The organism is Paenibacillus sp. KS-LC4, assembly GCF_036894955.1.
Taxonomy (GTDB): Bacteria; Bacillota; Bacilli; order Paenibacillales; family Paenibacillaceae; genus Pristimantibacillus.
Genome location: NZ_CP145905.1, coordinates 4021000 through 4482372 on the forward strand (window position 1 = coordinate 4021000; position 461373 = coordinate 4482372).

The following is a 461373-nucleotide window of genomic DNA, read 5'->3' on the forward strand; positions in this document are numbered from 1 at the left end:
TTGTCAACAACCGGCAGCAGCTCTGTAACGAGCTTCATCGACGCATAACGCGCCAGCTCTTCCCTTTCCTTAATGGAACGACGACGGAAGTTGTCAAAGTCCGCTTGTGTGCGAAGGTAGCGCTGCTGGCTCTCTTCAAGCTGCTTCTCAAGCTCTGCATAACGCGCATCCACTGCTTCAGCTTCTTCTTGTCCAGCTTCAGCCGTTTCTTGCGATTCGACAGTCTCGTCTGCCACTAGCTCCTCAACCACATCATTTTGTTGCTCTTTACTCACCCTATTCACCTCCTTCAAATGCCGCTAAAGCATAGCTTCATCATTTATACCAGCGGGCCAAAAATGCAGCCATATCCTTAGAAATCATATCCACCAAGCTCATTACCTTGCCATACTCCATCCGCGTGGGACCAAGAATGCCGATTGTACCGAGCGGCTGTCCGTCAACCGAATAAGAAGCGGTAATCAAGCTGCAGCTGGCAATCGCCAGATTATCATTTTCCGTCCCAATGCGCACTTGTATGCCTGAAGGCAAGGAGGAAAACATTTTCATCACAGCTGGCGTTTCTTCCAGCAAATCCAAAATCGTTTTTACCTTGTCAACATCTTTGAATTCCGGCTGCGTCAGCATGTTCGTCGTTCCACTTAGAAACAGGCGATGATCGTTATCCGGCTGCAACGCCTGATCCAGTACGCTCAGCACTTCCTCGCAATGATCAACGTAACGCTCAAGCTCCTGACCGACCTCAAGATAAAGCTTTGATTTCAAGCGAACTAACGGAATGCCGACAAGCTTCGTATTCAAAATATGGACGACCTTCTCCAGCTCCTCCATCTTCACCTCAGACGGCAGCGTAATCGTGCGATTCTCGACGCGCCCTGTATTGGTGACAATGATGGCAACCGCAGAACGCTCATCCAGCGGCACAAGGCTGAAATGCTTCAGCGATGTATTGAACAGCTCCGGTCCCAGCAAAATCGACGTGTAATTCGTCAGGCTGGATAATATAGATGCTGCATGCTGAATAACCTGCTCCATCTGGCTCATCTGCTCAGTGAAAAAAGAACGAACCTTCGTCATATCCGCATCATCGAGCTCTTCCATCCTCATGAGATGATCGACATAATAGCGGTAGCCTTTAGTAGAAGGAATCCGTCCTGCCGACGTATGCGGCTGCTCCAGAAAACCAAGCTCCTCCAAATCCGCCATTTCATTACGAATGGTAGCCGGGCTGAAGCCAACATCACCGCGCTTAGAAATACTGCGTGAACCGACCGGCTCGGCCGAGCGGATATAATCATCTACGATAGCTGTTAAAATCATTCGTTGTCTATCCGTCAACATGCGCATTCCCTCCAAGTCATCGGCTTTGTCATTAGCACTCGTCTTGATTGAGTGCTAATCGTTAATACAAAAATACCAAACCCGCTTGAGCATTGTCAAGTGAGTTTGGCATTTTTAGTTAGCCTATTTTATTTTTAGCCACTTATTTAGGTCAAGTATCCAGCTATGGGTGGGTTTAGACAAGGGATCGCTTCCTTTTTTATGGACTGAGCTTCCGCTATTTTGAATTTCGATCCCATTTCTGGCTTTAAGCGGACAGGAGATCCACTATTGCCTGCATTATTTACTCAAAATGACGATAGGTAACACATTAGCGGCGCATGAGTCCGCAACCTAAGCCAAAGCAGCAATTATAATAAATTAGCGGCTGGTGTGTCCTATAGGACTGCCTTCGTGTCACCTTGCATCTTTGTATCTTTATATCTTTGTGAATGAAACATGTCCCTGAAGCGAGCAGCAAGAAGCTGTCACTTGGCAAGAACGAATTTTAGTAATGGAAGTACAAGCCGCTATTCCAGCTCTCTCAGCACAGCGATTTCATCGCAAGCATTTTGCTTCGGACAATTGACGCAATCGGTCCATACCTTTTCCGGGAAAATTTCTTTATCGACGACCGTAAACCCATTCCGCAGAAAAAAAGCGACCTCATACGTCAGCGCCATTACCTTCGTAATGCCCTGTTCCTTCGCCGCAGCGAGCAAGCCGTCAACGAGCTTGCTGCCTATGCCCAGACCCTTGTAGCCATCCGACATCCCCAGTGACCGGATCTCCACCAAATTATCGCCGAGCTTCGTCAGTGAGCCGCAGCCGACTACCTGGTCGCCTACTTCCGCTACAATAAAAGAATTTATCGAATACTCAAGCATATACCGGGTACGGGGCAGCATGATCCCTTTCTCTGCATAGCCTTGAATTAAATCAAACAATACGTCAACATCATCTTTGGTTGCTTTTCTGCACACTGCCTGCAAGCTGTCCATTAGTTTCATGCTGCTCCCCCCATCCGGTGCTTGTTTCATCACCCTAATCACATCATTGAATAAATATACAACATCACGCATGTTTTCTCAATAGGTAATTTAAAAAACGGTTCATATTAATTTTCATAACTGTCCAGCTACATTTTCATAACTGTCCAGCTCTAGCTAAACTTCCAAACCAATAAACGAACCAAACACCTCGTTGCCAAGCAATACGCCTTTATCCGTCAGCCGATAACCCGTACCACGCTCATCCTCTAAGCGCTCCAGCAGGCCATCATGCAAATGCTTGTCAATGATCGGGCCAAAGTAGCTTTCCAGCAGCTTCCCAGCAAACTGCCGGGTGAAATCAGCTGTCCGAATGCCATCGAGCAAGCGCAGGCCGACCATCATAAAGTCCTCCATCGCCTCTAGCTCGGAAATCGTCTCCGTATCAAGCCGCGGCAGACGCGACAGCGTAGCGTCGATATAGGGCTGTACCCCCTTGATATTAACATGGCGCTCGCGATTTGCGTACCCATGCGCACCGGCTCCAAGTCCATAATAAGGCTCGTTGCGCCAGTAGGTTGAGTTATGCTTGCTCTCATAGCCTGGGCGTGCAAAATTGCTTATTTCATAATGCTGATAGCCGCCAGCCTTAAGCTGCTCAATCAGCAGCAAGTACATATTTAAATCCTCATCCTCTGTCGGCAGCGGCAGCTCATTGCGCTCATACAGCTTGTGGAACAGCGTGTTTTCCTCCACTTTAAGGCTGTACAGCGAATAATGCGGCAGCTCAAGCGCTAGCGCCTTCTGCACGCTGTCCGCAAGCAGCTCAACCGTCTGCCCCGGCAAGCCAAACATGAGGTCGATCGACAAATTCGTGAAGCCTGCGGCTCTCGCGTTCTCCAAGCTGCGATATACATCCTCTACATTGTGAATGCGGCCGATACGCTCCAGCAGCGTATTATTAAACGATTGCACGCCAAAGCTGATCCGGTTCACCCCGCCAGCATACATCGCCGCAAGCTTATCAGCATCGGTCGTGCCGGGATTGGCCTCCATCGAAAACTCAACTTCTGGAGACAGCGGAAAATGCTTGCGGACAGCAGCGAGAAACCGCTCCATCTGCGGCGGTGTAAGCACCGTCGGCGTTCCCCCACCTACGAATACGGTGTCGATTTGCTCAGGCGGCAGCACACTGATCGTCCGCTCCATTTCGCGCTCCAGCGCATCCAAATAATCGTCTACCGGCTGACCTTTCAGCACATAAGACGTAAAATCGCAGTAATGGCACTTATTCGTACAAAAAGGGATATGAATATAAAGCGCTCGCGGCGCGTGATGAATCGTCATGCTGTACACCTGCTTTCCTGTGGCAAGGCTCTCTTCAAGCGCCATTCCGTCATGGGAAGTCTGGCTTCTTGCCTATCTCATGATAAAAAGGAGAGCCCGCGGCTCTCCTTCTCCCTCTAGCTTTCGTCGATCTTGAGCACCGCCATGAACGCTTCCTGCGGCACCTCAACGCTGCCGACCTGCTTCATGCGCTTCTTGCCCTCTTTTTGCTTCTCAAGCAGCTTGCGCTTCCGGCTAATGTCGCCGCCGTAACATTTGGCAAGTACGTTTTTGCGCATCGCCTTAACGGTTTCACGGGCAATAACCTTAGTACCTAACGATGCTTGAATCGGCACCTCGAACATTTGACGCGGGATGAGCTCCTTCATCTTCTGGCAGATGATCCGTCCGCGGAAGAACGCCCGGTCGCGGTGAACGATAACCGACAATGCATCGACCTGTTCGCCATTCAGCATAATATCCATCTTCACAAGGTTGGACTTGCGGTAGCCGGATACTTCATAGTCAAAGGAGGCATAGCCCTTCGTGCTGGATTTCAACTGGTCGAAGAAATCATATACAATTTCCGAAAGTGGAATTTCATACGTAATCGTGACGCGGTTCGTATCCAAATATTCCATGTTCACGAACTCGCCGCGCTTGTTCTGGCACAAATCCATAATGGCGCCGACATAATCATTCGGTACGATAATGGCTGCTTTGACGTAAGGCTCCTCAATAAAATCAAGCTTGCCCTGCTCTGGTAGATTGGACGGATTGTCGATGCTCATGACCGTTCCATCCGTCAGCGTCACCTGATAAATAACGCTTGGCGCCGTCGTAATAAGCGGAATGTTGAATTCACGCTCAATACGCTCTTGGATAATTTCCATATGGAGCAAACCCAAGAAACCGCAGCGGAAGCCGAAGCCTAGTGCCGTCGACGTTTCCGGCTCGTAGCGCAGCGAAGCATCATTCAGCTCAAGCTTCTCAAGCGCTTCGCGCAAATCGTTATAATCCTGTGTTTCAATCGGATATAATCCGCAGAATACCATTGGATTAATGCGGCGGTAGCCTGGTAATGCTTCCGGTGCCGGTCGCTTCGCCTCAGTTACGGTATCACCGACACGCGTGTCTTTTACATTTTTAATACCGGCAACGACGAAGCCTACATCACCGACAGCGAGCTCGTCCACGATACCCATACGCGGCATAAACGCTCCGACCTCAATAACCTCAAACTCAGCACCAGTCGCCATAAAACGAATTTTCTTGCCCGCTTTAATGCTGCCGTCAATAACTCGAACGTAAACGATAACGCCTTTGTATGCATCGTAGTGAGAGTCAAAAATCAGCGCCTTCAGCGGCTGATCAGGATCACCTGTAGGAGCTGGAACCTTTGAAACGACCTGCTCCAAAATCTCCTTAATGCCAATGCCTGCCTTCGCCGAAGCATGAACCGCCTCGCTTGCATCCAGCCCGATAACATCCTCAATCTCCTGCTTGACGCGATCTGGCTCTGCGCTTGGCAAGTCGATTTTGTTGATGACGGGAAGAATTTCGAGATTGTTGTCGAGTGCCAAATATACATTGGCAAGCGTCTGCGCCTCAATTCCTTGCGCAGCGTCTACAACGAGCAGCGCGCCCTCGCAAGCAGCAAGACTGCGGGAAACTTCATATGTAAAATCGACGTGTCCAGGCGTATCAATCAAATTGAGCAAGTATTCCACACCGTCATCCGCCTTATAGGACAGACGAACGGCCTGCAGCTTAATTGTAATTCCGCGCTCCCGCTCCAAATCCATTTGGTCCAGCACCTGAGCTTGCATTTCTCGCGAAGTGAGCGCCCCTGTGTATTCCAAAATGCGATCCGCAAGCGTAGACTTCCCGTGGTCAATATGCGCGATAATCGAGAAGTTTCTAATTTTCTTTTGTCGGTCACGTACGTCAGCCATGCCTAACCCCCACACCATCCAATATTGCTAATCATTCTTTCCATTATATCAGCAATGGAGAGCGCCAGCAATGCGATTGCCGAAATTCCGGCAGAGCGCCTTCGTTAATTCGTCACCTTTTCAAATAAATCCACAATAAACGCCATGCTTCCGGTCGAAAAAGATTGCAGTAAGCCTGCCGTGCCATCAGCCAGCTTATTGACCGAGGGCTCCTGATTTTCATACGGCATGCCCGGCAGTCGATCGCCATAGAGCGCATTTTGCTCAGCGAGCTTCCGCACCTCAGCCAGCTCCCTCTCAAGCTCAGATATTTTGCGCGAAGCGGCATCCGACATGCCGTCAATCGGCTGTGCTTCACGCCTATCTGTTCCGCTGACTCCCATTTCCGCGCCTTGTCTAACAATTGCATCTACAGGGATGACAGAGGAAGCACCGGTCTCCTCAATCGGCCCGTAAACCCGTTCAATGCCTGAGGAGGACATTTCAATGCCGTACAAGATAACAAAAACGAGCACCCCGCCGATGATCGCCCATTTAAATGCATCACGCCGCTTTCTCATACCGCGTCCATCCTTTCTACTCCTGATTTGCAAATTAACTTTGCGGAGCTGAAACCTTCTCATCCTGCCAATAAATATCAGCGATTACTTTAGCCAGCACATCTGCGGTGCGATATGACTCTACCAGCGTATTGTCTACTCCACCTACCTCAATTAGCACGCTGTCCGAGGCAAGCGATTGATTATATTCACCATTGCCTGTGGCAGCTGTTTTGCCCCATATCCCCCTGGAAATGCCCGGATACTGCTTTTCCAGCGCCTCATGAATTTTAGTGGCAAATGCCTCATTTTCCTTCCAGTTGGGATTTTTATGACCGATGATAAAATAAACCTGCGCGTAGCTTTTTCCCTTAATCTCGGTCGTCGTATATTTGCGCTTCTGCGAATCGCGATGCAGATCGAATAAAAACTTCAAATTTTTGCTGCTTGCCAGCGCCTCTTTTACCGTCTTCATGGAATATTTATAGGACAGCTCCCATTTGTAATTTTTCATAGCAGTCGGATAATCCGTTTCGGAATGCAAGGCGCCTACCCCGCGCTTCTCAAGCTGCTCTGCAAGCCGCTTGCCGACCAATGTAATGTTCGTTGTGCTGGAATTTGGGTCCTTTGCGCTACCCTTTAGCTCCGGGTACCACGATTCCCGATTATGGGAATGATAGATGAATGCGACCTTCGCTTCTCCCGTAGATGGCTTCGTATTTCCGCTGCCGCTTTGATCCGGCTTGTCCGCCGGATCAACAGCGCTTGGCGGCAGCGATGGCTGCGGCTCCACAATCGGCTGTTCGCCTGCCGCTCCTTCTTCGGCATGCGAAGGTATCGGCTCATTATCCTCTGGCCCAATGGCGGTATCGGTTCCGCTGCCCTTGCGGATGAGGAAGGAATCTCCGGCATTCATGCCGGGAATACCTGCCGCTAACAGGCTTTTGGGCTGGGTAGGATTAATATCCGTCATCAGCCTGACTAGAAAAGCACTTACCTGCGGCACAGACAGATCGCCAGACTGATTGCTGCCCTGATAGGCAGGCAGCTCCATTTCCAGCATATCCCCGAACAAACCGCTAGATACCGCCGCTGCAAAACCCTTCATCGAAGACACCGGCGCAGCAGCCGCTTGACGATGGGCAACTGCCGCAATGCCTATAATGACGAAAAAAATCATCGAACATAAAGAAAGAACAGCGAATGTTCTTCCTGTGACCAGCAATTGCCGAATTTTCCGGCTTCCATACGCCAAATCGAGCAGCATGATTTTCCGTCTCATCGTTTTGCTTACCTCCCGTTTCTGTGCTAGAGCTAACCTGCTGCTATTAATCTATGAACGAGCGGGAGTTAATAGAACCATTTACAGCCTTATTTTAATATGAGAGGATGCTAGATTTAGAAGAACAGGGGCAAAAGAAGAGGGCAACGCTATCGTTTCGGGGATAAAGCTGCGCTGGTCATAAAGGTGAAGCGTACGCTCCTTACTATAAGAAAACGCCATAGAATACCTCTATGTTGAAAGGCGTCCTACGGCGTCTTGCTGTTAATGGGTATAGGCTGCTACATTGTCGGTGTCAACCGCATCGTGCAGCGAAGCATTGAGCCCGCTCGCAATAATGTTCGCGATATCCTCGATAAATTGGTCAATTTCCTTCGGCGTTACGAGCAAATCATGGCCGAGCGGGTGAAGCACCTCTTTGACGAGCTGCAGCCGCTCCTGCTCCTCCAGCTGGTTCATGATGCCGAATACCTGATTGCTGTCGCCCTTGTTCGTTTCAATGTGCTGACGCATCAGCTCCAGCGTATTATTCACAATGGTAGAAGCATATACGACAGTCGGGACCCCGATAGCTATTACCGGAATTCCTAAAATCTCCTTCGTGAGCCCTTTGCGCTTATTGCCGATGCCAGAGCCGGGATGAATGCCGGTATCAGCAATTTGAATCGTCGTGTTCACCCTTTCCACCGCTTTGGATGCAAGTGCATCAACGGCAATAATGACATCGGGCTTCGTCCGCTCGGCAATGCCTTGAATAATGTCGCTGGACTCAATGCCTGTAATGCCTAATACACCAGGTGCAATTGCGCTGACCGCACGATAGCCAGGTGCAACCTGATCGGGCATCAGCTCAAAAAAATGGCGGGTCACCATTACGTTTTCGACAACAATTGGCCCCAGTGCATCCGGCGTCACGTTCCAGTTGCCCAGTCCAACAATAAGCACCCGTGCTGTCTTGCCAACACCGATGCGTTCTAGAAAGGTCTCAAAATGCTTGGCGAACATCGTCGCCACCCGGTTTTGCAGCTCTGTATCCTGCGTACGCAGTCCCGGAACCTCCAGCGTGACGTAGTGGCCCTGCATTTTGCCAATTGCAGCGGCCCCTTGCTCATTTTGGACATGAAGGCTAGTAATGACGATGCCATCCTCATCCTGGCGCTCGGAATAAATGCCCGGAATGACTCCGCCCGACTGCTCGGCCATTTCTTTTGCTTCCAGCGCCAAATCTGTTCGAACGTTATAAGCTTGCAAATCAAGTTGTCCCACCGCATACCCTTCTTCCTTGAAAAATAAATGCTTTCTGCCATTAGTGTTCGCAAGCATTTGGTTTTCATGCGTGCTATTGCTTTTTGGGTATACGCATGATAATATATTTTAAGTTGTGTTATCCAGAATTATAGCGTATGCTAAAGATTGCCTGTGCATATTTCGTAGGAGGTGAAACTCGATGCCAAACATTAAATCCGCAATTAAACGCGTCAAAACGAGCGAAAAACGCCGCGCTTTGAACGCTTCCCAAAAATCCGCGCTTCGTACGGCTGTTAAATCTGCTGACCAAGCTATCGCCGGCACTGATGTAGCTGTTGCTAAAACAGCTCTAATCGCTGCGACGAAAAAATTGGACAAGGCGGTTACTAAAGGCCTGATTCATAAAAATGCGGCTGCCCGCAAAAAATCTCGTCTTGCTAAAAAGCTTAACGCTCTTTCGGCGCAAGCTTAAACCATCCTTGAACAAACAAAAAGGCTGTCTTCCGGTTTCCGGTTGACAGCTTTTTTGTTTGTATATGAGCAGGTTACTTGCCTTTATGCCATCCGTTTTTCCACGCCAAGCGATAATAAATATAGCTCAAGACCAAAGTTTTTATCCAATTGCCCCGTCTTCATCTTATAATCCAAATCGGCAATAGCGGAAAGCAATGCCCCTAGCCGTGACGTCGAAAACTTCCGGCACTTCTCCGCAGCCAGCTTGACCGCATAAGGATGCAGTCCTAGCTGTCCAGCCATTTGCTGCGGTGAATAGCGATGCTGCTCCAGCTCTTTAATTTGCAGCATAATTCGCAGCTGACGGGCAATGAGCGCCGCGATTTTTATCGGCTCCTCGCGTCTGATGAGCAATTGTCTATACAATCGCAGCGACCTGTCCACCTGCAATTCCGCAATGGCATCCACCAATGCGAATACATCCTCTTCCACAGTCGACACCGTCAGCAGCTCCACTTCCTTGCGTCCAATCTGACCGCCAGCACCTGCGTGCAGGCAGAGCTTGTCCACTTCCAGTGCCAGCTGCTGCATATGAGCTCCGACACGTAACAGAAGCAGCTCAGCCGCCTCCGTATCCAGCGTCCGTTTCTGTTCAGCCGCCCGGCGGATAGCCCAGCCCTTCAATTCCGATGCATCCAGCTCTTGAAAAGCAATGAGCGCATTGCGATCCTTCAGCTGCTTGACGAGCTTGCGCCGTTCATCAAGCTTCTCCGCGTGAACTAGAAACAGCATGACCGTTGTTTCAGAAGGATTCTCAATATATTGCTGCAAGCGGTCGGTGCGATGCTCAAGCTTGCCGCCCTCTTTTCCGCCAGCCGCAAATACGACAGCATCTCTAACGATGACCAGCTTGCGTTCAACGAAGAAGGGCAGCGTCTCCGCTTCAAGCACGGCCTCATCCAGCAAACTCTCCGCTGTATCGAATTTGACGATGCCCAGCTCCCGCTCATCGGCGGTGAACATCGCGTCAGCAAGCGTGTCGGCAAACTGCTGAATCCGGTAACGGTCCTTGCCGAAAACGACGTATACAGGGCGAAATCGCTTGCCCTTAATTTCCTTTAATGCCTCTTTCCCATCCAAAGGGTATTCCTCCCTACCTTCTCCTGTGAACGGCAACAAAGGGATGAGCCTGATCGGCTTCATCCCTTTGTCCCTGAACATCTATATAAACATCAGCAGAAAGATCCATGGCTTCTCCTTCTGCTGATGGTCATACGACGATCAAGGCTAACACGTCGCATCTTCTCCCCACTCTTTACCATACGCAGTTAAAGCGGAAAGTGTGCATACACCTGTAGACCCTCAACTAAAATTAATGTGCCGCTTTATCATCCTTGAGCGTATTCAGATCAACTGCATATTTTTCAATGCCGCCTGACTCCAGATGAATTTCATAATTCAATATCTTATTGTCCTCTGACCAGCTCAAATTGGCAATCTGGCCGTTTTTGCGCGCCGTTTCCAGCAGCAGCTTATGATCGCTTGCCTCATAAATCTTAATGGCATAGCCAACAATCTCAGCTGAATAAACGCCATCGGCAGAAACCACTGCGACAGCTGCGAGTGGGGCTTTCTCCGGTTCGTCTGCACGGCCTTCCAATAGTTTGCCATCCTCCTCAGCAGGCGCTTGAGAAATTCTAGTATCTGTACCCGTGTCAGAATTTGCATGGCTGGAATCCGGAGCAGTAAGGCCAGAAGCCGAGCCAACATCAGAAGCTCCAGCTTCGCTGCTGCTATTGCCTACAGCGCTTCCGCCATCTTGATTTGAGTCATCGCCGTCTTGTCCGGCTATGCTCTTCTTAAAACTCATGCCCGTATCAAGCGATTCTGATTTCACTTCACCCGAAGCCTGCGGATCAATAGCCACAAATTGTCGAACCTCCGACGTGTCGTAATTGGCAATCGGGCTATCAGCAGCCGTAGCACTTGCTTCCGTCTGCCTCATATCATCGCTTGATTGCGACCCATCAAACCAGCCCGCGTTATAGGAGATGATAAATGTGCCCGCTACGAGACACGCTGCTACGACACCTGTGAGCTGCCGAAGCTTGAATGAAGCGACGCGATTCGGCGTTTTCCTTCGCTTAGGCGTTGCCGTCTCTTGCGGCTCTGGGGCAGAGCCAGCCGCTTCGAATGCAAGCTGCTCCAATTGAGGCATAATCGCATCCACAAGACTGTAGCTTGGCGTTACATGAGGCAGATTTTCCAATTCCGCGGACAAATTTTTCAGCCGCTCAAACATTGCTGCGCAGTCCGGACATTGCTTAAAATGGCTTGTCATAGTTGCTCTCTCGTATTCATCAAGGTCGCCGTCAAGCTCCCTTTGCATATATTCCATCACCTCTTGACAGTTCATCCCCGGACACCACCTTTCTGATAATCATGTAGTAACGTTTGAAGCTGCTGTCTGGCTCTGAATAAATAGGATTTTACTGTGTTTAGGGGCAAATCCAGAGACTCAGCTATTTCATTGTAGGAAAAATCCTGCAAGTATCGAAGCACGACAACAGCACGGTGATGATCGGGTAGCTTATCAATAGCGTTACGGATGTCTTGAGCTGCGTAAGCGGACAATACCTCGTCCTCTACATTCTGCTTCTCGTGAAACACCATATCATGCTCATCAATGGACACTGTTGGTTTGTTTCTTCTAAACTTGTCAATGCAGATATTCGTTACAATGCGTTGAATCCATGTTTTAAATTGGGCTTTTTCTTCGTATGAGCCGATTTTGGTATAAATGCGTATGAGTGCCTCCTGTGCCGCATCCATTGCATCCTGCTCATTGTTTACTATATAGTAGGCTGTCCGATAAACATGTGTTTCAATCTCTCGCAATAGAGTAATCAATGCATCGCGATCTCCCGACTGAGCGGCTCTAATAAGGCCAGGCTCCACCACGAAGGATCCCCCTCTCTTGCAACCTCTCTGACGAGCAGGTTACGTAAAATGTTGCAAACCTTCGTACAAATTCATTTTTTATTTTAGCCATATGGCCCATATTCCGATTAAATCAGGCGTACTCCACACTCAAGAATATCAAAAAAAGCAAGCACCGTATATAGAAAGTTCATGACGGCAGATCATGACAGCATGGCGTTAGCCGATTTCTCTCTTCTATATGGAGGGCTTCTCCAGAAAAGCATATAAATTGAGATTTCTTTTGCCAAAGCGCACTTCGCAGCATTCAGCCGGAGAGAAATCCTTTCCGTCCACGCATACCTTGAGCTTGTCCATAATGTTGTCGATGCTGTCCCTATCGAGCTTTAGAATTAGACCCGCTTGCGCGTAATGCACACTTTCCTCTTCACTCACCTGTACCTGTACTAGACGAAGCTCTTTTACTTTTTTGCTGTTAATTTGCGCAGCTTCCTTCAAATCAACTGCCGCTTCCTCTCCTGAAAGCGCTAGGCTGAAGGCTTCGCAAAGCTCAATCGCACCATTTATATCGAATCGGATATCAATGGCATGTTTTCCGGCTCTGTTTATTTTTATCATCGCATTCACACTTCCTTGCCTTAATCTCCTGCCGCTGCTTTTGCTCATTTTACAGGATCATTTCAAAGAAGCCTACTTCTTCGTTCGTTCTACTCCGCTTTTATTTGTTAAAGCATATAATATTATAGAAGCATATAGCTTGATGCATGCGCTAAAAATGAGCTAAAAGCTGCTGAGACACCCCTTTTTTAGGTTGCACATGCCAGCCGGAGCTGTACGCTGCTCCTTGCTTAGCCGTTACACTAGAGGCAAATGTCAGCTGGCGAGCAGCGGCCGGGAACCTCACGCTGCGATTGTAAGCTGAGATGAATGGGGTTAGATCTCTTGGGGTTAGATCTCTTTGGCTTAAAACACTCGGGCTAAGAACATTTTTGCTGAGAACACTGTGCTTTGATTACAGTGGTTTTGATTACTGTAGCTTTGATTTCTGTGGTATTAACTTCTGTGGTTTTAATTTCTGTAGTTTTAATTTCTGTGGTTGAGTCTACTGTGATTTTGATTACTACGGTTTTGATTACTGTGGTTTTGATTACTACAGTTTTGATTACTACAGTTTTGATTACTGCGGTCGACATTCCGTAGTTAGGTGTGCGTGATCCTATTTTGGCGGACTGAGATTCCGCTATTTCAGGTTTTAATCCAATTTTACACTTTAGTCGGACAGGAAATCCGTTAATGCCCTCTTTATCGCGGCAAAATGGCCATTTGCAGCACATTAGCGGCTCCTGAGTCCGCCGCTTGTGCTGTACCCTTTATTTCTGTTGAATTAGCTGCTTCTGTGTCCGCTTCTTCCAGCTATGTAAAGGGAGGAAGCCACTTTAATGCAGAGTACCCATCTGCCTTACGGAACGTTGGTTCACATTTATAAGTAATGACATTTCCATCAATTGTGGGAATACTTGTGACTGTGAACTACCAATCATCTAAGAGGTGTCGGATTGTTAGTCAATGAAGCTACTGCTCGAAGTTTACAGGCTATATCCCTAACCCTATTGTATCCGACTGAAAACTACAATTTTATTATTTTAATTTGTAAGGTTCCTTGTAAATCAGACAGCTGACGCTCCTCCCCACATCAATAGAAAGGAACTTGTTATAAAGATTTTCCTATTTATGATCGTGTTAATTGTCATTCCATATCAACTCGCCTTATCCATCGTTCTGACCAATAGCCTGTCCGCTTCCGCTCGATATTCAATTTCACCGTCCTGATCCGTTCGGCGCACCTCGACCCCGGCTGCCTTCAAGCGTCCCAATACGTCGCTATGAGGATGACCATAGCTATTTGTCGCACCTGCGGAAATCGCTGCACTCAGTGGCTGCCAGCGTTCCAGCCAATCGGCAGCAGACGAATAACGGCTTCCATGATGCGCTACTTTAAGCACATCAACCTTGGCGCAGCAGGCCGAATAAATGGCTGGGTTTTCATCCATATCGGCCAGCAAACGCTCCTCCGTATCAAAACCGATGTCTCCCGTAAGTAGAAAAGTATAATTTTTCATCGCCAAATAAAGGACAACACTCGCTTCGTTCTGCTCCTCGACCTCCTTGATTTGCATGCTGGGAATGCTGCTTTGTTCCGCGAGTACAACAGCAGGCGGCCATAGAACGGTCAGCTTTGTTTGTTTGCCCATTTCCCACTCCTGCCCTGCCTCAGCCCGGTACATTGGAATCTCATGCTGAACCGCATAGGCAAGCAGCTCCTCTGCATCAGTAGAATGCTTCATACTGCCGTTCCATAACAGCCCTTTGACTGGAATCGCATCCATTACCGCCTTAAGCCCCTTAATATGATCGCTATCCAAATGACTGACGACGAGCATATCAAGCTGGTGCACTCCGCGCTTCATTAGCAACGGGGCAATAACCTTTTTGCCCACCTCAAAAGGGTCCTTGCGCGCTCGCCATTCCTCTTCCGCCTTACGGAAAGAAACCGTTCCCCCACCGTCGATCAATACATGCTTCCCTTCAGGAGTTCTTACATAAATAGAGTCCCCCTGTCCGATATCCAGCACATGAACGCGGCCGTCGCGATTAAATAGGTCAGGATAATAGGCGAAAAATAATAGCGCCAGCAGCAGGAGAACGGATGAAAACAGGCTGCCAGGAAAAAGAAGCGCCCTTGCGAAGGTTGTACTTGGAAAGCCTGTAAACCCTCGAGATAATTGCAAACCAGCAATGATGCCTGTTCTATGTAAGGATGGAAGCTCGTGGAGCGGCTGCGTTTCCAGCTCGTTAATGTCGCGACCAGCAGCAGGACCTTCATGCTCAATTGCTAGTTCTTCCTCAGGAGAGGCAGAGGATTGGCGCACTGGAAGGGCACAGAATAGCAGCGCTAAAGCACCGTACCAAGCCGCGATCCACCATAGCGGTGGAGTCGCCCAAATCGTACGAAATAAATCTGCCTTGGCGAGCCAGTCTACAAGCCAGAATGTCCCGTCATTCGCGTAGACGCTCGCCCATGCGAGCAGCTTGCCTCCCGTTGGCCAAGCCATGTGAATGAACAACGCAGCGCCGCCTAGCGGCATAATAATAAAGCTGATAAATGGCACAAGCATTACATTAGCCGGAAGCGATAGCAAATGGAATTGGTTGAAATAATAAATGGAAACTGGAAACGATACAGCTTGCGCTACGACGCTGACGGCGGTCAAATCGAGCAGCGCTTTCCCCCGCTTCCATTCAGGCATAGCACGCCTTACAGGAGGGACACCCAGAATAAGACCGAGCGTGACGATAAACGAAAGCTGGAAGCTGACATTTTCCAAATAAAAAGGATTGATCGCCAGCATAATAACGGCTGCGGCCGCCAAAATATGCAGACCGTCCTTCAGCTTGTGCATGCGTGCAGCCAGCAGGCCGAGCATGCCCATTACGCCAGCCCTTACAACCGAAGGCGAAGCGCCGCTGAGCAGCACATAGAAGGGCACGGCAAACACGAGCGTCAGCAGCAAGCGCTCCCGCGTCATGCGGCAAAGCCGTAAAATCAAGCCCAGCGCGTAAAGGAACACCGCGACGTGCAGGCCAGATATGGCGAGTATATGCGTTAAGCCGAGACGAGCGAATTGCTGCATGAGGGAGGGATCAAGGTTATCTGTGATCCCGAGGACAAGACCTTGCATGTAGCCGGCTTGCATCCCCGGGTACATGCTGGTTAGTCGTGCGCCAAGCCAAGCGCGCACGGTGTCGACGCGGCCGAGCAGCGCGGCCGCGGTCCAGGGCGGGCCAGGCGCGCGGTCGATCGCGCCCGTGCCCGCAGCTTGAAGCAGCCAGTGGATATTCTGGCTGCTCAAGTAGCGGCGGTAGTCGAAGCCGCCGCGATTAGCCGGGCCAGCGGGCTGCGCCAGCTGGCCCTTTACGTCAACGACGTCGCCGCGCCGCCAAGCAGCGGCGACCTCCAGCTGCGGCTGCTCCTCTAGCCGCAGCTGCACAAGCATCCGCTCGCCGCCGAGCTGGCGCGGCGAGCCAAACCCCGCTACGCTGGCGGCATCGACCGCCAGCTCAAAGCTTGCCCGGTCGCCGTCGATTTCGACGACCGACACAATCGTCCCGGACGCTTGAGCCGCTATCGCAGCGTCCGACCCTTGCGCCTGTGCGGCGCGCAGCACGTCCAGCAGACCAGTCACATTGCGGGCATCCGCCCACATCCGTTCCCCAGCTGCAAGGACGAAGCCAACTGCACATACGGCTGCCAGCTTTCGCGTCAGCCTCCCCGACAAAACCAGTGCCAGAGCGGCTACTGCCACGCCGCCCGCCGCAAGTGCAGCTCCTGCGCCGCTCAACTTCGCGCCGCTCGCGCAGCCTGCCACAAAACATACCGCGAACCAAATTAGCGGTCTTCTATTCATTTACAATCACCTCTTTATTTTGGCTTGAAATCGAATTCATTTTCATGTAATGAAACGGAGACGCCCCCGCGTACACGGCTGCTGCCATCCTCTGGCAGGTAGAGCTCGATGCGGAGTGGAGTACAAATCATTAACAAGCTCAAGCTTTTAAACACCTATATTTGCAAAAAAAGCACCTCTTATCACATGCAGCTGCGCGTGCGATAAGAGGTGCTTCCTCTCAAAACAAACCATTATTTTACCTACTTTGCTCTTGCTCTAGCAATATCCTATCTCTATTACTGTTTAACTATTAAGCGTTGTTCATTTTCCATCCTTATTTTTATTCTGTTTCTATTATTGTCTTTGTCTTCGTCTTTGTCTTCGTCTTTGTCTTTGTCTTCGTCTCTGTCTTTGTCTCTGTCTTTGTCTCTTTGTCTCTCTTTGTCTCTCTCTGTCCCTGTCTTCGTCTTCGGCTCTCTGTCTCTATTCAGGTTCTAACACCATTTATTTTTATTCATGCTGCTTCAATGGCTGACGCACTCTCTTCTAAGCCCGGTTCCTACCCACTATTATCCATAGCTCTAACCGTCTCTACCCGCGTACAAAATCAAGAAATAACCGACATACCCGCCTGCGGCGGCGGTTCATAGCCTTCCAGCAACCGAAAAGCAATGCCTAAGTGCCCCATTAGCGTCACAACCTTCTCGCTGTCCTTCGGGTAACCGCGGTGGTAAACAATCTCCTTAATCCCGCTGTTCGCGAGCATATTCGCGCAAGTCCAGCAAGGCTGGTCTGTTACATATACCGTCGAGCCTTCACGGTCAGCGCGATCGGTAAACAGCAGCAAATTTTGCTCCGCATGGATCGTGCGAATGCAGCGCTGCTTTTTAACCATTTGCTCCGCGCCGTTCTCCTGCTTGATTTCCCATTCCTCCGTAATCATACAGCCCGCCTCCGAGCAGTCCTGAACGCCCATTGGCGCTCCATTATATGCGGTGCCAAGCAGCTTCTTGCCCTGCACCAGTACAGCTCCCACATGCCGCCTCGGGCAGCGTGAGCGCGTCGATACCATATAAGCAATGTCCATAAAATACGTGTCCCAGTCTTTACGTTCGGCGTCTTGCCCTGCTATTGCCATTGTTTCAACTTCCTCCTTGATGCTCGTTCAAAATAATAGTCAGCCACTATTGCGTCTAAAATGTCCAATTAGCACGATATATTCGCTTTTTCATTACTTTCGGCTTCTGCCTGCTATTTTCTCATACTTAAGGATTGGCGACAATGCTGTCTTTCATGCCCTGAAGCAGCTTAGGCCCGATTCCCTTCACTCGCCGCAAGTCATCGACCGATGTAAAGCGCCCATTTTTCTCCCGGTTTTCAACAATCGCTTTAGCTTTTGCTGGTCCGATCCCTTTCAGACCATCAAGCTCCTCAGCCGTCGCTCGGTTAATATCCAGCTTGCCTGAATTCATCGACGACGTCGCCGCGACTTCAGCCGTCTCGCTTTGCCCATTCCCAACATCGCTGCTTCCGTTGCCTGCTGCATTTCCATTCTCATTGCTATTGTGACGCCCTATTCCATTGCTAGTACCCGCCCCAGCTTCGCCAGCTACTCCAGGCTCGACACTTCCCCCATCTGGCATCATCTTCTCTGCACTTTCTACCCTAGATGAGCTCGTTCCCCCTGCTATTTCTCCAGCAGCAGACTTCCCACCTCCGTCTCCTCCATCTTCGACGCCGTTTGAGGTCTGTTTTCCACTACTGCCATTTGTCGCTGCATTCATCTGCTGTCCTTCTCCATCCGCCTGCTTCCCTATGCTGCTGCCTTCTCCAGCCCCGCGCGTCCCCTCAGAAGCTCCGGGCTTACTTCCTACGTCTTGCGGCAATACCGCTTCCACAGCCTCATTTAGCGTCGTCCAGCCGCTTGGAGCCTGCTCCTTCGGCATAAATATAGCAGCTCCAAGCAGTCCACAGGCGAGCAGCAAACAAACCGTCATCATCGTCCGCTTAGCGTCTGAGCCTTTCCCATCTTGCTTCTCCTTCGCTCGTTGCCTCATCCTTACCCACACCTTTCGCTATGAATAACCGCTCCAAAAAACATAAAAATCGTTGACATAACTGCCAAGTTGTCAGGAATACGGTAGAAGAACAGGTAAACTGCGAATAGGCTTACTTCGCCTTAAAGCCTGTTCCACTTCGGAAAATCATCACAGCCTACAAAGCCATTCAAGCAAGGCCCCACAAGGCCGCTTCCATTTCACAACCTCACAATGAAGGAGGTCACCGCATGAAAGTTGGATTTATTGGAACGGGAACGATGGGCAGTCTGCTCATTGAAGCATTAATCGCTTCGGGAGCGCTGGAATCCGATCAAATTTCCGTCAGCAACCGCACCTTCGCCAAAGCGCAGGCACTTGCTGACCGCTATGCCGGACTTCAAGCAGAGGCGAGCAATGCACATGCCGCATTTGGCAAGGATATTGTGTTTCTTTGCATTAAGCCGCATGAATTTAAAAAGGTCATCGACGACATATCGTCTGTGTTAAGGCCTGAGCAGCTGCTAGTTTCGATTACAAGCCCGGTTCTGCTCTCGCACCTTGAGGAAGTAGTGCCCTGCAAAGTAGCCAAAGTCATTCCGAGCATTACCAATCAGGTATGGAGCGGCGCCTCCCTATGTATTTACGGTTCCCGCATCCACAGCGAGGACAAGGAACGGCTCGAATCGCTGCTCGCCTTTATCAGCGAGCCGCTGCAAATTCATGAATCCTATACGCGAGTCGTATCGGACCTGTCCAGCTGCGGACCAGCATTTATTTCCTGTCTGCTGGAGCAGTTCGTAGACGCAGCGGTTGAAGAGACGGGCATTGACCGTAAGGAAGCGCTTAAGGTGGCCAGCGCCATGCTGCTCGGAACAGGATTGCTGCTGACTGAAGGGGGCCTTACGCCTGCTGATGTGCAGGCGCGGGTAGCCGTCCCAGGAGGTATTACTGCACAAGCTCTGAAATTGCTTCGCTGTGAGACCGATGAGGTATTCAACCGGCTTATCCGCACGACTCATGCCAAGTTCCATGACGATGTTGCCAAAGTTTCGATATCTTTTTACGGCGAAGAGGTGAACGGTCAATAGCTGTTCTTCAGCTAACTGACCGTTCACCTCTTCATGTGGCTAACGTTTAATTGGCAACGATATTGACGATTTTACCTTTTACAGCTACGACCTTGCGGATCGTTTTGCCTGCGATAAGCTCCTGCACCTTACCTAGCTCCTTCGCAAGTCGTTCCATTTCGGCTTCATCCGTGTCTGCCGCAATCGACAGGCGCTCAATGATTTTGCCATTAACTTGAACGACGATTTCAACCTCTTGGTCAACCGTCCAAGCCTCTTCCCATACCGGCCATGACTCGTAAGTAATCGTCCCTGTTCCGCCCAGCTTCTCCCACAGCTCTTCCGCAATATGCGGCGCAAGCGGGGACAGCATTTTCACAAAATCAGCCATTGCTTCGCGCGGCAGCACATCGGTTTTATAAGCTTCATTGACAAAAATCATCAGCTGGCTGATCGCCGTGTTAAAACGCAGATGCTCGAAGTCATCGGTTACTTTCTTGATCGTACGGTGCCATGTGCGCTTGAATGCTTCAGTCGTTTCAGCGTCCGAAACCTTCGAGCTCAAGCTGCCATCGTCACCGATGAACAGGCGCCATACGCGGCTTAGGAAACGGAAGGCTCCTTCTACGCCGTTCGTGTTCCAAGGCTTCGTTGCCTCCAGCGGCCCCATGAACATTTCATACAAGCGCAGCGTGTCTCCACCGAATTCCGATACGATTTCATCGGGGTTAATGACGTTGCCGCGGGATTTGGACATTTTTTCATTGTTCGTGCCCAAAATCATCCCTTGGTTAACGAGCTTATGGAAAGGCTCCTTCGTCTCAACTACGCCGAGATCATACAACACTTTATGCCAGAAGCGCGCATACAGCAGGTGAAGCACAGCATGCTCTGCTCCGCCGATATACAGGTCAACCGGCAGCCATTCGCGCTGCTTCTCCGGCGAACAAATTTCCTTGTCGTTTTTCGGATCAATAAAGCGCAGGTAGTACCAGCAGCTGCCCGCCCATTGCGGCATCGTGTTCGTCTCGCGGCGTGCTTTCATGCCCGTTTCCGGATCAATCGTATTGACCCATTCTGTCACATTCGCAAGCGGCGATTCCCCTGTGCCCGAAGGCTTAATCGCATCCACATCAGGCAGCAGCAGCGGAAGCTGATCCTCTGGAACAGGCTTCATTGTGCCATCCTCCAGATGCAAAATCGGAATCGGCTCTCCCCAATAACGCTGACGGCTGAACAACCAATCGCGCAGACGGTAGGTCACTTTGCCATGACCGCTGCCTTTTTCTTCGAGGAAGCTGATCATTTTTGCAATCGCCTCTTCATTGTTCAGCCCATTCAGGAAATCGGAATTAACATGCGCACCATCACCTGTATAAGCCTCTTTGGAAATATCTCCGCCTTGTACAACCTCCACAATTGGCAGTCCGAACTGCGTTGCAAACTCCCAGTCGCGCGTATCATGGCCTGGAACAGCCATAATCGCACCTGTGCCGTAGCCAGCCAAAACATAATCGGCAATCCAGATTGGCGTTTTCTCGCCATTGACCGGATTAATCGCATAAGCACCCGTGAACACGCCGGATTTTTCCTTTGCCAAATCTGTACGCTCCAAATCACTCTTGCGGGAAGCTGTCAGCTGATAAGCCTCAATAGCTGCCTTTTGATCCGCAGTCGTAATTTGGGCAACCAGCTCATGCTCAGGCGCCAGCACGCAATAAGTAGCACCGAACAAAGTATCCGGACGCGTCGTGAACACGACAAGGTTCGCATCATGGCCCTCAATAGCAAACGTCACTTCGGCGCCTGTAGACTTGCCGATCCAGTTGCGCTGCATATCCTTGATGCTTTCCGTCCAATCAAGCTCTTCCAGATCCTCCAGCAAACGCTCTGCATATTCGGTAATTTTAAGCACCCATTGGCGCATTGGCTTGCGTACGACCGGATGGTTGCCGCGTTCGCTTAACCCGTCGATTACTTCCTCATTGGCAAGCACCGTTCCCAGCGCTTCGCACCAGTTGACCGGGACTTCAGCTACATAAGCAAGACCTTTTTTATACAGCTGGATGAAAATCCACTGTGTCCATTTATAATAATCCGGGTCAGTCGTGCTAAACTCGCGATCCCAATCGTAGGAAAAACCGAGCGATTTAATTTGACGACGGAAGTTGTCAATGTTTTTGAAAGTAATTTCACGAGGATGCTGCCCTGTATCCAGTGCATGCTGCTCCGCAGGAAGGCCAAATGCATCCCAGCCCATCGGGTGCAGGACGTTAAAGCCGCGCAGACGCTTGTAACGCGACACGATATCTGTTGCTGTATAGCCTTCCGGGTGACCGACGTGCAGGCCTGAACCGGATGGATAAGGGAACATATCGAGCGCATAAAATTTCGGTTTGCCCGCTTCCTCCCTCGTAGCGAACGTTTTGTTCTCATCCCAATATTTTTGCCATTTCGGCTCTACAATCAGTGGATTATAGCCTTGCGCTTGCTGATCTTGACTCATGATTGTTTCCTCCTTAAGCTTGGTAAAGCATAATATCAACGGGCTTCCAAGGTGAAACGGCTGTCGCCGTCCTTTGGCGGCGCTGCGCGTTTCATTCCGAAAAATATAAGCCTATTTATAAGCGAAAACTTATAAATGCTTATATTTCATGCAAAAAAGCTCCCGCCCCTAGCGTATGATCGCTAGGGACGAGAGCTGTCTCCCGTGGTACCACCCTAGTTAGCCCCCAGACATGCTTTGCCGAGTGCTCACTTGTTGCCTTTAACGCAGGCCAGACGGTACGCTTGCGCGCACAGCTCCAAGGTGAGATTCATATCGCTGCAGGTCCGGCTTGCACCATCCGCCGGCTCTCTAAGCCATGCCCCGCGATACTACTGCTCCTCATCAACGCCAAATATTACATTTTAAGAATTAGTTCCGATTATAATGAAGCTTTCGCGCGATGTCAAGCGATAGCCCCTCCGCTCTCAATTATCCATGGCATTTGCCCCAAGGAGGGGTATAATAGGAGCAGCAAGCTTTTGCAACCTATACTATTTTCGGAGGAATCGTTTATGATGCGTTTTGTAAGCAACAAACATATAACAGACCCGGCGCTTAATTTGGCGCTGGAAGAATACATTTTACGATCACTGCCGCCAGAGGACGATTATTTGCTGTTTTATATTAATGAGCCTTCCATTATTATTGGCAAAAACCAAAATACAATGGAAGAAATCAACCCGCGCTATGTAGAGGAAAATAATATCCATGTCGTACGCCGGCTGTCTGGAGGCGGAGCCGTTTATCATGACGAAGGGAATTTAAATTTCAGCTTCATCATGAGCGACGATGGCCAATCGTTCCATAATTTCAAGAAATTCACCGAGCCTGTCGTGAAGGCGCTAGCCGCGCTTGGCGTTCAGGCCGAGCTTACGGGTCGCAACGATATTCAAGTAGGAGAACGAAAAATTTCCGGCAACGCGCAGTTTTCGGCACGTGGCAGAATGTTCAGCCATGGCACCTTGCTGTTTGATTCCGAAATTGAAAATGTCGTATCGGCTTTGAAAGCGAATCCCGAAAAATATGTATCGAAAGCGACAAAATCGATACGCAGCCGCGTAGCCAACATTTCCGAGTTTCTGGCAGCACCCATCACGATTGAAAACTTCCGCCAAAGCGTGCTTGCTTCCATTTTTGAAGGCAGCGAGGAAATTCCCTATTACGAGCTGACTGAGGAGCAATGGGCAGATGTCCGCGAGCTGGCCCAGACGCGATATCGCAACTGGGATTGGAATTATGGCCGATCACCGGCATTTAATATGCGCCAGACGAGACGGATAGAAGGAGCTGGCACATTTGATGTGCGCCTCCAAGTTGAAGAGGGCCTAATCGTGGATGCCGCTGTATATGGCGATTTCTTCGGCCGTGGCGAGAGCAGCGAATTTGCAACGCAGCTTATCGGTCAGCGTTACGAAGCAGCAGCGCTCGGCAGGCTGCTTGGCGAAATTGATTTAGGCTATTATTTCGGCAAAGTGACGAAGGACGATTTAATGGGCCTGATTTTCGAATAATAGCAAAAGGCGCCCCGGTTTTCTCTAAGTAAGAGAGACCGGGGCGCCTGTTATTTCACACGATAGATTGAAAGGATCAAGTCCGCTACATGCTTTTTTTGCCAATTGCAAGCCGCCTAATCCAGACAACAATCCCGTAACCAAGCACAGCAGCGACGCTGTTCATGATTATATCATCAATGTCGAAGCTGCCGCGCCTCGTGAGCATTTGCAGCATTTCCAGCAGCGTAATAAATAGCAGAAACGACAGCAGCGTCTTGCCCAGCCGCCAGCGAAAAACAATGGGAAGCGCGATGCCATAAGGTACGAACACGACAAGGTTGCCGCCCATATTAATGACCCAATCGCTAAGATTTATATGATTAAAGTTCGTTATATACAGCTTAATCGTCGAAAACGGAATGAAATTATATCGAAGCTCCGCACGGTTGCCCGCCTGCCGGCCAAACCCAAAAAACATTGCATAAATGAGCCACATCGTATAAACAACGATAAGAGCGGCTGTCACTTTTTGAACAAAGGAAACGGAATTACCGCCTGCCTGCTTCAACGTAATCGCCCCTCCACTTCTCCCGGGTTAATAGGACACCGCTAATTTTTTCACTCGATACCAATAGCTGTATTGCAGCGTAAAGCCCAGCTTGTCATACAAGCGATTAGCCGCCTCATTAGCATGCGTAACGAGCAGATAGCTGTGCTCCGCCCCAATCTCCTTGCCCCACTGCAAAATATGGAGCAGAAGCTGCTCGCCAAATCCACGCCTGCGAAAATCCGGTGAGGTCACGATGGCATACAGACCAATATATCCTCGCTCCATCACGCCAATTCCGCAAGCCGCGGGCGCTCCCTCTACATAAAGCACTGCAAAGGCCGTCTGGAACGGCGGTGATGCAAACATATTTTTCAGCGTCTCGCGCTCAACTGCCGTGTGCTTCGCCATCGACGTGTAGGCTGCCAGCCAAGCTTCACTTATAAAAGGATCTATGCGCACGTCCAGCCCGCCAGCCGGCTTACGCATTTGAGCAAGGGGCGCCGTTTTGACATAGACGGGGTCTATTTTGTCGTAGCCTTGCAGCGCGAGCGTCTCATCCAGCTCCGGGGGCTGGGAGAATGGCGTTATTTTATAGGCCGTATCCAGTCCATGCGCCGTATAAAAAGCTTCGCCATAGGCGATTTTTCGCGATAGCTCTTCCCCGCTGCAGGCTGCTGGCACAATGGAGTTTGACCGTTTGGTATAGCCGTTCGCCAGACGAAGCTGCCACCCCTCATACATAAGCACTTGCAGCGCAGGCCAAGCATTCATTGATAGCTCCTCCAGCTTGAGCTGAAGCCGCTCCTCCAAGGAGGAATTTAATGCTGCGCTGTCCAGAAGCTGCTTAATCTGTGCCACATGATGCCGGTCATGCGCAATAAAATCGTTCAAATACGCCTGCAGCCGGAAGGGATGCCCCTCGCTATCTATGTATTCAGCCTCATATTGCTGCTCCGGCAAAGCTTGAATGAGCCCCACAATCGCTTCACGATCCTGAATCGTCTGCCTGATCAGCTTGGCAATTGAAGTATAGCGACCATATAAACGGGCATTTTCATTAAAAGCATCATAATCCAAATGCCTCAGCGTCAGCGCCTGCTGTCGACTCAATCTTTCAATGGCTGTCGTGAGAAAATAACGATCCCAAAGCGCTATATGAGCGACGACCTCGCGAACAGACCATTTTCCCGGAGCCAAGCTTAGCTCCCATACCGCTTCCTCCTGCTGCTCCAACGTCCCCACAAATGTAATCCATTCCTGAAAATTTTTGAGCAACTGCTGTTTTCCCTGCTCCTGCTCCATAAACCGCTCTCCCTCGTTTCGCTTTCCCTATATGTGAGCTTACTTTTATTCGGAATGATCTATAGTAGGTTGTGCCTCATATCGAAGCCAAACAGCCGCCCTGACGGCGGCATATGCCAATCCATTAACCACTAACAACATAACTATTAAGCAATTAAAGCAATTTAAAGCGGGTAATTTGGTCAAGCTGCTGCTCTGCCATTAAAATCGGACGCTGTCTCGGCCCAAACAGATCAAAATGCGGATAGCTGTCCCGGTAATGAATATATCGGGGATCAAGCCCGTAAGACATACACCACTGCGTCAGCTTATCTATATTGGAGCAGCCTACTTTCGTTACCGTCTTCATAGTCGGAAAGCGCGGGTCCAGCCAGTAATGCGTCAAAAAAGCGATTTCTCCGCTCTGCACCCGTTCCTTCCAATCATTCATTTCGGTTCTGGATATGCCGAATGCCACTCGTCCATCTCCTTATTCCCCTGGTAAAATATGCTTAACACGACCTACTTGCCCATCTGTCAGCCGAACTTTAATGCCGTGCGGATGCGTGCTGGAATTCGTCAGCAAATCCTTGACGATGCCTCGCGTCAGCTTGCCCGTACGCTGATCCTGCTTAAGTACAATGTCAACCTGCTGACCCGGCTTAACCGCCGCGCGATTCGTTCCATTCATGCGTTACCCTTCCTTTTCAAAAAAACGTCTTGAGCGAGCGTGTGTACTTGATTATGACTTTTTTCAAAATACAAGCAGTTATAAGCTTAACTCTTATAATGAGCTTAACTTTCTCGAATTGAAACACGCTGCGCCTTCATAGAATTTATATTTTTCTTTCAAAATAGCATAGCATATGTGCAGGAAAGATGCACATGATGGGTACAACCTGTTATACTTAACACCAAACGATGTTTTATGAAATGAGGAAATTGTCTAATGTCAACTGATTTTACTGCAATGGGCGTTATGCCGGAGCTGGCCTCGCGTCTCCATGAGAACGGAATTACCGAGCCAACACCGGTTCAAAAAAAATCGATTCCCGTACTGCTAGCGGGACAAGACGTCATTGCCCAAGCTCAAACCGGAACAGGCAAAACGCTTGCCTTTGCCTTGCCTATATTGCAGCGCATTCAAGTGCACAAGGAACAGGTGCAGGCGCTTATTCTGACTCCAACCCGCGAGCTTGCCATTCAAATTACGAGTGAGCTTACGAAGCTTGCTCCGACTGTTGGCGCTACAGTGCTAGCCGCTTACGGCGGACAAGATGTTGTCGCACAAATTCGCAAGCTGAACAACGCTCCCCATATCGTTGTAGCAACACCTGGTCGTTTACTTGACCATATTCGCCGGGAGACGATTAATCTGGGCAAGCTAAAAATGCTCGTGCTGGATGAGGCTGACCAAATGCTGCATATGGGCTTCCTGCCGGAAGTCGAGAACATTATTGCACATATGCCTAGAGCCCGCCAGACGATGCTGTTTTCGGCTACGATGCCGGAGGCGATCAAGCGCCTTGCTGCAAACTATATGAATACGCCAGTCGATATTCGTATTCAAAGCACGCATGTGACGCTGGACAACATTAAGCAATTCGTCATCGAAACAACGGACCGCGGACGTGAACGTGCCGTTATGCAGCTCATTGAGCAGCATAACCCTTATTTAGCTGTTATTTTCTGCCGGACGAAGGTGCGGGCCAAAAAACTGAATGCTGCTTTGCAGGATAAAGGCATTCCTTCGGATGAGCTGCATGGCGATTTGACGCAAGCGAAGCGTGAGCAGGTCATGAAGCGTTTCCGCGATGCCAAGCTGCAAATTCTTGTCGCAACGGATGTCGCTGCGCGCGGACTTGATGTAGAAGGCGTTACCCACGTCTACAACTACGATGTACCGCAGGATTCGGAAATTTATATTCACCGTATCGGCCGTACAGGTCGCGCAGGTCAGCGCGGTACAGCAGTAACTCTCTCTTCACCGCATGATCGCGGCGCAGTTGCTCACATCGAGCGCAGCATTGATGCTTCCCTGCAACGCTTTACGATTGACGAAGATGGTCAATTAACAGCTGACAACACGAAGCGCTCAGCAGCCCCAGCCAAGGCATATGGCAGAGATTCCTCCTCATCAGAGCGTGGCGGAAGAACACGCGGTGGACGCGATTCGGGACGTTCCGGCCAGCAAGGACGCAGAGGCGGCGAAGCCTCTGGTGGTCGCGGACGTCAGCAAGCTGGCGGCAGAGGCCGTGGGCAACAGGCTGAACGGTCAGCCGCTCCAAGCAAATCGGGCGGCGGCAGCCCTTGGGAAGCAGCAAGCGGCGGTAATTCAGGAGGCAAGCGCAGCGAACGGCCTTCCAGTCCTCGCGGCTTCGGCGGCGGCGAGCGCAGCGAACGACCTTCCGGTCCTCGCGGCTTCGGCGGCGGCGAGCGCAGCGAACGACCTTCCGGTCCTCGCAGCTTTGGCGGTGGCGAGCGCAGCGAACGTTCCTCCTCAGGTGCACCGCGCAGCTCTGGAGGACGCAGTTCCGGTGGACGCAGCTCCGGTTCTGGCAGCAGCGGTCGCAATTCCGGCGGTTCCAGCCGTGGTTCCAGCCCATCCCGTGGCGGCGGAGCAGGAAACGGTCGCGGTCGCAAAAGATAAATGAACATTTCAAGCAGCTTTCCGTCGATATCTATCGACGAGAGCTGCTTTTTTCATCCCTCCCGGGCATTCGATATAGTAACATGTATCATAAGCTGCTGAATTTAGCGGCCTTACAAGAGCCCAATTATAAATGACCCATGACAGGAGTCCATTCCAAACAGGGCGAAATACATACAATACTGTATACCGAGCGGCAGGGAAACGAACATTACAATAAAGCAGCACCCTAAGCCGGAAATTAACTGTACAGGAGGAATTAGCATGTCTGGTGTACATGGAGGCTTCACATCGACGGGTGCCATCCTGGTCCTGTTTATTCTTCTGGTCATCATAACTAAAGGATTTTTGTACTAATCCTAACCACACACTGCATGCAAAAAAAACCGTCGGGATTCGCGCTCCCGGCGGTTTTTTCTTCATTCTATCTCTCCTGTATGACAAGGGAGACTCGTTTTTTATTTCGACCCTTATGCCTGATCAGCCGCAAGCTCGTTTTAATGCTCTCAGTTCCAGCAAAGCTCAGCGTACCTGCCAAAATAGCGTTGTGGAGCAGCTTAAGCCCCACATTGTATGTCAGCATGCCGATTACGATTTCAATTATGATGAAACGCCTGATATCTGCTGATGTAATGACGTATACTTTAAAGGTTTGGGCACGCAAGCAGCAATCACCTCATGAATGGTATTTATTAACCTACCCTATGATGCTGACAGATTGTCTCATTCATTATGCTTCGAATGCTGCTGCTGCAAATTCCGTCATTATTGCAAATCCGTCCGTCGATAAGTACGAAGCAGCTCCAGCTCGCCTTCAGTCAGCTCACGATAGCTTCCCTCTTCAAGCTCAGGGTCCAGCGCCAGAGGGCCCATGGCCACCCGCTTTAAATGGACAACCTGTTTGCCTACTGCCTCAAACATCCGCTTGACCTGGTGGAACTTCCCTTCCATAATCGTTAACGTAATCATCGACATAACGCCTTCAACCGTCTGTTCCTGGCTCCGTACATTCAGACGGGCAGGCATCGTCACATACCCATCATCCAGCTCAACGCCCGCAGTGAACCGTTCTTGGTCTGTACGTCCCACATTTCCTCGAACGACCGCCTCGTATGTCTTTGGCACATGCTTGCGCGGCGACAGCAGCTCGTGGGCCAGTTGCCCATCATTGGTCAGCAGCAGCAGACCAACCGTATCCTTGTCCAGACGCCCTACCGGAAACGGCTGAATTGCCTGATCCTCGTACTCAAGCAAATCAACGACCGTCTCGTCTTTACGATCCTCAGTCGCCGATACGACACCTGCTGGCTTGTTCATCATAAAATAAGCGAACTCCCGGTAATTGACCTGCCGTCCTTCGAACTTGACCTCATGCAGCTCGGGATTAATAATCATGCCGCTATCTTTCACAACAGCTCCGTTAACGGTCACGAGTCCCTGCTTGACGAATTTTTTAATTTCACTTCTCGTGCCGTTGCCCGTATGGGACAACAGTTTGTCCAGCCTTATTTTTGCTGCCAAAACAATCTCTCCTCCAAATATCTGCTTCCCTCTTTATACAACAAACCCCCAAAGGCGCTCGCTTGTGCGCCACTGGAGGTTTGTTATTAGCTTTGCGTACCCTTCTTCGCCCGCAAAACCGCCGCTTCAACGTCAAGAGCAAGCTGCTGGAGCCCGAACAAATCCTCCTGCTCCCACATTTCATTAAACTTCATCTGAAACTGAGCAGCTTCCCGAACGCGGTGGTAAAAATAAAGATCCTGTATCGTGCTGAGCACCTTGCTGACAACATTCGAGCTTTCCTCGAAGCCGCGCTGCGCATCCAAAATTTCATGGCGAATGCTGGACATCTCCTCATCAAGAGAGGAGGCCGCCTCCGCCGCCTTTTTGAGACGCAGACGCACATCCTCAGGCAGGCTTTCCTTATATTTATAGTTCAGCGAGTGCTCGATCGTCGCCCAGAAATTCATCGCAAGCGTGCGAATCTGAATTTCTGCTAATACCTTTTTTTGACCGAGCGCCGTTTGGACAGGATATTCCACAATCATATGATAACTGCGATAACCGCTATCCTTATAATTCGTAATATAATCCTTCTCATTCACAAGCTTTAAATCTTTGCGCGAACGAATTAATCCGGCAACCCGGTGAATATCATCAACGAACTGGCACATAATGCGAATGCCCGCAATATCCTCAATTCCTTGCTCCAACTGGTCCGCTGGCACATGCAGCCGCCTTGCCTTCTCCAAAACGCTAGAAACCTTCTTCACTCGGCCTGTGACAAATTCAATAGGCGAATAGGATTCACGCCTTTTCAGCTCTACGCGCAGCGTTTTAAATTTAACTTTGAGTTCTTCAACCGTTTGCTCGTATGGCTGTAAAAATAGATTCCAGTCTCGTCCATCCATCAGGGCCGCCTCCTCATCTTATCTATGGTCTGCGCCGATAGCCTCCGTTATGCTGCGGTACCCATCTTTGCGCAGGCGCTCTTTCAAGCCGCTGGTCAATTCACGCAGCAAGCCTGGGCCCTTGTAGATTAGAGCCGTATATACTTCAACCAATGAGGCCCCAGCGCGAATTTTATCGTATGCATCAGCTGCGGTGAAAATGCCACCCGAGCCAATAATCGGCAGCTTGCCCTCCGTCTGACGGTAAACCGTACGGATAACCTCTGTTGAACGCTCGCGCACCGGAACACCGCTAAGGCCGCCCATTTCCCCAGCGTTCGAATGGGTAAGACCCGTGCGTGAAACGGTCGTATTCGTTGCAATAATGCCGGAAACGCCGCTGTCCTTAATGGTCGCTACCGTCAGCTTGAGCTGCTCATCCGTCATGTCCGGGGCAATTTTGACTAGCACCGGCTTCGGGCTTTTACCTGATTTCGACGCCTGCTGCCCTATTTCCTCCACAACGGTATCAAGGAGCAGCCTCAGCTCATCCCCATGCTGCAACGCACGCAAATCCGGCGTATTTGGCGAGCTAATGTTGACGACAAAAAAATCGCCCTGTCCATACAGCGCCTGAATACATAAGCGATAATCCTCATGCGCAAGCTCATTAGGCGTTACTTTGTTTTTACCAATATTGACAGCGAGCGGAATGCGATGTATTTTGCGCTTGTTCAGTCGCTCTGCCATCGCATCAACGCCATCATTATTGAAGCCCATTCGGTTAATCAGCGCTTCGTCAGGCGGAAGCCTGAACAGTCTCGGCTGCTCATTGCCTGGCTGGCTCTTCGGAGTTACCGTTCCTACTTCCATAAAGCCAAAGCCTATGCTGGAAAAGCCATCGGCCGCCTTTGCGTTCTTATCCAGCCCTGCCGCAAGCCCTATCGGATGCGGAAAATGAATGCCGAATAAATCCACGGCAAGCTCTGGAGTCTCTTTTACCCCATACATCGCATGCATGATGCCCATCATGCCCGGTACGCGCCCAGCAGCATGCAAGCCATCTATAACCAAGTGGTGAGCTTTCTCCGGATCCATGCGAAAAAATATTGGCTTACCTAATGAAGAATAAAGCAATCATACTCACTCCGATCTACAATAAATGTCCTACCCAATAGTGTAGCGTTTTTAACCACAAAAGAAAAGGGCAATACTGCTCCTTTGTTATTGCGGCTCCTTCCGAAAACGATTACAATATGACTATATTCCTTATTTATTTAGAAAGAGGTTGATGGCCATGAGTTCACCCAAACGCAAACCACCCACAGTTAAAGCAAAAGCGCCCGAGGAAGTCAATAAGAAAGCACTTGTCTGGATAGGCGCCGCTATTGGAGTTGTCATTGTCGCCGTCACCGTTTTGTTGTTGGTTAGCGGTTAATTAGCCCAGCCAATGATATACTTTACCGGGATTCGTTTCGTCCTGACTCGGATTCAGCTTGAAGCGCTCCTTGGATTCCGAAATTTTGGACGGCAGAGTCCCGTTTTTAATTTTGACAACCGTACCCATTGGCACCAGATCAAACAACTCCTCCACATCCTGCTTCCCCATACGAATGCAGCCGAGCGATTCATCCTGTTCGAGGCTATCCGGCTCATCTGTGCCATGGATGGCATAAAGCGTATTGGAAAGCGTCATCCCCCTGCTGCCGAACTGGCCATTATCGCGCCCATTCGGATTTTTCACCTTCTCGCTAATATAAAAGCTGCCTTCAGGCGTTTTGTCGCCGCCTAGCCCAACCTTGAAGCTGCGAACGATAATATCGCCACTTACAACTGCTAGTCTATAAGTGGATTTATCGACGACGATTTCAAGCGGCTTGCGCCAGGTTTGGTCCACTCCGCCTACTAATTCATCCGAATTACTCTGCATAAACTGCGATTGCCGTTGCCCTGAATCTGGCTTTGGCTTGTCGCCTCCTGCTTCATTTTGCTGCTGCGCAGGCTGTTTCGTTCCTGACTGTTCCTTTTTCATTACGGCAACAAGCGGTTTAAACATCTCCTTCATGCCAGATGCTTCACCAGCCAAAACATTGTTAGGGTATGGCTTAATGAGATCATCCAGCTTTTCCGGCCACTTCTCTTGCATCCGCTTATACTGATAGATCGCGCTGGCAAGCGTCCAACGCACCTCCTGCTGCTCGCTCCACGCCTTGAACTTCGTTGTCACCGTAGATGCATCGGCGGGCTTGCAGCTGCATACTCCGCCATCGAGCATTTTCACTTCCATCGGTACATAATCAGACTGCTGCTCCACCGACATCAGCAGCTTGCGATTGCCCGTCCATTTGCGCCAGCCCTCCTGCTCCTCAAGTTTAACTACAGCCGCTACAGACGGCCGTTTACTCCATGAAAGCAGATCTTCCCAAGCGCTTCCGATCGGATTGCGCTCGCCCTTGTCAGTCAGCACGACGCCGAAGGTCGGATCTATAGGCGTGTCAATAACAGCAGCCATTCCTGCGACAGCAGGGTCAGCTGGCTTGCTTGCGTTCGAAGGCATGACCATGAGCAGCAGCACAATCGAAATCGCTCCCATAATCGCGCGGCGAATTGTCCGTTTTTTACGCTGCTGGCGATTCCAATCCTCCAGCATTTCCTGCGGGCTTTCCGCTAGCGGATGAGGCTTGCGCTCAAAAGCCTCATAAATTTCCCCTGCCTGAATGAAGCAATAATTTGCTTTCGCCGTCTTATCCAACTGCAAATATTGCTTGCCGAGCAAATACCAGGCCATTTTATTGTCAGGATGATTTCTAACATATTGCTTCAGATAGAGGTTATCCTCTAATTTCTCCATCATTAACCCCCCTCAAAGTCCAATAACACTATATCGGCAGCATTTACCTTTTTTTTGACTCTAGCGTAAACGGCTTTGCCATCCTTTGGTGGCAAAAGCTCGTTTCGCGTAGAAATAGAAGCGTAATGGTAAGCCCTAGCCTTATTCATTCTTCTATTTAAAGCGTAAACGGCTTTGCCATCCTTTGGTGGCAAAAGCTCGTTTCGCGTAGAAATAGAAGCGTAATGATAAGCCCTAGCCTTATTCATTCTTCTATTTAAAGCTCGTTTCGCACAGAAAAAAGCTCCTCATCTACGCAGTGCAACTTCTGCATAGTTGAGGAGCTTAGGGTTTAGCTACGTTTAGTTAAAAGGCGCGTCCGCAATTTTAATCGAATCTGTCGGGCAACCGTCTACTGCATCTTGCATATCGTCATAAAGATCTTCCGAGATTGCAACACAGCCTCTATTGCCGTCGTTGCCGAAAATCACCTCTGCCAGACCTTCATCATCGTAATCATAAATGTCAGGAGCCGTTGCGCCGCATGCGCCGCATGCAATACAAGTATCCTTTTCTACCCAAGTGTACTTAGCCATTCAAAATACCTCCCATAAAGTGACGGAATAATGCCGCTATATAGCTCGTCTTCCGTTAATTATATCATAATAATAAAGCTTCATTCATCAATATATACCATCATTCGGCCTTTGGCAACCTGACACCGCGTTTAAAAATCTTCCTTTTGCAGCGAAGTGCCCCGCAGCCGCTTATTGCGAATCAGTGCAGAAGGATCGTCGCTCAGCATCCCCGCCGTTAACACCGCCTCCTCGCCAAACTTGTCCCGCAGCAAGTCCATCGTCTTTGTCAACGCTTCCTTACGCGGCTGCTCCTCATAATTGAACAGATCCAGCTGAACCGCTGTATTCACCTCAGGCGACAAATTTTGCAGCGTAACGCCCAACAGCCTCACCGGCTCTCCCTCCGACCAATGCTTATCGAACAAGCGGCAGGCTTCCTGAAAAATATCTTCCATCCCATGCGTGGGAGTACGAAACGTATGCGAACGTGTAATGGTCGACATGTCCGGTCTGCGAATCGTAATTTGCACCGTAAGTGCCATCAGCTTCTGCCTTCTAAGCCGCCGTGCGGTCTGGTCCGATAAGTTCAGCAGAACGCGGTGAATATCTTCCCTGACGATAAAGTCCTTCGGCAGCGTCGTCGTATGACCGATCGACTTATTCACTTCCCGTTCTCCATTCACAGGAGCGTGATCAATGCCGCTCGCTGCCCCTTTCATCCACGACCCAACGACGCCAAACTGCTTAATGAGCAGCCGTTCATCCGTCTGTGCAAGCTGTCCAATTGTGCGAATATTGAGCCGAGCCAGCTTGTCTGCCGTCTTTTTCCCAATGCCGAATAGCACGCCGCATGGCTTGTCCCATAGCAGCTCTGGCACATCACGCAGCCGCAGCACTGTCATCCCATTCGGTTTTTTCATATCCGAGGCCATCTTCGCCAGCAGCTTATTCGGAGCAATGCCAATAGAGCAGGGCAGCTGCCACTCTGTACGGATACGCTCCTGCAAAGCGCTGGCAATCTCCAGCGGTGTTCCGAATATTTTCGAACCGGTTATATCCATATAGCATTCATCTATTGAAACAGCCTCTACCATATCTGTATAGCTTCTGGCAATTGTCATAAAACCTCGTGAATATTTGCGATATAAATGAAAGTCCGGCTGAATAAGGATGAGATCAGGACAACGTCTAAGCCCCTCACGCACCGTCATGCCCGTCTTGACCCCTAGCCTTCTGGCTGTATATGAGCAGGTGACGATGATCCCTTTGCGCAGCTCCACGCTGCCGGCAACGGCTGTTGGTTTATCTTTATATTTATCCGGCTCCTCCGCCTCATGGACAGAGCAATAGAAGGCATTCATATCCAAATGCAAAATGACGCGGCCCTTAGCTGGATAATGCTCATTCGTATTCGTCATTATAGGGTTTCACCACCTGCGAGGAGATCCGCTTGAACGCCCAATCTCCACCGTTGTTTATTTGTACTTATCAGCATACCGCTGCCCATGCAGCAAGTCAATTGAACGACAGCGAGGCGCACAAGCCACAAGCGTAAACGGCTGTCTCCGTCCGCTGGGCAGCCATACAGCCCTTATATTTAAAAAAAGTAATGGCTCCTCTCTACATTCCAGTCAACAAGTGTTATAATAATTCATTATAATTGTAAAGGCTATTCGTGAAGAAGGAGGCCTTCTGGCCATGACAATGAATTTATCTATTTTTGACACAACGCTGCGTGATGGTACGCAAGGAGAAGGCATCAGCCTATCAGCGGAGGACAAGCTGAAGATCGCTTTAAAGCTTGATGCACTAGGCGTTCATTATATTGAGGGCGGCAATCCGGGAAGCAATAGCAAGGATATTGAGTTTTTCGAGCGGATTAAGGCGTATAACTTAAACGCGAAGATTACGGCATTTGGCAGTACTAGACGCAAATTCAGTCTAGCTCACCAAGATGCTAATTTGCTTAGAATTAAAGAATCCGGCGTTCCTGCAGCGACTCTAGTTGGAAAGTCTTGGGATTTCCATGTGCACACCGCTCTGCAAACGACGCTTGAAGAAAATATAGCTATGGTCTACGACTCGCTTGCTTTCCTCAAGCATAACGGTATTGAAGCGATGTTTGACGCGGAGCATTTCTTCGACGGCTACAAGCATAACCCGGAATACGCGCTGGCTGTGCTGCGCAAGGCACAGGAAGCCGGAACGGATTGGCTCGTGCTGTGCGATACGAATGGCGGCACGCTGCCTGGCGAAATTCATGAAATTGTGTCACGTGTTCGCGCCGAGCTGAACGCTCCTATTGGCATTCATACGCACAACGATTGTGAGCTCGCCGTTGCCAACTCGCTTGCTGCCGTGCAAGCCGGAGCTCGTCAAATTCAAGGCACGATCAATGGATATGGCGAACGCTGCGGCAATGCCAATCTCTGTTCGATTATTCCAAATTTGCAGCTTAAAATGGGCTATAACTGTTTGCAGGATGACAAGCTGAGCTTGCTGACAGGAACCGCTCGTTTTGTCAGTGAAATTGCCAACGTTCATATGCCTGTAGGACAGCCTTATGTCGGCAATGCAGCTTTCGCCCACAAAGGCGGTATTCACGTGTCGGCAATTATGAAGGATTCCAAAACCTATGAGCATATCGCGCCGGAACTCGTTGGCAACAAGCAGCGCATACTCGTCTCCGAGCTGGCGGGTCAAAGCAACATCATATCCAAGGCTCAGGAGCTCGGCCTCGATGTGAATGCCAACAATGAAAAAACAAAGCAAATTATGGAGCGGATTAAAGACTTGGAGCATCAAGGCTATCAATTTGAAGGTGCTGATGCATCGCTTGAGCTGCTGCTTAGAGAAGCTTTTGGTGAGGTCGAAGAAATTTTCACGGTCGAGTCCTTTAAAATGCTTGTGGAAAACTCGCAGGGCGCACTCCGCACCGAGGCGATCGTTAAGCTAAACGTTGGCGGCGAGCAGGTTTATACTGCTGCGGAAGGCAACGGTCCTGTCAATGCGCTTGATAACGCCTTAAGAAAGGCTCTCGTGCAGTTTTATCCAAAAATCAAGCAGATCCATTTGTCCGACTACAAAGTCCGTGTAATCGACGAGAAGGATGCTACAGCCGCTAAAGTGCGCGTCCTTGTAGAGTCGACCAGCATCGACAACACCTGGAGCACTGTAGGTGTTTCTAACAATGTAATCGAAGCAAGCTGGGAAGCATTGGTTGACGGCATTCGCTACGCCCTGCTCAACATGGGCAAACCCGACGCTATTGATGTCCCTGTAACCGAGCAGCATGGACTAGTAAACCATTAATTTAGCGCCTAATAGGCAACTGTAATAATAATAAAGGGCATTCCTCAAGCCATAATCAATAACTGGCTTGCAGGGATGCCCTTTTTTTAAAAAATATAGAAAAGCACATAAGCACATGATTTTCTAGCCCTTCTCTAGCCCCTCTCTATCTCCACCTCAGAACGGATAGCTTCGCCTCCAAGTGACGGCTTTGGGCCGTTTACGCTTGTGCCTTGTTAAAATGGTCGAACGCTACTTTTGCAGGCAGCTTTAATAAAGCTCGCTTCTTATGCGGGTGTCTCCGCAGCAACTGCTATGTACCGTGCCCGTAGTCGGAAAAACATGCCCATGCTGGCAATCGTCAAGAAGCTTCCAATTAGCTGCGCAGTATTTAAATATTCATTAAGCAGAAAATAAGCCAAAATCATGGCCAGCACCGGCTCACCGATAATCGCCATCGAAACGTTCGTCGCCCCAATATGCTTCAACAGCATATTAAACACCAAATGTCCGAAGATCGTCGGAATAATCGCAAGCAGGGCAAAATACATCCATTCCTCCGCAGCATACCCCGTTAATGCAATTTGATTGACAAGATTGTAAATAAACATAACTGTTCCTGCAATTAAAAAGACAATTAAGCTATACAGATTCGAGGGCAGGCTGTTGCTGACCCTTTGCCCAGCTATCATATATACGGCAACCGCCATCGTTCCGAGCAAGGACAATAAATCGCCAAATAATGCCTCACGCGAAATTCCGATATCGCCCCAAGCGATAACGAAGGAGCCCAATACCGCAAGCGCCATACAAAGACTGCCCGCTATCGTCTGGCGCTCTTTAAATAGAAAGAACGAGCCCAGCATAACAAAAAAAGGCTGCAGCGTTATAAATACCATAGAGCTTGCAACGGACGTATATTTCAGCGATTCCATCCACAACAAAAAATGCAGGCCAAGAAAAAAGCCTGCACAACTTAAAACCATCCACTCTTTGCCGGTTAGCCGAATTGTTCGCAGCACCTTCCACGGCACAAGCGGCAGCATAATAACGACGGTCATAAGCAACCGGTACATACCTGCCACCGATGACGGAGCATGTGAAAACTTAATAATGATCGACGATACGGCTATAGCCAAAACAGCAATAAGCAGCCAAGCATAAGGATGGAGCCGTAATTTCTTCTGTTCAGAATTCATGAATGTAATTGCTCCCTTTAGTGATTATGAATATTTTTCAATGAGACGATCCCATTCCGAAAGTGGAATGACGCCGTTGATTCTTTCGCGAATGACACCGTTGGAGTCAATTAGAAACGTCGTCGGAAAAGTATTTACCTTATATTCCTTCGTGACCTCTCCCTCGCGATCCATCAGAATGGTAAACGTGAATTCATGATCCGCCACAAATTGCCTAGCCGCGCGCTCTTTGTCAAACTTAGTTGAATTAACGCCATACATTGCGATTTTATCCCCATACTTCTCATGAAGCTCCTGTAAATCAGGCGCCTCCAGCTCACAAGGGCCACACCAAGACGCCCAAAAATTTACGAAGCTAAGCTTGCCCTGCTTGCCGCCGATTTTGTACATCTGCTCATCAAGCGCCTGAAGCTCAAACTGCTGGGCAGAATATCCTGCTTTTGGCTTAAAATCCCCTGAAGCAGTTATAATTGCGCTGTCCTTCTCCATATATTGCGAAATAGCCAAGCCAGCCAGTACAAAAGCTACTATAAACCATGCGGACGCTCTCTTCATTTTCCCAAATCCTCCTGCCAAATTCATGCTTTTCACAGCTTCTATCGTAACATGGCCGGCAAGACAAGCTCAAGAGAAACAGCTTTCCTTCATTAAACCGTCATATCCGTCACGTTTTTCCCTTTTATTTTAGGTTAAAATAAATCAAATCATACCTATTCGAGTTACGGTAGAGCATATACGAATGCGGGGGGTGTATTTGCATGCAATTGCAGCTGCTATATATAACTACACAAGCTCATGATCGGCTTATTGCCTCATGCCGAGAAGCATGGCCGAGGGAAGCCTGCGGAATTTTGACAGGCGAAAGCGATATCGGCAAAATATCGGACGTGACCGCCATCGCCAACGTCCATTCATCCCCTGCAACCGCCTTCGCATTCGCTCCAGACGATTGGGTAAAGGCTTATTACCGCATGCAAAAAAGCCGGCAATCTCTGCTCGGCTTCTTTCACTCTCATCCAACGTCGCATACCCAGCCTTCAACTGCTGATGGGCTCGGCATCCATACAGATGATCAATCATTGTCATATTGGATTATTTCTTTGCAGCAGCCTTTACAGCCTGAAATACAGGCTTATTGCCGCATGAAGGGAGGCTTTCAGCCGTTGCAATGGGCTATCGCTGACTGAGATAAGCGTACAGGTCGCCCAGCGTATTGATATTCCGTTCAAAAATACGACGCAAATACGTCTGCCACAATTCCGCCGTCATTAAAGAATCCTCCAGCGCGTGATGCCGCTGTGTAATCGTAATGCCGCTGTCTTCCAGCAAATCATCAAGCGCGTAGCTATCACGCTTCGGCTCCAGCCACTTGGCAACCATCATCGTATCTAATACACGGTGGTTTAAGTTAACCTTCGACGTTCGCCATAGCGCGGCGTTGAGAAATTGCTTATCATGTCCGGAGGCATGGGCAACGAGCGGGCGCTTGCCGACAAACTCCATGAAGTCATGCAGCACCTGCATTAAATCGGGGGCGTCCTCGACCATTTCATTCGTAATGCCCGTTAGCTCCACAATAGCCCGCGGAATGCGGCGCTTTGGATTAACGAGGCTGTAAAACGTTTCCGAGGAATAAATTTCACTCCCCCTCATTAATACCGCGCCAAAGGAAATAATTTCATCTCCATTCGACGGGTAAAACCCCGTTGTCTCCAAGTCGAACACGATAAATTCCATTTCTCTAAGCAGCATGTCAAGCGGGGATTGCTTGCGCTGCTCTTTGTTGACAGAGCGAATAAAAGCCATTTGCTGGGCGTTTTGCGATCCCAGCATTGAGGCTATGGCCGGCGTAAAGCCGCCCATTTTATATAAGCTCCACATCCGTCCCACGCCTTTAGGTTCCTTCATAATCTCCATCCACCGCCTTACACAAGCCTTCCCATCGTGATTTTATACACTTTGCGCTGCAGCTTCTTGCCCAGCCGCAAGCTTTTCTTCAATTGATCTTTCATCTCTTTCGTCAGCTTGCGAGAAGCTACTTTGCCATTGTTGCCATACCAGCCGTTTTCCGAGCTTTCGATTGATAACAGCCGAAGCTTAAGAATAAAGAGAAAAGCCTGCTCACATTGCTTTGCCTCCTGCTCCGAAAGCTCCTTTTCTTCCAAAAGCCTCCGCATGCGGTCCAGTGTAGAAGACTCACGAATACCTCGCTGTATTGATAACAGACGAATCGCATTGACCATAGGAATGTAGGCCCCATACTTAATATCCAGACTGCCTGCATCCTCTCCATATTGCTCCTTAAGCAAATGGCCGAATACGCCGAGCAGCATTTTATGCCTCATCGTATTTTCCAGCATGCGTCTAATAATAATCGGCGTTGCCAGCATGTCGGTGAAAAAAATATCCTTAAATTTCCGCATGAGCAGCTCACTTCCAAAAATACAGCGTGCATCCGCTAAAATTAGCAAATATCGAACTGCCTCCCAGCTCGGCTCCTTGAACCACAGGTTAATTTGCTCCTCCCATGCTGACAGTGATTTGCACCACTCGGGGTTGCTGCTGATGACCTCTCCCTCACATGGGGGATATCCCGCTATTTGGAGGTAGCTAACAATTAACGCTGATAATTCATTAAAATAGCGCTGCACATACGGCTTATCACCAACTCTATTATCATAAACAATGCCGCTGTCCTGATCGCTGGACAAGGTTTGCTCCTCCCTGCCTCCGCTGCCGAATAATAAATATGCGTAAGGCACGGGAGGAGAACCCTTCCCCATCCGTGCCATTTCCGCTTCTGCGAGTGCAATTGCCCGGCTGATCACCGAATCATGCATCTCATTCAATTGTTCATTAAACTGTTCGACAGGGCTTGCAAGGAGAGCTTCCTTCATCCGATCATGTACCTGATCCCGCAAGCTGCGCAGCGCGCTCGCCTCTCCGGCCGAGCCAATCTGCTCCAGCAGCTTCACCTGCACAGGGTCCGTCATCTGAGTCTCTCCCCTTTAAATCGCCCTTATAATTTTAAGAGACTGCGACGAAATAAGTACCGCTAATTTCCTCTCAGCTTCTAACCTTGCAGGTTTTGTCCTGCTTTTTTCATTTGCTCAGGATAACCATAAGCGCCATGCTCACTAAGGTCAAGACCTACAATTTCTTGCTCCTCGGTTACACGGAAGCCCATAACCAGCTTCATAATGCCAAGCACCAGGAACGATGCTGCAAGCACGAATGCACCGCATACCACTACGCTCTCGAATTGCACCCACAATTGCTTCCAGCTGCCAGTGTCGATAAGTCCACCTTGGCCTACGCCGACTTTATCTGCCAGTAATTGTGTAGCAAAAATACCGTTAGCCAGCGTACCCCAAATACCAGCTGCACCGTGAACCGACATTGCATAGATCGGATCGTCGATTTTCATTTTCTCGAAAAATTTCGCGCTGTAGAATACAAGCACACCAGCTACTAGACCGATAACGACTGCTGCCCAAGGATCAACGAAGGCACAGGAAGCTGTGATTGCAACCAGACCCGCAAGTGTACCATTAAGTGTAGTTGTAATATCTGCCTTGCCTGTAACAGCCCATGAAATCAGCAGCGAGGAAACCGCACCTGCACCTGCTCCGAGCATTGTTGTGAATGCTACATATCCAAAAAATCCGTCACCGATGCTCACCGTGCTGCCTGCGTTAAAGCCGAACCAGCCAACCCACAGAAGCAATACCGATAGTGCTGTATAGACTTGGTTATGTCCTGCAATTTCATTTGCAGAGCCATCCTTGTTGAACTTGCCAATACGAGGCTTAAGTAGAATAGTTGCTGCCAAAGCTGCCAAGGCGCCAGATAAATGGACAACCGTTGAACCAGCAAAGTCTTGTGCACCATCTGCTGCAAGCCAGCCGCCGCCCCAGATCCAGTGTGCAACTACCGGATAGATTGCAGCAATGTAGATAACGGTAAAAATAAGGTAGGAGGACAATTTAGCACGTTCCGCAAAGCCGCCCCATGCGATGGAAAGCGATACAGCTGCGAAAGCTAGTTGGAATAAGAAGAAAATCGTTGTCGGAAGCCCATTGTCTTCACTTGCAATCGCTGGATTAAAGAAGAAATCCCCCCAGCCAATAACACTGCTAATTCCGCTATCAGCATTAGCCGTTCCGAAAGCAATACCATAACCGATAGCCCAATAAATCAAACCTGCAAGACCAGCTGTGAAAATGGTTTTGCCTGCAACGTGGCCGGCATTTTTCATTCTGGTCGATCCTGTCTCCAAAAGTATAAACCCGCCTTGCATGAGCAAAACTAACACGAATGCGACCATGACCCACAAGGAGTCGATACCCATATTCAATGTTGCATTGGATGGGTCATTCGCAAAAGCCATTGCCGGAAATACTAAGCACATTGCCCCTAGTGTGAATAACATCTTTCTAATCATTACGACCACTCCCCATACGTTATGTTTCCTAACATTTTAGGAAAGACTTAATGTCATTATAGTCAGTATAGTCGCATTTGACAATACGTTTTATTCTAATTTCAAAAAAAATCTAACATTAAACCTCCTGAAAGCGTTTAATGTTAAGTTTTTTAACAGTACATGCCTGATCTTGACGGCTTTTGTCGTGCTGAAGTTTAAGCTTTATGCTTTTCATCTTCTATTAAAGGAAGCAACTTCCTAGGCATAATTGTCCTGCACTCACATATCCATGTCATACGTTTGACTGTATGGTTACTTTCCGATTATCATTAAACATAGACATATATAGATGGAGGAAAGAAGGTGAACGGATTGGAATCTGTTGAACGTTATAAAATTGGAGAGCTCGCCAAGCTGGCCAACATCAGTCCGCGAACAATTGACTATTATACTTCTATGGGACTTATTGAACCGGCGGAACGCTCTTCTACGAACTACCGCTTGTATAATTCTGAAACGTTGATCCGTTTGAAACGTATTGAACAAATGAAGCAAAACAAGCACACGCTTGAAGAAATTAAACAATCATTAGCACAGTGGGATAGCGTAACTGCTGAAGAGCAGGTATCACGCAAGCTAACCGACCTACAGCTTCGTCTAAGCGAGCTGGAACGCGAGGTTAAAGATTTGGAGCCTGTAATCAAGCAAATGAAGCCACGTCAGGCTAATAGGCTCTACACTCGTCTTATGCCACAGACGGCAGCTTGTGTGGAAGCGCTAATGCTGCTGCTAAACAAGGGGAATTTTATGTAAAGCTGTTCAACGATAGCTTCGCCCCTTAATTGGCAAATCAAATTTATTATTTGGAGGAATGACGTTATGTTTTTTCACAAAATGGACATTCTTATCCTAATCGCTTTTGCTTTATCCATTTGGGCGCAATTTAGGGTTAAGGGAACGTTCAAAACCTGGTCTACCGTTCGCTCCATGAGCGGACTAACCGGCTATCAGGCCGCACGCAAAATGCTCGATGCTAATGGACTCCAGCATGTACAGATCGAACCTGTACCAGGCACCCTAAGCGATCATTATGATCCAATATCACGCAAAGTACGACTTTCCGAGCATGTTTATTATGAAAACTCCATATCCGCCTTGTCCGTTGCGTGTCACGAGGTAGGTCATGCGATTCAGCATAAATCGAACTACCCGATGCTGGTGCTTCGCCATCGTATTTTTCCGATTGTGAATATCGCATCCGGCATCGCCCCATTTATGCTGATTATTGGATTTTTAATGCAGCAGGCTAATCTGATTGGCCTTGGCATCATCTTCTTCTCCGTAGCAGTAGCCTTTCAGGTTATTACGCTGCCTGTTGAATTTAATGCAAGCAACCGCGCACGCCACCTCATGATTGCCGAAGGCTTTATAACGAATGAGGAAGAGCGCGGCGTTGCCAAAGTACTGAACGCTGCCGCCCTCACCTACGTAGCAGCCGCGCTCATCTCCCTGCTGGAGCTTGTCAAATATATTATGATTTTCACATCATCAAACCGGGAATAACTAGCTTACAGATTAATGTGTTCAACTCAGAAGAGTGGGCCCGCCTAACCATTAGGCAGGTCCACTCTTCTTTTTCAGCAAAAAAAGCACCGCTGTGCAGCAGCCTATAAAATCGGCGTTTGCAGCGGTGCTTTCTCCTACTAGCTCTAACTGTTCTTACTATTCTTACTGTAATCCTCATGCTTCTTCTCATTGAAATAATGCAACAGAAAGCCATGGAACACCTTCGCAACGAGCGACAGCTTCTCATTAGAACGATGAATGATGCCGATATTGCGAGTCACATGAGGCTGATCCACGCGCACCTTCGCTGGCTGTAAAATGCCCGTATGATGAAGCGCCATTTCCGGAAGTAAGCTGACACCCATCCCAGCGGCGACCAACCCGCGGATCGTCTCCGTTTCCTCGCCCTCGAATCCGATTTTCGGCGTAAACCCTGCCTCCTGACACGCTTCCCATACGATAGGCCTTAACGAATAACCTTCGCTGAACAAAACAAACGTCTCGTCCTTAAGCTGATTTAATTGAATCGAGCTTTCTCCAGCAAGTGGATGTGATGGCGGCAATATTGCATAAAGCTCCTCTGTGAGCAGCACCTGCCCACATACATGCTCATGCTCATCCGGAAAAGGAGAAATGAAAGCCAGATCAATCTCACCCTTCACCATATCTCGTATAAGCGATGGATACATCCCCTGCCTAAAACGAAACTTCACATTTGGATGATGCTTGCGAAAAGCGGCCACAACCTGCGGGATTAAGGAGACGCCGAGACTATGCGGAAAGCCTAGCCGAATTTCTCCTTTTTCCGGGTCAAGAAATTCATGTATTTCCACAACAGCCCGGTCCAGATCAGCCAATATGACCTCAGCCCGCTTCAAAAACAAATGACCTACAGGCGTCAATTGCAGATTTCTGCCCTTTTGTAAAAAAAGCTTTACGCCAAGCTCTTCCTCCAATTGATGAATTTGACGGCTCACAGCTGACTGAGCAACATGCAATTCTTCCGCCGCCTGTGTCACATGCTCTTTTCTCGCTACTTTGACGAAATAATAAAGCTGACGAAGTTCCATGATCTCTCCTTATCTTATCCAAACATTATCTTCGGACGACCCGCTGCCTGCGTACCATTGCCCGATCGAATAACCCGTACATGAGGAAGCCGGCAAGGCCACCCCCTACATGCGCCCATAAATCTATTGTCGGCAAAATTACGGAATAAATGATGCCCGCTCCCAAAATCATATATACGGTTTTGCGTGATCCATCATCCAGCCAAGCCTTGCGGAACAGCGACAAATAAAGATACGCTCCGTAAATGCCATAAATCGCACCAGATGCTCCTACCGACAAATGGACAAATTCCCCATTGCCACCCTCTGTCATGACCTTAATAACTGCACTGAACAAATTGCCGAGCAGCCCGCAAAGCAAATAAAAAACAGCATACTTCACAGGGCGCAGCAAACGCTCCAAGGGCGGTGCAAACACGAGCAGAGCAAACATATTAAAAAGCAAGTGCTGAAAGCCTCCATGCATAAAGATGGACGTTAAATAGCGCCATGGCTCTTCTAGTCCGTACGGATCTCCATGAAACGTTAAAAAGGCACCCCAACGATATAAGTTTTCTCCGCTAGTCGTCCCACCATTTAAAGCAACAAATATAAAAAAGAGCATATTTAACGCGATTATCGCAGAAGTTATCGGATACGATCTTAAATAAACGCGAAAGCTTTCATATCTCAAAAAAATCATTAGTCATTCCCCCGCCCTAGAATTGGACAATATTGCCGTGCTCCGATTATAATTAATGGGTATTGACCATTTAACTTTGAGGAGGACGTTACACATGTCTCAAGAACGTGCTGGAGCTGCCGCATTTAAGGGCAATCCACTTACATTAATCGGCCCAGAATTGAAAGTCGGCGATAAAGCTCCTGATTTTCAAGTGAACAAAACACTCGTTGATAGCGTATCCTTGAAAGATTATGCTGGTAAAATCAAATTAATCAGCGTTGTTCCTTCTATTGATACAGGCGTATGTGACGCTCAAACTCGCCGTTTCAATGAAGCTGCCGCAACGCTTGGCGACAACGTCGCTGTACTTACAATCAGCGCAGATCTGCCCTTCGCTCAGGCTCGCTGGTGCGGTGCCGCAGGCATTGATAAGGTCGAGCTGCTGTCGGACTACAAACTGAAAAGCTTCGGTGAAGCGTATGGCGTTTACATTAAAGAATTTGGTCTGGATATGCGCTCGATCTTTATCATTGATGCCAATGATACCATTCAATATGTCGAGTATTTGGCTGAAATGACTGAGCACCCGAACTATGAAGCGGCGATTAACGCGACTAAAGCGCTCGTGTAATCCAGTATACAACCTTTTAAGTGCACAAACAAAGCGAGTGAAGGGAAACCTTCCTCGCTTTTTGTACGTTTTATGAGTTTCCGGTCGTTTTATAAGCAGAGAGCTTCTTGTCCAGCGTTCGATAAAGCTCAAGAATAACCCGGTAGTTCGAACCAAGGTCGCCAAAAGAGCCTCTGGAAGCCGAATAAATATCAACGGCTGCATTTACTGGATTCACACTGATGACCGACACGGTTATGTCCATCGTTCGGCCGAAAGCCGTGCGTTTCTCGAGCACAATCTCCCCAACCGATTGAACTTCATGCAGCACCTTGTAGCCCTGCATTTTCTTCAGCGTAGAAAGTACTTCTTCCCAAGCCTTTTCCTTGGACAACTTGTAAAAATGGGATTTGAGCATCGGGTCTTTGGCTTTATCGCCTGTTTGTTCATGACTGCGCAGCAGCCCGATTACGGTCCGCTTCAACAAAAACGATCTCCCCCTCCAGTATCTTTGTATGTAATATCTATATTAACATGTTTTGTTACACAAAAAAAGAACCCTGAGCGTGTTAGCGCAGCAGAGTCTCTTGAGTGTAGATAAAAACCCGCCTATGCCGTCCGACTTACATGTTTCTGAACCTCGCTTTCGCAAGGTGGGTGTCCGCAGAAACGAATTTGAGGTCCCCTTTAGAGGGCATGTCAGCAACGTAACAATTTAGGTCTCCCGAGAAACAGCCATTGGTTCAAAACAACGTAAAGCCGAAACGAACATCGCAGGATGTATTGCTATTATAAACGTTACCTTTACAATTGTAAATGTCTAAACGTTTATTTATTAGACGAGCTCGAATCGCCATCCGTAAGCTCTGAAAATTCGACCTCTTCTGCCTCCTGGGCAAGCCTTGCTTTCTCCGCTTGCTCCTGTAGCTTCTGGTAAATCATATAGAAATTCCAGAACGACAAATAAGCAATAATACTGCCCATAAAAAACGGAATCAAAAAGGTGAAGCGCGTACTGATATAAATGACCGCGCCACTCATCACCGCAGAAGAAAATGAACGAATTGGACGCCCAATCGTAATCAGAATGGCATTTTTCAACAATTGAAACGTTTTCATGTGATAATGGACAAGCATTGAGAAAAAGTTGAACAAGGAAATGACCAGCAAAAGCAACAGCGCAATAAAGATATAGGAAATCAGGCTGTACTGATCGCGATACACAATAAAATCGACAATCATTATGGCAAACAAAATAGCGTAGAAAAACCCGCCAATCATACTTTGAAGATAATTTTCCTTATATCCTCTAATGTAAGTTTTGAATAGCGGGACATCCGTTTCACCCATCACCCATTTGCGGGCTACCGCAAACATCGCAGCTGTAGCTGGAAATAAAGTGAACGGAGCAACAATCGCCATGAAAATCAATGTTGATTTAAGATGGTCAAGATAAGCCGCCTCATCTAATGCTGAAGCATTTCCTGGAAATACGCCAATAAACGCCAAAAATACAAAAGGAATTGAACATATTAGCCATAATACATTGATCACCGATAAACGCATAATCCATTCGGAGATGCGGTAAAAACCTCCCATTAGACCCCTTGGCTCCATGTGATCTGCCCCCACTATTCCGTCTTGTTCCTTACTATTTTGGTTGTGACATGCACCCAAGCATATTATTCAATCAAGCAGGCTGGCTTAATCAAATGAACAATAAAACCGGGGAAGTCGGGACGCCCGTAAGGCATCACGGACTTCCCCGGTTTCTTAAGCTTTGTTATACAGGCTTTATCTAGATGATATGGCCCTAGTTGTTGTTATTGTTGAAGCTTTCGGACGATGGCTTTGGACGGCGGTTCTCGCTAGTGCGAGGTCTGCTGCTGCCACCATCACGGTTACGGTCGTAGCTGCCGCGCGAGCTGGAGCTCGAACTGCTGCCGCCACGTCTGTCATCACGACCACGATAGCCGCCGCCACTGGAGCCACGGCTGCTGCCGCCGCTAAAGGACGAGGAACCAGAGTAACGACGGCCATTCGAACGAATGTCCGGCTTGCGTTTTTTCGCGCGAAGCGGCTCTTCCGGTGTCAATTCAATGTTGACTTCCTTCTTCTCGCCTGTCAGCAATTTAACGGCTGCCGCAAGCAAGTGAACGGAATCATATTGCTCAAGCAATTGAATCGCAATGGCTTTGTATTCCGTAAAGGCTTCTTCCTGAACAACTTCGAGCAAACGCTCAGCTGTCAGGCGCTGTTTGCCCTCAATCGCTTCCGCGATGCTTGGCAAAGGTTTTTTGTTGATTTTCTGGCGTGTAACCTTCTCAATGAAATGCAGGTGATCCACTTCACGAGGCGTTACGAACGACCATGCTGTACCTTCTTTTCCTGCGCGACCTGTACGGCCAATACGGTGAACATAGCTCTCCGGATCTTGCGGAAGGTCAAAGTTGATAACATGCGTTACGCCCGATACATCAAGACCGCGAGCAGCTACATCTGTTGCTACCAGCACATCAATGCTGCCATCGCGGAATTTGCGCATTACGCTATCGCGTTGGTTTTGGGACAAGTCGCCGTGGAGGCCGTCTGCCGTATAACCACGTTTTTGCAAAGCTTCGCTCAGCTCATCAACACGGCGCTTCGTGCGGCCGAAGATGATAGCAAGCTCTGGGGATTCCATATCAAGCAAGCGGCTCAGCGCTTCAAACTTCTGACGCTCATGGACCTCAATGTAAGCTTGATCGATAAGCGGTGCCGTTACTTGCTTAGGAATAACCGACACATGCTCTGGATTTTTCAGAAATTGATGAGCAAGCTTCTGGATGTTCGGTGGCATAGTAGCTGAGAACAGCATCGTATGACGCTCTTCTGGCACTTGCTTCAGAATCGACTGAATGTCGTCCATGAAGCCCATGTCCAGCATTTCATCCGCTTCATCAAGAATGACCGTTTGTACATCTTCAAGACGAATCGTCTTACGGTTGATGTGGTCAAGCAAACGTCCTGGTGTACCGATAATAATTTGCGGCTTCTTCTTCAGAGCGCGAATTTGACGTCCAATTTCTTGTCCGCCGTAAATTGGCAATGAGCGTAAACCTTTGTATCGAGTCAACTTCCCGATTTCATCAGCTACCTGAATAGCGAGTTCACGGGTAGGCGTCATAATTAAGGCGACAATGCGCTCCTCGCTTGTCGGAATTTTATTAATGAGCGGAATTCCGAATGCCGCTGTTTTTCCTGTTCCTGTTTGTGCCTGACCAATTAAATCATGACCAGCCATTGCAATTGGAATAGCTTTGGACTGGATCGGAGTTGACTCCTCAAATCCCAGCTCCGTGATTGCTTGCAACACTTTAGGTTCCAAGCCAAATTCAGCAAATGTTTTCAAACTTTCTCATACTCCTTTTATCTGCAGCCTACTTGAAAAATATCCAAGCTATTATAGCATACAATCGTACATGTTTACCAGCGAAGCTTAAAAACAAATCAAAAGGCGAACGAGAAAGCGTTTGCTTTATTATTTACCTCCTGCCAGCAGCGCACATGGCAGCTAACCCTGTTTTTTTAAAGTTGATCCTGCTATAATGTGGTTATCCCGCTGTTTTAACGTTTTCATGCCATATGTTTTGCCCTGAACCTATGATGAAAGGGTGATGCCAGGTGGATATCGAAACCGTAACACTGTCACAAATTGTAGAGAAGCTAGCACCCGAGCTAAGTCCTTTTCTTACGGATCGGGAACTCTCGATCAATATCGTATTGAGGGATGGACTGGCTGTACTCGAACCGGCGGATGCAATGGAGATTGTTCAGCACAGCATTTGCGAGCACCAAAGAGAAGCCTTACTGCAATGACAAGGGGATATACCGTTTGATAGTGAACCTGCTGACGCATGTGTCAGCAGGTTTTTTTGCGTGCTTTTTGTCCGGAAGCCTCCGCCCAAAAATGGTGCATTAAGCAACATTTCTCTGTGTAAAATTGCGCTATTTGAAAAAAATAAGTGTCACGCAGCCTAATTCTGCTTTATAATTTGGAAAGAAGAGCTAGCGGGGAGAGAAGGAAATGGACATCATCTTTTCAACTGTCATGCTGTTATACAGCTTGTTGACGGGAAGCGGAGAGGATCATGCAGCCGCCCGGGAGCTCGCGGCCTCGGTACTAAACGCTTCATTAGGAACGAATATCGTGCAGGCAAGCCCATCAGGTGGAGAAGGTTCGGGGACGTCTGAGACGGGCGCTAAGCGCGATCCGCAGAAGGATGCTCCTATTGTGAAGGGCATCTACGTAACAGCTCACAGCGCAGGTGGAGCGCGTATGGATAGCTTGCTTAAGCTAGTCGATGATACGAAGCTTAACAGCATGGTCATTGATGTCAAGGACGACAATGGCTATATTACTTATCCGACAGAGACGCCTGAGTTACTCGAACTGGGAACTACCCAGAAGTACATTCGCGACATTGGCGATTTGATGAAGAAATTAAAGCAGCATGAGGTTTATCCGATTGCTCGAATTGTCGTCTTTAAGGACACTGTTCTGGCACGCCAGCATCCGGAGCTCTCTTTCCTCCATTCCGACGGAACGATTTGGAAAAATGGCCGCGGTGAAAGCTTTGTTAATCCTTATATGAAAGAAGTTTGGAACTACAATGTAGCCGTTGCCAAGGAAGCAGCTAAGCTGGGGTTTAAAGAAATTCAGTTTGATTATGTTCGGTTTCCCGAAGGCTTCGATAAGAAAGCCGATTCGCTAAAGTATGAGAAAACCGAGCTGAGCCGAGTCGATGCCGTGGCGGGATTCGTAAAATATGCCCGTGAGCAGCTTGAGCCGCTTGGGGTGCGTGTATCGGTCGATATTTTCGGTTATGCCGCATCGGTGCCTGCCGCTGAAGGCATTGGCCAGGACTTTGTGAAAATTTCCAACGATGTGCACGTCATATCTCCCATGGTTTATCCAAGCCATTACAGCACTGGGTGGTTTAAGCAGAAGGTGCCGGACAAAAGTCCCTATGAAACCATCGTAGGCGCTATGGAGGATACACATGCCAAGCTGGAACCGATTGGTGCTGCTAAGCCAATTATACGCCCTTGGATACAGGATTTCACAGCCAGCTGGCTTGGACAGGGCAATTATATGAAATATGGCAAGAAAGAAGTCGAGGCCCAAATTAAGGCACTCTCCGACACCAACATTCATGAATTTCTCTTATGGAATGCAGGCAATAAATATTCAGAAGGCGTTAATTACGAATAACGTTCGGCTATCTTTTTCTATATTGCAACAAATAACCTCCGGCACGCTGCATTTAAGCGTTGCCGGAGGTTATTTGTTTGCTCTTTCATACGAGCCCTTGTTATTGCCCAGACGAGCCTGTAAGCATTATTGCGAAAGACGCAGCGCAAGCTCATACAAATCCAGGTTGAATGGCTTCTTCGTATTGACAACCGTGTCGATATCTGTGGAAAGAAACTCCCCGCGCACGATACCGCAAGCTTTGCCCGAATCGCCCGCCATCAGCTGATGCACAGCGTAATCGCCCAGACGGCTTGCAAGAATACGGTCAACAGCTGTTGGTGTTCCGCCGCGTTGAATATGTCCAAGAACGGTTACTCGCGGCTCAAGTCCACAGCCACGCGTAATTTCATTCGACACGTCATGCCCGCTGCCTGCTCCTTCTGCAACGACAACGATACTGTGACGTTTGCCTTTGGCAAAGTTCGCTTCCATCCGCTGTGAAACCTCCGTTAAATTGAACGGAACTTCCGGTACGAGAATCGTCTCAGCGCCGCTTGCAAGTCCAGCATAAAGTGCAATATCTCCACAATGACGACCCATTACCTCAACGACGGACGAGCGCTCATGGGAAGACATCGTGTCGCGGATTTTATTGATCGCATCGACAACGATGCCAACAGCTGTATCGAAGCCGATTGTGTAATCTGTGAAAGGAATATCGTTATCTATCGTTCCTGGCAGCGCCATCGTCTTGATACCAAGCTTGCTCAGCTTGTTAGCCCCTTGATAGGAGCCGTCGCCACCGATAACGACCAAGCCGTCGATGCCGCGTTGACGCAAAATTTCCGCACCTTTCTCTTGGCCTTCAGCTGTCATAAACTCCTTGCAGCGTGCTGTCTGCAAAATGGTACCCCCGCGCTGAATAATATCGCCTACGCTGCGAAGATCCATTTGACGCAAATCGTCATTCAGAAGACCCTGATAACCGCGTTGTACACCGTATACTTCCAGCCCATTGTACAAAGCGCTCCGTACGACAGCTCGAACGGCTGCGTTCATCCCCTGGGAGTCACCGCCACTGGTTAATACTGCGATTGATTTTACTGAAGACATAGTCATTCCTCCAAAATGATGTAATATATTGCTAAGCCTGCTGCTTCCTGATCCATACGCTGTTAATCAGGAAAAACAGGCGGGTAAGCGGACTGTTCTTCATCAGCTTGCGCGTTACACTGCGAACTTCCTTCTGCGCGCGCACCTTCGGATCGGATAAATATAGGGCAAGCAGCCCTTCAATGATAAGGCGATGAAACCGGGATGCAGGCAAATGTCGCACATCCTCCCTTGCCCACTCCACGATCGTACCGATCCGCTCGGCCATCAAATGGATGCTGCCATAATAATTGCAGAAATTTAAATCTCCGCCTGCCTGATCCTCCTCTTGATCAATCAAATAATCAAGCATAATATGCAGGCCGCATACATGGGGGAAATAAATTTCTTTAATCGCAGTCGCATCCGGCGAAGACAGACCATCCCCGCTGGCTGCTAAAAACAACATAAACATGCCGAGCGTCGATCCGCTGGCCGCTGCGAATTCATTCCATTGCAAGTGCGGGTAGCGCTGCGCATGCTTCTCCCACCAAGCGAGCAGCTTCGGCTCACGCAGGTCATTGCGGATGTGCTTGTACACCTGCAAATCGCCATATAGGCTGACCAGCTCATTTACGTCACGCTGAACGCTTGCGTAGGAAGGAAGCAGCGCTATTTGTTGCTGGCACACGGCAACGAGGTGATGCAAATATCCACCGTCGTCCCGCTCCTTCCGGTGGGCATAATAATCCCGGAGCGGCGCTGCCGGATTAACTGCATCAAGCATAGACTGGTGCAATAGGCGGAAATCATCCGCATCAAGAGAAGTGCTGCGATCGCACAAATTGTCCAGGTAGTCGCTAATCGTTTGCAGCGCAACAATAAGCGGTATGAGAATATGCCGCTGTTCCAAGTTAGCCGCTGCGTATACGGCACCGCCCTGACAATGGAATTTCTTGTTCGCTATGCTGCTCAGCGCTTGCGTCCGCAGCTCCCTGTCAGGAATTTGCTCTGCCATCTCTCGCAGCTTCGCTAGCTGCGCTTCAACTTCCGGCAACACATATTTATATACGCGATGCATAAGTTTTAAAGGCCCTCGGGGCGCACGGCTGCCTGAAAATGTCGTCAATCTCACGATGCACCTCCTCCTCTTAAAAAATGCTGAATAACCGCCGGCTACCAGCCCATTAATACACGATGAATGAAACCTCCACTCATAAATGTACCATTTCAATAAACAATAATCCAGCAGTTCATGTTATAATGGTTTACAATCTATTAATAATTAGCTATAACACCTGAATAACCAAGGTTTTGTACAGTAATGGAGTGAGTACAGCAATGACACAACTTAGCCTTGACAAGGCGAAGCTTAACGCATCCCAAGAAACGCTGCGCCTCCGCGCCTTCAGCTTTTCTGCCTACTCAACACAGGCACTGCTCGTCTCCTACCTGCCATTATACTTTCTGGCGCGAGGCTACTCCGAGCATCAAATCGGCATTATATATGCAACCGGGCCCTTCATATCTGTCTTTGCTAATTTACTGCTAGGCTGGGCAAGCGACCGGTTTCAGACGATAAAAAAATGGTTTATATTTTTATTATTCGGGCAGCTAGTCATGATATCGCTGCTGCTGCCTATTCAAGATTTTACAATGATCTGTCTAGTGATGACGATCTTTTATTTTTTTCAGACGCCTATTAACCCTTTGAATGACAGCTTGATTTTATTATCCAGTCAACATACAGGTGTTCCTTATGCGCTCATTCGCATTTTCGGCTCGCTCGGGTTTGCCATATCGGCCTACTTGTTCGGCATTTTATTGAAGGAGATGGGCTCCAATTGGACGCTGCCGCTCGCTGTCTGTACCATAACGATAACGCTAGCGCTCTCCTTTCTGCTGCGTGATTATCGCGGGAGCTCCCGCAAAGTGGATTTCAGCGGCTTCTTCAAGCTGCTTGGCAAAAGAGAGGTCGTTTCCTTCTTCGTCCTCATTTTAATCGTATCAATCGCGCATCGCATGTATGAAGGCTTTCTTGCAGTAACGCTGCATCAAATGGGCGCTAGCGATTCACTTATTGGCCTCGCCTGGACATTTTCCGCTTGTAGCGAAATTCCTGTGCTGTTCCTGCTTGGAAAGTACGGCCACAGGTTCAAAGAGCTTCCGCTGCTGTTTATTGCATGCGTATTGTATGCCCTGCGAATGTGGCTCATTGGACATTTGAGCAGCCCTTATCTCGTCGTGGCGACACAGCTCATGCACAGCATTACTTTCGGCATCTATTTCTCGACGGCTTTGCGTTATATTTCGCAGATCATTCCCGATGAATTTCGTGCATCTGGCCAAGCGGTATATGCCGTTATATGGACAGGCCTTGCCGGTCTGCTCAGCGGAACCGTTGGCGGCTATGTATACGAAAGCTTCGGACGCACCGCCTTCTTTAACTTAGCTACTACGCTCGCATTAGTTGCAGCAGCAGGCTTTATTTATAAGCATTATACGAGACGCAGCGCATGAACATACACGAACGGAGTTTTCCGCTATCGCTCATGCCATAAATGAATAAAACAGCTTCGGCTCCACAAGATCATGTGGCTCCTGAAGCTGTTTTTTGGTTATAGCCTGACTATGTATACATTAATCCCCAAGTTAGTCCTCAAGCTCGAAGTTTGTATACACGTCCTGCACATCGTCATTATCATCGAAGGAGTCCATCATTTTGGACAGCTTGTCCGCATTTTCTCCTTCTACGGCAACCATGTTTTGCGGCAGCCAGCGTACACCTGCGCTCACGAACGTATAGCCCTCCGCTTCAAGTGCGCCTTTCACCTGCTCGAACTCATGCGGATGCGTCAAAATCTCGAAGCTGTCGTCGTTTACGACAAGATCCTCTGCACCAGCCTCCAGCGTCACCATCATCATGGAATCCTCATCAATTTCTAAACCCTCACGATCTACTACTAGCAGGCCTTTATGATCGAACATATAGGAAACACAGCCGCTTTCCCCCATATTGCCGCCACGCTTATTAAAAGCCGAGCGTACATCAGCCGCCGTACGATTGCGATTGTCCGTCAAACAACGAACCATAATCGCTACGCCTCCTGGGCCGTAGCCTTCATACATAATTTCTTCATAATCGACCGCGTCGCCGCCCGTCGCCTTCTTGATTGCCCGCTCAACGTTATCATTGGGCATTTGCTCCGCACGTGCATTGGCAATGGCCGTCTTCAGGCCAAAATTCGCTTCGGGATTCGCTCCGCCCTTACGTGCCTGCACATAAATCTCACGCGACAGCTTTACAAACTTATTATTTTTAGCCTGATCGGCCTTTCCTTTGCGATCCTTAAATAATTTAAACTTCATGCCACTCGCTCCTCCGACAAAGATTCCACCTAACAGTGTATCATTTCCCGCCTAATCCGGTCAAAGTCTAAAAATGCAAAAAGCGCATGGCAATACGATGAACTCCTGTCACCTATCCTTAAGAAATATAGCCTTTACCCCTCCAGTATTCCATTGCAAAATCTTCACCAAAAAAAGGTTTCGTTCCATCCAGCATATCTTGGTTGCAGCGTGTAAGCAGCCTTCGGCCTTTTTCAAAAAATTTAACCGCATCCAGCAGCTTAGCCCCGCCCTCGTAATTGACCATTACATAATCGTCATCCTCTTCATCTTCTGAATACTGAACGGAAACACATTCAGAGCCATCCATATGCTTCTGGATACGGTAAGAGAAATATTCAACCTTAGCATCGCCCTGTTCATCGGTATAGTCTCTGGCCATACGCACCAATGCCAATCGCGAAGCATCATTGTCAAGGTCTTCCTCTTGCCGAAATGAAAAATAGACATCGCCGATCCATAGTCCGTTTCGCTCTTCATCATCATAATCGTTATAAGGCTCGACAAGCGGGAGAGCCAACAGCTCGCGCACCTGCTGCGGATCAATAAGGTGACGAGCGTGTTCATAGGTCGATACAGCTTGCAGCAAATGAACCCAGTTTTGCTGGCAAAGCTGCTGGATAGCGACTGGCGAATCATCATCTATCTCCGACCAATCCGTATGCTCGCCCGTAACACTGCGATATTTGCCTGATAACTGCCATTGCATCGTATGTGCCTGATCTACAGAGCCCGATTGTGCAGCGAAAGGTTCTATTTTGAGCAAAGCTCCATAGTTCTCCCCATCCTGAAAATAGACGCTTCGAAAATGTCCAGAAACCGCTTCATTGCCATATGCCGTTGCACGAAAAAACTGATCTCCCAGCCAAAATTCATAGCTCGAGCTTATCGCCTCGGTGTCACCGAGGAAACAGAGTGAATCAGCAGTCACCTGCTGCATATACAGCGGCCGGAGCTGAGTATCCTCGAATAAGAAAGGAATTTGCGGCTGCTCATGTATCGGCTTAATTAGAGCTTCATCTAAAATTGGCTTGTCTTCCTTCAGAAGACGAAGCATTTCCTCTCGCCAGACGGCTGGCTCCTCATCCTCATCCTCATCTAAAATAATGTCCGGAACAAAAAGCTCGGTCATATCAAAGCCCTGCCATACACCGAAGTCGTCCCAATCCTCTATGCGGCGTTCAAAGGCTGATGTCCCATGAATACGCACTCTATATTGATCGCTTGTCATCATCAGCTTTGCCTGCATATTGCCCTCAACGATGAGATCACCGTGATTATAATCTCCCCAGAACATTTCATCCACCTGCAAATTGCCTGCAACATGGATCTCCTGTCCGCCAACAACCATGTGGCTGGCACGCATATTGCCAAGAACGATCAGGCCGGTAGCACCGTCTGTATCTGTATTGCCAACGTAACGATCCACAATTAAATTTCCTTCAACGAGAATGAGCATCGCATTCAGGTCGAGCGAAAGCTCGCTAAGCCGCAAATCCCCTTTATAATACCAAACTTCCTCTTCTTCAAATTCGCCATCATTTTGTTCATCGCGCAGGTAATACCAGCTCTCGCGAGGCAATTTCAGCTTGACTTCACTATAGCAAAACCGCTGAAACTCGGCACCGACTTCCATCATTATGCTCCCCCTTTAAAATCGTTAAATAAAAGGCTTATCACGCTCTATTATACAGCACCATCCACTTACCACTATCCTAATAGCCTGTTAAAATGCGAAAAGGAGCCCCGATTTAATCGGAAGCTCCTGTACATGCTGCAATCAAGTATTATAAGAAACTTCGAATCTTATAATTTAACGACGTTAGCCGCTTGTGCACCGCGATTGCCTTCAGTGATGTCGAACTCTACCTCTTGGCCTTCGTCAAGCGATTTAAAGCCTTCGCTTTGGATAGCGGAGAAATGAACAAATACATCCTCGCCGCCTTCTACCGAGATAAAGCCATAGCCTTTCTCTGCGTTAAACCATTTAACTGTTCCTTTCAAATGAACAACCTCCTAGAAAAAATAAACCGCTGTTAAATCAGCGTATACCCTATATTATACAGTCTTAAACTGGAAAATGCAATTAAACCCTAATTTTCAAAAAATGATCTGATCCAGGAATAAAAGGAAGCTTCGCCGGCATAAGCTCAGCTTGACCGCCCCGCTCTGCAACAGCCTTTAGCAGCTCATCCATATGCGGATAAGCGTTCCAGCTCAGCGACAGCAGCGGGTAAATCCGCACCTGTCCGCCCGGCTTGCATAGTCTCATCATTTCCAAAACAGCCTGCTTATGGAAATTGAAATCAAACTGCTCCGCATACAAAAACAAAAAATGGCTGCATAACACAAGCGAGAAGGCTCCTGATTCAAAAGGAAGCTGCGGCAGCTGTCCAAAACGATAACGGGCTTTCCCTGCATCAGATCGCAAATGACTTGCAAACAGCTCAAGCGAACGCTCTCTTCCCGCGCGATGATGCGCAGCGTCCTTATAATAGCTCCAGTCGAATGCCTCCTGCAAAGCGATCAGCTTGCTTGTGGATACTTCAATTTCTTCGGCAGATTGTGCAATCCACGACTCCACATCTCCGGAATAACGCGGATCAACAGCATGGGCATCATACCCTCTGGCACATGCCTCAGCGGTAAAAGAGGCGCCTCCAGCAGCAATGTCCAATATGGACCCTGCATCCAAATCGCTTTCCGCTAATCCAAACATGCGCTCATACTCGTCAAAACCCCGACACGTAATGGCAACGCCTACCTGCTCATACTTCAATTGCTTCATCTTCTCTTCTCTCCTCGTCTCGTCTCAACTATGCTCTGCCTTGCGATTACGCTCCTAGCTCTATAGAAGCTTCGCCTCACAAATGCCACTTTCCCGCATTATAGCTGATATTATAACACCGTCCCTTATTGCTTTCCACCCCCTGGATAGCTAAAATAGTAAGAATACGGTGTAAGCCGTAATGAAAGGTAAGGTGACCTCTATCATGTTCAAGAAACACGAGATATTCAAAACCGACAAATACAATATGCTGACGGTAGAAGTACAGGGGAAAACCCTCGTCGTACGTGATATTTCCGATCAGTGGGGCGAAGAATGCTATACGTTCGTAAGCCGTCCTGAAATGATGCATTGGGCCGAAAATCGCTTCCGTGCTGACCAATATGTTGGCCGCGAGGAAGAACGGGAGAACATCATCCGTGCTTTCAAGGAAGTATAAGCAGGAAAAATTAGCCTTTAGAGCGAAAACTAACGAGGCAGTGTTGTGCTTGCGGCTACAGGGGGTGTACGTTTCCAGATGGATTTTATGACTAATATCATCTTTATTGTCGCTTCCTTTGCACTGGGGTGGATTGTCCTCGCAAAACGCGATACGCTCGCTCCCAATTTGCGCCGCGGGCTGGCACTTGCTTCGATTGTTTTAATTGCATTCTCGTTTTTCCTCATTGTATACAGTCTTTTTCAAATGGGAAGCTCATAAGTGCTGGCGGCAGCTCATAAGCCATACACCAAGGGGCTGCCGTCTTTGCTTAAATACAAGAATAGCCAATCGCCATATTTATGCTATTAGATAATTCTTGTATTTCAACATAACTACACAGCCTCTGGTACATACTAGGTACAAATTTGTGCCCGGAGGCGAATGCAACGATGAAATGGCTGCCCGTCCTTGTATCTCTAAGTCTAACCGCCGGAATAAGTGGCGCTGAGGGAATGATTCAGCCCGCTTACTCCAAAGCTGCACCACATGCTACTTCATCTACTATTATTTCAAGGAGGAATTCGATGAATCACGTACCTAAGCGTTCTGAGACGAAAGTAGAAGCCCGTTGGAAGCTCGAAGACCTGTTTGCCGATCAAGCCGCATGGGATAAGGAGTTTGCCGCTGCCAAAAGCCTAATTGGCAAAATCAGCGCTTTTCAAGGCAAATTGGCCGACCCGGCTCAGCTGAAAGCCTGCTTCGAGCAGGAGGATGAATTGTCGCTGCATGTGGAGCGTCTATACGTATATGCTAATATGAAGCATCATGAGGATACGGCTGAGCCGACCTATCAGGCATTGTCCGACAAATCCAAGAAGCTGAGCGTGGAAACAGGCGAGGCCCTCTCTTTTATTACACCGGAGGTGCTTTCCTTAAGCGATGAGGCGCTGGATCAATTCATTGCGAATCCCGAGCTGGCAGCCTTCCGTCATACGCTCGAAGAAATGCGCCGCCAGAAGGCTCATATTCTCTCGAAAAATGAAGAGGCGCTGCTTGCGCAAGTGGGCAATATGAGCTCGGCTCCCGGTACGATTTTTAATCTGCTCAACAATGCCGATTTGAAGTTTCCGAAGGTCAAGGACGAAAGCGGCGAAGAGGTAGAGCTGACGCAGGGCCGTTACATTCAGTTTCTTGAGAGCAAAAACCGCAACGTGCGCAAGGAAGCTTTCCAAGCGATGTACGATACATACGGAAAGCTTAAAAACACAATCGGCGCAACGCTGAATGCCAATGTAACGAAAAATATTTTCTACTCCCGTGCCCGCAAGCATGATTCCGTTCTCGCCATGTCGCTTTATGGAGATAACATTCCCGAGACGGTTTATACAAACTTGGTTGACACGATTCATAAGCATTTGCCACTGATGCATCGCTATATGAACCTGCGCAAAAAGCTGCTCGGCGTCGACAAGCTTCATATGTATGATTTGTTCGCTCCGCTTGTAGAGGAATTCGATATGAACATTACGTATGAGGATGCGAAAAAAACGGTCAAGGAAAGCTTGAAGCCGCTCGGCGACGATTATTTGAACGTGCTGCAGCATGGCTTTGACGATGGCTGGATCGATGTGTATGAGAATGAAGGCAAGCGCAGCGGCGCTTACAGCTGGGGAGCGTTCGGCACGCATCCTTATGTGCTGCTCAATCACAAGGACAACCTGAACAGCATGTTTACGCTAACCCATGAAATGGGCCACGCCCTGCATTCCTATTATTCCGACACGAACCAAAATTACCGCGATGCGCAATATACGATTTTCCTCGCGGAGGTGGCTTCCACGCTGAACGAAGCGCTTCTGATGGACTACTTGCTCAACAAGTCTACCGATCCGAAGGAAAAAATGTACCTGCTCACCTACTATGCGGACCAATTCCGAACGACGGTGTTCCGTCAAACGATGTTTGCCGAATTCGAGAAAATCATTCACGCGCGCAGCGAGCAAGGTGAATCGCTGACACCGCAGGATCTGAGCAAAATCTACTATGACCTCAATGTGCTGTATTATGGCGACGAAATGGCTATAGACGAAGATATTGCAATGGAATGGGCACGCATTCCCCACTTCTACAACAGCTTCTACGTGTATAAATACGCAACTGGCTTCTCGGCCGCAACGAGCTTCTCCAAGCAAATTTTGGAGGAAGGCGCGCCCGCAGTCGAGCGTTATCTCGGCTTCCTGAAGAGCGGAGGCAGCGACTTCTCCATCAATATTTTGAAAAAAGCGGGCGTCGACATGTCCTCGCCAGAGCCGATTGAGCAAGCGATGAGCGTCTTCGAAAGCCTCATCGGCCAGATGGAAGAGCTGACTAAATAATCGGCTTAAGCTGTTATTTACTTCACCCCTGCAAACACCGCTTTACCTGACTCATTTTCTGAGCTAAGGGGATAAGCGCCTAAAGCAAAAATAACACCTTCCGCTCCTGTATCAAGGAGAGGAGGTGTTATTTTATTTTGCCGCTACAGCTTACAGCCACCAAAGTCCTAATGCCAAGCCAACTACGCCAGCCAGCACGGAGGACAGCATATTAACCCGGTCATTGTTCATAAAATCAAAGCCGCGTATCCGCTCGGCCTGTACGCCGCAGTGCGTGCGTCGCTCCGTTTCGCTGCCGCAGCTTGTGCAGCGGTACATCGCCTGCCAAGTGGCTCCGAGCCACGAGTCGGCGAAGCAGCCGGCAAAGCCGGCAATGGCCGCAGCAGCAATAAGCGCTATCGCCGAGGCCAGGCTAAACTCGCCGCCTGCAAACCCCGCATGCCCAGCTGGCAAATCAGCTGCTGAGGCTGGATCTGGATGAAACCAGGCCAGCATGACAGCGGCTACGACGCCAATGCAGGCTGCCCCAGCGAGCGCCGCCAGTGAGCCAAGCCGCGTCACAGCTCCGCTTGTTCCCGGAGCAACCACTTTGCCGCTCGTCACCGAACGCGGCGCACGCTTGCTCAGCGCACCAATCTCCGTCGCCCATGTGTCGGCGTTCACAGCCGCCATAACGCCAATATAGGCGAGCAGCCAGCCATCGCCTGCTGCCGGAAACAACGCATGGCCGAAGCACAGCAGCAGCCCTACTCCGCCATTTGCCCACACTTGTCCAGCGTCGCGACGTCCTGTTTTTTCATATCCCGCTTCCGCCTTCGCCTTCGCTCGGGAGTGCTTTTTCCATTTTGACCATAGGGTTGAGGTAACAAAAAACGCAATAAGACAGGCGAACCATACTGGTTCGCCCCATGTCACAAAGCCCGTGCCCATTGCCATTGCCGATAAAGCACCCGATAACGAAAGAGAGCGGAACCGATAGGCGATGAACGCAATTAATCCGCTTCCAACAAGACCGCCAAGCAGCCTGAGCCACCAATCATCGATCCAGCCTACCATTTTTCTCGCCCCTCTCCAGTCTCATCTCTCAGTCCTGCCATTGCCTGTCTCCAGCGATTCGGGAAATTCGTGCAAATCATTAGCTCCCGGTCGAGCTCCGCGATTTTGCGAATAGCCCGTTCCTCATTTATCGTCCAAGCCATGACCTGAATGCCCGCTTCTTTAAGCAGCCTCACTCGCTCCTTATTCAGCCTCGAATAATCAATTGAAAGCAAGGTTGAGCCCGTCTGGCTCAGCTCCAGAGGCAGCGTCTGACGCCAGCCATCAATAATTAAGCCAGTACGAATACGCCCCTCCGTCAGCTTAAACAGCTTATTTAGCGCTCCGGCATAGAAAGAGGTCAGCACCACTTCATTTTCCACGCCGAATCGGCGCACGCTTGCAAGAACCTGCTCCTCAAGCGCAGGATAGCGAATGCCATCCGTCTTAAGCTCAATGTTTACATTGCAGCGCCCCGCTGTTAATGCCAGCACTTGATCAAGCGTAGGAACTCCCTCGTCTTTAAACAGGGGCGAAAACCAACTGCCCGCATCAAGTGCGCCAAGCTCGGCAGCTGTCCAATTACGGACATCGCCTTTGCCATTTGTCGTGCGCCTTAGCTTATAATCATGAATAACGACCGGAATATGATCGTTCGATAGCTGCACATCAATTTCAATCCAATACACATCAGGCTCTTCCATCGCCAGCTTTACCGCTGCCAGCGTATTCTCCGGTGCGCGTCCTGACCACCCGCGGTGGGCAACGCATACATTTCTTGGCTCAGCCATGCGCTCCTCCTCGCTGCTCTTTATTTAGAGACAAGAGCGCCATCCTCACGGAGCTTCACGCCAAAGGACAGGCTCGTCAGGCGCTTCAGCAGCGCTGCCGCATTTTCGGGTTCCATGAGCACTGGCTGCGCTTTGTCCGAGGACATCGGATAAAACTTCAGGTCGCAGTCCCCTTTTTTCGTACAAATCGCATCCAGCACACCTGTCTCAGCAGTCGGTCCCTTCGGGTAAGCGCTAAAAATAAAGTTCCCTAAACTGTATGCAATCCACTTGCCTTTATACGTCTCAAAGCCTTGCAGCACATGCGGATGGCTGCCGATAATGAGATCAGCTCCCGAATCTATGTATTCACGTGCAAAATCCCGCTGGTATTGCAGCGGCGTATCTTTGCGCTCTTCTCCCCAATGAACCATTACGACAACTAGATCGGCCTGCTCCTTCGCTTTCTTAATTGCCGCCTTCGCTCTTGTCGTATCGTAGGTTTCCGCTACGCCTGCCACATTTTTGTCTGCCTTCCATGATACTTCCGGCACAACTCTGCTCAGTCCAATGTACGCTACTTTAATGCCGCGCACCTCTTTAATGACAGGCGCAAACGCATCCGTATCATTTTTGCCGGCTCCCATATGGGAAATTCCCGTCTCATCGAGATGCTTCATCGTATTAAATAAACCTTCGACGCCTTGGTCAAGCGTATGGTTGTTCGCCAAGCTGACAATATCAAAGCCGGCATCGCGAAATGCAGGAAGCGCATCGGGAGAACCTTTAAACACATACGTCTTATCTATCGCCGGAACACCGCTATCCGTCACCGGATACTCCAAATTAGCGGCCATAATATCCGGCTCGCTCAAATAAAGCAGCGATTGCTTATACGGATAGTCGTACCCATTCAGCTTCATCATGTCGCCAACCGAGGCTGCCAGCAAAATATCGCCAACAAAGCTCAGCTTCACCGTATCCTCATCTCCAGCATGTGACGAAGGCTGCTCACCTGAAGCCTCATTGCCGCCTGTTCCATCAACCGCTTCATTACCGCCCTCTTCCGGCTGCTTCTCCGGCGTTGCCGCTGGCTCGCCTGCACCGTTAGCCTCGTCGGCTGTAGGAGAGGGTTCCTCCGTTGCTACCGCTCCATCAGATGGAGAAGGCGCGCTGCTGCCTGCGTTCGTTGCCGCATTGTCCGCCTTCTGACCATCGCTCGTCCCTGCGGAAGAGGCATCGGCTGCCTGAGGTTTATCGTCCCCATTAAATAAGGACGCCGTATCAAACCAGTTTTGCGTATTAAGCCATAAACCAATAACGACTGCAATAAGACCTAACATAACGCTGTTGAAAATGATGAGGCGTCTTAATCTTTTTTTACGCCTGATTTTTTGCTGCTGTCGCGATTCTGTTCTGGATCTATTCATGACAGGATGCTCCTTTATGAATAAAGTTTCCTGTCTATTATAGCAAGCTTGCTATAAATATGCGAAATTACTAGGAGGAGGAGAGCACAGCAGCCGCAATTTCCTTGCCCTGACGAATACAATCCGGTAAACCTACGCCGTCGAAAGCCGCTCCTGTAAGATGAATGCCCGGCACCTGCTGGGCCAAACGCTCGCGCAGACGCTTCGTATGCGCCAAATGACCGACCGGATATTGCGGCATAGAGCGCGGCAGCCGTGTAATTTCCGTAAATAAAGGCACCGCGGTAATATTCATCGTCTTCTTTACATCTTCTCTTACAGCAGCCATTAGCTGGTCATCCGGCAAATAAGGCGTGATTTGATCGCCTGCCCGGCCAACATAGCAGCGAAGCAGCACTTTGTCTCCCGGGCTCGTATGCAGCCATTTCGTAGAGGTCCATGTGCATGCCGTAATTCGCAAGCCTTCCGAGCGCGGAATAACGAACCCTGAGCCTTTGAAGGTTATTCCCAGACTCGCTTTATCAAAAGCCATTACGACGTTTGCGACTGATACATATTCGGTGGCCCGCAGCTCCGCGCAATCGACCAGCGGCTCCAGCAGCTCCGCCGCCTGAAACGCAGGTGCAGTCACTATGATTTTGTCAGCGGGCAGCTGCTCGCCGTTCGCCAGCTCAATCGTGTAGCGGGGTCCGGAGTGTTCTCCATCCGCCATGCCAGCAATACCTGCTGCTTCATTGCCAGCAGCACCGTCATGAATCGCTGTCACCGCTTGGCCTAATTTGCGCTCCATGCCCGGCAAAGCCCGGTCCAGCGCATCCACCATAGTTGATAGCCCGCCCTTAAATGTAAGAAATACGCTGCTTCTTGCCCCTTCCGGCAGCATGCTCATATCGGGAGCCTTCGTAAGCTTTTTGTTGCTCCGCATTCCCCGAATCAAGCTGCCATACTTGCGTTCTGCTGCGGCGAACTGCGGAAACGTCGCTTGAATGCTCAGCTTGTTAAGGTCGCCAGCATAAATGCCCGCCAGCAGCGGCTCCGCAATGCGCTGCACAACCTGCTTCCCTAGCCGCCGGCCAAGAAAGCCTCCCAGCGATTCATCGTCAGCACCTCCTCGGGAAGGCATAATAAAGTCAAGCAGCGCCCGCAGCTTGCCTCCCCAAGTAAGCAAGCCCGTCCGGGCGAAAGGCATAATTTCCGTCGGAATGCCGAGCATGAGTCCCTGCGGCATCGCATGGAGTTTATTTTTAAATAGAATATACGATTGCTTGCCCTTTGGGTTCGTACCCGTCAGCTCGGACGCTATGCCAAGCTCCTTAGCCAGCTCAATAATGGCCAGCTTGCGGCTAAGAAAAGAATCCGGGCCGCGTTCAATGACGAAGCCGTCACGTTGCAGCGTATTGATTTTGCCGCCCAATTTCTCGGCGCTATCGACAAGCGTAATATGAATCGCTTTTCCTTGCCGCTCCGCTTCCCGCTGCAAATAAAAAGCGGAGCTCAGCCCGCTGATCCCCCCGCCAATAATGACAATTCGATCAGCTTCTCCGATTCTCCGCATCTCATTCATCCTTTCTTTACCAAACTCTACGTTGCTTCTATTACAGACTCCGCCAGAGTCTCCATATACAGCGGGTCGCGATTTAACATTTGGATACGTTCAAGGGTAATGCCCATATTTTTTGCTGTCGTCTTCGCTTCAATATCAAGGTCGAATAATACCTCAAGATGATCCGACACAAAGCCGATTGGAGCGGCGAGAACGGCCTTCACACCCTGCTCAGCAAGCTCGGCAAGCGTCTCCAAAATGTCCGGTCCCAGCCAAGGCTCTCTCGTCCGGCCCGCGCTTTGCCAAGTAAACTGCCATACATCATCTGCAACGCCAGCCTGCTTCGCAACTGCTCGCGATGTTTCCAGCAACTGCTCCTCATATGGGTCGCCGAGCTCGCGAATTTTTTCCGGCAAGCTATGTGCGCTGAACAGCACCTTTACATTAGGCTCCCCGCCCGACGATGCGCTTAGGCGAGCAAGACCTTCCATCACCCGTTCTGTAAGGGCCTGAAGCAGCTTTGGATGCAGATGATATTGGTTGACAAAGCTCATCTCCACGCCAAGCTCGCTTGCTTTCTCCTGCGCACGCTTAATATAGCTGCCAACGCTCATCGTCGAATAATGCGGAGCCAGTACAATTCCTACGGCTTGCTTAATTCCGTCACGAGCCATTTGCTCTACACCGTCTTCGATATAAGGACGGGCATGCTTAAGCCCCTGATAGCAGACATAACGACCAGGAGCAAGCTGCTCCAGCTTGTCCTGTAAGCCTGCTACTTGTCCGTTCGTATTTTCACGCAGCGGGAATACGCCGCCAACAATCGCCTCATATCGGCCATACAAATCCGTTAACTGCTCTGGTGTAGGCGGGTGACCCCGACGAATATGCGTATAATATGCTTCTACATCATCAAGGCTTTCCGGCGTCCCATATGACATAACGAGAACTCCGATTTTGCTGTTTTCAGCTTCCGACATGGCTCGTTTCCTTCCCTTCCCGCGCTGCAATGTATTTTTTTGAATACGAATGTATGTAAGCCGTCAGCTCTTGAAGCTTCTCAAGCGAGGCTTCAGGGAATAGCCCATGCCCCAAATTAAAAATAAATCCGGGCTCTTCCAGTCCCTGTTCAATAATTTCCGCGGCATACGCTTCAAGGACGCTCATTGGAGCCGTCAGCAGGACAGGATCGAGATTGCCCTGTACCGCAAAGTCGTGATTCAAACGGCGGCGTCCCTCGGGAATCGACACTCTCCAGTCCAGACCGATTACATCCGCCTGCAGCTTGTGCAGCTCCGGCAGCAGCTCGCCCGAGCTTACGCCTGGGAAATAAATTTTCGGCTGCGACAAATCCGACAGCTCGCTGAAAATCCGCTCGATCGTCGGCAGTACAAATTTGCGGAAATCGGCTGGCGCAAGCGCACCTACCCAGCTATCAAACAATTGAAAAGCTTTGCCGCCATTTGCAATATGCGCGCGCAAATAAGCGATAACCATATCGCCCAGCTTGTCCATTAGCTTGAACCATACCTCCGGCTCGCTGTACATCATTGCTTTTGTCCGCAAATAGTTTTTGGACGGTCTGCCTTCGATTAAATAGCTGGCAATCGTAAACGGCGCTCCGGCAAATGTAATTAGCGGAACCTCAAGCTCTCGATCCAAAATCCGGATCGTTTCCAGCACATGGCCGAGATCGCCTTCTACATCAATGGGCTTTAGCCGATCTACATCCGCCGCACAGCGGATCGGGTTATCTATTACAGGTCCAACATTCGCCACAATATCAAAATCAATCCCGATTGAAGCAACCGGATTCATAATATCCGAATATAAAATAGCGGCATCTACGCCGAGCTTGCGCACCGGCATTAACGTTACTTCCGCAGCCAGCTCCGGCTGCTTGCAAATTTCCAGCAGTGAATATTTTTCTTTTATTTTGCGATATTCAGGGTCGTATCTTCCAGCTTGGCGCATATACCAGACGGGTACCTGATCCAGCTCTTCCTTGCGGCAGGCCCGAATGAAACGGTCATTATAGCTCATGTTCGCCGTTCCTCTTTTCTATATAATTTTATATTAACTCCATTATGCCCGTTTTTTCAGGGGCTAACAACCGCCAGCACCGGACTTCCTATGACAATGTTATGACACTATCCTTGTACATTCACTATATTATAACCTGACTCAAGGCTAATTTCGTGCTTTTCCGAAATATAAGCAATATGTGCTATACTAAAATACATGGAACAGTGGAAAAAAAACCTCATCGTGCTTTGGTTCGGACAATTTCTCGTAATGGCTGGAATGACCATGATCATTCCTTTTATGGCGTTTTATTTGCAATTTGAGCTGGGTCTAACCGATCCGCATGAAATTGCTGTTTGGGCTGGCCTTATTTTCGCCGGCAACTTTGTGACGCAATTTATTTTTCAGCCGGTATGGGGAAAATACGCCGATCGCTACGGACGCAAGATGATGCTGCTTCGCTCCGGCATTGGCATGGCGATTGTCATTGTGCTAATGGGCTTTGCAACAACGCCGTGGCATCTGCTGCTGCTGCGCATGCTGAACGGCACGATTTCCGGCTTCAACCCCGCAGCTGTGGCATTAATATCTGCCAGCACGCCTAAGGATCGAATGGGCTATGCGATGGGAACGCTCCAATCAGGCGGCATTGCCGGAACGATATTAGGCCCTTTCATCGGCGGCCTGCTGGCTGACGCTGTCGGCTACCGTCCCATATTTTATTTGACTGGCTCCCTCTTGTTCGCCGCATCTATGCTGGCGTTGTTCGTCGTGAAGGAGACGTTCGATTTGCAAAAGGCAGCAGCTAAGGTGCAAATTTCCGTCATTGAAGGCTTCAAGCGGCTGCGCGGCATTCATGAGCTAACGGCGCTGTATGCTGTCACCTTCCTCATTCAATTCGCTATGATGAGCTCAATGACGCTGCTGCCGCTGCATGTCCAGAGTCTGCATGGTCCGACGGCAAACCTTGCTTTCTGGGCAGGCTTCGTCGGCTCGGCAGCCGGTATCTCTAATCTCATTGCATCGCCTGTGCTAGGCAAGCTAAGCGATCGCATCGGCTCGGAGCGCATTCTCGGCTATTCGCTCGTAGGCGCAGGGTTGACCTTTATCCCGCAGGCGCTTGCTGACAGCGTGCCGCAGCTGCTCATTTCCCGGTTTGTGCTCGGTATTTTCCTCGGCGGACTTGTGCCGACGGTCAACTCGCTCATACGCAAATATACGCCGGATGGCATGGAATCCCGGGCCTACAGCTTTAACAGCAGCACGCTCGGCCTCGGCAATATGGTCGGCCCGATTACCGGCGGCGCATTATCCGGCTGGATCGGCATCAGAGGGCTGTTCATTTTGTCCGCCGCTATGATGCTGCTGAATGCGCTGTGGGTGCATCGGTCGCTGCTGCGCGGCAAACGGAAAGCTGCGCAAAGCTAGCTCGTGTTAGCTGGAGCTAGCTTTGCGCATGCTGACTGTCGGCTCTGCGGACGGCATGAGCACTCCGTCCAAATATCGCGCAGAATATTCCATCAACCCACCTTTTCTGTTACAATTTTGAAATTTCAAGCACTTCCCATTTTCAACATCTCTTAGAGTTGATATTTATGTAGGCTGTGTAGTTATCACCTATTTTTTCCTGAGGTTTATAACCAAAATGGTGGGCCGAAGCAAACGTCCCACCATATGAATGAGCATGGTAAAGTCCCCTACAGTTGCCGGCTCAATCGTCAGACAGCAGAAACAGCTCGTCGCCTACTTGGACAAGCCCCGCCTTCGTTACTGAGGCATACAAGCCGACATGCAGCTTAAGCTCCTGATTTACTGTTTTGAGCAGCGACATATCCCGCTCCTGCGTGTCGGGGTCCAGCGCAATCATGGAGCAGCGCTCACAAAACTCATCTACTCGCAGCTCAGCGCTTCCAAGCTGGAGCCGCTTGCCGATCCAGCTCTCTTCATCCGGTGCATCGCCCGCAAGCGCCACAATCAGGTTCGCCCTGAACCGCCGCGCATCGAGCGGCTTGCCCCACAGCGCCTCAAGCTTGCTCAGCAGCGCATCTGTCACAATGAGCACGCTGCTGGCATCCATGCCGAGTAAATCCGGCGTTTCCGGCGCATAACGCCGCATGGAGATAGCCGTGCGGGTGTGTGTCTGTATTTCGGCGAGCAGCTGCCCATTCCACGCGAGCTCGCGATTGTCAGGCGACGTGACCGTCACTTCGGGAAAACCGGAAGCCGCCGCCGTACCCTTTTCAAAATCAGCATGGTCCTGAAGCTGCACCTTATAGGCCAGCATCGCCGGAATTTCCCGTGCCGTAATGAAGCTGTCCCAGCCCTCCTTCGTTTCATCAATAAACGCGTGGCTGCGGTCTCCGTAAAGTCCATAAGTCTCTATTTTGCTGGAAGCCAGCTGCTCGCCTCCAAAAGATTTTATCGGGTAGCGGTGGATTTCCTTAATCGCGCCTAAGCGTGTGTTCACTTGTCCGACTGCCGGTTTCTTTGTCAATGCACACTTCTCCTGTCTGCTGCAAAATAACTGCGTGAAACGGGCACTACCCCCAGAGGAGCAGCGCCCGTTCCTTTCACACCATTCCATTAGCTATCATAGCACAGGAAGCTCCTTCTCCAAACGTCTGGGCTTCCTATTTACAACGATAATGCTGGCTGCCACGAGCGCAAGACCGACCGCCAAATTAATCGTTACATGCTCATTTAAAAACAACACGCTGAACACGATCGCAATAAGCGGAATTAGAAACATAAACGAGCCGACCTTTGCGGCATCGCCATTGCCGATTAGCTTGAAATAAATAAGCCAGCCAATCGCAATGACAAAAACAGAGATGAACAGCGTATCGAATATAAACGACATATTCCATACAATATCGGACCAGCTTTCGCTCGCTAAGCCCGCAGCCAAAATAACAACGCCGCCAATAGCCACCTGCATCGCAGTCATCCATAAGGGATCGACTCGCGGCGCCATTTTTTTCGTATAAATTGTACCACCCGCCCAGCATATAGCCGAAGCAATGGCAAGCAGGACACCCCACACAGAAATATGACCGGAAATACCGCCCGCCGTAATGGCTGCCACTCCGGCAAAGCCCAGCAGCAGACCGACTATTTTCAGCGGATACATCGCCTCTCCAAGCCACAGCCATGCGAATACACCGAGCAGCACAGGCTGTAGAAAGACAATGGCCGTAAACAGCCCTGCGGGCATATATTGAAGCCCTATCGTCTGAAAGCTGTAATAAAAGATGATGTTCAGTACAGAGGCAATAGCATAAATAGGCCAATTCTGCTTTAGTCGCAGCGGTCCTCGCTTCCATATGGCAAAGCCTATAAGCACAATACCGCCAAGCAGCGTTCGAATGCCTGCAAACAATAAAGGCGGAGAAAAATCCAGCGCATATTTAGAAAGCGGCCAATTAATGCCCCATATGAACACGAGAAAAATTAAATACATCGTTGCCGCTGATCGTGAAATTCCGGGCACCTTGAACAGCTCCTTGTATCGTCGTTTTACCAGATGATACAATAGTTTTCAGCATAAATAAAATAAATGTTTATCATGGGAGGCATACGCTGGCAATGCGGTCATCTCGGTTGAGTACATTAGCGGCAATCCGCTCATTAACTGCAAGTCTATATTGCGATATGCTATAATTCAACTATCATTTAGTACTTTAAAATATGTGTAAACACGATTTGAAAATTAGATTATAAGGGTGTGATTACACTGAAGCTCCTATCATTTAGTTACATAAACAAGGAAACAAACTGGATGTTAGATCAGTTGGAATTTGATGCTCTAACCTTATTAGTTGGTGCTAGTGGTGTAGGTAAAACAAAGATATTGAAAGCTTTAACTAATTTAAAGGATTTAGCTTTAGGGGAAAACACTTCGCAAGTGGAGCCTATATCTTTTTCAATAACCTTTGAAGAATTAGGCGTGCTGTATTTATGGGAAGGTGAAACAGAATCTACCGATTCCCATAAAATTACTGGATTTGATGCTCTAAATGAAAATTCCCCTTCGTTTGGATTTGTTTTCGAAAAACTATCCATCATTCAGCCAAACTCAGATCAAGAAACGCTTTTCAAACGCACTAGAACCGACCTTATCTTTTCTAATGGAAAATTTGCTCCGAAAATTGCTTTGAATAAAAGCTGCATTGGCATTTTTCCGGAGGAAGACACGATAAAGCCTGTATTCACTGCCTTTAAAAAAATCGTGCTTTTTGATTTCGAAGCAGGTCGACATATCGTATTCAGATCCAAAATTGTACCCAACTTTGAAGAAGTCAAACCAGAATCCTATAACGAGTTCCTTACTTTTTTGAAAAATAACAATGCGCCTATTTCATCTAAGCTTCTTATTGCCTCATTCGTTGTCAAAGATACAGTCAAAAATATTAAAACAGAATTTAATCAAGTTTTTGATTTTATTACTGACATAAGATTTCACTTAGAAAGTTCGCCCCATAACGAAGATTATTATGAATTACAAATATATGAGGAAGGCGTAGGCTGGATATCCTCATACGACATATCTTCTGGCATGCTCAAAACACTCCTTTTTATTTCACTTCGCTACTTGGAGCCTGAGGATAGTATTATACTAGTTGATGAGTTCGAGAATAGCTTAGGCATTAATTGTATTGATTTATTTGACTTCGGCTCTAATCGCAGCTCTCAATATATTTTAACTAGCCATCACCCCTACATAATCAACAAAATCCCTATGAATCATTGGAAAATCGTCAGCAGGGAGGCTGGTACCGTAATCGTTAAAAATGCTTCGGATTACAATTTGGGCAAATCCAGACATGATGCATTCAAACAGCTTATTAATCTTGCCGCTTATTCAGAAGGGCGGGATTAAGCATGAATTTATATATTCTGGTGGAAGGTCGATCAGAAAAATATATTTACCCTGCTTGGCTCAGTATTCTGCTGCCAGAGCTTACATATGTGCATCACCTTGAAGACGTGAGCAGCAATCACTATTATTTATTCAGCTGCGGCGGCTACCCGAACATCATAGATGATGTTGGCAATGCCATTGAGGACATGAAGGAGAATCCGAAATTTGATTACCTTATGGTCGTTCTTGATGGGGATGATATCGGGATACCCGCCCGCAAACAAGAAGTGCTGGCTGAAGCGCAAAAGCATCGCTTTGACCCTAATCGTTTAATAACAATTGTTCAAAATCCATGTATTGAAACTTGGTGTCTTGGAAACCGCAAAATTTTCAGAAGAAATCCTGATTCACCTGATTTTCAAAAATGCTTCAAGCACTACAATGTCAATGAGCTTGATCCTGAAATAATGCCGTTGCACCCGGAGCTTTCGCAATATACAACTACAGCCCAGTATCACGAGCATTACTTAAAATCTATGTTGGCTGATCGTGGCTTGAGCTATACAAAGGGCAAAGGAACTAAGGCTGTACAAAATGATCATTATTTCTCCGAAATGATAAAACGTGTTAATGAAACCAACCATCTGCCATCATTCCGTGACTTTATCTCTTCAATGGCGCAATTAAAATTAAACATTCATGGTCAAGATACAGCCGCTCCCTCAATTGAAAGCTAATTAACAGCAGTTATATAGATGCTTGATCTACTCGTTAAATGGATAGTGTTCATTTTAAAAATATATGAACACTACCCATTTTTCATATACATAGCCTACCTTAACAACATCTTAATCTTGAAAAATAAAGCTTACTCACCCACTGCATTTAGCCGTGCGTTATAAACTCAGCTCCCTGCGCTTAGCGACCAGCTCGCTAAATTTCAGCTCCAGCGCCGCCTTCTCCTCGGCTGAGCAATGCGGCAGCGATAGCCGCGCCAGCGTCTCGGCGAACTCGCGCTCCAGCTTCAGCCGCAGCTCCTCCCGCTCCACACTCGCTTTCACCGATCCTATTCCTACAGCTGTACAATGGTTGGCAGCATCATCGCCAGCTTCAGCCGCTTCGTTCTCACTGAAGCGCCATTCCCTGCCACCGAGAAGTTGTAGCGTATGCGTCGCTGCTCCACTAACCAAGCGCCGATCATGGGACGCAAATATAATCGTTCCAGGGTAAGCTCTTAGCGTTTCTTCCAACTGCTCGCGAGCATAAATATCCAAATAATTCGACGGCTCATCGAGCAGCAGCGTATTATGCCGTTTCAGCAGCAGCTTCGCAAGCGCCGCCTTCACTCTTTCACCACCGCTCAGCAGCGCAACCTGCTTTAACACATCCTCGCCCTTAAATAGCGTCCTTGCCAATACGGTTCGTACATGGGCATCGGGGTAGATGGCTGTTGCCAATACGTTTTGCAAGACGCTTTTGGTTTCATCCAGCAGCGATAAGTTTTGCTGGAAATAGCCTATTCGGCAGGATGGAGCTGCTGAAACCCCTGCCACTTGCTCATAAATGCTCCGCAGCAGCGTCGTTTTGCCCGCTCCATTGCCGCCTACAAGCGCAACGCGCATGCCTGGCTTAATCTGAATGGTCAGCTCGCGGAACAGCCAGCGATCAGTTGCAAGCTTTGCGTCAAGCTGCTCCAGCCTGAGCACATGCTTGCTGCGACAAGGCTCATGAATCTGCGCATCAAACAAGGGCATTTCAAGCTCGGCAGGCTTCTGCTTCACCGCTAGCCGCTCCAAGCGGCTTTCCAGTGCATTTGCCGTCTTATTTAGCTTCGCTTGCGAGCTGCGCATGCCTTCCAGTCCAAGATTCGCCTCCTTATAACTCATCCGTCTAGGCTTATGGCCGATACCCTTTGCCGACTGGCGCACCTTGGCGATAGATTCAAGCAGCCGATGCTTTTCCTTGGCATATTGCTCATATTCAATAGCTTCTCGGGCCCGCTTCGCCTCCTTTTCCCGCTTATAGGCCGAATAATTGCCTTTAAAAATAACAATTTCCCCTGCATCGAGCTCGATAATGGAGGTGCACACATGATCCAGCAGCTCGCGGTCATGGGAGATGAGAATGACAGCTCCAGGATACGCCGCGAAGGCTTCTTCCAGTTGGCGAATGCCTGCCGCATCCAAATGGCTCGTCGGCTCATCTGCAAACAATATTTCCGCTCCGCTTGCAAACAGCTCGGCTATCGCTGTTCTCGTCTTCTCGCCCCCGCTGCCAAAGGCTTCCGCCTCCTCTGCATGAAGAGCCTGCCAGCGGCTGGCGCTCTCTCCTTCGCTGAGCACATCAGATAACGGCTGCTCTGCTTGTTTTCCCGCCGTCTCCTCACCCCGATAACCCGCTGCCTGAAACAGCTCGGCAATTGAGCCGCTGCGGGTTACTGTGCCTTTATCCGGCGCAAGCCTGCCCGCCAGCACAGCAAGCAGCGTCGATTTACCCGCTCCATTAACGCCAATAATGCCGACACGCTCTTGATCCCCAAGCTCCCAAACACCGTTCAGCCTGCCTAATAAGCGATCCTGTACTGTTATTTCTATAAACTTAGCCTCTAATTTCCCCATAAAAAAACCTCCCCAGCTCGAATAAGTTTCGATCTGAAGAGGATTATTCGCCAATAATAGCCATTTTCGAAAAAGCTCGCAGCTACCCTGTTCAGGTGTAGCAGCAAACAAGTACGCCAAGCGTAAGCGGCTGAAGCCGTTATGTGGCGGCAAAGCTAACGTTCGCGATGAAAAATAACCAGTTATACGTGCCAAAACGCGAGCGAAAGCAACGAGGCATGTCCGGAAATGGGCGCAATAATCCTATCTTCAGAAAATGAACTTTTAATTCATCATAAAGTTGTCATTTGTAAGCTTCTGAATGAATAGGTTATTTTCTCATGATCCTCGGACACCGTTCCCTCTCTCGCGGAGCGCTAATTTTAATTCCCCATTATTATAAAATAGCCGGCTTGCAAGCGTCAACCTTCTTAGCACACTACATGCTATGCTCTTGTACGCGGAAGCAGACACATGATCATGGACATGCCCCGCTATTCGGCAATTATTTTACAATCGCAATAGCCAGTCCATCATAGCCGGGAAGCACCGTGCTCAGTAGCCGCTCATCATTTGCAATGCGCTCATTGAACGTCCTTACGGCCTGAATGGCTGGACCCACTCGGGCCATATTCATCGTCCGTCCACGCAAAAATACATTGTCGCCCACAATAATCGCCCCTGGCGTTGCTAATGCGAGCGCATAATCCAAATACGCGGGATAGCCCTCCTTATCCGCATCAATAAAGAAAAAATCAAACTGCTGACCCTCTGCTTTAAGCTGCTCCAAGCTTGCTTTGCCATCGCCAATTTTGAATGTGACAGCCTGTCCATAGCCCGCTGCCTCCACATTGCCGCGCGCAACCTCTGCGTATTCCGCCTTCAGCTCCAGCGACGTCAGACGTCCGCCTTCTCCCGCTCCCCGCAGCAGGCAAATACCGCTGTAGCCGCCGAGCGCGCCCACTTCGAGCAGCCTCTTCGCCCCCGACATCGCCACCAGCATCGTCAGCAGCCGGCCGTAGCCATCGGCGACGGAAATGTCCGGCATCCCGTTTGCCGCAAGGGTTGCGCGTACCCGAACCAGGTCTAAATCTTCCTTATATAAGCTGTCTGCATATTGATCATTTTCGATCGACATTTTTTTGTTCATCCTTTCATTTGTCAAAACAAGCTGTGTTTACTATACTTGATTGTATGATTTTGACCGTGAGGATTCAACTGCGCTTTACATACGAAGGAGAGAGTGACACGAATGACAACGAAAATTGAATTAATTGCAACAACGCCAATGGGCCTTGAGGCGATTGTCGCACGCGAGCTGAAGGAGCTTGGCTATACCGATTTGAAAGTAGAAAATGGACGCATTACATTCCCGGCCGAGCCGATCGATATTTGCCGCACGAATTTATGGCTGCGCTCGGCAGGACGTATTTTAGTCAAGATGGGCGAATTTCAGGCAACCACCTTTGAGGAGTTGTTTGAAGGCACAAAGGCGCTGAACTGGCCTGACTGGATTCCCGGAGATGGCGAGTTCCCAGTCGATGGGCGTTCCCACAAGTCGCAGCTTTCCAGCGTCCCTGCCTGCCAGAGCGTCGTGAAGAAGGCTGTCGTAGAAAAAATGAAAGAGCGCTACGGAACGGAATGGTTTCCGGAAAATGAGGGCCGCTACGTCATTGAAGTGACGCTGCTTAATGATCGCGCACAGCTGACGCTCGATACGACGGGAGCTGGCCTGCACAAGCGCGGCTATCGCAATGTGGCGACGGAAGCGCCTCTGCGCGAGACGATGGCCGCCGCGCTGCTGCAAATTAGCCGCTGGCAGCCTGAGCGCCCCCTGTACGACCCGTTCTGCGGATCGGGCACTATTCTAATCGAGGCCGCTATGCTGGCATGGAACGTCGCGCCAGGGCTGCGTCGCTCCTTTAATAGCGAGGGCTGGCCGCTGGTGCCCGACCAGCTGTGGGAGACGGCGCGAGAAGAAGCCTTTGATGCGGTGAAGGATGATGTGGAGCTGCAAATTGCCGGCTCGGATATTGACCCGAGCGCCATCGACATCGCAACAGCCAACATCAAAAAAGCCGGCTTCGGCAAAGACATCAAGCTGAGCGTCATGCCAGCAGCGAAGATAAAGCCTGCGGGCGAATACGGTGTCATCGTGACGAATCCGCCTTATGGGGAGCGTCTTGGCGATGATCGCGAGGCGGAAGCGGCGCTGCGCCAGTTCGGCATGTCAGCGCTCCATTTGCCGACCTGGTCATTTTTCGCCTTTACACCTGTTGCCGCTATCGAGCATTATATGGGTCGTCCTGCCGACAAAAAACGCAAGCTGTTTAACGGTCGGATTGAGTGTAACTATTATCAATTTTTTGGACCAGGCGGGCTGTATGCGAACCGCAAAGCCCCTTCATCAGGCAAATAGAGAAATGAGCCCCACATGCAGGAGAGGACAAATATATGCTGGAACGTAGCTCAGCAATATTTTGCAGAGCTGCCTCCTTGTCTCCTCCTGCTGCGGGCGAGCGGGCAGCTATCAAATGGCCGTTCAACAATAAAGCAAATCCCCCCTGACACACCGCTCGTATCGCGGCGTGTTAGGGGGGATTTTTATAGGGCATGCTCCTAAGCAAGCAGCCAGCCCCTCCGGTTTATTTGCACCCGTTGTTCAGGATTTCCCATGGGTTTGCAGCCAGAGCAAAATATCGTCGATTGTCCTTACCGGCACGACGCGCAGCTCCGGTGCTGCGCTCTTCGCCTCCGGCGCAAGCTCCTCCGGCACGAAAAAAACATCCGCATCGGTTCGGCTTACCGCATAAGCCTTCTGCGGCACGCCGCCTACGAGGCCTACCGAGCCGTCCGGCTCTATCGTGCCTGTGCCCGCAACATTCAGACCATGCGTCACCCCGCCTGGCGTAAGCTGATCCAAAAGCGCAAGCGTCAGCATGGCGCCATGGGATGGACCGCCGATATGGGCAATATACGAATAATAGCTGACAGGCCTTGGGGCATCCAGCTTCAATTCATTTTGCACCGATATGCCGAAGACGGCGCGCACAGGCCATTGATCGGTAGCTGCTGCGGCAGCCGTCTTCACCTCCAGCGTTAATTTTTCTGCCAATGTCCCTCTCTGAACAGTGACTTGAACCGGTTTTCCAGGGGTAACAAAGGCTGGATCTTCCATATAGGAGGTTAGTTCCATCACATTATCCACCGCCTTGCCATTCAAGCTGACGATTAAATCGCCAGGAACGAGTACGCCCTGTGCGATGGAATCCTTCGTCATGCCGACAATACGGACCCCCGTCGTCGTTACGCCAGCCCCTATGCCAGCCTTGCCCTCGGCAATCGCCGCAGCTACACTGTTCGCATCGGCTTTCATCGTGGAAACGAGCGTATAGGATTCTGACAAGGAGGGCTCATTCTCAGGCTTGCGTTCAAACGTATATTCCGGCAGCACCAGGCTGTAGAGCCAGTCAGCAGGCACCGCAGGCCGATCAAACACCAGCACGCCGCTAATGCTGCCTCCAGCGGCTCCACCTTCCACATGGGCGTAGCGGTTCATGTTCATTGTAAGCCCAGGGTAGGTGACGATATAATCGGTCGGGTACACGAGTACAAAAGCAGCGGCCAGCGCAGACCCAAGCATCCCAATAAAGGTTTTTGGCAAGCGACCTCCTCGCCTCGAATGACTGCGCCGTACTAGCAGCTCGCTCCAAGCCATTTCAATGCAAACGATCAGCAGCATACCGCCGATGAGAGGCAGTGATAGCATCAACCTTTGCGGGAAAATGACAATGCTTAAAATAGCGGACACACCGAGTATAGCGATACCGTATTGAACAACAGCAAGCAGCCGCTCGAAACGAATAGCCGCAACAGGTGCAAAACCGCCGCTTCGCTTCCTACGCTCCACTATGCCCCGGCAGCCCCCTGCCAGCCACAGCAAAGGAATGATTGCGAGCGCATAAAGCAGCCAGTTAATCATATCAATCCACAATATGCCGGAAGCCGGAAGCTTCAGCGGTGCGGGAAGCCAAATCAGCTCAGCAGCCATAATGTATAGCAAGGCCAAAACCAATCCAGCTATATAATAGCGGAAACGACGCATGCTTACTCAACCTCTCATGTGGACCTTTTGCAGAAGGCCGCTTGATTTTTACCAATGGATAAGCTTATGCAAAAAAGACCCAACAGATGTTGAGTCCCTTCACTGCTGCCCTATCTTGACTAGCCTTTAATGTAACGTTTGGCCTTCTCAATCGCTTCATCTTCTGTAGCGCCTTTAATATAACGCCCATTAATAAAAATAAATGGCGACCTCGCGCAAGGCCCACAATAAGATTTGCAGCCAACCCGAATTTCCGCATCGGGCGCAAGCTTTTGCAGCTTTGGCACCAAAGTCTTAACCTGATAAAACCTGCATTTGTCACATACCATTATATCATTTGCCATTATTGTTAGTCCTACTTCCGTATTATCTTCGGTATCACAGCTTGTTAGTGGTCGCCGTGATTGCCTTGGGAAGGGTTCGTAATAGCAAAGCCCTCTTCAGGCACATAGAAGTAGTCAATGCGAATGCCATCAAGGAATTTGTTGTCCTTCTCCAAAATTACGTCGATTTCTTTATCTGTGGATACGACGATATCTTTATCCGTCGGATCATCAATGCCCATGCCATAGTGCGCATGGTCACCATGAGAATGCGTCACATATACGCGAAGCTTCTTTCCTTCATTCTCAGGCTTGTCCAGCTCAAGCTTCAATATCTTTGCCGCATTGCGCGAAATTTTGACTGTCATCATCACTTAAACACTCCTTCATTTGTCTAACCAGCAATTAGAAAAAAATTTTAGCTTATCCTATTATACTTGTTCTCGGTTCTGCGGGCAAACCATTGTGCAACAATCATCGTCACGGCTATATCATCAAACGGCAAATAGGGCAAGGCGTCAGGCAAAACCCAATACAGCAGCACCGGAACAAGGAACAGCAGCTTGTCCTTCCAAGAAACCTCCTTAGAGCGAAGCAGCTGAAAAATTCGGCTGAACGTGCGCTGCCAATGCCGGAGCGATAAAAATTTACGCATGTCTTTTGCCGCCTTTCTTTGTTATTTTCGCCTTCATTATAGCATAACCATCTCCGCTGCAAAGCTGGACTAAAGGCGGGTACTCTCGCTGCTCTGCCCCGCCCCGCACATCCGGCAATAGCCGCAGGAAAACGAAGCTAACGCTTCATTTCCTACGGCTATTCACTCTCTGCCACACGTACAGTGCTTGCATTTGAACAGGGCTAAAGCTCCCGTGCCCGATGAAGCGACAATGCCTCCACTAGAAGCGGCTTCACCGAATTATAAATGGCGGGCAACTGCTGAGGCGGCAGTGGATTTTCACCTCTTCCCGCTTCAATCGTAAAGCCCGGCCTCCTAAAACGCTGAATAAACCAATCTTTATAGCCAGCATCGCTGCCTGTCAGCTTCACAGGCTTATAGCCGCTTACGAGCGCTAGCCGCTCCGCAAGCTGCTCCGATTCCTTTGGCTCATAGCCCCGGTAGTTCCAGTAAATTTCCTCGCCCTGCGTGTGCAGCGCGACGGTCAAATCAAAGCGCTGTGCTGTCGTTAAATTCGCCATCGCCATCGCCTCTGGCTCACTTAAAGGATAAGGGCCCGGGTAGTCACGTGGACCTGGCCCCTGAACCTCGCGACGCTGGCACTCTTCCTCCCAATGCGCCGGAAATTGGTCATTCAAATCAACGCCGCGCGCATTCGCCTTCCAATCGGCAAATGACTCTCGGCCTTCATTCCATTCCATGAGCTGGGAGTAGAAAGGGTGGGCAGGCAGCGCTCCTTGCTGAGCAAGCTCCACACCATCGGGATTGACCATGGGCACCGCCCACAGCGTCGTCTCCTCATGCAGACGCGCTGCCATCTCCCCGCAGATGGAGCGGCCCTCGGCGCAAGAGACAGCATAATCAGCTACAAATCGCATAAGCAAGGCTGACGTAATCCATTCATTCGCGTGGAACGCTCCATTCATATGAATGCTTCTTGCACCCGTTCCACAGCGTAGCGCAACGATAGGCTTGCCCAGTACGCTATGCCCAATGGTATGAACGGTGACAAATGGGTATGCTTCCGTAAGCTCGCGGCAATCCGCCAGCAGCTCCTGATAGCCGTATTTTCCTCCTCCTACTTCTTGATCCGTATGCCTCACCTCGCTCCAAAATCACTTCTCCTTGATTGTATTCGGCAAAAAAGCTTCCCATGCCACTTGCGGGCGGCTTGGGAAGCTTTTTGGAGGGCAGAAAACAAGCCTTGCAGAAATTTAGCAGTGACTTAGCACTGACGAATAACGCCGTTATCCAATCGTCGGCACCTGCCATACGACAGGCGTCAGCTCAATTTGCTCGCCAAGCCATTGCTGGGCAATAGCTTTGAACATTAAGGGGTCGCCGCTGGAGAAAAACTGATGAACGGGCAACACTTCGCCTCGGGAAAGCTGACCCTTATCATGAAGGATCGTGCTAATATCACGAGCTGTCTCGTCTGCCGAGCTGATGAGCTCAATACGGGAGCCAATAACCTCAGCAATCGCCTCTGCCAAAAAAGGATAATGCGTACAGCCCAATATGAGGCAATCCATCGGATATTGGCTTAAGTGACCGATAGATCGGCGAATCGTCTCATACGTTTCACTGGAACGAAAGTTGCCCCGCTCTACAAGCGGAACAAATAGCGGACAAGCCTCACTTATAACGCGTACGCTTGGCGAAAGCTCCTTGAGAGCCAGCTCATAAGCGCCGCTGCTTATCGTGCCTTCTGTACCGATGACGCCAATACAGCCCGTCTGTGTGCGTTTGATGGCCGCTCTTGCCCCGGGATTAATAACACCAATGACAGGTATGTCTACTCTGGAACGTATATCCTCAAGCGCAACCGCAGTAGCAGTATTGCAAGCTATAATAATCATTTTCGGCCGAAACTGGATTAAATAATCGACAATTTCCCGTGTAAATTGAACGATTTCCTGCGAAGGGCGCGGCCCATAGGGCGTGCGAGCCGTGTCCCCAAAATAAATAATTTTTTCACGCGGCAGTTGGCGCATAACTTCCTTGGCGACGGTAAGCCCGCCCACTCCTGAGTCTAGTATGGCAATCGGTTGCTGCACAAACACACCGCTTTCTTAAACGTAATGTAGTCGCTCATAAGAAGAATAATTCATCAACAGCATATGTTTTGTGCTATCAAAACGTACCTACATCTTATCTCAATTATGTATATCCATCAAGAAATACGCTTAAGATACGGCGTGACATATGCTTCTATTGAGACAAAGGAAGGAGCCTGCTCCCTATATAAGCCAGGCTCCATGCATCGTTACTGCTCGATTCTTGATATTAAGTCAGCTATACAGAGCGGACAACGCCCTATTTTTCAATCGGATCTGTCGCTTCCATTTCCGTTTTAGCTTCAACTGTTTCCTCCGTAATTAGCTCCTCTGGGCGGCTTTCCGCTTCCTCTAGGCCCGTTTGCCCTACTTCACCGGCAGCCTCCGTCGTAAATTGAGCCTCGCCCTTCCTCCATGTACGCGCACTGCAGATCAATGCTCCTGCTCCATCCTTAGCACGGTCCGCAAGGTGAACCGCTTTATCACCCAATTGTTTAGCCGTTCTAGTCGTTTTCTCGCTAACCTGTTCTACTGCTCTAACCGTTTTTTCACTTAAATCGTGAACGCCGCCTGCAATATCCTGACGCAGCTCCTTTCCTGCTTTTGGAGCGAGCAGCAGCGCTGTAACCGTTCCTGCGACCGTCCCCGCCAATGCCCCCAACAAAAATCCTTTCGTTTGCTTCTGCTTTGCCATACGATTCGCTCCCTTCATAATTGCGGCGCATTCCGCCATTTTTGCGCCGTTGTTGCTATCAGCCATTGTGCTTGCGCTTAGTTTGCCAAAGCTGCCACGCCAGCATACCTAGCTCTGCCCATTCCATCGCTTCTTTTGCCTTATTTCTCGTTTCAGCCTTCGCTATATGCTCAGCAGCGGATTCGGACAATAGCGAGGACACCTTACTAACGGTTTCTGTCGTCTGCTCAATCGTCTCGCCAATTTGTCCTGCCGCTGTAAACAAGGACTGGATATTTTGGAGCTGCTGCTGCACCAGCAGGAGGGATTGCTTCGCTGGTTCTATTAAATCGGCTGCCTCGGCCGCTGTATGCTGCAACTGTCCCCGCAGCTCATCAGCACTTGTTTGCAGCCTTTCCAGCCGAACTAGCCCTTTGCGCAAGCCAAGCAATAAGCCCGCCACCAACCCAATAAATGCTAACGTCGCCGCTATCGCGCATCCCGCTATAACGTCCATCGCCCATTCACCTCCCGCTGTTGACCAGAGCAGGGCATCTGCCCATTTCGTAATGCCATTATAAGCAGCATGGGCTTGGCTTGACACAGCTGCATGCAAAAAAACCGATGGCAAGAGCAAGGTCATATGACCCGCTTGTCCATCGGTTTATCCCATTAACGTATATAATACCTATACGGCACTTATCTTGTATGTGCATTTGCTCCCGCCTTTAGCGAGACATTCGGTTCGCTCCACCTCAGCATGAAGCAGCGACTGAAATAACGTCAGCTCACAGCTGCAAGCCTGCTGATATTGATTCGCGACCTGAGCAATTGGGCAATTATATTCATTTAATACAAAATACCCCTCGCCAGACGTCTCGACCTCGACCATGTAGCCCCCGGCATTTTGAATAGCTGCAAGCTCAAGCACCTTCTGCTCCAGCGCTTTGCCCGCCATTCGGGGCGCGTAACGCTCCAATAGCTTCTCCTTGCGCCCTTCAAACATACGGGTAATGAGACCTGCCGTATTGGCCTCATCCGCCAGCTCGCCAAGTAAATCAAGCGCCAGCGTATGATAGTTTTTCGGAAAACGGTCATCCGCTTGAGCGGTAAGCTCATAATGATGCATCGGTCTTCCCATAGCCTGCTTGACCGTAACAATTTGAATGGCCCGCTCCTCTTCCAGTGCGTACATATGCCGCCTTACAGCCATTTCAGTCAGCGAAAGCTCGCTTGCAAGCTGCGCGGCATTCATGGAGCCATTCCTCTTGAGCAAATGCAAAATGCGCTGACGCGTAAAGCCTGGAGACGTTCTCTTATCCGGCGCAGGACCGGAGCTTCGTTGATTTTGCTGCTTCACCCTATCGCCACCTTCGAACGCTTGTTACAGGTATTGTAACATATTCTCAAAGTATGGTGTGTACGATTCAGATTAAACTTTTCCCTCAAAATCAACCAGCTCGCGCTCCAGATACAGCTCTACTTCCTGTTTGAAGCGCAGCAATTGCGAAGCAAGCTGCCTTGTTAGCGGATGCAGCTCGGCCCGCTGCCATTCATAATATTGCTGAACGAGCGGCCTGCGCAGCTGTACCAATTGTTTGAATGTCGGCAGAAGCTCTGCGGAAAATACGCCTTCGGCTCCAGTCACTTCAACAATATCCTCGTAGCTGCTCGCATCACGCATCATAAATCCGTCAATAAGATAGCTGCCGACATCGGTTACGGTTTCAACTGCAAGATGCAGCGCCCGCTCCTGTGCCAGTCCTTGCAGCATGCTGCCATTCCATTGTGCTGCAATTAAGTTCAGCGCTTCAGCTATGTCGGGAATTGCATCAAGCCTCACCGCAATTTGTTCGCGATTCACGTAATACATACCGCTATGCCACCTTTATCGTTACTTCTTTTTTTTGGCCTTGCGCTTCAGCACAGCGACCATAATAATGCTGCTGGCAATAATGACGATTAAATAGGTCATTATTTGATATACGTCTTCTCCCATTGCCACTAACGTCCTCTCTTAAGGCTGGCGTCTCTTGGAGACTCCGACGAAATAAAGCACCGCTAATTTGTTGACAAAAAGCGGTGCTAATACTCTCGCAGCTCCTTAGCTTTCAAAATCAATGCTGACAGACGCTTCACGAACCTGGGTCATATGCTCAATTACTTTCTTGTGCACCGGATGAATCTGATAAGCTGCCAGTGCATCAAGCGATTCGAAAGTTGTGATTAAGCCGATATCATAAGAACGCTCGGAATGCAGAACATCCAGTCCAACCGTAATTGATTTTAATTCGTCAATTTTACCTTCCATATTGCGAAGCACCTGCGCGGTCGTTTCTACGCTCTCCGCACTGTTATCCTTAAGTTTAAACAAAACAATATGCGTAATCATTATTGTATTACTCCCTTCAACTAGTGGAATTGCTTATACCCTTTTGTCACATAATAACCCAAGCAGCCGTATTCCGGCAACGTCAAACCGATGAGAGGACTGATTTAACATGCGTTATAAATTCACGGCCATCGCCGCCCTGATTGGACTCGCCTTATGTCTGTATAATTCCACCGGTTACGATCCGCATAACATGGTGTTTTTTATGCTCAGCGTTCCGGCCTGGTTTGTTGATTTGTTTATTAATGTTCATGAGGTAAGCGTACTGCTTATGTATGTACTTACAGTCGCAACATGGGCGCTGCTCGGATTAATTGCCGACACTATCGTGTACCGCACCTCATCGAGAACGCGTTATCGAGCATAGCGTAAACGGCCGAAGGCTGTCCACTGACTAAATGATATTTGCTTATATTTTTAAAAAGAGGAGCCAGCCGGCTCCTCTTCTTGTTTATAAAAGCTATGTGACAGAAAGCGCCCAAGAGCATCTTCTCTTTTTAATGAAAAATTCGTTTATTAAGCCGCTTCTACAATAAGCTTCGTCTTCATCTCCATATGTCCCGTACCGCATGGAACAGAGCAATGCATCACATATTCGCCTGGCTTGTCGAATTCAATATTTGTTTCCAACTGCTCGCCTTCAAGATCAACATTCAGTTCATCAATTTTCAGACCATGAATACCGCTTTTGTTTTTCAAACGAAGAATGACCTTGTCTCCAACCTTCACTTTATATTCCGTTTGATCAAAAGTGAAATCCGCATTGGCTTGTACGTTAACTAGCACTGTTCCTTCAGGCAATGAAGCAGATTCATCCACTGGCTTTGGAGGCAAACCTACTGTTAGCAAATAAACACCTAGCAGCGATGCCGCTGTCATTAATACAAACATAATCCACTTATGCATTACAACGTACTCCCCTTTACTATCTAATGTTTACTTCTTATATTACATAAGATTGTCGTATGTACTCAAGCTTAAACTGGCTAAGGGGAAAACTTTTTTGGAGTTTATGACAAAATGATGAACTTTTCTCATTCATCACGAAATGCAGCGGGAGAGAAGCTTGACTTTCTCAGTGATAAGGAGAACATGCAGTTATCGACAATACGTCCGAAGCAGCTGCTCCGATTCCAGTCGAATATACCCCCATAATAAAATAAAGCGGTGACGATAGCCTCGGCAAATATACTGGGCTTCCAGCCCATCCTCACTTCGTTTCTCCTCAAGCATCGCTATGCCCTTGCTTCGCAGTTGCTTGCGAAGAGCAGCCAGCTCCAGCAGCACACGGTCCTGCAAGCCAGCCAGCATCGTCTCATAAAGCTTAGGCAGCTTGGCTTCGCTTGAATGCAGCACACGAATATCATGGTCCAAAATCCTCACAATGATGCCCAGCAGCACATACCGCCTTGCAAGCACAAGCTCATCCTCTCTCTGTATCGGCTCTCGCTTCATAACCAGTACGCGCGCAGTCGGATTCTCCAATGGCTTCATCGAAATAAACAGCCCCCTTCGAAATAAGAACACTTGTTCCTATTATATACAAAGTGAGCTGCTATATACAAGTGCTGCACGATAAACTTTTATTTATTTTTATCTTTTAAAACTTCAATCATTTGACGAATCTTATCCGGCAGCGGCAAACCTAATCTTCCGTAATTTTCAGTGATGGAGATCAATTCATTGGCAATATAAAAATAAATAGCTGCTCCCATCGTCACATTATTGGCTTCCAGTAGCAGATCAACACGATGGGCGATGAGTATGACGAGCAGCATAAGCCCTTTTCGAGCAATCCCCCATGCCCCAAATGCACTATTAAGGCCCCGTCCTTCCTTTAACGATGCAGACACCCCGGTCACATAGTCTATGGCCATGACAACGATGAGCAGTGTAAGCGATTCCATCCATACGCCAAAAGCAAAAGTCACGATAGAACCTAAAAACGCACAAATGGAGCAAAGATATACAAACCCCGGCATCAGGTATCCTCCTCTTCTCAATCTATACACTATCGTATGCTGAGAGATTAGGGATGGCGTATTCATTCTATTAAATATGCGTATAACTATGTTGAACTCTTCCATCTGCCGTTCAGATCTATGTATTTCTTGTCTCTCCTTTCTTAAATACGACCATAATGACAGCTGCCAGAACGAGCAGCAAAATATTGGTCAAATCCCAGAAGGGCCATATGGTCGCAAGGCCATTTATAAAAGGCATGCTGGGGGCAATTGCATAAGCAAGGCCAAATATTAGCAAGCCGAAGGGAAATATCATTGCACGTTGTTCTCGTAAACCCAGAAATTGAGATAGGCCATATATAAAGGCAAAAGCATTAATTGTCATTTTCACATAGGTTGACACGATATAGCTGATGACGAGCAGAGCCTCTACCCGTTCTATAAATCGGCCGATGCTAATTCTTTTGGCCATGGCGTAGGCCGCATAAATTTGATGCTCCGTCATGTAATCGCCCAGTACGAGCAGCGACATCATTACGATCAGAAATAAAGAAAAGCTCGCTACTAGGGAAGCCAGCATAAAATCTCTGGTCCAGCCATCCGTCTGCTTCATGGAAGGAAAGAACATAAAAAGGGTAACCATTTGAAAAAAGGGGAACGAGGTCGAATACAATACCCCCTTGCCATAGTCTACTGCTTTATGGTGAAATACAGGCAGCAGATTGGAGAGGGTTGCTTCCGGAAGCAGCATAACAATAAACATAATGAACATCAGCACCACGCCCATAATAAAAATCTCGGCCGATTTTACAAACACGGCCAGACCAGCCCTTAAAGCAATGACAACTATAAGCGTAACCATTAGGACGGTCACCCGAGCCGGTGTTTCCGGCATCATTTGAGTCGTAACAAAGTCGCCAACGACCCTCAATTGAACACCTATGGCATTGAAAAGCAGATATAAGAAAAACAGGCTGCATAGGCCGCCCAGCCATTTTCCTAACGCCGTTCGATAAATTTCCATCAACGTAAGTCCAGGAAAAAGGCGGCGGCATTTATCTATAAACCAGACGACGACGAGCCCTGTGAACATGCTCAGCAAAGAGGAAATCCATGCATCGGAGTCCAGAATGGAAGCGAGCACGGTTGGAATAAACCAGAACATGTCGCCCACGATGAAAAATAGCACGAGTACCGCCATTTGTCTGGTGCTTATGATCTCACGCTTCAGCATACCCTCGCCTCCTCTCTTATAATGCATCGAACCAATCTGCCATTGGCTTATAAATGAACAAAATTATATTTAATGGACTGGGCAGTCTGATTTGGTTGATCGCGCATATGCTCAGAAAAGCCCCGCCCAGCAGCATAATCAAATAAACAACGATTTCTTTCTTCCAGCCTTTTTTCGCCAGCTTCGGCAGTTCAAGACATGCAAGCGTTATGGCCAGAGCCGATATGAATAAAATTCCAGCCACTAGGCCTCACTCATTTCTTCAAATAGTTTTGAAACGCATCATTTGTCGTGCCAATCTTTGGTATCTGAACCTCAATGTCATATTCCAGCTTGACCTGCGGAAATAGCTCATCCCAATCACCCTTCCACTTCTCCCACTGCTGAGGCTTATATTGATGGAACGTATTGCCGAAGCCAAATATGTCGGTATTATAGGTTTTCTGCACATGCTCAACCACTCCCTGAATGATCTCTTGCAGCCTTTTCTCCCCGTTTTTTTCCAGCATTTCAATCGTTTCTGGTTTCGTTAAATCAATTTTGCACTCCACATCGGCCACCGAAGCGACCTGCTTCATCTTCACCTTAATGACCGGCTTCCCGTCAACAACCTTTGGGATAAGCTTCGTTTTACTGCGTATGACCTCCATAACAATGTAGCCGCCATCTGGACAAATCTGATGGCCTACTGTGCTTGTCACATTATTCATAATATAATTGTAGCCTTTGCTGTAAATTTCATTGAGCCAACCAATAAGCTTGTCAGCACGAAAAATAGCAAGCCCCGTAATTCGGGTACGCGTTCGCGACTCTGCCTGCTGAACATTCGAAATATTTTCCCCTTCACGGGCATTACCCTCCAGCTGTACACCCGTTAGCACCGGGCTCATACCATCTGTTACTAGCTGTTCAATCAAGCGTTCTATCGTAACTGTTGTCGTAGGCGCCCACGTCTTGGCAGACGTATCCAGCGCGTAAAATAAATTTTCCGCCGGGATTTTCTCCAGCGACGTCAAAATTTTCAAAATTTGATTCGCCGGCGCCTTGTGCGCAATCATTAAGTAAAAATCCGTCCGGGCTTCCGGATTTCGTGACAGCAGATCAAGTACGTTGGCAATCCCCTCCCTCGCCAGCGATTCCCCAATAATCAGCACACGGATATGCGCGGAATATATTTTTCGCGAGCTCGTTTCCGTCAGTTTGCGGAACGCTTCAAACACGGTTGGCGCGGTCGCCTCATACATCGCTACCGGAGAGCGCCCTCCCCCGCCTGCCTTGGCCGACAGCTCGCTAGGAATAACAACCTGCACCGATACGCGGTATTGATTGCCAACCTTGTCAATGGCCGTTCCCAGCTGTATGCCCAGCGTATCCAGCTCCCGCCTGTTCCAGCAGCCGCTGACTACAGAAGCGGCAAGCGACCCTATCAGCAATAGCAAGAGCAGCTTGCCTGCTCGCCTGGTAAATCTGCTCATGCTTTATCCTCCTAAATTTTCGTTTTGTTACGCGGTCCTTGCCGAACTATATTTTTCTCTGCCGTTGCCACCGCGCGAGTGCGCATTTTCGGCCAAGGCAGCCGGAACAGCGTATCCTTCTGATTGCTCCATACGAATGGGGAGAACGACTGCATATAGGGAATGCCGAACGATTGCAGGCCATTCAAATGCAGGACGAGCAAAATATAGCCGAGCAAAATGCCAAACAATCCAAAGGATGCAGCAAGCCCCATTAAGAGGAATCGAATCATCCGTACCGATATGGACATGCTCGTAGCTGGAATGACAAAGCTTGATATCGCCGTAATGGACACGATAATAACCATCGCTGCCGAGACGATGCCCGCATCCACAGCAGCCTGCCCAATCACGAGTGTTCCGACGATTGAAACGGCTTGTCCAACGGTTTTTGGCATTCGCACGCCAGCTTCCCGTAATATTTCGAAGGTGAGCTCCATCGCAAGCGCTTCAATAAAGGCCGGAAACGGCACGCCCTCACGTTGAGCCGCCAAATTAATAAGCAGGCTTGTTGGAAGCATCTCTTGATGAAAGGTCGTTATCGCAATATAAAGCGAGGGAGCAAGCAGCGTGATCATAAAAGCAACAAACCGTAGCATTCTCAGCAAGGTGCTGATGTCCGCCCGCTGATAATAATCTTCCGCCGATTGGAAAAATTGAATAAACAGCGCTGGCACCAGCAGCACAAAGGGCGTACCATCTACCAAAATCGCAACTCGACCTTCAAGCAGACCAGCAGCAATTGTATCTGGCCGCTCCGTATTGTAGATCGTAGCAAAGGGAGTCCACGCCGTATCCTGAATGAGCTCCTCAATATAGCCGCTCTCCAAAATACCGTCAATATTTATTTCACCAAGCCGCTTTCTCACTTCCTGCACGATATTCTCATCCGCTACATTGCGCAGATACATTATTGATATAGACGTTTTCGTAATCTTGCCAATGTCCATGCCTTCTGTCCACAGCTGCGGGTCCTTGATCTTGCGCCGGATGAGCGCTCTATTGGTACCAATATTTTCAGTAAAGGCTTCCATTGGGCCCCGAACGACAACCTGAGAGGTAGGCTCGCTGACATTGCGATCCTTCCACCCCTCGGCTGCTATACAGATTGCTTCAGAGCTATCAGCCAATAACAGAATGGCCCAACCAGACAGCAGTTGATAAAACAGCGGCTCCCATTCATTGATCGTAACGGTTTCACCGACTGCCAGCACCGCATTTTTCAAATATAACAGCCTATTTCCGCTCTTGTGGCTCGCTGTTTGCTCCTCAGCCATAAAATAATCCAGTATCAAATGATTAATAATTGTAGAATCCGTTAAGCCATCCATATAAACAAGCGCCGCCTGCAGACCATTGTCATTGTTCATTTCTTTAATCACGAGGTCCTGGCTGTTGCCAAGGCTGGCCCTAATAAACGAGAGATTGCTCATTAATTTAAGGCCCAGTCGCTTATCTACAGAAGCGTTCATCAACAAACCACCTCTCTAAGGTGCACATAATTGTATATATTGTCCAATTGGACTTCCCGGTATGTAATATTTTTTCAATTGATCTGCTTCCACTCCATCATGCTAGCCCTCTCCTTTCTTCCAGCCCGCTTTCAACCGGGCAGCTATATAACTAAGCAGCAGTAAACCCGGTGAGTAACTAAAAACCCAAAACAGCCATACCACATCAAAATGAACAAAAGAAACGATGCCTGGCGCCAAAAAATAAGCATAACCCACGATTAGAAATCCAAAGGGTCGCATCAAAAACCGATGATCTTGCAGCTTAAAAAGCTGCTGCAGACCTCGAATAAAAGCGTAGCCGTAAATAATACATCGAAAATATGTGGAAATGATATAGTCAACCGCCAGCACCGCTTCCAGACGCTGCACAAAGTCGCCGATATTGATTTTTTTCGCCATCACGTAGGGCGAATATATGGTATGCTCCGTAGCGAATACCCCCAGAACACAAATACACAGCACGATGGTGACCCAAATCGCTATTCCTGCGACAAAGGCAGCCAGCAAATAGTCTCGGGCAGCGTGCTCGCTTTCCTCCACGCGATCAAAAAACATGAGAAAGGCAAACATCTCGCAGAAGGGGAATGCGATAAAAAAAAGCGCCCCCTTCATGATACCCGGGAATCCCGTTACCTCGATTGGCAGCATCTGGGTTAAATCTATTTTCGGAATAAGCAAAATGACAAGTAAAATGAACATCGCAAAAAAGAACGGGAAGATCACCTCACCCAGCCTTGCAATCGTCGTAATTCCACCTCGTATCGCAAGCGTAATTGGCAAAACCATCAGCAAGCATATGACGATCTGCGGCGTCTCCGTCATCATTTGCGTCGATACAAAATCGGCAATTTCCCGAACCTGGGTAATCGACGTATTAAACATCATCATGAGAAACACGAAGGAGAGCAGCCCACCTGCTATTTTTCCAAAGGCCTGATTATTGATTTCAATTAACGTTTTCCCTGGGAAACGTTTGCTGATGCTGAATAAAAACCAAGCCGCTCCAACCCCAAACGGAATACCGATAACCCCCGACATCCAGGCTGAATGTTTTGCATAAGCAGCTGTTAATGGAGGCAAATATAGCTGCATATCGCCGATAGCGAAAAATATAACGAGGATGGCTAGCTGTCTCACGCTAATCGTTTGTCGTTGCCGCTGCACTTCCTATCACCCGCTTCGCATGTGAAATATAACCGTAATCCATTTTGTCCAGCAAGATGCTGAATTATCCATAATTGGAATAAGAGCAGCTACCCACTAATCGGCCATCTCCTTCTTCGGCAGCCTGCCGCGTAGTTTAGCAAGGCCCCATCCAAGCAGCAGCAGCCCCGGTGAATAGGTCAATATCCAGAGCACACAAGGTATGACAAGCCAATTAAAAAACACAATTCCCGGCGAAACCACATAGGAGTAACCAAACGCCATAAAAGCGAAGGGGATCGTTAAAATTCGAAAATCTCGAAGCTTGAAAAGCTGAGCGACACCGAGAACAAAGGCGTAGCCGTAGATCAAGCTGCGAAAATAAGAGGTGATGATGAAGCTGATAGCAAAAATCGCCTCTAGCCGCTGAATGAAGTTGCCGATATTGATTTTTTTCGCCATGATGTAAGGGGCATATAAGGAATGCTGGGTTATGTAAGAACCTAGCATGAGCATGCACAGCAATACCACCATCCAGACCGCCAAACCGCCTATTAATACCCCCAGCATGTAGTCACGGGCACGGTGCTTGCTTCGAACAACATTCGGAAAAATCATCAGAAAAGCGAACAGCTCACAAAAGGGGAAGCCTACAAAAAAGATGGAGCCCTTTATAATACCAGTAGCGCCCGCACCCCAGATCGGCAGAAGATTAGTCAATGACAGACTAGGTAAAATCAGCACCAATAACAATACAAATAGGATCACAAATACGGGAAATATCGTTTCTCCCGCACGCCCGACCGCGCGAATCCCCCCGTGTATCGCAAGCGCTAATGGAAAAATCAACAAGAGGCAAAGGATAATGATTGGCGTCTCAATCAATATTTGTATGGTAACAAAATCACTGATTTCCCGAATTTGCATAATCGAAGAATGGAACATAAAAGCCAAAAACAGCAGCGAAACAAGACTCCCGGCTAGTCTGCCGAAAGCCTGATTATTGATTTCATGAGTGTCATATTAGGAAATTGTTTACTTAAGCCATATATAAACCAAGCTATGCCGAGCCCAATTGGCAGGCCAGCCAGTCCTGATATCCACGAAGCTTCATCTGCGTATACAGCCGTAAGCGAGGGTAAAAACAACTGCATATCGCCCATAATAAAATAAATAACGAGGATAGCCAGCTGCCTTGCGCTTATTGATGCCTGTCCCTGCTGCATGCTGCTTCACCCGCTTTGTGCTTAAAATGTTAGATTGCTGTCGTTATCCATTTTGTCCACAGGGATGAATAATTATCCAGCATGCACGGAGGAAGCCGAGCTGGCAGGCTCTGCTCAGGAGTCTAGCTATACATTTCACGGTACGCTTTCGGAGAGGCGTTCTCCGCTTTGCGAAAGACGCGAATGAAATAGCTAGATTGCGAAAACCCCGTTCGGCTGGCGATTTCGCTGACTGGCAGCCGGGTCGCAACTAGCAGGCTTTTGGCGGCAGCAATACGGCAGCTGGTCAAATATTGCTGGGGCGTACGCCCCATTACCTGCCGAAATAGCCGCAAAAAATAATACGGACTGTAGCCGCTCAGCGCTGCCATCTCCGGCAGCGTCCATGCTTGTTCACTCGAGCCGCGAATAAGATCTGCCGCTTCGCGGATCGCATTTTTAGTAATGAGCGGCAGTGCATCATGCTCCAGGCGCTCCGAATTATGGGCAAGCTCTGCCAGCAGCTCATATAGAAGGGCTGACATCCGCGGCTCATGCCGCGTCTCGAAACTGCCGCATAGCTCGTACATCTCCTCTGTAATCTCGATAAAACGCGCAAGCGATGCTTCCGAGATTGCAAACAGCCACACGCTGGAAGCATCTGCTGCCCGCAGCAGCAAAAGCTCCATCGGCACCACAAAATGAATCCAGCGCACATCCCATGGCTGCTCGGGATCCGTTCCATAATGCTGGAACGCTCCTCGCGGATACAAAAAGCCTTCTCCTGCTTTCAGAGCAATACGCTGGCCCTCCTTCCTAACATAGCCGCTTCCAGAGCAGATCACATGCAAATTATAGGCAGCTATAACCCCTGCCGCCCGTTGCTCGTGATGCTGGGGAAAATCATTATAGCGGCCTACTGCATCCGGATAACAGACATAATGCGAAGCAGCTGGCTCGGGCAATTGATAGTAGGTACGCATCCAATAGCTCCTTTCCTTGCGGATAAAGATCGCAATATTTTCATATAGATCACAACATAATAGTATATACGCGTCGAAATACTGATTCTACAATAATAAAATAGCCGATAGATAGCAATTTATTATTATTTGTATGGAGGTACAACCCTAATGACACACGTAAACCCAATAAATGAGTTTGCCCTTGGCGTCTGCTATTACCCTGAGCAATGGCCGGAGGAGCTATGGGATGATGATCTTCGCCGCATGAAAGAAATGGGGCTCTCGATTATTCGGGTAGCCGAATTTGCCTGGTCGGTGTTCGAGCCTGAGGAAGGCGTATTCCAATTCGAGCTGTTCGATAAAGTCATTGACCTAGCTCATAAGCATGGTCTGAAGGTCATCATTGGCACCCCAACAGCAACGCCGCCTGCATGGCTGACGTTCAAATATCCCGAGGTGCTCAACGTAACCTATGAGGGGGTGACGCTTCAGCATGGAATGCGCCGCCACACTAACTATAACAGTCCCATATATCAGGAGCTGAGCGCCCGCATTGCTCGTCAAATGGCGGAGCATTACTCCGATCATCCGGCAGTTGTCGGCTGGCAAATCGATAATGAATTCAATTGTGAAATTTCTGAATACTATTCGGAGGCCGATCATTTGGCTTTTCGTGAATGGCTGCAGCGCAAATACGTTACGCTGGGCAAGCTGAATGAGGCTTGGGGCGCTGTCTTTTGGAATCAGACGTATTCCGCCTGGGAGCAAGTGTTTCTTCCGCGCCCGACTGCGGTGCCCAGACAGCCGAATCCGCATCAGGCGCTGGATGAGAAGCGTTTTATTTCTGACAGTACCATTTCTTACGCCAAGGTGCAGGCCAACATACTGCGTGAGGCAGCACCTAAGCATTGGGTAACGACGAATGGCTTGTTCGGTCATCTGGACAGCCACCGGATGACCGACGAGCTGCTGGACTTTTTCAGCTACGATTCCTACCCGCAGTTTTCCACCATTAACTTTGACAATAATGAGGAAAAACCGCTGCTCGATCGCGGCTGGAGCCTGACTCTGTCTACCATCCGCTCCATTTCACCGAATTTCTGCATTATGGAGCAGCAGGCTGGACCAGGCGGCTGGGTGAACCGCATGGATATGCCTTCGCCGAAGCCGGGGCAAATGCGCCTGTGGACTTACCAATCCATTGCCCATGGCGCAGATATGGTCGTTTATTTCCGCTGGCGTACGGCAGCCTTCGGCAATGAAATCTACTGGCATGGCCTGAACGATTACCATAATGGACCGAACCGCCGTCTTCGTGAAGCAGCGCAAATCGGTGCTGAGCTTGCCAAGGCCGGTCCGCATTTTGTCGGTACGCGCAACCGGGCAGAGGTTGCCCTCGTACGCGATTATGACAATGAGTGGGACGGCGAATATGATATTTGGCACGGCCCTTTTTCCTGGAGAAGCAGCAAGGAATGGTTCAAGGCGCTGCAGCATCAGCATATTCCAAGTGATGTTCTTTACATGCGAAGCGGCACAACGCTTGCTGACCTGCAGCGCTACCGCGTGCTCATCTATCCGCATCCGGCTATTATGAGGGATGAAACAGCTGCTTTGCTGGAGCAATATGCCGAAAGCGGCGGCACAATAATATTCGGCTGCCGCACGGGCTACAAGGATGAGCGCGGTCACTGCTACATGCGCCCATTCCCTGGCGCCGCAGCGGCTCTTGTCGGTATTTCCGTCGAGGAGTTTACACAAATTAAAGGTACGCGCAAACCAGCAACAATCGAGTGGAAGCACGGGGGTGGTGAAGCGACTACGGCGGATCTGTTCAATGATGTACTCGCGGTCGAAAGCGATACCGTCGAAATCATGGGGGAATATGCCTCCGATTATTATGCAGGCAAGCCCGCTGTTACCCGCAATGCCGTGGGAGCAGGCTCAGCCTGGTATTACGGGGCTGTATTCAATGAGGCAGCGGCTCGTCATATGATTGGCCTGCTCGGCTTGTCATCGCCTGTTGCCAATTGGCTTTCCCTGCCAGAGCAGGTGGAGCTGACTATTCGCGAGGGCGAGGCTGGGCCGCTCCACTTCCTCCTCAATTATGCGGAAGAAGCTGCCGAGCTTACTCTCGGCGAGCCGCGCATCGACCTGATTAGCGGCGATACGCTTCAAGGCTCAGTCGTGCTGGAGCCTTATGGCGTGCTAATATTGACTTAAATGACCTTAGGCTAGACTGCTGCGTCCAAAAAATATAACCTAAAGCAAACAGAACCCCGAATCCGCCTCGTCAGCTGTGGAGGATTCGGGGTTCTGTTATTTTGCATAGCCTAAGGTGCAGGCTGTGGCGCAGCCATTTTCGAACGTTTCTTTCTTGTACATCCCATCCTATGCCTTGCGCCTCATGCGTCCAGCACCAGTTCAAACTCTGCATCTCGGTCACAGACCAGCTTGCCATCCTGCACCTCAAGCTTGGCTACTTGAAGGGAGCTGCGCCGCGTGAGATAACCCGGCACCTGACCAGGCACTTCCCAATTACCGCGTCTGTCCGGGTGGGTGAAATAGAAAATATACGCCTGCTCGCCCTGGACAACGACATCGGCATGCAAGCCAATGGTTCCATCATCCTCACGCTGACCGGGCTTATCCAATATCAGGTTGTTGCGCTCCCAGCTCTCCAAATCATCGGAACGGAAGACGCCCTGACCCCGCCATTCGTCAACGATCATCCAATACGAGCCTTGCAGCCAAAATACATTCGGCCCCTCATGCCCCCGCTCCGTAATGACGGGACCAACCACCTTCCAGCTATACAAGTCGCTGCTGTCGGCAGCGTAAGTGAACGAGCCGAGCGCCTCATCCTTATACCACATTCGAAACCCACCATTCGGCAGCTCGTAGATGCAGGCATCAATGACGCGGTCCAAGCTAAGACGCACATTGGAAATGAACGTCCAGTCGAGCAAATTCGTGCTTGTATAATGAAAAATCTCCCGTTTATGGCCCGCCCAATCATCGGGCACACCTTGAATATAGCTGACGTACATATGGTAAAGTCCATTATGCCAAATGATTTCCGGCGCCCAAAATGTATTTCGTCCCCATTCTATATCCAGCCCCGTAAGCGTTCCCCGATAATTCCAGCTGCGGCCGCCATCTGCGGAAGATGCGACGCCTAAATCGGTGCCATGCACCCATGCAAAGCCTGGACCTTCCACCGTAGCACGGCGATTTGTATAAATAATCCACCATTCCTGCATCTCACGATTATAAATGACGACCGGATCCGCCGCTCCGTCAAAAATTGGATCTCTGAATAATGGCGCCTTCATCTGCTTCTTCCTCCCGGCAAGCTCTGCCATCATGTTAAAATAAACAGCTGCTGTCAATCGTTAATGACTTGCAACAGAGCGCCATCTGACATCATTTGGATTCGGACAGCTTTTTTCCTTATATTTAGCAGAGATTCGCACAATACACCCACAAACCATGCAGGTTGTCCCGCTCATGAGCTTCGGACAGCTGCCGCATTCCCGAAGGCGCGCTGCGTACACCTCATCGTCCACGCAGCGTTCGGACGACTGAAACATTGGCGCAGCCAAAATCCGCTGGATTTGCGCTTCTGTGACGGTATAGCTGTCATCACAGCCTTTGCAGCCTCTCGCATTCCTGTCCATGCCTGACTTCATGCCGTCCGCCTCCTTTTCATTCTAAGCCTCACCTTATTATTGCTCGATCAGCTCAAGCACCGTAACCGACATGGCTGGAAGCTTAGCGGATACCTGTGCGCCATCCCAAGTAAAGCTTGTAAAAGCGGCTGGCTCTACTGCATTTGGCTGCTCAAATGTATTATGCGAGTCAATGGCCGCGCCCGACAGCACTGTACCCGTTATTGTTTTCAAGCCTTGTGTCAAGCCGCGCAGCGCAATGGACACATCCGCTTCGGCACTATGATCCAGATTGCACAAGCTGACATGGATTTTGCCATCTGCCGCTTTCGAAGCCGATACAGAAATTTGCGGCAGCGACTCGTCACCATGCTCGTAACGGGCGCTGGTCGTATGCGTATCCAGCAATTCGGCATCCTGATGCACCTTAAACATATCAAAAATATGATAGGTTGGCGTCAGCAGCATCTTTTCCCCTTCGGTCATAATAACCGATTGCAGCACATTAACGATTTGCGCAATGTTTGCCATTTGTACACGGTCGCAATGATCGTGGAAAATATGCAGCGTAAGACCAGCTACGAGCGCATCGCGAATGGAGTTTTGCTGGTACAGGAAGCCTGGGTTTGTGCCCGGCTCTGTATTAAACCATGTGCCCCACTCATCGACGATCAAGCCAACGCGCTTCTCAGGATCATATTGATCCATAATTGCCGTATGCTTCGTAATAAGCTGCTCCATCCACAGCGCTTTTCTAAGCGTGATAGCCCACTCTTCCTCAGGGAAGCCGGTAGCTGCTCCCTTGTCCTGCCATTCCTTCGGAACAGTGTAGTAGTGGAGGCTGATGCCATCCATTTTGTCCGCAGCCTCCCGCATCAGCACTTCCATCCACTTGTAATCGTCGACGTTCGGGCCACAGGCAATGCGGTAAATTTCATTATCGCCATAATTGCGAACGTACGTCTGGTAACGGCGATACAAATCCGCATAATATTCCGGACGCATATTGCCGCCGCAGCCCCAGTTTTCATTGCCAACGCCAAAATATTTCAGCTTCCACGGCTTCTCGCGGCCGTTTTTCTCACGCAGCTCCGCCATCGGCGATACGCCGTCGAAGGTTATATATTCAACCCACTCGGACATCTCCTGCACCGTTCCGCTACCTACATTGCCGGAAATATAAGGCTCGCAGCCAAGCTGCTCGCAAAGCAGCAAAAACTCATGTGTGCCAAAATGGTTATTTTCAACTACGCCGCCCCAGTGTGTATTGATCATGCGCTTGCGCTCTTCGCTTGGGCCAATGCCGTCCTTCCAATGATATTCATCGGCAAAACAGCCGCCCGGCCAGCGCAGCACCGGAATATTCAATTTTTTGAGCGCTTCCACAACATCGTTGCGAATGCCTTTCGTGTTTGGAATAACCGAATCCTCGCCAACCCAGAAGCCTTCATAAATACAGCGTCCCAAATGCTCGGAGAAATGTCCATAAATGTTACGGTTAATCGTACCTTTAGTAATGTCTGCGTTAATTGTAATTTGATTGCTCATCGTTATAGCCTCCTAATTGGATTAACATAAATATAAATCATTTATTGATATCATTAATTTAGCTTCATCATAAACAATCCAACCACAATTATCAACCCTCTTTTGAAAAATAAATCCAATAAACGTAAACGCTTTCGTAAACGCTCGCTATACATTTAAATCTGTCGTCTAACCGTCCATCCGAACTGTATCGTGACACCAAAAAAAGCTTCTCCATCCTCGCTTGGATGGAGAAGCTTTCTAGTTCAAGCCTTATACAACTTCGCTCGTTATGCGCTTGCCTGTGAACTGGCTGTTATACAGATCGGCATAAAATCCGCCCTGCTCCAGCAGCTCCTCATGTTTGCCCTGCTCGATAATAGAGCCGTTGTTCATGACCAAGATCAGATCAGCTCCACGAATCGTCGACAGGCGGTGGGCAATGACAAAGCTGGTGCGATTATTCATCAGCTCGCCCATCGCCCGCTGAATAATAATTTCCGTACGCGTATCGACGCTGCTTGTCGCTTCATCGAGGATCAGAATGGACGGATCTGCTAAAATTGCCCGGGCAATAGTCAACAGCTGCTTCTGCCCTTGTGAAATGTTCGAGGCTTCCTCATTCAGAATCGTATCGTAGCCCTCTGGCAATGTTCGAATGAAATGATCCGCATGCGCTGCCCTTGCCGCTTGGTAAACCTCTTCCTCCGTAGCATCCTCACGCCCATAAGCGATATTGTCGCGAATGCTGCCATTAAAGAGCCATGTATCCTGAAGCACCATGCCGAACATGCGGCGTAGACTTTTGCGCTGTAACGCTGCAATGTCCTCGCCGTCGATTGTAATACGCCCGCCATTCAACTCATAGAAGCGCATGAGCAAGTTAATCATCGTCGTCTTGCCCGCGCCAGTCGGCCCGACTATGGCGACGGTCTGGCCTGGCTTAACATCAATATTCATCCCGCTAATGAGCGGCTCATCCGTTTTGTAGCCGAAATCTACCTGCTCGAAGCGAACGGCGCCGGCCGGTTTGCTAATGGCTTTAGCATTTTTCGCCTCCGGCACCTCATCCTCTTCATCAAGCAGCTCGAATACCCGCTCAGCGGAGGCAATCGTAGATTGAATAATATTCGCGATGTTGGCAAGCTGCGTAATCGGCATTGTGAACTGTCTTGTGTATTGGATAAATGCCAAAATATCACCGATTTTTATTGCATTTCTCGTAACCAGCAAACCACCGATGACGCATACAAGCACATAGCCAATATTACTAATGAAGCTCATAATCGGCATAATGATGCCCGACACAAATTGTGCGCGCCAGCCGGAATCATACAGCTTTTCATTCATTTCATTAAATTCATCCAGCGATTTGCGCTCGTGGCCGAATGCTTTGACGATTTTGTGGCCCGTGTACATTTCCTCGACATGTCCGTTCAAGCGTCCGAGCTCGGCCTGCTGACCGGCAAAATATTTCTGCGAACGCTTGGCGATCGCCTTCGTTGCAAGAAGGCTAGCTGGAATCGTCAAGAACACGATCAGCGTTAGAAGCGGACTTATCGTTAGCATCATCACGATAACGCCAACAAGGGTAATGAATGACGTGATGAGCTGCGTCAAGCTTTGCTGAAGCGTATTGCTAATATTGTCCACATCGTTGACGACCCGGCTCAGCACCTCGCCGTTGGAGCGCGAATCGAAAAACTTCAGCGGCAAGCGCGCAAATTTATTATTTACATCCTTGCGCAGGTCGTAGACGGTTTTCTGGGCAACGCCAGCCATTAAATACTGCTGAATAAAGCCAAATGCGGCACTAATCAAATACAGCACGACTAGCGTCAGCAGAATCGTGTTAATGGCATCAAAATCAATATGTGCACCTGGCACGCCTTGTGCTATTCCCACTACACCCTCATATAGCTTCGTTGTCGCATGCCCCATCATTTTCGGGCTGACAATGCTGAATACGGTGCTTAAAATCGCGGTCAGCAGCACAAGCGCAAGCTTCGTGCGATGCGGCTTCAAGTAGGCTGCCAGCCTTTTCAAGGTACCCTTAAAATCCTTCGCCTTCTGAGGAGGCATCATCATGCCCATTCCGGGCGGACCCATGCCGATGCCCTTCGGCCTTTGCGGGGAATTCTGCTTTTGCTCACTCATGCGATTTCCTCCTCCGAAAGCTGTGAATATACAATTTCCCGGTACACATCGCAAGACTCCATAAGCTCCTGATGCGTCCCAATTCCAGCTAGCTGCCCTTCATCAAGCACGATAATACGATCGGCATCAAGCACTGTACTTACCCGCTGGGCAACGAGCAGCACCGTCGAATCCACCGTTTCCTTGCGCAAGGCGGCACGCAGCTTCGCATCCGTCTTAAAGTCTAGCGCCGAGAAGCTGTCGTCGAACACATAAATTTCCGGCTGGCGCACAAGCGCGCGGGCAATGGACAGCCGCTGCTTTTGTCCACCGGAAAGATTGTTGCCGCCCTGCGATACGCTTGCTGCATATCCATCCTTCATCGTGCCGATAAACTCTGCCGCCTGCGCCACCTCTGCTGCGTGCTCCATTTCCTCATCGGTCGCATTTTCTTTGCCATAGCGGATATTTTCGGCGATCGTGCCTGTGAACAATACGGCTTTTTGCGGAACAAAGCCGATTTTTTCACGGAGTGCTTCCTGAGAAAGCTCTCTTATATCCACATCATCAATTATGATGCTGCCTCCCGCCGTATCGTAAAAACGCGGGATTAAATTAACGAGCGTTGACTTTCCTGATCCTGTTCCCCCAATAATAGCTGTCACCTCGCCAGGCGCCGCCTTGAACGATATATGCGCTAAAGCAGGCTGCTCGGCTCCAGGATAGCTGAACGTCACATCACGAAACTCAATAAAGCCCTTACGCGAGCCTGTGTTCTTAACGCTGGCGCTGTCTGTAATATCAGGCACCATGTCCAGCACTTCATTAATACGAACCGCCGATGCCGACGCACGGGGAACCATAACGAGCATCATGGATAACATCAGAAGCGAAAACATAATTTGCATCGCATATTGAATAAAAGCCATTAATGAGCCGACTTCCATATCACCATTCTCGATGCGCAGCCCGCCGATGGCAATAATCGCCACTGTAGATAAATTCATGACGAGCATCATAAGCGGCATCATCACGGCCATAATTTTGTTCACTTTAATCGCAGTTTCGGTCAGATCGCTGTTGGCCGCATCAAATTTCTTATTTTCATAATGGGTCCGATCAAATGAGCGAATAACCCGAATGCCTGTCAGTCCTTCGCGCAGCACCAAGTTCAGCTTATCGATCCGAACCTGCATCAATTTAAACAATGGAATCCCTTTGCGTACGACGATCAAAATCGCACCAGCAAGCACAGGCAGCGCTACAACCAGCACAAGCGACAGCTTCGCATCCTTCGAAACGGCCATAATAATACCCCCGATGCACATCATCGGCGCCATTACCATCATGCGCAAAATCATCATTAATACTTGCTGTACTTGCGTAATATCATTCGTCGTCCGCGTAATGAGCGAGGCCGTTCCGATTTTGTCAAACTCCTGAAGTGAGAAGTTTTGCACATGCCCAAATACCTTCTCCCGCACGAGACGCCCAAAGCTCGCTGAAGCTTTTGCCGAAAAATAGCTGGCGCCGATGGAGCTGATGCCCCCTACCGCCGCTATGAGCAGCATAAAGGAACCGATTTTCCAAATAAGCGGAGTGTCTCCCTTAGCTACTCCATTATCGACGATGTCCGCCATTAGCGTGGGGAGATATAAGTCAGACAGCGACTGAATAAAAACAAGCACTAGCACCCCGGCTATCAGCCAGCGAAACGGCTTTAAAAAACGGAATAACCTTAACATTGCTGCTCATCCCCCGTTCGATCAGACTCATTAAGCTCATCAAAATATTCAAAAGATTTAGTTAAAATCCGAATTAGCTCAAGAGAATCCTGCTCTCCCAAGTATTGCGCCAGTCCTGCCATTCGATTCATAAAATCGGCAATAACCTTATCCGCGATGCGTTCCCCTTCCGCTGTCAGCGAGATGCGAACGGCACGCCGATCATCAGGATCAGCGTTTCTCTGCACGAGTCCACTGGCTTCCATGCCGTTGACCAATTGGGTGACGGTGGGAGAGGTGACACGCAGCAAACGGCTGATGACCGAAATTTTCATCCCCGGCTTATCCTGCGTCTTCATAGCTCCCCGCTTGATGCACATCAGCACCTGCATCTCGCTAAACTTGCCGTCTGGATTAGGCTTCTGCCGCCAATTGAGCCGATGAAAGCTGCGAAACACACGAATCAATTCATTCGTAATTTGCTCGCTATGCTCCGTTGCCTTGCTTTCTGTGCTTGTGCCCATCTGGTTACGTTCCAATGAGAGTCCTCCTTTCATTGCTGTCTCGTTGTCTTTCATGTAGGCTACCAATTATTTTCCTGTTAATTATTTTTCCTTTAATTATCTTATAACTAAAATAATAGGCAACCTAATTATAAAACGCTAATCAAACACCTGTCAATAACCCACTTCCAAGGCCATAGTATTGGAGAGCCTTCTCACGCTGCGGTCTCTGCTACTGCTTGTGCTTGTACTTGTGCTTCTGCTTCTGCTTCTGCTTGTGCTTGTGCTTCTGTTTCTGCTACGTTCAATACTACAACTATGTCTATTGCACAATATTAATTGGGGATTAACTCCTCTGAAGAATTATGGCTGATGAACGGCATTCCGCATTTTTTCTGAGCCGCGTAGCCTCGGACATTCACTCCGTGATTGAAGGACTGTGATTCCGCTATTCCGGCCTATAATCCGATTTCAGGCTCTATGAGGACACGCGATCTGTTATCGCTATAAAAACCCCATCAAAACGGGTATTTGGAGTGCATTAGCGACTCCTGAGTCCGCAGCATGTGCTATAACCCGTATTTTTATTAATATAGCTGCTTCTGTGTCCATCAAGTCGATTGTTTTCAAGTAAGCATCTAACAAGGACAATACGCGGCTAGCTTTGGAGTTTAGTTCACATTCAGCAGGTGCGACATTTCCAAGGGTGAGTTTAAGTTTGACGTTGTCCCGCACCTACTCCAAAATCCGCCACTTTTACATTTGCGCATATGTCCTAGTAAATGTCACTTGCTCTTGGCTCTTGGCTCTTGGCTCTTGGCTCTTGGCTCTTGGCTTTTGGCTTTTGGCTCTTGCTATTCACTCTTGGCTCTTCGCTTTTCGCTTTTCGCTTTTCGCATTTCGCTCTTCTCATCTTTGCCATTCGATTTAGGGTTTTGAATTTCAAGTGTGGGTGGGGAAGCGGAGTGGAGTGAAGGGGTGGGGTGGGGAGTGAGAAGCGGAGCGTTCGCTTTTAGCGCCCTGATTTCGACCTATAGGATGGAAATTGATCCATAGGAGTCGGGGTGCTAATGGCGATCGAGCCCCTGCCCCTTCACGCAGCGCAGCGCCCCCTTTCACCCCCATTTACATTTCAAACATAAATGAATAAATTCTCATTAACTTCTCATAAACACCAAACAACACGAATTCCCCTCCATTTGTGCTCTCATCATGAGAAAAGGCTCATTTTTCGGTGTGGTATAGTGTTTTTAGTAATATAAGAAATGATAAGTTTAACGTTTTTTAAATGGGCTTATATTTATCGGACTGAAACGTGTTACGCCGCCAAAGAACGGCTACAGCCGCTTCACCTTGCCAAAAACGAATCATACACTGAAAGGAATCACACCATAATGATTAAGAGAAACTTCTTTCGCTCCGTCATCAAATTGAGCTTATGCGCAAGTATTGGTTTGACTGCCTTCACCTTCGCTTCCGGCAACCAGGCACATGCCGCAACTGAAACTTCCCTTCAATTAATTGACTCCGGCAAGGAGTTTATTGGAACCCCCTATAAATATGGAGCCCCAGCAGGCGTAACATACGCGTTTGACTGCTCTTCCTTTACTCAATACATATTCGAAGCCATGGGCGTGTCGCTGCCGCGCAGCTCCTCCTCCCAAGCTTCCATTGGAGCCAAAGTAACAAAGGAAAATCTTAGCGTTGGCGATCTCGTCTTCTTTAACACCAGCGGCAGAGGCATTAGCCATGTAGCTATTTATGCTGGAGACAATAAGATTTTGCACAGCGCTACCAGCACGGGCGTAACGATCAGCAGCCTTGGAGAGTCCTACTGGCACAATCGCTACGTGACAGCTCGCCGCGTATTGAAATAGGCTGGAGCTTTCAGCTACCGGCCATTAAGCTCCCATTATAGAAGCAAAAACGTCCCGAACGACAAATTGTTCAGGACGTTTTTGCTTTTCACTATATTTTCGGTGAGTGCTTCTCTAATTAAAAATGCCGCTCCCCTCTTCCAGCACCAGACTGGGGAAGGGAACGGCAGCCATGCAACCACGCTTATTTGCTAAGCGTTTCTGTCAATACCGGTACGATTTGCGCTTTGCGGGATACTACGCCCTTCAGAACGGCTTTATTGTCAGCCAATGTTACATTATAGGCTTTCTCAACTGCGCCTGCTGCGCTGCCGATAGCGAGCGCTACGGAATCGCTGTTCAAAATGTCTGTTACGACAAACAGGAACAGGTCCAGACCTTTTTCCGAAACGATGGCGTTAATCGCTGTTTCCAGCTCCGCTTGACGAACCAATACATCGCTTGTGTCAACCGCGTTAACTTGCGCGATTTCTACTTTGCTGCTGCCCATTTGGAATTCTTTCGCATCAAGCGAAAGCAGCTGAGCAATTGATTTGTCGCGTACGTCTGCGCCTGCCTTCAGCATTTCCAGACCGTAAGCCTCCGTATCTACGCCAGCAATAGCAGCAAGCTCTTTAGCAGCCGCTACATCTTGCTCTGTGCAGGTTGGCGATTTGAACAGCAAGGAATCAGAGATGATAGCGGACAGCATGAGACCTGCGATTTGCGGCTCAATAGCTACGCCGTTTTCTTTGTACAATTTATTCAAAATCGTAGCTGTACACCCTACAGGCTCAGCCCGATAGTATAGCGGGTGGCTTGTCTCAAAATTCGCAATACGATGATGGTCAATAACTTCCAGCACGCGAACTTGATCTATATCTGCTGCACTTTGCTGACGCTCATTATGGTCAACGAGAATAACCGTCTCCACTTCATTTGCTACTGTTTCTACAAGGCGAGGAGTTTCCGCCTTGAAATGGGTCAGCGCGTATTGCGTTTCACCGCTAATTTCACCTAGACGAACGGCTTCAACCTCCAAGCCTAGCTTAGCCTTCAAATCAGCATAGGCGATCGCAGAACAGATTGTATCCGTATCCGGATTTTTATGCCCGAAAATTAATGTTTTTGCCATTTCACTGTCTCCTTAGTTCTTGTATTTGGGATGGCGTCTGTCCGAATCTCCCAATAAGTTTTTCCCACATTTGATTATATAATATAATGAAGTATACTCCTATGCCCATACAGAGATTTTTGCGAACAAATCTCGAATAAGCTTGCTTAAAAGCGGAAACGAGTGGTATAAGGGGTATAGAACATTCGGCTTCCAAGTCACTACATCATCCAGATAGAACAGGAGACCTACAAAAAATGAGTTATAAAATTGCTTTTTTTGATATTGATGGCACATTATTAGATGAAGAGAAACAAATTCCCCAAGATACGATTGATGCGATTCGTGAAATTCAGGAGCAGGGCATCGAGGCCGTCATCGCGACGGGACGCGCGCCTTATTTTTTCAAGGATATTGCCGAGAAGCTTGCGATTAACTCCTTCGTCAGCCTGAACGGGGCTTATGTCGTTTACAATGGCGTTCCCGTTTACCATAACCCCATTCCACGTGCCGATGTCAAAGCGCTCGTTGAGCATGCCGGACTTCATAATCACTCGCTCGTTTTTGAAGGCCATGACGCTTTTTTCTCCAATGCTGAGGCGCATCCGCAGGTGTTCGACTCCGTAACGTCGCTGCGTGTGGCACAGCCAGGCTTTGATCCTAGCTACTGGGAAAAAGCAGATATTTATCAAATTTTCCTGCACTGCGAGCCTCAGGACGAGCATCTGTATACCGATGTTATCCCAGGTCTTCGCTACATTCGCTGGCACCCGTACGCAATGGACGTGCTTACCAATGACGGCTCCAAGGCGCTCGGCATTGCTGCGCTGCTGAAGCATTTGGGACTGACAACAGCGGAAGCACTTGCCTTTGGTGACGGACTGAATGATAAGGAAATGCTTGAAACGGTCGGACTCGGCATTGCCATGGGCAACTCCCATCCTGAGCTTCTGCCCTTCGCCGATTACGTCACGACCCATGTAAGTGAAAATGGCATTCGTAATGGCTTGCGCCACGCTGGTTTATTGAAATAATAACGCTGCAGCCATTTTACTTTAAAATAAAGAGGTACAGCTAACGGTTTGGGCCGTTAGCTGTACCTCTTTTCATATATAAAATTAGCCGCCGTTTACGTTCAGCCAATTACTATCCTAATGTTAGACATGCTCACGCAGGTCAGCCTGGCAAAACGAATCGGCTGTATACCTGCTTATTGCTCTTCTGCTACGGTGCTTTGAAACAAAAATTGAATGAGCCACCACAAGGACAGCAGCACAATAACCGCCGATGAGGTTAAAGAAATCCATTTAAAAAACAAATATAAAAAAGGGTTGCTGGAACGTGTTCTTCTCTGATCTCCACCACTAAGGTTCATAATAAACTTCGCCTCCCGTATGCGTTTTATGAAGCTCTAAGCTAAGCCGTACTGTCATGCTTATTTCCTCCTTTTAGTAATAAAGGCCTCTTTGTCGAAGAGGCCTTATCAATACTCTAACATATATATGACATAAGAACTACAGTTGAGCATCAATTAGTCATTAATACGTCATATTTGACAAATGGTTTCAATTTAGTGCTTAAACTTGACAAAAGTTGGTTCATAAAATATAGTTGGTTACAAATAGTAATCAACTTTGCATGGGAGGAATTCATAATGGCCTACAGCATAAATGCGAGTACGGTGCTCGGAAAAGTAAAGCTTAACATTAGTAATTTGGAGCGTTCGCTGCAATTTTACCAGCAGGTCGTCGGCTTGCAGGTGCTGGAGCACCAAGGCAGTTCGGCCAGCCTTACCGCTGATGGCGTGAATGTGCTCATTGAGCTGGAAGAAATTCCGAATGCCATCATCTCTGAACGCCGAACAACAACGGGCCTCTACCACTATGCCCTGCTGCTGCCCAATCGGGAGACGCTTGGCGCGGCACTTGCCAGATTAATTGCCTCTGGCATTCATATCGGCCAAGCCGATCATCTCGTCAGTGAAGCGCTGTATATTACGGACCCTGACAATAATGGCATTGAAATTTATGCGGACAGACCACGCTCAGAGTGGAAAAAAGCAGACAGTGGCGATTATATGATGGCCAATAATCCGATTGATTGGGATGGCCTTCTTGCCGCAGCAGATCCGGCTGCCGCCACGCTGCTGCCAGCTGGCACAATAATTGGCCATATTCATCTTCACATTAATAGCATTCCGGCTGCCCGCGCCTTTTACAATGGACTTCTTGGCTTTGATATCGTAGGCGACTACACCGATTTCAAAGCATTGTTCGTTTCAGTTGGAGGCTATCACCATCATATCGGGCTTAACATTTGGGCCGGTATCGGCGCTCCTGCACCTGCCGCGAGCAGTACCGGGCTGGACTACTTCACCATCGTCTATCCGAATCAAGCGGAAAGAGATATAGCAATAAACAGGCTGCGTGAGGCGGGAACAGCTATTGACGAGTCAGATGGCGTTATTTTTGCAACCGATCCTTCCAGCATTCGGATTAAGCTTGCAGTAGCAAAATAATAAACCAGCAAAGCAGCTATAGCAAAAGCCTGTCTAATATTACCAAATCCAACCATCAGAACTATTTGCCAATTCCTGAACAGAGTTTATAAACAATCCTGCATGATAGCCGTCACAAACAGAGTGATGGACTTGTAAGGATAACGGTAAATAAACTGAATTACCTTTAATAATGAATTTTCCTGCTGTAATAATAGGTAGAAGATAATTACTATTATTATTTATATTTAAGTTGAATCCAGTAAACGAAGTCCATGGAATAATAGAAATAGAAAAAACATTTTCAGGTACAGGTGTTTTGGGAAACAATTTCCCTGAACCATTATAGTTTGCTACATCAGAGAGGTAATCATTATAAAACTCTTTGAAATCATTCTTTCCAGTAGTCCAAATACAAGAGAATGATTTAGATGGACTATCAAAAATCGTATAAAGTGGGTCTAGCTTATCCCAAAAACCTAAATCACCCTCACAGTTGTAACCAGTTCTAAAAACAGTATTTGAGTTAATCACACTTGTCACTAAGAAAATAAATGCAGGATAAAATTTATATCCTTTTTGTTTTATGTTTTTATATAGATCGCTAATATTAATTTCTGTGGTTATGCTAAAAGTCGTATTTTGGTTCAAGTAATGATTAAATATCTCTTTTCTTTTCCAATTTTCAAAATCAATTTTGTTAAAGTTCATTTGGCATGCCTCCTAAATTTATATCTGAAGCGAATTTAGGAGGCTGATTTGTCTGCTTTCTTCATTAGAATCATTCCTTTTTAAGGAGTCGACATTATTGTATCATAAGTAGCTCTTTTTCATCAGCTTTCATTGCGTGCGGACTGAACTGCGATTCATCCCCGATCTCCGCTACGATTGCCGTGGCTAGTTTCGTGCTGACTCCTGGAATGGATTCAAGTAATTGCACCTGTGGGGTCGTTTGGGACACTTCATAAATGACCTGTTCTACATGGGCAAGCTGCTCCTGAAGCTCACGGATCACTTTCAGCATCGTCAGAAGGGATTGTCTCAGCCCAAAACCAATAGCGGTCAGCCCCCAAAAGAAAGTTGGGCGGGAAAATGTAAGGTTTTCCGTCCAACTTTTTTGTGCGGGTGCTTTTGCAGAAAGGCAGCGAGACGGATGCCTGCCAGCCATTCTGCAAGATTTGGCGATTTTTTTGTGTTTATTTTTTACAAACAACAAAACGGGGTTTCCAGTAGTCCGCTTTCTCTGACTTTCTGGACAGCCCCGGCTTTTTCTGCATTTTTTACTGAAAGCTTTGCTCCATCCAGTTCCATGAAAAAACGCACTTGTTAGTTGCCGCTCAGCAACGCAGCTTGCGGCGTCACCTCATATATAGTTATGTTACTGCCTCCTCCGCCAAAGCCTCGGAAGCTGCCGACCTCGGCATCGCTGTTTCCGCTTGTCGCTTGCCATTCGCTGGCTGCCACCTGCTGACCATGCAAAGTAATCCACCTCGTCAGCTCATTTTGATTGCCGCCTCCGCGGCCCCCTTGTGAAACAAGGAAATATTTCAGCTCGCCAGCGGCCACGAGCGCCTTCATCCGGTCTACAGACAGGACGGGATCGGAGCCAGAATAACCGCCGAGTATAATTATATTTTCACCAGAATTGATAATATACGGTGCTGCGACCGAGTAGCTGTTCGTCGCAAACAAATACTTCTCGCCTGTATGATGCGACTTCAAAAAAGCAAGCGCTTCTTCATTTAGCGGCTCATCGCGGGAAGAAGCATTCGTCTGATCAGGCCCTGCCTCTGGCAGCTGGCTGCTCTGTCCGTAAACGATAGGTGTCGTCGCCCAGTAGGCTGGACCAATGAAAAGAATAAGCAGCCCGAGCAGCGCAATAAGATTCAAGGCTGGCCGCTGCCAGATTTTGCGGATGCTATTGTCTTGTTCTCTATTTTGAACACGAGCGCTCGCTGTCAAATATCCGAACGGCTCATACGGCAGCTGGTCGCCATTCAGCTCAGTAACTGTGCCTTTCTCCGCACCTGCTTCATATCCTTCTATGGCTTCACTGCTCATTTGGATTAGTGACCTCGCTTGCTTCTGCTTCTTTAGCCGCCCTGCAATAAGCAGCAGGCTTGCTGCCAATCCGCCAACTAGCACGGCAAGCGACCACCCGCTGCCAATGATCGCGTCGAATGGCTGCATAATATACCATTCAAACCCAGCTGTTGCGGCCATTCCGAGTGGCAGCAGCCAGCCTAGCCAGCCTGCTCTGCTGCGATAGTGGCCCCATAGCTCACTCCAGCCTGATCCAAGCAGCGCGGCAATTGGAGGCCCCATCATAATTAAATAATAGGGATGGAAAAAGCCGGCGACGCTGAAAAACGCCATAACTGGCAATAGCCACGTCAGCCAAAACAATGTTTCCATATGCTTCATCGTCCTATTGCGTCTGCGAATACTCGCCAGCATGCCCACGCAAGCGATAAATACAAAAGGCAGAAACCAGCTCGCTTGGCCCGACAGCTCCGCTTGAAACAATCGAAGCGGTCCCGCCGAGCCTGTTCCAAACATGCCGCCTGACCCACCGCCCCCAAAGCCGCCGCGAATACCGATGCCGTCCATACTTCCGCGAGCTTCACCGTTAAAGCCTCCCGCTCCAGCAACTCCTTCGGCTCCACCGCCTTTATTGCTGTCCGCGCCCTGACTGTTTCCTTCGCGGCGGCTGCCAGCATGATCCGCCATTCCCTGTCTATCCCGCTCTACAGCTGCAATGCTGCGGTTACCGCCCGGTATATCCCCGCTGAACCAGCTGTTGAGCACATTCGTCTGAGCAAAGGCAGTGTTTCCAAACGCCGGAAGCTGCTGTGGCTCCATCATCGAGCCAGTACCTCCTCCGCGATTTCCGGTCAGCCTTGACAGCCCGTTATATCCAAATGCCAGCTCCAGCACGGAGTTTGTCTGGCTGCTACCTACGTAGGGGCGATTATCAGTCGATATAGAATCAACTGTCACCGCCCAGGACAAGGAAACAACAAGCATAATAGCGGTCGCCCCTGCCAGCAGGCTTATTTTTTTAAGCCACTTGCCCTTCCACGCCATTAAAGCAAATAAATAAAACGCCGGAAGCACCATGTAGGCCTCCATCATTTTCATATTAAAGCCTACGCCTATGACGGCAAAAGCGCCTATCAACCAAAGCGCCTTGCCCTGCTTCATTCCTCGGAATAACAGCCATACCGCAAGCAACAGCGTAAACACGAGCATGCTGTCAATATTATTCGTCCGGCTCACTGCAACCGCAACCGGCATCGTTGCCATCGCCGCAGCTCCAATGCGCGCCGCTGCAAGCCCAAAGGACGGCTTGAGCAGCGCATATAGCAAAAGCGTCGAGCCCACACCGGCTAACGCTTGAGGCAAAATAACGCTCCAGCCATGCAGGCCCAGCACGTAGGCAAAAGCCGTCTGTATCCAGAACGTTACCGGCGGCTTATCAACGGTTACGAAGCCGCCCGAATCGACCGTTGCAAAGAAAAAATTGTGGAAGCTTTGCAGCATGCTGGCGACCGTAGTCGTGTAATACGTATTGACATGATCATCTGTCCAAATTAAAAATCCATTCAAAAATGCCGAAACGAGGATAACTAACATTAATATTGCATCAAACCGCTGTTTTTTTATTGTTGCCATCGTTCAGCCAACCTTTCACTTTCGTTTCTTGCTTCACTACGTGAGATTGTGCGCCTTTTCCCTGAAACCCGAATGAAGCAAAGCTGAAAAAAAGCTTAAAAATAGAAGCGATCGAAGAAGCACAATAAAAATCAAGCAAAGAAGACTCAACAGCCACCGTCAGTGGAGCTTGAGTCTTCTTTGATTTACAAGCCTTATTTATCTAGATTAAATCAGATTTGCTCAGCAGCTTCTGAACGAGAACGGCCACTTCCGCTCGGGTAATGAATGCGCCTGGGTCAAGTTCATTGCCCGGGCGCCCCGTTACTAATCCAAAGCTCAAGCTGTCAATCATTCCTTCCTTAGCCCAGCTCGATACCGCACTACTGTCGGTGAAAGCTTCCAACGCTTGCCCCGCAGCTGGCGATGCTTTCTCTTTCAGTTCCGTCAGTATCATCGCTCGGGCTAAAAGGGTCATCGCTTGCTCACGCGTCATTTTGTCGTTTGGACGCATCGTCCCATCCCCGAAGCCACTGATCAAGCGATAGTGGGATGCTGTGCCCAAATCTCCGGCGAACCAGCTATCTGGATCAACATCGACGAAGCTCGTACCCTGCACATTACGCTGTAAGCCTAAAGCTCGAATGAGAATCGCCGCGAATTCCGCCCTTGTTACCTCTTGATTGGGATTAAACATGCCGTTAGCATCCCCTTTAACGACCAAGCGCGAGCCTAAATCGTTAACTGCTTGTTTTGCCCAATGTCCCTCTACATCCTTGAACGTCAGCGGGTGCCAAATTAAAGAATACACGCTGTTCGTCAAGCTGCTAACCTTCGCATAAGAAATCCCGTTGCGTGATCCTATTTTCGTTGGAACGTGGCGCAGCGTTCCGTCCGCTTCGATTACAACACCAGTCGTAATTTTGCTCGCATCAACAGCTGCCGGAATCGCAATATCGCGTTCTACGTAAGCATCGAACTCGTTCAGATGGATGATCTCGTTCAAATATATAGCTCTTACGCTGAAGTCCAGCTGCGGAACGACAAAGGTTACCTTTCCGCCACCAGACTCGTCAAAAATCCAATTAAGCGGCTCTTTCGGCACGGCAATTTCGATCTGAAAGCGAATATCCTGCAAGGCGACAGACTGGCCAATTTGATCTGCAATGGCCCCGATGTCGATCTGCGGCGTTGGTAAACGATAAATCGCTTTATCCGTTTGCAGCTCCAATACCGCCTGCCGGGATTCCATATCATGAATGATTTGCCCATTTAGCTCTGCGATCACAACATCGGAACTGGCTTTTGACTGTATCGTTATGACCGCCAAATTAGCCTGTTCTGCAAGCAGGCCTGCAAGTCGTTTCTGATCAACGGTAATCGTAGATACTGTCTGTGAGTCGATCTTCGTTACTTTAGCCGACCCCAAGCTCTGTGCATGGCCATTAATAAGCACGTAACTTTCAGATGAACCGGCTACCGGCACCGTTGAAGGTATTGGCTGAGACGGCGAGCTTCCTCCGCCGTTGTTATTCGGAGGATTTACTGGTGTAACAGCAACCGAGGCGTTAGAAGCCGCGCTATTGCCCACCTCATTAATAGCGATTACGGTAAAGGTATACGCGGTGTCATTCGCTAGGTCTGTAACCTTGATTGGACTGCCCGTGCCACTCGCCGTCACTCCCCCAGGATTAGACGTTACCGTGTAGCCCGTAATTGCACTTCCCCCGTCATTGACAGGCGCAGCAAAGCTTACTGTCGCTTCCCCGTTGCCTGCTGTTGCCGTCACGCCGGTTGGTTCGTCCGGATATGTCATTGGTGTAACAGCATCCGTTGCGACCGAGGCAGGGGAATCCCCGCTTCTATTCGATGCAATCACTGTAAACGTATAAGCTTGACCATTCGTCAAGCCTGTCATTTTAATCGGGCTACCCGATCCGGTTGCTGTCAGCCCCCCTGGATTAGCCGTTACTGTATAACCGGTAATCATGCTGCCGCCATCCGTGGATGGCACAGTGAAGCTAATCAACGCTTCTCCATTGCCCGCAGTCGCTGCCGGGCGAATTGGAGCGCTCGGAATGGTATAAACCCATTTTTGAATACGATGATTGCCGAAATCAGCCACATATAATGTATTATTTCGGTCAATCGCCACATCGGTCGGGCTGCTAAACTCGCCAAGGCTGCTGCCTGCCCCGCCTCCGCTCTTTGACCATTCGCTCCACGCACCATTCGTTATATCCAGCTTCTGAATGCGATCATTGCCTAAATCTGCAATGTAAATATCGCCATATGCGTCTACCGTCAATCCATGCGGCTCGTAAAACTCTCCCAAACCACTGCCTTCACCGTTTCCAACCTCCTCCCATTCGCCCTTGAGGATATCCAGCTTCTGAATGCGGTGGTTGTTGTAGTCTGCCGCGTATAGATTGCCTTCATCATCTGTCGCGACTCCCGTAACATTAGCAAATTCGCCTAGGCTATCGCCTGCAACCGCACCGACATAACCCCAGTTGCTCCAATTGCCTGCCGACCCATCCAGCTTCTGAATCCGGTGATTTTCGCTATCGGCTACATAAACCTCGCCGCTTTCGTCTACCGCAACGCCGTAAGGATTTTTAAATTCGCCTAATTCGCTACCCGAGCCACCGCCGCCCTTCTTCCACTCACTCCACGAATTTGTAGAAACATCCAGCTTCTGAATCCGCTGATTTCCCGTATCCGCTACATAGATATTTCCGCTAGTATCCAGTGTGACATCGGATAGATTTTTAAACTGGCCGACACCGCTTCCTAACGTTCCACCAATCAGCTTCCACTCGCCCGTTGAAACCGTCGAGAAATCTAGCTTTTGAATACGGTTGTTCCGAGAATCTGCTACATAGACATTACCGCCTAAGTCAACCGCAACGCCTCTAGGAAAATTAAACTGGCCTAGACTCGTTCCCGAGCCACCGCCACTCTTCCCCCATTCGCTCCACGTATTCGTCGAAACATCCAGCTTCTGAATGCGATGATTGTCAGTATCCGCTACATATACGTTCCCATTAAGGTCAACGTCCACGCCTCTAGGGGATTTAAATTCCCCCAAGCCGCTTCCCGAGCCTCCGTCAGCCTTCGACCATGCGCGCCACGTATTCGTTGTGACATCCCATTTCTGAATGCGGTGATTGTTCGTATCCGCTACATAAACATTGCCGTTGCTATCTACTGCAACGCCCGACGGGTTTTTGAACTCCCCAAGCCCACTTCCCGAGCCTCCACCGTTCTTTTTCCACTCGCTCCATTCCCCCGTAGATACTTCCAGCTTCTGGATGCGATGGTTATTCGAATCGGCTACGTATACGCTATTGCTGCCATATACCGAAACGCTGACGGGAAGATTAAAAGAACCTAGCCTGTCATTCTTCGTTATTCCTTGCTTTGCATACTGACTCCAATTTGCGGCTTGCGCGGCAACCCCGGATACGGGCATTAGAACCATTGCTACAATGCTGCTCCATACCCACAACTTTTTTATAAAACGTTTGAAGTATCCCTTATTTATCACTATTGATCGCCCCTCCGACTCTAATCGACTATATTTTACAAAAATCCACTTAACAAACACTTAAAAGCCCACTCTAACCGCAGGGCAATTCTAGGTTTGAACAACATTTGCTAACATGGTAGACTTTCTCATGAGACAACTTCTGTTGTATGACTTTTTAAATTTTTCTAAAAATAATACTTGTGGAAAGAAGCACCCGTAAGCAAAACTGGAGATGATAAAATGTCGGTAAAAGGAATTAAGCTGCTGCTTGTTGATGACGAGCCGCATATTGTGCAGTTTTTGGAGCTTGGCTTGCTGAATGAAGGCGCGGATATTCGGACAGCCAGCAATGGCGAGGAAGCGCTCATGGTCGCTAGCGACTTTAGGCCCCATGTCGTCATTTTGGATGTGATGATGCCAGGTATGAATGGCTTTGAAGTATGTCAGGCACTTAAGGCAACGGGCGATAATATAGCCATTATAATGCTGACTGCCAAGGACGAAACGCAGGATCGCGTGAAGGGACTGAACATTGGCGCTGACGATTATATCATTAAGCCGTTCAGCTTTGAGGAATTGCTTGCCCGCATTCAAGCAAGGCTTCGCAATCAGTTTCCGAATTTGCTCGGGGAAGTGGTGTATGGTCCGTTCCGTCTTGATGACCTACGCAAGGAGCTATCCTATATGGATCAAGTTCTCGAGCTGTCACCTACTGAATATGAGCTGCTGAAATTTATCGTCATGAATAACGGGATCGTGCTGAGCAAGACGCTTATTTTGGACAAAGTTTGGGGCTATCATTTTGGCGGCGAGGAAAATATTGTAGAGGTATACATCCGTTCGCTTCGCGAGAAGCTGCAGGATAAGGAGCATCGAGTTATACGTACATTGCGCGGCTCTGGCTACCGTCTGGATTTGCCATGACAAGGCAAAAAACACCGCTGCTTCGCCTCCTAAAGCCCGAATCGCTTCGGTACCAGCTGCTCAGCCGCTCACTGTTCGTGCTGGCAGGACTGCTTCTGTTAATTGGAACGCTGCAATATGTTTTAATGAAGGACTTTATTTATAATAATCGCGCCGAGGCATTGGAAGCGCAAATTCAGGCGATGCCCCGCCAGTGGCATTCGGACGATAGACCAGCTTTTCCAAACGGGCAGCCTTCGAAGGCTGCTCCCAGCACGATGCCTAATTTCACTCAGCCAGGACTGTCGCTGGCGTACATTAACAACAACGGAGAACGGACGGTCATGACGACCAGCAGTGAAACTTGGACACCAAAGCTCAGCCAAGCGGAATATATGAAAATTTTAGCGGATTTAAAAAAGCATCGTAAAGTCGACTATCGGCTGCTCAGCAACAGCGAGGGTGCTGAGCAGCTGGTCGTGTTCAGACTAGCCGGACCACCCAATTCCCCGGATGGGCTCATTCAAGCAGGCAACGATACTGACTTGCTGCAAACGGTGCTCGCTTCACAGCTTGCTATTTTCGCAGGGCTGTCTATCCTCGCCTTGGCTTGCGGCCTCTCGCTGTATTTGCCCATTCTGCGCAAGACGCTTGCTCCGCTGTCACGCATCGTAAAGGCAGCGCAGCGAACCGATGCCGGCAATCTCACGGAGCGACTGCCCATATCGCAAGGCCAGCAGGAAATCGACCTGCTATCCGAAGCGTTCAACGGCATGCTCGGACGGCTGGAAAGCTCCTTCGAGTCCGAGCGGCAGACGACCGAGCGCATGCGGCGTTTTGTCGCTGACGCTTCGCATGAGCTGCGAACGCCGCTCACTTCTATCCATGGGTTTCTGGAGGTGCTGCTGCGCGGAGCGGCATCTAATCCGGAGCAGCTGCACCGTGCCTTAACGAGCATGAAGCTGGAGTCGACGCGCATCAACAAGCTGGTCGAGGATTTGCTGCTACTCGCCAAGCTAGATCAAGCGCCAGAGCTTATTAAGGTCGATACGAGCCTGGATAAGCTGATTCATGAGCTTGAGCCGCAGCTGCATATTTTGGGTCGCGAGCGCACCGTGCTTATTGATGCTGACCACGGCATAAGCGTATGCTGCAATCCCGATCAGCTCAAGCAGGTCGTACTCAACTTATTTTTAAATGCGGTTCAGCACACCGACGCCAATCAAGGTGAAATAACGCTGAAGCTCGCAATGGACGGAGCCTATGCCGCCATATCCATAACCGATAATGGAGCAGGAATTAAGGAGGAGCATCTCCCTCATTTATTCGAGCGTTTTTATCGCAGTGAGCTTTCTCGCACACGCCTAAGCGGAGGAGCAGGCCTTGGGCTTTCAATTACGCAGTCTATAATAGAAGCACATGGTGGTACGATTGAGGCGTCCAGCATCGTTGGTAAGGGCAGTACGTTTACCGTCAAGCTGCCTTTAGAAAGCTGTTAAGCTTATTTAGACCACATAAATAAAGCAAACAGGGTGCCCCACACCGCCATGAGCTGGCCGCGGGACACCCTGATTTATTTTTCACTTTGCAGCACGAACGCATCCAACTTTTTGCCATCCACATCATAAGCCTCGTAACTCAGCTTATCTCCTTCGATGGTAATGCCAGCAAACATTTGCTTATAATTTTGAAAATGAATCTTATGATAAAATTGCTCCTCTTTCTTCTCATTAAACTTCTGCCCCGCTGCGTTCGTAACGACGTAGACGGTACCGCTTGACGTGCTGATGACGCCCTCGCCGTCTCCCGTCACCTTGCCATCCTTCAGCGGATACGATCTCGCATACTCATGGTTATGCCCCTGAAGCACAAGATCAACACCATATTTATCGAATAGCTTAACCCAATCATCAATTTTCTCGTATTGATTCCCGGCATAAGGACCACGATGCACGGAGACGATAATCCATTGCTTGGCGGTAGCTGCCAAATCCTGCTCAAGCCATTTCGTCTGCGCTTTCTTGTTCGATTCGGTGTTCAGCATAATAAAATGCGCCGGGCCGTAGTCGTACGAATATGTCGTTCCAGCAATCGAGCCGTCCGCCCCATTCTCTGGCAAATTAAAATGGGAGACAAATTCATTTGCGTTGTTATCAACCTCGTCATGATTACCGGTAACCGGCATAAGCGGAAAACGGGCAACCCACTGCTGGGCCTTGCCAAAAAAGTTTTGCCATGAGATTTCATCATCCGGATTTTCCGTCAAATCGCCATTATGCACAATAAACTGCGCGCTAGGAAATGTAGCAAAGGCTTGATCCAGCGTATTTCCCCACAGCTCAAAATCCTGCTCCGTTATGCCCTGCGAATCCGTCACATTAATAAAGGTCACATGCTCCGCAGCCTGCGCCTCCGTCATAAAATGAAACGCTTCGCTCCAGCCGCCCTCGCTCCCATCGCCTACGCGGTACGTATAGGCTGTGCCAGGCGACAGCCCTGTCAATTCCACCTTATGCACTCCTCTTGCTATATCGCTTCCTACATCCAACGTTGCCGCCTTCCCCTCGAGACGACTGGCGGTCTGGGCTCCCTCGCCCTCACTGTCCCCCGATAACCTCCCCGCATCCATGCCTTCCACCCATTCAATGACTGATCCCGCTTGCGGATTATCCGTGAACCAGGTGAATGCACGGCTTGTCGCCGCATCCCCCTTAAAGGTCGTAACGATCGCATACGGTTTCCCCGCAGCCTTCCCTGTTGACCCTTCCGATTTCAGCCGCTCTATCCCTGCAACAACGAGCAATAGTATGAGACAAAACGCAATAATCCAGATCCATTCCTTTTTCATCACAATCTCCTTTCAAGAGCAATCCCTATCTGTGCTGCCTATTACGATACCGTTCCGGCACAAGGCAAGTCAAACGTTTCGCCTGGCATTCAGCAATCTTTCAGCGGGCACTCATTTTCACATCAGCATCTAAATTTACAATAGCTTTACAAACAGCTTAGCCCATACACAGGTAAGAGCTAGACGATTGATAGAGAGAAGGAGGGAGTTAAATGCAGCAAAATTTGAAATTCCGGCATGAGCTGAAATTCATCATTAATCAGCATCAATATTTCATCATCCGGCAGCGGCTTAAAAATATGATGCAGCAGGATGCCAATGTCGGCGATACGGGCGAATACCACATTCGAAGCTTGTACTTCGACGATGTGAACAATAAAGCGCTGCATGAGAAGCTTGGCGGCGTACGTGACCGAAGCAAATATCGGATTCGCATTTATAATACGCAGGACAAGGTCATCCATTTTGAGAAAAAAATCAAATTCAAGGATTACATTGCCAAAGTCAAGGAGCCGCTCACCCGCGCCATGTATGACCGGATGATGGCTGGCGACTACGAGGTGTTCAATCGGCCGGACAAGCCGCTGCTAATGGAAATTTACAACGAGATGAAGCACCGGCTGCTTCGCCCGAAGGTAATCGTCGATTATGTGCGTGAGCCTTACGTTTATGAAAATGGCAATGTACGAATTACATTCGATAAGGATTTGCGCACAGGGCTGCATGCGCTGGACATTTTTGACCAGAATCTTGATCCTGTCATTGCACTGGAAAATAACCGGATGATTCTTGAAGTGAAATTTGATGAATACATCCCGGCCTATATTCAAACCGCGCTCCAGCTCGAAGGGCTGCACCGCACCTCGGCATCCAAATACGTGATCTGCCGCAAATATTTGAAATTCAACACTTGGGAGGATTTTTAAACGATGGAAACAACGACAACGGCAGCTGCCGCAACTACTGCAACTACAGCTACGACGCAAGCAACGGAAGCGTCCACTTCTTTTAGCGATATTATTAAAAACTCGGTGATGAGCAATTTTACATCCGATATTAGCATCTCAAAAATACTCATCACGCTTGGCGTCGCTTTTCTGATCGGCTTCTTTATTTACACACTTTACAAGCGAATTTTCAGCGGTGTGCTTTATTCCAAAAGCTTTAACGTCTCGCTCATCGGCATGACGATGGTGACGGCTATGGTCATTATAGCGATCAACTCCAATCTGGTGCTCTCGCTCGGTATGGTCGGCGCATTATCCATCGTCCGCTTCAGAACGCCAATTAAAGATCCGACCGACCTGATCTTCCTCTTCTGGGCAGCTGTTGCCGGTATCGTCGCTGGTGCAGGCTTCTATACGCTCGCTGTTATTGGCTCCGTTGTCGTCGGCCTTGTGCTCTTCTTCTTCGTCAAAGGCGGCTCGGTTGAGCAGCCGTACCTGCTTGTCGTCAACTGCGACAATGAAGCAACTGAGAAGGAGATTCATAGCCGTCTGGGCAAGCTGGTTAAACGTTACAATGTGAAGCAAAAAACCGTTACACGCGGCAATTTGGAAATGACGATTGAAATTAGACTTCGCGATCAGGAGGGGGCGTTTGTTAACCAGCTCTCTGAGCTTGCAGGCGTGAAAAATGCCGTCTTAATCAGCTACAGCGGGGATTATGTATCTTAAAAAATAAGGAGGTTTCCGGCATGAGGGCAAAAGCTTCAACCTTGCTTCTAGGCCTATGCTCCCTCCTTCTGCTGCTCACCATTACAGCCTGTACCAATGGTACAGGCTCTACTGCAACGACAACGGAAGCAAGTGTTGTTTCAGATGGGGAGCAGACGCTGGATGAGACGGTTTTTCCTAAAGACAAGGTTATTGATGTCAAAATTACGGTAGACAAGGATGATTTCCAAAATATGCTGGATAATGCCAGCGCGGAGGAATTCAAGGAAGCAACCGTCGATTACAACGGTCAAGTTTTCAAAAATGTAGGCCTGCGTACAAAGGGCAATCTCAGCTTAAGCAGCGTCGTCAATATGAGCGATTCCGACCGCTACAGCTTCAAGCTGTCGTTTGATGAGTATGTCAATCAGACCATAGACGGCATTAGCAAAATTAATCTGAACAATAATTTCAGCGATGCCTCCTATATGCGCGAGTTTCTTTCCTATGAGCTTGCCGAGGCCATGGGCTTGCCAACCCCTAAATACTCTTATGTGAATGTTTATGTAAATGGCGAGCTTTGGGGCTTTTATTTAGCCGTTGAGCAAATTGGCGAGGCCTATTTGGAGCGAAACTTCGGCAACAGCTACGGTGCGCTATACAAAGCAAACGGCGGAACGGGCAGCGAGTTGAACTGGCTGGAGACGATTCAATCGTATACGGGGCTTGATCTGAAATCGGCTTCGTCCAATGATGATATTTTGCTAAAAATGCTTGATGAATTAAACAATGGAACGGACTATGACAGTGTCCTCGACGTGCAGGAAGTATTGAAGTTTATCGCCTTAAACGCGGTGGCGGGCAATATGGACAGCTACTTGTCGGAGAAAAAGCACAACTACTATTTATATGAGGATGACGGTCTGTTCTCCATTTTGCCATGGGATTACAATATGTCGTTCGGCGGCTTCGGCGGCTCAGGCGTGCTCATTGATGAGCCAACGTCCGGCACACTTGCTGAGCGGCCTCTCATTGCCAAATTGCTCGCCGTTGAGGAATACAAGGAGCAATATCACGCGATTATTAAAGAGATGATTGAAGGATATTTGGCTGACGACACCCTCGCTGCCCGAGTGAAAGAAATATCCGAGCTAATCTCTCCTTATGTAAAAGCGGACCCCTCCTCCTTCTATTCTTATGAAGAGTATGAACAAGGCATTACGACGGTGCTTTCCTTTGCAAGCACGCAGGTAGCAAGCGTCGCGCAGCAGCTTGACGGCACCATTCCCTCCTCTGGCGATGGCTCCGGCAGCGGCAGCAGCGGCTTTGGTGGTGGTGGGGGCGGCATGGGCGGCGGCGGCGCTCCGGCGGACGGCGCTAACACAGCGGGTGGCTATCCTCCAGCAGGCGGAGCTAACGCTGCTGGCGGCAACCCTCCAGCAGGCGGCACGAACACAGCGGGTGGCTATCCTCCAGCAGGCGAAGCTAACGCCGCTGGCGCTCAAGGCTTCGGTGGCGGCGGCTTTGGCGGCGGCGGTCCTGGGGGGCAAGGCGGTATGGGCGGCCAAGGTGGCATGATGGCGCCGCCGAATGGCATGGGCTTCGGCGGTCCGGGCGGCCAAAGCGCACAGCCGCAAGGCAGCGCATCGGAAGCTATTACGGCAGGCATCGCGCTTATCATTTTAATCTTATCGAGTGTGTTCGTTATGTTCTACAACCGCAGAAGGCTATAGACAGTCAGGTGAAGCAGAGCATCCAAAACCGCTATACAAGCGATTTTGGATGCTCTTTTCTTTTGGCACTTCCATTAATACCACTAAATAATTGATAAGGGCATGCTAACAAGAGACGTACTATTTCTAATCCTTCCTAGCCAAACATTCGTCTTTTCCATCGAAAACTGCTCATTTAAAGGCTAATCATCCGCATATTCCCTTGAGTTTCTGCCAAAATAAATACTGTCAACAGCGCTCATGACGCTTTCTTCTTTTCCTTTCATTGCGACTGTAAACGCTATACATTAACATAATTATAATCCCGTTTGCTCCACACTGTATGACAAACGGTGAAAACTGTTGCGCGTGATGATCGCTTCGCTCATTTATATACCCGCGCTTATCGAGGCTGTTATTGCTTCGCAATTTATTGAGGAGGAGTCATGTCATGAGTAGTCAAGAACAACAACAATCGTCATCTGGCGGTATAAAGGTAGGGGTGCAGAAGTTCGGACGCTTCCTAAGCGGAATGGTGATGCCGAATATCGGTGCTTTCATAGCCTGGGGGATTATAACGACCCTATTTATTCCGACCGGCTGGTTCCCAAATGAAGATTTGGCAACGCTTGTTGGGCCAACCATTACTTATTTGCTTCCACTCCTGATCGGTTATACAGGTGGTAAAATGGTTCACGGCACAAGGGGCGGCGTCATCGGCGCCATGGTCACGATGGGTGTAATTCTCGGATCGGATATTACGATGTTCCTCGGTGCGATGATCGTAGGTCCGCTATCCGCTTGGATTTTGAAAAAATTTGACCAATCGCTGGAAGGGAAAATTCCATCCGGCTTCGAAATGCTTATCAATAACTTTTCGTCCGGTATCATCGGCGCCGCGCTTTCTATCGGAGCCTACAAAGGTATCGGTCCGCTCGTTACCGCATTCAGCAAGCTGATTTCCTCCGGCGTTGAATTTCTCATTAACAACGGCCTGCTGCCGCTGGCGAACATTTTAATTGAGCCGGGTAAAATTTTGTTCCTGAACAATGCGATCAACCACGGTATTTTAAGTCCAATCGGGCTTGAGCAATCGCTTGCTACTGGCAAATCCATTATGTTTATGCTGGAATCGAATCCAGGCCCGGGTCTTGGTATTTTGCTCGCTTATTGGCTGTTTGGCAAAGGCGCAGCAAAAGGCTCTGCTCCTGGCGCTATCATCATTCAGTTTTTCGGCGGTATTCACGAAATTTATTTCCCATACGTCCTGATGAATCCGCGCCTTATCCTTGCGGTAATCGGCGGCGGCATGGCTGGTACCTTCACCTTCTCCCTGCTGGGCGCCGGCCTAACAGCCGCTCCTTCGCCAGGAAGTATTATCGCTTATTTTGCACTTGTGCCTAAAGACGGCGGCTATTTCGCCATGATTAGCGGCGTTGTCGTTGCGGCAGCAGTATCCTTCGTGATCGGCGCGCTTCTGCTGAAAACCACCAAAAACGCTCAAAGCGATATTGAGGAAGCAACGACTAAAATGCAAAATATGAAGGCCTCTTCCAAAGGTGCGGAAACAGCTGGCACTCAAGCTGGCACAGCTGCTAATACGGTGAAATCGAAAAATGAAGTAAACAAAATTATTTTTGCCTGCGATGCTGGAATGGGCTCTAGTGCAATGGGCGCTTCCATTATGAAAAAGAAGGTCAAAGCTGCTGGTCTCCCTGTACATGTGACCAACACAGCTATCAACGACCTGCCGTCTGATGCGGATATCGTCATTACCCATAAATCGCTGACTGAACGGGCGCGACTTAAAGTTCCTGGAGCTGAGCACATCTCCATCGAGGATTTCTTAAAGAGCCCAGAGTATGATGCTTTGATCAAACGATTAAGCTAAGCGTATCTTATATTTTAAACGAAGAATGCCTAGACTTTGCGCTTAACGCTGACATTTGATGTCGGCGTTAAGTCCATTTCCCGGATAAGGATGATCTCCTATCAAAGTATCGACGAGACAGCGACGTATTGTAGAGCTGCTGCTGGAGCAGCGAGATGAAATAACAGCGGCAGACATTGCCGCCGAGGTCGGAGCAAGCACCCGAACGATTCACCGCGAGCTAAGTGACATCGAGCTTGTACTGGCTGCCAATCATATTAAGCTGCATAAACGCTCCGGAATCGGGATCAAGCTCGAAGCGGACAGCGAGCAACTGGAGCTTTTTAAGCAGGCGCTTGAGCATGCTGATCTGTTTGAATATTCAGCAGAGGAACGCAAGGCGCTTATATTGTGCAGGCTGCTTAAGCATACCGAGCCGATAAAACAATTTTCACTCTCCCACCAGCTGCGCGTTACGATGCCAACGATTAGCCATGATCTCGATGAGCTGGAGCAAATGATACGCGATCATGGTCTGACACTTGTGCGCAGGCGCGGCTATGGCGTAGAAATAAGCGGGCCAGAGCCAGCAAAAAGGCTGTTTATCGCTTGGCTCGCGCAAACGCATTTAGACGAATCCGACCTATTCGGCCAAGCTTTGGAAGCTGCCGCCCAGCATCCTTTATCCAAGGAGCTGCTGGCGATGGTTGGCCGGAAGCATTTCTTCTCCTTGGAGCAGGCGTTTTGGAAGCTAGAGGATGGCTGGCAGCTGCAATTATCAGAAAAGGAGCATTTACATCTGCTCATTCGCCTTGCTGTCACACTTACGCGAATTCAGGAAGGCCATGTGATTCCGCCGCATGTGGACGGATCTCTGCCTTCTTACTCAGCAAGAGGGGGAAGCAAAGCTGAGGAACTGCTGCGGATGCTTGCATTGGAGCTGCCTGCTGAGGAAGTCCGCTATATCGCCAAGCTGCTCAAAGCGACCGATTCGTCTGAAGAAGACGGACTGCTGCTCGCTCAAGGAGATTGGACGCTCAGCGCGAGCGTAACGAAGCTGATCGCTTTTATGGAGCAGCAGCTCGGTGAGCCTTTTACCGAGGATCGTTCCCTTAGGGAAGGGCTGCAGCAGCATATGCTCCCTGCTTTTCGCAGAATCGAGGAAGGTAGCCTGATTCGCAATCCGCTGCTGGCACAAATTAAGAAAGATTATGAATTGCTGTTTACCCTTATTCGCAAAGGCGTTAATGAAATTATAAGTACAATCGAAGTGCCTGATGAGGAAATTGGCTACATGGTCATGCATTTTGGCGCCTCGATGGAACGGCTGAGGCAGTTTCCGCGAAAAGTTAGAGCGGTGCTCGTCTGCACCAGCGGCATCGGCTCTTCAAAGCTGCTTGCCGTTCGAATTAGCAAGGAGCTGCCGCAGATCGAGCTAATTGGCAACCGTTCTTGGTACGAAGCGGCTCGCATGTCGGAGCAGCAATACGATCTCATCATTTCAACCGTCGATTTGCCGATAGCTGCCGAGCGTTATATTAAGCTAAGCCCTCTGCTGCTAGACGCGGAGGTCGAAAGACTGCGAGCCTTTATTCAAAATATTACGCTCAAGCATACTCCGTCGCCAAAAACGCTGGAAACGAGCAATCACTCGCCGCTGGAGCGGCTGATGCAGTTAAAAATGTATGCATCCGATGCGGTAATGCTGCTGGAAACCTTTCAGGTTTATACGATACCGCAGCGACCCGGCTTGCCTCGCGGCGATTTAACAGGCGTCACCGAGGAGTTAATTGAGCATATTCAGCATTTGCAGGCGGTAACCGACGAGCAGAAGGTTATTAATCTGCTGCTGACACGGGAGCAGTATGGAAGCCAGGTAATTCCCGACACGGAGCTGGCATTGTTTCATACTCGCTCGGATGCGATTGTTTTTCCTGTACTCAGCCTGTTTCGGTTTAATGAGCCGCTTCCATTTGGAGACAGCAGCGCTGCTCCAGTGAAGCAAATATTATTAATGCTCGGCCCTGCCGAGCTTCGCCGCACCGCTTTGGAGATTTTGAGCGAGGTGAGCGCGATGCTGCTGATGTCGGAGCTGACAGAGCTGCTTAAGCACGGCAGCGCCGCAGAAATTCAAGCTTTTATATCCCTTCACTTAGAGAAAGAAATCAAATTCAAACTGGATTGGAGAAATGAGCCATGACTATTTTATCCACAGACAAAGTAAAATTGAACGTTCAAATTAAAGACAAATATGAAGCGATCCGCCTTGCTGGACAGCTGCTCGTTGAAGCAGGCCATGTACCAGCAGCCTATGTTGACAAAATGATTGAGCGCGAAGAGCTGCTCGCAACTTATATCGGCGGTGGACTTGCGATGCCCCACGGCACCAATGATTCCAAAAGCCTCATCCACTCGACGGGCATGTCCATCCTCATCGTACCTGACGGGGTAGACTTTGGCGGCGACGAGCCAGCGAGGCTCGTTATTGGCCTGGCCGCGGTTGGCGATGATCATCTGAGCATTTTAACGAGCGTTGCGATGCTTGTTTCCGAGGAAGAGGATATGGAGCGGATTTTGAATGCTAGCTCAGAGGCTGAGCTTATCGCGATTTTCGAGCAAGGTATGGAACAATGAGGGCCGTCCATTTTGGCGCCGGCAACATTGGCAGAGGCTTCATCGGCCTCCTGCTCTCTCAAGCAGGCTGCAGCGTCACCTTCGTCGATGTAAATGCCTCCCTCGTCGCGCTGCTGCAGGAAAAACAGCAATATACCGTTAAGCTTGCCAGCGCGCAAGCAGAGTCGTTCACGGTCTCAGGCGTGGACGCGATTAATGGCAATGATAAGGCGCTCGTTGCCGCAGCCATTGCCGAGGCAGACCTCGTCACGACAGCCGTCGGCGTGTCCGTTCTGAAGCATATTGCCGGAGCCATTGCTGAAGGCATCACGCTTCGTCTAACGAAGAACCCGGCAGCTGCTGCTTCCCCATTGCCTGTTATCGCCTGTGAAAACGCGATTGGCGGTAGTTCGCAGCTTAAGGAGCTTGTTTATGCCCATCTGGCAGCTGACGTTAAAGCACGTGCGGAGCATGCGATTGCTTTTCCAGATGCAGCCGTGGACCGCATTGTGCCGCTTCAGCAGCATGACGACCCACTCCAAGTGACGGTAGAGCCTTTTTATGAGTGGACGGTTGACCGCTCTGCACTGCCGCAAGGCTCGCCGGAAATTCCCGGCATCCACTATGTGGATAAGCTTCAGCCCTATATCGAGCGCAAGCTTTTCACCGTGAATACTGGACACTGCGTAGCCGCTTATCATGGCTTTTTGCAAGGATATGCCACGATACAGGAAGCGATGCAGGACGCGGCTGTCCGCAGTGAAGTCGAGGGAGCGCTTAAAGAAACGGGCGCGATGCTCGTTCACAAGTACAGCTTCTCGGAAAGTGAGCATCAAGCGTATATTGAGCAAATTTTAGAGCGTTTTATTAATCCATATTTGACGGATGAAGTGGTGCGTGTTGGACGTTCGCCGATTCGCAAGCTGTCACCGGATGACCGCCTTGTACGGCCCGCCCTGCTCGCCTTCGAGCTTGGCCTGCCTACTGCCCATTTGACAAAAGCGATGGCCGCAGCGCTGCGCTTTACCTATACAGAAGACCCCGAAGCCGCGGAAATTCAGGCAGCTCTTGCAGGCTCAACACTGAGCGAGGTTATTGCACATTACACGTCACTGCCAGCGGAGCACCCGCTGCACGGGCAAATCGTAGAAGCCTACAGCAAGCTTTAATCCTATGGGTTTAGGAGGGCTCTCGGCTTATGTCCATGAATCACAGTGTTACAGAAAGGAATGAGGTTACATGACCACACAATGGAAAGGGATCGGCGCGTCGCCAGGACTTGCGGCAGCTCCCGCCTACTTTATTCATCAAGACCACTATACGCCGGAAAAGCTTGAGGCTGTAAATAAGGATATGGAGATTCAACGCTTTCGCAGTGCGGTAGCTCAGGCGAAGGAAGAAATTGAAGCAATCAGAGTATCCACAGAGCAAAGGCTTGGCGCGGATAAAGCTGAAATTTTCGAAGGTCATTTGATGATTTTAGAAGACCCTGATTTCATAGATGCCGCAGAAGAAAAAATGAGCGAAGAAGGCATTAACGCTGAATATGCCCTTCATGAGGTTTCCACGTCCTTCTTTGAGCTGCTGCAAGCGATGGAGGATGAGCTGCTTCAAGGCCGCGCTGTCGATATTAAAGATGTGGCGAGCCGCATAATGAGCCATTTGCGCGGAGTGCCCCATCTCGATCTCGCGAATATGACGGAGGAATGTATTATTATTGCCGAGGATTTGACGCCTTCGGATACGGCGCAGCTCAATTTGGGCGTCGTACGCGGCTTCATTACCGAAATTGGCAGTCGTACTTCCCATTCCGCCATTATGGCGCGGACGCTGGAAATTCCGGCAATTGTAGGCGTCGGCTCCACCCTTCGCTCCCTTCCTGCGGATGCTTTCCTCCTAATGAATGCCGAAGCTGGCTCCATCATTATCAACCCGTCCGCAGACGAGCTTGCCGTCTTCCAGCAGCAAAAGCAGCAATATGACCTGCATAAGGCTGAGCTGGCCAAGCTGAGGGATCAGCCCTCCTTTTCCCGAGACGGCAAGCAGGTCGAGCTTGCTGCCAACATCGGCAAGCTCGAGGATGTGCAGCGCGCGCTCGATAATGGCGCCGAGGGCATCGGCCTGTTCCGCACCGAGTTTCTTTACATGGGACGCAGCTCGCTGCCAACCGAAGAGGAGCAATACACAAGCTACAAATATGTACTCGAAAAAATGAACGGCAAGCCCGTCGTCATCCGCACGCTCGACATTGGCGGCGACAAAGAGCTGCCGTATATGGATTTGCCGAAGGAAAGCAATCCATTCCTCGGTCAGCGCGCTCTCCGGCTTTGCCTGGATCGCCAGGATATTTTCCGCACGCAGCTGCGTGCCCTGCTTCGTGCCAGCAGCCATGGCAATCTCAAAATCATGTTCCCGATGATTGCGGTCATCGAGGAGCTGCTTGAGGCGAAAAAACTGCTGGCCGAAGAGCAGGCAAAGCTTGCTGCCGAGGGTATTGCTGTAGCCGACCATATTGAAGTCGGCATGATGGTTGAAATTCCGTCCGCTGCTGTGTCTGCTGACCTGTTTGCGCCAGAGGTTGATTTTTTCAGCATCGGGACGAATGATTTGATTCAATATACGATGGCGGCGGACCGAATGAACGAGACGGTATCGTATTTGTACCAGCCTTGGCATCCTTCGATTTTGCGCCTTATCAGCATGGTGATCAAAGCCGCGAAGCAGGAGGGCAAGTGGGTTGGCATGTGCGGGGAAATGGCTGGCGATACGACGGCGATTCCGCTGCTGCTAGGACTTGGGCTGGATGAATTCAGCATGAGCGCTGGGGCGATTTTGCAGGCAAGACAGCTTATTAGTGAACTGGATCAAGCCGAATGGTCCGATTATGCAGAGCAAGCGCTTCGCATTCGCAGCTATGAGCAAGTGACCGAATTCGTCTCGCAAAAACGAAACTAGGAATTAGCCTCCTATTTAAATACTTCAAATAAAAATATATCCGAAATGGAGTGATCTCCTCATGATCAGTCAAACATTTACGATTCTTAACCCAACCGGTTTTCACGTTCGCCCGGCAAAAACTTTCGTTCAGGCTGCAAGCGCCTTTCCCTGCAAAATTTCCGTCCTGAACAAGGGCAAAAAAGTAAATGGCAAAAGCTCGCTCAGCATGCTGACGCTCGGCATTGCCGTGAACGAGGAAGTAACGCTGGAAATCGACGGAGAGCAGGAAGCCGAAGCGATGCAGGCGCTTGGTGATTTGCTGACGCAAATCCACGAATAAGCGGGCTTAATTGCCTATCGCGCTTGCTCCATTCCAGCAGCAGCTTACGCAAGGCCGACTCCACTCGGTCTTGCGTTTTTTCGCGCCCTTCCATTTGCCCGGAAAAATCGGTAAAATGGTATAGAATTGTTCAGTAATATGGATAGGACGACCATTTTACAAAGAGGAAGGAATAATTAAATATGATCATTCAGCCAAAAACACGCGGTTTTATTTGTACGACAGCACATCCAGAAGGCTGCGCAGAGCAGGTCCTTCGTCAAATCGAGTATGTAAAATCCAAGCCGGCCATTGCGGGCCCGCGCAATGTGCTTGTAATCGGCGCTTCGACAGGCTACGGCCTAGCATCGCGCATCGTCTCCTCCTTTGCAGCTGGCGCCAATACGATTGGCGTTTATTTCGACAAAGCCGCTGAAGGCGCGCGCACCGCTTCCGCAGGCTGGTACAACTCCGCTGCTTTCGAGAAAGCAGCAGCGGAAGCAGGCCGCAAATCGTTCAGCATCGTTGGAGACGCTTTCTCTGATGAAATCAAAGCCCAAACGCTTGATCTGATCCGCAGTGAGCTGGGCTCCATTGATCTCGTCGTGTACAGTGTGGCATCACCGCGCCGTACTCATCCAAAAACAGGCGAAACCTTTTCTTCGGTCATCAAGCCGATTGGCGGAACCTACACGAACAAAACGGTTAACTTCCACAGCGGCGACGTAACAGAAGCGACAATCGAGCCGGCTACTGAGGATGAAATTCGCCAGACGATTGCCGTTATGGGCGGCGAGGACTGGCAAATGTGGATCGATCAGCTTGAGGAAGCAGGCTTATTGGCAGAAGGCGCAACTACGGTTGCCTATTCCTATATCGGCCCGGAAATTACGCATGCGGTTTACCGTGAAGGAACAATTGGTTATGCGAAAAATGATCTCGAAGCAACGGCGCAGCGCCTAAGCAAGCAGCTCAGCACGAAAGGCGGGCGGGCCTTCGTTTCCGTTAACAAAGCGCTCGTTACCCAATCCAGCTCGGCGATTCCAGTTGTGCCCCTTTACATTTCCGCACTGTATAAGGTTATGAAGGAAAACGGCACGCATGAAGGCTGTATCGAGCAAATGTACCGACTGTTCTCTGACCGTCTGTATAATGCTTCCGGCGAAACACTCGTTGATGACAAAGGCCTGATCCGCGTTGACGATTGGGAAATGAAGCCTGAAATCCAAGCTGAGGTTGCAAAGCTATGGTCAGAGCTGACTACAGAAAATGTGTACGAGCTGTCCGACCTTGCTGGCTACCGCAAAGAGTTTTTCCAGCTGTTCGGCTTTGAAACCGACGGCATTGATTATGAAGCCGATGCCAACCCGGATGTTGCCATCCCTAACCTTCGTTAATCGTTATTTTTAATAAAACAGCCGTCAAGCCTCCGCACTTGCGTTAATCGCAGGTGCGGAGGCTTGACTATTCTTACATTTAATGACATTGTGCTGACGTTCATTTCCTAAGTCGAGCGAACTATGACTTGAATCTGACCTCCTTCAATGTATAATGGAATGTAGTAGTTTTTCGTAGCGAAACTTAAGTTTACGCGTTCGAAGCAGTTTTGCTACGCAAAACTTAAGCTTATGCTTTCGAAGCAGTTTTGCTACGCAAAACTTTAAGGAGGAGCAAGCACAATGCAGAAGGTAAAAATATTTTCGGGGTCATCCAATCGCGCGCTTGCCGAGGAGATATGTAGTTCACTCGGTATTCCGCTTGGCAGTGTCGCCATATCTCGCCAGCAAAGCGGCGAAATTCACGTATCTTATGAAGAACCTATTCGGACATGCCATGTCTTTATTGTACAAGCACTGTCCCATCCGGTTAATGAACATTTAGTGGAATTGATGATTATGATTGATGCGGCGAAGCGCGCTTCCGCCAAGACCATTAATCTTGTCATTCCTTATTATGGATATGCGCGCCAAGAACGCAAATCCGCTCCTCGTGAGCCGATTTCTGCCAAGCTGGTTGCTGATGTGCTGACTACGGTCGGCGCTCATCGCATCATTACCGTGGATTTGCATGCAGATCCTATTCAAGGCTTTTTCGAAATTCCGGTTGATCATCTGACCGCTCTGGATCTCATTATCAGACATTTGAAAAGCCAAAATATCGTCAATCCTGTCGTCGTTTCGCCAGATGCCGGACGAGCATCAACAGCAGAGAAGCTGGCGAACTATTTGGATTGCCCGTTTGCCATTATGATCAAAAACCGCCCGGCTCATAACCAGTCGGAAATTACCCATATTATCGGTGAAGTGGAAGGCATGACGCCGATTATTATTGAGGATTTGATTGATACAGGCAGCACCATCGTAAACGTCGTTGAAGCGCTCCACAAAAAAGGCGCCCATGATGCCTATGTTTGCGCAACGCACGGCCTATTCTCGGCCAACGCCATCCAAAAGCTGACGCATCCGAACATTCGTCAAGTGGTTGTAACGGATACGATTGCGCTAGGCGATCATTCAGACAAATTTTTCGTACTGCCAATGTCGCCGCTCATCGCAACCGCCATTAAAATCATTTCCGAAGGCGGCTCGCTCGATAAGCTTTTCAAAATCGGCGGCTAAGCCTTTAAGCGCTGCAAGCCGCGCTTGCGGCAACACAAAAACGCATCGTTCAGCTGCAACAAGCAGCAGGACGATGCGTTTTATTTTTGACTATTGCCGTAAGTATTATATCCTTATCCATTATCGAGGCTTAGTTCACCCACTGCACGATATCCTCTAATGGCAGCCTTGATTTCGGACGCTTCGGCTCAGCAAGCCGGTAGCCAAAAGCAGCCATCACAGACACTTCCAAATTCCCGCCCTCCAGCAGTCCCTCTCCATCCAAAATCGCATGCGCCTGATCCAGATTAAAGCCCTCAATCGGGCAGGAATCAATACCAATTTGCGCAGCAGCGGTCATCATGTTGGCCAGTGGTATATACGTCTGCTTCGACGACCAATCCAGCAAAGTGCGCTCATTATCAAGCAAGTGCAGATCGGACTCCTGAAAAGACTTATAAATAACAGGAACCTTCTGATAAACGTCCTCGCGCATTCCTTTAACCTGCGTATACATATATTTCATATAATCTGAATCATAGCGCACATTGCGGCGGGCTAGGAAAACAATAAAATGACTCGCTGTTTCCAGTTGCTTCCTCGCTCCCCAGGATACGTCAGCCAGCTTCGCCCGAAGCGCCTGATTTTGGAGAATGACAAACTTCCAAGGCTCCAGCCCAATAGAGCTAGGTGACAATCTGCCTGTTTCCAAAATAAACTGAAAATCCTCATCGGAAATTTTTCGCGCAGGGTCAAATTCCTTCGTCGCATGCCTAAACCATAAGGCATCCAGTATTTGCTGCTTTGTTGCTTCGTAGTTGTCCATGCTTCGCTTCCTCTCTTAACCGATACATTAATTTTAATAAAATGTGCAGCGGCTTGCAAGCAAGCACCTTTACGTCTCCAAGCATTTTGCCCGTTCATGGGACAAACAAGCAAAGCCCGCCAGCGTCAGTTCCCTGACAGTGGCGGGTGTTACAGACTACCGCTTCTATAAGGATGGTCAAAAGTTAATTTGTAGTGCGCTTGCCGCCTGCATATTTCGCCGTTCTTGCATCTTGAATGACACCGCTCCAGTTCAGTCCGTAGCCAAAGTCATAGGCATGGCCTGCTGTATCGACATACACATCCATATCATGCGGCGTGTCTTCAAGCTGCTCCTCCACCGCCACCATGTCTCGCGGCATTTGGAAGGGCAGCAGGCCTGACGGCTCGGAAGCGCCGATGATCGTCTCCAGAAGCGCTTGCTCCTGCAAGCCAAAATGGGCAATAATAGCGTCAGCCTCCGCTTCAAATTCAGCGACTACCGCCGGATTGCTGAGCGTAATCGAAACGATGACGGGCTTGCCCTTCATTTTCGCTTTCGTGTCCAGCACCATATCCAGATCGGATTCATTGGCAACGGTAACCGTCTTCCCTTTGTAGGTACGATTCAGCACATCACGCGCATCGCCAGCAAGGCTCGTCTCACGTGCATGTACGGCCGTATAGGGGCGGTATTGAAGGCTGACCGGCACATAGCCATTTCCGCCCGCTTCAGCATCTGCCTTGCTGTAGCCCATCGTGCTATGCGGGCTTTCTATGCACACCAAGGCGAAATCCGCCAGCTCCGGATTGTCGGTCACATCAAAATACTTCTGGACCATAGCTACACTAATCGGATATCCCTCAAAGGACGGCGTTGGCAGCCCTAGCCAGCTCGCACCCTCCGGTCTAAATTTACGGGGAATATAGACCGTACGGCGTCCGCTTGCGGCAGACAGCGGCAGCGTTTGCCCTTTATTTTTCAACAGCACCATCGACTTCAGCTGCGCTTCGTAGCCCGCCGCCATGAAGGATGGGGAACCGACCGTCGCAGTCGTCTGCGCTACGTCCAAATAAGGATTTTCAAAAAGGCCAAGCCGGAAAATATTTTTCAGCAGCCGCACCGCCGATTGCTCGAAACGGCTGCGCATGAATGCCTCTCCATGCTGCTGCACGCCGATGTGATAAGCTTCAATTACCGGCCCCGTCTCATTGTTGCCGCCAAATTGGTCAACGCCAGCCATCAGCAGCTTGTAGTGACGCTCTGCTACGCTGTAGCCTTCCTCGACACCCCAGCAGCGACCGCCGCTCATCAGCCTCGTAATATCATCGCCTTCATCTGCGGTAATACCCCAGTCCGTGCAGACGACGCCATCGTAGCCGTACTGCTCGCGCAGCAAATCATTTATGAGGTAGCTGTTGTAGGAGTTGCCAACCTCCTCGCCATTAACGGGGTCTTGTCCTTGCGAAATCGTATAATAAGGCATAACCGCAGAGGCTTTGCCGGTCTTGCCAGCGAGCTTGAACGCCCCTTCCGTAAAAGGACGCAAATGCTGCTCAAACTGCTCGCCCGGATACACGGCATATTTGCCATAGCCAAAATGTGCATCTCTGCCGCCTTCGCCCGAGCCGCCGCCCGGCCAATGCTTGACCATCGCATTTACGCTGTCATAGCCCCAGCCTTCGGCTATTTCTTGCTCGCCCTCCGACGTCTGGAAGCCGTCAATATATGCACGGCCCATATCCGTGGACAGCTGGGGATCTTCGCCAAAGGTCATGCCGAATCGGAACCAGCGTGGATCGGTGCCAATATCGACCTGCGGCGACAACGCCGTGCCAATGCCTAGCGCCCGATACTCCTTCGCTGCAACCTCGCCGAATTTCTTCGCCTCCTCTGGATCGAACGTTGCGGCAAGCCCCATCGTCTCCGGCCACATTGAAATGCTGCCGCCAGCACCAGCATTAAATTCCTTCGACGAATCCGTTGCATGCCGGGGGTCAGAGCTCGTATTTACCGGAATGCCCAGCCCTAAGCCTTCAACATATGCCTGCATCGTATTGTTCCAATGCGCCGCTGTTTCCGGGCTTTCCACCATCGTCAGCAGCACATGGCGTAAATGATCCTGCTTCAGAAAAGCAAGCTGCTGATCCGTCAGCGCATGTGAGCCCGCACCGCTATCGGCAAATGCCTTCCCTCCATAAGTGCCCCCTTGCCAGCCCAGGCTCGCTGGAACGGCCTGATGGCTGCTGTAGAGCATAAGCCCCGCGATTTGCTCGACGCTCATTTTCGAAGCGAGATCCTCCGCCCGCTCCTGCGGACTAAGCCGCCAATCCTCATATTTGTCCAGCTTGCCGTCCTTGTTCAAATCTTTAAAATAAAAGCCGTCCTGCTCCAAAATACGGACGCCTGACAAAGTCGAATAGCCAAGCTTCGGCCCATTTTCATTGTAAATATATTGAATAGTAGTAGCCTGATCACGCTCGTCTGCCAAACCAATCCCATCCTTTCGCGTGCCTGTAGATGCCTTGCTTCCCTTATAATTATAGCGAATGTGGCCTTGCTCAGGCTAATCGTATTCCGACTTTTTAGTTGTGATTTTAAGACTATTTTCAAGGTGAAACGGCTGTCTCCATCCTTTGGCGAGGCGGCGCGTTTCATTCCGAGAAGCTTAAACATTTTTATCGTTTGAAAAAAAGGCCGTAGAGCCCATTCGCGCTCCGCAGCCATTAGCAGATCAGACGGTGACTTCCTTCCCGTCACCTTTTATTAGGACATCCCTCAGCCTGACTCATTTATTTCTCAAACAAGCTTTGGGCATCGTCAAGCGCCATGCTGTGGCCTAGCGACGAATAATCGAGCCATTTTTGCCCGTCAAGCACATAAACGTGATTGTTTTTCACCGCTTTTAAGTTAAGCCATACCGGATTTTGCTCCAGCTGCTCAAAATTCGCTTTCGCCTCATTGCCTTTGCTGATGATGACGAAAATGGCATCCGCATCAAAATCGGGCAGCACCTCCTGCGATATAACCGCATAGGGCTCATCCTTAATTTTTTCAACGCCAGTTGCTGGAGTCAGCCCCAAATCCTCAAACATAATCGGTCCTACCGGACGTTTCATGCCCATGACGCGCAGCTCCTTCGCTGTTGTACGAATCGCCATCACCTTGGCATCGGCACCAAGCTTGCTGCTAATCAGCGTCTTTACGCTAGCTGCTTTTGCTTCATAATCTTTAATAAACTGCTCTGCTTCTGCCTGCTTGTCGACATGCTCGGCAATTCGCTTTAAATGATCTCTCCATGTGCCATTGTCCATATCAATGGAAATGGTCGGAGCAATCTTCTCGAATTTGGCAAGGTCTGCGCCGGAATATACCTCATCAATGTAGATAACATCCGGCTTCAGCGCCAGCACAGCTTCCATATCCGGATCTGTAACGACGCCAAGCTTCGCCGTTCCTTCCAGACGATCCGCTACGTGGGGAAGGAAATCCTTCACGTCGCCGCCAACAACCGAGCCAGCTGGCTTAATACCAAGAGCAAGCAAATTGTTCGTGATATGAATCGACATGGAGGCAATTTTCACATCAGGTCCATGCGGCTCCACTTGCCCAGCACTCGGTGAAGCGCTTGCTTCTGCAGAAGCTTCGGCGCCCTGGCCTGCATGGCCTCCATTTGTGCTTTGTGGCGAGGCAGCTTGTCCACAAGCCGCCAGCATGGTGACAACCATCAGGCTGATTAGCGTCAGCAGCGCTTTAGAAGAAAATAGTGATTTTTTCATAACTCGTTAAGTCCCCCGTATTCATCGTCTGAACGTTCGTTCAGCGTCTAATGATTCAAATTGTGAAAGCTTCCCTACTAGTTTTACCTGCACAACCAGCACAACCCTATATTGCAAGCGCTACTCTGCACCTCTCAAACTTTTTTCCTGAACAGCATGTACAGAAAATATGGACCGCCGATAAGTGCAACGATGACACCCGCCGGAATCGCGTTAGGCTGAAAAATAGAGCGTCCAATGGTATCCGCGGTTACGAGTATTACAAGTCCGATGCTAGCCGCCGCCGGCAAAAAATAGCGATGCTGAGGGCCCGCTAGCCTGCTTGCCAAATGTGGAGCTACAAGACCGATAAAGCCAATACCGCCAGTCATGGAGACGCTGGCGCAGGACAAAGCTACGGCAAGGATCATCATGAGCAGCCGATTTCGCGTAACGCTGCTGCCCACTCCTGAAGCGATTTCATCGCCAAAGCTGAACAAATCCAGCGTCTTCGATTTTAAATAAACAATCGGCACCAAAATGACGATCCACGGCAGCAGCGCCCAAACGTTAATCCAATCTCTGCCCCATACGCTTCCCGCCAGCCAACGTGCCGCAAACGCATATGTATCCGGGTCCAGCTTAAGGGAGAGAAACAGCGTAAGCGCACTGACACCTGCTTCTATCGCAATCCCCACAAGAATAAGCCGGATCGGCATAATGCCCCGCTGCCTGTCATACGCCAGCAAAATAATGACGATGGCGATTACGCTGCCCCCGGCAAAGGTGAACATCGGAATGAGCATCGCAAGCGAGCCTTCCATCGTCCGAAAGAAGGATACAAATACGATTAGTCCGAAGGCGGCTCCGGCATGCAGGCCCAAAATACCCGGATCAGCCAGCGCATTGCGCGATACGCCCTGCAACACTGCCCCGGCAACGCCAAGCCCGATGCCGCCAAGCATCGTTACAACGATACGCGGCAGCCGGTAATCGAACAAAATCATTTGCTCCTCCGTCGTTCCCCCGCCCAGCAGCGTCTGCCATACCGCAAGTGGCGATAAGCGAATAGTCCCTGTGTTTAAGCCGATCAAAATGACTACAATGGCTAAAATAAACATGACGACGCTGACCGTAATCGCCCTGCGAGCCCGATATGCCGATGGTTCCATGACTAAAGCTCCCTCCTCTCTTTACGTGCTAAATAGAGGAAAAATGGAACGCCGACCATCGCGACCATCGCACCAATAGCAAATTCCCGCGGCGGATTGACCATCCGCGCTGCAAAATCAGCCCAGACGAGCAGACTTCCGCCAAGCAGCGCTGAAAACGGCAGCACAAACCGGTAATCGACACCGACGATTCTGCGGGCTATATGTGGAATAACAAGCCCGACAAAAGCGATAGAGCCTGCGGCTGACACCGAAGCTCCAGCCAGCACTACAGCTATGAGCAGGCCGAGAATGCGGATGCGGGCTGTTTTAATGCCGAGTCCCGTTGCCGCTTCTTCACCAAGGGAAAGAAACGTAATGGGACGTCCGAGCAGCATCGCACCTGCAAGACCAGCCAGTATAACGGGGGCAAGCAGCTTCAAGTGCACCCACTTTATTCCCGCAACACCGCCTGCATACCAGAAAGCCAAATCCTGGCTGAGGTCAAAATAAATCGCAATGCCTGTGCTTAGCGAATGCAAAATAGCAGCAACTACAGCGCCTGCAATCGTTAGCCGCAGCGACGTTAGCCCGCCCGGAGCCGCCGAGCCCAGCAGCATGATGAACAAGGTGCTTAAAGCGGCGCCAATGAAGGATAGCAGCATTACATGCGAATAGGATAATGAAGGAAGCAGCGCAAAGCAAAGCGCCACAACGAAGGCCGCTCCGGCATTTACGCCGAGCAAGCCCGTATCCGCCATCGGATTGCGGGTTACCCCCTGCATAATAGCGCCTGCTACAGCAAATGCCATACCCGTAAGTGCGGCGCCCAGCACACGTGGCAGTCTCAGCTCATGAATAATTTGATGCGGCGTCAAGCTGGCATTATAATCAAAAACAGCCGTCCAGACCGTATACAAATCCATTTCCTTCGCGCCACTCGATACTGCCATAAACAGTGAGAACACAAGCCATGCGCAGCCTGCGCTAAGCGATAAGCTGATCGTATATCCCTTGTTCCATTTCATACGCCTTTACCCGTAAAGCCTCCCCAAATATCAATATTGATAATCATTATCACAATCTTCTTCATTATAACGATTCCTGCTTTCCCGTACATGACATAATTCAAGATCGCCATATGGATTATTCTCAGGTTTACAACGATAATCTATTCGGCGACAGCAGCAATTGCCCGACTTCCTCCATCTGCAAATCAATGCCATAAGGGGCGTAGACGATCCATTTTGTTTTATCGAGGAAATATACACGATTATTTTTCACGGCCGGAAAGCTTTTCCACACCGGACTCGTTTTCAGCAAGGCTACCAGAAGCTTATGCTCCGCCTCGTTTGAGAAAGCGAGAAACAAATAATCAGCTTCATAACCGGCCAGCTCCTCGGGCGTTATTGAAACCCAGTTGAAGCCTGTTCCAGGCGCATGCTGCTGAAGCTTTTCACGAATTTTGGCAGGCGGTGACAGCTGCAGCGAGCGATAAAGCACATGTCCAATATTGCGGGTGCCATAAATGCGCAGCTCCTCCTGCCGCGCGACGCAAATCGTTGCTGTCGTGCCTATGGACAAAGAACGCATCAAGCTTCTTCGCAGCTGCAACGCCTTGCGTTCATGGCGATCCCGCCATTTTCGCGCAGCCTCCTGCTTGCCCGTCAGCTCAGCCAGCTCATGCATATGGCTGTATATATCCATCGTTGTCCAAGGAATGCCTACGATTGGCGCCACATCATTCACATGCTTCAGCGCCTTTGCCAGCACATTATCCTTGCAAACAAATAAATCCGGCTGCACTTCAAGAAAGGTTTGGCGCCCAATTTCCCAATGGTCAACCGCATGCTTTGGCAGCTCCAGCTCCCTTGTCACAATTGGTAGATGGGGATGGACCTGAGCGGCGCAGAGATCCACCCCCAGCGTAAACAGATGATCCGTATAGGCATAAGAAAGCGAGCTTATTTTCAAATCCCGATTCCGCGTGTACACCGTCGGCGCATAACCGCTCGTTGCCTTAAAACGGCGGCTAAAATAAAATTCGTCTCCATAGCCAACATCACCAGCGATATCATGAATTGGCTTATCGGTCAGGAGCAGCAGTTCCTTCGCCTTGTTCATACGCAAATCGGTCAAAAAAGCGACCGGCGTCTTATTCATTACCTTCTTGAACACCTGTGAATAATAGGACGGGTGCAGCTGGGCAATATCAGCAAGCTTGTCCACTCGAATATCCTCGCGAAAATGAGACTGCATATAGCGCAGCGTCAGCTCCAGCCGCTTTTCCAAATCATTAGCTGCCATAGGAGCCGCATGTGCAATAACACCGTTCAGCAGCTCTTGCAAATAATGCTGCCCCAGAAACCGGCTGCTCTCGTCCATACCGCTATCTTCAGCCGTCAGCAAATAGAGCAGCCGCTTGAAGCGGCTTCCTTTGAGCCTAATAAGTCCCTCCACCGGAAACTCCAGCTCGCGCTCGTAAGTCCGCTGATGCTCGCCCTGCTCCTTCAAGCGGAATAAATCAAAAATCACCCAGCTTAGCTCCACTGGAGCAGTTGTATGGAGAGATAGCTCCACTGTCGTATTGGGTGAAAAAATATAATAACCATCGCGGGCAAGCTTCTCTTGTTTTCCGTTTATAATGAGCTCCCCCTTGCCTTTTGCTGCGTGCAGCAGCGTATGGCCGGATAGAGGTTGACTGCCATACGCCCAGCTTGGGGAGGAAGTGGCTTGCCCGGCTTGTTTAATTTCCAATAAAATATCGGTCAAAAATATCGTCATTTCTTGGACGCTCCCTTAATTGCCGCAGCAGGGCAAGATCAGCTTGAAATGCTTTGCGCCGTGCCTATCCCGATTGTGCGTGCGGCATACTGCTATTCATTATATAGAAAAAAAACGCCGCTGGCACGCTCATCCCCCGCTAGCGCTTGATCTCATCTGCATACAATTTGCCTCTGCTGGTAAAAATAGCTGAGCCTAAGCAAATTCGACAGGGAGGATGTCTGCCGCTATGCCTGATTACAAAACCGAGCAAAACAAACCGCATAGCGATTGCATCAGCAGCGATTTACAGCATAATCTCGCAAAAATTCAGCAGCTTTTTACAGAAACGCCCGATATGATTACCCGCCACCTGACTATTAAGCAATCTGGCAGGCAGGCTGTTCTGATCTACATCGACGGTTTAAATGACAAAGCGGCGATCAATGATGACGTTCTACGTCCCCTGCAGCAAGAGCTTGGCGAGGATAGCCAGGAAATTGCTGTCACTGTTGGCCATGTGGGGCATTTGTCCAGCTGGGAGCAAGCGGAGCTTGCATTTTTTCAGGGAAATAGCCTCTTATTTATTGATGGAGAAGAGCAAGCCTATGCTCTCGATACAAAGGGATGGCCGCAGCGCAATATTGAAGATCCCCAGCTCGAATCATCGCTGAAGGGCGCGCATCAGGGCTTTCTGGAGTCAGGCGATTTGAATATTGCCCTCATTCGGCGTTATATTCCCCACCGCGGACTCAAAATCAAACGGATTATGGTCGGCGAAAGAGGACGAACGATCGTTTCGATCATGTACATAGAGGATATCGCAAATGAAAAATATATGGCGGAGCTGGAGCGGCGAATTCGGCAAATCAAAGTCGATGCCATCATAAATACAGGTGAGCTGTGCGAGTTTATCGAGGATAATCCTTTCTCACTGTTTCCGCAGCTCATCACGACGGAGCGCCCCGACACGACCGCTTCCCAGCTGCTCCAAGGACGCTGTGCGGTTGTCGTCGACCGTTCCCCGAACGTGTTGATTGCTCCCGTTACCTTTATGTCCTTCTTTCAAAATATTGACGATTACAGCTCGCGCTGGACGATTGCAACCTTTCTTCGCCTGCTGCGTATGTTCGCTTTTATTACAGCTGCCTTTTTGCCCGCCATCTATATATCAGTCGTATCCTATCACTTTGAGATCATTCCGCTCAAGCTGCTGCTCACGCTCGGGGAATCCAGAGGGCAGGTTCCCTTCCCCCCGTTCGTTGAAGCTATTCTAATGGAAACTACGCTAGAGCTGCTTAGGGAAGCTGGGATCCGTCTGCCTGCGCCGGTCGGCCAAACCGTTGGCATTGTCGGCGGTATCGTCATTGGACAGGCGGTCGTGCAGGCAGGACTGATTAGTAACGTCATGGTTATCGTTGTCGCCTTTACCGCCATCTCCTCCTTTATTTTGCCTAACTATGACATGGTCGCGGCGGTGCGGCTTATCCGCTTCATTTTAATGATATTGGCCTCCATGTTTGGATTCGTTGGCCTTGTCATTGGTTTTATGACGATGTTTGGTCATATTATAGCCCTTAAATCACTGGGTACCTCCTATGGCAGCCCTATCGCTCCTGTGAGACTAGCCGATTTGAAGGATACGCTTATCCGCGTCCCGCTCTGGCTCATGGACAAGCGCCCGCTTAGCACGGCACCCAAACAATCCAAACGACAACGACAAAGCCGAGTTCAGGGGGATGAAGAATGAAAAGCTACGTGGGGAAGCAAATCACGCTATTCCAGTTCATTGCCATCATTTCCGGCAGCCAGGTCAGCGTCGCGGTACTAAGCTTGCCCAAACGGCTAGCAGAAGCGGCAGACACCGACGGCTGGATTGCTCTCATTATCGGTTGGGGGCTAAGCCTGATTGCCGGGCTCTCAATTGTTCATATCATGAAGTTTCATCCGAATGGCAACTTATTCGACCTGTTATCGGAGTATATAGGGAAATGGGCAGGAAAGCTGGCCGCTCTGCTGTTTGCGCTCTACTTTCTCTACTTGATGTATGATGGGCTTGTGCGCACAATTCTCGTTACCAAGACTTGGCTTCTGCCTACTACACAGTCGTTCATACTCATGCCGCTTCTGCTCATTCCCGCCTATTCCATTGTCAGACATGGCATCCGCAACGTGGCAAGATATGCCGAGCTTGTCATATGGATGTCGCTTTGGATACCCATTATCTACTTGTTTACGTTAAAGCATGCTCACTGGCTGTATTTGCTGCCTATTGTCAAAAACGGCTGGATGCCCGTGCTGGCAGCGGTAAAATCAACGATTTATCCAATGCTGGGCATGGTCGAAATTTTTGTAATATATCCGCATCTAAAATACAAGCAATATGCGGGTAAAGGTATTGTAATCGCCAACTCCATTACGGCACTCCTCTACCTGTTCGTCACGCTTACCTGCTATGTTTATTTCAGTCCCGAAGAAAACAAGCTGTATAATGATCCAGTCATCAGCGTATTAAAGTCCATTGAGTTTAAATTTATTGAACGCATTGAGGTTCCTTTCATTGCCTTCTACCTATTCATCTTTTCACTCATTTGGGTTCCGACGATTTATCTGGTGTCCTTCTGCACGGCTTGGCTATTCAAGCAGGACAGCATTATCGTTCCGCTTCGAGTGCTTATTATATCAATTGCTATTGGGACGTATTTTTATTTTCCCACCTATAATGTCAGCACCTATCTAGCCAACACATTAAACTCGGTCGGCTTTATCGCGGAATACATTTTCCCAATATGCATGCTTAGTTTTTTGTGGTTAAGCAAGCTTTGGCGAAAAGAAAGGAGCAGTCCATGAGCCTTAACCTTGCTCGAACGGTTGTAATTATGATATTGTCTCTTTTCCTTTCCAGCTGCAGCGATCAGCTTAATTTGGAAAATGCGAATATCCCGCTTGTGCTTGGAATGGATTTGGATAAAAACGAGAAATTCCATTTTTATATAACTGCACCTGTGTTCAGCAACAACATTAAAAAAAAGAGCAACGAATTAACAGGCATGGCGAAAACCCTGCGGCAGTCCAAAGCTGCACAGGATGCTCAAAGCTCAGGCGCAACACAAGGCCGAAATTACCAGGTTATATTAATTGGCAAGCGAATGATGAATTATGAGGGCTGGTTCAACATGCTTGATGTCATCTACCGCGATGCCCGAAATACAATAACGGATCGGGTCATTGTCGTGGATGGATCTGTGCCTGAAATGCTGTATTTGAATCCGCCAGACCAGCCTATGCTCCCTATTTTGCTGCGCGGCATGGTTGATTCTACGAGCTCCCGCTCAGAAACGGTTAGCACGACCGCACATGAGCTTCACAGACAATTTACAGACCTGGGAATTACCCCTTATGTATCACAGGTCAAAATCATTGGCGGGAAGGTGCGGCTTCAGGGGACGGCGCTTATTTCAAAAGCAGGCTTGTACAAGGGTACCCTCGATGCCCAAGAAACCGTGCTGCTGCGCATCCTGCATAAAAATGCAGAGCCGGGCTTCAGCCTATCCTATCAACTGCCGCAGGAACCGCAAAAATCTCCCTTTGCAACTAATATGGTCAGCTTTACTGCTGGCAAGGTCAAAACTAAAATAAAAACGGGCTTTCAAAACAACCGCTTCAAATATGATATTAAAGTGAGCTTAGTAGTTGGCCTCTCTGAGCATCTGTTTCCCTTCGATGTTTATCATGACAGCAAGCAGCTTGAAAAAATGATTGAGGAGCAGTTAACCGCTCAGTTCAACGCGCTTATTGCCAAAATCCAAAAGCTCAAAATTGATCCGATTGGGCTAGGCATATATGCGAGGGCGTATGAATATAAAAAATTCAAAAAAGTAGAGGATGAGTGGGGAGAGGTGCTGTCACGGGCCGATATCCATATTTCCACCAAGGTAAAAATCTCCGCAATGGGGCCGATAAAATAAGCCAAGCAGACTGTCCTTGATGACGGCCTGCCTGGCTTATTTTCAAACGTACAGCAGCATGGGCAACATGGCTTTATGAAATGGCTTTCTTACGCCTGCTTTGTGATGTCGAGCTTGTCGCCCGGCGCCAGCACTTTGCCATTAAGGCCTCGTGCTTCAAGAGCCTGCACAAAGCTTTCAGCATCCTGCCTGATGGGCTCAAACGTATTATAGTGAATCGGAATGATGAGCTTCGCCCGGTACCATTCCGCTGCTTGCAGCGCTTCCTCCGGCCCCATTGTAAACTGATCGCCGATAGGGATAAAGGCAACATCAATAACCTCTTGATCGCCAATCAGCTTCATATCGCTGAATAAAGCAGTATCGCCGGCATGGAGGATCGTCAGCCCTTCAGAGCGAATAATAAAGCCCGAAGCAAGGCCTCCGTATGTAATCGTCTGCTTTTCTTCATCAATAATGCCCGACGTGTGGATAGCCGGCACCATTTTCGCCTGCGCAAAGCCTAAATTGACGGTGCCTCCGATATTCATCGGTATGGTCTGCACGCCTTTCCATGACATATAAGCCGCAAGCTCAAAATTAGCTACAACAGGCGCAGCATTGCCTTTAGCTATTGGCGCAGCATCCAAAATATGATCTTGATGAGCATGTGTCAGTAGGACAGCATTCACTTTAATATCCTCGGGTTTCGTAACCGCCTGCCCATTTCCGCTAATAAACGGATCAATAATCAGTGACTTGTCCCCTGTTGTGAGCTGCACAGCAGAATGACCATGATAAATAATTTGCATCGCTTCCTGCACTCCTCTACTAATAAATTAGCTTGACGTCCTCGCTTCCATATTACGCTCCTGCCTATACAGTTGCAACCTAATGCAACCTAATGCGAGCTATAATAAAAACCATATTCTTTCCTAATATTTCAAGCAAAAGGCGACCAAGCGATAAAAATCGCCTGGCCGCCCTTTTGACGCTAACCTATCTCAATCCTTCAAGAATTCGATCCTGAATGGCAGAATCATCCTCAACAATCGTAGCTCCAGCTTTCATAATATAAATAACGCCTCCAAAAAAACACGCCGTAATAATCAAAAAGCAATATAATGCCAGCATCGCCTACACCCCCTTAAACTATATACCTCTATCCTTATTATAGGAGAGTATGAGGTGTAATGGCGCACGAAAATATAACAGGATCGTGAACATCTGCAAGCTCCCTTTACATGCATTTGTACAAACCCAAATTGGCTTTGAAGTTTATCCTACCTTGGTTAGCCCTTCACTGCGCGGTTTTCCACCATATTGAAGAGGGAGGGCGGCTGGCTCCAACGGCGACCGGCTCGCCAATAATTGGCGTTGCAATTTGTACATTCAACTGCTGGGCTGCTCTCGTCACGCGCTCTACTGGATCATTCCAATCGTGAAAGCTGAGCGTAAAAGCTCCCCAGTGAATGGGTAGCAGCGTTTTCCCTTTAACATCGACATGGGCCTGCACCGTTTCCTCCGGCATCATATGGATCGCCGCCCAACGCGAATCATATTGTCCACATTCCATGAGAGTCAGGTCAAATGGACCATATTTCTCGCCAATTTCTTTGAAATGCGGTCCATAACCGCTATCTCCGCTAAAATAGATATTAGCTGCACGTCCTGTAATCACCCAGGAGCACCATAACGTAGAATCCCGATTGTTCAGGTTTCGTCCTGAAAAATGCCGGGCTGGTGCAGCCGCTAAGCGAATGCCTTCAAATTCCAGCTCCTCCCACCAGTCATGCTCCGTTATGATGGATTTATCTACTCCCCAACGCTCCAAATGGCTGCCTACACCGAGCGGAACGATGAAGCGGCGAACTTTGCTTTTAAGCTTGAGAATGGAATCATAATCCAAATGGTCATAATGATCATGGGATAAAACAACAGCATCAATTTGCGGCAGCTCGGCAATTTCAAACGGCAATTTACCGCTATAACGCTTGTTTCCGAAAAAAGGAAACGGCGATGGCGCTTGACCAAACATCGGATCGAGCAAAATATGCTTCCCATCCAGTTCAAGCAGCATAGCCGAATGTCCAAACCAAGTGACTTGCGCTTGCTCTCCCTTATCATCCCTGCCAAATTGCAGCTGCTGCAATGGCAGCTTAGACTGCGGACTGCGATTCGGATTTGTTTTCATATAATCTCGCAGCATGGAAAGCAAGCCCCCAGCACTGTTGTCCATGACCGTTGTGCTCAAATTTTTGAACTTGCCATCCTGGTAATGAGGCAACCGTGAAAAAGCCGCCCGCTGCTCCTTCGTTAACACGCCTCCGAGTGCAGGATAGAATTTTAATACAAGCACTACCGCAAGCAGCAGAATAGCAAGCACAATAATAGCAGTCAGCATGGCAATTTCTCCTTTAGGTGATGGATAATAAAAGCTGAACACTCCATAAACGAACAATCATTTATTTAAAAATAGGTTTATAAAGCGCACAATGAACGCCTTCGCTAATAATAAATGATCATTCAGTTATTGTCAACCTAAGTGCTTTTCCTGCTGTTAGCTAGGCATATAAAAGATTGTAACATTTTTCACAGCTTCCCTGTATCAAATGGATTATAATAGAAGTGAGCCCGGAAGAATAAGGAGGAAGCCCATATGTCTATCCAACATACCGTACATTTCAAAATCATTCGTCCCCATGAAACGAAGACACTGCACGGGTTGATTTTTCTGGAAGAAAACCAGCAGCCTACTGTAGAGGATTACGCCAAATGCCTTAAATTGTGCGGCCACGATGTGGTCATCCACGATGTCGATAAGTTTATTTTCAAAGCAGAAGCTGATGGTGAATCCTATTTAATTGATGTTTTGGAGGATTTCGAGAAGCGCGTGCGTGATCTTGACGCTGAAAATCTCAGCAGAAGCTTCCAGAAGCCAAACCCAAGCTTTTAACCCGCTCCACCTTTCTTACCGAATAAAAAGCGCCAAGCCTCAGCCCTTCACAGGTCTGAAGCTTGGCGTTTTGTGTATGGGTCACTCAACTATCTGACTGGACGACGCTCACTTGCCTGCGGGAAGTAGCCAATTGCCGTCGCATACGCAAGCATATTTCCGATTAACTGCTCATTAGGCGCTGCGCATGAAATGCCCGATGACTGCAAGGCAGCGCTTGTCAGCTCGCAGCTATAGCGATAGGCCGAGTCCTTCGCCCCGTCGCCCTCCAATTGCGCGATTGCGAGCTGCACACCCTCCTGATTTTTTGGAATGGCTTTATCAAGCAGCCACTTCGTATAGGCAGCTGGGCTTGACGTTTCGATGGAATAGCCGCTGCCGCGCAGCATGTCCATCAGCCTTTCGTATGGTAGCGGCTCCGGGTTGCAAATGTGGTAGACGCCCCCAGCCGTATCCGGCTTAAGTGCCAGGCTCACAATGGATTGTCCGGCATAATCAATTGGCGTAATATCGAGGTCCCAAGTGACCTCTGGCGCTTGTCCAAGCAGCAGCATTGATTTGAGCATCCGGTAAAATGCATTGCTGTCAATGTTTCGCTGAAAGCTGCCGCTTACCGAGTGGCAGGATAAATTTCCTGCCCGATAAATACTGACGGGAACGCCTTGCTCAGCAGCAGCATACAGCAGCTTCTCCGCTTCCAGCTTACTGTTCGTATAGAGACTATCAACTCGCAGCTCCGGCGCAAGCTCCCCTGACGCTACTACAGCCTCCCATTGGCCGCTTAAAGCGAGATCTTCCGGAATACCCAGCGTGGAAATATGGTGGAAGCGGATCGTTTGTCGGCAAGCAGCGGCAAGCTCCAGCAAATATGCCGTCCCGAGCACATTCGTACGGGCAAATTGTCCCTCCTCGCCAAAATGCCTCACATCCGCTGCACTGTGCATAATTGCATCCAAGCTGCTTATCAACCGCTGATACTGCTGCTCCTCAAGCCCGAGCCGCGGCGCTTCCAAGTTGCCTTCTACCGCTACAACGCGCCCCGCCATTAATGGAATCGCCGCATCTCCAAAATAATGAGCAATATGGCTCCGAAGTCTCGCTTCGCCTGGCTCTATTCCTGGCCGTACGAGGCAATAAATAGTTGCATCGCTTTGCATAAGCAGCTCATAGAGCAAATATCCGCCTAAATAGCCGGTAGCTCCAGTCAACAGTACGCCCTTCGGCTGCTGATCAAAGCGGGCAGACCGCTCAGGCTTGTAGCGCATAGCCGGCAATTCTTCCAATGGCAAGGCTGGCCCAACATGGCGTGCCGACTGCTGCTGCTCTGGCGCTTCGGCAGCAAGCTGCTCAATGCGCGCCGCAATCGCTTCAATCGTTCTATATTGAAATAAATCATTAATTTTCAATTCCGGGTAATATGGCTTAAGGCTTGCTAGAATATGAATAATTCCGAGCGAGTCGCCGCCAATCGTAAAGAAATCATCATGAATGCCGATATGCACAAGGCTGAGTGCTTCTGCCCATGCGCCCGCAATCATTCGTTGAATGCCATTTTGAGGGGCAACGTAGTCTACGCTGATCTGCTCCTCTTGATAGGAATAGCTTTGAAGCTTTTTCCGGTCGATTTTTCCGGTTGGCGAAATCGGCATTTCGTCCAATTGGACGATCCATTTCGGTACAAAATAAGAGGGCAGCTTATCGCCCAGCTCTTGCTTAATGGTGATGGTAGGGAGCGGCTTACCGTCCTTTGAAGTAAAGAAGCCGACGAGCATATTTTGCTCCTGTGCATCCTTTTTGCAGATAACGGCTACGTTTTGCACATTGGCAATTTTGGAGAAGCTGTCTTCGATTTCCCCAATCTCAATGCGATGTCCGCGAATTTTAATTTGCGAATCCCGGCGACCCACATATTCGATAGTGCCGTCCGGCAGCAGCTTCGCAATATCGCCTGACTTATAAATCAGGCCATCGCCAAATGGGTTGGCTACAAACGCATCCGCCGTTTTCTCCGGTTGATTTAAATACCCTTTTGCAAGGCCGATTGTTTCGATCAGCACTTCGCCGTGCACATGCACAGGGCATAGCTGGTTCAGCTCATTGACGATATACACCTTGTAGTTTTGAATCGGCTTGCCAATTGGAACATTTGTTAAATCATCGGTAATATAACCGCTGATTTTATGCGTTGTGGTGCACACGGTGCATTCCGTTGGCCCATATACATTGACGATCGCAATGTTGTCTTGGAACTTCCGCTGGAACGCCCGAACCTGCTCGCCATAAAGCGCCTCTCCTGCTACGGTGATCAGCTTTACGCCTGCAAGCTTTTTGTAACCTTCATCCGATAAATACGCAGAAAGCTGGTTAAAAAAGACGGTTGGCAAAATCGTAATAATCGTTGTTTTCGTCCGTTCAATGGCTGAAGCAAATTCTTCGACAGACACGCGCTCTTCTGGGGACAATAGGTACAAATGAGCTCCATAGAACAATGCTCCAATCGTATCCCATACCGATGCGTCAAAGCTGTAGGTAGCGAACTGCGTCAGTATATCCTCATGTCCAATTTCACAATCCAGCCGCACCGTGTCACCGAGATTAACGACTCCCTCGTGCGCGATAAGAGCTCCCTTAGGTCTTCCCGTAGAGCCGGACGTATAAATAATATAAGCCAAATCATCCGGCGCTACCTGAACGTTGGGGTTCGCAGCCTCTATTTTGTCATAAGCGATATGCTCCACTACAATAATTTCCTTCAACTGCTCAAGCCCTTCCGATTGATGCTGCGCCTGCTCCTCATATTTTGCTTTGGTCAGCACGAACACCGACCGGGTATCTTGCAAAATGTAACGGTTGCGCTCCTCCGGGTGCTCAGGGTCTAGCGGCACATAAGCGGCTCCCGCCTTCAAAATACCAAGCAAGCTGACAATGAGCTCCAAGCTTCGCTCCATGTATATGGTGACAAAATCGCCTTTGCTCACGCCTTTGCTGAGCAGCAGGTTCGCCATTTGATTTGCCTGCTCATTGAGCTGACGGTAGGTAAGCTCACCATGCACGGACGATACAGCCGTTCGCTCACCATGCTGCGCTGCAGCAAGCTCAATCATGCCATGAATCGTCTGCTTGCGGTCATAAGCGCCGGTTGTTGCATTCATTTTCTCATATACGAGTCGGTCCGCATCCGTTAGTAGATTAATAGCTGCCACATGCACGTCCGCATCAGTTAAGGCCGCTAGGAGCAAGGTCGTATAATAGGCGGCATAGCGGTCTATGGTCGCTTTTTCCAGCAACGATTGATCATATTGAATGCTGAGCTGCCACTTCCCACTACGTTCTAGAAGCTGAAGGTTAAGTATTTCCGAAGTTGGCTGTACCGGGTGTCGATGCGAGAAGCGAGTGTCATAATAGGCTTGGTCCGAGGATGATTCATCATTTACAGCTTGTAACAACGAGGTTTTCAGGCTAGCAAATGTGTTCGTTTCTTCAATTTGCACGAACCATGGCTTAACCTTGTCCTGAGCTCCCTGAACACCTATGAGCAACTGCTTCTCGCTTGAAAGTCGGTATACGAGCGCTGCATAAGCCGCCGCCGACTCTGCTTCTACATCCTGTTCTTTTCTCGTTTCTATCAGTTGGCTTACCTGTTCGCCCAGCGCATATTCTTCCGTTGCATAAGAATACGTGCGGTTATGACGCGAAAAATCTAGTGGGATTAATAGGACAAATTCGCTGGAAGCAATCTGGTTAGTAGTAGTGTGTTTATTTTCCGTCATAATTGTAAAACCTCCTGTGGGGGAATGGCCCTGCAGCTGCAAGCAGCCGCAGGACTCCCTTTATGATAGTTATACCGGGATTAAGAAGTACGGACTTGGAAATGATTGATGAGCTCTTGCAGTTCTTCCGACATTTGTGTCAATTGCGTCGACGATTCCACAATGGCATTCATCGATTCTTTTTGTTCGACAATTGATTTGGAAATTTTCGCACTGTTTGCAGCTGTAATGCCAGCGGAAGCCGACAAATTTTCAGCCGTAGCCGTCAACTCCTCCGTACCTGCGGAAATTTGCTCTGTAGAGCTTGATACTTCTTGAATTTGGAGCGTTACACTGCGAGTAGCGGACAAAATATCGTCCAGAAGCGAACCCGTTTCGCTGGAAATTTGCAAGCCCGTACGAACTTGGCCAGTCCCCAGATTGAGTGCATCAACAGCTGTCGTAATTTCCTGCTGGATTTCTTTAATCAACGTGGAAATCTGGGTTGCCGAGCTATTGGACTGCTCAGCGAGCTTGCGAACCTCGCCTGCTACAACGGCAAAGCCTTTGCCATGCTCGCCGACTCTAGCCGCTTCAATCGCTGCGTTCAGCGCTAGAAGATTCGTCTGCGTCGCAACTCCCATTATGAGCGAAACGATGTTTTCAATTTCCTGCGAGCGGCTGGCAAGGGATTGAATAGCGCTCGAGGATTCCACTACAAACTTTTCAATCTGCTCCATTTGCTGGACAACCTGACCTACAACTCGATTGCCTTCCTTCGATTTATGCTCCATGTCGCCCGCTTCTTCAGCTACACTCGAGGAGCTTTGAGCAATGTTCTGAATAACGGTGGACATTTCATTCATCGCTTTGGCCGCTTCGCTGGAGGATAACTCCTGGTTAGCAATTTCAACGTTGATTTCCCGCATATTTTCAGTAATTTCTTCTACCGTCTTGCTGTTTTTTTCGGAGAACTCATACAAGGATTTAGCCGAATCTGTTACAGCATGCGATGTTAGTCGCACTTTGACCATCATGTCGTTAATCCGGCGAATCATAATGTTGAATTTGTGATTAACGACACCAAGATCGTCGACACCCGATTTCAGCTCGACATTCAAGTTGCCTCCGCTCACTTCCTCAATGCCTCTAATGAGCTCTTTAATCGGCTTCATTGTCATACGTGAAATAAAGAATTGAAGCAAGAAAATGAGCACAAGGAATATAAGCATGATCGTAATGCCGCTGATCAGCAAAGTCTTAAGACCATTAGGTACAGCGCTCGCATCTACGTCTGCCGCGAAGAAAGCGAATATTTTGCCGCTGCTGTCCTTGATTGGATAAAGAATGGTCGTCCAAATACCGAAATCATCTGAGTAAAAGCTTGTAAACGTAGGAACACCCGTATTCAGCATTTCGGTTATAGCGGTGGACATTGCCACCGGCTGATCATACATGGCGCCAACGCCCATATTTTCGCTGGAGAAAGCCTCAACCAGATTCGTAGGCATCGCGATAATTGACGTTTGGTTGCCATTTGCAAGCTCAGTACCAAATACATACGCTTGCGCTATATTTGGATTATATTTATGTATCAGATCCAGCGTTGCTTTCAATTCCAGCTGTACTGCGCCTTCATAGCTATTCTCGGTAATCGCTTGCTGGATTTTGGCAGGGTCCATTTCCTGTGCCCATTCCTGTGTAATGGCGCTAATTTGTCCGCGAAGCTGCTTTATCAAAATGTCCTTCTGAATGATATAGCCTGATGCAATTAAGATCGATCCAATTAATACAATGTTAAAGAAGGCAAGCAGCAAATTTTTAGAAAAAAAGGACATTCGTTTTATGAATTGCATTATGTCAACGCTCCTATGTGTATGATGTAAAGCTACTTTCAAAAATGATTGCGACGGTTCACCCACGGCACTGTCATCTGGCTGATGCAGTTGGCTGCACTCTATTTGATTCCCACCAATGACCGCGACTAAAGTTTTATTTTCGAAACTCAATGAATCCCGATTCGTACTTTAGCCTTATACCGGTTTATTTTTCAGAAAATTCTAAACATTGATCACTCCCTCGCTTTTCTACTTATATCTCTATATTTGATCTGCCGAAAGTTTCCCCTCAAACTAGTTCAATACATTATTCAACAGATACTATTAATACTATCGACCTATTCGATACGAATAGTAATAGATTTTGCTAAATTGTTATTTATCTTATGTAAAAATTTATACAACAGGCAAAACGCAAATAAGCGGACGACAGGAAATCCCTGTGTCCGCCTACTCTCAAACCTAGTGTAACAGCTTGTCCAAGTGACTACATCACTTGCCTGACCATACCACTGTCATTTCGTTATAGCCATCCTTGTCCCGGTCAGGAGCACCGGTAATCGTGACAGCTATATCATCACCCTTTTTGCCTGCCATCGTTAATGATGTGCTGCTCACATCCTCTGAAGTATCCGTCAGCTCTTTCATCTGGAAGTAAGCTTTGTAGGATACACCAAGCGATTCTAAATCATTTTGCGTCTCATAGACAAAATACACCGATTTTTTGTTGTCCCGGTTGTTTTCCACCGTCTCTTTTATTTTCGCATCCTTCGGAATCGGGAAATCTGCCGGCAAATATTTCGGACGCAGGCCAGTGTACACATTGCTGTCGGTACCGCCGCCTCCCGCAGAGCTGCTGCTGCCAATTTTCACTTTATTGCTCCCCGCATCGTATGTAACGGGCACGTTCAGAGCATCTGCAATCGAGCGCACGGGCAAATAGGTCGAGCCTTTATAAGTAATGGGAGCCTGTTTGGCGCCATTTCCATCAACTGGCGTATAAGCGCTGCCGTTAAGCTCGATTTTTAAGCCATTATTTAAATATGCTTTAATTTGCTCCAAATTGCTTCCTGCATAGACGCCCACCGAGCCAGTAAGCACCATGCCGAACACCGCAGCGGAAATGACCATTTTTTTGCTTTTCACATCTATCTACCCCAATCTATTGAAAATAATATTCCCCCCATCATTACCTTCTCTGTATGCTTCCAAAACCATTATATGCAAAAATAGTTCTAATTTCCTTTCTTCTTCCAAGCAACCGACTAGAAGACTACATCTGAGGAACCAGAAGCGTAGCTCATGAGCCCGTTTCTTCAAGCAGCCTTACGACTTCCGCCAAATGCTTATCGAGCGTAATCGGATTGTAGTTTATAGAGCGTATGCCCAAAATGATGCGTCCCATACATATACAGCGTCTGATCCACATAAACGAACGCCGATGCCGTCTCACCCGGCCGGATGCAATTTCCTAGCCACCCGCGTAAAACTGGGATACAATATTAAATCGGGACTGCGCCGCATAATTTGCTCTGCATCAACAGGCTCCTCAATACGATGAACACCGCGCAGCAGTTCTTCTTCAAAAACAGGAAACATCTCGCTGTTCACCGCAATCGGACGATTGCCAAGCACCAGCAGCTCCCCAATATTTTGAATCGAAAATATACGCGGAGCGCGACCAGACTCCTGCATATATTGCGCCGGTGTAAGCCCCGTCTTTTGCTTAAAGCGCCAGCTAAAATAATAACTATCTCCGAAGCCGACCCGCCCGGCACTTTCGCGAACAATCAACAACTACCGTAAGGGCGATTTTGATGCTTCCTAAAACTCCCTTGCATCCAGAAAGTTTGGCACGATAATTAGATCCGGCGCCAAGGTCAGAACTTCCCCCAAACGTCCATACACTCTCGCCACTAACGTCTGCAATGCCCCGCAGCTTATGATCGCCGAGAACCGCCGCTGCATTCAAGAAGTTCGTGCCTACGATTGGAAAACCTATCACCACCTCGCTTATCTGTTCTATCTCCCCAAACTCCTGTAAGTCATTGCGTACCGAGAAGCTCGATTCGAGCATTGAAATATCCCACGGCTCATATTAGAAAAAACTCAGGAAAGCGAACATTACAAAAAACAGGTCAATCATGGTGGTATCTGACCATAATCAACCTGTTTGATGTATCGCAATAGCGATATTTAGGTTATAAAATTTAGCATGATGTGCATACAAACGAAATTACAAAATCTCTATACGGGTATTACTGGGTGGGGTCTATTTCATCAGCCGCCACCATCATATCAGATATCGAAAAAGACCACACCTCGGACTATCCTATAAAAACAACAGCGTCTTTACGTTGAAATGCTTTGGGCAGTTTCTCCATAAGTCCATCTACTCTTTCAAATAATCTATTTTTCTGTTCCTCTTGTAAATTTTGATCCGCCCATTCTTTTAATAAAATTAGTTCAGCAAAAATGTTAGGTAGATATTCCTCTTCTACATCAACGCCTGTTGAAAATAGAATTACCCACTTTAATTCCAAATGTACAATCCCAGGTTGCCAGTATTGGTTAAAAAATGATTCAGTAGCAACTGGAAGAAAAAAGTGTTTTTCAAAATCATTTTGCGGATTAAGGATCATTACACTGACAGACATTTATTTCATACCTCCAAAGATAGCGCTAAATTTGTAATCAGGAAACTCTTTCCTAAGTTGATTTAGGCTATTTTCAACTGCCTGTTTCAACTCAGGTGTATTGCCGTCTAATCTAAAAACAAACTCTCGGATATTCTTGATACTAACCCTGCTTGCCCTGACTCAGTGTCGGTTCCAAATCGGCATACATGTCATTTAACCAAGTCTCTGCCTGATTATAGCCTTCTATTACGATCTGCTTACCGTTTGTTAACCCTTCACTAAGCAAATTCTCCAACTGAGCTATTTTTTCCTGAAACCCGTCTAATACCTCTTTGCCTTCTGCTTGAATTTGCTTCCATCCGTCTGCTAAGCCCTACTTTGTCTGCTCGACGGTTTGTCTCCAGAACTTCTCCAGCGCCCCTTCTTCCTTACCGTCTGTCTTCGGTACTTCTGGCTCCTTCGGCTGGGGGCCATATTTACTTAAGGCTTGGCTCGCTTGCAATATTGTCAGCAGGTCTTTTAAGCCGCCCTTGACTTGTCCCTGCTGTACATTGGCGACTAATCCGCCCGCTGCGGTTCGAATCGTTTGCTGCAGCGCATGAATTTCCTTGAGCTGCACCCTCGCCAGTTCGCCCGTCGGTCCCGGCGTTTGCGCCATCATCACCATAAAGAGATAACGTGCATTGTCTGGCAGCGGCACCCGTGTCGTCAGATCCCCTTTCAGCGCGAACGATGGATCATAGTCACACGCCAGCAGCGGCACCTGCTTGAAATAGCTCGTCATATTGACGTTTGGGGCAAAATAGCTCTCTGCTACGCCAAGCACCTTCAGCTTCTCTCGGCTAATCTCCGCCTGCTTGTGCATCTCCGCCATCAGCAGATGATTGCCGAACTGCTTGTACACCGCATACGCCGTCTGCGCCTTCGCAATCAGATCCCGCTCCGCGAAAATCGCCTCCAGCTTCATTTCCGCATCCAGCTTCTCTGCCACTGTCGCACCTTGCAGGCCTGCGACCCGCCGCAGCTCCTTCACCAACGGATCACTCGACCAGCGGTCCCGGCTGGCTTGCGGCAAGATTCGGTCGATTAGATTCGTCACCATCGGACGGAAGGTAACGGGCACGGGCGTGTAGCTGCCACCACCTGTCGTCCCTACCCGCTTCAACAGGTCAAAACGCTCCAGCCCGCTCAGCCCCTTCGCCAGCTGCTTCGCTTCCTGCGCCGCTTCCGCCTGCACCCGCTCGATGCCCTTCAGCGCTTTGCTGATCACTTCCGTCATCTGCTCTGCTTCCTGCGTCAAGCCCGTCAGCTGCCGCTGAATCTGCTCCAGGCTGCTCAGCATCGGCAAAGAGCGATCCCAGCTCGCGATCTTTCCGCTCACCCGCCGCCGCAGCTCATCCGTGTCCGCTCCGATTCGCACCATCTGCTGCTGCAGGCGCCTCACTTCATCCGGTTTAAATACAACCTGCTTTCCAGCCATTATACACCTCCTCGCTTACCCGTTCTATCTCCCCGTGCCTTGGAAGTCGTTGCGCACCGAGAAGCTCGATTCAAACATTGCGATATCCCCGTATTGAAAGCGGTACGTCTGACCGCTATAGCTCACGCTGCTAAGCGGCTGTCCTTCAATTTCCCACATATTCGCCATCGGCGCGTCATACCGGATTTCTGGATTTGCCTTGCGCTCCTGCTGGTACGCACTCAGGTCAAAATGAACCATCAGATAGCCGTTTTTCAAAAACGCGCCCTCACTGCCATTGAGCGCCCCGCCGTTTTGCCTGGCCACCTCTAAAATATTCGTGCCCTTCGGCAGCACATACGGTGCGATTGGCAGGCTATACTCCCCGTACCACCGCTGCACGCTCCGCAGCGCTTGCACCGCATTCACACTAGCCGGCACCTGTGAACCGCTTGGCCCCACTAGCGTGCGGGACGCATACGACAGCTCTTCTAGGCTGTATCCTGCACTAATAACCGTTTTCCGCGTAATGTAGTACTCTGCTTGTGCTTGTGCAATCAATCCTAGCTGCTTTACTTCCTGTTCTCGTTTCGTCATATCATTCAGCTCCTTCGTTTTTTTCTGAACACAAAAAAAGCTCATTCCTACTCATAAAACAAGTTGTAAAGAGCTTTGGAAGTTTATCAAGTGTTTGAATTGCTTAGTGTTTGTTTGTTTGTTTGTTTGTTTGTTTGTTTGTTTGTTTGTTTGTTTGTTTGTTTGTTTGTTTGTTTGTTTGTTTGTTTGTTTGTTTGTTGTATTGTACGATCCTGTTGTTAGGACTGTAAAGCCTCACAAGTTAGTTATAGGATTCTTATAGCACCAATCTGGGTCATACGGTAACGATTTTAATTTTTGCATATCCTCCCAACTGTAGACCCAATTGTAACCTCCCAACCAATAATATTGATTGGGGTTTAACTTCAAATATTCATAAACAAAACTAAAAAGTAACTCCTCGTTATCATACACATCCTCAATACAGCCAACCTGATATAAGCTCAGTGATGGATCCAATCCTGAAAATTGTCCGGTATTATAAAACTCAAGTCCATCGTTCATAACTCCATCAATATAAATTAAAAACTTATTTTCATCAACATCTGGATTATACATAATACTAATGGTCGTATACTTAAATTGGTTGCCTTCGGTAAAGTACTTTTCATTCCTGTAGTAAAGCATCGCGTCAGAATGAAACGAGGCTAACATTACGGAAGACAGTAAATTGTCAGAAGAATATATATCTCTCTCAACTAAAAAAAATGACGAGGTTCCCATTTACTTTAAAACTCCTTTCAATTCTTCAAGTGAATTAACTACGATTGCGCCCATACTCTTAATCTTATTCAATTTTTGTAATTGTTCCGGTGCTAGATTTACTAGAGGCTCTTCAATATACACAATTACTTTTCGATTTTCTGGATTCAAAAAATCTTTGTGATTTGTTTTTATATACTTTTCAATTTGATCTACTTTTAATGCACTAGCAGAAGCTTTCACTTCAATAATTTCATCTTTTGTCAATACATCAAAATCTCCCGCAGGCGTTTTATCTGCCCTCTGAACCTTTTGCCCAAAACCTGTAACCTCTTTCTGTTCAGAAACAAATTTTGCAACTTTCCCCTCTGTTGCTTTACCTATATTAGGACTATTCAGGAATGTCTCAATATCACGACTAATATTTTTCGGATGTTGATCAACCCAAGTTAATTCGTTGCCTGCCGGGTTAGTATATCTTGTTTTACTCCCGTCCTTAACTATACTCCCTACATTAGGACCTTGTCCCGTCCCCTCAATATCAACCTTAGGAACATCAATATCCCCTTTGCCTTTCGGGCCGCTATCCGACTTCCATATATTAGAGAACAAATCGCTGACGTCACCGGGGATGTTTTTTCCGCTTTGAACGACTACCGTGCCTCCGCCGACCAAGAGCCCCCAGCTTGCTACTTGGATGGGAGCTCCAGCCAAAGCACCAAATCCTGTTGCATACAGAGCCGTTCCCCCTAATTCTCCACCAATACCTCCTGCCATCGCGATGAGGGCGCCCACTAACATCACGGTATCGCCCGTTACTTTCCCGAGCTGATAGCCTACCGTATCCTTAGCCATCCCGCTTCCTTCATTATTGCTCTCTACTACATGCTGCGCTAGACCAAAAAACATGGCATCATCCACCGCCGCTATAAATCCCCCACTGAAATTATAAAAACCCTGCTTGCCCTGACTCAGTGTCGGTTCCAAATCGGCATACATGTCATTTAACCAAGTCTCTGCCTGATTATAGCCTTCTATTACGATCTGCTTACCGTTTGTTAACCCTTCACTAAGCAAATTCTCCAACTGAGCTGTTTTTTCCTGGAACCCGTCTAAGACCTCTTGTCCCTCTGCTTGAATTTGCTTCCATCCGTCTGCTAAGCTTTGCGTGACCTGCAAGGCGGTTTGTCTCCAGAACTTCCCCAGTGCCCCTTCTTCCTTACCGTCTATATCGCTGTCGGATATTCTAAAGTTGCGCAGAATTTTGAAAAAACAGGGGGAAAGCGAAGATAACAAAAAACAGGTTAGTCATGGTGGTATCTGACCATAATCAGCCTGTTTTTTGTAATGCAATAGTGATATTTAGGTTAAAAAATTAAAGCATTTGATGTGCGTACAAACAAAATGACGAAATATTTATACCGCTATTACATGGGTTATATGTGTTATTGGTTGAATAATGGGTTCATTCGGCACTGGGTAGCCCCTCAAGTTTCACAAACCCAAGCACAATTCCTAAGCTATATCTCCAATCTGATAAACCAACCCCAACCCGTAAAAAGGAAAATTAACCGTTCCACTCAACTTCTTATCGTCAACAGTTATAACATTATCCTTTCGTAATAGTATTGATTTATCATTCAACTCAAGAATACAGTCTCCATCCATTTCATTAAGTAATGTCCCAATGAAGACCATTAATTCATATGCCCAATTCGTATGGGAAACTATAATATCAATGTAGCCACTAAACTTTAATTCAATATCATAATCCTCACTTGCAAACATTACGCCATATCCACCCTCCTTAATGGATAATGTAAATCCATCACTAGAGATTGTGAGATTATCATCAGTTTCCGTTATATCAACATCCTGAAATAGTCTTGCTACTGAAATCTTCAATTCACTGAAATCAGAATACCCTCCAAAATAAAAATTACAAAACATGGGCTTCTTCTCCTTATTTAAGGTTTTAATCTCGTCATCTGTCCATCTTTAATAATAATTAGCTCATCCAATGTAGGAATTTCATACTTCTTGAACTGTTCGTATAGTTCATTCAATGAACCCTTATATCCGTCTAAATTCATTACAATTCGGCTTGCTTGCTCTTCGGTCTTTTTTACTACGGTTGCCCAGATATTCCTAACCTTAAGCGTCTCTGGAGAATAACAATCAAAGGGCTTACCATTAATAAGGAAGTCAGGGTTGGAGGCAGGTTTAATGCCATAGCCATTCCCCCCCTTTGTGTTGGGCAACATTTCAATATCATAGCCTTTGCTTGCTAATAAATCTGCCGCTTCATTCTGAAATGTTATTGGATTCGGTTCGTTAGGGTCAGGCTTTTCATATTTACCTTTAGGTTTTCCTCCCGGAGGAAGTGTCGGCTCTGTTAAGTCAATCTTACCCGTACCCCCAGTATCAACCTTAGGAACATCAATATCCCCTTTGCCTTTCGGGCCGCTATCCGACTTCCATATATTAGAGAACAAATCGCCGACGTCACCGGGGATGTTTTTTCCGCTTTGAACGACTACCGTGCCTCCGCCGACCAAGAGACCCCAGCTTGCTACTTGGATGGGAGCTCCAGCCAAAGCACCAAATCCTGTTGCATACAGTGCCGTCCCCCCTATTTCGCCACCAACACCTCCTGCCATCGCTATGAGGCCGCCCACTAACATCACGGTATCGCCCGTTACTTTCCCGAGCTGATAGCCCACCGTATCCTTAGCCATTCCACTTCCTTCATTATTGCTCTCTACTACATGCTGCGCTAGACCAAAAAACATGGCATCATCCACAGCCGCTATAAATCCCCCACTGAAATTATAAAAACCCTGCTCACCCTGAATCAGTGTCGGTTCCAAATCCGCATACATATCATTTAACCAAGCATCAGCTTGATTATAGCCTTCTATTATCATTTGCTTACCGCTTGTTAATCCTTCACTGAGCAGCTTCTCCAACTGAGCTGTTTTTTCCTGGAACCCGTCTAATACCTCTTTGCCTTCTGCTTGAATTTGCTTCCATCCGTCTGCTAAGCCCTGCTTTGTCTGCTCGACGGTTTGTCTCCAGAACTTCTCCAGCGCCCCTTCTTCCTTACCGTCTGTCTTCGGTACTTCTGGCTCTTTGGCTGGGGACCATATTTACTCAAAGCTTGGCTCGCTTGCAATATTGTCAGCAGGTCTTTTAGACCGCCCTTGACTTGTCCCTGCTGTACAGCCGTGACTAATCCTCCTGCTGCTTCCCGAATCGTCTGCTGCAACGCATGAATTTCCTTGAGCTGCACCCTCGCCAGTTCACCTGCCGGACCCTGCGTTTGCGCCATCATCACCATAAACAAATAACGTGCGTTGTCCGGCAGAGGAACCCGTGTCGTCAGATCCCCTTCCAGCGCGAACGATGGGTCATAGTCACACGCCAGCAGCGGCACCTGCTTGAAATAGCTCGTCATATTGACGTTTGGGGCAAAATAGCTCTCTGCTACGCCAAGCACCTTCAGCTTCTCTCGGCTAATCTCCGCCTGCTTGTGCATCTCCGCCATCAGCAGATGATTGCCGAACTGCTTGTACACCGCATACGCCGTCTGCGCCTTCGCGATCAGATCACGCTCCGCGAAGATCGCCTCCAGCTTCTCTGCCGCGGTCGCGCCTTGCAGACCTACGACCCGCCGCAGCTCCTTCACCAACGGGTCACTCGACCAGCGGTCCCGGCTGGCTTGCGGCAAGATTCGGTCGATCAGGTTCGTCACCATCGGACGGAAGGTGACGGGCACGGGCGTGTAGCTGCCGCCGCCTGTCATCCCTACCCGCTTCAACAGGTCAACACGCTCCAGCCCGCTCAGCCCCTTCGCCAGTTGCTTCGCTTCCTGCGCCGCTTCCGCCTGCACCCGCTCGATGCCCTTCAGCGCTTTGCTGATCACCTCCGTCATCTGCTCCGCTTCCTGCGTCAAACTCGTCAACTGCCTCTGGATTTGCTCCAGACTCTCCAACACTGGCAAGGGGCGATCCCAGCTCGCTATTTTCCCGCTCACCCGCCGCCGCAGCTCATCCGTGTCCGCTCCGATTCGCACCATCTGCTGCTGCAGGCGCCTCACTTCATCCGGTTTAAATACGACCTGCTTTCCAGCCATTATACACCTCCTCGCTTACCCGTTCTATCTCCCTGTGTCTTGGAAGTCGTTGCGCACCGAGAAGCTCGATTCAAACATTGCAATACCCCACGGCTCATATTAGAAAAAACTCAGAAAAGCGAACATTACAAAAAACAGGTCAATTATGGTGGTCTCTGACCATAATCGACCTGTTCGATGAAACGGAATAGCGTTATTTAGCTTATAAAATTCAAGCATTATTGTGCGTACAATCAATATGGAGAAATATTTATACGGATATTACATGGGCTATATGTGGTATTAGTTGAATGATGGGTTCATTCGGCACTGGGTGGTGCTATTTCATCAGCCGCCTCTCATGTTGATGATTGTATCAGCTAACTAAATTATGCTTCTCTCTAATTTGCTTTAGGTAACCCTCAATAACATCCTTATCATTTGGAGTACCTTCCAAATATACTGAACATGCTAACCGAAGATAATAAAAAAATGTACGATAATCTACTACGACTTCTTCATCATGTAGTGAGAACATAACACCATCAAACTTATCTTCATCAGGGTCTAAATCGTCAGGGAATAGACATACTGTTGCATTAATGCCTACTCCAATACCTAAACTAAAATGTTTGACTGTTTCCACGAAATCAGAATTTGAAATACTATTAAAAAACGCCGTAATCGGAAAATGACTTTTATCTTGAATATCCGAATCTAACAATCTGAAATCTCTTTTCATTAGTTTATTGCCCCTTAGCTTAGAATTCAGGAAAGAACGATGTTACTTCCCCATCTTTTGAGTAACCCATCCACTTTACACCATTACTATCATAGCCAACCCACGGATTACCTAGTGTCCCTTTTGTAGCAGCATTGTTTGCCGCTTCCTTTCCATACTTAAGATAATCTTGGTCAGAAATAACTTTTGGATCATATACAGTTTTCTTAAAGGAAGTCGCCTTCCATCCAGTAATTTCACCTGTTTTTCCATCTATAGAAGGAACTTGGTACGTTATTTTTTCTACACCAGCCATAGTTGGATGCGGCTCAACGTTGGTAATATTTATATTGTTATTCATAAATTCATCTCTATTATGAGCGCCCCCGATTCCTCTACTACGAGGTACAGTAGTGTCTACTTTAATAATGTGGTTATCTAAATTGGGTGAGAACTTAACATTTCCCGTCCCCTCAGCATCAACCTTAGGAACATCAATATCCCCTTTGCTTTTCGGGCCGCTATCCGACTTCCATATATTAGAGAACAAATCGCCGACGTCACCGGGGATGTTTTTTCCGCTTTGAACGACTACCGTGCCTCCGCCGACCAAGAGACCCCAGCTTGCTACTTGGATGGGAGCCCCAGCCAAAGCACCAAATCCTGTTGCATACAGAGCCGTTCCCCCTACTTCTCCACCAATGCCTCCTGCCAGCGCCATGAGGCCGCCCACTAACATCACGGTATCGCCCGTTACTTTCCCGAGCTGATAGCCTACCGTATCCTTAGCCATTCCGCTTCCTTCATTATTGCTCTCTACTACATGCTGCGCTAGACCAAAAAACATGGCATCATCCACAGCCGCTATAAATCCCCCGCTGAAATTATAAAAACCCTGCTTGCCCTGACTCAGTGTCGGTTCCAAATCGGCATACATGTCATTTAACCAAGTCTCTGCCTGATTATAGCCTTCTATTACGATCTGCTTACCGTTTGTTAACCCTTCACTAAGCAAATTCTCCAACTGAGCTGTTTTTTCCTGGAACCCGTCTAAGACCTCTTGTCCCTCTGCTTGAATTTGCTTCCATCCGTCTGCTAAGCTTTGCGTGACCTGCAAGGCGGTTTGTCTCCAGAACTTCTCCAGCGCCCCTTCTTCCTTACCGTCTGTCTTCGGTACTTCTGGCTCCTTTGGCTGGGGACCATATTTACTCAAAGCTTGGCTCGCTTGCAATATTGTCAGCAGGTCTTTTAGACCGCCCTTGACTTGTCCCTGCTGCACATTGGCGACTAATCCGCCCGCTGCGGTTCGAATCGTTTGCTGCAATGCATGAATTTCCTTGAGCTGCACCCTCGCCAGTTCGCCCGTCGGACCCTGCGTTTGCGCCATCATCACCATAAAGAGATAACGTGCATTGTCCGGCAGCGGCACCCGTGTCGTCAGATCTCCTTCCAGCGCGAACGATGGATCATAGTCACACGCCAGCAGCGGCACCTGCTTGAAATAGCTCGTCATATTGACGTTGGGGGCAAAATAGCTCTCTGCTACCCCAAGCTCCTTCAGCTTCTCTCGGCTGATCTCCGCCTGCTTGTGCATCTCCGCCATCAGCAGATGATTGCCGAACTGCTTGTACACCGCATACGCCGTCTGCGCCTTCGCGATCAGATCCCGCTCCGCGAAAATCGCCTCCAGCTTCATTTCCGCATCCAGCTTCTCTGCCGCTGTCGCACCTTGCAGGCCTGCGACCCGCCGCAGCTCCTTCACCAACGGATCACTCGACCAGCGGTCCCGGCTGGCTTGCGGCAAGATTCGGTCGATTAGATTCGTCACCATCGGACGGAAAGTAACGGGCACGGGCGTGTAGCTGCCGCCGCCTGTCGTCCCTACTCGCTTCAACAGGTCAAAACGCTCCAGCCCGCTCAGACCCTTCGCCAGTTGCTTCGCTTCCTGCGCCGCTTCCGCCTGCACCCGCTCGATGCCCTTCAGCGCTTTGCTGATCACTTCCGTCATCTGCTCGGCTTCCTGCGTCAAGCCCGTCAGCTGCCGCTGGATTTGCTCCAGGCTGCTCAGCATCGGCAAAGAGCGATCCCAGCTCGCAATCTTCCCGCTCACCCGCCGTCGCAGCTCATCCGTGTCAGCCCCGATTCGCACCATCTGCTGCTGCAGGCGCCTCACTTCATCCGGTTTAAATACAACCTGCTTTCCAGCCATTGTACACCTCCTCGCCCACTCGTTCTATCTCCCCGTGCCTTGGAAGTCGTTGCGCACCGAGAAGCTCGATTCAAACATTGCGATATCCCCGTATTGAAAGCGGTACGTCTGACCGCTATAGCTCACGCTGCTAAGCGGCTGTCCTTCAATTTCCCACATATTCGCCATCGGCGCGTCATACCGGATTTCTGGATTTGCCTTGCGCTCCTGCTGGTACGCACTCAGGTCAAAATGAACCATCAGATAGCCATTTTTCAAAAACGCGCCCTCACTGCCATTGAGCGCCCCGCCGTTTTGCCTGGCCACCTCTAAAATATTCGTGCCCTTCGGCAGCACATACGGTGCGATTGGCAGGCTATACTCCCCGTACCACCGCTGCACGCTCCGCAGCGCTTGCACCGCATTCACACTAGCCGGCACCTGTGCACCGCTTGGCCCCACTAGCGTGCGGGACGCATACGACAGCTCTTCTAGGCTGTATCCTGCACTAATAACCGTTTTCCGCGTAATGTAGTGCTTCCAGAACTTCTCCCACGAAGCGCCAAACCGATTCGCTGGCGATAACAGATAGTCATACTCATAGCTCGCTGCTTGGCTCAGCGAGGTCGTCGTCACCCCGCGCAGCAGATCCGCCAGCTGATACGTTCGGCTGTACAGCTCCTGATCCCGCGCCGAGCCGACCTTAATCAGCTTATTCCGTGGCCCGGATACGTCGTAGTACAAGTCCACCTCCTGCGCATTTCCGCCCTGCTTGCTCACAAACCAGAAGCTTGGCTGGATTTGGATGCCTGCGTCCTTGCCGCTGTAGCTCCCGATAGTTTCAAAGTAGAACGAGATGGGATAGCCATTATGCGGCACCGTGGCCGCTTCTCTTGGATGCGAGCCTGGTCGAATCGGCAATAGCCGTGAAGGCTGGCTCGCTAGATTCGTCTCTTCTCGATCCTTCGTTCGTCCACCCGATTCATAGACATAACCTGAATGCTGCTTCGAGCCTTTCGCCGTGCGAAACACCGATTCATAGCGCAGGTCGCCAATGTCCGTAATGGTGAAATCTGAAATGCGGCCTTGCACCGTAAAGAGCAGCGTGCGGCTCGCTCCATAGTTCGCGAGATCCCCATTCAAGTCCGTCTGATACGCCGACGAGCCATCCGGTGTATTAATCGCCCACGCCTGCGTCACCGCATCGTAGTTCCCTTCCGGTACCCAGACCGGAATGCGGTATGTTTGCTTCGCTGCTCCGACAGGATAATCAATCCACGTTTGCGCGGGATAGAAGGTGCTTCCGTGGTACACATCAAACGGGAATACAATTCGTTTGTTTCGCGTATATCTCGCATAGTCCCGGTTGCCGTATCCGAGCTGATTCAAATGCGGCGCCGTCTCATCAAAGTCGACGGAAAACTCCCGTCCCAGCACAAGCACCGTTCGCGCCATATTCGGGATGACGCTCTGATCAAAGCCGCGATTTTCATCCGGTGCTTCGGAATCATTGACCACCGGGGTGTGGACGGTCACCGTATTGAGCCCTTCAATCGGGAACGTTTGAACATCCCCCTCCCCATTGATGCTCAGCAGGCTCTCGTACGACAGGATGCCATCACTCGGCTCATCCCGGCTGTTCGCCCGCGTACCAGGTATGATTAAGCCGCTTTCATAGAGCACATCTTCTCCGATCTCCTCGGCTTCTACGATATCAATTGGCTCTGGGGTTTCATCGTCCTGCTGCACGTCGTCCATGATGACGGAGCCGTCAAAATCCAGACGGTCGTTCCATACCTTGATGCGCCCGACCTGCCCCTCTGCTTCTTCGGTCCAGTCCTCCGACGGCACGCTCGGACGGCTGCCGCCCCCATCAATCGTTTCTCCTGACAGCACCTTCGCACGGTACGGCGGCTTCTCCATATGCTCAGCCGTCACGCCCCCTTGCACATCCGGCGCGGTATAGCCGTTTGGCAGCAGCGTAATCGCCCCATAAGGCAGTGCATATTGATTCAGCGTCGCTTGCTTGAGTCCCCATGCATCGAACGTCGTGATTTCCCAATAGGAAAACGGCCGCTCCACATCATACACCGTCGTTACCGTCTCGGATTCTTGATGACGGACCGTTCTAGTCCTTGGGTTGCCATCCGAATCTGTACCATCTGATTCCTCCGTCTGCCATTTCAACGTATACGTTTTGGACACCGGAATTTTAAACGTACAGGTTCCTTCCTCTTGATCAAATGTATAGTCAAACAGATACGCTTTGCCAAATACATTCGCATACAGCGCGTCACTGCTCGGAATCCCCTTGCTCACATCGAACTGCTCTGCTCCTCGCGCATCTGCCCGAATCTCGCCTCGGGCATCCGGCGTTATCGAGGTTTGACTTCGGCTTAATCCTGGCTGCGCTTCACAGATAACCGAGGCTCCAGGCGTACAGCTTGCTCCAGTACACGTTGTAGCTCCCACCGTCAGCGTAATTCTCGCCGTAATGTTATACCCATTTGCCCCATTGTCTTTCCAGTTTGCCGTAATCACAGCCGAGCCTCGGCTATGTGCGGTCACTAGACCTGTTTGTTCATCAACGGAAATGACGGCCGAGCGATCACTTTTCCAAATTACATTTGTAGCTGTATTTTGCCAATCCCTCGCCTCAAACCCTTCCGTTTTTATTTGGGCCGTTAACTGAGAAGTTGCTCCCACTGCGCTAGGAGAAGCTCCCTGTATGCGTATTTCCTTAATTTGTTCGTCTTCACCTCGCCACGTAAGCTGTGTCTCAAACCAATACTCAACGATAAACTTGTCTTGTCCGCCAGGTCTTTTATTTCCAGTTTCATATCTATTCGTTTTATTCGGACCACCTGTGGTAACTTTATACACCAGAAATTTATTATTTGTTCTGCCAGGATTTAACCAAACTCCTTGTGCTCCAGGCCACGATGACTCATTAATGAAGGCATGTTCCGACGGGGTCGAAGATAAACCATATTTATCCTGAGTTAGCCTATGCTCATGTCCTTCAGCATCCTTGAATGTTCCAGGTGCATATAAAGCCATTCGTGTAACCCCAATAAATGTGGTCGGTACAGGATAAGGAGCCGTATCTCTCGTAGCAGGATTTGTATTTCCATTATCCGCTTCAGCCCTTCCCGGATATCCTTCTCCGATGGAGTCCGCAGAATCAGCCCAAAAATTCCCGTTGTCGATTTGGTACCACATGATTTTAGGGGTAGCGATTGTTTGAGCTATGACTGGATAATATTTATGCTGCTTACTTCCTGTATAATTTGCAGATAGTGGATTGAATTTAATATCGTAGGCGACGGGAGGAGCCGCCTCAGCAGCCCTTACCGATTTTTCATTTCCACTCGAAAGTAGAAAGGCCATACATGTTCCTAGCACCATTAGCGAAAGAAAAACTCTCTTAGTCTTCATTTCTCCTCTATTCTACCAGTACATATAGACAGTGGCCTCCGTGCCATCTGCTGCCGTTAGAAAAGTAGGTGTTCTAAAAGCACTTATACCGGTCCAAAACGTTCTGGGCTTACCTACGCTTACAAAATCCGAAAACGCTTCATATTTGGCTCCCTTTCCAGAGTCTGTAGGCATAGTTTCATAACCATATTTTTCAGGCAGGTCACCTGTCAGAGGAGCTCCTGTTAGAGTTGGATAGCCATTAATGTAACGAGATATGTTATCCATTTCTCTGCTTGCTGTTACGGTTTGCTCGGTGTATGCTGACCAGCCCTTAAATATTTCATCATAAAACATTTCTCCATAAATCCCGCGTTCTTCGCTACCGATTTTTTCAGATAAATTTACGACGATGACGCGATCTAACGTAAAACTCCCAAAGCCGTAGGCCAGATTAAACGTCTTTCCCATCACACTATGTATATTTCTAGGCTTTCCATCTACACCTTTTATGTCCCTTGCCTTGCCAAAACTCATTACATTCGTTCCATACAAGCCCACTTCTCGCAATTCATTTAATCCCATATAATTTTCGGCTTTAGTTCCTTCAATTTTCAAATAACGGTAGATCATGACGGCCACTTCTGCACGTGTAGTCGTATCCTTTAGTCCAAAGCTCTGATCGGGTTTGCCCTTCATCAGCCCTGTTCCTCTAGCTATCGCTATATATGGCGTTTGAGTTTTGCTAATTCCTGTATGGTATGTTTCTGTAAACGGCAGCAGTGTCCCCTCTACATCTTTTATAGCAGTTACAAAGCTGGGCTCACTTCGCACAAGACCTTGTGAAAACCACTTCGCCATATCGTATCTAGTCATCGCCTGATTGGGACTAAATTTCGCTCCTGGTGCATCTCCTGGTTTAATAAAGCCCGTTCCAACTGCTCCGTTAATCGCACTGGCCGCCCAGTAGCTTCCCGGCACATCCGTAAAGCTTGCTTTGCTGCCGTCATTTTTATTTTTGGTTATTCGAACTAGCACACTTGCGAGTTCTGCTCGTGTAATCAAACCATTCGGCTTAAATGTACCATTGGAATAGCCCTTTAAATAACCATCCGATACTGCTTTCTTAATAGTTGATTCTGCCCAGTGGCCCTTTATATCTGTGAAAACGGGAGCAGCACTTGTACTTGCATAAGCTTCTCTCACACTTGACAGGTCTTGCCTTGCTGTCACCGCTTCCTTCCCCATTACCACACTGCTAGTCATTAATAAATTGGCAGATACAACAAATGCTATTATGGCTTTAATACTTGTTCTCATTGTTCAACTCTCCTCATCGCTTGTAAAGATAAAAGACTCTGTTTAAAAATGGATTACAGGATATTAATTCCTATCCCATCATAATTACATCTAACGAACTAATTTGCAATACATTTTATATGTAAATAGTAATAGATTTAAAACATATATCTACATTTTCACCCTCCAGAATCCTAAAACATGACTTTTTCAGTACACAAATGACGTATCGAATATTATTGATAGTTTGGATATATCTTCAATGCCAGAGAATTCAAGCACTCTTTTCGCTAAAAAACATACTAAAAAAGCTGCCGAGATATCCTCGACAGCTTAAACAATGAGTTATGAAGTTTTCTTATTTAATTCTGTATTCTCCGGCTTCTCCACATCCAGCACATCCATGAGGAACATGAAGATTGGGATACCGATAATAAGGCCCCATATGCCCATATAATGCTGGGCAAAGATCAGAATGATAAACGTATAGAACATCGGAAGCTTTGTTTTGTGCGCATATAGCCTTGGATTCAGGAAGTAGGTTTCCACCGCATGGATGACCAAGATCATGCCAATCGCCCACAGCACCATCGACAGCCCGCCGATCTGGTAGCCAATAATACCAATCGGGATGAACGAAATGATAACGCCTGCCACCGGAATCAGGCTGAGCAGGAACACCATAATCGTAAGTGCAATTAAATAAGGGAAACCGAGTATCCAAAGCCCAATCATCGTCAGCGCTGTATTAAATAGGGCAATCAGCAGTTGAACCTCTATTACCTTGCCGAAGGAAGAAGCAAATTTGCTGCCGAAATAATGAAACTCCCGATAGGCCCAGGAAATTTTGCTATAACGGAATTTCTCGGTAAACTGATTGACTTTGTTTTTTTGCAAAAGGTAGAAAAAGCTAAGCAAAATAACGAACAAAATAATTTCCAGCCATTTTCCCAGCTTCATAATGTAATCGACGGCGCTGCCCAAATACTTCTGGTAGTCCACCTTCTCCAGAGCATCGACCAGCACTCCGACAATATGGTTGTCTTGTGAGGTGTCTAAAAACCTCGTAATATTATTAATCATATCCACGACTTGATTGATCATTTTAGGCAAATAATTAGATATTCCGAAAACTAATCCGGTCACAAGCAAGACGTATAACACAACCGTCACCAAAATAGGAGATATCGGAAACAGCTTGCTGAGCTTTTTCGTTACAAACCCTTCGAGCCGTCCCATAACGAACGTTACCAGAAAGAGCAGCAGCAATAAATTAAGCATATTGTGAAGGCTGTAGAACAACAGCACAACCAACATAATAAACAAGATTCTTCTAATAACTGAATGGGCAAAAAATGTGCGCAACGCTTCCATAGACTTCCCTCATTTTTATCTAGTCTCGTCTCCTTGAACCCTTTCACCTTATACGGCTCCAGCCTCTACATGTTTCACTTTTTTTGTAGAGCAGCCGATTAAAGCAATAGGTTCATTCCTAATAGTACCTGATACCTAAGCGAGACACAAGCAAACGCCGCGCATTTATCCTTCATATAAAAATCCAACAAAATCATAAATTTACGGCATCGCAACTAGCCTAGCCAAACCTTTAAGATAAAGGAGGATGGAGCATAAGCTGAATATAAGCAATCCGTTCGTTGGAGGGGGATCTACGACTACGATGAAGCTTAAAAATAAAGTCGTCTTTATTACCGATGCGGACAGCGGATCTGGAAGAGCGCTTTTTCGCCTTTTTGCCGAGCAAGGCGCGCATTTTATTTTAAATAGCAGGTCTGGTGGCGCCTCTATGAAGGAGGAGCTTAAGCGCGCCAGCACTTTAGGGCTCAATATCTTTGTAAGCGCTGTAGATCTTTGCAGCAGCAGCGGCCTGCATGCGGTGCTAGAGCAAGCAACGCTCCAGCTTGGCCGCGTAGATGTGCTCATTCATAATAATGATCTCATGAAACCAACCTCTATTGAATATGGCGAAGAGGATTTATTTCTGGGTGTGCTGAATACGAACGCTAAATCCGCTTTTATATGCACAAAGCTAGTCGGCCAGCAAATGGCTGAGGCTGGGTCAGGTTCGATTATCTACGTCTCCTCCATTCATGCACAGAAGCCAACCGGCTCCTCCTTCGCCTACAGCGCGTCCAAAGGCGCGGTCAGCATGCTGGCAAAAGAAGCGGCTCTCGTGCTTGGACGCAGCGGCGTAACCGTCAATACGATTGAGCTAGGTCCAATCAAAGGCGATAATGAACGGTTCGCTAGTGAGCTATCCACACTATATGAGGATTACGCGTACAAAGTGCCAAGCGCAGTACTCGGCAGCTATGATGATTTGGCCCAGCTTTCGCTGTTCTTAGCCTCTGGCGAGGCGCGATACGTCAATGGCGCGGACATTCGGCTCGATGGCGGATTTTTGCAGCATTATATGGATTTCAATATGAAGCGTCCTCCGCTGCTGGACAGTCAAGGAGGATGAGCATGGATCTGACAGGCAAGGTGGCCCTCGTAACGGGCGCCGGAACAGGTATCGGCCAAGGTATTGCTATTCAGCTCGCAAAATGCGGCGCAAAAGTCGTCATTCATTATAATCGCAGCGATGCCGGTGCAAAGGAAACGCTAGCACAAATTCAAGCAGCAGGTGGCCAGGCCGTTGTAGCGCAAGCCGATGTTGCCTGCAAAGCAGAAATCGAACGGTTGATGAAGCAAGCCGCATATGCCTTTCCTGCATCGGAGTCAGGAGGTACCATTGACATTTTAGTCAACAATGCCGCTTTGCAGCTTAATTATGGGCTGTTTGACCATGATGAAGCATCCTTTGACCGCATGATGAACATTAATCTGAAGGGTTATTGGCAGTGTATGCAAGCCGCTATTCCGTATATGAAAAATAACGCTGACGGAGGCCGTATTATTCTCATCTCCTCCGTTCACAGCAAGCGTCCAACTGATTTCGACGCCGTTTATTCCATGACCAAGGGCGGTATCCGCATGCTGGGGCGGGAAGCGGCGATTGAGCTGGCTAAGTATGGCATTACCGTCAATACAATAGAGCCTGGGCAAATAGATGTTGGCGTGCAGTCTGCAAGAGAATCTCGGCCCATTGGGCCTGCTGCCCTAAACCATGACTCGCAGAAGCCTGTCCGCCCAAAGCGGGATATCCGCAAGAGGTTTCCGCTCGGACGTGTCGGCAAGCCGCTTGATGTCGCTCGGCTCGTCTGCTTTATTGCATCAGATGAAAGCGAGTTTATGACTGGCTCCGCCATCCGATTGGACGGAGGCAGCATGCTGCTGTAGCAGCCGAGTGATCCTTAAGATAACGATAATAGGGGAGTGACGTTAGTGATTAATAAAGAAACCTATGAGGAAACGTTAGCCCATGTGCGAACAAGCTCCAATCCAACACAGCTTCGCATTACCGACATCCGCTTTACTGACATTGTAGGCGGACCTTTCCACAGCAGCCTCATTAAAGTGTATACAAATCAGGGACTGGTCGGGTTTGGCGAAGTTCGTGACGGAGCCGATAAGGTGTATGCACAAATACTGAAAGCACGGCTGCTGGGTGAAAACCCTTGCCATGTCGATAAGCTGTTCCGCCGCATCAAGCAGTTCGGCGGCCACGCCCGTCAAGGCGGCGGGGTAAGCGGCCTTGAAATTGCTCTATGGGATTTGGCTGGAAAAGCGTATGGCATTCCCGTCTATCAAATGTTAGGCGGACGCTTCCGCGACCGCATTCGCATGTACTGCGACACAGAAGTCGTAGGCAAAGACACGGGTAAAGCAATGGGCAAGGCTTTGAAGAAGCGTATGGATGAAGGCTTTACTTTTCTAAAAATGGATCTCGGCATTGGCCAGATCATCCATGAGCCGGGCACCTTAAGCGCCCCGCTCGGCTTTCTTGAGGAAATGCGGGAGAAGTCGCGCAGCCGCTACAATCAAAATTTTGACGGCATGTCGGATGAACAGCTTCGTGAAATAACGAACCGCCATTATGATATTTTTAATATTGCACATCCCTTTACCGCTATTCAGGTGACTGAAAAAGGGCTCGATCTGCTTGAGCAATATGTTGCCGATGTCCGCTCCGTTATCGGCTATCAAGTGCCGCTCGCTATTGACCACTTTGGACATATCGGGCTGGAAAGCTGTATCAAGCTTGGCCGCCGCGTCGAGAAGTTCAACCTTGCTTGGATGGAGGATATGCTACCGTGGCAGTATACCGAGCAATACGCGAAGCTTGCACGGGCAGTGGCAACGCCGATTTGTACTGGCGAGGACATCTATTTGAAGGAAAACTTTAAGCCATTACTGGAAGCGGGCGGCGTATCCGTCATTCATCCAGATGTGCTGACGAGCGGGGGGATTCTGGAGACGAAGAAGATCGGTGATATGGCGCAGGACTATGGCGCGGCAATGGCCATCCATATGGCAGAAAGCCCGATTGCTTGTCTAGCGGCCGCGCATGTTGCAGCCGCAACGGAAAATTTTCTGGCCCTCGAATACCATTCCTGCGAGGTGCCTTGGTGGGATGATATTATCATTAGCAGCAAGCTGCCGAATAAGCTGGTGCACGATGGCTTCATAACGATCAGCGATGCGCCTGGACTTGGCATTGATGATTTAAATGACGAGGTGCTTGCCGAGCACCTGCATCCCGATATTCCCGGCATCTGGGAGCCTACCGACTCGTGGAACAAGCTGCGGTCGAACGACCGTTTATGGAGCTAGTCAACCAGAAGGATAAGAACGCAACATCATCTTAAATATAAATAAGTGTTCAAATGAAGCAAGCTGCTTCACCTGCCCTAAGGGGACTTGTGAAGCAGCTTGTTTGTTTTTGCTGCTTGCCGTTTATTTCAGCCTTTTACCACTTAGAGGGATCAATGTCCCCCGGATTAAGCCCTGCCCATACGTTCGGTACGCTCACCGCAGACGGATCGTCAAATACGAGGAACGCGGTCGGCAGGTAACGTCCGCCTTCGCCTTTAGAAGAAGGCTTATTAATGAGCTCACCGCCCTCCTTAATCAGCACGGACGAGGAGCCTCCATCCAGATTGGCCGCAATGACAGCGCCATGCTCCAGCATAATTTGCTGGCAGTCATACAGATCGGCGCCTATGCTGTAGCCGATCTGTCTGCCGTCAATGACGAGGAACAAAATCGTGCCATCCTCCTTCTGCCCCATCACCGTCCGTGGCGCAACACCCCAGCCATCGGCGTGATTTTTGATCAAGCCCTTGCCATTCACAATCATTCGCGGCTCGAAGCTGACCGCCTCTGATATGCCCAGCTTCATAAGCTCCTTGATTGAATAGCGGCCTGCCAGCATTTTACCTTGCTTGTCCAATCCGACAATTTGCGTGCTTGCATCCTTGCCAAGGCTATTGTAATATATTTCTCCTTGCGTAATGACAAGTCCGATTGGCTGAAAGCCGTTGCCCTGCCACTCTGGATCGGCAAACCCTCCGGCATTGACGCCCGCTATGGCACCTGTCCGCTTGACCATGCTCCCCACCTTCTCACCTCGACCCGCTTTCTCCGGTACGACGAGCCGGATTTTCTTCGGGTCCTTCACCGTCATGAGAAAACCGTGATAGCCTTTGCCATCGACCTCCTCTATGCTGGTCAGCGAATCCGCAGCAGGCTCGCCTGCCCCGCTGGGCAGCGTAATTTGATGAGTATCCCTTTCCTCGCCCATCTCTTGAAACTGCTTGGCATAATTGGCTACACGATCAGCAAGCCCTTGCTCGCCGATTAAATATTTCGCTAGAAAGCGATGCTGCGTTGTAATGATCGCATCCGCGAGCTTATAGCGAAAGCTCGTACCTGAGGTCGTGAAGAAAAACCAGCTCAGGAAAAGCAGTGATGCTATTATAATCGCAACGAATAACGTTGCCACTATCCTCAAGAAGCGAGGCTTCTTGCGTTTGCTTAGAGGAAGACGGCTCTTCCTTGCAGAAGCACGGCTTCCCATCGACGGGGCAGAATGAGGTGCATGCGGTACATTTGAAATGGTGCCCACTCCCTAATTCATAAATTTTAATCAATGAATAGACGGGAATAGGGAGCAAGTTGTTGCAAGCGGCCAGCCCTTCGCAAATTATTCCTTTATGGTCGCTGTAATGGTTATAATGGAAGAGAAGGGTTAAACGCATTACAAAAACAGGAGTGCACCTATTGGAGGTAGAAAAATGACTGCAAACCAAGCAGGCTATGAAGTAACCAGCTATACCGATACGTATCAGATCTTTGAGTTAAAGGAACACGCAACAAATTCCCGTGTTCTCATCTGCCCTGAACGCGGCGGCATCGTTATCGGCTGCCAGCTGCAAGGCCAAGAGCTGCTGTATCTCGATCGCGACACCTTTATTGATCCGGCTGCCAACATTCGCGGCGGCATTCCGGTTTTGTTTCCGATATGCGGCCAATTGCGAGACGGTGCCTACGAATGGGATGGCGTAAAGTATACGATGCGCAATCATGGGGTAGCCCGCCAGGCTTCATGGAGCGTTGAAGGGCAGTCTGCTGACAATGAAGCCTCCCTTACGCTTTCTCTGGAAAGCAGCGCACAGACACAGGCTGCGTATCCGTTCAGCTTTAAGCTGACCTTCACCTATCGCTTGAAGAACGGCAAACTGGATATCGAGCAAGCATACAGCAATTTGTCCGAGACTAGCATGCCTGTACATGCCGGCTTCCATCCTTATTTCGCCATTGCCGAAAAAAACCTGACCTACCGCTCTGATGCGCTGCAAGCGCTAGATTACAATGACAATCAGGTGAAGCCGTTTACAGGCCCGCTGAATTTGAACGGTCTCGTTGAATCCGTAGCTTTGCTGGATGCGACGACACCTGAAATTTCATTTCCGTTCGGTGATCAGCAAATTAAATTAAGCTACAGCGAAGTGTTTGGCACAACCGTCATTTGGTCGGTGGAAGGCAAGCCTTTTGTATGCGTAGAGCCTTGGACTGCTCCAAATGAAGCGTTGAACGACAAAAAAGGGCTCGTGATGGTTGAAGCGGGCCAAGCTTTGGAAGCCCGCATCACGATAGCCCTTGAAGCTTAATATAGCTGCAACTAGATGAAACAGCTGTCGCCGTCCTGAGGCGGCGCAGCGCGTTTTATCCCGCTTACCGTCTGGACGCTGCCTCCATCAACCCTTTCATGTAGCCTACCCCGAACAATCGTCCCAGCAGCTCATAGCCGGGGTTGTCATTCGTCTCGCCTTCCATCGTCGGCACATGATCAGGCCTTACCGGCCCCGCATAGCCGACATCATAGTAGGTGTACATCGCCTCCAGCATGTCGGTAATGCCATCATCATGAAACGTTTCCTCAAACTTTTCCGCTGTGCCGCGCACATCTCTAAAATGAACAAAAAACATTTTGTCCTGCCCGGCAAAATGGCGAATGACGCTTGGGATATGCTCCCCCGCCGTCGCCAGCGTTCCTTGGCATAGCGTAATGCCATTATATGCGTTTGGCACAAGCTCAATAGCTCGCTGCAAGGCATCGGCACTTCGCAAAATACGCGACACACCGCGGATAGGGGTAATCGGTGGATCATCGGGATGCAGCGCCAGCTTGACCTTCGCTTCCTCCGCCACAGGCACAATCTGCTCCATAAAATAATGCAGATTTTCCCACAGCTGCTGCTCGGATACTTCGCCCGCTTCAGTAAGCGGAGCATTCCTCATCAAGCTGTGATCATAGCTTGAGACGAGCGCACCGCCCCGCGTACGAGTCGTTGTTGAGGTGCGGAACCAATTGAATTGCGCCATAAAATTGTAGCATAGCACAGGGATACCCGCCCTCCCCATATGAACGATTAATTGCTGAAATACTTCAATTTCCGCATCGCGTCCTGCTGTGCCAAGCTTAATTTCATTGCTTGGCGGCATGGATTCAATGACAGCCAGGTTAATGCCGCTGTCGGCGAATCGCTGCTTCATGCGGATCAGCGGCATGAGCTCCCAAGGCTTCTCCCCTTTTTCATCCCATGCCAGACCGCTCACCGCATAATTGACATCCATTTGCTTCGCAAGCTGCCACAGACGATCAGGCCGCGGCGAGAAAAACTCTGCAAGCTGCATTTCAAATTTCCCCCTATTACGTTTTGTTTCCACTGCTTCCATAGATTAATTTACGATTTTGCGGCCTTCGCAGCTAGCTCCTTGCCCAGCTTGTCGATTTTATTATAGGCGTCCTCAATGGATTGCTGGCCGAAGGAGACGGCATCCATTTCTTTTTTGTACGCATCCACCCATTCCGAAAATCCAGCGGCAGGTGAATAAAACGGCAGCGCTTTGTCCACCGACATATCGTAAATTTCCTTGCCGAGCAAATCCTTGGCTTCAAGCGTCGGCTCAAGTGCCTTAAATATTTCTGGATTAATGGGCAGTCCGCGCGTCAAGCCGAGTGCTTTGCCCGCCTCCAAATCCGTTATAAACCATTTCACAAACTTCTTCGCTTCCTCCTTGTTTTTCGAATTGGCGCTTACGCTGAGAAAAATCGTCGATTGCGCCCAGCCGCCGCCGGCTGGTCCCGTCTGCAAATTGACAACGCCCAGCTTGCCAGGCATCAGCTGCTCCAGTGCGCTTACCGAGCCAGTCGTCGCGCCTCGCGTCAGCACTTTACCGGAAGCCATAGGGTCGGCTTGCGGGTCATTTTCCAAGAAGGAAGCGGCTAGCTCTGCTGGTGGAACGATTTTATTTTTGCGGAAATCATCATAAATGCCATAAAACGTCATAAACAGCTCCTTATCGAGCGTAAACGTTTTGCCCCCGTCCGACATAATGGGCGGCTTGCCCATCGCCGTCTGGTAATAGTTGAAGCCATCCCAGGTCGCTGTATCTCCAATCGGATATTTGCCCTCCGGCAGCTTGGCCCGAGCATCCCTCGCCCACTGAAAAAACTCATCATATGTCCAATCCTTATGCGGCAGCGGAATACCGAGCTGCTCCAGCTCTGTTTTGTTATAAGCGAAGCCTTGCGCGTTCTGGCTGAGCGGGATGCCATACAGCTTGCCGTTAATTTGCAAATTTTTCAGCACATTCGGGTCGACAATGCCGCTGAGGTCAATGTCGGACAAGTCCTCCAGCTGGCCTCTGGACACGTATTCCTGAATGTAGGCCGCATCCATTTGCAGCACGTCGGTTATCGACTTGGAGGCTGCCAGTGTCGGAAGCTTCTGCCAATAAGCATCCCAGGCCATAAATTCCGGCTTGAATTTCACATGAGGAAACTGCTGAGAATAAAGATCCAGCGCTTTTTTCGTCGCTTCATGGCGGGCATCCGAGCCCCACCACATGATGCCGAGCGTCGTCGCCGCCCCGCCTGCTTCACCACCTGCTGCGGTCTCCGCTGGCGAGCTTGGCTCCACTCCTTGATTGCCTCCTCCGCTCCCGCTATTGCCGCTGCATGCGGTCGTTGTCAGCACTAGAGCAAGCGTCAGCAGCGCCCAGCCTTTGCTTTTCAGCCATCTTTTTCCCATTATCCGTTCATCCCCTTCAAATCAAATATCTTTTTCTATAAGCGATCTTCACTTAGGTCGTTACCCTTTGAGTCCTGTTGTAGCAATACCTTCTACAAAGTGCTTTTGGGCCAGAAAAAAGATGAGAACGGAGGGCATAATGGACAGCAATGACATCGCAAGCAGCTGCCCCCACTGAATATCAAATTGGTCGATGAACATGCGCAGCGCAAGACCTACTGTGAACTTCTCCACCGAGCTTAAGTACAGCACCTGCGCGAAAAAATCGTCCCAGCTCCAAATAAAGGTGAAAATCCCCACGGTCACCAGCGCCGGCTTAATGAGCGGAAATATAATTCGCAGAAAAATGCCGTACACGGAAGCGCCGTCGATTTTGGCCGCCTCATCAAGATCACGCGGGATACCGCGAATAAATTGCACCAGCAAAAAAATAAAGAAGGCGCCGCCCCCGAAAAAATGCGGCAGCACAAGCGGAACGTAGCTGTCGACCAGCTCCAGCTTGTTGAACAAAATGTATTGCGGCACGACCGTGACCTGACCAGGCAGCATCATCGTCAGCAGCAAAATCGAAAACCAGAAGCCTTTAAACCGAAAGTACAAACGGCCAAAGCCATAAGCTACAATCGCCGCCGTCAAGACGCCGCCTGCTACATTGCCCAGCTCCATCAGCAGCGTATTGCCGAAGAAGTGAGCAAACGTATATTCGCCGGAAAAACGCCAGCCCTTGCTGTAATTTTCCCAAATCGGAATGGAGGGCCAAATCGTCGGCAGGCTCAGCTCAGACGTTTTTTTGAGCGAGGCGCCCACCCACCAAATGACGGGGTAAATCATGATGAAGGAAAACAGCGCAAGAAATAGATGATCGAAGCCTTTTGCACCCAGCCTTCTCATTTCGCCTTCCCCCCATCCGACTCGTAAAATACCCAGTAGCGGGAAGCGGCAAAGTTAATAATGGTCAGCAGCGCTACGATAACGAGCAGAATCCATGCCAGTGCAGAGGCATAGCCCATCTGGTAATGCTTAAATGCTTTTTCATAGAGGAACATGGCGTACATGTAGGTTGAGTTGATCGGCCCGCCCTTCGTAATAATGTAGGCCGACGTAAATGTCTGGAAGGAACCAATAATGCCAAGCACCAGGTTGAAAAACATTACGGGAGAGAGCATGGGGAGTGTAATGCTAATAAATTTTCGCGTTTTGCCCGCTCCATCAACCGAGGCGGATTCATAAAGCTCCTGTGGAATTTGCTTAAGCCCGGCCAGGAAGATAACCATGGTGGAGCCGAACTGCCACGTATTAAGCAGGATGAGCGTAGCCAGCGACGTATCGGGATTCGATATCCAGGCGACGCCTTGAATGCCAAACCAGCCAAGCACCTGATTCACATACCCGTCCAAACTGAACATATTGCGCCACAGTGCCGCTACGGCAATACTGCCCCCGATGAGCGACGGAAAATAAATCGCTGTGCGGTAAATATTCATGCCCCGCAAGCTTTTATTCAGCGCCATGGCCACCATAAGCGAGAAAAACAGCTTGAGCGGCACGGAGAACAGCACGAACATAAACGTAACCTTGAGCGACGTCGTGAAGGTGGAATCATTCGTGAAAATGCTGACATAGTTGTCCATCCCGATCCACTCGGGCGCTTCGAGCAGTGAATACTCCGTAAAGGATAAATAAAATGACTGGGCAATCGGCCACAAGGTCAGTAGTAAAAACCCTAGCAGCCATGGCGAAATAAACACGTAACCCGCCAAATGGGTAATCCGGTTATCTTTACGCTTCACCCCATTCCTCCCCTCCCTTTGCTTATTAGAGTCAAATGCCTGCCTGAGTCAGTTGCTTTTTGTCTAGCCTTACTTTATACGAAAACGCTTTCATAAATGAAGGAGACAATTTTATGAAATGGTTGGTTTTTTTAGTGTCCATTGTATAAAACCTTAAAATCGTCGCATCGACAAATCGACCGCTGTCCGCAACAATAAAGCTATAGCTAGAACTGCTCTAATTTGAACCCATTACTGTAGCGGAAGAGGTGCTGAAAGATGATGTTCGATAATGCCGAAGATATAAAACAATGGACCCCGCTTTGGGAGGGAGAGCGCTTTGAGAATGGCCGCCCTAAAGTAGATGAAGATATATTGCGCCGTATGCGAAAAATAACGCTGGAGGAAGCGTGGGGCCCGCTGTGGAATCGCGGCTATACGTTTCAATTCGAAGGGGAGTTTAAAATCATGCATCCCGAGCAGGTGATGGTCGGGCGTGCCGTTACGGCGGTCATGGTGCCCAAGCGGCCTGACCTGCATGAAACATTGCTTAATTACGGGCATGAGCAGGAGGATCGCCACGGCTTTTTCAACCAATGGGTCATTGATTCTCTAGTGGAGGACGATGTGGTCGTCGTCGATATGTTTGATAAAATTCATAGCGGCACTTACGTTGGCGGCAATTTATCTACGGCGATAGCCACCCGCACGAAGCGCGGCGGCGCCGTGATCTGGGGCGGCATCCGCGATAATCAGCAGGTGAAGGAAATCGGCGGTATTAATGTCTATTATCGGGGCAGCGATCCGACGGCGATAGCCGATGTGACGATGGTTGGCATGAATGTGCCGACGCGTATCGGCAAGGCGATCTGTATGCCAGGGGATGTCGTGCTGGGCACGCCTGCGGGCGTTATTTTTATTCCACCGCATTTGGCTGAGCTGACCGTTGTGCAGGCGGAGAAGTCGCAGGTTCGCGACGTATTCGGCTTCATTCGCCTTAAGCAGCAGGTGTATTCAACGGCACAAATAGACGCTGCGTGGAATACCGCGCTGTGGCAGGATTTCATCGACTGGTTCAAAAGCGATGACGCCGCAGCGGAATATCAGCATTTGAGCTGGGACGATGAGCTTGAGGATGCGAAGCAGAGAGAGCATGATGGGCCGCGGAGCGATGTGCGGCTGTAGAACGCAAAAGGAGGTTAGGAAAATTTTCCTGACCTCCTTTTGCATTTTTCAATTAACCCTTTTTAGGAATCCGTTTAATTAGTCTATCATTGTGATCGTAGACCAGAACGCATAAATCTTTGAATTCTCCCTTCAATTCGAAGTACATTTTAATAGCCTCATCCTTTGACATCGCTGCTCCAAATCGCTCATTCTTGTATGCAATATAGTATTTTGTCATAAGCAAATACTGACAATTTTCTACATTTATTTCAATTTGAATGTACCGGCACTAGGCAAAGCGATGGATACACTGGACAACCATTAGGATAATTGGCGCAGCCTTCTGAGATATAAAAGAGAACGATACCTTCGTTTAGTAAATTCCGGTTTCTTATTTTGCATGGTATAATCATGTTGAATGGAGCTGATTTGGGATGAACGAGCTGCTTGATCCTCGTAATGATTTCGTCTTCAAGCGCATTTTTGGCAGTGAAGAAAATAAAGATGTATTGCTGGCCTTTTTGAATCGCACTTTTGCAGAATCAAACGAACCTCAGCTAACTGAAATTGTACTTTTGAACCCCTATACGGATAAGGATGCCCCATTGGACAAACAGTCTATTTTTGATATTTGGGCCAAAACATCTGAGGGTAAACTAATTAATATTGAGATGCAGTTATTTAATAAATACGATATAGAGAAACGCACTCTTTTTTATTGGAGCAAGCGGTACTCAAGTCAATTGCAGGAAGGAAATACGTATAAGGAACTTAAGAAATGTGTGACCATTAACATATTGAATTATTCCTTCCTCGCTAATGACCGTTACCATAATGTGTTCCATTTGCGGGAAGACCACACTGGCCTCGCCTTAACGGATGATATTGAAGTGCACTTTATGGAGCTTTCCAAGTTAAATGATCAATTATTGCCTCATGAGGGCGGCTTAATTAATTGGCTGTTATTTCTGAAAGGTGCCGATAAATCAAATTGGGAGGTGCTAAAGATGAATGAACCAACACTAGGCAAAGCGATGGATACCTTGGAATTTCTAAGCCAGGATGGGGAAGCTCGCCGTTTGTATGAGGAGCGGCAGAAGTTTTTGCACGATGAGGCTTCCATGATTGAATGGGCTACGGAAAAGGGCATGAAACAAGGCGAACGCCAAAAAGCGATTGAAATCGCCAAAAATATGCTGGCATTGGGCATTGAAATTCCGCTCATCGCCAAAGCAAGCGGCTTGTCTGAAACGGAGGTCAAAGCGTTATAGCTGGAGCTGGCTATCATTCAGTAAATGATCGGTCGGCTATACGATCCATAGCGAAGAGGGAGCCCACGATTTCGTGAGCTCCCTCCTCCTTTATACATCCGATCTAATGCCCCGCCGACTCGCGGTACTCGCTTGGAGATAAGCCGACCCGCTTTTTGAAAATTTGGCTAAAATAGCGCGAATCCTGATAGCCGACCTTTTCCGCCACTTCGTAGTTTTTAAAATGCGTCGACTTGAGCATCGCTTTCGCTTTGTCGATTCGAATATCAGTCAAATGCTCGATAAACGTTTTGCCGGTATTGGTCTTGAACAGCAGGCTCAAATAGGTTGGCGTCATGTACACCTTCTCCGCCACGCTTTGCAGTGAAACATGCTGGCATTCCTGCTCCATATAATACATCGTTTTTTTAATGATGCTGCGATGGCTCTCGCCCTGATAGGGCGCTGCCGCTTTCCATAAGCCTGTAACAAATTCGCTGACACAACGAACCAATTCATGAAGCGTTTTCATTTTCAAAATAGATAAAATTTCATAAGGCTTATTAGCTGAAACGGTATCCGTATCAGCCAGTACTCTTCGCTCTATCCCCACGAGCAAACGCAGCGTCAGCTCATACATATGTGTTATATCAATCGCTCCATCCCTCATTACACTGCGATAAAACGCCTTTACCGCCTCTTCAAGCTGCCCCTCCGACGTCGCCGCCTTACAGCTATCAAACAGCTCCTTCTCCATATGCTCCGGATATTCCTGAAGCGGCACATAAGCGCGAAGCTCGCTAAAATAAATGATTTCGCCAATGCCCTGATAAAATTGATGCTGGAGAGCCTGCCCCGCCTGTTCATAGGAATGATTGACTTCGTGCAAATAGCCACAGGGCTTCCCTACACCAATCGTAATCGGATCGGAAAACTGCTCGCCCAGCATCGTCTGCACATTAGCGAGCATCTTCTTCGAAACCCAAGAAAACAGCAGCACGAGCCGATGCTCCTCATCTAAAAAAAGAACACCTCCCGCCGGAATACGCGGCTGCAAATATTCCCTCATTTTCTCCATATAGCCGAGCCGATCATGCTCATGATGAAAATAGGCCGCTGGTGCAAGCATGGCTACAGCCGGATACGTAAAATATGGATTTACATTCAGCTTCACCAGTTGCTCCTTCACATTCGCCTTTCCACTGCCGCTGACTCTGTCCAAAACCAGTTCTTGCAGCAAACGATCCCTCATCCAGGTCAGCAAATAATCGTCCTTCAGCCATTTCTCTTCTTTCACCATGCTCCATTTCCCCTTTAAATTGAAAGGTTAACAAGCAAGCTGCCCCTCGTCTTTACTCACGGCCTAGTCCAGATGAATGATTTTGTAAGCGTGCATATGATCAATAAACGCCCGCTCTGCCGCCGCAACATCCCCTTTGCGCAGCACGTCAATAAGTACAGTATGGTAATCTGCCAGCCCTAGCGTCGTATAGTGCCGATTGGAAATCGCCATAAACCGCATAAGCTTCGTCTTCATATCCTTCCATAGCGTCAAAATAGCCCCATTATCACATTTGCGGTAGAAAAAACCATGAAAATCCATGTCGAGCTCCAATATGCCAAGGATATCGTTTTGCTTAACCGCTTGGTCCATCTGCTCAATAATGCCAGCCAACTCGGAGAAATCCTGCTCCGTCAGCAGCGGCATGGACTGCCTAACCGCAAAGCCTTCAATCATTTCCCGCAGCACGAACAAATCCTTGATTTCCTTCGCCGTTATGTTGGAGACCACCGAGCCTTTGTTCGGAACGCCAATAATGAGCCCTTCTTGCTTAAGCCGTTCAAGCGCCTCTCTTACAGGAGCCTGGCTAATCTGGAATTGTCCGGCGATTTCAAGTACAATAAGGCGGGCACCCGGTTGAAGCTCGCCAGCCAAAATCTCTTTCTTCAGCTTCGTATATACATGGGTGCTTATTGAATGAATGGGCGCGATTGCTGAATTTTCTGACACATAAACACGTCCCTATTTCAAATTATCGATTATCGTTAATCTATTCACTTCCCATTATATCGGCTCATTTCCAGCTTCACAACCCCATTTGGAAAATAAGACCTAAGCAGCCTTTGCAATCACTTTGACTTCTAGCTTCCCCTAAAGTATGAGATGCTTGCCTAAAGGGGATATTGCAAGAAAAGGAGGAACTTCCCACATGCTTAAAAAAATCACCTCATTGCTCCTTGCAGCGTTTCTCATAATAAGCACGAGCTCCTGCGGCAGCATGGTCGATGGCAACAACAGCGGGAACGGCAGCTATTCCGGCTCTAATCAGCCAGCCACTGCCACGGCGCCGCCCCCTTCCGCCACCGTATCGGCAGCAGCATCAGCCATTCCAACTATAGCGCCTACGCTGACGCCAACAGCGACAGAAGAGACAGACCCTATCAAACAAGAAATGGCCAGCATGTCGGTCGATGAGAAAATCGGACAGCTCGTGCTCGTTGGCCTTGAAGGCACGACCATACAAGCTGATGCTATCGAAATGATGACTACCTATCATGTAGGCGGCTTTATTTTGTACAAAAGAAATATTACGGACGCCTCGCAAACGCTCGCCCTGCTGAACGAGCTAAAAAAACAAAATAAAAAAAATCCCGTCCCGCTTTGGCTGAGCATTGATCAGGAAGGGGGAACGGTAAGCCGAATGCCTCAGGATTTCGTCAAAATTCCTTCCGCACAATCTATTGGCAGTAAAAATAAACGACAATACGCCTACGGAATAGGTGAAGCGATTGGCGCCGAGCTGTATGCCTTAGGGTTTAATATGGATTTTGCCCCTGTGCTCGATATTAACAGCAACCCGGACAATCCGGTCATTGGCAACCGGGCGTTTGGCTCTACAGCGGAAAGCGTCATAAGCAGCGGCATAGAAACGATGAAGGGCATACAGGCGGGACATGTCGTGCCTGTCGTCAAGCATTTTCCCGGTCATGGAGATACGTCAGTCGATTCGCATTTGGATTTGCCGGTAATAGACAAAAGCCTGAAGCAATTAGAGCAGTTCGAGCTTCTTCCCTTTAAAGAAGCGATTAAGCAGCAGGCCCCTGCTGTCATGATCGGGCATTTGCTGATTCCGGCTATCGACAAGCAATACCCTGCCTCATTGTCCAAGACGATTATTACTGGGCTTTTACGGGACAAGCTCGGGTTTACGGGTGTTGTAATTACGGATGATATGACGATGCTTGGCATTACGAAGCATTTTGGCATTCAGGAGGCGGCGGTCAAAGCCGTTCAAGCGGGCAACGATATTATTCTTGTTGGACATGATGCCCAGCAGCAGATCGCCGTGCTGAAGGCGCTAAAAAAAGCGGTCAAAGCAGGCGACATCTCCATGCAAGCGCTCGATGACAGCGTCTATCGGATCATTCGTCTCAAAAGTTCCTTTACGCTTAAGGATGAGCTCATCACCCGCGTCAACGTCGATGCGGTCAACCTTCAAATTAAAAAAGCGCTGAACGCTTCTAAATAGAAGCCTTCGGCGCTTTTCTTCGTTATTCGATTAGCCGCCCTTATCGTTTAAGCTGGCGACATGTAACGGCCGTAGCTAAGAGCGAGCTCGGAAAACTTGCCGTCCTTCTCCGAAAGGATCGACACATTTTCCCCTTCCGCCCCCATCCATTTGACCCCGAGAACGATACCTTCAGCCGTCTTCGCGGCGAAAAGGAAGGAAAACATTTCTGGCATGACCTCGCCGCCATCGTCCACACGCCACGTCGAGCTTTCATTAAATTCAGCCGGATAATCTTGGAAAACAAAGCCGTCTGCCGTTTGCAGCGCCAAGCTCGCCAGCATTTCCTTGCCCTGACGCTCGAACTGCACTAAATACAGCGTATTTCCTTCTTGTCCAATATCCTCAAGCGGCCACAGCTTCTCGACGCCGCGATTTTTGCTTTTGGCAATAGCCGCTTTCACATCAGCGGCTGCCTGCCTGCTTCGCTGGTCGGTGATAGAAAGCAGCATTTCCGGCTTCACCGACTGAGCAGCAATTAAATAATACGTTTCATTCGGCTCAGCCTGGCCTTCCACAACCTCAAACAGCTGACCCTGCTGGTTTGCAAAATTTTGCGCCGTTTGCCTGCCGTTATCGGCTTCGGTCGCCTTTTGCTCCTTATTATACTTAATTTTGAGCAGTTGCCCGTTATGACCAATCGCCAGATCGAAGCTGCTCCACTGCTCGCTGCTCCCTTCAGCCTGGCTAGCAAGTAGCTGCTTGCCGTCTTCTGCGGCGAAGCCAAATGCGCCCCTCTCTAGGACAGCAGTATCCAGCAGAGGTGCTGAGGTCTGCTCAGCAGTTAGCTCCTTCGCCGGCTCGCCTCCATTTGTCCCTTCACTGGCTGAAGCACTCGCGGCCGGGGGAGTCTCTACTCCCCCGCTCACCTTAGCCGAAGCTTCTCCCGTGCGATCAACCTCCGCGGAGCATGCTCCTAAACATATCGTCATTACTATAGCCAATACCCACAAGCTGCTTTTTCGCATATGATCTACCCCTTTTAACAATTGATGCAACGTCTACAAGCTTCAGACGAAGCCGCTGTGCAAAAGGGTGCAGTCTAAAGGCTCTCGCAGTGACCTTTCATTTATTTGCCAATTGCTTTAATTGCTGTGGACTTGCGCTTCATAATAATGGGCGACTTCAATGATCATGGCACCCATACGCTCAATTTGCGGCACAATATAGCGCTGCACGCCGTTTAATTGCAGCGCCTCGGCCGTCACCTTGCCTACTGCTGCCGCCAGCACCCGGCTGTCGAAAATATCCCGAAGCTGCTGCTCAAGACCTATTTTTGCGGCGTAACGGAACAAATATTGCACTTGAACCGCTGTCGTAAAGCAAACCACGTCAACGTCGCCTGCCGTCAGCTCTTCCATGAGCTGAGTAAGTACGCTTACCTCAGGCGGAATATGTTTGTAGGGCAGCAGCGAAATAACCTCACCCGCTTTTTTCGCAGCAAAAAAACGTTCCAGCTCAGGCGAAGGCTCGCCATGCAGCTGAATAACGATACGCTGCCCGGCAAAATCAAATTCCTCCAGCTTGTCGATTAGATTTTGCACCGTGCCATCATCATCCGCTACAACAGCCTTCAAGCCTGCCCGCTTAAGATAAGCAGTCGTCTTGTAACCTCTGGAAGCAATTGATGCCTGCGACAGCTGCTCCTTAAACAGCTCCTTTATACCGAGCCGCTCCGCATTGCTCTCAAGCGTCTCCGAGCCAATGCCCGTCGTCAGTATGACCCAGTCAGCACCCTCCGCCGAAAACTGTCGCAGCGGCGCTTCCAGCGTTGCTTCATCCAGCAGCGTCAACCCTTGAAGCGAGCGCACGAGCGACGTCCCCCCCTGCTTTTCAATAATAGCGCTCATTTCCTCTGTTTTTCGAGATCCAGCAATGACCAATCGCTTCCCTTTCAACGCATCCATTCCCATGCTTGCCCCGTCACCATTCTTTCTTCAACTATATTTGTCATATAGCTTAACACAAGCACAAACAGCTGTCGCCATTTCAAGGCGGATAAAAACTAATTTTGCGCTCTAAATAACAGCAGCTGACATATTAAAAAACCGTTCTCTATGTCAAGAACGGCAGTTACTTTACATCTATACATTTGCACGATATAACGAAAAATAGCGAATAATAGTGAAAAACAAAGAAAAGCATCGAAAACTAGACATAACATATATTTCTTTATATATGTTATAATTCCATTTGTCATCAATGCATACAGCGCTTAACTATAACTTTTATCCCACTTTTAGGAGAAAAGAGGAAGTTGATGCAGGAAGCAATAGACACAGGCAGCATCTACAGCGAGCTCCCCCTATTGATTACCGGATCTGGAAGCGTTACCGTCACTGCGCCCGAGCATTGCCCTGGAAGCAGCCCGGATTACAAAATCGTAAACTGCGTTGGAGGCACTGGCCGCCTTGTTTTTCAAGAACAGGAAATTCAGCTGCAGGAAGGCGTTGCCATTCTTTATTTTTCCCATACCGCCTCTATTTTCTGTGAAATTAGCGAAACGCTCAGCATCAACTATTTGACCTTTAACGGCTATTTGCTGCCGGCTTTTTTGCAAGCTTTACATATTGCTAACCTTTCTGTATTTCAGCTTGATCCCGCTCCGCAAATGCTCATAGATGAAATTATTTTAAGCCAGCAATCAACCCGTCAGGAGCGTATTTTTACCGGATCAGCTCTCTTGTATATGCTGCTTATCAAGCTCAAGCTTTCGAAGGATCTTTACCTCGTTGCTGAACGCAAGGAGCATACACCGAAGCTATCCAGCATTCTGACTTTTATTAAACAAAACTATCATCTCGACATTTCCCTATCCATGCTCGCCGGGCAGCTGTATATCACCGAGCAGCATTTGAATCGCATGTTCAAAAAGGAATATGCGATGACCCCGCTCGATTTTCTAACCCGCTACCGACTGCTCAAGGCAAAAGAAATGCTCATTCATGAGGATTCCATGACAGCCCATGACATTGCCAAGGCGGTCGGTTTTAATAGTGCGAGTTATTTTGGCTCCGTTTTTAAAAAGCATGAGGGCTGCTCGCCCATGGTGCTGCGCAAAAGCTATAAAGCTTCTAAATCAAATTCAGCGATTGAGGCTAGGCGCTGATCAAAATTCAAAAATTCCAAATCCCTTGTCACCTCGTTCGGCACGATGATGCAGCGAATGCCAGCTGCCTTGGCGGCCTTCAGCCCATTTGGCGAATCCTCAAACACGATCGCTTCTGAGGCATCAATACCAAGCCGTGCCAGCGTCAGCTCATACAGCTCCGGATCAGGCTTTACCCGCTGCACATCCTCGGAGGTATGAATCACATCAAAGGCTTCGAAGATGCCCAGCTTCTTCAAGTAGCTATGAACCCAGTCACGGGTAGAGCTGGATGCTACCGCAAGCAGCAGCTTTCGCTGCTTCACACTCGCCAGCAGCTCCGCAACGCCAGGCAAAAGTCCGGCTTCGCCAACGTAAACGGCATATTTTTGCTCAGACAGCTCTTTAATATGGTCATGGTCAATCGGCTTTTGCAGCGCTTCCTCCAAATAATGAAAAGGATTAAACTCGTCAAAATTCGTGCCTACATTGCGAGACCATAGACTAAGCGAAAGCTCGACGCCATGCTCCTGATAAATGTCCCGAAAAGCGTAATACCAAGGGGTCTCCGTATCCATAATCAAGCCGTCGAAATCAAAAATAATCGCTTTTAGACTCATCGCTGCTATCAGCTACCTTTCCCGCTTGTACTTGCCGCTTACCGCGAGCCGCCTTTCAGCTCAGCTTGCAGCCGCCGCTGCTAAAATCGGCTATCCTCGTTCGCCTCGGTGAGATGGACGAAGCTGAACTCGCTCGTGCTGCCGCTGCCCTTCGGCGATTGGGCGACGATGCCAGCCTTCACCTCATCTGGCGTACGCATGCCAAAATAACGTATCAGCTTCCACTCCTCGCCATCTGCCGAATAATAGAAGGACACGCAGTCCTCGACTTTGTTGATGCGCAAATATGGATTGTCCGACTGGATTTCTTCCGAGTTGCAGTCATCTGACCAGCCGTCCTTGGTGACGACCGAGACGATGGAGGCTGCCTGGCCATTGAACTCAAAGCACAGCTTGCACCAGTTGTCGCTATCCACGTACAGCATCAGGCAGCCCGAATCATACTGCTGCTTCATCTCCACCGTCAGTCTTGCCGTCAGCTCGAAGGAGCGCTTAACCGTCGCATACAAGAATGGAGCCGAGCTGGCAAAATGCTTGCCGGATGGATCACAGAAAAAATCCGCCTCCGGCGGTGCTTCAATAATAACGCCGCCCTGCTCTGTAAATTGCCACCGCGGCGGCTCGTTCATCCATACCAGTTGATCGCGAGTTTCATGGTTTAATACATTAATCATTAAGTATCCCTCCGTAGCCATTTTCTGTATAACCATTCGACCTCATAGACGAAAAACCTTCTTTTGGCAAAAATGGCTGCTAGACATGATGGTTCGCTTCTACAATCTGCTGTTGCCGGGAAGGAAGCGGGAGGAAAAACACGACGGCCATAAGCACCATATACAGCCCAACAATGACAGTGAACAGCAGCTTCGGGCTGTAGTTATAGATGAGTCCAGTCAAATAACCGGAGGGAATCGCAATTAGTGTCATGACCGTCTGTACGGCCGAAAACATATCTGCTTTTTCATGTGTGCCGAGACGATTCATCAGCAGCGCATCCCGGTAGGTTTGCAAAATAAACGTTCCCGCCGCCAAAATAATAATCGTCAGCATGAGCAGCGGCACATTGCCGGAAGGAATAAAGAGCAGCAGCACAGATCCGGCTGTACATAGGGCAATCGACAGACTGACGTATTTTTCATCTGAGCGCTGCTTCAATCGCGGAATAACGACCAAATAAAGAATCAAAACCGTAACCGCGGTCACAACTGGAATATAGGAAATCGTCCAATCGCCGAAATGCAGCTCCTCTTTGAAAAACACCACCTGAAAAAAATTCAGCTGCAAAATAAAATTGGACAGCACCGTTATGAGAATAATCGGGAACAACCGACGGGTATAAAACGCTTTGCCGAATAGCCGCAGGCTGGCTCCCAAGCTTTTGAGCACCTTGGTCTGGCTATGTACCACTATAAGCTCTTTGCCCGCCTCCGTCTCCTCCGTCAGCCGATTTCTTACTATAAACATAATCGTCATCATGACGCCTCCGGCAAAATAAATGACAGACAGCGTCTTTCCGATTCCGAAGTCGGCGATGACAAAGCCCGCTAGCGGGGTAAGCACGCCTGCTGCGGTAATAATCATATTCATAATGCCAAATACCTTCGGTCGCTTTCGCTCCTCAACATCTTCAATAATGAGCAAATTGAACGACACGGTGACGAACTTGGACGTCGCATTTAATAGATAGGCAATCATAAACAGCCAGAAGCTTTGCGAGAACGCCCACACAAACATGGGGATACTCCAGGCTACAATATCAAAAATAAGCGAGGTGCGCTTGCGGCCCAGCTTATTCGTAATCGACCCGGCAAAAAGCTGAAACACAAAAGCAAAATACAGATTAATTGAATTAATCAATCCAATTTCAATATCGCTCAGTCCAGCATCCTTCATATAGAGCGGCGCATAAAACAAAACGATCGTTCCAGGAATCGCCCAGAGCGGCTCCAGAAAAATCGAATACCGCGGATTTTTTGGCAAATCGGCAAGCAGCTTCATCTTTAAGGCTCATCCCCTCTTCTTCATGCGTCATTGCTGCGCAGCGCCCCGTAAGCCCCTCGCCGCGCAGCCATAACGCCCTTGCCTAGCCCTACATTATGAAATAAGTGCTGTCTTCACGGAGGTCATCGCTCTTGGCGCGCCTGTACTCATGTCGTAACCAATCGTTTCATTAAAAGCGCCCTCGTAGTCCGTCAGCTTTTTGGTTGAGGTGACCATGTTTTCGAGCTCCGGCAGGCTTTGAGCAAACTTGAGCGCCGTGCTGATCATTTGATGAACGGCAACATCGCCAATGACATTGACACCGTTATTAATAAAATCAGTCGGCTTGAATGATACCTCGTAGCTGTCGTCATAGCCCATCGGAATCACTCTGCCCCCTTTGCCGATCAGTTCCAAAGCGACGTGCAGCTGATTGCCGACCGCATCAATAATAATATCGAATTTTTGTCCATTGTTAATTTCGAGCACCTTTTCAAGCGTCAACTCCTGCGGATGGAACACATAATCAGCGATGCTCGCCGCAAAGCTTTTACGGTACTCATCCACCTCTGTACCTACAGTAAGGCGGCCAAGCCGCTTGCCCACAAGCTGGCACAGGGAACCAATCGCGCCGGAGCCCAGTACAAGCACGGAGTCGCTTGGTTTAACGCGAGCTTTCAAGAAGCTATTGAGCACGCAGCCGAGCGGCTCGACCATCATTGCCGCTTCCCAGCTCATCGTGTCAGGAATTTTAAATACATATCTTTCTTCGCCTGCGTAATATTCCGCGAACGTGCCATGGATGGTCATCCCCACCTGATGATCCTCGAAGTTTTCGCAATAGCAGTGCAGTCCCTCACGGCAATACGAGCAAATGCCGCATGATTGTGTCGGGTCGATGAGCACACGGTCGCCTACTTTAACGCTTCTCACTTTAGGCCCGACTTCAACGACCGTTCCAACCCCTTCATGACCGATAATCGTGCCGGAATTGGCCGGAATTTTTCCTTTTACAATGTTAAGGTCTGTTCCGCAAATGCCTGAACCAAAAATTTTAACCTTAACGCCTGTTGGTGAGCTGATGGCAGGCTCCTCCATCTCCAGAAGCTCCACCTTGCGATAATCCTGATATACTAATGCTTTCATTAAACGTGCCTCCTCTGTCTATTTGCGAATATTAAATTACACAGCCGACTTGCTCTTCCTATGCTCTTGTTTGCTCCACGCAAGCAAAGCTTCCTTAAGCGACTCCTGTATGAGCAGCAGCTCCGCCTCCGAATGAGCATCCGAGAAGACGAAGAAGCCTTTCGTAAAAATGCCCTGCTGAGCGAGCCGCTTCATCATATAAGCGCGGAACGGATCACGGTAAAAGTCCTGCTCCGCCCGCGATCTCAGGCAGAAGCTCGCATAAGTGCCATGCAGCGCAAGCTCTTCTGTCAGCCCCAGCGCTTCCAGTTGGGTTTGCAGCTCAGCCATCAGCCTCTCGGTACCGCCGCGCCAGCTAGGCCAGCTTGGCGCTGCCTGCATCAGCTTCTCGCAGGCGATAAGCGCGGCCAGCGCAATCGTCTCGCTGGAATGGGCGCTGCTGAATTTGACCTGGCCGCATAGCCGCATAATCGGCTCTGAGCCTAACACGACGCCAAGCGGCAAACCATTCGCCAGCCCCTTCGACAAGCAAAGAATATCCGGCCACAGCCCGTATTCGCCCGCAGTCGCCTGCTTGCCCATTCTTGCGCCCGACGTTACCTCGTCGAACACGATTAAAATGCTGTGACGTGCGGCCAGTTCCATCACCCTTCCAAGCTCCTCCCGCTGCCACTCGTTCGGGCATAACACGATGCAGGCAAGCTGGTCGCCGTGCCGGCGTACTTCGTCTTCGATTCGCCGCAAGCTCGCATGCGGCACCCAAACGGTACTACTGCGGATTTCCGCCGGAATCCCCATCGCTTCCGCGTCTCCGCCGTAATAACCATAGGCCGACCAGTCGCTCCAGCCGTGATAAGCCGTCGACATCACCTTTGGCCTGCGGGTGTAAGCTCTTGCCAGCCGTACCGCTCCGCTAACTGCATCGGCTCCTCCCTTACAGAAGCGAAGTGCCGCATAACGCTGCTCAAAGCGGGCGAGTACAAGCTCTGCCGCCGCGAGCTCCACATCAGCAGGCACCGAGAAGCTTGTCCCTTTGGCGAGCTGCTTGACAATCGCCGCCTGCACTTCCTCGCGGGCATGTCCCCATGCGGCGGTGCCCATCGCCATCTCGCAATCGAGCCATTCGTTTCCGTCGATATCAATAAATTTGGATTGTCTGGCTTCTACACAGCAGATCGCCGTTTCGCCAGGGAATAAGCGCTCTGGCGTCTTCGCCAGCGTGCTGCATCCGCTCGGAATGACTTGCTGCACGCGCTCCAACCATTGCAGGCTTTGGGTAAATACCGCCTGCTCCTCTCTCGTCTTCATGGTTTCTCCTCCATTTAGCGCGTACTAGCGCACCTTTGTTCCTGGCCAGCAGCTTTCGTAAATTCGGTCGATGGAGATGACATTGCCATAGAGGTCAATAATCAAATCCTGTGCCCGGTGAGCGTGGCGCATTTCAATCCAGTAGCGGTTTTCCAGCAGCCGCGTGAAGTTGTCTACGAGGAACAATAGCCGGCTGCGGCTCTGAATGAGCTCCTTGCCCAGCACCTGCGGCAGCCAAATCGCCCCATTCGAGTTGAAGCGGTTCGAATAGTCATATACTTCGGTCAGCGTAGCAAACTCTGCCTCGCGAAGCTGGCTCCAGAACATATCCGCATCGCTGCGCACCTCAGCCAAATCGACGCCAATCATCGGCAGCTCCGCTGATGCCGGGTCCTGCTGCTCCAGATGCGATTTCAAATGGTCAAACATAAACGGCCAAATATCGGCCTTAATGTCGCCGCCCCACTTTTTCCAGAAGCGGGCCAAATTGTTTTTGCGATTGAAGCTGCGATGAATGCCGCTGCTGCGCTCCCAGTGGTAAGCTAGAACTTCAGGGTTAATGACGATGTCATAGCCGGCTGCCCGCGCTCTCATCTGGTAATCGAAATCCTCGTAGCCGTTGAAAAACTTCTCATCGAGCAGCCCTACCTTCTCATACACTTCGCGCTTCATGCCGAACATCGCGAAAATTACGAGCTGGACGGAAAACGTCTGCTTCGGAATGTCCATTGGCGAAGCATTCAGGAAGAGATGACGACCAATCGTATCGGCAAAGGCAATGCCGCAATGCTGAACGCCGCCCGTTTGCGGATACAGCAGTACGCCGCCTGCCATACCGATTTCATCGCTGCTGTCGAGCGTCTCGCTCATGAGCTGCTGCCAGTTGTGATTCAAAATCGTGTCCGAATCAAGAAAATAAATATATTGCCCCTGTGCAATTTTTAGCGCGCTATTAATAGAAACGGCGCATCCAAGCGGATAGTCGTGCTGCAAAATCTCCACCGTCACGCCTTCCTTGCACTCTGACTGGAGCTTGTCCAAATGCTGTCTGACTGCTGTGCCGGAACCGTCATTGATGAAGATAATCTGGGTGGATGGGCTTACTGTCCGCAGCAATGAATCCGTAAATAAGTTCAAAATGTTATAATCCTGGTTTACTGGCACAATAACCGTGTGTAGCATGTAATCTCCTCCACGTGATTTATAGTTTCAATTTCGTTCGACGCCAGCTGCCCTCCCTTTAATTCAACTCGACTCTATCTAAATTTGGCATTTATTACATGTGACTGGAATAGAATCTGGTTACAGTGTATGTTTATGCAGCTTACGGTGTAAATCTCAACATCTGAACACTATTAAATTTTGAACCTGTTCACTAGATTAGGCGGTAAATTTGACAAGGGGTTTTAATTCGTTTTAACTAGAGATAACTGGTTTTTTTGAGAAGAGAAGCACTTGGCAAAATTCATATAGATCGGAGCTATTTCAACATGTATCGCGACTTGGAGCAGTGTGTGCTCGATTTGGAGCAGAACGGACATCTCGTTCGGATAAAAGAAGAGGTCGACCCCCATTTGGAAATGGCGGCGATTCATATGAAGGTATTTGAAGCTGGCGGGCCCGCCCTATTGTTTGAAAATGTAAAAGGCTCCAAATTCCGCGCTGTCTCCAATTTATTCGGAACAGTTGAGCGGAGTAAATTTATGTTCCGCCATACATGGGAATCCGTCCAGCGCGTCATGGAATTGCGCGGCGATCCTATGAAAGCGATGAAAAACCCGTTTGGACATATTGGAACGGGTCTCGCGGCATGGAAGGCGCTGCCGAAGCAAAGCTCGGGAAGCGTGCCGGTAGCGGCGCAGGAAATACAAATTTCCGATCTGCCGCTCATTAAGCATTGGCCAGATGATGGCGGAGCTTTCGTGACGCTGCCGCAGGTGTTTACCGAGGAGCCGGGCAAGCCGGGACTCATGAGCGCAAATCTTGGCATGTACCGCGTTCAGCTTAGCGGCAATGATTATGAGCTGAATAAGGAAGTAGGCGTCCATTACCAAATTCATCGCGGCATCGGCATTCATCAGGATATGGCCAATAAGCTGGGCAAGCCGCTGAAAGTCAGCATTTTCGTTGGCGGGCCTCCGGCCCATACGCTGGCTGCCGTTATGCCGCTGCCGGAGGGCTTAAGCGAAATGACCTTTGCTGGTTTGCTCGCGGGACGCCGTTTCCGCTATAGCTACAAGGACGGCTTCGTGCTTAGCAATGACGCAGATTTCGTCATCACAGGTGAAATCCATCCCGGCGAGACAAAGCCGGAGGGTCCGTTTGGCGACCACCTCGGATACTACAGCCTGACGCATCCATTTCCGTTAATGAAGGTGCATAAAGTATATGCGAAGCCTAATGCGATCTGGCCATTTACCGTCGTCGGCAGGCCGCCGCAGGAGGATACCGCCTTCGGAGCGCTTATTCATGAGCTTACGGGAGATGCGATCAAGCAGGAAATTCCCGGCGTCAAGGAAGTTCACGCCGTCGATGCGGCAGGCGTGCATCCGCTGCTGTTCGCGATTGGCAGCGAGCGGTACACGCCATATCAGCAGGTGAAGCGGCCAACAGAAATTTTGACGCTGGCGAACCGGATTTTGGGCACAGGTCAGCTTAGTCTGGCCAAGTATTTATTTATTACGGCGGAGGACAAGCAGCCTGTAACGACGCATCATGAGGCGGAATTTCTCGCCTATGTGCTGGAGCGGCTGGAGCTGCGCCGCGATATTCATTTTTATACGAATACGACAATCGATACGCTCGATTATTCGGGAACGGGGCTTAATGAAGGCAGCAAGGTCGTGTTTGCAGCGTATGGAGAGAAGATTCGCGAGCTGTGCCGCGAAACGCCTGAGGCGCTTAAGGAACTGCGAGGATTTGAGAATGCTAGGCTCGTTATGCCTGGAGTTGTAGCGATTCAAGGCTCAGCCTTTATAAGCTATGCTGAAGCGAAGCTGCAATTACAGCGCTTGAGCGAGGCAATTGCCGAGAAGGGGCCGCTGCCGTCCTGTCCGATGATTATTTTATGCGACGACAGCACGTTTCTCAGCGCGAAGGTAGATAACTTCCTATGGGCAACGTTTACGCGCAGCAACCCTTCTCATGATATTTACGGGGTAAATAGCGGCTATGAGCACAAGCACTGGGCCTGCGATAACGTTATTATTGATGCGCGTACGAAGCCGCATCAAGCACCGCCACTTATCGCTGATCCAGCGGTAGAGAAACGTATCGAGCGCTTATTCACTTCTGGCGCAAGCCTTGGCGGTCTTAAGCTGTAAACAAAAGGAGTACAGGCTCATGACCTGTACTCCTTTTGTTGTGTTCGACTGTTAGGGGACTGCCCCCTAATCCCGAATAATATAACCCTCGCTGTACGCTAGCTCGACGAATCCAGCCATGTGGCGAGCTTGGAAGACAATGGGCTTTTCGCTTCCTATTATAACAATATTTTGCAGGTCAGCAACTCCCTCCGCCCGCAAAATAAACGCTTTAGTATAATCAAACCGCTCCTTCAGCGTAGTCATAATGGCATGTATTTGCTTGTCCCGCTCTCCTTTACCCATTAGATTCAAAATAACGGAGCCACCTTCACTCAGCTTCTGCTGAATTAAATAAAAAAACTCCAGCGACACAAGCGATCGCGGCGTTCCCTCACGGGTGAAAGCATCCACTACGACGTAATCATATGTATGGTTCGCTTCCGCCTCCAGCAAAGCACGCCCATCTCCAATAACCACATTATCCTGAATATAGCCAAAAAACGTTCGGCTAAGCTCCACGACTGTCTCATCAAGCTCTGCTACCTTAAGCGACTTCTCTGCAAAATAACTGGCAATCGTCCCGATCCCGTGACCAATGAGAAACACCTTTTCGAAAGCCAGCGCATTGCTTTCCATTAGATGAATAATCGCCTGTGGATACTCGAACAAAATACGCTCCGGACGTTCAAGATCAAGTGCCCCCTGCATGGCATTACCGGCAAATTGGAGAACGCGAAAGCGCCCTTTCTCTCCATCCAGCTCCGCCGTATCGTAGACGACAATTTCGTGGTGAGCGGTACGCTCCTCAAACCATATGCGTTCGATCTTATTTGCTGAATGCTCCATGTTACATCTCACTCAGCTTTGTATCTATCGTACGATTCATAAAATCAATCAATACCCCCACGCTATTGTCATTCTCCGCTAGTTTTACGAATATATCCATGCTCGCATCCAGTTGCTCCACCAGCTCCGAAATTTCATCGATCTCCTCATTCGTCAGCATTATGCTATCATCTTTGTCAGCCAACGCTTGCTTTTGAAAATCCAGCATATCCTCTCGCAACTGCTTTCCATTTTCAATTAATCCACTCAGCTTCAAACTCTCTTCTCCTCCTGCGTGGTCCTTGCTAGCTAAAGCATAATGATGAATGGCGATTTGACGATCAAAAGTTGTATAAGCGCCAATTGTACGCCAAATTGTCCCTTTACCCGTTTCCAAATAGTAAAATCTGCTCATGGTTCCTACCAGCTCTCCAATAAGCTCATCATACTGCTTTACTTTAGCTGCAAGTCCAACGGGGTCAGAAGCTATTTGTTCCGTTTTCTTAGCGATACATTTAGACACTTCGTATATCAAATGTAATTCATAGCTATAAGCATCTTCGGAAAACATTCGCACAGAATCATAGGGAGCTATGAAATTAATATCTCCTGTTTCCAACAGCGTTTCCCTGCTTATAAGCTCTGCTAAACGTCCAATGATGGCTTCAGCATCTGTATCATTTTGCTCTTTCTGAACAATTTGATTATAGATGGATGCTGCCTTCTTTTCCACACGATCTATATTAATATCGCTAACTGAACGATTCATAAGGTCATCGTACCATGCCAGCTCTATATATTTCCCATTATCTTCAAAATAGACCGAAACAAGCTTTACAGGGTCGCTCTTGTTACCTTCTTCCGCTACGTCAGTATAATTTCCAATAATGATAATATCATTTGCCCCATCATAATTGACATCTCTAAAGCTTACCGACTCCATATTTTTAAGATCAAACCCCGATGCAAAGCTCGCAGGCAGCGAGCTTAAGACAAGATCGGCAGCATTAACCAAATAAAATTGCTGCTGCCACCTATCCTCAAGCGGGAAATAACCATATACAAGCTGCTGATTGTCATCCTGCTTCTTTTCTACATTCTGCTCAAAAACCTGCTTTCCTAACAGGACAAATCCTTTCGCCTCAAGCTCTGACAGTGACTTCCCTTCAGCATTGTCTGCACTCATCCAGTCGTCCTTTTCCTCAGTGTCCGCTTCTGCAGGCTGTGATTGCTCTAGAGCAGGGCTCGCAGAAGACGTTCCAAAGCTCTCCGATAATTTATCTGAAACTGCGGAGGCATCTTCCTGAAATTTCAGGCCGTTCGAGCAACCCGAAGCCAATATACCCATTATCAAAGAAACGCTTATTAAACCCATTCGTATTTTCACCGTCGTTCTACCAAACATCATAGCGTTAAATGTCCTTTCTCCTCTTCATTATCAATCTCCTGTAATTCGACAATTTCATTTAATTTCCTTTTTATATTCAACAAGTCTGGAAACGGTTAAATGGACATCCACGAGCTGGTCGCTGCAAAGTAAAAAAGACTGTCCCCTCGCAGCAGCACACTGCAAAAGAAACAGCCCTCGGAAGTTAATTAATAGTTAACCGACCTGAACCACTTTCAAATAAGCTTCAAGCTGATCGAATGTTCCGCCAAAGCCTTGTCTCATGGAATCGAACATGCCTATGAAAAATTGTTGTTCTGCCTCCGTCGCATTAATCGGTCCTCCGCGTAAGGTGAGAATCGTTTTGCCATCCTGCTCGGTAAACGTTAACGTATTGGAAATTTCAATCGGGAATATTTCGCTGAAAGGGGGACGTACAGCATTGCCATCCTTGTCCGAAAAAGAGTTAACGAAAACCATTTTTTCTGGCTCTACAATTTCAACAAACACGAATCTGCCCCACATTTCAGCACCATCCGGCGCTGTCATCTTGTAATGAAACATGCCTCCTGGTCTAAAATCAAGCTTGGCATAGCTAATCTCGAGCCCGGTTGGTCCCCACCATTTTTTCAAATGCTCTACCTCTGACCACACTTTAAATACCAGCTCTCGTGGCGCATGCAATTCCCTTGTAATTTCCAGTTGCTCAGTCATGCTCATCCTCCGTCTTTAGCTTAGTCATCGGTTGCTGCGCTTGTGCTGCCTCTTGCTTCTGAAGCTCCTTCAAATAAGCTTCCAAATTGTCAAAGCGCTGCTCCCACATGCTGCGGAACGTCTCCGACCATTCATTCAATTGCTGCAAAGACTGCGGCCGCAGCTTGTAAATTCGCTTATTGGCAGCCGGCTGCACCTCCACCAGCCCCGCATCACTGAGCACGCGAAGATGCTTCGACGTCTGGGGCTGGTTCAGCTCCAGCTGCTGGGCAATAGCGCCTACGGGCAGCGGCCCGTCACGCAGAAGCTCCACAATACTAAGGCGGTTCGGCTCGGCTAAAGCGCTGAAGGTCATCGCTTTCATCATCATAAATCTACTCCAGACTTGTTATCCATTAAAGTATACCCCAAAAGGAATATTCCTGCAAACGCATGTTTATTTCAATTTCAATTTTAATTTCAATTAAATTTTATAATCCTGCCAACTTCCTCATTATAGCATGCCGAGCCGTTGCCGATTGCCTCCTTTGCCGCTTCAGTTTTGAAGGCTTTACATAGGTTATCCCTTTAGCTCAGAAAAAATGAATGTGACTGGATGTTAAAACCATTTGCACAATCATCCCCACCTTCTCCAACGACCGGAAAGGAATTATTCCTCCGATCTTTCAGGCGAACATGCAGTCAGACCTTAGGCCTTAGGCCACTCCATTCATGCATTTCGTTTCTGAGCTAAGGGGATAACAAAGCAAAGCAAAAAAGAACGAGAAATAAAAACCGCAAAGCAGCCCATCACTGCCTTGCGGTTTCATAATAGCCTGGCCTTATTTAAACGCCCTTGCAGCGTTCACTGCTTTTTTCCAGCCGGTATAGAGCTTTTCCTTATGCTCTTCCCCCATAGCAGGCTGGAAAGCACGCTCCTTGTGCCACTGCTCCATAATTTCCTCGCGGCTGCTCCAGAAGCCTACGGCGAGTCCAGCTAAATAGGCTGCGCCAAGTGCTGTCGTTTCTGCATTGACTGGCCGCTCGACCGGAACGCCAAGAATATCGCTTTGGAACTGCATCAGGAAATCGTTTTTCACGGCTCCGCCATCGACGCGCAGCGTTTTGAGCGTCAGCCCTGAATCAGCCTCCATCGCGGCAAGCACGTCGCGCGCCTGATAAGCGAGCGCCTCCAGCGTCGCTCTAATAAAATGCTCCTTGGTCGTGCCGCGTGTCAGCCCAAACACCGCACCGCGCACATCGCTATCCCAATAAGGCGTGCCGAGTCCAACAAACGCTGGAACGACAAAGACGCCTTCCGTTGAATCAACACGTGCTGCGTACTGCTCGCTGTCCGTCGCATTTTGCAGCATGCGAAGACCATCCCGCAGCCATTGAATAGCAGAGCCTGCAACAAAAATACTGCCCTCCAGTGCATATTCCACTTTTCCATCTATTCCCCAAGCAATCGTGGTCAGCAAGCCATGCTCGGAAACGACGGCTTTCTCTCCCGTATTCATCAGCATAAAGCAGCCGGTTCCGTACGTATTTTTAGCCATGCCCTCCTGATAGCAGGCTTGACCAAACAAGGCTGCTTGCTGGTCGCCTGCAATACCGGAAATTGGAATTTTGCAGCCGAAGAAATGATATTCATCTGTATAGCCGTAAACTTCGGAGGAAGGACGCACCTCTGGAAGCATATTAGCTGGTACGTCCAGCAGCTCCAGCAGCTCTTCATCCCATTTCAGCTCATTAATGTTATACATGAGTGTCCGTGATGCATTCGAATAATCCGTCACATGGACTTTGCGTCCAGACAGACGCCAGATCAGCCATGTATCAACCGTTCCAAACATAAGCTCGCCACGCTCAGCCTTCTCACGCGCACCCTCCACATGATCAAGTATCCATTTTACCTTCGTACCGGAAAAATAAGCATCAATAAGCAAGCCGGTTTTACTGCGGAACAAAGGCTCATGACCATCTGCCTTGAGCTGCTCGCAAATTTCTGCCGTTTGGCGAGATTGCCAAACGACAGCATTGTAAATCGGAACTCCCGTCTTGCGGTCCCATACAATCGCCGTTTCACGTTGATTCGTAATACCGATTCCAGCAATCTGCTGTGTTTTAATGCCCGACTCAGATAGACACGCGGCAATGACAGCCAAAATAGAGCCCCAAATTTCATTGGCATTGTGCTCGACCCAGCCTGACTTTGGAAAATACTGTTTAAATTCCTGCTGGGCGGTATGAACCTTTTCTCCCTTTTTATTAAAAAGAATAGCTCGTGAGCTTGTCGTGCCTTGATCGAGCGCCAATATATATTTTTCCATTTTATTATAACCTCCTAAATTACACGTTATGCCTAACCGAAATCATCCATTTACAATTTCCAAAGCGCCGCATTGCTGGATGAAACCGCGATGGCCCCGGAGCCGAACAAGGCGGGCAAATCCTCGCGCGTATGCACAAAGCCGCCCAAAATAATTTCCGTATTCGTCTCCTGCCTAATTTTGCCGACCATGGAGTGGGCGAAGCTTGGCAGCAGCTCGATGTAATCGGGCTTCACATGCGCCGCCGTATTAATAATCGTCTTGACCGAATGCGAATCAATGAGGAATCCGCGTTGGATCGCTGCCAGCTTATGCTTCTTGGCAAGTAGAAGGCTAGATGTTCTTGTGCTGATGACGCCATCAATTTTAATCGCCTTGGCTAAATAATGAATGGAGGCCTCATCGTCCTTAATGCCCTTGACCATATCCAGATGCAAAAAAAGCTTTTTGCCCGCACTTCTCGCCGCATCCGCGATGCCCTGCAATTGTATAAGCTCGCCCTCAAGCAAAAATAAGATCTGCTGCGGCGAGGCCAGCGCCTGCTCTAATTCCTTGAAATTCCGAATCGCCGGAATAACCGTATTCGGCTGCATGCTTGTTCCCTCCAAACCTCGCAACCATTCACGGCTGCTCAAATCACTGCTTTAGCTGTAAAGCTGTAAACGATTTCAACGGCTATCAATTAAAAAAAGCCGACAGAAAGAATGTATACACCCCATATTCGGAATTTATATACTCAATCCAGCGGCTGTTCTCATTAGTCTCACAGCAAGTTTTATTTACTTGTCAGTGACGATTATAATATACTAAGGTCAAGCTGTAAACCCACTCATACCTTAAGAAAGCTTAAGAAGACCAAGCTCTTCCAGCTCCTCAAGCGCTTCCTCAGCGTCTCGCTGCGGATTCAGGCTGGCAATGAGTTGTTGTGTGATTTCGACCCCTTCAAAAACCGCACGGACGGCTGCCAATTCCAGCTTCTCCTCGAAATAGTCCTGCGCCCATTCCTGATAGCTTTCAGGGGAATCGCACAAATAACCCAGCAGATAATCTGCTCCATTTTCCCAACCCTCTGGCTGCTCATATTCGCTAGTGCGCCACACGGAATCGCCATTTTCCCGCCAAATGCAAAAGGTGACATCCTCATGGGTGAATGCCACATCCTGAATGCGTTGCAGCAGCGCTTCTGGCACCTCATTATAAATACCCGGCCATGTACCGTATTCCTCCTGGGCATGCGGGCTGTACGGCGATTCATGGTCAAAGCCTTTAATAATGACCCCTTCCGGTGCAAAAACAACAAATACAACATCCCCCGAGCCATTGTTCAAGCTGCCCATCGTTTCATCATCCGCCCATGTGGAGTCATAGCGATGAACGCGAAGCCAATCTTCCTCGCACATAATCAAATCCAGCGCAGCGAGTATGCGCATCTGCTTCTCCAGCTTCTCTGGTGCCGGCAACCGCGGCTTCTCCTATTGCTTCATTATATTTTGCCTCCCCCCGTTAGCTAGTTTTAGAGCTGTCTGACTCTAATAACTCCTTCATCCGGCTTAACTGTTCGTCCCAAAAATGCTTCATCCTTTCTCTTATATACACATCAATTTCCCATTATACATCAAAACCTTCAAACGACGATGCAGCAGTGCAGGGCAGGGCACCAAAGCAACGCAACGCTAAAGGATATACCGCGCCAATTCCTCAAGATGCTCGGTTAAAATAGGCCGCAACGATGTTGCTCCATTTTGCGTAGTAAAAGAAATATCTCCGTTTCGGTATCGGTAAAGAGCACGAAACGTAATAACTAGGAGATAACTGAACAAAAGGGGGAGAGCGGATGTTGAGCTTGAAACGAATATCGACTTTGCTGACGTTCAGCATATGCATAGGGCTGCTTGCAGCCTGCGGGCAAAATGACGCTCCGGGGGCAATCCAGTTCACCTCGGCTGCCTCGCCAAAAGCAACGTTTGATTCAGCCGTGTCTGAGATGACAGCTTCACCGGAATTCAATGCTGGGTCTACTGAAGCATACGAGGTTATTGCAGAGAAGCTGCGTGCGCCTTGGGTTATCGCATTTGCTGACGACGTTATTTATGTTAGTGAGCGCGAAGGCCATATTGTCAAAATCGAGGGCAAGCAACAAACGAGACAAAACGTTTATTTAACTAAATCCGTTCAAGGAGGCGGCGAAGGCGGACTTTTAGGCTTTTTGCTTGCGCCGGATTTCGAGCAATCTCAGCTTGCCTATGCTTACCATACGTATGAAGAAGGCGGAGAAACGCTTAACCGAATCGTGCAGCTGAAGTACACTGGCGAGAGCTGGGAAGAAGCTCATGCTTTACTGGAGGGTATTCCAGGTGCCTTTAATCATAATGGAGGGCGGATGGCCTATGGACCGGACAAGCTGCTGTATATCACAACAGGCGATGCTCAGCAGCCTGAGCTTTCACAGGATACGCGCAGCCTGGCAGGTAAAATACTTCGCATGACACTCGATGGCAAAGTGCCGGCAGACAATCCATTTGCTGGTTCCTACGTTTTTTCGTATGGGCACCGCAATCCGCAGGGATTGGCCTGGACCGATAAAGGTGTCATGCTTGTTACAGAGCATGGCCCATCAGGCTCGCCTGGCGGACATGACGAAATTAACGTCATTGAGCCTGGCGGCAATTATGGGTGGCCGAATGTATACGGCGATCAAACAGGCAGCGGGCTGATTCCGCCCGTCTATCACTCTGGAGAACCGGCTATCGCACCTTCCGGCGCAGCAATCGACGACCAGAACCGGATGCTGATCGCTACGCTCGCGGGCCGTTCGCTATATCGCTATAACCTTGAGACAACGGAAATGGCTGTCGTCTTTAATGGAGAAGGACGCTTGCGCGATGTAAAGCTGAAGGATGGACGCGTCTATGTCATTACCAATAATACTGATGGCAGAGGAAGTCCTTCAGCTACAGATGATCGCTTGCTGCTATTGACCAGCTTGAAATAGACGAAGCAGGGGGCTGTCCCAAAAGTCATAAATGACTTAGGGACGCCCCTTCTTCATAATGTCAAACAAAAAGAAACCGTTTCTTGGTAAAATGGAGGTACCACCCAACCAACTACCAAAGGAGACGGTTTCTTTGTACATTCAATATACCATGGATCAACTTTGCTTACCAATGGATTTAGAAGAAGACATACCCGCTAACCATTTGGTTCGTGTAGTCAACGCTGCTGTTAATCAGCTCGACGACGCGATCTTCGACGCGGCTTATCCCGGAGGCGGAAGAGATAGCTATCACCCCAAGATGCTCACCAAAGTTATCATTTACGCCTACTCACAGCGAATCTACTCTTCTCGTCAAATCGCCAAAGCGGTTCGTGAGAATATCATGTTCATGTGGATCGCAGGCAGACAACGACCAGACTTTCGAACGCTGAATCGGTTTCGTTCCGAACGAATGAAAGAGGTACTGGAGACGGTCTTCACAGGTATCCTTCATTATCTTGCAGAGGAAAAGTACGTGAAGCTTGAGCATTACTTTGTCGATGGCACGAAGATCGAAGCAAACGCGAACCGTTACACCTTCGTCTGGGGCAAAGCCGTCGTGAAGCACAAGGCAAAGTTGCAAGAGAAAGTACGGACACTGTTTGCAACGATTGAAGCAGCGGAGAAGCAAGAAGAGCTGGAACAGGCTGGAGAAGACCTCACCGAGCTTGGCGAGGCATCCGCGCTGACGAGCGAAAAGCTAGAGGCTGCTGTTCAACAATTGGAAGCTAAACTGCAAGTCCAGCCGAAGGACAAGCCGCTTAAAAAAGCGGTGCGCGCGCTCCGTAAAGACCTGCTCCCTCGTTTGCAAAAATATGAAAGGCAGCAAGAGCTTCTTGGGGATCGGAACAGCTTTAGCAAGACGGATCCCGACGCTACCTTCATGCGAATGAAAGAAGATCACATGCAAAATGGTCAATTGAAACCTGGCTACAATGTGCAGATCGGAACAGAAAACCAGTTCATCATCGGCTACAGTTTGCATCAACGCCCAACCGACACGCGTTGCCTCAAACCTCATTTGGAGAAGGTTAAAGCCGCTCTAGGAAAGCTGCCGAAAACCGTCATCGCGGATGCAGGATACGGCGGTGAAGAAAATGACGCATACTTAGAAGGTGAGCAGTTAGAAGCATTAGTGAAGTACAGTACTTACCACAAGGAAAAATCGAAGAGGTGGCAGCAGGATATCAGCAAGCTGGACAACTGGCAGTACGATGAAGCCGAAGATACTTGGACATGCGCGGTAGGGCGCAAGCTGCTGTTTCGTTATGAGAGTAAGGGAACGACTGAAAGCGGATATGAAGTCAGAAAGCGACACTATCGTAGCGCAAGCTGCGAAGATTGTCCGCTCAAAGAAGCTTGTACAAAAGCACAAGGGAATCGGGAAATCAGCGTGAGTCTCAAGTATTTGCGGTACAAGCAGCAAGTACGCGAGAAACTCAGGAGCGACGAGGGATACGCTCTGGCGGTTCGACGAATGATCGAGCCCGAGAGTGTATTTGGACAACTGAAGAACAACCGGGGATTCCGGCGCTTTCTGCTTCGTGGCCTGCCTAAGGTAAGCCTGGAGGTCGGATGGCTTTCGCTTGCCCACAATTTGCTCAAGAAAGCGGCAATAGACCAAAAGTCAGAAATGGCGGTGCAGGGATGACCTCCCCAACACCGCCATTTCTTTATTTTTTACCTATTTTCCATAAAGCGAGCTGTTTCCTCAAGTGAGCGAACTTACTTTTGGGACAGCCGCCTGTGCTGTTTATAGAAGCCTTTTGCGATAAAAGGTTCAACCCACTACACTCTGCTTAGCAGAAACTTCATTGCAGTCGGTTCGGCAGATTCAGCAGCACTCGCTGCGGTATGCTTTGCTTGCACCAAATAAATAATTTCCAGACGATTGTCGGAGGCTTTCACAACCGGAACCGGAGCATCCGCCTCCACTTCAAGCGTTAGCCCTGGCAGCATCCAGCGTTTGGCTGAAATACCGCGGGCGTCTACCCCTTGCCCCGTAATTTCAAAATAAAATTCAATGTCGACGGCAGCGCTGCACTGGACGTCTACCTCAAGCTGGCGTTCGCTCACTACCGCTTCATAATAGACACCTCGCAAATGGGTATTCCAATGCTTGCCGACTTCACGCCGAATGAGACGGAGATCGTATTTATGCCCATCCTCCGTTTTCCAATGAATCGTCGCCGGGTGCAATTGGCCATTCGTGTTTTTGCTGCCTGACATCGCGCCCATCATTAGCTCTTTCTCAATCCAGGCTCGCGCTGTACATAAATTTGTATTTGCATCCGGATGATCCCGCTCGCACAGCTCACGGAACGGCTGCTCCACAAGCCGGTCGCGCTGATGCTCGGCAAGCTGAGGAAGCAGTTCCTCCGGCACATCTACACCGACAAGTGCAATCATAATGTCATGCTCCGTCTCGCAGTTGATCGCGGTAAAATGCTCATAGCCTTTGCCGAGTGCCAAATACAGCATAACGCCGAGCGAGCTGTGGGCGGTCATTTCCATTTCGTAGGCACGGGCAAACGGGCCGGACAGATTTTCGATATATGGATTATAAAAATCGGCGATGTTAGTCCAAAGCCCCTTCTCCATCGCATGGCCAAGCTGCTTGAATGCCGCCGACTTGCCATATTGCCGCCACAGGCCCAGCACCGTCAGATCGACTCCGTAATAGGTCGTCGTATTAAATTCGGATAAGGAGCCAAACTCCGCATAGCGAGCATGAAGCTTCTCCGCCTCACGGTCAGCATGCTCCATCCAATCGCTGCGGTGCAGGCGGTTTCCATAATAATGGACAATAAACGTATGCATCAGCTCAATATTGGAATTCATCGGCACGACATCTGACAATCGTCGCTCGATGGAGCCAGTAACGGCTTTAATCATCGCTTGCTCCATACGTTCAATCAACTGCTGCGGCAGCTTGCTCTCGAAATGCTCCAGGATGACTGCAAAAATACAGCTGATGAACTCCCGCCAGTTCGGATCATAGCTTTTCCAGACCGGAGGCAGTACTTCATCTACAGCCGCCACAAGCCGCTCAGCGCATTCCTTCTTCGCTTGCTCGCCTTCTATACCGTTTACCAAGCGCTGCGATATTTTTTCAAAGGTTTGCGCCAAAAAATAAGCATGACCCGGCCCTAAGCTTTTCCAAGGATAGTTGCCGATTGGCGGGTCGCTCGACTCCAGTGCGCTTTTGAAGGTACCATGGTAAATTTCATTTGGCGCATCAAGCTGCAAATCAATCATTTTATGGAGCACCTCGCAAGCCCGCTCTACGTCACCTGGCTCACTTCGCAGCAGCAGCCCGAGCGCGTAATGTCCACTCCCCCTCGTGCCATGCTTGTCATGCTCCTCGCTGTCGATGATCAGCTTAGCCAATTCATCATACTTTGCATCCATATAAGCCATCGCTTGATCAACCAAATAACGGCGCTCCTCCGACAGCTGGCTCCACTTATTCAATGCCATGCCCTTTCTCCCCCTAGAAGTTCCACCATGTACTGCCCTGCTTCCATCCCCTAATTAATGCCCAGGCACAGAACGGGTTCTTTTATTAACGCCATGCAACAGCAACAAGCCCATTATAGCACTGACCGTGCATGCCAGATACATCAATTGTGCACCACCCGCATTGTATAAAAACCCATTAAGCAGGTTGCCAATAATGCCTCCCAGCCCAACAAAAACCATATTGAATATACTTTGTCCGGTCGCTTGCATTTCCTTGCCCGACACGTTCGCTACATACTCGACCGCTGCAACATAAAAGAGTCCGAACGACAAGCCATGCAGCGCTTGGATGCCGATCATGACAGGCGGATACGGAAACAGCCATTGCACAGCCCAGCGCAGAGCATAAGCAAAAGCGGCAATGACGAGCGTTCGTTCCTTGCCAAGCCTCGCAATAATTTTAGCGGCAAGCAGCATTGAGGGCACATTGGTCATCGAAGCGAGCAGCAGCGCAAAGCCGACCATGGAGAAGCTTCCGCCTGCCTCTTGAAAGGAAAGCACAAAAAAAGAGTTGTAGGCGGTCAGCGTCTGATTGACAAAAAAACAGGCCACAAGAAACCATACGAAATTGCGGTTGCTGAGCATTTTTTTGAACCCTTCGGTCAAGCTCACCGTCGTTCGGTAACTATCCGATTTAGAGGGCAGCGTCAGCACCATTGCTACTCCAGCCGCACTAAATATAAAAAACGGCAGCCATAGCTGGGTAATGTGAAAATAAGATAAATACAAGCCGCCCGCATAACCGCCAAGCGCCGTTCCTAAACTCCCAAGGCTGCGTATCGTGCCATAGGAGGTGCCTCCTTCGCGGGCAGCGGTAACGGCGTAGGAATCGGCGATCGGGCTTTGCGTCACGCTGAAAATAATCGACGTCGTATACACGATGACGAGCAGCGCAAATAGTTGAACATTATAAAAATAAGCTAGCACAGCGGGCATGCCGATGCTGCATATGAGTACCAGCTTTGTCTGGCGGTAACGGTCCACCATGTAGCCCCATAACGGCTGAACGACGATGGACAGCAGCGTACCAAGCGACATCATCATGCCTACCTGACCTGTCGACATGCCTTGATGAACGAGCAGCGTCGTTAAATAAGGGTTGAATAAACCGCCAGCAAGCCCTGTAAACAAGTACAAGGCTCGCAGCTTGAGCAGCATTTTTTTGGTGTCATTCATGATGAAGTTGATTATCCTTTCACTGCTCCCATCATGACGCCACTAACAAAATAACGCTGCAGCCATGGATATACGAGCAAAATCGGAACCGTAGCAAAAATAACACTCGCGGATTTCAAGCTTTCTGGCGTAATTTTCTGCGCGCCGCTGTGGCCTTCAAGGATAGCTAGCTCGGAAACCATATTGTTCTGAATCATTTGATACAGCTTGAGCTGAATCGGATAAAGCTCCGGCTTGGAAATATACATAAGCGAATCCTGAAAGCCATTCCAGCGCCCGACGGCGTAAAAAAGGCATAGCGTTGCCATAACAGGCAGGGAAAGCGGCAATATGATGCGCATCAGCGTGCCAAAATGCGAGCTGCCGTCGATTTCAGCTGCTTCCTCCAAGCTTTGCGGAATACCATTAAAGAAAGAAATCAGAATAATCAGATAAAAAGGGCTAATCAGACCCGGCAGCACAAGCGCCCACACCGTATTGAGCAAATTCAGGTCACGCACGAGGATATATTCGGGAATGATGCCGCCTGTAAAAAACATCGTGATGACGATTAATATCATAAACACCTTGCGTCCTTTAAGCTGCGATTTTGTTAATGGATAGGCGGCTACAATCGTCATCGCCATACATAGCGCGGCGCAAAGCGCCGTCAGAAATACAGTAAAGCCTAAAGAGCGAATCATCGTCATATCCGAAAAAACCTTGCCATACGCATCCCAGTTGAACCCGACTGGTAAAAGGGTTACCTTGCCCGATGTAATGGCAAGGTTGGAGCTGAGCGATACCGCTATAATATGCAGAAACGGCAAAATACAAACGACAACTGCGAGTGCGAGCAAAACCATATTTACCGCATCAAATACACGGTTTGCCGTACGTTCATTCATTGATCCTCCGCACCTTTCTGTAAGAGCTACAATATGCTCTCATCCGTTAGTTTTTTAGATGCATAATTGGCGCCGAGCACGAAGATCAGCCCTACAATAGCCTGGAATAAACCGACGACTGTCGCCAGCGTATATTCGCCAGACTGAATACCGACGCGGTACACGAAGGTGCTGAGCACATCCGAAAACTCGCGAACCGCCAAATTGCCGATAATATATGGTCGTTCAAAGCCGATTGTAATCATATTGCCAAGATTGATAATGAGCAGCGTTACAATTGTCGTTTTCAGGCCAGGAAGAGTAATATGCCAAATCCGTTTGAAGCGCCCCGCTCCATCAACCTCCGCCGCTTCGAATAGCTCGCGGTTAATGCCCGTCAATGCAGCCAAATATAAAATCGTTCCCCAGCCTGCGCTTTGCCACACACCGGTTGCCAAGTACGTAACGAGCCAATCCTTTTTATCCGTAAGAAAAGGTATGGCATCCAAGCCAAGCGAGCTTAATACATTGTTAATCATACCGGATTGCGTGCCAAACACTTGATAAACAATGCCACCTATTATGACCCATGAAATAAAATGGGGAATATACAAAATCGTTTGCGATATTTTTTTGAACCAGACCCATTTCGCCTCATACAGCATGATTGCCAAAATCAATGGTGCCGGGAAGGATACTATTAAATCCAAAATATTAAGCATTAACGTATTGCGAAGCGTCAAATAAAAATCCTTCATTTTGAAAACTTCAACAAAAGCATCGAAGCCAATCCATTCACTGCCCGAAATGCCTTGAAACAGGTTAAAATCCTTGAATGCGATTTGCACGCCCCACATCGGTCCATATTTGAACACCAGAAAATAAAGGAGCGGGAGTGAAATCAGCGCATAAAGCTGCCAATACCTGCGTAAATAAATGGTTGTGTTCAATGTTGTTCGCCCCTTCTTTCCTTCGTATGCAGTTGGCGCAGAGGGAGCCTGCTTCGGCTCGCCCCCACCCTCCTGCTCTTTACTTGTCCTCATAATCTAAAACCCAAAACGCAGACAGCTTATTTCGCTTCTATATAAGCCTTTGTACGCTCGTCCATTACTTCCTTACCGCCACGAGACATGTAATCCGCCATGGCCGCATCATAAATGCTATCAAATTGATTCGGTGCCGCCATCGTCGTTTTCACAATCATTTCGTCAAGCTTGCCGTCAAGCGTAGTGCCATATTTGGTTTTACTAGCGATTGGGCGGTTGAATATGACCGGTGCAATCGTATCGGTATTAGCAAATTCCATTGATTGGGCAAAATCCTTTTGGAATTTTGACTCCACGCTGAAAGTAAAGGCCTTCTTGTTTTTCTCTTCATCGCCACCGATTTTACCGTTAGCTACAATGACAACATCGCCAAAGTTATAGATTCTGTCCGTCGCTTCCTTCGATGCGCTGTCTAAGGTAACCGGTATGCCATCCTTCAGCTCGTAATTTTCTCCTAATACACCATTTTGCATATCAATAAGCACATTTGTCGCGGACATCCAGTCCAAATATTTAATCGCTTCGACTGCGTGCTTGCTTGATTTCGGAACCATAATGTACAGGGCGTTAGGTGCATATTCCGGCTTTGCATGCAAGCCTTCTGCATTCGTAAACGGATCGATTGGGGCGAGAACAGCATTCGGACTGTTGGCTACTAGGCTGTCATATACCCCATCTTTATAGTAGATGTTAGGATAGTCGTCGCTGAACATCCCAATTTTGCCGCTTTGAATATCCTGCGTCAGCTGCTTTTTATCTTGGTCAAGTCCAAAATCCTTGCTCATCAGCCCTTCATTGTAAAGCTTGTTCATAAAGCGCAAGCCCTCCTTAAAGCCGGGAAGCACTGGCAAATAATCACGGTTCGCCAGCTGCTCGTCCGTCGTTAAGGAGCTTTGCGGCTGAATGAATGACCAGAGCAGCGGCTCAAGCTGAGCTGGCTCAATTGTCATGCCCAGAGGAATAACGCTGCCGCCCGTTTCACCGGGATCTTTTTCTTTAAAGGCTTTAAGCGCTTCATAAAGCTCGTCTGTTGACGAAGGCATTGGCAAGCCAACCTTGTCCAACCAATCCTTACGAATCCAGGAGGAGTATCTTTCGGTTAACATTCTTTTGCCAGGGATAGCAAATTGCTTTCCTTCCAGTTGACCATAGGCCAGCGTATCGTCGCCTAGAAACGTCTTAAGGTTTTGTCCATGCTCATTTAATAAGTCCGACAAGTCTGTAAGTCCGCCTTGCTCGGCATAACGCTCAAATACGGCTTGGTCGTACGTAAATACGATATCCGGCACATCATCTCCGCTTGCCATCAGTACGTTCAGCTTGGCGATTTCCTCTGAACGGGGGATCGGCACGAATTGAACATCAATGTTGCTCGTTTTGCTAAAATTGTCTTTCACGTAACGGGTTAAGTAGCTGTCTGTAATCGTGTAACCCTGCGGCGTATTGCCGCGGTCGAAAATCTCTACTTTTAATGAAGAAGGCGCTGCGCCGCCTGCATTAGAGCTTGAGCTTGCGCTAGAAGTTTCTCCGCCTCCGTTTGAACAGCCCGTAACCAATACCGTTAATGCGAACGTACCCGCCATCCATTTTCTGAACGCCATTTTACTTTTGCTACGCTTCATTTGTTCACAGCCCCTTTTTGTTTGGTTTGCCCCGTCTAATGAGGTGAGCTTTCCTGACCTCTTATTGACGATGCCGCTTGTGGAGATGAGCCAAGTATGACACGATGACAGGAAATCTGACAATAAACAGAATTCCAGCTCAAAAATCGGGTGGAAAATCGTCGCAAGCCCTGTATTTCCGCTGATATGACGCTATTCCTGTAAACATACCTTTTTCCGATTCACTTGAATTGGCCATTAAAAAAGCCCCCGAATTTATTCGGGAGCCCTCTTCAGCTTCAGCTTATTCACTTGAATGTCCTGGCTTCATTTCGTATTTCCTATAGTCTCCCGGTGTGACACCGACTATTCTTTTAAACACACGTCCGAAGGTAACGGAGTTGGCGTAACCGACCTGTAAAGCGATTTGCTGGATAACCTCGTCGGTTTGGCTCAATAAATTTTGGGCATGCACAATGCGCAGCTGCGCCAGAAAATCAACGAATTTGGTATTGAACTCTTCCTTGAACAAATGACTCGCATATTTCGCAGATACTTGGAAGCGATCGCTCAATATCGTTAGGGACAGATCTGGATTCGTGTAATGCTCTTCAATGTAAGCTTTCATCTCACTAATCATGGCACGGTAGCTTTTATTTTCGTTGGTCGCCACATATACCCGGTAAACCTCGTTCATCATTTCCAGCAGCAAGGCTTCCATCTCAGGCAGCCGCTGCGCCTTATCCAGCTCCGCCCGCCACAGCTGTGCCTGCTCGCCCACAAAGTAATCCTTCAGATTATCGGAGAGATCCATCAGCTCTCTGCCCAGCATTTGGCGCAGCCAATGAATAAGCATTCGGATCTCCTGATCCGCAAGCAGCTCGGAGCCGACCCCTTGAAACAGCGAGTGCACCTGCTCCCGCCATTCCTGATTGGTCAAGCGAAACATTTTCACGATACCAGCCATGATAGGAAAATATTTATAAGACTCCGTATTAGGCTGAAGCGGCACATCTGAGCCAAACACCATTTCATTTTCACCCAGAGACAATATATATTGCAGCGCTGATTCTGCTGATTGATAGGATTCCTTTAAGCTGCCGTCCAGATTCGTCACAATGCCAATACCGAATTGCATCGTCAGCTCAAATTGGCTTGCGGCCCACTGGTGAGAGCTCCTGACGGCCAAGCGCAGTCTCTTTTTGAAATTTTCAACCTCTTCCTCTTTATCTTCCTCTGCGGCACCATTTGTAAAAATAATGCCCAACTGACTGCTGCTTATCCATTCCGCCCAGCTGTCGAGCTCTCTTTCCCGTGCCAGCTCCTGAAAAAGATTCATGAGCGTCAAACGGAACGTTTGCTGATCCTGATGAGAGAAGTCGCCATAAGCGACCTCAAAGTCATGCATTTCCGCAATGACGACTGCGGCGTGCACAGCATGCTCCGAGCTATGCAATACGGCTAAGGAGCGGCATTTTTCAACACGCTCCCCTTGAGCCTCAGCATGGCCCTCGATTAAATCAATAAAAAACTGCCGCCTTCGTACCAGTAAATTTTCATGATGCTGCTGCTCATAATCTGCGGTCTGCTGGATAAGCTGCTCCAGCGCATGGTCGATTAACGCCAGCTCATCTCTAGTCGTGACATCAGAGGAACGCACCGGAAGCGCCTGAATGCGGTTCATCATTATTTGAATCGGCCTATAGTTTTTGCGGGTAATATAAATGATATAGAGAACGGCTAACAATAAGGTTGCCAGTCCAATAATAATCCATACATAAGAAATGACAGAAACCCAGGCGAATAGCTGACCCGCGCGGAGACCGCTGTTGAACGTCCAGCCTAGCTTTGGCGACACAAGCGTCGTTAGCACACTGCCTGTCTCGTCGCTAATACCCAACCCTAAATTTTCTTTTGGAAAAATAGTTTCGCCTTCCTTGCCTGTTACATGAAGAAACGAAACGTTGCTGCGCGTCATATCATCTATCATTCGACCTAAAGGATAGGCGCCGAGATTAAGGACTAAAACGCCTTCCTGGCCGAAGGGAAGCGGCAAGCGCTTATGCATGCTGATTACTTCCTCCGGCTCATCGGATTCCAGCAGCTTGAAGGACCTGATTTGCGACCAGCGCTGGAAAGCTGGCTCATTCAGCGCCTGCTCCAAATAAGCGCGATCAGCAAACACCTCCTGCGATGTAAATCCATATTTACTAACGATACGGTGATCGGACAGACGGTATATATACATGGAATCCAGCAGTTCATTATTGCTTTCCAGCATCCATAGCTTTTTGGCGAGCTCCAAAAATTCGGGGCTCCCCTTCTCTACCTCACCCGCGAGAAATCTTCCGTAAATCGGATCATTTTCCATTTGGCGCAATATTTCCATCTCTACTTGATTGACCGCCCTGTCGAGACTATCGACGACATAGGAGGTCGCAATACGGCTTGCCTTCTCCGTTTCGTTCCGTGAAATCTCATTTACAATGAGGAAGGAGAGGAAAATGACAATAGATATCGTTAAGATGAAAATCGGAAAATAAGAGAATAGCAATCTGCGATACCAATTTTTTGACATAATCCTCACTCCAAATCTGACAGCATCGAAATCAGCTTGTAGTTATTCATCACAAACGCCTTTCAATGACAGGTTTTCTAACATTGTATCAGATATGTCGAGAAAACCAAGCTTAATTCAAAAAAAGATGGGAGGAAAACCTTTACACCGCGCACTGATCGCACTATTTGCATCAATTTATTTTTTGTATACCTGTTTTAATTTAGTGATGTCGATTTTGTCTATAACCTGTAGCTTCCGCATGACTTTCGCTGTTTTGTGATTAGTCGAAGCGAGCATTCTACAAAAACCGGGTTAAAAATTATATTTTTATAAAGAAAAGAATGTATTATGTTTAACTTTGTAGTATAAAGGAAGGAGTACGCTGTAAAATACCTATAATCATGAAGAAAGCAGAGGTTCTATGCTCCTACAAAATTTAACTATCCTCAAAGAACATCGACCTGATTTATTTCAGCCTTTACATGGCCTGGAACTGCTTGTTCAGGCTGATCCCTTGCCTATTGATATACAGCATGCAACCTTCGACAACTTAATTTGCAGTTCGAACGGACAAACCGTTAGCTTGCATAACCCCACAAGTGCATCAGTGGAAGCTTCACAAATTTTGCTGAAAGTAGAAAAAGAGCTAAAACAAAAAAATCATCATGTTATTTTTTATGGTGTAGGCCTAGGACACCATATTAAGCAATTTGCAGCAGAATTCCCAAAGGTTCCTTATTCAATTTTTGAGCCATCTGCCAAAATCATGCATGCTTTCCTATCTTCCATTTCCTTACTAGAGCTGAATTTATCCATGCTGCGCAATATTAGCATAGGCTCTCCTAATAGTAGATTCAAATTGAATGAAATTAAGTCCATGCTTTATCAAATACCAAGAAGCTTTTCCTTAATTACACTTCCTTCATACTTAAAAATATTTGAGAAGTCACATAGATCCTTTATTTCTTTCCTTCAAGATACCGTTGAACAAAAACAGTTAAATCTCAGAATAAATCATCATTTCGAGAAAAAATGGATTACGAACAGCTTCGAAAATTTTGAAGAGACTATAAATACACCAAGCCTCTTTGACTTTCGCTCACACTTTCATCAAAAGCCTGTACTTCTTGTTTCAGCTGGGCCATCTCTACAAGATGAGATCGAAAATTTGCGAGAAATAAAAAAAGCACGCTCCGCTTTTATTTTATCTGTAGGCTCTGCTATAAATTCACTTATTGAATTTGGCATCGTGCCGGATGCCGCCTTTACTTATGATCCTGGCGATTTTAACAAAAACGTTTTTACTCGTGCAATTAATGAGAATCAAACTCCCTTCCCGATGGTATTCGGTACATCGGTTGGAAAAGGAACAATCACACCATTTCCTTGGACAAAAATACATCTGCCAATGAGTCAGGATATGCTTTACGGATATTACATTAACGGAATAAAAAAGACTCCTGTCATTAACGATGCCAGTAGTGTAGCCATTGTAGTCTTACAGGCGCTTATGATTTTAAATTGCTCATCCATTATATTAGTGGGGCAGAACTTTGCATACCGCGACAATGACTATTATGCCGCAGGTGTGCCTTACGGAGAAAATAAAGCAGCGTCAGCAGAACAAGCTGTCAGTGTAGATGGAGACATACTTCACAGCACTAACAGTTTTAATGCTATGAGAAGAGAAATGGAGTATTTCATTAAGATTGGACCGCCGCAAACCGTAATTAATACGACACGGAGAGGCGCAAAAATTAATGGAGCTCCATTCCAGAATCTCTCCTCGGTAATGAGTGAGCTTCTCGTTCCAGATACGATAGACAATGAATGGTATCTGAAACCAGCTCGAACGGAAATACCTATATCATTATTAAAGCAAAAACATAATCAAATGCTGATTCATGCCAATCAAATAACACCTATTTTTACAGCTTTGCAGAGAAAGATGTTTGACATAAAATCAAAACCAGAATTGAAGAAATTTCAAGATTTTGATCAAGCTTTTAAAGCTTTACAGGATAATTTATTTTTCAAATTCATTTTACATCCACTAAGTCGTGTAAAATATGAAATTTTATACAGCACTATTGTAAATATTAAAGTTGAAACCGATATAACTATTAAAGCAAATTTACTATTATATGGTTTCGGTGAATATTTGCATGAATGTTATGAAGATTATAAGCTTATCCACCCCTATTTTCAGAAACTAAATGAATCCATTAACAACTTCATCCCCACAAATAAGGAGTAGACACCTAGAATGAAAAAATTAAACCGCAATATACTGGGACGTGCCAAAAAAATTGTCACGCTTACAGCAGCTTCTACGCAATTAGCCAATATGTTTGCCCCTGTCGTGTTGCATGCAGCACCGCGTGTTCCTATTGCAGCACCTGCTATGTTAAGTTCTGTAACCGAAATCACCTATTCTCCAAGCTTAATTTATTCGCTCAGTTCGTTTTCTCGACTTGAGCTTCTTAACTATTCCCCCGTCTCAAGTGGGATTTCTGCCCAATCTGATTTTTGGCTTTCTTTTAATGAAGAAGTTTCTTTAGGCGATGGTACCATTACAATTCATCGATCTAATGATGATACTGTTGAGCAAATATTCACAATCTCCAGCGGATCAGTTTATGGCGCTAGTGTTTCTTTTAGCGGAAATAACGTTTTTATTGATCCTAATGCAGACCTGCAGGATAATACCACATATTATATAAATATATCGAGTGGCGCCTTCATCTCTAGTCAGGGAGCACTTTTTTCAGGCATTTCACCATACCAGTGGTCATTTACTACAGGCGATTTTACCGCTCCTACTCTCCTATCAACTCCACCTAGCAGTGATAAAACTTCGTTGTACGGACCGTATTCCTTTATTTTTAATGAGGATGTAAGACTTGGAGAAGGCAAAATTCAGTTCTTCAAACAAGGAAACTCCTTTCCAGCTGTGACCATTTCTATTGCGAATAACCATGTCAACAATGCATATTTTGACCAATACTCCGGTAATATCATTCACTTTTATCCTCATTTCGAGCTTGATGAGGATACGAATTATTATGTCCACATTACTTCCGGTACCTTCGTTGATCTCAAAAACAACCCTTTTGCAGGTTTGTTCGACTCAACTTTCTGGAGCTTTACAACTTTAGATAAAAAGCCTTATTTAACTAACTATACGCCTTCTTTTGCTTCCGGCGTGCCTACTGATACCAATTTTACTTTCTATTTCTCTGAGCCAGTTCAACTTAATAATGGCAGCATTTCTCTCATTCGCTCAGACGATACATCGATTGCTCAGCAATTTGTCATTTCCAACGGTGTCATTCAAGGCGCTTCCGTTTTCTTCAGCGGCAATGCGATGACACTTGATCCTGATCTTGATTTAGAGGATTCGACCTCTTATTATATTGACATTTCCAGTGGGGCTGTGATCGATCTTAAAGGCAACCTTTTCTCGGGCTTCTATCATTTTACATGGAATTTCACAACGGGCGATTTTAATCCTCCTATTCTAACGTCCACTTTGCCTACAAGCAACAGCGCTAATTTAGAGGGGCCCTTTTCTCTCATTTTTAATGAGTCTATGCAATTCGGTCATGGTGAAATTCAGTTTTATAAGCAAGGCGAATCCACTCCCGCTCATACTATTTCCATTACAAATGATCGGATCTATAATGCTTTTGTCCAAATTAATTCTGGGCACGCCTTCGCTTTCTATCCTTCTTTTTCACTAGAGCAAGATACCGATTATTATGTTTTGGTCACATCTGGAGCTTTTGTCGATCTCAGCAATAACCCGTTTGCTGGCTTGCTTGATTCGACGCTCTGGAACTTCACTACCCTAGATGAAAAACCTTATTTAATCGATTACACACCTGCTCGTGTTGCCGGCGTTCCTTTGGATACCGACTTTACTTTCTATTTCTCCGAGCCGGTTCAACTTAATAATGGCAGCATTTTTCTCCATCGCTCAGACGATGCGTCGATTGCTCAGCAATTTGTCATTTCCAACGGTGTCATTCAAGGCGCTTCCGTTTCCTTTAGCGGCAATGCGATGACCCTCGATCCTGATCTTGATTTGGAGGATTCTACCTCTTATTATATTGATATTTCCAGCGGGGCTGTGATCGATCTTAAAGGCAACCCTTTTTCGGGCTTCTATCGTTATTTTTGGAGTTTCACAGCCGAGGATTTTACGCCCCCTACACTTACGTCCGTTCGCCCTATGAGCGCCAACGTCTCGTTGCAAGGGCTCCTCTCTCTCAGCTTTACAGAGCCCACGCAACTCGGTCATGGTGAAATTCAATTTTTTAAACAAGGTGTATCTACTTCCGTTCATACCATTTCCATTAGAAATGGGAAAATTTATAATGCTTCCTTTACAAAAACATCTTCACAAGACTTCACTTTATATCCGTCATTTAAACTTGAGCAGGATACCGATTATTATGTTCTGGTCACTTCTGGTGCCTTTGTCGATTCTAGCAATAATCCTTTTGCCGGTTTACTTGATTCGACAGTGTGGAACTTCACTACCGTGGATGAAAAGCCTTATCTGACAAATTACACACCTTCTTTTGTTTCCGATGTTCCAATCGATACTAACCTTTCTTTTCATTTTACTGAGCCTGTCCAGCTAAATAGTGGAGTAATTTCCCTCATTCGTTTAAATGATGAGTCGGTGGCTCAACAATTTGTCATTTCAAATGGCGTTATTCAAGACGCCTCCGTTTCCTTCAGCGGAAACGCGATGACTCTTGATCCTGATCAGGATTTGGAGGAGTTTACCTCTTATTATATTGACATTTCCAGTGGGGCTTTCATTGATCTTAAGGGCAACTCGTTCTCGGGCTTCTATCATTTTAAATGGAGTTTTATGACTAAAGATTTAACTCCTCCAGCTATAATTTCTATTTCGCCAACGCACGACAATGTCGGTTTAAATGGGCCATTCTCTCTTGTCTTTGATGAACCTGTAAGGCTTGGAGAGGGTAAAATTCAAATTTTCAAAAAAGGCACATCGATCCCAACTGAAATTATTTCAGTTGCAAATAACAATGCCGATACTGCGTATTTTGAACAACCTCTTGGGAACGTCTTTAATTTCAATCTTTATTCAAGAATAACTAATGACACAGACTTTTATGTAACGATTACTTCGGGAACATTTATGGATCTTAATAATAACCCGTTTCCGGGCTTGCTGAACTCTACTGAGTGGAATTTTACAACCCTTAACTTGGCACCTTATGTTTACGCCTTTAACTGGGACAGTTTTCAAAACGTACCAGTGGACAGTGATCTCACCTTTTTCTATAGTGAGAATGCTCTACCTTATAACGGAACCATTTCTCTTGTTCGTCTTGCTGATGATTCGGTTGCCCAGCAATTCGTTATTTCCAGCGGGGGATTTCATGATGAATCCATATTTTTCAGTGGAAATGCCTTAACACTCCGTCCACAAATGAATTTAGAAGATGCCACCACTTACTATATTAATATTTCAAGCGGTTTAGTTATTGATACTAAAGGAAAGGCCTCTAATGAAAGTTTAAAGAATTGGAGATTTACGACTGAAGATGCAGCTCCGCCAAAAATTGTATCTGTCGGTATGGACGACGGCGCTCAATTGAACGGCCCTTATTCCATTGCTTTTAATGAAAATATTCAGCTCGGCTATGGAAACATTTATTTCTACAAGCAAGGCGAAACGACACCCGCTCATACCATTACGATTTCAGGCACCCATGTTTACAATGCCAGCTTGAATTTAATCTCTGGGCGATTCGCTAATTTCTATACAGATTTTGAACTTGAACAGGATACTTCCTATTATGTTCACATCACTTCCGGTACCTTTGTCGATCTCAGCAACAAACCGTTTGCCGGCTTGCTTGATTCGACTTCATGGAGCTTTACAACTTTAGATAAAAAGCCTAAATTGATCAATTACAGCCCGAATGCTATTGCCAACGTGCCTACGGATACCGACTTCACTTTTTATTTCTCTGAACCAGTTCAGCTTAATAATGGCAGTATTTCACTTATTCGCTTAAACGATAAGTCCGTGGCTCAGCAATTTGTCATTTCCAACGGCGTTATTCAAGACGCTTCCGTCTCTTTCAGCGGAAACGCGATGTTCTTGGACCCCGATTCTGACTTGGAGGATTCGACCCTGTATTATATTGATATTTCCAGCGGGGCTGTGATCGACCTTAAAGGCAACCCTTTCTCGGGCTTCTACCATTTTCAATGGGATTTCATGACGGGTGATTTCAACCCGCCAAAAATTGTATCTGCCGGTATGGACGACGGCGCTCAATTGAACGGCCCTTATTCCATTGCTTTTAATGAAAATATTCAGCTCGGCTATGGAAACATTTATTTCTACAAGCAAGGCGAAACGACACCCGCTCATACCATTACGATTTCAGGCACCCATGTTTACAATGCCAGCTTGAATTTAATCTCTGGGCGATTCGCTAATTTCTATACAGATTTTGAACTTGAACAGGATACTTCCTATTATGTTCACATCACTTCCGGTACCTTTGTCGATCTCAGCAACAAACCGTTTGCCGGCTTGCTTGATTCGACTTCATGGAGCTTTACAACTTTAGATAAAAAGCCTAAATTGATCAATTACAGCCCGAATGCTATTGCCAACGTGCCTACGGATACCGACTTCACTTTTTATTTCTCTGAACCAGTTCAGCTTAATAATGGCAGTATTTCACTTATTCGCTTAAACGATAAGTCCGTGGCTCAGCAATTTGTCATTTCCAACGGCGTTATTCAAGACGCTTCCGTCTCTTTCAGCGGAAACGCGATGTTCTTGGACCCCGATTCTGACTTGGAGGATTCGACCCTGTATTATATTGATATTTCCAGCGGGGCTGTGATCGACCTTAAAGGCAACCCTTTCTCGGGCTTCTACCATTTTCAATGGGATTTCATGACGGGTGATTTCAACCCGCCAAAAATTGTATTTGCCGGTATGGACGACGGCGCTCAATTGAACGGCCCTTATTCCATTGCTTTTAATGAAAATATTCAGCTCGGCTATGGAAACATTTATTTCTACAAGCAAGGCGAAACGACGCCCGCTCATACCATTACGATTTCAGGCACCCATGTTTACAATGCCAGCTTGAATTTGGTCTCTGGGCGATTCGCTAATTTCTATACAGATTTTGAACTTGAACAGGATACTTCCTATTATGTTCACATCACTTCCGGTACCTTTGTCGATCTCAGCAACAAACCGTTTGCCGGCTTGCTTGATTCGACTTCATGGAGCTTTACAACTTTAGATAAAAAGCCTAAATTGATCAATTACAGCCCGAATGCTATTGCCAACGTGCCTACGGATACCGACTTCACTTTTTATTTCTCTGAACCAGTTCAGCTTAATAATGGCAGTATTTCACTTATTCGCTTAAACGATAAGTCCGTGGCTCAGCAATTTGTCATTTCCAACGGCGTTATTCAAGACGCTTCCGTCTCTTTCAGCGGAAACGCGATGTTCTTGGACCCCGATTCTGACTTGGAGGATTCGACCCTGTATTATATTGATATTTCCAGCGGGGCTGTGATCGACCTTAAAGGCAACCCTTTCTCGGGCTTCTACCATTTTCAATGGGATTTCATGACGGGTGATTTCAACCCGCCAAAAATTGTATTTGCCGGTATGGACGACGGCGCTCAATTGAACGGCCCTTATTCCATTGCTTTTAATGAAAATATTCAGCTCGGCTATGGAAACATTTATTTCTACAAGCAAGGCGAAACGACGCCCGCTCATACCATTACGATTTCAGGCACCCATGTTTACAATGCCAGCTTGAATTTGGTCTCTGGGCGATTCGCTAATTTCTATACAGATTTTGAACTTGAACAGGATACTTCCTATTATGTTCACATCACTTCCGGTACCTTTGTCGATCTCAGCAACAAACCGTTTGCCGGCTTGCTTGATTCGACTTCATGGAGCTTTACAACTTTAGATAAAAAGCCTAAATTGATCAATTACAGCCCGAATGCTATTGCCAACGTGCCTACGGATACCGACTTCACTTTTTATTTCTCTGAACCAGTTCAGCTTAATAATGGCAGTATTTCACTTATTCGCTTAAACGATAAGTCCGTGGCTCAGCAATTTGTCATTTCCAACGGCGTTATTCAAGACGCTTCCGTCTCTTTCAGCGGAAACGCGATGTTCTTGGACCCCGATTCTGACTTGGAGGATTCGACCCTGTATTATATTGATATTTCCAGCGGGGCTGTGATCGACCTTAAAGGCAACCCTTTCTCGGGCTTCTACCATTTTCAATGGGATTTCATGACGGGTGATTTCAACCCGCCAAAAATTGTATTTGCCGGTATGGACGACGGCGCTCAATTGAACGGCCCTTATTCCATTGCTTTTAATGAAAATATTCAGCTCGGCTATGGAAACATTTATTTCTACAAGCAAGGCGAAACGACGCCCGCTCATACCATTACGATTTCAGGCACCCATGTTTACAATGCCAGCTTGAATTTGGTCTCTGGGCGATTCGCTAATTTCTATACAGATTTTGAACTTGAACAGGATACTTCCTATTATGTTCACATCACTTCCGGTACCTTTGTCGATCTCAGCAACAAACCGTTTGCCGGTTTGCTTGATTCGACTTCATGGAGCTTTACAACGGTCGATAGGGCTGCTTTCTTGCAATACATGTATCCATATGCACTTTCCGGTATAGCAGTAGATACGAACTTTACTTTTGATTTCAGCGAACCCGTTGAGCTTTCCAACGGCACCATCTCCATTATTCGCTCACAAAATAATACCGTTGCCCAACAATTTACGATTTCTAACGGACAAATAAATAATGCTGTCGTATCGTTTAGCGGTAAAACAATGACGCTTGATCCAACTATAGATTTAGAAGGCTCTACAAGCTACTATGTGATCATATCTAGCGGAGCTTTTATTGATCTTAAGGGTAATCCGCTTTCCGGACTGCCTAACCTAAACTGGTCATTCACAACCGCTGCACAAAGCAACACTGGCGGCAGTAACGGAAATAGCGGAAGCAATCAACCTAGCCAACCAACAGTATCAACTCCGACCATTCCTGCTGTCGTTGCTCCAAACGAGGCTGCGCCTGTCATTTCCAACTCACCACAAGTGAACGTCATAACAGCACCGTTTAAAGCCGGAAAAGAACACAGCATCACGCTACCGGCAAATCAAAGCGGCTCGGCAGCTCTTGTATACTACTACGATGATAAATACAAGCAATGGATTGCACTACCTACGCAGCATGACGGCAATACGCTCACTGCCAATATGCCTCCAGAAAGCTGGGTTGCCGTTATGGACAATCCAGCTGTCTATCAGCCCGTGGATACAGTAAGCAATTGGGCAAATGAAGACATAATGAAGCTAATGAGCTTGAATATTATTCAAGGCTATGAAGATCAAACCTTCAAGCCTAATCAAGTGACCAACCGCTATGAAATGGCTGTTATGGTGGCGAAAGTGCTAGGCTTACCAATGGCAAGCACTGACGTCACAGCGCTGAATACCCTTCCCGACTCTGACAGCATTCCAGAATGGGCAAAACCGGCTGTAGCGGCGCTGGTGCAAAATAATATTATGCTAGGCAGCGCACAAGGCTTCCAAGGCAGTGAATCTATCACACGAGCACAGCTTGCTGCCATGCTGGGACGGATTTTGCCAGCAGCACAAAACAATACAGCTCCATCGTTCAAGGATCAATCCACCATTCCAGCTTGGGCCTCTGATGGTATTCAGAAGGCTATCGAGCTTGGCATCTTCAAAGGCTACCCGGATGGAAGCTTCCAACCGGATAAAACGCTGACGCGCGCTGAAATGGCGGCCGTCATCACGCGATTGATGGATTATTTGATCCAACAGCCGAAGCAATAAAGGTTCATACCAAAAAAGCTCAAGACCCCGTGGTCTTGAGCTTTTTTGCGCTTTTTGTCATCACCCACTTGCACCAAGGCTTCTGTTAAGCTACATCCATAATCCAAACAATCCTTCATTCACACCAAGATTATACATATAATACAAGCCGAATACAGCACTGACGATGCCGGTTGCCCCAATGAGGACCCGATTGAGCTTAAAGCGACTGGATGAGAGAATAAACGGAATACTGATGAAGGTGGTAAAGCATAACATACCAATTACCGTACCGACACCAAATATCGCGATATAGATCAGCCCTTCGCTGATGCTGTTCACCGTGCTCATCGTCAGGACGACCATCGCTCCGCTGCCAGCAAGGCCATGAATGAAGCCAATCAGCAAAGATTTACGATAGGAGCCACGAAAATGCTGGCTTTCCTTAGCGCCCACATCCACCTTCGCATTCGCATTCGCGCGCATGCTTCTAAGCGAAATAATCGTATTCACTCCCAGTACTACGATCATCACTCCAACGAGAAATTCCAAGGACATCGCCCATTTTTCCGTCATTTCACTTCTCATGGCCATGAGGATAAACCCGACAATAAACAGCGTCAGCGAATGCCCGATTCCCCAAAATACGCCTGAAAAAGCAGATTTGCCAATATGCTTGCTTTTAATCGCAATCGTGGATACCGCAATAACATGATCTGGCTCAAGCGCATGCTTGATGCCGAGCAGAAATCCGATTGTCAGCACAGAGAGTATACCCGCATCCATCTCTCCTATAACCCCCTGTTTTTAATACCTATCACAACTACTTCCGTAGCTTAAAAGCTTCCTTACCCAGCAGCATTGGACGCAGCTCGCTCCAAACGACATGAAGCAGCGCCTCAAGCTCTGCCCCGCTATATCCAAGGCAGCGCACGACTAGCCCGTTCTTCTCCAAGAGCGACACTCCGCCGTAAGCCCTCTGCCCTGCTCCTGCTCCTGCTCCTGCTCCTGCTCCTGCTCCTGCTCCTGCTCCTGCTCCTGCTCCTGCTCCTGCTCCTGCTCCTCCACTTGACGTCTTCACGTTTAAATAACGATCAAGCACCCGCCGCACCGCATCTACATGCTCTGCCCCGACAGCCTCGGATAAGCACCAGAAGCTTCCAAAATGAGAATATCCCCCGAGCACCGATTCAGGCGAAAATCTCAAAGGCTCCAGACGCAGCGGGTCCCACACGACAAGCCGATCGCCCCAATAGATCGACAGCTCGCTATGCAGCAATTCGTATTCAAACAGCTCCCCAAAGCCTGCGCGGCCAGGCGTCAGCATATCGCTCATAAACAGCTGCGCCCCCTGCTCCATATGTATTGATGTCATCCCGCTATAGCGGACATCCTTATACGGAACGAGCGGCCCTGGAAAATACTCCAGCACAGCCTCTTTCCCGACGCGAAAAAGATTGCTCTGCCCACTCGTTATCCCGCCCATCCCCGGATGCAGCTTGCATGACGACTGTGTCGTAAGCAGAAGATGAGCGTTTTCCCCTACTGTGCAATCCAGCTCCTGAACATCTCCGCCGAACAGGCCGGGAGACGATTCCATTAAATAAATAATCATCTCGCCGGACGGCCCTTTGAACGGGCGGGTAATTTTCAGCGGTGCTTGGTGAGCCGAATAGCTCAAAACATTTTTCCCATTAATATAATCAATTTCACCCTGCCATCGGCTATGCATGGTCGTGATGATGCTCGTGATGGTGGTGATGAGTATGACCATGCTTAAGGGCTGGGCAAGCTGCGATAATCCATTCCACGACTTTAGCGGCACTTTCTTCACTTTTGAGATTTGTCATGACAAACGGCCTCTCGCCGCGCATCCGCTTGGAATCCTCGCTCATTACCTCAAGGCTGGCTCCCACATAGGGGGCGAGGTCAATTTTATTAATGACGAGCAGATCGGAGCGGGTAATGCCCGGCCCGCCTTTGCGCGGAATTTTCTCGCCTTGGGCAACATCAATGATGTAAATAAACATATCGACCAGCTCTGGGCTGAATGCTGCGGCCAAATTATCGCCGCCGCTTTCAATGAACAGCAAATCCAGATCGCTAAAACGCTCCTCCAGATCCTCGACCGCTTCCATATTCATTGATACATCCTCGCGCACAGCCGTATGCGGGCAGCCTCCTGTTTCTACGCCAATGATGCGCTCCTGCGGCAAAACACCTGTTTTGGTCAAAATAACTGCGTCCTCTTTCGTATAAATATCGTTGGTAATAATACCAATACTATAGTCAGGATACATGATTTCGCTGATTTTCTCCAGCAGCGCTGTTTTCCCCGAGCCTACAGGACCGCCAACTCCGATTCGAAGCGCTCTTCCTCCTTGAAACGGCGTGCTGTTCCAGCTGTCATGGGCATGGCTATGATTTGCTCCTCCACACATACAATCATCTCTCCTTCATCATTTTTTATTGCCAACATAACTAGCCTTCTCCGCAATTAGGACATAAATAATCGGGAATACAAGCTCTCATGGCGCATCGCTGCAATTTCCTGCATCACGTTCGCGGTATACATCTGTTCTGGCAAAAGCGGCTTTGCCGCTATCGCTGCCGCCTCACGCTCCAGAAGCGGGAACAAGGCCGTCATTATTTTTTGACCATCGGTCTGACCCAAGCTCCACATGCGAATTACATTTTGCAGCATGCTGTTAACTGTCTGATATAAAAAGCTGAGCACCGCCATATGAGGCGTCAGCTGCAAATAACCGCAAATCCAGCCATGAACGATTGCCGCGTTTGCGTCTCCCCGCTCTTGCTTAATCCAAGCCGCATAATCGCCCAGCAGCGATTCGGGATATACCGCCTGCACGGTATGCAAATACCGTTTGCCGATTTTGCTTGCCCCTTCTCTTGACTCCCGAGCCAGGCGCGTCCCCGTCATCCTGCGCGATAAATCCAGCAGCTTCGCTTTAATCGCTTCCCGCTCCTGCTGCTCAGGCTGCTGTAAGTAGGCAGGCACCCAGATCGCGCTCCAATACACGCCCGTTCCTTCAATGGGGGCAACCGTACCGCAAATGTAGCTATCCATCCACTTCAAAAAATCGGGAATGGTGCGAATCCGCTCCTCCTGCACATACGTTTCCAAGCCGAACGAATGGGAAAAGGCCCCCGTTGGAAAGGCCGAGTCCACCAGCTGCGCCACCTGCAAAAAAGATATCATTGTCGGCCTCTCCCTCCAAGCGAGCTGCTAAAATAAGTAATACCGCTGTGCCATAGGCAGCTCGCTTAGCGGCTCACATATCGCCTGCTCGCCATCTACGAGCACCTCATACGTATCTGGATTAACGGTAATTTCCGGCGTCAAATCATTCAACAGCATATCGCGCTTGCCGATGTTTCGGCAGCCCGATACCGGCAGCACCTGCTTCGCAAGGCCCAACTGCTGCTTAATACCAGCATCGGCAGCCGCCTTTGATACGAACGTAATACAGCTGCTGTATTTGGCCTTCCCATGTGCTCCGAACATGAGCCGACCGATTTTAGGCTCCGGCGTTGGAATCGAAGCATTAGGATCGCCCATGATCGCAAAGGCAGGCATGCCGCCCTTCAGCACCAGCTCCGGCTTTGTTCCGAAAAATTCCGGCTTCCACAATACGAGATCCGCCCATTTCCCCGCCTCGACCGAGCCTACATATTTCGAGATGCCATGGGCAACGGCAGGATTTATCGTATATTTTGCCACAAAACGCTTTACCCTGCTGTTGTCGTTAGCACTTGCCTCTCCTGCTTCGCTATCCCCGTTAGCCTCGCCAGCCCCAGCTCCACCAGCTAATGGACCGCGCTGGCGCTTCATTTTATCGGCTGTCTGCCACGTACGGGAAATGACCTCTCCCACTCGGCCCATCGCCTGCGAATCGGAGCTAATAATGCTAAGCGCTCCTAAATCGTGCAAAATATCTTCAGCGGCAATCGTTTCAGGGCGTATGCGAGAGTCAGCAAAAGCAACATCCTCAGGAATGTTGCGATCGAGGTGATGGCAAACCATCAGCATATCCAAATGCTCTTCGATCGTATTAATCGTAAAAGGCTTTGTTGGGTTCGTTGAAGATGGGATGACGTTCGGATGGCCTGCGAGCGTAATAATATCCGGCGCATGGCCGCCCCCCGCCCCCTCGGTATGGTACGTATGAATTGTCCGTCCGTTTATGGCTTTAATCGTCTCCTCCACAAAACCCGCTTCATTCAGCGTATCGGTATGAATCGCTACCTGAATGTCCATTTCATCCGCGACTGTAAGCGCCGCGTCGATAACAGCCGGCGTTGAGCCCCAATCCTCATGAATTTTAAGGCCAATCGCCCCCGCAGCTACTTGCTCGCGCAGCGTATCCACACCCGATGAGTTGCCTTTACCGAGAAAACCAATGTTCATCGGGTATTCCTCAGCCGCCTCCAGCATGCGGTGGATATGCCAGCTGCCCGGCGTACAGGTCGTTGCTTTCGTCCCCTCGGCCGGCCCAGTTCCTCCGCCAATCATCGTCGTCACGCCTGAAGACAGCGCCGTCTCAATTTGCTGAGGGCAAATAAAATGAATATGTGTATCAATGCCGCCCGCAGTGATGAGCTTCCCTTCCCCCGCAATAACCTCTGTCGAAGCACCAACGATGAGCTCAGAATGAACGCCGTCCATCGTGTCCGGATTGCCCGCCTTGCCAATCGCAACGATTTTCCCGTTTTTGATGCCAATATCGCCCTTTACAATACCGGTATAATCAATAATAACGGCATTGGTAATGACCGTATCGAGCACCTTCTCATCCCGTGTACGAAATGCGGACTGTCCCATCCCATCGCGCAGCACCTTGCCTCCGCCGAACTTGCATTCATCGCCATAATGGGCATAATCGCGTTCAATCTCTATAAACAGCTCTGTATCAGCAAGCCTGACCCGGTCGCCTATCGTTGGCCCAAACATGCTGATATAAGCTTCTCTAGCGATTGGCAAGCCTGCCTGCTTATCCTCTCCCTCCGTGCTGAGCGGCGCAGCCCCTCCGCCATAAGCTACGAGCTGTACCAGCTTCTCCTCGCCTGGCTCAAAGCGCACAGCTGTGCCTGATGGAATATTGAGGCGAAAGCCTTCTGCTGCCGTACGGTCAAAATCCAGCCTAGGATTCACCTGTGCAAAAGGAAAATGCGACCCGACCTGAATCGGACGATCCCCGCGGTTCATAACGAATAGGTCTCTTACGATGCGGCCTGAATTTTGCCATATTCTATCCTGCTTTGGAATTACCTCACCGGGGATCATGCTTTACTCTCCTTCCTTCGCGGAACGATTGGATCATGAATCGTTACGAGCTTCGTTCCATCTGGAAAGGTAGCCTCTACCTGCACCTCATGAATCATCGACGAGATACCCTCCATGACCTCATCTTCAGCAAGAATGGTACGACCGTAACTCATGAGCTCAGCTACCGTCCTACCGTCCCTTGCCCCTTCCATAATTTCATAAGTAATAATGGCAACGGCTTCGGGATAATTAAGACGCAGGCCGCGAGCCTGCCTTCTCCGTGCCAAATCTGCCGCCAACACAATAAACAGCTTTTCCTTCTCTCTCTCCAGCAAATACATAGCTACACTCCCTTTATAGCGTCATCTTCATCACGTTGTATAAGCTACAATACTCTTGTCATATATACTAACATGAAAACCCTTAAATTTGGATATTTTGAATAAAAAATAAATATTACATTCGAACGCCAGCCGGCCACATAAAAAAAGAAGCCCTCAGTCCCACAAAATTCGTGGTTCTGAAAGCCTCTTTTGCGCCACTTGATTCATGACCCAATCGTCTTAATTCACTGCCAACCGATAATTAAACGTCGTTGTAGGCACGCCATCAACCGCTGTGAAGGTTACCTGATTGTACGCCGGCAAGCTTTGGGCAATATTATCCTGCGCAGCAGTCATTTTATCGCCACTCAAGCTTGGAATAATAAGCTGTGTAATAACGCCCTTATATCCCGTTGCCGTCGTGTTCGTGTGAATATGGCGCGTACGCCCTGTATACTCACCCGGATAAATCGTTGTGTATTCATAATAGCCGTTTGCATCCGTCAGCACATAGCCGCGCAGCGAAAGCTGGCTGGCCGTGTAGCTGCTGGCAGCACCATTGGAGTTCGGATGGTAGTTACCTGTATCATCCGCCTGCCAAATTTCAACCTTTGCACCGGCTACCGGCGTCGTACCCGTCGCTCCGGCGTACACATAGCCCTTTACCTTGATTTTCTCGCCTGTTAGGCTGTCATAATTCAAGTTGCCGCTAGTTAATTGGCTCGTGCCCGTCACATAATACGGTCCTTGTGTAACCTGTTGTGTAAGTCCCGTATCGTCCGTCGACCCTGAAGTCGTCGTGCCCGTTGTCGTACCCGTTCCAGTGCCCGCACCGCTCGTATCCGTGCCTCCAGTTGGAGGCGTTCCGGTTGGCGGTTCTCCATCTGGCGGCTGGCCACCGCCTCCACCGCCATTAATGGTGACAGTTTTCGAAGTGCTGTCATACGTCACATCCATTCCAAGCGCTTCAGACACCCCGCGAAGCGGCACGTACACCGAGCCGGCAAAGTTGAACGGCTCCAGCACTTTTCCAGTCTCATCCTTCAAGGTTACTGTATTTCCATTAACATTTACCTTAATGTCGTTGTACACAACAGAAATCGACTTCTGAAGCGACTGGGCAAAGGTCGTGAACGGAAGCGTTACCGCAGCCGTGATGACCACGCCAACGACAAAGCCCTTGTAGCCTTTTCCCGCATTTTTAAGCATAGCTGTCTCCCCCTTTCTCATTAAAATAGGAAGAAGCTTAGGAACATAATAGTCCATTCCAGCTTCTTCCCTATCATTCTACCTGTTTCCCTCTTCACTAGCCTGAATGGCAACTGAAAGTTTTGCATTTTGCTCCAATTGCGCCCGAATGCCCTGACGGTCGATTTGAATCCAATATTCAACGATTTTGCCTGCCTCGACCCGATAAACGGCACTCGCTATTTCAATAATCGGTTTGCCCGTTGGAGCGAAGCCATCTACTTCTCCCAAGTGGGCGCCAACCTGCGCAGCAGTCATCCTCAGCCCTCATTTCTTCGTTATGAATCAAATAAGCTTAATACCGTTTTCATGCTATTTTCAACAAAAGAACGATCAGGGCGAGCCTTAAGCAAAACCGTAACACCAATGAGCGCCACGACCAGCGTCTGCGCCAAGCTCTTAGCATTAATATCTGATCTGAGCTCACTACTACGGATGCCGCGTTCAATTGTCTCCTCAAAAATGACGGAAAGATACATCTGATGCTCCCTCGTCAAAATTTCAAACCTCTCATCATGTGGAGACAGCTCCACCATCGTATTTAGGCAAAAGCACCCCTTGCTCGGGCCTTCCCGGTATGCCATATCCAGCTGCTGCTCAAAAAAAGCGCGAAATGCTTCTTTAACCGAAGCCTTCTTCTGTAGACTCGTCCGCACATGAACGGCATGGTCCCTCGTATACTTGCGCAATGCCGCTTCAAACAGCGACTTCTTATCGCCAAAAGCGGTATAAATGCTCGGACGCTGAATACCCATAGCCGCAGTCAAGTCACTTAAAGAGGTCGCTTCAAAGCCCTTCTCCCAAAAAAGCTGCAGCGCAGCATCCAAAGCCTTCTCTTCATTAAATTCGCGCAATCGGGCCATAGCATCCTCCAATTAAATAACAATCAGTATGTAATTATTCTAGAATCTAATATTAGATTTGTCAACAATCAAAGAAGTATTTCTTGACAAGCTTCCCGCTTTGAATTTATATTAATCAAGCATGATTTTGTACCGATTGGTATTTTATTTTCACCATGTATGAGCACATCCACCCCCAACCATGAAGGAGTTATTTTTGATGTCGAAAAAAAGATCGTCATTTGCGGAGCATATCGCCACAACCGTAGCAGCTCAAGCCAGCGCCAATGCCGCTCCAGCCTTATCACGCAAAACAGCCCTGTTATTTGCCTTCGCTTGTGGACTCGCCGTTGCCAATATTTATTTCGCCCAGCCCTTGCTGAGCAGCATTTCGGACGAGCTTGGCATAGCCCCCTCCTCAATAGGCGCAGTGATAACGGTTACTCAGCTTTGCTATGCGCTTGGACTACTTTTGCTTGTACCGCTGGGTGATTTAATGAATCGTCGTACCCTTATTACCTCACAAATGCTGTTATCCGTCGGAGCCATGCTTATCGTCGGCTTCTCTACAAGTTCGGCTGCCCTATTTGCAGGTATGGCTGCTGTTGGTCTGCTTGCTGTTGTCACCCAAACCTTAGTCGCTTTCGCAGCGGCGCTAGCATCACCTTCTCAGCGTGGGCAAATCGTCGGGATTGTTACGAGCGGCATCGTAATGGGCATTTTACTCGCCCGCACCTTTGCCGGAATTTTGACAGATATTGCGGGCTGGCGCTCTGTTTATTTAGCCTCTGCCGCCCTCACCCTTATAATGGCCGGCGCACTGTACCGCATATTGCCTCGCGATCGCTCTGCTGCTCAGCGTGATCGCCTATCGTATTGGCAACTGCTGCGCTCTGTACTTACCTTATTTGTGGAGGAACGGGTGCTTCGTGTCCGTGCAGTGCTGGCTTTGCTCATTTTTACCGCCTTCAGCATATTGTGGACTTCCTTGGTGTTGCCGCTTAGCGCTCCACCCTTCTCGCTTTCGCACACAGCTATCGGCGCATTCGGTCTGGCTGGGGCGGCCGGAGCTTTAGCCGCAGCGAGAGCAGGCCGGCTTGCAGACCGCGGCCTCGGGCAGCGAACAACGGGCATCGCACTTACAGTGCTGCTTATTTCCTGGCTGGCTATTGGTTATGCTGATCAGTCGCTTTTCCCATTAATAATAGGCATTATCCTGCTCGATTTAGCCATACAAGCCGTACATGTCACCAATCAGAGCATGATTCTCAGCGTTCGACCGGAGGCTCGCAGCAGACTAACTGCCGGGTATATGATCTTTTATTCAATCGGCAGCGCCACTGGTTCTATTGCTTCTACTAGCATTTACGCTTATGCAGGCTGGAGCGGCGTATGCTGGCTAGGGGCAGGCGTTAGCGCTATAGCGCTTTTATTTTGGGCGGCAACCCGCTTGCCAAAATTTATGTAGCTCTCTCCTTTTAAATGCACCAGTCGGCGATTGAAAAGGGATTTTATCGCTTTTGGCCCTTATCCCCTTAGCTCAGAAAAAGACAAGCTCACAACGTTTCTGAGCTAAGGGGATAACCTAGTAAAGGACAGCAAACAGCAAAGGGCTTCGACATTCCACACTTTAAAATTCACCTTTTTAACAAATACCCTCTTCGTCACGCCCGATGTTTAGCTATCCGCATCTCAGCCAGGCGATCCGCTGCACGGAAAGAAGGCATTTGCTGCTCTTTCGATAGCTCAAAAATACGCTGTAGTTGGTTATAAATTCCCTCTACCCTGCTGAGCACCCGCTCTCGGTTATAGCCAAACCATTCATCTGCCACATTTATCAGCCCGCCGGAGTTGACGACATAGTCCGGAGCATATAAGATGCCTTGGGCTGCGAGCTGATCGCCATGCTTTTCTTCCTTCAGCTGATTATTCGCAGCACCAGCAACTACCTTCGCCTTGAGCAGCGGAAGGCTGTCATCATTAATAATGCCTCCCATCGCGCAAGGCGCAAAAATGTCACATTCAACGCCATAAATATGATCGACATCGACCATTTTGGCTCCAAACTCCATGACTGCACGCTCTGCGTTTGCTTGCACAACATCGGTCACAATCAGCTTGGCACCTGCTTCGCTCAAATAGCGGCATAAATGGTAGGCGACGCTGCCTACGCCCTGTACCGCTATCGTTTTCCCCAACAGCTCAGCTGACCCGAAAGCTTCTAGGGAAGCAGCCCGAATCGCATGAAATACACCAAGTGCTGTAAAAGGCGAAGGATTACCTCCGCTGCCAAACTCCGGCGATATTCCTGTCACGAATTTCGTCCTTTGACGAATAAAATCCATATCCGCCACTGTCGTCCCCACATCTTCCGCCGTAATATATGTGCCGTTCAACGTTTCAATGAACCGTCCAAACGCATGGAACAGCTCCGCGCTTTTATCCGTCATCGGGTCGCCGATAATAACCGCCTTGCCCCCTCCCAGATTAAGCCCTGCCGCAGAAGATTTATAGGTCATCCCCCGTGCTAAGCGGATAACGTCATCGACTGCCGATTCCTCCGAGGCATAAGGATACATGCGCGTACCACCCAGCGCCGGTCCAAGTGTCGTATCATGAATGGCGATAATCGCTTTTAAGCCCGATTTATGATCACGACAAAAAACCAATTGCTCCACACCATATTGCTCCACCCGTTCGAAATACAAACGATCCACTCCTGTCTCCACGCAAATATGTCAGATTAGATTCCATCCTCTCTCTGTAATTAATCTATTCTTCAAAGCTATGAAATGACTCATCCGCTTGCCTAACCAATCATACAAGTTCAATATCGCCAATAATGATAGACAACAAAATAAATGCCCAATGCTGCATGGCATTTGCCACACCGCATCGGGCACTTATTGCGAAACATAAATCTTCATACTCCCCTTCTAATTTTGAAAAGGAATTAACTTACGAACTTGCTCATTACGCAGCCAAATGCCGCCCCAGGCTAACACAGCAAGATAAACGGGAAATAAGGTGTTGCTGAACAATGGCGCATCCAGCCGCAGATGAGTTACGATAACCCCGCCAAAATACCCGGTCAGCAGCACAACGCCTAGGAAGGACGTACGTGGCAAAGCGTACAAAATCGTCGATAGCAGCGCAAGCACACCCATAATAACAATATGATGCTCCTGAAATCCAAGCTGTATGGTCGACTCAACTACAATTGCAGGCTTAAATAGCTTCATAACGCCATCAAATAGCATAAACAAAATGACTAATCCGCTCATGATCCAGGATGTCCAAAGCCGCCCTTTTGAAATGCGTGTGTTCATCGTTATTTACCCCTCACGTTTTTTGAGCATATTGTATCACATTTCACAGCTAATACGGAAAGCAAAAAAAAACGCTCATTGATCGGCTATTTGGCCAGCAAATCAATGAGCGTTTTTATAATATGCTGTCTTCCTAACGGCGTCCAGCTCATGACGAACCAATTAGGAATCGCATGTACATTTCCCTCTTGAACGGCGCTTGTCTCCTGCCACGCACTAGTTTGTGTCATCGAATGAAAAATTTCCTCGCTCCCTGCCAGCACATGATGCTTCTGAATAAATAAGTGCTCCGTATCCAGCACCGGCATCGCTTCCGGCGGAATTTCCAGCCGCCACATATCGCCCGGCACCTGTCCACCCGGCTTTAGGGCAAGCTCTTTATAAATGAGTTCATTAAGTGGATGGGCTGTTGTCCCTTGAATCCCAACTGCACGGTGACTAACCTGTATAACCGTAATTCGATTCTCGCCAATCGCTTCGTTCAACAATTGCTTGGCATCCTCAATACTCAAATCCAGACGGGTCAGCACCGCTTCAGCTTCTCGCTCTCGGTTTACAAGCTCAGCAATTTTCAAGAAGTTTCGCTTCCAATCCCACACTGAAAAATCAAGAAAATACGAGGGTGCGATTTGCTTAAAGCTGTCTTTAAAATGCATATGGTAATGATCCGCAATAATTAAGTCGCATTTGGAACGTTTTAGCTCACTAAGCTGCTCATCTAACTGCTTGCTGTATGCCTGTTCCCCTGTGCCGGGGTACTGAAACAAATCGACGGCACATACAGGCTCGATGCCGATAGATTGCAAATGCTCATGAAAGCCGAGCGAGGAGGCTACAGCGATTTTCATCGTCCCACGCTTCATATAAACGGTTGGCGATACGCCTACTAAACGCTGAAACATACGGCTGAAATAAAACTCGCTGCGGAAGCCGACGAAATCAGCCACTTCCTTTACGCGCCGATCCTCCTTGTCGAGTAATTGCTTCGCCTTGTCCATCCGGATTTGATTTAAATACTCAATCGGGGATTCGACCTTCATTTTGCGGAAAAGACGGGAGTAAGCCGTTGTTGTCATTTCGGCTGCTGCGGCCAAATGGTCGATGCTTATTTTCCGCCTATAGTTTTCTTTCATATAAATAATGCTGCGCTCAATTCGTTCATCGCTTGCTTCACGCTGCTCCGGTGCGTTGGTAATAATAAAGCTTATAAACTCTTCTAGCAGCAGCCGCAAGGAAAAAGCATCCGTCCTCGCTGCGCCTCTGCTCTGCTCATACATATACAGCAATCGTTGAAGCACCTGCTGCGGCTGACGAATAGCAATATGTCCCGGCAAAAAAGCACCGGACATCGCTAAGGTTTGCACCCCTTCATACCTCTTCCCTTCCTTTACAAGCAGGACGGGCTTGAAAAAAAGACCATAATACGTAATCGTGCTGCAATGATCAGGAATGTCAACGATCATCCCCGGCACTAGCAGATATAGCTCTAAGGGGCGAATTCGGCACAATACACCATCTATTAAGAGACTAGCTTCACCTTCTAAAATAAAACACAACACATGCATGCCTATCCGATGGCTGCCTGCTCCTTGGTGAACGGGGAACCTTCGTTTCCTTAAATATGAAAATAAATACAGCTGATTCGTCTTCGAAGAACGCAACGGCATTCGGTTTAGCACCGACCTTTCGTAAAACCGTGACAATTTCTTCTATTATATAGTATTACGCCGCAGCAGCAAATAGATCATATAAGGCGCGCCTATACATGCAGTAACTAGACCAGCTGGTATTTCATAAGGAGAAAAAGCCATTCTGCCAATTAAATCAGCAACAATAACGATTAATCCACCAAGCAAAGCCGTCACCGGAAGCCGCTTTATGCTGCGCGTACCAACTAAGCGTACAGCCATATGAGGAGCAATCAGGCCAACAAACGCAATCGTGCCCGCCATAGATACGGCTGATCCTGCCAAGGCGACGCTTATGAGAATAAACCAAAATCTCATTCGCTCGAGGCGCAGCCCGAGCCCCTTGGCCGAAGCATCGGTTAATTGAAACAGATCGAGCTGGCGAATACTGAACAGTACGAAAGGGAGCAGCACCGCTATCCACGGCAGCAGGGGCCAAAAATGCTCCCAGGTTCGACCGTATAAGCTGCCCGCCATCCATACCGAGGCTTGCGAAACACGAAAAATATTGCCCAGCGTCAGCAAATAAGTGATGCACGCTGCTGCCATAGCTGAAATGCCGATTCCTACTAACAGCAATCGAATGATTGAAATGCCATTGCTCCAGGATAATAAATAGATGAGGGCCGCTACAACAATCGCGCCGGCAAAAGCAGCAAAAGGCAGCTGGCTCATCGGGTACGCAGGCACAAGCACCATAACAGCAACTACAGCCGCTGCGGCTCCCGAATTGAGCCCGATAATGCCTGGCGAAGCAAGCGGATTACGTGTAATGATCTGCAACAGCATTCCTGATACTGCAAGTCCACAGCCCGCTAAAAAACCAGTGAGCGCTCTTGGCAGCCGTACCGTGCGAATCGTAAAAGCAAATTCATCATTTCCGATGTGAAGGGCCGTACGAATGGCTTCGAGCGGCGGCACTGCCCGTTCTCCAAGCATAATACTTAAGAGCAGAACAAGCAGATTCAAACCAAGCAGAAGCAAAACGATGCTCAAGAAGCGTCCCTTTATAATAGAAGAAACTATTTCGCTCCCCCCTTTCGCTGAGCCAAATAAATGAGGAAAGGCGCACCCAGAAAAGCAGTGACTACCCCTACAGGCAGCTCCTCGCCAGGCAATACGAACCGCGCTGCAATATCAGCCAGCAGTAATAGTAAAGCGCCTAATACAATCGCATATGGCAAAATCCAGCGATAATTGGTTCCGGCCATATATCTAGCCATATGCGGCACCGCTAGTCCGATGAAAGCAATGGGTCCTGCAATAGCTACAGCGCTTCCAGCTAAAACAACGATAACGCCGATACAGACCAGCTTGATGAATATGATCCTCTGCCCTAAGCCCTGCGCCACTTCCTCGCCCAAGCTAATCACATTCATATGTCCAGCTAATAACAACGAGCCAACCAGACCGAGCAGCATATAGGGAAGCACCGCTAAAAACAGCTGCATATCCCTTCCTGTAATGGAGCCGGCCAGCCAGAAGCGCATCGTATCCAGCGATTGTTCATTTAAAATAAGGATGCCCTGCGTCAGGGAAGCCAGCAGCAAATTGATCGTCGCTCCGGCAAGTACGAGCTTGACCGAGTTGAGCGGCTGTCTGCCGAGGGAGCTAAGTATAAATACCGCAAAGCCTGCGATTGCAGCGCCTGCAAAAGCCGACCAAGTAAACAGGACAAGCGAGGTTGTGCCGAAAAAAAATGACGCGATAACGGTCGTTAACGCAGCGCCATAATTAATGCCGAATAATTCAGGGCCTGCGAGCGCATTGCGGCTAAGCGCCTGCATGAGACAGCCAGCTGCTGCTAACGAGCCGCCTACGAGCATCGCAATCATCGCCCTTGGCAAGCGGACCGACTGTATAATAAGCTGATCCCGCGATCCATCAAATGCCCAAAACGTATCTATAACGGCTGCAAACGGCACCTTTACAATGCCAAACATAATGCTGGAAATCCACGCCATTATAAGTAAAACAAGCAGCGTCGCCAAACCGGTCATTCTGCCTCTCACTGTTTCAACCTCCGAACGCAAAGCGGTATAATCATACAGAAAGATTGGGCCGCCACTGCGGAGGACCCAATCTTCAATGAAACGATATGCATGCTGCATTTAGCCTGCGACATAGGTATTTATATCATCCGCCACTTTAGTAGCAGCTTGAATGCCTAGGCCACTCATCCAATATTCCCAATTAACCGGGTGAACGCTATTATTTTGAGCGCCCTTTAACGATTTCCACAGCGGACTGCTTTCCAGCTTGGCAAAGGCATCCTTCTCCCGATCAAACCATAAAATAACATTTCCATCGAGATCAGCGATCTGCTCCTCCGTTAAATCTTTGGAGAAGCCTTCATCCGTTTGTGCTGCCGGGCGAACGATACCCGCTTCCTTCATAATACCGCCAGCAAATGTGCCTTCCAAATAAATTTGAATTTTATCCTGGCGCGGACGGAACAGCGATACTTCCTTGCCCTCGACCTTTGCTTTCAGCTCATTTATTTTTTGCGCATAATCCTCAAGCAGCTTTGCTCCCTCAGCCTGCTTGTTCACAGCATCTGCGTGCAGCTGTAGGTTTTCCTTCCAAGTTACGCCGAGCGTTTCTACGAATACGGTCGGGGCAATTTGTGCCAGCTGAGTATGAATCGCATCATGCGTATCTTTATTTCCAATAATTAAATCCGGTCCGAGTGCATCAATCGCTTCAAGATTTGGCTCATTGACCGTTCCAATATTTTCAATGCCATCCGTTCCCTCCAAATAAGCAGGGTAAGGATCGCCAGCAGCCAAAATAGATGGAGCGCCGACAGGCTTGATGCCCATTTTCAGCAAATTGTCCAAAGCGCCGATATCAAGCACAACAACACGCGCTGGATTTACAGGCACTTCAACATCGCCATATGTATCCTTAACCACTCGAGTTGCTGCCGCTGGTTCTGCACTGCTTGTGCTTTCAGGTGAAGCTGCCGCTGGCGAAGCGGTATTCGTTCCGCCAGAAGCCGCATTGCCGCAGCCCGATAAAATGAGAAGTAAAATCATGAACCCTACAAAATGAAGCGTAAAACGGTGTTTTCTGTCTACAGTTCTTACTAGCATGTACTACATCCCCCTGCGATTAATAATGATTATCATTAATAATAAGAATACCAAGCCCCTCGGCAAGCTGTCCATGCAATAAGATGTCATTATCATGCATTATTTTTATACCCAGCAAAAATTCACCTAATTTTATCCATGAACCATTAGCTATCAGCTAACGGATTGCGTACCTGATGGATGCGCAGCTCATCATCTGGGAACAGCCTTCTTTTCGTCAATTGCTCAACGCCTATGACTGCATCGAACAACGAGAATCGTTCAAACTGCTCGGCATGCTCTGGAAAATGCTGCTGATACTCTAAGATTATCTGCTTCACCATCTGCCAAAATTTCACCTCGGAGAAGTCGTAATGCTGCTCCATAAACAAAGCTAATTCGCCTAAGTTAATAAAGAAAAAGGCATCATGGACAAAATCACGCACAGCAGCCGGATCATCTGTTTCCAGAAAGGAATTGCGATTGACGCGTTGATGATATTCCGGCACTTGCACAAGCTGTGGACATTTGTCCGGCTCGGCGAGAGCCGCCTTCATAAATCGAATGCCGTCATGAAAATCCTTCAGCGCCACCCGCTGCGGCATGCCAGCCTGATGGATCAGTACCATATTTTGCGCATGCGATTCGATAGCGATGCCATGGGCAAACAGGAAATGAATAATCGGGCGGACGCTCGCACCAAGCAGCCCAAGCAGCCACTTTTCCGCTCCATGCCGCTTAATCCACGGATCAATAATTGGAGCGCTATTCAAGTCTGTAGCGCATAGCGCATTGAAGGGCACCGCCGATTCTTCCGGCAGCAGCTGCGGATGCAGGCTTTCCCGCCATATGCAGGCGAGCACTCCATAGGCTTGCGGCTGCAAAGCAGCAGGTATGCCGCTATTCACATAGGCTGCGCCCGCAATCTCGCCTAGAAGAATGACGCGCAGTTGGTCGCGCAAATAGCTGTCCTCAGCTGCCAAGCCTTGCAGCCAATCCGTAATGAGCGGTGCATTTTCCACCGTATGCGGAGCAAGTATTCTGCCGGTTGATGTATTCAATATACTCAAGGCCAGCTTGATATAAGCTTTATCGGGAGACGTTCGATTGGCAAGCGTACGAATGGATTGCTGAGCCGTGTAACGTTCATCGGCCGTACCTAGCGGTATCAATGCTCCTTCGCGAATTTGCGCTGCAAATACCGAGGTCAATTTATTGCTCCATTGCCACGGATGGACGGGCAGCAGCACATAGGCGCCTCGATCAACGCCAAGCTGCGTGAGATAAGCCGCAAATTTGGAGCGGCTGCCCTCACTCAGCTGTGTGCCGATCCATTCGTTAACGTCTATTTGCGCAAAAGAGGCATTTTTGAGCCTCGCTGAGCCGCTTGTCCGCGCGAGCTTTCGCTGCACAGCTACCCAAATAGGCTCGATGGGCTGAGCAAACTCCGGCCCATACGCCGAGTGATCCGAAACATTAAAGCCGATGCGCGATTTGTAGCTCGGATGATACGGATGCCCATCCATAATCAAGCTTTCCCAGTCCTCATAGGATTGCTGATGAATGGGGATCGCCGCTTGATGCCGTTCATATTGAGCAAGCGTATCGTTGATTAACGTCTGTTCAAGCTCCTGGATAAAATGAAGCGTCCTCGCCTCATCTGCTCCGCTCCTAGCAGCAGTCTCAAGCAGAAACAACGCGAGCGAATCGGCTTCCGCCTCGCTATTATTCATTTTGCGCAGCAGCGGCTGGGCATCCATCCGCAGACGGTCGAATGTCAGATGCCGTGTGCCGCCGCAAATATAAACGACCGCCTCTCCGCTTTCGCTCACCCCCTGAATTTCACAGGACCAGCGGTGATTCGGCTCCAGCCTCAGGCCGCCCACAATCCCTTCATAGAGCATGGATTGAACCAGCTGCCGAAAAATTCGGCGTCTTACTTGAACAAAATGGGAAGAGCGCATCGCAAGCGCATACTTGCTTTCCTCTGGCATTCCCTCTACTGACGCCGCTGTTAACACTTCTGTCTGACCGTTTTCCATCTTCTCACTCCCCTGCTAATGTGCGATGCTTCGGGTGGTAGGCATACAGCGGATTGCTTACGCTATGTACGCAATCCTTCGGCCCCTCGTACAATCGGCGTTTCGTCAGCTGCTCCACCTCGATCTCTGCTGCAAATAGATCAAAGGTTTGAAAACGCTCACCAAGCTCAGGAAATTTCTCCTGATAGCTCACGATCGTTTCAGCCGTCAGCTTCCACCACGCTTCCTCGGCCAAGCCGTAATGCTTCTCCAGAAAAAAGGCCAGCTCGGTTAAATTAATAAACATAAGCGCATCAAGCAAAAAGTCTTTAACCTCTTTGACGTCCTCCTTCGCAATAAAAGAATTGCGATTGACGCGTTGATGATTGGCTGGCGGATACATAATATCCGGATAGCCCAGCGGATGGGGAACAGCCGGTGAATAGCGAATGCCATCGTGAAAATCCTTTAGTGCTACGCGTGTCGGCAGCCCCTGCTCCAGCACAATAATCATATTTTGCGCATGAGACTCCAGCGCAGCGCCATGTGCATACAGCAGATGAATGAGCGGCACGACCGTTGTGCTGATCAGCTTTTTCACCCAGCCCTCCACGCCATGCTTCCGAATCCATTCCTCGATGACCGGCGTCCCGTCTGCTTGCAAATAACATAGAGCCCCGAACGGAAGTGCTTCCTCCCCTGGCTCAAGATAGGGATGCAGACTTTCGCGCCAGATGGCGCCGAGGGTGCCATAAACCTTTTGCTCAAGCAGATTCGGCAGCTTCTGATGCTGATAAGAAGCACCGAGCACCTCCTTCAGCATAATAAGCCGCAGTTCATCGCGTAAAAAAGCATCGCCTGCCACCACCTCGCCCAGCCAATCCGATATGCGCGCCGCATTAAGCAGCGTATGCTGCGCCAAAATACGGCCGGAGGACGTATTTGTAATACTTAGCGGCAGCTTAACATAAGCCTTGGACCGATCTGAGAGATTGCTAAGTGTGCGAATAGACTGCTGGGGAACATACCTATCGCTGCCATAGCCTAAATAAATGATTTCCTGCTGCTCCAGCTGCTCAAAAAACGCAATAGACGCAAACCGCTCCCACTGCCAAGGGTGGACAGGGAGCAGCGTATACTCGTCAGGTTTTTTCCCCAGCGCCTCGATTTTCGCTTGGAATGCCGCATAATCCGCTCCGAGCTCATGCTGCATATAGCTGGTCAGATCTAGCGTATGAGAAATGGAGAATCGAACAGCCGACTGATGCACGGCTACCCAAGCCAAGCTCAGCTCCGGCTTAAATTCCGGGCCATAGGCCAAATTGTCCTCCAGCGTAAAGCCCATTCTGGATTTATAGCAGGGATGATACGGATGTCCCGCTTGTACATAGCTCTCCCAGTCGTCATAATCGACTGGCTTATACGGCTGATCTGCCGTCAGCTGCTGGAGAGCCATCGCATCCTTCAACAGCGTTTGCTGAATTTCATTGATAAAGACGGACAGCAGCGCCTCTGTCGTCTCTAGAGACGGTGCGATTTCCAGTAGAAACCGCGGGAGAGAATCCGCTTCTGCCGCGCAACCAGACGCATAGCGCAACACGGGCTCATCCGACAAACGGATACGACCATAGCTTTTTTTACGAGAAGCTTTAAACCGATACACGACCTGCTCGCCAGAATCAGACTTTCCGTGAAGCTCATATTCCGTTTCAGCACCATCTGCAATGGCAGGACCCGATACGATTCGCTCATATAGCAGCGATTCTATCAGTTGGCGAAAAATCCGCCTTCGCGCCTGAATCAGCTCATTCGAGTGCAGCAATGACAAGCTAATCTGGCTCATTGGCCACCTCCAAAAATAAGGCTTGTCTCTTCCACGTAAAGATGCTCGGGATGCGGATGGCTCAAAAAGTCATGATGCGAAATCGCCCAGCCATATGCGCCCGCATAACGGAATAGCAGCACATCGCCTACACGCACCTCTTCCACTTCAACATCCTGTGCCAGCACATCCTTCGGCGTACAAAGCTGGCCGACGATTGTTGCCCGGCTGTTATAAATCGCGGGCCGCTCATAGGAATGCGGCCAATGCTCAATGGCGATTCGCTCGAACGGATGACTGTGATTCCAAGAGACAGGCAGCCGGAAATGGTGGGTGCCCCCGCGAATAATGACATAATCCTTCCCGTGATTCCGCTTAATATCCAGCACCTCGGCAGCATAATACCCCGTGGACGCGGTAATGTACCGCCCGCATTCAAACAGGAGGGTAGTCGTAGGCTCCAGCTCCCTATCTAGCATCGGCTCAAGCGTGCTAACAAACTCGCTCCAATTAAACTGCTGCTCCAAATCCGCATAATTGACACCGATACCGCCGCCCGCATTCATATAATTTAAGGTCAAGCCGTATTTTGCAGCCCACTGCCGGGATAAGGTGCAATAATATTCAACCAGGCGAACATGCTGCTCCGCATCCAAATTATTCGATAGGGAGTGAAAATGGAACCCTTCCACGCGGACATGCTGCAGCTTTTGCAATTGCGCTACAATCTCCGGCAGCACTTCCTCGTCAATACCGAACTGCGTCGGCTTGCCCCCCATTGCCAGCTTCGCTTGAGGAAGCGGGCCCCGCAAATTAATGCGCAGCAAAACCGAAGCCACAAGGCCCCGCCTTTCCGCAATGGCATTCAGCTTATTCAGCTCATGCCCGCTCTCCACATGAACGAGACTGACGCCGTATTCCAGTGCCCCTTCCAGCTCCTCCTCCGTCTTTCCAGGTCCGCCGAATAAAATCGGAATTTCTGAGGAAATTTCGCGCACCTTTCTAATTTCTCCTAGCGATGCGACCTCAAAGCCATGGACAATTCCGGCGAGAGCAGCAAGCACCTCGTGCTCGGAGTTCGCTTTAATGGCATAAAACAGCTTGCAGCGGCGGGGCAGCGTTTGCACTCGCTCGTCTGCATGTCTGCGCAAGGCACCCATATCGCGCAAATAAGCACATAATAAGCCGGGCTGCTCTGCCTTTAGCTTTTGAATATACGAAGCGATGCTCTGGATATCTGAATGTACGCCGCTTGAGGTTACAGACATAGACGCGTACCTATTCCCTTCCGCACGGCCTGCGCATAAATTTCCGCCGCGCTTGAAATATCTTCAACTGCCATACCCATCGGATTGAGCAAAATAATTTCATCATCGTTTTCGCGGCCGGGCTTGCTGCCGATTACGATTTCGCCCATCTCTGCATGCAGCTGCTCACGCGAAAACTTGCCCTCCAGCACAAGCTGATTTATCGTTTTTTTCTCGCGGTTGGATTGATCCCAATCATCAACCACAACTTTATCCGCAAGAACGAAAACTTCCTTATGCACATCCATTATCGAAATATTGCTGATGAACGTGCCTTTGCTTAGCCATTCGTATGGGATGTACGGTGCAGAGGCTACTGTTGCGGTAACGAGCACCTCCGCCTGCCGAACGGCTTGCTCAGCGGATTCCTCCACCTTGAAGTCCACCTGCTTGAACTGCTCCCGCAGCTCTGCTGCCAGCAGCTCGGCATTTCCCTTATTCAAGTCAAATAGACGAACGGTGTGAATGGCCTCGAACTGCTCTACCAAGGCTGTAATTTGCATCTTCGCAATGACACCACAGCCGATGACTGAAACAGCACCGAAGCCTTTTTTCGCTAAATGCTTGGCACCAATGACCGTCACCGCCGCCGTGCGCATACCGCTTATGAGACTGCCCTCCATAACGGCAATTGGATAATTGGACTCGGGATCATTCAAGATAATGAGCGCGCTTGCCCGTTCTTTGCCTCGCTTCGCCGGATTATCATGCTTGCTGCCAATCCATTTCAGTCCGCTTACAGCTACTTCGCCGCCGACATAAGCAGGCATCGCAATAATACGATCCGCAATATGGCCTGCATCCCCGTTCACCCGCAAATATGGTTTTAGCGGCTGCATATATTCTCCCTTCGCATGAAGCTCAAACGCCCGAGTTACGGCTGCCACGTATGGCGATGAATGCGTTCCGCCAAGCTCCACAATATGCTGCTTGCTCAAATATAAAATCTCATGCTCCTGTACCTGACTCATTCTAAAATCACTCCTTGTTCATAGTGTTGTTGCTTGGTCTAATGCTGAGCATGCGGCAGCTTCTGTACCCATTGCTCATCGTAAACGGTATCCAAATAACGCTCTCCCCGGTCTGGCAGCACGGTTACTACATTCGCTGAAGGCGGCAAGGTCGGAAGCAGCTTTTGCAGCGCGGCTACAAGAGAGCCTGATGATCCACCGGCAAAAATCCCTTCGCGCTCCAGCAATATTCGGCAGCCCTGCACGGATTCGCGATCATTGACATGGATGACCTGATCGACCTCCAGCGAGGAAAATAATTCGGGGACGCGATTAGCTCCGATACCAGGAAGCTCCCGCTGTGCAGCCGGTGTTCCGAAGATAATAGAGCCTACCGCATCTACCGCAATAATTTTGGCCCGCGGAAATGCCTCCTTTACGCGGCGTGAAATTCCGAGTATACTGCCAGTTGTACTCACAGCGCATACTAAATAATCAATTGGGCTGTCCATTTGCTCCACGATTTCTTCTCCTGCCCCATAATAATGCGCCTCCCAGTTAAGTGGGTTCGCATATTGATTAATCCAGTAAGCATGGGGATTTTGGCTCACAAGCTCCTTCACTCTGCTTATTCGCGATTGCAAATAACTGCCGTATTCATCTGGCTCCTTAACCATGTCGATTTGAGCGCCCAGATACGTAATCATTCGTAAATTGGTCGAGGTAATTTTCGGATCAACGACACAGGTAAATTTAAGCCCGTACATCTTGGCTGCGAGAGCCAAACCAATGCCCAAATTACCTGACGTGCTCTCGATCAGATGGGTATTAGCCTTAATCGTTCCTTCCCTCAGCCCCTTCTCGATAATGTAGCGGGCGGGACGGTCCTTCATGCTGCCGCCGGGGTTCATCATCTCCAGCTTGGCGAAAATAGATGCTCCATGCGAACCAAACAGAGAATTCAAGCGAACTAACGGCGTTCGTCCAATGCAATCAATGATCGTATTGGCGATTTTCGGCGACCTTTCTTTAACCTGCAAAGCGTTTTGTTCCATGCATGAACACCAGCTTTCCTCTTGTTTTGATGCCGCTCATACGCCCAGTTGATAATGATTATTAATTTCAAAAATGCGACATAGGCTACATTATGCTATTCCTTTATTTACCTGTCAATATATTTTTATTTTGCATATTTTTCTTTAATGTCATTGACTTTAAATATATTTGTTGATAATCTTGGGTGGTATTTGATTATTTATCACGTCAGACAAGGCAGGCGAGTAATTATGCAGCAATTATCTTGGAATAGAAGTGTGCGTGTATTATGGGGAGGAAGGTTTCTTTCTAGCGCAGGCTTGACGGGGATCAGCCCGTTTATTCCGTACTACATGGAGTCGCTTCAAGCAGGAAGCTCCTCCCAGGTGCTCATGTGGACAGGACTTGCCGTCTCTGCACCAGCCGTCTCCTATGCGCTGCTAACTCCTTTGTGGGGCAAGCTTGGCGATCGCTGGAGCCGGAAATGGATGGTCGTCAGAGCTTTGCTCGGGCTCGCGCTAAGCATGTTTTTGATGTCCATTGCCGCTACGCCATTTCAGTTTTTCCTGTTTCGCCTGTGCCAAGGCGCTTTCGGGGGCATCTCAGACGCGAGCAGTGCGTTCATCGGAACCCACGCTCCGGCTAAAAAGCAGGGCCTCGCGCTTGGGCAAATGGAACGCGCGTCCGCTGCCGGCTTACTCGTCGGACCTCTGCTTGGAGGTATTTGCGTTCATACATGGGGAAGCAGCTCCCTGCTGTTCATAACCGCCTCCTTAACCGCTTTATTTGCCCTCGTTGCTGCCTTCGTTTTACCCGGCTCTGCACAGGAAAAACCGAAAGCGGAGAGCTCCGCTGCGAAACGAAGCGGCATATTCGCTGCCTTTGCAGCGCTGCTGAAGCATCCGGCGGCACGCTCCTTTATTGCGGCGGGCATTTTGTTTAAGCTTGCAGACTTCGCCACCTTTACCATTTTCACGCCGTACATGCGGGAGCTGCTTACTTCCCCCGCTACAGCGGCAACAGCGGTAGGCATACTCATCGCTGCATCTTCAGCCGGAGAATTGGCAGGCGGCCCCTGGTGGGGTAAAAGAAATGATACCCACCAGCCCGCGCGTAATTTTACCGCAGCCGGACTGTTATGTGCGCTTTGCATTATGGCCCAGACGCTGCCCTTTGGCGTTGTTTGGCTATTTATTGTCCGCTTTCTGCAAGGCTTTTTTTACAGTGCCTTATTGCAAACGGTCATGCTGTCCGTCCTCAAAACCTCATCCGACCATGATCGAGGCGTTAGAATTGGAGCCACGAATAGCCTTCTCATGGCAGGGCAAATAACCGGTCCAACCATCGGCGTCTTCATTGGAGCCCAATTAGGCCTGTCCTCCGTTTTTTTGGTTATGGGCGGCTTTATGCTGCTGGGCGCCATGCTGGTCTGGCTTCCCGCTGCCCCTATTCGGCGGCAAAATCGTTTTTCTGCCCATTAAATCATTATCTGAAAGGAGCTAGTCCAGTATGTCGCAAGCTCAATTAAGCCAACAATCTGTAGTAAGCCCCTCTACTCAGCGCTCAGAGAAGGAAAGCATCAGCCGCTTATTGAATGCCTATCTTCGCGAGTCGGGGCAATTCGAGCCAAGTCAGGTTTCCCTCCCTCATCCTGACATCACGTGTGTCGTTTGGCTGCCGCACACCAAGCTTGGCATTTATGGAACTATTCTGCATTTGTCCGCTGGCGGGCATCACGTATTTGGAGACCATTTTTACACACAGGTGGAGCAGCAGTGGAACCAAAGCACATTTGCCGAAATTATTCAGCTCGTGCTAAATGAAATCAGCTTCGTCGAAGCTGAATCCACGTCCAAATCGCAAAAAAGAACCGAGCTTGAAGCTCTTATTCAAAATAGCCAGCAGCGTATGAAGCATTATTTGGATTATTCAGCGGAGCAGGAGCAAGCTCAGGGGGAGCACCCTCTCGATTTTCGTTATTTGGAGCAGGCGCTGCTATGTGGACATCCGTTTCATCCGACGCCAAAAAGCCTGCAAGGCTTCAACGATGATGATTCTAAGGCCTATTCGCCGGAATTTGGAGCCGCCTTTCCGCTTCACTGCTTCGCTGCGGCACCTGAATATATCGCGGAGGATTGGCTTGAGGGGCAGACGAATGAGGAGCCGTTCGCGTGGATTCCACCAGCGATGAAAGCGGCAGCCGCCGCGAAGCTTGGCGCGGCGAGCAGTGATTATGTCCTTCTGCCCTGCCATCCTTGGCAGGCGCAATACGTCCGCAGCCTTGCGCCTGTGCAAAAATTGCTGGAGCAGGGACGGCTTGTCGATTTAGGAGAGACTGGCCCCCTCGTATACCCGACTTCATCTGTCCGAACGGTATGGAGCCCGGAGCAGTCCTGCTTTTACAAGCTGTCGCTGCATATCCGAATTACGAATTTTATTCGCGAGAACACCCCTGAGCAGCTGCTGCGCACGCTTGATGCCTCCAGAGCGATAGAGGCTATTCGAGAGGATTATACGACGGCATCATTTAAGCTATTGTTAGAGGAAGGCTATCGCACGCTGCATTTACCTGAGGCTGAGCAAAGCCTGAACGAGGAAATCATGTCTGCTTTCTCCATGATTGTGCGTGAAGCACCGCAAGAATGCACGTCGCTGGAGGAGCCGCCATTTGTCATCGCATCCCTGCTGGAGGTACCGCCTGGACATAGCGAGCCCCTCTTGTTCCGAGCGGTTCGTCAAGCGCTTCATCCTATGCAGCCTAATTGGACGAGCTGGCTGCACCAATATTTGCACCTGTCGATGAAGCCGCTGCTGCATTTATACGCCGAAACGGGCATTAGCCTTGAAGCGCATGTACAAAATGCCATGCTGCGCTTGCATCAAGGCATGCCGGGCATCTTTTATGTTCGAGACCTTGAGGGCATTAGCCTTAACGTCGAAATCGCCGAGCAGCGGGGCTGGATCAACACCCTATTGCGGGAGGACAGTCCTGTTCTTTATACAGAGGAGCAAGCTCGCCATCGCCTAAAATATTATTTTTTCGTTAATCATCTCTCTCATCTCATTGCGCGAATTTCATATTACAGCGGGCAGAAGGAGCAGATATACTGGAGCATCGTGAGCGACGTGCTGCTAGAAATCAAGCAAGCCTCCTCCCTTGCGCTGATGCACAACCTCATTCAGGATTTATTGACCAGCGCTACACTCCCAGCAAAGGCAAATTTGCTTAGCCGTTTTCATCAGCGCGGAGAAACGCCATTATACGTGGAAATACCAAACCCGATGCGGATAGATGCCTAATCAAAGAACCTGGTTTACCGTTTACACATAAAAAAGCCTGTCCCCGCAGTCATCATAAAGGAGGAACTGACCCCATAACGTGAGACAAATCAAAACACCTTTAAGTTGAAATGACGAGTGTTGTAAAATACTTGTACAACTTGGAGGTGTTTTTTACGTGGGGACAAGGGTCAGCTATCCAGTAGAGGTGAAAATGAAGGCAATCGAATTGCGATTAGCCGGGGTTCCTGTAAAAGAGGTTATGGAGCAGTTGAACATCATGAATTACACGCAGCTAAAGGTGTGGATGAAATGGTATAAGCAGGGCGAAGCCCATCGACTGGAGCAGCCTGTGGGCAAGCAGTATAGCTATGGGAAAGGGCCTAAATATGATTCAGAGGCAGCAAGGCTGGAAACGGAGAATCGCTTTCTAAGGCAACAAATTGAACTTTTAAAAAAGTACAACACCATGAAAAGGAGTGGGTTGTCCCAGAAATCATAATCGCCTTCATCGAGACTTCCAAGTCACAAATGAGTATTCAAGGCTTATGTGAACTCTTGGGCGTCTCAAGAGCAAGCTATTATCGTTGGAGAAAGCAGCCTGTGAACAAGAGCGATGAGCGTCTTACAGAACGTATTCGGACACTCTGCGTGGAACACAAGTTTCGCTATGGCTATCGTAAAATTACGGCTAGTTTGAGTGAGGAGACCCCTGTCAATCATAAAGCGGTTCAGCGTATCATGCAGCGAGAAGGCTTGCAATGCAAGGTGAAAGTCAAGAAGCGTAAACAAACAGGGGCACCTACCTATGTCGCGGATCATCTGCTCAAACGTCAGTTCAAAGCAGACAAGCCCTTACAAAAGTTAGTTACAGATATTACCTACTTGCCATATGGACCTAAAATGCTGTATCTTTCTAGCATTCTCGATTTATTTAATGGTGAGGTTATTGCTGCAACGATTGGAGATACCCAAGACACAGCGTTTGTCCTGGATACCTTAAGCCAGCTTCCAACTTTGCCAGAAGATTGTATGCTACACAGTGATCAGGGCTCTGTGTATACCTCCGCCGCCTATCAACAAACGGTAAAAGGAAAAGGCATTACCATGAGCATGTCCCGTAAAGGAACGCCCGCTGATAATGCCTGCATCGAATCGTTTCATGCCACCCTCAAGTGCGAAACGTTCTATCTCGACCGATTGACCTGTACAACGACGGCAATCGTTGTACAGACGGTCACAGACTACATTGATTATTATAACAACATTCGTATTCAAACGAAACTAAATAACCAGTCGCCTAGTAAGTACCGGCAACTGGCTGTTTAGTTAAGGTGTTTTGATCCTTGTCTCAAAAACGGGGGTCAGTTCCGGATGACGAAAGGACAGGCTATATTTCACTTTCACCCTGTATGGACTTCGAGCATAGACATAGGCTTCGCGGCGCTTTGAGCACTTATCCCCTTAGCTCAGAAAGCTCAGAGCTTTATCTTTATCTTTATCTTTATCTGTTTCTTTATCTGTTTCTTTATCTGTTTCTTTATCTGCTTCTTTATCTTTCTATTTCTGTTCCTGTTTCTGTTTCTGTAGTTCTTCTGAGCTAAGGGGATAACAGCTGTAAGCGCGACAATTAGCCAACAGAAGCTGGCAGACAGCAACTGGCTAGAACAGGCCGCTCATTGCAATCTATACTACCGGCGCCCATTACCGCAGACTGTGTGCTTTCATTTATTTGCCGGTCCACCGTAAAAAATCCTCCTCCGTAGCAAGCACGCTGTGAGTCGCCGAAACGACCTGCTCCGTCCCTCTCGCATAATCAAGCCCGCTGCTGGCATAGTCGTAGGACAAAACAACTCTCGTTTTTTCCTTCAACGGATTGGCGTGGGGAATCGCGGACAGGAGCGACTTCGTATACGGATGTACGGGACGCTCAAAAATATCCTCCGTCGTGCCCGTCTCGACTAAATAGCCTAAATGCAGGACCCCGATTCGATCGGAAATGTATTTAACCATCGACAAATCGTGGGAAATGAACAAAAAGGCCGTGTTCGTTTCTTCCTGAATGCTCTTGAGCAAATTTACAACCTGTGCCTGAATCGACACATCAAGCGCACTGATCGCCTCGTCTGCAATAATAAGCCCCGGCTCCATAATGAGTGCCCGGGCTATGCCTATGCGCTGCCTCTGCCCACCCGAAAACTGGTGTGGATAACGATTCGCATGCTCACGCGACAGCCCCACCTTCTCGAGAATACGCTCCACCTTTTGACGGCGCTCCTGCTTTGTGCGGTACAGTCTATGAATATCCAGCCCCTGTGCAATAATGTCGATGACTTTTTTTCGAGGGTTAAGCGAGGCCATCGGATCTTGGAAAATCATTTGCATTTTGGTGCGCAGCAGCCTCTGCTCCTTCTCCTTCAGCGTGCCAGAAATATCTGTGCCCTGAAAAGAAATCGTGCCTGCCGCCGGCTCATACAGCCGAATAATCGTTCGCCCAATCGTTGATTTGCCGCTGCCCGACTCTCCTACAAGTCCATAGGTTTCCCCTGCATGAATATCAAAGGAAACCCCATTAACCGCCTTAACCGTATACTGCCTGCTCACTTTAAAATGCTGCCTCAAATCTGCAACTCGTAAAATAGCTTCTCTTCCCATTCGCTTTCCGCCTCCTTCGCCACCCTATTTATTCTCGCCTTTAACGACTCCGACATTTCGATTTTCGGAGCGTTCTCATGCATTAGCCATGTTGCGGCGTAATGTGTATCCGACACTTTAAACATAGGCGGCTCCAGCTTAAAATCAATGTTGAGCGCATGGACATTGCGCGGTGCGAAGGCATCTCCAGTAATGGGATGCAGCAAATTCGGCGGGCTGCCAGGAATCGTATACAGCTTTTCATTAGGTGAGCCCATGTCAGGCATAGAGGAAAGCAGCCCCCACGTATAAGGGTGACGAGGATCATAAAAAATTTCCTCTACCGTCCCCCGCTCAATGATTTTTCCCGCATACATGACCGCCACATAGTCGGCCACCTTCGCAACAACGCCTAAATCATGCGTAATGTAGATGACAGAGATGCCCGTTTTAGCTTGGATCGTTTTAATCAGCTCTAAAATTTTCGCCTGAATCGTCACATCAAGCGCCGTCGTTGGCTCATCACAGATGAGCACCTCGGGGTCGCAGGCAAGCATCATGGCAATAACGACACGCTGCCGCATACCGCCAGACAGCTGATGCGGGTAGCATCTCATCCGCTTCTCAGCATCGCTTATGCCCACAAGCTGCAACAGCTCTAGCGCTCGCTTCCGCGCCTGGGCGCGATTTTTTTTCAAATGAATGATCATGCTCTCCATAATTTGATTGCCAATCGTCATCGTCGGGTTCAGCGACGTCATCGGATCTTGAAACACCATGGCAATACGCCTGCCATTCATTTGCGAGCGCATTTCCTTTTGCGATAGCTTGAGCAAATCCTTGGTCATTCGTTTGCCTTGTTCCTCGTAGTGAAAAAGAATAGAGCCGGCATTTATTAGCCCATTGCTGCTCAAAATTCGCAAAATCGCTTTTGCCGTAACGGACTTGCCGCTGCCAGACTCTCCGACAATCGCTAACGTTTCCCCTTTGCGCAATTCGAGATCCACTCCGCGTATCGCATGAACTAGCCCGCTCGCTGTTTGAAACGATATCGCTAAATGACGGATTGAAAGCACCATCTCGCTCATCACGTACTCCCTCCTAGCCTTCTTTCATTTTCGGATCAAGTGCATCGCGCAGCCCGTCCGCAAGCAAATTAAAGCTCAGCATCAGCAGCGCCAGCACTACGACTGGTGCGACAATCATATATGGATAAATCGTCATCGACTTGAAGCTCTCGCTAATCAGCGAGCCTAATGATGCCATGGGCTGAGGAATACCGAGACCGATAAACGCCAGAAAAGCTTCCGTAAAAATGGCGCTAGGCACGGAGAACATCGACATAATGATGAGCTGACCAAATATATTCGGCAAAATATCTCTAAAAATAATGCGGCCATGACTCGCCCCAAGCGTACGGGAAGCAAGGACGAACTCCTGCTCCTTCAGCTTTAAAATTTGCGCCCGCGCTATTCGGCTCATTCCTATCCAGCCCGTAATCATTAGGGCGAGCGTTATCGTCACAAAGCCCGGCTTCAGCACGACGATAAGCAGCGTGACAATGACCAAATTCGGAATACCGCTTAAAACTTCAATGATTCGCTGCATCACATTGTCTACCGAGCGTCCGAAATAACCGGAAACAAGGCCATAGCACATGCCTATTATCATATCTACAGCAACGGCAATAACCGCAATATATAAGGAAATTCGCGTCCCCTCCCAGGTACGGGTCCATAAATCTCTCCCCAGCGTATCCGTGCCAAAAATGTAATAAACGTCAGTAAGCCCCTTCTGCTCATACACCTTGCTTTCCATACCCGCTATACGCGGGGGCAAGCTTTTATGCTTAATGTTGATTGATTTATAGGTATGCTCATTCATCATCGGACCAAAGGCTGCGAACAATGAAATAAAGATAATAATGACTAAGCCAACAACCGCACCTTTATTCGCCTTAAAACGAAGGAAAGCGTCCCTTCCATACGATTGACTCGTATAGGTATGATCGATTTGTACCCGCCGCTCGCTATTGCCAGCAAGCTCGAAATCGCCACCTGTAATGGATTGTATCTGATTAGCCATGCTTCTCCCCCTTCGCCAAGCGAATGCGCGGATCAATGACACCGTATAAAATATCCACGGCCAGCATACTGGCAATAAACATGATGCTATAAAGGAAAGATACCGCTATGATGACGTTATAATCATTAATTTGGATTGCCGTCACGAGCAAGCTGCCGATGCCCGGAATAGCGAAAATTTGCTCAATAACGAGACTTCCGGTCATTAAAGCGACGACGAGCGGCGCCAACACCGTAATAATAGGAATGAGCGCGTTTCGCAGTGCATGAACGATAATTAGCCGGGCACTCCCGACGCCCTTGCTCTCCGAAAGCTGTATGTATTCCGATTGAAGCACTTCAATCATTTCAGAGCGGGTAAATCGCGCAACGGTTGCAATCGTAAACATGGAAAGGGCGACTGTTGGCAGTACGGTAGACACAAATGGTGATGCAGCGCTATACAAGAGCGGAAACCACTTTAGCTTCCAACCTAAGTAATACGACAGGGCGAGGGCAAATACATAGGAGGGAAAGCTGACGCCAATGACTGAAAACAAGGTCGTCAAGCTATCGGCAAAGCTATTATGCTTAAGCGCAGCTACGATGCCCAATAATAAGCCAATTGCTGTGCCGAGCAGCACCGCTTGCAGCCCGATTTGCAGCGATATGGGCAGACGCGCCTCCAGCATCTCGGAAATGGGCATATTTTTCTGAATGACATAGGAAACTCCGAAATCGCCGCTCAGCATCGCTTTCATATAATGGACAAAGCGATTAAACACGGGCTGGTCGAGGCCATATTTAGCATCCAGCACCGCTCGCTGCGCTTGCGTAATTTTCTCGTCGTTAAACGGAGAGCCTGGCATGAGCTCCAGCATGAGGAATAGTGCCAGTAAAATAACGAGCAGCGTAACGACGGCTAAGCCTAATCTCTTTAACACATAAATTTTCAATCGCTTCACCTCTCAAAAAATACCGGATGGCAGCTGCTTTAAGTTCCGCCACTGCTATCCGGCTTTCCATGGAGCTATCTGTTATTGTTTTTCCGCCGTTTTGTAAGAAATATTGCCGCCAATCGTGCCTAAATTGATTCCGGTTACGTTCGGCTTAATTAAAACCGCATTACCCTTCTGGTAAACAGGGAAAATGACCGCTTCCTCCAGCACCTTTGCTTCCAGCTGCTTTAACGCCTCCCAGCGCTCCGCCGGCTTGCTGGCAAGATCGCCTCTGCTCACTCGATCCGCAAGCTCATCATAGGCTTTATCGCTCCATTTGCCAAAATTGTTCGGATTGTCCGTCGTCCACATCGCAAGATAGGTCATCGGATCGTTATAATCCGGCCCCCATCTGGTCAGGCCCACTTCATATTCACCGTTATACATGAGCTCGACGCGATTTTTCTTCGGCTGGGACTTGAGCGCAAAGGTCACGCCCGGCAATGCCGTTTCAATCTCCGATTGAATGAACTGCGATACGAGTGTTGCTGATTCCGTATCTTCAAACAGCAGCTCCAGCTCAATAGCATCAATGCCTAACTCTGCCTTCGCTTGCTCCCAATATTTCAGCGCTTCGGCCTTATTCGTTGATGGATAGCTGCCTGCTGTTTCCCGGTAATCCTTGCCGTCTGGCCCCGTTGCCAAAAACTGCGGAACAGCAAAATCCGCTGCGATGGAGCCATCCTTCAATATCTCATCGACTACCGCTGTTTTGTCGTAGGCAAGCGAGAGCGCCTTGCGTAAATGAATATTTTCCAAACCAGGAACCTTCTGATTAGGCGATAGGTACCAGAGAAAGCCTGTCAGCACATTTTGATATTCCGGACTTTGCTGATAGCTTGTAATTTGTTCGCCGGAGAGCGCGACATAGTCAATGTCACCATTTTCATAAGCAAGCACGGATTGCTGTGTATCTTTAATAATTTTATAATTTAGGCCATCCAGCTTTACGCTGTCTGCGTCGTAGTAGTCCTTATTTTTCTCCAAGAAAAACGTTGTTCCGCCGACTTCCCAGGTTTTCAGCTTGAAGGGACCGTTCGCCAGCAGCGCTTCCGGTGTCAAAGCATATTCCGTCCCTTTCTCCTTGAAGAATGCTTCATTTACAGGAAAGAAGGATGGAAAGGCCAGCAGCGAATCAAAAAAAGGAATGGGACGTTCAAGCTCCACCGTCAGCGTCCTGTCATCAACAGCCTTGACCCCAAGCTCGTCAAAGCCCTTCTCGCCAGCAATGATGGCAGCGGCATTTTTCAGACCGGCTACCTCTGCGATAAAGCTGTATTCACTAGCCGTTTCCGGATTAACGAGTCGCTTCCAAGCGAATTCAAAATCCTTCGCTGTAACGGGCGTTCCGTTAGACCACTTCGCATCGCGCAGCGTAAATGTATAGTGGAGACCATCCTCGCTCAACTCTACCTTTTCAGCTAAAGCCAGCTGAGGCACACGCTCCTCATCTATCGTGTATAAGCCTTCAGTCGTAGCGGCAATCACTTCAAAAGACAGCCCATCTGTTGCTATGGCGGAATCCATCGAAGCAAGCTCCACCTCTTTGCCCAAATTGAGCACCTTCTGCGCGGAAGGGCTAGCTTCTGGCGCTTCGCTTTCTGAAGAAGCACTTGAGCTTTCAGCTGAAGCTGGCGCTACACCCGAGCCCTGCTTTGCGCTTGTGCAGCCTGCTAATAATAAAAGAACGGAAAATAGGGCGATTGCTATCTTTACTTTTTTCAACAAAGTTTCCTCCCCAAATGCTAGAAATAAAAAGGAATCTCATTCCATGTAAAATTTAGGATGTTTCAACCTTTTTCTGCATTATACAAGTCGATATTTTTAAAGTCAACTATTCTTATTGGAATTATCAAATTAATTGATATAACGATAGAAATATTAAATAACCCCTATCTCGGCAACGAGATAGGGGTTATAGACTAGCCATTCTGGCAGGAAATAGATGAATGAATGGCTTATTTCAAGCTTATCGAACCTGGCTCACACCAACGGGCAAGTCCTGCCTTGACCGCCTCTAGCGGCGCCGATTCTGTACAGTCAACCGCCCATGCAATGTAGCCATCGGGGCGAATTAAAGCCGTATGAACATTTTCCCACCCGACAGCTGCTTCAGCTATAGAAGCTTGCACACCTTCCACATGCGGATATTTCTCCCAAGCGACTAGCTCGCCGAATTGGGGATCACTCGCGAGGTGAAGCAGCACATAAGAGCCTGCATGCATGAGCTTATAGGATTTTAGAAGAGAGCCGCTTGCCAGCCTTAAAGTAAGCTCCGAGAATCGGCGTCCATTCAGGGGATGTGGCGGCGAGTGGGGGTCAGGCGCATACCCCACATCGAAGGCTGAAATTTGGGCAGCGAGCAAGGCATTGGCCTCGGGTATTTGCAGAAAGGATGCCATAAGCTTTCTTAACTCCACCACGCCCGGAAGCTGTCTAATCAATAGAGCCTGCGCTTCGGTATTGCGAAGCAGCGCCGTGCTGACAGGATAACGTTCCTCATGATAGCTGTCCAAAAGCCAGTCCGGAGCCCAGCCATTCAGCTCAGCAGCCAGCTTCCAGCCTAAATTCACAGCCTCCTGCAAACCGACATTCATCCCTTGTCCGCCTGCTGGAAGATGAATATGTGCCGCGTCTCCAGCGAGGAAAACCCGATTTTTGCGAAAATGCTCCGCTTGGCGTGTTGCATTTCCGAATCGCGAAAGCCACTGCGCCTCTCTAATCCCAAAATCCTGTCCATAAACACGAAGCATGCTGGACTTAAGCTCACCGAGTGTGACTGGTTCGTCCTTAGCAATCGCCATCCGCTCGGAATCGAACACAATGACCCGGTGAATCTGCTTAGTCACAGGTACAATCATGATACCGCCTTGTTCCGTAAAATGAGAAACGATTCCCCCTGCTTCCAGCTCTGGCAGCTTGACATCGCCAAGCATACAAGTAAAGGTAGCATCAGTTCCTAAAAAAGCGATGTCCATTTGTTTACGAACAAGGCTTCCGCCGCCATCAGCGCCCACGACGTATGCAGCGGTCAGCCTATATTCTCCTTCCGCCCCTAGCGCCGTCACTTCAACGCCTTCGTCGTGCTGGCGGATCGATTTCACTTCCGTCTCCCGAATAATAGCTACGCCCAGCCCTCTTGCCCGTTCCTCCAGCAGCTTCTCGGTTTCACTCTGGGCAAGAACTAACGTATAGTTCGAGGCAGAATCCAAAACCGAAAAGTCCAAAGGCGTTGCCAGACCCGCGAAATGCCCTTTCGGAATCGGCCTCCCCTTCTCAAGCAGCTCTGGAGCAAGCCCTCGCATATCTAATATCTCCAGCGTACGGGGATGAATCGTTAATGCACGAGAATAAGGTGTTGTATCCTTCAAACGCTCCAGCAAGCAAACTTTTATGTTAGCCAAAGCCAGCTCAGAGGCTACCATTAGTCCGACTGGCCCACCTCCTACCACAATTACGCCATCTTTCATTTATCGTCACATCTCCCCATTGAGCATTCATAATGACTGCCCCGCTATCTCCGCAACACTATGCTCATAAAAACCGATCAAATCCAGAATAAACCGTTTGACTACCTCAAGCTCAGCCTCACTGTAGGCATGTAATATTCCCATGAATTTCTCCTGCGCCCTGTCATGCAGCTCTTCATGAATGACATACAATTGCTTGCCCGGCGCAGTCAGACGAAAATAAACTTCCTTTTTGTTATCGTTTAATTGCGTTTTACGTACCCAGCCGTTTTTCAAAAGGCGAGTCGTCACCTTGGAGACGTTTCCCTTGCTCAGCCCCATTTTATCGGCAATTGCCGTCAAATTAAGCGGCTCGTGCTGGCCTATGCAGGACACCACATGAATTTCCGTCATATTAAGCGGCGTATCAAATTCAATGCTGCTGCGCAGCTTCTGTAAAAATAGACTGCCTTCGTTCTGCTCGGACTGCTCTTGCTGATGCAGCAGCTTTAAAATCAGTTCATACACATATTGCTTGTTCATTTGATGTTTTTCCACGCTTAACCCATCCTTTGCTTGCTTCACTCCTTTCATTATAACTCATAAATTATTTCCAAAGAAACAATTTGATTAATAAAAATATTGTGCCCCAGCCGCAGCTACAGCTCACAGGATGGTCAGTTTCTTTTCAGCAGGCGTACGCGACTTTGCTTTCGGCATTTTATCGAAATAGCCCATAAGCAGTATACCAACAATACGCTCATCCGGCTTGACGCCAAGCCCTTCACAAAATATAGGAGAGTGGATACATTCGAGCGTTAACCAAACCATCCCGATCCCTTGCTCCCAAGCCAGTAGCTGAAAGTTTTGAATGAGGCAGCTTACAGCCCCATAATCCTCCTCCTGCTTATGCGCATCCTTGTCTGCTTTCATCACAACAATTAGAAACGCAGGGGTTTTGCTGTAATGCTGCATCATCATCTGCTTCAACTTTCCAGGCATTAGCTTCAGGCGTTTCAGATGGGCCATCGACTCCATCATTAGATCGACCAGCGTCGCTTTTGCCTCCATACGTTCAGCTACAATAAAGCGCCAGGGCTCCCGCAGCCCATGATTAGGTGCCCACACGGCATCATTTAACAATTGGAGCAGCATATCCGGCGCAAGCGGTTTTTCATTAAAGTGCCGAATGCTGCGCCTTTCACGAATCGTAACTGCAATGCTCATTGAATGACCCTCCTTCTATTTTATTTTCCACCCTTGAAACTTTGTTTCAAAGGAAACAATTTAGATATAGGTAAAAAATTATATTCTGCAATCTCTGCGCAAATTGTTTCCTTGGAAACAATTTAACCACAACCATCCTCTATTCGTCAATGAAGGGTTGATAATAGTCGCCGCTCCAAAACCTGTAGTCCCCTTTCGCAAACTAAAAACAGGAAGTGTTTTCAAATACGGCGTGCTTCCTTGAAATGTGAGTCAGCCCCCTTCAAACCGCCTAAAGCCAAGAGGAATTTCCCCTTGGCTTCATCTTTAACGATAAAACGTTATCGGATTGCCTAACTATCGGCCCTTCTGATACGTAAATAATGGCGAGGCTTCCCAAACCTTGCTCGGAATTTCCCGCTTCAGCACAGGAATAACATCGGCGGCAAAACGCTCCACCTGCTCGCGCTGCTCCGCCTCCGTCAGTCCATCCACGCTAATACTCAGCACCTCGTGACCAAAGGCTTGATGGTAATCCAATATTTTCTCGATCACATGCTCCGCACTGCCAACAAGGGCGGGCCCATTCGCCATATTATCCTCCAGATCCTTGAACGGCGACTGATTGTGCTTTGCGGAATCGGTAGATTGAAAAGCATTATAATAGGGGCGATACCGCCGAATCGCCTCTTCATTCGTATCCGCCAAATATAAGCTGTCAGCTCCCGAGCCAACGACCGCCTCCTTCGGATCATGACCATAATACGCCCATCGCTCACGGTAATGATCAATAAGCGCCTTATATTTTGCCTGGGGATGGAAGCTGTTGGAGGAAAAAATCGGCTCGCCGTATTTAGCTGCCAGCTCCGTTGACAATGGGCTTGATGCACTGCCATGCCAAATCGGAATGCGCGCTTGGAATGGACGCGGCTGCGTTGTCACCTTGTCGAGTGGAGTGCGAAATCGGCCTTCCCAGCTTACATTTTCCTCTGTCCACAGGCGATTAAGCAATCCATACCGCTCTGCCATGGACTCCCATTGCTCCTCCTCCGTAATGCCAAACAGCGGATAATGCCGCGGATCGTTGCCCTTGCCAATAATCAGCTCCAGCCGCCCGCCGGACAGATGATCCAGCGTCGCATAATCCTCGGCCACCCGAACCGGGTCAAGCACGCTTAATACGGTAACTGTCGTGAGCAGTCGAATGCGTGAGGTTCGGGCAGCAATCGCAGTGAGAATGACCGGAGGCGAAGAGGATAAAAAAGGCGCACCATGCCGCTCCCCCACGCCATAAGCATCAAAACCTAGCTTTTCTGCCAGCACCGCCTGATTTATGACGTTTTGAAATTTTTGCTGCGTGGTGAGCGCCTCTCCCGTGACGGCATTGGGAATATTCATCAGCAAGCTGAATAATGCAAATTTCATGCTTGTTGCTCCTCTCAGGTTACAAAGTCAATATACAACTATTCACCTAATCATAGTATGAATTAAGTTGAATTCACCTTATCACCTGTTTCCTGCTGCCGTCTAATAGAGATTTTTTATTTTCTCATTTAAAAATCCGATTCGCAACAAGCTACAATTGAAGAATAAGAACAGCCTATTTGGACAAAGGTACGCGGTATACACCCTCGCTGCCTCCCGGCGCTGTCCCGATATATAAATAGCCGTTATGATCTACCGCTGTCGTTATGCCATAAAGCGTGCCTGACGGTTCATGCCAGCTTTCGAGCAGTTCCCCTTGTGGGCTGTATTTGGCAATAAGCCCATGCTTCACCGGCGCGCTGGCACCATTCAGCAGCGCTTGCGGCACTTTAGCCATCAGCCCAGCCAGCCACGGGCTGTTGTGCATTTGATCAACAAATGCCAAGCGGCTCGTGAAAATGCCGACCCAGAAGTTTCCTTGCGCATCCCGCGTTACATTGTCCGGGAAGCCAGCCATATTTTCAGCAAAAATATCTGCCGTCCCCTGCTTCTCCCCTGAAAGCCAATAGCGGGTCATCTGATAGCGATACGACTCTGCCACCAGCACATACTCCTCATCTGCCGCCAACGCAATTCCATTGGCAAAATAAAGTCCTTCCAGCAGCACTGACGTTCGCTTCGTCGCCGGATCATATTTGAGCAGCCGCCCATGCGGCTTGTTTTCCGCCATTTCCTTGAAGGTCACCTTGCCATAATTCGATGTATCGGAAAAATAAACCGTGCCATCCTTCGCGATATCGAGCTCATTAGCTAAATAAATCGGCTCGCCGTCCACTGAATCGGCAAGCACCTCTATGCTCCCTGTCTGCGATACCGCAAGCAGGCCTTTCTGCACATCGGTCACAATGAGATTCCCGTTAGCATCGAACATCATGCCATTTGGTGTTCCTTGCGTATCTGCATACACGACTGCCGGCCCGGGATTGCCCTGTGCATCGAAAGGAACCTGATAGATTTTACCGTCGGAATCCCCTGTATAAAGCCGCCCTTCCTTATCAAAGGTAATGAATTCCGGGAAATGCGGAGCATCCGTAACCAGTTGGGCGGAGCTGAGCTTGTCGTTCTGCTGCCACGGCCCCTCCGCCTCGAAAGAAGGCGCCGTTGGCGCGATCCATTTTACTGGCTCGACTGGGGATGGCGTAATAATAAGGACCAGTGCTCCTGCCACGAGCAGCCCTAAAAGGGATAAGCCTACCCTGCTGATCATTTTGCGTTTAGAGCTAGCTTTCGTTTTTCTCGATGTAGATGTCATTTGAATATCTCCCTTTTCATGATGATAAGAAGGCTGATGCATGGATTAGCGTGGCCTCAGCATGCCGCCTACGATCCGTAGAGACTGCTTGCGCGTTACGAACCGCGACAGCTGTGCTCCGATATAATTTTGCATACCCGGTACAAAATAGGTCTTGCCTTGCGCCAGCTTGCGCAGCGCCTGCTTGACGATTCTTTCCGGCGTATCTTTTTTCCCGACGGAGGCGGATTCCGTGCCTACGACCTTAAAGAAATCCGTATCGGTCGAGCCGGGACAGAAAGCAAAAAACGTTACGCCGCGTTCGCGATTTTCCCACGATAGAGCATCCGTAAACGATAAGACGAAAGCTTTGGTCGCCCCATAAACCGCCATATAGGGAAGTGGCTGAAAGCCCGCAGTGGAAGCTACATTGATGACGGTACCTGAACTTCTGCGCAGCATGCTTGGCAAAAACAAATGGGTCAGGCTTACTACCGCCGCAACATTGAGCATGATCTCCTCATGCTGGCGCTCACCGGATACTTGCTCGAACAAGCCATGCGTAGCAAAGCCTGCATTATTAATAAGCAGCTCAATATCCACCTTCATCTGCTGGCATTGCTTATACAGCTCGCTCGGCGCACTATCCTTGGACAGATCAAGCGCAATGACCTTTGCTTGAATGCCGTGCTTCTTGCTAAGCTCGTTGGCAAGGCTATTCAGCTTGCTCTCCGACCGCGCTACAAGCACCAAATGACTGCCTTTCTCTGCTAATTGCCTGGCGAATTGCTCGCCTATACCTGAGGATGCTCCTGTAACAAGTGTCCATTTTCCTTGAATATTCATATAAAGTCCTCCAATTTCTATACACCGTATTTTAAAGAAACACTGTTACCAAGCTATTAAAAATAAGCACCGTTACGTTTGAGCTAAAACGAGTCGTCCGCTTAATTGGTAACAGTGTTTCCATATAGAACCATAGTAATCCGACATCTTAGTGATGTCAATGTTTTTTTATTCAACTTGCTCTGATGATAAATATAAAGGGAGCAGTCAGCTTGTCTTAAGCCTTATCCTGCACATTGACAAGCCTTCATCGTCTGTATAGAATTTGGATTAGTGAATAGGAAACCCTGTTGCTTATTAACAACAGGTTGACCGAGACGAAGGTGATAAAAATGGGTGAACAGGATCATCCCCTTAATACGAATAAGCGCGAGTTGAAAACCTATCAGGAAGCCCGGCTGCAAAATACCGAAAATCTCCGCAAGCTCGTCGTAGACGCTGCGGCTACGATTTTGCAGGAGGAAGGCCCTGAAGCGGTTACCATTCGTAAAGTATCACAGAAAATGGGCTGCTCCACCAAAATTATTTACAGCTTGTTTGTCAATAAAGAAGGGCTTGCGCAGCAGCTGTATCTCGACGGCTGCAAAATTATGGCTCGCGAGTTTGAAGCAACGCCTGCATTCTCCGATCCGAGAGAGCATTTACTCGCTTTGGGCGAAACCTACTGGCAATTTGCACAGCGTTACTCCAGCTATTACAAGCTGATGTTTGGCGGAGCATTCGGCGATTTCAAGCCAGATGAGGAAAGCCTGCAAGGTACCGTGACGGCTATGCGGCAATTGATTTACGTAATCGGCAGTGCCCAGCAGCAGGGTCTCCTGTCGGCGGCGGCACCAACGGATACAGCAGAAATAGTCCGCCTCGTTTGGGGCGCCCTCCACGGCGTCATCCATCTGCAAATGGGTGGGCATCTGGGTGATGTTTCCTCCGCCTACACCACTTATCAGCAAACGCTCTCGCTATTATCGAGCACCTTGTACGCTAAGCAGGAAGGCTAAATTTGAGCGTCTAGCACCTAGCCTAGCGTTTAGCGGTTCGTCAAGCTGCCGGTCGATTAATTAGACCGCTTCTTCCAAGCCTTAAAAAGCCGCCAATCCTCTCAACAGGACTGGCGGCTTTCTACCTTCTATTTTTGATTCGCTGTCATGACGCTGACGACCTTCTCCAGCTGAAGCTCCAGTGAATACGGGTCTTCCATAACAAACTCATCGCCATTTTCGCCAAAGGTGCCGTATTTATATACTTGACCCTTTTGCACGGCAGGCAGCTGCTTCCACAGCTCGCTGTTCAATATTTCTTCGCCGCCCTCATCCTCTGCCCCGTATAAGAAAATATGATCGCCCGTATATTGCGGCAAAACCTCCAATGAAATACTTGCAAAGCCATCCTTCATATCTTTTGCTTGCTGAGTTGGCGGCAGATCCAGCATTTGATAAATGGTCGAGTTGCCATAATTGCCGCCCTCAGCCGCGATGACATACAAGGCTTTGTAGCCGAATTGAACGATAGAAACCGTTTCACCTTCCTTCACAATTCCGGCTATTTTCGCTTTTGCCTCTTCAACCTTTGCATCATACGCTGTGATCCACTGTTCGGCTTCCTTCTCCTTCCCGAATATTTTGCTGACGTTCCGAAATTTCTCCAGCGGTCCCGCTGTCTTCAGTTCTTCCCAATAAGGCAGAAACACCGTCGTTCCAACCTTCTCATATTGCTCAATATTTTCATCAATAGAACCAATAATTAGATCAGGCTCCAAATAAGTCAGCTTCTCCAAATTCATTGGAAAACCGCCCAAATCCTCGATGCTATCCAGTACATCCTGCGAAATGCCTGAATCCCCAAGCCATGCCTCATTCAGCATAAAACTTCTGACCCCAACTGGAATAATGCCGAGCTTCAGCAAATGACCCATATATTGATCGGCGGCAACCCGCTGCGGATTGGCAGGCACCTCCACGTCACCTTTAGGCGTAGCTACGATGCGGGTCGCTGCTTTTGAATCCACTTGCTGAGCAGCAGGCGATGTCTCTGTATTTGCTGCGCCAGCCGACTGATTAGTCGGTGCTCCTGATGAACTAACATTGGTATTAGCAGTGCCTCCACATGCACTTACAAGCATGGTAAAGCACATCACTAAAGCCATCACAGCTATTTTCGTTCTTCTTTGCATCAATAATTCTCTCCCCGTCCGATAATGAAAATGATTTTCAATATCATTATAGACGTGAAAGGGAGGCTGTAGAACGGCAATTCCTTGCATCGGTAAGGGCATATCCCGACCTGACCCTTCCACGCCATACTTCTCTCGATAGCGTGCTGGAGAAATCCCTTTATATTTTTTGAAGCTCCGGCTTAAGGAATGGGCATCCGGGAAGCCGACATTTTCAGCAATATCCTGCAAGGTGGCATCCGTCCGCAGCAGCAGCTGCATCGTACGCTGGGTCCGAATCTGGCCTAAGTAATGCATAGGGCTAATCCCCGTTTTATTTTTGAACAATCTAGATAGATGCCCTTCACTGCACTCCAATGCCCCAGCAATCGCATTCAGCGTAAGTGGTCTATTATAATGCTCCTGGATGTAGCGAACCGCCATTGCCGCCAAGTCTGGTCGAATGGGCTCCCGATCCTGCTGATGCCATTGCCAAAGCAGCTCATAGACGAACTGGTAAAAGCTCGCCTTTACCCGCAGCCTGCCAAGCTCACTCTCCTGCATCCACTCCGCATACAGACGCTCAACTATATCGAATAAGGCAAGTGGCGCGATCGGCTCAAACGTATATTGATAATGGAAGGGGTTATCCTTCTCAAGCCGCTTCGCCAAATGCTGAGCACTTGGCAGCGCAAGCGTCGGCTTGTACAAAATCATATAGTATTCCAGCTCATCCTCCGCTAAAATAGTCAAGTTCATGCCTTTGCCGCTATGAAAAATATGAAATCGCTTAGCCATATGCAGTTGGCGGTCCAGCCAGATTTTCGCGCTTCCACGCACGGTGTAAATAAACGTACTCGCTGACAGCCGATAAGAGGACAACTCTTCTCCTTTATCCATCACCGCATAGCGAATATCAACAATTTTAATAAAAACATGATTCCATAGCCTTATATGTTCATTTAATTGCATACTTGCGCTTCACTCCCCCTGTTGCAAGCCCACCCGAACATTTAAATTTTTCTCCATTTTAATTGATAATCATTCTTAGTAACAACCAAGTAAGGATACTTAAATGAGCAGTATTCAGTATATTTTAAAAAACGGGGCTGTCCCAAAAGTCATAAATGACTTAGGGACGCCCCTTCTTCATAATGTCAAACAAAAAGAAACCGTTTCTTGGTAAAATGGAGGTACCACCCAACCAACTACCAAAGGAGACGGTTTCTTTGTACATTCAATATACCATGGATCAACTTTGCTTACCAATGGATTTAGAAGAAGACATACCCGCTAACCATTTGGTTCGTGTAGTCAACGCTGCTGTTAATCAGCTCGACGACGCGATCTTCGACGCGGCTTATCCCGGAGGCGGAAGAGATAGCTATCACCCCAAGATGCTCACCAAAGTTATCATTTACGCCTACTCACAGCGAATCTACTCTTCTCGTCAAATCGCCAAAGCGGTTCGTGAGAATATCATGTTCATGTGGATCGCAGGCAGACAACGACCAGACTTTCGAACGCTGAATCGGTTTCGTTCCGAACGAATGAAAGAGGTACTGGAGACGGTCTTCACAGGTATCCTTCATTATCTTGCAGAGGAAAAGTACGTGAAGCTTGAGCATTACTTTGTCGATGGCACGAAGATCGAAGCAAACGCGAACCGTTACACCTTCGTCTGGGGCAAAGCCGTCGTGAAGCACAAGGCAAAGTTGCAAGAGAAAGTACGGACACTGTTTGCAACGATTGAAGCAGCGGAGAAGCAAGAAGAGCTGGAACAGGCTGGAGAAGACCTCACCGAGCTTGGCGAGGCATCCGCGCTGACGAGCGAAAAGCTAGAGGCTGCTGTTCAACAATTGGAAGCTAAACTGCAAGTCCAGCCGAAGGACAAGCCGCTTAAAAAAGCGGTGCGCGCGCTCCGTAAAGACCTGCTCCCTCGTTTGCAAAAATATGAAAGGCAGCAAGAGCTTCTTGGGGATCGGAACAGCTTTAGCAAGACGGATCCCGACGCTACCTTCATGCGAATGAAAGAAGATCACATGCAAAATGGTCAATTGAAACCTGGCTACAATGTGCAGATCGGAACAGAAAACCAGTTCATCATCGGCTACAGTTTGCATCAACGCCCAACCGACACGCGTTGCCTCAAACCTCATTTGGAGAAGGTTAAAGCCGCTCTAGGAAAGCTGCCGAAAACCGTCATCGCGGATGCAGGATACGGCGGTGAAGAAAATGACGCATACTTAGAAGGTGAGCAGTTAGAAGCATTAGTGAAGTACAGTACTTACCACAAGGAAAAATCGAAGAGGTGGCAGCAGGATATCAGCAAGCTGGACAACTGGCAGTACGTTGAAGCCGAAGATACTTGGACATGCGCGGTAGGGCGCAAGCTGCTGTTTCGTTATGAAAGTAAGGGAACGACTGAAAGCGGATATGAAGTCAGAAAGCGACACTATCGTAGCGCAAGCTGCGAAGATTGTCCGCTCAAAGAAGCTTGTACAAAAGCACAAGGGAATCGGGAAATCAGCGTGAGTCTCAAGTATTTGCGGTACAAGCAGCAAGTACGCGAGAAACTCAGGAGCGACGAGGGATACGCTCTGGCGGTTCGACGAATGATCGAGCCCGAGAGTGTATTTGGACAACTGAAGAACAACCGGGGATTCAGACGTTTTCTGCTTCGTGGCCTGCCTAAGGTAAGCCTGGAGGTCGGGTGGCTTTCGCTTGCCCACAATTTGCTCAAGAAAGCGACAATAGACCAAAAGTCAAAAATAGCGGTGCAGGGATGACCTCCCTAGCACCGCTATTTCTTTATTTTTGCCTATTTTTCATGAAGCGAGCTGTTTCCTCAAGTGAGCGAACTTACTTTTGGGACAGCCCCGTTAGATTTTTAACCTAGCTAACTTATGGTTACTTGCTCGATGTTGTCGCCAGCAAAGCGTTCGTAATGACATCCAGTTGCGTATTCAGCGAAAAAAGATCGGTGTAATAAAACAAGCCGAAATCCGCATCGAGGACATGCCCGGCCTTCACCGCAGGCAAGCTGCTCCAAACCGGATGTCCCGACAGATCATCCATCCCCTCCCAAGAGGAGCGTATCACATAATCGCCCGCAAATTGCGACAGCACTTCCATGGATACCATTTCGCTTTCTACCGTTTTCGCCTTCTCCAGCTTCTGCTGAATGATTTCCGGCGCTTTCATGCCTAAATAATCATACACAATTTGCGAGCCCCGACCATATTCCTTGCTTTCAACGATCAGCATTTCTTTCGTGCCGCCTTCGATAATCGTAATTGTCTTGTCCAGCAAGCCAGCCGAGCGAAGCTTTTCTTTGCTCTCTTCCACCTTGCTTTGGAAGCTATCCAGCAGCGCCTGCGCTTCCTTTTCCTTGCCAAACACTTCACCAAGCTTCGTAATCCGCTCTACTGTGGATACTTGATCGGCAGGAATGAGCACGGTTGGCGCAATATCCTTAAGCACCCTGTAATTATCCTCGGAATTGGCGATTATCAGATCCGGATCAAGCGCCATGACCGCTTCCGGGTTCGTTTCATTCCAGTGGCCCAGCGATTCCACACCTTCCAATTGCTCTGAGAAGGCTGCGCCATCATAAACTTCAGAAATGCCGATTGGCTTAATGCCAAGAGCAACTGCATCACCGAGCATATACAGCACAACGATACGCTTTGGCTCCGCTGGAACAACAACATCACCTTTTACCGTGGATATAGTCCGTGTACTCGCTTCACTAGCAGTATTGGCATTAGCCGCAGTAGTTGCGGTTACGTTCGCCGCAGTCTGGGATGTGTTTGAACCCGCATTGGTTCCTCCAGTAGAGCAAGCGCCAAGCACTAATGTCAAGCTGAGCAGCATGCTCAATACGAGTGCTGCATTTTTATTTCTTTTCATATCTGTAAACCCTCCGCCATAATATTGATAATGATTATCACCACCATCCATACTATAACGTTGCCGTTCGTACGATCCAATGGACAATTTGGCATTTCCCAATGGACTATCTTCCTTTATGCTGCTGCCCCGCTCCTTGGCTTGATAACGTGCTGGCGATAGGCCCGTCTGCTTCTTAAATAAACGGCTGAAATAATATTCATCCGTATAACCGACATAGGCTGCGATATCCCGAAGCGTCGCTCCCGATTCCAGCAGCAGCTTTTTCGCTTCCTTAATGCGAATTTGAATGAGATAATCAATTGGGCTTTCGCCCGTCTGCTTCTTGAATTTCATCGACAGATAACGCGGACTATAATTAAAGCGATTGGCAAGCTCATCCAGCGAGATCCCTTCTTGATAATGCTCATGCAGAAAACGTATCGCCTGAGTAACTAGATCCGGCTCGCCGCTCGCCATCTCCTTTGTTTTCAGCTGGCCCAGCACCTCATGTACAAATTGGTAGAAAAGCCCCTTAATTTGCACGCTGCCGAGACTCCCTTCATTTCTGAGCGTCTGATTCATCGTTGACATCAGCGCGAGCATGGCCAGTGGCTCATCGGGCTCAAACCCATATTGGGTTTCAAAAGGGCTTCGGCGCTCCAGCAGCTGGCGAATTTCCCTCCAGCCCGAGAAAGCGAGCTTTGCCCGATAATACAGCAAATAAAATTCAAATTCTTCCTGCGCTTCGATTCCCAGGTGCATTCCCTTTGCGCCATGCAGCAAATAAAAACGCCGCGACTGATAAAAATGGCCGTCCAGACGCAAATTCGCCGCTCCTTTTACCCCATACAAAAAACCGCTAGCCGGAAAACGATAATCACTCAGCCGTTCCCCAGCATTCATGACCATATGCCTTATATCAAATATTTTCACCGCCGTATGATTCCATACGGCTATATGTTCACCCAGCTTCATGCTGCTTCTCTCCTACTGTAGCTAAACCCCTTTTTCCCTATTATAAATGATAAAACTTCTCAATTAAAGTTAAAAAGAAGAGCAGATGCCCAAAGCGCATGCTCTTCTTTTTAACTATTCCTCTAAATTTATGCCGCGGTGCCTTTTATGATTCTTTCAGCAGATTGCGCTTTGCCCTCGTTACAATTCGCTTCGTTTGCTTCGTATCAGACTGCTCCTGCCAACGATTGCATACCTGAAGTACCCAATCTGGATTCGTTTTACCGGCATCATTCAGCCAATTGCTCACAGAGTCCTGCACATATTTTGCCGGGTCGGAGCAAACCGCTTCCAATAGCGGCAAAGCTGGAGCAGGCTCTTCCTTTAAAGCCACGATATGCTTTGCCCATACACCTACTGGACGCGTAGCCTCAATGGCAAAGCGCCGAATATTGGCATCAGCATCTATTACCCAGCCTGCGAAATAAACCAATGCTTCTCTTAATTCGCGAATAATGGGCTCCCTTACAGCCATCCAAGCTATTTCACGTACGCCAAAATGTTGATCTGCCGCGAACGGACGAATGCCAGCCAATTTCTGCTCCAAGCTCAATCGGGCATCGAGACCGATCATGTATGCAGCCCAGCAGCGGACACTATCCGAGCGGTGACCCGCCAGCGCCTCGTAAAGACCGGATCGCTCCGCAGCACACCGGCCTTCCAACCATACGAGCCACTCTTCGGCAATGGCTGGAATGAGCTTCATGATTTTACGCTCGCTGAATGCATTAATTCTCAGAAGCAACGATTCAGCGTCCTGCCCAAGGCTCATTTCAGCTGTAACCGCATGCAGCAGAGATTTATGATCAACAGCCAGCCATTCGGTCAAATTGACGCTTTCAAGCTTGCCCTCATTGAGCAGACTAGCAACCTTGGGCGGAATATCATCTATTTTACGCGCTCCCTTACGGTGCAAAATAGCATCAGGTATCAGCGTTTCGGTATCCATAACACTCTCCCTTTCCTACTAAATAATACCAGCGTGCCAGCAAGCATCGTCGGATAATAGCCGATAATGCCTTCCAAGCAAGCTGCTATTTATAAAATACGCGATAAGGGAGCGTAAAAGCTGTAAGGCAGCTTACAGCTTTCGTTTTGTTTTGTTTCGTTTTGCAGCTAAGTCATCAGGCGCTTCATAAGCTTGCCTTGGTGGATACAAATGGTTCTGAAGCCGGTGCTGATGTAGCCCTCTTTCACGAGCTCTTGAAGGGCGACCGTTACGGATTCCCGGCTCGCACCAACGAGATGGGCAATTTCCTGATGCGAGAGCGGAAAGTTTATTTTATCGAATTCGCCCGCGCTAGTAAATCCGAAGTCCTTGCCAAGCCGCATCAGCGCATGCAAAATTTTATCATGCAGGTTCCCCAGCGCCAAATGCTCCGTCAACTGGCTCATGCCGTTCAAGCGGTCGCTTAATACCTCAAGCAAGGACAGCATAAACCGGGGCCGATGAAGCAGAAAATTTTCAAAGCGCTTCGGGTCCATCAAGCAAATATCGCTGTCTTCAGCTGCTTCAATGTAATGGTTTCGCGTTCCAAACGAAATCATCGCCATTTCCCCAAATACATTGCCTTCGCTCAAAATATCCGAAGTGAACTGCTTGCCCTCCGCGCTGAGCTTATACAAGCGAACCTTGCCTTTTTTCACAAAATAAAGCCCTTCGGCAAATGTCGCCGGCGTCTGAATAAATGTATTTTTCGAAAAAGGCGTAATGACGGTTAGCTCCTCCATCTCGATTAAATCTTCCATCGACAACGAATGAAGCAGATTAAATTGCGACAAATATTGAATTTTATCCACGATAGACCTATTCGCTTCGTACATAAACGAGCAGCTTCTGAAGCCAAGCGACGTCGCTCTGTATCCTGAGTTTATTCTGGCGCTTCTCAAACGCAAGCTCAAATAAATAGGCCTGCTTGTTTTTAACGATTTTATCCAATTGAAAGAGCGTCGCATATAATTCAGATATGCTCGTTACGTTTTGATAAGCAGCATAAATTTCCGTTTTCATCGCCTCCATCACTAGCTTAAAGGGCTGACGAGCTGTTGACCAGCCTGTCAGCCCTTTTATTTTACATGAATTGCGGCTGCGGTGCAGTCGAATTTTCTTCACTTGATTCGTTTCATCTTGTCACGAGGAACATCCGTTATTGGTGACATTTCGTAGTCATTTGAATTTTGCTAGAAAATCACTTATACTTAGCAATACGTTTAAACAATTGAACCATATAGCGGAGTGGAGCCATGAGCGAATTTACCGGCAATCAGAAGGCGATTCACATTTTTGAAAGCTTAAGCCCTTATTTTCAAGGCTTGGGGGACCCTGTTCGCCAGCAAATTATATCGCTGCTTATCGACAAAGATAGTATGAATGTGACGCAAATTGCCGAGCAAATCCCGATGTCACGACCTACCGTTTCCCATCATCTAAAGATATTGCGCCAAGCAAAGCTGCTGACCGTTCAGAAGAAAGGAACTGAAATGTACTACCGGCTCGAAATCAATGACGCTATTGCGCTTATGAAGCAGCTTGTCCAATTCGTGGAAGAGGAATGCCAATGCTAGTGCCAAAATTTAGGCCAGCATGCTGACATTCCTTTTTCAAAGCTTAATATGTCGAAAAACTTAAACGTATAAACATTTAATCGGAGGTTCATAATATGCAAAAAAGAAACGTTCTTATTGTTGGAGGTTATGGCGAGGTTGGCCGACAGATTGCCCAGATTTTATTGGATCGGCATGAAGATTTGGACATTGTATTGGGAGGAAGGTCGCCCGGGAAAGCAGCCGCCTTAGAATCTGAACGCGTACATACTGTTGTTGTAGATACGAACACGGAGGACCCTCTTCAGCATGTAGATGAGCCTATCTCGCTCATCATCAGCGCCGTTAACGATTTGCAAGACAAGCTGCTGCTGGCAGCCGTGAAAAGAAAAATCCCATTCATTGATGTGACTCGCTGGACGGAATTATTTGAGCAAGCCTCTGCTAAATTGAAAAAGGTAAAGCTGCATGCGCCTGTCGTGCTATCCTCAGGCTGGATGGCGGGAACAGCCTCTCTATTCGCTAAGCTGTATGCCGAATCGCTTCAGAACGTAGCTGTCGATATTCATGCCCTATACTCTCTGCAGGATAAAGCGGGACCCGATTCTACCGCTTATATGGATCGACTGACGATTCCCTTTCATATTACGGAAGCGGGAAAAAGCCGCCTTGTACATCCGATGACCGATCCCGTCAAGGTCCAGTTTCCCAATGGCTATGAGGCAAAATGCTATCGGCTCGATACGCCTGATCATATGACCCTGCTTAAAGATAACCATATTGACACAGCTAGCTTCCGTATTAGCTTCGACAGCAAAACATCTACCTCCTTGCTTGTAGCGCTCGTTAACAGCGGGCTATGGAAAATGATTAGCGGCAAAAGGTTCCGATCGTTCAGGCAGCGCCTGCTCTACAATCCAGGCACCGGCAGCACCCATCATGTGCTTATCCACCTAAAGGGAACAGGCCCTAATGGCCGCCCCGTCGAGCGGCGAGTCGCTATTTCGGACCCGCTTGGTCAAACTCACCTTACCGCCCTTGGTGCGGCTGTCCAAGCCGAGAAGCTGCTGCTAATGCCTAACAACGAACCGATAGCTCCCGGCGTTTATTACCCCGAGGACTTGCCAAATTCGCGAATGGATAAAGCGGCAATTTTAAACTTTTTCAAACAATATGGCGTTGTGGTCTCCAACTAGATGAAAGGGCCATAACGCTCGTTAGCTTTCGATTCGCACAAAAAAGGCCATGCCATAGCGACAGCAGGTCGACTTTGGGCATGGCCTCATCGTTATTGAACTACACTTTAAACCGATTAAGCATCGTTTTTAGCTCATCCGCTGTGCGTGTCAGCTGTTCCACAGAGCTGTTTATTTCCATAATGGAAGCAAGTTGCTCTTCCGACATGGCGGCAATCGTCTCAAAGCTTTGGGATGAGTCCTTGCTGATTTGCACACTTTGTTTAATCTCGGATTCCACACGCTCCGTATTGGCATTTAGCTGTTCGGCGGCTGAGGCAATTTTCTCCATATGCGTGGATACGTCCGTCGTTGTTGTCACTAGCGTCTGGAATAAAACGCCGACCTTATCTACTTGCTCCAAACCAAGCGCAACTTCACCTGTGCCTTTGTCCATTGTCCCCACGGCATGATTCGTGTCGGCCTGTACCTGTTGAATGAGACTCGCAATCTGATTGGAGGATTCGGTTGATTGCTCCGCAAGCTTGCGAATTTCCTCCGCCACTACCGCAAACCCTTTTCCATGAGCTCCCGCTCTGACGGCCTCGATTGAAGCATTGAGCGCCAAAATATTAGTTTGAGAAGCAATAGATGTAATGGCAGACGTAATGTTGCCGATCTCCATCGAACGCTCGCCCAATCTTTTAATGTCCTCAGCAGCTTCATTAACCGTCTGTTGGATGGAGTCCATTTGATTGGCCAAGGCATCGACGGCCTCATTGCCTGTTTTGGCTCCCTTGGAAGCTTCAGCGGCTATGCCAGAGGTATCGTTAGATATATTTAGTATGCCATATACGCCTTCACTAATATTACCAATCAACCCCAAATTCCTTTCATAGCCCATCATTTGACCCTGCAAGCCGGCGTTTGCTTGCTGAATGTTAGTGGTGGTTTGCTGAACGGTTGTTGATATTTGATCCACATTGCCCAATAGATGCGACGAGGAGCTGGCAACAATCTGTCCCTTATCCAAAATAGAAAGGATCAGCCCTTGCAAATTTTCAAGCATCCCGTTAAAGCTTCTGGAAAGCTCGCCGATCTCATCCTTCGTTTCAAATGCCAGTCTGGAGGACAAGTCGCCTTCGCTGGCAGATAGCCCCTTCAGCTTTTCATTCATGATGGAAAGCGGCTTTAGCGTTTTGCGCATGACCGTATAGATGATGGCTGCGGAAATCAGAAGACACACAATGGTTATAAAAATCGAAAACCGCAGCAAGGCGTTCGCTTGGGCATAGGCTTCGCTTTTGGGAACCAAAATGGCAATGCCCCAATCCATCATGTTAGATTTGCCATAAACGATCATATGCTCCGAGCCGTTAATGACGGCTTCACCTAAACCCGTATCGCCATTTGTGCTGTCCGTTACCATTTTATTTAACGCCTCATTGTCGTAATCGGCCATATTTTTCTGCAAGGTCTCCTCGGGTTTTTGACTAGCCACAACCGTCCCGTCCTTTGTATAAACAATCGCATGACCGCTTTCTCCTAATTTCACTTTGGAGATAAGATCAATCAGGTCCTGAATGGGCTGACCCCCATTGCCGACTCCAACGATATTTCCTTGATCATCCCTTACAGGCGTAGCCGTAAGCACAATCGGAGTTCCCTCCACGCCCGGAGATTTTGAGTCTACAGGATCAATCGTCACCGTCTCACCCTTGATCGCTCTTTGAAAATGGGGGTAATCCTTAACGCTAGTCGTTGCTCCCGGCAAATAAAGCGTGCCGTCAGGAGCAATAAATGCAAATTCGTCCGGGTTATCGGTAATCTTTGTCATCCTGTTGCTGTAGGCGAGAATTTTAGGAATATCTCGGTTCCTCACATCATCAGACTGACTTAATGCCTCGTATTTGGCCTGTGTACCCTGTATCCATATATCAATGTAGTTTTGAACCACAGTCAGCTGCTGCTCTGCCTGTTTCTTAAAGTTTGCCTCCAATGTCGTTTTGGCTCTATCATAGCCAAGGAAGGACACACAGCTTAGTGATACGGTCATTAATAGAGTGGTAATCAGGCTGCTTTTGATGGTTAGTTTCATTGTAATCACTCTTTTTCCTTCGTAAATTTTTGAATACGAAAAAAATCCGGACCGAATAGACTGGATTTGCGTACACATACCCCTTCCTTAGTCGACGACCCGACTAGCATCGTGCTTAGGTCATTCGACTCGAAGCTTTGCGTCCCCGCCCTTCCGCGAGTTCACCTTTATAAAAAAGAATATCGGTAAAGCGTCACTAAAGTTTTATAGTTACACATTAATAATTCATTAGAATCTTTACAAATTTACATATTCAACCAAAAAATACAGTGTTGGTGAGCCAATGAAAGGTTTTTTCATTCAATGAGGAACTTAAAGAATATAGAGGAGCTTGCACAAGCAAGCTTAGAGAGGTGTCGTAGATTCCAAATCGGGCTGGGGCTGGGGCTGGGGCTGGGGCTGGCGCACCCCAGACGCTTCAGACTCGACAATCATTAGGACGTTCTCTTTGACTGCCGAGCGTTAGAGTGTCATGAAGCCGCCGTACCTGGCCAAATATTGTTCTTTTTCTTTATAATCCGGCATTATGCTGCCGACGCGCCTCCAGAAGGAGCGGTCATGGTTCATATGAAACAAGTGGCAAAGCTCATGGATAATGACGTAATCAATTACATCCAATGGAGCCATCGCCAAACGATAATTGAAGGTTAAATGCTTGCTTGAGCTGCAGCTTCCCCACTTGGTCGTGGACTCGACAATCTCAACAGATTTAGGCTTTATTCTCAGCTGCGCCTGATAAATAGGCAGGCGTTCCCCTACAATCTTTTTACAGCTTGCAAAATAAAACTTCTTAAGGTTTTTTCGAAGCTCCTCCTCTGATAAACCCTCAGTCTCCATTAACTCATGCAGCAAACGCTCCTTGCCAAGATAGAGAAATTTCTCTTTCTCTTGATATTGCTTCGTTTGCGGCGTTTTTGTTGCCTCCGCAAGCTGCTTCCTTTGCTCCAAAATCCATTTCCCATGCCGCTCGACTGATCGTTTAATGACCTCTTCACTTGCTGCTTTCGGGGCTTTAACGGTGATGAAGCCTGACGGCTCAATCTGAATCGATATTTTTTTCTCCCGATTGCCGTATTCAACATGAAACGATATCGTTTGATTTTCAAATTCAATGTTCATCGGCTAATTAAAGGTCATCCAGGCTGTCGTGCCGAGCGCTTCAAAGTTCTGCTTATACCAAAAGTTGCGCGATTTATCCAGCGTGTACACATACATTCTCTTTTTCGGATATTTCGCTTTAAGCCAGTTGATAAAGGAGGCCGCATGTCCCTTGCCTTCATATTCCTTCAGCACATCCAGCGCTTCTATAAAAACAAAATCCCTTTTATTTTTAACATCAATATAAAAATCCTTTTCCAAATATTTTTCGTCATCGCTAAAATAATCATTTTCCGCTTTTTCGATGAGCTGCTTGCCGCTCGCATACTCCCAAATGACGCCGTAGCCAACCATCGTCTCTTCTGCTTCAATGACATAGATGCTTGCCGGCAGCTCCGATTGGTCCTTCTTGCTGAGTTCGCTTGCATGGTAGGTCGTTGTAATCTCGCTGAGTGTATTTTGCATTTCTTGATCGAAGGGCTTCTCTATAATGCTGGACATGATTTTGTTCTCCTTTTTGCCTAAGAGCTTGGATTCATTGTGACGGTGACTCGTGACCGTAATCATACCATATTCGATGTATTGAAAAAATAAAAAACGATTTGACAAACGAAATCCATCACGATATATTTAGTTAGCACTCTAACTATTAGATGTCTAATTTATTTAAACAGAAGGTGATAACTATGCAGCAAGACCGCAATCTGCAGTATAAGTTTCGTATGATCGGTCTAATGATGAAGCTCAACGTCAATAAGAAGTTGGAGATGTACGGGTTAACGGTAGAGCAAGGGCATGCCATTCGGTATATTAATGAGCATGAGGAAGGGGGACTTTCGCAGAAGGACCTCGAAATTACCTTTAACCGCAAAGGCTCCTCTATCAGCAGTCTGGTCAACAATTTAGAGAAGAAAGGCCTTATTGTTCGCAAGTCTGATCCGAAAGATGAGCGCCGCAACCTGCTGCGTGTAACCCCAGCTGCGAAAGAGCTGCTTGGCTCGTTCAATCAATATTTTGAAGATTTTGAGCATACGCTGCTGGAAGGCTTCACCGAAGATGAAACCAACTTGCTGTTCAGGTTCCTTTCGCGCATTGAAGCCAATATTGAAGAAGATACGGCGAACTCCGTTGGGCGCAAATCATCATTTTAGCATCCTCGTAGCCCCTCCTTTCGAATGAAGGGAAGGGATTATGATTGACATATAGTTAGATTTCTAACTAATTAACTGCAAACCATAATTGAGAAAGTGGTGACCCCCATGGATACTGAAAACCTCCATTATTTTGAAAAAGCACCGATTTACAAAGCGATTGCCCATTTCGCCGTTCCTATGATGCTCGGCATGTCAATGAGTGTCATTTACTCTATTTTAAACGCCTATTTTCTGGGCACCCTGCACAATACCGAAATGCTAACGGCGCTAGCGCTTACCCTACCGTTGTTCGCAGCCTTTATGGCGCTGGGTAATCTGGTTGGCATAGGCGCAGGTACATTCATCTCCAGATTATTAGGTGAAAAAAGGTATGATGTGGTGAAGCAGGTGTCCTCCTTCTCCTTCTTTACAAGTCTTGGGCTCGGTATTTTATTGATGATTGCTGGACTACCGCTTATCGACCAGATTGTTCATGGGCTTGGGGCAACGGCCAGCTCCTTCGCATTCACGAAAGACTATGTCACCATGATGCTCATCGGCTCGCCGTTTGTCGTCTTATTTTTCTCCTTGGAAAACATCGTCCGCGCCGAAGGAGCGGCTATGACCTCCATGATTGGGATGATTCTAAGCGTTGTCGTCAATATTATACTCGATGCACTCGTTATTTTTGTGTTCCATGGGGATGTAATGGAGGTTGCAGCAGCAACAGTCATTTCCAACGCAGCAGCAAGCCTCTTTTACGCTATCTATATCGGAAGAACAAGCAAGTTCCTCAGCCTATCGTTGAAGTGCTTCAAAGCATCTAAAGAAATAATAAGCAACATTTTTAAAATTGGCACCCCCGTATTTATTATGAGCATGTTTCTAGGTGCAATGGGACTTATTTTCAACCATTACCTTATTGAATATGGCAATCAAGCCGTTGCTGGATATGGCATTTCATCACGATTGCTGCAATTCCCTGAAGTGATTCTAATGGGGCTGTGTGAAGGGGTTGTGCCGCTCATCGCCTTTTCCTTCACGGCCAATAAGCTGCGGATGAAAAAAACGATTAGCTTCACGATTAAGATGGTTGCTGCTTTGGCTGCGGTCTTCGGTGTTATCGTGTATTTAACCTCGGATCATTTGATTGGCTTCTTCACGAACGATCCGCAATTAATTGAACTAGGCAGCTATATTCTGCATGTCACCTTTTTATCCTTATTCATTTCCGGGACGACAACGCTGTTCACAGGTATTTTCCAAGCGACGGGTCAAGCAAAAGCGGCTTTCGTAATGGCAATCGTGCAAGGTGCAACGCTCATCCCCGTCTTGTATATCGCAAATCGCATGAATGGCTTCCATGGCGTTGTCTGGTCGCTGGTCATAGCGGATGCTGTCGCCTTCCTTGTCGGGGCGGTCATGCTCTATGTGCTGCGCAATAAACTACAGCCAAATGTAGAGCAATTGGCGCATTAAATATATTTATTGATTAAAAAAAGATACGGAAGGCCTCCTTCCGTATCTTTTAGCAGCCTTATAGAATAAGCCGTCTTACAAGGCTATGACAGCAAAATATGTGCTGCCTTTGCGACATGCAGCGCCTGGATGCGATTGCTCACACCCAGCTTTCTTTAAATGCTTTTATTATGCCATTTGATCGCTTCGCTGGTATTGCCAAGCTTGGCAGCTCGGCTGATGCCTTGAGAGGCAAATTGCGTCATTTTATGTCATCAGAAAAAAACAATGCTGTATTGTTATTTATCATTTTATGAAGCAAGCCATTGGAAAATCCTCCATTTTGGGGGATTAGCTATTTTCTTGGAACTGCTGCTTCGCAGCTTCGATAGCAGCTGCGGCTCGCGGCCAGCCCGCATAAAAAGCCAGGTGGGTTAAGGCTTCTACCACCTGCTCCTCCGTCAACCCGTGCTGCTGACCTAGCCGAAGATGGAAGGGCAGCTGCTCTGTGGCTCCACCTGCCACTAAGGCGGCTATCGTAAGCAAGCTGCGATCCCGCCGCGACAGCTGCTCTCTGTTCCACACCTCGCCAAAGAGCACCTCCTCCGAATATTTGGCGAATGCGGGCGCAATATCCCCGAACGTTTGCCGGACGTCCGAAGCCATCTCTCCTTGAGGCACCAGCATTTGGGCAATTCCGCTGCCGAACGTCCAGTCCGCAAGCTCCGTCCCTACGAGTAAGATGAAAATGTCCTCCTCTCTAATCGCTAGCTCGCGCTCCATACGTTCCGCTACCCTTTTATAAAAATGCTGCTTCTGCAATGTGCTTCTTCCCGATTTCAATGTAATTTGAATATAAAGCAATCCATCGCTCCGCCTAATATTTAAATAATCGGGACTATAAAAAAACTCGCCTGATCGATGCCCATGGAATACTTGAAAAAAATCGTCCTCCGGCACATGAAAATGCTCCATAAGTGCCTGCATAATAACTTGGCTTATAGCCGACAACTGCGGTTCATCATATTTACTCTCCAAATAACTGACTCTGACGAATGGCATGCTGACTTCCTCCTTCAATTGGATGCCCTCATTGTACGTCCTCGCCATTTATTTGTATAATTGATTAAATTCATATACTTGTTCAGTTATGTCGAATAAGATAAATAGCTATAAATAAGGAGCTGTTCAGCATGGATTTGAAGGAGCTAACGACGTTTCAAACGATTGTTCAAGAAGGCAACTTTTCCAAGGCCGCCCTTAAGCTGCATTATGCTCAGTCCACTATCACTAATCAAGTGCAGCGACTGGAGAAGGAGCTTGGCATTCAGCTGTTCAATCGGGGCTGGGATGCCGAGCTTACGGCCGCCGGGCAGCTTTTCGCAGATGAAGTGGACAAGCTTATCGGTCATTGGCAATATGTAGCGGAGCAGGCGAAGGCTTTGCAGCAAGAAGAAATCGGAACGGTCAGCTTAGGGGCGATAGAATCTCTTGCCAAGCAAATACTGCCCGCTTCATTTCAGCGCTTTCAGGTGCATAAGCCTCGTGTCTCCTGTCATTTTGTTGTAGGCAACACGGATGCGCTGTCCCGCGCTGTCCTGCAAGGCGAGCTCGACTTTGCCATATGCGGGGAGCCTGCGGATTCGACCTCCTTTCGCTTTGAGCCTTTATTCCACGAAAAAATAGCTTTTGTGGCAGCAAGCGGCCATCCACTGGCAAGCAGGAACGAGCTCGATTTTTCAGAGCTGCTTGGCTATCCACTTCTTATTGGAGGAAGCACCTGCCTTTATTATTTACGTTTATCCAAGCAGCTTGCTCGCTATGACGAAGCTCCCATGCTGCATACGGTCAGTCAAATTTCTGCGATCCCAGCCTTTATCCAGCAGACAGACACAGTAGGTGCTGTTCTTACTTCAACAGAGCTTTCACCGAATCTTGTGACCCTTGATGTAAAGCTCCAGGATGCATCCATTCCCATTGGCTTGCTACAGTCGCGCAAGGAGGTTTATACGGCAACAACGAAGCAGCAGATGATTCAATCTATTAAAGAAGAGCTATCGCTTGTTAAGATCACATGAAGGAGTCCGTCGTCTGGAGAAGAAAGGCCTCAGCCTCGCTTCGAGCGGAATCCATGCTCCTTGGCCAGCCAAGCGATGAGCAGAGCAACGATTACAAGCAGGAGCAGCGCCCAAGGGAAGGTCATCACGCCAAGCATCTCTAGCAAAATCGCACCGATTAAACCGCCTCCGCCAATCGCTAAATTCCAAGCTGTCACCAGCATGGCTTGCGCCACATCCGCATGGTCGCCAGCAGCTTCTGCAAGCGCCGTTTGCAGAAGCGTTGCCGCTCCGCCGAAGGTCAGCCCCCATAAAGCAACGGCCACATAAATGAGCATAGGCGTGCTGCTGCCGATCCCTAGCAGGATAGAGGCGACAGCGAAGCCCGCAAGGCTAATTAAGACCATAGCCCGCTGCATGCGGTCGATCAACAAGCCAATAAGGGCGATGCCCGCCACCGATGTTACGCCAAACACGAGTAAAACGACATCTACGCGCTCCACAAGTCCAAGCGCAGCCAAAAAAGGCGCTATATACGTATAAAGAATGTTGTGTGCAAGCACCCAGGCTAGAACAACGGCTAAGATGGGCCTTACTCCCGGCATAATAAATACACGAAAAAGGGATCGTCTCTTGGTCGAAGCTTGTCCTGCAAAGTCCGGCATCTTTCTTATCACCCATAAGATGAGCAGCACAGCAAGCAGCGACATAATTCCAAATACAATTCGCCAGCCCGCAAACACACCAAGGAAAGTACCGGCAGGAACACCAAGCGCAAGCGCGATAGGCGCTCCGAGCATCGCTATAGCCATAGCGCGGCCCTTCAGCGCATCAGGCACCATGCGGCGAGCATAGCCTGCCGACATGCCCCATAATATACCGGAGCTTACCCCCGCCATAAAACGGGCCATTATGGTCAGCCCATAGCTGGAGGATAACGCCGTTACACTGTTGAACAGCAGGAAGCCCGACATACAAAGCAGCAGCAGAGGCCGCCTTCGCCAGCTGCTCGTAGCCGCCGTCAAAGGGATAGCTGTCAACAGGGTGCCCAGCGCGTATGCGGTAACCAATTGACCCGCAAGCGCCTCGGAAATATGGAGTCCCTCACTGATTTGCGGCAGCAGGCCAGCGGGAATCGTCTCCGTCAAAATACATATAAAGCCCGCCATAGCGAGTGCCAATAATGCAGGCAGAGGCAGTCGCTCCGTTTCTTGAGCACCTGCTTTCGCGCTTGCTTTGGCACTTGCTTTGGCACTTGCTTTGGCACTTGCTTTGGCACTTGCTTTGGTACCTGCTTTGGCGCTTGCTTGAGCATCCGCTGCCGTAAGGCTAGCAGAATTAAGATGATGCTTGTTCAATGTAAAACCACTCCTTAATTAAAATGTGAACTTGCCAGCAAACCTACCCGTCGTTTTGCTGGTTTAAGCTTACATAAACAGGAGCGTAATTTACATGCAACGAATAAGGAATGTAAGATGTATTTCAATGGATTTTCATGAAAAAGAACACCTAAACCTTTAATTTAAATGTTCATTAAAATCCATCCTTTACTGAAGCCATTTCGTGGCGTTTCCCGCCTAAGCGGCTTGCTAAAACTCCAGCATTTCCACGACTTTCGTCGGGGCTCCTTCACCTGCTCTAGTCTATTCCAAAGCATGGCATTCTCCTATACAATATAGCCAAATCTGTTGAAGGAGCAATTAACAATGAATGACGAGCATAAGGTGTACAGAGAAATCGTCGCTTGGGAGCGCCAGTTTTTCAAGCCGCCCGGTTGGCTGGAGAAAGCATCCAAGACGATTGGCAAGCGAATTAACGACTTAATTCCACCTAAGATTCACAACGTCATTACGACCACTATAAAGTCAATCGTTCGCACAGCGCTGTTTGGCGCGGAATATACGCCTCAGAGACAGGTCAAGCGGGGTCTTTCGCTAGAGCATGCCGATCAAGAGGCGAAGCGATTGTTTTCCCTATACCAAAAAATTGCGACCGCCGAAGGAGCAGGCACCGGTGCGGGCGGCATTGCGCTTAGCATCGTGGACTTTCCTGCTTTAATTGCAATTAAAATGAAATTTTTGTTTGAGCTCGCTCATGTTTATGGCTATGACACGAAGCATTTTTCCGAGCGAGTTTTCATTCTTAAAGTATTCCAAATGGCATTCTCCGGAGCCCAGCAACGCGCCAAGCTGCTAAACACAGTCAAACGCTGGGATACGGAAAAGGGGCAGTATTTATCGGAAGAAGGCTACTCCAAAAATATGGACTGGGAAACGTTCCAGAAGGAATATCGCGACTCTATCGACTTTCGGAAAATGCTGCAGATGGTGCCGGGGATTGGTGCAGCAGCTGGCGCTTGGGCGAATTACACCATACTTGAGGAGCTTGGCGAAGCCGCGATGAACGCCTATCGTTTGCGCAGATTAAGCGAGGGCCAGTAACACAGGCTGATTGATTGATTGGCAGCATTGCAGCCCATCCATTTTGACCGGCTGCAATGCTGCTTTTTAATGATTCGACGCCAGCTATGGAACACTAGCTAGTATCGCGCTTGCGAGGTGAGGCTGCACTACACTATCCCAAAATTTCGATGTAGCCTTCCGTTCCATTTACACGGATTCGCTGCCCATCCTTTATTAGCGTAGTAGCATTCTCCACACCTACAACGGCTGGCAGGCCGTATTCACGTGCAATAACGGCTCCATGGGTCATGAGTCCGCCCACCTCGGTGACTAGTCCCTTAATGGAAACAAACAATGGCGTCCAGCCAGGGTCCGTAAAGGAGGTGACTAATATATCTCCAACCTCCAGCGCAGCCTCCTCCATCCTTAAGATGACACGTGCTCGCCCCTCAATGACTCCCGAAGACACAGGCAGGCCTGCAATAGCTTGGGCCGGCAGATGGTCTCGCTCGTACTTGCCCGTAACGATTTCACCATCGGACGTCATCACACGAGGTGGCGTTAGCTTTTCATATATTTCGTACTCTGTTTTTCGTTTACTGATCATAGAATAGTCCAGCTTCTTTGTGCGCACGACATCGTGAAGCTCTTCAAAAAAGAGATAGTGTACATCGTCTTTGTCATAAATCACACCCGCCTGTACGAGTGTTTCCGCTTCTTTCATTAGAGCTTGCTTATATACAAAGTAGCGATTCATCATTCCGTATTTGGGATATTCACGATAACCGATAAAATTCCGAATAAGGCTGATCATTCGTTTGCTCTCTTTGACTTTTCGTTCGCCATCCGGTAATAGCTGCAACCGATTCAATAACTCCTGCTCCTTATCCAAAGCCTCCTGAAGCCCTTGCTCAAATTTCCGTTTGCCAGCATTAGGCTCAAAGTTTTTGATGTTGCCCAAAATCAGAGGCACAAGCGTACTTGGTTTTTCACTCCAACGTGCTCTCGTCATATCAATTTCTCCCGCACAACGCATGCCGTATTTATCGAGATAATGATGAATGGCTTCCAGAGCTTCCTGCCCGCCTGTAAGCTTTACAAGCTCATCCAACAGACTATCGTCTTTGATATGCTCTAAGTATTCAATGACATCTGGAAAAGGCCGAATTGCATCTGCGACATCCATTAGCGCAAGACCCATCTCCGAAGTAATATTGCCCTGTACGGATTGAGAAAGCGTATCCGCTGCATTTTTTTCACCTAACCATTCGTACATATGCTCATTTATCCATGCTGAAGCATCCATAGCCGCCATAAATACAGCCGAGCTTTGCGGATCAAATAATATTTTCTTTAATTGCTGGACATCTTCCACAATAAAATCAAATAAATCCGCGCCCGTTTTCGCTTGAATGCTTTGTTTCAACTCTTCTATCGAATTTTGATTACGCTTGATCAATTCAGCAACGATTTCAGGATCATTGTCAATTTGCATCAGCCTATCTATATCGCTTCTGCTAGGGATCGGAGCTGTGTGATCATTTGCTGCCCCTTGCATAAAATTCCGCTCGATGATGGTCTTGAGTGCGCCTTTTATGAGCGGATCAGATCCCAAAGCATTTAATAAAGCTTCCCTGCCAACAGCAGTAGCCAGTCTAGGAGCGATATCAACAAACAATCTCCCGCCAGCTTTACGCATAGGTGCAGGAGTAATGAGCAGGTAAAAAGACAGACCTAACGGTTTTATCGGATCTGTCATCATTTGTTGATGACCTACCGATACATAGACATGATCCTCTTGATCATTCACTTCGGGAATCGGGTATAAAGTAGTGATCGGCCGACTCTGGACGATATAAAATGTGCCGTCTGCCAAACACCATTCGATGTCCTGCGGGCAGCCAAAATGCTCTTCAATTTCCCTTCCAATGCGGGCAAGCTGTAAAATTTGTTGGTCCGTCAGAGCTTGAGCCTGCTGCTGATTAGAATCAATCTGCTTCGTCTCTGTACCGCCTTCCCTTAAACCATAGATCGCCAATTTTTTAGCGGCTATTCTCCTGTCAACGATTTCATCCTCACGCACCTTATAGCAATCGGCAGATACCAAGCCTGACACCAATGCTTCTCCAAGTCCAAAGCTGGCATCAATCGAGAGCAGCTTACGATTGGAGGTAATTGGATCAGCGGTAAATAAGATGCCGGACGCCTGTGGAGCAACCATTCTTTGAATGATAACGGATAAATACACCTGCCTGTGGTCAAACTTATTTTTCATACGGTAGATGACTGCACGCTCCGTGAATAGAGAAGCCCAGCATTTGCTAATATGCTTCAAGATTGCTTCCTTGCCGATAACATTCAAATAGCTGTCATGCTGACCAGCAAAAGAAGCATGTGGCAAATCCTCGGCCGTCGCACTAGAACGCACAGCATAAGCATACTTTTCACCGCGTATAGTGAGATAGTGAGTGACGGCCTGCACAACATCGGAAGGAAGCTCTGCCTCCACAATGAGCTGTCGAATCTGCTTGCTGATTTCACCAATTTGCACTCGATCCTCTACTTTTAGCTTGGATAGCTGCTCCAATAAAGCATGATACGTTTCACGCTGCGCGATAGCTGCTTGGTAACCCGCTGTAGTAACACAAAAGCCTTCTGGCACTTGTATTCCTGCCATTTTGGATAATTCCCCTAAATTCAAGCCTTTTCCGCCAACGAGCTGCTGCTGACTTTTTTCTATTTCGTGAAAACCGAGAACCATAGAACGCATACCCTATCTCTCCCAACCATTAGAATGATGAAATTTAACAAGCATATAGCGGTATATAGCTGACAAGCAGCCCAGGCTCCACGAAACACATCAAGTTGTTGCTTTGTTGTAAACATTTGCAGGCAATTCCTGAATGAACGGCGACCAAGCTCCCGTCGTGTAAAGATGAAGCCTATGCATAGCCCGCGTGCACCCCGTATAGAGAAGCTTGCGCTCGTTATTCCGGCTGTAGGCTTCAGGCGAAGCATCATACACGAGGACTGCATCGAACTCAATGCCCTTGGCCAGATACACGGGAAGAACCATCACTGCTTTCTCAAAGCGCAGCGCCTCATTTGTAATGAGCAGCAAAGCCTCCCCTCCTTGTTTTCGCAATGCTTCATGAGCGATGCGGCTTTCGGCTGCTGTCTTCGTAATGACGGCGATGGAATTGAAGCCCTCCGCTCTGAGCATAGCGATATCTGCTGCGATTTGTGCATGACGCTTCTCCTCGCCGTCCAATTCCTTCAGTAGGGGCTTTTGCCCTCCCCTTTCAAACGGTGTAATGGACTCTCCATCTGGAAGCATTAATTTCGTAAATTCAACAATCTCCCTAGTGGAACGATAGCTGCGCATGAGGGAGACAAGGCTTGTTTCAGCCTCACCGTAAAGGCGTATGAGCGGTGAATCCATTGCGCTCAAGCTTGTAGCTTGCATGAAGATGGCTTGCCCAAAATCGCCTAGCACCGTCATCCGGGCACGCGGAAAAAGCTTTTTTAAATACTCATATTGAAATGGCGAATAATCCTGTCCCTCATCAACAAAGACATACCGGATTTCGGTGTTTGTCCGCACACCCTCGATTAGCTCTTTTACATACAAATACGGAGTCGCATCCTCATGGAACAGCTCATTATGAAGCAGCCTTTCCTTCGTTTGTCTGCATATTTCAGTCCAATGCAGGGGAATGTCAACTTCATTCGTCTTTTCCCGATAATCAGCCTCGTCGCCAAATAATTGACCATATATGCCTTTAACATCTATAAATGAAAACTTCTTTACGCCTTTCCTTAGCGGGTTGAAGCACGCCTTCACGATCCTTCGGCGGAGCAATTCCTCCTCTCTCCAAGCGAAGTCAAAGTCGCCTTCATCTTCCCGGCGCTTGCTGCTCATCATTTCGCGAACCTTGGCGATTTGCTCCGAAAGATCGAACACTTCCCGCTCCTTATGCAGCATTTCAAAAACGTCCGCGTAATGCTCGGGGTCAAGATAATGGAGCTCCTCCTGTACCCAAGACGCTTCCCGTTCTATCCGCTCCAGCAAAGTCAATTCATTCAGCAGCCATTCCTGTAAGAGGAGAACACGGTTGAACAGCGGCAGGGAACGATTGTAGCTATAAAATTCCACCCTCATGCGCTCCTCGGTTATCAAATCGTGGTCGCGAAGTCGAATACCCTTGAATTGCATGCCTTGCTGCCCCAACCATTTCCCATAGCTTTGCAGGGCATGCAGGAAAACATCAGAAGCCTTGTACGCTATTCCTTGCAGGCGGGCCTCGTATCCAGGGGTGTCTCGTGCAGTCAATACATATTCGATTTGATCAAAGGCATCTTCTGGCCGTAACGCTGCGTCAAGCCAATAGTCGAGGTATTCTTGAAAGGTTGTCTGCTGCATATTCTCCTCGCCAAGCTCCGGCAGGACGGTGGAAACATAGCTGATAAACATCGGATTTGGAGAGAAAAGCACCATTTGATCGGCTTTGATCGTCTGACGGTGTTTGTAAAGCAAGTAAGCCACCCGCTGCAATGCCGCAGATGTTTTGCCACTTCCAGCCGCCCCTTGTACGATAAGCATCCGGCTTGAATCATCGCGTATAATTGCATTTTGCTCCTTTTGGATGGTGGCTACGATACTCTTCATTTGCGAATTCGCACCTTTGCCAAGCACCTGCTGGAGCAGGTCGTCTCCGATTGTTTCGCTTGCGTCAAACATGCTCTGGATTTGTCCGTTTTGAATCTGAAACTGTCGTTTGAGCTCCATTTCCCCCTCGATTCGTCCGACCGGTGTCACATAAGACGCCGGGCCCGGGGAATAATCGTAGTATAAGCTAGCGATTGGAGTACGCCAGTCATAGATCAGAAAGCTCAATCCGTCTTCGTCGACAAAGGAAGCTACTCCGATATAAATCTGTTCGCTGAGCTCTGAACCCTTCTCTTGAAAGTCGATACGCCCAAAATAAGGAGCGGGGAGCAACCGTTCCATGTTTTTCCATTGCTGCATCATCAGCTTGTGACCGCGCTCTCGTTCGGCTAATATCGCAGACTGCTGATTAATCGTGTAGAAGGTCTCTTCAAAATCCTCGTACGTGCTTGTATTCAACGTCACTTCTTCCCAAAACCGCCGTCGAATGTCCGCTGCCTGATCATGCAGTCCGGCAACCTCTGGCTCCAGCTCGGACATTCTCGACTGCAGCTTGTTTCTGACCCGCTCCAGCCGCTCCTGTTCATGCTGTTGCTCCTTCTCTTGCTCATGCTCTTGCTGCCAATTGTTTATATCCATCTTTTCAACACGCTCCTTTTTCCTTTTTTGGAGATAAAAAGAGCATTGACAAATCAAAATGCTAGATGTACAATTAAATTAGGAGTAAAATTGAATAATATCTAGTTTTAATTTGTCAATAGCGCTATAGATTATATCATAGTGTTTTTTATTGTTCAATTCTTTTTTTATTATGAGTAATGTCGAGCGCTAAACCAAATGAACCCTATGTTTATCCTTTGTTGTCACGCAAAGCAGCCGATCATTTCGACCGGCTGCTTTTTTTGTTGCCCTATAGGTAGTCGATTATTCCCCCTCTCAGAGAAATACTCTCTCACATATGCTACAGTAAACTACGCTGCCTTCGATACTTTCTGCCGCTCGCGGCTGCCGCCAAATTTTAATACAAAAATGCCACCGATGATGACCAGCACGCCCAGCAGCTTGTTGATTGTAAACGGCACCTGAGTCAATCCCATCCAGCCCAGCGAATCCCATAATAAAGCAAACAAAACCTCACTCGTCATGACAACGGCAATGGCTATTGTCGGGCTAAGCAGCTTCATCGCCTGCACTAGGCTCATAACGATGACAACCCCAATTAATCCACTGAACCAAAACCAAGGCTCCATATCCTTCCAAACAAACAGCTGCTTCCCTTCCAAAATAAAGCCTATGATTAAAGCGGCCAGAAACCCAAGTCCCAATACGAGCGTCGTGGTCGCCCACGTTCCTGCCCTTTCATTTACCTTGCTGTTAAAAATCGCTTGTATGCTAAGGAGCGCTCCCGCCATAAGCGATAAAAATATCCCTGTCATCAAAAACCTTACTCCCCCTTCTGATCCGTTAACGTATAAATATGATGATTGGCCCGCTTGCTAAGGGCATCTTTATTTTTGATGACAATCCTTTGCTTCGAACGCTCAATGAGGCCCGCCTCACAAAACTGCCGAATGACTCGGTTCAAATGCCGGTAGCTGGTGCCAATCAAATTAGCAACATCTCTTAAATGGTCTGTGCTGAGCTCCCCTTTAAATTGCGCATCCGATTCGTCGTACGAGACTGACAGCAAATAGCTGGCTAGACGCACATCCACAGGCTGCATAACATTCAAGCTCATTGAATTGGATTTATAATAAAACTTCCGCGTAATATTTTCCAATAAAAAACGCAGCAGCGGCGCATAATCCCCGCCATGCTTATCTAGCCAGCGATGCTGAATCCCTATCATAATAACAGGCGATACGGCCTCCACTGTATTGAGAAACTCGGTCCCGCGAATATATTCCACATCGCCAATAACCTCAAGCGGCGTCTTAAAGGAAATAAGCAGCGTCTTCCCCTCCGACGAGCTCGTATATACTTTTATTTTCCCCTTCACCAGCACATACATATGCTGAGGCACATTCCCCTGGCCGCATATAAGCTCCTCCTGTTCAAAGCTGTACAAGGTTAAATAGGTGTGCAGCCGCTCATTAAATACCGACTCCAGCTGATGCAGATGCAAATAATGATTCAATAGCTGACGATCCTTGATTTCAATCATTTTCCCACTTCTTTCACAGCTCAGCTCGCATTCGGCATCAGCCTTTTAATAAAAAAACACCGCAAATCATCATGCCAATGCCGAGCAATTGTGCCCCATTTATTTTTTGCTTTTTTATTCCAAAAAATCCATTCATCTCAATGACAACCGTCATGCCGAGTTGGGCGATCAGCACCATCGCTACCATTAGTGTGACGCCAATCTGTTGAATAGCCGTTACATTACTGAAAATAATAATAGCTGCAAAAGAGCCGCCTGCCAAATAGATAGGCTTCACCTGCTGAAACTCCCGCCATTTTCCAGCACCTACAAACATCATAATAATCAAAGCTACAATAAATCCGGTAAATTGGGTAAGTGTGGTGGCCTGCCACGTTCCAAGGCTTCCGCTAATTCTGGTATTTGCTATTCCCTGCAACGTAATACTAACCCCGCCTAATATTGCAAACAAAATGCCCTTCATGATCGCTCTCCCCGTCCGCTTCGTTTCCTTAATTAAACGGCACAACGCTGCATATTGGAAAGGACATATGTCCCAAATGAGAAAAAAGCTCCTTGCGATGAACATTTATTAGAAGCAGCCCTCTCATAAGCAAAAATATTCCAATCCAATGCTTCTAATTATGTTGCGCGGAATGCTGGTTATATGTATAATAAGAAAAGTGTCACACGGGGCCTTAGCTCAGCTGGGAGAGCGCATCGCTGGCAGCGATGAGGTCAGGGGTTCGATCCCCCTAGGCTCCATACAAAAAGGAACGTCACCACATCACGTGGTGGCGTTTTTTTGTATGGACTGCTCAGGGGGCGAACCCCGGGGCTTCCGTCCGCGCGGAGGAAGTGGTTGGGATGCTACGAAGAAACAGCATCAAACGAACGAGCACGGCGTCTGAATCTACCGCTAAAAGTCCTCGTCGAGTTGGCTTCGTCAGCTCTTTAATCAAAGATTCGGACATCCCATGTTGGATTGGCGAGTTAGACGATGCAAATCCCACTAGGCTCCATATCTTGCGCACATTAAACCCTCCATTGGAGGGTTTTTTAATTAGTGTGATCGAGTTAAGCTTTTAATTCTTCAATAGATAGTCCTACAATATTTGAAAGTATTAATCAATTTGGCATGCTTCTTCGAGAGAAGGAATGAGAGGTCTATGATCAATCGGTGAAGACATGACAATCAGGATCGTATACGTTCCATACTTATCGCACTGATTGCCAAAGTCCTCAAGAGCACGCGTCGATTCGGTCACGACTTTTATTAAATAACTGTGTTCTCCGCTTATACGATGGCATTCGGCAACCTGTGGAGATGCACGGACAAAATCAAGAAAGGCCAGACAGTCTCTAGTCCGAAACAACATATAGGCTGCCGCAGGCTTCCCGATTTTTTCAGGAGAAATGACGGTGCGATACTCCTCGATAATTCCCTTTTCCTCCATTCTTCTGACTCGTTCCGTTACAGCGGGTTGGGACAAACCCACGCACTTACCCAGCTCTGTCATTGAAATCCTTGCCTGATTTTGAAGATAGAAGAGAATTTGTTTGTCGACTTGATCCACTTCGAATGTCCTCCTTTAATTTTAAGGTGTTTTAGAAAAATACATTTAATTAGTTTGTATAATTATCATAATGCATGGATTGTGTTATGTAAAATGAATGATTTTAATTATATAATTACTTCACGCCAATAGGGTGATTGATATTTGAAAAGCTAGAGAGGATGGTAACATTGAGTAAATACGATTTAAATAAGGTGGATACGGATATCAAACCTAAGCTTGGAGGGAACTCTCAATGATGTCCTATCACTCCAGCAAAAATATAATCGCATTAGCTGCTATATGTTTGTCCGCGCTAATGTTCGGTCTCGAAATTTCCAGCGTGCCAGTTATACTGCCAACCTTGGAAAAGGTGTTGCATGGAAATCTCAAGGATATGCAATGGATTATGAACGCCTATACGATTGCTAGTACAACCGTTCTGATGGCCGTTGGAACGCTGGCTGACCGGTTTGGAAGGAAGCGTATTTTTATTATTAGCCTCGTCTTGTTCGGCATTACATCCTTGATTTGTGGCTTGGCACAAAGCTCGACGATTCTAATCATTAGCCGATTTCTTCAAGGCGTGGGCGCTGGAGCGATGCTGATTTGCCAGATAGCCATTCTTTCGCATCAGTTTAAGGAAGGAAAGGAACGAAGTAAAGCCTTTGGCGCATGGGGGATCGTGTTTGGTATTGGTCTCGGTTTTGGGCCCATTATTGGCGGCATGATTGTGGCCGTTTCCAATTGGCATTGGGTTTTCCTAGTCCACGTCCCGCTGACCATCCTTACTTTGCTCTTTGTTTTAGGCAGCATACAGGAGTCCAGCGATCCGCAGTCGAAAAAGCTGGACATTATCGGCATCGTCACGCTTTCATTGACCGTTTTTGGCCTGGCATATTTTATCACACAAGGGCCGGAGCTTGGCTTTACCAGCATAGCTGGCATTAGCATACTTGTTGCAACGGCAGTATGCTTCATAATATTTCTGTTTGCGGAAAAGCTCAGCACCCATCCGATGTTCGACTTTTCTGTATTCAGAATACGCCATTTTTCCGGTGCCCTCTTTGGCTCTGTCGGCATGAATTTCAGTTTCTGGCCGTTCATGATCTATCTGCCTATCTATTACCAGAGCGGCCTTGGTTACAGCGCTGTGACAGCTGGACTTTCTCTCTTGGCTTATACGCTGCCTACTCTGGTGCTTCCACCTGTGGCAGAGCGCCTTTCGCTACGTTATCAGCCAGGCATAGTCATCCCATCGGGTCTGTTCATCATTGGCATAGGCTTCATTTTGATGAAATTTGGCAGTGGCGTTGATCACTCTAGCTGGTTGACCATGCTCCCGGGTTCCCTGCTCGCTGGCATCGGGCTCGGCTTAACCAACACGCCTGTGACAAACACGACCACTGGCTCGGTTCCGAGTAATCGTGCAGGCATGGCCTCCGGCATAGACACGAGTGCTAGATTGATCAGTCTAGCCATTAACATCGCCGTAATGGGATTCATTTTGCAGGCAGGCATCCTATCCTATTTGAAGCGAGTTCTTCCTGGAACTCTCGATGTAACGCAATTGCGGACTTTGGCCGAGAAAATAGCCGCTGGAAATACTACGAATCTTAATTATGATTTTCCAGAAATATCCGTACCCGGATCTGTGATCCACGCGGCTCTTGTGAACGGATTTGGCTTGGTGATGCTCTACGGTGGTATTGGCGTGTGTGTGTTGGGCGTAATCAGTTTTATGATTTTTGGACCAAAGAAATCATTGTTGCAAAAGTAGCGTGTGAAGACCAGCACTCTTCCCATTGCGTGCAGAGCTGCTAATGAGCTTTGCTCCATTCTTAATTGTATAATTTGCTAGGGGGGGGGGATCTCCCCCTCCTCTATTGCCGCGACAATTTTTGAACCATCTGATTCAAAAATAAATCCATCTCCGAATTATGCTCTAAGCTAATGAATTCAGTCTTCAGAATTTGGTGTCGCATGACTTCATAATAATCGGACAACGCCTGCTTCAGCGACAAATGATGGAGCATCAGCAGCTTCTGATCAATCATTTTCCTGAGCATCGTATCCATTTGAATGAGGAGAAGGACCGGGTTCAAACGCTGAAATACATCATTGCTCATCCCGCTGTCAAAAAACGCGCACACCTGCTCATTACGTACCTCAACCTCATTTGAAAGCCTATCATACAGTTCAGGATAAAGGCTGCCCAGCTCCTGCAAAAATATATCCGACAAGTACACCGCTATCAGCAAAGACTGCTGGAACACTTTATCAAAGGAATGGACATAGGACCTAGTATCGGTCTGAGACCACGCCTGCACCATTTCCGAAATATATGCTACGTAGCGGTCTACAACTGCTTCAATAATTTCATCCTTGGAAGCAAAATACTTATACATGGTCGCCTTGCTTATATCCATATATTTAGCTGCATCGTCCATTTTCAGCGTAGAAAATCCGTTTTTTTGAATGACGGGTATGATTTTTATAATAAGCTTTTGGATCGTTTTTTTTCTCTTCTCCAATGCTTGGGATTTCGTGTCCATCGGGTAAAGCCTCCTATTTTTTCCTGCTTAAAATTATAACCCAATTGTTCAAAAACATGAACACTTTATACAAATTAAACTTTTAAAGACTTTTTAGTTTACTTTTTAGCATTATGCGTGCTATTGTTATTTTCATGAGCTGTAAAATAAAAAGGAGGCTTAAACACTATGGAGAAGCTGGCATTGGGTAAGCAAGGACTGCAAGTATCCCGTTTAGGCTTAGGATGTATGGGCATGTCCGAATTTTATGGGGCAACGGATGAGTCGGAGTCTTTAAGCACGTTGAATTATGCTCTGGAGCTAGGCCTTACATTTTTTGATACGGCGGATATTTACGGTTATGATGAGGATGGCATTGGGGTAAATGAAAAGCTAGTTGGCAAAGGATTAGGACCGCACCGTCATTCCGTGCAGATTGCAACCAAATTTGGCTTATTACGCAATAAGACACAGAGCCTCGGATACAATGGAAAGGCGCAATATGTGAAGGAGGCCTGTGAAGCTAGCTTGCAGCGTTTAGGGACAGACTATATTGATCTGTATTACCTGCATAGGGCCGATCCGAATGTTCCGATTACAGAGACGGTTGGAGCTATGGCTGAGCTCGTAAAGGAAGGAAAGGTCCGTTATCTAGGGCTTTCAGAAGTAACCCGTGAGCAATTGACCGATGCACACGCTGTTTTTCCCATTTCAGCCGTGCAAACCGAATATTCCTTATGGTCCAGAGAGCCTGAGCTCGGTATACTACAGGCTTGCAGAGAATTAGGTGTCGGTTTTGTCCCCTATAGTCCACTTGGAAGAGGCTTTTTGACAGGCACTCTCTCAAGTCGAAGCCAGCTGGCGCAGGATGACTGGCGCATGCATAATCCCCGCTTTTCAGAAGAAGCCTTTGAAAAAAATAATACGATCGTCCAAGGAATACAGCTGATCGCTCAGCAAAAGGGAGTGACACCAGCCCAAATCGCGCTGGCATGGGTAACGGCACAAGGAAACGACATTGTTCCGATTCCAGGTACGAAGCGAGTGAAGTATTTACAGCAAAATTCAGAGGCCTTGTCCATCCGCTTAACAGCAGAGGAGCTAGACCGATTGAATGAAATTGCTCCTGCTGGCAGCACCTTTGGAGACCGTTATTAAGCATAATTTAGCTGAATAACAATAGAAATCAAAGCGGCACCTTAATCAAGTTTAATTAAGGCGCCGCTTTTCATTAGTATCCCTCATGCCTAGCATTTGTCAGCTCCAACTCCACATGCTTGTTCGAGAGAAGGAATGGGAAGTCTATTCCCTGCATTACTGTGAATTTTTAAGCACAGTTATATTTTAAAAAAAGTAATCTATCCTATTCATGACAAGGAAGACAAGGAATGATTGAGCACATTCCTATCCGTTTGCATAAAGCTGGGCAAGCAGCTCCAACGACCGGAGTCGCGCTTGCTGATCGTACAACTGGGAGGTCGCCATCAGCTCATTAGCCCTCGTTTGCTTAATAATGGAATCAAGCTTAGCCTTAACCGTATCAGGACTGCCGATCGCAGAATACCGCAGCATTTTATCACGAATTGTCGCCTTCTCCTGCTCATTCCACAGCTGGTCCATATGATCTACTGGCGGCATTAATTTGCTGTCGCGACCGCGTACCAAATTAAGCATCTGCTGCTCCTGTGACGTGAAGAGCCTTTTTGCTTCCTCATCGGTATCAGCAACAACCACATTCACACTGACCATAACATATGGACTGTCAAGCACCTGCGATGGTCGGAAGCTGCGATGATACAGCTCTAGTGCCGGCAGTAAATAGTCTGGTGCAAAATGGCTGGCGAACACAAATGGCAGTCCTAGCTGCCCTGCCAGCTCTGCGCTGAATCCGCTTGATCCCAGCAGCCAGATCGGGATATCCAAGCCTACTCCCGGATACGCCTTCACACCTGGCACTGCACCACCTAAAGCTGGATTAAAATAGGAGCGCAGTTCATGCAATTGCTCTGGAAATTGGCTGCCATCACTATGCAGCCCTCTTCGAAGTGCCCTTACCGCAGGCTGGTCCGATCCCGACGCTCGGCCAAGCCCCAGATCAATCCGCCCCGGGAAGAGAGATTCCAACGTTCCGAACTGCTCCGCAACTGCGAGCGGCGCATGATTAGGCAGCATGATGCCGCCTGAGCCTACTCGAATGTTGTTCGTATGCGCAGCTACATGTCCAATAATGATGGAAGTAGCAGAGCTGGCAATTCCCTGCATATTATGATGCTCGGATACCCAGTAGCGCCGATAACCCCATTGCTCCGCATGTCTAGCCAGCTCAACGGCTTCGCGGAAGGAACGGGCAGCCGTTCCTCCTTCAACAACAAGCGTATAGTCTAATAAAGATAATGCTATATCATGAATTGCCATGCTTATAAAAACCTCCTTCTAATTTAGAAAAACGTTAATTCAATGTTATTTTATTTGAGATTGCTTGAAATCCGTGCTATAAACGAAGTCATTACCTTTAATTCCTCATCCGAAAAATCTCTCGTCATCTTATCCAGGAACAGTTCTTTCCTCCGCGTCAGCTCGGTTAATTCTGACTCTCCTTGGGGAGTCAAAGCAACAATAATATTCCGCTTATCGTTCTCGTTTTTGCGGCTAAAGATCAGTTGCTGCTCCTTCAAATCTCTGAGATGTCTAGTTACAGCCGCAGCATCTACACCGAGTAAGGTTTGCAGCTCCAGCTGATTCATCTCCGTACGGCTGTGGATATGACACAGGATTTCCAGCTTCGTGCAGCTTGTTTTCACAGACGAGGAAAAAACCTGTCCCATTTCCTTTGCCAATATGTGCAGCCCATACATGAGCTGGTCTTTGTCAGAGCACGCCTTGTCGATTCCAAACCTCTCCCTCGCAAGTGATTGATATATCAATTGATGTATCAACTATTATAAAATACGCTGCTGAGAAATTCAAATCGTTTTCTCAAGCCAAAGATTTTCAAACCAAAAAAGGCTGAGGTCAGAAGCACACTCTGCCCCTAACCCCAGCCCTCCTATGCGATTTTGCTGCTATTTCCATACGACTTCCTCGCCGTAGTTTTTGCCCCAATCATACATCATGCGCAGCACTGGCATTAGGCTTTCGCCATAAGCCGTTAACGTATATTCCACCCGCGGCGGAACCTCCGCATACACCTTGCGCTCAACCAGCAAATCCTCCTCCAGCTCGCGGAGCTGATTCGTCAGCATTTTCTGGGTAATATGGGGAATCATTTTCTTCAGCTCGCTGAAACGCTTCGTTCCTTCAAGACCAAGATGCCATAATATAATCAGCTTCCACTTGCCTCCAATGACGGCCAGCGTAAGCTCCTTCTCGCAGTTGATTTCACGTAAATTAATACGTTCCTTTAATTCCTGAGCCATAATCATTCCCCCTCCCTCCCAGTATACATGATGAAGCAGCTTCCAGCTACGCTGAGCGCCAGCAGCTACTCCAAATTCGCATGGTTGCTGTACATCGTGTTGCCGGTAAGGCCCTTCTTCTCCATTAGGCTTAGTATAACCGCGTCATAGAAAATAAGAAGTCCCTGCTCAAAAAGAGAAGCCATTGGCTGCACCGTTTGCTTGCCGCCATCCTGCTCTTCCTTCGCCGCCGCCTGCAAAGGTACAACGATATGCGCCATGCGTCCAAGCACCGATTCTAAATTCGTTGTAATGACGGCAAGCTTGCCGCCGAGCTCCTCTGCTTTATGTGCCATTGCAATGAGGCTGCTCGTCCCGCCTGAGCCTGAGCCTAGCACAAGTACGTCGTCTTTGCCCAGTGCGCGCGTCACCGTCTCGCCAGCGACATAAGCATCAAAGCCCATATGCACAAGCCGCATAGCAAACGCTTTGCCCATCAGACCTGACCGCCCAGCGCCTGAAACGAAAACACGCGGAGCGCGCATAATCGCATCTGCCAGCTCGCCAGCGGCCTCATCTGGAATGAGCTGCGTCAGCCGCTCCAGCTCTTGAACGATTTCACCTGCAAGCTGACTAATACGCATCAGCTTTAGGCCTGTTTGATCCACTGCTGCATTTGCGATGCAGTTGCGGATTTATTTTCAGCACCTGTAATACCGCCGCCTACGATAACAAGATCAGGATTAGCGGAGATCACCTCTTGCAGCGTATCGATTTTGATGCCGCCTGCGATTGCTGTTTTGGCTTGCTTAACAACACGCTTAATCGCTGCCAGCTCTTCGAAGGAGTTTTTGCCTTCCGCTTGGTGATCATAGCCGGAATGGACACAAATATAGTCTACCCCAAGCGCATCAATTTCCGCTGCACGCGCTTCAATGTCCTTCACATTGATCATATCGACCATAATTTTGTTGCCTTGCTTACGCGCCTCTTCAACTGCCCCTCTAATCGTCGAGTCGTCAGAAACACCAAGCACCGTAATGATGTCAGCGCCAGCCTCGGAAGCTTTCATTACTTCATAACCGCCTGCATCCATAATTTTCAGATCGGCCAATACTTTCAGGTTAGGGAAAGCTTCTTTAATCGCTTTTACCGCATGCAGCCCCTCGTTAATGACGATAGGCGTTCCGATTTCAACGATATCAATAAACGACTCAACCTCTTTGACCAAAACCTTTGCTTCCTCAATGTTTACCAAATCAAGCGCCAATTGCAATTCCATGTATACGCACACTCCTTCATCAAATGTTGGAAATAGTGAACCTTGCTACAGGTTCTAGTCTAGTTCCTTTCCGACATTTGAGGAAGTACGCACTTGAAAGTGGTGTAGTTACTTGAAGGATACTATTGTGGTTTATCAAGCCTTCTAGGCAATAGTTAGACGATAGAATAGTTCATCCAGCTGCCTTGGGACGCTCCCATTTTATCAAAAAATTGCTGCGCTCGCGTATTCTGGGGAGACGTGATCCAGAACATATGAGCAAAGCCTTGCTCCTGTGTGTACGATCTGCATGTCAAAAATAGCTCTTCCTCCACTTCCGTATCCCGATACGGCTCCAGCAGAAAAAAATCATTCATCAGTGTAATCCGCGCTGCCTTCATCGTACTTATCGTAAAATATAACGTAGCAAAGCCAATCAACTGCTGCTCCTTCTCTACAACGAATTGAATACCGCCCTGCTTCTCCAGCAGTTGCTCCATGAGTTGGTGAATTTCCATCGTGCCTGGCCAAGGGTTTTGATAAAATCCTACGATATAGTCGTGCATTAAATCGGTCAAGCTGCTTTTATCCTTGTTTTCCGCCAGCCTAATCATAAATGACATATAAAAAAGCCTCCCTTTCAACAATGAATAATTATACATGTAAACGAAAAAATATTCAAAACGATCTTCTTGCTATTGTTAAACTCCTTCCAACGCAAAAAAACAACGCCTTGATCGACGCTGTTTTCGCTAATCTATTCAAGCCACTGATTTGGAAGCTAAGCCGCATCAGCTTTCATTCAGACTTAGTCCTTCATTCCATTCGTTGAGCTATCCTTTGACAGCAGACTGCTGAGCTCCTTCATGAACATATCAATATCCTTGAACTGCCGATATACAGAAGCAAAACGAACATAAGCGACTTCATCAACCGGATAAAGCTGACCCATCACCAGCTCGCCAATATCACGGCTCTCCACTTCAGCATGTGCAGTCGTTCGCAGCTCCTTCTCCACCTCGGAAACAACTACCTCCAGCCTCTCTGCGGGAACCGGGCGCTTCTCGCATGCACGAATTAAACCACGCAAAATTTTATCACGGCTGAACTCTTCGCGGCTGCCATCCTTTTTGATGACAACCAGCGGCGTTTCCTCAATCATTTCAAACGTCGTGAAGCGGCTTTTGCATTTCTCGCATTCCCGGCGGCGACGAATGGACTTGTTCTCGTTAGCGGGACGCGAGTCCAGCACCTTCGTTCCGGAATAGTCACAATACGGACACTTCATACTCTTTTCCTCCTCTCTACGCTAACTTTAAAAATTTCCATACAATTCCTGTAATGAAGTTCGGATTTTCGCACATAATACTTTTACCAACCGCGAGGAGGTGAACACACATGAGCGCAAACCGCAGCAGCAACCAACTGGTTGTACCACAAGCGACAGCAGCACTCGACCAAATGAAATTCGAGGTTGCTCAAGAGCTTGGAATCGCGATTCCACAAGACGGTTACTATGGTAACATGGCTACAAAGGACGCTGGTTCCATCGGAGGGTACATTACCCGCCGCCTGGTACAAATCGCTGAGCAATCCCTTGCAGGGGGCTCCCATTAATAAATAGCTCTTGTAATAACAGACAGCTTTGGCTGCTTAAGTCCTGAAGTGACGGGCAGCCAAAGCTTCTTCCTGTTTACGGCTCAAGCTCCGGGTATAGGTCTTTGTACTTATTATAATACTTCACGACCTTTTGTACATAATCGCGTGTTTCTTTATATGGAATTTTTCCAGCATCTTCGAGCGTGCCGTTCCATTCCCCCGAATCGAGCCATTGCCGGACCTTACCTGGACCTGCATTATAGGCAGCAATGACAACGATATTATTTTCGTCAAATTGTTTGTGAAGCGAGGCCAGATACCACACCCCCAGCTCGATGCTCACGTCAGCGCGATTGCGCAGCGTCTCCTCATCAACCTGCTCGAAGCCCGCCTTCTCGACGATCCATTCGGCCGTGGTTGGCATAATTTGCATCAGCCCCAGCGCACCCTTCTTCGAAACCATTCCCGTCTGGAAATTCGTCTCCGCCCTTATAATAGCCGCCACCAAATGCGGATCTACCTTATAGCTAATGGCGCTTGCCCGAATGTCCGCCTTATAATCAATGGGATAGAGCTTTTTGAGCAGCCATGCCGGTTGAGCGACAATAATGACAACAATGATTAGAAATAATAGCAAAAACAGCCTTCTCCGAGCGACCTTTCTTCTCTTGGCCCTCAGCATGTATAAGCCTTGCTCTTCCAAAACTCTTGAACCTGCTGCCTCGTCTGCACGAGCGTTCCGCTGTTGTCGATGACCCAGGTTGCTCTGCGCTTCTTCTCTTCCATACCCATTTGAAGCCCTATGCGCCGCCTTGCTTCGTGCTCATCTATGTTGTTTCGCGCCATCAGGCGCTCCAATTGGATGTGCTCCGGCACGTACACAACGAGTACGCCTTCATACAAATGCTCTTGCTCCGTCTCATACAGCAGCGGAATATCCGCAACGATCAGCGCGTCCTGATGCTGACGTTCATAATCAGCCATTCGCTGCTGCATCGTAGCCCTAATCGCCGGATGCAAAATGGCTTCTAGCTGCCCTAGCTTCGCTTTGTTATTAAATACGATTTGGCCGAGCGCTGCCCGATCAAGTGTACCGTTCTTATGTAACACAGCTTGTCCGAACGCAGAGGCGACCGCCGCTAGAGCGGGCTCCCCTGGCAAAACAACTTCTCTTGCTACCTGATCGGCATCCACCAGCAGCGCTCCGAGCTCCACTAATAGCTGGGCAACGGTGCTTTTTCCAGTAGCAATGCCGCCGGTTAATCCGATCCTCATGCCCTTCCACCTCATCCTTACAGCAGCTTTGATATTCCAATCATTATAAGCAGAATGCCTGGCAGTACCGCAAGCGCCTGCATGCCCCTCCAATGTGAGAAGCGAAAGCCGAAGCTAATGCCCCCTAGCAAAAATAATGCACTAGCCGCAGCGATTACAATCGCTGTCAGCAAGGCAGGCAATCCAATCATCGCAGCCCCGATTCCCGCACCGAAGGCATCGAGTGACAGCGCTACGCCGAGCATGATCGCCTCAGAGGCGGATATAGTGCCCGACTTATCGACGTCCGCAGCCTGCGGCGCTCGCAAAATCTGAATGACAAGCCCAATGCGCTTTAGCTCAACCATGACAACAAGCACCGGATGGCTGGCCTCCGCCGCTGCTGCGGAGATCCCCGAAGCTGTGGAGGCTGCTTCTGCTTCCTGCTCAGCGGTCGCAGCGGTCATCTCTGCACCAAGCAGACCTGAGCGCTCCTCTGGCAACAGGAGGCTATTACGAGAAGCTGCGGATGCATGGTCCGCATCCACCTTCTTGCTTTCATGACGATTACGCCGCAGCTGGAGCAGCGCCCAGCAGCCAATGCCCATCAGCACGATGGCGCCAATCAGGCTTGCCGCGCCTGGCGACAAATATTTTGCAATAACACTGCCTAGCTGCATCGACAATAAAATGATTAAGCCTGAGCAGCAAGCGATAATTAGCACAGACAGCAACGGAATGCGAATACGGCGCAAACCATACGTTATGCCAACGCCGAAGCCGTCCACGCTCACAGCAAAAGCGAGCACGATCAACGAAACCAGATGCAAAGCCAACCCTCGTCACTCCCTGCACATGCAGGCGCCCCGATTACAACCTACAGGGCATCTGCCTATTGTTCATCACAATAAACAGCATATGCAGCAGTATGCCTGGGGTGAATGGCTTTTAGCATCAATGGCCTGGCTTTCGTATACGCAATCAGCCCGCGCTTTGCCCGCCCGCTTGCTCCGGCACCTTCTGGCAGCTAGGGCAAATATGCGTGCCTCTGCCGCCAACGACAAACTTCTCAATAACTCCTCCACAAGTATGGCAGGGCTCGTCCTTCCTGCCATAAACGAGCAATTGATGCTGAAACATGCCCATCTCGCCTTGTCCGTTCACGTATGATTTAATGGATGAACCGCCCGCTTCCACCGCCTTGCCAAGCGTAGAGCAAATAGCGGCATGCAGCCTGTCCCACTCTCCAGAAGCAAGCGAGCTCGCGGTCCGCTCGGGATGAATGCCCGCTTGAAACAGCGCCTCATCCACATAAATATTGCCGAGTCCGACCACATATTCCTGATTGAGCAGCAGCGGCTTGATTTTCGTAGATCGCCGTGCCAGCTTGGCATGCAGCACATCGCGGGTAAACGCAGGCTCCAGCGGCTCAAGGCCCAGCTTATTCAGCGGCGGCAGCTCGAACTCCGTTCCCGGCGTGAACAAATGCATCGTACCAAACTGCCTGACATCCTTATATCTTAAATCCGTTCCATCCTCAAAATGGAACAGGACATGCGTATGAAGCTCGATTGGTTCATCGCTTTGGAATAATCCATAGCGGCCCTCCATGCGCAAATGCGACACGAGCACAAGCCCGTCCATCACGATGCGCAGAAACTTTCCGCGCCGTTCGACCGTCTCGATCGTCATGCCGACAAGCGCATCCTCGAATTGCTCCGGCACAGCCGGACGCTGAATGATGCGGGGAAGCCGCACCGTAACCGATTTAATCTTTTTTCCTGCAACAAGCTCAATTAATGTTCGTCTAACCGTTTCTACCTCTGGAAGTTCCGGCATATCCTTTCACCTCAACGTCTATTATACCTGATTTCCGCTCCCAGCGGGTTATTTCGCTTCATACCAGTTCGCTCCATAACTAACGTCCGCCTTAAGCGGAACATCGAGCTTTATGGCGGCCTCCATCACCTCGGGAAGGAGCCTTTTCATCTGTTCCAGCTCATCCTCCGGCACCTCAAATACCAATTCATCGTGTACTTGGAGCAGCATTCGGCTTTTGAGCTTCAGCTCTTTCAGCTTCTGATTCATATGCACCATCGCCAGCTTAATTATATCCGCCGCTGTGCCTTGAATCGGGGAATTCATTGCTGTTCGCTCAGCGAATGAACGTTTATTGAAATTTGAATGGTTAATATCCGGCAAATACCGTCTGCGATCAAGCAAAGTCGTTACGTACCCCTGCTTCGCCGCTTCAACCTTAATTCGATCCATAAACGACTTCACGCCTTTAAAGACGCCGAGATATTGCTCAATAAACCGTCCGGCTTCATTGCGCGTAATGTTCAGGTTGTTGGACAGCCCAAAATCGCTGATGCCGTACACGATGCCAAAGTTTACCGCCTTCGCCGAGCGGCGCATATTTGAATCAACCTGATCCTCGGTAACGCCAAATACATCCATCGCCGTTTTTGTATGAATGTCCATGTCCTGAATGAACGCTTCCTTCATATTCTCATCGCCGGAAATATGGGCGAGCACACGCAGCTCAATTTGCGAATAGTCCGCTGCGAGAATGGTCCAGCCCGGTTCGGACGGGACGAAGGCTTTGCGGATTTTACGGCCTTCCTCCAATCGAATCGGAATGTTTTGCAAATTGGGAAATTGACTGCTCAGACGGCCCGTTGCCGCAATAGTTTGGCGGAAATACGTATGGATTTTGCCCGTCTGCTCGCGAACTTCCTTGAGCAGCCCTTCCACATAGGTGGATTGCAGCTTTGCAAGCGTCCGATAATGCAAAATCAGCGGCACAATTTCACTGTATGGCGCCAGCTCCTCCAGTACCTCCGCATCTGTCGAGTAGCCCGTCTTTGTCTTTTTCCTTGCGGGCAGGCCTAGCTTCTCGAACAGCACCTCGCCCAATTGCTTAGGAGAATTCAAATTAAACTCCATACCCGCCTGCTTGTAAATTTCCGTCACCAGCGCCTTCAGCTGACGCTCCAGCTCGCTGCCGAGTGTTTCCAGTTCCGCCTTCTCGACGCTAATACCCTGATGCTCCATTCCTGCCAAAATAACGGAAAGCGGCAGCTCCAACTCTTCATATAAGCTGAGCATGTTTGTTTCCTTCAGCTCGTTATGCTGCAAAGGCGCCACTCTGCGCACCGCATCGGCTTTCGTTGCCAAATGCTGATACAGCACAGCCGCAGCTGGAACCTTAAGCTTCGCTCCTTTGCCGTACACCGACTCATCATTAGGAACAGACGGCTGGTCGTAACGATGGACGATACCCGAGAGCAATAGACTTGACTCTGTCGGGTCAATGACATAAGCCGCGAGCTGCACATCGAAGCTTACGCCACTTAAAGGGATGCCCGCCCACTTCAAGGCCAGCTCGACCTTATGCGTATCAAACCCGATCTTCTTCTTCGCTGGATCAGCAAGCCAGCTTCGCAGCGGCTCTGTGAACGCCTCCTTCAGCGCAGGGAAAGGAAGTGCATACGCCGCTTCTGCGCTCGCCAGCGCCAGCCCGACCAGCTCGGCCTGATGCGGATTTTCACCTATCGCCTCCACATACAAACCGAAGCCGCTCTCATCCGCTTCAAGCGCCTTCATCAGCTCAGCGAGCTTCGGCGCATCCTCAGCCGACTCGATTACAGTCAGGTTCAGCTCGGCAGCTTCGCCTGCTGAACCACTTCCTTCGCCGCTCAGTCCGAGCCGTTCCTGAACGGACCTGAACTCCAACTGGCGCAGCATGTCCGCAAGCGCCGGCCCATTAAAGCCGTTGTAGCGAATCGCCTCCGGCTCCTGCTCAGGGGCAAGCGGCACCTCGCGGTGAATCGTCGCGAGCTTCTTGCTCATTACCGCATCCTCTTTATGCTGCTCGACCTTTTCCTTCATCTTGCCTTTCAGGCTGGCTGTGTTCGCCAGCACTTCCTCAACCGTGCCAAATTCATGCAGCAGCTTCAGCGCTGTTTTCTCGCCAACGCCTGGAATGCCCGGAATGTTGTCGGACGCATCGCCCATCAGCCCTTTCAAATCAATGATTTGATTAGGCGTCAGTCCGTATTTCTCCTTAATGGCATCAGGCGAATATCGCTCCTGCTCGCTCACGCCTTTACGCGTAAGCGCGACGGTTACATGCTCCGATACAAGCTGGAGCATATCCTTGTCGCCCGTGACGACAAGCGTCTCCACCTTCTGCTCGTTCGCAAGCCGTGTGAGCGTCCCGATAATATCGTCCGCTTCAAATCCATTAAGCTCAAACTGCGCAATTTGAAAAGCCTGCAACAGCTCCTTGAGCACCGGGAACTGTTCCGACAGCTCCGGCGGCGTTTTTTCCCGTCCGCCCTTATATTCCGCGTAACCCTCATGGCGAAAGGTTGCCTTCCCTGCATCAAATGCAACGAGCACATGCGTCGGTTTTTCATCTTCAAGCAGCTTAAGCAGCATCGTCGTAAAGCCATATATCGCATTCGTATGTAAACCAGCCGAATTCGTAAGCGGAGGCATAGCAAAAAATGCCCGGTACGCAATACTATTTCCATCTAATAACATCCATTTATCCATTATTGACACCTCATTTATCGGTTCTAATGGTATCATACCATAACTGCAAATGCCTTTGCTCCCTTCTCGCTCCCTGCTGACAACATTGCTATAGACACGCAACCGCAGCTAGTATCAGTGAGGCTTCCGTCCCCTTAAGACATCTCCCTTCCCGTGAAAAAAAGCTCTCTCCAAGCTCCATATGGATCGCTCAGAAACAGCTTTTCTCATTCCGTCATCGCTGATAAGCAAGACCGGCAATTTCACCCGGCCGCCCTAGAAAATAGCCTTGGGCATAATGCACACCCATTGCCTTTACTTTGTCCAGCTCCGCTTGATGCTCAATGCCTTCGGCGATAATCCCAATAGCCATTTTGTCAGCCAACTGGACAAGCGTATGTACAATATGCTCCTTCATCTCGTGCTCATTTATGCCCATAATAAGGGAACGGTCTACTTTAATATAATCCGGCTGCAGCTCAATAATGGCCTGCAGCGAGGAGTAGCCAGCACCTACATCGTCGATAGCAATTTGAAAGCCTTGTCTGCGATATTGCGCAAGTATGGCAAGCACAGAGCCATAATCCTCAATACCCGAACGCTCGGTAATTTCAAATACGATATGATGAGGCGACAAGCCCCTCTGCTCCATCATTTTGACAAGCTGATCAAGGTAAAGGCTTCCTTCATTTAGCAATTGCGCCGTCATATTTAAAAACAGCTTCTGATGGGACTGAAGGCCGATGCTGCCCTCCACTGCCTGCTCACGCGCCGTTTGATCCAGCCGCGCAACCTCTCCCAGCTCCTCCGCGAAAGAAAACAGTTCAAGGGGATTGTTAAACCAATTATTTTTAGGGAACCGCGTAAGTGCCTCATATCCGAATGTCATCAGCTCGCCGCCGGTTTCCTGAATCGACATAATTGGCTGATAAACGGGAATCAGCAGCTTGCCGTGAATAAGTCCGTTCATATATTGAAGCCGCTTGGCGCGCGATAAGGATTCCTTTTGCTGGCCGTATAGCAGCGCTTGCTTTAAAGCTTCATACAGGCGGGAGTCTGGGCTTCCTATATCGCTGCGCTCAACCAAGCCTACGCCCGCATGCAGACACAGATCTGCAATGTGCCCGAGCTCGGCTCGACTGAACCCCCGTTCAGCCTCTTCCTGCCATTTACCTGCAGCCTGCAATAAATTGTCCTGTAACTCCTGCTGCTGCAAGTCTGGCAAAGCCATAACGATATACAAATCATCGCCCATCCAAATCTTGTTCCTTACTTGAGCAGCCGTCTCCGGGCTGGCATAAAGCATCATTTCTATGTATAGCTTCCATCTCTTCCTAAATGAGGGGGGTAGTTGCCGAAAGGCGCCTGCCGACTGCTTACTGTGCCAGGACAAATAAATAACGCCAATATTTTCCGGCTTCTCATCCATTATAAGGCTGCTTCGCTGCAATATTGCTTGATGATGTCCCACGTCTCACTTCGATCCCCTCTGTAGCCATACGATCTTGTGTGCAAAAGGCCATATCTTGCATGACATACACACTGCCTTTTTGCATCTTGGCACGCTTCTTAAGCTTCGCTGTTAGAGTAGATATATGACTAGGCGTCGTTCCACCGGCAGCAAGCATTAAAGATAGGGATAAGGTAACCCCTTCCTGCTCCACTGTATTGCCGTGACGATCCTCCACCATACTGACTTCCACCCCGCCGTAATACCTTTTTACCCCGCCGTCGAAACGCTCAATCAGCCTGGTGCAAACTTTCTCAGCATAAGAGGTCTCCGTTACCATAATGAAATCATCACCGCCAATATGCCCGATAAAATCGCTCGCCATCCCGTATTCATCCCTAATTCCGACTAGCGTATCAGCTAAAAAACGAATAAGCGCGTCGCCTTGGCTAAATCCAAAGCAATCATTAAACCATTTGAAATAATCCAAATCCGCATAAATGACGGCGAATGGCTTGTCGCCGCTGCTCCTGCGAGCGAGCTCCAACTGAATGCCCGCATTGCCGGGCAAACCCGTCAGCGGGTTGGCTGATCTTGCCGCCTCCATGCGAAGCGACGTAATGCGCTCCAAAATATCGCGAACCGTCGTTGCCCCAAGCAGCTGTCCTCCCGCTGTAATGATAACGACATCATACAAATGGGAAATATCCCGTGCCATCGCCAGCTGAGACACCTGCTCTATGGGCATGTCCGCGTCTACAATTAATGGCGCTGCATTCATAATTTTTTCAACAGGACGAGTAGAATAAAGCGGCAGCCCATATTTCCCCGCTAGCAGCTCATGCAGCCTCTGCTTCATCAGCAAGCCGACAGGGCGCCCCTCCTCCTGTAAAATAACGCATTGCTCCTTGCCATTCCTATTGAAAAAATCGGCAATTTCCGCCACGCGCGCTTGTGTTGAAAAGACGGGAAACGGCGCTGCCTGCTCACCAATGCTCATGCCCGGGGCTGCATAATAAGCGATCGCCGATTGCTCCGTACCTGCACGTTTTTCCGGTTCAAGCGAAGCGGCTATCTCCTGCTGATTTTGCCTATCTGCATAGGTCAGCACAGCTGTTTTTTCCCGCTGCATCTCCTTAATCGAGCTTATCGCCGCATCATCGGGCTGGCTGCCTGTACCTCCTATGCTGCTGTACACCGGTTTCGCTCGCTGCCACGCTTCCCTAATTGCTTTCCAGGCGGCTTGTTCAGCCGCAGCAGCACTCTGCTCTGCCGGCGGATCAGCGAGCACATGGCCAATTAAAGCATTTTGCTCTCGGCTTATGAGTTTAGACAGCTCTGCTGCACTGTCCTTCAACGCCTGTTCAGGCGAAAGCTTCGAGCCATTGCTGCCGAGCATAAAATAATACTCCTGCTCAAAGCCATGCTTCCAGATCAGCCTGAACGACTCCAGCTTCCGCTCCCATATCCGTATCCCATTTACAGGCAAGACTTGTTCCCCTGTTAGTTTTATATATATGACGCCAATACCTCCAAGCCGCCAGCTTTCCTTCATCACTTGGAGCAATTCTATATGGATCAGACCAATTGCCATATCGTCCATGCCAGGTCTCCCTTTAGTCTTGGTTGTTCTGCTTCTACCTTACCAGCCAAATGTGAGCACAGTAACATATTCATGTAAACTAACTGTAAAGGACAAAAAAACAACTCCATACCAGCTTGCTTAGCAGGCAGAAGTTGTTGCTGGGGCATAAACCGGCCCGATTGAGACTACGCAGGAAGCAAGAAGGCAAGGTGATCACCCGAAACGACCTGAAATATAGTCACTCGTTTCTTTTTTGCTTGGGTTCGTAAACATTTTTTCCGTATTTTCGAATTCCACCAGCTCGCCGGACAGGAAAAACGCCGTCTTGGCCGAAATCCGCGCCGCCTGATGCATATTGTGCGTGACAATAACGATGCAGTAGTCCTGCTTCAGCTCCGTAATCAGCTCCTCGACCTTCGAGGTCGAAATCGGATCAAGCGCCGAGGCTGGTTCATCCATCAAAATAATGTCTGGCTTGACCGCAATAGAGCGGGCAATACATAGCCGCTGCTGCTGTCCGCCTGACAGCCTAAGCGCCGACGTATGCAAGCGGTCCTTCGTCTCTTCCCAAAGCGCCGCTTTGCGCAGCGATTCCTCTACAAGCTCATCGAGCTCGCTTTTATTTTTGATGCCGTGGTAGCGCGGGCCAAAAGCAATATTTTCATAAATCGACTTATGAAATGGGTTCGGCCTCTGCCATACCATCCCGATGCGTCTGCGCAGCAGCACTACATCGGTTTTCGGATTGTTGATATCCTCATCGCCAATCCAGATTTGTCCGGTCATTTTAGCATTCGGAATTAAATCGTTCATTCGGTTCAGCGTCCGCAAAAAAGTCGATTTCCCGCAGCCGGACGGCCCGATGAGCGCTGTAACCTGTTTATTTTCGAAATCGATCGTTACATTTTTAACAGCCTTATTGCTGCCATAATAAACGCTTAAATCGCGTACGGATATGCCATTTTCAGCCATATGCTGCCATCCTCCTATTTCGTTGCGGTAAACTTGCGGTACATAAAGCGGCCTAGCCAGCGTGCGATTAAATTAAACAGCAGCACGGTGATGACCAGCACTGCCGAAGCTCCAGCAGCAATTTCCGCAGCATCGGGAGCAAGTCCCTCGGAATTGATTTTCCAAATATGAACCGCAAGCGTTTCAGCCGGACGCAAAGGGTTAAGGGGCGATACCGGGCTCAGCGGGTTCCAATCCGAAAAATCGAGTCTAGGCGAGCTCATGCCAGCCGTAAAGAGCAGCGCCGCCGCTTCACCGAATACGCGGCCCGCAGCCAAAATCGTGCCCGATACAATGATCGGCAATGCGATGGGCAGCATAATGGACGTAATTGTCTTCCACTTCGTAAGACCGAGCGCAAGCGCGGCTTCCTTCTGCTCTCTTGGCACGCTTTTGAGGCCCTGCTCTGTAATCCGCACCATCAGCGGCAAATTGAACACAGTGAGCGCAAGCGCACCCGCCAGCAAGGAAAAGCCGAGACCGAAATAATTGACCAGCATAAGCAAGCCAAACAAACCAACAATAATAGAAGGAAACGAAGATAAAACCTCAACGACAAGCCGGATAAAATCAGTCAGCTTGCTCGGCTTCGCATATTCACTCATATAGATGCCTGCGCCTATCCCAATTGGAACGGTAATAATCATCGTCAGCACGAGCAGGAACAAGGAGTTGAACAGCTGCGGTCCAATCCCTCCGCCTTCTCTGAACGATTCAGGAGCCGAGGTCAGGAAGCTGAAGCTGATATGGCCTAGCCCGCGCACAAGGATGAAGCCGAGCAAGCCAATGAGCAGCAGCACGATGAATGCAGCTACGCCAATAATGACGGCTGTGGCTATTTTATCTACTGTTTTTGGTTTCATAGTTTAGACCTGCCTTCCAGCCAGCGTACGATAAATACGAATACGAATGTCATGAGCATCAAAATCAACGCAAGCGACCATAAGGCATTGTTATGTGTGGAGCCGGCAGCCGTGTTGCCCATGCTGAGCGTAATAGCGCTAGTCAGCGTCGAAGCAGACTCAAACAGGGAGCGCGGTACAAAGGGCGCGTTGCCGATAACCATCTGTACAGCGAGCGCCTCGCCGAATGCCCGTGCAATACCGAGCACGACACCCGTCATGAGTGAAGGAAGCGTAGTCGGAATGACGACGCGATAAATCGTTTGCCAGCGTGTGGCACCTAGTGCGTAAGAGCCTTCCTTAAGTCCAGCAGGCAAGGAGGCAAGTGCATCTGTCGCAACCGTCGTCATCGTTGGCAAAATCATAATGGACAATACAAGTGCACCCGCAGCTACGCCCAAGCCTTGTCCAGGAAAAATATCACGGAATAAAGGCACGATGACGCTAAGACCGATAAAGCCGTATACGACGGAGGGAATGCCCGCAAGCAGCTCAATAACGGGCTGCAAAAACTTGCGTCCAAACTTTGGCGTAATTTCAATCATAAAGATGGAAGCACAGATGCTAAGCGGTGCCGCGAGCAATGCCGCAAGCAGCGACGTGCTGAAGGAGCCGAAGATGAACGGGAATGCACCGAAGGATGGGGGAGATCCTTCCGGGCTCCATTTTAAACCGCCTAAAAGCTCAAATACGTTTACATGATCTTTAAAAAAGGTGCTTAGTCCACGGGATGCGACAAAATACACCATGGCAATAATCGTCGCAACCAAAAACAAGACACATAAGGTTGTATATACTTTACCGACCCATTCCTCTACAAAATGGTTTTTGCCCGCAGAACGGCCATTGCCCGCTGTTTTTTTCGGTATCGTTTGCGCCATAATGATCTCCTCTATACAGCCAGAAAGAGGCAGATTGCGCATCCGCCTCTTCTGCTGGCCTATGAATGATTAGCTGCTACTTCTTAGTGATGTTGCCGTCAAGATCGCGAACGACTTGCATTTGGCTAGTTGGGATGTATCCCAGTTCAACAACCAATCCTTTATCGTTTTGGATCTCGTCGCTCATCATGTATTCCAAGAATGCTTTGGAAGCTGCATCAGGCTCGCCTTTTGTATACATGTGCTCGTAAGCCCATACTGGATAAGTGCCGTTAGCAACGTTTTCTACGTTAGCTGCTACGCCGTCATAGCTAACGGATTTGATGGAATCATCGAGGTAAGAAAGAGCAAGGTAACCGATAGCGCCTGGTGTTTCGCCGATAATTTTCTTAACTGTACCGGAAGAATCCTCTTGGATCGAGCCTTGTAGGTCTTCGGATTTTTGACCAAGTGCATATTTCTCAAAAGTAGCGCGAGTACCGGAGCTTGCAGGACGGTTTACGATTACGATTGCTGCATCGTCGCCGCCAAGGTCTTTCCAGTTCGTTACTTTGCCTGTGAAAATATCAACCAGCTGCTGCTTCGTCAGGTTGTCTACTTTTACTTCCTTGTTTACAACTGCTGCCATAGCGACTACTGCCACTTGGTGATCAACCAATGCTTTTGCTTTATCTGCATCCAGCTTCTCTTCTGCATAAACGTCGGAGTTGCCGATATTTGCTTGTCCTTCGGATACTTGCGTCAGGCCCGTACCGCTGCCGCCGCCTTGTACTTGAATTGTAACGCCGCTGTTTTTTTCCATGAACATTTTCGAGGCTTGGTCAACCAATGGTTGAAGTGCAGAGGAGCCTGTTGCTAGAATCGAGCCTGTAAGCGACGATGCTTCTGCAGATGGTTCAGCGGATGGCTCAGTCGATGGGCTGCTGGAGCTAGTTGTATTGCCAGCTGCCGTACCTCCATTGCTTGCTTGGCCGCATGCAGCCAGTGTAAATGTCAGTACCATTGCCATAATCAACATCAAAGACTTCTTCATTTCTTATTTTCCCCTCTCAATACCTTGTTTGCTTCACAAGACCTATTGTAGATCGGGGGCATTATCCTAATGTTTTCGGTTTGTAAAATGATCAATTAAATATCATAGATTTTTTCTATGAATATGGATATGATATAGATAAAATGAAAGATTTCAGGAGGCAGCGCATGAGTTTGTTAAAAATGAAGTTAATGGTCCTCATTGATCGCTATAAACAGATCACCGCAGTAGCCAATGCCCTGCAAATCAAGCAGCCTACCGTCAGCTTTCATATGAAGAAGATGGAGGAGGAATGGGGCGTCAAGCTGTTCGAAATGCGAACGGGAAAGGTGCTGCTCACGAAAAATGGCAAGCTGCTGCTTCATTATGCTTCGCAAATTGACCAATTATACAGCGAGGCGGAATCGCGGCTTGGTGCCATTCATGCAGCAGAGAAAAATCGTTTTGTGATTGGCTGTACGACCAGCACCGCTGCTTATTTGACGAGCAGCGCCGCAATAGGAAAGCTTCGGGCACTGACAGGCAGCCATGCCGCCGTTATCTCCGTTGCCGTTCATGATGAGGATGAGCTTTATCAAAAGCTGCATCTGGGAACGATCGACTTTATTTTGTATGGAGCAGGCAAGCAGCAGGCAGAGGGTAGCGAATTTCGCTATCAGACGATGGGCGCCTCGCCGCTCCGGCTTATTATTCCTCGGCAGCATCCTTTATATGAGAGCTCAGAGGAACGCTCCCTTTATTCGCAGCTCGAAAAATATGAGTTTGTCGAGCTTGCTGACAGCTCCGTTGCTCAGCACATTCATGAGTGGAGCCGCAAATGCCAGTATTCGCTAACCTCATTCGCCTCCTACGGATCGGTAGAGCTGCTTCTACATGCCGCTGCGGCCAGCGGAGATCTTGCTATCTTGCCCGAATGCTTATTGCCGCATGCGGCAAAACTTGAGGAGCTTGAGTTAACGCTCACTGTGCTGGACGATGAAGCAGCGCGGTGGACCATGACGGCAAGCTGGCGAAGCCAGCATTGGGATCAAGCTTTTATGCAGCAGGTGCTGGAAATCATCGGCTTATAAAAATTAAAAAGCCCCATTTCCACGGCAGTGGAAATGGAGCTCTTTTCACTAGATGATTAATTGACTACATTTCTAAGTTAAACGTTCAAATCTGGTCTTGTGCCTGTCACAATGTAGACGACGCTCTCACCGATGTTAGTGGCGTGGTCGCCGAAGCGCTCAAGGTATCGGCCAACAAAGCTAAGCAGCGAGGACTGCGTTATGTTGCGCGGGTTTTCCATCATGAGGGAGTAAAGCTCGCGGGTAATTTGCCCGTACAGCGCATCGACCTGGTCGTCATCCTTTGCCATTTTGTAAGCGAGATCGACATTTTCTTGGATGAAGGATTGGATGGATTCCGTTGTCATCATTTGTACAATTTCAGCCATGCGGGGAAGATCAATGAGCGGCTTAATTAGTTCCTGCCCATCCATACGCAATACGACCTTAGCAATATCAACCGAAAGATCACCCATCCGCTCCAGATCGCTGGCAATGCGGAAGGAGGATAATATACGGCGCAAATCCTTCGCTACCGGCTGCTGCGTCGCAATGAGCTTTGCACCAAGCTCCGTTACTTTCTCCTCCAGTTGATTGAGCAAAGGATCCGCTGAGATAACTCGCTGTGCGCGCCCCACATCAACGGCTTTTAATGCTTCGATGGCTTCGACCAATGCATGTTCAACAAAATTCCCCATCTCAATTACAAAATCATGAAGCTGCTCGAGACCGTGGTCGAACTCCTTGCGTGTTGTCATCATTTTAACTTTCCTCCCAAATGATCAATCTTTACATGGAAACGCATGAGCCCGCGTGATCGGCATTAGCCGAAGCGTCCAGAAATATAATCCTCCGTGCGCTGGTCGGTTGGATTGGAGAACAGCTTTTCTGTATCCGCATATTCAACGACCTCGCCGTTCAGGAAAAATACCGTTTGACCTGACACCCTAGCCGCCTGATGCATATTGTGCGTAACCATGACAATCGTATATTTATCCTTTAGCTCCTGGGTAAGCTCCTCGATTTTCAAGGTGGAAATCGGATCAAGCGCCGAGGTCGCTTCGTCCATCAGCAAAATATCCGGATTTACCGCAATCGCTCTTGCGATACACAGCCTTTGCTGCTGACCGCCCGATAAGCCAAGTGCCGAGCGCTTCAAGGAATCCTTCACTTCGCCCCACAGCACCGCGGATTTCAAGCTCGTTTCTACAATTTCATCAAGCTCTTTTTTGTTTGTAATGCCGTGCAGGCGCGGACCATAAGCCACATTATCATAAATGGACTTCGGAAAAGGGTTCGGCTGCTGGAATACCATGCCGATTTTACGGCGCAGCGCCTCTACCTCTACTTCATTCGAATAAATATTTTGTCCATCAATCATGATGCTGCCTTCAATCTTCGTCCCTTGAATCATGTCATTCATGCGGTTAAGCGTCCGCAGCAAGGTCGATTTGCCACAGCCGGAAGGCCCAATAAAGGCGGTAATCGCCTTAGCCGGAATTGTAAGCGATACATTCTTCAGTGCGTGAAACGCTCCGTAGTACAGGTTCAGCTTGTCTATGTTAATTAGCGCTTCCAAATGTTCTCCTCCTTATTGCTTTCCATTGCCCGGGGTAAAAGCGTATGCTTACGATGCTGCTTTCCTGCGGAAAGCTTTAAGCGAACGCTAACGCTTCTCCAGCTCAAGCTTTTCATTCCGTTACGCCTTTTCCACCACGCTTCTATATGTTACAGATTGTTTGTAAATCTTATATTGGATTTATGTTAACGCGGTGTTAAAAGTAGACGATTTAGGAGAGCCTGCTTTTTTGCAGGCTGCTCATCTCGTCCGCAACATGCTGCACTTGCAAATAAGCCCGCTCAGCCAGTGTTCCAATTTGTCCGGCATTGCTGCGATTGTCAGCCGCCGCATGAAATAGGCTATTGAATGCGCCTTCTACCTCATGCACATGCGCTTCACTTGATGCCGTCTCCAATCTGCCGCTTTGCGCGAGCTGCGCCGTCTGTTCGATTTTCTGAATGATCGTCTGGATAAGCGATGTAATCGTAGCAGCCGATGCTTTCGTCTGATTCGCCAGCTTCATCACTTCGCCAGCTACGACCGCAAAGCCCCGCCCCTGCTCGCCAGCCCGCGCCGCTTCAATCGAAGCATTAATCGCAAGCAAATTGCTTTGCTCTGCAAGCTCCTTTATAAGCCCTGACACCTTGCTAATCGAGCCAGCCTCCGCCTGCAACGAACGCATCTGCTCCTCCTGCAGCTGTGAATTCGCAGCAATAGAGACGAATGCTTGCGTTACTTTATCCAGCTCGTTCTTCCCCTTTAGCGTCAAATCCACCATCACGACCGACAGCTCCTCACCCTCCTCCGTGGAGCCACGCACGCTTTGAATCGCTGATTCGATTTCCTTTACTCGCTCTTCTGCAGATTGAATCGTCCTGCGCTGGGCCTGCTCTGCCTCCTCCTGTAGCCTTTTCGAAAGCTTTAGCAAGTCGGCAACCGTCAAGATGCCTGCGAACCTATCATCCTCTGTTACAAGCACGCAATCATAGAGCACTTTTTCCTGACGATTAAGCGCCCGCTCAATGAGATGCTCCGGTGCACTGTCCCTATCTATAATGAGCGGGGCTGCATCCATCATGACGGTAATAGGCTTCTCATAATACAAATCAGCACTGAAACGATGGCCCAGCTTTAGAAAAAAATGCTTCCGCATCATAAGTCCCTTTACTTTGCATGCGGCGTCGCAAATGACGACACATTCCGATTCGGGATGCTGCTTGAAGACAGCTATCGTCTCTTTGCAGGTCCGCTCCTCCCGTACAAACGGTGCCTGACGAATAAAATCAACAAGCTGGACAGCCTGCTCCAATGGAGCGTCTGCCTGCTGCATCCTATCGGCAGTCTCTAAAGTTAAGATATTTTCTGCCTGTTGCTCTGGAAGATTGGCTTCTAATTCATCCATATCCAGCTGTATATCCATCGGATGCGCCAGCTCAGCAGTCGTCATTTGTCATCATCCCTCCGTGAGTCCTTCTTGCTTTACTATAGGTCTTTAGCATCAACAGAAATACTATGCTATGTTAACGCAATGTCAAATTAGACCAAGCCCGCCAACGAGAGATTCCACTTTAAGGAAAAGGAACAAAAAACCGTTATTCCGCTGCTGAATCAACAGGGGAATAACGGTTTCTTAATAAAGGTTTCTTACATAAAGGTTAAATTTTAAACTGCGACAGTTTTCCTAGCAGCTCCTGAACCATATGGTCGAGCGATTCAGCCGCTGCCGATATTTGCTGCATCGACGCTAGCTGCTCCTCGGAGGCTGCCGCAACATTATGAGAATTCGATGCGGTATCGCCAGCTATAACCGCCATTTGCTCAACACTTGCGGTCATTTGCTGCGAGCTTGCATTCATTTGACCAGCCGCTGCTGAAACCTCTTGAATTTGACCGCTCACCGCGCTCATTTCACTCATTATTGCATGAAAGAGCTCGCCGCTTCCTTCCACGGTTTGCGCGCCGCTTGCCACTTCCTGGGAGCCTCTTTGCATCGTTAGCGCCACATGCTCCGTATCGCTGCGGATGCCATTCACAAGCTGTGACACTTGATCCGCAGCCTGCTTCGTTTGCTCCGCCAGCTTCCGCACCTCTTGGGCTACTATTGCAAAGCCTCGGCCATGCTCACCGACACGCGCAGCCTCAATGCCAGCATTCAGCGCCAGCAAATTTGTTTGTACGCTGATCGCTGTAATCAGGCCTGTCATTTGTCCAATCTGAGCAGAGCGTTCATTAAGCCGATCAATCGCTGCTTCCGTCTCGGTAACTGATTGCTGGATTTGTCCCATTTGCCGGACAGCCTGCTGCATCATTTGATAACCATCGGCCGTCTGGAGCGCGACGCCATTGGCAGAGGCCGCTACCTGATCGCTCGATTCAGCTATGCGCTGAACATGGCTGGACATCGCCTGCATGGCCTCGGCGGTGCCGCCTGCATATTGATTTTGCGACTCGGCATCCATCGCCACCGTCTGAATGGATTCGGCAATCGTCTCGGATGCCTTGCTCGTCTGGTCAGCGCTAGCCGTCAACTGCTCCGACGTTTCACTGACGGCTATTCCAAGATTCGTCACGAGCTGGAACATGCTCCTCAGCTTCTCGGTCATGCTATTGAAGGAGGCCGCCATTTTACCCAGCTCATCCTGCTGTTTTATAGCAATCGTCTGGGTGAGGTCGCCCTCGGCCATTTTTTCAAGGCTAATGTTAAACAATTGCAGCTTGCGAATGACCATAAAGCGAATCAGGAGAGAAATAATAACACCTAATAAAAGCATTGAACTTATCGCAACGATAAGCAGACTCGTCTGACTCTTCGTAAATTCAGCAAAAATCGCTGTTTTCGGAATAACGCTTTGACTGTACCAGAACTGGGTGCTTCCTGGCAATGCGATCGGCTCGAACAGCCTCAGCACTTCGTCTCCGTCTGCATTCGGGGTATAGCCCGATAGGCGCGTTCCGTTTATCACATCATCCAGCAATGCCTGTTTTTCGGCATTATCGCCAAAAGGCTGATTTAAAGTGGCTGGATCGTTGGGATTAGCCAAATATTTCCCTTTTTCACTTATAAGCGATACATGCCCGCCCATCGGAGTATATTCGGCTGCTGCTTTTTGAAAGCTTTCAATTGATATGTCAGCGCCAACGATGCCTAGAAAGGCGCCGCTTTGATCCATTATCGGTAAAACAATTGATGTAATCAGCACCTGCTGACCAGCTACCTCATAAAAATAAGGATCGACATAGGTCGTTTTTTTAGACTCCTTAGGCAGTAAATAATAATCGCCAGCCCCTTGTACCGTATAATCCGTTAGCGGACTAACTGCCGTACTGCCTCCATTACGGAAAACATAAGGGATAAAGCGACCTGTTACATCATCGTAAGGCTTAAAATTAATGTTGTCCTCATCTTTCTGATCAAAAGCATTTGGCTCCCAGAGCGTATAATAAGCGAGCACTCGCGGATCATTTTCAACCATGGTTTCCAACAGCTCTACGACGTTTTCCCGCGACAGCTGCTGTTCGCTGCGGGTATTCTGAAGCGTAAATTTCAAATTCTCAAGCTTCGACTCCACTGCTGTCATTTCCCTTTGAATCATCATCATATAATCTGTTCCAGCAATTTGCCCCTCCTGCTCGCCTTTCGTAACGGCAAGCGTCCGCAGCTGATTCAAATTGAGAGTAATCATGACACTGAAGATGGCAAGCAAGCAAATGATGACACTGGATACCAATTTAACCGTCAAAGATAAATGCAAGTGGTTCTTTCTCATATTACCCGCTCCCCTTCAAAACAACATGAATCGTTAATCGACAATAAATACTTATATTTTTATAGGTATATAGAACTATATTGTTAATTCTTCTTACCTAATGTGTAATTTAAAGCATTTTTGAATGCAAAAAACCGCGAATAAAATTCGCGGCTCTTGCCCAAGCGTTGGAATGATTAACAAGATTTACGTCTCAAAATCCGAACATCATACGCAGCAAGGGAAAGTGCAGCCCCCACATGTCCACCATTCAAAACATCCTCATAAGCGTGGTCATCGAGCACTACTTGCTGCTCTTGCGGTGTAAAGTTGGATACAAATACATAGTCCGTCTCCCCATCGCTGCGCAGCTGTGCGGTTACGCCTTCAGGCAGCTCGGTATCCAGCACTTTGCGAATGCCCTCCTGCTCCACTAGCGCCTTGAAGAAATCCGTGAAAAATGGTTCTTTATTGCGGGAAGCTACATAATACGCTTTCCCCTTGCCCAAGCGGTTTACCGTCAATGCCGGACGGCCAGCATAGAAATCCTCGCCGTATACGGCCAGCGACTCTGCTCCTTCAAGGTGGATAAGATCGCAAAGCTCATGCGCTTCGTACTCGCCCGACAAGCCGAGAGCATTGCCCTCCGACATCACTACGCGATTCGTCTCGCCGTCATGAAGGGAATCGATTTCCTCTGACCAGATGCCGAGCGTTTTGCGAAGCGGCCCAGGGAAGCCTGTCAAAAAGCATAAATCGCTTTCGTTAACGATGCCTGTCCAGTAAGTCGCTATAAACGTGCCGCCATTTTCAACAAACTTCTCAATAGCCTCGCCAACGCCTGGACGCACCATATACAGCATAGGAGCAATTACGATTTTATATGAATCCAATGCACATTCGGAATCAATAATGTCCACTGGTATGCCAAGCTCCCAGAATGGACGGTAATGCTTGCGCGCTGTTTCCTCGTAATGAATGCCGCAGTTGCGCGGGCCTTGAGAGTCTTTGACCGCCCAGCGGTTTTCCCAATCATATATGATCGCAACTTCGGGCTTAACCGTTGTGCCGACCACATCCTCAAGCTTTGTAAGCGCATGGCCTACGTCTGTTACATCTTTAAATACACGGGTATGCTCATGTCCGACATGGTCAACGACCGAGCCATGCAGCTTCTCGCTGGAGCCGCGGCTTTTGCGCCATTGGAAATATTGCACGGTATCCGAGCCATGGGCTACGGCCTGCATGGAAGACAGCAGATGCATGCCTGGCTTCTTCAGCTTGCTTACCGGCTGCCAGTTCGTCATGCTTGGCGTGCTTTCCATCAGCATAAATGGCTTACCGCCTTTAAGCGAGCGGAAAATGTCATGGTTGAAGCCGATCCAAGCCGCAAGCTCGCTATCGCTTTCGAGGCTGTGCCAGGTTGGGTATGCATCCCACGAAATCATATCGAGCATATCCGCAAACTTCCAATAATTCAGCCCTTCGAAGTCGAGCATAAAATTAGTTGTAATCGGGAGCTCCGGATTAATAGCGCGAAGCGGCTCCATCTCCTTACGACAGAAGTCCACCGTCTGATCAGTAACAAAACGCATCCAGTCCACATTCATGCCGTGAACAGCTCTTTCTCCGCGTTGCGTCGGTGTATCAATTTGGCTCCAATCGGTATAGGTATGACTCCAGAACGTCGTCCACCAAGCATCATTTAATGCCTCAAGTGTGCCATAACGCTGCTGCAGCCAGCCGCGGAACGCCTCGGCGCACAGATCGCAATGGCATTCGCCGCCGAACTCATTGGAAATATGCCAGCCAATAACAGCCGGGTGACTCGAATAACGCTCAGCCAGCTTCGTATTCATCATTTGCACTTTCTCGCGGTACACCGGAGAGGAGAAGCAATGGTTATGACGTGCGCCATGCAGATTGCGAATGCCGTTCTCATCTACACGGAGCACTTCCGGGTATTTGGAGGACATCCATGCCGGTCTTGCTCCGCTCGGCGTTGCAAGCAGTGCATAAATGCCATTAGCCGCAAAACGATCGAGCAATTGATCCATCCATTCAAAGGTGAAGACGCCTTCCTCTGGCTCAAGGGCAACCCAGCCGAAAATACCAACCGACATGACATTGCTGTGCGATAATTTCATTAAACGAATATCTTCCTCAAGGATATGAGGATATTTAAGCCACTGGTCCGGATTATAATCCGCGCCATGAAGCATTTTGGGAATTTTCGAGCTGATTGGGGGAAATTTGCTGCTCATCTGTATAACCTCCTGTAATAGCGGCCCTCGTTTGACGAACGCCCATTCTTTAACTATATTCATATTATATAGCTCGTTTTATCGAAACTAAATCTCACAATATTATTATCGCTATAAAAATATGAAACAGGATGTGCAGCAAATGGATACCATTGCATTCCCGCTTGTAACAGATACCGAGCTTGCGCTGCCGCTTTTCGTCGACATTATCGGACATTGGAGCAATCAGGAGGCCATTGATCGCATGAATGGCTTTCCTCACTATCAATGGCTGCAGGTAGCTTCTGGTGAAGGCGAGCTTATTATAGAAGAGAAAAGCTATTCGGTGAAAAATGGCCAAGGCTTCTGCCTGTTCCCCGGTGTGCCCCATCGGTATTATGCGACCCGCGAGCCGTGGGATGTGCATTTTGTAAGCTTTGGCGGCAGCCTGTGTGAAACGTTGTTCGGGCAGGCCGGCATTACTGAATCCGGCGTCTATGCAACAGCAGATGGAGAGGTATTAATTTCACATATGCGCAGCATCTACGCCATGTCGCAGTCGGATCGCCCGTTCCTCGGACTGGAATGCTCAAAGCTGCTCTACGCGATGCTGCTAGATCTGATGAAGGTCGTTCGTGTCAGCTCTCATTCCGCGCATCAAAGCTTGTCGAGGCTCCATCCCGTCATTCAGTACATTGAAGCACATGCTGACAGCCTCATTACGATTGAGGATTTAGCAGGTTCAATTCATGTGACACCTCAATACTTATGCCTGCTATTTAAGAAAGCGATGCGCATGCGACCGATGGAATACGTCAACCGCGAGCGTATCAACCGCAGCAAGCAGCTGATGTTTCGTGAGAGCACGCTAAAAATGCAGGAAATTGCCAAGCTGTCCGGCTTCGACAGCGCAAGCTATTTCAGCTCCGTCTTTAAACGTCTTGAGGGCGTGGGCCCTGAGCAGTTTAAAAAAATGCACGGCATGCGTTAACCCTGTTATCCGCAGAGCATGGGACGAGACTAGCCGCTTACTAAACGTTTGGTACTGCGCCTTATTGGCTTGTGCGACTTGCATGACTTGCACGACTTGCACGGCTTGCAGCCCCGCTTATTCGGCTGGCTATCTAGTGGACTGCACGGCATGTTATAATGCCAGCATCTGCTTGATTTAATATGCCGTGACAAGTGGTTGTTTAGAAAGGAATGAAGAGGATGTTGAATAAACCTACGATTTTTGAGGAAATAGATCGTCATAGCGAGGAATTCAAGGCCATTTCCCGTTCGATTTTTGCAAATCCAGAGCTTGGGCATGAGGAATTTAAAGCCTCAGCGGCGCTGTGTGCGGAGCTAGAGCGTCAAGGCTTTAGCGTTGAACGGGGCACGCTAGGGCTGGCTACTGCTTTCATCGCTACCTATGATACAGGCAGACCTGGCCCTGTCGCCGCTTTTCTATGTGAATACGACGCTTTACCGGAAATCGGCCATGCCTGCGGCCATCATCTTATTTGCATGATGAGCATTGGAGCCGCGGTTGGCTTGAAATCCGTTTTGGAGGCAGGCAGCATTCGCGTCTACGGCACGCCTGCGGAAGAGACGAAGGGCGCCAAGGTGCCGATGGCGGAAGCCGGCTTATTCGATGATTGCGATTTCGCCCTGATGGCGCATCCTTATCATACGTTTGAAAAATCCGGCGAATCGCTGGCGATGGACGCTGTGCAATTCGAATTTAATGGAGCGGCTGCTCATGCGGCAGCAAGCCCCTATGAGGGAATTAATGCGCTTGATGCAGTTATCCAGTTGTTCAACAGCGTTAATGCCTTGCGTCAGCAAACCCGCAGCGATACACGCATTCATGGCATTATTGATAATGGCGGCAAGGCGCCCAACATTATCCCTGACTATGCCTCGGCGAAATTTTATATTCGCTCGGCTTCACGCACGTATACGAACGAGCTGACAGCGAAGGTGCTTCGCTGCGCTGAAGGTGCAGCCCTGCAGACAGGCTGTACGCTGCGGACGAACAACTATGAGCTGTCATACGATGAGCTGCGCACGAATGAGGCGCTGTCGGAGCAATTTTCCGCGAACCTGATAGAAGCAGGTATTCGGCCAGATGAAATACAAATCGGCAAGGATCACGGCTCCGTTGATCTCGGCAATGTGTCTACCCGCTGCCCAGCCATTCATCCCTATGTGAAAATCGTTGAGGAGCGTCTGCTGCTGCATACGGAAGGGTTCCGTGATGCAGCCATTACGGAGCGGGCGCTGGAGCGGATGATTTTCGGCGCGAAAATGCTTGCCGGAACGGCTGCGGATGTGTTCAATGACCCGGCCTTACTAGCACGGATTAGAACGGAATTTGAGCAGCAATCTTTAAATTTGAATTAAGCTGGTCATATAAGCAGCGGCAAGCCAAGACTTGAAAAGGAAGTCTTAGACTGCCGCTGCTGTCATTTCATTTACGTTCTCTGATAGCCAAATAATCGAAACCGCCTACTCAGGCTTGCCACCGAAATGCTGTTGAACCTTTGCATAATTATATAACTTGGTTAGCACTCGTACTGAAACGAAAGATTAGCTTATCGCTATCTTCAGGATGATGTCCAAGCTCCTCGGAGTATTTCCCATTTGTACAAGCGTTAAGGGTCTTTCGCCAGAAATGTTTGGCGCGCTCGTTTCGGTCGGTACAATTCGTTTGCACCTCCCAATTTCCTGGCATTTTATTAATAATCTGCCGAACTGCTTCTTCTCCGATGCCCTTGCCTCGATAATTGCGTAATAGGAAAAATTCATTCATGTAATAATGGATAGAGGGAGGACATGGTATGAAAGGCGGAGTCGCCACAAAGGCAAGACCGGCAGGCAGATCATCCACTGTGATTAGATACGGGAATAATACGTTCGGGTGCTCCCACCAAATATCAAACACGCGATTTTGCTCAGTCAAGGTACGGGTATCATCATTTTCAAACACGCCATAACGATTAATTTTGTGTTTCCACACTTCGGATAAATCATGCAAATATAGAGGGTAAATGTTATTAATTATAAACTTCTCCTCTACATCGCATAGTCGAACGGTAACCTTTAATTGATTGACTTCATGATTAACGCGATCCATTTTGCAACCCCTCCGGTTTCGATACTCTCAAAAATTGATGTTAGTAAAATCACTGGTATGACTTATACCATGATTCTTTCCTAGCCTCAGTATAGAGTGGCTATCGAAACCTTTATAGGCAGAGTATTCGTCCAATCATTTCTTACCTAACAAAAGGCTCGTGTTGGTGTTATCCAACGCGAGCCTTTTGTTAGGCTTTCGTATTATAAACAATCTTCTTAATGCTCTCATGGGATAGACAATAGGAGCTCGCAAGCTCATCCACCGTTTTGCGCTGCTGGAAAAGCTTCCGAATCTCTGCATTTCGGTTCATAAGAAATTCACGATGTCCTGAAACATGTCCCCACTTTTTTCTACTTCCTTTAGGTGCGGGGATATACAGCGTCTTGCCTTGTATATATTTTTGAATTTCACTTAGTAAATTTTCTGGTAAAACGTCACTTGCTGAAACATAGTTTTTCATTGGCTTCGCCCCTTCCTCCTATTAGCGATGGAAAGTTGCAAAGCCTACATGACATACGATGTTTTAGCAGCCTTTTGTCGTTAACGTCTTGTTATACGGTAATAATAATAGGCTCCATGCAAACAACCGCGTCATTGTCATATAGACTTTGCATGGAGCGAGTCTCGAAACCTCGCATCGGTAAGCCTTCACGAAGCATAGTTTGACTAACATCCTTCATATTGATATCCCTCGTTTCCCATAAAATATGTTTTATAATAACTATTTCTTCATGATGTGGATGAATTCCTTTTACATTTCGGCATAAAAATCCTTCACTAAAATGACTGCTTCAGCTCCGGAATTACATATTGCGGCTCGCGTCCATATAGGCCGTCCACCAAATTGCGGGCGGCAAGCATCGCCATATTGAATCTCGTCTGATCAGTAGCCGAGCCAATATGCGGCAGCAGCACCGCATTGTCGAGCTGGAGCAGCGGATTATCCGGCGTAACCGGCTCTTTTTCAAAAACATCCAGCCCTGCGCCCCGTATCGTACCGCTTCGCAGTGCCTCTACGAGCGCCGCCTCATCAACCGTCTCCCCTCGCGAGCAGTTAATAAAGATGGCGCTGCGCTTCATCATAGCAAACTGCGCCTGGCCAATCATATGCTTGGTCTCCGGCGTTAGCGGCGTCATCAGGACGATGAAATCCGACTCTTGGAGCAGTTGATCAAGCGAGCTGTACTGAACGCCAAGCTGCTGCTCAACGTCTGGCTTGCGCGAACGATTATAATAACTGACTTCCATATCAAAACCGTATTTTGCACGTCTGGCAATCGTCTCACCGATACGCCCCATGCCAATAATGCCGAGCTTAGCGTGATGAACATCTATGCCAAATGTAGATGTGCCGATGCCGCGCTTCCACTGGCCTGCACGGACGAGCCTGTCAAGCTCCGCTACCCGGCGGGCAGCAGCGAGCATTAGCGCCATCGTCAAATCTGCCACCGTATCATCGAGCACGTAGGGCGTGTGTGTACCGATAATGCCGCGTTTTTTCATCGCATCCAGATCATTGTGGTTGTAGCCAACGGAAATGTTGCTGACTACCTTCAGCTTCGGTGCGGCCGACAGCAGACGCTCGCTGATCGCATTGCCCGCAGCAAGTAGACCTTCCACCTCGCTAATTTCCTCCGCCAGCTGCGCACCGGTAATTCCCTGCTCGCCCTCCCACATCCGGGTATCGCAATGCTCGTCGAGGTAGCTTTTCACCTCTGCGGGTATTTTGCTCGAAATAAATACCTTTGGTTTCATAGGGTATGCCTCCATTTTCCAAATTTCATAATATTCCTGCTTTCCTGCTCTTGCCTTTAAACCCTATCCACTCTACAATAAATCATATTGCCTCCCGGTACCAACATTCGATTTCGTTCCCTGAAGGAGGAGCAGCCTTGGAAGCCTTTAACGAGCAGGTTCCCTATGAGAACCCGTTGCTTTCTATCCGAATTTTTCGAACCCAGCGCTCAACCAGTGAATTGATCAAATGGCATTATCACAAGCAGTTGGAGCTTATCTACATTATAAACGGCAGTCTCAAGATCGATATTGAGGACGACAGCCTTGATCTTGAAAGCGGAGACATTGTTGTTCTCGGCTCAAGCCAGCTTCATCGAGACCGTAATGTTGGCAAGCTGGACTATATTGTGCTGCAATTTAATCTCGAGGATTTTTTTGACAACAGCACCATTCCGTATATCCGCTATTTTTCCGAGACGGAAAATCCGCTGAGCCGCGCCAACTATATTTTTCGTGAAAATCAAGCAATTCGGCAGCAGGCCAGCCAGGCCATTACTGAGCTGCTGCATGAAGCAACCCGCAAGGAAACCGGCTATGAAATTGCCGTCAGCATTCAGATCAAGCAGCTGCTGCTGCTCATGCTTCGCGGCGACAGCCAGCGCATTCTGGCCCGGCAGGATGATTTTGACCATATCCGGCTCAAGCCTGTCCTTGATTATGTCGAGAACAATTTAAGCGAACGTATCCAGGTGGAGGACATGTGCCGAATTGTGAATATGAGCTACTATTATTTCGTAAAATTTTTCAAAAAAACGATTGGCCTTTCCTTTACCGAATACGTTAATTATCGCAAAATCAAATGGGCGGAGCGCATTTTGCTCACGAAGGACTTAAGCATTGCTGACGTAGGCGAGCGAATTGGCATGCCGAATATGGCTCATTTTTACAAAACGTTCAAAAAATACAACGACTGTTCTCCCAAGCAGTTCCAGCGCAAAATGCTGGAGTGGGACCGCAGCTAATAAATGCTCAGTTTAAAGACGCTCAAATTTCAACTTTGGGTTGATTTGCTCCTTGTTCTTTATCCTTGTTCTTCGCTCTTTGTCTTTTGCCTTTGCTCTTTACTCTTTTTGTATTTGCTCTTTGCTCTTCCTGCTCTTAAGACTTTGCTTTTTTTATTGTTTTTTAGGGGAGGAGCGAGGAGAGGAGGGGCTGTGGTGGAGCGGAGTGAAAGGCTTGAGTTGGAGAAGCGCAGCGTTCGCTTTTACTGCCCCATTTCTACGATGCGGAGCATAGTTCAGGGAAATGGGGCAGTAATGGCGATCGGAGACCAAGCCTTTCACGCAGCGGAGCGCAGCCCTTCCTCGCCGAGCCGTCGCGCGCCCGCGCACGCACTCACTCCTAACAACCCATAAAAAAAGCTTGTCCACCTTAATTTTTAGGTGTGACAAGCTTTTTGTGCATAACGAGCTTATAGCCGACGCCGCGAATGGATTCGATTTGCACCGACTGCTGTCCCAGCTCCAGCTTTTTGCGAAGGGAGCTGACGTGCACATCCACGGTACGCTGACCGCCAATGTAATCGAAGCCCCACACGACATTCATAAGATCATCGCGCGTAATAACCATGCCCGGCCGCTGAACAAGATACAGCAGCACTTCAAATTCCTTCGGACGCAGCGGAATCGACTCCCCATCCAGTACGACCTCGTATTTATCCGGATAGATCGACAGCTCGCCCGCTGTAATGATCTTCTCCGTCATTTCAGGCATCATGCTATCGTCCTGAAGCTGAGTCCGGCGCAGCACCGCAGATACACGCGCCAGCAGCTCGGCAACGCCGAATGGCTTCGTAATATAATCATCCGCACCATGCTTCAAGCCTTGCACGACTTCTTCCTCAGCATTGCGGGCTGTCAAAATAATGACAGGCGTCCGCAGGCCATTTTGACGTAGGCGATTTAAAATGTCGAAGCCGTTCATTCCCGGCAGCATAATATCCAAAATAATGAGATCAAAGCTGCGCTGCAACGCAGTTTGCAAGCCTTCTCCACCATGATCGGCGACCGTAATTTCGTAGCCTTCCTGCGTCAAATTGTATGACAGAAGTCTAGCAAGTGTCGGTTCGTCTTCAATGACAAGCACTTTATGCGACATGGTAACCTCCAACATTATTGCGTTTATTCAACCTTATTCTAACATGAAATTATATAGAAGTGGTAAACCTTTTGCGTTAAACGTGAAACCGCTACTGCTGGAGCACCGGCAGCTCAATAATAAATGTCGTTCCACGGCCCACCTCGCTCGTGACCGTTATCGTTCCTTTGTGCAGCTCAATCAAATGCTTAACGATCGACAAGCCAAGTCCCGTACCGCCTGAACTGCGCGAACGCGCCTTGTCTACCCGGTAGAAGCGCTCAAAGATACGCGGCAGGTCCTTCTTCGGTATACCGATTCCCGTATCGCTGATTCGTATGCGGATATGGTCCTCATTGATGCCCTCCATCTTCACAGTTACCCGCCCGCCCTCTGGCGTATAGTTGATGCCGTTCGAAAGCAAATTCATCACAATTTGCCGCAGCCGATCCTCATCCGCTTCCATATATAGGCCTGCTTCCAGCTCCAGATTCAGCTCAATTACTTTGCGCGAGGCTTCCGCCTCCAGCAGCTTGAGCGTTTTATCCATAAATACATCCATATTGACCGGTGAAAAATAAAGCGGAACCCGCCGCGACTCGATTTTCGAAAGCTCCAGTATATCCCCGATCAACCGATTCAAGCGGTCGCTCTCATCAAAAATAATTTGCAAAAACGAACGTGAGGTTTCCGCATCATTCACGGCGCCTGCGATCAAAGTTTCCGCAAAGCCTTTAATAGCCGTAATCGGCGTTTTTAGCTCATGCGATACATTCGCAACAAACTCGCTGCGCATCCGCTCCAATCGGCGAATAGCTGTCACATCCTGCAACACAAGCAGCATGCCTTCATATTCTTCTCCCTCTTGCTCAATCGGCACCAGATTCAGCTCCAGCAGTCGCTCCTCGGGAAAATAGAACGTAACCTCCTCGCGGATATGCTCCCGGGTTTCCAGCCCCTCCTGAATCATTTGGGCCAGCTCAAATTGCTGTTTGCCTTCGGCGTAATGGCGCCCGACAAGCTCGCGTGCCGAGAAGCCGAGCAATTCCTCTGCATGCCTGTTCATCAGCACGAAGCGTCCTGTACGATCAACCATGACGACGCCGTTAATCATATTGTCCAGCACGCTTTCCAGCTGGCTTTCATTTTGGCGGATTTGCGTCATTTGCACCTGCAGGCTATCTGCCATGGCGTTAATCGCATTGCCAAGCTCGCCAATCTCATCCTGCTTGGCTACCACAACGCGCGCCTGATAATCCATATTTTTAATCCGCTTTGCAACGCTTGTAATTTGTTCAAGCGGTCGTGTCAGACTGAGCGCAATACGGTAGCTGACAAAGGCAGCAGCCAAAAACAGCAGCAGCAGTCCGCCGCCAATAACCGTCCATACGTTGCGGATGCTCTGCTCTACTTCACTTAGGCTCATCGCCAATCGGATAACATTGGAGTTCGGGTTGCTGCTATCGGTCAGTATCGCCACATACAGCAAATTCTGATGAAGCGTATCGCTTTTTCTAATCGTGCGACCAACGCCTTCCTCGCGCGCTTCGGCTACCTCCGAGCGGCTGTTGTGATTGTCCATCGTGGACACCTCATGATCCGAGTCGCCCACTACGATACCATCACCGGAAATAAAGGTGACCCGGGCGCCGGTGAAGCCTTTCAGACTTTTTGCTTCCTCGGTAAAATAAGGCTCCACCTCGCTCAGCGTGCCCTGCTTCCACTGCATTTTCGCCAAAATGATATGCATTTCCCGCACCATATTGTCTTCCAACGCACGAATATGATTTTGCTTAAACGTATTTGCCATAATCAGTCCGGCCGCCGTAACGGATAAAGCAATCATTAAAATCATAATAATCGTCAACCGATTTCGAAAGCTGTTCACGCCAACCACTCCTCATGTTCTTTGCACTCGTTTATTAGTTTAAAGGTGGAACAGGTGCTTCGCTGCGCGAAAGATTGGTCTTCCGATTGCATCGTCCACCTTTTTTCTAAAAAAACCTTGTCCATCCTGAACATCTTATCATACCGATATAGAAAAATGGCATCTGCTTTTTTCACAAAAAAATCCCCCGAGGGTGCAGAGCACAGCTTATCTCAACAAATAAGTCTGCCCACTGCAAGCCCTATGAGGATTCTGTCCCGCTGCTGGAGACGGACAATAGCCATTCAATAGAAAATATATTATTATTGTAAATCCGCTTTATAAGCCTAATTTCTCTAAATGCGCTCTCCTTTTTGCAGCTTTTGCAAAATAAAATGGTGGAGCGTAGCCAGTGGCTGCTGCACCATAATAGACAGAACAACGGGTACGGCGGCCAGCGGGCTGAAATAGCCGAGCGCCAGCACCATGCCCAACGAAATATTGCGCATGCCTGTCGCAAACGATACCGTAATTTGCACCTCCTTGCTTGCTCCGCGCATCGTTCCGATAAAGCCGACAGCGTAGCATAGCGAGACGAGCAATACAACGAGCGGCAAAATCTTGAGCAGGTCGCCCTTCAGCTGCTCGGTATACGGGGCAATTGCCGCTGCATTCAGCGCGACTACCGCCACAAAGCACAGCTTTGAAAGGGGCGCTGCGACAGGCTTAACCTGCTCCAGCAGCCGCCCCCGGCTCCATTGATGGAGCAGCACGCCGAGCAGCGTTGGCAGCACAATGATGAGCAGCAAATCCAGCATGAGCGGTGCGCTTTCGATCTCTACTGCCGTTTGAAAAAACAAATGGAGCCCTGCCGGCACGACAAATGGGCATAAGGCTGAATCAATAACGACCATCGCAAGCATGAGCGGCACGCTGCCGCCTGACATGCCTACCCATAGAACCGTAGACACGCCAAGCGGAATAATGGTGAACAGCACAAGCCCCACCACATAGGGCGACGATGCGCCGAACAACAGCGTGCCGAGGCTATAGGCGATAATCGGACAGAGCACATGGGCGAGCACAAGCGTCCAGGCAAGCACACCCGGCCTCTTCATAACCGCTCCAAGCTCCCTGACCCCGCAGCCAAGCGCCATCGTCAGCGTCACATAAGCGAATAAATAAGGCACGGCAGCCACCATACTGCTAAGCGTATCCGCGAAGATAAAGCCGGCAATTAGCGAAAAGGGTATAATAATAAACATCCATTGCTCAAAATATCGGTTAAAAGCTAGTCCAAATGCTTTCGTAAGCCATCCCTCTTTTGCTATATAAAATGAACGATTGATTGGTGTGAGGTCGATGCTCACCACGGCGAGAAAGGATGGACTTCCATCTGCTGTGTTTTCAATAAAAATAAAATCAAGATGCTGAAGGCAGCCTAGCTGCACTTGCATTCAGCCTTTATAATAGCATAGAACAGCAAGCATCTTTTGCTTTCAGCCTTATATTTATCGCACAAAGGAGTCCGCAGCTTATGGATAGTCATTTTTTTGCTTACATGTACCGCCTCAACTATATTGAGCGATGGAGTCTCATGCGCAATACGACTAAGGAAAACGTTGCCGAGCACTCCTTCCATGTCGCCCTGCTCGTGCATATGCTTTGCGAAATCGGCAATTCGCTTTTTGAAAAGCAATATAATACGGATCGCGCGGTGACGCTCGCTTTGTTCCACGACGCGACGGAGGTGTTTACTGGCGACATTCCTACACCGGTCAAGCATCATAATGCTAAAATGCTGGCCAGCTTTCGCGAGCTTGAAGCTCTCGCCGCTGAGCGGCTGCTTGCCATGGTTCCCGAGCCGATGCAGAAAGCCTATGCCCCGCTGCTAAGCTCTCACCACGGCAGCATTTCCTCTGAGGAGCAGACGCTTCAAGCGATGGTGAAGGCCGCTGATTTGCTCGACGCTTATTTGAAATGCCTCTATGAGCTATCGGCAGGCAATCGCGAATTTCTCGTAGCACGGGGTCAAACGGAGCAAGCGCTGGCTGCATTAAATATGCCCGAGGTCGAATGGTTTCTCAACCATATGGCGCCAAGCCTCGGCATGACGCTTGATGAGCTGTCTGACTGAAGCTAAGCAGGGCTGAGCTAGGTCGTGCTGGATCATACATTTATCCAAGCGTATTCATTCCGGCTGCTTCATACCCCAAATGGAAGAAAGGAAGGGCGGAATAAATCCCGTCCTTCCTTTCTTCCATTGTTCTTATCCGCTAAACATGCCTTAGCTCAGTCACGCATCTTGGAGACATAAGTACGAACGGCTTCATAGAAGGCTTTCCATTCTTCACTCGGTTGTTCAGCTGAACTAGCCTCAGGCTGTGGCATTAGCTGATCGGCTAATGGCTGTATAGGGCTAGGCTGCTCAAGCTCCTTGGCACGCGGCGCTACGTCTAGCGCTTCGCCGCCAGCTGCATTTGCAGCTGATTCCCCTGCTTCGCTAGCTGACGCCCCCAGCACCTGAGCCGTTGTCTGACCTTGACCTTCTTCAGTACCGACCGTCCCTTCGCCGCTTTGTTTGCGACGCTGGGCCATTACTTTCGTTAGCTGGTCTCTCAGCTTCTCTTCTGCCATCTGGCACTCACCCTTTCAGCCAGTTTTTCCGCAGTTCAAACAGCTCTTTCAGCTCGTCTGTCGACAGCTCGGTAATCCACTGCTCAGACTGGCCGACGACTTGGTCATTCAATGACTGCTTGCGTTCAATCATCTCATCTATTTTCTCCTCAAGCGTGCCTAGCGTAATGAACTTATGAACCTGCACCTCGCGGGTCTGCCCAATTCGGAAGGCACGGTCCGTCGCTTGATTTTCCACTGCCGGATTCCACCAACGGTCAAAATGAAACACATGATTGGCCGCTGTAAGATTAAGTCCCGTTCCGCCTGCCTTAAGCGATAGAACGAAAGCGCTGCAACGCTGCTCGGGATTTTGAAAGCCTTGAATCATCTCATCGCGCTTTATTTTCGGCACTCCGCCGTGCAAATAGGGAACGCTCGTGCCCAGCCGCTCTTCCAGCAGCTTTTTGAGCTGATGGCCCATCTCAACAAATTGGGTAAAAATCAGGCAGCGCTCCCCTTCGGCAGCGACCTCCTCCACCATATCCAACAGGCGGGCGACCTTGTTCGAACGCTCCTCCTCCCACTGCTTCGCTCCGCCATTATCCCCTTCCATCAAGCCGGGATGATTGCAAAGCTGCTTAAGCCGGGTCAAGGAAGCCAGAATAAGACCGCGCCGCTGCATCGCTCCTAACGTATCGAGCTTCTCCAGCAAATCCGCGACAATATTTTCATACATCGCGCCCTGCTCTGCCGTGAGTGTAATATACGTCTTGCCTTCGAATTTCTCTGGCAATGAGAGCTGAATGGCCGGGTCTTTCTTAATGCGGCGAAGCATGAACGGCTTCACCCAGCGCTGTAAGCCGGCAATCATTTTCTCATCCCGCGTCCGCTCGATCGGAGCGACTACCTCCTTGCGGAATTCGTTCACCCCGCCCAAATAGCCGGGATTGATAAAATCATAGATGGACCACAGCTCCGTCAATCGGTTTTCCATCGGTGTGCCTGTCAGCGCCACACGGTGGCGGGCAGGCAGCTTGCGAATGGCTGCCGACTGCTTCGTGTAAATATTTTTTATATTTTGCGCCTCATCCAAGCATAATGCATCCCAGCCAACTGCACTTAAGTCTTCTTCATCCAATTGGGCCAGCGAATACGAGGTAATGACCAAATCCATGTCGCGGACTGCATCCTCGAAGGCTTCCCCCTTCTCCCGCTTAGGGCCATAATGAAGATGAACCTTAAGCTGCGGAGCGAATTTCTCCAGCTCCTTCTCCCAGTTGCCGATAACCGAAGTCGGACATACAAGCAGCGAAGGCGCATGAACAAGCGACGGGGAATTTCCCAGCTTAAGCTGCTCCGCGCGCTGTTCCTTCACGTAAACGAGATAGGCCATGAACTGAATCGTCTTTCCCAAGCCCATATCATCCGCCAGACAGCCGCCAAAGCCGAATCTTCGCAAAAACAACAGCCAAGAAACCCCTTGCAGCTGGTAGGGACGAAGCTCGCCAAGGAAAGCTTCCGGCTTCTCAATAAGGGGAATTTCCGACGTATGCTGAAGCTGCTCCAGCCATCTGGCTAAATGCTCATTGAGCTCTACTTCAGCTCGCAGGTCGTGTGCCTGCTCCTCCTCATCCTCCAGTACAGCACCGCCCAACAGGTGCATTTCCATCACATCGCGAAAGGACAAGCCGCTCTTCTTGCCAATTTTTGAAACCCAGCTGCGGATCTGCGCCACATCCTGCGGATCAAGATGCACCCATTCGCCGCCAATCTTCATTAAGCGCCGATTTTCCTCGGCCAGGCGCATAAACTCCGCCTCCGACAAATCGACATTGCCGAGCGCCATTTTCCAATCGAATTGCACAATTTGGTCTAGACCGAACATCGGCTGCGCATCCGAGCCAACCGATGATTTCACCTTCGCCTTCAGTCGCAGCTTGCGCGATCTCACAGCCTCCCACCAGCTCGGCAGCAGCACGGGGCAGCCTGCCTCCAGCAGCGTCAAGCTTGCCGATTCCATGAAGCTCCATGCTTCATTGTCCGACAGCAGTTGCTTCATTTGGCCAGCCTTCTCCGCCTCTTGCCAATCTGGCAAAGCGCTAACCCACTTCGCTTCCTCTTTCGCAAGCTTCGCGGGCAGCAAGGGCAGCCACTCTTCGGGCAGGCTAGCCTCAGAGGGCAGCATGCCATCCAGCTCGGCCTTCCACGGCGGCTGTCTCTCGGGGTCTCCGTCCGCAGCCAGCTCCCACTGTCCTGCGGCGCCGCGCACGAGCGGCAGCCATTCTCCGCCTCCGCTGCGGCTTTGCAAAGCCGGCCGCAGCGTCCAATGCGGCTGCTCGCCCGGCTCAACGAGCTGCAAAGCAACCCTAAACGGCAGCGAATCCTTCCGCAGCCCAAGCGCAATCAGCCAATCCTCCTCCTCGGCTGCCTTATGCAGAACGACGATTTCACCGCCCGCAGCTGTGCCGACCTTCTGCCATGCTTCCGCAGCCAAGCTTCCCGGCTGCTGCAATACCTCCTCTACTGCGAGGCTTAGCCATTGCTGCAGGTCAACATCTCCCGCAGCCTCCGCTTTCTGAATAAGCTGCTCCCACAGCGCGCCTGCCTTGACGCCTGCTTCTGTATCCGGCACATTCAGCTTCCACGCCCGCTGCTCCTCCGACCAGCCGCCCCAATCCGGCATAAACCAGCCTTGCAGAAGCACCTCCCGAATCAGCGAAGCGAGCTCTCTCAGCCGTTGTGCCCTTTCCGTCCACTCTACCTGAAGCAGCTTTGCATACTTAGGCTGCGACAAATAATCAACCGCCAGCAGCGGAGACAGCAGCAAGGCTTTGCGATCACCATGCTGGGCGTCATCCACCTCAGTGCCGTACCAGGATGCTTTGTGCCAAGCGAATAGCACGGAACGCAGACGCGTCGCTGACTCCTGCTGGTCGCCAGCAAGCAGAGCAATCCGATATTCGCCGCTCTCCGCCTTGAACCAACAGGCGTCCATCGTTAATATTCCAGTGCCCATAGATGCTCTCATGTCACAATTTTTCCTTTCCACAGCTCCTCTTGGAACGCACGCAGCCGCTGGTATTTACGACCGATACCTGTAATATAAACCTGCCATCTATCCATTTCCTTCTCGGCTTTATAAATACGCTCCAGCTTTTTAAGCTGCTTCACCGCCATTCGGTAGCCTTGGCGATTGCGCGAGCTGATCCAGCTTTCGATTGCCTGATGATAGAGCGGCATCATGACGCGCGGATTCACCTTTGACACCTCGCGTACATCCTGAATTGGCAAATCATCAGGCAAGGCGCCAATCAGCATTTGCAGCTCAGCCCATTCCTCGTATTTTTTCTGTGCAAACCAGTGATCCGTAAGCTCTGAATAAGAATGCGGCAGCAGCGACGTCATATAGGACGTCCATTTTATATTATCCGGTTGATCCGTATCTGCACGGCGGCATAAAGTCAGGAACGGTCCCACCGTCCTTCCGCTGCGAATCGCATAAATATGCTTGTAAAGATAGGTCATCCATGCCTCAAACGGCTCCCATTCTCCTTCTTCCAGCCGCTGAGCAGCACAAGTATAGACCATTTTTTGCGAGCCGCGAAAATCCGTTTTCCCGAAATGGGCCAAAGCTTCCTCATCCTGCCCGTCGAAAAAATACATCATCGCAATCGCCGTATGAATAAACGTGTCATTTATTTGCTCATCAGCCGCTTCTGTCTGCTCACCTGCCGATGCAAGCATTGAGGCCAGCTCGCGCTGCTGCCAGTCGCGATTTTCCGACATCTTCCCGCACAGCGCCAAATAAATATAAGGCCAGTCAAATAGCTGCTGCTCCTTCCGCAGCGCCCGGTTATAAGCATATCCAACAACCGCATCAGCCCAGTCACGCTCATCCTCCAGCATTTCGGCTGGTTCCAGCTCCAGTACGAGCGTATAATAATGCTCCAGCCATGGCTCAGCCATACGGACGAACGACATTTCGTGATAATAGCGGCTGAATGAATCTACCGCCTTAATGGCTTGCTCTGCCTGATCCAGCACGAACAAGATGACATTCATCCAGTGCAGCCGCTGCTTTTTTTTATCCCAATCCTTGGATGTGCCTTTAAGTGCAGACAGCACGGGCTGCAAGGAATGCAGCGAGTGGCGGCATACGCGCCAAGATTCGCCATACTCCTGCTCCATCCACGCCTGCCAATCTGCAGGAGACGCATCCATGCCTGGGGTGGAGGCTGTTTTTCCCCGCTGCTCCACAACGACAGCAGCCCGCTGCGCAGGCTCCGGCTGAAGCCCTGTCAGGCGGCGATACGCTGACTCCGGCGTACCATGCAATGCCTGATTATGGTCGCAGAAAGCAAAAAACACGGCCGCCATATGCTTGCAGAAACCGCCATACGGACATGTACATCTGCTATACGCAAAATCCATGACATCAATGCTAACCGCATACAGCTCCGAACCCGCAACGACGCCCGTCAGCAAATGCTGATCGTGCACCTCTACTTTTCGAACATAGCCTTTACGAAAATATTCCCAGCCGCGCTCGACAATAACCTGCTGCATATGCTCTCTGATATTGCCTTCTAACAGCTTCAATAGCTGACCGTCATTTCTAGTCAAAGCTTTGTTCACCCGCTTCCTTCCGCTCAAGTAACATTCTTTCCATTATAACACATGAGAAGACGACTTTCCGAGAAGTCTATAGCCCTAACGCGAAGAGACAACAACCATCTGTAAAAAGCTGCAAGCCCTCATCCGCCTTCACTAGCTTTTGTCAGCCATTTGAGCTCATTTCGACAAGGAAGCTATTCCATTCGAGGATGCTGAGAGCAGAATAATGCCGAACAGAAAAAACAAGGCAACCCCCGCGTTCAATGCCGGAGAATCGCCTTGTTTTAAATAATATAGCTGTTATAATCAGCGTATATTTTCCAATCCCTATTTTGAAGAAGCTTCCAGCAAGCTCAGTTCAAGCCCTTCCGACCAATTTAACAAAGCACTCTTTGACGTTTTCAGAGGGAAAAGCTGACCCTGATATTCAAAAATCAACAAATAGCAGTCCGTAGCCCGTTCATACACCCATCGCATAAAAAAATCTTCCTCAATATGCAGAAAATAACCTTTATATTTTTCTTCTGGAAAATGCTTTAGTAAATGAATAAATGAATGTACGACTCTATTCGTCCAGCCAAAACGACTTTCTCGCTCCATTATGCCATGGCGACCAAACGCAACATATAACCAGCTTCCCTCGTCGGGCTCGGCATCATGACTCAAAAAACGAAGCTCAATCCATGTCCCTCGTTCTTGTTCATCCCTAAGTATACTGTTCATCAACTGTTTCCCCCTTACTTAAAAAACCATGTTGCCTTTTTCAATCTACCGTTGGAGATTCTTGTTTCGATTTTGTGAACGAATTTTCTGAAAGCTGCTTATAAAAAAGCCTCTAGCCGAGCTGCTTAATCAGCAGTCGCGCCAGAGGCCCTTAAGTCACTCCACTACCATTCATTAACCCGGAAATACCGTTTTAACCGTCTGCTCCACCTGCTGCAAGTTCGCCTTCAGCTCAGCTTCGCCGATTTGGCCAATGCCGCCAAAGAACAAATGTCCAACGGACTCAATACCGACAAAATCAAAAATGCCTGTATCGGAAGTGATTTTCATGCCAGCAGTCATACCGATCTGATCGTAAATTTCACTTGGCGTGCCGTGCGTGTTAATGATGAAGCCTTTTTTGCCGGTAAGCAGCTTGTCAATGCCCGTTTCTCCATAAGCATAGGCGTAGCCGTATGCAAATACGCGATCAACATAGCCTTTCATAATAGCAGGAAGACCCGTCCACCAAATCGGGTAAATAAAAGTAACCGCATCAGCTTCAGTAAGGTACTTCTGCTCTGTCAAAATATCTTCCGGCGTCTGGCCAGCACGCATGGCCGCTGTGTCTTCCGGCGTCAGCACCGGCTGAAACTTCAGCGCATACAAGTCACGCACCGTTACTTCATGGCCTTCTGCCTTCAAGCTTTGCAATGTTGTGTTCAAAATGGCACGGTTGTAGCTATCTTCATTCGGATGGGCAAATACGATAAGATGTTTCATGGGGGAAATCCTCCTAAATAATCATTATATTTTTCTAAAACTGGGCGTGTACTTGCTCCAACAGCTGCTCTAGCTGCAAGCTCTGTTCTTCGTTTAGGCTTCCATAAATCGCGTTATTAACCTTCTGGGAAATAGCTACAAAAACCGGTTCCAGCCCTCGGCCCTTCTCGGTCAAATGGATCAACGAAACACGACTGTCTTTCTCGTCCTTTGTCCGATCTACAAAGCCAAGCTGCTCCAGCTTGTTAATGAGAACGGTGGTCGTCGGCTGTGTGCGATGGATTTTCTCCGCTAATGCCTTGACAGACAGCGGCTGCTTCTCCCGATACAGAAACATGAGTATATCACCATGGGAAGGCACAATTCCTGTAATCTGATTGGCTTCCAGCTCACTGACAATTAGCTTGTTCGCTTTGTCTCGAATTTTAGCAACTAAGGATAAGGCGTTATGTTTTATCATAATGCGATTATACATAGACATCTATGTATTTGCAAGCACTTATTTTTCACTGTTAGCCTTTCCCCTGTTTCGCTCCGAATACTCTTATAAGTGGCTCATTTATAAAATAAAGCAGCTCCCGGCTTCCATGAAGAAAGCAGGAGCTGCCGCGCCGCAAAACGATTATATTTTATGAGGAATCGTAATAAAAAAGGTTAGACGGTCAGGTCCGTCAGCATAAATGTGTATGGCGCCTTTATATTTGTCTACAATCGACTTCACGATGGACAAGCCCAAACCTTGGTGATCCTGCTGATCCTTCGTAGAATAGCCAGATTGGAAGAGCGGCATCGCTGCCACCTTCTCAGCGTCCTCGCAAGTATTCGTAATCGTGAACTCAAGCAGGCCATTACGCTGCAAGCCTTGCAGCTCCACTACGCGCATGCTCTCCGGATATCTCATCGTCTCATCAAAAGCATTGTCAATGAGATTGCCAAGTATACGATTCAAATCGAGCGTCTTGACGCCCATTTCCAGCTTGTCAAAGCTCGTAAAGGTGCACTCAAACATAATGCGGTAGCTTTCCGCCTGCGATGTTTTCGAGCGAATGAGCGCGGCAATCGCCGGATTGCCAATATTAATAATGTCGTTCATTTGCCGAATTTCACCCGTCAGCTCCTTCGTATAGGCAATGAGCTCCTCATGCTTGTTTAATTCCGCAAGCGAATGAATGGTCTGCACATGATTAAGAAAATCATGTCGCTGCGCCCGAATCGACTGAAACATCTGATTGATTTCATCGACGTACGTTTGCTGGGTGACCTGCACCGCATTTTCGCGGGAACGGCGGTAATAGTTCATCACGACGCCTGCCGTCACCAGGCTTAATGCTGTTATAAGAACAATGATGATGGCAATATTCAACAGCTGCGTAGACATCTGGTCGCGAATAACCTGGTAATCGGATACGAGCGTCAGCACATAGCTGTCCATAGGCACGCCGTTCTCATCTACAATATTCAGTCCTTTGTCCTCGGTAAAGACGGGAATGAACATTTTGAAAACATGCTTGCCGCCCACTATTTCATCGACAGTTACCTTTTTCTTCGTATTAAAAGCCTTGGACACATTAGCTACGTCACTATCCGCAACATAATTATAGCTTCCGTACAAAATCGGCTGCTGTAAAATATGCTCCTGCACTTCGCCGTTTGGGTGAACGGTCTCGAAAGGCCCCTTCGAAAACGTCTCCGGATTAAGGACGGTTACCTCTAGCAACGCCTTATTGCTTTCAATCGTCTTCTTAATCAGCGAATCTACACCCGTCAGCTCCTCATATTCCGCCAGCTTCGTGTAGCTGATATAAGGATCGGTTATGTAATTCGTCGTCCCGTCAAAATAATAGCCCCATTTATAAATGCTGCCTGGATCGGTGGAAGCCACCTCGAAGGGGCCGCTCCAAAAATTAGGCAGCGATTTGCCTAACCAGTCGATTTTCACATTTCGCTGATCGAACAGCTGGTTGAATACGATAAACCACGGGTCCCATGATTTTGTGCTTTTGCCAAGCTGTGTCTCATCAGAGGATTTATAGAGCAAAATATCATCCTTGACGCGCTTAAGCAGCGTAATATGGTTAACGCCAAGCTTTGCGCTTAGCTCCACCAGCTGCTCGTTCGTTACTTTATCCACGTCGGGATCAAGAGCATATTGAGCTGCAATGGATACGACTCGAAGCTCATCGCCGATTAAATCCTGATAACGCTCTGCTCCAAGCCGCGATTGCTCCACTGAAAATTCAATCTGATTGGCTACCGCGGCAACCTCACGGTTCAGTGCATCCTCCAAGGATTCCTTCGTTAAAAAATAATAAGCCGTATTGTTCAATAAAACAATGACTACAATAACTGAAATCGCCATAAACCATATATTCCGCTGCATGTATTGCTCCTCTATCTTCTACGCTATTAACTAGATTATGTACGATTTTTAGGCAAACGACAATAAACGTTTTTCTTACACCGCCTTGTGAGCTTTGCCATTACTTGCTCCATCGTCTGAACCATAGGCGAAGCGCCCATTTACGCTCTCCGCGTTTTTTGTATTTCGGCAGCGTTCGATAAATGCGCAAGCCTTCCTCGATTGCCTCCTTCGCCTCCTGCTCCTTGCCCATCGTCTTGTAAATGCCTGCCAAGCGCTCATAAGCCTCGCAGGAGGACGATTGAATACGCTGAAACGCTTCAATATACGAAATAGCCTGGGAGGAGTCTTTGCCTGCATACAGCGCAGCCAAACGCAAATAAGGCGCACCGTATTTTACCCGTTCATTTAGCGCAAGCGCCCGTTTTATAGCCCCTTCGCCTTGCTCCATCTGTCCCGTTTGCAGCATGCAAAGGCCTAGATCATCCCAATATTCAGCGGAATCCTCAAGCGTATGCTCCATTGGAGAAAGCCAGCCTAGCGCTTCGTTATATTTTTTCTTCTCAATTAAAATTCTTGCGATTTCCTGCTTGGAGGACACATCGTTAGGCGCCATATCAACATGACGTCTAAGCTTCCTGAGCTGGCTTGATCTGCGTAAAGGCCGTACAAAGCTTGGCGTCAAACCGACAAATCGGCGGTCCAGCGCATACAAAATAAGCAGCAGTACGATAATCGCAATAAACGGATTTCCCGTAAGCCAAGTCAAGAAGAAAAATAAAAAGATTTTACTCATTCGTTCCTCCCATGCCTGAATAACACCGCAAGCGTTCCATGGAACAGCTCCGGCGTCAATTGGTTAATTTTTCATCTATCATACCATAAAATGCGCCGATTGCGCCCATTTTCTCCGCCAACAGCACCATTGGCACCCGTCATTCATACTATATTTTGACTGTATCCCTTAACCTTGTTAAACCATAAAAACCCAAGCAAGGAGGGGTGACTGAAAAGGTGAAAGGTAGCGACCATAAGAGCAAGTTTTTACTGACACATCGTGAACGCGAGGTTTTCGAGCTTCTAGTCCAAGACAAAACAACACGAGATATTGCGCAACAGCTGTTCATTAGCGAGAAGACCGTCCGCAACCATATCTCTAATGTGATGCAAAAATTAAACGTTAAAGGTCGTTCGCAAGCGGTTGTCGAGCTAATCAAGCTCGGGGAGCTGCAAATATAATTCACGGCTCTCCCTTCTTCATTGCTTCGGCAAAAGCCATTTGCTAATAGGTTGTTACCATTTATGGTATTTCGCGAGGCAGCATAGTGCGCTATGCTGTCTTTATTTTTTGTGGGTAAAAAAAGCAGCAAGCAGCTTGTCCTTATGGCTTCTGCTTGCTGCTGCTTATTCAATTGCAGTAGTATTAACTCAAGCTTAATGATGAATGTGCATGAACTCTTTATACCATTGGGGGATTTACCGAACAATTGATGGACACTGATTTATAGCTTCATTTTTGATGTCCTTTCCTCGTTTTAAACTCCTCCCAAATGACTATTTTTTATGTAATGGATTATGGATTCTCCTTCACAAAGTTTTGATCTTCCGCATAGTCCAAGTACATGGTTACAATACGGTTTAACGACTGTATCTCTTTATCGGTTAAATAATTTTTTGCGATTGTAACATCAGCTTTTCTTACCTTTGCGCCTTTCCAGCTTGTTAATCCCATATTGTCCTTTTCTGCGCTTGCACGCTCTGCAATCAGTTCAGCGGCGGTATGACCATGAATAGCAAAGTGCAGCTTGTTCTGCACCGTAGCAAAGAACTCCTTGGACATGCCTGCATTAGGATCATAATCAACAGAGGTAGCATATATATCCGTTATTTTGCGATAAAATCTTTTCTCCGATGCACGAATGTCACGAATGCGACCAAGTAATTCATCAAAATAATCTTGTCCGAAATTACGCATGTCCTTCAAACGCTCATCGTCCATTGTAAATCCTTTGACAAGGTATTCGTTTAGTCTCTCTGTTGCCCAACGTCTGAATTGTGTACCTCGATGAGAACGAACTCGGTAGCCAATTGCGATTATCATTTCAAGATTATAATGTTTTGCACGGCGTTCAACTTTTCTTGATCCTTCAATTTGAACTTGTAAGTATTCCTTACAAGTTGACTCAAAATACAATTCCTCTTCTTTATATATATTTTTGATATGAAGAGTGATATTTTGCGAGCTTGTCTGATACAACTCCGCAATTGCCTTCTGAGTCATCCAGACTGTTCCATTTTCCAGCTTTACGTCAATCTTGGTATTTCCGTCTTCCGTCTGATATATTAAAATGTCTGTATAGTTTTCCATTATACATTCACCTCTCTAAAACTTGTCCTTATCATACAATCATACGTTCCCATCTTATCATATTTGAATCGTTCACTGTGAAAAAAAAGCACCTCGCAAGGTCTGATTCTCCCCTCGCTAAGTGCCTAGCTAGTTCTTCAATCTGCACCTCAAAAGAAATTGCCTTAAAATCAAGGCAACCCCTACTCAACATTCAATCTATCCTGATTCCTTCAAAAAGATATCGCTCTACCCCTCCGAAACCTCTGGCAATTCCGCCTTCATGCGCTGGAACAAAGCAAATATGACCATACTGCTCAAAATAATAACTATACCCGACCAAAAAAACCAAATCTGTACGCCATACTTATCAACAATAGGCCCTGCTAATGCTAGCCCAATCGGGGAGGAGAGCATCATCACGCTTGTGACGAGCGAAATCACGCGCCCGAGCATGGAAGGCTCAAACGCCCTTTGGATCATAGCCATATAAGGCCCATTAAAGAAAGGTGCTGCCGCCCCCATAAAGAAAGATACGATTACAAAAAGTACAAAAGCCTCCTTGCTAATCACACCGCTCACCACACAGGTCAGACCGATCATACCCAAGCTCAGGCTCATATACGTAATGTCCTTCCATTTTGATGCGACTACCGAAAGCAATACGCTACCCGCAATCATACCAATGCCAAACATCGCTTCAACGAGGCTTGCACTGTAACCCCCACGCCCGAAATGCGACAACGTCATGAAAGGAAACAATGTCGCCAAAGGCATAAAGACGATGCTGAAAATAGCTGTAGCTACCGTAATTACAACGATTGGCTTTACTTTAATGAATGCAGCCCAGCCTAGCTTAAACTCCTTGAAAAAGGATGGCGCTTGTGTTATCTCCGGCTTTGGCTGATAAATCTTCACGAACAATAGCATGACATTGGCAATTAATGCCCCTGCCACATCAAGGAACAACAACGTTCCAAGCGAAGTTGCTGAATAAATAGCTATGCCAAGCGCCGGTCCGATTACACTGGAAAAGGAATAGACCATCTGCTGCCAGCCCGCTACACGCGTCAACTGATCCTCCGGTGCCATTAAGGGGATCGCAGCTTGAAAAGCAGGCGCATGGAATGCGGAAGCAGCAGAGCGAACCATTAAAATAACGTATACAAACGCTAGACTCGGCTCGCCAATAAAGAAATACAGGCCTAAAATCAAACTAAAAAAGGCAATGGCACTATCGGCTATAATCATCGTCAATTTACGGTTCCAGCGATCCAGCCATACGCCAATAAAGGGCCCTAAAATCGCCTGCGGCAAAAATCCCGCCAAGCCAGCGATCATTAAAACCGAAGCGGACCCGGTCGTTTGCGTCAGATGCCAAATAACCGAAAATTGTACCATCGAACTCGTCAATATGGAAAAGATTTGTCCGCTGAAAATAATCGCGAACGTTTTTTGCCATTTAAGCTGCATGGATATAGTCTCCTTCATTCGTTTTGACTATGACATATGCACCTTAACTTAACGTAAACGCATCGAATGGGTCAAAAAAGACACCTCCCAAAATTTAGCATTATTATAGCAAATAATAGTGACCCAGAAAAGACAAATTAACGGAACGCAAACAAAAGCAGCCGGCTCCCATTCGCCGGCTGCTGCTAACCATTCCATGCTTTAGCGTGAATCACGCTGAAGGCTTCATGTCCAATTTTTCACTAAACGTTAGTCGTAAATCATCGGGCTGCTTCTGTGCGCATTCGTGTAATTATCGCGGTCTGTACGGTCAGTCATACTGCGGTAAGTCATGTCGCCATCATAACCACGCGATTCGATTTTATTAGCGTTCACCGGGAACAGACGCTCTGCCATAGCATTAAATTCAACCAAGAAGCCTTGGATCGGATGACCATTGCGTACATCTGTCATATAGCTGGTCATACGCCCGACAAAATCCGGGTTTGCCGATACGTACACATTGTCCACACCAGGCTTCACCTTTCTGACTTCCTTGGCGATTTCGGCTTTAATTTGCTGTGTCAGCGCGTTTTCGCCTGTGCTCATCGTATTCATGCGGCGTTGGTAATTGGAGCCGTCTCGGCCCATATAGCTGGAGTTTGTGCGGCTCATCAGCTTTTTATCGCCATTTTTAAGGTTGTCCTCAAAGGATACCGCCACATAAGCATTGTTATCGGTCAACATCACATTCGCTGATCTCACATTATGCTTATTGACAATGCGCTTTGCAATTTCTTCGCTCATTTCCATTTTATAATTTTTATGACTCCCTACAATATTGTTGCCCCGAATATTTCTGCCGTTTACGTAGTTTTTCTCATTCATATGATCGTTGGCAAAACGATCATTTAACATTTTGTTGCCATTGGCATCTTCCCTTACCATTTTGGTACGAATGTTCTTATTACCTAAATCCCCTTGATTGGTTGCACAGCCTGTCAGCATAGCACTAAGCAAGGTCCCCGCAGATAAGACAGCAAGAAAATTCATTTTACGCATGTACCGTATTCCTCCCTTGTTGTTACTTGCAGGCCTCATGACCCGCTATTAGGATGGTCGTCCTTGATTGAGACTATGCACGAATTGAACTTGACAAATTGTATGGGGAGGAGTAATTTATTATCAGGTATTAGCATCTGGTACTAAATTATGAAGGAGTTGTTTTCAATGACCATTTCCACACTTGTTCATTCCCATGCAACAGTAACGGCTATTGGCACTTATGTACCTGATCGCATTTTAAGCAATCAAGATTTGGAGAAGCTTGTCGACACCTCGGATGAATGGATATTGAAGCGCACTGGCATCCGTGAGCGACGAATCGCCTCGAAAGAACAATATGCGAGTGATTTAGCCATTGAAGCCGTTCGCGATTTGATCAACCGATATAATAAAACCGTGCAAGATGTCGACTACATTATCCTAGCTACCTCTACACCGGATTCGTTCGTCCCAAGTGTAGCTTCCCGTGTGCAGGCCTTTTTCGGCATGCAGAACTGCGGAGCTGCTGATTTGCAAGCCGCATGTGCCGGCTTCACTTCCGCCCTGCAAATGGCAAACGGCCTATTGCTCTCCAAGCTATGCCGCAAAATTTTAATCATTGGCACTGAAACCCTTTCGCGTGCTACAGATTATACAGACCGAACAACCTGCATTTTATTCGGCGATGGCGCAGGTGCCATGCTCGTTGAAACGACCGATCCCACATCTTCTCCGGGCGACATTCTGGCTTCAAATGCAAGCACCGATGGCGAGCAGGGTCATCAAGTATACCGCAGCAGCCTGGCGCCGCACATTGGCAGCTTCGAGCTTTCTCAGAACAGCATGCTCGTCCAGAATGGCAAGGAAGTGTACCGATGGGCATTAAGCCGCGTAGCAGCAGGCATTCAAGAACTGCTGGACGGCAGCGGGTACACCGCCCAGACGATTGACTGGTTCGTTCCGCACAATGCCAATCAGCGTATAATTGATGCTTTAAGCGAGCGTGTCGGATTTGCTGCCCAGCAGGCGCTGTCCAGCATTGAGCATTATGGCAATACCTCTGCCGCCTCTATTCCGCTGGCGCTCGATGCAGCCGTTAAAGACGGCAGAGTGCAGCCGGGACATCTGCTGCTGCTGTACGGCTTTGGCGGCGGACTTACGCAAGCTGGCGTTATTATGCGCTGGTCCATTTAAGCCGCCGCAGCCATTGCAGTCTGCCCCAAGACACATTAAGCAAATAATATGGATAGCATCGCATGCAGCCTATGGGCATAAGTATGCTCGCTCAGCGTGCGATGCATGCCGCGTATCGCAATTTCCTTGCGTTCATTTTCATGATTCAAATAATAGTCCAGCTTTTCCACCATTTCCTGCGGGGATTCATACGTTACTATTTCTACGCCAGGTGTATAAAAAGAAGCTATATCCTCCCTCACATCCGTAAGCTGGAGTACGGCGCAGGCAGAAATTTCAAAGGTGCGAGGATTCGGCGAAGAAGCCGTAACCCCAAGACTATTGCTGTTAAAGGGATCATCGTAAGCCCTGTGCATATTGATGACGATTTTGGAGGCATTATAAGCAAGCGCTGTATCATTCGGGGTCAACCAGTCACCTAGATTAATGATGGAGCGAAGACTGTCGAAGTCTTTCAGTCGATCCCACCAGATCCCGGATATGAGCGTATCCCTAGAGGCTAGATAGGAAGCTGCCTCATTAAAAAATTGAATTCTATTCATATAGCCCGAGCCAATAAAGCTAATCTCCTTGCGCTTGCTGCGCTCCGGCTTCATTGGTCTGAATTGGGCAGGCATAGCGCAGAATGGCAAATAATGAACCTGCATACAGCCGCGCTCCTGATAGAGCGCCATGCAATTACGATCAAGTGTAAATACGGTATCATAGTGCGGGGCAAGCGTTGAAGTAATATCTGCATAATACGGGTCATCTGTAAACCAAATAGCTGTGCGAATATTGAGCGCCCGCATAGCATCAATTTGCGCTACATCAAATTGCAGACCATCCAGCACAATAACATAATCTGGTCGCACCCGCGCGGCGATTTCTGCTACAGGCTCACCCGTCTTCACGACGGTTAACTGAGCTACCATTCCAGATAAAGTGTCTTTTACCGCTTCGTCAAGCGGAGAATAAGGCAATCCCTTGCCCGTTGATACGTACATAACATGCACAGGCCAAAAGCCTGTTACCGGCGGAATACGGCTAATAATCGACTCGCATTGACCAAACCAATAGCCTTCATTCCAGCCTGCTTGATAGCCCTCAGCTCTCCCTAGTTCCAGCTCAGTAGGTGGATTATGCCTTTTTTGCACAAGCGTTCTCGTTTTAGCCATTCGAGTCTCCCTCTTCCGTAATAAGCTGTAAAAGCTGTACGACACGTGATCTGAATGTATGATCCTTAAGCGTGCGTCGCAAACCATTAACCGCGATTCGGCTGCGCGCTTCCTCATTTTCTAAATAAAAATCGATTTTGGCTGCAAGCTCCCCCGCATCCTGATACGTTTCAATTTCCAGTCCCGGCGTGTAATATCGTGGCAAATCCTCGCGAATATCCGTTAACTGAAAGGCTCCGCAAGCGGCGATTTCATATGTTCGGGGATTGATTGAACGTCCTAGGCTTTGAAAAGCATTAAAATTGTCTGAGCCCATCTCTGTTGTTCGATGCATATTAATGACGATTTTGGCGCTGTTATAATAAGGAACCGTCTGTTCAGCACTTAACCAGTCAGTGTTAATAAACGACTGCATCCGTCTGTAAGCTGATAATCGCTCCCACAGCCCTCCTGACAGGAAGATTTTGCGCCCCTTAGCCAGCAACCCCTCGCTAATGGCATTAAGGAGTTCAATCCGGTTCCAAAATCCTTGTCCAATGAAGCATACATCGCTTGCATACACAGATTCCGTTCTTTGCGGTCGATATAAGCCGGTATGCACAGCCAGAGGTAAATAATGCACATGGGCGCAGCCAACACTGCGATACAGCTCTAATGTTCCAAGCTCATGCGTCAGCACGACATCATAATGCGACGCCGCTATTGCCGTTTCCTCTGTCATGTAAGGATCATCTACGAACCAAACTGCTGTGCGGATGCCCTGCTCCCTTACCGCGCTGATCTGCTGCAAATGATTGGCTGGAAAAAAATGCAGCCCATTCATCACAAGCACGATGTCGGGGCAAATTGCTGCTGCCTGTTCGGCAAGCAGCTCCGCATTTCCAATATGAAGCTCGGTTACACTCGCTTGCAGCGCATCAATGAGGCCTGCGTCGATCGCTTCAAAGCCTTGTGGAATATAGAGCAATCGCAGTGGGACAGGTACCGGCTCCGGCGGAGGCAAAAGTCCGCTTACCGCTAGACAAGCCCCATCGCGCCAGCCCGTATGAAAGCCCGCTTCATACCCACCTTGCTTTAATTGCTTGCGTGAATTATTTTTTCTGACCACCATTTGCTGCACCGCCTTGCTTCTTTTTCAATCGCTGCACAACATGCTTCCATTATTTATATGTCAACATGCACTCGCGCTTAGCGGCACTTGTCCCCGTATAAGAAAAATTGGCGTTTAACCTGCTGCCATCACCAAGATGCTCGTCATATAAGGATAGAGACACAGCGTGTCATTATGACAACGATCAAAAAATAGCCCTTACCCGCAAGATGGCTGAATAGACCATCAAACCGGCAGAGCTATTTTCTGAAAAATATTTGCAGCCCTCTCTGGCAAAGCTTGCATGAAGCGTTACGTGCTGGCTATGGTGCCTGCTCATACGCGAGCTGATGCCCATCTTCAAAGCCTTTCGCAAAGCCGGCATTATAGCCCATGTTATACGTTTGATTGAAGCCCTCGTCAAAGGTCTCTGTCCCGATCTCGCGACTTCTCGTCACTTTCCTGCGACGGCGCATTGATGATGCGCCCCCTCTTTTGGAACCTCTAGCTCTGCGTGTTCGCGTGCGTTTTGGACGCCGGGTTATAGCTTTCTTAGTAGAACGCTTCTTGGCTCGTTTACGAGCGGACACGCGTTTTTTTATACTCAATTCCAATTCCCCCTGTTCACTTGCGGGTGCCACCGCACCTGCTTTCCTCGCACCTTGTTATGGAGCCAAGGCTCGGGCGGCTTGCCCGTCCTTACCCGATAACTGCGCACCGGCCAGCCTGTCACGCTCTCAGCTAACTGCGCCTGCATGTTCGTCAATATACGTACATTTTCGCCAATTCGCTTGGCGGTTTGCGGGGCGAGCTCGGCAACATCAGCTACGCTGTTCAAAATGCGGGCAAGCGCGTGCTGGCTGCGCGCAATCGAAGAAAGCACCTCCAACTTAACCTCGCGCTCGCGGCGCACCATTTCCCTCAATTCCCGCCACCGAATCCGCCGCCAAAGTGAAATTCCGAGCCGGAGGAATGGCTATCCTCGCCTTCCTTCTGCAATACGGCTTTGAGCACGGATACAATGCCTTGGCTCATTTTGTTAATGCCCTCAATCGTCTCAACCATCTGGTCATGTACACCTAGCGTCTGCTTAAGCTGCGTCTGGTCGCCTGGAAAAGTGCCCGTGTGAATATGATTGCATATCCAGTTACGGGCCTTCTCCGCTTCCTGCGCCTTCGCCTCCAAAATTAGCGCCACGTTCCACTGCATATTGGCTGTAGCGCCCAACATGCGCATATAGGCTTGCTCTCGGTCCATGACATGCGCTCCCCTTTTCGCTTCGTCATTCTTCCTCGCCTGGGTTCAGCTCTTTTATCGTATAAGACAGTTGAGATGCCAGCGTCTCTTGCAGCTCAGCCATGCTGTTTAAATAAGCAATTACACTGCCCAGCAGCGCCTGCGATTCCCCAAGCAGATCGTCCACGCCGCCCAAATTCGGCCCATGATCAGGGAGGCTTTTCACAATTTCGGCCATTCGTACCGTGACATGGCGCTTTGCTTCCAGCACACGTGCCATCTGGCTGTTGGAATGGGATAAATGCTCAATAATTTCGGTTACGATATGCTGCATGGCCAACATTCCTCCTTCGAGCTATGGCTTGGCCCTGTGCCGCCACTTGTATAGGTGCAGCTATTTACAGCATATGCACGGCGGTACACAGTGATACTTGGCGCTGAACAGCGGCTTGATAACCCTTCTAAAGATGTTGGCGGAGCTTGACAGCGGGAATAATCGGCAAGCCTTCCGGAATGGCATGCAGCTGCTCCATTGTGAGCTGGACTGATGGCCTTGCCGTAAGCGCCCAGCCTTCGTAAGCGGCTTCCGTTATCATTTTTCGCTTCAAGCCCTGCTGCATATAATAATGAAATCCATCAAGTCCGCTAACGATTTTGCCATGGAGCTCGCTGCCTTCCATCACCAGCAGTTGCTGTCGCCTTGCATGGACTTCCTCGCTTGAAATCGGCGGTCCGATTGGCCATCGTCTAATATCGATTTGCCCGATATGAATGACTTCTCCAGCAAATTCGCCTTCAACAGGTCGCCTGACGCCGCCTTCAATCCAATACACTAAGCCTTTAATTGAAGTAACCGCTATGCTGTCTGGGTAATAGGCTGCCTCCCCAAGCACAGCGATTTCGGCCAGAAGTGCAGGCTGCTCGGCGAAGCGATGCTTCATGACGCTGACCAACTCATGCGGATTGCCCCATTTATTCATATAATGCTGCAGGTTACGGTTATTAACTTCCTCAAGCTGCGCACCTAGCGCCTTGATGCTGACGCTGCCAAAATGGTGAATAAACGAATCACGGGCAATGACAAGCGAATACCCTAGCAGCTTCACCCGAATGTTATAGTCATCGTCTTCAAAATTGCCGATTTCAAAGCCTTCATCAAAATAACCGATTTTCTCCCACAACTCCCGCCTCAGCAGCAAGCAGAAGCCTGTCAGCCGATCAACCTGCTGCCAGCGTCTAGCATCCGGCACATTATTCAACCTTGCAAAGTCGGGCATATCCGCAACATTCGTATAAGGAACCTCTATCAGCTGCTCGCCTCCGATATAATTCGTGACAGGCCCAACCATGCCGATTTGCGGATTGCTGTCCAAGCAAGCTATCATATTATCCAGCCAATTGTCAGTCACGAGCGTATCATTGTTTAAAATAAGCATCATTGTGCCTTTTGCCATCATCATGCCTCTGTTAACCGCTCCGGCGAAGCCGAAGTTTTCGCTTAAAATCCGGTAGCGCACCTGACCATCAAGCTGGGACAAATAGCTTCCCGTCCCATCGGTCGAAGCGTTGTCAATGACGATAATTTCATAAGCAAGATCCGTATGGTCCATAATGCTTTCAATGCACATCTTCAAATACTGGAGCTGATTATAGCTAGGTATAATGATGCTCGTTCCTTGAAACTTCTCATTATAGCTATTAAATCCCGCTTGCCGCCCATCCCGATAGCCTTGCTCGACACCCTGCGCATGCGATGCCTGCTGCCGTACGCGGGCTTGCCTAGTATTGCGGTGGCGTTTTCTTGCCGCTATTCTCCTCATTCTCCCGTCTCCTTCAACAGCCTCGCTGCGGCCTCATGCAAGGATTCGAACGTTCCCGCATCCGTCCACCATCCTGCAAGCGTATGGGAAGCAAGCTTTCCCGCCCGCGCATACATATTGTTCAGGTCGGTAATTTCCAGTTCCCCGCGCCCTGATGGCTCCAGCCGATCAATCGCTGCAAATACGCTGGAATCGTACATATAAATGCCCGTTACGCATAAATCCGATTGCGGCTTTGCTGGTTTTTCGTCTATATAAGCGATTTGCCCCGCATTCTGGAACACGGCTATGCCATAGCGATGGGGGTCTGGCACCTGCTTGAGCAGCACCATCGCACCCTCCTGCTGCCGGGCAAATTTCCTTACATACGGAGCCAAATTATCCTCGAACAAATTATCGCCAAGCAGCACGATAAACTTCTCATCATTTCGAATAAAATCGCGCGCCAGCTCCAGCGCCTCCGCAATGCCGCCCGCTTCCTCCTGAATGCGGTAAGTCAGCGAGACACCCAGCTCACGACCGCTTCCTAAATACTCTGCAAACAAACCGATCGACTGCCGTCCTGTCACGAGCAGCATTTCTTGAATGCCTGCCTGATGCAGCTTATTAATGCCATAAAAGATCATGGGATGCTTGCCTACAGGAAGCATATGCTTGTTCATTAAAGTGGTCAGCGGCCTCAGCCGCGTCCCTGTTCCTCCTGCTAATATGACTGCTTTCACGGTTCAACCTCCATGCCGCTTAAGCCTTAGCTTAAAGCGCAAACTCGCGGCAGCGACGGTAATCCTCAAAGCCGCCACGTTCATTCGATTGTGTAATCAGCCAGTGGATCGCTTCCAAATGATCCCCAACAATAAGATGCTCAAGCGGGCTTCGTCGTTCGCGCTGCGGCCTGCGCCGGTTCATTTTGCCAACATTGACCGTATGCACCGCCTCAACCTTCAATCCAAGCCGAATCGCTCTGGCGTGGGCAAGCGGTGGAACGCACAGCGCCTCCGCTCCGATTAAAGCTAGACCTTGTCTGCTTAACGCATGGGGGACGGCTGTGAAGGAGGCTCCCCTCAGCTCCGGGCGCTCCAGTACAATATTGAGCGCATGCTTCGCGAGCACGACGCTATGCACAGCGGTTTTGTCTATCGGGCCGGTATAACCATTTAAAGCGGCATCTACACCCCGATGCAGCACGGCATAAACAAAATGCCGCAATTGCGCGGTGCTTATGACCATATCTCCATCTACAAACAATAGCACTTGACCTAAAGCAGCCCGCGCTCCAATGCTTCGTCCAACATCATGGCCTAGCGCCTTCTCATAGCGAAGCACTCGCGCTCCCGCACGTCTGGCGATTTCGGCTGAACCATCTGTCGAGCCGTTTGCAACGACGATAACCTCAGTCCGTGGATGGACGCCTGCTGCTTCCCTAATGATCTTTCGAATGGTAGCCCGTTCATTCATAACGGGAATAATAACGGATACGACTGGAGACTGCAGCGGCTGCGCTTCTCCGGCATAATCGTCTGCGGCCATGCCGCTCTGGGCATAACGCGGCTTTTTCGCAGCACGGAAATTCCGGGCTTTTTTCCCCTTCGCACCCTTCGCTTTCTTCATCCGCTTCGTTCACCTCGGTATACGCCTATAGTTCAAAATAGTGCTGCTTAGTAATTACACCTCATTGTATGTACCTCCATCATCTGCGCAACGGCAAATGTACAACTCCCATGATGTCTGTCCCGCACCCATATCAAAAGCAAGAGGCAGATAACCGAAGTAATGCTGTTGTCTACGTCCTCTGGCGGCGCAGCGCGCTCCAATTTGAGAAATATAGAGGAGAGAGGAGAGGGGAATATCATACTCTTTCTAGGGCACGCCCTAGTCTTTCGAAAAAAAAGAAGCTCCCCTTGCGACTGCACAAGAGGAGCTCTTTCCATGTTGAATCGCTGAGTCTAATCTGCAAATCGCTAATGACATTTTTAAGCAGACCTTATTGTCCGATTGCAATCCAGTTAATAGTGCCAATGAAAGCTTCGCTGAAAAAGCGGCGATTAATGGATAGGATGGCATGACCCGGCTCCTTCGCTTGAATGCATACATAGCAGGCCGGATTATCGCTCGTTGCTGTCAGCACATATTGATTGCTTGTAAACGGTTCGTCAAAAAGAATAACCTGCTCTAGCTGCTGCTTCTCAGGCGGAAAGCTGTACGGGCATAACCCAAATTGCTGCTTGCTGATGCTGCCGCTCCGTCCAACGATTGGCGAAAAAGCAAGAGCTGACAGCTTTACGCTGGCAGGTGCAAGATGCTCGGCGGTGACAGCACCTACCTTAATTTTGTCGCCCGTTACGCTGTTGGTGGACAGATGCTCCGCTATCACGGCTCCTTCCGCCAGCGCCTCACTTCCTACGCTCGCAAAAGCCAGCTTCGCCCTCGTTACGCTCGCTTCGCCCAGCTTTTCTGTCGTGACGCTGCTATTCGCCAGCTTTTCGCTCGTTACGCTCTCTGCCGTCAAATGCTCCGCAACAACGGCTCCTTCTGCCAGCGCTTCGCTTCCTACACTTGCATAGGCCAGCTTCTCCCTCGTTATACTCGCTTCGTCCAGCTTTTCCGTCGTGACGCTGCTATTCGCCAGCTTTTCGCTCGTTACGCTCTCGGCCGTTAGATGCTCCGCTATTACAGCTCCTTCCGCCAGCGCTTCACTTCCTACGCTTGCATAGGCCAGCTTCTCCCTCGTTACGCTCGCTTCATCCAGCTTCTCTGTCGTGACACTGCCACTCGCCAGCTTATCGCTCGTTACGCTTTCGGCCGTCAGATGCTCCGCTATTACAGCCCCTTCCGCCAGCGCTTCGCTTCCTACGCTCGCATAGGCCAGCTTCTCCCTCGTTACACTCGCGTCGCCCAGCTTTTCTGTCGTGACGCTGCTACTCGCCAGCTTATCGCTCGTTACACTCTCGGCCGTCAGATGCTCCGCAACAACAGCTCCTTCTGCCAGCGCTTCACTTCCTACGCTCGCATAGGCCAGCTTCGTTGTCGTTACGCTCGCTTCGCCTAGCTTTTCCGTCGTGACACTGCCACTCGCCAGCTTATCGCTCGTTACGCTCTCGGCCGTCAGATGCTCCGCAATCACGGCTCCTTCCGCCAGCGCTTCACTTCCTACGCTCGCATAGGCCAGCTTCGTCGTCGTTACGCTCGCTTCGCCTAGCTTTTCCGTCGTGACACTGCCACTCGCCAGCTTATCGCTCGTTACGCTCTCGGCCGTTAGATGCTCCGCTATTACGGCTCCTTCCGCCAGCGCTTCGCTTCCTACGCTCGCAAAAGCCAGCTTCTCCCTCGTTACACTCGCTTCGCTCAGCTTTTCCGTCGTGACGCTGCTATTCGCCAGCTTTTCGCTCGTCACGCTCTCTGCCGTTAGATGCTCCGCTATTACGGCTCCTTCCGCCAGCGCCTCGCTTCCTACGCTCGCAAAAGCCAGCTTCTCCCTCGTTACACTCGCTTCGCCCAGCTTTTCCGTCGTGACGCTGCCACTCGCCAGCTTTTCGCTCGTCACGCTCTCTGCCGTCAAATGCTCCGCTATTACGGCTCCTTCTGCCAGCGCTTCGATTCCTACGCTCGCAAAAGCCAGCTTCTCCCTCGTTACACTCGCTTCGCCCAGCTTTTCCGTCGTGACGCTGCCACTCGCCAGCTTTTCGCTCGTCACGCTCTCTGCCGTTAGATGCTCCGCTATCACGGCTCCTTCCGCCAGCGCTTTACTTCCTACGCTCGCAAAAGCCAGCTTCTCCCTCGTTACACTCGCTTCGCCCAGCTTTTCCGTCGTGACGCTGCCACTCGCCAGCTTATCGCTCGTCACGCTCTCTGCCGTCAGATGCTCCGCAACAACGGCTCCTTCCGCCAGCGCTTCGCTTCCTACGCTCGCAAAAGCCAGCTTCGCCCTCGTCACACTCGCTGCGCCCAGCTTTTCCGTCGTGATGCTGCTATTTGCCAGCTTTTCGCTCGTTACGCTCTCGGCCGTCAGATGCTCCGCTATTACGGCTCCTTCCGCCAGCGCCTCGCTTCCTACGCTCGCATAGGCCAGCTTCGCCCTCGTTACACTCGCTTCTCTCAGCTTTTCCGTCGTGATGCTGCTATTCGCCAGCTTCTCACTCGTTACGCTTTCTGCCGTCAAATGCTCCGCAACAACGGCTCCTTCCGCCAGCGCCTCGCTTCCTACGCTCGCATAGGCCAGCTTCGCCCTCGTTACACTCGCTTCGCCCAGCTTTTCCGTCGTGACGCTGCTATTCGCCAGCTTCTCACTCGTTACGCTTTCTGCCGTCAAATGCTCCGCAACAACGGCTCCTTCCGCCAGCGCCTCGCTTCCTACGCTCGCATAGGCCAGCTTCGCACTCGTTACACTCGCTTCGCCCAGCTTTTCCGTCGTGATGCTGCTATTTGCCAGCTTCTCACTCGTTACGCTTTCTGCCGTCAAATGCTCCGCAACAACGGCTCCTTCCGCCAGCGCCTCGCTTCCTACGCTCGCATAGGCCAGCTTCGCCCTCGTTACACTCGCTTCGCCCAGCTTTTCCGTCGTGATGCTGCTATTCGCCAGCTTTTCGCTCGTTACGCTCTCTGCCGTCAAATGCTCCGCAATCACGGCTCCTTCCGCCAGCGCTTCACTTCCTACGCTCGCATAGGCCAGCTTCGCCCTCGTTACACTCGCTTCGCCCAGCTTTTCCGTCGTGACGCTGCCATCTGCCAGCTTCTCGACACGAATCGAGCCATTTTTCAGCTTGCTTCCAAAAATGCTCTCATCCTCAGCGCGATCAACCGTAATAACATCGGCCGCGAGATGCGCTAAAGACAGCGAGTTTTTACGAATATGATAGCCCTGCACCGTTTCGGCCCGAAGATGCTTGCCGGCTATCGTCTCCAGCTGCAAATGCTCGCCAGACACAGAATCCTTTCCAAGCTTCACCTCTGTCACACTGCCATCCTGCAAATTAGCGCTGGCAACGCTGTTTATTGCTAAATGTCCCTCGCCGATGCAGTACAGCTGAATATGCTTTTCTCCTACAGAAAGCGGGGCCAGCTGTTCAGCGGTTACGGCTTGGCTTTGCAAATGCTCCGTACCGATAATACGCGGCTGAAGCGCTGCACTACCGATTGCCGCCTCCTGAATATGCCTGCCTTCAACGCTCGCTTCGGCCAAATTAGCCGCCGTCACAGCTCCTTCCGCTAAATGTACATCGCGGATGCTGCCTTCCTGCACATGAATGCCAAGCACGGAGCCATTGGATAAATGACGGCTGTGAATCGCTTCACCCGCAATATGCTTCGACTTCACAGCATCAAGCGCCAATTTCGCCGAGTGAATCGCCAAGTCAGCAAGCTGTTCACTGCCAACCGCTCCCGGCTGCAAATGAGAGGCCGCAATAAGCCCGTTTTGGAGATGCTCCTTGGCAAGCGAGCCTATCTGAATGTGCTTACCTTCAATAGCCGCCGGAGCAATATGCTCGCCTTGCACCGTTCCTGGGGCAAGCTTCGTTCCCGTCACGCTGGCTTCAGCAAGCTTTGCTGCCGTTACACTGTAATCGGCCAGCTTATCCGAGGTCACCGCTTCTGGTGAAAGCTTAAGTGAATTAATGCTATGATCTGCTAAATGATGGGAAGACACAACGCCAGAGGCAATATATCTTTCTGTCACAGCTTCATAAGCAAGCTTTGCGCTCGTCACGGCGCCATCATGGAGTATTCGAGTTGTAACCGCATCATCGGCTACATGCTTCTCATGAATAATCTGCGGCTGCAAATGATTGGCAGCTATCGCTTCAGCCGACAAAGCCTCACCCGTCACAGCTCCATTTGAAAAATGGTATGCCCGCAGCGCTTCTGGCGCGATTTTGTGAAACGTAATCGCTTCATCACGCAATTGTCTCGTATCGACCGAATGATCTGCAAGATGTGCAGCAGATACGGCTCCTGCGGCAAGCTTCGTAGAGGTAACGCTTTGCTGAGCAAGCTGTCTGCTGCCCACAGCCGCATCCGTCAAATGCTGCACTCGAATTGCTCCCGGCGCAATTTTCTCATCGGTGACGGAGCTGCTGCGCAAATGCTCCGTACCAACTGCCTCTTCCCGCAGTTGGGCACCGGACACGGTATTGACCGCCAAATGACGATTGTGTATTTGTCCGTCCGCTATTTTCTCAGCAGATATGCTGAGGCGGCTCAAATGACGTGCTTGCACCGCATCGTCAGCGAGCTTCGCTGCGGTTACACTTTGCTCCGAAAGCTTGGAAACGGTAACCGCATGATCAACCAGCTTGATCGTCGATACAGACTGATCCATCAGCTTGGAGGCTGTTACCGCTTGATCAACGAGATGCCCGCTTTCGATTTGGCGCGGTGAGATATGCGGCCCCAGAACGGCCCCTGCCTGCAGATGTGCGGTGGACACCGCTCCGCTTGCTAGACGCTCGGAGTCTACGGCGCTGGGCTGCAACTCCCTTGCGCCGACCGCGCCGACTGCCAGATGCTGGGCGCTTATTTCGCCTGGGGCCAAATGCTTTCCCAATAGGACGCCGACAGCAACATGCTCGGCGAGCAACACGCCAGGTTTAATGTGGATGGATTCGATGGACCCTGCAGCAAGCTTCTCCGTATTCACAGCGCCATCGCGCAGCTTGGAGCGGGTTACAGCTCCATCTGCCAGCTTGGAATTGTTTACTGCATCATTCGAAAGGTGCTCCGGACGGATGGCTCCGCTTTTGATTTTGCTAGAAGTAACAGACTGCTGCCCTAGCAATTCCTCCGTTAAAAATTGCCGTTTCAAATGCCTCGCTTCAATTGATTCGTCGGCGAATTTGTCGGAGCCGATCGTACGATCAGCGAGCTTCTCGGAAGTAACGCTGTTATTTTGCAGCTTCTCTCCCGTAACGGAGCCATCTGCCAGCTTATTTCCCGCAATAGCATTGTTTGCCAGATGCTCAGCTATTATTGAATCTGGTGCGATTTTGCTGCCGGACACAGCTCCCTTAGCGATATGAATCGCTCCAATCGCATAATCCTGAACGGCTTCGGCCCCTACGCTGCCCGCACATAGTTTCGTAGAATTAATAGAGGCTGGTGCAATTTTGTCACTCGTTACCGAACCATCCACTAAATCGTCGGTATAAATAAACGGCTTCGGCCCGCCAAGCTCAGGATTTTGCCTCTCGGCTGCGAGCGCCAGCTTCTCCTCATAGCTCGGTTCGGCGTCTTCTTCATCTTCATCTTCAATGACGATTGCAAGCTCAATTGGCTGCTGGACGCGTTGGACGCTTGGCGGCGTTCCTCCCTGCACACCCTTGGGGGGCGTTTCTTGCTCCAAGGTTTGCGAAGGCAAGCTTTCTTGCTGTCCATCCATTGGAATACTTTGCATTTCTTCCGTACCCTCGTCTGTCAGCTGCTGCGCTTTTTCAGCTTGTGGCTGCTCAATGCGGGATGTATCCCTGAACGGCGCTTCCGGAGCCGAAATCGCATTAATGCGAACCTCCTTCGACTGCCCAGCTTCCGCCTGCTGCTTTGCTTCAGCCTGCTTCTGGGCCACTTGAGCTTGCGCTTGTGCCTTTTTGCTATTTAAATCATCGAGCCATTTCAATTCAGAAGCATTCGGATTATCAACGTAAAAAAGCGGCCTTTTTCTTCTCGAGCTTCCTGCTTTTCTGCTTTTCGCCATTGCCCTCTCCTTCTTCCACCTGATTTGTCTTAGGCAATATATGCACAAACCTATGGGCTCGTTACTTGATCTTGCGAAGCTGACAGGCGGGAGCCCATCAGCACAATAGGATGCGCCACCCTCCCGCGGTAATCCATTTTTACTTTTATACAAAAAAAAGGTCTTCCGATAGCGCAAAGCGCTTCGAAAAACCTCATAAAACAATAATAAATGACGCTGTCACAGCCTATTTGGAGCGGGACAGCAAATAAAGGAAATACGGAGCGCCAATGACGGCGATTACGATACCTGTCGGAATTTCCGAAGGCTGGAACGCCCAGCGGGCCAGCGTATCGGACACAATGACGAGCAAGGCTCCTGCCATCGCGGAAGCTGGAACGAGTATTTGATGCGTCGGTCCAACAAGACGACGAGCCAAATGCGGACCAATCAGCCCAACAAAGGAAATACCGCCGCCAACGGCCACGCATGTCGCAGCCAAACCTACCGCTGCTGCAAGCAGCTTCATCCGATCCTTCTCAACCGGCGAACCGAGTCCCGTTGCCATTTGCTCACCAAGATTCAAAACGTTCATTGTACGAGATTTGTACATCACGTATGGAATCAAAATGATGATCCATGGGAGAGCTGCAAGTACAAACTTCCAGTTTGTCCCATAAATATTTCCTGCAAGCCAAACCTGAACGAGCTGATAGTCATTCGGATCAAGCGCAAGGCTAAGCACAATCATAAGCGCACTAATTCCGGACTGCACCGCAACCCCGACCAAAATCATCCGCGTAGGCAGCAATCCATGATAACGTTTATAAGATAACATATAGATCATCAAGGCAGTAAGCGCAGCCCCGCCGAATGCCAGCATCGGCATAAAATAGGGCGATGCCATTTGATTGTCACGAAAAAAGGAAATGTACAAAATAACCATCAATCCTGCTCCAGCATTAATGCCCAGCAAGCCCGGATCAGCTAGCGGATTGCGGAACAACCCTTGCATGACACAGCCGGAAACGGCAAAGCCCGCACCAATCAATACAGCAATAACGATTCGAGGCAGCCGAAAATCAAATAAAATGAGCTCCTGCTTCTCCGTTCCGTACCCGAATAACGTCTTTAATACATCAAATGGAGAAAGCTTAATATAACCTGTATTCATACTAATGACAAAAGCTGTAATAATAAGAGCACCCATGATGGACATGACGATTATCGCTCGCCTTGTTCTAAGCTGTTCGCTTTTTGGAATTAAATTAGCAGTGCTCATAGCTATAAGTTCCCCCTTTGCTTAACCGCAAGATAAAGGAAGAAGGGAACGCCAATAATCGCAATAAGAGCACCGACCGGGGTCTCATAAGGGCTATTAATCGTACGCGCTACAATATCTGCTACAATGAGCAGAAGCGCGCCAAGCACGGCGGAGCAAGGTATAATCCAGCGGTAATCCACACCTACCAAATAGCGTGCTAAATGGGGAATAATTAATCCAATAAAGCCTACCGCTCCGACAACGGATACCGATGCACCAGCCAAAATAAGCGTAACGATAATGCCGATCGTCTTCGTCAGCTTCGTACGCTGACCAAGGGACACCGCAACATCATCGCCTAGACTAAGCAAGGATATTGAGCGTGAAATCGCAATGGCTACCAGGATGCCGCCGATAATCCAAGGCGCAACAATACCAATCTGCGACCATTTTGTATTGGCAATGCCTCCTGCAAACCAGAAGGCAATGTCCTGTCCAATTTTAAAGTGAATTTGAATCCCTTCCGACAAGCTTACGAACAATGTACTAATAGCTGCTCCTGCAAGCGTCAGCCTAACAGGCGTCAAGCCGCCCTTGGCGAGCGAGCCGATACCGTAGACGATGCCTGCGGCAAGCGCCGCTCCAATGAAACAAATAATCATTATTTCCAAATGCGACATGCCGCGAAAAAAAGCAAAGCACAGCGCCAATGCAAAGCCTGCGCCCGCATTAAGCCCGAGCAAGCTCGGATCGGCCAGCGGATTTCGGGTCATCCCCTGCATAACGGAGCCTGACACCGCGAAGGCCGCCCCTATAAGTGCAGCGGCAAGCGCCCTTGGCATTCTCAGCTCTTGAATAATCTGATGCTGGGTAATATCCGGATTGAAATTAAAAACAGCAGTCCAGACCGTGGATAAGCTAATTTTAGCCGCTCCGACTGAAATAGATAAAGCAAGGCCAAATAATACAGCAGCTGTGCCAACGATAAGAATGATAGTCGCTACTAGCGGCCTCGATCGCTGCCTCATCTGCTTTAATTCCTGTTTTTGCTCCTGTTTCAACGACATGATGCAGCTACCTTTCCCTTCACACCAAACCAAATGGTATCATGATAACGATTCTCGTTTTCAAATATACCAAAGTTTGTTTGTTTATACAAGCGTAATCGGCTGTAGCCATCCTCTATCGGTAAAGCTGCCGTTACGAGGGTGAAATAAAAATGTATGGCCTCTTGCATTTTAGTTAGTGTTCACTTACAATACAAGCATGAACAAAAAATTACATGCCGATAGTAAAAAAAAGGATATTATGCAGGCGGCGATGCTCCTGTTTGCTACGAAGGGTGTTGACGGCGTTTCCGTCAAAGAAATCGGTCAGGCTGCCGGAGTTACGGATGCAGCGATCTACAAGCATTTTAAAAGCAAGGACGCCGTTGCCTTGGAAATTTTTGAGCAGGATTGTGCCAGTTATACCGCTTTAATTGATTATTATGTGCAGAAGGACGGAAGCAGCGCTAGCCGTTTTCGGCAATTAGTCGATGAAGTGCTGCACATGCACGATGAGGACCAGTACGGATTGCTGCTTCTTTCCCAGCAGCATGAGCTGTTTTATACAGCAAGGATGGAAGGGCAGCTTAGACAGCCGCTTGATGCGTTAATAGATTTTATCGAGCAAGGCATGGAGCGCGGCGAGCTTCCAGAGCAAAATGCCCGTCTGTCGGCTGTCATGGTGATTGGCATTATAACCCAGCTTGCGGTATCCAGCATGCATGGCGATCTCCCCTCCCAGCTTGCGCCGGACGCAGAACAGATCAAACGGCATCTATTCGCTTTAATCGGTCATTCGTGACCTTTTCTTTTTGACTTATTGGTTAGTGTTCATTAACTAAAACTAAAGGAGTGTTTCAAAACGATGAACAAAATTTTAATTATTCAAAGCAATCCCGCTGAAGGAAGCTACGGCGAGGCGCTGGCTGCCGCTTATGCTGAGGGCGCCGCTGGCGCCGAGGTTCGTACTATTCATTTGTCCAAGCTCGATTTCAATCCCGTCCTAACCGGTGGCTATAGCAACCTAGCACCGCTGGAGAAGGATTTGCAGGAGGCGCAGGCGCATATCAAATGGGCTGATCATCTTGTTTTTGTATATCCTACATGGTGGGGCGGGCCTCCTGCTTTGCTTAAAGGCTTTATTGACCGCGTCTTCCTGCCCGGCTTTGCTTACAAATATGTGAAAGGAAAGGCGCTTCCCGAGCAGTTGCTCAAAGGAAAAACAGCCCGGATCATCGTCACGATGGACTCACCAGGCTGGTATTATCATATATTCCAAGGGGCAGCCGGCCATAAAATGATGAAAATCAACATTCTGCAATTTTGCGGCATCAAATCTGTTCGCTTCACTACGTTATATGAGGTCAGAAAATCGTCACCTGCCAAAAGACAAGGCTGGCTTGCCAAGGTGAAGCAGCTTGGGGAACGGTTCGCCTAATCCAAAAGCATTTTAAGTTTCGCTCATATATAGCTGACTTCCCGATTCCTTGAACGACTTGGCCCTCTCCTTCATGCCCGCCTCAATGGCCTCCTCCGTCTCAAGCCCGTTTTGCTCGGCGTAATCCCTAATGTCCTGTGTAATGCGCATGCTGCAAAACTTCGGACCGCACATCGAGCAAAAATGGGCCGACTTAGCAGCCTCCGCAGGCAGCGTCTCATCGTGATACGCCATGGCGCGCTCAGGGTCGAGCGACAAATGGAACTGGTCGCGCCAGCGGAACTCGAAGCGAGCCTTCGAAAGTGCATCATCCCGAAGGCGTGCGCGGGGATGACCCTTCGCCAGATCGGCAGCATGAGCCGCTATTTTATACGTGATGACCCCCTCCTTCACATCCTCCTTGTTCGGGAGTCCAAGATGCTCCTTAGGCGTCACATAACAGAGCATCGCGGTGCCGAACCAGCCAATCATAGCTGCGCCAATAGCCGATGTAATATGGTCATAGCCAGGTGCAATGTCCGTTGTCAGCGGCCCGAGCGTATAGAAGGGCGCTTCCTCGCATACCGCCAGCTGGCGGTCCATATTTTCTTTAATCAGATGCATAGGCACATGACCCGGCCCTTCGACCATCACCTGCACGTCATGCTTCCAGGCGATTTTCGTCAGCTCGCCCAGAGTATCCAGCTCGGCAAACTGCGCAGCATCGTTGGCATCTGCTATCGAGCCCGGACGCAGGCCATCACCGAGCGAGAACGCTACATCGTAAGCCTTCATTATTTCGCAAATTTCCTCAAAATGCGTATATAAAAAATTTTCCTGATGGTGGGCCAGACACCATGCCGCCATAATCGAGCCGCCACGCGATACGATGCCCGTTACCCGCTTGGCTGTGAGCGGAATGTAGCGAAGCAATACGCCTGCATGGATTGTAAAATAATCAACCCCCTGCTCCGCCTGCTCGATGAGCGTATCGCGGAACACCTCCCAGCACAGCTCCTCCGCTTTGCCATTCACCTTCTCCAGCGCCTGATAAATCGGCACGGTGCCAACCGGAACCGGGGAATTGCGAATAATCCATTCGCGCGTTGTATGAATATTTTTCCCTGTGGACAAATCCATAATCGTATCCGCGCCCCAGCGCGTCGCCCATGTCATCTTCTCCACCTCCTCCTCAATAGAAGAAGCCACTGCGGAATTACCAATATTCGCATTAATTTTTACATGAAATGACCGTCCAATAATCATGGGCTCGATTTCGGGATGATTAATATTGGCGGGTATGATCGCACGCCCAAGCGCAACCTCCGAGCGGACAAATTCGGGGTCCATCCCCTCTCTTATCGCAATAAACTCCATCTCATGCGTAATGATTCCTCGGCGCGCATAATGAAGCTGGGTGACGTTATGTCCTTTTGCCGCCCGCAGCGGCTGCGTCGTTATTGGAAAAAGCTCCGCTCCGCGCTCGCTCGCCTTCTCCGCTGTCATGAAGCCGTTATCCTCCGGCCTTATCGCGCGTCCGTCATACCGCTCCACATCTCCTCGCCCTTGGATCCAGTTTCCCCTTACATGCGGCAGCCCTTTATAAACATCCGCCTCATAAGCGGTATCCGTATACGGCCCGCTTGCGTCATACACACGGATCGGCGCATTCGGTATTTTTTCACCATTTCTGCCTGTGCTTGCCTCCAGCTCAATTTCGCGCATGGGCACCCAAATATCCAGTCTTGCCGCCGATTCGTACACCTTGCTGCTGCCCGGCAGCGGATTCATAAATATCGTCATATGCAAAAAAACCTCCTATGGCATTATGAAATTCCACCAGGAGGCCCTTACACATAGATTCAGTTGGAAAATGCAGCGCTTTGCGCCTGTTCCTTTGCTTCCACTCCATTAGGCAAAATGACGACGCCCCACAAACGAGGACGCCAAAAGGCGCTCCGCTTGCGTGCTTTTTCAGCCAGAGGGCAGCAAAAAAACCGCTCCGGCGAAGAAGCGGCAGAATGTGCAAACATACGCGAATGGCAGAGCTCCCCCTTTGCTAAAAAAGCAAAAAGAAGCTGCTCGCGATGAACTCACTTTCCCACTTTCCTACGCTGGCATAACCCAGATCAGGTTCAAAGGGACCAAAGCTCACTCGCTTTATCTCAGCCATGAAGGCGCCCCTAGTGGATTTCCTTGTTAGACTATATCGCTTCCATATACTGGTTGTCAATGCGAATCGAACAGTTTTCGTTCATTCAGCACATTCATCCAGCTGCGGCCCGTATGCTGCCAAGTAAAATTCCGCTCCACCCGCTCACGGCTCTTCTTCCCCATGCTAGCCCTAAGCTCGGAGCTTGAGAGCAGAGCATGGAGTCTGGCTTTTAGCTCACTTTCCAGGTTTTGCTGCGATATCAAATAGCCGGTGACGCCGTCGCGCACAATTTCCTTCATGCCTCCCGCCCGAGTCGCCACTACGGGAAGACCGGTCGCCATCGCTTCAACATTGACAAGACCGAATGCCTCTCGCTGACCCGAAGGCACGATCGCCATATCGGCGGCTAAAAACCAGTCTGGCACTTCGGTATAAGGCACATATGGAACGAAGCGCACATGGTTCGGATAAGCGCGGCCGAGCTGCTGGAGCTTGCGGGAATAAGCAGTCGAGCGATGCGAGCCGTAGAACGGACTGCCGACGATGACGGCAAGCATATTGGGATGTTTTTTTACCAGCTCAGGCATAATATGCAGCAGATGGTGAACGCCCTTAAGCGGAATGAGTCTGCCGAGAAAAATAACGACCTCGCGGCCCTCCAGCTTTTTCAACTGCCGCTGCCGCTGCCGCTTCTGTCGTCCTTCCTCGGTAAACCGCGACGGAAAAAGCTCCGTCTCTACGCCGGGATAGACGACTCTTATTTTCGCTGCCGATTCAGGCGCCCTCGTCGCAACGACACGGCGCAGAAATTCGCTATTTACAATAATACGATCAGCCGCTTGCAGACTTTGGTGCAGCCTTGCCGGCGATATGTGCCCGGGGCTGAGAAAAGTAGAGGAATGCAGGCTCAGCCAAATTCGGGCAGCCGGCAGCTTTTTCTTCAGAGTAAGCACATGATGGGGACGGTTCTCCACTTGAATAACATGAGGCTTATAAGCAACTAGAGAACGGCCTACAGCTGCGATATAGCTGGCTTTATTCACAGCTGGAAATCTGATGCAGGCAACGCCACCCACTTGCCCATTGCCCTTAAGACCTTTAGCCGTCCGTCCGTAAATGCGGGGATGGATGCGATTTTTAAGAAGTGGAACGAACTTTTCGACTACCCGCTCGACCGAGCTGCTTTTCGCGGATGGGATCGGAAATGACCCTGGTGTAACAAACGCCACTTTGGCAAGCGTCATTTCGTGCAACTGCCTCCTTGCGCATTAAAATGGCCATATTTGCGATAGCATACGCACCATTCGCGCAAATTGCCACTAGCTGAGGTCTAGGCGGTCGGTCGAAATACATTCATAGCCATTCGCGCAGTCGCATAAATTGCCAAATAAGCCCCTCCGATTATAAAGACTGGATTAAGCAGCACCGCATGAATTTCCGTCATAAAAACCGTGTCGCGCAGCATCGTTCTCGCTACAGCAGAAGCAATGGAAATAAACGTCGTAAACAGCAAAATGGCAGCGAGTGTATCCATTACAAGTTGCGTCTTGGGGCTGCGGGAGCCCAGCCATCCTGCGATCAGAGAGCAGGCCGCAAAAATCAGTGTAATGATAATCGTGATGGTCATTTACATCCCCCTTCTCTTTTGTGCTATCCTACATGAAGCTTAAGCATTTTGTATAAGAAATAAACGAGAAAACGTGAAATAAATGCTTGAACAGGTGAATAGACAATAAGAGATGCACGAGGAGAGGAGAAAAATAAAATGAATAGAGCCTATCGCTGGTTAAACGCTTTCGGACTGCTGATCGTAATTGTCGTCAATGCACTTGCCGTCACCTTGCCCCTTGGAGGCAAAACGACGGCCCAGCTTGCGGCGCAATATCCCATTCTGTTCATGCCCGCTGGCTATGCCTTCTCCATATGGAGCCTCATTTATTTGCTGCTTGCCGGATTTGTTATCTACTCCTTTCTGCCCTCAGGCAGAGCAAGCAAACTGCCCGCACAAATTGGCATACTGTTTTTTGTAAGCTGCCTGTTCAATGCGGCTTGGATTTTTGCCTGGCAGTACGAGAAGGTGTATGCCAGCGTATTTATAATGCTTGCACTGCTCATCACGCTGATCGCCATTTATACGCGCGTCAGAACGCCCGGCTGGCAGACGGCAACGACTGGCGAACGTTTTTTCGTAAATCTGCCATTTAGCCTTTATCTCGGCTGGATCAGCGTAGCGACTATTGTCAATATTACTTCTGCGCTGTACAAGTCGGGCTGGCAGGGCTTTGGGCTGTCTGAGACGACTTGGACGATTATTTTGCTGGCCGTCGCTACCTTGATTGCCTTAAGTCTTGGCTGGAGCTACCGCGATGCCGCTTTCGTCGCCGTCTTCATCTGGGCGTTCATCGCCATCATCGTCAAGCAGCAGGAGCATGAAGCCATCGTCTTCAGCACACTCGCTGTCACGATCGTGCTCGTGTTGTTTATTGTGTTTTTGCTGGTGTTGAAGCTGCGAAGGAATCGTGGGTGGTAGGGATAAATGGGAATGGGGGGGAAATGGAAGGGACCCGCGCTTGCGATTTCCCCACACCTAAAAAAACCTTGAGAGGCAGGATAAGGCCGCTCAAGGTTCTTCTTTGAATGAAACAAATAATTGACTATTTACTTCCTCCACCGTGCCCCAAACTTTTCAGTGACTTCTTCTTTAATTTCTGTTAGTCATTTAATGATTTCACTTTTTGTAAAATGATCTAATGTCGACAGTACGAGGGCGTAATTTAATCTTATTTGCTGATGATTCAAATTTCTCTAATGCAATATTTCGACCCATTCACTAGCTTGACTCATTATCTTGGGTACGGAATCATGGAAGTGACTCACCATAATTAACCTGTTCAAAGCAACCGAAGAACGTTATTCATAGATAAATTCAACTAACACGATGCAATTTTCAAACTTTTACCTCATCTAAGAAGCGTATGACATTGTATCAGGAAAAACTCCATCGCCTTCTGTGAGTATTCTAATTAGTGCAGAGGCTGTTCGGAAATAATAGAAATTCGAGGTTGAGCCAGGAACCCTTTCTAGTTCTTCAGGTTCTCCATTTGTTTTATTCAACTTCATTCTCCCTAAAGTATCTTTATCAGGACCAAATTTATAAACTACATATTCTTCTGTTTCTTCTTCTTTGACTAATAGAACATAAGTAGCCACGATAATACCACCTTTTTATATTATGGATATTTCGATTAAATATAATACTTTAGAGCTTCTGCATGCCCCTGTTCATATGTTAGAGCATCATATAGTTTGACTCAAATAATTCATGATATAGAAACAATATATCATGAATTATTAAAATCCCCTTTTTTAGCATTTCCTCGCCAAAGCCTGTTGATAATCTAGGACAAGTGACTTAATCTTACTATTGTCGAATTTATATTTTTCATTTGCCACATACAGCATGTAAAGCATACTTTTAGATATGTATAACATCCGCCTTAAGAGAGCTTTGCCTTTATATCCTCCCCCAGCGGAGCGCAGCATTTTAAAGTTGTGTAGCATTTTAAAAATCCTATGAGAAGGAGAAACCAACAAAAAAAACAGGTCAATCATGGTAGTATCTGACCATAATCGACCTGCTCAATATAATACATTAGCATTATTTATGAGGTAAATTTAAAGCTTTTGATGTGCGTACAACAAGCGAGCTCTATGGGCAGGCACTATGTTTTGTCGCGGTTCATTCCAGCCAGCTTGAAGCTAGGCATCGCGAAACCCTTCAGAGCCAGATGAGCAAAGAAAAAAAGAAAATCAATTAGGCGCTGCGGAGCTTGGCCGCGGAACGCTTTGCCTGTGAGCACGATGCCGAGCAGCGAATCCAGCATTCGGCAAACAGCAAAAATGAAGGTGGCATGCCACCCATTTAGAGACCAGTTCGGAAACGTATCCCTTACCGCATGCCAAGCGAGGTCGTCCGAAGTCAGAATAGGGTTTGAGAGTTTACACAAACCAGCTAATATCATGTCAATACTTTCGCGCAAACTATTTTATTTTCTAAAATACAGAAAAAGACAGTACGAAAGTAACCCCAGTGAAAACTGGAGTTTTGTGTAAAATTATCCTTTTTTAAAGGGTTAGGAAGGGCGGTAATAAACCGATTTTGTAAGCATGGCGAAAATTATATGCAATAATTTATTGGTGCAAGCAATAAGTGCAACCCGGTGAGGCTTTCCTTCAAGCCTCTTCTTGTCATAAAAATTCCGAATATTTTCGTTTCTCACTGCTCCTCGAATACCGCAAAGCACAGCCAGATAAAGCGCTCTTCTTAGACGGGAAGACCCTCGTTTGGTTATACGATTCTTAGTGGCTGCAAATTTACCTGATGAGAATACGCTAGGATCAATACCTGCAAATGCTACAAGTTTTTTGGCATGAGGGAACGAGGAGATGTCCCCAATCTCTGCAAGAATGGATGACGCAAGCTTATCTCCAATACCAGGAATAGAGCGCAATAAGTCAAAACCTTGAATGCTTGTTGCTTTGATTTTGATGGCTTGCTCAAGATCAGCAAGATGGTTTTGATACTCCATGAGCAAGCTAATCATAAGAAGCAGTGCTCTGACTTGTGATGGGCTGTAATCTACGATGAGACTGTTCTTGGCAGCACAAATGATCGCGTCGGCTTTACGAGATGCCCAGGACATCGACCGATTGCAGTGTGTACGAATGATCGTCTCCATTTCACCATGACTTGTAATGAGGACGTGTTCCGGTGTCGGATATTTCCTCAACACCTCAAGTGCAGTTTTGGAGAATAGCTGACCAAATATGTTGGAGTACAGCGGAAATAGTTGATCCAATATCGCTTGGAAGTTAAGCTGGGCTTGAACATAGGTATGGCTAATCATTTCGTGCTGCCTACATAAGAATCGAAGCTCGTCTTGTTCAAGGGGTCTTGATGGAGCTGCCTGGAGCTCTTCTTTGTAAAAGAGCTCTGCTAGATGTTTAGCATCTTCGGCATCGGTTTTCACTTTCCTTAGTTTGGATTTACGTGCACGTTGCGGGATAAGTGGATTGAGTGTAATGACCTCATAGCCCTTCTTTTGCAATACAGCTACAATTCCTAGATGGTAATGCCCAGTGGATTCGAGAACAACAACGGGCCTCAGACCGACCAACGTTTCAACCTCTTGTAACTTTAGTAACAAGATATTCATTTCTTCATGAGTATGCTGAAAGCGGAAGGGCTTTCCGTAAGGTTTGTTTCTTTCAAGTAAGATAAATCCTTCGCTTTCTCCCTTAGACACATCAATGCCAATAACAGGTCTCATAAGCTCCTCCTACAAATGAAATCGCCGGCCCTACTAACTATTGCACGTCCATAGCTTCGCGTGTTATTCGAGATCTAGGTCTCAACCAGCTTAATCATGGTTTGTACAATAGCAGGTGGACAGTTTGTGTAACGGGCTTATTGCCCAGATATTTTATCGTCCTCCCCGGCTACAGCTATTGTAAATGAAAATGAGGTCAACCAGATTAAGCTGGCTAACCTCATAATACGAGAATATTTTACAGACTCTTTACAGATTTTCAATATCGATAGCTTCCTTAACTACAAACCTTTCATACCATCCATTTAAAGGGAAATTTGAAACATTGACTATATCCAATTCTAGATTCCAATCGCTGATACCGCTGCTGGTCTGACTGAATTTAATGCCATCTAGTTGGCTCCCTATCTACAAAATCATGAAATTAAAAATTTACAATTTATGATATAACCTAATTTAATAATTTTCCACATTATTTTTCTGAAACATTTCTGAAACTCCTTTCCACGGCAAATAATCATAATTTTTTTCAAAAAAAACTTTTATAAACAAGTATTACACACTATTAATCACGTAGTTATTTTTAATCCTCTGCTTCGCACTCCTCAACTAAACTCATTGCTATATAGATACTACGTCTTTCACTTCATTATTTTATATACAAAAAAATCCTCTTTTTCAAAATAATTAAGGAAAGAAACAGCATATGAATTTCACTCAGAAAATAAGGATTATCCTCTGTACAAGGATAGACCCGGCGGGCTTCGCGGACTCAGCAGCCGCTATTTCAAGTAGATCAAAGGAATAACACTCGGCGCGGACTCAGGAGCCGTTATTGCCCCGTCATAAGTCCTATTAATAAGTTATTGAGGGTAATAACGAATCTCCTGTCCACTTACAACCTGAAATTGGGACAGAAACCCAATTAGCGGCTTCTGTGTCCGCCAGCTTTCAAGTGAACCTCTACCTGCATGCATTTAGCAAAAGAAATCTTAACAGCACTCTCACTCCGCGATAACTAAAGCCTCTGTTTTCAGAAGAAGTCTATTTATTCACCGTTGCCTTATTAGCTTGTTTAACAAACCCCTTGCAAAGGTTAGAGTATCAAATAGACAACAAAATGGATGTGTCGTGCCCTTTCCACTTTCCTTACTATAAATGGTCGCGAATCAAACCTATTGCTTTGTGATGCGGGTTGTGGCACACTGTTTGGGACAAGCACCACTATTCGAAGCAAGAAAGGACGTGACGGTACGAGCATGCTAGATGGATTACTTCGTGCCATGACGGAATTAAGCTCACGCAAGTCAATTTCGAGATTGACTGGGCGTTTTGCACAATCCAGAGCGAGCCGCCGTTTTATTCCGCGCTTTGCTGCCATGTATGGAATTAAGGTCGAGGAAGCCGAGAAACCGTTAAATGAATACGCTACGCTAAATGAATTTTTCACCCGGCGATTAAAGCCAGGCATGCGATCAATAGACGATAGCGCAGACAGCCTCGTAAGTCCGGTTGACGCTCTTATTACAGGAATTGGACCGATTGAAGACGGAACAATTGTCAATGTAAAAGGGCAGGATTACACGATTGAAGAGCTGCTGAACCGTTCGCCGAGAGCAGAAAACTATCGGAACGGCCATTATTTTGTCCTTTATTTGAGCCCGACCGATTATCATCGGATTCATGCTCCTGTGGCTGGCACAATTGTGGAGAGCGAGCATATTCCCGGCAAGGTGTATCCAGTTAATGATTTCGGCTTAACCAAAATGCGCCGGGTGCTCAGCCGCAATGAACGGCTTATTACTTATATTAAACATAGCGGCGGCGAGACAGCTGTCGTGAAAGTCGGCGCTATGAACGTCAGCAGCATTCGCTATGTTGAGCCGCTGTCGCCGCATACCGTAAAGGGTGGCGATCTTGCTTATTTTGAGTTCGGATCAACAGTTGTGCTGCTGACTGAAAATAAAACCTTCATCCCGCTGCCTAGCCTAAAGCTCGGACAGAAGGTGAAAATGGGCGAAGCGCTCGGCCGCTTGCTGCCGCGTTAGCCCTCACACTCGCCTTTCGGGTGTATTGCAGCAACAGTGAACACCACATTTCATATCAAAAAAAGCTCGCTGCCTGTGCGGAGAAATATCCGCCAGGCAGCGAGCTTTTGTCTGCTTACGCAGCTGCGAGCCACTGCAATGCTGCTGCTTTGTTCTACTGCTTTGCTCTGCATCCGTTCTGCATCCGTTCAGCCGCGCTGCCGCTGAACGTCCTCCCAGCATGCCGCAATTCGCCGCATGCCCTCCTTAATATCGGCTTCGGCCAAATGCGCGAAGCCGAACAGCGCAGCCGGAGCGCGTCGCTCCTCCGGCTGCCGCCATAGCCGCTCGCCGCGGTTCCAGCTGACGCCCTCCCGCTGGCAGCGCTCAAGCAGCCGCTCATAATCCGCGGCTGCCCCAAGCCACACGCCGTACTGATGCAAGCCTGCATCCGACGGCGTAAACCGGAACAAGCCCGCGAGCTGCTCCGCGGCTTGTTCCTTAAAGAGCTTGAGGCGCCGTCCGCAGGTGCGCCTCATCCGCCGCAAATGCCGAACATACTGCCCGCTCGCCATAAACACGGCGAGCGCCCGCTGCTCCGCAATTGAGCTCGGGCTCGGCTCAAGCAAATACTTCGCCCGGCGCAGCGGCTCCCGCAGCGCCTCCGGCGTAATGACATAGCCCAGCCGCAGGTCGGCGTACATCGTCTTGGAGAAGGTGCCGACGTACACGACCCGTCCCTCGTGGTCGAGCGTCTTGAGCGGCTCCGCCGGGCGACCGCCCCAGCGGAATTCGCTGTCATAATCGTCTTCGATGATGACAGCATTGCGCCGGGAAGCCCATCGCAGCAGCTCCAGCTTGCGCTCTGGAGCTAGCTGTGCCCCCGTCGGATACTGGCGCGTCGGCGTCACAAACAGCAGCTTCGCATCCCAGTCCTGCGGAATGATGCCATAATCATCAACCTCCGCATCCAAGATAATCCCGCCAGCGGCTGAAATCGCCTGCCTTATTCCGGGATAGCAAGGGTTTTCTGCCACTACTCGATCACCCGGCTCAATCAATAGCTGTGCAAGGAGGGCAATGCCATACATGGAGCCGCTCGTAATAAACAGCTTGTCTACGCTCGTAATCATGCTGCGCTCACGTCGAAGCTCGCTCGCAATCGCTTCGCGCAGCGGCAGGTGTCCTTCTATCGCTCCATAATCCTCATACTGGCGCTCAAGCAATCCTCTGACCTCTGCAAACATTGCCGTCTTCCATTCATTTTGCGGAAACAGCAGCGTATCTGCATAACCAACCTCAAACGCAATGAAATCCGACTCCTCCCGCACAGACCGTTTCGTATACCCTTTTATATGCGGCAATCGCTGCGCCCATGATGATAACGCAAGCGCACTGCCGCTCCCTTCTCGTCCATTCTCCGCTTTGGCAGCTGGCGGCTTGCTATAGGAAACGTAGGTGCCGCTTCCCCTCCCAGACCTGACAAAGCCTTCCGCATACAGCATATCGTACGCAGCATTCACCGAGCCCCGCGACATGCCATAGCTTGCCGCAAGCCTTCTACTGGAGGCAAGCCGCCTCCCATCCTCCAGCATTCCAGCGATAATACCTTCGCGCAGCGCCATAAACAGCGCATCCGCCTTGCGCCCCAGCTCCTCATAATACCGCTCATAAGCCGCGCGGCAGCGATCATCCATTTTTCACCCTCCAATGCTCTTGCCATTTCTATATATACCCCCGAGTTCCCTGCTATTCCGAAAGTGGTTCAATAAAATTACTCTAAAGTGGATCTTTTTATATGTCAATATTCCGTTTAAACTTGCAAATATCGAGCTGAATGCTTGGCATATCCTTACTCAGGTTACCGCAAACGTTACGAAAGGAGCAGTCCGCTATGCGCAGAAAAGAATTTGCAATCGGAAGTGAAGATGAACAAGAGGTTACCGCCTTTTTGGAGGAAATGAGCTATGGCTTTCTAGGAACAGCTCGAGCGGATAGCGCTCCTTCCATTACCCCGCTGAATTATATTTATTTGAATGGAAACATTTATTTTCACGGCAGCCGCGTAGGGGATAAAATGGCACTGCTAGGGGCAGATCCGCGCGTCACCTTCTGTGTGGCCAAGGAATATGCGATTATCCCTTCCCATTTTACCGATCCGCTGATGGCCTGTCCGGCTACCGCCTTTTTCAAATCGGTCATTATTGAGGGTACGGCATCGGTTGTCGAGGATTTGATGGAGAAGGGCGAGGCGCTGCAAGCACTAATGAATAAGCTTCAGCCAGAAGGCGGGCATTTGCCGATTGCCGGGGATGATCCCGCCTACAGGGGCAGACTCAAGGGAGTTGCCGTCGTAAAAATCGTGCCGCAGCAAATGAACGCGAAGTTCAAATTCGGCCAAAATGCCGACGAGCACAAACGCGAAGCTATTACAACGGGCCTGCTGGCGCGCGAACGAGAGCTCGATGCGGAGACGGTCGACCTCATGCGCCGTTACTGCCCGCACCATAAGGAGCAAGCTCATCCGGGCGACTAACCATACTCGATCCATTTGCAAATGTGACATTTATATATTTAGTCCGATACTTATATTTGCTTATATTTCAAAAAAAGCCGAGCGCCCTTCTACCCTTTGTTGTCGGGATTGAAGGCCGCTCCGGCTTTTTTAAGAACTGCTTATTTTTCCAGCTGCGCATTCATACGAGCTTCTTATCCTAACAAGCTGTCTAGCCTAACGAGTTTTTTACGACTAGCGAATTTCCGACGGACTCCGACCGGTATACTGCTTGAATTGGCGGCTGAAGAAAAAAATATCGCGGTAGCCCAAAGCGTCAGCCACCTCCGTCACATTCATGCCCGCATGCATCAGCAGATGCTGGGCGCGGTCAATGCGCGTGCTGATCATATAGGTCTGGACCGACATGCCGATCAGCTCCTTGAATTTCATCGAGAAATAACGCGGCGACAGCTGGGCGCGCATGGCAAGATCCTCCACCCGGTGGGCAATGCCGGGATTTTGCCGGACATAGTTGGCGACCTCGTGTATCGCCTCTGTGAGCTGATTGCTCGCTTTTTTCTCCACGGGCGTTTGCTTCGTCACTCGATCCTCCCGCAGCAGATGGATCATGAGCTGCTTCAGCACAAGGCGCGCTTCAATTTCCGCCGCATAGGTTTTGACCAAAAACAGCCGCACATAGCGTGACAGCATATATTCAAAATCTACCGTATCTAGCAGCTGACGGTACCTCTCCGGCACCAGCACCGGCTCTTCTGCCGTATCAAAGTGTATGTAAGTTAAAACCAGAGGCTTCTGCGGATTATGGGTCGCACTCGTATAGTCGCCTGGACGGAACAGGAAGCAGCTTCCTTTACCAACCGGATAATGAACGCCGCCCACCTCGACTTCCCCTTCACCGCTCCATACATAAAATAAATCAAAATTAGCCATCGGCTTTTCACGACGCTGCCATTTCCAGCCCGGCTCGCAAACGATCTTCGCGAAAGGCGGCAGCAATAAATATGCATCGGGCGATAAATGCAGCATAAAACCCTCCTGATACGTAAGCCTATGCCGTCATCATACACCAGCGCCAAACTTTAGCGCAACCCCGGCTGGCTGTCGTCACATTTTCCAAAAAAATTTGAATTTGAAATGGTTCTGATACGTTAAAAAATGATATAATAGCTCCCGATAAGTATGATCAGAAAATGAATTGATTTTTCGGAAGGATGGAATGAAGTTCATGAACCCACTTGCTCAGCAGTTGAATGAGACGCTCTCCGCAGAAAGTCCGAACGTCCATGCCATGTTGTCAGCTTTAGGAAAAGCCATTTATTTCCCGAAGGAAGGCATACTTAGCCAATCGGCAGAGGCGAAGGCGAAGGCGGGGACGTTTAATGCTACAATCGGCATTGCGATCGAAGACGGACAGCCGATGCACCTTAAGGTCATTCAGGATACACTGACTGCATACAACCCTAAAGATCTATATGAATATGCACCCCCTGCGGGCAAACCTGAGCTGCGCGCAGCTTGGCTTGAGAAAATGCTCAAAGAAAATCCTTCGCTGGAGGGCAAGCGTCTAAGCAATCCTATCGTCACAAACGCTTTAACGCATGGGCTGAGCATTGTTGCCGACCTGTTCGCAGAAGCGGGCGATACCGTTATTGTTCCAAATAAAAACTGGGAAAACTACGAGCTGACCTTCGGCATCCGCCGCGGTGCGGAAATTGTAGAATACCCTTTGCTTAATGATAGCAATATGTTTAACAGTGAGGGCTTGCGCGAAACACTGCTTGCCCAGAAGGACAAAGGCAAAGCCATCGTTCTGCTTAACTTTCCGAACAACCCGACTGGCTATACGCCAGGCCTCCAAGAAAGCGAAGAGATTGTAGCCGCTGTAAAGGACGCTGCGGATGCAGGCATTAATGTCGTCGTTGTAACCGACGACGCTTACTTTGGCTTATTTTTCGAGGATTCGGTTCACGAGTCGCTGTTCGGCAAATTTGCCGATCTGCATCCTCGCGTCTTAGCTGTCAAAGTTGATGGTGCGACGAAGGAGGATTATGTTTGGGGCTTCCGCGTCGGCTTTATTACGTATGCTGCTGCTTCGGGCGCCGTATTGAATGCGCTGGAGCAGAAGACGCTTGGCATTATTCGAGCTACGATTTCCAGCGGACCGCATCCTTCGCAAACGTTTGTGCTGAAGGCTTTGCAATCGCCTGATTTTGACGCGCAGAAAGCGGAGAAATACGATATTATGAAGGGTCGCGCCAATCGCGTCAAGGCGCTGCTTGATAGCGGCCGTTATGGCGATACGCTAGCCTATTACCCGTTCAACTCCGGCTATTTCATGTGTCTCAAGCTTAGCGGCGTGTCGGCTGAGGCTGTACGTGTTCGCCTGCTTGAGGAATACGGCATCGGAACGATTGCCCTTGGCGAGACCGATCTTCGCGTCGCCTTCTCCTGCATTGAGGAAGCAGACTTGGAGTCGCTTTACGACACGATTTATAAAGCCGTAACCGAACTGCTCGCTTAGTCATAATAGCCTTTCATTGCTTTCCCCTTGGATAGTAGCCGTGTATAATACGGTTACGGCCAAGGGGTTTATTTTGTTTTATAATAAAAGAAGACCAACTGAAATAGAGCTACGCTGCGTAAGGAGCTGAATAACGATGTACACGATCATGATAGTCGAGGACGATGCGAAGATCGCTGAGCTTCTGCGGGCGCATATTGAGAAATATGGCAACACAGCGGTTGTGACGACTGATTTTGCCCGCGTCATGGAGCAATTCGAGCGTGTAAAGCCGCATATTGTACTGATGGATATTAACCTGCCAAGCTTTGACGGCTTTTATTGGTGCCGGCAAATTCGCACCGCCTCCACCTGCCCGATTATTTTCATTTCCGCCCGCAGCGGCGAAATGGATACGGTGCGCGCCATCGAAAATGGCGGCGACGATTATTTGACCAAGCCCTTCCATTATGAGGTCGTCATGGCGAAAATCCGCAGCCAGCTAAGACGCGTTTACGGCGACTATGCCCAAGCCGCTGGGGAGCGCTTGGTCGAGCATGCCGGATTGATTTTGTATCCCGAGCGAATGGAGCTTCATCTATCCGGGCAATTTGTGGCTTTGACGAAAAAGGAAACCGTGCTTGTGGAGACGCTGCTCCAGCGCTGCCAAAGGCTCGTAAGCCGGGAAACGATTTTGGAGAAGCTGTGGGATGATTATACGTATGTCGATGACAATGCGCTTAGCGTCAATATAACGCGTGTTCGCAAAAAGCTGGCTGAGCTCGGTATTGAAGGAGCACTCGAAACGGTACGCGGCACAGGCTACCGCTTGAACGACAGCTGGACAACTGGCGAGCCGCAGAGCGAGCGCCGATGAAGCTTTTTTTACGGGATCAGCTTACACTTGTATTATTTATGCTCATCCAGCTCATCGTAGTGACCGCCGTATTCTGGCTGGATGGCTATAAAGATATGGTGATCGCCTCGTACGCCCTGCTGCTTGGCCTCTGCGTATTTATAGGCTTTCTGGCTTACCGTTATGTAACCCATCGCCGATTTTATGCGCTGCTCAGCAGCAAGCAGTCAGGTCTTGAGGAGTCAATCCAGCAGCTTGAGTCCGCCCCCCTCCCTGCGGCGCTCGCCGAGCTGCTGCAGCTTCAATATCGCCACTACCAGAAGCGGATGATTGAAGGAGAGCGCAAGCAGCAAAATCATCTGACCTTTATGAATCAGTGGGTGCATCAGATGAAAACGCCGCTTTCCGTGCTGGAGCTTATGCTGTCGGAGGAGTTGGATGAACGCAACAACAGCATGCGGGAAGAAACGGATCGCATTCGCAAAGGTCTCGATATGGTTCTGTACGTCGCCCGGCTGGAAACGTTCGAGCAGGATTTTCAGGTGGAGAAAATTCAATTGCGAGAGCTTGCCAACGCGGTGATTTTGGAAAACAGACGGCTGTTTATTCGCAGCTTCGTGTACCCGGATATGCAAATCGAGGAACAGCTAGTCGTGGAGACGGACGGCAAATGGTTGAGGTTTATTGTGCAGCAGCTGATCGCCAATGCCGTCAATTATTCAGCAGGCAGCGGTGCGAAAATAACCATTAGCGGCTACCGAAGCGAGCGTTCGGTCATCCTTGAGGTGAAGGATGATGGGGTCGGCATTCCTCCCTCTGATTTGAGCCGTATTTTCAACGCCTTTTTCACCGGGGAAAATGGGCGGGCGTACAAGGAATCGACGGGCATGGGCCTGTACATCGTCCGAACCGTGCTCGATAAAATGAATCATGAGATCGAGGTTGAATCTAAAGTAGGAGCTGGCAGCGGCACGACGATGCGAATTATTTTTCCCTTTGCCGCTGTTCAATCCGTTGATCGACATCCTAAATAATCGCGCTTTAAACGATTACGCGCACAAGAAAGGAACAAGCAGACAGCCCTTAGGAGGCAATCTGCTTGTTTTTCTTAATTATAAGCCCTCCACGACAATCGTTTTTCCAGTAGAGTTTTCCCATCTTATTTTTTTCAACGGTTTGTACATCTCCGAATGATAAAAGGCCTCAATGCTTTGCTTGTTAGGAAACTCCAATATGACAATTCTCTTCGGCTGCCAGTCTCCTTCCATCGTCGTTACATTGCTATCATGAACGATCGGGCGGCCCCCGAAGTGTGCAATGACATCAAAAATCTGATCCTCGTAGCTCTTGAAATTTACCGGGTTGAAAATATCAATATCGATCACGAGATATGCGCTCAAGCGGACAGCTCCTTTCGTTAATGAGGAAGACCTGCTGCACCTTCCTTGCGATCATTATACGAACTAGAGAGGAGAAATGCTCTCGCCTCCGCTAGTGATGCGCTCAAACGGGCAGCGTTATCTTACAAAGCTGTAAGGTAAATGAAAGCTGCGTATATAGGAGCAGACGCGGATGAGGGGTATACTGGGTTTATCAACAAACAAGCAAGGGGAGATCAAATTGGAATTGCTATATGCACGAAATCTGAACAAAATTTATCCCGGCAAAGTAACCTATAAAGCGCTGACCAATATCGACTTAACGATTCAGCAAGGGGAATTTGTCGGCATTATGGGCCCTTCAGGCAGCGGCAAAACAACACTGCTCAACATGGTATCGACAATCGACAAGCCAACCTCAGGCGAGCTGCGTATTGCTGGTCAAAGCCCGTATGAGCTGTCACGGGAAAAGCTTGCTTTTTTCCGCCGGCGGGAGCTGGGCTTCGTCTTTCAATCGTTTAATTTGCTCGATACGCTGACGGTCAGCGAAAATATTATGCTGCCGCTCACGCTCGACGGCACGAACATCGTGGAAATGAAGCTGAGGGCCGCCTCCATTATGGAAAAGCTCGGCATTGCTGAGCTGGCGGGCAAGCGAACGTATGAAATATCCGGCGGCCAAGCGCAGCGTACAGCCATTGCCAGGGCACTCATCCATCACCCGAAGCTGCTGCTGGCCGACGAGCCGACAGGAAACCTCGATTCAAAATCAGCACGTGATGTGATGGAGCTGATGAGTAAGCTGAGTAGTGAGGATAACACGACAATGATGCTCGTTACCCATGACGCTATGGCGGCGAGCTACTGTCACCGGGTTATCTTTATTAAAGATGGGCAGTTTTACAGTGAAGTGAATTGCGGCGACAACCGGGCAGCTTTTTATCAGAAAATTATTAATGTGCTTGCTCTGCTTGGGGGGACTGAAAATGAATTTCCGACAGTTCGCGTTTAATAATGTACTGCGCCGCAAGCGGACGTATGCCGCACATTTTATGAGCAGCTCGTTCGCGGTCATGATTTTTTTCATTTATTCAGTGCTGCTTTATCATCCAGATTTGCAGGGGGAAATCGCCGCTAGCAGTCCGACAGCCTCTCTGCTGGGTACGATGGGGCTGAAAATTTCCCAGTATTTAATCGTTATTTTTTCATTTCTGTTTTTGATGTATTCCGCCGGCGCCTTCCTGAAGGCGCGCAAACGTGAATTCGGCATTTTGATGCTGCTCGGGATGTCTGACAAGCAATACCGCAAATTAATTTTTGTAGAAAATATGATCATTGGCCTCATCTCCACCGTTTTTGGAATCGGCTTTGGCATTTTGTTCACCAAGCTATTTTTGCTCATAACCGAACGGCTGCTGATGCTGCAACAAGGACTCGCATTCCTCGTTCCTATACAGAGCGTGATCATTACGGCAGGCGCTTTTTTGATCGTATTTCTGCTTCTGTCTATACTCGCGTCGCGCCTTGGGAGAAAATCTCAGCTGCTTGAGCTGATTCGTTCGGACGAGAAGCCGAAGAAGGAGCCGAAGGCTTCTGTACTGCTTTCTCTGCTCGCTGCTGTTCTTCTGCTTGCTGGCTATAGTATGGTCTTCTATTTTGTAATAGGTCGCGCCTTCTCACTAGCATTGCTCGCAGCCGCCATTGGCTGTGTCATATTAGGGACTTATTTTCTTTTTACACAGCTCAGTGTCTATATCATTCGTGCGCTGCGTGGACGGGAAACTTTATTGCTGCGTAAAATCAATTTGCTAACGCTCTCCGATCTCGCTTACCGAATGAGAGACAATGCCAATATGTTTTTCATGGTGGCAACGGTAACAGCGGTCGCTTTGTGCGGCATGGGAACTTGCCTTGCGATCGGCGATCCGAATTTGTCGGAAAAAGACAACCCCTACGCTTTTATTTATGAATCCTTTGGCGGCGATAGCGAATCTTTGGCGCAAAGTGAATTACAAACGCAGCAGCACCTTACGCTATTGGAGCATAAACTATCAGAGGGCGGCTTTACTTACACGAAAGGCGCTTCACACCTAAAATACACAGAAGATTGGCTGTCGGTCATGAGCCTGTCCGAATACAATCAGCTTGCCATTGCACTCGGCTTCACCGCCGAGACGCTTCATGGACCTAGTGAAGCATTTATTGCCTCTGGCAAAGTATCACGTGCCCAGCATGTGACAGCATTTGAGCCCGTTGTCGATTTGGGCAGCGTCGCGCCAAGCGAAAAGCAGCGGAAGCTTACTATCGTAAAGAGACTTCCTTCTTTCGTGTTAAATAACTACAATGATGTTTACGTCGTAACGGATGATATTTTCCAAGCGATGAACCGCATGAAAGATGACACGAACCAGGTGACCTATTATTATGTTATTCCCAATTGGATCGACACGATCGGCGTGGCGCAAAGCATTATGAAGGAAATCCCACAGGACACGCAGGGCCATTATCATATACGGTCACTCGTGCTTGAATGGTATGAATTCAAGCAGCTTAACGGGCTATTGCTTATTATTAGCGTGCTTGTGGGCGGGGTCTTTTTCACCTATGCTGTCAGCTTTATTTACTTTAGGCTGTATGCCGATTTGGAGCGGGATGAGAAGCAATACCAGATGATTAGCAAAATCGGCCTCAGCGGCAAGGAGCTGAATCGGCTCGTTACAAGGCAGCTGCTCATTATGTTTTTCCTGCCCTTTGCGATTGCGCTTGTGCATGGCATCGTCGCCTTTATAAATATTGCGCTGCTGCTCGATATCTCAATGCTGAATGCAGCGTTCATGATCTATATTAGCTTCCTCCTCCTTCAGCTCGCCTATTTCCTCATGATTCGCTGGCGGTATTTGCGCCATATGCATCTCAAGCTGGCATAACGAGGAGGATGCTTCGAAGGTTGGCAGAGCTGGAAGCTGGGACTGAGCCAAATCAAGCATTATATAGCCAAACGTCCAGCTCCACCTGTTTCGGTGGAGCTGGACGTTTGAATCGATTTTTCACCTAAATAGCTATGCCTCATCTGTAATAGACAGCCACCTTGGCAGGTGAGGTGATCTAATCCTCTTCCGCATCAGAAGCAAAAGCGCGGCGCAGTCTGAGCGGGCGTATCGCAAGCAAATAGACGAGCACCGCAATCGGTGCTGCCGCTGCAGCAAGCAGGCAATTGGCACGCAGCAGCATAATGGAAGCAGGAAGCCACATAAGCAGGGCAATTATGAGCATCGTCCAGCGGTCCAGCCTAATAAGACTTTCCAACCTTTGTGCGTCAGGAAGCGGATAAACATGACGCCATACCGTATAACGATGCGTATGGCGAAGCCCGCCAAGCTGAGCCCCAACTATGAGCATAAATCCAGCATAGGCACAGGCAGCACCCCAGCCGGACAACCAGACCGCATCCGCCATCCAATAGACAATAAGCGCGAACAAGGCGAGCAGCCTTAACAAAATGCCTCCCATTTCCATTCGCAGCATGGAAGCCGCATATAAATAATCGTAAGTCAGGCGGCGGCGATAGGGTATACAATTCATGACCCAGGAAAGATATTTGCGGCCGGCTGCTTGCGATGGCATCGTAGGCACATCAATAAATAAACCGAAAAAGACATAATACCTTCTTCTTGTCGCTGCCTCTTCCTTAATGAGCCGCTCCCATGGGATTACGAATCGGCTCGGGAGCCTGTACAGCAGGGCGAACAGCAGAATGAGTAATATTATAAAGCCTCCCGCATACAGCGGTACACGGGTCAGCATCCCCGCCCAAGCAAGCGCCGTCGCTGCCCAGCGAGCCACTCGAAATAGCATTCTCATGCCGTCCCAAGCTAGCTGCCGTTCCCGCCATGCAGCAGCTGTATTTGCTATACGCAGCACAGCCGCCGCCAAAACCAGCTGCCACATATCCGCTGGGCCGGTGCCCTGCGTGTATATAGGCCAATATGCAAGCAGCACGAAGGCGCATAAAGCGACCAAAGCTATTAGACTTCGCTTAAAGGAAAGTCCCCAATAACGGCGCATCGCTGATTCCTGCGGCATATGGAAGACGATATCTGCCGCCTTCAGAAAGGTGCGAAACGGGCTCCAGCAAAGCACGGGAACCAGTGCCACTATGCCAACCAACGCGGTCGGAAAATCAGCCGGCACGTCACGAATCAGCTTAAAATAGCTAAGCACCCCGGTAATGACAAACAGCGAAAGAAACAGCGGGAATCCACTTTGTCCCATATAGCGCAAATACGGCAGCGTTTCCTCTCGGAAGCTTCGGGCACGCTTTTTCCATAGCTTCTGCATGGCTTGTTCCTTCAATTGCTGCTCTTGATTGACTGCTTGTGATTTAGCCATCATAGCTTGTCTCCAGCAACGAGCTTATAAAACGCATCCTCCAGCGTTCCGCCGCGCACTGCCATGCCCGCCGCTTCGCATACATCCGCAAGCGTTCCGCTGGCAACGATGCGTCCATGATGCATCACAATAAACTTGTCGCAATAAGCTTGGGCCGTAGCCAAAATATGCGAGCTCATCAAAATAGCCGAGCCATTCTGCTTTACTTCCACAAGCCGTTCCAGCAAGGAGCGAATGCCTAGCGGGTCCAGCCCGAGAAACGGCTCGTCAATGATGTATAATGGCGGCTCTGACAGCAGCGCGTTCATGATCATGACCTTCTGCTTCATCCCTTTAGATAGATGGGCGGCAAAGGCTCCTTTTTTCGCATTCATCTGGAACTCGTTCAATAAATCCATTCGCTTCTTTTCATATTCCTGCACAGAAACCCCATAGGCCATTCCCGTCAGACGCAAATGCTCCTCAACGGTAAGCTCGTCGAATAGCACCGGGTTTTCGGGCACATAGGCAAAAGCGGAGCGGTAGCGATCCGGATCTTCCTCCAGCTTGACGCCGCCAACCTTAACCTCTCCCTGATGCGGCTTCATCAAGCCGAGAATATGCTTAATTGTCGTACTTTTGCCTGCCCCATTGAGGCCAATTAAGCCGACCATTTCGCCTGGACGCAGTTGAAACGATACATGATGCAGGACAGGTCGACGCGGACTATATCCTCCTGTCAAATCGGCAACTTCCAATACAGGCTCTATCATCATTCATTCACCTTCATACTATAAAATTAATATCGCTTCTTCAGCATACCGAATTCGAAAGCAAAATTCAAAATTTCCCATCCTTGGTCGCTATGCAGACCCTTGCTTATGATCAAGGTGAAACGGCTGCTCTCCGTCCTTTGGCGGAGCGGCGCGTATCATTCCGAGAAATATAGAGAAAGGATAACGAAATGATATACTTTCCTATATTTCAAAAAGCCCCTGTTCCGCAATGGCTGAAGCTAAAATGGCTAGCGCGGCGCCAAGGAAAAAGGACTGGGCACCCGCTTGCCTCTTCATACCGATTTTCTGGAAAAGGGGCTTGAATTATAAACTTGTTCTTACTTAGGAAGCTTACTCCTTCGTATCGCCCGACTCGCGCTTTGCTTTCAGCCATTTCGGAGCGCCTTTATCCTTGCTCTTCTTCTGGCGCTCCTGCTTGGACAGCACCTTCGCCTTCGGTTTCGCTGGAACAGCCGCTTTCAATGGCTCATTAGCAGAGGAGGCAGCGCTTCCCGTTGTCCTCCCCCGCATTGCACCGTCTGCTGGCGCATCATTCCTGCGGCTGCCCGGTTGAACTTCGTTCCGGCGCCTCTCGCCTTGAGGAGCTTGCCCATCTGCACCTTGTCTGAACGCTCCGCGCTGCCTCTCGCCTCGCGCTCCATCACCTTGCGCTAAGTCGCTGCCTGATGACTGACGACTCTTCGGGGCTCCCGTATATTCAGGACGTTTGAACGAGGACTTATCGTTCCGCGCCTCCTCTGGCGTAACCAGCTTTCCTCTAAGCATCGCCTTCTCAGGAAGATCAATGCCTAGCTGCTTTCGGAACTTGTCCATTATAAAATGCTCCTGCGGCGTAACAATGGAAATAACGGTTCCCGTGCGGCCCATGCGGCCCGTCCGGCCCGCCCGATGCACATAATGGTCGGCATCAAGCGCTGGCTCCAGATTGATGACAAGCGGCAAGCCTTCAATATCGAGTCCCCTCGCGGCAACGTCTGTCGCAAGCAATAGCTGGCATGTGCCTTCACGAAAGCGTGCAAGCGTAGCAGAACGCCGCTGCTTGTCAGCATCACCATATAGCGCCTCTACCGTAAAGCCCTCATAGCTGAGCTTCGCTTCCCAGTTTGAAATCGTGTCCGTTTCATTCAAAAACAGCAGCGCCGATTTTGGCTTCAGCATGCGAATGATGCGACGTGCGATATCCGGCTTGTCCCGTTTGTCGCATACGAAATAATAATTCGTAATCGTCTCCGACACGCGATGCTCCGGCGCAACCTGTATGCGGTGCGGCTCCTTCATCCAGCGACCTTCAAAACGGGCCATCTGCTCTGGATAAGTCGCCGAGAAAAAAGCAATTTGGCGATTTTGTCCCATCGCAAAAAGAATCGTCTCCACTTCGCGAGTCGAGCTCAGTTGGAACACTTGATCCACTTCATCAACGACGACCTGATTGACGGCATGCAGCTTGATTTTGCGCAGCTTAAGCAGCTCGTGAATACGTCCCGGCGTACCGATGACTAGTTGCGGATGCAGCTTAAGCTTCTCTACTTGGCGCTTCAGCGCTGCGCCGCCAATTAGCTGCTGCACACGGAGGCCCAGCGGCTTCGCATAAAATTCAGCTACCCGTACAATCTGCATAGCCAGCTCCTGCGTAGGAGCTATGACGACGCCTTGAATTTCTTTCGACGACGCATTCAGCTTCTGTAGCAAAGGCAGCAAATACGCCAGCGTCTTGCCTGTTCCCGTCTGCGAACGTGCGGAAACGTCCTGCCCACTGAGCAATACCGGAATGGCCTCTGCTTGCACCGCAGTAGGCTCCTGAATACCCTCTTCAACCAGCGCTTCCGCCAGCTGCTCATTTAAACCTAAATCCAACCAATTTTGCTTACTCATGTTCGAGTCCTCTCTTGTTCAAAACACTATTTTCGATCCAGCATGCCGCCGAACAATCGGTCAATCAGGCGCGGAAAAAGCTGATAAAGCTTAATGCCAAGCGCCGCCGATCTCGGCAAATTAATTTCTGCCTTCCTGCGCTCAATTAGCCGCACAATGGCTTTAACTACATAGTCAGGCTTCATCATAAAGAAGCTGACATTTTTCACATAGTTGCCTGACGGATCTGCCAGCGAGAAAAACGGCGTGTCAATCGGACCGGGATTAACCGCCGATACGACAATCCCTTTGCCCCGCAGCTCCATCCGCAGCGAATTGGTAAAGCCGAGCACCGCATGCTTCGTTGCCGTGTAGGCCGTTGACTTGGCTGAGCCGATCTTGCCTGCAAGTGAGGCAATATTGACGATATGCCCGCTGCCTTGGGAAAGCATATATGGCAGCACTGCCTTCGTGCAGCGAACGATCCCCATATAATTCGTATCCATCATCTGGTCAAATTTTTCGACCGGCATCGTCTCAAAATATTCAAACTGCCCGTAACCCGCATTATTAATCAATATATCGAGACGCCCATGCTTTTGCACGGCAGCCTGAATGACCTGCTGAACATCTTCCATGCTCGTTACATCCATCTGAAAATAGGAGCTATTGCCGCCGATTTCTGCCACATATGCCTTCAGCTTCTCCACATTTCGTCCAGTCAGCACCACAATAGCGCCGCGCATCGCAAGCTGCTTTGCAGCAAGTGCTCCGATCCCGCTGGAAGCGCCGGAAATAAGCACAACTTTGCCATTTAACATCCGTCATCACCTAAAGCTAATTCTACTTGATCAGGGCATTTTAAGCAAAGAAACCTTTGTAAAACATTGCTTAGAAATAGGCATCCAGCTCTTATAAATGCAAAAAAACTCCCTAAGGAGTTTTTCGCCGATACGATTACGATGCTACAAGCACCTGAATATCCAGTTCACCAATTCCCTCCATAATGAGTGGAACGGTTAATGCTTGCTGCGCTTTAAAGCCAGCAGCTGCTGCAGACTGAACGACCTTCGGCGGTGTAATATCTACACGAACGCCTTGATTCGATAGCATCGTGCTCGCATTTCCGCTAATCATGTTGCCAAGCTCAGAAATGGCGCTTTTGCCCATTTCGTCAATTTCAGAAATCGAAAAGCCACCCATCATAGCCGAAATCATCTTCATCGCCACCGATTCGCTTAGTCCAAAAACGATATCAGCGTTCATTTGTCCGTTCAGGCCAATTTGTATCCAAATGTAATTCTCAACGAACTTAACATCCTTCAAGCCTAATTGCCCAGTTGACGGCTTTATCTGTATGACCTGCTCAATTACACTTTTTGCCGCTTCCAGAAACGGGTTAATATACTCAGCCTTCATAACGGGAAAACGCTCCTTTTCGACAAAGATCGCGATTTTTTATTATCCTCATTATACTTTTAAAAATAGGACAAGTATACTATTTTTATCATTTTTGAATCTTAAGACCTATGAGTTTATATTCATTTTCAAATGCTATATAAGGAAATTTGGATATTTTTTTCAAGCTGTACCTTTTGAGCTATGCTGCATTCAGCCATAAAGTACTAGATGAATACGCTATCACAAAGACCAAGATTATATAGCTTGAGCCGGGTTTGCTTGAGCTTTCCGGTAGCGGATTCTAAGCAGCCTCAGCCGTTCATACAGCATATCCACCTGCTCATGCTTCACGCCCTCCGCTCCATATACTTGCTGTAGCACGGGCTTCAAGTAGCGGTCGCCCGCCTGCTCGAACGTTTCCCACACAAGCTGCTGCTCGGATTCCGGCATTTGCAGCAGCTCACGGGCAATAAGCGGCTCAACATCATAACCTTCCATTTCAAGCTGCTCAATTCTGTCCATGACCTCCCGGCGCGACAGATCAAGGTCGGCTCCTAGCTTCTCCAGCGTTTCCTCACTGTTCAAACTGCTGAGTATTCGCTTTTTCTGCAGCTGCTTGTCCATCTCGCTTTTGAATTTTATTTCCTTCTGCTTATACAGCCACCTCGTAAAATCATTCTTGTCCAGCAGCTGCTCTACCCAGTCAAGCGGAAAGCCTGTCTCGCGGCCATGCTTCTCTGTAATCGCTAAAATTTCAGCTCCATAGCGATTTTGCTTACTCTCTCCCCAGCCGGGTATTTGCAGCAGTTCTTCGGCTGTGTGCGGTACAAACGTACTGAACATCCACAGCATCCGATTCGTTGCAATGAGGTAAGCCGACCTCTTCTCTCCTCCTGCTTTCGCCCTGCGCCAATCTCTTAATTGTTCAAAAAGGTCTTGATCTGCGTTCAGTTCGCCATAACATTGCACCATAGCCTGCAAGCTGCCCATTCCCGAATGGCGCCGCCCTTCCAGCATAGATTCAATGACCGGCGTAAAGCCATCTCCCATTCGTACCGCCACGCCATGACGAAAGGCGAGCAGCATGTCCTCCCAGGAAACGCCTTCATACCACACATCAGGCGCGGTTGCCGTATGCTCGCCATCGACCCATAGCACCGACCAAATGCCCTCCTGTTCACAAATCGACAATTGGGCAGTTTGTACGCCCTCCTCCATCGAGGATTTTTCAAATGTGTTCAAAAAGAAAATTTGCATCTTTCATCTCTCCCTGGCTGCTCCAATTTCAAATAAAAGGACATAAAAAAAGCACCTCCCCATAGCTCATCCAGAGCGATAGAGAGGTGCTTCCTCACGTTCAAATATTCGATTAGCAGTATATTATCATATGCTTTTCAATCTGACAAGCTTTTAAATACGGATTAACCAGCAGTTGCTTTATAAGCTGCATGATGCCCTGCGAACAGGGAACAATGAAAACGCAAGTATTGCAAATGCAAAATGGAAGGAGGAAGGATGATCCACATGGATGGCTTCACCGAAGAGGACCGCAAGCGTTCAACCGACGTCTCAACCGTAGAATCACAGCGAAATGATCTGGTGCCGGAGGAGTTTCCAGAAGGGCCTTACGCAGCGGAGAGACCCGGTATCCCGCTTGGCAAAAGCTCGCCATGGCGCACAGATCAGCGCCCTAACAACCGTTTCAGCTATGAAAATCGCGCTCTGCATGCAGATTTGAAGCGCGACTATCCCGGAGCAGATGATGAATTTGTGCTCTCCACCGAATCAGAAGAAAAGGAGCAAAGCTAGAAAGGCTAGTTTTGCTCAAGCCCACTCAATGAATTTACCGCACAAATGCCTGCTCGTCAGGTATGAAAAAAAGGTTCAGCGAGACCTGGTCTCGTTGAACCCTTTTGACCATTGCCGCCTCGAGGCAGGCCGTATTTTTCACGTCATGCTGCTGCCATGTTGCGCTCTCTTCCGATCAATCAAACCGCTTCAAGCAGCCCTTACCATTTTGGCAAGGAGCTGAATACAAGCGCATTGCTGAGCTCGCGTCCGGCAGGCGTAATTTGCTTGCCATTCGCATATAAGCCGGAGGATGCGCCGCCATCCAAATTCATTGCCTGCTTAGCTCCCAGGCTGACCATTATTTGTCCCCATTGCTTTATGGTCGCAGCCGGAACCGTTACTAGCAAAATCGAACCATCGTTCATTATCGCAATTCCGCTTCGTGCGCCAGAGTCGGTTAAAATTTTCGGGCTGACAAAACCTTCGTTCGCTGGATCAACCGCCAGCTTGCCGTCCTTTACTAGGCGCGGGCCTGCACCAATTGCGGTATGCACCTCGCTCCAGTCAATCGCTTTGCCGGAAACATCGTTATAGCTGACGGTATAGTCAACATAACTGCCTTTTTGGAAGCGGCTCGCCAAATACTCCTCCTCCCCTGTAAAGAAGAGAACATACCCGTCCTTCGGAATATCGACATTCGTATTTTTGCTAACCTTCGTTACGATGCCCTTGCTGACCGTTACAGCCGAGCCTGTGCTCATGCCGATTTTGCTGCCGCGCTTCGGCGTATACATAATGGCAGCAGTTCTGCCTGGAGTAGGTGTCCGATTAACGAAATATACATACCAGCTTTGTGAGGATTTCCCGGGGCTGCTTACTTTGCCACTCATCTTCACCTGCAGCGTATCCATAAGAGCCGAGCCATCCCATTGAAAGCCAATGCTCGTTCCTGTATTTCCAATATGCTCGACAACGCCGTCGCTAATAATATTGCCATAAGGCTCAGGAATGCCGCCATACGATTCAAAATAAGTGCCATTAATGGCCGCAGCCGCATTGTACAAGGAAGCGATGCCGGATAAGCCCTGCGTCAAACCAACGGTTCTTCCAGACAGACCCGCTGTTACAGGCATCCCTTTCGGAATTGCCACGGTTTGAACCGTGAAGGAGCGCCCTCCAGCAGACACGCGCTTCGAAGCTGCCACCGCTTTGTATGAAGTTGATGCCGCGCGGATCGTTACAGGCAGCTCAAGCTTGCCCTTATACGAAGCGGACGTCACAAGAACGCGAATTTTTGTCTTCCCGGCAGCGACAGGAATAATAACGCCATCGCTGTTCACGCGCGCTACCGCGCCATTGCCTGATTCATATCGCAATGCCACCTGCTCTGATAGCTTCAGCTTTGCGAGCAGCGGCAGCCTTTCATTAAGAGCGACCGTTACGGCTGAGGCCGGATACGTAATCGTGACATTTTTGACAGTTGACTGTGCTTCAGCTGCATACGCCGAGCCTCCAAAATGGTAGGCCGTTTCTCCGCCTGCTGAGCTTAGCAGCAGTAAGGAAGCACCTCCGATTAAGGCTATGCGCTGCATCCTTTTTTTCCATGATGACTGGGTTAATGATTTCATTGTTGTTTCTAGTCCTCCCTAGCTATGTCCAAAATTAGGCTCTTATACCTATTTCGGCAGAACTAGGCAACAATTGAACCATTTGTTCAGCTTTGTCTATTCCTTTTTAAATAAACAGCTCGCTTTCCTCGTCATTTCGAATGAACGCGGTGTATGCTCCGATATTCTCCAGGAGGAATTTCTTGAATTTTTTTGAATGCTCTATAGAATGAAATGACGTTCTGATAACCAATTTGCTCTGCAATGGATTGAATCGGTTCATCTGTCTCCGATAATAATCGTTTTGCATATTCAAGCCTGACTCTCAGAACGTAATCAATGAATTTCTCCCCTAGTTCTTCCTTAAAAAGCTGGCTTAATGAACTGGGCTGAAGTTTAAGATAGGCGCTAACACCCGAAAGAGAGAGAAGCGGGTCGGCGAAATTCATATCAATATAGCTTTTGGCTTGGAAGGCGATAACATGATGTCTTCTAGTCTGACGATCTTGCTCCGCACTAGCTTCAAATGCCAGCATCGTACTCATTAGCTCTTTCTCAAGCTCATCCAACGTTTCTGACTGAGCCCAGAGCTCTGTAAACTTATAACGAAATTCATTCCTCCATAGCTGTTGAATTCCCGGATTCAATACGTTGATTTCTTTCTCCATTTGCATAACAAAGCTTTTCACGAACGCAAGCATCTCATGTTTATCAAATCTCATCTCTCTCAGCTGCTTGAACAGTTGTGTCAGTTTTTTATTACAATCGCTCTCATTTTTGCGGAACGAGTGTACAATATTTTCTATAGCTTGCAAATAGGCGTACTTGTCCAGACTGATTTTTCCTGAGCTTACCCGATTATCTATCAACGTATTCGTACCAAAAACAGGCTTTAAAGAAACATTCTCCTTCGCATTGCGATACGATTCCGCGATTGTCTCGATGCTGTCTGAATCCGCTCCAATCCCTATCGTTACCGTCAACTCCAGATTGTGCAAAATCCAGGATTGAAATTCACTCGCAAGCTCTATAGCTGGTTTCGCAGCTAATAATTCTGATTTGCATTGATGAACAACAAACGCGATACGATTAGGCTCCATCCATGCATGCCAAACAAAAATTTTACATTGCTGTCCTAAATCGTGAAATGCGTTTTCTATTATAAATTTGAGTAATTGCTGATCTCTTGCATTATACTTTTCCGTGAAGCGTGAATAGTAATCTATTTCAACGATGATGACACTGAGGCGATCGAATTGATACGGCATATTAAGAGCGGTCATTTGGGTCTCGAACTGCTTATCTGTCAAAACCTGCTGTGCTGACAGCAAATCATAAAATAGACGTTGCTGGCGAAGCAGGCTATATTCCTTAAACAAGCTTTCATAATCTAGGGACTTCTTAAGATGCTGATCCAATGACGTTTCAATGAACGTAGATTCATTATTCGCTTTTGTAATGCCTGCCTCCTCACTTTGTCTAATAGAGTCTTGCCCTAGCTTATTAAGGATGGATTGTACCGATTGATAGCGAATATGTTTTATAAGAGTAAATCCAACAAAAATCATTAACATACTAAAGACGACTATCAACATCCATCTTCCTGAAAAAAAAGATAGATTTGTGTCATTATCGTCAACCTCCCTACTCGAATAGAGCTTCCAATCTGTCTGCTTGGAATTAACAATACTCGCAGAGTCAGCTAACTCCTTCTTCGACATGGCCAGATTTAAATTTATATTCCCTATTAATTCCAGCGAATTTGAATGGTTAAAATTGGATGATTGAAGGGAGTGTGCGCCTGCATCGGATAGGCTTCGCTGTTCAGCCTCATAGGCTTGATTAACACCAATATTTTCATTCTCAGAATTTTGATGCGACATACCGAAAAAGATGAATATAAAGGGAATAACTGCTATAAATAATATAAAAATAAATAATGATGTCGATTGATAATAATTATTCATCCTCATTACAGCATACACCTCCATTATTCGGGCAGTCTAGCCTGATCTCTTTACCAATTATACATAATATGAAAAAAAAAGATAAGATGGGCATCTATAGTTTACGCTTAGTAAACTATAGATGATTTTCGGTTATTAGATGCAGCCTATTAGCGTTCCTATCATGAGTTTTTTCGTTTGCCTGAATCGGATAACGAAGCTGATTCCAACAAAAAAACGCCCCATAAAAATGGGACGTAAGACAAAACTCAATAAGGTTCTATCCAGCTTGTATTCATCACGGCAGCTACGCGATCCCGATTTGGCGAAACGCCGTAATATCTTTTGTAAATAGAGCCAAATTGGGAACTGGATACATAGCCTATGGAGTGAGCAATTTCTTTCATTTTCATATTCGTGCTTCGCACAAACACACTAGCCTTTCTCATGCGAATCTGCTGTAAATGCTGCATCGGGGATACTTGATACACTTTCGTATATACGCTGCTCAAATAAACGGGATGACAGCCTACTAATTTCGAAAGGTCGTGAAGCGTAAGCGGCTTCTCATAATGAAGCAGCATATAGCGATATACAAAGCTTATTCGTTTGTCGATCTGTTCAGAAGACCTTCGGGCTGATTCCATTGCGCATCCTTTTTCCGAATTTGACTGGAGGAATAATTGAAGATACCGCTCTAATAGATGGATGTCCTGTTCAGTCTGAACCGGATTTTTCAATAGCTGCTGTGCTAATTCCCGATCAGCGGGTTTAATGATTGAAATGGAACACTCCGCTTTCTCGTCTGAGGCATCATCTTCTATATTGTAGACAATCCCTTTATAGCTAATCACAGGATCATGCTGCGGCGCGATGCACAGTGGCCCGGTAGCAAGCACAATCTCCTCTCTCTCCAAAGGAATGGATCGCTTCTCCTGCATAAGCTCCATCGAATTAAGCGCTAGCAGCAGCATGATTTGATCCCCTTGGATTAGCTGCAATGGCCGTTGCGTCTTCCTGTTCATCATAATCGACTGTTGAGATATTAAGGAATAGAATCGAAACTTCAACATAACCTCATTCCCCCGTCTCTCCGCCAAATCCCGATTATTCAGGCAGCTTCAAGATTTGTGAAACAGTTGCTTCTAAAGAAGCAGTTGCCTCATTTTCAATAATTAGATCGGGCTGCGATGGCTCCTCAAAATCCATATCCATCCCAACAACCTCCTGTACCTGCCCGTTCAAAGCCCCAGTATACAACTCCTTCTGATTACGAGTAATTAAGGTCGCTTTGGATACGCGCAGGTAGATTTCATAGTAATTCGAAATATTCGCCCTGTTCCAAGCACGGCAGGAATGGAACATAGAGATCGTCGCGCACACTACATCCAATCCTTGCAAAGCCAGCATTCTGCACAATCTTGCATTACGCATGGCGCTTGTATGTCGGTCGGCTGTAGAGTAGCCAAGATCATGACCAAAAGCCTCTCTTAGCATATCGCCGTCAAGAAAAACAACCGCATCGCTTTGTTCCTTCAAACGAGTATATACTTGCTTACCTATTGTGGTTTTTCCTGACCCTGCCAGTCCTGTAATCCAATAAACGCGGCCCGATTTGTTCAATTTGTTTCCTCCACGGCTCTATTTAAGTATTCCAGCAGCTGCATGAGAAGCTCCCTTTCTTTCATGCAAGCATCCAAGTAAGGTCGTATGGACAAAGCATAAGCTTGTGCATCCTGCCGACCTGACTTGACATAGTATTGAACGACTTTCGTTCGGATTAACGTCCAGTTGTCATGCAGATCAGTAAAACCCTTTTGCAATTCCTCATAGTCATTTGAACCAATCACACCTTGATTTTGCAATAAGTCAACAAGCATCAGATTACGTTTCTGATAAAATAACGAGAAAGACAGTCGGTGACTCATATTGGAGTGCATAGCATTGGAAGAGAGTGCAATCTCAGCAAACTGGTCTCGGAAGTACGCCAATACATCTAGCCCTCTCATTGTTGTCTTTTCCTCCGACACTACAGATTCGCCGTAGAGTTGCTTAACTATATTTGACTGGATAATTTTGTAGGACGACTGCAGCTCTGGTCGTTCCTTAATGACGCGCAACCCCAATCCAAACAACTGATCTGCCGGAATTGAGTCGTAGGAAAGCTGGAAATCCTGATAGCTTAATTCATGGCTAACGATCTTTCCTGGCGGAACACAGTCCTCCACCATATAGAAGGTGGATAACTCGTCGCTATACCCATAGATCAAAACGGGATGAATTAATTCCGCTTTACGGCATTCGGGGCAGAAGGGAAAATGATAACGATTCAATCGCAGAATACAATACATCCCCTCCTGCAAGTAACGTTTGACGAGCTCAATAGCATCTGTATCTTTGTGGAGTGGCAAATCAACCTGCTGCATATATTCATCGTATAACGCGTTTGGCAAATTCCTTGTAATATAAGGAAATAATGTACCATTCTCTTGTTTATACTTATAAACGGCGTCGGTTATTACTTCACGCCTAGGAATCTCTATTTCATATTGTGATGTAATGAGAGGAACCAAGTGTTCGAATGCCGAATTCGTTGTCATTAAAATAGCAACAACATTATTCCAGTAGCAATCAATTCGATTCGTATTATAGGGTACAAAATCCAGTTTAAACACCGTCATTCCCTCCCTCTAGGGTTATAGCCTGTCTCCATACTTGCTCTCATAGAGCAGCAGGTCTGATTCGTGATCAACTTCTAACCATAGTCCGTGATAAGGAATTGCCTTAATGGCAACCCCCTGTTCGATCAATCCAGCTAGCAGAGTTGTCAAATCCATGCGCTCCACTAGGCTTTGATCCTGTATGGCGAGAAATTGCCGAATTTTCTGCCACCCCTTTGGCGAAATCCGAAGCAGCCCCATAAATTGCCCTTCAACCTCCTGAAGAGTGGCTGGCCTGCCGCCGATTTCAATAACCCTTCTGTCGCTTCCCAGTCTGAACGTTTCGGCATCGCTTAACGGATTATGGAATCGGGCTTCCCACAAGGGAAGCCAGTCGATATTATAAGGAATGACAATATCATCATCTTCATCTGCGTGCAGCATAAGCTCTATAGCATCAGGTGAATAGACGATATCGGTATAGCTAACAATGCAAGGCTCGCGCTCTAGCCATTCGGAAGCACAGCACAAACTGGCAAGCATATTCGTTTGTTCCCATTCCCTATTTTCGAAGTATGTTGCTCCTGCCACTTGTATCCTATCCGCCAAATATCCACGGACGATCGCAATATCGCGAATGGAAGCCTCGCGAAGCGCTTCAAGCTGTCGATCAATTAATCGTTTGCCTAGCAGCATAGTGCGGCATTTCGGCTCATGCAGGGTATGGGAGCCTAATCTGCTCCCGCGTCCTGCTGCCAATAGAATAGCTTTCATCTCATGCAACCCGCTTCCTATATGGCTTGGACTGTCCAAGCTCTCGTCTTGTAAGGCACCTCAATTTCATCAATCTGGCCTAAGCATAAGCTGATCTCGTCCATAATCTTCTCGAACAGAATTTGCCCCGCTTGTACTTGAATATCATTTACCGAACGCCAAGCGTTCAAATAACGTTCTTTTGTCATAATAACGGTATGAGGAGCCTCCATGAATATTAAGCGTTCGAAATGCCCCGTCGATAACAGCGCCTCCTCGACGCCGCTCATGTGGCTCTGCGAGCCTGATGAAACTCGCTTTAAATCAGGGACATAATGTTTTATTATGCTTTCAATCTGCTGATGCAGCTCATTTCGCTCAATATCCCGCGGATTCCATAAAGCAGTAAAATGCCCCCCTTCTTTCAAAATACGATGAAACTCGCTTAACGCTTGCTTTTGATCTGTCCAATGAAAAGAAGAGGCCATAAATACCCAGTTTACTGAATCATTCGCCAAGCCCGTTGCCTCCGCAAAACCTTTTTGCCAAACAAACTGATTATTGCACGTGTCCAGACGAATACCTTCTTCCCGCATTGCATCGTTAGGCTCGACAGCTACCCCCCTCATTCCGAGCTTAGCGAGTATTTCGGTAAGCTTTCCTGTTCCCGCACCTACATCTGCTGCTACAAAACCCTCGCTAGCTGCTCCCGTATGCGACATCAGCGCACGAAGAACATCTTCTGAATAACCCGGTCTGTTGACGTATTGTTTGGCCAGCAAAGTAAAATCCCCGTGCATCATTTTATTCATTCTCATTCTCTCCTCCGAATAATTGTTTTATCATGCTCATATCGCTTGCTTCAAACGGCATTTCCCGTTCTGGATGCCACATCATTCCTTTGATGCTGGCCTCCTTGTGCATAATTGCCTCAATAATTCCGTCAGCAGCCCTTGCGGTTACAATGAGCTCCTCCACAGACCTTCGTGCTCCATACTGGTGATAGCTATTTTTGACCAAGCTGCCTTCACATGTGTACACAGCATGATGCAATGCAACGTGGCCTTCGATTTTCTCCAGCTCAATGCCCCAGAAATCCTGAAGCATTTGCATGCCTCTGCATACGCCTAGCAAGGGTGCTCCGCTGTCACATGCATATTGAATGAGAAACCGCTCTACCTCATCCCTCTCCGGTGAACTCCCGCCATACGTCAGCAGATCATTGCCTCCCGTCAAAATCATGCCTCGAATCGGCAGCTTGCGCAGCATCTCCTGAACCGTTGGCAAATGGTTCGGCAGCAAAATCGGCATATAGCCGCAGGAGGCTATAAGGCTGATCCAGCTTTGGTCAATAGCGTCTCTTCGCTCACCGCGGCTTGCTAGCTCATCGACACGCATAGTCATGCCAATCATAATCATTGAATGATCCTCATGTTTTTCCCTGCGCAATCAATGGCAAGCACCTTGGCATTGCCGTAGTGGTTATACATGCTTTCACCTATTCCAATTACGGCGGGAATCGAAAGCTCGCCGGCACGAATAGCCATATGTGAATTGACACCTCCGTACATCGTTACCAGGCCAGCGATTCCTTTGGAGAAAATCCAGTCATAACCGGGATCGGCACTCGGAAGGAATAAAATGCTGCCCCGCAAGCTTTCATGATTTTCATGCGAGAATACAATTTTACTGGTGACCTGATGCATCGTAATATAATTCGGCTCAAGCTCCGGTTGACTAAAAAACCACACATTAGATGGCTCGGTGATCAATGGCGGCAGCTCCAGCTGCAAGGTCGCCTCATATCTTTGCTTGCCAGCCTTAACGCTACCCTGCAGCAAGTCTTGTATATCGCAATCCGATTCATAAGCCCGTTTGATTACCTCAATATTGGCAAAGGAAGCCTCCTCCTTCGAAATACCGCATTCCTCCGCCAATTGGCCAAATAGCCGAATGGCCTCGCTTAAGCTTTTTGTGAATACAAACTTGGAGTATTCCCTTCCCTCAATCGCCGTCTTAAAAAAGTCAAATAGTCCCAACACATTTCCATCTAAGAGACCGTGCTCTAACAGCAAAGCTTGAATCCGTTTATATTGAGCAAGCGAGAGAGTGAAGGAAGGCTTCTCTATGACACGATCACGGTCAAGCTCACTCGACGAGGAAAATTCAAAATACTGCTCTGGAGCTTCATCATAACGAAGTGAACAGATCTCGTAGGTTCCTGGTCGTAAATGACCATATTTAGCTAGAAAATCGTCCATAGCTAGCTGAGCGTAATCTATACTGATTTGAGTGCTGACTGTCTCTAGACTGCTCATATAACGATGGTAGTCGCTTTCCGATAATATCCCGATGGAGACGAGGGATCGAAGCATTTGTACAGCTACGAAGCCCCCTCTTGCCAGCCCGGCAAATGGCAGCGTACCATAGCGCTTGCAATCCTCTAGCAGCCAATAAATTTTCGACACCTTGTCGATTGAACTGGCGAGAAGCTCCGAACGCCTTGCTTCCAGCTCGTTGATTTTACTCAGATCATTTTGCAACAAGCCATTTTCAGTACATACGATATGATTCGTGAGATCCTTCAAGCAAAGACTAAGCTGCTTCAATTCCGGCTTAGTGAATCCGTGCTCATAAAGAATCTCCAGCCTCGTGTCCAGATCGAACGTAAAACAAGAAAATATGATCTCAAACTCGACCTTGTCATGATTTTGCGGGTTATCAATTAAGCTTTGCATATAATAATTCAAGAGCTTCTCGCTTAATTCGGCATCTAGCTGCTTTGGCAAAAAGGAGTTGAAGCTGACTCTTACATCAATATATGGAAACCCACCAAAATCAATAAGTAAAGGAAAGCTCCTGACATTCTTATAGCCATATTGACTCCGCTGATAGGCCCAAATGCTGTCAGTCACTAATTCTTTGTACAGCGATAGCGCGAGCGGCCGGGGCCGAATACCGATTATTTCGGCTGGATTCCAGTCTGGCATGACACCATAGACCGTTTTGTGTCCATAAAGGTAGGGCTGCCTCGCTTGACCTTGTTCTACCTTGTCATAGATCCGTTTTAGTATCGCAAATTGTTGATCAAGGCTTGCTAAATCGGAGGTTAATAACAAAGGCCGAGCCTGAAAGAGATACAGCCTGCCTGCCTTGTCCACTGCAAACTCAATATCGAGCTTGGGTGTCCCGAATATTTGCTCTAGTTCATCCATCAAATCTATAATTTGACCCAGTGTCCCCCCCGCTGGCAGCGGCGACCCTCTAAAATAATGATAGGTTTTGAGATGATTGGTCGTACCCGAGGTGACAGCATCGGTCGCACCGCTCACGTCATCATAGTTGATGACGATATAATTGCCGCCATTATTAGGATTTACTCCAAAAGCAACCCCGCTGATTGCGACATCTGGAAGCATCGGTTGTATGAATACATGATGAACCGAAGCTTCATCTTGATAGGATGCCAGCACCCTGTTTACTGCCTGTATGACTTCGCTCTCTCCATTTACGTTAAGAACCGAATCATAGCATCCTGCATAGGAAGCGTCAGTCCCATCCTCCCAGGCCGCACTGCTTCGGACAATTAGCGGCGCCCCCGACCATGAAAGCTGCTTCAGACCTTCTAAAACCTCCGATTGCCGATAACGCCACTCATATGCAGTAAATTGAAGCTGGGGTAGAACGATTGCACACTTGACTAGTCTCTCAAGCCTCTCCAACGTTTCTGATTTTGTACCAAATAGGATCAATCCACTCTCACCCAGCTCCCTTAGCGCACGGCATTTTCCGCTTGACGCTCAGACAATAATTGGACTTGATATTCCAATCTGTCGGTGTCGCCAAGCTCATGCTCTTCTGCGAGTAATTTCATGCATAGACGATGCACCATCGTACGAATAATGGAAGGGTTCTCTAAAAACTCCCCATATTGCTTCTCGAACTTAAACGGGAATGCCATGAGCTCCCTCAGATTTTCGTAGTTGTAATAGTCGTGTCCGGAATATCCCCATGCCTGGTATTTAATCCGAAGCATGCTCTCAAGCCTAAACTTATCGAAAGAAGACAATAGCTCATCATAGGATTTCGAGATGGTACGAGTATTAAAGCCGGAAACAACCTCAGATGATAAGGAGTTCCACCATTTCATGCCGCCAAACGTGCTGTGAAGCAAGCTTTCGTTCCATTCAATGCCCAAATGCTTGCATATCAGCTCCAGAGTAGCCTCAGGCATTACATGCAAATCCTCTAGCTTTACCAAATACGTCCGATCCGTCCAGCGTGCTGCTACAGGGATGCCATGGAACAGCCCTTGCAGCTGGAAGCATAGGTTGTAGACACTCGCTTTGCCCGCATGCAACTGGTAGTTCAACGCGGAAGCAAATGCTATAACGGGATTGCGAATCATATGGAATAATTTAGCGAAGGGAAAAAGCTCAATAAGCTGCTCCGTCTCCGCGACACTCGTGCCGAAGTGAATGCCTCCTTCAATAATGACCGGAAGCTCCGAGGTGAAGTCATAAGCTCTTCCGAGCGCATAGGATGCTGCAAGCTGTACGGCTTGGTAGAAAAAGGTTTTATCCATTAGATCAGCCGTCTCGGTGATTTCCAAAAACTCCGTCTTAAATCGCATTCGGTCAATCGTGAAAATCTGATCTCTGCCTTCTCCTAAGGCGCACATCCCGTTCTGCTTCGGCTCTTCAAAAATGCAGCCCTCGTTGAATTCGTCAGGGAACGTCCGGAATATCGCCTCAACGATTTCCTCCTTGTCCATACTCCCTTCACACGGTTTGATCGTGGATTGCCACAGCTTAAAAATTTCCGTACCGTTCAGCATCGTTAAAATAATATTCGGATGACCATCCAGTAGACTTTTTATCAAATGCGTGCCGCTTCTCCCATAGCAATAAATACTTACTACTTTATTTAATGAGGCCGCATAGTCTCTCTTCGTGAATGCAGCGCGCTCCATGAGAATGTGAATACGCGCAAGATCCTCCTCAATCCTCAGCCTATAATCACTAGAGTCTGTAGAACGTTTCGCTCTCCTATAGAGATCGCTCGCTTCCAGCAGCCGGCCTTGTTTTTCGTATAGAGCTCCAAGCTCCAGCAGCAGGGATACCTTCTGCGGCTCCTGATACAGTTGCTTTTGAAGCCGCTCCTCCTCACGCCTCAGCAAGTGGGGATTGATTCGAATCAACTTGCCCGTCGAAGTTCTTGGAAGCTTGCTTGTCCAAAAAAACCTTCTCGGCACTTTATAATCGGCCATCTGCTCTCGGCACCATTCCAGCAGGCTGGATTCCTGTAATGACTCCTGCAGCTCGACATGAGCTTCAACAATCTCATTGTCCTCTGACAAACAGACCAGCGCATCTCGGATTTTGGGGTGATGCTTCAGCTTAAGCTCGATCTCCTGGAGGTTCACTTTAAGTCCGCCGATAATCTTAATACTGTCAGTTCGCCCAGCTAAATATAAAAGCTGCTCCTCGGTTATGGAGCCCGTATCCGCTGTATTGAACCATCCCCCGCTCCATCTTTCGTTCACGATGCGAGGCAAATAGGGAGATTCCGGCAATGCCGCCAGCACTTCATTGTTTTCGATCCGCAAGCTTACTCCCGGCAGCAGGCGACCGACACTCTCTGGATTTTTGCCATCCCAGTCCATGGTCAGCACGCCAGTCTCGCTCGTCCCGTATTGCTGGCCGATTCTGACTCCAAATCTATCGTGAAAAGCTTGATACACCTCTAAAGAGAGCGCCTCCCCTGCGGAAATAGCATGCTTAAGCTCAGGGAGCGGCTCGATTCCAGGCACCTGTCCTAACAATTTATAGTGGAATGGCACGCCATACATCACCGAAATTTTTTCCTCCCGAAGTGTCTGAAGGATGGATTGGCTTTGATGACTTCGCGGAAAATATAAGCAGGCCCCTGTGTATAACGTCAGCAGCAGTCCATTAAGCAAACCAAATGTATGCGTAAGCGGAGACAAGGCCAGCACACGATCATCGCGTGACAGCAAAGGTTCCGCTGTCAATTTAAGCAGATCGCCAAGAATCGCTTCTGCTGTTCTACCGATTGCTTTCGGCTTGCCCGTAGAGCCTGATGTGAACAATTGAAGCACGTTTTCGGGCTCGCAGTCCTTGCTATGCTGGAGCTTCACGATTTCGAAGGAAACTTCTTCAGTAAAGCTTGCCAGCGGATGACTCCGATCGGCTGAGCAAATATAATAGTGTGGACCATACTCCTGAAGCAGCGCCTCGGTTTCTGTTCGTTTCAAACGGCTGTCAAGCAGCATCGCCTGAGCCCCTTGCTTCCATATAGCAAATAATAAATAAACAAAGGTCAGGGAGCTTTTGACTTGCAGCGCAATGAGATCCCCTTCCTTAACGCCTGCCTCCGACAGCCGCAGCCGTCCACTTTCGATTTCCTCGAAAAGCTGTCCATACGTTACGGAGGAAGAAAATTTCATGGCCAATCGAGAGGGCCCTGCTGTGTTTGAAATCAGCGCCTGATAAAATGCTTGCTTATTAACTGAGCTTAATAGCATGGCAGCCTCCTCCGAATTCATAATCGTAGATAATAACCGGGGCGGCTACTTCCCTTTTTTTCAATTGATCGACGGCTATAACCAAATCCACTATCCCTTGATTGCCGGCAAACGGTCGTACAGGCCGCTCGGTACCCAAAGGCTCGGTCAAGCTCTCAACTGCTTCAATATAGATATGAAGCTCCTCGTCAGTATCTGAAAAAAGATTGCCCTCGACGCGCTCTAGTAAGAGTGAGATGGCATGATCGCATGATCGCAAAGCCGGCTCTGAAGGAGCAAGCTCCGCAAGCAGTTCGTCTGAGCGGCTGCTTTGCAGCTCCACACCAATAACAAGTACCTGCTCAACATCTGGATGATTCATATAGATATCAGCTAGATCGAGTAAGGAGACAAGTCCATTCCCGAAGTGGCTAATCGCTGATATCATACCGGTAAAGCCAAATGGCTTGGAAGCGTAGCCAAGAATGGAATTAGGAACAGATTGATAGAACAATAAAGGATTATGGACTTTGCCTTGCAGCAAATTCTGACTTGCCCGATCTGCAGTGGTCGTATCGCCGAATGCGCTGCCGAGCACAATCGCCAGCTTCTGATGTGAGCGAATCAACCCCGAATCCACATGTTTTTTCAAAATCTGATACACCATGGGATTAAAGGCGGATTCAATAAATCCGGGGACGGGTTCTATGTCAATCGACCGGCTTGGTTCTTCCGCCGCTTTTAGCATATCCGAGTAAGCGGTAAGACCTTCGATGGAATGCCCCCATGGACCTAAGCATTCAGTCGCTGTCACCTTCAGCATAAATTATCCCCTCTCCACCCATTTTTGTAGAACAATAGCTGTATTGTTACCTCCGAAGGACGCATTTAAGTTAATAACTTTGTTCAATTGCTTCTTTCTTGGAGAATTCGGTACATAGTCCAAGTCACAATGGGGATCCTGCTGTTCATAACCCACTGTGGGCGGAATCGTATCGTGCTTCATCGCCAAGATGGAAAGTGCCGTCTCAAGTGCTCCAGTGCCCTCCAAAATATGTCCCGTCATCGTCTTCGTTGATGAGATCGGTGTATCATAAGCCTTTGTGCCAAATGCTTGCTTGATCGCCGCCGTTTCTGCACGATCATTAAGAGGAGTCCCCGTTCCATGAGCATGGATATAATCTATTTCTTCCTTATGAATAGAGGCTGCGGCCAATGCCCTCTCAATGGCAAGCGCCATACCGTTTCCATCTGGATGAGGCTGGCACACATGGAAGGCGTCACAGGATAACCCCCAGCCAAGTATTTCGGCCAAAATCGTAGCTCCGCGCTTCTCGGCATGCTCCAGGCTTTCGAGCAGGAGCATTGCCCCGCCATCTCCGAGCAGCATGCCTGAACGATTGGCCGAAAATGCCCTTACGCGGCCGTCCGAAGCAAACGTGCGGCCTGAATTAAACTTCGCAAACATTTCCTCCGTTACTAGAGAATATCCGCCGCAAAGTGCTGTTTCCGATTGTCCCCTGCTGATCATCTCGTAAGCAACGCCTATTGCATTGCTGGATGCAATACAAGCATTGTTTAAGCTTATTTTTCTAACGTTGCCCTTAACTCGGTACTGGTCAGCTAATACCTTCAAATGGTAGGATGGCAAATATTCCGATATCGGTATAGCCGAATGCTGACCGGAGGACTTCAACCTCCAGTACTGTTGAAGCGCATTGTAATCGCCTTGCAGGCCAAGTACGATGGACGATTCCGATAAATCATTTATGCCGGAGGAAGCAACGGCCTCCTCGGCCAAGCGTACCCCCAGTTCGAGCAAGCTTCCCTTGAAATCGGATTCGGCTGCGAAAGCAGATCGGAAAGGCGTGCTTTCGAAGCGTGTAACCGGCCTAAAAAGATGCTCTCCCGCCAGTACGCTCCTCTTAACAGCTTCTTCTCCAAATCCGTTTGGAACCATTACACCGATTCCCGTTACCACTACCCGATTGCTCATCGCGCACCCCTTTTCTCACATCATGTTTGTATGCCTCTCCATCCTTACTCCCTTCTCCTGAATGAGCTGGTAAATGGAGGTGATAGAGTCGAAGCGCTCGTAATCCTCGTCTTCAAGCTGCAAATAAATCTGATTGCGATGCTCAAGCATATCGAGAAACCATATGAGGCATAAAGAATCCATCATAATGGATGAATCATCGTTCATCTCATCTGGCCTTGAGACGAACAACTGATTCTCTAGCAGTAGACTTTTAATTGCCTCCTTGCTAATCAGCGGGCTCTCACTCATACGGCATTAACTCGCTCATGTAAAGTGCCAATCAGTTGTCCGACTGTGTACCCGCCAATTTGAATGAGCTCGCTATCGGCTATAGTCAAGCCGAACTGCGCCTCTATCCTGGCAGCAAGCTCTATAATTTGAATAGAGTCCAGCTCAAGCCCGTTGTCACCAAGCGGCATTGTCTCGTCAACCTCGCCTTGATTCATCTGTATATTCATCTGCCTTGTAATCATATTCATCACTTCATCGAACATTTGTTGTCTGTTCATCCTATCGTGCTCCCCTTCCTCATCCATAAATGACTGGTTCCATTCGCTATTCAATCGAATCATATCCGGATTAAAATATTCAATGAGATGCACACCGCTTTCCTGAAATGGAGGAAAGGTCATCTTATATTCCTTGAATGGAACCCGGCGATGCTCCTGAAATCGAAGGCGATATGGTTGATCAAATAAATCCACGGCCTCGGCTGTAAGCCGCCAGCCATACTGAATCATGCTTCGAATATCACGAGTATGGCTTACTCTGAGCACATGACCAATGCCCTCCTTCTTACTCATAATCTGCTCCAGCAGCGTAGAGGGAACGTAGGCCGGATCAATTAAAACGATGTTCTGCGATACATATCGTTTATCCCTCTCCGTAATCAGGAACGACTCACGCAATAGCTTGCCTCCGGATACATGAGATTGACTAGCAACAATAGGCCGCAGCCGATCCATCGTTATAACCTCAAGCAAATCCGTAGTCCGGCTGTTTGAGGTCACAAGCATTTGCAGGATAATCCACTTCAATTGATTTTGATCTTCCAAATTGTATTCACCTCCTTTCGTTACGCGTTAATAGCTGAAATCACATAATGTATCCACATTTTAAGGTTCTGTTGTAGGTGTGAGCGGTTCGTGGTATTTTTAATGCAAAGACGGAAAGATCAAAGATTAGTAGGAGCGATCAAACATGGTGCAAAGAGTAAAACGATTTTTATCTGCGTCCGATTTTTTCGGCAACAGGTTTATTCGCGTCATTCTGATATCCAGTCTGTTTCTGCAAATAGGCGTCTGGATGCGAAACTTTGCGATTCTATTGTTTGTTATGGAAATGACAAATAACGATACCGTTGCCGTGTCACTGCTCTATGTGGCCGAATATGCACCGATTCTCATCTTCTCTGTCATCGGCGGTACGTTTGCGGATCGTTGGAAACCAAAAAAAACGATGATTTACTGTGATTTACTCAGTGCCCTATCGCTGCTGACCATCTTAGCAGCCTTAATCGCAGGCTCATGGAAAGCCATATTTTTCACGACGCTGCTATCCGCGATACTATCGCAATTTTCGCAGCCCTCCGGAATGAAATTATTTAAGCAGCATGTGCCGGAGGAGCATATTCAGACGGGGATGGCGATGTACCAAACGTTGATAAGCGTCTTTGTGGTCATCGGCCCGGTATTTGGAACTTTCGTTTATAGCGCATACGGCATTAAAGTCTCCCTTACATTAGTAGCCATCGCCTTTGTTTTGTCGGCCGTCACTTTAACCCTGCTGCCACCAGACAAGATGGGCAAAACTAGGAACAAAAGGGATTCCTTCTGGTTTGAATTGCGCGGCGGCTTTACATATGTCCTACAAAATCCGGCACTTCGTTTGCTTGGCATCGCTTTCGGCCTTGGGGGAGTGGCTGTCGGTATCATTCAGCCGCTCGGTATTTTCATCGTCGTTGATCAACTGCAATTAGATAAAGAATATTATCAGTGGTTTGCCAGCACCAATGTTGTAGCAACCGTTGCTGGAGGCTTGCTCGTTGTAGGAATCTCAAAGCTGGTGCCCTCTCAGAAAATTTTAGCCATCGGCAATCTCTTTAGCGCCTTCTCCGTGATCGGTATGGGATTTTCAACCCTTCTCTTCTTATCTCTGGCGATGCAGTTCATTCGAGGCTTTGTCCTCCCCTTCATACAAGTGGGAATTAACTCCATTGTGATGAAAACGACGGATGAAGCTTATGTAGGAAGAGTTAATGGAGCTTTTGGCCCGATCTTCATGGGCTCCATGGTACTCATGACCATGGTTTCCGGATGGCTTAGTACGTTCCTGCCATTATCCTTCATGTACCTATGCTCAGGCATTGCGTTTATTGTCTCTACAGTTGTCATCTCTCTGATGTTTCGTTTGAAGCTTCAGATCAACCCGATTGCCGATATGGCTAGCAATAATCAACAAAAAACCCAATCCATGTAACGACTATACCGTTTCGATCCATTCTAATGATATTATCTAAATTTTACGGATTAACATTTATTAGAAAGTAAGGATTCACCTTTTTTCAGCCTTTACCTTTTTTTAATAACAGCGCTGATTCCCTTTCATATTGGAGTGTTTGCAGTGTAGTATTGCGCAGAATGCTCCCACCGTCATAGTTAAGTCATTTGTTCTTGGAGAAACTTAAAAATATAAAAAAGATGACCTCTGAATTCAACGGAATTCAAAGGTCATCTCTATTTTAACCAATCATCTTTAATAATGAGGTTAAGCGATATTTGTCAAACACCTGTGTTGCGGTTTCCAATTGAATATTGAATAAGCATTCATCTAATACACAGGCAATCGGCACCTCAATATTTATTCGTGCAAGCGTTCTAGATAGATGAAGCATATCCATATCCGACTCAATTTTTGCCTTTATTCCTGCGGGTACCTTGTCCAAATTGTTAAGAATACCCTCAATAGATTCATATTCGGCTAGCAGCTTTAGAGCCGTTTTTTCTCCAATTCCTTTTACACCTGGATAATTGTCGCTTGTATCGCCCGTTAAACCCTTCATTTCAACTACCTGAAACGGATGTATTCCTTTATCCAATTTCAAGAAGTCTAAGTCATAGATAGCATAATTAGATCTGCCCTTCTTCATAATGACTACGTGAATTCGGTCGGATACTAGCTGAAGCATATCATGGTCCCCAGTCAAAATATACACCTGACCAAGCGCGCTAACTTTAGTTGAAATCGTGCCAATGCAGTCGTCCGCTTCATAGCCCTCTAACCCAACATTAGGAATATGAAGGGCAGCAACAATCTCTTTTACCAAGCTGAACTGTGGAATGAGATCCTCTGGAGCCTCAGGTCTGTTCCCCTTATAATTTGGATAAAGATCTGTTCTAAAGGTTTTGCTCCCCATATCCCAGCAGCAAATAACATGAGTCGGCTCAAAGGCAGTTACCGCATCAAAGAGATATTGAAAAAAACCATATATGGCGTTTGTCGGCGTTCCGTCATCGAGTCGTCTTGCGCTGTAGGATTGGGCGTAAAATGCCCGGAATAGCAACGCCATTCCATCAACAATCAAAATTTTATTTTCATTCATAAATGTAATCTTCTCCATTTGTAAAATTCATGCTTTCATATCGGGAGCATGGTATGCCTGAGGTCAATAAGCTTGCTGCGCTAACGTCCGCTCACCACCGTTTGGAACGTTCATTGACGAAGCGAAGCGTCGCCCCCACTCCGCTCTCACTTAAGTTGCAGAGTGCTGCTGCACCCGCGCCTCACCGCGAATAAAACGGCCAATCCGCTCTGCTGCCTCAAGCAGCCGCTCCTCTTCCATCACAAGCGCAAGGCGCACATAACCCTCGCCTTCACTACCGAAGGCTTCGCCCGGAATAATCGCTACTCCCGTCTGCTCCAGCAGCTCGCGGGCTATGAGCCGCGATGTCCACGGCCCGTCAGGATGCGCCCAAGCCATATCTGGCAGCGCCGCCCAAAGGAACATCGTTGCCCTCGGCTTCTCCACCTGCCACCCGTTTGCTTGCAGCGCCTGCACAAACACGTCGCGGCGCTGCTCGTACAGCCTTCCCGCCTTAGGCGGCGCACTTGGCGACATCGCTTCCTTCAGGGCAGCGACACCAGCCTCCTGAACGACGGAAAAGATGCCGTAATCAATATTGTCCTTCAGCTCGCGCAGCGCGCCAACCGCTTCCCGGTTGCCCGTTACAAAACCGATGCGGCAGCCCGCCATATTATAGCTTTTTGATAAGGAGTGAATTTCGATTGCGCGCTCCATTCCCCCATCAGCAGCTAGAATGCTCGGCGGCACAAAGCCGTCAAACGCCATTTCAGAATAAGCAGCATCGTTGATGACAAGCACATCATGCTTGCGCGCTTTCTCCAGCACCAGCTCAAACAACGCCATGTCTGCAACTGTCGAAACCGGATTGCCCGGATAATTTAGCAAAATAAACGTTGCACGGCGCCACTGCTCCTCTGTAATCGCCTCTACATCGGGCAGAAAGCCGTTTTCCGCTGTCAGCGGATAAAAAATCGGCTTTACTCCAGCGATTGCCAGCGACCCTGCATAAATCGGATACCCCGGATTTGGCAGCAGCACCTCGTCGCCGGGATTGCAGATTGCCATAGCCAAATGCGCCAGCCCATCCTGCGAGCCCATTAGCGAAAGCAGCTCCGCCTCCGGATCTACCTGCACCCCGAAGCGAAATGCCATCCACTCCGCCGCCGTTTGGCGAAAGGCATCGCTGCCCCGCGTCCCCATATAGCCATACTGCTTCGGGTTCAGCGCCGCCGCGCTAATCGTTTCCATAACAGCAGCGGATGGCGGCTTGTCCGGGCTGCCAATATCCAAATCAATCACGTTCATACCGGAAGCCCGCGCTTCCTTCTTCCATTGAATAACCTCGGCAAAAATGGAGGAGCCCAGCTCATCCAGCCGATTGGAGCGCCATTTTCCCAACGTCATGCCGCGCTCACCCATTCCATTCCTGTACGTATTGCTCCTCTTTGAAGCCAACCGTCGCCTTCGTTCCATCTGTAGCAATCGGGCGCTTGATCAGCATGCCGCTCGAAGCGAGCAGCGCCAGCTGCTCCTCCTCGCTCATCGAGGAGAGCTTGTCCTTCAGCCCAAGCTCGCGATACACATCTCCAGAGGTATTAAAAAACTTTTTCAATTCGAGTCCGCTAAGCTTAACCAGCTCCCTCAGTTGCTCCGCTGTCGGCGTCTCCTCGACAATATGCTTAAGCTCCAGCTCATGCCCTTTCGCCTGCAGCGATTTTACAGCGCTGCGGCATGTACCACATTTCGGATATTGAAAAACGGTAATCTTTCCTGTCTGCCATAAATTTGCACTCATTATTACTTCTCCTCCGTAGCTTAAATCATTAATAGAATAGGGCGGCTTAGCCGCACCAAGTTTTATTTGTTTATTTACTGCACAGTCAAAAGTTCTCCATCATGAAAAAGCCAGTCGATTTTTATGAAATCGGGTAAACTATCCCTGTGACCCTTTCAGCGCTCCAATCTCCCTTCTGGTGTGAGAACCTTAGGATATCACAAGCTCGCTTGATTAGGTTGTTTTTCTATCTACTATTATTCGATAAGTTTCTTTCACTGTCTAGTATGAAGATATTTCTACATAATTTTCGTTTATTCGGTTGGCGATTGTTATATTTGAAACTATGGATTCCGAGCATAGAACAGTATAGCTGATTCATCTTGTACTACCTCATACTTGAGGAAGTAAATCTGCTCTGTAGCTATGAAAGATAGAATCACTTACATAAACATCCTTACAGGCAAAATATCACCTTCCAGAGAAGCAATAAATCTTTGCTTCCATTGCGATTCTGCCCTTGTGCGAGCTTGAAAGCCGCCGGATTCCGCACCAAAGCTGTCTTTTTTCACCGGACAGCCAAATCTGGTATACTTGCAAACAGATAGTCAGTTGGATCGAAGCAGCCGCGCATACGACTGGCTTCGGTCAATCGAAGCTTATTTAATGAGGAGGCCACATCATTGCATCGCAACAAATCACGCATCGTCTGGGAATGGAATCTGATCCCCTTTCAAACACTTCAACAAGCACTCGGCTCCGGCACGCAGCTTGATGACAACACCCTGTTCGTTATCACCGCCGGACGCGCTGACTGGCAGGTCAACGGACGGGACTGTCATCTGGAACGCGGCAGTCTGCTTGCTGTGGAAGCCTACTGCCAGATGGAGCCGTTTACTCTGGATGTCCCAATATTCAAGGGGTACAAGCTGACATTTGCTTTGCTTGACCTATCTGCGTTGCAACAGCCTGACAACAAAAACCTACGTATGCAGTGGAAGGCCCCCTCCGAGTGCGGCTTCAGCTTAGCGGTATTGGACGAAACCGAATTAAGTCAAGTGGAGGAGCAGTTGAACGAACTGCATGATTGGCAGCCTGAGCGCGATATTTTCCTGCAAGCTGCATGCAGCAGGCTGTTGGCTCAATTATACAATGAACAACACGTCCAAGATAAGCAACCAACGATTGAACGCGCCATGTTGCACATCAAGCAACATTTCCGCTCCAGCCTAACTCGCGAACAATTGGCTCGCCAAGCCAGCATGAGTCCCTCGCATTTCTCGCGCAAATTCAAGGAACAGACTGGCCAATCCCCTATGGATTTCCTGCTGCGCTACCGGATGAATCGGGCACAGGAGTACTTATTGCAGGGCATGCGTGTGCAAGAAGCCTCGCGGTTAAGCGGGTTCGATGACGTATTCTACTTCAGCAAGCGGTTCAAGGCTTCCGTAGGCATCACCCCTGCCCGTTTCCCCAAACACATTGCCGAACGCCGGATTGCAGCCGGCTTGCCGCGTATAGCCGAGGGGCTTCTGGCGCTGGGCATCGTCCCTTGCTGCGTGCTGGCCTATCCGCCGTTAATTGCGGAACACCAGCAGAGCTTGTTTGACCAGCACGGCATTCCGGTTATACCTGTCCCGCAATACGCGCTGCCAGTTGCCGCACTGATGCCCTATCAACCGCAATGGATTATTACCCAGCGCATACCGGAGAGCGACAGAGAGCGCCTGCGCGACATTGCGCCGACATTATGCGCAGATGACATCGATTGTCGGCATTTCATCGCCGATCTGGCGCCGTTGCTTGGCAGGCAGGTCAGGGCTGACACTTGGAAGAACACTTATGATAACTATCTCATGCGAGCGCGCAAGCGATTGATCCCGCATCTTGAAGCCCAGGCAACCGCCCTGATCATTCGGGTCGAAGGTCATGGCTTCCGCTACATGAACAGCAAGTCTCATATTAACCCGGCCAGTCTGCTCTATGATGAGCTAGCGCTCCGTTTGCCGAGCGGGCTGCCTGATCATTCGGGCTGGTGCAGCACGCTGGATATCGCAAGATTGGCCGAAGCCGATCCCGATTACATATTCCTTGAAAATCGCATCTTCGATGGCGGCTCCTCCGCTGCCTATATGCAGCAATTGCAGCAGCACCCGCTCTGGCTTGGATTGAAGGCTGTACGAGGCAATAGGGTGTACCCAATTACCACCCGAATGTGGCTCACCGGCTGCGGCGCATTCGGATATCGGCAGGTCGTAGATCAGATCGTTGAATATTTGAGCGGCCCATGAGCCCTATCAGGAAGCTGCGTTTATTCGCGCACAATCCTCCATCTGATTGCGCACAGACAAACATGGAGCTGAATATCCGCATTTGCTATACTCATCAAATGATAACGATTATCATTATTATAAGAAGAGGAGAATGAACGATATGTTTCGCAAAATGTCCCTATTACTGGGAGCCACGCTTGCGCTAATGCTGGTACTAGCAGGCTGCGCCTCCAATGATTCGGCTAATGGAGGAGGAAATTCTTTAGACAACGCCGCTCAAGCTCAGGAGGAGAAAATAACCGACACCGAGTCGAATGAAGACGGCAAGCAAGAGGAGCAGGAGGCAAATCGTCCTTTAGCTGACAATGAGCAAGCCCTGACCCGGACAGTAACCGACATGTTCGGGGAAGTGGAAATTCCTACAAATCCGCAGCGCATGATTGTCATCGGAACGCGCTACGCCGAATATTTAATTGAATTGGGCATCATTCCTTCTGGCGTTCTCTATGTCTCTGACGCCGAGCCGGACTACCGCTTCGATTATTTTGCCGAACACGGCGTTGAAATGATCGAGTACCCGCAATACGAGCAAAACTACGAACTGCTGACATCGCTCAACAGCGACTTGATTGTGGCTTATGGTGCCGCAGTCGTCGATGGCATCTATGAGCAACTCAGTAAAATTGCACCTACCATCGCTGTCCCTGGTACGGTTTTTATGAAGGATGCCATGCCGGCTCTGGCCGCTATCTTCGAACGTGAAGACGAATTGGAAAGCGCGACCGCTGCTTATCAGGAGAAGGTGGAAACAGCCAAGAAACAACTGGCTCCTCTTGTTAAAGATAAGACGGTGCTCGTCCTGCGGGTCGATCCCAAACAATATCGCTACCTGGGTATGAACAGCCAGGGCGCCAGCGAATTGTTCTATCAGCAGTTGGGCCTGCAAATTCCGGAAGCGCTCAAAGGCGGAGAAGCCTGGTTCAATCCGCTATCGCTGGAAATCTTGCCTGAAGTCAATCCTGATTACATCTTCATTGAAAAAAGGGTTCTTGAAGGCGATGACAGTGATCAGTCATGGAACGATCTAATGGAAAGTGTATTATGGAAAAAATTAGATGCCGTACAGAACAACCGTGTATTCGAAGTAGAGACCAAGGAGCTGGTGCAAGGCGAAGGGCCGATTGGCTACACTTATCTGATCGACTTTATCGTGGAGTCGATCGCATCCGCACAATAAGGAGGAGCCAGGCATGTCTGAAACCATTTACGACTTGACGATCATCGGCGGCGGACCGGCTGGCATGTACGCTGCCTTCTACAGCGGTATTCGGGCGATGAAAACCAAATTGATCGAAGCCAAACCCCAATTAGGCGGATTTATGTGGAGGTATCCGGAGAAAACCGTCTGGGATGTCGGGGCAGTGGGACCGACTCGCTGTGAGTCGCTAATCCATGCGCTGGAACAGCAAGCGCGCACCTTCGATCCAACCATTGTGCTCGGACAGGAAATTCACGATTTAACCAAGCGGGAAGACGGAGTATTAATCTTGCACAGTACATGCGGTACGGAGCATTACACCCGCACCGTCCTGCTTTGCGCTGGCAGAGGCATTACTGAACTGGAGAAGTTGCAGGTTGAAGACGACCAGCGACAGGATTGGAGCAATCTTTACTATACCATTACCGATGGCGCCATCTTCGCCGGCAAGCACATCCTCATATCGGGAGGAGGCAATGCCGCAGTCGATTGGGCCAACGATCTGCATGATTATGGCGCCAAAGTGACGGTAGTGCATCGACGTACGCAATTTGACGCGCTGGAACGCAACCTCGAACGGCTGTACAAACATGCCACGATTCTCACCCCATATGCTTTGCATCACCTGCATGGGCAGGATGGTCGCATCGCGCATGTGAGCCTGGCCAACAGCGTAGATGGCAGCATTCAGCAACTGAAGGTCGATGCAGTGCTAGTCAATCATGGATACAAGCGCAATTATGGTGCACTCAAAAAATGGGGCCTGCAACTGAGCGAATACGGGTTCGTGGTCAATGAGACCATGCAGACGGGCATTCCCGGCGTGTTCGGCGCCGGAGACTGTGTCACCTATGGCAGCAAGGTTCGGCTGATCGCCGGCGCCTTCAATGATGCCGTGCTCGGCGTCAACAGCGCCATGCTCTATCTGGACCCGGATGCAGGGAAAATGGCCGGCGTTTCCTCCCATAATGAACGTTTTCGAGAACGCAACCTGCAGTTGCGACGAATGTCATAAGATTGCCGTATTATCGTTCGGCAGTCGCAACGAATTAATTCGTTGCACAATAAAGAGCCGCAGCAATGGCATTTGCTGCGGTATTTCTCGCGCCTGCAATATCCGACAGAGGAGACTGCCTCGCTTCCGATTTTGCCATTTACTGACGCAAGCGTCCTTTAAATTTCCCTTCTGCTTCGAGCGTCATACAATCCACTATTATGGTAGCGCATTTGTATTGACATCCCCTGCAAATGGAACTCTATTTAGAACTTTTCACTGCCCAGTTTCTTTATTTAGTTGCTTCTGGCTCACTTTTCTTGCTGCTCCAGCATCTGCTCCAGCCGCATTAGCTGCTCCGGCAGCTCAGCTCGCCACTCCATCCATTGCCCAGTCATCGGATGCGTCAAACCGAGCATCTCCGCATGCAGAGCTTGCCTTCCAACTGCTTCCTCCCACGCTGCACAAAGCTCTCCTGCTTCTGGCGGCAGTCCATACATCCCATCGCCAATCAGCGGACAGCCGATATATTTCATATGCACGCGAATTTGGTGCGTGCGTCCTGTTTCCAGCCGGAGACGAACAAGGGATGCAGCACCCTCTCCATACTCCGCCGCAACCTCATAATGTGTGACCGACGGATAGCCTGTCGGCGTCACAATTCGGACATGCGGCGAATCTGGATTACGGTCAATCGGTTCATTAATTGTACCTGCCTGCTCGGGAGGAACGCCATATACGAAAGCCGCATAACGCTTCGTAATGGCATCTGCCTGAAGCTGGTCGGATAACTGCTGGTGGATATACGGACTCTTTGCAATGACGACAAGTCCTGAGGTATCCTCATCCAAGCGATTGACCGGGCGGAAGCGTACCTTCTCGTTCCGCTCCCTCCAATGATACACAACGCCATTTGCCAGCGTACCCGTGTAATGCCCTTGCGTCGGGTGCACAACAATACCAGGCGGTTTATTAAGAATGAGCAAATACTCATCCTCATACACAATTTGGAGTGGAATTGGCTCCGGCAAAATATCCTCCGATATCTCTTTCTCCATCCGAATGCGAATGATATCCCCTTCCGCAACTGTCGCGGTCGTATAGACACGCTGTTCATTGACAGTAATGCCATGTTCCGTCAGCTTGACTCGCGACAGCAGGCTGCGCGATACGCCAAGTCTTCGCTCCACTATGGCACGTACGGACTTCCCCGCATCCTCCGCCCCCACAACGACAATCAGCGGCGTATAATACTTAGCATCTATATCCAATATTCCATCGTTGTTCATCCAATCGCCTGTATTCATTATTTTTTCCGTTTCCGGAACACTTCCTTGCTTCTAATATATTCGGTATCCGGAACGCCGAGCTTGGCGTTCGCTACACGAGCAGCCGCAAAAAAGAAATCCGACAGGCGATTCAAATATTTCGTCACCTCTGGGTTAGCAGGATGATCCGCAGCCAGCGTCACGACACGGCGCTCGGCCCGGCGACAGACGGTGCGACAAACATGCAGCAGTGACGACAGTGGACTTCCCCCCGGCAAAATAAACCGAGTTATTTCCGGCGCCTCCGTAATATATACATCAATGATCTGCTCCAGACGCTCTGCCGGCTCCGGCGTCACCTTAAGCGGTGCTCCCGGCCTCGCATAAGCAAGGTCTGATCCGCAATCGAACAGCTCCTGCTGAATATCGACCAGCAGTGCTGCCATCTCTGCGAGCTGCTCATGCTGTGCAGCCTCCGCAGCCGCCTGTCCAACGAAGCAGTTCAACTCATCAATCGTGCCATAGGCTTCTACCCGAATATCATCCTTGCGGACACGCCCGCCAATTAGGGCCGTTTCTCCGCTATCTCCTGTACGCGTATATAATCTCATGGCTTTATTTTGCCCCTCTCCTTACACAGCCGTCTGTTTTTTTAAAAGCTACTATACACTATACCATAAACGGCCACTTCTGCCGACGCATTCCCGGAGGAGCCTAACCGTGCACGGCACAAAAAAGCGGCATTCCAGCTCGAACTGGAACACCGCCTATCGCTCTAAATTTCTAGATAAAAAGCTTTAAAGCACTGCTCTGCTGACTTCTCGTTTAGCCCTGCTTCAGCTTATGGACAAAGCCGCCAATGCGATCAAGCGCTTCAGCCAAGTTCGAAACCGAGGTTGCATACGAGCAGCGCAAATGTCCCTCGCCACCGAGGCCAAACACATCGCCAGGAACAGCTGCTACGCCGCCTTCCTCAAGCAGGCGTTCGGCAAATCGCTCGGATGTAAGTCCCGTCGCCTTAACGGAAGGAAATGCATAAAACGCTCCTTCCGGCTCATGGCATTCCAGCCCTATATCGCGGAAGCCCTTAACAACAAGACGGCGACGCTGATTGTAAGCATCAACCATCCGGTCCTTCTCTTCCAAGCCTCTAGTCAATGCTTCTACTCCAGCATATTGTGCCATTGCCGGAGCACACATAACCGTATATTGGTGAATTTTCAGCATCGCAGCAATGAGATCAGGATGTCCGCACGCATAGCCAAGCCGCCAGCCCGTCATCGCAAATGCCTTCGAGAAGCCGCTGACGAGAATCGTACGATCCCGCATGCCCGGCATCGCAGAGAAGCTGCAATGCTTTGTTCCGTAAGTAAGCTCGGCATAAATTTCATCTGAGATGACAATCAGATCATTATCCTCGACCACCTTGGCAATCGGGAGCCAATCCTCATAAGTCATAATGCCGCCAGTCGGATTGCTCGGATAACACAAAATAAGCACCTTGGAGCGCGGCGTAATAACAGCTTGAAGCGACTCAGCCGTAAGCTTGAATTTGTCTTTGGCGAACGTCTCAATGCCAACGGGAACACCGCCGCCCAGTGCAGTTATAGGAGAATAGGAAATATAGCAAGGTTCTGGAATTAAAATTTCATCACCTGGCACAATGAGTGCCCGCAGCGCCAAATCAATCGCTTCACTGCCGCCAACGGTTACGAGAATTTCATTTGCCGGATTATACGGCGTTTGGAATTGGTCATTTAAATATTGGCCAATCGCTTCGCGCAGGGCAGGAAGCCCCGCATTGGACGTATACTGCGTCTTGCCTCGTTCCAGCGAATAAACCGCCGCTTCACGAACATGCCATGGCGTAATAAAATCCGGTTCGCCAACGCCAAGAGTAATAACATCTTTGCGTGTATTAACCAAATCAAAAAACCGCCGAATACCCGATGGCTTAATATTTTGGACAGAAGGGGTCAAATAGTCGGCCATCGCTTGACGCTTCACCTTCGTCCGTACCAGCTCTTCCTCATCTTTAATCATCACATTCACCTCTTACGGCGAAATCATCAAACGATCGTCACCCTCATGCTCCTCGAAGATAATTCCATCCTGTTTATATTTTTTCAAAATAAAGTTCGTTTTTGTCGATAATACAGCATCGATTGGGGACAGCTTATTCGATACGAAGGAGGCGACCTCCTTCAGGTTCTTCCCTTCTACCTCGACAAGCAGATCATAGGCCCCGGACATCAAATAAACGGATTTCACTTCCGGATATAAGTATATACGCTCGGCAATGCCTTCGAAGCCGCGTCCGCGTTCAGGTGTAATTTGCACCTCAATCAGCGCTGTTACCTTCTCGTCATCCACCTTGCTCCAGTTCACGATAGTCGCGTATTTGACAATAATATGATTATGTTCAAGCTCGGCTATTGCCTGCTTTACTTCCTCAGCGGGAGCACCTAGCAAAGTGGCGATTAGATCGGCATCACGTCTGGCGTCTTCCTTGAGCAGCTCCAATACTTTGAGTTGCAATTCGTTCATCATATACTCCTTCCAGCAAACCTGAAGTTATTAACCTTCATATTACAACGAATCCGGGCATCCTGCAAAGAAAAAAACAAAAGACCCCGAAGGGTCTTTACATGTAGTAGGGCTGATGGGAATTTTGCTGGTTATGCTGCTGCTGAGCCATATGGCTGTATCCCGCATGCATCGCCTGCGACTGGCTGCCCATACGCTGCTGCAAAAATTGCGAGGTTTTTTGCTGGGTTTGCTGATACTCCTTTATCTGCTTGTCGATCTCTTGCCTAAGAACAGGCGATGCGGTGTTGTACATGTTTTGCGACTGCATCACTTGATACAGTTCACCCTGCATTTTCAGCGTGCTGTTCAGCAGGTTCGTAAACATTTGCCTAATAGATGGACAGGAAGACTCGGTAGCCCCTGTCGCATATTCACGGGTTACGCGTTTCAAATCACTAAGTACGGTGTAGGCCAGGTCCTCTTCTGGCAAAAACGATTGCGCGTATTGCTGTTGCATCTCTTTTTCCTCCTTATGTCTGGTTGCCGAATGTGCTTACTGCTGGGGCTGGGTCGGCGCCATGCTTTGATGCTGCTGAAGCGTATGCATCAACGTCTGATAGTGCTGCTGATGGGTATTCAGCATTTGGGAGCACACATGGCGAAGCTGCTGGTTGCTCGCCCCGACAGAAACGGCTGTGCATTGCTTGATCAGCAAATCCTCGTTGGACATTGAATCGACTATATACTCGAGTTCTTTCGCTGTCATTGGCTGTAACATCGTATTTCCTCCTTCTGAACGATTATTTGATTGGATACATGCTTGCAAGCGAAACTAATAGCGCCGCTCGGCTTACAGGTTGTCAACCCTTTCGTATTATGGATCAGTCTCCCACTAATTATGTACGGGTGCTTTCCCTATTTTACAACGCCGTTAAGCATGCAAAAGTGCCTATCTCCTCCTCGCAAGGTCAATAGACACTTTCACCTTCAACATACAGCTTAAGGAAGACTGAACGCACCTTTAGGGCAGGTGAACGGTTTTCACATGGTCAAAATGCAAAAATACCGAAGCCCCGCTCGCGGTGGACAGCTCAAGCATGCTTTGATCAATCGCTTTAAGGACGCCCGTTTTATTTGAATTTTCGCCTAAATCGAGTACGACAAATTCACCAATCAGCTTGCGCAGCTGCTGATCGAACGTTCGAGACAAAGTAACCGGGGATGGCCTTAATGGAAACTGCTCAGGCGTCAGCCTGTAGGGCGTGAGATCGGGGTTGTAGGGAATTAAATATTTTAGATGGTGCAAAGACACCATCACCGTGTGGTAAATCGGGGAATAAAACACGAAATAATCATTCATAACTGTCGTAACATAGCCATGGATGGATTGATTCCCAGTAATGTATAGCTCGGAAAACATCCCTTTGGCATTCATTAAAATTTTGCGATAAGAGACCGTTTCATTGTAAGCTTCGAAAGGCAGCTCCGGCACCTCGAATGGGTCATACTTATCATTGGACAAACGAAGCTGCTGCAAATGAATGAGCGGGACATAGAAAAATTGCAAGCCCGTATGCAGCACTAAAATATCCTGCCCGAACTCAATCAGCTTGCCACGAATCGAAGCAGACTTTCCTGATATATCCAGCTCTACTTGCTGGTCAAGCAGCGGATGTCGATTTTTCACAGTATCTCTCTCCTTTCTGCCGACTTTTTTAAAGGAATACCGGGCTTCGGCAACAAGTGCCTGACCCGGTATTTCACTAATAACTAATGCGTTGTGCCGTCCTCACAAAACGTTAATTTCTTTTGCCAGAGCGGTTTCCGTTTTTGTTTCCGCTTTTATTGCGGTTTTTGTTTCCTCCGGTGTTCGATCCACCTGTACGATTTTTATCTCCTCCGTTGTTCGATCCACCTGTGCGGTTATTATTCCCTCCGTTGTTCGATCCGCCTGTGCCGCCTGTACGGTTATTATTTCCTCCAGAACGGTCTCCACGGGAAGTGTTTTGTCCGAGCGGCTTAATGGTTTTGATGTGGAACAATTGAATTTGAACAACTTCACGGTTAACGACCAGCAATAAGGATGTGCTGCCAACTTCAGCGATAAAGCCTTCGATTTTCTCCGGGCCGCCCCAGTTGATTTGCACAAATTTTTGGTTAAGAGCACGGATAACGCCGACAAAGTTGGAAGCCTGAATATATTGAGGCGTGCGGCCTTTGCTTTTGTCGCTAGGGAAATCCGTAATGCTCTTCACATGGCTCGTGCTCACATAAACAATGCCTTCCTTTGTCCAAAGCACTAGATAGTCATTTTTCACGGCAACTAGCGTGCCCTGAAGGGATTCTGGACCGCCACGGTTGATTTTCACAAATTGTCCAACGAGGCCCTCAAGAAATGTTTTAGTTCCATTGCCTTTCGTGCTTTTGTGGTGGTTGCTTTTGTGTTGGTTGCTTTTATGGTGATGGTTCATATTGCCCGAGTTGCTATCCTGTTGTCCGCCTACATAGTTGCAGCAATAATTCATAATAAAATCCCTCCAAATGTTTAATCTGTCCTGCTAGATTTACATCCAATCTCAAACGCTATTCATTCTGTTCCTGCTTGCTCTTATCACCTTGGCCTGAGTAGCGAGCATCCCTCCAGTGCTTGATGCCGTTCATCTGTCATGGGAGACGATTTATAATACATTTATATGTATCCCTCATATAAGAGGTACTAGATTAATAACTATTTATTAGAGGTATAAGCATATAACTAGAAAAGATTCATAGAGTCGCTGCTCCGACAGTAGCAAACCTCCCTGCGGCAGAATAAAGTAAATCAGCAAAAGCCTATCTGAGGACGATAGGCGGATCTGCCCGCAGGAGGTGGAAGCCCCATGTCAACCCATACGCTGCCGATTCGTGAAATTACGATTGAACCTGATCATTTACAGGAGCTGCAGGAGGATTCCTGGAGCCATAAGTTTCAGCCAGTCCAGCTGAATATGAATGGACAATCGAGAGAAGCCACTTTCGGCTTTCGCGGCGGCCATACGAGGAATTATTTCAAAAAATCCTATGAAGTTAGAACAAAAGCTGGCTTGACGCTGCATTGGAACGCCGAGTTTGATGATCCTTCGATGATTCGCAATGCGCTGTCCTTCCAGTTCTTTAATCAGATTGGCGTGCCGTCACCGCGTACCCGGCATATTTGGCTCGTCATTAATGGCACCCCTCAAGGGGTCTATTTAGAAATAGAATCCGTTGATCCGAGATTTTTTCGCAAAAGAGGCATTGGCTGCCGCTCCATTATTTATGCGGTCAACGACAGCGCAAACTTTAGCCTTATTGATCCTATTACGGAGCGAAGGAAGGAATCCTTCTTTGACGGCTATGAGCTTGTATCGGGACTCGCCACCTCCGAGCTGCGGCTTAGCCGCTTCGTTAGAGGCATTAACAGCAAGCGCAAAACCCGGCTGCAATGGAGCTCTTGGGTGGAAAAGCAGCTTGATGTGGATCAATATTTGCTCTGGCTCGCTGGAGCTGTGCTAACGGGAAATTATGATGGCTTCGATCAAAACTATGCGCTTTATGTACATGCAAAAACAGGAAAATACAGAATGATGCCTTGGGATTATGAGGGAACATGGGGAAGAAATTGCTACGGTAAGCCGTGTGGAAGTGATCTGGTGCGGATTGAAGGCTATAATACGTTGACGGACAAACTGCTGGCCATTCCGGCGTATAAACGCAAATACCGCTCCATCCTGCTCCGGCTGCTGAAAACAGCTTTTACGGAGGAACAGGTGGAGCGGACAGTTAGCGAGATGTACAGCAAGCTGACGCCAGCCATTCGAGAGGACTACACGAGAAAAAGCAGCTATGATACGTATTTGAGCGAGCCAGACTTCATATTGAATTATGTGAAGGAAAGACGCGCTATAATCAGACACGCTTTAAAAAGCTGGAGGCTCACGCAGAAGACCGCAAATGTAGCCGCCCTTAAAGTTAAAATTCATTAAGGCTTCTTTTAAAATAACTCCATGCTGAGATATCGCTCGCCTGTATCAGGCGCGATGCAGAGCACCCTGCTGCCGGCTCCGAGCCGGCGAGCCACTTGGAAAGCCGCCCAAACGGCCGCCCCTGAAGAAGGGCCGAGCAGCAAGCCTTCCTGACGGGCAAGCGCCTTCATCATAGCGATGGCATCATCATCCGCCGCCTGTATAATTTCATCATAGACGGAAACATTCAGTATAGCCGGCACGAAGCCGGGGCTTGTGCCCACCAGCTTATGCGGCCCAGGCACACCGCCAGACAAAACGGGTGAACCCATAGGCTCGACAACCGCAATATGCAAATTCGGAAGTGCGGCTTTCAGCGTCTCACCCGTTCCAGTGATGGTGCCGCCTGTTCCTGAGCAGGCAACAAAAGCGTCAAGTCTTCCTTCCATCTGCTGCAAAATCTCCGTTGCTGTCGTCCCGCGATGGGCGTCGGGGTTCGCTTTATTTTCAAACTGATTCGGAATAAAGCTGCCGGGAATATGCTGAGCCAGCTCCTGCGCCTTGGCAATCGCACCAGGCATCCGCTCGGCCGCGGGGGTCAATACCACTTCCGCGCCATAGGCGCGAAGCAGCTTAATGCGCTCCTGAGACATATTGTCCGGCATAATTAAAATGAGCTTGTAGCCTTTAGCCGCCGCCCCCATGGCTAGTCCAATGCCCGTGTTGCCGCTGGTCGGTTCTATAATGGTGGAGCCCGGCTTAATTTGGCCGCTAAGCTCTCCAGCTCGAATAAGGGAGGCTGCTGCCCGATCCTTGACGCTGCCGCTCGGATTAAAGTACTCCAGCTTCACGAAGACGTCTCCGCAGCCTTCCTCCGCCAAACGGTTTAGCTTCACAACAGGCGTCTCGCCTACTAAATCAATAATGCTTGATACGATTTTTGGCATATTGGTTAATCCCCTGCTTCCATGAATCATTATGTCACTTGTTATGTCTCTTGTTCCAATAATGGACGCATCATCCACCAGCCCATAATAGGCACCGAGCCGACTACGAACAGCAGCCAGACGACCGCAAGCGGAGAATGGTTTTGCGTCAGCACGATTAAATATCCGCTTAGTCCGAGCACCCGTCCAAACGTCAAGCCCGCTTCCCGCAAAACGATAAATTCTTCGCGTTCCCCACCGCTGGATTGCGATTCTCCAATTAAATCAAACACCCTTGAAGTCATCGGTATAATGTAGAGCGGCATAAAAATCGACGTCCCAATACCGAATAACAATAAATTCGTAAAATTCACCTCATAGAATAAAGGCAATATGACCAGTCCATTCATGACCGTCCCGACTAGCATAGCCCTTTTGCGATTGCGCGGGGACAGACGCTTGCCGATCAGCCAAAAGCTTAGCAGCGCAACGAAAGACGTAATGAGTGTAAAACTGCCTAGCTTGGCCTCATTTTGCGTGGCGATATAAACGGTCAAGCCGACTAAAAAAAGAAATACGCCTTCCCGTACGCCTTGAGCGACGACAGCTGGCAGCATTCTGCGCCACGGATTGCCGGGAATGGCAAGCTGCTGAAAGCCATGCGTCCAGCTGTATCGCCTGCCGCCTTGCTTGCGCTTCTTCAGCCAGAAGCTCAGCACAACCGAAATAGCCAGAATGACGAGCGATGCCGTAAATATAATCTGATAGCCGCGCTCGCCGCTCATTGAGGTAATAAGCAAGCCCGATACCCAAGGCGCCAAAATCCCCGCACCAGACCCAAGCAAGCCTGACCAGCCATTAAAGCGGTCGCGATTGTCCGGCTCGGTAATTTCAAAATAAATGACATCAAATGCGACCCAAAACAACCCCAGCGCCAAGCCATTCAGTAGGCCGAGCGGAATAATATAGCTCGTCGCCAGCTTGCCGAGCATGAGCACTGTGAAATAAAAAGCCCCCGACAGCACGATGCCTGTGCGGAGACTGTTCATTTTATTATATTCTTTAACCCATTTTCCCGCCAGCCAAAAGGTAATGCCGCATGTTACATACTGGCACAACGTAAACCAGCCGACCAGCATATAGGAGGAGCTCGCTTTCCATAAGTAGATGGGCACGAACGTTCCTGAGAGCGCAAGCGCAATGCCGAATAGCGCTTGTACAGCCAGAAGCAATATCGCCTGACGATCCAATACTCCGCCCGTTGGCGCTCTTCCTATCATGGCTGGGCGGCTAAATGGCCCTATTGGCATCGACGTTTTCATCCGTGTTTTTGCCCCAGTGCCATGACTAGCTCCAGCACCCCTTTCGAATTCACCTTTGTTCTGTTTCATTTTCGTACCCCTTCCCCCGACAGTCGGCTGTATAGGCTAGCTTGCTTTCACGCCTGACTTGCTGCCCCTGCATTTGTATAGGTGCTATATAAGCTTCCCTGCTTGCGTCAGGCACATGCCGCTAAAGCTGCTGGAATTTATAGGCTGAGGGTAGAAAAAAACCGGAGCAAGCGCGGTGACCTCGGCAAATCAGGTCAAAACCGCGTTGTCCGGCTGTTTGAGCTTATTCTTCGGAAGCGAGTGCCTTCAGCATTCCTTCTCGGTCAATGCCGCTTAGCTGTGTAGCCGTATGGAAGCATGATGGGCACACATATAGCTTGAGCTCAAATGGCGCCTGAAGCAAGGGCTGTCCCAATGCAGGATGCAGCGTTGGCTCGAAAGAGCCTGCTGCTATTGCCATCTTGCCTGCTTCGAGCATATATTCCCGGCAGGAGGGACATTCCGGCGCTTCCTCCTGCTCATTGATAATTTGCTGCACCTTGCCTTGCGCTCCAATCCAGTCACGGTGCGTTCTGCGGAAGCCGTCACCCGACTCATCCCAGCCACCGCCAGCCTCCTGACCGCTGCCGTCTTCTTGCTCCCACTCCGGCTCCTCTTCCTCGTCATCCTCATCGCGGTCATTATCGACGCCGAATTGCAGCGTTCGATAGCCATCCAGCTCATTTTCACAATGCGGACAATGCTTCTCGGGACCGATTTCTTCATCCCATACAATTTCCGTCAAACACCACGGACATACAACTTGCTCTTCCATCCTTGATTGCCCCCCATTTAATTGTTCATTACGTAATAAACCCCGATGCTAAAAAAAATAATGGCTAAGGCCAGCAATGTTCCCCATAAATATTTCATGTCGATCCTCCTGCATTCTAGCTCACAATGGCACCGCCAATGACATACGAAAGTGAAACGGAAATAATCATAGCAATCAAGCCAACAGCCCGGTTGTCGCGCGCAATTTCATCATCAATGCGAAATACCGGCGTCAAAAACTCAAATAAGAAATAAGCGCCCAGCAAAATAAGGAAACCAAATGCGCCCCAAATCATGCTTTGGTAAATAGAATCATTGGCCTCAATCGAAAATCTGAAAATATTGCATATGCCGAAAATTTTCCCGCCCGTCGCCATTGCTACAGCAACGTTGCCGTTTTTAATTTCTTTCCAGCAGTTGTAACGGGTAACAAGCTCGAACACCCATAAAAAAACGAGAAGCGAGAGAACCACAATGGATATATAAAGCAGCATTGCCAAATAGGAATTGCCAAGCAGCACATCGACCTCATTGCTCATGCGATACCCTCCTTTAACTAAATCGCAAAAATCTTTCGGCAGCTGCGGCATAAGCGCCGCAGTCCGCCTAGTTAGTTAAGCTCAGCAACCGTCACACCGGCTCCGCCTTCGCCATAGTTGCCCAAGCGGTATTTTTTCACATGGCTGTGCTTGCGCAAATATTGCTGTATGCCTGAACGCAGCACACCCGTGCCATGCCCATGAATAATATAAACCTGCCCAATGCCCGAGAGGAAGGATTCATCGAGAAATTGATCAACCTCCATGAGTGCTTCCTCTAAATTCGAGCCTCTGAGGTCAAGCTCCATTTTCACATTTTCATCTCTGGAGCGTTTCACACTAGCTGCTTGCTTAGGCTGCTGCTTAAGCGGGGCAGCTGGCTTGATCAGCTCCATATCGGCAATAGCTACCTTCATCTTCATTATGCCGAGCTGAACGGTCGCATCCGCCCCATGCACCTCGATGATAAGCCCCTTCTGATTCAAGCTGTAGACCATAACCTCGTCACCGGCTTCGATTTTGCGAGCCGCCTTCTGTTGTCCTGCGTTAGAAGGTCGATTTTGCTTCTTATGCAGCTCAGGCACTGCTTCATCCAGCTTGCGGCGAGCGTCAATAAGCTTATGCTCCTTGACTGAAGCGCCTTCCTCCAATGCCAGCTGGCGCAGCTCCGCAATAATCTTCTCGGCCTCCAGACGCGCTTTGGCAACGGCCTCTTGCGCTTGCTCCTGGGCCTTCGCAAGCATTTTGTCACGCTGTTCCTCAAACTTGCGCAGCTCCGCCTCATGCCGTGCACGCTGCTTCTCCATATCCTGCCTCAGCGACTGCGCCGTCTGGCGTTCGCTTTCAGCATTCAAGCGGTCCGCTTCGAGCGAAGCGATCATATTCTCAACTCGCTGATCCTCTTCGCTGACTTCGCCGCGCGCATGATCAATAATGGTTTTGCTTAAGCCAAGCCGCTCTGCGATTGCAAAGGCATTGCTTCGGCCCGGTACCCCTACAAGCAAGCGATAGGTTGGGCTGAGTGTGGCAATATCAAATTCCATGCTGGCGTTAATAATGCCTTTGCGATTGTAAGCATACGCTTTAAGCTCGCTGTAGTGGGTAGTTGCAATAATGCGGCTGCCCAGGCTATGAATATGCTCCAGCAGCGCAATCGCCAGTGCCGAGCCTTCTGCTGGGTCGGTACCCGCACCCAGCTCATCGAGCAGGACAAGGCTTTTCGCCGTCATTGTTTTCAAAATACGAACAATATTAACCAGATGGCTGGAAAACGTACTAAGGCTCTGCTCAATGCTCTGCTCATCACCAATATCGGCATAAATGGCGTCAAACACACAAAGCTGGCTGCCGTCCTCTACCGGAACGAATAAACCAGACATGCTCATCAGGCTGAGCAAGCCTACGGTTTTAAGGGAGACGGTTTTACCGCCTGTGTTTGGTCCCGTTACGATTATAGCTGTATAAGTATTGCCCAGCTCAACATCAATGGGAACGATTTTGTCTGCCGCAATGAGCGGGTGACGTCCTCTTTTAATTTTCAGAAAGCCTCGATCATTCATGCGCGGCAGCGTAGCCTTCATCTCATGCCCAAGACGCGCCTTGGCAAAAGCAAAATCCAGCTTGCCGAGCAGCTCCTGATTATACAGCAAATCCTCGACATGCTCTGCCGCTTTAGCGGTCAGCATTTGCAAAATCTTCTCGATTTCGCGCAGCTCTGCCGCTCTCAGCTCACGCAGCTTATTGTTCATGGCAACCGTTGCTTCCGGCTCAATAAAGAGCGTAGCGCCCGAGCCGGACTGGTCATGCACGATGCCTCCAAAATGCGAGCGATATTCCTGCTTCACTGGAATAACATAACGGTCGCTGCGCAGCGTTATAATGGCATCCTGAAGCATTTTCTGCACGGAGGATGAACGAATCATTTGCTCCAGCTTCTCGCGGATGCGCGATTCTCCTCCACGAAGCTCCTTGCGAATCGAAGCGAGCTGAACGCTGGCGCTATCCATAACCTCACCCTGATCGTCAATACAGTCAAAAATCGCGTCCTCAAGCTCCTTGTGCTCGCTAAGCTGATCAGACATTTCATGCAGCAAAGGAATCGGATCATCATCATGCAGATTTTCCAAATGCCGCTTTACCCGTCTAGCCCCTCTCGACGTCGAGGCAATTTCCATCAGCTCCATTGGATTCAGTGTGCCGCCGATACGCGATCTGTGAAGGGAGCTGCTGATGTTGGTAATGCCGCCAAATGGCGGATTGCCCTTGAGACGGTCTGCCTTATAGGCCTCGTCTGTCGCCTGCAGCATCAGCTTAACCATCTCCAAATCAGAGCTTGGGGCAAGCTTCTCCGCTTCCTCTTTGCCGAGCGATGTTGCTGCGTGCAAAGTCAATTTATGTATAATTTTATAAAATTCAAGTGTTGTTAATATTTTACTATCCAAGCGTAACACTCCTCTCGCCCTTATATTATAGCCGAATAAGCGCTTTGATGCACGGGTATGACGTTACCTTCCATACATGTTCCGACGAAAACTGGCTACAATACGAAGGAATCAGAATATCCTGCCTAGTTGACATGCAAAATCAGTTGACTATTACAGGCCGTACTGAAGGGTTTTAAATCATCTAAGGAGGTTGTGTACATGAGCTTTTTAGGGCATGTCGTTCGGTTCATCGTAGCAGCTCTTGTGTTGATGCTTGTGGGCTTGCTTGTGCCACAGTTCAGCGTAGGCGGTTTTTGGAGCGCTTTAATGCTCGCTATCGTCATTGCCGTGCTGGGCTGGATTATTGAAGCGATTTTTGGCAAAAAGGTTACACCGTTTGGACGGGGCATCGTCGGCTTCATCGCCAGCGCCGTCGTCATCTGGATCGCCCAATTCATCGTCAGCGGCGTTACGGTCACTTGGCTAGGCGCCATTCTGGCTGCGCTCGTTATCGGGATTATCGACCTGTTCATTCCCGTCAGCACGCCATATGAAGCCGGACGCTCCGATCACAACCGCCGCAGCAGTGACCATTAATGCAATAATGATGTATTAATTGCTGTGCGTCGATAGCGGAAGCCTCGTGCTTGTCAGCCCTTTCCTGTCGCTCCTTGAGTGATGGGCAAGGGCTTTTTCATCAAGCCATTCAACAATTTGTCACCTTCTGATGCTGTCAGTTTGGAAAAATTGGGTTACAATAAAAGTGATGCAAAAAAAAATACCGAATCATAAAGCGTGTATGCAGAAAGGGAGCCAAACAAGATGAAAAAGTGGATTTTTCTTGCTGCCGTGATGTGCCTTGTTGCAATCATTGCCGCATGCGGGACAAGCGGGGGAGCAAGCGAAACGGGCGGCGTTATAGATACAGATGCTAGTGCAGCCGAAGTCGTTGTCAAAGCAAAGAGCTGGGAATTTGAGCAATCCGAATATAAGATCAAGCAGGGCGAGGCCGTTAACCTTAAGCTTGAATCAACGGATGGCGTCCATGGCATCCAAGTTACCAAGACCGATATTACGATTCCAAACAATAAATCCAAAACCATTTCGCTGAAAGCTGGCGAATACACAATCGTATGCAACGTGCCATGTGGTACAGGCCATACAAAAATGCAAGCAAAGCTAATTGTTGAATAAAAGGATTTGTTTTTGTTTGAGGGCTTCTTGAATCCCTCAACCCGCCGCCAATGCTCACCTTTAAGTGAGCATTGGCGATTTTTGTTGCTTTTGCATGAAATATCATTTTTCTTTTGCTGCCCTTAAAGAAAAATTGATAGCTGCCGCACTTTCGCTTCCCGCCTCCCTTTGATAAGATGGTCATGATAGCTAAAAGTTAGCGCTTACGATTTTTTCTTGCAAAGCCGAAGGGAGAGATACGATGAGCCTTTTAAATGGGCGTGTGGCAATGGTAAGCGGCGCAGGCAGCGGGCTCGGAAGAGCCGCTTCTCTATCGTTCGCAAAAGAAGGCGCAGACGTCGTTCTGCTTGGCCGTCGATTGAACAAGCTCGAAGAAACCTTTGAGGCGATAAAGGAAGCAACCGGACGGGAAGCGCTTGTTATACCAACGGATATCACCGACGAGCAGCAAATCAAGCAAGCCGTTATTCTGGCTGTCGACAAATGGGGTAAAATTGACATTTTGCTCAATAATGCCGCTGTGCTGGAGTCCGGCCATGTCATAGAGCTGACTTCTGAAAACTGGCACACGCAGGTCGCCACCAATTTGACAGGCCCCTTTTATTTATCCAGAGCTGTCATTCCCTTTATGCGAAAAGAACGCTATGGACGAATCATTAATATTACGTCGGGCCTTTCATGGAACGGTGCCGGAGGATATGGCGCCTACAGTGCAGCCAAAGCTGGCCTTGAGTCGCTAACCCGGACACTAGCAGATGAAGAGCATGAATATGGCATTCTCATTAACTTATACAATCCTGGCACGCTTCGCACCGAAATGCATGCCACGGGCAAGGACCCGGCAGTTGTCACCCCCGATTTGCTGCGGCTCGCAAGTCTGCCACGCGGGGGCCCAACAGGCAGTATGGTCAGCTATGGATAATGAGATGAGGCGCTAATAATAAAAATCCCTTGAAAGCAGCACGGGTCATGGCTCGCTGCTGCTTTCAAGGGATTTTTTTGCGCTTAAGCAGCGCGGTAGCCAAAAAGAGCCGTTTATCTAGGCTGTTCCGGCACACCGGGCTAAATAAACGGCTCTTTTGTCATAGACTAGCTTTGCTCGATTAGCTCTATCCATTCATTGTATTCGTTTTGCAGCAAGGAGTACTCATGTGCCAGCTTGCCGTGCTCGATAGAAAGCTTCTCATGCTCTGCTCTGAGCAGCTCCGTCGATTGAACGGCCTCCGACCATTCCAGCTCAAGCTGCTGCCTGCGTTGATCAGCTTGCTCGCTCTGCTCGGCTGCCGCAGCGGCTTGCGCCAAAGCTGTCTCCAGTTGCTCCCTCAAATGCCCCTCCCCAGCTTGCCGCTCAGACTCAGCAGCAACCATGCGGTTAATTTCATCTGTCAATTGCTCGGAGCGCTCGCGCTCTTGCTCTATTTGCACATCCAGTTCCTGCTGTTTATGAAGTAAAACCTCGAGCTGCTGAGCCGAAAGTCGCTCTCTTGCCGCAATTAATTCAAGCTGCTCTGTAAGCTCCTGCTCATGCCTTGCCAGTTGTCCCAGCCTTTCGTCCATCTCCAGCTCATGGAACTCTGCCTGTTCTACTTTCGCCTGAAGCTCCTCCAGCTTTCTTTGCCAAGCAGCCTGTTCATCCTTGCGCTGCTGCTGCGCTCGCAGCTCCTGCTCACGGTAAAGCTCATCAAACTGCTGCTTCTGCTGCTCTATTAGCCTAGCAAATTCTGCTTGCTTCTCGTGAAGCTGCTTCCTTAATTCCGAGCAATCACGTTCCAGTTGCTCTGACTGCTCCAGTTGTTCAAGCTTCAACAATTCCAGCTGATCGGCAAAATCCTGCTTGAGCTGGCTTACAGCCTCATCGCGCTGCTGTTCCAGCATAACAAGCTGCCGCTGATGCTCCTGTGCAAGCTCTGCTTGAGCAGCTTCACTTTCCCGCTGCTTAGCTTCGAGTGCTTGTTCCTGCTCACGAAGCTTTAGCGAAAGCTCTGCCTGAGCAGCATCGCCCTCGCGCTTATTTGCCTCAAGTGCTTGCTGCTGCTCACGAAGCCGCAGCTCAAGCGCTTCACGCTCTTCTTCATGCTGGATTTCCAGCTCCAGCTGTTTTTCTTCCGCATTGCTTTTCCATTCTTCATGAAGCCGTGCTTGAGCCTCAAGCCGCTCCCGATAATGCTGCTCCTGCTCGCTTCTAGCCTGCTCATAGTGGGCTTGACGATCTTGCTGCAGCTGCTGAAGCTTGCTGAGCTCTTCCTCCAGCGCCATAACACGCAATTCAGCCTCATCCGCTTTAGCTGCTTCAATTGCCAAATATTTAGCCTGCTCGGCGATTTGCGCTTCTGCTTCCTTCAAGCGATTGCCTAGCTGCGCACGCGTCTCGGCATGCTGCTCATTTATGACATGCAGCTCGTCCAACTGCTGACGAATTTCGCCAAGCTCGGCTTCACGCTCATGGCGCTCTTGCTCCAGAACTGCAAGGGAGGAGCGCAATGCTTCTTCCTGTTCCATTGCTTGCAATAAGTGATCATCTGCAACGGCAATACGCTGTTCAAGCGCAGCTTTTTCCTTGGCAGCTTTCTCTTGAAGCTCGGCAGCTGCTGCTTGCAGCTTAGCCCGTTCTTCTTCCCAATTTTTATATCGCATAGCGAGGTCAGCCTTCAAGGCTTGCTCCTGCTCCATTAACTCTTTCATATGTGCGGAAACCAGCTTCTCAACATTAGCCGACGCTTCCGCAAGCAGACGCTGCTCATGCTCATCAAGCTGCTGTTGCTGCTGCTGGGCTGCATTAGACAGCTCCAGCTTCCATTCCTCTTCACGCTGCTCATGCTTCGCCTGCCAGCTCTGCTCCAGCTGTATGACACGCTCAGCTAGCTCATTCGCTGCAAGCTCTAGCGCTTGGGCTTTAGCTGCACGCTCAGCAGACAACACCGCTTCCGCTTCTTCAAGCAGCTCTGCCGCCGTTGCCTGCTCGCGTTGCAATTGTGCTTGAGCTGCTGCCTCCAGTTCCGCTAGCCTTGCAGCCGCTTCGGTGCGTTCGAGCTCGACGCGAGCTAGCGCTGCTGCTTCGGCTTCTGCCACCCTCGCTGCTGCTTCCGCCTGTTCGCGTGCAAACCTCTCGTCTGCAGCACTCTTCTCCTCCGCAAGCTTCAAGGCTGCATTAGCCTGCTCATGCTCCAGCTGCTCCTGCAAAGCTTTCTCGACTTCAGCAAGCCTAGCCATTGCCTGGGAACGTTCGCGCTCCAGTTGCGCTTGTGCAGACGCTTCCGCCTCCGTCAACAGCTCCGTAGCTGCCGCGCGTTCCTGTGCAAGCTCCGCTTCCGCTTCCGCTTTTGTTTCCAGCAGCTTCGCTTCAGCTACTGCCCGTTCGCGCTCCAGTTGCTCCTCAGCAGCTTGCACTGCTGCTTCTGCTGCTGCAAGCTTGTCCGCTGCTTCCTCACGCTCGCGCTTCAGCAGCTCTTCCGCGACGCTCTGCGCTTCTGCGAGTTTCGCAGCAGCGGCTTCGCGCTCCCGCGCAACCTCTCTTGCCGCGATGCTTCTTGCTTCGCTGGCTTTGGCCTCGGCTTCCGCCAGCTTAGCAGCTGCTTCGGCACGTTCCCGCTCCAACTGCTCCTGAGCAGACGCTTCCGCCTCCGTCAACAGCTCCGTCGCAGCCGCACGTTCCCGCGCAAGCTCCGCTTTTGCTTCCAGCAGCTTCGCTTCCGCCTCTGCCTGCTCGCGTTCCCGCTTCGCTTGCGCAGCCGCTTCAGCTGCCGCCAAGCTTGCAGCAGCTTCCGCGCACGCCGCCGCAAGTGCTGCTTCCGCTTCGCTTCGCACTTCCGCCAGCCTCGCGGCGGCTGCCTCGCGCTCCCGAACAAGCTGCTCCTCTGCGGTCAATTCCGCCTCGATCAGCTTTTCCTCAACTTCCGCTATTTTCGCTGTCGTCTCGGAAATTTTCGCTTCGGCTTCGTTCAGCTTCGCTGCGGCTTCAGCACGTTCATGCGCAAGCATCGCTTCTGCCTCACTCTGCGCTCTCGCAAGCTTCGCCGCCGCTGCTTCCCGCTCCCTCGAAAGCTGCTCCTGCGCAGAGGCTTCGACTTCGTTCAGCTTTTCAACCACTTCCGCGAGCCGCTCCGCCGCTTCGGCGCGCTCGCGCTCCAGCTGCTCCTCGGCGATAATTTCCGCCTCGATCAACTTTTCGGCTGCTTCCGCACGCTCCCGCTCAAGCTCCTCCGTCGCCGCGCTCTTCGCCTCCGCTAGCTTCGCTTCTAATACCCCAAGCTTCGCTTCCGCTTCCGCACGCTCTCGATCCAGCAGCTCTTCCGCGACGATTTCCGCTTCTATCAGCTTTTCGGCGGCTTCCGCGAGCTTCGCAGCCGCTTCAACACGCTCGCGCGCCACCTGCTCCTCGGCAGCAGCCTCGGCTTCCGCGAGCTTTACCGCTGCACTAGCCTGCTCCCGCGCAAGCGCTCCTTCAAGTGTCAGCTTCTGGGCAGCAAGCGTCTCAGACGCTTCCTCACGCTGGCGCGCAAGCGCTTCCGATGCTTCCTGCTGCTGTGCGGCCAGCCGCTCGTCCGCTTCCGCCAGCATATCCTTCAGCTGATTTTCCGCTTGTGCGAGCGCATGAATCAGTTCCTCGGCGGCCTTCTTTTTCGCCTCCTCCAGCTCTGATTCAAAAACCTCCTGCAGCTCCTGCAAATCAATTTCCGCCTTTACCTGCAAAGCCTGGTACTCCTCGCGCAAGCTTGTCATCATCCCTTGGAGCTCTTCAAGCTGCTCGGCAAGCACTAGCCGCTTCGCCTCAGCGTCATGCAGCGACTCATTGTCGCGTCGCAGGCGAAAAACTTCCTCGGTCATTTGCACAGCTGCAAGCACTGCGATTTTTGGCAGATCCAGCTGTGGATAACCTTTGGCAATTTTATTCATGCTATCATCTATCATTCCGGCAATACGCCGCATATATTCTGAGTTGGAATGGCCCTTCAAACGATATTGATGCCCATATATATCAACGGTTACTACAGTTTGCTCAGTATCCATAAAACATTATCCTCCTATAGGTGTTTCTCGCTCCCTTATCAATCGGCAGGATGGTTTCCCCAATCCTTATATAGAAGAACATATCACATAGAGTCTTATATTATAGTTGTATTATAGCAAGGTGAAACGGCTGTCGCCATTCTTTGGCGGCGCAGCGCGTTTCATTCCGAGAAATATAGAGAAGGGATCGAATCATCTTATCCTTTCCTATATTTCAAGGTGAAACGGCTGTCGCCATCCTTTGGCGGCGCAGCGCGTTTCACTCCGAGAAATATAGAGAAGGGATCGAATCATCTTATCCTTTCCTATATTTCAAGGTGAAACGGCTGTCGCCATCCTTTGGCGGCGCAGCGCGTTTCACTCCGAGAAATATAGAGAAGGGATCGAATCGTCTTATCCTTTCCTATATTTCAAGGTGAAACGGCTGTCGCCATTCTTTGGCGGCGCAGCGCGTTTCACTCCGAGAAATATAGAGAAGGGACAGCTTTAAGATATACCTTCTCTATATTTCAAATGCAAGTGTAACCGACTGCTTCTGTCTCCGACATGAAGCTTTGCTCTTCTTTATATTTCAATCCAAAATCTATTACAGACTAGCAAGCAGCTAATGATTCATGTTTGGGCAAATGCTCTGGAAAAACCGTCCAAAGTCCTGCTGCTGCTCAAAAACAAAGCAAAAAGCCGTATCGATAGTCCACATGGAACTATTTCGATACGGCTTGGAAGGTTTCCTGCCTATTTTCTTAATTCTGCTGCAAAAGATTGTTCTAATCCTGCGACGACCTTGCCATGTAGCTCAGTCACTTCTTCGTCGGTCAATGTACGCTCGGCATGACGATATACGAGCGAAAGCGCTACGCTCTTTTTGCCCGCTCCCAGCTTCTCGCCCGTGAAGACGTCAAACACGCGGACGGACTCCAGCAGCTCGCCTGCCGTTTGCCATGCAAGCGCAGTAAGCTCGCCTGCCGGCACTTCCATATCCAGCACAACAGCAATGTCACGCTGCATTGCAGGATAACGCGGAAGCGCCTTGTAGACGATTTCGTCGCCAGCCAGCTGATAAAGCGGCGCAAGCTCGATTTCCAGCACGTACGTATCTGCCAGATCGCTTTCCAGTTGCAGCGTTGGGTGAAGCTGACCCACATAACCAATGACCTCTGTGCCATGCTCGGTCTCCAGTTGAACAGCTGCCGTTCTTCCCGGGTGAAAATGCTCCGGCTGCGCCGCGGCATAGCTTACCTTATCGGTAATGCCAAGTACGGCAAACACCGTTTCCAAAACGCCCTTGGCATCATAAAAATCAACAGCGGCCGCCTTGCGGTTCCACTGCGGCTCTACACGGTTTCCTGTCAGCAATGCTGCGAAGCGATGCTTCTCCTGAGGAAGACGCGTCAGCTTCTCTTCTTCCGTATGGAACACGCTGCCGATTTCAAAAATGACAGCCGACTCATTTTTGCGATTGCGGTTATAGGCTGCTGTTTCCAGCAGCTGCGCAATTAGCGTTGTCCGCAGTACGCTGCGCTCCTCGCTCATTGGCATCGACAGCTTCACAGCCTTCGTCGATTCGCCCGACAAAGCAGGGAACAGCTCTGTCCGCTCAGGACCTGTGAACGAATAGCTGATTACTTCATGCAGCCCCGCATCCGTCAGACGCTTGCGCAGCTCGCGGCGAATCGCTTGCGGCTTCGTCAGCGCACCTGGCGTTACATCGCCGAAAATCGGTGTAGTCGGAATGTTGTCATAGCCATAAAGACGGGCAACCTCCTCGATTAAATCTACATCATATGAAATGTCGCCGCGGCGCGACGGAACTTCGACTTGGAATACCTCTTCCTCGCTGACGCTATAGCCAAAGCTTAGACGCTTCAAAATCGTTTGCACCTCAAGGCTGGACAGCTCAGTGCCGAGATAACGGTTGATTTTAGCCAAAGCGACTTCAACGACCTGCTGCTTCGCCGGAGCTGTCGTCACCTCCACGATGCCCTCCGTAGCGAGTCCGCCTGCAAGCTCAGTGATCAAGGCTGCTGCACGGTTTAGCGCAGGAATAACGCGGCCCGGGTCCACTTCCTTCTCGAAGCGAATGCTCGATTCCGAGCGCAGTCCGAATTGACGTGAAGTTTTGCGAACCGTTCCCCCATCAAAGCGAGCCGATTCCAGCAAAATATTAACGGTATCGCTTGTGACCTCAGAGTTCGCTCCGCCCATTACACCCGCAAGCGCGATTGGCTTCTCGCCGTCAGTAATGACAAGCATTTGCGGCTCAAGGCGGCGCTCTTGGTCATCAAGGGTAAGCATCGTTTCGCCCTCATGCGCCAAACGCACATCAATCCTTCCGCTTTTCACCTGATCCGCATCAAAGGCATGAAGCGGCTGGCCATATTCCAGCAGAACAAAGTTCGTTACGTCAACGACGTTGTTAATCGGACGAATGCCTGCGGCAATAAGGCGGTTTTGCAGCCATAGCGGAGACTCGCCAATTTTCACGCCTTTAATGTAACGCGCACTATAGTGGAAGCACTGCTCAGGCGCGCTGATTGTCACTTGAACATGACTTTCTGTACGCTCGGAAGCATGAGCAATAACCGGCTCAGGAATACGCACCTCACGGCCAGTCAAGGCGCCGATTTCATACGCTGTGCCGATGACGCTGAGGCAATCCGAACGGTTAGGCGTCAAGTCGAGCTCCAGCACCTCATCGTTCAATCCAAGCACGTCAGCGATTGGCGTTCCGATTACCGTGTGCGGCGGCAATACGAGAATGCCCTCCTGCTGCTCCTTCGGCAGCAGCTTGTCATTAATGCCAAGCTCCTTCGCTGAACAGATCATGCCCTGCGATTCTACGCCGCGCAGCTTTGCGCGCTTAATGTGCAAATCGCCCGGCAGCTTTGCTCCAACGGTCGCAACTGGAACAAGCTGCCCCGCATCGACATTTTTCGCTCCGCAGACGATTTGCAGCTCTTCGCCTGTGCCTACGTCCACTTTGCACACATTCAGCTTATCTGCATCCGGATGCTTTTCACGTGATTTGACATAGCCGACAACGACGCCGGTCACTCCCTTGTTACGAGATTCCACCTCGTCGATCTCAATGCCTCCGCGCGTCATTTTCTCAGCAAGCTCTGCGCCCGTAAAGCCAGATAAATCAACATATTCATTCAACCATTGATATGAAATTTTCATCGCTTTGCTCCCCTTCCTTTCCTGCTACATTTTCGCGAATTGTTGTAAAAACCGAAGATCATTCGTATAGAAATGACGAATATCGTCAATGCCGTATTTCAGCAGCGCAATGCGCTCTACACCCATGCCGAAAGCGAATCCGCTAACTTCGTTCGGGTCGTAGCCGCCCATCTCCAGTACGCGCGGGTGAACCATGCCGCAGCCGAGAATTTCCAGCCAGCCCGTCTGCTTACACATCCGACAACCATGTCCGCCGCATTGCGCGCAGCTTACGTCAACCTCCGCACTTGGCTCCGTGAATGGGAAGAAGCTTGGACGAAGACGGATTTGCGTCTGCGAGCCGAACATTTGCTGGGCAAATTGCAGCAGCGTGCCTTTTAGGTCGCTCATGCGAATGTTAGGCGCAATAACGAGCCCTTCAATTTGATTGAATTGAAAGGAATGCGTCGCATCGTCATCATCGCGGCGGTATACTTTACCTGGACAAATAACTTTGATTGGCTTGCCTTTCATCGCCTGCATCGTTCTCACTTGAACCGGGGATGTTTGCGTACGCATCAGGATATCATCGGTAATGTAAAATGAATCCTGCATGTCGCGTGCCGGATGGTTTTTCGGCAAGTTCAGCGCCTCGAAGTTGTAATAATCCGTCTCGACTTCTGGCCCTTCGGCAATCGTATAGCCTAGTCCGATGAAAATATCCTCGATTTCCTGTGCTACCTTGTTAAGCGGATGTACGGCTCCAGTTGGCAATGCTTTGCCTGGCAGCGTCACATCAATCGTCTCGCCGCGCAAGCGCGCTTCCGTCTCGGCTTGCTGGAATACCGCCTGCTTCTCCTCGATAACGGCTTCAATCGCCGCACGAACGTCATTGCCGACTTGACCGATAATTGGACGCTCCTCTGCGCTAAGTCCGCCCATGCCGCGCAAAATTTCAGTAAGCGCGCCTTTTTTTCCTAAATATTTGACCCGCAGATCGTTAAGCACTTGCGGATTGTCTACCTGTTGCAGCTCTTGCAGCGCTTCGCCGCGCAAAGCCTCCAAACGTTCCTTCATCTGATGCTCGCCTCCTCATTCTTTTGAACAAACAAAAAAAGCCCCTTCTTCCCGCAAGGGACGAAAGAACCGTGGTACCACCCTAATTCGAGCACTCTGCTTGCTCCCCTCTATACAGAGAGGGACAGAACTAGCTTGCTCCTCAATCCCGTTAACGGCGGGAACCGAAACATTCCTACTTGCGAACATGCAGCACCTGCTGGTGCTACGCCGGGTTCAGAAGTCTGCTCAGGAGTGAACTTCAGACAGCCTGTTTTCACGAAAGACGCTCTCAATCTATGGCGACTTCTCCCTGTGTGAAGGCACTGCTTACTTTTCTCCGTCTCAGCATTTCAACTCATATGGATGCAATATCTTTTACATTATAAGCAAATGGCTGGCGCGATGCAATAACTGCCTTGCGATTTGCCCGACTTATGCCCCCGAAATCGGATTTTTGCCTTCGGTGAAGCTGACACTGTCTGCCTTCCAAACGCCATTTACCTTGATTATTTTGGTATCTCGCAAAATGTAAGAAACTTCCCAAGCATCCTGCGAAATGTCCAACGACTGTAGGAAGCTCCCCGTTGTTTTGGTTCTATAGCTGCCAGACGTTACAGGATCTTTAAACGTATAATTATACTCTAGGCCTTTATTTTGAATGATGACATTAATGAGACGGTCGGTAAAATAAGGCTTGAAATAAGTGCGAATCTGCTTCATGGATGACACATCGGCTGCTTCGTTTAATTTATCAGACAGCTGCTTCAGGCGGGCTGCCGATGCTTTTTCAGCGGCCAAAAGCTTAACCGGCTCCACATATACAACAAGCTGCTTCCCTTCGAGTGTAATCGTCGCGACTTGGCCATATGAATTCCAGTCTACACTTGCACCCAGCAGTTGGCTAACGAACCGCAGAGGAACATAGGTTGTGTTGTTGATTAATTGCGCTGGTACGTCTAGCTCCGTTTCAGCTTGATGGACAAGCACCTTTTTTGAGTTAATCGTAAGAAGCAATTCGATATCGTCTTTTTGGATTTCAATCGTTTGAAGCTGCTGGTTCCACTCTACAGCAGCCCCCATATTTTGGGCAACATCACGTAGCGGTATAAGCATCCGGTTGTCCTTCAATTTTCCATTGTTAAGCTCAATAGGCCGATCAGCCGCAAAAACAGGTGCAGAAAGAGCTGGTAAAGCCAGCAGTGTCGCTGTCAATAAGCCTAAAGCGATTTTTTTCAACATCATAATACCTCCATCATGTAACATAGCTGTTGTTATCCCTATTCATATAGACGTGAATTTAATAAAAAAGTTACCCGCTCTTAAACAACACCACAGAATTGTATTCATTCAATAAAAAATGATCAAAAACAGCTCCCTCCATCTTTACGATGAGCAAGGAGCTGTCCTTTAAACTATTCTATTACTCAATAATAGCTTCTGCCTCTATTTCGACAAGCAAGAGCGGATCAATAAGTGCTTTGACCTCTACCATCGTTGCTGCTGGCTGAATCGTGCGAAAAAACTCGCCATGTGCTTTTCCAATCTCTTCCCACTTCGAAATGTCAGTAACGAACATTCGAGTTCGAACGACATCAGACATGCTTGCCCCTAGCTCAGCCAAAGCCTTCTCAATCGTTTGCAGAACAAACCGAGTTTGCTCATAAGGATCTCCTTGACCCACGACCTCGCCATCCTTCATCGCCGTTGTTCCGGCAACTTCAATTCGATTGCCGACGCGAATCGCGCGGCAATAGCCCACAAGCGGCTCCCATGGGGAACCCGTAAATACCTGTTGTCTGCTCATCGCGCTCTCTCCCCCAAGTTTAAAATAAGACTTCCCGCAACCGTTCTTTTTCAGACTAACTGCCTTTTAAAGGCTCCGTCGCTATTTCCACCTGTGTTCCCTGACCGCGCTCACTCTTGACACGAAGCGACCAGCCCATCTGCTTCGCTCGCTCACGCATCATGCGAATGCCATAACGGCCTTTCGCCTCCAACTGCTCGATATCCGCACCTTCTCCTGTATCCGCTACGATACAGTGAAAGCTGCCTAATACTCCGCCTTCAAGCGGATAACAGGCGATACTCACATGCGCGTCGTGCGTGTGCTTGCGAATATTCATTAGCGCCTCACGCACAATCGCCATCAGCTCGACCTTCTCCTTATCTGACAGCGCGTGCTCGGGCAATTGCCAATTGACCTCGGCGGTATAGCCGCCGCCAGCCTCGCGCAGCTCTTCAGCAAGGGAATGAATGGCCGCCCGCCATGGCCCTTCCGCCGGACTTGCATCGGTTGACGATTTCAAGTTGGCAATGGACTGGCGCACGTCCTCGTACACATGCCGAACTGTTCCTCGAATTTGCTCAGTCGTCTGGCGAACACCCTCCGGTGTGTCGGCATGCTCCAGGCTATCCAGCTTCACGGAAAGCAGAAACAACGACTGCGAAATGCCATCATGCAGCTCACGCGCAAGCTTCTCGCGCTGCTCAAAGGAAGACTTCGACAGTCGTTCGCGCTGCAACGCATCCTGCATGAGCTCTAAACGCTTGAACAAGCCGCGCAGCAGCGTCAATGTGACTAAAAAAACAAGCACAGGAGCAAGCACATTGCCCAAATCCATGGAGATGTATGGCAGTAGAAAGGCATGCCTAACATATTCCCAAAGACCAATTGTAAGTGTTGGAATCCACAAGATCAACCATTTCAACCATCTATAAGACACCTGCTACCGCTCCCTGCTTGCATTAATAGTTTTCAAAATCTATGCTTTCGTTCAGCTTGCCCCCGCTCTTATCGACTACCTGCAGCTCAGCCGTCCATTTCCCGGGGAATGGAATATTCATCCGTTCTGCATGATAAGATGTTCTCACAAAACCAGGAAAAGACTCATACGAGGTATCCTCAAAAATTTCTAGCGGCACCTCAAGGGGCGCAAGCTGCTGCTTATCAAGCGAATGCAGCACCAGCTTCACATCTGTTGGCTCTCCCAGCTGCTCCGGCAGCCATATTTTCACCTCGAATTGATTTGCTCCCGGCTCATTTGGCGTTATATTAACGGTAAAATGGCGCGTTTCTCCCATTTTGTGAAACCGGACAGGCGTATTGTCCGGTATAGGGCTCATATAGGTAAAGATGCCGACAATAAGCGTTATAGCCAGCATTAGACCTGCATCCACCTTCAGCACCAAGCCATGCGGCAGCTCACCGCGCCGAACACGGACACGGAGCAACGCGCCTGTGATGATGACAAGCATGACTAGCGCGATTTTCACCAGCAGCCAAATTCCCCAGCTTGTATAAAATAAATAGGACAGGCTTGGCAGCAGCAGCCATGTAATCGCCGCTCCTGTAAGGACAAGCAGCACCATGGATATCCATGCGGCTGTCGTGAAGCGTTCTGCAAAGCGCCCCGCTTCCTTCCGATCAGCAAACCATAAGCCGAGTAATATGGCTAAGCCCCCGCTCCATACAGCCGCACAAGCGAGATGAATAAAATCAAGCACGATGCCTACATTCATATTCGACTGCAACGCCGCCATGTGGCCGCTCCAGCTCTCAATAGCAAGCAATAGCAACGCCCATATGAGCTTGAAGGTATCGCTTCCCTTAATAACGATAAAGCCTAGAAGCGATAATACAAGCAGCGCCAGCCAAGCTTGGCCGGTACTCGTTTCGGTGAACAGCCTCACCCATTCCGGCCCACCGCCTCCGTAGCCCTCCATCAAGCTGCGCGCACTGGCGAATACATACAGAAGAGAAGCAAGCAACAACGCCCGCATCATCGGCAAGCTCCAGAGCTGCATCCGCTTGCGTTGTTCATCGCTTCCTAAGCGAATCCCGCTGAACCAAAGCATCAGTCCTGCCGCCAGCAGCAGCGCGATGTAATATACAATTCTTGCGGTATAAAATAAAGCTGTACCCACACTAAGGCCGCTGTCATGACCATGATCCATATTTTCCATCTGGTCATGCCCAACCTGCTCATGCGGATTAAAGCTCGCTGCAAGTGTTGGTACAACGACAGAAAGCTGCTGGGACTCTAAGCTGCGCGCTGCATGAGCTTCGGCTGGCAGGATGCCAACTAACAGCGCGCAGCTAATCAGAAGCACAGTCAGCATTGCATACGAGGTGATTATTTTGGCTGCTGTTCGCCGTACTAGCTGCTTGCTTCTAGAAAATAAAATATTTAACATCATGCTGCAAATCCCTTCCTTCAGTTATCCTCTTGTAACAGTTTACCTTACAAGACAGCAAAGGACAATTCACTTAGCATGTTGTGAAAGCTGCATAACGCGACAGAGGAGCGTGCATCATGAAAGAGAAGAAGATGCATCATAATTAGGAGCAAGCCACTAGGCAATGGAGGAGGAAATATTACATGGTATTTAACAGCAGCTACACAATCGCCGATTTGAATCATAACGAGGATGCCATTGAAAAAATAAAGCAATTAGAGCAGCGGCTTTCCGCTCAAACCGGAGCAGCCATTACTCTAATTGCTTATAATTATGAACACGACATTACGGCTGAACGTACCGATTAATCATTTCAACGAGCAAATCATTAAGCGGCTTCACCTCGTATTCCCCGGCAGCAGGCTCTAGATGTTCGCCGCCTATGCCGCTGTCATCCGTTAAAAACAAGTAGGTTCCCCCCGTCGCCACCGCCATAAAGCGCAGCAAATATTCCGTTGGGACATCTACCCCGCTGGAGGCGACGGGAATAATACGGATGCCATTCGCGGCTGCCGTTTGCATCAGCTCCTGAATTTCATGAACGACTTCTTCCTTATAATGCGGGGGAGCATCCAATACGAGGAATAGCAGCCTTGCCCGCGCCTGTTTGCTCCAATCATGCTCAAGAATAGCATCACGCAGCGCAGCGTCAACCGCTTCGGGATAATCGCCGCCGCCATCTGCCTTTTCTGCTGCTATTTTCCGGACAACCTCATCGACATCCTTCGTGAACGGAAACGACTTCACCGTATAATCATCATATTTATCCTTATAAAAATTGGCGCTGAGCCTCATATCCAATTGCTGACCATGCTGCTCGCTTACCCGGCCAATGACATCCTTTAGCTCGGCCTCCAAATAGCGCAGCTCATCCTCCATCGAGCCTGTCGTATCGACGACAAACATAATATCGACCTGATTAGAGGGCTCTGCTTCGCCTCCCAAATCCACCTTGAGCGTACCTTGCTCCGGCAATTTAATGCTGCTCAAGCTTTTGCTATACTGCCCTGCCTGAACCTCGACCCTATAATTGCTCTGCTTATCACCTTGGTCTTTGTCAAACAATCCGGCAAATAAATAGGCTTTTCCATCCGTATTTGTGCGTGCCTCCCATACAAGCTCGCGCTGGTTGTCGCTCAGCTTCACAACAGCATCGGATACGGCCCTGCCACCTGAAGTTACAATGACTTCCAGTCGGTTAAAGGCATGAAACCACCAGTAGTATTTATTATCATCGCCCTCTTTGCTATTTAGCAAATTTCCGAAGCGCTGCCATGCCGCCAAATCATCCCATTCCCCCGCCGTAAGCTGGCCTGGCTTCACTTCCGCCTGCTGCGAGGAATAACGCCTGTCTCCACCTTCTCTGCGTTCACCTTCAGGAACAGGCTCTGCAAATTCTTCCTTGCTTGGAGAGCTGTCTTCTTTAGTGCTGCTGCCTTCATCACTTTCCGTAGCTGCATTTTCCGCCGTCGTATTCCCTGTCTCTGTTGTGGTGGAATTACTTCGATCAGGGCCGCTATTCATCCCGCCAGAGCAAGCTGCTGCCAGCATTAGAGCGATAATCAAGACCAATGTGCGAAATAAGATGAATTTTTTTGTATTTTGCATCTTAAATCCCCCTTCTATCTTTTTCCATTTAGACGATTAGAGGGCACTGATTGTTGCATAAATACTTATTCAACATTAAAATAATGAACAGGCTGCAGCGCTGGATTGTCCAGACCAAAAGCGGTGTTTTTCTTAGGAGGATAATCAGATGGAAGCGATAGCGTTAACCAATATTGAAATAATCTATCAGCTCGGAACTCGCCGGCTTACTTTTACGAATGCCGATTTATTTTTAGTGACAGATTTCGGCTCGGCTTTGTGGTACGTCGATGCGAACGGTATTGCAGATTCAGATTTATTAAAATGGTTCAATCAGAGCGAGGACATTCGAATCCAGTTGCTCGTCACATCAATTGACAATCGCACTTTTGAAGGTACAGCTTATTTCCACCCTAATGAGAAGCATTTTGCAGCAGCGATTCGCGGTGAAGGCGAATTGCGCCTTATAAAATAAGGAGGAATAAACCGCTATGCCTATTACAACGCGTCTGGTTCAAAATCAGAAAGACCGGGATGCCGTATTTGAAGTGCGTCGCAGCGTATTTGTTGACGAGCAGGGCGTGCCTGCTGCCAATGAATATGATGAATTTGAAGATACAGCCCAGCACCTGCTCGCCCTCAGCGATACAGTGCCGGTAGGAGCAGGAAGAATACGAGTAGTGGACGGCATTGCCAAGCTGGAGCGCATTTGCATTTTGGCAGACTACCGCAAGCTCGGCATTGGTAAAATCATCGTCGATGCGATGGAGCAAGCGGCCGCGTCCCAAGGACTTACTGCTGCCAAGCTGAATGCGCAAACACATGCTGAAGGATTTTACAGCAAGCTGGGCTATCACACGGTGTCGGACATTTTCTATGAGGAAGACATGCCTCATGTCACGATGACCAAGCAGCTTGCCCAGCGGGTTTAAACCCTGCTCAAATTCAATAAAAAAGCCCTGGACAGCCGCCATTCCAACATGGACGGACTTCCAGGGCTTTTCAATTATACAGGCTGCTGTGAGGCAGCTGCTATTTGCTATGCGATAATTCTGGCGTTGTCATGCGATCATAGAAATCTACCGCTTTATCCTTGTCCTCGGAATCGCGAAGCGCCATTGCCGAACGCGGATGCTCGTCCAAAATACCAGTAATCATGTAAGGAATAATGTAACCCCACTCCTCCTTCTCGCGAAGTGGAATCATGTATTTCTCGATCATATCGAGAACGGGACGTGTTTTGTATCTTGGGTTTTGCAGTTGGGATACGAGAAGCTCTGTGTTGCAGTTGCCTGCTGCGCGGCCCATGCCATAAACGGATGCATCAAGCAGCTCAACGCCGCCTTCAGCAGCAAGCAGCGTATTTGCGAATGCAAGCTGCAAATTGTTATGCATATGCGCGCCCAGACGCTTGTTTGGAAGATATTTGCGGAATTTTTCCGTCAAGTAGCTTACATCATTCGGCTTCAGGCTGCCGTAGGAATCGACGATGTACACAACGTCAACGACGCTGTCATTGATCAATTCAAACGCTTCCAGCAGTTGGTTTTCCATTACATTCGACAAGGCCATAATGTTCAGCGTCGTCTCGTAACCACGGTCACTAAATAGTTTGACAAGCTCAAGACCCTTGTCCACATCTTTCGCATAACAAGCGACACGAATGAGATCAAGCAGGCTTTCGCTGCGCGGCAAAATATCGTTCTCGTCTACGCGACCTACGTCAACAAGTGCCGACAGCTTTGTCGTTCCTTTGTTAGGAATAACGGTTTTGAGAAACTCATCATCCAGAAAACGCCAAGGGCCTGCACTTTCTGCGCCTTTGAGCAGCTTTGGCGAGTTTTTGTAGCCAATTTCCATATAATCAACGCCAGCATCGTTTAGGCTTTTGTACAAGTGCTGGACAAACTCTACGCTGAAGTCCCAGTTGTTTACTAATCCGCCATCGCGAATAGTGCAATCGACGATTTTACAATGACTTGTTTTTGAATTCATGTAAAGGCTCCTTCTGACTGTACGTCGCTAATCTTTAACATCCATCATACTTGAAATGCCTAGGAAACGCAAAATAAATTTGCCCGTTTCTGCCGCCTCAAATCGACCCATTTAGCCGCCAAGCAGCTCCTCCGCCTTCACTTGAAAACGCTCGTGAAATTGCTTAACTGCCGGAATATCCACCTGCTTACCATTGACCCGCTTGAAAACCTGCTCATCCGTCGTCGCCAGCACGTCCAGAAATTGCGCTACAATTTGCGCCGTTACCGTCTCCGGGTGCTCCTTCACCAGCTTTTGATAGCTCGTCTTTACCTCGCTGAGCAGCCTGTACGTTTCCATATCAAATACGGGTGTGTTATTGAGACCATAAATATACATGGACAAATAGCTGTTCAAATAAAGCTGCTCGATTTCCGCGCGCTCAGCCGAATTTGGATACGTTTTAATGTAGGTTTCTGACAGAACCGCGCGATTAGCCAGCTTGTCCCATGTAATAATCAATCCGGCATCCTTTGCTGACACCTCGTTAGATTCTACCGCTCTCAAAAAAATATAATCATTCATCTGCTGCGATACATAATTTTTGTAAACCTTCTGCAGCTCAAAATCAATGATCGGGTAGATCGAGCCCTCCACCATAATGAGCTTGTAGCCGCCCATCAGCTTTGTAATCACAAGCTGCTTCACAGCGGCATCCTGAATTTCAGCGGCATTGGAGGCCGTAATCGGCCACTGCTGCTGGAGCAGCACCTCCTGCACATTATTTTCAAAAAAAGCGTCCTGCGTTCGTTCCAGATCGTTGTTATAATAAGCATTCAGCTCGCGTATCATCGTATCCGCCCGCTCTTGACCAGCCTTTGACATATTCTCGTTCAAAAATGAAACAATTTCGAACGGCTCCTTTGCATTTTGCACCGTCTGGCGGTATTGCTCCAGCAAATTGTCCTTCTCTTGGGGGGCGCCCTGCACGACTGGCGAAACCTGTGCGCCAGAATGGGAATCCCGCCGTTCCTCAGTCATTTCATCATTGTTACTGCACCCTGCAATGAATAATGCAAATAAAAGAATTAAAACATTCCATCTATAGTTACGACTACGCACGTCGCTATTCACCTCAATCGTCATGTTCACCTTGCCCTCTCACTCTAATAGTATATGCCACATTATCGTCAATATCCAATAGACGCATGAACAGAGCGGAAGTTACGGCAAAAAAGCGCGGAAGCAGGCCTCCGCGCAAACTTTTTTCAAAATACATCCGTATCCTTAACTTATCTTCAAAAAATCTCCTGATCTTACAGCGCTTTGACCTGATTATCCCCATGCTGAGCTTCGAACGAATAATGTCCCGACTTCACAACCTTTGTTGTCAAATACTTCTCATTGTAGACGGACGTTTGCCCCCAGAGCGGAACACGGCGGGCAATATGCATGCCAGCTCCACGAAGCGCCTCCACTTTGCGCGGGTTGTTCGTAATAATCGACACAGGCAACGAGCGAAGCAGCTTCAAGACAGCGATGGATTCACTGTAATCGCGAGCGTCCTCAGCAAAGCCCAGCTCCAAGTTCGCATCAACTGTATCGAGTCCTTCCTCCTGAAGCAGGTAAGCCATTGCCTTACTGAACAATCCAATGCCACGGCCTTCATGATTCGCCAAATAAAATAAGGCACCCGTCCCATGCTCGATAATCATCCGCATGGACTGCTTAAGCTGAAAGCCGCAATCACAGCGTTGGCTGCCAAAAATATCGCCCGTATGGCATATGCTATGCATGCGAATCAGCGCATCCTCGCCTTCGGCAAAATCGCCATAGACGAGCACGCTGGATTGCTGAAGCTCCGCATAATGCCCCTTCGCCAGCTCACTGTATAGATCTGTTTTGTCTTGGGCGCTATTTTTCTCACGCTTTAGCCAGCTGTACCACTGAAAAATCTTTGTCTCGCCGTCAAGCTCAACCGGAAGCTGAATAGGTCCGACTACGTGGATATCGTGCGAATCGCCTTCAATCGTTTTTATTTTGTCATTTATAATAGAACGAATGGATGGTTTAATCATTGCTGTGCACCTTCTTCATCTGTATTTGATATAATAGGTTGAAAGGCTAAGCTTCATCTGCTATAAATGCACCTTGCCTCATTGAACAATCATAGGGGAACAAATTTTCGCTTACCTTTAGTAACTAATTATATATTCGAAATTCCATTACGTCAAGTTATGAGCAATCAAAAAGTTTGCTTGTGTATAAATACTAATAAAGCTATACTTAATAGCAAGTTATAATGAGGTGATCTACATGGAGAAATCCGGGCTTTGTCCGCGCCTGTACAAAGGAATGGACATAATAAGCAAACGATGGACCGGCTTGATTATTTATCAGCTGCTGTCCGGGCCGCAGCGCTTCAGCTGCATTCAAGGCGCCCTTCCCATTAGCGGCAGACTGCTGTCTGAGCGGCTTAAGGATCTTGAGAATGAAGGCATCGTAAGCCGAGCCGTCTTTCCAGATATTCCAGTTCGCATCGAATATTCGCTTACTGAAAAGGGACGTGCATTGGAGCCGGTCATTCGCGAATTGCAGCAATGGTCATCCGATTGGGTAGCGCCTATGTCCATATCCAATTAAAAAAGATAACGAAGCAGCCTCGGTCCTTAACAAGTCCGAGGTTGCTTTGCGTTTTTGGAGCGGGGACGCTTCGCGGAATTATAGCAATCTACTATTAACGTCTAGTACCCTCCATCAGTAGGCCACATATACATATATTATTCATATCTCCCCATGATAGACGTCCTCTTATATGTTATCACTAGAAAGGAGGAAACCCGATTGCTTACGATCTTCATTATTTGCTCGTCAGGCCTGTCCCTCTATTTCATTCTTAAGCCTCCTCCACCGATTAAACAGCCCACTATTATATCTCTACCCACTACGGCAACCGATAAACGCTATGAAAGCAGCCGCATAGAAGCCGCTCAGCATAATGCAGCTGCTGTGAATGAATAACCCCTTCCTGCTTCACTATGAATTTAACCAAGAATTCGAGGTGATTAACATTTGATCTCGCTACCTTCCATTATCATTTCCTTGTTTGCCTTCCTCTTCACGATCCTGCTCATTTTATGGCGCCCCAGAGGACTGAATGAAGCCATTCCTGCTACGTTTGGCGCCATACTCAT

General features: G+C 48.8%; 401 protein-coding genes, 1 tRNA gene, 1 other RNA gene, 2 pseudogenes, 2 riboswitches and 1 other annotated feature (2 of these 408 cut by a window edge). Of the genes and pseudogenes, 104 read left to right on the top strand and 301 right to left on the bottom strand.

Translation table 11 applies throughout. The features are described 5' to 3' along the window. From grpE to gpr, 8 genes are all read right to left on the bottom strand, one after another. Positions 1–275, bottom strand: partial view of a nucleotide exchange factor GrpE gene (grpE, locus tag V5J77_RS16885; protein ID WP_338551984.1) — the start only. It extends 280 nt beyond the left edge of the window; only the first 275 of its 555 coding nucleotides appear in the window; the start codon lies at positions 273–275; the stop codon falls past the left edge of the window. Between the two features lie 40 nt (positions 276–315). Further along, the gene (gene hrcA / locus V5J77_RS16890) at positions 316–1341 is read right to left on the bottom strand and encodes a heat-inducible transcriptional repressor HrcA (protein ID WP_338551985.1); all 1026 of its coding nucleotides are present in this window, start codon (positions 1339–1341) and stop codon (positions 316–318) included. 509 nt (positions 1342–1850) lie between these two features. Next, positions 1851–2321 carry an N-acetyltransferase gene (locus V5J77_RS16895; RefSeq protein ID WP_338556879.1) on the bottom strand — a complete coding sequence of 157 codons (471 nt, stop codon included), beginning with the start codon at positions 2319–2321 and terminating at the stop codon, positions 1851–1853. Between the two features lie 165 nt (positions 2322–2486). Then, positions 2487–3656: a radical SAM family heme chaperone HemW gene (hemW, locus tag V5J77_RS16900; protein ID WP_338551986.1), complete on the bottom strand. Its 1170-nt coding sequence runs from the start codon at positions 3654–3656 to the stop codon at positions 2487–2489. 116 nt (positions 3657–3772) lie between these two features. Further along, a complete protein-coding gene (lepA, locus tag V5J77_RS16905; protein ID WP_338551987.1) occupies positions 3773–5590 on the bottom strand; it encodes a translation elongation factor 4 in 1818 nt (605 codons plus the stop codon). A 104-nt stretch (positions 5591–5694) separates the two neighbouring features. Next, on the bottom strand, positions 5695–6150 hold the full coding sequence (locus V5J77_RS16910) for a hypothetical protein (RefSeq protein ID WP_338551988.1): 456 nt from the start codon (positions 6148–6150) through the stop codon (positions 5695–5697). Between the two features lie 34 nt (positions 6151–6184). Next, entirely contained in the window at positions 6185–7411 is a 1227-nt protein-coding gene (locus V5J77_RS16915) for a stage II sporulation protein P (RefSeq protein WP_338551989.1), read from the bottom strand. A gap of 264 nt (positions 7412–7675) precedes the next feature. Continuing rightward, complete coding sequence (gene gpr / locus V5J77_RS16920; protein WP_338551990.1) at positions 7676–8677, bottom strand: GPR endopeptidase; 1002 nt, start codon at positions 8675–8677, stop codon at positions 7676–7678. A gap of 181 nt (positions 8678–8858) precedes the next feature. On the opposite strand from gpr, the gene rpsT reads away from it, so the two are divergent. Beyond that, positions 8859–9131 carry a 30S ribosomal protein S20 gene (gene rpsT / locus V5J77_RS16925; protein ID WP_056029395.1) on the top strand — a complete coding sequence of 91 codons (273 nt, stop codon included), beginning with the start codon at positions 8859–8861 and terminating at the stop codon, positions 9129–9131. An 83-nt stretch (positions 9132–9214) separates the two neighbouring features. Here the strand turns inward: rpsT and holA are convergent, their stop codons facing one another. The 8 genes from holA to V5J77_RS16965 form a co-directional block, all read right to left on the bottom strand. Then, the gene (gene holA / locus V5J77_RS16930) at positions 9215–10252 is read right to left on the bottom strand and encodes a DNA polymerase III subunit delta (protein ID WP_338551991.1); all 1038 of its coding nucleotides are present in this window, start codon (positions 10250–10252) and stop codon (positions 9215–9217) included. Positions 10253–10484: 232 nt separating this feature from the next. Continuing rightward, complete coding sequence (locus V5J77_RS16935; RefSeq protein ID WP_338551992.1) at positions 10485–11528, bottom strand: zf-HC2 domain-containing protein; 1044 nt, start codon at positions 11526–11528, stop codon at positions 10485–10487. Then, positions 11525–12073, bottom strand: a complete 549-nt coding sequence (locus V5J77_RS16940) for a sigma-70 family RNA polymerase sigma factor (protein ID WP_056029404.1) — start codon at positions 12071–12073, stop codon at positions 11525–11527. The genes V5J77_RS16935 and V5J77_RS16940 overlap by 4 nt, the downstream gene beginning before the upstream one ends. A gap of 216 nt (positions 12074–12289) precedes the next feature. Next, positions 12290–12670: a hypothetical protein gene (locus V5J77_RS16945; RefSeq protein ID WP_338551993.1), complete on the bottom strand. Its 381-nt coding sequence runs from the start codon at positions 12668–12670 to the stop codon at positions 12290–12292. Between the two features lie 359 nt (positions 12671–13029). Next, a complete protein-coding gene (locus V5J77_RS16950; RefSeq protein ID WP_338551994.1) occupies positions 13030–13386 on the bottom strand; it encodes a hypothetical protein in 357 nt (118 codons plus the stop codon). A 423-nt stretch (positions 13387–13809) separates the two neighbouring features. After that, positions 13810–16518 carry a ComEC/Rec2 family competence protein gene (locus V5J77_RS16955; RefSeq protein ID WP_338551995.1) on the bottom strand — a complete coding sequence of 903 codons (2709 nt, stop codon included), beginning with the start codon at positions 16516–16518 and terminating at the stop codon, positions 13810–13812. 589 nt (positions 16519–17107) lie between these two features. Continuing rightward, positions 17108–17638, bottom strand: a complete 531-nt coding sequence (locus V5J77_RS16960; RefSeq protein WP_338551996.1) for a dCMP deaminase family protein — start codon at positions 17636–17638, stop codon at positions 17108–17110. Positions 17639–17765: 127 nt separating this feature from the next. Then, positions 17766–18557 carry a ComEA family DNA-binding protein gene (locus tag V5J77_RS16965; RefSeq protein ID WP_338551997.1) on the bottom strand — a complete coding sequence of 264 codons (792 nt, stop codon included), beginning with the start codon at positions 18555–18557 and terminating at the stop codon, positions 17766–17768. A 230-nt stretch (positions 18558–18787) separates the two neighbouring features. Here V5J77_RS16965 and comER point away from each other — a divergent pair, with 230 nt between their 5' ends. Further along, positions 18788–19627 carry a late competence protein ComER gene (gene comER / locus V5J77_RS16970; RefSeq protein ID WP_338551998.1) on the top strand — a complete coding sequence of 280 codons (840 nt, stop codon included), beginning with the start codon at positions 18788–18790 and terminating at the stop codon, positions 19625–19627. A gap of 46 nt (positions 19628–19673) precedes the next feature. Here comER and leuS read toward each other — a convergent pair whose 3' ends face one another. Next, positions 19674–22112, bottom strand: coding sequence for a leucine--tRNA ligase (leuS, locus tag V5J77_RS16975; protein ID WP_338551999.1), 2439 nt, complete (start codon positions 22110–22112; stop codon positions 19674–19676). Positions 22113–22293: 181 nt separating this feature from the next. Next, positions 22294–22509, bottom strand: a binding site (T-box leader). A 160-nt stretch (positions 22510–22669) separates the two neighbouring features. Between leuS and V5J77_RS16980 the strand changes: the two genes are divergently transcribed. Beyond that, entirely contained in the window at positions 22670–23665 is a 996-nt protein-coding gene (locus tag V5J77_RS16980; protein ID WP_338556881.1) for a lipoate--protein ligase, read from the top strand. 85 nt (positions 23666–23750) lie between these two features. Here the strand turns inward: V5J77_RS16980 and V5J77_RS16985 are convergent, their stop codons facing one another. The 4 genes from V5J77_RS16985 to V5J77_RS17000 form a co-directional block, all read right to left on the bottom strand. Then, positions 23751–24215, bottom strand: a complete 465-nt coding sequence (locus tag V5J77_RS16985) for a VanZ family protein (protein WP_338552000.1) — start codon at positions 24213–24215, stop codon at positions 23751–23753. Positions 24216–24242: 27 nt separating this feature from the next. Then, positions 24243–25499, bottom strand: a complete 1257-nt coding sequence (locus V5J77_RS16990; protein WP_338552001.1) for a GNAT family N-acetyltransferase — start codon at positions 25497–25499, stop codon at positions 24243–24245. Between the two features lie 154 nt (positions 25500–25653). Next, on the bottom strand, positions 25654–25956 hold the full coding sequence (locus V5J77_RS16995; protein ID WP_338552002.1) for a hypothetical protein: 303 nt from the start codon (positions 25954–25956) through the stop codon (positions 25654–25656). A 12-nt stretch (positions 25957–25968) separates the two neighbouring features. After that, positions 25969–26169, bottom strand: coding sequence for a YwbE family protein (locus V5J77_RS17000; protein ID WP_338552003.1), 201 nt, complete (start codon positions 26167–26169; stop codon positions 25969–25971). Positions 26170–26427: 258 nt separating this feature from the next. On the opposite strand from V5J77_RS17000, the gene V5J77_RS17005 reads away from it, so the two are divergent. Further along, entirely contained in the window at positions 26428–28128 is a 1701-nt protein-coding gene (locus V5J77_RS17005) for a DEAD/DEAH box helicase (RefSeq protein WP_338552004.1), read from the top strand. Between the two features lie 264 nt (positions 28129–28392). Further along, positions 28393–28485: a sporulation protein YjcZ gene (locus V5J77_RS17010; RefSeq protein ID WP_081418580.1), complete on the top strand. Its 93-nt coding sequence runs from the start codon at positions 28393–28395 to the stop codon at positions 28483–28485. 67 nt (positions 28486–28552) lie between these two features. On the opposite strand, the gene V5J77_RS17015 is transcribed toward V5J77_RS17010, so the two are convergent. The 4 genes from V5J77_RS17015 to V5J77_RS17030 form a co-directional block, all read right to left on the bottom strand. After that, positions 28553–28792 (bottom strand): hypothetical protein, encoded by a 240-nt coding sequence (locus tag V5J77_RS17015; protein WP_338552005.1) that lies wholly within the window; start codon positions 28790–28792, stop codon positions 28553–28555. A 101-nt stretch (positions 28793–28893) separates the two neighbouring features. Next, entirely contained in the window at positions 28894–29649 is a 756-nt protein-coding gene (locus V5J77_RS17020; protein WP_338552006.1) for a pseudouridine synthase, read from the bottom strand. An 86-nt stretch (positions 29650–29735) separates the two neighbouring features. Then, on the bottom strand, positions 29736–30539 hold the full coding sequence (locus V5J77_RS17025) for a GTP pyrophosphokinase family protein (protein WP_046229954.1): 804 nt from the start codon (positions 30537–30539) through the stop codon (positions 29736–29738). 18 nt (positions 30540–30557) lie between these two features. Next, positions 30558–31655: a quinone-dependent dihydroorotate dehydrogenase gene (locus V5J77_RS17030; RefSeq protein WP_338552007.1), complete on the bottom strand. Its 1098-nt coding sequence runs from the start codon at positions 31653–31655 to the stop codon at positions 30558–30560. A gap of 160 nt (positions 31656–31815) precedes the next feature. Between V5J77_RS17030 and V5J77_RS17035 the strand changes: the two genes are divergently transcribed. After that, positions 31816–31956 (top strand): hypothetical protein, encoded by a 141-nt coding sequence (locus V5J77_RS17035; RefSeq protein WP_177217906.1) that lies wholly within the window; start codon positions 31816–31818, stop codon positions 31954–31956. On the opposite strand, the gene V5J77_RS17040 is transcribed toward V5J77_RS17035, so the two are convergent. The 3 genes from V5J77_RS17040 to V5J77_RS17050 form a co-directional block, all read right to left on the bottom strand. After that, the gene (locus V5J77_RS17040; RefSeq protein ID WP_338552008.1) at positions 31957–33372 is read right to left on the bottom strand and encodes a L,D-transpeptidase family protein; all 1416 of its coding nucleotides are present in this window, start codon (positions 33370–33372) and stop codon (positions 31957–31959) included. A gap of 338 nt (positions 33373–33710) precedes the next feature. Continuing rightward, on the bottom strand, positions 33711–33944 hold the full coding sequence (locus V5J77_RS17045; protein ID WP_338552009.1) for a ferredoxin: 234 nt from the start codon (positions 33942–33944) through the stop codon (positions 33711–33713). A gap of 131 nt (positions 33945–34075) precedes the next feature. After that, positions 34076–35344, bottom strand: a complete 1269-nt coding sequence (locus V5J77_RS17050; RefSeq protein WP_338552010.1) for a DNA polymerase IV — start codon at positions 35342–35344, stop codon at positions 34076–34078. A gap of 280 nt (positions 35345–35624) precedes the next feature. Between V5J77_RS17050 and cimA the strand changes: the two genes are divergently transcribed. Next, positions 35625–37238: a citramalate synthase gene (gene cimA / locus V5J77_RS17055; RefSeq protein ID WP_338552011.1), complete on the top strand. Its 1614-nt coding sequence runs from the start codon at positions 35625–35627 to the stop codon at positions 37236–37238. Between the two features lie 266 nt (positions 37239–37504). Here the strand turns inward: cimA and V5J77_RS17060 are convergent, their stop codons facing one another. Next, positions 37505–38416 carry a DMT family transporter gene (locus V5J77_RS17060; protein ID WP_338552012.1) on the bottom strand — a complete coding sequence of 304 codons (912 nt, stop codon included), beginning with the start codon at positions 38414–38416 and terminating at the stop codon, positions 37505–37507. Between the two features lie 24 nt (positions 38417–38440). After that, positions 38441–38971: a TlpA disulfide reductase family protein gene (locus tag V5J77_RS17065; protein ID WP_338552013.1), complete on the bottom strand. Its 531-nt coding sequence runs from the start codon at positions 38969–38971 to the stop codon at positions 38441–38443. Between the two features lie 203 nt (positions 38972–39174). Between V5J77_RS17065 and V5J77_RS17070 the strand changes: the two genes are divergently transcribed. Continuing rightward, the gene (locus V5J77_RS17070; RefSeq protein ID WP_338552014.1) at positions 39175–39603 is read left to right on the top strand and encodes a M67 family metallopeptidase; all 429 of its coding nucleotides are present in this window, start codon (positions 39175–39177) and stop codon (positions 39601–39603) included. On the opposite strand, the gene V5J77_RS17075 is transcribed toward V5J77_RS17070, so the two are convergent. From V5J77_RS17075 to V5J77_RS17085, 3 genes are all read right to left on the bottom strand, one after another. Continuing rightward, positions 39590–40324, bottom strand: a complete 735-nt coding sequence (locus tag V5J77_RS17075; RefSeq protein ID WP_338552015.1) for a 3'-5' exonuclease — start codon at positions 40322–40324, stop codon at positions 39590–39592. The two genes, V5J77_RS17070 and V5J77_RS17075, sit on opposite strands and share 14 nt — an antisense overlap. A gap of 17 nt (positions 40325–40341) precedes the next feature. Next, positions 40342–41409: a DUF294 nucleotidyltransferase-like domain-containing protein gene (locus V5J77_RS17080; RefSeq protein WP_338552016.1), complete on the bottom strand. Its 1068-nt coding sequence runs from the start codon at positions 41407–41409 to the stop codon at positions 40342–40344. An 80-nt stretch (positions 41410–41489) separates the two neighbouring features. Next, entirely contained in the window at positions 41490–42860 is a 1371-nt protein-coding gene (locus tag V5J77_RS17085; RefSeq protein ID WP_338552017.1) for an ammonium transporter, read from the bottom strand. Positions 42861–43214: 354 nt separating this feature from the next. Here V5J77_RS17085 and V5J77_RS17090 point away from each other — a divergent pair, with 354 nt between their 5' ends. Next, the gene (locus V5J77_RS17090) at positions 43215–43655 is read left to right on the top strand and encodes a MerR family transcriptional regulator (RefSeq protein ID WP_338556883.1); all 441 of its coding nucleotides are present in this window, start codon (positions 43215–43217) and stop codon (positions 43653–43655) included. A gap of 66 nt (positions 43656–43721) precedes the next feature. After that, entirely contained in the window at positions 43722–44405 is a 684-nt protein-coding gene (locus tag V5J77_RS17095; RefSeq protein ID WP_338552018.1) for a zinc metallopeptidase, read from the top strand. A gap of 146 nt (positions 44406–44551) precedes the next feature. Here the strand turns inward: V5J77_RS17095 and V5J77_RS17100 are convergent, their stop codons facing one another. Together V5J77_RS17100 and V5J77_RS17105 are read right to left on the bottom strand one after the other, a co-directional pair. Further along, the gene (locus V5J77_RS17100; protein WP_338552019.1) at positions 44552–45478 is read right to left on the bottom strand and encodes a LysR family transcriptional regulator; all 927 of its coding nucleotides are present in this window, start codon (positions 45476–45478) and stop codon (positions 44552–44554) included. A gap of 25 nt (positions 45479–45503) precedes the next feature. Then, positions 45504–46160, bottom strand: a complete 657-nt coding sequence (locus V5J77_RS17105; RefSeq protein WP_338552020.1) for a rhomboid family intramembrane serine protease — start codon at positions 46158–46160, stop codon at positions 45504–45506. A 94-nt stretch (positions 46161–46254) separates the two neighbouring features. On the opposite strand from V5J77_RS17105, the gene tpx reads away from it, so the two are divergent. Further along, a complete protein-coding gene (tpx, locus tag V5J77_RS17110; protein ID WP_338552021.1) occupies positions 46255–46773 on the top strand; it encodes a thiol peroxidase in 519 nt (172 codons plus the stop codon). Positions 46774–46843: 70 nt separating this feature from the next. Here tpx and V5J77_RS17115 read toward each other — a convergent pair whose 3' ends face one another. The 4 genes from V5J77_RS17115 to V5J77_RS17130 all read right to left on the bottom strand — a co-directional run bounded on the left by V5J77_RS17115 (position 46844) and on the right by V5J77_RS17130 (position 50143). Beyond that, positions 46844–47239 (bottom strand): DUF1499 domain-containing protein, encoded by a 396-nt coding sequence (locus V5J77_RS17115; RefSeq protein ID WP_338552022.1) that lies wholly within the window; start codon positions 47237–47239, stop codon positions 46844–46846. Positions 47240–47350: 111 nt separating this feature from the next. Further along, positions 47351–47535, bottom strand: a non-coding RNA gene (ssrS, locus tag V5J77_RS17120) — 6S RNA. 45 nt (positions 47536–47580) lie between these two features. Further along, on the bottom strand, positions 47581–48369 hold the full coding sequence (locus tag V5J77_RS17125) for a DUF624 domain-containing protein (RefSeq protein WP_338552023.1): 789 nt from the start codon (positions 48367–48369) through the stop codon (positions 47581–47583). Positions 48370–48565: 196 nt separating this feature from the next. After that, a complete protein-coding gene (locus tag V5J77_RS17130) occupies positions 48566–50143 on the bottom strand; it encodes a DEAD/DEAH box helicase (protein ID WP_338552024.1) in 1578 nt (525 codons plus the stop codon). 272 nt (positions 50144–50415) lie between these two features. Between V5J77_RS17130 and V5J77_RS17135 the strand changes: the two genes are divergently transcribed. Next, positions 50416–50610: a hypothetical protein gene (locus V5J77_RS17135; protein ID WP_046229973.1), complete on the top strand. Its 195-nt coding sequence runs from the start codon at positions 50416–50418 to the stop codon at positions 50608–50610. A gap of 208 nt (positions 50611–50818) precedes the next feature. Further along, a complete protein-coding gene (locus tag V5J77_RS17140) occupies positions 50819–52006 on the top strand; it encodes a putative glycoside hydrolase (RefSeq protein WP_338552025.1) in 1188 nt (395 codons plus the stop codon). A 126-nt stretch (positions 52007–52132) separates the two neighbouring features. On the opposite strand, the gene pfkA is transcribed toward V5J77_RS17140, so the two are convergent. Both pfkA and V5J77_RS17150 read right to left on the bottom strand, forming a co-directional pair. After that, positions 52133–53101, bottom strand: coding sequence for a 6-phosphofructokinase (gene pfkA / locus V5J77_RS17145; protein WP_338552026.1), 969 nt, complete (start codon positions 53099–53101; stop codon positions 52133–52135). 31 nt (positions 53102–53132) lie between these two features. Further along, positions 53133–54161 carry a tetraprenyl-beta-curcumene synthase family protein gene (locus V5J77_RS17150; RefSeq protein WP_338556885.1) on the bottom strand — a complete coding sequence of 343 codons (1029 nt, stop codon included), beginning with the start codon at positions 54159–54161 and terminating at the stop codon, positions 53133–53135. A gap of 260 nt (positions 54162–54421) precedes the next feature. Here V5J77_RS17150 and V5J77_RS17155 point away from each other — a divergent pair, with 260 nt between their 5' ends. Beyond that, a complete protein-coding gene (locus V5J77_RS17155) occupies positions 54422–55600 on the top strand; it encodes an MFS transporter (protein WP_338552027.1) in 1179 nt (392 codons plus the stop codon). Between the two features lie 132 nt (positions 55601–55732). On the opposite strand, the gene V5J77_RS17160 is transcribed toward V5J77_RS17155, so the two are convergent. The 4 genes from V5J77_RS17160 to V5J77_RS17175 form a co-directional block, all read right to left on the bottom strand. Next, positions 55733–56449 carry a YebC/PmpR family DNA-binding transcriptional regulator gene (locus V5J77_RS17160; protein WP_338552028.1) on the bottom strand — a complete coding sequence of 239 codons (717 nt, stop codon included), beginning with the start codon at positions 56447–56449 and terminating at the stop codon, positions 55733–55735. A gap of 118 nt (positions 56450–56567) precedes the next feature. Further along, positions 56568–58127: a hypothetical protein gene (locus V5J77_RS17165; RefSeq protein ID WP_338552029.1), complete on the bottom strand. Its 1560-nt coding sequence runs from the start codon at positions 58125–58127 to the stop codon at positions 56568–56570. A 167-nt stretch (positions 58128–58294) separates the two neighbouring features. Next, positions 58295–58492: a cold shock domain-containing protein gene (locus tag V5J77_RS17170; protein ID WP_046229980.1), complete on the bottom strand. Its 198-nt coding sequence runs from the start codon at positions 58490–58492 to the stop codon at positions 58295–58297. 82 nt (positions 58493–58574) lie between these two features. Then, positions 58575–59276, bottom strand: coding sequence for a methyltransferase domain-containing protein (locus tag V5J77_RS17175; RefSeq protein ID WP_338552030.1), 702 nt, complete (start codon positions 59274–59276; stop codon positions 58575–58577). A gap of 205 nt (positions 59277–59481) precedes the next feature. Here V5J77_RS17175 and V5J77_RS17180 point away from each other — a divergent pair, with 205 nt between their 5' ends. From V5J77_RS17180 to pepF, 3 genes are all read left to right on the top strand, one after another. Beyond that, positions 59482–59715, top strand: coding sequence for a hypothetical protein (locus V5J77_RS17180; RefSeq protein ID WP_338552031.1), 234 nt, complete (start codon positions 59482–59484; stop codon positions 59713–59715). A gap of 78 nt (positions 59716–59793) precedes the next feature. Beyond that, a complete protein-coding gene (locus V5J77_RS17185; RefSeq protein WP_338552032.1) occupies positions 59794–59976 on the top strand; it encodes a hypothetical protein in 183 nt (60 codons plus the stop codon). A gap of 305 nt (positions 59977–60281) precedes the next feature. Beyond that, positions 60282–62072, top strand: coding sequence for an oligoendopeptidase F (gene pepF, locus V5J77_RS17190; RefSeq protein ID WP_338552033.1), 1791 nt, complete (start codon positions 60282–60284; stop codon positions 62070–62072). A 150-nt stretch (positions 62073–62222) separates the two neighbouring features. Here the strand turns inward: pepF and V5J77_RS17195 are convergent, their stop codons facing one another. The 6 genes from V5J77_RS17195 to hemE form a co-directional block, all read right to left on the bottom strand. Beyond that, the gene (locus V5J77_RS17195; RefSeq protein ID WP_338552034.1) at positions 62223–63128 is read right to left on the bottom strand and encodes a DUF92 domain-containing protein; all 906 of its coding nucleotides are present in this window, start codon (positions 63126–63128) and stop codon (positions 62223–62225) included. Continuing rightward, entirely contained in the window at positions 63122–63898 is a 777-nt protein-coding gene (locus V5J77_RS17200) for a glycerophosphodiester phosphodiesterase family protein (RefSeq protein WP_338552035.1), read from the bottom strand. The genes V5J77_RS17195 and V5J77_RS17200 overlap by 7 nt, the downstream gene beginning before the upstream one ends. A gap of 20 nt (positions 63899–63918) precedes the next feature. Beyond that, a complete protein-coding gene (locus V5J77_RS17205; protein ID WP_338552036.1) occupies positions 63919–65307 on the bottom strand; it encodes a CapA family protein in 1389 nt (462 codons plus the stop codon). A gap of 70 nt (positions 65308–65377) precedes the next feature. Beyond that, positions 65378–66862: a protoporphyrinogen oxidase gene (hemG, locus tag V5J77_RS17210; protein ID WP_338552037.1), complete on the bottom strand. Its 1485-nt coding sequence runs from the start codon at positions 66860–66862 to the stop codon at positions 65378–65380. A gap of 26 nt (positions 66863–66888) precedes the next feature. Next, positions 66889–67830, bottom strand: a complete 942-nt coding sequence (hemH, locus tag V5J77_RS17215; RefSeq protein WP_338552038.1) for a ferrochelatase — start codon at positions 67828–67830, stop codon at positions 66889–66891. Further along, on the bottom strand, positions 67817–68893 hold the full coding sequence (gene hemE / locus V5J77_RS17220; protein WP_338552039.1) for a uroporphyrinogen decarboxylase: 1077 nt from the start codon (positions 68891–68893) through the stop codon (positions 67817–67819). Before hemE ends, hemH begins: the two co-directional genes overlap by 14 nt. Positions 68894–69091: 198 nt before the next feature. Here hemE and V5J77_RS17225 point away from each other — a divergent pair, with 198 nt between their 5' ends. Beyond that, positions 69092–70303 (top strand): MFS transporter, encoded by a 1212-nt coding sequence (locus V5J77_RS17225; protein ID WP_338552040.1) that lies wholly within the window; start codon positions 69092–69094, stop codon positions 70301–70303. Between the two features lie 283 nt (positions 70304–70586). Here the strand turns inward: V5J77_RS17225 and V5J77_RS17230 are convergent, their stop codons facing one another. Both V5J77_RS17230 and V5J77_RS17235 read right to left on the bottom strand, forming a co-directional pair. Further along, on the bottom strand, positions 70587–71369 hold the full coding sequence (locus V5J77_RS17230; RefSeq protein WP_338552041.1) for an MOSC N-terminal beta barrel domain-containing protein: 783 nt from the start codon (positions 71367–71369) through the stop codon (positions 70587–70589). Positions 71370–71465: 96 nt separating this feature from the next. After that, complete coding sequence (locus tag V5J77_RS17235) at positions 71466–72335, bottom strand: DMT family transporter (protein ID WP_338556887.1); 870 nt, start codon at positions 72333–72335, stop codon at positions 71466–71468. 318 nt (positions 72336–72653) lie between these two features. Between V5J77_RS17235 and V5J77_RS17240 the strand changes: the two genes are divergently transcribed. Both V5J77_RS17240 and V5J77_RS17245 read left to right on the top strand, forming a co-directional pair. Beyond that, a complete protein-coding gene (locus V5J77_RS17240) occupies positions 72654–73754 on the top strand; it encodes an ATP-binding protein (protein ID WP_338552042.1) in 1101 nt (366 codons plus the stop codon). A gap of 2 nt (positions 73755–73756) precedes the next feature. Beyond that, positions 73757–74473: a hypothetical protein gene (locus V5J77_RS17245; RefSeq protein ID WP_338552043.1), complete on the top strand. Its 717-nt coding sequence runs from the start codon at positions 73757–73759 to the stop codon at positions 74471–74473. Positions 74474–74632: 159 nt separating this feature from the next. Here V5J77_RS17245 and abc-f read toward each other — a convergent pair whose 3' ends face one another. Both abc-f and V5J77_RS17255 read right to left on the bottom strand, forming a co-directional pair. Further along, a complete protein-coding gene (gene abc-f / locus V5J77_RS17250; protein ID WP_338552044.1) occupies positions 74633–76354 on the bottom strand; it encodes an ABC-F type ribosomal protection protein in 1722 nt (573 codons plus the stop codon). Positions 76355–76838: 484 nt separating this feature from the next. Further along, positions 76839–77471, bottom strand: a complete 633-nt coding sequence (locus tag V5J77_RS17255; protein ID WP_338552045.1) for an O-methyltransferase — start codon at positions 77469–77471, stop codon at positions 76839–76841. A 114-nt stretch (positions 77472–77585) separates the two neighbouring features. Here V5J77_RS17255 and V5J77_RS17260 point away from each other — a divergent pair, with 114 nt between their 5' ends. Further along, entirely contained in the window at positions 77586–78752 is a 1167-nt protein-coding gene (locus V5J77_RS17260; protein ID WP_338552046.1) for a class I SAM-dependent RNA methyltransferase, read from the top strand. Positions 78753–78995: 243 nt separating this feature from the next. Here the strand turns inward: V5J77_RS17260 and V5J77_RS17265 are convergent, their stop codons facing one another. From V5J77_RS17265 to V5J77_RS17315, 11 genes are all read right to left on the bottom strand, one after another. Continuing rightward, positions 78996–80438 carry a S16 family serine protease gene (locus tag V5J77_RS17265; RefSeq protein ID WP_338552047.1) on the bottom strand — a complete coding sequence of 481 codons (1443 nt, stop codon included), beginning with the start codon at positions 80436–80438 and terminating at the stop codon, positions 78996–78998. Between the two features lie 119 nt (positions 80439–80557). After that, complete coding sequence (locus V5J77_RS17270; protein WP_056029575.1) at positions 80558–80782, bottom strand: DUF1450 domain-containing protein; 225 nt, start codon at positions 80780–80782, stop codon at positions 80558–80560. Between the two features lie 44 nt (positions 80783–80826). After that, complete coding sequence (locus V5J77_RS17275; protein ID WP_338556889.1) at positions 80827–81129, bottom strand: iron-sulfur cluster assembly accessory protein; 303 nt, start codon at positions 81127–81129, stop codon at positions 80827–80829. A 50-nt stretch (positions 81130–81179) separates the two neighbouring features. Beyond that, positions 81180–81416, bottom strand: coding sequence for a hypothetical protein (locus V5J77_RS17280; RefSeq protein WP_338552048.1), 237 nt, complete (start codon positions 81414–81416; stop codon positions 81180–81182). A 203-nt stretch (positions 81417–81619) separates the two neighbouring features. Beyond that, positions 81620–82540 carry a M14 family metallocarboxypeptidase gene (locus tag V5J77_RS17285; RefSeq protein ID WP_338552049.1) on the bottom strand — a complete coding sequence of 307 codons (921 nt, stop codon included), beginning with the start codon at positions 82538–82540 and terminating at the stop codon, positions 81620–81622. Positions 82541–82684: 144 nt separating this feature from the next. Next, positions 82685–83494, bottom strand: coding sequence for a glutamate racemase (gene racE / locus V5J77_RS17290; protein ID WP_338552050.1), 810 nt, complete (start codon positions 83492–83494; stop codon positions 82685–82687). Between the two features lie 259 nt (positions 83495–83753). Next, entirely contained in the window at positions 83754–84254 is a 501-nt protein-coding gene (locus V5J77_RS17295; protein ID WP_338552051.1) for a YtxH domain-containing protein, read from the bottom strand. Beyond that, positions 84247–84810, bottom strand: a complete 564-nt coding sequence (locus V5J77_RS17300) for a hypothetical protein (RefSeq protein WP_338552052.1) — start codon at positions 84808–84810, stop codon at positions 84247–84249. Before V5J77_RS17300 ends, V5J77_RS17295 begins: the two co-directional genes overlap by 8 nt. A 45-nt stretch (positions 84811–84855) precedes the next feature. Then, positions 84856–85527, bottom strand: a complete 672-nt coding sequence (locus V5J77_RS17305; RefSeq protein ID WP_338552053.1) for a metalloregulator ArsR/SmtB family transcription factor — start codon at positions 85525–85527, stop codon at positions 84856–84858. Between the two features lie 72 nt (positions 85528–85599). Then, positions 85600–86040, bottom strand: a complete 441-nt coding sequence (locus tag V5J77_RS17310) for a HepT-like ribonuclease domain-containing protein (RefSeq protein ID WP_338552054.1) — start codon at positions 86038–86040, stop codon at positions 85600–85602. A gap of 231 nt (positions 86041–86271) precedes the next feature. Beyond that, entirely contained in the window at positions 86272–86559 is a 288-nt protein-coding gene (locus V5J77_RS17315) for a Dabb family protein (RefSeq protein ID WP_338552055.1), read from the bottom strand. 109 nt (positions 86560–86668) lie between these two features. Here V5J77_RS17315 and V5J77_RS17320 point away from each other — a divergent pair, with 109 nt between their 5' ends. Beyond that, on the top strand, positions 86669–86926 hold the full coding sequence (locus V5J77_RS17320) for a hypothetical protein (protein ID WP_338552056.1): 258 nt from the start codon (positions 86669–86671) through the stop codon (positions 86924–86926). Positions 86927–87075: 149 nt separating this feature from the next. Here the strand turns inward: V5J77_RS17320 and V5J77_RS17325 are convergent, their stop codons facing one another. From V5J77_RS17325 to V5J77_RS17375, 11 genes are all read right to left on the bottom strand, one after another. Continuing rightward, on the bottom strand, positions 87076–87465 hold the full coding sequence (locus tag V5J77_RS17325) for a cytochrome C oxidase subunit II (RefSeq protein ID WP_338552057.1): 390 nt from the start codon (positions 87463–87465) through the stop codon (positions 87076–87078). A 192-nt stretch (positions 87466–87657) separates the two neighbouring features. After that, positions 87658–88053: a hypothetical protein gene (locus tag V5J77_RS17330; protein ID WP_338552058.1), complete on the bottom strand. Its 396-nt coding sequence runs from the start codon at positions 88051–88053 to the stop codon at positions 87658–87660. Positions 88054–88142: 89 nt separating this feature from the next. Continuing rightward, positions 88143–88541 carry a phage holin family protein gene (locus tag V5J77_RS17335; protein ID WP_338552059.1) on the bottom strand — a complete coding sequence of 133 codons (399 nt, stop codon included), beginning with the start codon at positions 88539–88541 and terminating at the stop codon, positions 88143–88145. 118 nt (positions 88542–88659) lie between these two features. After that, positions 88660–89757 carry an endospore germination permease gene (locus V5J77_RS17340; protein WP_338552060.1) on the bottom strand — a complete coding sequence of 366 codons (1098 nt, stop codon included), beginning with the start codon at positions 89755–89757 and terminating at the stop codon, positions 88660–88662. Between the two features lie 16 nt (positions 89758–89773). After that, positions 89774–90001 carry a hypothetical protein gene (locus V5J77_RS17345; RefSeq protein ID WP_338552061.1) on the bottom strand — a complete coding sequence of 76 codons (228 nt, stop codon included), beginning with the start codon at positions 89999–90001 and terminating at the stop codon, positions 89774–89776. Positions 90002–90011: 10 nt separating this feature from the next. Beyond that, positions 90012–91232 carry a Ger(x)C family spore germination protein gene (locus tag V5J77_RS17350; protein WP_338552062.1) on the bottom strand — a complete coding sequence of 407 codons (1221 nt, stop codon included), beginning with the start codon at positions 91230–91232 and terminating at the stop codon, positions 90012–90014. Between the two features lie 11 nt (positions 91233–91243). Continuing rightward, a complete protein-coding gene (locus V5J77_RS17355; protein ID WP_338552063.1) occupies positions 91244–92743 on the bottom strand; it encodes a spore germination protein in 1500 nt (499 codons plus the stop codon). A gap of 102 nt (positions 92744–92845) precedes the next feature. Beyond that, entirely contained in the window at positions 92846–93949 is a 1104-nt protein-coding gene (locus V5J77_RS17360) for an endospore germination permease (protein WP_338552064.1), read from the bottom strand. A gap of 96 nt (positions 93950–94045) precedes the next feature. Continuing rightward, positions 94046–94882: a GerAB/ArcD/ProY family transporter gene (locus tag V5J77_RS17365; protein ID WP_338552065.1), complete on the bottom strand. Its 837-nt coding sequence runs from the start codon at positions 94880–94882 to the stop codon at positions 94046–94048. Positions 94883–94908: 26 nt separating this feature from the next. After that, on the bottom strand, positions 94909–95154 hold the full coding sequence (locus V5J77_RS17370; protein ID WP_338552066.1) for a GerAB/ArcD/ProY family transporter: 246 nt from the start codon (positions 95152–95154) through the stop codon (positions 94909–94911). Between the two features lie 122 nt (positions 95155–95276). Then, entirely contained in the window at positions 95277–96116 is an 840-nt protein-coding gene (locus V5J77_RS17375; protein ID WP_338552067.1) for an AraC family transcriptional regulator, read from the bottom strand. A 150-nt stretch (positions 96117–96266) separates the two neighbouring features. On the opposite strand from V5J77_RS17375, the gene V5J77_RS17380 reads away from it, so the two are divergent. Further along, the gene (locus V5J77_RS17380; RefSeq protein ID WP_338552068.1) at positions 96267–98321 is read left to right on the top strand and encodes a beta-galactosidase; all 2055 of its coding nucleotides are present in this window, start codon (positions 96267–96269) and stop codon (positions 98319–98321) included. Between the two features lie 182 nt (positions 98322–98503). Here V5J77_RS17380 and V5J77_RS17385 read toward each other — a convergent pair whose 3' ends face one another. The 6 genes from V5J77_RS17385 to V5J77_RS17410 form a co-directional block, all read right to left on the bottom strand. Continuing rightward, on the bottom strand, positions 98504–99433 hold the full coding sequence (locus tag V5J77_RS17385) for a glycosyl hydrolase (protein WP_338552069.1): 930 nt from the start codon (positions 99431–99433) through the stop codon (positions 98504–98506). Positions 99434–99493: 60 nt separating this feature from the next. Then, positions 99494–99790: a hypothetical protein gene (locus tag V5J77_RS17390; protein WP_338552070.1), complete on the bottom strand. Its 297-nt coding sequence runs from the start codon at positions 99788–99790 to the stop codon at positions 99494–99496. A 36-nt stretch (positions 99791–99826) separates the two neighbouring features. Continuing rightward, positions 99827–101317, bottom strand: a complete 1491-nt coding sequence (locus V5J77_RS17395) for an alpha-N-arabinofuranosidase (RefSeq protein WP_338552071.1) — start codon at positions 101315–101317, stop codon at positions 99827–99829. Between the two features lie 252 nt (positions 101318–101569). Next, complete coding sequence (locus V5J77_RS17400) at positions 101570–103453, bottom strand: ABC transporter ATP-binding protein (RefSeq protein ID WP_338552072.1); 1884 nt, start codon at positions 103451–103453, stop codon at positions 101570–101572. After that, the gene (locus V5J77_RS17405; RefSeq protein ID WP_338552073.1) at positions 103450–105177 is read right to left on the bottom strand and encodes an ABC transporter ATP-binding protein; all 1728 of its coding nucleotides are present in this window, start codon (positions 105175–105177) and stop codon (positions 103450–103452) included. The genes V5J77_RS17400 and V5J77_RS17405 overlap by 4 nt, the downstream gene beginning before the upstream one ends. Next, positions 105171–105695: a MarR family winged helix-turn-helix transcriptional regulator gene (locus V5J77_RS17410; RefSeq protein WP_338552074.1), complete on the bottom strand. Its 525-nt coding sequence runs from the start codon at positions 105693–105695 to the stop codon at positions 105171–105173. Before V5J77_RS17410 ends, V5J77_RS17405 begins: the two co-directional genes overlap by 7 nt. Before the next feature lie 1358 nt (positions 105696–107053). On the opposite strand from V5J77_RS17410, the gene V5J77_RS17415 reads away from it, so the two are divergent. Next, entirely contained in the window at positions 107054–107536 is a 483-nt protein-coding gene (locus V5J77_RS17415; protein ID WP_338552075.1) for a C40 family peptidase, read from the top strand. A 184-nt stretch (positions 107537–107720) separates the two neighbouring features. On the opposite strand, the gene V5J77_RS17420 is transcribed toward V5J77_RS17415, so the two are convergent. Further along, positions 107721–108650 carry a manganese-dependent inorganic pyrophosphatase gene (locus V5J77_RS17420; protein WP_338552076.1) on the bottom strand — a complete coding sequence of 310 codons (930 nt, stop codon included), beginning with the start codon at positions 108648–108650 and terminating at the stop codon, positions 107721–107723. A 236-nt stretch (positions 108651–108886) separates the two neighbouring features. Here V5J77_RS17420 and V5J77_RS17425 point away from each other — a divergent pair, with 236 nt between their 5' ends. Beyond that, on the top strand, positions 108887–109663 hold the full coding sequence (locus V5J77_RS17425; protein WP_338552077.1) for a Cof-type HAD-IIB family hydrolase: 777 nt from the start codon (positions 108887–108889) through the stop codon (positions 109661–109663). Positions 109664–109839: 176 nt separating this feature from the next. Here V5J77_RS17425 and V5J77_RS17430 read toward each other — a convergent pair whose 3' ends face one another. Then, positions 109840–110004 carry a hypothetical protein gene (locus V5J77_RS17430; protein WP_338552078.1) on the bottom strand — a complete coding sequence of 55 codons (165 nt, stop codon included), beginning with the start codon at positions 110002–110004 and terminating at the stop codon, positions 109840–109842. Between the two features lie 279 nt (positions 110005–110283). Here V5J77_RS17430 and V5J77_RS17435 point away from each other — a divergent pair, with 279 nt between their 5' ends. Further along, positions 110284–111147, top strand: a complete 864-nt coding sequence (locus tag V5J77_RS17435) for a VOC family protein (RefSeq protein WP_338552079.1) — start codon at positions 110284–110286, stop codon at positions 111145–111147. Positions 111148–111182: 35 nt separating this feature from the next. On the opposite strand, the pseudogene catA reads toward V5J77_RS17435, so the two are convergent. The 4 genes and pseudogenes from catA to V5J77_RS17455 form a co-directional block, all read right to left on the bottom strand. Further along, positions 111183–111837: pseudogene (catA, locus tag V5J77_RS17440) on the bottom strand (type A chloramphenicol O-acetyltransferase); the annotation flags it as partial. 94 nt (positions 111838–111931) lie between these two features. Beyond that, positions 111932–112342 (bottom strand): transposase, encoded by a 411-nt coding sequence (locus tag V5J77_RS17445; protein WP_338552080.1) that lies wholly within the window; start codon positions 112340–112342, stop codon positions 111932–111934. 110 nt (positions 112343–112452) lie between these two features. Then, entirely contained in the window at positions 112453–114801 is a 2349-nt protein-coding gene (locus tag V5J77_RS17450; RefSeq protein ID WP_338552081.1) for a glycosyltransferase family 39 protein, read from the bottom strand. Positions 114802–115003: 202 nt separating this feature from the next. Continuing rightward, the gene (locus V5J77_RS17455) at positions 115004–118330 is read right to left on the bottom strand and encodes an S-layer homology domain-containing protein (protein ID WP_338552082.1); all 3327 of its coding nucleotides are present in this window, start codon (positions 118328–118330) and stop codon (positions 115004–115006) included. Positions 118331–118552: 222 nt separating this feature from the next. Here V5J77_RS17455 and V5J77_RS17460 point away from each other — a divergent pair, with 222 nt between their 5' ends. Together V5J77_RS17460 and V5J77_RS17465 are read left to right on the top strand one after the other, a co-directional pair. Continuing rightward, entirely contained in the window at positions 118553–119236 is a 684-nt protein-coding gene (locus tag V5J77_RS17460; RefSeq protein WP_338552083.1) for a response regulator transcription factor, read from the top strand. Beyond that, complete coding sequence (locus V5J77_RS17465; RefSeq protein WP_338552084.1) at positions 119233–120714, top strand: ATP-binding protein; 1482 nt, start codon at positions 119233–119235, stop codon at positions 120712–120714. The genes V5J77_RS17460 and V5J77_RS17465 overlap by 4 nt, the downstream gene beginning before the upstream one ends. A 74-nt stretch (positions 120715–120788) precedes the next feature. Here the strand turns inward: V5J77_RS17465 and V5J77_RS17470 are convergent, their stop codons facing one another. Next, positions 120789–122063 carry a metallophosphoesterase family protein gene (locus V5J77_RS17470; protein WP_338552085.1) on the bottom strand — a complete coding sequence of 425 codons (1275 nt, stop codon included), beginning with the start codon at positions 122061–122063 and terminating at the stop codon, positions 120789–120791. Positions 122064–122275: 212 nt separating this feature from the next. On the opposite strand from V5J77_RS17470, the gene V5J77_RS17475 reads away from it, so the two are divergent. The 4 genes from V5J77_RS17475 to V5J77_RS17490 all read left to right on the top strand — a co-directional run bounded on the left by V5J77_RS17475 (position 122276) and on the right by V5J77_RS17490 (position 127321). Next, positions 122276–122989, top strand: a complete 714-nt coding sequence (locus V5J77_RS17475; RefSeq protein ID WP_338552086.1) for a polyphosphate polymerase domain-containing protein — start codon at positions 122276–122278, stop codon at positions 122987–122989. Positions 122990–123097: 108 nt separating this feature from the next. Then, positions 123098–123739: a DUF4956 domain-containing protein gene (locus V5J77_RS17480; RefSeq protein WP_338556891.1), complete on the top strand. Its 642-nt coding sequence runs from the start codon at positions 123098–123100 to the stop codon at positions 123737–123739. Between the two features lie 20 nt (positions 123740–123759). Next, positions 123760–125451 (top strand): CotH kinase family protein, encoded by a 1692-nt coding sequence (locus V5J77_RS17485; protein ID WP_338552087.1) that lies wholly within the window; start codon positions 123760–123762, stop codon positions 125449–125451. A gap of 430 nt (positions 125452–125881) precedes the next feature. Beyond that, positions 125882–127321 carry a PTS mannitol transporter subunit IICBA gene (locus V5J77_RS17490; protein WP_338552088.1) on the top strand — a complete coding sequence of 480 codons (1440 nt, stop codon included), beginning with the start codon at positions 125882–125884 and terminating at the stop codon, positions 127319–127321. A 220-nt stretch (positions 127322–127541) separates the two neighbouring features. Here the strand turns inward: V5J77_RS17490 and V5J77_RS17495 are convergent, their stop codons facing one another. Further along, on the bottom strand, positions 127542–127664 hold the full coding sequence (locus V5J77_RS17495) for a hypothetical protein (protein WP_338552089.1): 123 nt from the start codon (positions 127662–127664) through the stop codon (positions 127542–127544). Between the two features lie 45 nt (positions 127665–127709). Here V5J77_RS17495 and V5J77_RS17500 point away from each other — a divergent pair, with 45 nt between their 5' ends. The 7 genes from V5J77_RS17500 (at position 127710) to V5J77_RS17530 (ending at position 135787) form a co-directional block, all read left to right on the top strand. Continuing rightward, positions 127710–129500: a BglG family transcription antiterminator gene (locus tag V5J77_RS17500; RefSeq protein WP_338552090.1), complete on the top strand. Its 1791-nt coding sequence runs from the start codon at positions 127710–127712 to the stop codon at positions 129498–129500. Beyond that, on the top strand, positions 129497–129934 hold the full coding sequence (locus tag V5J77_RS17505; RefSeq protein ID WP_338552091.1) for a PTS sugar transporter subunit IIA: 438 nt from the start codon (positions 129497–129499) through the stop codon (positions 129932–129934). Before V5J77_RS17500 ends, V5J77_RS17505 begins: the two co-directional genes overlap by 4 nt. Beyond that, a complete protein-coding gene (locus V5J77_RS17510) occupies positions 129931–131082 on the top strand; it encodes a mannitol-1-phosphate 5-dehydrogenase (RefSeq protein WP_338552092.1) in 1152 nt (383 codons plus the stop codon). The genes V5J77_RS17505 and V5J77_RS17510 overlap by 4 nt, the downstream gene beginning before the upstream one ends. A 70-nt stretch (positions 131083–131152) precedes the next feature. Next, positions 131153–132868, top strand: coding sequence for a phosphoenolpyruvate--protein phosphotransferase (gene ptsP, locus V5J77_RS17515; protein WP_338552093.1), 1716 nt, complete (start codon positions 131153–131155; stop codon positions 132866–132868). Positions 132869–132929: 61 nt separating this feature from the next. Beyond that, positions 132930–133190 (top strand): HPr family phosphocarrier protein, encoded by a 261-nt coding sequence (locus V5J77_RS17520; protein WP_338552094.1) that lies wholly within the window; start codon positions 132930–132932, stop codon positions 133188–133190. 182 nt (positions 133191–133372) lie between these two features. Next, positions 133373–134566 (top strand): enoyl-ACP reductase FabV, encoded by a 1194-nt coding sequence (gene fabV, locus V5J77_RS17525; RefSeq protein WP_338552095.1) that lies wholly within the window; start codon positions 133373–133375, stop codon positions 134564–134566. 282 nt (positions 134567–134848) lie between these two features. Beyond that, positions 134849–135787: a ribose-phosphate pyrophosphokinase gene (locus V5J77_RS17530; RefSeq protein WP_338552096.1), complete on the top strand. Its 939-nt coding sequence runs from the start codon at positions 134849–134851 to the stop codon at positions 135785–135787. 130 nt (positions 135788–135917) lie between these two features. On the opposite strand, the gene V5J77_RS17535 is transcribed toward V5J77_RS17530, so the two are convergent. The 6 genes from V5J77_RS17535 to V5J77_RS17560 form a co-directional block, all read right to left on the bottom strand. Then, on the bottom strand, positions 135918–136592 hold the full coding sequence (locus tag V5J77_RS17535) for an NAD(P)H-dependent oxidoreductase (RefSeq protein ID WP_338552097.1): 675 nt from the start codon (positions 136590–136592) through the stop codon (positions 135918–135920). Positions 136593–136776: 184 nt separating this feature from the next. Then, positions 136777–139062, bottom strand: a complete 2286-nt coding sequence (locus V5J77_RS17540; RefSeq protein WP_338552098.1) for a glycoside hydrolase family 3 N-terminal domain-containing protein — start codon at positions 139060–139062, stop codon at positions 136777–136779. Between the two features lie 301 nt (positions 139063–139363). Further along, positions 139364–140350, bottom strand: coding sequence for an iron-hydroxamate ABC transporter substrate-binding protein (locus V5J77_RS17545; protein WP_338552099.1), 987 nt, complete (start codon positions 140348–140350; stop codon positions 139364–139366). A 134-nt stretch (positions 140351–140484) separates the two neighbouring features. Continuing rightward, on the bottom strand, positions 140485–141501 hold the full coding sequence (locus V5J77_RS17550) for an iron ABC transporter permease (RefSeq protein ID WP_338552100.1): 1017 nt from the start codon (positions 141499–141501) through the stop codon (positions 140485–140487). Between the two features lie 2 nt (positions 141502–141503). Continuing rightward, the gene (locus V5J77_RS17555) at positions 141504–142508 is read right to left on the bottom strand and encodes an iron ABC transporter permease (RefSeq protein ID WP_338552101.1); all 1005 of its coding nucleotides are present in this window, start codon (positions 142506–142508) and stop codon (positions 141504–141506) included. 130 nt (positions 142509–142638) lie between these two features. Continuing rightward, positions 142639–144264, bottom strand: a complete 1626-nt coding sequence (locus tag V5J77_RS17560; RefSeq protein ID WP_338552102.1) for a helix-turn-helix domain-containing protein — start codon at positions 144262–144264, stop codon at positions 142639–142641. Positions 144265–144493: 229 nt separating this feature from the next. Between V5J77_RS17560 and V5J77_RS17565 the strand changes: the two genes are divergently transcribed. Genes V5J77_RS17565 through V5J77_RS17575 form a run of 3 tightly spaced genes read left to right on the top strand, consistent with a single transcriptional unit; the run spans position 144494 to position 148211 of the window. Beyond that, a complete protein-coding gene (locus V5J77_RS17565; protein ID WP_338552103.1) occupies positions 144494–145993 on the top strand; it encodes a spore germination protein in 1500 nt (499 codons plus the stop codon). Then, positions 145990–147093: an endospore germination permease gene (locus V5J77_RS17570; RefSeq protein WP_338552104.1), complete on the top strand. Its 1104-nt coding sequence runs from the start codon at positions 145990–145992 to the stop codon at positions 147091–147093. The genes V5J77_RS17565 and V5J77_RS17570 overlap by 4 nt, the downstream gene beginning before the upstream one ends. Then, positions 147090–148211 carry a Ger(x)C family spore germination protein gene (locus tag V5J77_RS17575; RefSeq protein ID WP_338552105.1) on the top strand — a complete coding sequence of 374 codons (1122 nt, stop codon included), beginning with the start codon at positions 147090–147092 and terminating at the stop codon, positions 148209–148211. Before V5J77_RS17570 ends, V5J77_RS17575 begins: the two co-directional genes overlap by 4 nt. Positions 148212–148300: 89 nt before the next feature. Here V5J77_RS17575 and V5J77_RS17580 read toward each other — a convergent pair whose 3' ends face one another. The 3 genes from V5J77_RS17580 to V5J77_RS17590 form a co-directional block, all read right to left on the bottom strand. Then, positions 148301–149002: a metal-dependent hydrolase gene (locus tag V5J77_RS17580; protein ID WP_338552106.1), complete on the bottom strand. Its 702-nt coding sequence runs from the start codon at positions 149000–149002 to the stop codon at positions 148301–148303. A gap of 187 nt (positions 149003–149189) precedes the next feature. Next, positions 149190–149324, bottom strand: coding sequence for a hypothetical protein (locus V5J77_RS17585; protein WP_338552107.1), 135 nt, complete (start codon positions 149322–149324; stop codon positions 149190–149192). 166 nt (positions 149325–149490) lie between these two features. Continuing rightward, entirely contained in the window at positions 149491–150594 is a 1104-nt protein-coding gene (locus tag V5J77_RS17590; protein WP_338552108.1) for an MBL fold metallo-hydrolase, read from the bottom strand. 255 nt (positions 150595–150849) lie between these two features. Here V5J77_RS17590 and V5J77_RS17595 point away from each other — a divergent pair, with 255 nt between their 5' ends. Beyond that, positions 150850–151146 carry a hypothetical protein gene (locus V5J77_RS17595; protein ID WP_338552109.1) on the top strand — a complete coding sequence of 99 codons (297 nt, stop codon included), beginning with the start codon at positions 150850–150852 and terminating at the stop codon, positions 151144–151146. Between the two features lie 89 nt (positions 151147–151235). Here the strand turns inward: V5J77_RS17595 and V5J77_RS17600 are convergent, their stop codons facing one another. The 17 genes from V5J77_RS17600 to V5J77_RS17680 form a co-directional block, all read right to left on the bottom strand. Beyond that, positions 151236–154916: an amino acid adenylation domain-containing protein gene (locus V5J77_RS17600; protein ID WP_338552110.1), complete on the bottom strand. Its 3681-nt coding sequence runs from the start codon at positions 154914–154916 to the stop codon at positions 151236–151238. A gap of 80 nt (positions 154917–154996) precedes the next feature. Beyond that, the gene (locus V5J77_RS17605) at positions 154997–156751 is read right to left on the bottom strand and encodes a HAMP domain-containing methyl-accepting chemotaxis protein (RefSeq protein WP_338552111.1); all 1755 of its coding nucleotides are present in this window, start codon (positions 156749–156751) and stop codon (positions 154997–154999) included. A gap of 474 nt (positions 156752–157225) precedes the next feature. Then, positions 157226–157879, bottom strand: coding sequence for a stalk domain-containing protein (locus V5J77_RS17610; protein WP_338552112.1), 654 nt, complete (start codon positions 157877–157879; stop codon positions 157226–157228). A gap of 303 nt (positions 157880–158182) precedes the next feature. Next, a complete protein-coding gene (locus V5J77_RS17615) occupies positions 158183–158530 on the bottom strand; it encodes an AraC family transcriptional regulator (protein WP_338552113.1) in 348 nt (115 codons plus the stop codon). A 530-nt stretch (positions 158531–159060) separates the two neighbouring features. Beyond that, on the bottom strand, positions 159061–159390 hold the full coding sequence (locus V5J77_RS17620) for a hypothetical protein (RefSeq protein WP_338552114.1): 330 nt from the start codon (positions 159388–159390) through the stop codon (positions 159061–159063). Positions 159391–159745: 355 nt separating this feature from the next. Then, positions 159746–160852, bottom strand: a complete 1107-nt coding sequence (locus tag V5J77_RS17625) for a hypothetical protein (RefSeq protein ID WP_338552115.1) — start codon at positions 160850–160852, stop codon at positions 159746–159748. Between the two features lie 24 nt (positions 160853–160876). Further along, on the bottom strand, positions 160877–161428 hold the full coding sequence (locus tag V5J77_RS17630) for a hypothetical protein (protein WP_338552116.1): 552 nt from the start codon (positions 161426–161428) through the stop codon (positions 160877–160879). Between the two features lie 234 nt (positions 161429–161662). Then, complete coding sequence (locus V5J77_RS17635; RefSeq protein WP_338552117.1) at positions 161663–162151, bottom strand: hypothetical protein; 489 nt, start codon at positions 162149–162151, stop codon at positions 161663–161665. Continuing rightward, a complete protein-coding gene (locus V5J77_RS17640; RefSeq protein ID WP_338552118.1) occupies positions 162152–163309 on the bottom strand; it encodes a WXG100 family type VII secretion target in 1158 nt (385 codons plus the stop codon). A 336-nt stretch (positions 163310–163645) separates the two neighbouring features. Beyond that, positions 163646–164080 (bottom strand): hypothetical protein, encoded by a 435-nt coding sequence (locus tag V5J77_RS17645; RefSeq protein WP_338552119.1) that lies wholly within the window; start codon positions 164078–164080, stop codon positions 163646–163648. Between the two features lie 17 nt (positions 164081–164097). Beyond that, complete coding sequence (locus V5J77_RS17650) at positions 164098–165099, bottom strand: hypothetical protein (protein ID WP_338552120.1); 1002 nt, start codon at positions 165097–165099, stop codon at positions 164098–164100. 71 nt (positions 165100–165170) lie between these two features. Further along, entirely contained in the window at positions 165171–166265 is a 1095-nt protein-coding gene (locus V5J77_RS17655) for a hypothetical protein (RefSeq protein ID WP_338552121.1), read from the bottom strand. Positions 166266–166620: 355 nt separating this feature from the next. Next, positions 166621–166986 carry a ribonuclease toxin immunity protein CdiI gene (cdiI, locus tag V5J77_RS17660; RefSeq protein ID WP_338552122.1) on the bottom strand — a complete coding sequence of 122 codons (366 nt, stop codon included), beginning with the start codon at positions 166984–166986 and terminating at the stop codon, positions 166621–166623. A 19-nt stretch (positions 166987–167005) separates the two neighbouring features. Beyond that, the gene (locus tag V5J77_RS17665) at positions 167006–169174 is read right to left on the bottom strand and encodes a CdiA family toxin C-terminal domain-containing protein (RefSeq protein ID WP_338552123.1); all 2169 of its coding nucleotides are present in this window, start codon (positions 169172–169174) and stop codon (positions 167006–167008) included. Between the two features lie 24 nt (positions 169175–169198). Beyond that, the gene (locus V5J77_RS17670) at positions 169199–172591 is read right to left on the bottom strand and encodes a DUF5704 domain-containing protein (RefSeq protein ID WP_338552124.1); all 3393 of its coding nucleotides are present in this window, start codon (positions 172589–172591) and stop codon (positions 169199–169201) included. Between the two features lie 12 nt (positions 172592–172603). Then, entirely contained in the window at positions 172604–173890 is a 1287-nt protein-coding gene (locus V5J77_RS17675; RefSeq protein ID WP_338552125.1) for an S-layer homology domain-containing protein, read from the bottom strand. Positions 173891–174214: 324 nt separating this feature from the next. After that, entirely contained in the window at positions 174215–175243 is a 1029-nt protein-coding gene (locus tag V5J77_RS17680; RefSeq protein ID WP_338552126.1) for an AI-2E family transporter, read from the bottom strand. Between the two features lie 247 nt (positions 175244–175490). Between V5J77_RS17680 and V5J77_RS17685 the strand changes: the two genes are divergently transcribed. From V5J77_RS17685 to V5J77_RS17695, 3 genes are read left to right on the top strand one after another with little or no spacing between them, the layout of a single operon-like run. Next, positions 175491–176351: an SDR family oxidoreductase gene (locus V5J77_RS17685; protein WP_338552127.1), complete on the top strand. Its 861-nt coding sequence runs from the start codon at positions 175491–175493 to the stop codon at positions 176349–176351. Continuing rightward, complete coding sequence (locus V5J77_RS17690; RefSeq protein ID WP_338552128.1) at positions 176348–177169, top strand: SDR family oxidoreductase; 822 nt, start codon at positions 176348–176350, stop codon at positions 177167–177169. The genes V5J77_RS17685 and V5J77_RS17690 overlap by 4 nt, the downstream gene beginning before the upstream one ends. A 45-nt stretch (positions 177170–177214) precedes the next feature. Next, a complete protein-coding gene (locus V5J77_RS17695) occupies positions 177215–178603 on the top strand; it encodes a mandelate racemase/muconate lactonizing enzyme family protein (protein WP_338552129.1) in 1389 nt (462 codons plus the stop codon). 136 nt (positions 178604–178739) lie between these two features. Here the strand turns inward: V5J77_RS17695 and V5J77_RS17700 are convergent, their stop codons facing one another. Further along, positions 178740–179849: a phosphodiester glycosidase family protein gene (locus tag V5J77_RS17700; protein ID WP_338556893.1), complete on the bottom strand. Its 1110-nt coding sequence runs from the start codon at positions 179847–179849 to the stop codon at positions 178740–178742. Positions 179850–180066: 217 nt separating this feature from the next. Between V5J77_RS17700 and V5J77_RS17705 the strand changes: the two genes are divergently transcribed. Further along, entirely contained in the window at positions 180067–180942 is an 876-nt protein-coding gene (locus tag V5J77_RS17705) for an aldose epimerase (RefSeq protein ID WP_338552130.1), read from the top strand. 64 nt (positions 180943–181006) lie between these two features. Here V5J77_RS17705 and V5J77_RS17710 read toward each other — a convergent pair whose 3' ends face one another. Genes V5J77_RS17710 through V5J77_RS17725 form a run of 4 tightly spaced genes read right to left on the bottom strand, consistent with a single transcriptional unit; the run spans position 181007 to position 185159 of the window. Continuing rightward, positions 181007–181969, bottom strand: coding sequence for a mannonate dehydratase (locus tag V5J77_RS17710; RefSeq protein WP_338552131.1), 963 nt, complete (start codon positions 181967–181969; stop codon positions 181007–181009). A gap of 50 nt (positions 181970–182019) precedes the next feature. Then, positions 182020–183369 carry an extracellular solute-binding protein gene (locus tag V5J77_RS17715; protein WP_338552132.1) on the bottom strand — a complete coding sequence of 450 codons (1350 nt, stop codon included), beginning with the start codon at positions 183367–183369 and terminating at the stop codon, positions 182020–182022. A 60-nt stretch (positions 183370–183429) separates the two neighbouring features. Further along, positions 183430–184260: a carbohydrate ABC transporter permease gene (locus tag V5J77_RS17720; RefSeq protein WP_338552133.1), complete on the bottom strand. Its 831-nt coding sequence runs from the start codon at positions 184258–184260 to the stop codon at positions 183430–183432. Further along, a complete protein-coding gene (locus tag V5J77_RS17725) occupies positions 184257–185159 on the bottom strand; it encodes a sugar ABC transporter permease (RefSeq protein ID WP_338552134.1) in 903 nt (300 codons plus the stop codon). Before V5J77_RS17725 ends, V5J77_RS17720 begins: the two co-directional genes overlap by 4 nt. Positions 185160–185417: 258 nt before the next feature. Here V5J77_RS17725 and V5J77_RS17730 point away from each other — a divergent pair, with 258 nt between their 5' ends. Both V5J77_RS17730 and V5J77_RS17735 read left to right on the top strand, forming a co-directional pair. Continuing rightward, positions 185418–186323 carry an RraA family protein gene (locus tag V5J77_RS17730; RefSeq protein WP_338552135.1) on the top strand — a complete coding sequence of 302 codons (906 nt, stop codon included), beginning with the start codon at positions 185418–185420 and terminating at the stop codon, positions 186321–186323. Between the two features lie 416 nt (positions 186324–186739). Further along, complete coding sequence (locus V5J77_RS17735; RefSeq protein ID WP_338552136.1) at positions 186740–187576, top strand: Rpn family recombination-promoting nuclease/putative transposase; 837 nt, start codon at positions 186740–186742, stop codon at positions 187574–187576. Positions 187577–187679: 103 nt separating this feature from the next. On the opposite strand, the gene V5J77_RS17740 is transcribed toward V5J77_RS17735, so the two are convergent. Together V5J77_RS17740 and V5J77_RS17745 are read right to left on the bottom strand one after the other, a co-directional pair. Then, a complete protein-coding gene (locus tag V5J77_RS17740; protein WP_338552137.1) occupies positions 187680–188855 on the bottom strand; it encodes a helix-turn-helix domain-containing protein in 1176 nt (391 codons plus the stop codon). 63 nt (positions 188856–188918) lie between these two features. Continuing rightward, entirely contained in the window at positions 188919–189566 is a 648-nt protein-coding gene (locus V5J77_RS17745) for a GntR family transcriptional regulator (RefSeq protein ID WP_338552138.1), read from the bottom strand. A 199-nt stretch (positions 189567–189765) separates the two neighbouring features. Here V5J77_RS17745 and nagZ point away from each other — a divergent pair, with 199 nt between their 5' ends. Then, positions 189766–191085 (top strand): beta-N-acetylhexosaminidase, encoded by a 1320-nt coding sequence (gene nagZ / locus V5J77_RS17750; protein ID WP_338552139.1) that lies wholly within the window; start codon positions 189766–189768, stop codon positions 191083–191085. Positions 191086–191132: 47 nt separating this feature from the next. Here nagZ and V5J77_RS17755 read toward each other — a convergent pair whose 3' ends face one another. Further along, positions 191133–192092 carry a hypothetical protein gene (locus tag V5J77_RS17755; protein ID WP_338552140.1) on the bottom strand — a complete coding sequence of 320 codons (960 nt, stop codon included), beginning with the start codon at positions 192090–192092 and terminating at the stop codon, positions 191133–191135. A 117-nt stretch (positions 192093–192209) separates the two neighbouring features. Next, complete coding sequence (locus V5J77_RS17760; RefSeq protein WP_338552141.1) at positions 192210–193037, bottom strand: uroporphyrinogen-III synthase; 828 nt, start codon at positions 193035–193037, stop codon at positions 192210–192212. Positions 193038–193384: 347 nt separating this feature from the next. Here V5J77_RS17760 and V5J77_RS17765 point away from each other — a divergent pair, with 347 nt between their 5' ends. Next, positions 193385–194233, top strand: a complete 849-nt coding sequence (locus tag V5J77_RS17765; RefSeq protein ID WP_338556896.1) for an AraC family transcriptional regulator — start codon at positions 193385–193387, stop codon at positions 194231–194233. Here V5J77_RS17765 and V5J77_RS17770 read toward each other — a convergent pair. From V5J77_RS17770 to V5J77_RS17795, 6 genes are all read right to left on the bottom strand, one after another. After that, positions 194188–194832, bottom strand: coding sequence for an HAD family hydrolase (locus tag V5J77_RS17770; protein ID WP_338552142.1), 645 nt, complete (start codon positions 194830–194832; stop codon positions 194188–194190). The two genes, V5J77_RS17765 and V5J77_RS17770, sit on opposite strands and share 46 nt — an antisense overlap. Before the next feature lie 80 nt (positions 194833–194912). Continuing rightward, on the bottom strand, positions 194913–195506 hold the full coding sequence (locus tag V5J77_RS17775) for a DUF1349 domain-containing protein (RefSeq protein ID WP_338552143.1): 594 nt from the start codon (positions 195504–195506) through the stop codon (positions 194913–194915). 79 nt (positions 195507–195585) lie between these two features. After that, positions 195586–196830 (bottom strand): MFS transporter, encoded by a 1245-nt coding sequence (locus V5J77_RS17780; protein WP_338552144.1) that lies wholly within the window; start codon positions 196828–196830, stop codon positions 195586–195588. Between the two features lie 96 nt (positions 196831–196926). Then, positions 196927–197958: an alcohol dehydrogenase catalytic domain-containing protein gene (locus V5J77_RS17785; protein WP_338552145.1), complete on the bottom strand. Its 1032-nt coding sequence runs from the start codon at positions 197956–197958 to the stop codon at positions 196927–196929. A gap of 36 nt (positions 197959–197994) precedes the next feature. After that, a complete protein-coding gene (locus tag V5J77_RS17790) occupies positions 197995–199266 on the bottom strand; it encodes an aminotransferase class III-fold pyridoxal phosphate-dependent enzyme (RefSeq protein ID WP_338552146.1) in 1272 nt (423 codons plus the stop codon). A gap of 24 nt (positions 199267–199290) precedes the next feature. Then, the gene (locus tag V5J77_RS17795; RefSeq protein WP_338552147.1) at positions 199291–200448 is read right to left on the bottom strand and encodes a glycosyltransferase; all 1158 of its coding nucleotides are present in this window, start codon (positions 200446–200448) and stop codon (positions 199291–199293) included. Positions 200449–200756: 308 nt separating this feature from the next. On the opposite strand from V5J77_RS17795, the gene V5J77_RS17800 reads away from it, so the two are divergent. Continuing rightward, on the top strand, positions 200757–202589 hold the full coding sequence (locus V5J77_RS17800) for a UbiD family decarboxylase (protein ID WP_338552148.1): 1833 nt from the start codon (positions 200757–200759) through the stop codon (positions 202587–202589). A gap of 66 nt (positions 202590–202655) precedes the next feature. Here the strand turns inward: V5J77_RS17800 and V5J77_RS17805 are convergent, their stop codons facing one another. The 7 genes from V5J77_RS17805 to V5J77_RS17835 form a co-directional block, all read right to left on the bottom strand. After that, entirely contained in the window at positions 202656–203417 is a 762-nt protein-coding gene (locus V5J77_RS17805; protein ID WP_338552149.1) for a fused MFS/spermidine synthase, read from the bottom strand. Position 203418: 1 nt separating this feature from the next. Beyond that, positions 203419–204804, bottom strand: a complete 1386-nt coding sequence (locus V5J77_RS17810) for a hypothetical protein (protein ID WP_338552150.1) — start codon at positions 204802–204804, stop codon at positions 203419–203421. A gap of 195 nt (positions 204805–204999) precedes the next feature. Next, positions 205000–205497 carry an SRPBCC domain-containing protein gene (locus tag V5J77_RS17815; protein ID WP_338552151.1) on the bottom strand — a complete coding sequence of 166 codons (498 nt, stop codon included), beginning with the start codon at positions 205495–205497 and terminating at the stop codon, positions 205000–205002. Further along, positions 205490–205861, bottom strand: a complete 372-nt coding sequence (locus V5J77_RS17820; RefSeq protein WP_338556898.1) for a metalloregulator ArsR/SmtB family transcription factor — start codon at positions 205859–205861, stop codon at positions 205490–205492. Before V5J77_RS17820 ends, V5J77_RS17815 begins: the two co-directional genes overlap by 8 nt. Before the next feature lie 457 nt (positions 205862–206318). After that, positions 206319–207809 (bottom strand): glycerol kinase GlpK, encoded by a 1491-nt coding sequence (gene glpK, locus V5J77_RS17825; protein ID WP_338552152.1) that lies wholly within the window; start codon positions 207807–207809, stop codon positions 206319–206321. Positions 207810–207859: 50 nt separating this feature from the next. Further along, the gene (locus tag V5J77_RS17830) at positions 207860–208402 is read right to left on the bottom strand and encodes a glycerol-3-phosphate responsive antiterminator (RefSeq protein ID WP_338552153.1); all 543 of its coding nucleotides are present in this window, start codon (positions 208400–208402) and stop codon (positions 207860–207862) included. 243 nt (positions 208403–208645) lie between these two features. Further along, positions 208646–209269, bottom strand: coding sequence for a hypothetical protein (locus V5J77_RS17835; RefSeq protein ID WP_338552154.1), 624 nt, complete (start codon positions 209267–209269; stop codon positions 208646–208648). Between the two features lie 374 nt (positions 209270–209643). On the opposite strand from V5J77_RS17835, the gene V5J77_RS17840 reads away from it, so the two are divergent. Together V5J77_RS17840 and V5J77_RS17845 are read left to right on the top strand one after the other, a co-directional pair. After that, the gene (locus V5J77_RS17840) at positions 209644–210801 is read left to right on the top strand and encodes a PQQ-dependent sugar dehydrogenase (RefSeq protein ID WP_338552155.1); all 1158 of its coding nucleotides are present in this window, start codon (positions 209644–209646) and stop codon (positions 210799–210801) included. Positions 210802–210934: 133 nt separating this feature from the next. Then, the gene (locus V5J77_RS17845; protein WP_338556900.1) at positions 210935–212494 is read left to right on the top strand and encodes an IS1182 family transposase; all 1560 of its coding nucleotides are present in this window, start codon (positions 210935–210937) and stop codon (positions 212492–212494) included. Between the two features lie 137 nt (positions 212495–212631). On the opposite strand, the gene V5J77_RS17850 is transcribed toward V5J77_RS17845, so the two are convergent. The 6 genes from V5J77_RS17850 to V5J77_RS17875 all read right to left on the bottom strand — a co-directional run bounded on the left by V5J77_RS17850 (position 212632) and on the right by V5J77_RS17875 (position 221632). Next, positions 212632–214323 carry a hypothetical protein gene (locus V5J77_RS17850; protein WP_338552156.1) on the bottom strand — a complete coding sequence of 564 codons (1692 nt, stop codon included), beginning with the start codon at positions 214321–214323 and terminating at the stop codon, positions 212632–212634. 54 nt (positions 214324–214377) lie between these two features. Next, positions 214378–215541, bottom strand: a complete 1164-nt coding sequence (locus V5J77_RS17855) for an MFS transporter (protein ID WP_338552157.1) — start codon at positions 215539–215541, stop codon at positions 214378–214380. Positions 215542–215552: 11 nt separating this feature from the next. Then, positions 215553–216428 carry a carbohydrate ABC transporter permease gene (locus tag V5J77_RS17860; RefSeq protein WP_338552158.1) on the bottom strand — a complete coding sequence of 292 codons (876 nt, stop codon included), beginning with the start codon at positions 216426–216428 and terminating at the stop codon, positions 215553–215555. Positions 216429–216454: 26 nt separating this feature from the next. Beyond that, positions 216455–217357: an ABC transporter permease subunit gene (locus V5J77_RS17865; protein ID WP_338556902.1), complete on the bottom strand. Its 903-nt coding sequence runs from the start codon at positions 217355–217357 to the stop codon at positions 216455–216457. 119 nt (positions 217358–217476) lie between these two features. Further along, on the bottom strand, positions 217477–219075 hold the full coding sequence (locus V5J77_RS17870) for an extracellular solute-binding protein (RefSeq protein WP_338552159.1): 1599 nt from the start codon (positions 219073–219075) through the stop codon (positions 217477–217479). A 283-nt stretch (positions 219076–219358) separates the two neighbouring features. After that, complete coding sequence (locus tag V5J77_RS17875; protein WP_338552160.1) at positions 219359–221632, bottom strand: helix-turn-helix domain-containing protein; 2274 nt, start codon at positions 221630–221632, stop codon at positions 219359–219361. A 403-nt stretch (positions 221633–222035) separates the two neighbouring features. On the opposite strand from V5J77_RS17875, the gene V5J77_RS17880 reads away from it, so the two are divergent. After that, on the top strand, positions 222036–223871 hold the full coding sequence (locus V5J77_RS17880) for a 6-hydroxymethylpterin diphosphokinase MptE-like protein (protein ID WP_338552161.1): 1836 nt from the start codon (positions 222036–222038) through the stop codon (positions 223869–223871). A gap of 9 nt (positions 223872–223880) precedes the next feature. Further along, positions 223881–231566 carry an Ig-like domain-containing protein gene (locus V5J77_RS17885; RefSeq protein ID WP_338552162.1) on the top strand — a complete coding sequence of 2562 codons (7686 nt, stop codon included), beginning with the start codon at positions 223881–223883 and terminating at the stop codon, positions 231564–231566. A 90-nt stretch (positions 231567–231656) separates the two neighbouring features. Here the strand turns inward: V5J77_RS17885 and V5J77_RS17890 are convergent, their stop codons facing one another. From V5J77_RS17890 to V5J77_RS17930, 9 genes and pseudogenes are all read right to left on the bottom strand, one after another. Then, positions 231657–232331: a sulfite exporter TauE/SafE family protein gene (locus V5J77_RS17890; protein WP_338552163.1), complete on the bottom strand. Its 675-nt coding sequence runs from the start codon at positions 232329–232331 to the stop codon at positions 231657–231659. Between the two features lie 37 nt (positions 232332–232368). Next, entirely contained in the window at positions 232369–233277 is a 909-nt protein-coding gene (locus V5J77_RS17895; protein ID WP_338552164.1) for an urease accessory protein UreD, read from the bottom strand. Beyond that, positions 233270–233986 carry an urease accessory protein UreG gene (gene ureG / locus V5J77_RS17900; protein ID WP_338552165.1) on the bottom strand — a complete coding sequence of 239 codons (717 nt, stop codon included), beginning with the start codon at positions 233984–233986 and terminating at the stop codon, positions 233270–233272. Before ureG ends, V5J77_RS17895 begins: the two co-directional genes overlap by 8 nt. A gap of 56 nt (positions 233987–234042) precedes the next feature. Then, positions 234043–234765, bottom strand: coding sequence for an urease accessory UreF family protein (locus V5J77_RS17905; protein ID WP_338552166.1), 723 nt, complete (start codon positions 234763–234765; stop codon positions 234043–234045). Positions 234766–234792: 27 nt separating this feature from the next. Beyond that, on the bottom strand, positions 234793–236850 hold the full coding sequence (gene ureC, locus V5J77_RS17910; RefSeq protein WP_338552167.1) for an urease subunit alpha: 2058 nt from the start codon (positions 236848–236850) through the stop codon (positions 234793–234795). Continuing rightward, the gene (locus tag V5J77_RS17915) at positions 236847–237173 is read right to left on the bottom strand and encodes an urease subunit gamma (protein WP_338552168.1); all 327 of its coding nucleotides are present in this window, start codon (positions 237171–237173) and stop codon (positions 236847–236849) included. The genes ureC and V5J77_RS17915 overlap by 4 nt, the downstream gene beginning before the upstream one ends. Positions 237174–237395: 222 nt before the next feature. Next, complete coding sequence (locus tag V5J77_RS17920) at positions 237396–238364, bottom strand: stalk domain-containing protein (protein WP_338552169.1); 969 nt, start codon at positions 238362–238364, stop codon at positions 237396–237398. Positions 238365–238442: 78 nt separating this feature from the next. Beyond that, a pseudogene (locus V5J77_RS17925) lies at positions 238443–238649 on the bottom strand (ester cyclase); the annotation flags it as partial. A 32-nt stretch (positions 238650–238681) separates the two neighbouring features. Beyond that, positions 238682–239266: a TetR/AcrR family transcriptional regulator gene (locus V5J77_RS17930; protein WP_338552170.1), complete on the bottom strand. Its 585-nt coding sequence runs from the start codon at positions 239264–239266 to the stop codon at positions 238682–238684. Between the two features lie 199 nt (positions 239267–239465). Between V5J77_RS17930 and V5J77_RS17935 the strand changes: the two genes are divergently transcribed. Then, on the top strand, positions 239466–240713 hold the full coding sequence (locus tag V5J77_RS17935) for an MFS transporter (RefSeq protein WP_338552171.1): 1248 nt from the start codon (positions 239466–239468) through the stop codon (positions 240711–240713). A 196-nt stretch (positions 240714–240909) separates the two neighbouring features. Here the strand turns inward: V5J77_RS17935 and V5J77_RS17940 are convergent, their stop codons facing one another. From V5J77_RS17940 to sbnA, 11 genes are all read right to left on the bottom strand, one after another. Next, positions 240910–241953, bottom strand: a complete 1044-nt coding sequence (locus tag V5J77_RS17940) for a Glu/Leu/Phe/Val dehydrogenase (RefSeq protein WP_338556905.1) — start codon at positions 241951–241953, stop codon at positions 240910–240912. A 228-nt stretch (positions 241954–242181) separates the two neighbouring features. Continuing rightward, positions 242182–242574 carry a DoxX family protein gene (locus tag V5J77_RS17945; protein ID WP_338552172.1) on the bottom strand — a complete coding sequence of 131 codons (393 nt, stop codon included), beginning with the start codon at positions 242572–242574 and terminating at the stop codon, positions 242182–242184. Between the two features lie 86 nt (positions 242575–242660). Continuing rightward, positions 242661–244241, bottom strand: coding sequence for an AraC family transcriptional regulator (locus tag V5J77_RS17950; protein WP_338552173.1), 1581 nt, complete (start codon positions 244239–244241; stop codon positions 242661–242663). A gap of 45 nt (positions 244242–244286) precedes the next feature. Further along, positions 244287–245258, bottom strand: a complete 972-nt coding sequence (locus V5J77_RS17955; RefSeq protein WP_338552174.1) for an iron ABC transporter permease — start codon at positions 245256–245258, stop codon at positions 244287–244289. A gap of 26 nt (positions 245259–245284) precedes the next feature. Beyond that, positions 245285–246274, bottom strand: a complete 990-nt coding sequence (locus V5J77_RS17960) for an iron chelate uptake ABC transporter family permease subunit (RefSeq protein WP_338552175.1) — start codon at positions 246272–246274, stop codon at positions 245285–245287. A 99-nt stretch (positions 246275–246373) separates the two neighbouring features. Next, on the bottom strand, positions 246374–247357 hold the full coding sequence (locus V5J77_RS17965; RefSeq protein WP_338552176.1) for an iron-siderophore ABC transporter substrate-binding protein: 984 nt from the start codon (positions 247355–247357) through the stop codon (positions 246374–246376). Positions 247358–247503: 146 nt separating this feature from the next. Further along, on the bottom strand, positions 247504–249378 hold the full coding sequence (locus tag V5J77_RS17970; RefSeq protein WP_338552177.1) for an IucA/IucC family protein: 1875 nt from the start codon (positions 249376–249378) through the stop codon (positions 247504–247506). A 4-nt stretch (positions 249379–249382) separates the two neighbouring features. Next, entirely contained in the window at positions 249383–251200 is a 1818-nt protein-coding gene (locus tag V5J77_RS17975; RefSeq protein WP_338552178.1) for an IucA/IucC family protein, read from the bottom strand. Then, positions 251197–252447 carry a type III PLP-dependent enzyme gene (locus V5J77_RS17980; protein WP_338552179.1) on the bottom strand — a complete coding sequence of 417 codons (1251 nt, stop codon included), beginning with the start codon at positions 252445–252447 and terminating at the stop codon, positions 251197–251199. Before V5J77_RS17980 ends, V5J77_RS17975 begins: the two co-directional genes overlap by 4 nt. Continuing rightward, positions 252438–253457 (bottom strand): 2,3-diaminopropionate biosynthesis protein SbnB, encoded by a 1020-nt coding sequence (gene sbnB / locus V5J77_RS17985; protein ID WP_338552180.1) that lies wholly within the window; start codon positions 253455–253457, stop codon positions 252438–252440. The genes V5J77_RS17980 and sbnB overlap by 10 nt, the downstream gene beginning before the upstream one ends. Positions 253458–253495: 38 nt before the next feature. After that, positions 253496–254491 carry a 2,3-diaminopropionate biosynthesis protein SbnA gene (gene sbnA / locus V5J77_RS17990; protein WP_338552181.1) on the bottom strand — a complete coding sequence of 332 codons (996 nt, stop codon included), beginning with the start codon at positions 254489–254491 and terminating at the stop codon, positions 253496–253498. A 231-nt stretch (positions 254492–254722) separates the two neighbouring features. Here sbnA and V5J77_RS17995 point away from each other — a divergent pair, with 231 nt between their 5' ends. The 3 genes from V5J77_RS17995 (at position 254723) to V5J77_RS18005 (ending at position 259079) form a co-directional block, all read left to right on the top strand. Next, a complete protein-coding gene (locus tag V5J77_RS17995) occupies positions 254723–255952 on the top strand; it encodes an MFS transporter (protein WP_338552182.1) in 1230 nt (409 codons plus the stop codon). Between the two features lie 28 nt (positions 255953–255980). Further along, a complete protein-coding gene (locus V5J77_RS18000) occupies positions 255981–257771 on the top strand; it encodes an IucA/IucC family protein (RefSeq protein WP_338552183.1) in 1791 nt (596 codons plus the stop codon). A 157-nt stretch (positions 257772–257928) separates the two neighbouring features. Beyond that, a protein-coding gene (locus V5J77_RS18005; RefSeq protein ID WP_338552184.1) for an IS3 family transposase occupies positions 257929–259079 on the top strand; the annotation gives its coding sequence in 2 pieces (ribosomal slippage) (positions 257929–258202 and positions 258202–259079; 1152 coding nt in all). Between the two features lie 399 nt (positions 259080–259478). On the opposite strand, the gene V5J77_RS18010 is transcribed toward V5J77_RS18005, so the two are convergent. The 11 genes from V5J77_RS18010 to V5J77_RS18060 all read right to left on the bottom strand — a co-directional run bounded on the left by V5J77_RS18010 (position 259479) and on the right by V5J77_RS18060 (position 271662). Further along, the gene (locus V5J77_RS18010; RefSeq protein ID WP_338552185.1) at positions 259479–260405 is read right to left on the bottom strand and encodes an ATP-binding cassette domain-containing protein; all 927 of its coding nucleotides are present in this window, start codon (positions 260403–260405) and stop codon (positions 259479–259481) included. Next, positions 260369–261472, bottom strand: a complete 1104-nt coding sequence (locus V5J77_RS18015; protein ID WP_338552186.1) for an ABC transporter ATP-binding protein — start codon at positions 261470–261472, stop codon at positions 260369–260371. The genes V5J77_RS18010 and V5J77_RS18015 overlap by 37 nt, the downstream gene beginning before the upstream one ends. A gap of 13 nt (positions 261473–261485) precedes the next feature. Then, the gene (gene opp3C / locus V5J77_RS18020; RefSeq protein ID WP_338552187.1) at positions 261486–262469 is read right to left on the bottom strand and encodes an oligopeptide ABC transporter permease; all 984 of its coding nucleotides are present in this window, start codon (positions 262467–262469) and stop codon (positions 261486–261488) included. Beyond that, a complete protein-coding gene (locus V5J77_RS18025) occupies positions 262462–263403 on the bottom strand; it encodes an ABC transporter permease (protein ID WP_338552188.1) in 942 nt (313 codons plus the stop codon). The genes opp3C and V5J77_RS18025 overlap by 8 nt, the downstream gene beginning before the upstream one ends. Positions 263404–263484: 81 nt before the next feature. Then, positions 263485–265170 (bottom strand): peptide ABC transporter substrate-binding protein, encoded by a 1686-nt coding sequence (locus V5J77_RS18030; protein WP_338552189.1) that lies wholly within the window; start codon positions 265168–265170, stop codon positions 263485–263487. A gap of 233 nt (positions 265171–265403) precedes the next feature. Then, entirely contained in the window at positions 265404–266915 is a 1512-nt protein-coding gene (locus V5J77_RS18035) for a monooxygenase (RefSeq protein ID WP_338552190.1), read from the bottom strand. A 27-nt stretch (positions 266916–266942) separates the two neighbouring features. Then, positions 266943–267452 (bottom strand): MarR family transcriptional regulator, encoded by a 510-nt coding sequence (locus V5J77_RS18040; RefSeq protein ID WP_338552192.1) that lies wholly within the window; start codon positions 267450–267452, stop codon positions 266943–266945. 108 nt (positions 267453–267560) lie between these two features. Continuing rightward, entirely contained in the window at positions 267561–268121 is a 561-nt protein-coding gene (locus V5J77_RS18045) for a nitroreductase (protein WP_338552193.1), read from the bottom strand. A gap of 336 nt (positions 268122–268457) precedes the next feature. Next, on the bottom strand, positions 268458–269525 hold the full coding sequence (locus V5J77_RS18050; RefSeq protein WP_338552194.1) for an LLM class flavin-dependent oxidoreductase: 1068 nt from the start codon (positions 269523–269525) through the stop codon (positions 268458–268460). Positions 269526–269700: 175 nt separating this feature from the next. Continuing rightward, entirely contained in the window at positions 269701–270837 is a 1137-nt protein-coding gene (locus V5J77_RS18055) for an SMP-30/gluconolactonase/LRE family protein (RefSeq protein ID WP_338552195.1), read from the bottom strand. 45 nt (positions 270838–270882) lie between these two features. Further along, a complete protein-coding gene (locus V5J77_RS18060; protein ID WP_338552196.1) occupies positions 270883–271662 on the bottom strand; it encodes an SDR family oxidoreductase in 780 nt (259 codons plus the stop codon). A 332-nt stretch (positions 271663–271994) separates the two neighbouring features. Here V5J77_RS18060 and V5J77_RS18065 point away from each other — a divergent pair, with 332 nt between their 5' ends. Next, the gene (locus V5J77_RS18065; RefSeq protein ID WP_338552197.1) at positions 271995–272660 is read left to right on the top strand and encodes a TetR/AcrR family transcriptional regulator; all 666 of its coding nucleotides are present in this window, start codon (positions 271995–271997) and stop codon (positions 272658–272660) included. Positions 272661–272788: 128 nt separating this feature from the next. On the opposite strand, the gene V5J77_RS18070 is transcribed toward V5J77_RS18065, so the two are convergent. Further along, complete coding sequence (locus V5J77_RS18070; RefSeq protein WP_338552198.1) at positions 272789–274783, bottom strand: AraC family transcriptional regulator; 1995 nt, start codon at positions 274781–274783, stop codon at positions 272789–272791. 257 nt (positions 274784–275040) lie between these two features. Between V5J77_RS18070 and V5J77_RS18075 the strand changes: the two genes are divergently transcribed. Then, positions 275041–276600, top strand: a complete 1560-nt coding sequence (locus V5J77_RS18075; RefSeq protein WP_338552199.1) for an IS1182 family transposase — start codon at positions 275041–275043, stop codon at positions 276598–276600. Between the two features lie 121 nt (positions 276601–276721). On the opposite strand, the gene V5J77_RS18080 is transcribed toward V5J77_RS18075, so the two are convergent. From V5J77_RS18080 to V5J77_RS18095, 4 genes are all read right to left on the bottom strand, one after another. Beyond that, positions 276722–278680, bottom strand: coding sequence for an AraC family transcriptional regulator (locus V5J77_RS18080; protein WP_338552200.1), 1959 nt, complete (start codon positions 278678–278680; stop codon positions 276722–276724). Between the two features lie 145 nt (positions 278681–278825). Beyond that, positions 278826–279668, bottom strand: a complete 843-nt coding sequence (locus V5J77_RS18085) for a DNA alkylation repair protein (protein WP_338552201.1) — start codon at positions 279666–279668, stop codon at positions 278826–278828. A gap of 167 nt (positions 279669–279835) precedes the next feature. Further along, on the bottom strand, positions 279836–280519 hold the full coding sequence (locus tag V5J77_RS18090) for a Crp/Fnr family transcriptional regulator (RefSeq protein ID WP_338556907.1): 684 nt from the start codon (positions 280517–280519) through the stop codon (positions 279836–279838). Positions 280520–280526: 7 nt separating this feature from the next. Continuing rightward, entirely contained in the window at positions 280527–280832 is a 306-nt protein-coding gene (locus V5J77_RS18095; RefSeq protein ID WP_338552202.1) for a hypothetical protein, read from the bottom strand. 131 nt (positions 280833–280963) lie between these two features. On the opposite strand from V5J77_RS18095, the gene V5J77_RS18100 reads away from it, so the two are divergent. After that, positions 280964–281284 carry a metalloregulator ArsR/SmtB family transcription factor gene (locus V5J77_RS18100; RefSeq protein WP_338552203.1) on the top strand — a complete coding sequence of 107 codons (321 nt, stop codon included), beginning with the start codon at positions 280964–280966 and terminating at the stop codon, positions 281282–281284. 95 nt (positions 281285–281379) lie between these two features. Beyond that, positions 281380–282459 carry a saccharopine dehydrogenase NADP-binding domain-containing protein gene (locus V5J77_RS18105; protein WP_338552204.1) on the top strand — a complete coding sequence of 360 codons (1080 nt, stop codon included), beginning with the start codon at positions 281380–281382 and terminating at the stop codon, positions 282457–282459. Between the two features lie 100 nt (positions 282460–282559). On the opposite strand, the gene V5J77_RS18110 is transcribed toward V5J77_RS18105, so the two are convergent. The 3 genes from V5J77_RS18110 to V5J77_RS18120 form a co-directional block, all read right to left on the bottom strand. After that, positions 282560–284536, bottom strand: coding sequence for a methyl-accepting chemotaxis protein (locus tag V5J77_RS18110; protein ID WP_338552205.1), 1977 nt, complete (start codon positions 284534–284536; stop codon positions 282560–282562). A 90-nt stretch (positions 284537–284626) separates the two neighbouring features. Next, positions 284627–284712: riboswitch (cyclic di-GMP riboswitch) on the bottom strand. Positions 284713–284998: 286 nt separating this feature from the next. Continuing rightward, positions 284999–285655 carry a SprT family zinc-dependent metalloprotease gene (locus V5J77_RS18115; RefSeq protein WP_338552206.1) on the bottom strand — a complete coding sequence of 219 codons (657 nt, stop codon included), beginning with the start codon at positions 285653–285655 and terminating at the stop codon, positions 284999–285001. 3 nt (positions 285656–285658) lie between these two features. Beyond that, positions 285659–286135: a GNAT family N-acetyltransferase gene (locus V5J77_RS18120; protein ID WP_338552207.1), complete on the bottom strand. Its 477-nt coding sequence runs from the start codon at positions 286133–286135 to the stop codon at positions 285659–285661. A gap of 185 nt (positions 286136–286320) precedes the next feature. Here V5J77_RS18120 and V5J77_RS18125 point away from each other — a divergent pair, with 185 nt between their 5' ends. From V5J77_RS18125 to V5J77_RS18135, 3 genes are all read left to right on the top strand, one after another. Next, the gene (locus tag V5J77_RS18125; RefSeq protein WP_338552208.1) at positions 286321–286785 is read left to right on the top strand and encodes a MarR family transcriptional regulator; all 465 of its coding nucleotides are present in this window, start codon (positions 286321–286323) and stop codon (positions 286783–286785) included. Positions 286786–286893: 108 nt separating this feature from the next. Continuing rightward, positions 286894–288246: an MATE family efflux transporter gene (locus tag V5J77_RS18130; RefSeq protein WP_338552209.1), complete on the top strand. Its 1353-nt coding sequence runs from the start codon at positions 286894–286896 to the stop codon at positions 288244–288246. Positions 288247–288362: 116 nt separating this feature from the next. Continuing rightward, on the top strand, positions 288363–288542 hold the full coding sequence (locus tag V5J77_RS18135) for a hypothetical protein (RefSeq protein WP_338552210.1): 180 nt from the start codon (positions 288363–288365) through the stop codon (positions 288540–288542). A 34-nt stretch (positions 288543–288576) separates the two neighbouring features. On the opposite strand, the gene V5J77_RS18140 is transcribed toward V5J77_RS18135, so the two are convergent. Beyond that, the gene (locus tag V5J77_RS18140) at positions 288577–289287 is read right to left on the bottom strand and encodes a tautomerase family protein (RefSeq protein WP_338552211.1); all 711 of its coding nucleotides are present in this window, start codon (positions 289285–289287) and stop codon (positions 288577–288579) included. 131 nt (positions 289288–289418) lie between these two features. On the opposite strand from V5J77_RS18140, the gene V5J77_RS18145 reads away from it, so the two are divergent. Further along, positions 289419–290303 carry a LysR family transcriptional regulator gene (locus V5J77_RS18145; RefSeq protein ID WP_338552212.1) on the top strand — a complete coding sequence of 295 codons (885 nt, stop codon included), beginning with the start codon at positions 289419–289421 and terminating at the stop codon, positions 290301–290303. Positions 290304–290332: 29 nt separating this feature from the next. Here the strand turns inward: V5J77_RS18145 and V5J77_RS18150 are convergent, their stop codons facing one another. After that, the gene (locus V5J77_RS18150; protein ID WP_338556909.1) at positions 290333–291451 is read right to left on the bottom strand and encodes an MFS transporter; all 1119 of its coding nucleotides are present in this window, start codon (positions 291449–291451) and stop codon (positions 290333–290335) included. A 537-nt stretch (positions 291452–291988) separates the two neighbouring features. Here V5J77_RS18150 and V5J77_RS18155 point away from each other — a divergent pair. Further along, a complete protein-coding gene (locus tag V5J77_RS18155) occupies positions 291989–292723 on the top strand; it encodes an EcsC family protein (protein WP_338552213.1) in 735 nt (244 codons plus the stop codon). Positions 292724–292856: 133 nt separating this feature from the next. Here V5J77_RS18155 and ppsA read toward each other — a convergent pair whose 3' ends face one another. The 5 genes from ppsA to V5J77_RS18180 all read right to left on the bottom strand — a co-directional run bounded on the left by ppsA (position 292857) and on the right by V5J77_RS18180 (position 299980). After that, the gene (gene ppsA / locus V5J77_RS18160) at positions 292857–295454 is read right to left on the bottom strand and encodes a phosphoenolpyruvate synthase (RefSeq protein ID WP_338552214.1); all 2598 of its coding nucleotides are present in this window, start codon (positions 295452–295454) and stop codon (positions 292857–292859) included. A 90-nt stretch (positions 295455–295544) separates the two neighbouring features. After that, complete coding sequence (gene helD, locus V5J77_RS18165) at positions 295545–297992, bottom strand: RNA polymerase recycling motor HelD (RefSeq protein WP_338552215.1); 2448 nt, start codon at positions 297990–297992, stop codon at positions 295545–295547. Positions 297993–298324: 332 nt separating this feature from the next. Next, complete coding sequence (locus tag V5J77_RS18170) at positions 298325–298792, bottom strand: DMT family transporter (RefSeq protein ID WP_338552216.1); 468 nt, start codon at positions 298790–298792, stop codon at positions 298325–298327. Between the two features lie 5 nt (positions 298793–298797). Further along, positions 298798–299517, bottom strand: a complete 720-nt coding sequence (locus V5J77_RS18175) for a helix-turn-helix domain-containing protein (protein WP_338552217.1) — start codon at positions 299515–299517, stop codon at positions 298798–298800. A 37-nt stretch (positions 299518–299554) separates the two neighbouring features. Then, positions 299555–299980 carry a DMT family transporter gene (locus tag V5J77_RS18180; RefSeq protein ID WP_338552219.1) on the bottom strand — a complete coding sequence of 142 codons (426 nt, stop codon included), beginning with the start codon at positions 299978–299980 and terminating at the stop codon, positions 299555–299557. A gap of 208 nt (positions 299981–300188) precedes the next feature. Here V5J77_RS18180 and V5J77_RS18185 point away from each other — a divergent pair. Beyond that, positions 300189–300261, top strand: a tRNA-Ala gene (locus V5J77_RS18185). 359 nt (positions 300262–300620) lie between these two features. Here V5J77_RS18185 and V5J77_RS18190 read toward each other — a convergent pair. Beyond that, complete coding sequence (locus tag V5J77_RS18190; protein ID WP_338552220.1) at positions 300621–301073, bottom strand: Lrp/AsnC family transcriptional regulator; 453 nt, start codon at positions 301071–301073, stop codon at positions 300621–300623. A 235-nt stretch (positions 301074–301308) separates the two neighbouring features. Between V5J77_RS18190 and V5J77_RS18195 the strand changes: the two genes are divergently transcribed. Then, positions 301309–302832 (top strand): MFS transporter, encoded by a 1524-nt coding sequence (locus tag V5J77_RS18195; protein ID WP_338552221.1) that lies wholly within the window; start codon positions 301309–301311, stop codon positions 302830–302832. A 103-nt stretch (positions 302833–302935) separates the two neighbouring features. Here the strand turns inward: V5J77_RS18195 and V5J77_RS18200 are convergent, their stop codons facing one another. Beyond that, the gene (locus V5J77_RS18200; RefSeq protein ID WP_338552222.1) at positions 302936–303607 is read right to left on the bottom strand and encodes a TetR/AcrR family transcriptional regulator; all 672 of its coding nucleotides are present in this window, start codon (positions 303605–303607) and stop codon (positions 302936–302938) included. Between the two features lie 168 nt (positions 303608–303775). Between V5J77_RS18200 and V5J77_RS18205 the strand changes: the two genes are divergently transcribed. Next, positions 303776–304744 carry an aldo/keto reductase gene (locus V5J77_RS18205; RefSeq protein WP_338552223.1) on the top strand — a complete coding sequence of 323 codons (969 nt, stop codon included), beginning with the start codon at positions 303776–303778 and terminating at the stop codon, positions 304742–304744. 246 nt (positions 304745–304990) lie between these two features. Here the strand turns inward: V5J77_RS18205 and V5J77_RS18210 are convergent, their stop codons facing one another. The 7 genes from V5J77_RS18210 to nrdR form a co-directional block, all read right to left on the bottom strand. Then, positions 304991–306001, bottom strand: a complete 1011-nt coding sequence (locus tag V5J77_RS18210; protein ID WP_338552224.1) for an LLM class flavin-dependent oxidoreductase — start codon at positions 305999–306001, stop codon at positions 304991–304993. A 50-nt stretch (positions 306002–306051) separates the two neighbouring features. Further along, entirely contained in the window at positions 306052–306423 is a 372-nt protein-coding gene (locus V5J77_RS18215; protein WP_338552226.1) for a MarR family transcriptional regulator, read from the bottom strand. A 225-nt stretch (positions 306424–306648) separates the two neighbouring features. Further along, on the bottom strand, positions 306649–307002 hold the full coding sequence (locus V5J77_RS18220; protein WP_046230239.1) for a helix-turn-helix domain-containing protein: 354 nt from the start codon (positions 307000–307002) through the stop codon (positions 306649–306651). Between the two features lie 65 nt (positions 307003–307067). After that, complete coding sequence (gene hxlB, locus V5J77_RS18225) at positions 307068–307625, bottom strand: 6-phospho-3-hexuloisomerase (protein WP_338552228.1); 558 nt, start codon at positions 307623–307625, stop codon at positions 307068–307070. Positions 307626–307630: 5 nt separating this feature from the next. Next, positions 307631–308263 (bottom strand): 3-hexulose-6-phosphate synthase, encoded by a 633-nt coding sequence (hxlA, locus tag V5J77_RS18230; protein WP_338552229.1) that lies wholly within the window; start codon positions 308261–308263, stop codon positions 307631–307633. Between the two features lie 155 nt (positions 308264–308418). After that, positions 308419–308865 (bottom strand): GNAT family N-acetyltransferase, encoded by a 447-nt coding sequence (locus V5J77_RS18235; protein ID WP_338552230.1) that lies wholly within the window; start codon positions 308863–308865, stop codon positions 308419–308421. Positions 308866–309050: 185 nt separating this feature from the next. After that, complete coding sequence (gene nrdR, locus V5J77_RS18240; RefSeq protein ID WP_338552231.1) at positions 309051–309530, bottom strand: transcriptional regulator NrdR; 480 nt, start codon at positions 309528–309530, stop codon at positions 309051–309053. A gap of 110 nt (positions 309531–309640) precedes the next feature. On the opposite strand from nrdR, the gene V5J77_RS18245 reads away from it, so the two are divergent. Continuing rightward, positions 309641–309859 carry an alpha/beta-type small acid-soluble spore protein gene (locus V5J77_RS18245; protein WP_046230244.1) on the top strand — a complete coding sequence of 73 codons (219 nt, stop codon included), beginning with the start codon at positions 309641–309643 and terminating at the stop codon, positions 309857–309859. A gap of 76 nt (positions 309860–309935) precedes the next feature. Here V5J77_RS18245 and V5J77_RS18250 read toward each other — a convergent pair whose 3' ends face one another. From V5J77_RS18250 to V5J77_RS18300, 11 genes are all read right to left on the bottom strand, one after another. Further along, positions 309936–310478 carry a lytic transglycosylase domain-containing protein gene (locus V5J77_RS18250; RefSeq protein ID WP_338552233.1) on the bottom strand — a complete coding sequence of 181 codons (543 nt, stop codon included), beginning with the start codon at positions 310476–310478 and terminating at the stop codon, positions 309936–309938. Between the two features lie 38 nt (positions 310479–310516). Further along, positions 310517–311116: a dephospho-CoA kinase gene (gene coaE, locus V5J77_RS18255; protein WP_338552234.1), complete on the bottom strand. Its 600-nt coding sequence runs from the start codon at positions 311114–311116 to the stop codon at positions 310517–310519. A 17-nt stretch (positions 311117–311133) separates the two neighbouring features. Beyond that, a complete protein-coding gene (locus V5J77_RS18260) occupies positions 311134–311931 on the bottom strand; it encodes an MntP/YtaF family protein (protein ID WP_338552236.1) in 798 nt (265 codons plus the stop codon). Positions 311932–312076: 145 nt separating this feature from the next. Next, a complete protein-coding gene (gene mutM, locus V5J77_RS18265) occupies positions 312077–312934 on the bottom strand; it encodes a DNA-formamidopyrimidine glycosylase (RefSeq protein ID WP_338552238.1) in 858 nt (285 codons plus the stop codon). Positions 312935–312982: 48 nt separating this feature from the next. Then, on the bottom strand, positions 312983–315658 hold the full coding sequence (gene polA, locus V5J77_RS18270; protein ID WP_338552239.1) for a DNA polymerase I: 2676 nt from the start codon (positions 315656–315658) through the stop codon (positions 312983–312985). A 214-nt stretch (positions 315659–315872) separates the two neighbouring features. After that, a complete protein-coding gene (locus V5J77_RS18275) occupies positions 315873–317108 on the bottom strand; it encodes an EAL domain-containing protein (RefSeq protein WP_338552241.1) in 1236 nt (411 codons plus the stop codon). Continuing rightward, positions 317059–318690: a GGDEF domain-containing protein gene (locus tag V5J77_RS18280; protein WP_338552242.1), complete on the bottom strand. Its 1632-nt coding sequence runs from the start codon at positions 318688–318690 to the stop codon at positions 317059–317061. The genes V5J77_RS18275 and V5J77_RS18280 overlap by 50 nt, the downstream gene beginning before the upstream one ends. A 195-nt stretch (positions 318691–318885) precedes the next feature. Then, on the bottom strand, positions 318886–319644 hold the full coding sequence (gene pstB, locus V5J77_RS18285) for a phosphate ABC transporter ATP-binding protein PstB (RefSeq protein WP_338552243.1): 759 nt from the start codon (positions 319642–319644) through the stop codon (positions 318886–318888). Between the two features lie 14 nt (positions 319645–319658). Next, positions 319659–320546 (bottom strand): phosphate ABC transporter permease PstA, encoded by an 888-nt coding sequence (gene pstA, locus V5J77_RS18290; protein ID WP_338552244.1) that lies wholly within the window; start codon positions 320544–320546, stop codon positions 319659–319661. After that, a complete protein-coding gene (gene pstC / locus V5J77_RS18295) occupies positions 320543–321466 on the bottom strand; it encodes a phosphate ABC transporter permease subunit PstC (protein WP_338552245.1) in 924 nt (307 codons plus the stop codon). The genes pstA and pstC overlap by 4 nt, the downstream gene beginning before the upstream one ends. A gap of 76 nt (positions 321467–321542) precedes the next feature. Beyond that, positions 321543–322499, bottom strand: coding sequence for a phosphate ABC transporter substrate-binding protein PstS family protein (locus V5J77_RS18300; protein WP_338552246.1), 957 nt, complete (start codon positions 322497–322499; stop codon positions 321543–321545). Between the two features lie 167 nt (positions 322500–322666). Here V5J77_RS18300 and V5J77_RS18305 point away from each other — a divergent pair, with 167 nt between their 5' ends. Then, positions 322667–323569 (top strand): LysR family transcriptional regulator, encoded by a 903-nt coding sequence (locus V5J77_RS18305; RefSeq protein WP_338552247.1) that lies wholly within the window; start codon positions 322667–322669, stop codon positions 323567–323569. A 77-nt stretch (positions 323570–323646) separates the two neighbouring features. Here the strand turns inward: V5J77_RS18305 and phoU are convergent, their stop codons facing one another. From phoU to V5J77_RS18330, 5 genes are all read right to left on the bottom strand, one after another. Further along, positions 323647–324306 (bottom strand): phosphate signaling complex protein PhoU, encoded by a 660-nt coding sequence (phoU, locus tag V5J77_RS18310; RefSeq protein WP_338556911.1) that lies wholly within the window; start codon positions 324304–324306, stop codon positions 323647–323649. Between the two features lie 65 nt (positions 324307–324371). Then, a complete protein-coding gene (gene pstB, locus V5J77_RS18315; RefSeq protein WP_338552248.1) occupies positions 324372–325127 on the bottom strand; it encodes a phosphate ABC transporter ATP-binding protein PstB in 756 nt (251 codons plus the stop codon). A gap of 211 nt (positions 325128–325338) precedes the next feature. Next, positions 325339–326556, bottom strand: coding sequence for a methyl-accepting chemotaxis protein (locus V5J77_RS18320; RefSeq protein WP_338552249.1), 1218 nt, complete (start codon positions 326554–326556; stop codon positions 325339–325341). A gap of 208 nt (positions 326557–326764) precedes the next feature. Continuing rightward, entirely contained in the window at positions 326765–328876 is a 2112-nt protein-coding gene (locus tag V5J77_RS18325; RefSeq protein WP_338552250.1) for a methyl-accepting chemotaxis protein, read from the bottom strand. 176 nt (positions 328877–329052) lie between these two features. Continuing rightward, positions 329053–331119 carry a beta-galactosidase gene (locus V5J77_RS18330; protein WP_338552251.1) on the bottom strand — a complete coding sequence of 689 codons (2067 nt, stop codon included), beginning with the start codon at positions 331117–331119 and terminating at the stop codon, positions 329053–329055. 142 nt (positions 331120–331261) lie between these two features. Here V5J77_RS18330 and V5J77_RS18335 point away from each other — a divergent pair, with 142 nt between their 5' ends. Together V5J77_RS18335 and V5J77_RS18340 are read left to right on the top strand one after the other, a co-directional pair. Next, the gene (locus V5J77_RS18335; RefSeq protein ID WP_338552252.1) at positions 331262–332089 is read left to right on the top strand and encodes an AraC family transcriptional regulator; all 828 of its coding nucleotides are present in this window, start codon (positions 331262–331264) and stop codon (positions 332087–332089) included. A gap of 221 nt (positions 332090–332310) precedes the next feature. Then, a complete protein-coding gene (locus V5J77_RS18340; protein WP_338552253.1) occupies positions 332311–333486 on the top strand; it encodes a M20 family metallopeptidase in 1176 nt (391 codons plus the stop codon). Positions 333487–333634: 148 nt separating this feature from the next. On the opposite strand, the gene V5J77_RS18345 is transcribed toward V5J77_RS18340, so the two are convergent. The 3 genes from V5J77_RS18345 to V5J77_RS18355 form a co-directional block, all read right to left on the bottom strand. Further along, complete coding sequence (locus V5J77_RS18345) at positions 333635–334219, bottom strand: GNAT family N-acetyltransferase (RefSeq protein WP_338552254.1); 585 nt, start codon at positions 334217–334219, stop codon at positions 333635–333637. 190 nt (positions 334220–334409) lie between these two features. Beyond that, positions 334410–334682, bottom strand: coding sequence for a CD3324 family protein (locus V5J77_RS18350; RefSeq protein ID WP_338552255.1), 273 nt, complete (start codon positions 334680–334682; stop codon positions 334410–334412). A 317-nt stretch (positions 334683–334999) separates the two neighbouring features. After that, positions 335000–335977, bottom strand: a complete 978-nt coding sequence (locus V5J77_RS18355; RefSeq protein WP_338552256.1) for a D-glycerate dehydrogenase — start codon at positions 335975–335977, stop codon at positions 335000–335002. A 137-nt stretch (positions 335978–336114) separates the two neighbouring features. Here V5J77_RS18355 and V5J77_RS18360 point away from each other — a divergent pair, with 137 nt between their 5' ends. Then, positions 336115–336981, top strand: coding sequence for an AraC family transcriptional regulator (locus V5J77_RS18360; RefSeq protein ID WP_338552257.1), 867 nt, complete (start codon positions 336115–336117; stop codon positions 336979–336981). Between the two features lie 409 nt (positions 336982–337390). On the opposite strand, the gene V5J77_RS18365 is transcribed toward V5J77_RS18360, so the two are convergent. The 3 genes from V5J77_RS18365 to V5J77_RS18375 all read right to left on the bottom strand — a co-directional run bounded on the left by V5J77_RS18365 (position 337391) and on the right by V5J77_RS18375 (position 341419). Next, on the bottom strand, positions 337391–338116 hold the full coding sequence (locus tag V5J77_RS18365) for a response regulator transcription factor (RefSeq protein ID WP_338552258.1): 726 nt from the start codon (positions 338114–338116) through the stop codon (positions 337391–337393). Positions 338117–338207: 91 nt separating this feature from the next. Beyond that, entirely contained in the window at positions 338208–339983 is a 1776-nt protein-coding gene (locus V5J77_RS18370) for an ATP-binding protein (RefSeq protein ID WP_338552259.1), read from the bottom strand. Positions 339984–340318: 335 nt separating this feature from the next. Next, the gene (locus V5J77_RS18375; RefSeq protein ID WP_338552260.1) at positions 340319–341419 is read right to left on the bottom strand and encodes a bile acid:sodium symporter family protein; all 1101 of its coding nucleotides are present in this window, start codon (positions 341417–341419) and stop codon (positions 340319–340321) included. An 80-nt stretch (positions 341420–341499) separates the two neighbouring features. On the opposite strand from V5J77_RS18375, the gene yfbR reads away from it, so the two are divergent. Further along, positions 341500–342099 carry a 5'-deoxynucleotidase gene (gene yfbR / locus V5J77_RS18380; protein ID WP_338552261.1) on the top strand — a complete coding sequence of 200 codons (600 nt, stop codon included), beginning with the start codon at positions 341500–341502 and terminating at the stop codon, positions 342097–342099. A 155-nt stretch (positions 342100–342254) separates the two neighbouring features. Here yfbR and V5J77_RS18385 read toward each other — a convergent pair whose 3' ends face one another. The 8 genes from V5J77_RS18385 to V5J77_RS18420 form a co-directional block, all read right to left on the bottom strand. Beyond that, positions 342255–342599, bottom strand: a complete 345-nt coding sequence (locus V5J77_RS18385; protein WP_338552262.1) for a hypothetical protein — start codon at positions 342597–342599, stop codon at positions 342255–342257. A 7-nt stretch (positions 342600–342606) separates the two neighbouring features. After that, positions 342607–345609: a DEAD/DEAH box helicase gene (locus V5J77_RS18390; RefSeq protein WP_338552263.1), complete on the bottom strand. Its 3003-nt coding sequence runs from the start codon at positions 345607–345609 to the stop codon at positions 342607–342609. Next, positions 345606–347216 (bottom strand): SWIM zinc finger family protein, encoded by a 1611-nt coding sequence (locus tag V5J77_RS18395; protein WP_338552264.1) that lies wholly within the window; start codon positions 347214–347216, stop codon positions 345606–345608. Before V5J77_RS18395 ends, V5J77_RS18390 begins: the two co-directional genes overlap by 4 nt. A gap of 306 nt (positions 347217–347522) precedes the next feature. Further along, positions 347523–347918 carry a hypothetical protein gene (locus tag V5J77_RS18400; RefSeq protein WP_338552265.1) on the bottom strand — a complete coding sequence of 132 codons (396 nt, stop codon included), beginning with the start codon at positions 347916–347918 and terminating at the stop codon, positions 347523–347525. A 174-nt stretch (positions 347919–348092) separates the two neighbouring features. Further along, on the bottom strand, positions 348093–348680 hold the full coding sequence (locus tag V5J77_RS18405; protein WP_338552266.1) for an NAD(P)H-dependent oxidoreductase: 588 nt from the start codon (positions 348678–348680) through the stop codon (positions 348093–348095). Positions 348681–348714: 34 nt separating this feature from the next. Then, on the bottom strand, positions 348715–349161 hold the full coding sequence (locus V5J77_RS18410; protein ID WP_338552267.1) for a MarR family transcriptional regulator: 447 nt from the start codon (positions 349159–349161) through the stop codon (positions 348715–348717). Positions 349162–349302: 141 nt separating this feature from the next. Beyond that, positions 349303–351060 (bottom strand): GHKL domain-containing protein, encoded by a 1758-nt coding sequence (locus tag V5J77_RS18415; protein ID WP_338552268.1) that lies wholly within the window; start codon positions 351058–351060, stop codon positions 349303–349305. Between the two features lie 100 nt (positions 351061–351160). Then, entirely contained in the window at positions 351161–351835 is a 675-nt protein-coding gene (locus V5J77_RS18420) for a hypothetical protein (RefSeq protein WP_338552269.1), read from the bottom strand. A gap of 218 nt (positions 351836–352053) precedes the next feature. Here V5J77_RS18420 and V5J77_RS18425 point away from each other — a divergent pair, with 218 nt between their 5' ends. After that, positions 352054–352278: a LuxR C-terminal-related transcriptional regulator gene (locus V5J77_RS18425; RefSeq protein ID WP_006040330.1), complete on the top strand. Its 225-nt coding sequence runs from the start codon at positions 352054–352056 to the stop codon at positions 352276–352278. A gap of 334 nt (positions 352279–352612) precedes the next feature. Here the strand turns inward: V5J77_RS18425 and V5J77_RS18430 are convergent, their stop codons facing one another. From V5J77_RS18430 to V5J77_RS18440, 3 genes are all read right to left on the bottom strand, one after another. Then, positions 352613–353407 (bottom strand): virulence RhuM family protein, encoded by a 795-nt coding sequence (locus V5J77_RS18430; protein ID WP_338552270.1) that lies wholly within the window; start codon positions 353405–353407, stop codon positions 352613–352615. 228 nt (positions 353408–353635) lie between these two features. Next, positions 353636–354859: an MFS transporter gene (locus V5J77_RS18435; protein ID WP_338552271.1), complete on the bottom strand. Its 1224-nt coding sequence runs from the start codon at positions 354857–354859 to the stop codon at positions 353636–353638. 249 nt (positions 354860–355108) lie between these two features. After that, positions 355109–355900, bottom strand: a complete 792-nt coding sequence (locus V5J77_RS18440; RefSeq protein WP_338552272.1) for a YhcN/YlaJ family sporulation lipoprotein — start codon at positions 355898–355900, stop codon at positions 355109–355111. 168 nt (positions 355901–356068) lie between these two features. Between V5J77_RS18440 and V5J77_RS18445 the strand changes: the two genes are divergently transcribed. After that, the gene (locus tag V5J77_RS18445; protein WP_338552274.1) at positions 356069–357076 is read left to right on the top strand and encodes a ketoacyl-ACP synthase III; all 1008 of its coding nucleotides are present in this window, start codon (positions 356069–356071) and stop codon (positions 357074–357076) included. Positions 357077–357111: 35 nt separating this feature from the next. On the opposite strand, the gene V5J77_RS18450 is transcribed toward V5J77_RS18445, so the two are convergent. From V5J77_RS18450 to V5J77_RS18505, 12 genes are all read right to left on the bottom strand, one after another. Next, positions 357112–358233 (bottom strand): glycosyltransferase, encoded by a 1122-nt coding sequence (locus tag V5J77_RS18450; protein WP_338552275.1) that lies wholly within the window; start codon positions 358231–358233, stop codon positions 357112–357114. Further along, the gene (locus V5J77_RS18455; RefSeq protein ID WP_338552276.1) at positions 358226–359344 is read right to left on the bottom strand and encodes a glycosyltransferase; all 1119 of its coding nucleotides are present in this window, start codon (positions 359342–359344) and stop codon (positions 358226–358228) included. The genes V5J77_RS18450 and V5J77_RS18455 overlap by 8 nt, the downstream gene beginning before the upstream one ends. Before the next feature lie 302 nt (positions 359345–359646). Beyond that, the gene (locus V5J77_RS18460) at positions 359647–359799 is read right to left on the bottom strand and encodes a hypothetical protein (RefSeq protein WP_338552277.1); all 153 of its coding nucleotides are present in this window, start codon (positions 359797–359799) and stop codon (positions 359647–359649) included. A 128-nt stretch (positions 359800–359927) separates the two neighbouring features. Beyond that, positions 359928–360248, bottom strand: a complete 321-nt coding sequence (locus V5J77_RS18465) for a hypothetical protein (RefSeq protein ID WP_338552278.1) — start codon at positions 360246–360248, stop codon at positions 359928–359930. Further along, entirely contained in the window at positions 360245–360580 is a 336-nt protein-coding gene (locus V5J77_RS18470) for a restriction endonuclease subunit S (RefSeq protein ID WP_338552279.1), read from the bottom strand. The genes V5J77_RS18465 and V5J77_RS18470 overlap by 4 nt, the downstream gene beginning before the upstream one ends. 25 nt (positions 360581–360605) lie before the next feature. After that, complete coding sequence (locus V5J77_RS18475) at positions 360606–360893, bottom strand: nucleoside-diphosphate sugar epimerase (protein ID WP_338552280.1); 288 nt, start codon at positions 360891–360893, stop codon at positions 360606–360608. Between the two features lie 127 nt (positions 360894–361020). After that, positions 361021–362379 (bottom strand): glycosyltransferase family 2 protein, encoded by a 1359-nt coding sequence (locus V5J77_RS18480; protein WP_338552281.1) that lies wholly within the window; start codon positions 362377–362379, stop codon positions 361021–361023. Beyond that, a complete protein-coding gene (locus V5J77_RS18485) occupies positions 362376–363101 on the bottom strand; it encodes a sugar phosphate nucleotidyltransferase (protein WP_338552282.1) in 726 nt (241 codons plus the stop codon). Before V5J77_RS18485 ends, V5J77_RS18480 begins: the two co-directional genes overlap by 4 nt. A gap of 31 nt (positions 363102–363132) precedes the next feature. Continuing rightward, the gene (locus V5J77_RS18490) at positions 363133–363906 is read right to left on the bottom strand and encodes a glycosyltransferase (RefSeq protein ID WP_338556913.1); all 774 of its coding nucleotides are present in this window, start codon (positions 363904–363906) and stop codon (positions 363133–363135) included. 454 nt (positions 363907–364360) lie between these two features. Further along, positions 364361–370060, bottom strand: a complete 5700-nt coding sequence (locus V5J77_RS18495; RefSeq protein WP_338552283.1) for a WIAG-tail domain — start codon at positions 370058–370060, stop codon at positions 364361–364363. Positions 370061–370286: 226 nt separating this feature from the next. Then, the gene (locus V5J77_RS18500; protein ID WP_338552285.1) at positions 370287–371321 is read right to left on the bottom strand and encodes an iron ABC transporter permease; all 1035 of its coding nucleotides are present in this window, start codon (positions 371319–371321) and stop codon (positions 370287–370289) included. Positions 371322–371323: 2 nt separating this feature from the next. Continuing rightward, complete coding sequence (locus tag V5J77_RS18505) at positions 371324–372370, bottom strand: iron ABC transporter permease (protein ID WP_338552286.1); 1047 nt, start codon at positions 372368–372370, stop codon at positions 371324–371326. A gap of 199 nt (positions 372371–372569) precedes the next feature. On the opposite strand from V5J77_RS18505, the gene V5J77_RS18510 reads away from it, so the two are divergent. Next, positions 372570–373151, top strand: coding sequence for a TetR/AcrR family transcriptional regulator (locus V5J77_RS18510; RefSeq protein ID WP_338552288.1), 582 nt, complete (start codon positions 372570–372572; stop codon positions 373149–373151). 63 nt (positions 373152–373214) lie between these two features. Beyond that, positions 373215–373787: an NAD(P)H-dependent oxidoreductase gene (locus tag V5J77_RS18515; protein ID WP_338552289.1), complete on the top strand. Its 573-nt coding sequence runs from the start codon at positions 373215–373217 to the stop codon at positions 373785–373787. 12 nt (positions 373788–373799) lie between these two features. On the opposite strand, the gene thiC is transcribed toward V5J77_RS18515, so the two are convergent. From thiC to V5J77_RS18530, 3 genes are all read right to left on the bottom strand, one after another. After that, on the bottom strand, positions 373800–375569 hold the full coding sequence (thiC, locus tag V5J77_RS18520; protein ID WP_338552290.1) for a phosphomethylpyrimidine synthase ThiC: 1770 nt from the start codon (positions 375567–375569) through the stop codon (positions 373800–373802). A 286-nt stretch (positions 375570–375855) separates the two neighbouring features. Next, positions 375856–375961, bottom strand: a riboswitch (TPP riboswitch). 34 nt (positions 375962–375995) lie between these two features. Continuing rightward, a complete protein-coding gene (locus V5J77_RS18525; RefSeq protein WP_338552292.1) occupies positions 375996–377165 on the bottom strand; it encodes a glycosyltransferase family 4 protein in 1170 nt (389 codons plus the stop codon). Between the two features lie 86 nt (positions 377166–377251). Next, positions 377252–377548 (bottom strand): hypothetical protein, encoded by a 297-nt coding sequence (locus V5J77_RS18530; RefSeq protein ID WP_338552294.1) that lies wholly within the window; start codon positions 377546–377548, stop codon positions 377252–377254. Positions 377549–377686: 138 nt separating this feature from the next. On the opposite strand from V5J77_RS18530, the gene V5J77_RS18535 reads away from it, so the two are divergent. Continuing rightward, positions 377687–378451 (top strand): tryptophan-rich sensory protein, encoded by a 765-nt coding sequence (locus V5J77_RS18535; protein ID WP_338552295.1) that lies wholly within the window; start codon positions 377687–377689, stop codon positions 378449–378451. Positions 378452–378885: 434 nt separating this feature from the next. Here V5J77_RS18535 and V5J77_RS18540 read toward each other — a convergent pair whose 3' ends face one another. The 3 genes from V5J77_RS18540 to V5J77_RS18550 all read right to left on the bottom strand — a co-directional run bounded on the left by V5J77_RS18540 (position 378886) and on the right by V5J77_RS18550 (position 381251). Beyond that, positions 378886–379131 (bottom strand): hypothetical protein, encoded by a 246-nt coding sequence (locus V5J77_RS18540; RefSeq protein WP_338552296.1) that lies wholly within the window; start codon positions 379129–379131, stop codon positions 378886–378888. Between the two features lie 512 nt (positions 379132–379643). Further along, a complete protein-coding gene (locus V5J77_RS18545; RefSeq protein WP_338552297.1) occupies positions 379644–379928 on the bottom strand; it encodes a hypothetical protein in 285 nt (94 codons plus the stop codon). A 126-nt stretch (positions 379929–380054) separates the two neighbouring features. After that, positions 380055–381251 carry an IS110 family transposase gene (locus V5J77_RS18550; protein ID WP_338552298.1) on the bottom strand — a complete coding sequence of 399 codons (1197 nt, stop codon included), beginning with the start codon at positions 381249–381251 and terminating at the stop codon, positions 380055–380057. 1259 nt (positions 381252–382510) lie between these two features. Between V5J77_RS18550 and asd the strand changes: the two genes are divergently transcribed. Then, positions 382511–383299, top strand: a complete 789-nt coding sequence (gene asd, locus V5J77_RS18555; protein ID WP_338552299.1) for an archaetidylserine decarboxylase — start codon at positions 382511–382513, stop codon at positions 383297–383299. 188 nt (positions 383300–383487) lie between these two features. Here the strand turns inward: asd and V5J77_RS18560 are convergent, their stop codons facing one another. Continuing rightward, positions 383488–384975, bottom strand: a complete 1488-nt coding sequence (locus V5J77_RS18560; RefSeq protein ID WP_338552300.1) for a PLP-dependent aminotransferase family protein — start codon at positions 384973–384975, stop codon at positions 383488–383490. A gap of 197 nt (positions 384976–385172) precedes the next feature. Between V5J77_RS18560 and V5J77_RS18565 the strand changes: the two genes are divergently transcribed. Next, entirely contained in the window at positions 385173–385814 is a 642-nt protein-coding gene (locus tag V5J77_RS18565; RefSeq protein ID WP_338552301.1) for a pyridoxamine 5'-phosphate oxidase family protein, read from the top strand. Positions 385815–386027: 213 nt separating this feature from the next. Here V5J77_RS18565 and V5J77_RS18570 read toward each other — a convergent pair whose 3' ends face one another. Further along, positions 386028–386822 carry an AraC family transcriptional regulator gene (locus V5J77_RS18570; RefSeq protein WP_338552302.1) on the bottom strand — a complete coding sequence of 265 codons (795 nt, stop codon included), beginning with the start codon at positions 386820–386822 and terminating at the stop codon, positions 386028–386030. Positions 386823–387021: 199 nt separating this feature from the next. On the opposite strand from V5J77_RS18570, the gene V5J77_RS18575 reads away from it, so the two are divergent. The 3 genes from V5J77_RS18575 (at position 387022) to V5J77_RS18585 (ending at position 390186) form a co-directional block, all read left to right on the top strand. Beyond that, positions 387022–388317, top strand: coding sequence for an aminotransferase class I/II-fold pyridoxal phosphate-dependent enzyme (locus V5J77_RS18575; RefSeq protein WP_338552303.1), 1296 nt, complete (start codon positions 387022–387024; stop codon positions 388315–388317). A gap of 136 nt (positions 388318–388453) precedes the next feature. Next, positions 388454–389173 (top strand): response regulator transcription factor, encoded by a 720-nt coding sequence (locus tag V5J77_RS18580; protein ID WP_338552304.1) that lies wholly within the window; start codon positions 388454–388456, stop codon positions 389171–389173. Further along, positions 389170–390186, top strand: coding sequence for a sensor histidine kinase (locus V5J77_RS18585; RefSeq protein WP_338552305.1), 1017 nt, complete (start codon positions 389170–389172; stop codon positions 390184–390186). Before V5J77_RS18580 ends, V5J77_RS18585 begins: the two co-directional genes overlap by 4 nt. A gap of 78 nt (positions 390187–390264) precedes the next feature. Here V5J77_RS18585 and V5J77_RS18590 read toward each other — a convergent pair whose 3' ends face one another. Continuing rightward, positions 390265–390552 (bottom strand): DUF1330 domain-containing protein, encoded by a 288-nt coding sequence (locus V5J77_RS18590; RefSeq protein WP_338552306.1) that lies wholly within the window; start codon positions 390550–390552, stop codon positions 390265–390267. A gap of 220 nt (positions 390553–390772) precedes the next feature. On the opposite strand from V5J77_RS18590, the gene V5J77_RS18595 reads away from it, so the two are divergent. Beyond that, positions 390773–391543, top strand: coding sequence for an ABC transporter ATP-binding protein (locus V5J77_RS18595; protein WP_338556915.1), 771 nt, complete (start codon positions 390773–390775; stop codon positions 391541–391543). Next, complete coding sequence (locus V5J77_RS18600; protein WP_338552307.1) at positions 391518–393458, top strand: ABC transporter permease; 1941 nt, start codon at positions 391518–391520, stop codon at positions 393456–393458. Before V5J77_RS18595 ends, V5J77_RS18600 begins: the two co-directional genes overlap by 26 nt. A 178-nt stretch (positions 393459–393636) precedes the next feature. Here the strand turns inward: V5J77_RS18600 and V5J77_RS18605 are convergent, their stop codons facing one another. The 6 genes from V5J77_RS18605 to V5J77_RS18630 all read right to left on the bottom strand — a co-directional run bounded on the left by V5J77_RS18605 (position 393637) and on the right by V5J77_RS18630 (position 400205). Continuing rightward, entirely contained in the window at positions 393637–394923 is a 1287-nt protein-coding gene (locus V5J77_RS18605) for an ABC transporter permease (RefSeq protein WP_338552309.1), read from the bottom strand. Beyond that, positions 394920–395675: an ABC transporter ATP-binding protein gene (locus V5J77_RS18610; protein ID WP_338552310.1), complete on the bottom strand. Its 756-nt coding sequence runs from the start codon at positions 395673–395675 to the stop codon at positions 394920–394922. Before V5J77_RS18610 ends, V5J77_RS18605 begins: the two co-directional genes overlap by 4 nt. Before the next feature lie 351 nt (positions 395676–396026). After that, positions 396027–397568 (bottom strand): DEAD/DEAH box helicase, encoded by a 1542-nt coding sequence (locus V5J77_RS18615; RefSeq protein WP_338552311.1) that lies wholly within the window; start codon positions 397566–397568, stop codon positions 396027–396029. A gap of 26 nt (positions 397569–397594) precedes the next feature. Further along, complete coding sequence (locus tag V5J77_RS18620; RefSeq protein ID WP_338552312.1) at positions 397595–398368, bottom strand: SDR family oxidoreductase; 774 nt, start codon at positions 398366–398368, stop codon at positions 397595–397597. 136 nt (positions 398369–398504) lie between these two features. After that, entirely contained in the window at positions 398505–398966 is a 462-nt protein-coding gene (locus V5J77_RS18625; protein ID WP_338552313.1) for a chemotaxis protein CheX, read from the bottom strand. A gap of 237 nt (positions 398967–399203) precedes the next feature. Beyond that, positions 399204–400205 carry an HRDC domain-containing protein gene (locus tag V5J77_RS18630; RefSeq protein WP_338552314.1) on the bottom strand — a complete coding sequence of 334 codons (1002 nt, stop codon included), beginning with the start codon at positions 400203–400205 and terminating at the stop codon, positions 399204–399206. A gap of 267 nt (positions 400206–400472) precedes the next feature. On the opposite strand from V5J77_RS18630, the gene V5J77_RS18635 reads away from it, so the two are divergent. Further along, positions 400473–400757: a hypothetical protein gene (locus tag V5J77_RS18635; RefSeq protein WP_338556918.1), complete on the top strand. Its 285-nt coding sequence runs from the start codon at positions 400473–400475 to the stop codon at positions 400755–400757. 200 nt (positions 400758–400957) lie between these two features. Here the strand turns inward: V5J77_RS18635 and V5J77_RS18640 are convergent, their stop codons facing one another. From V5J77_RS18640 to V5J77_RS18705, 14 genes are all read right to left on the bottom strand, one after another. Beyond that, positions 400958–402367 (bottom strand): phosphodiester glycosidase family protein, encoded by a 1410-nt coding sequence (locus V5J77_RS18640; protein ID WP_338552315.1) that lies wholly within the window; start codon positions 402365–402367, stop codon positions 400958–400960. A gap of 131 nt (positions 402368–402498) precedes the next feature. After that, complete coding sequence (locus V5J77_RS18645) at positions 402499–404319, bottom strand: AraC family transcriptional regulator (protein ID WP_338552316.1); 1821 nt, start codon at positions 404317–404319, stop codon at positions 402499–402501. A 242-nt stretch (positions 404320–404561) separates the two neighbouring features. Then, a complete protein-coding gene (locus tag V5J77_RS18650) occupies positions 404562–405365 on the bottom strand; it encodes a helix-turn-helix transcriptional regulator (protein WP_338552317.1) in 804 nt (267 codons plus the stop codon). A gap of 34 nt (positions 405366–405399) precedes the next feature. After that, complete coding sequence (locus tag V5J77_RS18655) at positions 405400–405915, bottom strand: adenylyl-sulfate kinase (RefSeq protein WP_338552318.1); 516 nt, start codon at positions 405913–405915, stop codon at positions 405400–405402. After that, positions 405912–406967: a hypothetical protein gene (locus V5J77_RS18660; RefSeq protein WP_338552319.1), complete on the bottom strand. Its 1056-nt coding sequence runs from the start codon at positions 406965–406967 to the stop codon at positions 405912–405914. Before V5J77_RS18660 ends, V5J77_RS18655 begins: the two co-directional genes overlap by 4 nt. Positions 406968–406988: 21 nt before the next feature. Beyond that, positions 406989–407726, bottom strand: a complete 738-nt coding sequence (locus V5J77_RS18665) for a phosphocholine cytidylyltransferase family protein (RefSeq protein WP_338552320.1) — start codon at positions 407724–407726, stop codon at positions 406989–406991. Between the two features lie 17 nt (positions 407727–407743). Next, positions 407744–408517, bottom strand: a complete 774-nt coding sequence (locus tag V5J77_RS18670; RefSeq protein WP_338552321.1) for a class I SAM-dependent methyltransferase — start codon at positions 408515–408517, stop codon at positions 407744–407746. After that, on the bottom strand, positions 408510–409124 hold the full coding sequence (locus V5J77_RS18675; protein ID WP_338552322.1) for a gamma-glutamyl-gamma-aminobutyrate hydrolase family protein: 615 nt from the start codon (positions 409122–409124) through the stop codon (positions 408510–408512). Before V5J77_RS18675 ends, V5J77_RS18670 begins: the two co-directional genes overlap by 8 nt. Then, complete coding sequence (locus V5J77_RS18680; RefSeq protein ID WP_338552323.1) at positions 409121–411457, bottom strand: PEP/pyruvate-binding domain-containing protein; 2337 nt, start codon at positions 411455–411457, stop codon at positions 409121–409123. Before V5J77_RS18680 ends, V5J77_RS18675 begins: the two co-directional genes overlap by 4 nt. 20 nt (positions 411458–411477) lie before the next feature. Next, on the bottom strand, positions 411478–414252 hold the full coding sequence (locus V5J77_RS18685; protein WP_338552324.1) for an AMP-binding protein: 2775 nt from the start codon (positions 414250–414252) through the stop codon (positions 411478–411480). Further along, positions 414233–415054 (bottom strand): hypothetical protein, encoded by an 822-nt coding sequence (locus V5J77_RS18690; RefSeq protein ID WP_338552325.1) that lies wholly within the window; start codon positions 415052–415054, stop codon positions 414233–414235. Before V5J77_RS18690 ends, V5J77_RS18685 begins: the two co-directional genes overlap by 20 nt. Before the next feature lie 3 nt (positions 415055–415057). Then, positions 415058–416227, bottom strand: a complete 1170-nt coding sequence (locus V5J77_RS18695) for a beta-ketoacyl-[acyl-carrier-protein] synthase family protein (RefSeq protein ID WP_338552326.1) — start codon at positions 416225–416227, stop codon at positions 415058–415060. Between the two features lie 15 nt (positions 416228–416242). Continuing rightward, positions 416243–416518, bottom strand: coding sequence for a hypothetical protein (locus tag V5J77_RS18700; RefSeq protein ID WP_338552327.1), 276 nt, complete (start codon positions 416516–416518; stop codon positions 416243–416245). Continuing rightward, a complete protein-coding gene (locus V5J77_RS18705; RefSeq protein ID WP_338552328.1) occupies positions 416515–417324 on the bottom strand; it encodes an acyl carrier protein in 810 nt (269 codons plus the stop codon). The genes V5J77_RS18700 and V5J77_RS18705 overlap by 4 nt, the downstream gene beginning before the upstream one ends. A 145-nt stretch (positions 417325–417469) precedes the next feature. Between V5J77_RS18705 and V5J77_RS18710 the strand changes: the two genes are divergently transcribed. Continuing rightward, positions 417470–418747 (top strand): MFS transporter, encoded by a 1278-nt coding sequence (locus tag V5J77_RS18710; protein ID WP_338552330.1) that lies wholly within the window; start codon positions 417470–417472, stop codon positions 418745–418747. Positions 418748–419009: 262 nt separating this feature from the next. On the opposite strand, the gene V5J77_RS18715 is transcribed toward V5J77_RS18710, so the two are convergent. The 3 genes from V5J77_RS18715 to V5J77_RS18725 all read right to left on the bottom strand — a co-directional run bounded on the left by V5J77_RS18715 (position 419010) and on the right by V5J77_RS18725 (position 421647). Beyond that, positions 419010–419870 (bottom strand): 5'-3' exonuclease H3TH domain-containing protein, encoded by an 861-nt coding sequence (locus tag V5J77_RS18715; RefSeq protein WP_338552331.1) that lies wholly within the window; start codon positions 419868–419870, stop codon positions 419010–419012. Between the two features lie 150 nt (positions 419871–420020). After that, positions 420021–421256: an aminotransferase class I/II-fold pyridoxal phosphate-dependent enzyme gene (locus tag V5J77_RS18720; protein ID WP_338552332.1), complete on the bottom strand. Its 1236-nt coding sequence runs from the start codon at positions 421254–421256 to the stop codon at positions 420021–420023. Between the two features lie 7 nt (positions 421257–421263). Beyond that, on the bottom strand, positions 421264–421647 hold the full coding sequence (locus V5J77_RS18725) for an arsenate reductase family protein (RefSeq protein ID WP_338552333.1): 384 nt from the start codon (positions 421645–421647) through the stop codon (positions 421264–421266). A gap of 662 nt (positions 421648–422309) precedes the next feature. Between V5J77_RS18725 and V5J77_RS18730 the strand changes: the two genes are divergently transcribed. The 3 genes from V5J77_RS18730 to V5J77_RS18740 all read left to right on the top strand — a co-directional run bounded on the left by V5J77_RS18730 (position 422310) and on the right by V5J77_RS18740 (position 426172). After that, a complete protein-coding gene (locus V5J77_RS18730; RefSeq protein WP_338552334.1) occupies positions 422310–423917 on the top strand; it encodes a helix-turn-helix domain-containing protein in 1608 nt (535 codons plus the stop codon). Between the two features lie 142 nt (positions 423918–424059). Continuing rightward, positions 424060–425136 (top strand): ABC transporter substrate-binding protein, encoded by a 1077-nt coding sequence (locus tag V5J77_RS18735; RefSeq protein ID WP_338552335.1) that lies wholly within the window; start codon positions 424060–424062, stop codon positions 425134–425136. 13 nt (positions 425137–425149) lie between these two features. Continuing rightward, positions 425150–426172: an NAD(P)/FAD-dependent oxidoreductase gene (locus V5J77_RS18740; RefSeq protein WP_338552336.1), complete on the top strand. Its 1023-nt coding sequence runs from the start codon at positions 425150–425152 to the stop codon at positions 426170–426172. A 290-nt stretch (positions 426173–426462) separates the two neighbouring features. Here the strand turns inward: V5J77_RS18740 and V5J77_RS18745 are convergent, their stop codons facing one another. From V5J77_RS18745 to V5J77_RS18780, 8 genes are all read right to left on the bottom strand, one after another. Next, entirely contained in the window at positions 426463–427458 is a 996-nt protein-coding gene (locus V5J77_RS18745; RefSeq protein ID WP_338552337.1) for an RluA family pseudouridine synthase, read from the bottom strand. Continuing rightward, a complete protein-coding gene (locus V5J77_RS18750) occupies positions 427458–428030 on the bottom strand; it encodes a cob(I)yrinic acid a,c-diamide adenosyltransferase (RefSeq protein WP_046233090.1) in 573 nt (190 codons plus the stop codon). Before V5J77_RS18750 ends, V5J77_RS18745 begins: the two co-directional genes overlap by 1 nt. A gap of 214 nt (positions 428031–428244) precedes the next feature. After that, positions 428245–429462, bottom strand: coding sequence for an aminotransferase class I/II-fold pyridoxal phosphate-dependent enzyme (locus V5J77_RS18755; protein WP_338552338.1), 1218 nt, complete (start codon positions 429460–429462; stop codon positions 428245–428247). A gap of 12 nt (positions 429463–429474) precedes the next feature. Beyond that, positions 429475–429966, bottom strand: a complete 492-nt coding sequence (locus V5J77_RS18760) for an Lrp/AsnC family transcriptional regulator (protein WP_338556920.1) — start codon at positions 429964–429966, stop codon at positions 429475–429477. A gap of 97 nt (positions 429967–430063) precedes the next feature. Continuing rightward, a complete protein-coding gene (locus V5J77_RS18765; protein WP_338552339.1) occupies positions 430064–430465 on the bottom strand; it encodes a spore coat protein in 402 nt (133 codons plus the stop codon). Between the two features lie 36 nt (positions 430466–430501). Beyond that, positions 430502–430726 carry a hypothetical protein gene (locus tag V5J77_RS18770; RefSeq protein WP_338552340.1) on the bottom strand — a complete coding sequence of 75 codons (225 nt, stop codon included), beginning with the start codon at positions 430724–430726 and terminating at the stop codon, positions 430502–430504. Between the two features lie 243 nt (positions 430727–430969). Then, positions 430970–431635 (bottom strand): DUF2642 domain-containing protein, encoded by a 666-nt coding sequence (locus tag V5J77_RS18775; RefSeq protein ID WP_338552341.1) that lies wholly within the window; start codon positions 431633–431635, stop codon positions 430970–430972. 112 nt (positions 431636–431747) lie between these two features. Continuing rightward, a complete protein-coding gene (locus V5J77_RS18780) occupies positions 431748–432473 on the bottom strand; it encodes a hypothetical protein (RefSeq protein ID WP_338552342.1) in 726 nt (241 codons plus the stop codon). A 354-nt stretch (positions 432474–432827) separates the two neighbouring features. Here V5J77_RS18780 and V5J77_RS18785 point away from each other — a divergent pair, with 354 nt between their 5' ends. Beyond that, complete coding sequence (locus V5J77_RS18785; RefSeq protein ID WP_338552344.1) at positions 432828–433952, top strand: CotH kinase family protein; 1125 nt, start codon at positions 432828–432830, stop codon at positions 433950–433952. Positions 433953–433960: 8 nt separating this feature from the next. Here the strand turns inward: V5J77_RS18785 and cysK are convergent, their stop codons facing one another. From cysK to V5J77_RS18810, 5 genes are all read right to left on the bottom strand, one after another. Then, entirely contained in the window at positions 433961–434878 is a 918-nt protein-coding gene (gene cysK, locus V5J77_RS18790; protein WP_338552346.1) for a cysteine synthase A, read from the bottom strand. A gap of 41 nt (positions 434879–434919) precedes the next feature. Then, positions 434920–436248 (bottom strand): MFS transporter, encoded by a 1329-nt coding sequence (locus V5J77_RS18795; protein WP_338552347.1) that lies wholly within the window; start codon positions 436246–436248, stop codon positions 434920–434922. A 223-nt stretch (positions 436249–436471) separates the two neighbouring features. Then, positions 436472–437002 carry a hypothetical protein gene (locus V5J77_RS18800; protein WP_338552348.1) on the bottom strand — a complete coding sequence of 177 codons (531 nt, stop codon included), beginning with the start codon at positions 437000–437002 and terminating at the stop codon, positions 436472–436474. 115 nt (positions 437003–437117) lie between these two features. After that, positions 437118–437540 (bottom strand): DUF350 domain-containing protein, encoded by a 423-nt coding sequence (locus V5J77_RS18805; RefSeq protein WP_338552349.1) that lies wholly within the window; start codon positions 437538–437540, stop codon positions 437118–437120. A 71-nt stretch (positions 437541–437611) separates the two neighbouring features. Continuing rightward, positions 437612–439981 (bottom strand): endonuclease MutS2, encoded by a 2370-nt coding sequence (locus V5J77_RS18810; RefSeq protein WP_338552350.1) that lies wholly within the window; start codon positions 439979–439981, stop codon positions 437612–437614. 201 nt (positions 439982–440182) lie between these two features. On the opposite strand from V5J77_RS18810, the gene V5J77_RS18815 reads away from it, so the two are divergent. The 3 genes from V5J77_RS18815 (at position 440183) to V5J77_RS18825 (ending at position 442079) form a co-directional block, all read left to right on the top strand. After that, entirely contained in the window at positions 440183–440560 is a 378-nt protein-coding gene (locus tag V5J77_RS18815; RefSeq protein WP_338552352.1) for a phage holin family protein, read from the top strand. 225 nt (positions 440561–440785) lie between these two features. Beyond that, positions 440786–441157: a cupredoxin domain-containing protein gene (locus tag V5J77_RS18820; protein ID WP_338552353.1), complete on the top strand. Its 372-nt coding sequence runs from the start codon at positions 440786–440788 to the stop codon at positions 441155–441157. A 241-nt stretch (positions 441158–441398) separates the two neighbouring features. Then, a complete protein-coding gene (locus V5J77_RS18825; protein WP_338552354.1) occupies positions 441399–442079 on the top strand; it encodes an SDR family oxidoreductase in 681 nt (226 codons plus the stop codon). Positions 442080–442246: 167 nt separating this feature from the next. On the opposite strand, the gene V5J77_RS18830 is transcribed toward V5J77_RS18825, so the two are convergent. The 7 genes from V5J77_RS18830 to V5J77_RS18860 all read right to left on the bottom strand — a co-directional run bounded on the left by V5J77_RS18830 (position 442247) and on the right by V5J77_RS18860 (position 454579). Beyond that, complete coding sequence (locus V5J77_RS18830; protein ID WP_338552355.1) at positions 442247–446164, bottom strand: hypothetical protein; 3918 nt, start codon at positions 446162–446164, stop codon at positions 442247–442249. Between the two features lie 735 nt (positions 446165–446899). After that, positions 446900–449344: a phenylalanine--tRNA ligase subunit beta gene (gene pheT / locus V5J77_RS18835; protein WP_338552356.1), complete on the bottom strand. Its 2445-nt coding sequence runs from the start codon at positions 449342–449344 to the stop codon at positions 446900–446902. A 24-nt stretch (positions 449345–449368) separates the two neighbouring features. Continuing rightward, on the bottom strand, positions 449369–450400 hold the full coding sequence (pheS, locus tag V5J77_RS18840) for a phenylalanine--tRNA ligase subunit alpha (RefSeq protein WP_338552357.1): 1032 nt from the start codon (positions 450398–450400) through the stop codon (positions 449369–449371). Between the two features lie 414 nt (positions 450401–450814). Further along, positions 450815–451624, bottom strand: a complete 810-nt coding sequence (locus tag V5J77_RS18845) for a copper amine oxidase N-terminal domain-containing protein (RefSeq protein ID WP_338552358.1) — start codon at positions 451622–451624, stop codon at positions 450815–450817. A 178-nt stretch (positions 451625–451802) separates the two neighbouring features. Continuing rightward, a complete protein-coding gene (locus tag V5J77_RS18850; RefSeq protein ID WP_338552359.1) occupies positions 451803–452186 on the bottom strand; it encodes a RidA family protein in 384 nt (127 codons plus the stop codon). Positions 452187–452241: 55 nt separating this feature from the next. Beyond that, positions 452242–453105, bottom strand: a complete 864-nt coding sequence (locus tag V5J77_RS18855) for a histidine kinase (protein WP_338552360.1) — start codon at positions 453103–453105, stop codon at positions 452242–452244. Positions 453106–453127: 22 nt separating this feature from the next. After that, positions 453128–454579 (bottom strand): CopD family protein, encoded by a 1452-nt coding sequence (locus tag V5J77_RS18860; protein ID WP_338552361.1) that lies wholly within the window; start codon positions 454577–454579, stop codon positions 453128–453130. A 182-nt stretch (positions 454580–454761) separates the two neighbouring features. Here V5J77_RS18860 and V5J77_RS18865 point away from each other — a divergent pair, with 182 nt between their 5' ends. Then, complete coding sequence (locus tag V5J77_RS18865) at positions 454762–454926, top strand: hypothetical protein (protein ID WP_338552362.1); 165 nt, start codon at positions 454762–454764, stop codon at positions 454924–454926. On the opposite strand, the gene V5J77_RS18870 is transcribed toward V5J77_RS18865, so the two are convergent. Further along, positions 454904–456226 carry a VWA domain-containing protein gene (locus V5J77_RS18870; protein WP_338552363.1) on the bottom strand — a complete coding sequence of 441 codons (1323 nt, stop codon included), beginning with the start codon at positions 456224–456226 and terminating at the stop codon, positions 454904–454906. The genes V5J77_RS18865 and V5J77_RS18870 overlap by 23 nt on opposite strands. Positions 456227–456374: 148 nt before the next feature. Here V5J77_RS18870 and V5J77_RS18875 point away from each other — a divergent pair, with 148 nt between their 5' ends. Both V5J77_RS18875 and V5J77_RS18880 read left to right on the top strand, forming a co-directional pair. After that, complete coding sequence (locus tag V5J77_RS18875; protein WP_338552364.1) at positions 456375–456680, top strand: hypothetical protein; 306 nt, start codon at positions 456375–456377, stop codon at positions 456678–456680. A gap of 16 nt (positions 456681–456696) precedes the next feature. Further along, entirely contained in the window at positions 456697–457137 is a 441-nt protein-coding gene (locus V5J77_RS18880) for a GNAT family N-acetyltransferase (RefSeq protein WP_338552365.1), read from the top strand. 100 nt (positions 457138–457237) lie between these two features. On the opposite strand, the gene V5J77_RS18885 is transcribed toward V5J77_RS18880, so the two are convergent. The 3 genes from V5J77_RS18885 to V5J77_RS18895 form a co-directional block, all read right to left on the bottom strand. Next, entirely contained in the window at positions 457238–458200 is a 963-nt protein-coding gene (locus V5J77_RS18885; RefSeq protein ID WP_338552366.1) for an aldolase catalytic domain-containing protein, read from the bottom strand. Positions 458201–458311: 111 nt separating this feature from the next. Beyond that, entirely contained in the window at positions 458312–459331 is a 1020-nt protein-coding gene (locus tag V5J77_RS18890; RefSeq protein ID WP_338552368.1) for a hypothetical protein, read from the bottom strand. A 164-nt stretch (positions 459332–459495) separates the two neighbouring features. Continuing rightward, positions 459496–460257, bottom strand: coding sequence for a GTP cyclohydrolase II (locus tag V5J77_RS18895; protein WP_338552369.1), 762 nt, complete (start codon positions 460255–460257; stop codon positions 459496–459498). A gap of 238 nt (positions 460258–460495) precedes the next feature. Here V5J77_RS18895 and V5J77_RS18900 point away from each other — a divergent pair, with 238 nt between their 5' ends. Both V5J77_RS18900 and V5J77_RS18905 read left to right on the top strand, forming a co-directional pair. After that, positions 460496–460822: a helix-turn-helix domain-containing protein gene (locus V5J77_RS18900; RefSeq protein ID WP_338552370.1), complete on the top strand. Its 327-nt coding sequence runs from the start codon at positions 460496–460498 to the stop codon at positions 460820–460822. Positions 460823–461251: 429 nt separating this feature from the next. Beyond that, a protein-coding gene (locus V5J77_RS18905; protein ID WP_338552371.1) for an arsenic transporter crosses the window boundary here: on the top strand, positions 461252–461373 show its 5' end (the start). 1243 nt of this gene lie beyond the right edge of the window; the window shows 122 of its 1365 coding nt (coding positions 1–122); it begins with the start codon at positions 461252–461254; its stop codon lies beyond the right edge, outside the window.

What these genes read in the sequence shown, in the direction of transcription:
- V5J77_RS17330 (WP_338552058.1), bottom strand. Translation starts at nt 88,053, where the DNA reads ATGAAGCCATTGGAGAATCCGACTGCGCGCGTACTGGTTATGAAGCGA.
- V5J77_RS18010 (WP_338552185.1), bottom strand. Translation starts at nt 260,405, where the DNA reads ATGGGAAGAGAAGCTATTTTACGAGTTGCAGATTTGAGGCAGCATTTT.
- V5J77_RS17815 (WP_338552151.1), bottom strand. Translation starts at nt 205,497, where the DNA reads ATGACTGAGCAACTGGAAATTACAAGGGAATTGCATGCGCCACGAGAG.
- V5J77_RS17240 (WP_338552042.1), top strand. Translation starts at nt 72,654, where the DNA reads ATGTTAGATCAGTTGGAATTTGATGCTCTAACCTTATTAGTTGGTGCT.
- V5J77_RS17705 (WP_338552130.1), top strand. Translation starts at nt 180,067, where the DNA reads ATGACTGCAAACCAAGCAGGCTATGAAGTAACCAGCTATACCGATACG.
- V5J77_RS17270 (WP_056029575.1), bottom strand. Translation starts at nt 80,782, where the DNA reads ATGGCAAATGATATAATGGTATGTGACAAATGCAGGTTTTATCAGGTT.
- V5J77_RS18760 (WP_338556920.1), bottom strand. Translation starts at nt 429,966, where the DNA reads ATGAACGAATTGCAACTCAAAGTATTGGAGCTGCTCAAGGAAGACGCC.
- V5J77_RS18305 (WP_338552247.1), top strand. Translation starts at nt 322,667, where the DNA reads ATGAGTTTGTTAAAAATGAAGTTAATGGTCCTCATTGATCGCTATAAA.
- V5J77_RS17385 (WP_338552069.1), bottom strand. Translation starts at nt 99,433, where the DNA reads ATGAAGGCGCCATTATTCAGAGATCCAATTTTTGACGGAGCGGCGGAT.
- V5J77_RS17585 (WP_338552107.1), bottom strand. Translation starts at nt 149,324, where the DNA reads ATGCTGGCATTATATTGCTTTTTGATTATTACGGCGTGTTTTTTTGGA.
- V5J77_RS17280 (WP_338552048.1), bottom strand. Translation starts at nt 81,416, where the DNA reads ATGCGTAAATTTTTATCGCTCCGGCATTGGCAGCGCACGTTCAGCCGA.
- V5J77_RS18325 (WP_338552250.1), bottom strand. Translation starts at nt 328,876, where the DNA reads ATGAGAAAGAACCACTTGCATTTATCTTTGACGGTTAAATTGGTATCC.
- hemH (WP_338552038.1), bottom strand. Translation starts at nt 67,830, where the DNA reads ATGTCGGAAGCTGAAAACAGCAAAATCGGAGTTCTCGTTATGTCATAT.
- V5J77_RS17350 (WP_338552062.1), bottom strand. Translation starts at nt 91,232, where the DNA reads ATGAGCAGATTTACCAGGCGAGCAGGCAAGCTGCTCTTGCTATTGCTG.
- cimA (WP_338552011.1), top strand. Translation starts at nt 35,625, where the DNA reads ATGACAATGAATTTATCTATTTTTGACACAACGCTGCGTGATGGTACG.
- V5J77_RS18200 (WP_338552222.1), bottom strand. Translation starts at nt 303,607, where the DNA reads ATGGACACGAAATCCCAAGCATTGGAGAAGAGAAAAAAAACGATCCAA.
- V5J77_RS16895 (WP_338556879.1), bottom strand. Translation starts at nt 2,321, where the DNA reads ATGGACAGCTTGCAGGCAGTGTGCAGAAAAGCAACCAAAGATGATGTT.
- V5J77_RS17905 (WP_338552166.1), bottom strand. Translation starts at nt 234,765, where the DNA reads ATGATATCTTTTTTGCAGGTGGCGCAGCTGGTGGACTCGGCCTTTCCA.
- V5J77_RS18235 (WP_338552230.1), bottom strand. Translation starts at nt 308,865, where the DNA reads ATGTCATTTATGATTAGGCTGGCGGAAAACAAGGATAAAAGCAGCTTG.
- V5J77_RS17200 (WP_338552035.1), bottom strand. Translation starts at nt 63,898, where the DNA reads ATGGCTGAGCCAAGAAATGTATGCGTTGCCCACCGCGGGTGGTCAGGA.
- V5J77_RS17885 (WP_338552162.1), top strand. Translation starts at nt 223,881, where the DNA reads ATGAAAAAATTAAACCGCAATATACTGGGACGTGCCAAAAAAATTGTC.
- ppsA (WP_338552214.1), bottom strand. Translation starts at nt 295,454, where the DNA reads ATGCGTTCTATGGTTCTCGGTTTTCACGAAATAGAAAAAAGTCAGCAG.
- V5J77_RS16950 (WP_338551994.1), bottom strand. Translation starts at nt 13,386, where the DNA reads ATGTGCTGCAAATGGCCATTTTGCCGCGATAAAGAGGGCATTAACGGA.
- V5J77_RS18845 (WP_338552358.1), bottom strand. Translation starts at nt 451,624, where the DNA reads ATGATGTTGAAAAAAATCGCTTTAGGCTTATTGACAGCGACACTGCTG.
- V5J77_RS18350 (WP_338552255.1), bottom strand. Translation starts at nt 334,682, where the DNA reads ATGAAAAACTATGTTTCAGCAAGTGACGTTTTACCAGAAAATTTACTA.
- V5J77_RS18675 (WP_338552322.1), bottom strand. Translation starts at nt 409,124, where the DNA reads ATGATTATGATTGGCATGACTATGCGTGTCGATGAGCTAGCAAGCCGC.
- V5J77_RS18735 (WP_338552335.1), top strand. Translation starts at nt 424,060, where the DNA reads ATGTTTCGCAAAATGTCCCTATTACTGGGAGCCACGCTTGCGCTAATG.
- V5J77_RS18175 (WP_338552217.1), bottom strand. Translation starts at nt 299,517, where the DNA reads ATGATTGAAATCAAGGATCGTCAGCTATTGAATCATTATTTGCATCTG.
- V5J77_RS17965 (WP_338552176.1), bottom strand. Translation starts at nt 247,357, where the DNA reads ATGCTAGTAAGAACTGTAGACAGAAAACACCGTTTTACGCTTCATTTT.
- mutM (WP_338552238.1), bottom strand. Translation starts at nt 312,934, where the DNA reads ATGCCGGAACTTCCAGAGGTAGAAACGGTTAGACGAACATTAATTGAG.
- V5J77_RS17795 (WP_338552147.1), bottom strand. Translation starts at nt 200,448, where the DNA reads ATGCTACACACGGTTATTGTGCCAGTAAACCAGGATTATAACATTTTG.
- cdiI (WP_338552122.1), bottom strand. Translation starts at nt 166,986, where the DNA reads ATGAAAAGAGATTTCAGATTGTTAGATTCGGATATTCAAGATAAAAGT.
- V5J77_RS17065 (WP_338552013.1), bottom strand. Translation starts at nt 38,971, where the DNA reads ATGAAGAGAGCGTCCGCATGGTTTATAGTAGCTTTTGTACTGGCTGGC.
- V5J77_RS18900 (WP_338552370.1), top strand. Translation starts at nt 460,496, where the DNA reads ATGGAGAAATCCGGGCTTTGTCCGCGCCTGTACAAAGGAATGGACATA.
- V5J77_RS18180 (WP_338552219.1), bottom strand. Translation starts at nt 299,980, where the DNA reads ATGAAGGGCATTTTGTTTGCAATATTAGGCGGGGTTAGTATTACGTTG.
- V5J77_RS17485 (WP_338552087.1), top strand. Translation starts at nt 123,760, where the DNA reads ATGAGGGCAAAAGCTTCAACCTTGCTTCTAGGCCTATGCTCCCTCCTT.
- V5J77_RS17775 (WP_338552143.1), bottom strand. Translation starts at nt 195,506, where the DNA reads ATGATTAATGTATTAAACCATGAAACTCGCGATCAACTGGTATGGATG.
- hxlB (WP_338552228.1), bottom strand. Translation starts at nt 307,625, where the DNA reads ATGCGTATTAGTCAGCTTGCAGGTGAAATCGTTCAAGAGCTGGAGCGG.
- V5J77_RS18320 (WP_338552249.1), bottom strand. Translation starts at nt 326,556, where the DNA reads ATGACGACTGCTGAGCTGGCGCATCCGATGGATATACAGCTGGATATG.
- V5J77_RS17490 (WP_338552088.1), top strand. Translation starts at nt 125,882, where the DNA reads ATGAGTAGTCAAGAACAACAACAATCGTCATCTGGCGGTATAAAGGTA.
- V5J77_RS17105 (WP_338552020.1), bottom strand. Translation starts at nt 46,160, where the DNA reads ATGATTTTTTTGAGATATGAAAGCTTTCGCGTTTATTTAAGATCGTAT.
- V5J77_RS17205 (WP_338552036.1), bottom strand. Translation starts at nt 65,307, where the DNA reads ATGAATAGATCCAGAACAGAATCGCGACAGCAGCAAAAAATCAGGCGT.
- V5J77_RS17075 (WP_338552015.1), bottom strand. Translation starts at nt 40,324, where the DNA reads ATGAAGGAACCTAAAGGCGTGGGACGGATGTGGAGCTTATATAAAATG.
- ureC (WP_338552167.1), bottom strand. Translation starts at nt 236,850, where the DNA reads ATGATCCCCGGTGAGGTAATTCCAAAGCAGGATAGAATATGGCAAAAT.
- V5J77_RS18710 (WP_338552330.1), top strand. Translation starts at nt 417,470, where the DNA reads ATGGTGCAAAGAGTAAAACGATTTTTATCTGCGTCCGATTTTTTCGGC.
- V5J77_RS17025 (WP_046229954.1), bottom strand. Translation starts at nt 30,539, where the DNA reads ATGGATGGACGAGACTGGAATCTATTTTTACAGCCATACGAGCAAACG.
- V5J77_RS18665 (WP_338552320.1), bottom strand. Translation starts at nt 407,726, where the DNA reads ATGAAAGCTATTCTATTGGCAGCAGGACGCGGGAGCAGATTAGGCTCC.
- V5J77_RS17700 (WP_338556893.1), bottom strand. Translation starts at nt 179,849, where the DNA reads ATGGGAAGCCGTGCTTCTGCAAGGAAGAGCCGTCTTCCTCTAAGCAAA.
- V5J77_RS18515 (WP_338552289.1), top strand. Translation starts at nt 373,215, where the DNA reads ATGAACAAAATTTTAATTATTCAAAGCAATCCCGCTGAAGGAAGCTAC.
- V5J77_RS18625 (WP_338552313.1), bottom strand. Translation starts at nt 398,966, where the DNA reads ATGAAGGCTGAGTATATTAACCCGTTTCTGGAAGCGGCAAAAAGTGTA.
- V5J77_RS18015 (WP_338552186.1), bottom strand. Translation starts at nt 261,472, where the DNA reads ATGAGCGAGATGGTGCTTTCAATCCGTCATTTAGCGATATCGTTTCAA.
- V5J77_RS17945 (WP_338552172.1), bottom strand. Translation starts at nt 242,574, where the DNA reads ATGAACACACGCATTTCAAAAGGGCGGCTTTGGACATCCTGGATCATG.
- V5J77_RS17790 (WP_338552146.1), bottom strand. Translation starts at nt 199,266, where the DNA reads ATGAAGACGAGAGAGGAGCAGGCGGTATTTACCCAAAGCCTGCAATGG.
- V5J77_RS17535 (WP_338552097.1), bottom strand. Translation starts at nt 136,592, where the DNA reads ATGGACAACTACGAAGCAACAAAGCAGCAAATACTGGATGCCTTATGG.
- V5J77_RS18715 (WP_338552331.1), bottom strand. Translation starts at nt 419,870, where the DNA reads ATGAATGAAAATAAAATTTTGATTGTTGATGGAATGGCGTTGCTATTC.
- V5J77_RS18745 (WP_338552337.1), bottom strand. Translation starts at nt 427,458, where the DNA reads ATGAATACAGGCGATTGGATGAACAACGATGGAATATTGGATATAGAT.
- V5J77_RS16935 (WP_338551992.1), bottom strand. Translation starts at nt 11,528, where the DNA reads ATGAACTGTCAAGAGGTGATGGAATATATGCAAAGGGAGCTTGACGGC.
- V5J77_RS17590 (WP_338552108.1), bottom strand. Translation starts at nt 150,594, where the DNA reads ATGCTGACTGCTATTATTGTGCTTGCTATTCTGCTGCTTGCGGTAGTG.
- V5J77_RS18650 (WP_338552317.1), bottom strand. Translation starts at nt 405,365, where the DNA reads ATGTTGAAGTTTCGATTCTATTCCTTAATATCTCAACAGTCGATTATG.
- V5J77_RS17890 (WP_338552163.1), bottom strand. Translation starts at nt 232,331, where the DNA reads ATGGATGCGGGTATACTCTCTGTGCTGACAATCGGATTTCTGCTCGGC.
- V5J77_RS17340 (WP_338552060.1), bottom strand. Translation starts at nt 89,757, where the DNA reads ATGCTGAAGCGTGAGATCATAAGCACCAGACAAATGGCGGTACTCGTG.
- V5J77_RS18525 (WP_338552292.1), bottom strand. Translation starts at nt 377,165, where the DNA reads ATGACGCTTGCCAAAGTGGCGTTTGTTACACCAGGGTCATTTCCGATC.
- V5J77_RS17915 (WP_338552168.1), bottom strand. Translation starts at nt 237,173, where the DNA reads ATGTATTTGCTGGAGAGAGAGAAGGAAAAGCTGTTTATTGTGTTGGCG.
- V5J77_RS17415 (WP_338552075.1), top strand. Translation starts at nt 107,054, where the DNA reads ATGATTAAGAGAAACTTCTTTCGCTCCGTCATCAAATTGAGCTTATGC.
- V5J77_RS18580 (WP_338552304.1), top strand. Translation starts at nt 388,454, where the DNA reads ATGTACACGATCATGATAGTCGAGGACGATGCGAAGATCGCTGAGCTT.
- V5J77_RS17475 (WP_338552086.1), top strand. Translation starts at nt 122,276, where the DNA reads ATGCAGCAAAATTTGAAATTCCGGCATGAGCTGAAATTCATCATTAAT.
- V5J77_RS17730 (WP_338552135.1), top strand. Translation starts at nt 185,418, where the DNA reads ATGATGTTCGATAATGCCGAAGATATAAAACAATGGACCCCGCTTTGG.
- V5J77_RS17310 (WP_338552054.1), bottom strand. Translation starts at nt 86,040, where the DNA reads ATGTATTACGTGAATCGCGAACAAATTGCGGTGAGGCTTGATGCAATT.
- V5J77_RS17600 (WP_338552110.1), bottom strand. Translation starts at nt 154,916, where the DNA reads ATGACGGAAAATAAACACACTACTACTAACCAGATTGCTTCCAGCGAA.
- leuS (WP_338551999.1), bottom strand. Translation starts at nt 22,112, where the DNA reads ATGAGTCAAGATCAGCAAGCGCAAGGCTATAATCCACTGATTGTAGAG.
- V5J77_RS18825 (WP_338552354.1), top strand. Translation starts at nt 441,399, where the DNA reads ATGAGCCTTTTAAATGGGCGTGTGGCAATGGTAAGCGGCGCAGGCAGC.
- V5J77_RS17405 (WP_338552073.1), bottom strand. Translation starts at nt 105,177, where the DNA reads ATGTTAAGGTTATTCCGTTTTTTAAAGCCGTTTCGCTGGCTGATAGCC.
- V5J77_RS17735 (WP_338552136.1), top strand. Translation starts at nt 186,740, where the DNA reads ATGAACGAGCTGCTTGATCCTCGTAATGATTTCGTCTTCAAGCGCATT.
- V5J77_RS17185 (WP_338552032.1), top strand. Translation starts at nt 59,794, where the DNA reads ATGGATTTTATGACTAATATCATCTTTATTGTCGCTTCCTTTGCACTG.
- V5J77_RS17820 (WP_338556898.1), bottom strand. Translation starts at nt 205,861, where the DNA reads ATGAAAGCGATGACCTTCAGCGCTTTAGCCGAGCCGAACCGCCTTAGT.
- V5J77_RS18390 (WP_338552263.1), bottom strand. Translation starts at nt 345,609, where the DNA reads ATGAGAGCATCTATGGGCACTGGAATATTAACGATGGACGCCTGTTGG.
- V5J77_RS18560 (WP_338552300.1), bottom strand. Translation starts at nt 384,975, where the DNA reads ATGGATGATCGCTGCCGCGCGGCTTATGAGCGGTATTATGAGGAGCTG.
- V5J77_RS18690 (WP_338552325.1), bottom strand. Translation starts at nt 415,054, where the DNA reads ATGCTGAAGGTGACAGCGACTGAATGCTTAGGTCCATGGGGGCATTCC.
- V5J77_RS18210 (WP_338552224.1), bottom strand. Translation starts at nt 306,001, where the DNA reads ATGGCAATTCATGATATAGCATTATCTTTATTAGACTATACGCTTGTT.
- V5J77_RS17430 (WP_338552078.1), bottom strand. Translation starts at nt 110,004, where the DNA reads ATGAACCTTAGTGGTGGAGATCAGAGAAGAACACGTTCCAGCAACCCT.
- V5J77_RS17375 (WP_338552067.1), bottom strand. Translation starts at nt 96,116, where the DNA reads ATGCGTACCTACTATCAATTGCCCGAGCCAGCTGCTTCGCATTATGTC.
- pstC (WP_338552245.1), bottom strand. Translation starts at nt 321,466, where the DNA reads ATGGCGCAAACGATACCGAAAAAAACAGCGGGCAATGGCCGTTCTGCG.
- V5J77_RS18355 (WP_338552256.1), bottom strand. Translation starts at nt 335,977, where the DNA reads ATGAAACCAAAGGTATTTATTTCGAGCAAAATACCCGCAGAGGTGAAA.
- V5J77_RS17555 (WP_338552101.1), bottom strand. Translation starts at nt 142,508, where the DNA reads ATGAAATGGAACAAGGGATATACGATCAGCTTATCGCTTAGCGCAGGC.
- V5J77_RS17470 (WP_338552085.1), bottom strand. Translation starts at nt 122,063, where the DNA reads ATGAAAAAGGAATGGATCTGGATTATTGCGTTTTGTCTCATACTATTG.
- pfkA (WP_338552026.1), bottom strand. Translation starts at nt 53,101, where the DNA reads ATGTCTTCAGTAAAATCAATCGCAGTATTAACCAGTGGCGGTGACTCC.
- V5J77_RS17315 (WP_338552055.1), bottom strand. Translation starts at nt 86,559, where the DNA reads ATGATTACGCATATTGTTTTGTTTAAACTTAAGGATAACAGTGCGGAG.
- V5J77_RS16965 (WP_338551997.1), bottom strand. Translation starts at nt 18,557, where the DNA reads ATGAGGCAACGAGCGAAGGAGAAGCAAGATGGGAAAGGCTCAGACGCT.
- pstA (WP_338552244.1), bottom strand. Translation starts at nt 320,546, where the DNA reads ATGAAACCAAAAACAGTAGATAAAATAGCCACAGCCGTCATTATTGGC.
- V5J77_RS17635 (WP_338552117.1), bottom strand. Translation starts at nt 162,151, where the DNA reads ATGGGAACCTCGTCATTTTTTTTAGTTGAGAGAGATATATATTCTTCT.
- V5J77_RS17265 (WP_338552047.1), bottom strand. Translation starts at nt 80,438, where the DNA reads ATGCGTCGTTTCCGCTATTATATAGCTGGATTGGTTTTGGCCTTGCTA.
- V5J77_RS18600 (WP_338552307.1), top strand. Translation starts at nt 391,518, where the DNA reads ATGAATTTCCGACAGTTCGCGTTTAATAATGTACTGCGCCGCAAGCGG.
- V5J77_RS17505 (WP_338552091.1), top strand. Translation starts at nt 129,497, where the DNA reads ATGACTATTTTATCCACAGACAAAGTAAAATTGAACGTTCAAATTAAA.
- V5J77_RS17810 (WP_338552150.1), bottom strand. Translation starts at nt 204,804, where the DNA reads ATGATGTTTGGTAGAACGACGGTGAAAATACGAATGGGTTTAATAAGC.
- V5J77_RS18550 (WP_338552298.1), bottom strand. Translation starts at nt 381,251, where the DNA reads ATGAGACCTGTTATTGGCATTGATGTGTCTAAGGGAGAAAGCGAAGGA.
- V5J77_RS17970 (WP_338552177.1), bottom strand. Translation starts at nt 249,378, where the DNA reads ATGGAAAACGGTCAGACAGAAGTGTTAACAGCGGCGTCAGTAGAGGGA.
- V5J77_RS17740 (WP_338552137.1), bottom strand. Translation starts at nt 188,855, where the DNA reads ATGGTGAAAGAAGAGAAATGGCTGAAGGACGATTATTTGCTGACCTGG.
- asd (WP_338552299.1), top strand. Translation starts at nt 382,511, where the DNA reads ATGCTAGATGGATTACTTCGTGCCATGACGGAATTAAGCTCACGCAAG.
- V5J77_RS18150 (WP_338556909.1), bottom strand. Translation starts at nt 291,451, where the DNA reads ATGGCGGGCTTTATATGTATTTTGACGGAGACGATTCCCGCTGGCCTG.
- V5J77_RS17565 (WP_338552103.1), top strand. Translation starts at nt 144,494, where the DNA reads ATGCCTGATTACAAAACCGAGCAAAACAAACCGCATAGCGATTGCATC.
- V5J77_RS18875 (WP_338552364.1), top strand. Translation starts at nt 456,375, where the DNA reads ATGGAAGCGATAGCGTTAACCAATATTGAAATAATCTATCAGCTCGGA.
- V5J77_RS18125 (WP_338552208.1), top strand. Translation starts at nt 286,321, where the DNA reads ATGCAGCAAGACCGCAATCTGCAGTATAAGTTTCGTATGATCGGTCTA.
- V5J77_RS17165 (WP_338552029.1), bottom strand. Translation starts at nt 58,127, where the DNA reads ATGATGGAAGTCGGTGCCGAGTTTCAGCGGTTTTGCTATAGTGAAGTC.
- V5J77_RS18205 (WP_338552223.1), top strand. Translation starts at nt 303,776, where the DNA reads ATGGAGAAGCTGGCATTGGGTAAGCAAGGACTGCAAGTATCCCGTTTA.
- V5J77_RS17595 (WP_338552109.1), top strand. Translation starts at nt 150,850, where the DNA reads ATGTCTATCCAACATACCGTACATTTCAAAATCATTCGTCCCCATGAA.
- V5J77_RS18345 (WP_338552254.1), bottom strand. Translation starts at nt 334,219, where the DNA reads ATGGATCGCGTTAATCATGAAGTCAATCAATTAAAGGTTACCGTTCGA.
- V5J77_RS16980 (WP_338556881.1), top strand. Translation starts at nt 22,670, where the DNA reads ATGCGTTTTGTAAGCAACAAACATATAACAGACCCGGCGCTTAATTTG.
- V5J77_RS17675 (WP_338552125.1), bottom strand. Translation starts at nt 173,890, where the DNA reads ATGAGAACAAGTATTAAAGCCATAATAGCATTTGTTGTATCTGCCAAT.
- V5J77_RS17920 (WP_338552169.1), bottom strand. Translation starts at nt 238,364, where the DNA reads ATGCTTAAAAATGCGGGAAAAGGCTACAAGGGCTTTGTCGTTGGCGTG.
- V5J77_RS18750 (WP_046233090.1), bottom strand. Translation starts at nt 428,030, where the DNA reads ATGAGATTATATACGCGTACAGGAGATAGCGGAGAAACGGCCCTAATT.
- V5J77_RS18640 (WP_338552315.1), bottom strand. Translation starts at nt 402,367, where the DNA reads ATGAAATCATTAACCCAGTCATCATGGAAAAAAAGGATGCAGCGCATA.
- V5J77_RS17580 (WP_338552106.1), bottom strand. Translation starts at nt 149,002, where the DNA reads ATGCAAATTATTTATCATGGTCATTCTGCTGTGCAGCTCACAACAGGG.
- V5J77_RS18065 (WP_338552197.1), top strand. Translation starts at nt 271,995, where the DNA reads ATGGGTGAACAGGATCATCCCCTTAATACGAATAAGCGCGAGTTGAAA.
- V5J77_RS17320 (WP_338552056.1), top strand. Translation starts at nt 86,669, where the DNA reads ATGCGTTATAAATTCACGGCCATCGCCGCCCTGATTGGACTCGCCTTA.
- V5J77_RS17180 (WP_338552031.1), top strand. Translation starts at nt 59,482, where the DNA reads ATGTTCAAGAAACACGAGATATTCAAAACCGACAAATACAATATGCTG.
- V5J77_RS17140 (WP_338552025.1), top strand. Translation starts at nt 50,819, where the DNA reads ATGGACATCATCTTTTCAACTGTCATGCTGTTATACAGCTTGTTGACG.
- V5J77_RS17830 (WP_338552153.1), bottom strand. Translation starts at nt 208,402, where the DNA reads ATGCAGCCGAATACGGTTATTCCGGCGATTCGGAATTTCAAGGAATTA.
- V5J77_RS17980 (WP_338552179.1), bottom strand. Translation starts at nt 252,447, where the DNA reads ATGTCTGTAACCTCAAGCGGCGTACATTCAGATATCCAGAGCATCGCT.
- V5J77_RS18575 (WP_338552303.1), top strand. Translation starts at nt 387,022, where the DNA reads ATGAACCCACTTGCTCAGCAGTTGAATGAGACGCTCTCCGCAGAAAGT.
- V5J77_RS18100 (WP_338552203.1), top strand. Translation starts at nt 280,964, where the DNA reads ATGAGCGAATTTACCGGCAATCAGAAGGCGATTCACATTTTTGAAAGC.
- V5J77_RS18850 (WP_338552359.1), bottom strand. Translation starts at nt 452,186, where the DNA reads ATGAGCAGACAACAGGTATTTACGGGTTCCCCATGGGAGCCGCTTGTG.
- V5J77_RS17255 (WP_338552045.1), bottom strand. Translation starts at nt 77,471, where the DNA reads ATGTCGATCGAAAATGATCAATATGCAGACAGCTTATATAAGGAAGAT.
- tpx (WP_338552021.1), top strand. Translation starts at nt 46,255, where the DNA reads ATGTCTCAAGAACGTGCTGGAGCTGCCGCATTTAAGGGCAATCCACTT.
- V5J77_RS18700 (WP_338552327.1), bottom strand. Translation starts at nt 416,518, where the DNA reads ATGAGTGAGAGCCCGCTGATTAGCAAGGAGGCAATTAAAAGTCTACTG.
- V5J77_RS18070 (WP_338552198.1), bottom strand. Translation starts at nt 274,783, where the DNA reads ATGCAATTAAATGAACATATAAGGCTATGGAATCATGTTTTTATTAAA.
- V5J77_RS17630 (WP_338552116.1), bottom strand. Translation starts at nt 161,428, where the DNA reads ATGACGAAACGAGAACAGGAAGTAAAGCAGCTAGGATTGATTGCACAA.
- V5J77_RS17050 (WP_338552010.1), bottom strand. Translation starts at nt 35,344, where the DNA reads ATGACGAATACGAATGAGCATTATCCAGCTAAGGGCCGCGTCATTTTG.
- sbnA (WP_338552181.1), bottom strand. Translation starts at nt 254,491, where the DNA reads ATGGAACAAAACGCTTTGCAGGTTAAAGAAAGGTCGCCGAAAATCGCC.
- glpK (WP_338552152.1), bottom strand. Translation starts at nt 207,809, where the DNA reads ATGGAAAAATATATATTGGCGCTCGATCAAGGCACGACAAGCTCACGA.
- V5J77_RS17495 (WP_338552089.1), bottom strand. Translation starts at nt 127,664, where the DNA reads ATGCTCAAGCGCCTGCTTAAAAAGCTCCAGTTGCTCGCTGTCCGCTTC.
- V5J77_RS18615 (WP_338552311.1), bottom strand. Translation starts at nt 397,568, where the DNA reads ATGAGTAAGCAAAATTGGTTGGATTTAGGTTTAAATGAGCAGCTGGCG.
- V5J77_RS17005 (WP_338552004.1), top strand. Translation starts at nt 26,428, where the DNA reads ATGTCAACTGATTTTACTGCAATGGGCGTTATGCCGGAGCTGGCCTCG.
- V5J77_RS17550 (WP_338552100.1), bottom strand. Translation starts at nt 141,501, where the DNA reads ATGGAACCATCGGCATATCGGGCTCGCAGGGCGATTACGGTCAGCGTC.
- V5J77_RS17875 (WP_338552160.1), bottom strand. Translation starts at nt 221,632, where the DNA reads ATGTCAAAAAATTGGTATCGCAGATTGCTATTCTCTTATTTTCCGATT.
- phoU (WP_338556911.1), bottom strand. Translation starts at nt 324,306, where the DNA reads ATGACAACACGCAAGGAGTTCGACCACGGTCTCGAGCAGCTTCATGAT.
- V5J77_RS17370 (WP_338552066.1), bottom strand. Translation starts at nt 95,154, where the DNA reads ATGCAGCAGGGACAGGCATCAATAAGCGCAAGGCAGCTGGCTATCCTC.
- V5J77_RS17260 (WP_338552046.1), top strand. Translation starts at nt 77,586, where the DNA reads ATGACAACGAAAATTGAATTAATTGCAACAACGCCAATGGGCCTTGAG.
- V5J77_RS17045 (WP_338552009.1), bottom strand. Translation starts at nt 33,944, where the DNA reads ATGGCTAAGTACACTTGGGTAGAAAAGGATACTTGTATTGCATGCGGC.
- V5J77_RS17520 (WP_338552094.1), top strand. Translation starts at nt 132,930, where the DNA reads ATGATCAGTCAAACATTTACGATTCTTAACCCAACCGGTTTTCACGTT.
- hrcA (WP_338551985.1), bottom strand. Translation starts at nt 1,341, where the DNA reads ATGTTGACGGATAGACAACGAATGATTTTAACAGCTATCGTAGATGAT.
- V5J77_RS18445 (WP_338552274.1), top strand. Translation starts at nt 356,069, where the DNA reads ATGACCATTTCCACACTTGTTCATTCCCATGCAACAGTAACGGCTATT.
- V5J77_RS17765 (WP_338556896.1), top strand. Translation starts at nt 193,385, where the DNA reads ATGCAGGAAGCAATAGACACAGGCAGCATCTACAGCGAGCTCCCCCTA.
- V5J77_RS16910 (WP_338551988.1), bottom strand. Translation starts at nt 6,150, where the DNA reads ATGAGAAAGCGGCGTGATGCATTTAAATGGGCGATCATCGGCGGGGTG.
- comER (WP_338551998.1), top strand. Translation starts at nt 18,788, where the DNA reads ATGAAAGTTGGATTTATTGGAACGGGAACGATGGGCAGTCTGCTCATT.
- V5J77_RS17160 (WP_338552028.1), bottom strand. Translation starts at nt 56,449, where the DNA reads ATGAAGTTTAAATTATTTAAGGATCGCAAAGGAAAGGCCGATCAGGCT.
- V5J77_RS18820 (WP_338552353.1), top strand. Translation starts at nt 440,786, where the DNA reads ATGAAAAAGTGGATTTTTCTTGCTGCCGTGATGTGCCTTGTTGCAATC.
- V5J77_RS17570 (WP_338552104.1), top strand. Translation starts at nt 145,990, where the DNA reads ATGAAAAGCTACGTGGGGAAGCAAATCACGCTATTCCAGTTCATTGCC.
- V5J77_RS16955 (WP_338551995.1), bottom strand. Translation starts at nt 16,518, where the DNA reads ATGAATAGAAGACCGCTAATTTGGTTCGCGGTATGTTTTGTGGCAGGC.
- V5J77_RS17760 (WP_338552141.1), bottom strand. Translation starts at nt 193,037, where the DNA reads ATGGGAATGGATGCGTTGAAAGGGAAGCGATTGGTCATTGCTGGATCT.
- V5J77_RS18740 (WP_338552336.1), top strand. Translation starts at nt 425,150, where the DNA reads ATGTCTGAAACCATTTACGACTTGACGATCATCGGCGGCGGACCGGCT.
- V5J77_RS17355 (WP_338552063.1), bottom strand. Translation starts at nt 92,743, where the DNA reads ATGAACGCTTCTGTAGATAAGCGACTGGGCCTTAAATTAATGAGCAAT.
- V5J77_RS17235 (WP_338556887.1), bottom strand. Translation starts at nt 72,335, where the DNA reads ATGTATTTAATTTTTCTCGTGTTCATATGGGGCATTAATTGGCCGCTT.
- V5J77_RS18365 (WP_338552258.1), bottom strand. Translation starts at nt 338,116, where the DNA reads ATGTCGCATAAAGTGCTTGTCATTGAAGACGAACCGACACTTGCTAGA.
- V5J77_RS18490 (WP_338556913.1), bottom strand. Translation starts at nt 363,906, where the DNA reads ATGGCCGCAGACGATTATGCCGGAGAAGCGCAGCCGCTGCAGTCTCCA.
- V5J77_RS18045 (WP_338552193.1), bottom strand. Translation starts at nt 268,121, where the DNA reads ATGAGCATTGCAGTTACGATTCGTGAAAGGCGCAGCATTCGGCACTTT.
- V5J77_RS18785 (WP_338552344.1), top strand. Translation starts at nt 432,828, where the DNA reads ATGTCAACCCATACGCTGCCGATTCGTGAAATTACGATTGAACCTGAT.
- V5J77_RS16990 (WP_338552001.1), bottom strand. Translation starts at nt 25,499, where the DNA reads ATGGAGCAGGAGCAGGGAAAACAGCAGTTGCTCAAAAATTTTCAGGAA.
- V5J77_RS17400 (WP_338552072.1), bottom strand. Translation starts at nt 103,453, where the DNA reads ATGAGTGAGCAAAAGCAGAATTCCCCGCAAAGGCCGAAGGGCATCGGC.
- V5J77_RS18115 (WP_338552206.1), bottom strand. Translation starts at nt 285,655, where the DNA reads ATGAACATTGAATTTGAAAATCAAACGATATCGTTTCATGTTGAATAC.
- V5J77_RS18685 (WP_338552324.1), bottom strand. Translation starts at nt 414,252, where the DNA reads ATGCTATTAAGCTCAGTTAATAAGCAAGCATTTTATCAGGCGCTGATT.
- V5J77_RS17680 (WP_338552126.1), bottom strand. Translation starts at nt 175,243, where the DNA reads ATGGAAGCGTTGCGCACATTTTTTGCCCATTCAGTTATTAGAAGAATC.
- V5J77_RS18300 (WP_338552246.1), bottom strand. Translation starts at nt 322,499, where the DNA reads ATGAAGAAGTCTTTGATGTTGATTATGGCAATGGTACTGACATTTACA.
- V5J77_RS18610 (WP_338552310.1), bottom strand. Translation starts at nt 395,675, where the DNA reads ATGATGATAGAGCCTGTATTGGAAGTTGCCGATTTGACAGGAGGATAT.
- V5J77_RS18035 (WP_338552190.1), bottom strand. Translation starts at nt 266,915, where the DNA reads ATGAAAGATGGCGTAATTGTGGTAGGAGGTGGGCCAGTCGGACTAATG.
- V5J77_RS17895 (WP_338552164.1), bottom strand. Translation starts at nt 233,277, where the DNA reads ATGCATAGCCGATGGCAGGGTGAAATTGATTATATTAATGGGAAAAAT.
- V5J77_RS18400 (WP_338552265.1), bottom strand. Translation starts at nt 347,918, where the DNA reads ATGAACAGTATACTTAGGGATGAACAAGAACGAGGGACATGGATTGAG.
- V5J77_RS18510 (WP_338552288.1), top strand. Translation starts at nt 372,570, where the DNA reads ATGAACAAAAAATTACATGCCGATAGTAAAAAAAAGGATATTATGCAG.
- V5J77_RS18335 (WP_338552252.1), top strand. Translation starts at nt 331,262, where the DNA reads ATGGATACCATTGCATTCCCGCTTGTAACAGATACCGAGCTTGCGCTG.
- V5J77_RS17245 (WP_338552043.1), top strand. Translation starts at nt 73,757, where the DNA reads ATGAATTTATATATTCTGGTGGAAGGTCGATCAGAAAAATATATTTAC.
- V5J77_RS18530 (WP_338552294.1), bottom strand. Translation starts at nt 377,548, where the DNA reads ATGACCATCACGATTATCATTACACTGATTTTTGCGGCCTGCTCTCTG.
- hxlA (WP_338552229.1), bottom strand. Translation starts at nt 308,263, where the DNA reads ATGGAATTGCAATTGGCGCTTGATTTGGTAAACATTGAGGAAGCAAAG.
- V5J77_RS18780 (WP_338552342.1), bottom strand. Translation starts at nt 432,473, where the DNA reads ATGAATTATTGCTGCAACTATGTAGGCGGACAACAGGATAGCAACTCG.
- V5J77_RS18860 (WP_338552361.1), bottom strand. Translation starts at nt 454,579, where the DNA reads ATGATGTTAAATATTTTATTTTCTAGAAGCAAGCAGCTAGTACGGCGA.
- lepA (WP_338551987.1), bottom strand. Translation starts at nt 5,590, where the DNA reads ATGGCTGACGTACGTGACCGACAAAAGAAAATTAGAAACTTCTCGATT.
- V5J77_RS17770 (WP_338552142.1), bottom strand. Translation starts at nt 194,832, where the DNA reads ATGAGTCTAAAAGCGATTATTTTTGATTTCGACGGCTTGATTATGGAT.
- V5J77_RS17085 (WP_338552017.1), bottom strand. Translation starts at nt 42,860, where the DNA reads ATGATTAGAAAGATGTTATTCACACTAGGGGCAATGTGCTTAGTATTT.
- V5J77_RS18605 (WP_338552309.1), bottom strand. Translation starts at nt 394,923, where the DNA reads ATGATGGCTAAATCACAAGCAGTCAATCAAGAGCAGCAATTGAAGGAA.
- V5J77_RS17510 (WP_338552092.1), top strand. Translation starts at nt 129,931, where the DNA reads ATGAGGGCCGTCCATTTTGGCGCCGGCAACATTGGCAGAGGCTTCATC.
- V5J77_RS17000 (WP_338552003.1), bottom strand. Translation starts at nt 26,169, where the DNA reads ATGAATGGAACGAATCGCGCGGCGGTTAAGCCGGGTCAGCAGGTTGAC.
- V5J77_RS17325 (WP_338552057.1), bottom strand. Translation starts at nt 87,465, where the DNA reads ATGCATAAGTGGATTATGTTTGTATTAATGACAGCGGCATCGCTGCTA.
- V5J77_RS18130 (WP_338552209.1), top strand. Translation starts at nt 286,894, where the DNA reads ATGGATACTGAAAACCTCCATTATTTTGAAAAAGCACCGATTTACAAA.
- V5J77_RS18765 (WP_338552339.1), bottom strand. Translation starts at nt 430,465, where the DNA reads ATGCAACAGCAATACGCGCAATCGTTTTTGCCAGAAGAGGACCTGGCC.
- V5J77_RS18330 (WP_338552251.1), bottom strand. Translation starts at nt 331,119, where the DNA reads ATGAGCAGCAAATTTCCCCCAATCAGCTCGAAAATTCCCAAAATGCTT.
- V5J77_RS18450 (WP_338552275.1), bottom strand. Translation starts at nt 358,233, where the DNA reads ATGGCTAAAACGAGAACGCTTGTGCAAAAAAGGCATAATCCACCTACT.
- V5J77_RS18720 (WP_338552332.1), bottom strand. Translation starts at nt 421,256, where the DNA reads ATGACGTTGGGAAAATGGCGCTCCAATCGGCTGGATGAGCTGGGCTCC.
- V5J77_RS17195 (WP_338552034.1), bottom strand. Translation starts at nt 63,128, where the DNA reads ATGGTAGGCTGGATCGATGATTGGTGGCTCAGGCTGCTTGGCGGTCTT.
- V5J77_RS17710 (WP_338552131.1), bottom strand. Translation starts at nt 181,969, where the DNA reads ATGCAGCTTGCAGAGTTTTTCTCGCCGCGGCCTGATCGTCTGTGGCAG.
- V5J77_RS17625 (WP_338552115.1), bottom strand. Translation starts at nt 160,852, where the DNA reads ATGGCTGGAAAGCAGGTTGTATTTAAACCGGATGAAGTGAGGCGCCTG.
- V5J77_RS18460 (WP_338552277.1), bottom strand. Translation starts at nt 359,799, where the DNA reads ATGCGCCGTCGCAGGAAAGTGACGAGAAGTCGCGAGATCGGGACAGAG.
- V5J77_RS18280 (WP_338552242.1), bottom strand. Translation starts at nt 318,690, where the DNA reads ATGGACGATATGGCAATTGGTCTGATCCATATAGAATTGCTCCAAGTG.
- V5J77_RS17395 (WP_338552071.1), bottom strand. Translation starts at nt 101,317, where the DNA reads ATGAGCAATCAAATTACAATTAACGCAGACATTACTAAAGGTACGATT.
- V5J77_RS18480 (WP_338552281.1), bottom strand. Translation starts at nt 362,379, where the DNA reads ATGAGGAGAATAGCGGCAAGAAAACGCCACCGCAATACTAGGCAAGCC.
- V5J77_RS17390 (WP_338552070.1), bottom strand. Translation starts at nt 99,790, where the DNA reads ATGAAGTCAGGCATGGACAGGAATGCGAGAGGCTGCAAAGGCTGTGAT.
- V5J77_RS17995 (WP_338552182.1), top strand. Translation starts at nt 254,723, where the DNA reads ATGCAGCAATTATCTTGGAATAGAAGTGTGCGTGTATTATGGGGAGGA.
- pepF (WP_338552033.1), top strand. Translation starts at nt 60,282, where the DNA reads ATGAATCACGTACCTAAGCGTTCTGAGACGAAAGTAGAAGCCCGTTGG.
- nagZ (WP_338552139.1), top strand. Translation starts at nt 189,766, where the DNA reads ATGCTTAAAAAAATCACCTCATTGCTCCTTGCAGCGTTTCTCATAATA.
- cysK (WP_338552346.1), bottom strand. Translation starts at nt 434,878, where the DNA reads ATGCCAAAAATCGTATCAAGCATTATTGATTTAGTAGGCGAGACGCCT.
- V5J77_RS18110 (WP_338552205.1), bottom strand. Translation starts at nt 284,536, where the DNA reads ATGAAACTAACCATCAAAAGCAGCCTGATTACCACTCTATTAATGACC.
- V5J77_RS16945 (WP_338551993.1), bottom strand. Translation starts at nt 12,670, where the DNA reads ATGATAAAAATAAACAGAGCCGGAAAACATGCCATTGATATCCGATTC.
- polA (WP_338552239.1), bottom strand. Translation starts at nt 315,658, where the DNA reads ATGGATAAATGGATGTTATTAGATGGAAATAGTATTGCGTACCGGGCA.
- V5J77_RS18495 (WP_338552283.1), bottom strand. Translation starts at nt 370,060, where the DNA reads ATGGCGAAAAGCAGAAAAGCAGGAAGCTCGAGAAGAAAAAGGCCGCTT.
- V5J77_RS17295 (WP_338552051.1), bottom strand. Translation starts at nt 84,254, where the DNA reads ATGGCTGATAGCAACAACGGCGCAAAAATGGCGGAATGCGCCGCAATT.
- V5J77_RS17060 (WP_338552012.1), bottom strand. Translation starts at nt 38,416, where the DNA reads ATGAATTCTGAACAGAAGAAATTACGGCTCCATCCTTATGCTTGGCTG.
- V5J77_RS17935 (WP_338552171.1), top strand. Translation starts at nt 239,466, where the DNA reads ATGTCGAAAAAAAGATCGTCATTTGCGGAGCATATCGCCACAACCGTA.
- abc-f (WP_338552044.1), bottom strand. Translation starts at nt 76,354, where the DNA reads ATGGGGAAATTAGAGGCTAAGTTTATAGAAATAACAGTACAGGATCGC.
- V5J77_RS18895 (WP_338552369.1), bottom strand. Translation starts at nt 460,257, where the DNA reads ATGATTAAACCATCCATTCGTTCTATTATAAATGACAAAATAAAAACG.
- V5J77_RS18670 (WP_338552321.1), bottom strand. Translation starts at nt 408,517, where the DNA reads ATGAATAAAATGATGCACGGGGATTTTACTTTGCTGGCCAAACAATAC.
- V5J77_RS18375 (WP_338552260.1), bottom strand. Translation starts at nt 341,419, where the DNA reads ATGCAAGTGCAGCTAGGCTGCCTTCAGCATCTTGATTTTATTTTTATT.
- V5J77_RS17070 (WP_338552014.1), top strand. Translation starts at nt 39,175, where the DNA reads ATGCAATTGCAGCTGCTATATATAACTACACAAGCTCATGATCGGCTT.
- V5J77_RS18120 (WP_338552207.1), bottom strand. Translation starts at nt 286,135, where the DNA reads ATGTCCAGCATTATAGAGAAGCCCTTCGATCAAGAAATGCAAAATACA.
- V5J77_RS17560 (WP_338552102.1), bottom strand. Translation starts at nt 144,264, where the DNA reads ATGACGATATTTTTGACCGATATTTTATTGGAAATTAAACAAGCCGGG.
- V5J77_RS18430 (WP_338552270.1), bottom strand. Translation starts at nt 353,407, where the DNA reads ATGGAAAACTATACAGACATTTTAATATATCAGACGGAAGACGGAAAT.
- V5J77_RS18565 (WP_338552301.1), top strand. Translation starts at nt 385,173, where the DNA reads ATGCGCAGAAAAGAATTTGCAATCGGAAGTGAAGATGAACAAGAGGTT.
- V5J77_RS18085 (WP_338552201.1), bottom strand. Translation starts at nt 279,668, where the DNA reads ATGGATACCGAAACGCTGATACCTGATGCTATTTTGCACCGTAAGGGA.
- V5J77_RS17860 (WP_338552158.1), bottom strand. Translation starts at nt 216,428, where the DNA reads ATGAATGAACGTACGGCAAACCGTGTATTTGATGCGGTAAATATGGTT.
- V5J77_RS18570 (WP_338552302.1), bottom strand. Translation starts at nt 386,822, where the DNA reads ATGCTGCATTTATCGCCCGATGCATATTTATTGCTGCCGCCTTTCGCG.
- V5J77_RS18870 (WP_338552363.1), bottom strand. Translation starts at nt 456,226, where the DNA reads ATGCAAAATACAAAAAAATTCATCTTATTTCGCACATTGGTCTTGATT.
- V5J77_RS18055 (WP_338552195.1), bottom strand. Translation starts at nt 270,837, where the DNA reads ATGACATCTACATCGAGAAAAACGAAAGCTAGCTCTAAACGCAAAATG.
- V5J77_RS18830 (WP_338552355.1), bottom strand. Translation starts at nt 446,164, where the DNA reads ATGGATACTGAGCAAACTGTAGTAACCGTTGATATATATGGGCATCAA.
- V5J77_RS18135 (WP_338552210.1), top strand. Translation starts at nt 288,363, where the DNA reads ATGCAGCGCCTGGATGCGATTGCTCACACCCAGCTTTCTTTAAATGCT.
- V5J77_RS18630 (WP_338552314.1), bottom strand. Translation starts at nt 400,205, where the DNA reads ATGCAAATTTTCTTTTTGAACACATTTGAAAAATCCTCGATGGAGGAG.
- thiC (WP_338552290.1), bottom strand. Translation starts at nt 375,569, where the DNA reads ATGACGATATTTATGAATCCGCTGCCGGGCAGCAGCAAGGTGTACGAA.
- V5J77_RS18505 (WP_338552286.1), bottom strand. Translation starts at nt 372,370, where the DNA reads ATGTCGTTGAAACAGGAGCAAAAACAGGAATTAAAGCAGATGAGGCAG.
- coaE (WP_338552234.1), bottom strand. Translation starts at nt 311,116, where the DNA reads ATGAGGATCGGATTAACCGGCGGCATTGCTACTGGAAAAAGCACCGTT.
- V5J77_RS17755 (WP_338552140.1), bottom strand. Translation starts at nt 192,092, where the DNA reads ATGCGAAAAAGCAGCTTGTGGGTATTGGCTATAGTAATGACGATATGT.
- V5J77_RS17975 (WP_338552178.1), bottom strand. Translation starts at nt 251,200, where the DNA reads ATGAGCCAGATTAGCTTGTCATTGCTGCACTCGAATGAGCTGATTCAG.
- V5J77_RS18635 (WP_338556918.1), top strand. Translation starts at nt 400,473, where the DNA reads ATGGATGGCTTCACCGAAGAGGACCGCAAGCGTTCAACCGACGTCTCA.
- V5J77_RS17335 (WP_338552059.1), bottom strand. Translation starts at nt 88,541, where the DNA reads ATGCCGGGGTTTGTATATCTTTGCTCCATTTGTGCGTTTTTAGGTTCT.
- V5J77_RS18245 (WP_046230244.1), top strand. Translation starts at nt 309,641, where the DNA reads ATGAGCGCAAACCGCAGCAGCAACCAACTGGTTGTACCACAAGCGACA.
- V5J77_RS16915 (WP_338551989.1), bottom strand. Translation starts at nt 7,411, where the DNA reads ATGAGACGGAAAATCATGCTGCTCGATTTGGCGTATGGAAGCCGGAAA.
- V5J77_RS18770 (WP_338552340.1), bottom strand. Translation starts at nt 430,726, where the DNA reads ATGTTACAGCCAATGACAGCGAAAGAACTCGAGTATATAGTCGATTCA.
- V5J77_RS17685 (WP_338552127.1), top strand. Translation starts at nt 175,491, where the DNA reads ATGGAGCATAAGCTGAATATAAGCAATCCGTTCGTTGGAGGGGGATCT.
- V5J77_RS18145 (WP_338552212.1), top strand. Translation starts at nt 289,419, where the DNA reads ATGGATTTGAAGGAGCTAACGACGTTTCAAACGATTGTTCAAGAAGGC.
- V5J77_RS17225 (WP_338552040.1), top strand. Translation starts at nt 69,092, where the DNA reads ATGGAACAGTGGAAAAAAAACCTCATCGTGCTTTGGTTCGGACAATTT.
- V5J77_RS18795 (WP_338552347.1), bottom strand. Translation starts at nt 436,248, where the DNA reads ATGAAACAGAACAAAGGTGAATTCGAAAGGGGTGCTGGAGCTAGTCAT.
- V5J77_RS17670 (WP_338552124.1), bottom strand. Translation starts at nt 172,591, where the DNA reads ATGAAGACTAAGAGAGTTTTTCTTTCGCTAATGGTGCTAGGAACATGT.
- V5J77_RS18195 (WP_338552221.1), top strand. Translation starts at nt 301,309, where the DNA reads ATGATGTCCTATCACTCCAGCAAAAATATAATCGCATTAGCTGCTATA.
- V5J77_RS17950 (WP_338552173.1), bottom strand. Translation starts at nt 244,241, where the DNA reads ATGCCGTTGCGTTCTTCGAAGACGAATCAGCTGTATTTATTTTCATAT.
- V5J77_RS18435 (WP_338552271.1), bottom strand. Translation starts at nt 354,859, where the DNA reads ATGCAGCTTAAATGGCAAAAAACGTTCGCGATTATTTTCAGCGGACAA.
- V5J77_RS17645 (WP_338552119.1), bottom strand. Translation starts at nt 164,080, where the DNA reads ATGTTTTGTAATTTTTATTTTGGAGGGTATTCTGATTTCAGTGAATTG.
- V5J77_RS18420 (WP_338552269.1), bottom strand. Translation starts at nt 351,835, where the DNA reads ATGAGTAAAATCTTTTTATTTTTCTTCTTGACTTGGCTTACGGGAAAT.
- V5J77_RS17880 (WP_338552161.1), top strand. Translation starts at nt 222,036, where the DNA reads ATGCTCCTACAAAATTTAACTATCCTCAAAGAACATCGACCTGATTTA.
- opp3C (WP_338552187.1), bottom strand. Translation starts at nt 262,469, where the DNA reads ATGGCTAATCAGATACAATCCATTACAGGTGGCGATTTCGAGCTTGCT.
- V5J77_RS18695 (WP_338552326.1), bottom strand. Translation starts at nt 416,227, where the DNA reads ATGAGCAATCGGGTAGTGGTAACGGGAATCGGTGTAATGGTTCCAAAC.
- hemG (WP_338552037.1), bottom strand. Translation starts at nt 66,862, where the DNA reads ATGCGGAGAATCGGAGAAGCTGATCGAATTGTCATTATTGGCGGGGGG.
- nrdR (WP_338552231.1), bottom strand. Translation starts at nt 309,530, where the DNA reads ATGAAGTGTCCGTATTGTGACTATTCCGGAACGAAGGTGCTGGACTCG.
- V5J77_RS18885 (WP_338552366.1), bottom strand. Translation starts at nt 458,200, where the DNA reads ATGAATTCAAAAACAAGTCATTGTAAAATCGTCGATTGCACTATTCGC.
- V5J77_RS17855 (WP_338552157.1), bottom strand. Translation starts at nt 215,541, where the DNA reads ATGAATGACACCAAAAAAATGCTGCTCAAGCTGCGAGCCTTGTACTTG.
- V5J77_RS17155 (WP_338552027.1), top strand. Translation starts at nt 54,422, where the DNA reads ATGACACAACTTAGCCTTGACAAGGCGAAGCTTAACGCATCCCAAGAA.
- V5J77_RS18140 (WP_338552211.1), bottom strand. Translation starts at nt 289,287, where the DNA reads ATGCCATTCGTCAGAGTCAGTTATTTGGAGAGTAAATATGATGAACCG.
- V5J77_RS18050 (WP_338552194.1), bottom strand. Translation starts at nt 269,525, where the DNA reads ATGAAATTTGCATTATTCAGCTTGCTGATGAATATTCCCAATGCCGTC.
- V5J77_RS17605 (WP_338552111.1), bottom strand. Translation starts at nt 156,751, where the DNA reads ATGCAATTCATAAAACGAATGTCCTTTTTTTCTAAAAATTTGCTGCTT.
- V5J77_RS17690 (WP_338552128.1), top strand. Translation starts at nt 176,348, where the DNA reads ATGAGCATGGATCTGACAGGCAAGGTGGCCCTCGTAACGGGCGCCGGA.
- V5J77_RS18805 (WP_338552349.1), bottom strand. Translation starts at nt 437,540, where the DNA reads ATGAGCAATGAGGTCGATGTGCTGCTTGGCAATTCCTATTTGGCAATG.
- V5J77_RS17665 (WP_338552123.1), bottom strand. Translation starts at nt 169,174, where the DNA reads ATGGCTGGAAAGCAGGTTGTATTTAAACCGGATGAAGTGAGGCGCCTG.
- V5J77_RS17380 (WP_338552068.1), top strand. Translation starts at nt 96,267, where the DNA reads ATGACACACGTAAACCCAATAAATGAGTTTGCCCTTGGCGTCTGCTAT.
- ptsP (WP_338552093.1), top strand. Translation starts at nt 131,153, where the DNA reads ATGACCACACAATGGAAAGGGATCGGCGCGTCGCCAGGACTTGCGGCA.
- V5J77_RS16960 (WP_338551996.1), bottom strand. Translation starts at nt 17,638, where the DNA reads ATGGCAATAGCAGGGCAAGACGCCGAACGTAAAGACTGGGACACGTAT.
- sbnB (WP_338552180.1), bottom strand. Translation starts at nt 253,457, where the DNA reads ATGAGTCAGGTACAGGAGCATGAGATTTTATATTTGAGCAAGCAGCAT.
- V5J77_RS17715 (WP_338552132.1), bottom strand. Translation starts at nt 183,369, where the DNA reads ATGGGAAAAAGATGGCTGAAAAGCAAAGGCTGGGCGCTGCTGACGCTT.
- V5J77_RS17420 (WP_338552076.1), bottom strand. Translation starts at nt 108,650, where the DNA reads ATGGCAAAAACATTAATTTTCGGGCATAAAAATCCGGATACGGATACA.
- V5J77_RS18815 (WP_338552352.1), top strand. Translation starts at nt 440,183, where the DNA reads ATGAGCTTTTTAGGGCATGTCGTTCGGTTCATCGTAGCAGCTCTTGTG.
- V5J77_RS17125 (WP_338552023.1), bottom strand. Translation starts at nt 48,369, where the DNA reads ATGGAGCCAAGGGGTCTAATGGGAGGTTTTTACCGCATCTCCGAATGG.
- V5J77_RS18155 (WP_338552213.1), top strand. Translation starts at nt 291,989, where the DNA reads ATGAATGACGAGCATAAGGTGTACAGAGAAATCGTCGCTTGGGAGCGC.
- V5J77_RS17930 (WP_338552170.1), bottom strand. Translation starts at nt 239,266, where the DNA reads ATGGCCCGATTGCGCGAATTTAATGAAGAGAAGGCTTTGGATGCTGCG.
- V5J77_RS18415 (WP_338552268.1), bottom strand. Translation starts at nt 351,060, where the DNA reads ATGCAGCGGAATATATGGTTTATGGCGATTTCAGTTATTGTAGTCATT.
- pheT (WP_338552356.1), bottom strand. Translation starts at nt 449,344, where the DNA reads ATGAAAATTTCATATCAATGGTTGAATGAATATGTTGATTTATCTGGC.
- rpsT (WP_056029395.1), top strand. Translation starts at nt 8,859, where the DNA reads ATGCCAAACATTAAATCCGCAATTAAACGCGTCAAAACGAGCGAAAAA.
- V5J77_RS17530 (WP_338552096.1), top strand. Translation starts at nt 134,849, where the DNA reads ATGCAGAAGGTAAAAATATTTTCGGGGTCATCCAATCGCGCGCTTGCC.
- V5J77_RS17425 (WP_338552077.1), top strand. Translation starts at nt 108,887, where the DNA reads ATGAGTTATAAAATTGCTTTTTTTGATATTGATGGCACATTATTAGAT.
- V5J77_RS18585 (WP_338552305.1), top strand. Translation starts at nt 389,170, where the DNA reads ATGAAGCTTTTTTTACGGGATCAGCTTACACTTGTATTATTTATGCTC.
- V5J77_RS17465 (WP_338552084.1), top strand. Translation starts at nt 119,233, where the DNA reads ATGACAAGGCAAAAAACACCGCTGCTTCGCCTCCTAAAGCCCGAATCG.
- V5J77_RS17805 (WP_338552149.1), bottom strand. Translation starts at nt 203,417, where the DNA reads ATGGAGCATTCAGCAAATAAGATCGAACGCATATGGTTTGAGGAGCGT.
- pheS (WP_338552357.1), bottom strand. Translation starts at nt 450,400, where the DNA reads ATGAAGGAACGTTTGGAGGCTTTGCGCGGCGAAGCGCTGCAAGAGCTG.
- V5J77_RS17300 (WP_338552052.1), bottom strand. Translation starts at nt 84,810, where the DNA reads ATGACCTTGCTCTTGCCATCGGTTTTTTTGCATGCAGCTGTGTCAAGC.
- V5J77_RS17720 (WP_338552133.1), bottom strand. Translation starts at nt 184,260, where the DNA reads ATGAGAAGGCTGGGTGCAAAAGGCTTCGATCATCTATTTCTTGCGCTG.
- V5J77_RS18470 (WP_338552279.1), bottom strand. Translation starts at nt 360,580, where the DNA reads ATGGACCGAGAGCAAGCCTATATGCGCATGTTGGGCGCTACAGCCAAT.
- V5J77_RS18865 (WP_338552362.1), top strand. Translation starts at nt 454,762, where the DNA reads ATGGTATTTAACAGCAGCTACACAATCGCCGATTTGAATCATAACGAG.
- V5J77_RS17275 (WP_338556889.1), bottom strand. Translation starts at nt 81,129, where the DNA reads ATGACAGTCAAAATTTCGCGCAATGCGGCAAAGATATTGAAGCTTGAG.
- V5J77_RS18410 (WP_338552267.1), bottom strand. Translation starts at nt 349,161, where the DNA reads ATGTCTATGTATAATCGCATTATGATAAAACATAACGCCTTATCCTTA.
- V5J77_RS18440 (WP_338552272.1), bottom strand. Translation starts at nt 355,900, where the DNA reads ATGCGTAAAATGAATTTTCTTGCTGTCTTATCTGCGGGGACCTTGCTT.
- V5J77_RS17150 (WP_338556885.1), bottom strand. Translation starts at nt 54,161, where the DNA reads ATGCATCGCGTATATAAATATGTGTTGCCGGAAGTTGAAGCGCAGCTA.
- pstB (WP_338552243.1), bottom strand. Translation starts at nt 319,644, where the DNA reads ATGGCTGAAAATGGCATATCCGTACGCGATTTAAGCGTTTATTATGGC.
- V5J77_RS17435 (WP_338552079.1), top strand. Translation starts at nt 110,284, where the DNA reads ATGGCCTACAGCATAAATGCGAGTACGGTGCTCGGAAAAGTAAAGCTT.
- V5J77_RS17450 (WP_338552081.1), bottom strand. Translation starts at nt 114,801, where the DNA reads ATGGCAACAATAAAAAAACAGCGGTTTGATGCAATATTAATGTTAGTT.
- V5J77_RS18385 (WP_338552262.1), bottom strand. Translation starts at nt 342,599, where the DNA reads ATGGCAGAAGAGAAGCTGAGAGACCAGCTAACGAAAGTAATGGCCCAG.
- V5J77_RS17460 (WP_338552083.1), top strand. Translation starts at nt 118,553, where the DNA reads ATGTCGGTAAAAGGAATTAAGCTGCTGCTTGTTGATGACGAGCCGCAT.
- V5J77_RS18500 (WP_338552285.1), bottom strand. Translation starts at nt 371,321, where the DNA reads ATGAGCACTGCTAATTTAATTCCAAAAAGCGAACAGCTTAGAACAAGG.
- V5J77_RS17545 (WP_338552099.1), bottom strand. Translation starts at nt 140,350, where the DNA reads ATGAAAAAATCACTATTTTCTTCTAAAGCGCTGCTGACGCTAATCAGC.
- V5J77_RS17840 (WP_338552155.1), top strand. Translation starts at nt 209,644, where the DNA reads ATGTTGAGCTTGAAACGAATATCGACTTTGCTGACGTTCAGCATATGC.
- V5J77_RS17870 (WP_338552159.1), bottom strand. Translation starts at nt 219,075, where the DNA reads ATGAAGCGTAGCAAAAGTAAAATGGCGTTCAGAAAATGGATGGCGGGT.
- V5J77_RS18405 (WP_338552266.1), bottom strand. Translation starts at nt 348,680, where the DNA reads ATGAAACATCTTATCGTATTTGCCCATCCGAATGAAGATAGCTACAAC.
- V5J77_RS17100 (WP_338552019.1), bottom strand. Translation starts at nt 45,478, where the DNA reads ATGGAACTTCGTCAGCTTTATTATTTCGTCAAAGTAGCGAGAAAAGAG.
- V5J77_RS17080 (WP_338552016.1), bottom strand. Translation starts at nt 41,409, where the DNA reads ATGACGGACCCTGTGCAGGTGAAGCTGCTGGAGCAGATTGGCTCGGCC.
- V5J77_RS17095 (WP_338552018.1), top strand. Translation starts at nt 43,722, where the DNA reads ATGTTTTTTCACAAAATGGACATTCTTATCCTAATCGCTTTTGCTTTA.
- V5J77_RS18620 (WP_338552312.1), bottom strand. Translation starts at nt 398,368, where the DNA reads ATGTTAAATGGCAAAGTTGTGCTTATTTCCGGCGCTTCCAGCGGGATC.
- V5J77_RS18645 (WP_338552316.1), bottom strand. Translation starts at nt 404,319, where the DNA reads ATGAGGATGAATAATTATTATCAATCGACATCATTATTTATTTTTATA.
- hemE (WP_338552039.1), bottom strand. Translation starts at nt 68,893, where the DNA reads ATGAGCTATAATGACCGTTTCATTCGGGCCTGCCGCAAGGAAGAGCTG.
- V5J77_RS18220 (WP_046230239.1), bottom strand. Translation starts at nt 307,002, where the DNA reads ATGGCTCAGGAATTAAAGGAACGTATTAATTTACGTGAAATCAACTGC.
- V5J77_RS18340 (WP_338552253.1), top strand. Translation starts at nt 332,311, where the DNA reads ATGTTGAATAAACCTACGATTTTTGAGGAAATAGATCGTCATAGCGAG.
- V5J77_RS18725 (WP_338552333.1), bottom strand. Translation starts at nt 421,647, where the DNA reads ATGAGTGCAAATTTATGGCAGACAGGAAAGATTACCGTTTTTCAATAT.
- V5J77_RS17175 (WP_338552030.1), bottom strand. Translation starts at nt 59,276, where the DNA reads ATGAAGCAATTGAAGTATGAGCAGGTAGGCGTTGCCATTACGTGTCGG.
- V5J77_RS17575 (WP_338552105.1), top strand. Translation starts at nt 147,090, where the DNA reads ATGAGCCTTAACCTTGCTCGAACGGTTGTAATTATGATATTGTCTCTT.
- V5J77_RS18000 (WP_338552183.1), top strand. Translation starts at nt 255,981, where the DNA reads ATGTCGCAAGCTCAATTAAGCCAACAATCTGTAGTAAGCCCCTCTACT.
- V5J77_RS18455 (WP_338552276.1), bottom strand. Translation starts at nt 359,344, where the DNA reads ATGGTGGTCAGAAAAAATAATTCACGCAAGCAATTAAAGCAAGGTGGG.
- V5J77_RS17850 (WP_338552156.1), bottom strand. Translation starts at nt 214,323, where the DNA reads ATGGCATTGAATAAGTGGAGCCAGCTGTCGGAGGAGCGCCGTTATTTG.
- ureG (WP_338552165.1), bottom strand. Translation starts at nt 233,986, where the DNA reads ATGTGTGGAGGAGCAAATCATAGCCATGCCCATGACAGCTGGAACAGC.
- yfbR (WP_338552261.1), top strand. Translation starts at nt 341,500, where the DNA reads ATGGATAGTCATTTTTTTGCTTACATGTACCGCCTCAACTATATTGAG.
- V5J77_RS17800 (WP_338552148.1), top strand. Translation starts at nt 200,757, where the DNA reads ATGTATCGCGACTTGGAGCAGTGTGTGCTCGATTTGGAGCAGAACGGA.
- V5J77_RS18080 (WP_338552200.1), bottom strand. Translation starts at nt 278,680, where the DNA reads ATGAAGCTGGGTGAACATATAGCCGTATGGAATCATACGGCGGTGAAA.
- V5J77_RS18800 (WP_338552348.1), bottom strand. Translation starts at nt 437,002, where the DNA reads ATGGAAGAGCAAGTTGTATGTCCGTGGTGTTTGACGGAAATTGTATGG.
- V5J77_RS17655 (WP_338552121.1), bottom strand. Translation starts at nt 166,265, where the DNA reads ATGGCTGGAAAGCAGGTCGTATTTAAACCGGATGAAGTGAGGCGCCTG.
- V5J77_RS17620 (WP_338552114.1), bottom strand. Translation starts at nt 159,390, where the DNA reads ATGTCTGTCAGTGTAATGATCCTTAATCCGCAAAATGATTTTGAAAAA.
- V5J77_RS17785 (WP_338552145.1), bottom strand. Translation starts at nt 197,958, where the DNA reads ATGAAAGCATTAGTATATCAGGATTATCGCAAGGTGGAGCTTCTGGAG.
- helD (WP_338552215.1), bottom strand. Translation starts at nt 297,992, where the DNA reads ATGGATATAAACAATTGGCAGCAAGAGCATGAGCAAGAGAAGGAGCAA.
- V5J77_RS18880 (WP_338552365.1), top strand. Translation starts at nt 456,697, where the DNA reads ATGCCTATTACAACGCGTCTGGTTCAAAATCAGAAAGACCGGGATGCC.
- hemW (WP_338551986.1), bottom strand. Translation starts at nt 3,656, where the DNA reads ATGACGATTCATCACGCGCCGCGAGCGCTTTATATTCATATCCCTTTT.
- V5J77_RS18105 (WP_338552204.1), top strand. Translation starts at nt 281,380, where the DNA reads ATGCAAAAAAGAAACGTTCTTATTGTTGGAGGTTATGGCGAGGTTGGC.
- V5J77_RS18755 (WP_338552338.1), bottom strand. Translation starts at nt 429,462, where the DNA reads ATGATTAAAGATGAGGAAGAGCTGGTACGGACGAAGGTGAAGCGTCAA.
- V5J77_RS17040 (WP_338552008.1), bottom strand. Translation starts at nt 33,372, where the DNA reads ATGATGGAGAAATTAGAGGATAACCTCTATCTGAAGCAATATGTTAGA.
- V5J77_RS17035 (WP_177217906.1), top strand. Translation starts at nt 31,816, where the DNA reads ATGAGTTCACCCAAACGCAAACCACCCACAGTTAAAGCAAAAGCGCCC.
- V5J77_RS18475 (WP_338552280.1), bottom strand. Translation starts at nt 360,893, where the DNA reads ATGCAGCATATCGTAACCGAAATTATTGAGCATTTATCCCATTCCAAC.
- fabV (WP_338552095.1), top strand. Translation starts at nt 133,373, where the DNA reads ATGATCATTCAGCCAAAAACACGCGGTTTTATTTGTACGACAGCACAT.
- V5J77_RS18060 (WP_338552196.1), bottom strand. Translation starts at nt 271,662, where the DNA reads ATGAATATTCAAGGAAAATGGACACTTGTTACAGGAGCATCCTCAGGT.
- V5J77_RS17780 (WP_338552144.1), bottom strand. Translation starts at nt 196,830, where the DNA reads ATGAAGCTGCTTGCCGATTTGCCAAAAAATCCGCGGTATTCGATTTTT.
- V5J77_RS17480 (WP_338556891.1), top strand. Translation starts at nt 123,098, where the DNA reads ATGAGCAATTTTACATCCGATATTAGCATCTCAAAAATACTCATCACG.
- V5J77_RS17010 (WP_081418580.1), top strand. Translation starts at nt 28,393, where the DNA reads ATGTCTGGTGTACATGGAGGCTTCACATCGACGGGTGCCATCCTGGTC.
- V5J77_RS18535 (WP_338552295.1), top strand. Translation starts at nt 377,687, where the DNA reads ATGAATAGAGCCTATCGCTGGTTAAACGCTTTCGGACTGCTGATCGTA.